This window comes from Pantoea sp. Lij88, from assembly GCF_030062155.1.
In the GTDB taxonomy this organism is placed as follows: domain Bacteria; phylum Pseudomonadota; class Gammaproteobacteria; order Enterobacterales; family Enterobacteriaceae; genus Pantoea.
Map to the genome: position 1 here is coordinate 2814571 of NZ_CP118269.1, position 456858 is coordinate 3271428.

Annotated in this window: 434 protein-coding genes, 15 tRNA genes, 3 rRNA genes, 2 other RNA genes, 3 pseudogenes and 1 other annotated feature (1 of these 458 only partly in view); of the genes and pseudogenes, 195 read left to right on the plus strand and 262 right to left on the minus strand. The window is 56.4% G+C overall.

Translation table 11 applies throughout. From position 1 onward, the window contains the following. The first annotated feature begins 99 nt into the window (after positions 1-99). Positions 100-1023, plus strand: a complete 924-nt coding sequence (locus tag PU624_RS16960; protein WP_283545923.1) for a gluconeogenesis factor YvcK family protein — start codon at positions 100-102, stop codon at positions 1021-1023. Here PU624_RS16960 and uvrB read toward each other — a convergent pair. Continuing rightward, positions 1007-3028, minus strand: a complete 2022-nt coding sequence (uvrB, locus tag PU624_RS16965; protein ID WP_283545924.1) for an excinuclease ABC subunit UvrB — start codon at positions 3026-3028, stop codon at positions 1007-1009. The two genes, PU624_RS16960 and uvrB, sit on opposite strands and share 17 nt — an antisense overlap. Before the next feature lie 892 nt (positions 3029-3920). Here uvrB and PU624_RS16970 point away from each other — a divergent pair. Then, positions 3921-4643: an ABC transporter ATP-binding protein gene (locus tag PU624_RS16970; RefSeq protein ID WP_090962850.1), complete on the plus strand. Its 723-nt coding sequence runs from the start codon at positions 3921-3923 to the stop codon at positions 4641-4643. 3 nt (positions 4644-4646) lie between these two features. Here the strand turns inward: PU624_RS16970 and bioD are convergent, their stop codons facing one another. Genes bioD through bioB form a run of 4 tightly spaced genes read right to left on the minus strand, consistent with a single transcriptional unit; the run spans position 4647 to position 8236 of the window. Further along, entirely contained in the window at positions 4647-5318 is a 672-nt protein-coding gene (gene bioD, locus PU624_RS16975; protein WP_283545925.1) for a dethiobiotin synthase, read from the minus strand. Then, complete coding sequence (bioC, locus tag PU624_RS16980; protein ID WP_283545926.1) at positions 5315-6070, minus strand: malonyl-ACP O-methyltransferase BioC; 756 nt, start codon at positions 6068-6070, stop codon at positions 5315-5317. Before bioC ends, bioD begins: the two co-directional genes overlap by 4 nt. Continuing rightward, on the minus strand, positions 6054-7205 hold the full coding sequence (gene bioF, locus PU624_RS16985; RefSeq protein WP_283545927.1) for an 8-amino-7-oxononanoate synthase: 1152 nt from the start codon (positions 7203-7205) through the stop codon (positions 6054-6056). The genes bioC and bioF overlap by 17 nt, the downstream gene beginning before the upstream one ends. Beyond that, the gene (gene bioB, locus PU624_RS16990) at positions 7205-8236 is read right to left on the minus strand and encodes a biotin synthase BioB (protein WP_283545928.1); all 1032 of its coding nucleotides are present in this window, start codon (positions 8234-8236) and stop codon (positions 7205-7207) included. The genes bioF and bioB overlap by 1 nt, the downstream gene beginning before the upstream one ends. An 86-nt stretch (positions 8237-8322) precedes the next feature. Here bioB and bioA point away from each other — a divergent pair, with 86 nt between their 5' ends. Then, complete coding sequence (gene bioA, locus PU624_RS16995; protein WP_283545929.1) at positions 8323-9627, plus strand: adenosylmethionine--8-amino-7-oxononanoate transaminase; 1305 nt, start codon at positions 8323-8325, stop codon at positions 9625-9627. A 75-nt stretch (positions 9628-9702) separates the two neighbouring features. Further along, positions 9703-10179 (plus strand): kinase inhibitor, encoded by a 477-nt coding sequence (locus tag PU624_RS17000; RefSeq protein ID WP_283545930.1) that lies wholly within the window; start codon positions 9703-9705, stop codon positions 10177-10179. Between the two features lie 335 nt (positions 10180-10514). On the opposite strand, the gene pgl is transcribed toward PU624_RS17000, so the two are convergent. Further along, entirely contained in the window at positions 10515-11516 is a 1002-nt protein-coding gene (gene pgl, locus PU624_RS17005) for a 6-phosphogluconolactonase (protein ID WP_283545931.1), read from the minus strand. Positions 11517-11671: 155 nt separating this feature from the next. Here pgl and PU624_RS17010 point away from each other — a divergent pair, with 155 nt between their 5' ends. Beyond that, positions 11672-12490, plus strand: coding sequence for a pyridoxal phosphatase (locus PU624_RS17010; RefSeq protein WP_283545932.1), 819 nt, complete (start codon positions 11672-11674; stop codon positions 12488-12490). 537 nt (positions 12491-13027) lie between these two features. On the opposite strand, the gene PU624_RS17015 is transcribed toward PU624_RS17010, so the two are convergent. From PU624_RS17015 to PU624_RS17035, 5 genes are all read right to left on the minus strand, one after another. Next, the gene (locus tag PU624_RS17015) at positions 13028-13768 is read right to left on the minus strand and encodes an HNH endonuclease (protein WP_283545933.1); all 741 of its coding nucleotides are present in this window, start codon (positions 13766-13768) and stop codon (positions 13028-13030) included. A 366-nt stretch (positions 13769-14134) separates the two neighbouring features. Continuing rightward, the gene (gene modC / locus PU624_RS17020) at positions 14135-15193 is read right to left on the minus strand and encodes a molybdenum ABC transporter ATP-binding protein ModC (protein ID WP_283545934.1); all 1059 of its coding nucleotides are present in this window, start codon (positions 15191-15193) and stop codon (positions 14135-14137) included. Further along, complete coding sequence (gene modB / locus PU624_RS17025) at positions 15193-15882, minus strand: molybdate ABC transporter permease subunit (protein ID WP_283545935.1); 690 nt, start codon at positions 15880-15882, stop codon at positions 15193-15195. Before modB ends, modC begins: the two co-directional genes overlap by 1 nt. Then, on the minus strand, positions 15879-16652 hold the full coding sequence (gene modA, locus PU624_RS17030; RefSeq protein WP_283545936.1) for a molybdate ABC transporter substrate-binding protein: 774 nt from the start codon (positions 16650-16652) through the stop codon (positions 15879-15881). The genes modB and modA overlap by 4 nt, the downstream gene beginning before the upstream one ends. A gap of 144 nt (positions 16653-16796) precedes the next feature. After that, complete coding sequence (locus PU624_RS17035; RefSeq protein ID WP_283545937.1) at positions 16797-16955, minus strand: AcrZ family multidrug efflux pump-associated protein; 159 nt, start codon at positions 16953-16955, stop codon at positions 16797-16799. Positions 16956-17092: 137 nt separating this feature from the next. On the opposite strand from PU624_RS17035, the gene modE reads away from it, so the two are divergent. The 6 genes from modE (at position 17093) to gpmA (ending at position 23777) form a co-directional block, all read left to right on the plus strand. Further along, positions 17093-17875, plus strand: a complete 783-nt coding sequence (gene modE / locus PU624_RS17040; RefSeq protein ID WP_283545938.1) for a molybdenum-dependent transcriptional regulator — start codon at positions 17093-17095, stop codon at positions 17873-17875. A gap of 69 nt (positions 17876-17944) precedes the next feature. Continuing rightward, positions 17945-19417: a molybdate ABC transporter ATP-binding protein ModF gene (gene modF / locus PU624_RS17045; RefSeq protein ID WP_283545939.1), complete on the plus strand. Its 1473-nt coding sequence runs from the start codon at positions 17945-17947 to the stop codon at positions 19415-19417. Positions 19418-19653: 236 nt separating this feature from the next. Beyond that, entirely contained in the window at positions 19654-20700 is a 1047-nt protein-coding gene (gene galT, locus PU624_RS17050) for a galactose-1-phosphate uridylyltransferase (RefSeq protein WP_283545940.1), read from the plus strand. Beyond that, positions 20697-21845: a galactokinase gene (galK, locus tag PU624_RS17055; RefSeq protein ID WP_283545941.1), complete on the plus strand. Its 1149-nt coding sequence runs from the start codon at positions 20697-20699 to the stop codon at positions 21843-21845. Before galT ends, galK begins: the two co-directional genes overlap by 4 nt. Further along, positions 21839-22873, plus strand: coding sequence for a galactose-1-epimerase (galM, locus tag PU624_RS17060; protein WP_283545942.1), 1035 nt, complete (start codon positions 21839-21841; stop codon positions 22871-22873). The genes galK and galM overlap by 7 nt, the downstream gene beginning before the upstream one ends. A 151-nt stretch (positions 22874-23024) precedes the next feature. Next, entirely contained in the window at positions 23025-23777 is a 753-nt protein-coding gene (gene gpmA / locus PU624_RS17065; RefSeq protein ID WP_283545943.1) for a 2,3-diphosphoglycerate-dependent phosphoglycerate mutase, read from the plus strand. A 205-nt stretch (positions 23778-23982) separates the two neighbouring features. On the opposite strand, the gene aroG is transcribed toward gpmA, so the two are convergent. Beyond that, positions 23983-25035, minus strand: coding sequence for a 3-deoxy-7-phosphoheptulonate synthase AroG (gene aroG / locus PU624_RS17070; protein ID WP_283545944.1), 1053 nt, complete (start codon positions 25033-25035; stop codon positions 23983-23985). Positions 25036-25322: 287 nt separating this feature from the next. Here aroG and PU624_RS17075 point away from each other — a divergent pair, with 287 nt between their 5' ends. From PU624_RS17075 to zitB, 4 genes are all read left to right on the plus strand, one after another. Then, a complete protein-coding gene (locus PU624_RS17075; RefSeq protein ID WP_283545945.1) occupies positions 25323-25691 on the plus strand; it encodes a YbgS-like family protein in 369 nt (122 codons plus the stop codon). A 99-nt stretch (positions 25692-25790) separates the two neighbouring features. Beyond that, positions 25791-26372, plus strand: a complete 582-nt coding sequence (locus PU624_RS17080) for a response regulator transcription factor (RefSeq protein ID WP_283545946.1) — start codon at positions 25791-25793, stop codon at positions 26370-26372. A gap of 14 nt (positions 26373-26386) precedes the next feature. After that, positions 26387-29431 carry a hybrid sensor histidine kinase/response regulator gene (locus PU624_RS17085; RefSeq protein WP_283548020.1) on the plus strand — a complete coding sequence of 1015 codons (3045 nt, stop codon included), beginning with the start codon at positions 26387-26389 and terminating at the stop codon, positions 29429-29431. After that, on the plus strand, positions 29409-30398 hold the full coding sequence (gene zitB, locus PU624_RS17090) for a CDF family zinc transporter ZitB (RefSeq protein WP_283545947.1): 990 nt from the start codon (positions 29409-29411) through the stop codon (positions 30396-30398). Before PU624_RS17085 ends, zitB begins: the two co-directional genes overlap by 23 nt. On the opposite strand, the gene pnuC is transcribed toward zitB, so the two are convergent. The 3 genes from pnuC to PU624_RS17105 all read right to left on the minus strand — a co-directional run bounded on the left by pnuC (position 30392) and on the right by PU624_RS17105 (position 32868). After that, the gene (gene pnuC / locus PU624_RS17095; RefSeq protein ID WP_283545948.1) at positions 30392-31114 is read right to left on the minus strand and encodes a nicotinamide riboside transporter PnuC; all 723 of its coding nucleotides are present in this window, start codon (positions 31112-31114) and stop codon (positions 30392-30394) included. The two genes, zitB and pnuC, sit on opposite strands and share 7 nt — an antisense overlap. 23 nt (positions 31115-31137) lie before the next feature. Beyond that, entirely contained in the window at positions 31138-32199 is a 1062-nt protein-coding gene (nadA, locus tag PU624_RS17100) for a quinolinate synthase NadA (RefSeq protein ID WP_283545949.1), read from the minus strand. A gap of 126 nt (positions 32200-32325) precedes the next feature. Continuing rightward, a complete protein-coding gene (locus tag PU624_RS17105) occupies positions 32326-32868 on the minus strand; it encodes a methylated-DNA--[protein]-cysteine S-methyltransferase (RefSeq protein WP_283545950.1) in 543 nt (180 codons plus the stop codon). A 158-nt stretch (positions 32869-33026) separates the two neighbouring features. On the opposite strand from PU624_RS17105, the gene PU624_RS17110 reads away from it, so the two are divergent. Continuing rightward, positions 33027-34502: an AlkA N-terminal domain-containing protein gene (locus PU624_RS17110; protein WP_283545951.1), complete on the plus strand. Its 1476-nt coding sequence runs from the start codon at positions 33027-33029 to the stop codon at positions 34500-34502. A gap of 353 nt (positions 34503-34855) precedes the next feature. Here PU624_RS17110 and PU624_RS17115 read toward each other — a convergent pair. From PU624_RS17115 to sdhC, 23 genes are all read right to left on the minus strand, one after another. After that, positions 34856-34989, minus strand: a non-coding RNA gene (locus PU624_RS17115) — RtT sRNA. Between the two features lie 43 nt (positions 34990-35032). Further along, positions 35033-35108, minus strand: a tRNA-Lys gene (locus tag PU624_RS17120). Positions 35109-35154: 46 nt separating this feature from the next. Next, positions 35155-35230 (minus strand) — tRNA-Lys (locus tag PU624_RS17125). 70 nt (positions 35231-35300) lie between these two features. Then, a tRNA-Lys gene (locus tag PU624_RS17130) sits at positions 35301-35376 on the minus strand. Between the two features lie 164 nt (positions 35377-35540). Beyond that, positions 35541-36335, minus strand: a complete 795-nt coding sequence (gene cpoB, locus PU624_RS17135) for a cell division protein CpoB (RefSeq protein WP_283545952.1) — start codon at positions 36333-36335, stop codon at positions 35541-35543. Between the two features lie 9 nt (positions 36336-36344). Beyond that, positions 36345-36872 (minus strand): peptidoglycan-associated lipoprotein Pal, encoded by a 528-nt coding sequence (gene pal, locus PU624_RS17140; RefSeq protein ID WP_283545953.1) that lies wholly within the window; start codon positions 36870-36872, stop codon positions 36345-36347. A gap of 51 nt (positions 36873-36923) precedes the next feature. Further along, positions 36924-38219 (minus strand): Tol-Pal system beta propeller repeat protein TolB, encoded by a 1296-nt coding sequence (gene tolB / locus PU624_RS17145; RefSeq protein ID WP_283545954.1) that lies wholly within the window; start codon positions 38217-38219, stop codon positions 36924-36926. Between the two features lie 115 nt (positions 38220-38334). Next, on the minus strand, positions 38335-39669 hold the full coding sequence (gene tolA / locus PU624_RS17150) for a cell envelope integrity protein TolA (RefSeq protein ID WP_283545955.1): 1335 nt from the start codon (positions 39667-39669) through the stop codon (positions 38335-38337). Between the two features lie 27 nt (positions 39670-39696). Then, on the minus strand, positions 39697-40125 hold the full coding sequence (gene tolR / locus PU624_RS17155; protein ID WP_003853140.1) for a colicin uptake protein TolR: 429 nt from the start codon (positions 40123-40125) through the stop codon (positions 39697-39699). A 13-nt stretch (positions 40126-40138) separates the two neighbouring features. Beyond that, the gene (gene tolQ, locus PU624_RS17160) at positions 40139-40825 is read right to left on the minus strand and encodes a Tol-Pal system protein TolQ (RefSeq protein WP_283545956.1); all 687 of its coding nucleotides are present in this window, start codon (positions 40823-40825) and stop codon (positions 40139-40141) included. Next, positions 40822-41226 carry a tol-pal system-associated acyl-CoA thioesterase gene (gene ybgC / locus PU624_RS17165; RefSeq protein WP_003853144.1) on the minus strand — a complete coding sequence of 135 codons (405 nt, stop codon included), beginning with the start codon at positions 41224-41226 and terminating at the stop codon, positions 40822-40824. The genes tolQ and ybgC overlap by 4 nt, the downstream gene beginning before the upstream one ends. 178 nt (positions 41227-41404) lie before the next feature. Next, positions 41405-41698, minus strand: coding sequence for a cyd operon protein YbgE (gene ybgE / locus PU624_RS17170; protein ID WP_283545957.1), 294 nt, complete (start codon positions 41696-41698; stop codon positions 41405-41407). Then, a complete protein-coding gene (cydX, locus tag PU624_RS17175) occupies positions 41698-41802 on the minus strand; it encodes a cytochrome bd-I oxidase subunit CydX (protein ID WP_283545958.1) in 105 nt (34 codons plus the stop codon). The genes ybgE and cydX overlap by 1 nt, the downstream gene beginning before the upstream one ends. A gap of 15 nt (positions 41803-41817) precedes the next feature. After that, positions 41818-42957 carry a cytochrome d ubiquinol oxidase subunit II gene (gene cydB, locus PU624_RS17180; RefSeq protein WP_283545959.1) on the minus strand — a complete coding sequence of 380 codons (1140 nt, stop codon included), beginning with the start codon at positions 42955-42957 and terminating at the stop codon, positions 41818-41820. Positions 42958-42968: 11 nt separating this feature from the next. After that, positions 42969-44540 carry a cytochrome ubiquinol oxidase subunit I gene (gene cydA / locus PU624_RS17185; protein WP_283545960.1) on the minus strand — a complete coding sequence of 524 codons (1572 nt, stop codon included), beginning with the start codon at positions 44538-44540 and terminating at the stop codon, positions 42969-42971. 574 nt (positions 44541-45114) lie between these two features. Beyond that, a complete protein-coding gene (sucD, locus tag PU624_RS17190; protein ID WP_003853148.1) occupies positions 45115-45990 on the minus strand; it encodes a succinate--CoA ligase subunit alpha in 876 nt (291 codons plus the stop codon). Then, positions 45990-47156: an ADP-forming succinate--CoA ligase subunit beta gene (sucC, locus tag PU624_RS17195; RefSeq protein WP_003853151.1), complete on the minus strand. Its 1167-nt coding sequence runs from the start codon at positions 47154-47156 to the stop codon at positions 45990-45992. Before sucC ends, sucD begins: the two co-directional genes overlap by 1 nt. Positions 47157-47223: 67 nt before the next feature. Next, positions 47224-48444, minus strand: coding sequence for a 2-oxoglutarate dehydrogenase complex dihydrolipoyllysine-residue succinyltransferase (gene odhB / locus PU624_RS17200; RefSeq protein ID WP_283545961.1), 1221 nt, complete (start codon positions 48442-48444; stop codon positions 47224-47226). Positions 48445-48459: 15 nt separating this feature from the next. Next, a complete protein-coding gene (gene sucA, locus PU624_RS17205) occupies positions 48460-51267 on the minus strand; it encodes a 2-oxoglutarate dehydrogenase E1 component (protein WP_283545962.1) in 2808 nt (935 codons plus the stop codon). A 200-nt stretch (positions 51268-51467) separates the two neighbouring features. After that, a complete protein-coding gene (locus PU624_RS17210) occupies positions 51468-52184 on the minus strand; it encodes a succinate dehydrogenase iron-sulfur subunit (RefSeq protein WP_179896495.1) in 717 nt (238 codons plus the stop codon). 14 nt (positions 52185-52198) lie between these two features. Beyond that, positions 52199-53965, minus strand: a complete 1767-nt coding sequence (sdhA, locus tag PU624_RS17215) for a succinate dehydrogenase flavoprotein subunit (RefSeq protein ID WP_090962960.1) — start codon at positions 53963-53965, stop codon at positions 52199-52201. Then, the gene (gene sdhD, locus PU624_RS17220; protein ID WP_008925023.1) at positions 53966-54313 is read right to left on the minus strand and encodes a succinate dehydrogenase membrane anchor subunit; all 348 of its coding nucleotides are present in this window, start codon (positions 54311-54313) and stop codon (positions 53966-53968) included. Further along, positions 54307-54696: a succinate dehydrogenase cytochrome b556 subunit gene (gene sdhC, locus PU624_RS17225; protein ID WP_033782341.1), complete on the minus strand. Its 390-nt coding sequence runs from the start codon at positions 54694-54696 to the stop codon at positions 54307-54309. The genes sdhD and sdhC overlap by 7 nt, the downstream gene beginning before the upstream one ends. A 631-nt stretch (positions 54697-55327) precedes the next feature. Between sdhC and PU624_RS17230 the strand changes: the two genes are divergently transcribed. Further along, positions 55328-56611, plus strand: coding sequence for a citrate synthase (locus PU624_RS17230; protein WP_283545963.1), 1284 nt, complete (start codon positions 55328-55330; stop codon positions 56609-56611). A gap of 278 nt (positions 56612-56889) precedes the next feature. Here PU624_RS17230 and nei read toward each other — a convergent pair whose 3' ends face one another. The 11 genes from nei to PU624_RS17285 form a co-directional block, all read right to left on the minus strand. Then, positions 56890-57678, minus strand: a complete 789-nt coding sequence (nei, locus tag PU624_RS17235) for an endonuclease VIII (protein WP_283545964.1) — start codon at positions 57676-57678, stop codon at positions 56890-56892. Positions 57679-57689: 11 nt separating this feature from the next. Beyond that, positions 57690-58337 carry a pyroglutamyl-peptidase I gene (pcp, locus tag PU624_RS17240; RefSeq protein WP_283545965.1) on the minus strand — a complete coding sequence of 216 codons (648 nt, stop codon included), beginning with the start codon at positions 58335-58337 and terminating at the stop codon, positions 57690-57692. Positions 58338-58343: 6 nt separating this feature from the next. Beyond that, positions 58344-59360: a DUF979 domain-containing protein gene (locus tag PU624_RS17245; protein ID WP_283545966.1), complete on the minus strand. Its 1017-nt coding sequence runs from the start codon at positions 59358-59360 to the stop codon at positions 58344-58346. Beyond that, positions 59360-60088 (minus strand): DUF969 domain-containing protein, encoded by a 729-nt coding sequence (locus PU624_RS17250; protein WP_090962971.1) that lies wholly within the window; start codon positions 60086-60088, stop codon positions 59360-59362. Before PU624_RS17250 ends, PU624_RS17245 begins: the two co-directional genes overlap by 1 nt. Positions 60089-60141: 53 nt before the next feature. After that, complete coding sequence (pxpA, locus tag PU624_RS17255) at positions 60142-60879, minus strand: 5-oxoprolinase subunit PxpA (protein ID WP_283545967.1); 738 nt, start codon at positions 60877-60879, stop codon at positions 60142-60144. Next, positions 60869-61798, minus strand: a complete 930-nt coding sequence (gene pxpC, locus PU624_RS17260; RefSeq protein ID WP_283545968.1) for a 5-oxoprolinase subunit PxpC — start codon at positions 61796-61798, stop codon at positions 60869-60871. The genes pxpA and pxpC overlap by 11 nt, the downstream gene beginning before the upstream one ends. Continuing rightward, positions 61792-62448 (minus strand): 5-oxoprolinase subunit PxpB, encoded by a 657-nt coding sequence (gene pxpB / locus PU624_RS17265; RefSeq protein WP_283545969.1) that lies wholly within the window; start codon positions 62446-62448, stop codon positions 61792-61794. Before pxpB ends, pxpC begins: the two co-directional genes overlap by 7 nt. Before the next feature lie 150 nt (positions 62449-62598). Further along, positions 62599-63342, minus strand: a complete 744-nt coding sequence (locus PU624_RS17270) for a type 2 GTP cyclohydrolase I (protein ID WP_283545970.1) — start codon at positions 63340-63342, stop codon at positions 62599-62601. A gap of 18 nt (positions 63343-63360) precedes the next feature. Further along, the gene (gene phrB, locus PU624_RS17275) at positions 63361-64785 is read right to left on the minus strand and encodes a deoxyribodipyrimidine photo-lyase (RefSeq protein WP_283545971.1); all 1425 of its coding nucleotides are present in this window, start codon (positions 64783-64785) and stop codon (positions 63361-63363) included. Between the two features lie 12 nt (positions 64786-64797). Continuing rightward, positions 64798-65754: a YbgA family protein gene (locus PU624_RS17280; RefSeq protein WP_283545972.1), complete on the minus strand. Its 957-nt coding sequence runs from the start codon at positions 65752-65754 to the stop codon at positions 64798-64800. 154 nt (positions 65755-65908) lie between these two features. After that, complete coding sequence (locus PU624_RS17285) at positions 65909-66109, minus strand: DUF2517 family protein (protein WP_090962986.1); 201 nt, start codon at positions 66107-66109, stop codon at positions 65909-65911. 256 nt (positions 66110-66365) lie between these two features. Between PU624_RS17285 and kdpE the strand changes: the two genes are divergently transcribed. After that, complete coding sequence (gene kdpE / locus PU624_RS17290; protein ID WP_283545973.1) at positions 66366-67040, plus strand: two-component system response regulator KdpE; 675 nt, start codon at positions 66366-66368, stop codon at positions 67038-67040. A 353-nt stretch (positions 67041-67393) separates the two neighbouring features. On the opposite strand, the gene pgm is transcribed toward kdpE, so the two are convergent. Both pgm and seqA read right to left on the minus strand, forming a co-directional pair. Continuing rightward, positions 67394-69034, minus strand: a complete 1641-nt coding sequence (gene pgm, locus PU624_RS17295; RefSeq protein ID WP_008925011.1) for a phosphoglucomutase (alpha-D-glucose-1,6-bisphosphate-dependent) — start codon at positions 69032-69034, stop codon at positions 67394-67396. A 26-nt stretch (positions 69035-69060) separates the two neighbouring features. Continuing rightward, complete coding sequence (gene seqA / locus PU624_RS17300) at positions 69061-69606, minus strand: replication initiation negative regulator SeqA (RefSeq protein ID WP_008925010.1); 546 nt, start codon at positions 69604-69606, stop codon at positions 69061-69063. A gap of 250 nt (positions 69607-69856) precedes the next feature. Between seqA and ybfF the strand changes: the two genes are divergently transcribed. The 4 genes from ybfF to fur all read left to right on the plus strand — a co-directional run bounded on the left by ybfF (position 69857) and on the right by fur (position 72519). Next, positions 69857-70621 carry an esterase gene (ybfF, locus tag PU624_RS17305; RefSeq protein WP_283545974.1) on the plus strand — a complete coding sequence of 255 codons (765 nt, stop codon included), beginning with the start codon at positions 69857-69859 and terminating at the stop codon, positions 70619-70621. 168 nt (positions 70622-70789) lie between these two features. Continuing rightward, complete coding sequence (ybfE, locus tag PU624_RS17310; protein ID WP_003852811.1) at positions 70790-71065, plus strand: LexA regulated protein; 276 nt, start codon at positions 70790-70792, stop codon at positions 71063-71065. Between the two features lie 132 nt (positions 71066-71197). Then, a complete protein-coding gene (gene fldA / locus PU624_RS17315; RefSeq protein ID WP_090962998.1) occupies positions 71198-71728 on the plus strand; it encodes a flavodoxin FldA in 531 nt (176 codons plus the stop codon). 347 nt (positions 71729-72075) lie between these two features. Then, positions 72076-72519, plus strand: coding sequence for a ferric iron uptake transcriptional regulator (fur, locus tag PU624_RS17320; protein ID WP_003852805.1), 444 nt, complete (start codon positions 72076-72078; stop codon positions 72517-72519). Between the two features lie 68 nt (positions 72520-72587). Here the strand turns inward: fur and PU624_RS17325 are convergent, their stop codons facing one another. From PU624_RS17325 to nagE, 3 genes are all read right to left on the minus strand, one after another. Continuing rightward, on the minus strand, positions 72588-72983 hold the full coding sequence (locus tag PU624_RS17325; RefSeq protein WP_090963002.1) for a hypothetical protein: 396 nt from the start codon (positions 72981-72983) through the stop codon (positions 72588-72590). 236 nt (positions 72984-73219) lie between these two features. Next, positions 73220-74887, minus strand: coding sequence for a glutamine--tRNA ligase (gene glnS, locus PU624_RS17330; RefSeq protein WP_283545975.1), 1668 nt, complete (start codon positions 74885-74887; stop codon positions 73220-73222). Positions 74888-75039: 152 nt separating this feature from the next. Next, on the minus strand, positions 75040-77076 hold the full coding sequence (gene nagE, locus PU624_RS17335; protein ID WP_283545976.1) for an N-acetylglucosamine-specific PTS transporter subunit IIBC: 2037 nt from the start codon (positions 77074-77076) through the stop codon (positions 75040-75042). Between the two features lie 328 nt (positions 77077-77404). Between nagE and nagB the strand changes: the two genes are divergently transcribed. The 12 genes from nagB to PU624_RS17395 all read left to right on the plus strand — a co-directional run bounded on the left by nagB (position 77405) and on the right by PU624_RS17395 (position 84285). Next, a complete protein-coding gene (nagB, locus tag PU624_RS17340) occupies positions 77405-78205 on the plus strand; it encodes a glucosamine-6-phosphate deaminase (protein ID WP_013357120.1) in 801 nt (266 codons plus the stop codon). A gap of 57 nt (positions 78206-78262) precedes the next feature. Next, on the plus strand, positions 78263-79411 hold the full coding sequence (gene nagA, locus PU624_RS17345) for an N-acetylglucosamine-6-phosphate deacetylase (RefSeq protein WP_283545977.1): 1149 nt from the start codon (positions 78263-78265) through the stop codon (positions 79409-79411). 7 nt (positions 79412-79418) lie between these two features. Further along, the gene (gene nagC / locus PU624_RS17350; protein ID WP_283545978.1) at positions 79419-80639 is read left to right on the plus strand and encodes a DNA-binding transcriptional regulator NagC; all 1221 of its coding nucleotides are present in this window, start codon (positions 79419-79421) and stop codon (positions 80637-80639) included. Positions 80640-80678: 39 nt separating this feature from the next. Beyond that, positions 80679-81431: an HAD-IIA family hydrolase gene (locus PU624_RS17355; protein ID WP_090963012.1), complete on the plus strand. Its 753-nt coding sequence runs from the start codon at positions 80679-80681 to the stop codon at positions 81429-81431. A gap of 306 nt (positions 81432-81737) precedes the next feature. Beyond that, positions 81738-83405 (plus strand): asparagine synthase B, encoded by a 1668-nt coding sequence (gene asnB, locus PU624_RS17360; RefSeq protein WP_283545979.1) that lies wholly within the window; start codon positions 81738-81740, stop codon positions 83403-83405. Positions 83406-83623: 218 nt separating this feature from the next. Next, positions 83624-83700 (plus strand) — tRNA-Met (locus PU624_RS17365). 9 nt (positions 83701-83709) lie between these two features. Next, positions 83710-83794: transfer RNA gene (locus tag PU624_RS17370), tRNA-Leu, on the plus strand. Between the two features lie 22 nt (positions 83795-83816). Continuing rightward, positions 83817-83891: transfer RNA gene (locus PU624_RS17375), tRNA-Gln, on the plus strand. 35 nt (positions 83892-83926) lie between these two features. Beyond that, positions 83927-84001: transfer RNA gene (locus tag PU624_RS17380), tRNA-Gln, on the plus strand. Between the two features lie 22 nt (positions 84002-84023). Beyond that, positions 84024-84100, plus strand: a tRNA-Met gene (locus tag PU624_RS17385). A 6-nt stretch (positions 84101-84106) separates the two neighbouring features. Continuing rightward, a tRNA-Gln gene (locus PU624_RS17390) sits at positions 84107-84181 on the plus strand. A 29-nt stretch (positions 84182-84210) separates the two neighbouring features. Beyond that, a tRNA-Gln gene (locus PU624_RS17395) sits at positions 84211-84285 on the plus strand. Between the two features lie 112 nt (positions 84286-84397). On the opposite strand, the gene ubiF is transcribed toward PU624_RS17395, so the two are convergent. Next, positions 84398-85570 carry a 3-demethoxyubiquinol 3-hydroxylase gene (gene ubiF / locus PU624_RS17400; RefSeq protein ID WP_283545980.1) on the minus strand — a complete coding sequence of 391 codons (1173 nt, stop codon included), beginning with the start codon at positions 85568-85570 and terminating at the stop codon, positions 84398-84400. A 172-nt stretch (positions 85571-85742) separates the two neighbouring features. Between ubiF and miaB the strand changes: the two genes are divergently transcribed. The 9 genes from miaB to PU624_RS17445 all read left to right on the plus strand — a co-directional run bounded on the left by miaB (position 85743) and on the right by PU624_RS17445 (position 95156). Further along, positions 85743-87167, plus strand: a complete 1425-nt coding sequence (miaB, locus tag PU624_RS17405; RefSeq protein WP_283545981.1) for a tRNA (N6-isopentenyl adenosine(37)-C2)-methylthiotransferase MiaB — start codon at positions 85743-85745, stop codon at positions 87165-87167. A gap of 209 nt (positions 87168-87376) precedes the next feature. Then, the gene (locus PU624_RS17410; RefSeq protein WP_136198207.1) at positions 87377-88438 is read left to right on the plus strand and encodes a PhoH family protein; all 1062 of its coding nucleotides are present in this window, start codon (positions 87377-87379) and stop codon (positions 88436-88438) included. Further along, positions 88435-88908 (plus strand): rRNA maturation RNase YbeY, encoded by a 474-nt coding sequence (ybeY, locus tag PU624_RS17415; RefSeq protein ID WP_283545982.1) that lies wholly within the window; start codon positions 88435-88437, stop codon positions 88906-88908. Before PU624_RS17410 ends, ybeY begins: the two co-directional genes overlap by 4 nt. An 82-nt stretch (positions 88909-88990) precedes the next feature. Continuing rightward, a complete protein-coding gene (gene corC, locus PU624_RS17420) occupies positions 88991-89872 on the plus strand; it encodes a CNNM family magnesium/cobalt transport protein CorC (RefSeq protein WP_008925004.1) in 882 nt (293 codons plus the stop codon). Positions 89873-89876: 4 nt separating this feature from the next. After that, positions 89877-91400 (plus strand): apolipoprotein N-acyltransferase, encoded by a 1524-nt coding sequence (lnt, locus tag PU624_RS17425; RefSeq protein ID WP_283545983.1) that lies wholly within the window; start codon positions 89877-89879, stop codon positions 91398-91400. 435 nt (positions 91401-91835) lie between these two features. Further along, a complete protein-coding gene (locus PU624_RS17430) occupies positions 91836-92732 on the plus strand; it encodes an amino acid ABC transporter substrate-binding protein (RefSeq protein WP_090963026.1) in 897 nt (298 codons plus the stop codon). Positions 92733-93012: 280 nt separating this feature from the next. Then, complete coding sequence (locus PU624_RS17435; protein WP_003854005.1) at positions 93013-93753, plus strand: amino acid ABC transporter permease; 741 nt, start codon at positions 93013-93015, stop codon at positions 93751-93753. Next, complete coding sequence (gene gltK, locus PU624_RS17440; RefSeq protein WP_003854008.1) at positions 93753-94430, plus strand: glutamate/aspartate ABC transporter permease GltK; 678 nt, start codon at positions 93753-93755, stop codon at positions 94428-94430. The genes PU624_RS17435 and gltK overlap by 1 nt, the downstream gene beginning before the upstream one ends. Then, positions 94431-95156, plus strand: coding sequence for an amino acid ABC transporter ATP-binding protein (locus tag PU624_RS17445; RefSeq protein WP_013357105.1), 726 nt, complete (start codon positions 94431-94433; stop codon positions 95154-95156). A 45-nt stretch (positions 95157-95201) separates the two neighbouring features. Here the strand turns inward: PU624_RS17445 and PU624_RS17450 are convergent, their stop codons facing one another. Then, entirely contained in the window at positions 95202-95684 is a 483-nt protein-coding gene (locus PU624_RS17450; RefSeq protein WP_283545984.1) for a zinc ribbon-containing protein, read from the minus strand. Positions 95685-95906: 222 nt separating this feature from the next. On the opposite strand from PU624_RS17450, the gene leuS reads away from it, so the two are divergent. The 13 genes from leuS to lipA all read left to right on the plus strand — a co-directional run bounded on the left by leuS (position 95907) and on the right by lipA (position 109401). Next, complete coding sequence (gene leuS, locus PU624_RS17455; RefSeq protein ID WP_283545985.1) at positions 95907-98489, plus strand: leucine--tRNA ligase; 2583 nt, start codon at positions 95907-95909, stop codon at positions 98487-98489. A 14-nt stretch (positions 98490-98503) separates the two neighbouring features. Next, complete coding sequence (lptE, locus tag PU624_RS17460) at positions 98504-99103, plus strand: LPS assembly lipoprotein LptE (RefSeq protein WP_283545986.1); 600 nt, start codon at positions 98504-98506, stop codon at positions 99101-99103. Continuing rightward, the gene (gene holA, locus PU624_RS17465) at positions 99100-100131 is read left to right on the plus strand and encodes a DNA polymerase III subunit delta (RefSeq protein WP_283545987.1); all 1032 of its coding nucleotides are present in this window, start codon (positions 99100-99102) and stop codon (positions 100129-100131) included. Before lptE ends, holA begins: the two co-directional genes overlap by 4 nt. Then, positions 100124-100768, plus strand: a complete 645-nt coding sequence (gene nadD / locus PU624_RS17470) for a nicotinate-nucleotide adenylyltransferase (protein WP_283545988.1) — start codon at positions 100124-100126, stop codon at positions 100766-100768. The genes holA and nadD overlap by 8 nt, the downstream gene beginning before the upstream one ends. A 92-nt stretch (positions 100769-100860) precedes the next feature. After that, positions 100861-101178, plus strand: a complete 318-nt coding sequence (gene rsfS, locus PU624_RS17475) for a ribosome silencing factor (RefSeq protein ID WP_283545989.1) — start codon at positions 100861-100863, stop codon at positions 101176-101178. 3 nt (positions 101179-101181) lie between these two features. Further along, positions 101182-101652 (plus strand): 23S rRNA (pseudouridine(1915)-N(3))-methyltransferase RlmH, encoded by a 471-nt coding sequence (rlmH, locus tag PU624_RS17480; RefSeq protein ID WP_283545990.1) that lies wholly within the window; start codon positions 101182-101184, stop codon positions 101650-101652. Positions 101653-101686: 34 nt separating this feature from the next. Then, the gene (gene mrdA / locus PU624_RS17485) at positions 101687-103591 is read left to right on the plus strand and encodes a peptidoglycan DD-transpeptidase MrdA (RefSeq protein ID WP_283545991.1); all 1905 of its coding nucleotides are present in this window, start codon (positions 101687-101689) and stop codon (positions 103589-103591) included. 8 nt (positions 103592-103599) lie between these two features. Then, positions 103600-104712: a peptidoglycan glycosyltransferase MrdB gene (mrdB, locus tag PU624_RS17490; RefSeq protein ID WP_033743010.1), complete on the plus strand. Its 1113-nt coding sequence runs from the start codon at positions 103600-103602 to the stop codon at positions 104710-104712. Between the two features lie 10 nt (positions 104713-104722). Continuing rightward, complete coding sequence (gene rlpA / locus PU624_RS17495; RefSeq protein WP_283545992.1) at positions 104723-105820, plus strand: endolytic peptidoglycan transglycosylase RlpA; 1098 nt, start codon at positions 104723-104725, stop codon at positions 105818-105820. Positions 105821-105951: 131 nt separating this feature from the next. Next, complete coding sequence (gene dacA / locus PU624_RS17500) at positions 105952-107163, plus strand: D-alanyl-D-alanine carboxypeptidase DacA (RefSeq protein WP_283545993.1); 1212 nt, start codon at positions 105952-105954, stop codon at positions 107161-107163. Between the two features lie 99 nt (positions 107164-107262). Then, positions 107263-107526: a DUF493 family protein YbeD gene (gene ybeD / locus PU624_RS17505; protein ID WP_279769707.1), complete on the plus strand. Its 264-nt coding sequence runs from the start codon at positions 107263-107265 to the stop codon at positions 107524-107526. An 80-nt stretch (positions 107527-107606) separates the two neighbouring features. After that, the gene (lipB, locus tag PU624_RS17510) at positions 107607-108266 is read left to right on the plus strand and encodes a lipoyl(octanoyl) transferase LipB (RefSeq protein ID WP_283545994.1); all 660 of its coding nucleotides are present in this window, start codon (positions 107607-107609) and stop codon (positions 108264-108266) included. A gap of 169 nt (positions 108267-108435) precedes the next feature. Beyond that, entirely contained in the window at positions 108436-109401 is a 966-nt protein-coding gene (gene lipA / locus PU624_RS17515; protein WP_010258979.1) for a lipoyl synthase, read from the plus strand. Between the two features lie 122 nt (positions 109402-109523). Here lipA and tatE read toward each other — a convergent pair whose 3' ends face one another. From tatE to PU624_RS17545, 6 genes are all read right to left on the minus strand, one after another. Beyond that, positions 109524-109727: a twin-arginine translocase subunit TatE gene (tatE, locus tag PU624_RS17520; protein ID WP_003854033.1), complete on the minus strand. Its 204-nt coding sequence runs from the start codon at positions 109725-109727 to the stop codon at positions 109524-109526. Positions 109728-109823: 96 nt separating this feature from the next. Beyond that, positions 109824-110594 carry an amino acid ABC transporter ATP-binding protein gene (locus PU624_RS17525; protein ID WP_283545995.1) on the minus strand — a complete coding sequence of 257 codons (771 nt, stop codon included), beginning with the start codon at positions 110592-110594 and terminating at the stop codon, positions 109824-109826. After that, positions 110591-111538, minus strand: a complete 948-nt coding sequence (locus PU624_RS17530; RefSeq protein ID WP_283545996.1) for an amino acid ABC transporter permease — start codon at positions 111536-111538, stop codon at positions 110591-110593. Before PU624_RS17530 ends, PU624_RS17525 begins: the two co-directional genes overlap by 4 nt. Next, positions 111535-112422: an ABC transporter substrate-binding protein gene (locus PU624_RS17535; RefSeq protein WP_283545997.1), complete on the minus strand. Its 888-nt coding sequence runs from the start codon at positions 112420-112422 to the stop codon at positions 111535-111537. The genes PU624_RS17530 and PU624_RS17535 overlap by 4 nt, the downstream gene beginning before the upstream one ends. A 22-nt stretch (positions 112423-112444) precedes the next feature. Next, positions 112445-113233, minus strand: coding sequence for a deaminated glutathione amidase (locus PU624_RS17540; protein ID WP_283548021.1), 789 nt, complete (start codon positions 113231-113233; stop codon positions 112445-112447). Next, entirely contained in the window at positions 113233-114201 is a 969-nt protein-coding gene (locus PU624_RS17545; protein WP_283545998.1) for an ABC transporter substrate-binding protein, read from the minus strand. The genes PU624_RS17540 and PU624_RS17545 overlap by 1 nt, the downstream gene beginning before the upstream one ends. 119 nt (positions 114202-114320) lie before the next feature. Here PU624_RS17545 and PU624_RS17550 point away from each other — a divergent pair, with 119 nt between their 5' ends. Then, positions 114321-115676, plus strand: coding sequence for an aminotransferase-like domain-containing protein (locus tag PU624_RS17550; RefSeq protein WP_283545999.1), 1356 nt, complete (start codon positions 114321-114323; stop codon positions 115674-115676). Here the strand turns inward: PU624_RS17550 and PU624_RS17555 are convergent. The 3 genes from PU624_RS17555 to PU624_RS22325 form a co-directional block, all read right to left on the minus strand. Continuing rightward, entirely contained in the window at positions 115654-116085 is a 432-nt protein-coding gene (locus tag PU624_RS17555; protein ID WP_283546000.1) for a GNAT family N-acetyltransferase, read from the minus strand. The two genes, PU624_RS17550 and PU624_RS17555, sit on opposite strands and share 23 nt — an antisense overlap. 228 nt (positions 116086-116313) lie before the next feature. After that, a complete protein-coding gene (gene cspE / locus PU624_RS17560) occupies positions 116314-116523 on the minus strand; it encodes a transcription antiterminator/RNA stability regulator CspE (RefSeq protein WP_006118399.1) in 210 nt (69 codons plus the stop codon). A 957-nt stretch (positions 116524-117480) separates the two neighbouring features. Beyond that, positions 117481-117564 (minus strand): small membrane protein YohP, encoded by an 84-nt coding sequence (locus PU624_RS22325; RefSeq protein WP_019105993.1) that lies wholly within the window; start codon positions 117562-117564, stop codon positions 117481-117483. Positions 117565-117820: 256 nt separating this feature from the next. Here PU624_RS22325 and PU624_RS17565 point away from each other — a divergent pair, with 256 nt between their 5' ends. Next, the gene (locus PU624_RS17565) at positions 117821-118066 is read left to right on the plus strand and encodes a hypothetical protein (RefSeq protein ID WP_013357084.1); all 246 of its coding nucleotides are present in this window, start codon (positions 117821-117823) and stop codon (positions 118064-118066) included. A 112-nt stretch (positions 118067-118178) separates the two neighbouring features. Here PU624_RS17565 and gntT read toward each other — a convergent pair whose 3' ends face one another. Continuing rightward, positions 118179-119495, minus strand: a complete 1317-nt coding sequence (gntT, locus tag PU624_RS17570) for a gluconate transporter (RefSeq protein WP_090963068.1) — start codon at positions 119493-119495, stop codon at positions 118179-118181. A gap of 292 nt (positions 119496-119787) precedes the next feature. Here gntT and PU624_RS17575 point away from each other — a divergent pair, with 292 nt between their 5' ends. Continuing rightward, on the plus strand, positions 119788-120936 hold the full coding sequence (locus tag PU624_RS17575) for an iron-containing alcohol dehydrogenase (RefSeq protein WP_283546001.1): 1149 nt from the start codon (positions 119788-119790) through the stop codon (positions 120934-120936). A 61-nt stretch (positions 120937-120997) separates the two neighbouring features. On the opposite strand, the gene PU624_RS17580 is transcribed toward PU624_RS17575, so the two are convergent. The 4 genes from PU624_RS17580 to PU624_RS17595 all read right to left on the minus strand — a co-directional run bounded on the left by PU624_RS17580 (position 120998) and on the right by PU624_RS17595 (position 125550). Next, the gene (locus tag PU624_RS17580; RefSeq protein ID WP_283548022.1) at positions 120998-121834 is read right to left on the minus strand and encodes a Cof-type HAD-IIB family hydrolase; all 837 of its coding nucleotides are present in this window, start codon (positions 121832-121834) and stop codon (positions 120998-121000) included. A gap of 411 nt (positions 121835-122245) precedes the next feature. Continuing rightward, the gene (locus PU624_RS17585; RefSeq protein WP_283546002.1) at positions 122246-122710 is read right to left on the minus strand and encodes an RcnB family protein; all 465 of its coding nucleotides are present in this window, start codon (positions 122708-122710) and stop codon (positions 122246-122248) included. A gap of 226 nt (positions 122711-122936) precedes the next feature. Further along, on the minus strand, positions 122937-124034 hold the full coding sequence (locus tag PU624_RS17590; protein ID WP_283546003.1) for an ABC transporter substrate-binding protein: 1098 nt from the start codon (positions 124032-124034) through the stop codon (positions 122937-122939). A gap of 229 nt (positions 124035-124263) precedes the next feature. Further along, on the minus strand, positions 124264-125550 hold the full coding sequence (locus tag PU624_RS17595; protein ID WP_283546004.1) for an HAAAP family serine/threonine permease: 1287 nt from the start codon (positions 125548-125550) through the stop codon (positions 124264-124266). Between the two features lie 361 nt (positions 125551-125911). On the opposite strand from PU624_RS17595, the gene PU624_RS17600 reads away from it, so the two are divergent. Next, on the plus strand, positions 125912-126502 hold the full coding sequence (locus PU624_RS17600) for a hypothetical protein (RefSeq protein ID WP_283546005.1): 591 nt from the start codon (positions 125912-125914) through the stop codon (positions 126500-126502). Positions 126503-126652: 150 nt separating this feature from the next. Next, positions 126653-127846 (plus strand): zinc-dependent alcohol dehydrogenase, encoded by a 1194-nt coding sequence (locus PU624_RS17605; protein ID WP_283546006.1) that lies wholly within the window; start codon positions 126653-126655, stop codon positions 127844-127846. Between the two features lie 53 nt (positions 127847-127899). Here PU624_RS17605 and PU624_RS17610 read toward each other — a convergent pair whose 3' ends face one another. Then, positions 127900-128106 carry a hypothetical protein gene (locus tag PU624_RS17610; RefSeq protein WP_039659145.1) on the minus strand — a complete coding sequence of 69 codons (207 nt, stop codon included), beginning with the start codon at positions 128104-128106 and terminating at the stop codon, positions 127900-127902. A gap of 187 nt (positions 128107-128293) precedes the next feature. Between PU624_RS17610 and PU624_RS17615 the strand changes: the two are divergent. After that, positions 128294-129019 (plus strand): annotated as a pseudogene (locus tag PU624_RS17615) (GNAT family N-acetyltransferase); the annotation flags it as partial. A gap of 13 nt (positions 129020-129032) precedes the next feature. Here PU624_RS17615 and PU624_RS17620 read toward each other — a convergent pair. Continuing rightward, entirely contained in the window at positions 129033-129725 is a 693-nt protein-coding gene (locus tag PU624_RS17620; protein ID WP_283546007.1) for a YetF domain-containing protein, read from the minus strand. Positions 129726-130329: 604 nt separating this feature from the next. Between PU624_RS17620 and PU624_RS17625 the strand changes: the two genes are divergently transcribed. Next, positions 130330-134088 carry an FAD-dependent oxidoreductase gene (locus PU624_RS17625; RefSeq protein WP_283546008.1) on the plus strand — a complete coding sequence of 1253 codons (3759 nt, stop codon included), beginning with the start codon at positions 130330-130332 and terminating at the stop codon, positions 134086-134088. A 14-nt stretch (positions 134089-134102) separates the two neighbouring features. Here PU624_RS17625 and PU624_RS17630 read toward each other — a convergent pair whose 3' ends face one another. Then, the gene (locus tag PU624_RS17630; RefSeq protein ID WP_283546009.1) at positions 134103-134432 is read right to left on the minus strand and encodes a hypothetical protein; all 330 of its coding nucleotides are present in this window, start codon (positions 134430-134432) and stop codon (positions 134103-134105) included. 353 nt (positions 134433-134785) lie between these two features. On the opposite strand from PU624_RS17630, the gene PU624_RS17635 reads away from it, so the two are divergent. After that, positions 134786-136009, plus strand: a complete 1224-nt coding sequence (locus PU624_RS17635) for an AI-2E family transporter (RefSeq protein WP_283546010.1) — start codon at positions 134786-134788, stop codon at positions 136007-136009. A 225-nt stretch (positions 136010-136234) separates the two neighbouring features. Here PU624_RS17635 and PU624_RS17640 read toward each other — a convergent pair whose 3' ends face one another. The 3 genes from PU624_RS17640 to PU624_RS17650 form a co-directional block, all read right to left on the minus strand. Then, positions 136235-136552 (minus strand): KPN_00521 family repetitive protein, encoded by a 318-nt coding sequence (locus PU624_RS17640; protein ID WP_283546011.1) that lies wholly within the window; start codon positions 136550-136552, stop codon positions 136235-136237. 138 nt (positions 136553-136690) lie between these two features. Continuing rightward, a complete protein-coding gene (locus tag PU624_RS17645; protein WP_283546012.1) occupies positions 136691-137116 on the minus strand; it encodes a DUF4186 domain-containing protein in 426 nt (141 codons plus the stop codon). Between the two features lie 11 nt (positions 137117-137127). After that, the gene (locus tag PU624_RS17650) at positions 137128-137400 is read right to left on the minus strand and encodes a cupin domain-containing protein (protein WP_283546013.1); all 273 of its coding nucleotides are present in this window, start codon (positions 137398-137400) and stop codon (positions 137128-137130) included. 170 nt (positions 137401-137570) lie between these two features. On the opposite strand from PU624_RS17650, the gene PU624_RS17655 reads away from it, so the two are divergent. Then, positions 137571-138464 (plus strand): lipid kinase, encoded by an 894-nt coding sequence (locus tag PU624_RS17655; RefSeq protein WP_283546014.1) that lies wholly within the window; start codon positions 137571-137573, stop codon positions 138462-138464. Positions 138465-138486: 22 nt separating this feature from the next. On the opposite strand, the gene PU624_RS17660 is transcribed toward PU624_RS17655, so the two are convergent. From PU624_RS17660 to PU624_RS17695, 8 genes are all read right to left on the minus strand, one after another. Next, positions 138487-138720 (minus strand): BssS family protein, encoded by a 234-nt coding sequence (locus tag PU624_RS17660; protein WP_283546015.1) that lies wholly within the window; start codon positions 138718-138720, stop codon positions 138487-138489. 151 nt (positions 138721-138871) lie between these two features. Further along, positions 138872-139321, minus strand: a complete 450-nt coding sequence (locus PU624_RS17665; protein WP_283546016.1) for a DUF421 domain-containing protein — start codon at positions 139319-139321, stop codon at positions 138872-138874. Positions 139322-139333: 12 nt separating this feature from the next. After that, positions 139334-139843 (minus strand): hypothetical protein, encoded by a 510-nt coding sequence (locus PU624_RS17670; RefSeq protein WP_283546017.1) that lies wholly within the window; start codon positions 139841-139843, stop codon positions 139334-139336. Positions 139844-139899: 56 nt separating this feature from the next. After that, positions 139900-140835, minus strand: coding sequence for a cytochrome d ubiquinol oxidase subunit II (locus PU624_RS17675; RefSeq protein ID WP_283546018.1), 936 nt, complete (start codon positions 140833-140835; stop codon positions 139900-139902). A 9-nt stretch (positions 140836-140844) separates the two neighbouring features. Further along, positions 140845-142209 carry a cytochrome ubiquinol oxidase subunit I gene (locus PU624_RS17680; RefSeq protein WP_283546019.1) on the minus strand — a complete coding sequence of 455 codons (1365 nt, stop codon included), beginning with the start codon at positions 142207-142209 and terminating at the stop codon, positions 140845-140847. Between the two features lie 360 nt (positions 142210-142569). Further along, entirely contained in the window at positions 142570-143535 is a 966-nt protein-coding gene (locus PU624_RS17685) for a magnesium and cobalt transport protein CorA (protein WP_283546020.1), read from the minus strand. 103 nt (positions 143536-143638) lie between these two features. Next, on the minus strand, positions 143639-144658 hold the full coding sequence (locus PU624_RS17690) for a DUF481 domain-containing protein (protein ID WP_283546021.1): 1020 nt from the start codon (positions 144656-144658) through the stop codon (positions 143639-143641). Between the two features lie 102 nt (positions 144659-144760). Beyond that, positions 144761-145357, minus strand: coding sequence for a DUF1349 domain-containing protein (locus tag PU624_RS17695; RefSeq protein ID WP_283546022.1), 597 nt, complete (start codon positions 145355-145357; stop codon positions 144761-144763). A 353-nt stretch (positions 145358-145710) separates the two neighbouring features. On the opposite strand from PU624_RS17695, the gene PU624_RS17700 reads away from it, so the two are divergent. Beyond that, entirely contained in the window at positions 145711-145947 is a 237-nt protein-coding gene (locus tag PU624_RS17700; protein ID WP_003854080.1) for a DUF2171 domain-containing protein, read from the plus strand. An 86-nt stretch (positions 145948-146033) separates the two neighbouring features. Here PU624_RS17700 and ddpX read toward each other — a convergent pair whose 3' ends face one another. From ddpX to PU624_RS17735, 7 genes are all read right to left on the minus strand, one after another. Continuing rightward, entirely contained in the window at positions 146034-146615 is a 582-nt protein-coding gene (gene ddpX, locus PU624_RS17705) for a D-alanyl-D-alanine dipeptidase (RefSeq protein WP_283546023.1), read from the minus strand. Between the two features lie 195 nt (positions 146616-146810). After that, positions 146811-147623, minus strand: coding sequence for a carboxymuconolactone decarboxylase family protein (locus PU624_RS17710; RefSeq protein WP_283546024.1), 813 nt, complete (start codon positions 147621-147623; stop codon positions 146811-146813). 25 nt (positions 147624-147648) lie between these two features. Continuing rightward, complete coding sequence (locus PU624_RS17715; RefSeq protein ID WP_283546025.1) at positions 147649-148371, minus strand: putative quinol monooxygenase; 723 nt, start codon at positions 148369-148371, stop codon at positions 147649-147651. Positions 148372-148454: 83 nt separating this feature from the next. Further along, complete coding sequence (locus PU624_RS17720; protein ID WP_283546026.1) at positions 148455-149018, minus strand: NAD(P)H-dependent oxidoreductase; 564 nt, start codon at positions 149016-149018, stop codon at positions 148455-148457. Positions 149019-149196: 178 nt separating this feature from the next. Beyond that, positions 149197-150147, minus strand: a complete 951-nt coding sequence (locus tag PU624_RS17725) for an aldo/keto reductase (protein ID WP_283546027.1) — start codon at positions 150145-150147, stop codon at positions 149197-149199. Positions 150148-150213: 66 nt separating this feature from the next. After that, entirely contained in the window at positions 150214-150900 is a 687-nt protein-coding gene (locus PU624_RS17730) for a type 1 glutamine amidotransferase domain-containing protein (protein WP_283546028.1), read from the minus strand. After that, on the minus strand, positions 150897-151220 hold the full coding sequence (locus PU624_RS17735) for a superoxide dismutase (protein ID WP_283546029.1): 324 nt from the start codon (positions 151218-151220) through the stop codon (positions 150897-150899). Before PU624_RS17735 ends, PU624_RS17730 begins: the two co-directional genes overlap by 4 nt. 142 nt (positions 151221-151362) lie before the next feature. Here PU624_RS17735 and PU624_RS17740 point away from each other — a divergent pair, with 142 nt between their 5' ends. The 5 genes from PU624_RS17740 to PU624_RS17760 all read left to right on the plus strand — a co-directional run bounded on the left by PU624_RS17740 (position 151363) and on the right by PU624_RS17760 (position 155376). Beyond that, positions 151363-152262, plus strand: coding sequence for a LysR substrate-binding domain-containing protein (locus PU624_RS17740; RefSeq protein ID WP_283546030.1), 900 nt, complete (start codon positions 151363-151365; stop codon positions 152260-152262). Between the two features lie 232 nt (positions 152263-152494). Beyond that, positions 152495-152821, plus strand: coding sequence for a SymE family type I addiction module toxin (locus PU624_RS17745; protein WP_283546031.1), 327 nt, complete (start codon positions 152495-152497; stop codon positions 152819-152821). A 214-nt stretch (positions 152822-153035) separates the two neighbouring features. Further along, positions 153036-153569 carry a DUF2778 domain-containing protein gene (locus PU624_RS17750; protein WP_283546032.1) on the plus strand — a complete coding sequence of 178 codons (534 nt, stop codon included), beginning with the start codon at positions 153036-153038 and terminating at the stop codon, positions 153567-153569. A 740-nt stretch (positions 153570-154309) separates the two neighbouring features. Further along, entirely contained in the window at positions 154310-154861 is a 552-nt protein-coding gene (locus tag PU624_RS17755) for a YfbU family protein (protein ID WP_283546033.1), read from the plus strand. A 68-nt stretch (positions 154862-154929) separates the two neighbouring features. Next, on the plus strand, positions 154930-155376 hold the full coding sequence (locus PU624_RS17760) for a hypothetical protein (protein WP_283546034.1): 447 nt from the start codon (positions 154930-154932) through the stop codon (positions 155374-155376). Here the strand turns inward: PU624_RS17760 and PU624_RS17765 are convergent. After that, positions 155373-155666 (minus strand): Rha family transcriptional regulator, encoded by a 294-nt coding sequence (locus tag PU624_RS17765; protein ID WP_283546035.1) that lies wholly within the window; start codon positions 155664-155666, stop codon positions 155373-155375. The genes PU624_RS17760 and PU624_RS17765 overlap by 4 nt on opposite strands. Before the next feature lie 118 nt (positions 155667-155784). On the opposite strand from PU624_RS17765, the pseudogene PU624_RS17770 reads away from it, so the two are divergent. Further along, a pseudogene (locus PU624_RS17770) lies at positions 155785-156612 on the plus strand (site-specific integrase); the annotation flags it as partial. Between the two features lie 69 nt (positions 156613-156681). On the opposite strand, the gene PU624_RS17775 reads toward PU624_RS17770, so the two are convergent. Beyond that, positions 156682-156758, minus strand: a tRNA-Arg gene (locus tag PU624_RS17775). 94 nt (positions 156759-156852) lie between these two features. Continuing rightward, the gene (locus PU624_RS17780) at positions 156853-157356 is read right to left on the minus strand and encodes a DUF1198 family protein (RefSeq protein WP_283546036.1); all 504 of its coding nucleotides are present in this window, start codon (positions 157354-157356) and stop codon (positions 156853-156855) included. Between the two features lie 173 nt (positions 157357-157529). Here PU624_RS17780 and folD point away from each other — a divergent pair, with 173 nt between their 5' ends. Then, positions 157530-158396, plus strand: a complete 867-nt coding sequence (folD, locus tag PU624_RS17785) for a bifunctional methylenetetrahydrofolate dehydrogenase/methenyltetrahydrofolate cyclohydrolase FolD (protein WP_283546037.1) — start codon at positions 157530-157532, stop codon at positions 158394-158396. After that, on the plus strand, positions 158397-158609 hold the full coding sequence (ybcJ, locus tag PU624_RS17790; RefSeq protein ID WP_283546038.1) for a ribosome-associated protein YbcJ: 213 nt from the start codon (positions 158397-158399) through the stop codon (positions 158607-158609). It abuts the gene before it with no gap. A gap of 27 nt (positions 158610-158636) precedes the next feature. On the opposite strand, the gene PU624_RS17795 is transcribed toward ybcJ, so the two are convergent. Then, positions 158637-159743, minus strand: a complete 1107-nt coding sequence (locus PU624_RS17795) for an AAA family ATPase (RefSeq protein WP_283546039.1) — start codon at positions 159741-159743, stop codon at positions 158637-158639. 33 nt (positions 159744-159776) lie between these two features. Next, a complete protein-coding gene (cysS, locus tag PU624_RS17800; RefSeq protein ID WP_283546040.1) occupies positions 159777-161162 on the minus strand; it encodes a cysteine--tRNA ligase in 1386 nt (461 codons plus the stop codon). 212 nt (positions 161163-161374) lie between these two features. On the opposite strand from cysS, the gene ppiB reads away from it, so the two are divergent. From ppiB to purK, 4 genes are all read left to right on the plus strand, one after another. Further along, positions 161375-161869 (plus strand): peptidylprolyl isomerase B, encoded by a 495-nt coding sequence (ppiB, locus tag PU624_RS17805; protein ID WP_010259052.1) that lies wholly within the window; start codon positions 161375-161377, stop codon positions 161867-161869. After that, on the plus strand, positions 161869-162585 hold the full coding sequence (gene lpxH, locus PU624_RS17810; RefSeq protein WP_283546041.1) for a UDP-2,3-diacylglucosamine diphosphatase: 717 nt from the start codon (positions 161869-161871) through the stop codon (positions 162583-162585). The genes ppiB and lpxH overlap by 1 nt, the downstream gene beginning before the upstream one ends. A 130-nt stretch (positions 162586-162715) precedes the next feature. Beyond that, positions 162716-163222 carry a 5-(carboxyamino)imidazole ribonucleotide mutase gene (gene purE / locus PU624_RS17815; protein WP_283546042.1) on the plus strand — a complete coding sequence of 169 codons (507 nt, stop codon included), beginning with the start codon at positions 162716-162718 and terminating at the stop codon, positions 163220-163222. After that, a complete protein-coding gene (gene purK / locus PU624_RS17820) occupies positions 163219-164283 on the plus strand; it encodes a 5-(carboxyamino)imidazole ribonucleotide synthase (protein ID WP_283546043.1) in 1065 nt (354 codons plus the stop codon). The genes purE and purK overlap by 4 nt, the downstream gene beginning before the upstream one ends. A 76-nt stretch (positions 164284-164359) precedes the next feature. On the opposite strand, the gene ybbP is transcribed toward purK, so the two are convergent. Together ybbP and ybbA are read right to left on the minus strand one after the other, a co-directional pair. Next, positions 164360-166777: a putative ABC transporter permease subunit YbbP gene (ybbP, locus tag PU624_RS17825; protein WP_283546044.1), complete on the minus strand. Its 2418-nt coding sequence runs from the start codon at positions 166775-166777 to the stop codon at positions 164360-164362. Beyond that, the gene (gene ybbA, locus PU624_RS17830) at positions 166774-167460 is read right to left on the minus strand and encodes a putative ABC transporter ATP-binding protein YbbA (RefSeq protein WP_010259059.1); all 687 of its coding nucleotides are present in this window, start codon (positions 167458-167460) and stop codon (positions 166774-166776) included. The genes ybbP and ybbA overlap by 4 nt, the downstream gene beginning before the upstream one ends. Between ybbA and tesA the strand changes: the two genes are divergently transcribed. The 5 genes from tesA to PU624_RS17855 all read left to right on the plus strand — a co-directional run bounded on the left by tesA (position 167428) and on the right by PU624_RS17855 (position 171214). Further along, a complete protein-coding gene (gene tesA, locus PU624_RS17835; protein WP_139229468.1) occupies positions 167428-168054 on the plus strand; it encodes a multifunctional acyl-CoA thioesterase I/protease I/lysophospholipase L1 in 627 nt (208 codons plus the stop codon). The genes ybbA and tesA overlap by 33 nt on opposite strands. Positions 168055-168084: 30 nt before the next feature. After that, positions 168085-168861, plus strand: coding sequence for an SDR family oxidoreductase (locus PU624_RS17840; RefSeq protein WP_283546045.1), 777 nt, complete (start codon positions 168085-168087; stop codon positions 168859-168861). A 76-nt stretch (positions 168862-168937) separates the two neighbouring features. Beyond that, entirely contained in the window at positions 168938-169795 is an 858-nt protein-coding gene (locus tag PU624_RS17845) for a co-chaperone YbbN (RefSeq protein ID WP_283546046.1), read from the plus strand. A 58-nt stretch (positions 169796-169853) separates the two neighbouring features. After that, positions 169854-170768, plus strand: a complete 915-nt coding sequence (locus tag PU624_RS17850; protein WP_283546047.1) for an SPFH domain-containing protein — start codon at positions 169854-169856, stop codon at positions 170766-170768. Then, the gene (locus tag PU624_RS17855; RefSeq protein WP_283546048.1) at positions 170768-171214 is read left to right on the plus strand and encodes an NfeD family protein; all 447 of its coding nucleotides are present in this window, start codon (positions 170768-170770) and stop codon (positions 171212-171214) included. The genes PU624_RS17850 and PU624_RS17855 overlap by 1 nt, the downstream gene beginning before the upstream one ends. Here PU624_RS17855 and cueR read toward each other — a convergent pair. After that, a complete protein-coding gene (gene cueR / locus PU624_RS17860) occupies positions 171202-171606 on the minus strand; it encodes a Cu(I)-responsive transcriptional regulator (RefSeq protein ID WP_283546049.1) in 405 nt (134 codons plus the stop codon). The genes PU624_RS17855 and cueR overlap by 13 nt on opposite strands. 97 nt (positions 171607-171703) lie before the next feature. Here cueR and copA point away from each other — a divergent pair, with 97 nt between their 5' ends. The 3 genes from copA to ybaK all read left to right on the plus strand — a co-directional run bounded on the left by copA (position 171704) and on the right by ybaK (position 175744). Next, the gene (gene copA / locus PU624_RS17865; protein WP_283546050.1) at positions 171704-174217 is read left to right on the plus strand and encodes a copper-exporting P-type ATPase CopA; all 2514 of its coding nucleotides are present in this window, start codon (positions 171704-171706) and stop codon (positions 174215-174217) included. Positions 174218-174288: 71 nt separating this feature from the next. Continuing rightward, complete coding sequence (locus PU624_RS17870) at positions 174289-175092, plus strand: TraB/GumN family protein (RefSeq protein ID WP_283546051.1); 804 nt, start codon at positions 174289-174291, stop codon at positions 175090-175092. Between the two features lie 172 nt (positions 175093-175264). Continuing rightward, complete coding sequence (ybaK, locus tag PU624_RS17875) at positions 175265-175744, plus strand: Cys-tRNA(Pro)/Cys-tRNA(Cys) deacylase YbaK (RefSeq protein ID WP_090963172.1); 480 nt, start codon at positions 175265-175267, stop codon at positions 175742-175744. On the opposite strand, the gene PU624_RS17880 is transcribed toward ybaK, so the two are convergent. Continuing rightward, positions 175741-176610 carry a LysR family transcriptional regulator gene (locus tag PU624_RS17880; RefSeq protein WP_283548023.1) on the minus strand — a complete coding sequence of 290 codons (870 nt, stop codon included), beginning with the start codon at positions 176608-176610 and terminating at the stop codon, positions 175741-175743. The genes ybaK and PU624_RS17880 overlap by 4 nt on opposite strands. 89 nt (positions 176611-176699) lie before the next feature. On the opposite strand from PU624_RS17880, the gene PU624_RS17885 reads away from it, so the two are divergent. Then, positions 176700-177131: a multidrug/biocide efflux PACE transporter gene (locus tag PU624_RS17885; protein WP_283546052.1), complete on the plus strand. Its 432-nt coding sequence runs from the start codon at positions 176700-176702 to the stop codon at positions 177129-177131. Between the two features lie 40 nt (positions 177132-177171). Here PU624_RS17885 and ushA read toward each other — a convergent pair whose 3' ends face one another. Next, complete coding sequence (gene ushA, locus PU624_RS17890) at positions 177172-178938, minus strand: bifunctional UDP-sugar hydrolase/5'-nucleotidase UshA (protein ID WP_502921575.1); 1767 nt, start codon at positions 178936-178938, stop codon at positions 177172-177174. 531 nt (positions 178939-179469) lie between these two features. On the opposite strand from ushA, the gene ybaL reads away from it, so the two are divergent. Further along, a complete protein-coding gene (gene ybaL / locus PU624_RS17895; protein ID WP_283546053.1) occupies positions 179470-181164 on the plus strand; it encodes a YbaL family putative K(+) efflux transporter in 1695 nt (564 codons plus the stop codon). 356 nt (positions 181165-181520) lie between these two features. Here the strand turns inward: ybaL and PU624_RS17900 are convergent, their stop codons facing one another. From PU624_RS17900 to PU624_RS17915, 4 genes are all read right to left on the minus strand, one after another. After that, a complete protein-coding gene (locus PU624_RS17900) occupies positions 181521-182822 on the minus strand; it encodes an inosine/guanosine kinase (RefSeq protein ID WP_283546054.1) in 1302 nt (433 codons plus the stop codon). A gap of 57 nt (positions 182823-182879) precedes the next feature. Further along, on the minus strand, positions 182880-183839 hold the full coding sequence (hemH, locus tag PU624_RS17905) for a ferrochelatase (RefSeq protein ID WP_283546055.1): 960 nt from the start codon (positions 183837-183839) through the stop codon (positions 182880-182882). A 113-nt stretch (positions 183840-183952) separates the two neighbouring features. Continuing rightward, positions 183953-184597 (minus strand): adenylate kinase, encoded by a 645-nt coding sequence (adk, locus tag PU624_RS17910; RefSeq protein ID WP_283546056.1) that lies wholly within the window; start codon positions 184595-184597, stop codon positions 183953-183955. A gap of 105 nt (positions 184598-184702) precedes the next feature. Beyond that, complete coding sequence (locus PU624_RS17915) at positions 184703-185587, minus strand: DUF6024 family protein (RefSeq protein WP_283546057.1); 885 nt, start codon at positions 185585-185587, stop codon at positions 184703-184705. Between the two features lie 187 nt (positions 185588-185774). On the opposite strand from PU624_RS17915, the gene PU624_RS17920 reads away from it, so the two are divergent. Beyond that, positions 185775-186644: a LysR substrate-binding domain-containing protein gene (locus PU624_RS17920; protein ID WP_283546058.1), complete on the plus strand. Its 870-nt coding sequence runs from the start codon at positions 185775-185777 to the stop codon at positions 186642-186644. Positions 186645-186677: 33 nt separating this feature from the next. Here PU624_RS17920 and htpG read toward each other — a convergent pair whose 3' ends face one another. The 6 genes from htpG to PU624_RS17950 all read right to left on the minus strand — a co-directional run bounded on the left by htpG (position 186678) and on the right by PU624_RS17950 (position 192970). Continuing rightward, entirely contained in the window at positions 186678-188552 is a 1875-nt protein-coding gene (gene htpG / locus PU624_RS17925; protein ID WP_283546059.1) for a molecular chaperone HtpG, read from the minus strand. A 97-nt stretch (positions 188553-188649) separates the two neighbouring features. After that, positions 188650-189255 (minus strand): recombination mediator RecR, encoded by a 606-nt coding sequence (recR, locus tag PU624_RS17930; RefSeq protein ID WP_003850420.1) that lies wholly within the window; start codon positions 189253-189255, stop codon positions 188650-188652. Next, on the minus strand, positions 189255-189587 hold the full coding sequence (locus tag PU624_RS17935; protein ID WP_003850423.1) for a YbaB/EbfC family nucleoid-associated protein: 333 nt from the start codon (positions 189585-189587) through the stop codon (positions 189255-189257). The genes recR and PU624_RS17935 overlap by 1 nt, the downstream gene beginning before the upstream one ends. 55 nt (positions 189588-189642) lie before the next feature. After that, on the minus strand, positions 189643-191727 hold the full coding sequence (gene dnaX, locus PU624_RS17940; protein WP_283546060.1) for a DNA polymerase III subunit gamma/tau: 2085 nt from the start codon (positions 191725-191727) through the stop codon (positions 189643-189645). Beyond that, positions 190240-190301: a sequence feature (DnaX frameshifting element), on the minus strand. Its footprint overlaps the gene before it by 62 nt. A 157-nt stretch (positions 191728-191884) precedes the next feature. Continuing rightward, on the minus strand, positions 191885-192436 hold the full coding sequence (gene apt / locus PU624_RS17945; RefSeq protein WP_283546061.1) for an adenine phosphoribosyltransferase: 552 nt from the start codon (positions 192434-192436) through the stop codon (positions 191885-191887). Positions 192437-192580: 144 nt separating this feature from the next. Continuing rightward, positions 192581-192970 carry a DUF454 family protein gene (locus PU624_RS17950; RefSeq protein WP_283546062.1) on the minus strand — a complete coding sequence of 130 codons (390 nt, stop codon included), beginning with the start codon at positions 192968-192970 and terminating at the stop codon, positions 192581-192583. Positions 192971-193027: 57 nt separating this feature from the next. Between PU624_RS17950 and priC the strand changes: the two genes are divergently transcribed. From priC to rsmS, 3 genes are read left to right on the plus strand one after another with little or no spacing between them, the layout of a single operon-like run. Then, entirely contained in the window at positions 193028-193558 is a 531-nt protein-coding gene (priC, locus tag PU624_RS17955; RefSeq protein WP_283546063.1) for a primosomal replication protein PriC, read from the plus strand. Positions 193559-193615: 57 nt separating this feature from the next. After that, positions 193616-193861: a GlsB/YeaQ/YmgE family stress response membrane protein gene (locus PU624_RS17960; protein ID WP_283546064.1), complete on the plus strand. Its 246-nt coding sequence runs from the start codon at positions 193616-193618 to the stop codon at positions 193859-193861. An 8-nt stretch (positions 193862-193869) separates the two neighbouring features. Next, positions 193870-194022, plus strand: a complete 153-nt coding sequence (gene rsmS / locus PU624_RS17965; protein WP_283546065.1) for a pleiotropic regulatory protein RsmS — start codon at positions 193870-193872, stop codon at positions 194020-194022. Here rsmS and acrR read toward each other — a convergent pair. Further along, positions 194019-194657 carry a multidrug efflux transporter transcriptional repressor AcrR gene (acrR, locus tag PU624_RS17970; protein WP_283546066.1) on the minus strand — a complete coding sequence of 213 codons (639 nt, stop codon included), beginning with the start codon at positions 194655-194657 and terminating at the stop codon, positions 194019-194021. The genes rsmS and acrR overlap by 4 nt on opposite strands. Before the next feature lie 142 nt (positions 194658-194799). On the opposite strand from acrR, the gene PU624_RS17975 reads away from it, so the two are divergent. From PU624_RS17975 to ykgO, 4 genes are all read left to right on the plus strand, one after another. Beyond that, on the plus strand, positions 194800-195993 hold the full coding sequence (locus tag PU624_RS17975; protein ID WP_283546067.1) for an efflux RND transporter periplasmic adaptor subunit: 1194 nt from the start codon (positions 194800-194802) through the stop codon (positions 195991-195993). A 16-nt stretch (positions 195994-196009) separates the two neighbouring features. Next, positions 196010-199165 (plus strand): efflux RND transporter permease subunit, encoded by a 3156-nt coding sequence (locus tag PU624_RS17980; protein WP_283546068.1) that lies wholly within the window; start codon positions 196010-196012, stop codon positions 199163-199165. 160 nt (positions 199166-199325) lie between these two features. Beyond that, a complete protein-coding gene (locus PU624_RS17985) occupies positions 199326-199580 on the plus strand; it encodes a type B 50S ribosomal protein L31 (RefSeq protein ID WP_136196485.1) in 255 nt (84 codons plus the stop codon). Positions 199581-199591: 11 nt separating this feature from the next. Then, positions 199592-199732, plus strand: coding sequence for a type B 50S ribosomal protein L36 (gene ykgO, locus PU624_RS17990; RefSeq protein WP_090963213.1), 141 nt, complete (start codon positions 199592-199594; stop codon positions 199730-199732). 45 nt (positions 199733-199777) lie between these two features. On the opposite strand, the gene PU624_RS17995 is transcribed toward ykgO, so the two are convergent. Genes PU624_RS17995 through PU624_RS18005 form a run of 3 tightly spaced genes read right to left on the minus strand, consistent with a single transcriptional unit; the run spans position 199778 to position 202176 of the window. Continuing rightward, positions 199778-200656 carry a metal ABC transporter substrate-binding protein gene (locus PU624_RS17995; protein WP_283546069.1) on the minus strand — a complete coding sequence of 293 codons (879 nt, stop codon included), beginning with the start codon at positions 200654-200656 and terminating at the stop codon, positions 199778-199780. A 15-nt stretch (positions 200657-200671) separates the two neighbouring features. After that, complete coding sequence (locus PU624_RS18000) at positions 200672-201511, minus strand: metal ABC transporter permease (RefSeq protein WP_283546070.1); 840 nt, start codon at positions 201509-201511, stop codon at positions 200672-200674. Next, the gene (locus tag PU624_RS18005; protein WP_283546071.1) at positions 201508-202176 is read right to left on the minus strand and encodes a metal ABC transporter ATP-binding protein; all 669 of its coding nucleotides are present in this window, start codon (positions 202174-202176) and stop codon (positions 201508-201510) included. The genes PU624_RS18000 and PU624_RS18005 overlap by 4 nt, the downstream gene beginning before the upstream one ends. A 340-nt stretch (positions 202177-202516) precedes the next feature. Between PU624_RS18005 and PU624_RS18010 the strand changes: the two genes are divergently transcribed. From PU624_RS18010 to hha, 3 genes are all read left to right on the plus strand, one after another. Beyond that, the gene (locus PU624_RS18010; RefSeq protein WP_283546072.1) at positions 202517-202870 is read left to right on the plus strand and encodes a hypothetical protein; all 354 of its coding nucleotides are present in this window, start codon (positions 202517-202519) and stop codon (positions 202868-202870) included. Between the two features lie 147 nt (positions 202871-203017). Further along, positions 203018-203395 (plus strand): Hha toxicity modulator TomB, encoded by a 378-nt coding sequence (gene tomB / locus PU624_RS18015; protein ID WP_003850455.1) that lies wholly within the window; start codon positions 203018-203020, stop codon positions 203393-203395. Positions 203396-203419: 24 nt separating this feature from the next. Further along, positions 203420-203635: a hemolysin expression-modulating protein Hha gene (gene hha / locus PU624_RS18020; RefSeq protein WP_003850458.1), complete on the plus strand. Its 216-nt coding sequence runs from the start codon at positions 203420-203422 to the stop codon at positions 203633-203635. A 140-nt stretch (positions 203636-203775) separates the two neighbouring features. Here the strand turns inward: hha and ffs are convergent. Further along, positions 203776-203872, minus strand: an RNA gene (gene ffs / locus PU624_RS18025) — signal recognition particle sRNA small type. A gap of 174 nt (positions 203873-204046) precedes the next feature. Here ffs and PU624_RS18030 point away from each other — a divergent pair. Continuing rightward, positions 204047-204391, plus strand: a complete 345-nt coding sequence (locus tag PU624_RS18030) for an MGMT family protein (protein ID WP_283546073.1) — start codon at positions 204047-204049, stop codon at positions 204389-204391. 1 nt (position 204392) lies between these two features. Here PU624_RS18030 and PU624_RS18035 read toward each other — a convergent pair whose 3' ends face one another. After that, positions 204393-204950, minus strand: a complete 558-nt coding sequence (locus PU624_RS18035) for a YbaY family lipoprotein (protein ID WP_283546074.1) — start codon at positions 204948-204950, stop codon at positions 204393-204395. A 190-nt stretch (positions 204951-205140) separates the two neighbouring features. Here PU624_RS18035 and tesB point away from each other — a divergent pair, with 190 nt between their 5' ends. Next, positions 205141-206004 carry an acyl-CoA thioesterase II gene (tesB, locus tag PU624_RS18040; protein WP_283546075.1) on the plus strand — a complete coding sequence of 288 codons (864 nt, stop codon included), beginning with the start codon at positions 205141-205143 and terminating at the stop codon, positions 206002-206004. Between the two features lie 50 nt (positions 206005-206054). On the opposite strand, the gene amtB is transcribed toward tesB, so the two are convergent. From amtB to PU624_RS18065, 5 genes are all read right to left on the minus strand, one after another. Next, entirely contained in the window at positions 206055-207344 is a 1290-nt protein-coding gene (amtB, locus tag PU624_RS18045) for an ammonium transporter AmtB (protein WP_283546076.1), read from the minus strand. A gap of 34 nt (positions 207345-207378) precedes the next feature. Then, entirely contained in the window at positions 207379-207717 is a 339-nt protein-coding gene (glnK, locus tag PU624_RS18050; RefSeq protein WP_003850469.1) for a P-II family nitrogen regulator, read from the minus strand. Between the two features lie 257 nt (positions 207718-207974). Further along, on the minus strand, positions 207975-209750 hold the full coding sequence (locus PU624_RS18055; protein ID WP_283546077.1) for a SmdB family multidrug efflux ABC transporter permease/ATP-binding protein: 1776 nt from the start codon (positions 209748-209750) through the stop codon (positions 207975-207977). Continuing rightward, positions 209743-211512: a SmdA family multidrug ABC transporter permease/ATP-binding protein gene (locus tag PU624_RS18060; RefSeq protein ID WP_283546078.1), complete on the minus strand. Its 1770-nt coding sequence runs from the start codon at positions 211510-211512 to the stop codon at positions 209743-209745. The genes PU624_RS18055 and PU624_RS18060 overlap by 8 nt, the downstream gene beginning before the upstream one ends. Positions 211513-211536: 24 nt before the next feature. Next, the gene (locus PU624_RS18065; RefSeq protein WP_090963233.1) at positions 211537-211998 is read right to left on the minus strand and encodes an Lrp/AsnC family transcriptional regulator; all 462 of its coding nucleotides are present in this window, start codon (positions 211996-211998) and stop codon (positions 211537-211539) included. Positions 211999-212114: 116 nt separating this feature from the next. Between PU624_RS18065 and PU624_RS18070 the strand changes: the two genes are divergently transcribed. Continuing rightward, positions 212115-213149, plus strand: coding sequence for a PLP-dependent cysteine synthase family protein (locus PU624_RS18070; RefSeq protein ID WP_283546079.1), 1035 nt, complete (start codon positions 212115-212117; stop codon positions 213147-213149). Positions 213150-213183: 34 nt separating this feature from the next. Here PU624_RS18070 and cof read toward each other — a convergent pair whose 3' ends face one another. Continuing rightward, complete coding sequence (gene cof, locus PU624_RS18075; RefSeq protein WP_283546080.1) at positions 213184-214005, minus strand: HMP-PP phosphatase; 822 nt, start codon at positions 214003-214005, stop codon at positions 213184-213186. 92 nt (positions 214006-214097) lie between these two features. Here cof and PU624_RS18080 point away from each other — a divergent pair, with 92 nt between their 5' ends. Both PU624_RS18080 and queC read left to right on the plus strand, forming a co-directional pair. Then, the gene (locus PU624_RS18080) at positions 214098-215816 is read left to right on the plus strand and encodes an SgrR family transcriptional regulator (RefSeq protein ID WP_283546081.1); all 1719 of its coding nucleotides are present in this window, start codon (positions 214098-214100) and stop codon (positions 215814-215816) included. Between the two features lie 41 nt (positions 215817-215857). Next, positions 215858-216553 (plus strand): 7-cyano-7-deazaguanine synthase QueC, encoded by a 696-nt coding sequence (queC, locus tag PU624_RS18085; protein WP_283546082.1) that lies wholly within the window; start codon positions 215858-215860, stop codon positions 216551-216553. A gap of 50 nt (positions 216554-216603) precedes the next feature. Here the strand turns inward: queC and PU624_RS18090 are convergent, their stop codons facing one another. The 9 genes from PU624_RS18090 to bolA all read right to left on the minus strand — a co-directional run bounded on the left by PU624_RS18090 (position 216604) and on the right by bolA (position 227018). Next, positions 216604-217002, minus strand: a complete 399-nt coding sequence (locus PU624_RS18090) for an acyl-CoA thioesterase (RefSeq protein WP_283546083.1) — start codon at positions 217000-217002, stop codon at positions 216604-216606. Between the two features lie 100 nt (positions 217003-217102). Then, complete coding sequence (locus PU624_RS18095) at positions 217103-217456, minus strand: ComEA family DNA-binding protein (protein WP_283546084.1); 354 nt, start codon at positions 217454-217456, stop codon at positions 217103-217105. A 140-nt stretch (positions 217457-217596) separates the two neighbouring features. Further along, the gene (ppiD, locus tag PU624_RS18100; protein WP_283546085.1) at positions 217597-219465 is read right to left on the minus strand and encodes a peptidylprolyl isomerase; all 1869 of its coding nucleotides are present in this window, start codon (positions 219463-219465) and stop codon (positions 217597-217599) included. Positions 219466-219712: 247 nt separating this feature from the next. After that, positions 219713-219985, minus strand: a complete 273-nt coding sequence (gene hupB, locus PU624_RS18105; protein ID WP_009091701.1) for a nucleoid-associated protein HU-beta — start codon at positions 219983-219985, stop codon at positions 219713-219715. 214 nt (positions 219986-220199) lie between these two features. Continuing rightward, positions 220200-222554, minus strand: a complete 2355-nt coding sequence (gene lon, locus PU624_RS18110) for an endopeptidase La (protein ID WP_283546086.1) — start codon at positions 222552-222554, stop codon at positions 220200-220202. A 186-nt stretch (positions 222555-222740) separates the two neighbouring features. After that, positions 222741-224012 (minus strand): ATP-dependent protease ATP-binding subunit ClpX, encoded by a 1272-nt coding sequence (gene clpX, locus PU624_RS18115; RefSeq protein WP_003850494.1) that lies wholly within the window; start codon positions 224010-224012, stop codon positions 222741-222743. A 134-nt stretch (positions 224013-224146) separates the two neighbouring features. Next, positions 224147-224770 (minus strand): ATP-dependent Clp endopeptidase proteolytic subunit ClpP, encoded by a 624-nt coding sequence (gene clpP, locus PU624_RS18120; protein WP_003850496.1) that lies wholly within the window; start codon positions 224768-224770, stop codon positions 224147-224149. A 335-nt stretch (positions 224771-225105) separates the two neighbouring features. Then, a complete protein-coding gene (gene tig / locus PU624_RS18125; protein WP_283546087.1) occupies positions 225106-226410 on the minus strand; it encodes a trigger factor in 1305 nt (434 codons plus the stop codon). A gap of 293 nt (positions 226411-226703) precedes the next feature. Then, the gene (gene bolA / locus PU624_RS18130; RefSeq protein ID WP_008924895.1) at positions 226704-227018 is read right to left on the minus strand and encodes a transcriptional regulator BolA; all 315 of its coding nucleotides are present in this window, start codon (positions 227016-227018) and stop codon (positions 226704-226706) included. Positions 227019-227304: 286 nt separating this feature from the next. On the opposite strand from bolA, the gene PU624_RS18135 reads away from it, so the two are divergent. From PU624_RS18135 to PU624_RS18170, 8 genes are all read left to right on the plus strand, one after another. Then, on the plus strand, positions 227305-227883 hold the full coding sequence (locus PU624_RS18135) for a lipoprotein (RefSeq protein WP_275768240.1): 579 nt from the start codon (positions 227305-227307) through the stop codon (positions 227881-227883). Positions 227884-227940: 57 nt separating this feature from the next. Then, entirely contained in the window at positions 227941-229431 is a 1491-nt protein-coding gene (gene ampG / locus PU624_RS18140; RefSeq protein WP_283546088.1) for a muropeptide MFS transporter AmpG, read from the plus strand. Positions 229432-229875: 444 nt separating this feature from the next. Then, positions 229876-230802 (plus strand): cytochrome o ubiquinol oxidase subunit II, encoded by a 927-nt coding sequence (cyoA, locus tag PU624_RS18145; protein WP_179896785.1) that lies wholly within the window; start codon positions 229876-229878, stop codon positions 230800-230802. Positions 230803-230806: 4 nt separating this feature from the next. Next, positions 230807-232789, plus strand: coding sequence for a cytochrome o ubiquinol oxidase subunit I (gene cyoB / locus PU624_RS18150; RefSeq protein WP_090963254.1), 1983 nt, complete (start codon positions 230807-230809; stop codon positions 232787-232789). Then, complete coding sequence (locus PU624_RS18155) at positions 232789-233406, plus strand: cytochrome o ubiquinol oxidase subunit III (RefSeq protein ID WP_013356987.1); 618 nt, start codon at positions 232789-232791, stop codon at positions 233404-233406. The genes cyoB and PU624_RS18155 overlap by 1 nt, the downstream gene beginning before the upstream one ends. Then, positions 233406-233735 carry a cytochrome o ubiquinol oxidase subunit IV gene (locus PU624_RS18160; protein WP_008924889.1) on the plus strand — a complete coding sequence of 110 codons (330 nt, stop codon included), beginning with the start codon at positions 233406-233408 and terminating at the stop codon, positions 233733-233735. Before PU624_RS18155 ends, PU624_RS18160 begins: the two co-directional genes overlap by 1 nt. A 13-nt stretch (positions 233736-233748) precedes the next feature. Then, positions 233749-234636 (plus strand): heme o synthase, encoded by an 888-nt coding sequence (gene cyoE / locus PU624_RS18165; RefSeq protein WP_283546089.1) that lies wholly within the window; start codon positions 233749-233751, stop codon positions 234634-234636. Between the two features lie 132 nt (positions 234637-234768). Then, positions 234769-236133 carry an MFS transporter gene (locus tag PU624_RS18170; protein ID WP_283546090.1) on the plus strand — a complete coding sequence of 455 codons (1365 nt, stop codon included), beginning with the start codon at positions 234769-234771 and terminating at the stop codon, positions 236131-236133. A gap of 604 nt (positions 236134-236737) precedes the next feature. Here the strand turns inward: PU624_RS18170 and PU624_RS18175 are convergent. Beyond that, positions 236738-237229, minus strand: a complete 492-nt coding sequence (locus tag PU624_RS18175; RefSeq protein WP_003852530.1) for a YajQ family cyclic di-GMP-binding protein — start codon at positions 237227-237229, stop codon at positions 236738-236740. 133 nt (positions 237230-237362) lie between these two features. Here PU624_RS18175 and panE point away from each other — a divergent pair, with 133 nt between their 5' ends. Together panE and yajL are read left to right on the plus strand one after the other, a co-directional pair. Next, complete coding sequence (gene panE, locus PU624_RS18180) at positions 237363-238283, plus strand: 2-dehydropantoate 2-reductase (RefSeq protein ID WP_283546091.1); 921 nt, start codon at positions 237363-237365, stop codon at positions 238281-238283. Next, on the plus strand, positions 238237-238833 hold the full coding sequence (gene yajL / locus PU624_RS18185; RefSeq protein ID WP_283546092.1) for a protein deglycase YajL: 597 nt from the start codon (positions 238237-238239) through the stop codon (positions 238831-238833). Before panE ends, yajL begins: the two co-directional genes overlap by 47 nt. A 65-nt stretch (positions 238834-238898) precedes the next feature. Here yajL and thiI read toward each other — a convergent pair whose 3' ends face one another. After that, on the minus strand, positions 238899-240347 hold the full coding sequence (gene thiI, locus PU624_RS18190; RefSeq protein WP_283546093.1) for a tRNA uracil 4-sulfurtransferase ThiI: 1449 nt from the start codon (positions 240345-240347) through the stop codon (positions 238899-238901). Between the two features lie 232 nt (positions 240348-240579). Between thiI and xseB the strand changes: the two genes are divergently transcribed. The 4 genes from xseB (at position 240580) to PU624_RS18210 (ending at position 244662) form a co-directional block, all read left to right on the plus strand. Next, a complete protein-coding gene (gene xseB / locus PU624_RS18195; protein ID WP_013356982.1) occupies positions 240580-240822 on the plus strand; it encodes an exodeoxyribonuclease VII small subunit in 243 nt (80 codons plus the stop codon). After that, positions 240822-241721, plus strand: coding sequence for a (2E,6E)-farnesyl diphosphate synthase (ispA, locus tag PU624_RS18200; protein WP_283546094.1), 900 nt, complete (start codon positions 240822-240824; stop codon positions 241719-241721). Before xseB ends, ispA begins: the two co-directional genes overlap by 1 nt. Before the next feature lie 19 nt (positions 241722-241740). Next, complete coding sequence (gene dxs / locus PU624_RS18205; protein ID WP_090963267.1) at positions 241741-243606, plus strand: 1-deoxy-D-xylulose-5-phosphate synthase; 1866 nt, start codon at positions 241741-241743, stop codon at positions 243604-243606. Positions 243607-243687: 81 nt separating this feature from the next. Beyond that, positions 243688-244662, plus strand: coding sequence for an aldo/keto reductase (locus PU624_RS18210; protein ID WP_283546095.1), 975 nt, complete (start codon positions 243688-243690; stop codon positions 244660-244662). A gap of 58 nt (positions 244663-244720) precedes the next feature. On the opposite strand, the gene pgpA is transcribed toward PU624_RS18210, so the two are convergent. From pgpA to nrdR, 6 genes are all read right to left on the minus strand, one after another. After that, a complete protein-coding gene (gene pgpA, locus PU624_RS18215) occupies positions 244721-245179 on the minus strand; it encodes a phosphatidylglycerophosphatase A (protein WP_283548025.1) in 459 nt (152 codons plus the stop codon). 28 nt (positions 245180-245207) lie between these two features. Further along, on the minus strand, positions 245208-246182 hold the full coding sequence (gene thiL, locus PU624_RS18220; RefSeq protein WP_283546096.1) for a thiamine-phosphate kinase: 975 nt from the start codon (positions 246180-246182) through the stop codon (positions 245208-245210). A gap of 55 nt (positions 246183-246237) precedes the next feature. Continuing rightward, on the minus strand, positions 246238-246657 hold the full coding sequence (gene nusB / locus PU624_RS18225; RefSeq protein ID WP_010255372.1) for a transcription antitermination factor NusB: 420 nt from the start codon (positions 246655-246657) through the stop codon (positions 246238-246240). Positions 246658-246676: 19 nt separating this feature from the next. Beyond that, positions 246677-247147, minus strand: a complete 471-nt coding sequence (gene ribH, locus PU624_RS18230) for a 6,7-dimethyl-8-ribityllumazine synthase (protein ID WP_136196561.1) — start codon at positions 247145-247147, stop codon at positions 246677-246679. Positions 247148-247237: 90 nt separating this feature from the next. After that, on the minus strand, positions 247238-248338 hold the full coding sequence (ribD, locus tag PU624_RS18235) for a bifunctional diaminohydroxyphosphoribosylaminopyrimidine deaminase/5-amino-6-(5-phosphoribosylamino)uracil reductase RibD (protein WP_283546097.1): 1101 nt from the start codon (positions 248336-248338) through the stop codon (positions 247238-247240). 3 nt (positions 248339-248341) lie between these two features. After that, the gene (gene nrdR, locus PU624_RS18240) at positions 248342-248791 is read right to left on the minus strand and encodes a transcriptional regulator NrdR (RefSeq protein ID WP_009091750.1); all 450 of its coding nucleotides are present in this window, start codon (positions 248789-248791) and stop codon (positions 248342-248344) included. A gap of 186 nt (positions 248792-248977) precedes the next feature. On the opposite strand from nrdR, the gene lysM reads away from it, so the two are divergent. Then, entirely contained in the window at positions 248978-249415 is a 438-nt protein-coding gene (lysM, locus tag PU624_RS18245; protein WP_283546098.1) for a peptidoglycan-binding protein LysM, read from the plus strand. 16 nt (positions 249416-249431) lie between these two features. Then, the gene (locus tag PU624_RS18250) at positions 249432-250010 is read left to right on the plus strand and encodes a SadB/YajI family lipoprotein (RefSeq protein ID WP_283546099.1); all 579 of its coding nucleotides are present in this window, start codon (positions 249432-249434) and stop codon (positions 250008-250010) included. A 60-nt stretch (positions 250011-250070) separates the two neighbouring features. Here the strand turns inward: PU624_RS18250 and secF are convergent, their stop codons facing one another. From secF to queA, 5 genes are all read right to left on the minus strand, one after another. Beyond that, entirely contained in the window at positions 250071-251039 is a 969-nt protein-coding gene (gene secF, locus PU624_RS18255) for a protein translocase subunit SecF (protein ID WP_283546100.1), read from the minus strand. 10 nt (positions 251040-251049) lie between these two features. Continuing rightward, a complete protein-coding gene (gene secD / locus PU624_RS18260) occupies positions 251050-252897 on the minus strand; it encodes a protein translocase subunit SecD (RefSeq protein WP_283546101.1) in 1848 nt (615 codons plus the stop codon). Between the two features lie 25 nt (positions 252898-252922). After that, positions 252923-253255, minus strand: a complete 333-nt coding sequence (gene yajC, locus PU624_RS18265) for a preprotein translocase subunit YajC (protein ID WP_009091760.1) — start codon at positions 253253-253255, stop codon at positions 252923-252925. Then, positions 253255-254403, minus strand: a complete 1149-nt coding sequence (gene tgt / locus PU624_RS18270) for a tRNA guanosine(34) transglycosylase Tgt (protein ID WP_013356969.1) — start codon at positions 254401-254403, stop codon at positions 253255-253257. The genes yajC and tgt overlap by 1 nt, the downstream gene beginning before the upstream one ends. 78 nt (positions 254404-254481) lie before the next feature. Continuing rightward, positions 254482-255552, minus strand: a complete 1071-nt coding sequence (gene queA / locus PU624_RS18275; RefSeq protein WP_283546102.1) for a tRNA preQ1(34) S-adenosylmethionine ribosyltransferase-isomerase QueA — start codon at positions 255550-255552, stop codon at positions 254482-254484. 103 nt (positions 255553-255655) lie between these two features. Between queA and PU624_RS18280 the strand changes: the two genes are divergently transcribed. The 3 genes from PU624_RS18280 to PU624_RS18290 all read left to right on the plus strand — a co-directional run bounded on the left by PU624_RS18280 (position 255656) and on the right by PU624_RS18290 (position 258514). Beyond that, the gene (locus PU624_RS18280) at positions 255656-256237 is read left to right on the plus strand and encodes an ACP phosphodiesterase (protein WP_283546103.1); all 582 of its coding nucleotides are present in this window, start codon (positions 255656-255658) and stop codon (positions 256235-256237) included. Positions 256238-256444: 207 nt separating this feature from the next. Further along, entirely contained in the window at positions 256445-257257 is an 813-nt protein-coding gene (locus PU624_RS18285; protein ID WP_283546104.1) for an inositol monophosphatase family protein, read from the plus strand. After that, positions 257258-258514 (plus strand): histidine-type phosphatase, encoded by a 1257-nt coding sequence (locus PU624_RS18290; RefSeq protein WP_283546105.1) that lies wholly within the window; start codon positions 257258-257260, stop codon positions 258512-258514. Positions 258515-259032: 518 nt separating this feature from the next. Here PU624_RS18290 and proY read toward each other — a convergent pair. The 6 genes from proY to phoB all read right to left on the minus strand — a co-directional run bounded on the left by proY (position 259033) and on the right by phoB (position 266394). Continuing rightward, complete coding sequence (proY, locus tag PU624_RS18295) at positions 259033-260385, minus strand: proline-specific permease ProY (RefSeq protein WP_283546106.1); 1353 nt, start codon at positions 260383-260385, stop codon at positions 259033-259035. A gap of 70 nt (positions 260386-260455) precedes the next feature. Beyond that, the gene (gene brnQ / locus PU624_RS18300) at positions 260456-261775 is read right to left on the minus strand and encodes a branched-chain amino acid transporter carrier protein BrnQ (RefSeq protein ID WP_283546107.1); all 1320 of its coding nucleotides are present in this window, start codon (positions 261773-261775) and stop codon (positions 260456-260458) included. Positions 261776-262166: 391 nt separating this feature from the next. After that, positions 262167-263273: a cobalamin-independent methionine synthase II family protein gene (locus PU624_RS18305; protein ID WP_283546108.1), complete on the minus strand. Its 1107-nt coding sequence runs from the start codon at positions 263271-263273 to the stop codon at positions 262167-262169. Positions 263274-263436: 163 nt separating this feature from the next. Continuing rightward, positions 263437-264357, minus strand: a complete 921-nt coding sequence (locus PU624_RS18310) for a PstS family phosphate ABC transporter substrate-binding protein (protein WP_283546109.1) — start codon at positions 264355-264357, stop codon at positions 263437-263439. 19 nt (positions 264358-264376) lie between these two features. After that, positions 264377-265690, minus strand: coding sequence for a phosphate regulon sensor histidine kinase PhoR (gene phoR, locus PU624_RS18315; protein ID WP_283546110.1), 1314 nt, complete (start codon positions 265688-265690; stop codon positions 264377-264379). 14 nt (positions 265691-265704) lie between these two features. After that, positions 265705-266394: a phosphate response regulator transcription factor PhoB gene (gene phoB, locus PU624_RS18320; RefSeq protein WP_003852491.1), complete on the minus strand. Its 690-nt coding sequence runs from the start codon at positions 266392-266394 to the stop codon at positions 265705-265707. Positions 266395-266591: 197 nt separating this feature from the next. Between phoB and sbcD the strand changes: the two genes are divergently transcribed. Together sbcD and PU624_RS18330 are read left to right on the plus strand one after the other, a co-directional pair. After that, positions 266592-267791, plus strand: coding sequence for an exonuclease subunit SbcD (gene sbcD, locus PU624_RS18325; RefSeq protein ID WP_283546111.1), 1200 nt, complete (start codon positions 266592-266594; stop codon positions 267789-267791). Further along, entirely contained in the window at positions 267788-271462 is a 3675-nt protein-coding gene (locus PU624_RS18330) for an AAA family ATPase (protein ID WP_283546112.1), read from the plus strand. The genes sbcD and PU624_RS18330 overlap by 4 nt, the downstream gene beginning before the upstream one ends. A 29-nt stretch (positions 271463-271491) precedes the next feature. Here the strand turns inward: PU624_RS18330 and PU624_RS18335 are convergent, their stop codons facing one another. From PU624_RS18335 to PU624_RS18345, 3 genes are read right to left on the minus strand one after another with little or no spacing between them, the layout of a single operon-like run. Then, a complete protein-coding gene (locus PU624_RS18335; RefSeq protein WP_283546113.1) occupies positions 271492-272148 on the minus strand; it encodes a DUF799 domain-containing protein in 657 nt (218 codons plus the stop codon). Further along, positions 272145-272504 carry a DUF4810 domain-containing protein gene (locus PU624_RS18340; protein WP_283546114.1) on the minus strand — a complete coding sequence of 120 codons (360 nt, stop codon included), beginning with the start codon at positions 272502-272504 and terminating at the stop codon, positions 272145-272147. The genes PU624_RS18335 and PU624_RS18340 overlap by 4 nt, the downstream gene beginning before the upstream one ends. Before the next feature lie 11 nt (positions 272505-272515). Then, positions 272516-273193 (minus strand): CsgG/HfaB family protein, encoded by a 678-nt coding sequence (locus PU624_RS18345; protein WP_283546115.1) that lies wholly within the window; start codon positions 273191-273193, stop codon positions 272516-272518. Between the two features lie 153 nt (positions 273194-273346). On the opposite strand from PU624_RS18345, the gene PU624_RS18350 reads away from it, so the two are divergent. Beyond that, positions 273347-273739 carry a cell envelope integrity TolA C-terminal domain-containing protein gene (locus tag PU624_RS18350; RefSeq protein WP_283546116.1) on the plus strand — a complete coding sequence of 131 codons (393 nt, stop codon included), beginning with the start codon at positions 273347-273349 and terminating at the stop codon, positions 273737-273739. On the opposite strand, the gene qhpR is transcribed toward PU624_RS18350, so the two are convergent. Together qhpR and PU624_RS18360 are read right to left on the minus strand one after the other, a co-directional pair. Continuing rightward, positions 273736-274803, minus strand: coding sequence for an AraC-like transcriptional regulator QhpR (gene qhpR / locus PU624_RS18355; RefSeq protein ID WP_283546117.1), 1068 nt, complete (start codon positions 274801-274803; stop codon positions 273736-273738). The genes PU624_RS18350 and qhpR overlap by 4 nt on opposite strands. Before the next feature lie 162 nt (positions 274804-274965). Further along, positions 274966-275970, minus strand: a complete 1005-nt coding sequence (locus tag PU624_RS18360) for a phosphotransferase enzyme family protein (RefSeq protein ID WP_283546118.1) — start codon at positions 275968-275970, stop codon at positions 274966-274968. Positions 275971-276218: 248 nt separating this feature from the next. Here PU624_RS18360 and eat point away from each other — a divergent pair, with 248 nt between their 5' ends. Continuing rightward, positions 276219-277583, plus strand: a complete 1365-nt coding sequence (eat, locus tag PU624_RS18365; protein WP_283546119.1) for an ethanolamine permease — start codon at positions 276219-276221, stop codon at positions 277581-277583. An 84-nt stretch (positions 277584-277667) separates the two neighbouring features. Here the strand turns inward: eat and mak are convergent, their stop codons facing one another. After that, positions 277668-278579, minus strand: coding sequence for a fructokinase (gene mak, locus PU624_RS18370; protein WP_013356950.1), 912 nt, complete (start codon positions 278577-278579; stop codon positions 277668-277670). A 146-nt stretch (positions 278580-278725) separates the two neighbouring features. Here mak and rdgC point away from each other — a divergent pair, with 146 nt between their 5' ends. After that, the gene (gene rdgC, locus PU624_RS18375) at positions 278726-279637 is read left to right on the plus strand and encodes a recombination-associated protein RdgC (RefSeq protein WP_003850053.1); all 912 of its coding nucleotides are present in this window, start codon (positions 278726-278728) and stop codon (positions 279635-279637) included. A gap of 68 nt (positions 279638-279705) precedes the next feature. On the opposite strand, the gene ppnP is transcribed toward rdgC, so the two are convergent. The 3 genes from ppnP to aroL form a co-directional block, all read right to left on the minus strand. Further along, positions 279706-280002, minus strand: coding sequence for a pyrimidine/purine nucleoside phosphorylase (gene ppnP, locus PU624_RS18380; protein WP_003850060.1), 297 nt, complete (start codon positions 280000-280002; stop codon positions 279706-279708). 273 nt (positions 280003-280275) lie between these two features. Then, entirely contained in the window at positions 280276-280467 is a 192-nt protein-coding gene (locus tag PU624_RS18385) for a YaiA family protein (protein ID WP_283546120.1), read from the minus strand. 111 nt (positions 280468-280578) lie between these two features. Next, on the minus strand, positions 280579-281103 hold the full coding sequence (gene aroL / locus PU624_RS18390) for a shikimate kinase AroL (protein ID WP_003850067.1): 525 nt from the start codon (positions 281101-281103) through the stop codon (positions 280579-280581). A gap of 315 nt (positions 281104-281418) precedes the next feature. On the opposite strand from aroL, the gene PU624_RS18395 reads away from it, so the two are divergent. Continuing rightward, complete coding sequence (locus tag PU624_RS18395; protein WP_283546121.1) at positions 281419-282153, plus strand: DUF2076 domain-containing protein; 735 nt, start codon at positions 281419-281421, stop codon at positions 282151-282153. On the opposite strand, the gene PU624_RS18400 is transcribed toward PU624_RS18395, so the two are convergent. Beyond that, complete coding sequence (locus tag PU624_RS18400) at positions 282150-282605, minus strand: YaiI/YqxD family protein (protein ID WP_003850071.1); 456 nt, start codon at positions 282603-282605, stop codon at positions 282150-282152. The genes PU624_RS18395 and PU624_RS18400 overlap by 4 nt on opposite strands. A gap of 168 nt (positions 282606-282773) precedes the next feature. On the opposite strand from PU624_RS18400, the gene proC reads away from it, so the two are divergent. Then, positions 282774-283586: a pyrroline-5-carboxylate reductase gene (gene proC / locus PU624_RS18405; protein ID WP_283546122.1), complete on the plus strand. Its 813-nt coding sequence runs from the start codon at positions 282774-282776 to the stop codon at positions 283584-283586. A gap of 53 nt (positions 283587-283639) precedes the next feature. On the opposite strand, the gene PU624_RS18410 is transcribed toward proC, so the two are convergent. The 4 genes from PU624_RS18410 to PU624_RS18425 all read right to left on the minus strand — a co-directional run bounded on the left by PU624_RS18410 (position 283640) and on the right by PU624_RS18425 (position 286400). Beyond that, positions 283640-285166 (minus strand): FAD-dependent oxidoreductase, encoded by a 1527-nt coding sequence (locus PU624_RS18410; RefSeq protein ID WP_283546123.1) that lies wholly within the window; start codon positions 285164-285166, stop codon positions 283640-283642. Between the two features lie 225 nt (positions 285167-285391). Then, a complete protein-coding gene (locus tag PU624_RS18415) occupies positions 285392-285697 on the minus strand; it encodes a PsiF family protein (RefSeq protein WP_283546124.1) in 306 nt (101 codons plus the stop codon). A 116-nt stretch (positions 285698-285813) separates the two neighbouring features. Beyond that, on the minus strand, positions 285814-286065 hold the full coding sequence (gene iraP / locus PU624_RS18420; protein ID WP_283546125.1) for an anti-adapter protein IraP: 252 nt from the start codon (positions 286063-286065) through the stop codon (positions 285814-285816). Between the two features lie 194 nt (positions 286066-286259). Next, the gene (locus PU624_RS18425; protein ID WP_283546126.1) at positions 286260-286400 is read right to left on the minus strand and encodes a hypothetical protein; all 141 of its coding nucleotides are present in this window, start codon (positions 286398-286400) and stop codon (positions 286260-286262) included. Positions 286401-286653: 253 nt separating this feature from the next. On the opposite strand from PU624_RS18425, the gene PU624_RS18430 reads away from it, so the two are divergent. Further along, the gene (locus PU624_RS18430) at positions 286654-289791 is read left to right on the plus strand and encodes a beta-galactosidase (RefSeq protein WP_283546127.1); all 3138 of its coding nucleotides are present in this window, start codon (positions 286654-286656) and stop codon (positions 289789-289791) included. Here PU624_RS18430 and PU624_RS18435 read toward each other — a convergent pair. Then, positions 289673-290936, minus strand: a pseudogene (locus tag PU624_RS18435) (multidrug efflux MFS transporter). The gene PU624_RS18430 and the pseudogene PU624_RS18435 overlap by 119 nt on opposite strands. Before the next feature lie 447 nt (positions 290937-291383). Here PU624_RS18435 and PU624_RS18440 point away from each other — a divergent pair. Then, positions 291384-291635 carry a biofilm development regulator YmgB/AriR family protein gene (locus PU624_RS18440; RefSeq protein WP_283546128.1) on the plus strand — a complete coding sequence of 84 codons (252 nt, stop codon included), beginning with the start codon at positions 291384-291386 and terminating at the stop codon, positions 291633-291635. Positions 291636-291643: 8 nt separating this feature from the next. Here the strand turns inward: PU624_RS18440 and PU624_RS18445 are convergent, their stop codons facing one another. The 3 genes from PU624_RS18445 to PU624_RS18455 all read right to left on the minus strand — a co-directional run bounded on the left by PU624_RS18445 (position 291644) and on the right by PU624_RS18455 (position 295290). Beyond that, complete coding sequence (locus PU624_RS18445; RefSeq protein WP_283546129.1) at positions 291644-291964, minus strand: hypothetical protein; 321 nt, start codon at positions 291962-291964, stop codon at positions 291644-291646. Between the two features lie 155 nt (positions 291965-292119). Then, positions 292120-292416, minus strand: coding sequence for an I78 family peptidase inhibitor (locus PU624_RS18450; RefSeq protein ID WP_283546130.1), 297 nt, complete (start codon positions 292414-292416; stop codon positions 292120-292122). A 270-nt stretch (positions 292417-292686) separates the two neighbouring features. Continuing rightward, on the minus strand, positions 292687-295290 hold the full coding sequence (locus PU624_RS18455; RefSeq protein WP_283546131.1) for a bifunctional diguanylate cyclase/phosphodiesterase: 2604 nt from the start codon (positions 295288-295290) through the stop codon (positions 292687-292689). A 213-nt stretch (positions 295291-295503) separates the two neighbouring features. On the opposite strand from PU624_RS18455, the gene PU624_RS18460 reads away from it, so the two are divergent. From PU624_RS18460 to PU624_RS18470, 3 genes are all read left to right on the plus strand, one after another. Then, positions 295504-296154 (plus strand): CPBP family intramembrane glutamic endopeptidase, encoded by a 651-nt coding sequence (locus tag PU624_RS18460; protein WP_283546132.1) that lies wholly within the window; start codon positions 295504-295506, stop codon positions 296152-296154. Between the two features lie 170 nt (positions 296155-296324). Further along, positions 296325-296495 (plus strand): hypothetical protein, encoded by a 171-nt coding sequence (locus PU624_RS18465; protein WP_003850083.1) that lies wholly within the window; start codon positions 296325-296327, stop codon positions 296493-296495. A 99-nt stretch (positions 296496-296594) separates the two neighbouring features. After that, positions 296595-296828 (plus strand): hypothetical protein, encoded by a 234-nt coding sequence (locus tag PU624_RS18470; protein WP_283546133.1) that lies wholly within the window; start codon positions 296595-296597, stop codon positions 296826-296828. A gap of 115 nt (positions 296829-296943) precedes the next feature. On the opposite strand, the gene yniD is transcribed toward PU624_RS18470, so the two are convergent. From yniD to PU624_RS18500, 6 genes are all read right to left on the minus strand, one after another. Next, the gene (gene yniD, locus PU624_RS22245; protein ID WP_349372157.1) at positions 296944-297051 is read right to left on the minus strand and encodes a small membrane protein YniD; all 108 of its coding nucleotides are present in this window, start codon (positions 297049-297051) and stop codon (positions 296944-296946) included. A gap of 120 nt (positions 297052-297171) precedes the next feature. Continuing rightward, positions 297172-297600: an OsmC family protein gene (locus PU624_RS18480; RefSeq protein WP_022625164.1), complete on the minus strand. Its 429-nt coding sequence runs from the start codon at positions 297598-297600 to the stop codon at positions 297172-297174. Positions 297601-297657: 57 nt separating this feature from the next. After that, a complete protein-coding gene (lldD, locus tag PU624_RS18485) occupies positions 297658-298845 on the minus strand; it encodes an FMN-dependent L-lactate dehydrogenase LldD (protein ID WP_283546134.1) in 1188 nt (395 codons plus the stop codon). Next, positions 298845-299618 carry a transcriptional regulator LldR gene (lldR, locus tag PU624_RS18490; RefSeq protein WP_283546135.1) on the minus strand — a complete coding sequence of 258 codons (774 nt, stop codon included), beginning with the start codon at positions 299616-299618 and terminating at the stop codon, positions 298845-298847. Before lldR ends, lldD begins: the two co-directional genes overlap by 1 nt. Next, complete coding sequence (gene lldP / locus PU624_RS18495; protein ID WP_283546136.1) at positions 299615-301270, minus strand: L-lactate permease; 1656 nt, start codon at positions 301268-301270, stop codon at positions 299615-299617. The genes lldR and lldP overlap by 4 nt, the downstream gene beginning before the upstream one ends. 207 nt (positions 301271-301477) lie before the next feature. Beyond that, a complete protein-coding gene (locus tag PU624_RS18500; protein ID WP_283546137.1) occupies positions 301478-302647 on the minus strand; it encodes a cyanate transporter in 1170 nt (389 codons plus the stop codon). A gap of 87 nt (positions 302648-302734) precedes the next feature. Here PU624_RS18500 and PU624_RS18505 point away from each other — a divergent pair, with 87 nt between their 5' ends. The 3 genes from PU624_RS18505 to dbpA all read left to right on the plus strand — a co-directional run bounded on the left by PU624_RS18505 (position 302735) and on the right by dbpA (position 307254). Beyond that, complete coding sequence (locus PU624_RS18505; protein WP_283546138.1) at positions 302735-303595, plus strand: LysR family transcriptional regulator; 861 nt, start codon at positions 302735-302737, stop codon at positions 303593-303595. 90 nt (positions 303596-303685) lie between these two features. Continuing rightward, on the plus strand, positions 303686-305074 hold the full coding sequence (locus tag PU624_RS18510; RefSeq protein WP_283546139.1) for an amidohydrolase: 1389 nt from the start codon (positions 303686-303688) through the stop codon (positions 305072-305074). Positions 305075-305871: 797 nt separating this feature from the next. Then, positions 305872-307254, plus strand: a complete 1383-nt coding sequence (gene dbpA / locus PU624_RS18515; RefSeq protein WP_283546140.1) for an ATP-dependent RNA helicase DbpA — start codon at positions 305872-305874, stop codon at positions 307252-307254. A 36-nt stretch (positions 307255-307290) separates the two neighbouring features. Here the strand turns inward: dbpA and PU624_RS18520 are convergent, their stop codons facing one another. Further along, on the minus strand, positions 307291-307683 hold the full coding sequence (locus tag PU624_RS18520; protein ID WP_090963372.1) for a YgiW/YdeI family stress tolerance OB fold protein: 393 nt from the start codon (positions 307681-307683) through the stop codon (positions 307291-307293). Between the two features lie 167 nt (positions 307684-307850). Here PU624_RS18520 and PU624_RS18525 point away from each other — a divergent pair, with 167 nt between their 5' ends. Both PU624_RS18525 and PU624_RS18530 read left to right on the plus strand, forming a co-directional pair. Then, complete coding sequence (locus PU624_RS18525; RefSeq protein ID WP_283546141.1) at positions 307851-308813, plus strand: chemotaxis protein; 963 nt, start codon at positions 307851-307853, stop codon at positions 308811-308813. Positions 308814-309344: 531 nt separating this feature from the next. Then, positions 309345-310922: a methyl-accepting chemotaxis protein gene (locus PU624_RS18530; RefSeq protein WP_283546142.1), complete on the plus strand. Its 1578-nt coding sequence runs from the start codon at positions 309345-309347 to the stop codon at positions 310920-310922. Between the two features lie 228 nt (positions 310923-311150). Here PU624_RS18530 and ymcF read toward each other — a convergent pair whose 3' ends face one another. The 10 genes from ymcF to proB form a co-directional block, all read right to left on the minus strand. After that, positions 311151-311321: a cold shock small protein YmcF gene (ymcF, locus tag PU624_RS18535; RefSeq protein WP_136197472.1), complete on the minus strand. Its 171-nt coding sequence runs from the start codon at positions 311319-311321 to the stop codon at positions 311151-311153. 3 nt (positions 311322-311324) lie between these two features. After that, positions 311325-311537: a transcription antiterminator/RNA stability regulator CspE gene (gene cspE / locus PU624_RS18540; RefSeq protein ID WP_003854408.1), complete on the minus strand. Its 213-nt coding sequence runs from the start codon at positions 311535-311537 to the stop codon at positions 311325-311327. Between the two features lie 375 nt (positions 311538-311912). Further along, complete coding sequence (locus PU624_RS18545; RefSeq protein ID WP_283546143.1) at positions 311913-313667, minus strand: putative phage tail protein; 1755 nt, start codon at positions 313665-313667, stop codon at positions 311913-311915. Positions 313668-313870: 203 nt separating this feature from the next. Continuing rightward, positions 313871-314164 (minus strand): hypothetical protein, encoded by a 294-nt coding sequence (locus PU624_RS18550; RefSeq protein ID WP_283546144.1) that lies wholly within the window; start codon positions 314162-314164, stop codon positions 313871-313873. Beyond that, positions 314161-314508, minus strand: coding sequence for a DUF7940 domain-containing protein (locus PU624_RS18555; protein ID WP_031590367.1), 348 nt, complete (start codon positions 314506-314508; stop codon positions 314161-314163). The genes PU624_RS18550 and PU624_RS18555 overlap by 4 nt, the downstream gene beginning before the upstream one ends. Continuing rightward, a complete protein-coding gene (locus PU624_RS18560; RefSeq protein WP_283546145.1) occupies positions 314505-314972 on the minus strand; it encodes a glycoside hydrolase family protein in 468 nt (155 codons plus the stop codon). Before PU624_RS18560 ends, PU624_RS18555 begins: the two co-directional genes overlap by 4 nt. Positions 314973-315176: 204 nt before the next feature. Beyond that, the gene (locus tag PU624_RS22250; protein ID WP_349372158.1) at positions 315177-315455 is read right to left on the minus strand and encodes a transcriptional antitermination N peptide; all 279 of its coding nucleotides are present in this window, start codon (positions 315453-315455) and stop codon (positions 315177-315179) included. A 422-nt stretch (positions 315456-315877) separates the two neighbouring features. After that, positions 315878-316609, minus strand: coding sequence for a S24 family peptidase (locus tag PU624_RS18565; protein WP_349372159.1), 732 nt, complete (start codon positions 316607-316609; stop codon positions 315878-315880). 361 nt (positions 316610-316970) lie between these two features. Beyond that, the gene (proA, locus tag PU624_RS18570) at positions 316971-318224 is read right to left on the minus strand and encodes a glutamate-5-semialdehyde dehydrogenase (protein ID WP_283546147.1); all 1254 of its coding nucleotides are present in this window, start codon (positions 318222-318224) and stop codon (positions 316971-316973) included. A gap of 10 nt (positions 318225-318234) precedes the next feature. After that, positions 318235-319338 carry a glutamate 5-kinase gene (proB, locus tag PU624_RS18575; protein ID WP_010255198.1) on the minus strand — a complete coding sequence of 368 codons (1104 nt, stop codon included), beginning with the start codon at positions 319336-319338 and terminating at the stop codon, positions 318235-318237. Between the two features lie 238 nt (positions 319339-319576). On the opposite strand from proB, the gene ompC reads away from it, so the two are divergent. Then, positions 319577-320689, plus strand: a complete 1113-nt coding sequence (gene ompC / locus PU624_RS18580; protein ID WP_283546148.1) for a porin OmpC — start codon at positions 319577-319579, stop codon at positions 320687-320689. Between the two features lie 259 nt (positions 320690-320948). Here the strand turns inward: ompC and crl are convergent, their stop codons facing one another. The 3 genes from crl to gpt all read right to left on the minus strand — a co-directional run bounded on the left by crl (position 320949) and on the right by gpt (position 323303). Continuing rightward, complete coding sequence (gene crl / locus PU624_RS18585) at positions 320949-321350, minus strand: sigma factor-binding protein Crl (protein WP_179896918.1); 402 nt, start codon at positions 321348-321350, stop codon at positions 320949-320951. A gap of 131 nt (positions 321351-321481) precedes the next feature. Further along, positions 321482-322729 (minus strand): esterase FrsA, encoded by a 1248-nt coding sequence (gene frsA / locus PU624_RS18590; protein ID WP_283546149.1) that lies wholly within the window; start codon positions 322727-322729, stop codon positions 321482-321484. A 115-nt stretch (positions 322730-322844) separates the two neighbouring features. Continuing rightward, entirely contained in the window at positions 322845-323303 is a 459-nt protein-coding gene (gene gpt / locus PU624_RS18595; protein WP_031590376.1) for a xanthine phosphoribosyltransferase, read from the minus strand. 253 nt (positions 323304-323556) lie between these two features. Here gpt and pepD point away from each other — a divergent pair, with 253 nt between their 5' ends. The 4 genes from pepD to PU624_RS18615 all read left to right on the plus strand — a co-directional run bounded on the left by pepD (position 323557) and on the right by PU624_RS18615 (position 328870). After that, positions 323557-325014, plus strand: coding sequence for a beta-Ala-His dipeptidase (gene pepD / locus PU624_RS18600; protein ID WP_283546150.1), 1458 nt, complete (start codon positions 323557-323559; stop codon positions 325012-325014). A gap of 259 nt (positions 325015-325273) precedes the next feature. Beyond that, a complete protein-coding gene (locus PU624_RS18605; protein WP_283546151.1) occupies positions 325274-326779 on the plus strand; it encodes a sugar ABC transporter ATP-binding protein in 1506 nt (501 codons plus the stop codon). Next, complete coding sequence (locus PU624_RS18610) at positions 326776-327777, plus strand: ABC transporter permease (protein WP_283546152.1); 1002 nt, start codon at positions 326776-326778, stop codon at positions 327775-327777. The genes PU624_RS18605 and PU624_RS18610 overlap by 4 nt, the downstream gene beginning before the upstream one ends. A gap of 25 nt (positions 327778-327802) precedes the next feature. Beyond that, positions 327803-328870 (plus strand): sugar ABC transporter substrate-binding protein, encoded by a 1068-nt coding sequence (locus PU624_RS18615; protein ID WP_283546153.1) that lies wholly within the window; start codon positions 327803-327805, stop codon positions 328868-328870. A gap of 36 nt (positions 328871-328906) precedes the next feature. Here the strand turns inward: PU624_RS18615 and dinB are convergent, their stop codons facing one another. Beyond that, the gene (gene dinB, locus PU624_RS18620) at positions 328907-329962 is read right to left on the minus strand and encodes a DNA polymerase IV (RefSeq protein ID WP_283546154.1); all 1056 of its coding nucleotides are present in this window, start codon (positions 329960-329962) and stop codon (positions 328907-328909) included. Between the two features lie 244 nt (positions 329963-330206). Here dinB and dpaA point away from each other — a divergent pair, with 244 nt between their 5' ends. Continuing rightward, positions 330207-330950 (plus strand): peptidoglycan meso-diaminopimelic acid protein amidase, encoded by a 744-nt coding sequence (dpaA, locus tag PU624_RS18625; RefSeq protein WP_283546155.1) that lies wholly within the window; start codon positions 330207-330209, stop codon positions 330948-330950. On the opposite strand, the gene PU624_RS18630 is transcribed toward dpaA, so the two are convergent. Then, a complete protein-coding gene (locus tag PU624_RS18630) occupies positions 330921-331688 on the minus strand; it encodes a class II glutamine amidotransferase (protein ID WP_136197263.1) in 768 nt (255 codons plus the stop codon). The genes dpaA and PU624_RS18630 overlap by 30 nt on opposite strands. 51 nt (positions 331689-331739) lie before the next feature. Continuing rightward, a complete protein-coding gene (gene lpcA / locus PU624_RS18635; protein ID WP_013356896.1) occupies positions 331740-332318 on the minus strand; it encodes a D-sedoheptulose 7-phosphate isomerase in 579 nt (192 codons plus the stop codon). A 253-nt stretch (positions 332319-332571) separates the two neighbouring features. Here lpcA and fadE point away from each other — a divergent pair, with 253 nt between their 5' ends. After that, positions 332572-335022 (plus strand): acyl-CoA dehydrogenase FadE, encoded by a 2451-nt coding sequence (gene fadE / locus PU624_RS18640; RefSeq protein ID WP_283546156.1) that lies wholly within the window; start codon positions 332572-332574, stop codon positions 335020-335022. Positions 335023-335293: 271 nt separating this feature from the next. On the opposite strand, the gene mtnK is transcribed toward fadE, so the two are convergent. Beyond that, positions 335294-336493, minus strand: a complete 1200-nt coding sequence (gene mtnK / locus PU624_RS18645) for an S-methyl-5-thioribose kinase (protein WP_283546157.1) — start codon at positions 336491-336493, stop codon at positions 335294-335296. Positions 336494-336614: 121 nt separating this feature from the next. Between mtnK and mtnA the strand changes: the two genes are divergently transcribed. Next, positions 336615-337637, plus strand: a complete 1023-nt coding sequence (mtnA, locus tag PU624_RS18650) for an S-methyl-5-thioribose-1-phosphate isomerase (protein ID WP_283546158.1) — start codon at positions 336615-336617, stop codon at positions 337635-337637. A 53-nt stretch (positions 337638-337690) separates the two neighbouring features. Here mtnA and PU624_RS18655 read toward each other — a convergent pair whose 3' ends face one another. Genes PU624_RS18655 through PU624_RS18665 form a run of 3 tightly spaced genes read right to left on the minus strand, consistent with a single transcriptional unit; the run spans position 337691 to position 339529 of the window. Further along, a complete protein-coding gene (locus tag PU624_RS18655; RefSeq protein WP_283546159.1) occupies positions 337691-338233 on the minus strand; it encodes a 1,2-dihydroxy-3-keto-5-methylthiopentene dioxygenase in 543 nt (180 codons plus the stop codon). Position 338234: 1 nt separating this feature from the next. Then, the gene (gene mtnC, locus PU624_RS18660; protein WP_283546160.1) at positions 338235-338918 is read right to left on the minus strand and encodes an acireductone synthase; all 684 of its coding nucleotides are present in this window, start codon (positions 338916-338918) and stop codon (positions 338235-338237) included. Continuing rightward, positions 338915-339529: a methylthioribulose 1-phosphate dehydratase gene (locus tag PU624_RS18665; RefSeq protein ID WP_283546161.1), complete on the minus strand. Its 615-nt coding sequence runs from the start codon at positions 339527-339529 to the stop codon at positions 338915-338917. Before PU624_RS18665 ends, mtnC begins: the two co-directional genes overlap by 4 nt. 421 nt (positions 339530-339950) lie before the next feature. Between PU624_RS18665 and PU624_RS18670 the strand changes: the two genes are divergently transcribed. Next, positions 339951-341111 carry a pyridoxal phosphate-dependent aminotransferase gene (locus tag PU624_RS18670; protein WP_283546162.1) on the plus strand — a complete coding sequence of 387 codons (1161 nt, stop codon included), beginning with the start codon at positions 339951-339953 and terminating at the stop codon, positions 341109-341111. After that, the gene (locus PU624_RS18675) at positions 341099-341866 is read left to right on the plus strand and encodes an amidohydrolase (RefSeq protein ID WP_283546163.1); all 768 of its coding nucleotides are present in this window, start codon (positions 341099-341101) and stop codon (positions 341864-341866) included. The genes PU624_RS18670 and PU624_RS18675 overlap by 13 nt, the downstream gene beginning before the upstream one ends. Before the next feature lie 11 nt (positions 341867-341877). Here PU624_RS18675 and uraH read toward each other — a convergent pair whose 3' ends face one another. The 9 genes from uraH to hpxU all read right to left on the minus strand — a co-directional run bounded on the left by uraH (position 341878) and on the right by hpxU (position 349114). After that, positions 341878-342213 (minus strand): hydroxyisourate hydrolase, encoded by a 336-nt coding sequence (gene uraH, locus PU624_RS18680; protein WP_161734521.1) that lies wholly within the window; start codon positions 342211-342213, stop codon positions 341878-341880. After that, complete coding sequence (uraD, locus tag PU624_RS18685) at positions 342210-342704, minus strand: 2-oxo-4-hydroxy-4-carboxy-5-ureidoimidazoline decarboxylase (protein ID WP_283546164.1); 495 nt, start codon at positions 342702-342704, stop codon at positions 342210-342212. Before uraD ends, uraH begins: the two co-directional genes overlap by 4 nt. A gap of 2 nt (positions 342705-342706) precedes the next feature. After that, positions 342707-343960 carry an allantoate amidohydrolase gene (gene hpxK, locus PU624_RS18690; RefSeq protein ID WP_283546165.1) on the minus strand — a complete coding sequence of 418 codons (1254 nt, stop codon included), beginning with the start codon at positions 343958-343960 and terminating at the stop codon, positions 342707-342709. Further along, positions 343957-345192 carry a pyridoxal-phosphate-dependent aminotransferase family protein gene (locus PU624_RS18695; protein ID WP_283548027.1) on the minus strand — a complete coding sequence of 412 codons (1236 nt, stop codon included), beginning with the start codon at positions 345190-345192 and terminating at the stop codon, positions 343957-343959. The genes hpxK and PU624_RS18695 overlap by 4 nt, the downstream gene beginning before the upstream one ends. Positions 345193-345250: 58 nt before the next feature. Further along, on the minus strand, positions 345251-345982 hold the full coding sequence (locus PU624_RS18700; protein ID WP_283546166.1) for an amino acid ABC transporter ATP-binding protein: 732 nt from the start codon (positions 345980-345982) through the stop codon (positions 345251-345253). Beyond that, a complete protein-coding gene (locus tag PU624_RS18705; RefSeq protein WP_033742952.1) occupies positions 345963-346619 on the minus strand; it encodes an amino acid ABC transporter permease in 657 nt (218 codons plus the stop codon). The genes PU624_RS18700 and PU624_RS18705 overlap by 20 nt, the downstream gene beginning before the upstream one ends. After that, positions 346619-347287, minus strand: coding sequence for an amino acid ABC transporter permease (locus tag PU624_RS18710; protein WP_283546167.1), 669 nt, complete (start codon positions 347285-347287; stop codon positions 346619-346621). The genes PU624_RS18705 and PU624_RS18710 overlap by 1 nt, the downstream gene beginning before the upstream one ends. 10 nt (positions 347288-347297) lie before the next feature. Next, positions 347298-348083, minus strand: a complete 786-nt coding sequence (locus tag PU624_RS18715; protein WP_283546168.1) for a transporter substrate-binding domain-containing protein — start codon at positions 348081-348083, stop codon at positions 347298-347300. Between the two features lie 191 nt (positions 348084-348274). Next, positions 348275-349114 carry a MurR/RpiR family transcriptional regulator HpxU gene (gene hpxU, locus PU624_RS18720; RefSeq protein ID WP_283546169.1) on the minus strand — a complete coding sequence of 280 codons (840 nt, stop codon included), beginning with the start codon at positions 349112-349114 and terminating at the stop codon, positions 348275-348277. 138 nt (positions 349115-349252) lie between these two features. Here hpxU and PU624_RS18725 point away from each other — a divergent pair, with 138 nt between their 5' ends. From PU624_RS18725 to hpxZ, 4 genes are read left to right on the plus strand one after another with little or no spacing between them, the layout of a single operon-like run. Further along, positions 349253-350839: a gamma-glutamyltransferase family protein gene (locus tag PU624_RS18725; protein WP_283546170.1), complete on the plus strand. Its 1587-nt coding sequence runs from the start codon at positions 349253-349255 to the stop codon at positions 350837-350839. A 12-nt stretch (positions 350840-350851) separates the two neighbouring features. Next, positions 350852-351034: an oxalurate catabolism protein HpxX gene (gene hpxX / locus PU624_RS18730; RefSeq protein ID WP_003852562.1), complete on the plus strand. Its 183-nt coding sequence runs from the start codon at positions 350852-350854 to the stop codon at positions 351032-351034. Further along, positions 351031-352428, plus strand: coding sequence for an AtzE family amidohydrolase (locus PU624_RS18735; protein WP_283546171.1), 1398 nt, complete (start codon positions 351031-351033; stop codon positions 352426-352428). The genes hpxX and PU624_RS18735 overlap by 4 nt, the downstream gene beginning before the upstream one ends. Continuing rightward, a complete protein-coding gene (gene hpxZ / locus PU624_RS18740; protein ID WP_110331408.1) occupies positions 352428-352808 on the plus strand; it encodes an oxalurate catabolism protein HpxZ in 381 nt (126 codons plus the stop codon). The genes PU624_RS18735 and hpxZ overlap by 1 nt, the downstream gene beginning before the upstream one ends. Before the next feature lie 50 nt (positions 352809-352858). Here the strand turns inward: hpxZ and puuE are convergent, their stop codons facing one another. Genes puuE through PU624_RS18755 form a run of 3 tightly spaced genes read right to left on the minus strand, consistent with a single transcriptional unit; the run spans position 352859 to position 355297 of the window. After that, positions 352859-353812 (minus strand): allantoinase PuuE, encoded by a 954-nt coding sequence (gene puuE / locus PU624_RS18745; RefSeq protein WP_283546172.1) that lies wholly within the window; start codon positions 353810-353812, stop codon positions 352859-352861. Between the two features lie 34 nt (positions 353813-353846). Further along, entirely contained in the window at positions 353847-354578 is a 732-nt protein-coding gene (hpxA, locus tag PU624_RS18750) for an allantoin racemase (protein WP_283546173.1), read from the minus strand. Further along, entirely contained in the window at positions 354575-355297 is a 723-nt protein-coding gene (locus tag PU624_RS18755) for a GntR family transcriptional regulator (protein WP_283546174.1), read from the minus strand. Before PU624_RS18755 ends, hpxA begins: the two co-directional genes overlap by 4 nt. Positions 355298-355440: 143 nt before the next feature. Between PU624_RS18755 and PU624_RS18760 the strand changes: the two genes are divergently transcribed. Continuing rightward, positions 355441-356949 carry an NCS1 family nucleobase:cation symporter-1 gene (locus PU624_RS18760; RefSeq protein WP_283546175.1) on the plus strand — a complete coding sequence of 503 codons (1509 nt, stop codon included), beginning with the start codon at positions 355441-355443 and terminating at the stop codon, positions 356947-356949. 49 nt (positions 356950-356998) lie between these two features. On the opposite strand, the gene PU624_RS18765 is transcribed toward PU624_RS18760, so the two are convergent. Continuing rightward, positions 356999-357075 (minus strand) — tRNA-Asp (locus tag PU624_RS18765). Positions 357076-357209: 134 nt separating this feature from the next. After that, entirely contained in the window at positions 357210-357941 is a 732-nt protein-coding gene (gene dnaQ / locus PU624_RS18770) for a DNA polymerase III subunit epsilon (RefSeq protein WP_283546176.1), read from the minus strand. Positions 357942-357992: 51 nt separating this feature from the next. Here dnaQ and rnhA point away from each other — a divergent pair, with 51 nt between their 5' ends. Then, complete coding sequence (gene rnhA / locus PU624_RS18775) at positions 357993-358460, plus strand: ribonuclease HI (RefSeq protein WP_013356869.1); 468 nt, start codon at positions 357993-357995, stop codon at positions 358458-358460. Here rnhA and PU624_RS18780 read toward each other — a convergent pair. Continuing rightward, on the minus strand, positions 358442-359179 hold the full coding sequence (locus PU624_RS18780; RefSeq protein ID WP_283546177.1) for a class I SAM-dependent methyltransferase: 738 nt from the start codon (positions 359177-359179) through the stop codon (positions 358442-358444). The genes rnhA and PU624_RS18780 overlap by 19 nt on opposite strands. 42 nt (positions 359180-359221) lie before the next feature. On the opposite strand from PU624_RS18780, the gene gloB reads away from it, so the two are divergent. Both gloB and mltD read left to right on the plus strand, forming a co-directional pair. Continuing rightward, on the plus strand, positions 359222-359977 hold the full coding sequence (gene gloB, locus PU624_RS18785; RefSeq protein WP_283548028.1) for a hydroxyacylglutathione hydrolase: 756 nt from the start codon (positions 359222-359224) through the stop codon (positions 359975-359977). Positions 359978-360048: 71 nt separating this feature from the next. Further along, the gene (mltD, locus tag PU624_RS18790) at positions 360049-361425 is read left to right on the plus strand and encodes a murein transglycosylase D (RefSeq protein WP_090963464.1); all 1377 of its coding nucleotides are present in this window, start codon (positions 360049-360051) and stop codon (positions 361423-361425) included. A gap of 108 nt (positions 361426-361533) precedes the next feature. Here mltD and PU624_RS18795 read toward each other — a convergent pair whose 3' ends face one another. Next, positions 361534-362325, minus strand: coding sequence for an endonuclease/exonuclease/phosphatase family protein (locus PU624_RS18795; protein ID WP_283546178.1), 792 nt, complete (start codon positions 362323-362325; stop codon positions 361534-361536). Positions 362326-362589: 264 nt separating this feature from the next. Here PU624_RS18795 and yafC point away from each other — a divergent pair, with 264 nt between their 5' ends. Further along, a complete protein-coding gene (gene yafC / locus PU624_RS18800; protein ID WP_283546179.1) occupies positions 362590-363492 on the plus strand; it encodes a DNA-binding transcriptional regulator YafC in 903 nt (300 codons plus the stop codon). A gap of 144 nt (positions 363493-363636) precedes the next feature. On the opposite strand, the gene PU624_RS18805 is transcribed toward yafC, so the two are convergent. The 7 genes from PU624_RS18805 to gmhB form a co-directional block, all read right to left on the minus strand. Beyond that, a tRNA-Asp gene (locus tag PU624_RS18805) sits at positions 363637-363713 on the minus strand. 87 nt (positions 363714-363800) lie between these two features. Next, positions 363801-363916, minus strand: a 5S ribosomal RNA gene (rrf, locus tag PU624_RS18810). Positions 363917-364111: 195 nt separating this feature from the next. Further along, positions 364112-367022: ribosomal RNA gene (locus PU624_RS18815) — 23S ribosomal RNA — on the minus strand. Positions 367023-367229: 207 nt separating this feature from the next. Further along, positions 367230-367305 (minus strand) — tRNA-Ala (locus tag PU624_RS18820). A gap of 142 nt (positions 367306-367447) precedes the next feature. Further along, positions 367448-367524: transfer RNA gene (locus PU624_RS18825), tRNA-Ile, on the minus strand. 73 nt (positions 367525-367597) lie between these two features. Next, positions 367598-369140 (minus strand): 16S ribosomal RNA (locus PU624_RS18830). Together the 16S, 23S and 5S rRNA genes with 3 tRNA genes alongside form the textbook arrangement of a ribosomal RNA operon. A gap of 406 nt (positions 369141-369546) precedes the next feature. Continuing rightward, positions 369547-370107, minus strand: a complete 561-nt coding sequence (gene gmhB / locus PU624_RS18835; protein WP_179897816.1) for a D-glycero-beta-D-manno-heptose 1,7-bisphosphate 7-phosphatase — start codon at positions 370105-370107, stop codon at positions 369547-369549. Between the two features lie 189 nt (positions 370108-370296). Between gmhB and metN the strand changes: the two genes are divergently transcribed. The 6 genes from metN (at position 370297) to proS (ending at position 375860) form a co-directional block, all read left to right on the plus strand. Further along, positions 370297-371328, plus strand: a complete 1032-nt coding sequence (gene metN / locus PU624_RS18840) for a methionine ABC transporter ATP-binding protein MetN (protein ID WP_283546180.1) — start codon at positions 370297-370299, stop codon at positions 371326-371328. After that, positions 371321-371974: a methionine ABC transporter permease MetI gene (locus tag PU624_RS18845; RefSeq protein ID WP_283546181.1), complete on the plus strand. Its 654-nt coding sequence runs from the start codon at positions 371321-371323 to the stop codon at positions 371972-371974. The genes metN and PU624_RS18845 overlap by 8 nt, the downstream gene beginning before the upstream one ends. 34 nt (positions 371975-372008) lie before the next feature. Then, positions 372009-372824: a MetQ/NlpA family lipoprotein gene (locus tag PU624_RS18850; protein ID WP_283546182.1), complete on the plus strand. Its 816-nt coding sequence runs from the start codon at positions 372009-372011 to the stop codon at positions 372822-372824. Between the two features lie 128 nt (positions 372825-372952). After that, positions 372953-373351: an envelope stress sensor lipoprotein RcsF gene (gene rcsF / locus PU624_RS18855; RefSeq protein ID WP_283546183.1), complete on the plus strand. Its 399-nt coding sequence runs from the start codon at positions 372953-372955 to the stop codon at positions 373349-373351. Then, the gene (gene tsaA, locus PU624_RS18860) at positions 373348-374052 is read left to right on the plus strand and encodes a tRNA (N6-threonylcarbamoyladenosine(37)-N6)-methyltransferase TrmO (protein WP_283546184.1); all 705 of its coding nucleotides are present in this window, start codon (positions 373348-373350) and stop codon (positions 374050-374052) included. The genes rcsF and tsaA overlap by 4 nt, the downstream gene beginning before the upstream one ends. An 89-nt stretch (positions 374053-374141) precedes the next feature. After that, a complete protein-coding gene (proS, locus tag PU624_RS18865) occupies positions 374142-375860 on the plus strand; it encodes a proline--tRNA ligase (protein ID WP_283546185.1) in 1719 nt (572 codons plus the stop codon). Positions 375861-375978: 118 nt separating this feature from the next. Here the strand turns inward: proS and arfB are convergent, their stop codons facing one another. Further along, on the minus strand, positions 375979-376389 hold the full coding sequence (gene arfB, locus PU624_RS18870; RefSeq protein WP_283546186.1) for an alternative ribosome rescue aminoacyl-tRNA hydrolase ArfB: 411 nt from the start codon (positions 376387-376389) through the stop codon (positions 375979-375981). 217 nt (positions 376390-376606) lie between these two features. Between arfB and PU624_RS18875 the strand changes: the two genes are divergently transcribed. Next, positions 376607-376804 carry a YaeP family protein gene (locus PU624_RS18875; protein ID WP_283546187.1) on the plus strand — a complete coding sequence of 66 codons (198 nt, stop codon included), beginning with the start codon at positions 376607-376609 and terminating at the stop codon, positions 376802-376804. After that, complete coding sequence (gene rof, locus PU624_RS18880) at positions 376794-377054, plus strand: Rho-binding antiterminator (RefSeq protein WP_010254167.1); 261 nt, start codon at positions 376794-376796, stop codon at positions 377052-377054. Before PU624_RS18875 ends, rof begins: the two co-directional genes overlap by 11 nt. Before the next feature lie 40 nt (positions 377055-377094). Here rof and PU624_RS18885 read toward each other — a convergent pair whose 3' ends face one another. The 21 genes from PU624_RS18885 to rpsB all read right to left on the minus strand — a co-directional run bounded on the left by PU624_RS18885 (position 377095) and on the right by rpsB (position 401124). Then, positions 377095-377403, minus strand: a complete 309-nt coding sequence (locus tag PU624_RS18885) for a c-type cytochrome (protein ID WP_283546188.1) — start codon at positions 377401-377403, stop codon at positions 377095-377097. Beyond that, entirely contained in the window at positions 377403-378722 is a 1320-nt protein-coding gene (gene tilS / locus PU624_RS18890) for a tRNA lysidine(34) synthetase TilS (protein ID WP_283546189.1), read from the minus strand. The genes PU624_RS18885 and tilS overlap by 1 nt, the downstream gene beginning before the upstream one ends. 52 nt (positions 378723-378774) lie before the next feature. Then, positions 378775-379164: a VOC family protein gene (locus PU624_RS18895; protein WP_283546190.1), complete on the minus strand. Its 390-nt coding sequence runs from the start codon at positions 379162-379164 to the stop codon at positions 378775-378777. A 63-nt stretch (positions 379165-379227) separates the two neighbouring features. After that, on the minus strand, positions 379228-381378 hold the full coding sequence (locus PU624_RS18900) for a lysine decarboxylase LdcC (RefSeq protein ID WP_283546191.1): 2151 nt from the start codon (positions 381376-381378) through the stop codon (positions 379228-379230). 168 nt (positions 381379-381546) lie between these two features. Further along, positions 381547-382503: an acetyl-CoA carboxylase carboxyl transferase subunit alpha gene (accA, locus tag PU624_RS18905; RefSeq protein WP_003852630.1), complete on the minus strand. Its 957-nt coding sequence runs from the start codon at positions 382501-382503 to the stop codon at positions 381547-381549. A gap of 12 nt (positions 382504-382515) precedes the next feature. Further along, positions 382516-385998: a DNA polymerase III subunit alpha gene (dnaE, locus tag PU624_RS18910; protein WP_283546192.1), complete on the minus strand. Its 3483-nt coding sequence runs from the start codon at positions 385996-385998 to the stop codon at positions 382516-382518. 31 nt (positions 385999-386029) lie between these two features. Continuing rightward, positions 386030-386656 carry a ribonuclease HII gene (gene rnhB, locus PU624_RS18915; RefSeq protein ID WP_283546193.1) on the minus strand — a complete coding sequence of 209 codons (627 nt, stop codon included), beginning with the start codon at positions 386654-386656 and terminating at the stop codon, positions 386030-386032. Continuing rightward, on the minus strand, positions 386649-387797 hold the full coding sequence (gene lpxB / locus PU624_RS18920; RefSeq protein ID WP_283546194.1) for a lipid-A-disaccharide synthase: 1149 nt from the start codon (positions 387795-387797) through the stop codon (positions 386649-386651). Before lpxB ends, rnhB begins: the two co-directional genes overlap by 8 nt. A gap of 3 nt (positions 387798-387800) precedes the next feature. Then, positions 387801-388589 (minus strand): acyl-ACP--UDP-N-acetylglucosamine O-acyltransferase, encoded by a 789-nt coding sequence (gene lpxA / locus PU624_RS18925; protein WP_003852636.1) that lies wholly within the window; start codon positions 388587-388589, stop codon positions 387801-387803. Between the two features lie 3 nt (positions 388590-388592). After that, a complete protein-coding gene (fabZ, locus tag PU624_RS18930) occupies positions 388593-389048 on the minus strand; it encodes a 3-hydroxyacyl-ACP dehydratase FabZ (protein ID WP_003852639.1) in 456 nt (151 codons plus the stop codon). Positions 389049-389200: 152 nt separating this feature from the next. Next, positions 389201-390226 (minus strand): UDP-3-O-(3-hydroxymyristoyl)glucosamine N-acyltransferase, encoded by a 1026-nt coding sequence (gene lpxD, locus PU624_RS18935; RefSeq protein ID WP_090964414.1) that lies wholly within the window; start codon positions 390224-390226, stop codon positions 389201-389203. A 3-nt stretch (positions 390227-390229) separates the two neighbouring features. Further along, entirely contained in the window at positions 390230-390727 is a 498-nt protein-coding gene (skp, locus tag PU624_RS18940) for a molecular chaperone Skp (protein ID WP_003852644.1), read from the minus strand. A gap of 110 nt (positions 390728-390837) precedes the next feature. Beyond that, positions 390838-393249, minus strand: coding sequence for an outer membrane protein assembly factor BamA (bamA, locus tag PU624_RS18945; RefSeq protein ID WP_283546195.1), 2412 nt, complete (start codon positions 393247-393249; stop codon positions 390838-390840). A 51-nt stretch (positions 393250-393300) separates the two neighbouring features. Then, a complete protein-coding gene (gene rseP, locus PU624_RS18950) occupies positions 393301-394647 on the minus strand; it encodes a sigma E protease regulator RseP (protein WP_283546196.1) in 1347 nt (448 codons plus the stop codon). 12 nt (positions 394648-394659) lie between these two features. Continuing rightward, entirely contained in the window at positions 394660-395517 is an 858-nt protein-coding gene (cdsA, locus tag PU624_RS18955; protein ID WP_283546197.1) for a phosphatidate cytidylyltransferase, read from the minus strand. Between the two features lie 18 nt (positions 395518-395535). Continuing rightward, positions 395536-396288, minus strand: a complete 753-nt coding sequence (gene ispU, locus PU624_RS18960; RefSeq protein ID WP_090964404.1) for a (2E,6E)-farnesyl-diphosphate-specific ditrans,polycis-undecaprenyl-diphosphate synthase — start codon at positions 396286-396288, stop codon at positions 395536-395538. 181 nt (positions 396289-396469) lie between these two features. Further along, positions 396470-397666 carry a 1-deoxy-D-xylulose-5-phosphate reductoisomerase gene (gene ispC, locus PU624_RS18965; protein WP_283546198.1) on the minus strand — a complete coding sequence of 399 codons (1197 nt, stop codon included), beginning with the start codon at positions 397664-397666 and terminating at the stop codon, positions 396470-396472. Between the two features lie 111 nt (positions 397667-397777). Then, positions 397778-398335, minus strand: coding sequence for a ribosome recycling factor (frr, locus tag PU624_RS18970; RefSeq protein WP_283546199.1), 558 nt, complete (start codon positions 398333-398335; stop codon positions 397778-397780). Between the two features lie 143 nt (positions 398336-398478). Continuing rightward, positions 398479-399204 carry a UMP kinase gene (gene pyrH, locus PU624_RS18975; RefSeq protein ID WP_013356840.1) on the minus strand — a complete coding sequence of 242 codons (726 nt, stop codon included), beginning with the start codon at positions 399202-399204 and terminating at the stop codon, positions 398479-398481. 160 nt (positions 399205-399364) lie between these two features. After that, positions 399365-400216, minus strand: coding sequence for a translation elongation factor Ts (tsf, locus tag PU624_RS18980; RefSeq protein ID WP_283546200.1), 852 nt, complete (start codon positions 400214-400216; stop codon positions 399365-399367). Positions 400217-400398: 182 nt separating this feature from the next. Then, a complete protein-coding gene (gene rpsB / locus PU624_RS18985) occupies positions 400399-401124 on the minus strand; it encodes a 30S ribosomal protein S2 (protein WP_283546201.1) in 726 nt (241 codons plus the stop codon). 318 nt (positions 401125-401442) lie between these two features. Here rpsB and map point away from each other — a divergent pair, with 318 nt between their 5' ends. The 4 genes from map (at position 401443) to PU624_RS19005 (ending at position 406481) form a co-directional block, all read left to right on the plus strand. Next, complete coding sequence (map, locus tag PU624_RS18990; protein WP_283546202.1) at positions 401443-402237, plus strand: type I methionyl aminopeptidase; 795 nt, start codon at positions 401443-401445, stop codon at positions 402235-402237. 64 nt (positions 402238-402301) lie between these two features. Beyond that, positions 402302-404956: a bifunctional uridylyltransferase/uridylyl-removing protein GlnD gene (gene glnD, locus PU624_RS18995; RefSeq protein ID WP_283546203.1), complete on the plus strand. Its 2655-nt coding sequence runs from the start codon at positions 402302-402304 to the stop codon at positions 404954-404956. Positions 404957-405039: 83 nt separating this feature from the next. Next, on the plus strand, positions 405040-405864 hold the full coding sequence (gene dapD / locus PU624_RS19000; protein WP_283546204.1) for a 2,3,4,5-tetrahydropyridine-2,6-dicarboxylate N-succinyltransferase: 825 nt from the start codon (positions 405040-405042) through the stop codon (positions 405862-405864). 224 nt (positions 405865-406088) lie between these two features. Then, positions 406089-406481 (plus strand): DUF3461 family protein, encoded by a 393-nt coding sequence (locus PU624_RS19005; protein WP_008925632.1) that lies wholly within the window; start codon positions 406089-406091, stop codon positions 406479-406481. Between the two features lie 60 nt (positions 406482-406541). Here the strand turns inward: PU624_RS19005 and PU624_RS19010 are convergent, their stop codons facing one another. The 3 genes from PU624_RS19010 to dgt all read right to left on the minus strand — a co-directional run bounded on the left by PU624_RS19010 (position 406542) and on the right by dgt (position 410953). Then, positions 406542-407699, minus strand: coding sequence for a CdaR family transcriptional regulator (locus PU624_RS19010; RefSeq protein WP_136197969.1), 1158 nt, complete (start codon positions 407697-407699; stop codon positions 406542-406544). Positions 407700-407883: 184 nt separating this feature from the next. Continuing rightward, positions 407884-409329, minus strand: a complete 1446-nt coding sequence (gene degP, locus PU624_RS19015) for a serine endoprotease DegP (protein ID WP_283546205.1) — start codon at positions 409327-409329, stop codon at positions 407884-407886. Positions 409330-409462: 133 nt separating this feature from the next. Beyond that, positions 409463-410953 carry a dGTPase gene (gene dgt / locus PU624_RS19020; RefSeq protein ID WP_283546206.1) on the minus strand — a complete coding sequence of 497 codons (1491 nt, stop codon included), beginning with the start codon at positions 410951-410953 and terminating at the stop codon, positions 409463-409465. Between the two features lie 92 nt (positions 410954-411045). Here dgt and mtnN point away from each other — a divergent pair, with 92 nt between their 5' ends. The 3 genes from mtnN (at position 411046) to PU624_RS19035 (ending at position 412903) form a co-directional block, all read left to right on the plus strand. Then, positions 411046-411744, plus strand: a complete 699-nt coding sequence (gene mtnN, locus PU624_RS19025) for a 5'-methylthioadenosine/S-adenosylhomocysteine nucleosidase (protein ID WP_283546207.1) — start codon at positions 411046-411048, stop codon at positions 411742-411744. Beyond that, positions 411737-412531: a vitamin B12 ABC transporter substrate-binding protein BtuF gene (gene btuF / locus PU624_RS19030; RefSeq protein ID WP_283546208.1), complete on the plus strand. Its 795-nt coding sequence runs from the start codon at positions 411737-411739 to the stop codon at positions 412529-412531. The genes mtnN and btuF overlap by 8 nt, the downstream gene beginning before the upstream one ends. A 123-nt stretch (positions 412532-412654) precedes the next feature. Next, positions 412655-412903 (plus strand): hypothetical protein, encoded by a 249-nt coding sequence (locus PU624_RS19035; protein WP_283546209.1) that lies wholly within the window; start codon positions 412655-412657, stop codon positions 412901-412903. Between the two features lie 30 nt (positions 412904-412933). Here the strand turns inward: PU624_RS19035 and erpA are convergent, their stop codons facing one another. After that, entirely contained in the window at positions 412934-413281 is a 348-nt protein-coding gene (gene erpA / locus PU624_RS19040; protein WP_283546210.1) for an iron-sulfur cluster insertion protein ErpA, read from the minus strand. Positions 413282-413484: 203 nt separating this feature from the next. Here erpA and hemL point away from each other — a divergent pair, with 203 nt between their 5' ends. Continuing rightward, entirely contained in the window at positions 413485-414765 is a 1281-nt protein-coding gene (hemL, locus tag PU624_RS19045; protein WP_283546211.1) for a glutamate-1-semialdehyde 2,1-aminomutase, read from the plus strand. A 46-nt stretch (positions 414766-414811) separates the two neighbouring features. Here hemL and fhuB read toward each other — a convergent pair whose 3' ends face one another. The 6 genes from fhuB to hrpB form a co-directional block, all read right to left on the minus strand. After that, positions 414812-416791 (minus strand): Fe(3+)-hydroxamate ABC transporter permease FhuB, encoded by a 1980-nt coding sequence (gene fhuB / locus PU624_RS19050; RefSeq protein WP_283546212.1) that lies wholly within the window; start codon positions 416789-416791, stop codon positions 414812-414814. After that, a complete protein-coding gene (fhuD, locus tag PU624_RS19055) occupies positions 416791-417669 on the minus strand; it encodes a Fe(3+)-hydroxamate ABC transporter substrate-binding protein FhuD (RefSeq protein WP_283548029.1) in 879 nt (292 codons plus the stop codon). Before fhuD ends, fhuB begins: the two co-directional genes overlap by 1 nt. Positions 417670-417679: 10 nt before the next feature. After that, positions 417680-418474, minus strand: coding sequence for a Fe3+-hydroxamate ABC transporter ATP-binding protein FhuC (gene fhuC, locus PU624_RS19060; RefSeq protein ID WP_283546213.1), 795 nt, complete (start codon positions 418472-418474; stop codon positions 417680-417682). A 43-nt stretch (positions 418475-418517) separates the two neighbouring features. Further along, positions 418518-420716 carry a ferrichrome porin FhuA gene (gene fhuA / locus PU624_RS19065; protein WP_283546214.1) on the minus strand — a complete coding sequence of 733 codons (2199 nt, stop codon included), beginning with the start codon at positions 420714-420716 and terminating at the stop codon, positions 418518-418520. Positions 420717-420916: 200 nt separating this feature from the next. Next, complete coding sequence (mrcB, locus tag PU624_RS19070) at positions 420917-423451, minus strand: bifunctional glycosyl transferase/transpeptidase (RefSeq protein ID WP_283546215.1); 2535 nt, start codon at positions 423449-423451, stop codon at positions 420917-420919. A 98-nt stretch (positions 423452-423549) separates the two neighbouring features. Beyond that, a complete protein-coding gene (gene hrpB, locus PU624_RS19075; protein WP_283546216.1) occupies positions 423550-426033 on the minus strand; it encodes an ATP-dependent helicase HrpB in 2484 nt (827 codons plus the stop codon). 36 nt (positions 426034-426069) lie between these two features. Between hrpB and thpR the strand changes: the two genes are divergently transcribed. The 9 genes from thpR (at position 426070) to panD (ending at position 433126) form a co-directional block, all read left to right on the plus strand. Continuing rightward, the gene (gene thpR / locus PU624_RS19080; protein ID WP_283546217.1) at positions 426070-426627 is read left to right on the plus strand and encodes an RNA 2',3'-cyclic phosphodiesterase; all 558 of its coding nucleotides are present in this window, start codon (positions 426070-426072) and stop codon (positions 426625-426627) included. Then, positions 426605-427309, plus strand: coding sequence for a DNA/RNA nuclease SfsA (gene sfsA / locus PU624_RS19085; RefSeq protein ID WP_283546218.1), 705 nt, complete (start codon positions 426605-426607; stop codon positions 427307-427309). The genes thpR and sfsA overlap by 23 nt, the downstream gene beginning before the upstream one ends. Before the next feature lie 247 nt (positions 427310-427556). Further along, positions 427557-428012 carry an RNA polymerase-binding protein DksA gene (gene dksA / locus PU624_RS19090; RefSeq protein ID WP_008925615.1) on the plus strand — a complete coding sequence of 152 codons (456 nt, stop codon included), beginning with the start codon at positions 427557-427559 and terminating at the stop codon, positions 428010-428012. Positions 428013-428085: 73 nt separating this feature from the next. Then, the gene (gene gluQRS, locus PU624_RS19095) at positions 428086-428964 is read left to right on the plus strand and encodes a tRNA glutamyl-Q(34) synthetase GluQRS (protein WP_283546219.1); all 879 of its coding nucleotides are present in this window, start codon (positions 428086-428088) and stop codon (positions 428962-428964) included. Between the two features lie 86 nt (positions 428965-429050). Continuing rightward, complete coding sequence (pcnB, locus tag PU624_RS19100) at positions 429051-430469, plus strand: polynucleotide adenylyltransferase PcnB (protein ID WP_283548030.1); 1419 nt, start codon at positions 429051-429053, stop codon at positions 430467-430469. Continuing rightward, a complete protein-coding gene (gene folK, locus PU624_RS19105) occupies positions 430466-430951 on the plus strand; it encodes a 2-amino-4-hydroxy-6-hydroxymethyldihydropteridine diphosphokinase (protein ID WP_283546220.1) in 486 nt (161 codons plus the stop codon). Before pcnB ends, folK begins: the two co-directional genes overlap by 4 nt. A gap of 83 nt (positions 430952-431034) precedes the next feature. Continuing rightward, the gene (panB, locus tag PU624_RS19110; RefSeq protein ID WP_283546221.1) at positions 431035-431829 is read left to right on the plus strand and encodes a 3-methyl-2-oxobutanoate hydroxymethyltransferase; all 795 of its coding nucleotides are present in this window, start codon (positions 431035-431037) and stop codon (positions 431827-431829) included. A 15-nt stretch (positions 431830-431844) separates the two neighbouring features. Beyond that, positions 431845-432699, plus strand: coding sequence for a pantoate--beta-alanine ligase (gene panC / locus PU624_RS19115; protein WP_283546222.1), 855 nt, complete (start codon positions 431845-431847; stop codon positions 432697-432699). 46 nt (positions 432700-432745) lie between these two features. Continuing rightward, the gene (gene panD, locus PU624_RS19120; protein ID WP_090964354.1) at positions 432746-433126 is read left to right on the plus strand and encodes an aspartate 1-decarboxylase; all 381 of its coding nucleotides are present in this window, start codon (positions 432746-432748) and stop codon (positions 433124-433126) included. A 67-nt stretch (positions 433127-433193) separates the two neighbouring features. On the opposite strand, the gene PU624_RS19125 is transcribed toward panD, so the two are convergent. From PU624_RS19125 to PU624_RS19135, 3 genes are all read right to left on the minus strand, one after another. After that, a complete protein-coding gene (locus PU624_RS19125; RefSeq protein ID WP_283546223.1) occupies positions 433194-434207 on the minus strand; it encodes an acyltransferase family protein in 1014 nt (337 codons plus the stop codon). Between the two features lie 424 nt (positions 434208-434631). Further along, positions 434632-435402 (minus strand): ABC transporter permease, encoded by a 771-nt coding sequence (locus PU624_RS19130; protein ID WP_283546224.1) that lies wholly within the window; start codon positions 435400-435402, stop codon positions 434632-434634. After that, positions 435399-436328 (minus strand): ABC transporter ATP-binding protein, encoded by a 930-nt coding sequence (locus PU624_RS19135; RefSeq protein ID WP_283546225.1) that lies wholly within the window; start codon positions 436326-436328, stop codon positions 435399-435401. The genes PU624_RS19130 and PU624_RS19135 overlap by 4 nt, the downstream gene beginning before the upstream one ends. 108 nt (positions 436329-436436) lie before the next feature. Here PU624_RS19135 and can point away from each other — a divergent pair, with 108 nt between their 5' ends. Then, positions 436437-437093: a carbonate dehydratase gene (can, locus tag PU624_RS19140; protein ID WP_283546226.1), complete on the plus strand. Its 657-nt coding sequence runs from the start codon at positions 436437-436439 to the stop codon at positions 437091-437093. Positions 437094-437174: 81 nt separating this feature from the next. On the opposite strand, the gene hpt is transcribed toward can, so the two are convergent. Then, on the minus strand, positions 437175-437711 hold the full coding sequence (gene hpt / locus PU624_RS19145; protein ID WP_105099563.1) for a hypoxanthine phosphoribosyltransferase: 537 nt from the start codon (positions 437709-437711) through the stop codon (positions 437175-437177). Between the two features lie 235 nt (positions 437712-437946). On the opposite strand from hpt, the gene PU624_RS19150 reads away from it, so the two are divergent. Next, positions 437947-439230 (plus strand): cystathionine gamma-synthase family protein, encoded by a 1284-nt coding sequence (locus PU624_RS19150; protein WP_283546227.1) that lies wholly within the window; start codon positions 437947-437949, stop codon positions 439228-439230. Here PU624_RS19150 and cueO read toward each other — a convergent pair whose 3' ends face one another. Continuing rightward, positions 439231-440835 carry a multicopper oxidase CueO gene (gene cueO, locus PU624_RS19155; protein WP_283546228.1) on the minus strand — a complete coding sequence of 535 codons (1605 nt, stop codon included), beginning with the start codon at positions 440833-440835 and terminating at the stop codon, positions 439231-439233. It lies immediately after the preceding gene. Between the two features lie 181 nt (positions 440836-441016). Between cueO and PU624_RS19160 the strand changes: the two genes are divergently transcribed. The 3 genes from PU624_RS19160 to speD all read left to right on the plus strand — a co-directional run bounded on the left by PU624_RS19160 (position 441017) and on the right by speD (position 443168). After that, a complete protein-coding gene (locus PU624_RS19160) occupies positions 441017-441364 on the plus strand; it encodes a YacC family pilotin-like protein (RefSeq protein WP_003854673.1) in 348 nt (115 codons plus the stop codon). Between the two features lie 102 nt (positions 441365-441466). Beyond that, on the plus strand, positions 441467-442330 hold the full coding sequence (gene speE / locus PU624_RS19165) for a polyamine aminopropyltransferase (RefSeq protein WP_283546229.1): 864 nt from the start codon (positions 441467-441469) through the stop codon (positions 442328-442330). 28 nt (positions 442331-442358) lie between these two features. Beyond that, a complete protein-coding gene (speD, locus tag PU624_RS19170) occupies positions 442359-443168 on the plus strand; it encodes an adenosylmethionine decarboxylase (protein WP_003854677.1) in 810 nt (269 codons plus the stop codon). Between the two features lie 92 nt (positions 443169-443260). Here the strand turns inward: speD and PU624_RS19175 are convergent, their stop codons facing one another. From PU624_RS19175 to dtnK, 3 genes are read right to left on the minus strand one after another with little or no spacing between them, the layout of a single operon-like run. Beyond that, positions 443261-444025: a DeoR/GlpR family DNA-binding transcription regulator gene (locus tag PU624_RS19175; RefSeq protein ID WP_283546230.1), complete on the minus strand. Its 765-nt coding sequence runs from the start codon at positions 444023-444025 to the stop codon at positions 443261-443263. 6 nt (positions 444026-444031) lie between these two features. Further along, positions 444032-445012 carry a D-threonate 4-phosphate dehydrogenase gene (locus PU624_RS19180; protein ID WP_283546231.1) on the minus strand — a complete coding sequence of 327 codons (981 nt, stop codon included), beginning with the start codon at positions 445010-445012 and terminating at the stop codon, positions 444032-444034. Beyond that, positions 445005-446264, minus strand: coding sequence for a D-threonate kinase (gene dtnK, locus PU624_RS19185; protein WP_283546232.1), 1260 nt, complete (start codon positions 446262-446264; stop codon positions 445005-445007). Before dtnK ends, PU624_RS19180 begins: the two co-directional genes overlap by 8 nt. Before the next feature lie 187 nt (positions 446265-446451). Here dtnK and PU624_RS19190 point away from each other — a divergent pair, with 187 nt between their 5' ends. The 5 genes from PU624_RS19190 to PU624_RS19210 all read left to right on the plus strand — a co-directional run bounded on the left by PU624_RS19190 (position 446452) and on the right by PU624_RS19210 (position 451869). Then, the gene (locus PU624_RS19190) at positions 446452-447600 is read left to right on the plus strand and encodes an iron-containing alcohol dehydrogenase (RefSeq protein ID WP_283546233.1); all 1149 of its coding nucleotides are present in this window, start codon (positions 446452-446454) and stop codon (positions 447598-447600) included. An 11-nt stretch (positions 447601-447611) separates the two neighbouring features. Then, positions 447612-448496 (plus strand): dihydrodipicolinate synthase family protein, encoded by an 885-nt coding sequence (locus PU624_RS19195; RefSeq protein WP_283546234.1) that lies wholly within the window; start codon positions 447612-447614, stop codon positions 448494-448496. Positions 448497-448575: 79 nt separating this feature from the next. Next, the gene (locus tag PU624_RS19200; RefSeq protein ID WP_283548031.1) at positions 448576-449991 is read left to right on the plus strand and encodes a sodium:solute symporter family protein; all 1416 of its coding nucleotides are present in this window, start codon (positions 448576-448578) and stop codon (positions 449989-449991) included. Between the two features lies 1 nt (position 449992). Beyond that, positions 449993-451189 (plus strand): sialidase family protein, encoded by a 1197-nt coding sequence (locus PU624_RS19205; protein WP_283546235.1) that lies wholly within the window; start codon positions 449993-449995, stop codon positions 451187-451189. 8 nt (positions 451190-451197) lie between these two features. Beyond that, positions 451198-451869 carry an SDR family NAD(P)-dependent oxidoreductase gene (locus PU624_RS19210; protein ID WP_283548032.1) on the plus strand — a complete coding sequence of 224 codons (672 nt, stop codon included), beginning with the start codon at positions 451198-451200 and terminating at the stop codon, positions 451867-451869. Between the two features lie 40 nt (positions 451870-451909). Here PU624_RS19210 and yacL read toward each other — a convergent pair whose 3' ends face one another. From yacL to PU624_RS19225, 3 genes are all read right to left on the minus strand, one after another. Continuing rightward, positions 451910-452287, minus strand: coding sequence for a protein YacL (gene yacL / locus PU624_RS19215; RefSeq protein WP_083070547.1), 378 nt, complete (start codon positions 452285-452287; stop codon positions 451910-451912). A gap of 189 nt (positions 452288-452476) precedes the next feature. Then, on the minus strand, positions 452477-455074 hold the full coding sequence (gene acnB, locus PU624_RS19220; protein WP_283546236.1) for a bifunctional aconitate hydratase 2/2-methylisocitrate dehydratase: 2598 nt from the start codon (positions 455072-455074) through the stop codon (positions 452477-452479). Positions 455075-455563: 489 nt separating this feature from the next. Beyond that, positions 455564-456073, minus strand: a complete 510-nt coding sequence (locus tag PU624_RS19225) for a phenolic acid decarboxylase (RefSeq protein WP_283546237.1) — start codon at positions 456071-456073, stop codon at positions 455564-455566. A 105-nt stretch (positions 456074-456178) separates the two neighbouring features. On the opposite strand from PU624_RS19225, the gene PU624_RS19230 reads away from it, so the two are divergent. Then, positions 456179-456858 carry the 5' portion of a LysR family transcriptional regulator gene (locus PU624_RS19230; RefSeq protein ID WP_283546238.1) on the plus strand. It continues 220 nt past the right edge of the window, so only the first 680 of its 900 coding nucleotides appear in the window; the start codon lies at positions 456179-456181; its stop codon lies off the right edge, out of view.

Consider the following 456858-nt stretch of genomic DNA (forward strand, 5'->3'; position numbering starts at 1 on the left):
GACAGGATACGTTAAAATGCGATCCAGATTTTGACGTAAGTCATCGGCGCGGGCTTAGCGTTTAGAGCCTCGCCACGCGAACGGTTATTAAGGAGAAGTATGAATCGCACACTGGCCGATCTTGATCGCGTTGTGGCACTGGGAGGCGGACACGGTTTAGGCCGCGTGATGTCTGCCCTTTCCCCGCTGGGCTCGCGCCTCACCGGTATTGTCACCACCACCGACAACGGCGGATCAACCGGCCGTATTCGCCGCTCCGAAGGCGGCATCGCCTGGGGCGATATGCGTAACTGCCTTAACCAGCTGATTGCAGAACCCAGCGTCGCCTCAGCGATGTTCGAGTACCGTTTTGCCGGTAACGGCGAACTGGCCGGACACAACCTCGGTAACCTGATGCTGCGGGCGCTGGACCATCTCAGCGTCCGTCCGCTGGAAGCGATCAACATTATCCGTAACCTCCTGAAAGTGGATGCCTTTTTAATCCCGATGTCCGAGCAGCCGGTAGATCTGGTGGCGATGGATGCCGAAGGCAATATGGTTTACGGCGAAACCGCGATTGACGAGATGAAACAACCGCCGCAGGAGCTGATGCTGCATCCCAACGTGCAGCCCACGCGGGAAGCGCTGCAGGCCATTGGCGAAGCGGATCTGATCCTGATAGGACCCGGCAGCTTTTACACCAGCCTGATGCCGATTCTGCTGATGGAAGAGATGGCGCAGGCACTCCGTCGCACGCCAGCCACGATGGTGTTTATCGGCAATCTGGGCCGCGAACTTAGCCCCGCCGCCGCCAGTCTCTCGGTGGCCGACAAGCTTCAGATGATGGAGCGTTATATCGGCAAGCGGGTCATTGATGCGGTGGTGGTTGGTCCGTCAGTGGCGACAGAGGGCATTGAAAACCGGCTGATTGTCCGTGAACCGCTGGAGGCCGCCGACATCAAATATCGTCACGACCGCCAGCTGTTACGGGTGGCGCTGGAACACGCCATTCAGGGCTTTGACGGCGCTACGAGGCCGCAATAAACAGCGTCCGCAGCTCATGCAGCTGATCGCGCACGTTGGCCGCCTGTTCGAACTCAAGGTTCTGTGCGTGCTGCTGCATCTGCCCTTCCAGCTCGTGAATTTTCTTCTGCAGCGCCTGCGGCGTTAACAGCTGGAAATCGGCCAGCGCCTGAGCTTCGCCAGGACGTGCCGGTTTCGCTTTGCCACGGGTTTTCACCACGTTTTTGCCCAGTTCCAGAATATCGGTGATCTTCTTATTCAGGCCCTGCGGCACAATGCCGTTCTGTTCGTTGTGCAGCTGCTGTTTCTCGCGGCGGCGCTCGGTCTCTTCAATGGCGCGGGCCATTGACGGCGTAATTTTATCGCCATAGAGAATCGCCTTACCGTTGATGTTACGTGCCGCACGACCGATGGTCTGAATCAGCGATCGTTCGGAACGCAGGAAGCCCTCTTTATCCGCATCCAGAATCGCCACCAGCGACACTTCCGGCATATCCAGCCCCTCACGCAGTAAGTTGATGCCCACCAGCACATCAAACTCACCCAGACGTAAGTCGCGGATAATCTCCATACGCTCTACGGTGTCGATGTCGGAGTGCAGATAACGCACCTTCTCGCCATGCTCAGAGAGATATTCGGTGAGATCTTCCGCCATACGTTTGGTCAGCACCGTCACCAGCACACGTTCGTTGATCTCCACGCGCTTACGGATTTCCGACAGCAGATCGTCGACCTGAGTACCGACCGGACGCACTTCGATAATCGGATCCAGCAGGCCGGTAGGACGCACCACCTGATCGACCACTTCATCGCCCGATTTTTCCAGCTCATATTTGCCCGGCGTCGCGGAGACATAGATGGTCTGCGGTGCCAGCGCCTCGAACTCTTCAAACTTCATCGGGCGGTTGTCCAGCGCCGACGGCAGGCGGAAGCCATACTCCACCAGCGTCTCTTTACGCGCCCGGTCGCCTTTGTACATGCCGCCAATCTGCGGAATGGTGACGTGCGACTCATCCACCACCAGCAGGCCATCAGCGGGCAGATAGTCAAACAGCGTTGGCGGTGCTTCGCCCGGTCCGCGTGCGGAGAGGTAGCGCGAGTAGTTCTCGATGCCGGAGCAGTAGCCCAGCTCACTCATCATCTCCAGGTCAAACTGGGTACGCTGGGTAATACGCTGCTCTTCCAGCAGCTTATTGTTCTCCAGCAGCACCCGGCGACGGTCCGCCAGCTCCACTTTGATATCTTCCATCGCCTGCAGAATACGCTCACGCGGCGTTACGTAGTGCGTCTTGGGGTAGATGGTAAAGCGCGGCACCACCGAATCAATCTGGCCGGTCAGCGGGTCAAACAGCGACAGACGCTCAACCTCTTCGTCAAACAGCTCGACGCGCAGCGCAATATCGTCCGACTCTGCCGGGAAGATATCGATCACTTCGCCACGCACGCGGAAGGTGCCGCGCTGGAACGCCTGATCGTTGCGGGTATATTGCAGCTCTGACAGGCGGCGCAGAATGCTGCGCTGATCGATGATCATGCCGCGGGTCAGGTGGAGCATCATTTTGAGATAGAGATCGGGATCGCCCAGACCGTAGATCGCCGACACCGACGCCACCACGATAACGTCGCGCCGCTCAAGCAGCGCCTTGGTGGCCGACAGACGCATCTGTTCGATGTGTTCGTTCACCGACGCATCCTTTTCGATAAAGGTATCGGAGCTCGGGACATAGGCTTCAGGCTGATAGTAATCGTAGTAAGAGACGAAAAACTCGACGGCATTATCCGGGAAAAATTCTTTCATCTCGCCGTAGAGCTGGGCAGCCAGCGTCTTGTTCGGTGCCAGCACCATCGTCGGGCGATTGAGGTCGGCAATGACGTTGGCGACGGTAAAGGTTTTCCCGGAGCCGGTTACGCCTAATAAGGTCTGATGGGCCAGTCCATCCTCCAGCCCCTCTTCCAGGCGACGAATCGCCTCAGGCTGGTCGCCAGAAGGTTTAAAGGCGGAATTCAGTTTAAAAGCTTTGGTCATGAATGCGGTTCCTGCTGGAGAAGTCGGCGGGCAGGCACTTATTTTACTCTGCTATGGTGATTTTGCCAGAAAATAATACTGGATATAAAAACAGTAATGATGCACTGTTAACGCCAGCACCAGGGTACTTTTCACCCCTGCAATCGGGTCACACGGGTGCAAAGGTCGTTGCGCAATGTTATCCCCAGGCAGGGATCAGATTTAACATTTGTCAATAGACCGTCACAAAATTACAGTTCGGTTACCTGACAGATAATTCGCAGGCTTGTTTTTTGATAACCAACTGATTTTATTGATTTAAGCCTATAAGGCCAGATTCTCGTCATTATGTTACCAGGCCGCGTATTTCCTCGCTTCCAACTGGTTTTCATTACCTAATGCACAAGGTTATCCACAGGAATGGTGGATAAGTGATGGCAGCCCCGCCGCCATCAGCTGTGTATAATTTTTCCCTGCCCTTCCCTCACCGTGAAAATAATTTTTTTTGCGTTAAATTTCGCAGCGGCTGCTGACGGAATATTCTGCATTTTTAATCTGTCGCCTGGCGCAGTGCGCAAATTTCCGCCATTCCACTACGATTCTTAATCAGAGTTGTTGCCTCTTCACAGCACGTCTGCACCAGAAACAGCGCCCTGAGGCACTGCAAAAGTGCAGCGTCGTGACCACCGTGGAGAATTGATAAGTTTTTCTCACCTTTTAGCCCTGAAATCCCGCATTCCGGCAGAAATCAGGTCCGTTTTTAGATCTGGCCTGGGAATTGCAGGACTCACTGGCGTCACCGCGCGTCACGCGCACTGTGCTGCAATGGCGAGGCTGCCGTTGCTGATGACTTGTTTGCCAGACGACAGAGAGCGGATGCAATCAGGCTAATGATCGGGAAGGAGAGTGTCAGATGCTGAGTCTACGTTCGGTAAATCAATTTTATGGTCAAAACCATATTCTGTGGGATGTGGACCTGGATCTGTCGCCTGGCACCTGCACCGGCGTTCTGGGCCGCCCTGGTATGGGAAAAACCACGCTGGTGAACTGCATCATGGGCAGACTGCCGATTAACAGCGGCTCGATCTCCTGGAAAGAGGACGGTTCCCCGCCGGAAGATCTGCTGCTGCAACCGGCAGAGCAGCGGGCGCAGATGGGAATTGGCTATGTGCCGCAGGGCCGCCATATTTTCACCCAGATGAGCGTGGAAGATAACCTGCTGATTGCGTTGCTGGCGGGCGCCAGCCAGCGCGATCGCCATCGCGCTATTCCCGAAATGGTGTTCGATCTGTTCCCGGCGCTCTACTCACTGCGCCAGCAGCGCAGCGGCGATTTGCCGATCGATCAGCAGCAACAGCTGGCCCTGGCGCGCGCGCTGGTGCTGCAGCCCAAACTGCTGATTCTGGATGAGCCGACCGACGGGATGTCGCCGTGGCTGGAAGAGGAGATGGGCAACCTGATCCGCCGCCTTAACCTCGACTACGGGCTGACCATCCTGCTGCTGGAGCAGCGCCTGTCGCTGATCCGTCGCGTGGCGGACTATTTCCTGCTGCTGCACCGCGGCCGCAATGTGGCGCAGGGCAGCATGGAGCAGCTGGATGATCACACCGTCGATAAATGGCTGACGGTCGCCTGAGACTTACTCCGGCAACGTCAGATACTGCCCACAGGACGCCTGCTGCGCCGCATCGGTGAGGTACGGAATCGTGCCCAGACAGGGCGCAGGCAGTCGGTTTTTCAGGCTGGTGAGATATTCCTGATAGCGTTTACCCGGCGGTTCGACCGTGTTGGCGATCCAGCCCACCAATGGCAGGCCGCGCGCCCGCACCGCCTCGGCGGTGAGCATCGCGTGATTGATGCAGCCGAGCTTTATTCCCACCACCAGAATCACAGGCAGCTTTTCGCTGACCACCCAGTCCGCGTAGGTGTGCGTCTCTGACAGCGGGGTGTACCAGCCGCCCGCGCCCTCGACCAGAATCCAGTCTGCCAGCGGTTCCAGCGCCGCCAGACCCGCCGACAGCGCCAGATGCGTAATCGGCCTGCCCTCTTCCGCGCTGACGATGTGCGGCGAGGTCGGCTCCATAAACGCCAGCGGGTTCACCTGCTGATAGCTTAGCGGCACGCTGCTGAAGCGCTGCAGGGCCAGCGCATCGCTGTTACGGATCCCCTCTGGCGTCATCTCACATCCTGACGCCACCGGCTTATAGCCCGCACTGCGAAAGCCCGCTGCGGTGGCCGCCTGCAACAGTGCGCCGCTGGCAACCGTTTTCCCGACTTCGGTGTCGGTGCCGGTAATAAAAAACCGATTCATGAAAGCGTGACTCCGTAAATTAAATGGTAACTCAGGCGATAGCCGTGCCGATCGCGCGGCCAGTGCGCCTCTAACTGATTAAGCCGTTGTCGGGTGACTCTCTGCCCGTCGCGGCCCTGATGCAGATGGGTCGCCCCGATCCCCTTCAGGGATCGCATGGCGCTGAGCGCATCGGGGAAATGCAGGGTCACCACCTCTGAGCTGCAGCGCAGTTGCTCTGCGTGGCAGGCCGCTGCAATCTGCGATTCGCTGAGAAAGCGGTTGGCGTGCGGCAACGCATCCAGATGGGACCAGGCCTCATGCACCTCCTGCAGCGAACCGTCGCCCAGCGTGGAAAACAGCAGTGTGCCGTCGGGCCGCAGCACCCGCCGGAACTGGCGCAGCGCGCCGGGCAGATCCTCACTCCACTGCACCGCCAGGTTGCTCCACACCAGGTCAAAGCTGTTATCCGCCAGCGGCAGTGCGTCGATGTCGCCCGCCAGGTAGTGCTGCGCCGCGTCGTTGTCCCGCGCCTGTTGCAGCATCTGCGGAGAGAGATCGAGTGCCGTCACCTGTTTGCCGCGTTCGCGCCACAGCCTGCTGTACCAGCCGGTGCCACATCCAGCATCCAGCAGCTGCAGCCCGCTGTGAGCCGGTGCGCGTGCCAGCAGCGCATCGCCGCTCAGCCGTTGCAGCGCAGCATGGGCGTCGTAATGGCTGGCCGCCCGGCCAAAGGCGCGTGCAACCGCCTGCTTATCAACCCGCAGCGTCATGCAGCACCTCCAGTAACCGATCGATATCTTCGGTGCGATGTGCCGCCGTCAGGGTAATACGCAGACGGGCCGTTCCCGGCGGCACGGTGGGCGGCCGGATCGCGCTGACCCAGCAGCCCGCGTCCGCCAGCCGCTGAGAGAGCGCCATCGCATCGCTGTTTTCGCCCACCAGCAGCGGCTGAATCGCACTGGTGGAGTTCATCAGCTGCCACGGCAGCGAGGCCGCACCGCGCCGGAAATGGTGAATGTTCTGCTGCAGCTGCTGGCGCAGCGCATCACCCTGCTGGATCGCCTGCAGCGCAGCCTGCAGCGCGACAGCCTGCGCGGCGGGCATGGCGGTGGAGTAGATCAGATGACGGCTGAATTGCAGGAAATAGTCGGCGGTGTCTGCATCGCACAGCAGCGCGGCACCGCTGACGCCAAAGGCTTTGCCAAAGGTGACCACCAGCAGTTCCGGTTTAACCCCCTGCTGCCAGCAGCTGCCGCGCCCCTGCTCACCCACCACGCCGATGCCGTGCGCATCATCCACCAGCAGCCAGCCCTGTGCCTGCTGCGTCTGATGTGCCAGCGCAGCCAGCGGCGCGCTGTCGCCATCCATGCTGAAAATCCCCTCGGTCACGACCAGCGTCTCCCCCTCGCAGGGTGAGGCGAGACGTGTCGCCAGGCTCTCCGGATCGTTGTGACTGAAACGTCGCAGCTGCGCCGGGCTGTGGCTGGCGGCGTCGAGCAGCGAAGCATGAGTGAGTTTATCGGCCAGGATGCGATCGTTTTTTTCGCCCAGCAGATGAATCACCGCCTGATTGGCGGCAAAGCCGGAGATAAACAGCAGCGCACGGTCATAGCCGAGCCAGTCGGCCAGCTGCGCCTCAAGATCCGCATGCTGACGGTGATAACCGGTGACGTGCCCTGAGGCACCTGCCCCCGCGCCCGTCAGCGCCGCGCCCTGCCGCCAGCCCGCAATTACTGCCGGATGCCGGGTTAAGCCGAGATAGTCATTGCTGGAGAAGTGGAGATAGCTGCGGCCACCGCTCTGCAGTGTGCGGGTCGATTGCTCATCAATAACCCGACGCTGCCGCCAGCCATCGGCCGCACGGCGCTGCTCCAGCCCCTGCCGGAGTCGTTGCTGCCAGCTCATTACAGCGCCGCGTTGTAGAACTGTTCAGTGTCGGCATGGAATAGCTGCTCACTGAGTTGCTGCGCCTGCTGCTGATCGCCATGTTGGGTGTGGGTATGCTCCGGGTTCAGCCCCAGCTTGCGGAACAGCACGCGGTCTTTATCCTCTTCCGGATTCGGCGTGGTCAGCAGTTTGCAGCCGTAGAATATCGAGTTCGCCCCGGCCATAAAGCACATCGCCTGAGTCTGCTCGCTCATCTGCTCGCGTCCCGCTGAGAGGCGCACATGCGAGGTCGGCATCATGATGCGCGCCACCGCGATGGTGCGGATAAAATCGAACGGTTCCACGTCATCGTTATCCGCCAGCGGCGTGCCTTTGACCTTGACCAGCATGTTGATTGGCACGCTCTCCGGTGGCGTCGGCAGGTTGGCTAACTGCACCAGCAGACCCGCACGGTCATTCACGGTTTCGCCCAGGCCGACGATGCCGCCCGAACAGACCTTGATCCCAGCGTCACGCACTTTGCCCAGCGTATCCAGACGTTCCTGATAGCTGCGGGTGGTGATGATGGAGCCGTAAAATTCCGGCGAGGTGTCGAGGTTATGGTTGTAGTAATCGAGGCCCGCGCCCGCCAGTCGCTGCGCCTGTTGATCGCTGAGGGTGCCCAGCGTCATGCAGGTTTCCATTCCCATCGCCTTGACGCCTTCCACCATCTTTTCCAGGTAAGGCATGTCGCGCTCGTGCGGGTTTTTCCACGCGGCACCCATGCAGAAACGGGTCGAACCGGCGGCTTTGGCCTGACGCGCGGAGGTCAGCACCTCCTCCACTTCCATCAGACGCTCTGACTCCAGGCCGGTCTTGTAGCGCGCGCTCTGCGGGCAATATTTACAATCTTCCGGACAGGCACCGGTTTTAATCGACAGCAGGGTACTGACCTGCACCTGGCGCGGGTCGAAGTGCTGACGATGCACCTGCTGCGCCTGAAACATCAGTTCGAGAAAAGGTTGATCAAACAGCGCTTGCGCCTGTGCAATTGTCCAGCGTTGAGCCATTACTTACTCCAGAAAAGGGTGTCATCCCGACGAAAAGCAGGGGTATACTTGTAAACTATATTTTTTTATTTTGGTTTACAACTCCGATGACTACCCCTGTTTTCTCCTCAGATGATGCCCGTTTTGACCGCCAGCATATCTGGCATCCCTACACCTCAATGCAGGATCCACTGCCCTGTTACCCGGTGGTTGCCGCACAGGGTTTTCAGCTGCAACTGGCCGATGGCCGTGAGCTGGTGGATGGGATGTCATCGTGGTGGGCGGCGATCCACGGCTATAACCATCCGCGCCTGAACCGGGCGCTGACGGAGCAGGTCTCACAGATGTCGCACGTAATGTTCGGCGGCATTACCCATCCGGCGGCGGTAGCCCTTTGCAGGAAGCTGGTGATGATGACGCCCGAGGCGCTGGAGTGTGTCTTCCTGGCCGATTCCGGCTCGGTGGCGGTGGAAGTGTCGATGAAGATGGCGCTGCAGTACTGGCTGGGACGCGGTGAAACACGCCAGCAGTTCCTGACGCTGAAGCGCGGCTATCACGGCGATACCTTTGCGGCGATGTCGGTGTGCGATCCTGAGAACTCGATGCACAGCCTGTGGCGCGGCTATCTGCCCGAACATCACTTTGCAGCGGCTCCGGCCTGCGGCTTTGATGATGAATGGGACGAGCGCGATTTCGATGATTTCGCCCGGCTGATTGAACAGCATCACCGGCAGCTGGCGGCGGTGATTCTGGAGCCGGTTGTGCAGGGTGCGGGCGGCATGCGTTTCTACCATCCGCGTTATCTGCAGCAGGTCCGGGAAGCCTGCGATCACTATGGCGTGCTGCTGATTGCGGATGAGATCGCCACCGGGTTTGGCCGCACCGGCAAACTCTTTGCCTGTGAGCACGCAGGTATTACCCCGGATATTCTCTGCGTCGGCAAGGCGCTGACCGGCGGCATGATGACGCTGGCGGCGACGCTGACCACCCGCGACGTCGCTGACACCATCAGCCGCAGCGCGGCGGGCTGTTTCATGCACGGCCCGACCTTTATGGGCAATCCGCTGGCCTGCGCGGTGGCGGCAGAGAGCCTGACCATGCTGACGGAAGGTCACTGGCAGCCTCAGGTGGCCGCAATCGAACAGCGGCTGCGGGCTGAGCTGCTGCCGCTGCGCCGTTCCCCACAGGTGGCCGATGTGCGCGTGCTGGGAGCGATTGGCGTGGTGGAAACCCGTCAGGCGGTCAACATGGCGGCACTGCAGCAGTTCTTTGTTGAACAGGGCGTCTGGATCCGGCCTTTTGGCCGGCTGATTTACCTGATGCCGCCCTACATCATCACGCCACAGGCACTGAGTCAGCTGGTGCAGGCGATTGGCGGCGCGCTGGACCATTCGCAACATTTTGCCGCCTGAAGCGGGCCGACCGCTGGCACTGGTGGCGCTTTTGGTTATGATGAAAGGCTATTCATCGACAAGTGAGGAGATGTAATGCACGTTTTTAGTCAGGATTTTAATGACGGCGAGAAGATGCCCGAAAAGCATGTTTTCAACGGCATGGGTTATCAGGGTGAAAATATCTCTCCCCATCTTGCCTGGGAAGCCGCGCCGGAAGGGACCAAAAGTTTTGTGGTGACCTGCTACGATCCTGATGCCCCGACCGGTTCCGGCTGGTGGCACTGGGTGGTGGCGAATATTCCGGCCAGCACCACGTCACTGCCGCAGGGTGCCGGTTCCGGCAAAGCGTCACTGCCAGCAGGCGCAATCCAGACGCGTACCGATTTCGGTCAGGCGGGCTACGGTGGCGCGGCGCCGCCACAGGGCGAAACCCATCGCTACATTTTCACCGTGCATGCGCTGGATGTGGAGACGATTGAGGTGGATGAAGGCGCCAGTGGCGCAATGGTCGGCTTTAATGTGCATTTCCACGCACTGGCGAGCGCCTCGCTGACCGTAAATTATCAGTAATTCAGTCCGCCTGACAAACCCAAAGCTGAGTGACCTGGCAGCAACGCATTAGCTTAAATTGCAGGGAATAGGGTCAGAGGAGGAAAGCGTCCCGCTGACTGGGACAAAAACGCCGGGAGCGTTTTTGAACAACGCAACGCGTTGGCCCGGCAACGGGCGCACCTCGGGGATGAGATGCGTAATTGCGCGGGTCGAGCATGCCATGGATGGCGGCTTTTGCGTCTTTCCGATCTGACCCTATTCCCTGTGTCTGCACGATCTCACAGCTGGCAGTTGCAAACTCCGTCAACAATTTCACGCCTCTCCCGCCCGGGAGAGGCATTTTTCGTGATGCGTTACGCCTGCAGTTGGTGAATCACGACCCACATCGGGCCCTGCCCTACCGCATAACGTCCCAGTGGCTGTAACAAGCCTTTCGGTTCGCTAATCGCATAGACTTCGATGTGATGAGATTTCTGTCCCGCCGCCACCAGATAACGTCCGCTGTGATCGATATTGAACCCGCGCGGCTGCGTTTCCGTCGGCTGGAACCCTTCCAGGTTCAGCTCATCGCCCAGTTCGCTGACGCTGAAGATCGCCAGCGTGCTGCTGGTGCGATCACAGGCGTAAAGGAATCGGCCATCCGGCGTCAGATGAATATCGGCTGCCCAGCGCGTCCCGCTGAAGTCAGGCGGCATCATATCCAGCGTCTGCACGCTTTCTGCTTCGCCTTCACCCGTATTTAATGCCCAGACCTCAACCGTGCTGTCGAGTTCGTTCACGCAGTAAGCGAACTGGCCGCCCGGATGGAACTGCATATGACGCGGGCCTGCGCCTTCTACCGTCGTGACCTGCGCCTGTTTACGCGGCGTCAGCTGACCATCGGCACCCAGCGTAAACAGACAGATACGGTCCTGCTTCAGGACCGGGACATAAAGGGTCTTATTGTCAGTGTCGATATTGGCCGAGTGGCAGCCATCCAGACCGTTAATCACCTGCAGCGGAGCCTGCGGAATGCCATCATCGCCAATCGGGCTGACGCTGACGCAGGCATCATTGTAGGAGCCGCAGAACAGGAACCGGCCCTCGCGATCGGTGGAAATGTGGGTCGGACTGCCGGGCAGCGGTGCCTGACCGGCTTCGGTCAGCGTGCCATCGGCGGCAATCTTAAACGCCAGCACGCGAAAATTGGGACGCACACCGACATAGAGAAAATCGCGTTTCGGACTCACCACCATCGGCTGAACCTGGCCGGCGACATCGATTACCTGAAGCAACGTCAGCGCACCCTCATCATTCATCTGCCAGACGTGAATCTGCTGGCTCTCGGGACTGGCGGTGTAGACAACCTGTTTCATGCATTCTCCTTTTTTGCTGCCTTGTCATGATCTGTGAATCACTGTAGCGCGTTTTATTGCCCTACGCTGGAATCATTTGTGCCCTGTTTTTTGTCTCCGGGCCGTGGTCAGGTGTAGACTTCAGCCCCTGTAAACCTGGAAAAACGTGAGGATTAATGAGCTACCGTGTAATTGCCCTCGACCTCGACGGCACACTGCTGACCCCAGCCAAGACGATTCTGCCGCAGTCAATCGACGCGCTAAATCAGGCCCGCCAGGCGGGTATTCATGTCGCTATCGTGACCGGACGCCATCACTGCGCTATCCACCCTTTTTATCAGGCGTTACAACTGGATACACCCGCAATCTGCTGTAATGGCACCTACCTGTATGATTACCAGGCGAAAAAGGTGCTGGCGTCCGATCCTCTTGACCCGCAGCGGGCGTTACAGGTGATTGAGATGCTGGACCAGCAGCAGATTCACGGGTTGCTCTACGTGGATGATGCGATGCTCTATCAGACGCCGACCGGTCACGTGATGCGTACCCTGAAGTGGGCCGAATCGCTGCCCGCCCACCAGCGTCCACTGTTCCGCCAGGTGCCCGACTTAGCCCAGGCGGCGCGTGAGGCCGGTTCAATCTGGAAGTTTGCCCTGTCACACGACAATCACGAGGAGCTGCAGCAGTTCGCGACCCGTGCCGAAGCAGAGCTGGGTCTGGCCTGCGAATGGTCATGGCACGATCAGGTGGATATCGCCAAAGGTGGCAACAGCAAAGGCAAGCGGCTGGCGCAGTGGGTTGAATCGCTGGGGCTGAGCATGTCCGATGTGATCGCGTTCGGGGATAACTACAACGATCTCAGTATGCTGGAAACGGCCGGACTGGGTGTGGCGATGGGCAATGCGGACGACGCGATTAAAGCACGGGCGAAAATGGTGATCGGCACCAACCTTGAAACCGGTATTGCCGATACCCTCCGTCAGTACGTGCTGTAATCAGGGCGTCACTGAGACGCTTTTGATCTGGGCATAAAGCCACTGATCCGGCCGGATGCCCAGCTCATCGCGCGCGCAGAGTTAGATATATGAAAAATGCTTACTTTATTTAATCAGCTTTGTTAAAAAGAGTAGAATTATTTATTTGATTTAATAAAAACCCACAATTACATTAACTTTACCGGTTATAAGTCACATAAACTCACTATTAATTATATGGAGTTTTCACAGAGCAATGAATTCATTAATCTGTTAGAAAGCAAACTAGCAAATTCTTAAGGTGTGAAAAATAAAAATTTTATCATTCTTCATAAAATCACTATTCTTTATCTACTAAAAATCAAAACCAATTAATTCGAAAGTCATAAAAGATCAATGAAAAAATCGATCAATTATGACTTATCGCTATTATTTATTACTGCCATTATGGTCTTGATTACAATGCATGCACTTTAAAACCCTTAAAAGCCTTTTGAGCTCAATCAGCAAAACTCAATTCACAGACTATTAGGGTAGCGTATAATTTATACAGCAATGTCAACCAGTATAGTCACCAGACTTAATTTTAATTTTCTCTATTAATTGACTAATGAGTAGCACTTCACTGCCACGATGTACCATAGCATGACAGTTAGGACATAAAGGAATCATGTCATTTATAGGATCGACTGCATAATTCTCACCAAGAGTGTGCAAAGGTTTGATGTGATGCACGTGAATGAAGCCCTTACCGTGTTCGCCATATATCTTTTCGAAGTCGAACCCACAGCATTTACAGACAGTACCATAATGATCTATGCACGCCTGCCGTGCTCTTGGATCACGCTCATATGAGTTGACCGTAACTTGTTTTTTTGCTCCTTCCGCATAATTTTCAGGTGCGGGAATTTCATCAGGAAATGGATTAGGGAAAAAATCCGCATACCATACAGCGCCATCCTTTCTCAAATAGCGTTTTTCAAGATTACGCTCAAAGTCCTTAATAACTGCCACTTCTGGATTATCTGGATGTTCTGAAAATATCATATTGAAGGTATATAGCTCATATCCTTGATGTATGAGCTTTATGTGTTCGATAGCCTGCGTATAACCTGGTTGCTTTTTGTTGCTTGAGTTGTATTCCCAGCGCTCACGTAAGATTACTGCCCTTTCCTGTTCGCTCTCAACATCCCATGTTCCAAAGATGACCATCTTTTTTTCATGATTTACAAATGACCAACTCCAGGTCCAGTTGCTGCAAGTACCGCCATATGACTGAATGAATTTTTTTCTGTTCATATCTATCTCCCTTTGAGGTACTTCTTTGTACATAAATACTAGTTAAGTAATCCAGTTATTTATGTAGTTAGCATTTCAATACATGATTGCCTTTGCTTTGAGTCAATACTGAACGTCATGAAGTAAGCTAATTTTGAGCTACGTGATGCTTGTCAGTTCAAAACGAGCCGACGAAAAGTATAGCGATGCTTAAGCTAAACATTAAGAGGTCAGTCCAAAAAATTACTGCTGATTAGTCTAAAACAAAAACGAAATCGCGTTCTTTGGTAGTGCAGTCATGCAGCACCAGATTAACAAGCGAAAAGGGTGATCGGCACCAACCTTGAAACCGGTATTGCCGATACGCTCCGTCAGTACGTGCTGTAATCAGGGCGTCACTGAGACGCTTTTGATCTGGGCATAGAGCCACTGATCCGGCCGGATGCCCAGCTCATCACGCGCCCACGGCGTGATGCGCGCCCAGAGCTCACTGATGCCGATGCGCAGCTTCACCTCCACCTGATCCCCGACCTCCAGCAGTTCCACCACCTGTGCCGGTAAAATGTTGCGGATGGAACTGTGTTGCGGCGGCTGCAGCGCCAGCGAAACATCGGAAGAGGCGATACGAATACGCAGCGGGGTTTTAACCGGCTGATTCACCCGGCTGACCCAGATGTGCTGATCGCCCAGCGACAGCGCGGTCATCGGGTAGTCGGGATGCTGCTCCAGCACCAGTACCCGCAGCACGCTGGTCAGTTCACTCACCGGCAGCCACGGACGCATCGCGCTGCTGCTCCAGACCCGCTCCAGCGGACCAAAGGCTTTGACCTTGCCCGCATCCAGCACCAGCACGTTATCCGCCAGATGCAGAATTTCATCGAGACTGTGCGAAACGTAAAGCATCGGAATATCGACCTGCTTTGCCAGCTTTTGCAGATACGGCATCAGCTCGCGTTTGCGCGGCAGATCCAGCGACGCCAGCGGCTCATCCAGCAGCAGCATATCCGGTGCGGTCAGCAGCGCCCGGCCAATCGCGACCCGCTGCTTTTCTCCGCCCGACAGCGACAGCGGAAAGCGCGGCAGCAGCGCCTCCAGACCCAGCAGCGACACCAGGCTGTCAAACTGCGCTTTCATCGACGGGGCCATCCCATATTGCAGGTTGCCACGCACCCGATAGTGCGGGAACAACCGCGCATCCTGAAACACATAACCAATACGCCGTTTTTCCGGCGGCAGCGCAATCTTCTGCTCCGCATCAAACAGCAGACGGTCGTTAAGCTGGATCCGTCCCCGCTGAGGCTGGGTCAGTCCGCTGATCGCGTTGATCAGGGACGTTTTACCGGCTCCGGAGACGCCAAAAATGGCGGTGATCCCTTTGGCCGGGATCTGCAGGTCGATCTCCAGCTGATGATCGCCCTGCTGCTGCATAAAGTTGAGTGATAGCATCAGTTTCCCATCCGCTTGCGGCCTGCGCGTGCCAGCCACTCCGACGCCAGCAGTGACGCCAGGGCCAGCACGATTGCGATCACGCAGAGCCGCGCCGCCGCTCCTTCCGCGCCGGGTGTTTCGATCAGGGTAAACATCGCCAGCGGAAGCGTGCGCGTCTCGCCAGGAATATTGGACACGAAAGTGATCGTGGCGCCAAATTCACCCAGCGAACGGGCAAACGCCAGCACCGTACCGACGATCACGCCCGGCAGTGTCAGCGGCAGCGTGATGGTGAAAAAGACCCGCCAGCGTCCGGCGCCCAGCGTGCGCGCCGCCTGCTCCAGCCGGATATCCACCGCCTCCAGCGCCAGCCGGATGGCGCGCACCATCAGCGGAAACGCGATCACGGCAGACGCCAGTGCCGCGCCGCGCCAGCTGAAAGCAAAGCTGAAGCCAAACCAGTCAAAAAGCTTTTCGCCAATGATGCCGCGCCGGCCCAGGCTAATCAGCAGCAGATAACCCACCACTACCGGTGGCAGCACCAGCGGCAGGTGAATCAGGCTGTCGAGCAGCGCTTTGCCGGGAAACCGGCAGCGCACCAGAATCCAGGCCATCAGGATGCCAAACGGCAGACTGCCCAGCACGGCTATGCCAGAGACTTTGAGGCTAAGGACTACCGCCTGCCATTCGGGATCGCTGAGTATCATTTCGTCGGTGTGAATCCGTAGTGTTTGAAGATGGCCGCGGCCTGCGGTCCTTTCAGATAATCATAAAACGCGTTAACCGCAGCATTGTCGTGATCGTTCACGATCGCCATCGGATACTCCACCGGTTTATGGCTGTCTGCCGGGAAACGTCCCACCACGTGCACTTTGTCGCTGGCGACGGCGTCCGAACCATAGACAATGCCATAAGGCGTTTCGTTACGCTCGACCAGCGCCAGCGCCGCGCGCACATTATTGGCCGGGGCGAGTGACGGTTCAACGCTTTCCCAGGCACCCAGCTTCTGCAGCGCCTCTTTAGCATAAATGCCCGCCGGAACGTGGTCGGGATCGCCCACCGCCAGACGTTCACCGTGCAGCAGGGTTTTCCAGTCGGTCTGTTTGTCCAGCGTCACCGCTTTGGCTGCGGCACTGCGAGGCGCAATCAGCACCAGATCGTTGCCCAGCAGAGTATACCGGGTGCGGGTGATGACGCTTTTTTTCGCCACCGCCTCATCCATCCACTGCTGATCGGCAGAGATAAACAGGTCGGCAGGCGCACCCTGCTCAAGCTGGCGCGCCAGTGTTGAAGAGGAGGCAAATGAGGAGACCACCGTCACGCCCTTTTCTTCTTTGTAGCGGCTGGCAATATCCTGCATCGCGTTGGTCAGTGACGCCGCGGCAAACACGGTAATGTTGTCGGCCGCCACAGCCTGTCCGGCCAGCGAAACGGTGATCAGCGCCGCTGCGCTCCAGCGATAGTGTTTAAATGACATGATGTTCTCCGGCTATTCGTTGTGTAGCGGATAATATAGCGAAATGTCAGAGAGGTTCAGTAAATTATCGGCAGGGGGAACAAAAGGTTAAATCCGGGGAGGCAAAAACGACCACGCCCGCGCAGATGGCGGGCGTGGCAGAAATTAATTGTGCGAACGGGCTGAGGATTTTTCGTCGCGATGACCAATTTTAGAGATGACGTTAAACACTTCACCCAGGCCATAAATCATACCCAGCATCAGCGCCATCACGACAGGCACCATCAGTACGGCGACGGCGAGGCTTTTCAGTAATTCCAGCATGGAGAGTCTCACTCTGCTAACAAAAAAGTGATTGTAACGGGTCAGGAAAATTTTGCGCAGCCCTTTTCGTGCTTTTACTTTGGTCACAAAACGCCGCTATCATCGGCCCTTCGCCTTAACCCATTGCCGGAGCTGTCATGGAAGCCGAACTGTCCCTTCATATCCGTTTACAACAGAAACTGTTTGCCGATCCACGACGTATTGAGCTGCTGAAACGCATACAGCAGACCGGGTCGATCAGTCAGGGGGCGAAGCTGGCCGGCATCAGCTACAAAAGTGCCTGGGATGCGATTAATGAGATGAACCAGATGGCGGATGAAACGCTGGTGGCGCGGGCCACAGGCGGTAAAGGCGGCGGGGGCGCAACGCTGACCCGCTACGGTGAACGCCTGATTCAGCTGTTCCAGCTGATGGAGCAGATTCAGCAGAAAGCCTTTGATGCGCTGCAGCAGGATACGCTGCCCCTCGACAGTCTGCTGGCGGCCATCGCCCGCTTCTCTCTGCAGACCAGCGCCCGCAACCAGCTGTTTGGCACCGTGGTCAGCAACGATGCGCAGCAGGTGGTGCAGCATCTGATGATTCAGCTGGCCGATGGCGTCACGCAGCTTAACGTGGCGCTGACCCAGCGCAGCGCCGATCGTCTGCAGCTGGCGGCAGGTAAAGAGGTGCTGGTGCTGATCAAGGCACCGTGGATCCGCATCAGCCGTGACGCTGCAGAGGAAGATAACCAGCTGGCGGCCACGGTCAGTGCCATCGAACCCGGCGAGCAGATGAGCGAAGTGCTGATGCAGCTCGCCAGCGGCGAAACCCTGTGCGCCACCCTGAGTAACGATCAGCTGCAACAGCTTAGGCTGCAGCCGGGCGACGCCGTGATGGCCAGTTTTAACGCGGAAAATGCTATCGTCGCCACCCTGCTCTAGCGGTTGATTTGACTTCATTACGGGCAATGGTTACAACTCAGTGACACGATGCAGAAAATGGAACAGATCATGGCTTCATTGCAGATTTTGCAAGGCACGTTTCGTCTCAGCGATACCCGGATACTGAACCTGAATCAGGTGGAACTGCAGCGCGGCGAAAACTGGGCCTTTGTCGGCGCTAACGGCAGCGGTAAATCCTCCCTGGCGCGCGCGCTTTCCGGTGAACTTCCGCCGCTGGCTGGTTCCGTCAGCAGCGATTTCAGACGACCGGTCCGGCTGTCGCTGGAGCAGTTACAGACGCTGGTGGCGCAGGAGTGGCAGCGCAACAACACCGATATGCTCAGCGAAGGCGAAGAGGATACCGGTCTGACCGTGGCAGAGGTGATTCAGGCTGACGTTCAGCAGCCCGAACGCTGTGAACAGCTTGCACAGCAGTTCGGCATCGAACCGCTGTTGTCCCGTCGCTTCAAATATCTCTCCACCGGCGAAACCCGCAAAACCCTGCTCTGTCAGGCTTTGATGAACGAACCAGATTTGCTGATTCTGGATGAGCCGTTTGACGGACTGGATGTGGCGTCCCGCGCCAGCCTGACCGACACGCTGCGCAGCCTGCAGCATCCGGCGTTTACCCTGGTGCTGGTGCTCAATCGCTTTGACGATATTCCCGATTTTATTCAGCAGGTTGGCGTGCTGGCGGAGTGCACCCTCACCCATAGCGGGCCGCGTCAGGCCATTTTAACGGAAGCGCTGGTGGCGCAGCTGGCACACAGTGAACAGCTGATGGGAATGGCATTACCTGAGGCGGATGCGCCGGATCAACTGCCCTCACTGGCGGATGATGCCCCGCGCGTTATCCTGCGCAACGGCACCGTCTCGTACAACGATAAGCTGGTGATTCAGGGGCTGAACTGGCAGGTCAATGCCGGCGAGCACTGGCAGATTATCGGCCCGAACGGGGCCGGAAAATCGACCCTGTTAAGCCTGGTGACCGGCGATCATCCGCAGGGCTACAGCAATGATTTAACCCTGTTTGGCCGCCGTCGCGGCAGCGGCGAAACCATCTGGGATATCAAGCAGCATATTGGCTATGTCAGCAGCAGTCTGCATCTCGATTACCGCGTCAGCACCAACGTGCGGACGGTGATCCTGTCGGGCTTCTTCGACTCCATCGGGCTTTATCAGGCGGCATCTGACCGGCAGAAGGCGCTGGCGCAGCAGTGGCTGACGCTGCTGGGAATGGATAACCGGCTGGGCGATGCGCCGTTCCACTCGCTCTCCTGGGGACAACAGCGGCTGGTGCTGATTGCCCGCGCGTTGGTTAAGCATCCGACGCTGCTGATTCTGGATGAGCCACTGCAGGGACTCGACCCGATTAACCGCCAGCTGGTGCGCCGCTTTGTCGATGTGCTGATTGGCGAGGGACGCACTCAGCTGCTGTTCGTTTCGCATCATGCCGAAGATGCGCCCGCCTGCATTACGCATCGCCTGAGCTTTGTTCCTGCTGATGGCGGCTACGCCTTTCAGCAGGAAACGCTGCGCTAAAGCGTTCTTAACCCGCCCTCCACGCCGCTATCGCGGCGTTTTACTGTGTCACTGTGTAAGCGTTACCATTACTCCACCCCTTTCATCCTCTGAAAACGCACGCAATGCCACCAAATAAGAATATTCAGCTTGTGTAAGCGATACCATTTATCCAGACTTGATCACGCTTTCGGGCGCGCTGTTGTGCTACTTTTTACCGATGCCTCTTTGGCTTTTGACGCTTACCAGGATCTCACATGGAAAAATTCAACCCGGTCGATCACCCGCATCGCCGTTACAATCCACTGATTGATCAATGGATTTTAGTCTCACCTCATCGGGCCAAACGTCCGTGGCAAGGCGCGCAGGAAACCCCGGCGGTCAACACCTTACCGGCGCACGATCCGGACTGCTTCCTGTGTGCCGGAAACACCCGCATCACCGGCGACAAAAACCCGGACTATCCTGGCACGTACGTCTTCACCAATGACTTTGCCGCACTGATGACCGACACGCCTGACGCGCCCGAGAGCGACGATATCCTGATGCGTTGTGAAAGCGCACGCGGCACCAGTCGGGTCATCTGCTTCTCGCCCGATCACAGCAAAACCCTGCCGGAGATGTCACTGAGCGCGCTGGAAGAAGTGGTGCGCACCTGGCAGGCGCAGACCGCCGATCTGGGTCAGCACTATCCGTGGGTGCAGGTGTTTGAGAACAAAGGCGCGGCGATGGGTTGCTCTAACCCGCATCCGCATGGCCAGATCTGGGCCAACAGCTTCCTGCCGAATGAAGCGCAGCGCGAAGATGATCATCAGCGCGACTATTTCGCTAAACATGGCTCGCCGATGCTGGTCGATTACCTGGCCCGCGAACGGCAGGATGGCAGCCGTACCGTGGTGGAAACCGAACACTGGCTGGCCGTGGTGCCGTGGTGGGCCGCCTGGCCATTCGAAACCCTGCTGCTGCCGAAAGCGCACGTTAAACAGCTGACCGATCTCAGTGACGCGCAGAGCGCCGACCTGGCAAAAGCCATTAAGCTGCTGACCAGTCGCTACGACAACCTGTTCCAGTGCTCCTTCCCCTACTCGATGGGCTGGCACGGCGCGCCGTTTAACGGCGAAGCCAACGATCACTGGCAACTGCATGCTCACTTCTATCCACCGCTGCTGCGCTCAGCAACGGTTCGTAAATTTATGGTTGGCTATGAAATGCTGGCCGAAACCCAACGCGATTTAACGGCGGAACAGGCGGCGGAACGTCTGCGTTCTGTCAGCGACGTTCACTTCCGTGAGGCACAACAATGAGCTTAAAAACCATCACGCAGCAGCTTTTCTCTGACACCTTCGGCTACGCGGCCACCCATACCATTCAGGCACCGGGCCGCGTTAACCTGATTGGCGAACACACCGACTATAACGACGGCTTCGTACTGCCGTGCGCCATCGATTACCAGACGGTAATCGCCTGTGCCCGCCGTGACGATCGCCAGATTCGTGTGGTCGCTGCCGATTATGAGAATGCGCAGGACACCTTCTCGCTGGACGAAGAGATCGTCAGCGTGCAGGAACCGATGTGGGCCAACTATGTGCGCGGCGTGGTGAAACATCTGCAGAAGCGTCATGCCGATTTCGGCGGCATTGATATGGTGATCAGCGGCAACGTGCCACAGGGCGCGGGCCTCAGCTCCTCTGCCTCGCTGGAAGTGGCGGTCGGCACCGTAGTGCAACAGCTCTATAACCTGCCGCTGGATGGCGCGGCCATCGCGGTGAATGGTCAGGAAGCGGAGAACCAGTTCGTCGGCTGTAACTGCGGCATCATGGACCAGCTGATCTCCGCGCTGGGCCGGAAAGATCACGCCATGCTGCTCGACTGCCGCACGCTGGGCACGCGTCCGGTGTCAATGCCGGAAGATATCGCGGTGGTGATCATCAACTCCAACTTCCGTCGCACTCTGGTTGGCAGCGAATACAACACCCGCCGCGAGCAGTGTGAAGCGGGCGCGCGTTTCTTCCATAAGAAAGCGCTGCGTGACGTTGAACTGGCTGAGTTTGAAGCGGCGCAGGCGCAGCTCGACCCGCAGGTGGCAAAACGCGTGCGTCACGTCCTGACCGAGAACGCTCGTACCCTGGAAGCGGCCGATGCGCTGACTCAGGGCGACCTGACCCGTATGGGCCAGCTGATGGCCGAATCACACGCCTCCATGCGTGACGATTTCGAAATCACCGTGCCGCCAATCGATACGCTGGTTGAGATCGTGAAAGCACAGATCGGTGAGCGCGGCGGCGTGCGCATGACCGGTGGCGGCTTCGGTGGCTGCATCGTGGCGCTGATGCCCCTGGATCTGGTCGATCAGGTCAAAGCCGCGGTTGCGGAGCAGTATGAAGCCGCGACCGGCATCAAAGAGACTTTCTACGTCTGCAAAGCCTCTGAAGGAGCCGGCCAATGCTGAATGACGTCAACTCCCATGCGCCAGACGGTCAGCCGTGGCGCATAACGGTGCTGCGCAATGCCAACGGCATGCTGGCGACCTTTATGGACTGGGGCGCAACCTGGCTCTCCGCCCGCGTGCCGATGCAGGATGGCACGGTGCGTGAAACGCTGCTCGGCTGCGCCACGCCTTCTGACTATCTGCATCAGGATGCCTATCTGGGCGCCACGGTGGGCCGTTATGCCAACCGCATCGCCGGGGCAAAACTCAATAAACTGAACCGCCAGCTGGTGCCAAACCAGGGCGCACATCAGCTGCATGGCGGGCCGGAAGGCTTTGATAAACGCCGCTGGCAGATTGTCAGCCAGTCCGACAGCGAAGTGCACTACCGCATTGATTCGCCGGATGGCGACCAGGGCTATCCGGGCAATCTGATTGCCGACGTGCGCTATCAGTTGGATGACCAGAACTGCCTGAGCATCAGCTATGAAGCGCACTGCGATCAGCCCTGCCCGGTCAATCTGACTAACCATGCTTACTTTAACCTTGATGCGCATCATGGCGACGCCCGCCAGCATCGCTTACAACTGCACGCCGACCAGTATCTGCCCGTCGACAGCGAAGGCATTCCGAATGCGCCGCTGAAAGCGGTTGCCGATACCAGCTTTGATTTCCGCAACGCCAAAGTCGTGGCGCAGGATTTCCTGGCAGACGATGACCAGCGCGCGGTCAAGGGCTATGACCATGCGTTTCTGCTCAACAGCGCAGGCGACAGCAGTCAGCCTGCGGCAGAACTCTGGTCGGAAGATGGCAAATTACAGCTCAGCGTGACGACCTCGGCCCCGGCGTTGCAGTTCTACTCCGGCAACTACCTGGCGGGCACCCGTGCCCGTGAGCAGGCGAGCTATAATGCATTTCAGGGCATTGCGCTGGAGAGTGAATTTTTACCGGATTCGCCTAATCATGCTGAGTGGCCTCAGCCTGATTGCTGGCTGCAGCCGGGAGATCGCTGGGAATCGGTGACGCGTTATCGCTTCACGCCACGCTGAGCCTCCGGCTGAAAAACGCGCAGTGCGTCACACACAGGCTTACGCGCTGCCCGCTTTTCCGTTATGGTATGGCGCAATCAGCTCGTGTATCTGGCGGGCAGCAGCAGGTTTCCAATCTCACAGAAACATCACAGTATTAAGGAGTTAAGCTATGGCTGTAACTAAGCTGGTTCTGGTGCGACACGGCGAAAGCCAGTGGAACAACGAAAACCGCTTTACCGGTTGGTATGATGTTGACCTTTCAGAGAAAGGTCGTGGCGAAGCCAAATCAGCAGGTCAGCTGCTGAAGAAAGAGGGCTTTGTTTTTGATTTCGCTTACACCTCCGTACTGAAGCGTGCCATTCACACGCTGTGGAATGTGCTGGATGAGCTGGATCAGGCCTGGCTGCCAGTTGAGAAAACCTGGCGTCTGAACGAGCGTCACTACGGTGCGCTGCAGGGTCTGGATAAAGCGGAAACTGCCGCTAAATATGGCGACGAGCAGGTTAAGCAGTGGCGTCGCGGCTTTGCCGTTACCCCGCCGGAGCTGGATCGTGCAGATGAGCGTTTCCCGGGCCACGACCCGCGTTACGCGAAACTGACCCCAGAGCAGCTGCCAACCACCGAAAGCCTGGCACTGACCATCGACCGCGTTATCCCTTACTGGAACGAAACCATTCTGCCGCGCATTAAAAGCGGTGAGAAAGTGATCATTGCCGCACACGGCAACTCACTGCGTGCGCTGGTGAAATATCTGGATAACCTCGGCGAAGATGAAATCCTCGAACTGAACATCCCTACCGGCGTACCGCTGGTCTATGAGTTCGATGAAAACTTCAAACCGCTGAAACGCTACTACCTGGGCGACCAGGACGAGATTGCCGCGAAAGCCGCAGCCGTTGCGAATCAGGGTAAAGCGAAGTAATTTCTCGCTGAAATGCAAAAAGGCCAGACGAAAGTCTGGCCTTTTTTATTGGGCTGCGCCCGGCAATGCTGCGCGTCATCTTTAACTGCCAGACTCAAGCTGCTTACAACGTCAAATCAGGATAAATTTTACAGCAATAAATTAGCTTAATGCGCAGGGAACAATCCTCAAAGCGAACCGGTTCAGAACTTGTCAGTTATCTTAATCAGCCGCGACGCTGTCTAACCGCTGCCGCCAGCTGACGCAGTACCTTGTCAGTATCTTCCCAGCCGATACAGGCATCGGTGACGCTTTTGCCATAGACCAGCGGCTCGCCGCTCTCCAGGCTCTGGTTACCTTCCACCAGATGACTCTCAATCATCACACCGACAATGGCCTTCTCACCGCTAATCAGCTGCTGTGAAACATCATCAGCCACAACCAGCTGACGCTGGAACTGCTTGCTGCTGTTGGCGTGACTGAAATCGATCATCACCTGCTGTGGCAGACCCGCTTTCGCCAGCCCCGCTTTGACCTCAGCCACATGCTGCGCACTGTAGTTCGGCTCTTTGCCGCCGCGCAGGATGATATGACAGTCACCGTTGCCGCTGGTTTCCACAATGGCAGAGTGACCATACTTCGTCACTGACAGGAAACAGTGCGGTGAACCCGCCGCGTTAATCGCATCGATCGCGACCTTAATGGTGCCATCGGTGCCGTTTTTGAAACCGACCGGACAGGAGAGACCGGACGCCAGCTCACGGTGAACCTGAGATTCCGTGGTACGCGCACCAATCGCGCCCCAGCTCATCAGGTCAGCCACATATTGCGGGGTAATCATATCCAGAAACTCGCCCGCCGCCGGTAAACCGCTGTCGTTAATCTCCAGCAGCAGCTTACGCGCCAGACGCAGACCGTCGTTGAGCTGATAGCTGTTATCCATATACGGATCGTTGATCAGCCCTTTCCAGCCCACTGTCGTGCGCGGCTTCTCAAAATAGACCCGCATCACCACTTCCAGCTCGCCTTTCAGCTCATCACGCAGCGCCAGCAGGCGATCGGCATACTCTTTCGCCGCTTCTGTGTCGTGAATGGAACAGGGACCAATCACCACCAGCAGGCGGTCATCCTTGCCCTGCAGGATCTGATGAATCGCCTGACGGGCCTGTGAAACGGTCTGTGCAGCACGATCGGTCGCCGGGAATTTTTCGAGCAGCGCAACCGGAGGTAACAGCTCTTTAATCTCTTTGATGCGTAAGTCATCGTTCTGGTAATTCATACTGATTCCATATTATTTCTGGCCCGGCGCCCGCCGGACACAACCTGTCCAATGTAGCCCGAAGCGCCAGGGGTGTAAATTACCGCTGCGGGTAAAATGTTCGGGTCATATTTGCATTAATCAGGTTAGCGACTAAGCTTTTTACTAGTAAGCACTGAAGAACATCCCGCTTACACGATTTAATCACCCTGTTTAAGCCAACCGGCGAATTTTATTTCGTCAGGGATTTTATTACCCGAAATTGCACCTCTGGGCTTAAAGCAACTTCATTTATTAACGGGAGCATAATGATGAAAAAGTTAGCCTTAGTTTTTTTGACAGCAGCAATGACACTGAGCAGTGGTGCAGTACTGGCTGCGGACAGCAGCAGCAATAATGGTACAGCCAACCAGGCGGCCAGTGCAGGTGCAGCAGCGGGTGGAGCGAAAGAGAATCTGCCGCCAAATAAAGTTGATAACAACAAAATTAATAACACTGGCAATGACACCAATCCTGCAACCTCTGGCAGCACTACCAGCAACGGTAATATGACTGCTAACGAAATGGATCAGAACGCCCAGTGTAAAGATGGCAAATGTCCGAACATCAATAAAAAAGTTCAGACTAAAGTGGGCGGCGGTGACGTAGATACCAAAACCGACGGCACCACCCAGTAATTCTGTTTAACCCGGCGAGCTAAGGCTCTCCGGGTTTTTTTTCCCCTCTGCCCCACTCTTCCGCTATGCTAATCCTGTGAAATTTACAGGGAATCCTTCATGGCCGTTTTGCTTCTGATTGACGATCATCCGCTGGTGGAAGTGGCACTTGAAGCCGCCCTGAGCCAGTCACCCATTCCGGTTCAGCTCCTCTCTGCCAGCAGTGAAAAAGCCGCCCGTCCCCTGCTTCAGCAGCCGCTGGACATTATCGTGCTGGATATCGGCCTGCCGGATAGCGATGGACTGGAGTTTCTGCGTCGTCTGAAGATTCACCGGCCTGAATGCCCGGTCCTCATCTACTCCGCCCAGCAGACCCGCCACTACGTGCGTCGCGCCCAGGCGCTGGGTGCCGCCGGTTACGTGGTGAAGAGCCAGCGCATGGCGCAGCTGCTTAGCGCCATCCTGGCGGTACTGGGCGGGCAGACGGCGTTTCCGGAGATGGATGATGAGCCTGAACTTCCGCTCACCCAGAAAGAGCGTCAGATTCTGGCGCTGCTGGCCAGCGGCCTGTCCAATCTGCAAATCGCCGCCCAGCTGCACATCAGCAACAAAACGGTCAGCACCCATAAAAAGAACATTCTGGAAAAAACCGGCGCCCGTTCGGTAGTCGAACTGGCTGACCTGTGGAAGGCGCAGCAGTGAGAGTATTTCTGCTGATGCTGCTGGTGCTGTGCGGCTCCGCGCTGGCTGAGGTACGGCCGGTGAGCAGCGTCAATCTGCCGATGATGCTGCCGGTGACGCACGCGGAAACCATGCAGGGCAAAATCCTGCGCGTTGGCCTGCTGGAAGAGAACCACGCCCCCTGGGCGATGCGCATCGGCAATGACCTCTATGGCATCAATGCCGACTATCTTTCCGCGCTGCGACAGCTGACCGGCGCGCAGTTCACACTTAACCTCTACAGCGATCAGCCGCATCTGATGCAGGCGCTGAGCAGCGGCCAGATCGATTTCGCGCTGGGCATGTGGGTTACCCCCCTGCCAGCCGGCACCCTGAGCAGCGATAACTGGTACAGCAGCCCGCTGCGGGTCTACCGCAATCAGCAAAACCAGCGTGCCGTGATGTTTAACAGCCAGAATGCCCAACTGGCGATCAGCGACAGCACGCTGGCCCAGCTGCCGCCCGCGCTGGCGGCGCGCCACAGCTGGCGACGCTACAGCAGCGATCTGCAGGCGCTCTATACCCTCATGAATCAGCAGAATGACTATGTGGTGGCGGATGAGACCAGCGCCGGTTTTCTGCTGAGTCAGCTGCAGCAGGGCCAGATTTACCAGATCGCCTCCCACATCGAGGCCGGGCAGCTCAACCTGCGTGCGGTGGCACGCGATCCCCAGCTGATCAGCTGGATTAATCAGAGCCTGCGTCAGCTGCCTGCGGAACTGATGAACACGCTGCAGGCGCGCTGGAGCAGTAACCTGCCGCGTTATCAGGATACGCAGACACTGATGCTCAGCGCCGCTGAACGCGCCTGGATTGCCGATCATCCGCGTATTACCTACACCGCCGAACCGGACAATTACCCCTGGAGCTACCGCGATGCCAGCGGAACCGCCAGAGGCTACGGCGTGGACCTGCTGAAAGCGATAGCGCAGAGCACCGGGTTGCAGTTTGAACCGGTATGGGTCAGCAATCCCCGTCAGGCCCGCACGCTGATTGAACAAAAGCAGGCGATGCTGCAACTGATGCAGCCGCTGAATGGGGATGCAATGCAGAGCACCTCACTGCCGGTGTGGCGCGCGCTGTGGGGCATCTATAGCATTCAGTCCGATACGCTGGCGCACTGGCGCGACCTGCGTGGCAAGCGCATCGGGGTATTACAGGATGACCTGGCGCTGCGCCTGCTGCCTGCAGATCTGCAGCCGCAGCAGTTTGCCGATCGTAATAGCCTCTATGACGCGCTGGCAAAAGGACAGATCGATGCGCTGGTCGATAACGTGCTCTCTGCCCGCTGGCGTATTGCCAGCCGCGATGATGCCCGCATCCACCTGGCCTTTGCCGCCAGCGACATCGCCTGGCCTATCGCGCTGGGTGTCACACCGGACCAGCCGGTGCTGCGCACGCTGCTGGATCGCGCTCTGCAGCAGATCCCGGCCGATACCCAGAGCCAGATGCGTGACAGCTGGTCTGCCCCGCCGCAGCCCGGCAGCGTCATGGTCATGGGTTCGTTGCCAATGATGGTGCTGGCGGTGGCCGGTGCGGCCATTGTGCTGCTGCTGTTGCTGCTGGCGCGCCGTTACTGGCAGCAGCGCCGGGAGCGTCAGCAGCGGGAACAGGCGGAACACGCCAATGCGATGAAGAGCCAGTTTCTGGCGACCGTCAGCCATGAGCTGCGCACGCCGATGCAGGCGATCCTCGGACTACTGGAGCTGGAGAAGCAGCAGCATAGCAGCCAGAACCTCACGCTATTGCACAGCAGCGCACAATCGTTGCTGACGCTGCTGAATGACCTGCAGGATCATGCCCGCATCGAGAGCAACAGTTTCACCCTGGCGCCCCGTCCGCTGGCGCTGGCGCCGTGGCTCGATCAGCAGCAGCACTTTTATCATCCGTTAATGCGCACTGATGGCCCGCGTCTGATCGTCGGGGCGCTCACGCCGCTGCCTGACACGGTAATGATTGATGCCGACCGTCTGCAGCAGGTCGTCAACAACCTGATGACCAATGCGCTGAAATTTACCCGTCACGGCGCGATTCGTCTGACCCTCGCCGCACAGGATCAACAGCTGATTCTGACGGTGAGCGACAGCGGCAGTGGTATTCCGCCCGGTGAACAGCAGAAGCTGTTTGACCCGTGGTATCAGGCGCCGTCCGGGAAATCGGTTTCGGTGCAGGGCAGCGGTCTGGGGCTGTTTATCTGCCGGGAAATGGTGCTGCGGATGGGCGGCGACATCCGGCTCGCCTCTGAACCCGGTCAGGGCACCCAGGTCACCGTGACGCTGCCGCTGGCGATCTGCGCACCGGCAAGCCACGTGGACGAGACGGCCCTGCCCGGCTTTCCACAGCTGCGGGTGGCGATTGTTGATGACCATCCGACCAATCTGCTGGTAATGCAGCAGCAGCTGGCACGCTTTGCGATTCAGGCGGACATCTTCGAACAGGGACGCGCGCTACTGCAGGCCGATGCGCAGCAGCCTTATGACCTGCTGTTTATCGACCAGATGATGCCGCGTCCCGACGGCACGCTGCTGATGCGGATATTGCGCCGGCGTGACCGCCAGCGTAAACGACAGGCGATGCGGGTACTCTGCTCGGCTGATGCGCAGCTGCTGTCGCGCCGCCTTGAGGAGCAGGAGCGGGTATTGATCAAGCCGGTGCAGTTAGCCGATCTCAGCGCGCTACTGGCGGAGTGGCAGGAAGATCCGCTGGCGTCGCTGGATGCCAATCTGTGGCAGCTGGCGCAGCAGAATGACAAATTCCTCAGCCGTCTGAGTCAGACGCTGCACAGTACGGTAACGCAGGATCTGGCTGTGATGCACGAGGCGCACGAGCGCGCAGACTGGACGCAGTTCGCCGAGGCGGCACACAGGATGAAAGGAAGCTGGTTACTGGTGGGGCTGGAGCATGGTGCCCGGCTCAGCCAGCAACTGACGGAGCAGGTAAAACAGAATCAGGACACGTCTGAGACGTGGCAATTACTGATATTATTAGCAAACAGGTTACTGAAAAAACTGGAAACTTATGGCACATACCCACACTCATAGCGGGCAGGATAGTAATCGCACGCGTCTGGCGGCCGCCTTCGGGGTGACCGTCGTCTTCATGGTTGCTGAAGTCATTGGCGGCTGGCTCTCAGGTTCACTGGCGCTGCTGGCGGACGCCGGACATATGCTGACCGATGCCGCAGCCTTGCTGATGGCCTTGCTGGCGGTTCATTTCTCACGCCGTAAACCCAATGCACGCCACACCTTTGGCCTGCTGCGTCTGACCACGGTCGCGGCCTTTGTTAACGCCATTGCGCTGCTGGGCATTACCGCGCTGATCGTCTGGGAGGCCGTACGCCGCTTTGCCGACCCGCAACCGGTGACTGGCGGACTGATGCTGGGGATCGCGATTGGCGGCCTGGTGGCCAATATTCTGTCGTTCTGGCTGCTGCATCACGGCAGCGGCGAGAAAAACCTCAACGTGCGGGCCGCGGCGCTGCATGTGATGGGAGACCTGCTCGGTTCGGTGGGCGCGATTGTGGCGGCGGTGATCATCCTGCTGACCGGCTGGACGCCCATCGACCCGATTCTGTCGCTGCTGGTGTCACTGCTGGTGCTGCGCAGCGCCTGGTCGCTGCTGCGTGAGAGTCTGCAGGAGTTACTGGAAGGGGCACCGCATTCACTGGATGTGAACAAACTGACACGGGATCTCACCCTGAACATCGCCGAGGTGCGCAATGTTCACCATGTGCATCTGTGGCAAGTGGGCGAAAAACCGATGCTGACGCTGCATGCGCAGGTGATCCCGCCTTACGATCACGATGCGCTGCTGCATCGCATTCACGACTATCTGCGCGAGAACTATCAGATTGCGCACGCGACGGTGCAGATGGAGTATCAGCCCTGTGCCGGCGCCGAGTGTGAACTCGGCTCAGACAACGCTGCTGCGACCGGCCATGACCACAGTCATTCACACGACCATGATCATGACCACGCTCACGCTAAAGGCGAAGCGCACACTCACTGAGCCGACAGCGCGCGGGAACCCTGTTGCCGCGCGCTGCGGATCCACATACGTGATCCGTTCAGTGCAATCAGCGTCAGAATCACATACTCCAGCGACATCGCATAGACGCCCTGACGGGCGAAAATCATCACACTTATTACGTTGATGATGACCCATAGCAGCCAGTTCTCAACATATTTGCGCGTCATCAGCACCATCGCGGCAATCGACAACACCATCATGCACGAATCCCAGAACGGGAAGGCATCCGGCTGCAGCACAGGCATCGCCACCGACAGGCCAAGACCGTTCATCAGCGTCACCGCCGCGCGGGTTAACAGCGCAAACACCGGATCGATGTAGAGAGTCATCAGCGCAATCGCAATCACACAGCCCGCCGTCCAGGCCAGCGCTTTGGGCAGCGGCAGCCAGCGGATTTTCAGCGCCGCCTGGTGATCCCCGGTCTGACGACTCCAGGCGTACCAGCCATAGATATTGGCGGCAAAGAAGAAGAGCTGCAGCAACAGGCTGGCGTAGAGCTGAATCTGAAAGAAGATCACCGCAAACAGCGTGACGTTAATCAGGCCGAACGGATAGTTGATGATTTTTTCCAGGCTAGCAAACCAGATACAGAGTAGGCCTGCCAGCGTGCCGATGGCCTCAATCCATGAGAGATCGTAGCCTCCGGCACCCAGAGGAATGTGAACCAGAATATTATGTGTGCTGAAGAAATCCATGCAGAGCACCTGTCCGGGAACGCTTAGGCGTTGCCCTTCACGTTGAGTTTGAGTTCCGCTGCAAAGGATAGCATGCGATTAAGCGGCAGTAACGCCGCCTCTCGCAGCGTCTCATCTACCTGAATCTCATGTTCCACCCCACCCGACTCCAGCGCCTCTGCGATGGCTTTAAGGCCGTTCATCGCCATCCACGGACAGTGAGCACAGCTGCGGCAGGTTGCGCCTTCTCCGGCAGTCGGCGCTTCCAGCAGCTCTTTATCCGGCACCGCCTGCTGCATTTTGTAGAAGATGCCGCGATCGGTCGCGACAATCATCTGCGGATGCGGCAGGGATTTCGCGGCCTGGATCAGCTGGCTGGTCGAGCCAACCGCGTCGGCCAGATCGACAATCGCCTGCGGTGACTCCGGATGCACCAGCACCGCCGCATCGGGATAGAGCGCTTTCATGCGCTGCAGCGCCTGGGTTTTGAACTCGTCATGCACAATGCAGGCACCCTGCCAGCAGAGCACATCCGCGCCCGACTTCTGAGTGACGTAGCGGCCAAGGTGACGATCCGGTGCCCAGATGATCTTTTCTCCCAGGCTGTCGAGATGCTCAATCAGCTCAACCGCAATGCTGGAGGTCACCACCCAGTCGGCCCGCGCTTTGACAGCCGCCGAGGTGTTGGCATACACCACCACGGTGCGATCGGGATGCGCATCGCAGAAGGCGTTAAACTCTTCGATGGGACAGCCGAGGTCCAGTGAGCACTCCGCCTGCAGCGTCGGCATCAGCACGGTTTTTTCGGGACTGAGGATTTTGGCGGTTTCGCCCATAAAGCGCACGCCAGCCACCAGCAGTGTGGTGGCTGAATGGTTGCTGCCAAAGCGTGCCATCTCCAGCGAGTCGGAGACGCAGCCGCCGGTCTCTTCCGCCAGCGCCTGGATTTCCGGATCGGTGTAGTAGTGCGCCACCATTACCGCGTTACGCGCCTTCAGCAGCGCTTTGATTTTCTCACGGTAAAACGCCTTCTCGTCATCACTCAGGCGGGTGGGTTTGGGCGGAAAAGGATAAACGGCGGTTTCAGGATCAAACATCACACTCATGACACAGCTCTCGTTTTGTCTAATTAACGAAAATCGCCTGAGGAGGCGAATAATGGCGATGAATCCGCCGTCGTGTTTTATATGCTAAACACGATAGCGGAAAAGCCAGACTGTGTCGTGAGATATTTACTCTGGCTGCATCACAGCACCCACCCTGCCCGGCTGCGTTTCATCCGCCAGCACCAGCGGTTTCTGCGGCGCTTCCAGTGCCAGCAGGAACGCTTTGATATCCAGCCCGCCCGCAAAGCCGGTCAGCTTGCCGTTAGCACCGATCACGCGATGGCACGGTGCGACAATGGAGAGTGGATTACGCCCGTTGGCGGCGCCGACCGCCCGCACCGCCTGCGGATGGCCGATCTCCCGCGCAATCTGGCTGTAGCTGCGGGTCTCACCAAACGGGATCGCCACCAGCGCCTGCCAGACTTTCTTCTGAAAGTCGGTGCCGACCATGTCGAGCGGCAGCTCAAAACAGCGACGCGCACCGGTAAAGTACTCGCTGAGCTGACGTTCGGTTTCGATCAGAATGGGATGATCGTCATTGCGCATTTGCGGTAAAAACCGGGTGCGTTTCGGATCGTCGTTTTCCCACAAAATCCCCGCCAGGCCGCAATCGCTGGCGACCAGCTTCAGTTCGCCCACCGGGGTAACTATCGATTTGAAGTAATACATGGTGATTCTCCCGTCACGATTCCGTCACCCAGTATCGCACTTTTCATCAGCCTGACTGGCTGTTTTCGGTCATGGCTATAAACTGTTGTGCTGTCCGAAAACAGCCAGTCTGCCGGGAGTCACCGGTGTAGGCTGCGCTTATTTACCGGAGAAATGCCATGCTCGATCCCGACATTGCCTATCAGGCGCTGACCTCTCGTGACACCCGCTTTGACGGCGTTTTCTTTGTGGGCGTGACCTCAACCGGTATCTACTGCCGTCCGGTCTGCCCGGTCAAAGCACCGATGCAGAAGAACTGCCTCTTCTTCAGCAGCGCCGAGGCGGCCGAGAAAGCACGCTTCCGACCCTGCCTGCGCTGCCGGCCTGAGCTGGCTCCCGGCAACGCGCCGGTTGATCAGCCGCATCGCGTGGCGGAACAGCTGATTCAGCGCATCGAAGAAGGCATGCTGGAAGAGCGCGAAGGGCTGGAGGCGATTGCCGCTGAATTCGGTCTCAGCCTGCGTCAGCTGCGCCGTATCGTGCAGCATGAGCTCGGCGTCTCGCCGCTGGAGCTGAAGCAGACGCGACGCATGCTGCTGGCAAAGCAGCTGCTGACCGAGACACAACTGCCGGTCACAGAGGTCGCCTACGCCAGCGGCTTCAGCAGCCTGCGCCGTTTCAATGATGTGTTCCAGGCACGCTACCGCATGACGCCGAGCGCGCTGCGGCGTGACGACACAGGGACGAAGCGCGCGCAGCCCGGCGACCGCGTGACGCTGCGGCTGGCCTATCGCCCTCCCTACGACTGGGCGGCGATGCTCTGGTTTCTGCAGACGCACCTGATGAAGGAGGTCGAGGCGGTGGAAGATGGCTGCTGGCGACGCACCGTGGCGCTGGGTCGCTGCCGGGGCTGGGTCAGTGTTTCCCATCTGCCGCAGAAGAACGCACTGCAGGTGACGCTCTCCACCTCGCTGACCCCGGTACTGCCCCTGCTGCTGCGCCGTCTGCGCGATCTGTTTGACCTCGACGCGCAACCGCAGCGTATCGCCGCCTGTCTGGTCCAGGACCCGCTGCTGGCACCCAGCCTGATCGCACATCCAGGTCTGCGCGTGCCTGGCGCCTTCGATGCCTTCGAACTGGGCGTACGATCCATTATCGGCCAGCAGGTAACGGTCAAAGCGGCCACAACCGTCAGCAGCCGTTTTGCCGCCGCCTTTGGCGAGCCCTGCGAGACGCCGTTTGCCGATCTGACCCGCTACACCGCGCAACCTGAACGCATCGCCGGACTGACGGTGGATGACGTTGCGCCGATGGGCATCGTCAGCGCCGCCCGTTCCCGCGCCATCATCGCCTTTGCCAGCGCCTGCGCCAGCGGCGATCTGCGTCTCAGTGCTGCACAGCCGCCTGACGAGGTGATAAAAAAGCTGGTCAGCCTGCCGGGCATTGGTCCCTGGACCGCGCACTACATCGCGATGCGCGCCCTGCGCTGGCCGGATGCGTTTCCCAAAGAGGACATCGCCATCCGTAATAACCTGGGCGGCCTGTCATCCAAAGAAGCGGAAGCGCGCTCGCAATCCTGGCGCCCCTGGCGCAGCTATGCGGTGATGCATATCTGGGAGAGCCTGGCGGTGGCTAAGGTAAAGAAAAAGGCGTGACGGCGGATACAGGGCAACTCTCCCCGCAACGCAAAAGCAAATGAGCAGTGAACACGGTCAGAAGAGGAAAGCGTCCCGCGCTTAGGACAAAAACGCCGGGAGCGTTTTTGAACAACGCAAAGCGTTGGCCCGTTTACGGGCGCACCTCAGGGATGAGGTGCGTAATCGCGCGGGCCGAGCGTGTCATGGACTGGCTTTTGCGTCTTTCCGATCTGACCGTGTTCTCTGCGCAGGCTCCATCTAACAGCGATCCCGGACAGACTTCACCACTATCTTAAATGCCAGATGCATTGTGCTTTTAAGTCGATACCCCATAAACGAAAAAAGCGCCTTAAAGGCGCTTTTTTCTTAATTGGTGGGTCGTGCAGGATTGCCTCGGCCCTTCCAGGGCCTCGCCCTCCGGGTGATGCTGAAGCATCAGCCTGAATCGCCGAGCGATTCAGTCGAACCTGCTGCAGGTTCTCACCCTGCACGGTAAAGTCCGTGCCCCGGAAACGAAAAAAGCGCCCAAAGGGCGCTTTTTTCTTAATTGGTGGGTCGTGCAGGATTCGAACCTGCGACCAATTGATTAAAAGTCAACTGCTCTACCAACTGAGCTAACGACCCGCTGGGGGCTTACAACCGTTCAGCGCGCCAGGCGGCTGAGATAAGATGGTGGGTCGTGCAGGATTCGAACCTGCGACCAATTGATTAAAAGTCAACTGCTCTACCAACTGAGCTAACGACCCATCTTAGGTTGTGAAGCAATGCTGAAGTGTTCTTCTTAAAACTGCGCGGTAAAAGCGCGTCTGAAGGAGATGGTGGGTCGTGCAGGATTCGAACCTGCGACCAATTGATTAAAAGTCAACTGCTCTACCAACTGAGCTAACGACCCATCTTCAGGCTTACCAGACACTTTTCAATGTGTCCCGGCAACGGCGGCATATATTACTGATTTAGCGGGGTAGCGCAACTCTTATTTCTGCTAAATGCTTCAGTTGCTTACCTTTCATACGGCAAGACCAGAAATCACACGATATCTGGTCTGAACCGGACAAATTACAGGCCACTCAGACGTTTCTGAGCTTGCTTAGCAGATTCGGTGTCTGGATAAAGTTTGATCACCTGCTGGAAGACCGCTTTGGCTTTCGCCGTGTCTTTTTTCTCCTGCATGATCACACCCACTTTCAACAACGCTTCTGCAGCTTTCGGCGACTTCGGATAGTTTTTCACCACCGTGGCGTAATAATAAGCCGCGTCGTCCTTTTTGCCTTTGTTGTAGTTCAGCTGACCCAGCCAGTAATTCGCATTCGGCTGATAGGTCGAATCAGGGTAACGTTTTACCCACGCCTGAAGCGCACTGATCGCCTGGTCATACTGTTTCTTCTCCAGAATCAGCGCCACAGCCGCGTTGTAATCGCTGTTAGCGTCACCGGTCTGCGCAGGTGCGCTCTCCGTTGATGCTGCCGCGCCTGCGGTTGCTGCTGCGCCTGTATCCGCTGCGGCATCGTTGCCGGCTGCCTGTTGCCCGCCGTTGCTGCTGGCGCTGCTCAGCGTGTCAATCTGCTGGTAAAGCTGCTTCTGCCGCTCAACCACCTGATTCAACTGATACGTGTTTTGCTGGATTTGCCCACGCAGCGCATCGATATCACGCTGGTTATCGCTCATCTGCTGCTGCAACTGCTGCATCAGCTGGGCCTGGGCATTAGAGATTCGTTCAAGAGTGGTGACACGGTCTTCGACCGAGCCGGAGCCAACGCTACTGATTGACGCTTGGGCATTAGCGGCCCAGGGGGCCGCTACGCCAATCAGTAACGACAGACTCAACAGATGACGTCTGAAGTTACTAACCATGTGATTCTCTTAGTAGACCAGAACGGCACGACGGTTTTTAGAATACGCTGCTTCGTCATGACCCAGAACGGCTGGCTTCTCTTTACCGTAAGAAACGATAGACATCTGATCAGCCGACACGCCTTTACCCTGCAGGTACATCTTAACGGCGTTAGCACGACGTTCGCCCAGGGCGATGTTGTATTCCGGCGTACCGCGCTCATCCGCGTGACCTTCGATGGTCACTTTGTATGATGGGTTGCTGCGCAGGAAGGTCGCGTGCTGATCCAGCATCTGTGCGTAATCAGACTGAACGTCATACTTGTCCAGGCCGAAGTACACGATGTTGTTCTGCTGCAGCTGCTGCATCTGCAGACGAGCCTGCTCGTCAGAAGACATGTTGCCGCCGTTGCCGTTCATGCCAGAATTTGCACCGTAAGCGCCATCAGCGCCTGAGCCAGTCTGGTCATTGTTGTTGTTCTTGTGTGAGCTACAAGCCGCTACTGCCAGAACCGGCAGAGCCAGCATCAAACCCTTCAGCACTTTGTTCAGTTGCATTTCAAAAATCCCATTATTGTTTATTGTTTGCGATGTCTGAATTGTCAGACATTACAGATACGGCGACCAGGCAGGAAATTTTACCTGTCCATCAGTTGCCGGAAGACGCGCTTTGAAACGGCCGTCGGTTGAAACCAACTGCAACACGGAACCCATACCCTGAGTAGAGCTGTAGATTACCATTGTGCCGTTTGGTGCCAGGCTCGGCGTTTCATCCAGGAACGTGTCCGTTAACGTTTGAACGGCTCCCGTTTCCAGATCCTGTTTGGCGACGTGTTGAGCACCACCGTTGGTGCTAATCATCACCATAGATTTACCATCTGTTGCGACATCCGCATCCTGGTTCTGACCACCTTCCCAGGTAATACGTTGTGGCGTGCCGCCATTAACACCGACTTTATAGATCTGAGGGGCACCCGCCTGATCGGAGGTATAAGCCAGTGTCTGGCTGTCCGGGAACCAGGTCGGTTCAGTACTGTTATAACGACCATCCGTCACCTGACGCGTCTGACCTGAGGCCAGATCCATCACATAGAGATTCAGGCTGCCGGTTTTAGAGAGCGCGAAAGCGAGCTTAGAGCCATCTGGCGAGAACGCCGGGGCACCGTTGTGGCGCGGATAAGAGGCGACCTGACGGATTGCACCGTTAGACAGCGTCTGTACCACCAGCGCAGATTTGCCGCTTTCAAAGGTCACGTAGGCCACTTTGCTGCCATCCGGAGACCAGGCTGGCGACATCAGTGGCTGTGGTGAACGATGCACCACGAACTGGTTATAGCCATCGTAATCCGCTACGCGCAGTTCATACGGGAACTGGCCGCCATTGGTCTGCACGACATAGGCGATACGGGTGCGGAAAGCGCCCTTAATGCCTGTCAGCTTCTGGAACGTTTCGTCACTCGCCGTGTGAGCGGCATAACGCAGCCACTGCTTCGTCACTTTATACGAGTTCTGTGCCAGCACCGTACCCGGTGCACCGCCGGTATCGACCAGCTGGTAAGAGACCTGATAGCTGCCATCCGGGTTAGACGCAACCTGACCGACGACAACGGCGTCGATGCCGAGTGCGCTCCAGGCGGCAGGCTGAACTTCCTGCGCGCTGGTTGGCTGCTGTGGCAGACGTGAGCGATCCAGTGGATTAAATTTGCCACTGTTGCGCAGGTCAGCCGCTACGATACCGCCGACATCTTCCGGCGCTGCGCCAGAACCGGCCCATTTAAACGGCACCACGCCAATCGGGCGCGCGGTGTTAACACCCTGGGTGATCTCAATTCGAACTTCTGCATGCAGCATGGCTGCCCACAGCAGGATAAAAAAGCCTAACGTAACGCGAAGAGCTTGCTTCATTTTATCTCCCTTATCTGAACCTCAGTCCACGATAATTGGCACTGTTCCTGGAAACCACGAGTACAACATAAGTACGGCAAGCTAAACATAGATCAACTTGCCGACCGTTACTGCATTATTGCGGTTTAAAACGCATTGGGGCGTTTTTAAACACTTCGTAGACCGCCTGTGAAGGCGGCTTCGGAATGCGTGCCTGTTTGGCGGCAGCAATCGCGGCCTGACAGAGCGCGGGATCGCCACCCTCTGACTTAACATCAATCAACAAGCCATCAGGCGCAAGTTTAATCCGCAAATCACAGGTTTTTCCGCGATACAGATCGGCATCGTAGAATCGGCTCTGAATCGCACTCACAACCTGACCCATGTAGGAGTTGATCTCCGCGCCCGATGCACCCGCTTTCTTCTGGTTGCCCTGCCCTGCTGCGCCACCTGAGGTGCCGCTTTTCGGTGCATTTTTACCGGAAGTGAGTCCACCCAGCAAATCATCGACATCGCTGTCATTGGCCGCATCGGCGGCCGCTTTCGCTTTAGCATCTGCTTTGGCTTTCGCGGCAGCATCGGCCTTCGCTTTGGCTGCTGCATCGGCTTTCGCTTTTGCAGCGGCTTCTGCCTTCTCTTTAGCGGCCTCTTTGGCTGCCTCAGCTTTCTCTTTGGCCGCCTCTTTAGCGGCCTCAGCTTTCTCTTTCGCGGCTTCAGCGGCCTTCTCTTTCGCCGCCTCTGCTGCTTTTTCTTTGGCTTCTGCGGCTTTCGCTTTCGCTTCTTCGGCCGCTTTCGCTTTGGCATCCGCAGCCGCTTTCACTTTGGCCTCAGCCGCCGCTTTCGCATCCGCTTCAGACTTTGCCTTCGCTTCCGCCACGGCTTTCTCTTTTGCCGCCGCAGCCGCTGCGGCTTTCGCCTGCTGATCAGCCTGCTTCTTTGCTTCGGCTGCGGCCTGCTTCGCCTGCTCAGCAGTCGCTTTAGCCTGAGCGTCGGCCTGGGCTTTCGCATCCGCCTTCGCTTTGGCTGCCGCCGCTTCAGCGGTTTTCTGCTGTTCCTGCGCCTGTTTAGCGGCTTCTTCTGCCGCTTTCTGCTGCTCAGCCTGCTGTTTAGCCTCTTCTTTCGCGGTTTCCTGCGCGGCTAAACGCTCTTTTTCCAGCGCTTTCAGACGCTGCTGTTCAGCAGCCTGTTTCTGTTGCAGCTCTTCAGCCTGCTGCTGCGCCTGCTTTTTACGCTGCTGCTCAGCACGCTGGCTGTCGCTCTGCTGGTTCTGCTGACGATTGTATTGACTCACGACGGCACCGGGATCGACCATCACTGCATCAATATCGCTGCCTCCGCCACCCGCACTGCTGGGGTCAACGTGCTCATTAAACGAGCTCCAAATCAGCAGCGCGATCAGCACGATATGCAGAATCACCGAAATGATTATCGCGCGCTTTAACTTCTCGTTTTGCTCGGTTGCCTTCGACACACTCGGTTCCCAAAAAACGGTTCGATTTTAAATCGGCTGCGTCATCAAACCGACAGATTTAACACCCGCCTGGTGCAGCAGGTTGAGCGCTTTAATAATTTCATCGTAAGGCACCTCTTTCGCGCCCCCGATCAAAAAGACCGTCTTAGGATTTGCTTCCAGTCGACGCTGCGCTTCGCTGATCACCTGCTCTGGCGGGAGCTGATCCATACGATCGTGATCCACGACCAGGCTGTACTGCCCCACGCCCGCCACTTCAACAATCACCGGCGGATTATCATCGCTGGAAACGGTTTTAGAGTCGGTCGCATCAGGCAGATCCACTTCCACGCTCTGGGTAATAATGGGCGCCGTTGCCATGAAGATCAGCAGCAGCACCAACAGGACGTCCAGTAGCGGAACGATGTTGATTTCCGACTTCAGGTCGCGGCGTTTGCGACCACGTACTCTGGCCATCATTAACCTCTATTTACTTAGCGCTATCGCTGGAGAAAGCCTGGCGATGCAGAATGGCAGTGAACTCTTCCATGAAGTTGTCGTAGCCCTGCTCCAGTTTGTTCACGCGCTGGTTCAGACGGTTGTACGCCATGACCGCCGGAATCGCGGCAAACAGACCGATCGCGGTCGCAATCAATGCTTCGGCGATACCCGGTGCCACCATCTGCAGTGTCGCCTGCTTCACCGCGCCCAGCGCGATAAAGGCGTGCATGATCCCCCAGACGGTACCGAACAGCCCGATATACGGACTGATAGAACCGACGGTGCCGAGGAACGGGATATGGTTTTCCAGCGCTTCCAGCTCACGGTTCATCGAGATGCGCATCGCACGACTGGCCCCCTCAATGACCGCTTCCGGCGCATGATTATTCGCGCGATGCAGGCGGGCGAACTCTTTGAAGCCGGAGTAGAAAATCTGCTCCGAACCGCCCAGTTCTTCCCGGCGCTCCTGGCTCTCCTGATACAGGCGCGAGAGTTCGATGCCGGACCAGAATTTGTCTTCAAATGCCTCAGCTTCTCTTCCCGCCGCATTCAGAATACGTGTGCGCTGAATAATGATGGCCCAGGAGGCAATAGAAAAGCCGATCAAAATCAACATGATAAGTTTGACCAGAAGGCTCGCCTTCAGGAACAAATCAAGAATGTTCATGTCAGTCACTGCTTGAACTCCGCGACAATAGACTTGGGAAGCGCAATCGGCTTCATTAGATGAGGGTTAATGCAGGCAATCAGGACTTCTGCCTCATTGAGCACTTTGCCTTCGGTATTCACGATACGCTGAGTAAACGTCATGGTAGCCCGTGTCATTGAGGTGACCTCACTCTGGATCTCCAGAAGGTCATCAAGACGCGCCGCCGCCAGATAGTCCACCGTTATGCGCCGTACCACAAAAGCGATCTGCTGTTCTAACAGCGTCTGCTGATTGAAATGGTGCTGTCGCAACATTTCGGTACGTGCTCGTTCATAAAAAGCGATATAGCTGGCGTGATAAACCACACCACCGGCATCAGTATCTTCGTAGTAGACCCGAACCGGCCAGCGAAACAGCGTTGTACTCACTCTACATCCCGGCCTCGTTTTAAACGTTGCTACTATACGCAAGAGAATTGGGGTTGGGAATGGCTCGTCAGAGCCAGGTGAAAATAATTATCGCGTCGTAACAAATGGAACGATTTCAGGGAGATTTATTGACCAGACGCTGACAAAAATTCACTGTCAGCGCCGGTGAGATGGGGGATTAAAGGTAAAAACGGTAAAGCGCAATCAATAGCACCAGCATGGCGGGTAACGGGCTAAACAGCGCCTGCCATCGGGTTTGCTGTGGCCGGAAGCCCACACCGTGGATCACGCCACTGCAGACTGCCCAGATCAGCACGAGACCCTGCAACGCGGGCAGCTGGCCCGCGTGATTAGCAAAACGGGTCGGATCCCACATCACGCCACCTGCCGTCAGCAGTGCCAGCAGCAGTGAAAGGACCCGTAACGGGCCCTTATCCATCAGATCATAGAGCATCCGAATTAACGTACGCATCAGCGAGGCTCATCCTGCGCTTCAACGTGTTCAATCGCCAGCGCGGTCACGATACCAAAGGCACAGGCCAGCAACGTGCCGAGAATCCAGGCAAAATACCACATGCGACATCTCCTTGATTAATAGAGTGAGTGACTGTTGCTTTCAATATGCTCTTTGGTGATACGACCAAACATCTTCCAGTAGCACCAGGTGGTGTAAATCAGAATGATGGGCACAAAGATAGCGGCGGCAACGGTCATCGTTTGCAGCGTCAGCAGACTGGACGTTGCATCCCACATCGTCAGGCTGGTCCCCGGCACGGTGCTGGATGGCATGATGAACGGGAACATCGCAATGCCGGCGGTCATGATGACGCAGGCCAGCGTCAGTGAGGAGAACAGGAACGCCCAGGCGCCCTTCTCAACCCGCGAGCAGAGGATGGTCAGCAGCGGCAGCACCACACCCAGCAGTGGGAACAGCCACAGCACAGGATGGTTCTGGAAGTTCACCATCCAGGCACCCGCTTCGCGCACCACGGTTTTACCCAGTGGGTTAGAGGCGGCGAAGTGATCCATCGTGCTGGTCACCACATAGCCATCGATACCATATTTCACCCAGACACCCGCCAGGATGAAGCAGACCATCATCACCAGCGCGGCAAGTTGAGCGGCAGTGCGCGAACGCAGATGCAGTTCGCCGGTGGTACGCATCTGCAGATACGTCGCGCCCTGCACCAGAATCATCGCTACGCTCACCACTCCCGCCAGCAGACCAAACGGATTCAGCAGCTGGAAGAAGTTACCGGTGTAGAACAGGCGCAGATACGCATCGGCATGGAACGGCACGCCCTGTAACAGGTTGCCAAAGGCCACGCCAATCACCAGCGGCGGCACGAAACTGCCAATGAAAATGCCCCAGTCCCAGGCACCGCGCCAGCGGTTGTCTTCAATCTTCGAACGGTAATCAAAGCCGACCGGACGGAAGAACAGCGACGCCAGCACCAGAATCATCGCCACGTAGAAGCCAGAGAAGGCCGCCGCGTAGACCATCGGCCAGGCGGCAAACAGTGCGCCACCGGCCGTGATCAGCCAGACCTGGTTGCCGTCCCAGTGCGGGGCAATACTGTTAATCATAATGCGACGTTCAGTATCGGTGCGACCCAGGATGCGCGTCAGCATGCCGACGCCCATATCAAAACCATCTGCAACGGCAAAGCCGATCAGCAGCACGCCAATCAACAGCCACCAGACAAAGCGCAGAACTTCATAATCAAACATGGTCGCTCTCCTTATCCATGAACCGGCTGAACGGTTGCCGAGATCTGCTCATGATGATAACGCCCGGTTTTCAGGCTGCTCGGCCCAAGGCGGGCGAATTTGAACATCAGGTACATCTCAGCCACCAGGAACAGCGTGTAGAGTCCGCAGATCAGAATCATCGAGAACAGCAGATCGCCAACGGTCAGGGAAGAGTTCGCCACCGCTGTTGGCAGGACTTCACCGATAGCCCAGGGCTGACGGCCATACTCCGCCACGAACCAGCCTGATTCGATCGCGATCCACGGCAGCGGAATACCAAACAGCGCCGCTTTCAGTAACCAGCGACTTTTGCCGATGCGGTTACGTAACACGCTCCAGAACGCCAGCGCGATAATGCCCAGTAGCAGGACGCCACACAGCACCATGATGCGGAAGGCGAAATAAAGCGGTGCGACACGCGGGATAGAGTCCTGCGTCGCCTGCCTGATCTGCGCTTCAGTCGCATCCGCCACGTTATCGGTATAGCGTTTCAGCAGCAGGCCATAGCCGAGATCCTGTTTATGACTGTTGAACGCGTCACGTACTGCCGGATCCTGACTGCCAGCGCGCAGTTCATTCAGCAGGGAGTAAGCTTTCATGCCGTTGCGGATGCGCACTTCATGCTGTGCCATCAGCTCTTTCAGGCCGGTGACTGGCTTATCGATCGAGCGGGTGGCGATCAGGCCCAGCAGCCAGGGAATCTGCACGGCGTACCGGTTCTCCTGAGTAGCCTGGTCGGGCAGACCAAACAGGGTAAACGACGCCGGAGCCGGCTGGGTTTCCCACTCCGCTTCGATAGCGGCCAGCTTGGTTTTCTGCACGTCACCCATTTCATAGCCGGACTCATCACCCAGCACGATGACTGACAGCACCGCCGCCATGCCAAAGCTGGCCGCGATAGCGAATGAGCGTTTAGCAAAGGCGAAGTCACGGCCTTTCAGCATGTACCAGGCGCTGATGCCCATGATAAACATCGCGCCCGTGGTGTAACCGGCCGCAACGGTGTGAACGAATTTCACCTGCGCCACCGGGTTCAGCACCAACTCTGAGAAGCTGACCATCTCCATGCGCATGGTTTCGAAGTTGAACTCAGAGGCGATGGGGTTCTGCATCCAGCCGTTGGCGACCAGAATCCACAGCGCAGACATATTCGAGCCCAGCGCCACCAGCCAGGTCACCGCCATGTGCTGCACTTTACCGAGGCGATCCCAGCCGAAGAAGAACAGGCCGACAAAGGTCGATTCAAGGAAGAACGCCATCAGACCTTCAATGGCGAGCGGCGCGCCAAAAATATCGCCGACGTAGTGTGAGTAATATGACCAGTTCGTCCCGAACTGAAATTCCATGGTCAGGCCGGTGGCGACACCCAGCGCAAAGTTAATACCAAATAACTTGCCCCAGAACTTCGTCATATCTTTATAAATTTGTTTGCCGCTCAGGACATATACCGTTTCCATGATCGCCAGCAAAAACGCCATACCCAGCGTTAAAGGGACGAACAGAAAATGGTACATCGCCGTTAAGGCAAACTGTAACCGCGACAGCTCGACGATATCTAACATAAGGACTCCTTGCTCCTCGCTTTGTCTCCGTCACGCGCGCGAACAGATCGAACGTAATCAGAGTCAGGAACGGCTGTTTATTAATTCCAGTTTTTTTATTACCAGCAGAACAGGTCTGTGAGCTGCCCGAAAAAGCGAATAGCGAATGAAGCAGCTCTGAAAGTGTCAATCCACGCTTTCATTAACGCGTGCTTTAACAGGCGGAAAGCAGGTTTCATCCCGGGTTGAGCAGACGTTTGAAAATTTGTGTAAAAGGCTGGATTGATGCAGCGCAATTTACGCCTTTAGCGTTGCGCTTTGCCAGAGATATAGTTGGATATAAAACGTGATTTATTGATCTGGATTAACGCAATAAGTTTCCAGATAGAGTCAGGTGGGTTTCTTGTTAATGAGGTGTCATTAATGAAATAAGGCGTGAAGAAATAGTTTACCTTTGTCACTTTTCCTTAACGTGATAAACCGCGAGCAGGTTATTTAACACCGTATTTTTCTCTTTAGCGGCCTGCATTATGCGCGTGGATGACGGGCATAAAAAAAGCCACCCGGAGGTGGCTTCGTTTCAGATGACGCTGACTTATTTAGCCGGTAATACGGCTTTAACTGCGTCACCGATGTCAGCCAGGCTGCGAACGGTTTTCACGCCTGCCGCTTCCAGCGCAGCAAATTTCTCATCTGCTGTGCCTTTACCACCGGCAATGATGGCGCCCGCATGGCCCATACGCTTGCCTTTTGGCGCGGTTACGCCAGCAATGTAGCCCACAACCGGTTTGGTCACGTGCTCTTTAATGAAGGCGGCGGCTTCTTCCTCAGCGCTGCCGCCGATTTCGCCGATCATCACGATAACTTCAGTCTGTGGATCGTCCTGGAACATTTTCAGGATGTCGATGAAGTTAGAGCCTGGGATTGGGTCACCGCCGATGCCGACGCAGGTTGACTGGCCATAGCCGATGTCAGTGGTCTGCTTAACCGCTTCATAGGTCAGGGTGCCTGAACGGGAGACGATACCGACACGGCCTGGCTGGTGAATGTGGCCCGGCATGATGCCGATCTTACATTCGCCTGGGGTGATCACACCCGGGCAGTTTGGACCGATCATCCGCACGCCTGCTTCATCCAGCTTCACTTTCACGGTCAGCATATCCAGCGTCGGGATACCTTCGGTGATGGTGATAATCAGTTTGATGCCCGCTTCGATCGCTTCCAGGATGCCATCTTTACAGAAGGGTGCTGGCACATAGATCACGGTGGCGGTTGCGCCAGTCGCTTCTACGGCTTCGCGCACGGTGTTGAACACCGGCAGGCCGAGGTGAGTCGTGCCGCCTTTGCCTGGCGTTACGCCGCCAACCAGCTGGGTGCCGTAAGCCAGCGCCTGCTCAGAATGGAACGTCCCCTGGCCACCGGTGAAACCCTGGCAGATGACTTTGGTGTTTTTGTCGATCAAAATGGACATTATTTACCCTCCGCGGCAGCAACAACACGCTGTGCGGCGTCTGTCAGGCTGGTTGCTGCAATGATGTTCAGACCGCTGTCCGCCAGTTTCTGGGCGCCCAGCTCGGCGTTGTTACCTTCCAGACGTACCACTACTGGCACGTTCACACCCACTTCAGCGACTGCGCCGATGATGCCGTCGGCAATCAGGTCACAGCGTACGATACCGCCGAAGATGTTAACGAAGACGGCTTTAACGGCATCGTCAGACAGGATGATTTTGAAGGCTTCGGTTACGCGCTCTTTGGTTGCGCCGCCGCCGACATCCAGGAAGTTGGCTGGCTGACCGCCATGGTGCTTAACGATGTCCATGGTGCCCATCGCCAGACCTGCGCCGTTAACCATACAACCGATGTTGCCTTCCAGCGCAACATAGTTCAGTTCCCACTGTGTCGCATGCGCTTCACGTGGATCTTCCTGGCTTGGATCGCGCATTTCGCGCAGCTCTGGCTGACGGAACAGGGCATTGCCATCGGCACCCAGTTTGCCATCCAGGCAGATCAGGTCGCCCTGTTTGGTGATGACCAGCGGGTTGATCTCAACCATCGCCAGATCGCGCTCCAGGAACAGTGTTGCCAGACCCATGAAGATCTTGGTGAACTGTCCAACCAGCTTGCCGGTCAGGCCCAGTTTGAACGCCAGCTCACGGCCCTGATAAGGCTGCGGGCCCGTCAGTGGATCCAGCGCCATTTTGTGGATCAGGTGCGGGGTTTCTTCCGCCACTTTTTCAATTTCCACGCCGCCTTCAGTGGAGGCCATGAAAATAACGCGACGTGTTGCGCGATCGACCACAGCGCCCAGATAGAGCTCCTGATCGATATCGGTCGCCGCTTCAACCAGAATCTGGTTTACCGGCTGGCCGTTTGCATCTGTCTGATAGGTCACCAGGCGTTTGCCCAGCCAGTTTTCAGCAAAGGCGCGAATCTCTTCTTTACTGTTAACCACTTTCACACCGCCCGCTTTACCGCGGCCACCGGCATGAACCTGACATTTAACTACCCACGGGCCTGCGCCAATTTTAGAGGCTGCTTCTTCCGCTTCACGTGGTGTAGTGCAGGCGTAACCCGTTGGTGCCGGCATGCCATACCGTGCAAACAGTTGTTTCGCCTGGTATTCGTGTAAGTTCATGATGTTCTATCCATTCAGGTCTGAAAAGAGTATTGAGGTTGGGCGCGCGAGGCGCGCCCGGTGAAAATCAGACATCCAGCAGCAGGCGCGCCGGATCTTCCAGCATTTCTTTCACTGCAACCAGATAACCAACTGATTCACGGCCATCGATCAGACGGTGGTCGTAGGAGAGCGCCAGATACATCATTGGCAGCACCACAACCTGACCATTGACCGCCATCGGGCGATCCTTGATGGCGTGCATGCCCAGGATGGCGCTCTGCGGTGGGTTGATGATCGGGGTAGACATCAGTGAACCAAAGACGCCGCCGTTGGTAATGGTGAAGTTACCGCCGGTCAGATCTTCCACTGTCAGCTTGCCGTCACGGCCTTTCACTGCCAACTCTTTGATTTTCTTCTCGATGTCCGCCATGCTCAGCGCATCAACGTCACGCAGGACCGGGGTAACCAGACCACGTGGCGTAGAGACCGCGATGCTGACGTCGAAGTAGTTGTGGTAAACCACATCTTCCCCATCGATGGACGCATTCACTTCCGGATAGCGTTTCAGCGCTTCAACAACCGCTTTGATGTAGAAGGACATAAAGCCCAGACGTACACCGTGACGCTTCTCGAAGGCCTCACCATACTGCTTACGCAGATCCATGATGGGCTTCATGTTGATTTCGTTGAAGGTGGTCAGCATCGCAGTGCTGTTCTTCGCTTCCAGCAGACGCTCGGCAACGCGCTTGCGCAGACGGGTCATCGGCACGCGTTTTTCGCTGCGGTTCGCGACTGGCTGCTGTGGTGCAGCAGCAGCGGCTGGCGCGGCGGCTTTCGCAGCCTGCGGCTTATTCGCCAGATGTTTTTCAACATCTTCACGGGTCAGACGTCCGCCAACACCGCTGCCTTTGATCTGAGAAGCATCGAGATTGTGCTCTGCAATCAGGCGGCGGATAGCCGGGCTGAGCGCATCGTTGCTCTCTTCTTCCAGTGACGCAGTCTGACGCTGAGCCGGGGTAGACTCTTTGCTTTCAGCCTTCGCGCTGCTCTCTTTACCTGCGCTGTTGCCCTCTTTCAGACGGCCCAGGATCTGGCGGGAAGTGACGGTGGCGCCCTCTTCTTCCAGAACCGCTTCCAGGATACCGTCAGCAGAGGCTGGCACTTCCAGCACCACTTTGTCGGTTTCGATTTCGACCAGCACTTCATCGCGAGTGACTGCATCGCCTGGTTTTTTGTGCCAGGTTGCCACTGAGGCATCGGCAACCGATTCAGGCAGGTCGGGAACGAGAATATCTACGCTACTCATTATCTTTCCTTTTAATTAATTAACGTTCAGCGCGTCATTAACCAGGTCTTGCTGCTGTTGTTGGTGTACGGACATGTAACCCACGGCCGGTGAGGCGGAGGCCGGGCGGCCTGCATAACGTAAGGTCGCACCAAACGGCACAACTTCACGGAAATGATGCTGGCTGCAATACCAGGCGCCCTGATTCAGCGGCTCTTCCTGACACCAGACAAAATCCTGTACGTGAGAATACGCTTTTAATGCTTCCTGAACCGCTTGATGCGGGAACGGATAGAGCTGCTCGATACGGACAATGGCCACATCGGTCTGCTCATTTTTACGGCGCTGCTCAAGCAGGTCGTAATAAACTTTACCGGAGCACAGCACGACGCGTTTCACGCCCTGCGGATCCAGATCGTCAACTTCGCCAATCGCAGGCTGGAAGGTGCCGTTAGCCAGTTCATCCAGTGTGGAGATCGCCAGCGGATGACGCAGCAGGGATTTCGGCGACATCACAATCAGCGGACGGCGCATACCGCGCAGCGCCTGACGACGCAGCATATGGTAGACCTGTGCTGGTGTAGACGGTACGCAGACCTGCATGTTCTGCTCAGCGCAGAGTTGCAGATAACGCTCCAGACGCGCAGAGGAGTGCTCTGGCCCCTGACCTTCATAACCGTGCGGCAGCAGCATGACCAGGCCACACATACGGCCCCATTTCTGCTCACCGGAGCTGATGAACTGGTCGATAACAACCTGTGCACCGTTGGCGAAGTCACCAAACTGCGCTTCCCAGATGGTCAGGATGCGCGGCTCTGCGGTGGCATAACCATATTCAAACGCCAGTACCGCCTCTTCTGACAGCACGGAGTCCCAGACTTTGAACTGGCCCTGACCGCTGTGCACATGGTGCAGAGGGGTATAGGTTGAGCCGTTCGCCTGGTTATGCACGACCGCGTGACGGTGGAAGAAGGTCCCGCGACCGGTATCTTCGCCCGACAGGCGAACCGGAATACCTTCATCAACCAGCGTGGCGTAGGCAAGGTTTTCCGCGCCGCCCCAGTCAAAGGCTTTCTCACCTTCAGCCATCAGGCGACGGTCGTTATAGATCTTGGCCACACGCGACTGCACTTCAACCTCTTCAGGCACCTGGCTGATACGCAGTGCCAGTTCCTTCAGACGTTTCATGTCAACCTGAGCCGGGTAAGGCTCGTCCCACTCATGATTCAGGTAAGGGGACCAGGTAAAGGAGTGGAGGCTCATTGGACGCCATTCCGGCACCACACACTCGCCCGCATCCAGCGCGTCACGATAGAGATTGACCATTTCGGTCGCATCTTCCTGCGTGGCAACGGCTTCACCTTCCAGACGGTCAGCGTAGATTTTACGCGGTGTCGGGTGTTTTTTGATTTTCTGGTACATCAGCGGCTGGGTCGCACTTGGCTCATCGGCCTCGTTGTGACCATGACGGCGATAGCAGACCAGATCGATAAACACATCACGTTTGAAGGTGTTGCGATAATCGAGCGCCAGGCGGGTTACAAAGGCGACCGCTTCCGGGTCATCTGCGTTGACGTGGAAAATTGGTGCCAGCACCATTTTGCCGATGTCGGTGCAGTAAGGGGTAGAACGCGCATCTTTCGGGTTGGACGTTGTAAAGCCAACCTGGTTGTTGATAACGATGCGAACGGTACCGCCCACTTCATAACCGCGCGCCTGAGACATGTTCAGGGTTTCCTGAACCACGCCCTGGCCAATCACGGCCGCATCACCATGAATGGTGATAGGTAAGACTTTATTGCTGGCTGGCTCATCCAGACGATCCAGACGGGCACGCACAGAACCCATGACCACCGGGCTGACGATCTCCAGGTGTGACGGGTTAAACGCCAGCGCCAGGTGAACCAGGCCGCCTTCGGTTTCCACGTCAGACGAGAAGCCCATGTGGTACTTCACGTCACCGGTGCCAAGATGCTCTTTGTGCTTACCGGCGAACTCGTCGAACAGATCCTGTGGCTTTTTACCCAGCACGTTGATCAGCACGTTGAGACGACCACGGTGCGCCATACCCAGGACAACTTCACGGGTACCGCTCTTACCGGCGTGACGGATCATTTCGCGCAGCATAGGCACCAGCGCATCGCCGCCTTCCAGCGAGAAGCGTTTAGCACCCGGGAATTTCGCCCCGAGATATTTTTCCAGACCTTCTGCCGCAGTCAGCTCTTTCAGGAAACCTTTTTTCTCTTCGTTGCTGAACGCTGCACGGCCCGCGACTGACTCAAGACGCTGCTGAATCCAGCGCTTCTCGTCGGTGTTGTTGATGTGCATATATTCTGCGCCAATTGAGCCGCAGTAAGTCTGCGTCAGCGCCTGGAAGAGATCGGCCAGCTTCATGGTGTCCTTGCCAATGGCAAAGGAACCTACGTTAAAGCTTTCCTGAAAATCGGCCTCGGTCAGATCGTGAAAAGCGGGGTCGAGATCGGCGACACGGTCCTGTTTCCACAGGCCGAGCGGATCAAGATTGGCATGCTGATGGCCGCGAAAACGAAACGCGTTTATCAGCTGCAGCACTTTTACTTGCTTGGAGTTGGTTTCCGGATCGGAGACAGATGAGGTGTAACGAGATGCATCTTTCGCCAGGCGACGGAAGTACTCACGTGTGGTGGAGTGAAACTGCTCAGGTTTCATTCCGGTGCCCGGTAACTGCTGGAACATCGAGCGCCACACTGCATCGACAGAGTCAGGATCGGTCAGGAAATCCTCATAGAGCTGCTCTATGTAAGACTGATTCGCGCCGGCCAGCCAGGAAGAGTCCAGCCAGGGCTTCATCGCGCTGTTCTGCATTGTGATCCCTTAAGCATTGCTATGCTTTTTTGAGGTTTCATTTGTTGCCGCTTTCGCGGTTTGCCGTAGTGAGTTCAGCGATACGAGCACTTTGCGCAGCGCGCGTGGCCCGTAAGGGAACCTTTGTAAACGTGGTAATCACCGCGCTTACAAAGGCTTCCGTAAAACACCGGGAACCTGAGGTTCCCGGCGGAGACTGCTTATGCGCCGCGCTGCAGCAGCATCGACTTGATATGGCCGATGGCGCGCGTCGGGTTCAGCCCTTTCGGACAGACACTCACACAGTTCATGATGCTATGGCAGCGGAATACGCTGAAAGCATCATTCAGATTGTCGAGACGTGCTTCGGTTTCGGTGTCGCGACTGTCAATCAGGAAGCGGTACGCCGCCAGCAGGCCAGCAGGACCGATGAACTTCTCAGGGTTCCACCAGAATGATGGGCATGAGGTTGAACAGCAGGCACAGAGAATACACTCGTACAGGCCATCCAGGTGTTCACGTTCTTCCGGCATCTGCAGATGCTCACGTGCTGGCGGATTTTCCCCATTATTCAACAGGAAAGGTTTAATCTTCTCATACTGTGCATAAAACTGGCTCATGTCTACCACCAGGTCACGCACCACCGGTAAACCCGGCAAGGGACGGATAACGATTTTCTGTTTGCCGTTGCCCAGTGCCGAGACTGGCGTAATGCAGGCCAGTCCGTTTTTACCGTTCATGTTGAGGCCATCAGAGCCACACACGCCTTCACGGCAGGAGCGACGAAACGCCAGCGTCGGATCTTTCTCTTTCAGGCGAATCAGCGCGTCCAGCAGCATCATGTCGCGACCGTCTTCCGACTCCAGGGTGTAATCCTGCATGCGCGGCTTGTCATCGACGTCCGGATTGTAGCGATAAATTGAAAACTCGAGTCTCATGATCGTCTCCGAAATTAGTAGGTACGCACTTTCGGCGGGAAGGCCGCGCGCAGTTTCGGCTGCATGTTCACCTCACGGCGAGTCATGCTTTCGGTTTCCGGGACATAAAGACTGTGGCACAGCCAGTTTTCATCATCACGATCCGGGAAGTCGAAGCGACTGTGCGCACCGCGGCTCTCGGTGCGATAGTTAGCCGCTACCGCCGTGGCAAAGGCCGTCTCCATCAGGTTATCCAGCTCCAGGCACTCAATACGCTGCGTGTTGAAATCCGGTGAGCGGTCATCCAGACGCGCTGACTTCAGGCGCTGGCGAATCTCTTTCAGCTCTTCCAGACCCTGCGCCATCGCTTCGCCTTCGCGGAATACAGAGAAGTTGTTCTGCATGCAGCGTTGCAGCGCTTTGCGAATCTCAACCGGATCTTCACCGGTAGTGTTGTTTTCCCAGCGGTTGAAGCGCGCCATCGCCACGGCGATCTCGTCTTCAGAAGCATCACGCAGGTCGCCCTGCTCTTTGATACTCTCCAGCAGATGCAGACCCGCTGCACGGCCAAAGACCACCAGGTCGAGCAGTGAGTTACCGCCCAGACGGTTGGCACCATGCACCGATACACAGGCAATTTCGCCGACGGCGAACAGGCCTGGAATCACCACATCTTCGCCCTGCTCATTCACACGCAGTGCCTGGCCGGTCACTTTGGTCGGAATACCGCCCATCATGTAGTGACAGGTCGGGATGACCGGGATAGGTTCTTTAATCGGATCGGCGTGCGCGAAGGTGCGTGACAGCTCAAGGATGCCTGGCAGACGTGACTCAAGCACCTCTTTACCCAGGTGATCCAGTTTCAATTTCAGATGTGGACCCCATGGGCCGTCACAGCCGCGACCTTCACGGATTTCAATCATCATTGAACGCGCAACCACGTCGCGGCCCGCCAGATCTTTGGCGTTCGGCGCATAACGCTCCATGAAGCGTTCGCCATGTTTGTTCAGCAGATAGCCGCCTTCACCACGGCAGCCCTCGGTGACCAGCACGCCCGCCCCGGCGATGCCGGTTGGGTGGAACTGCCACATCTCCATATCCTGCACCGGCACGCCCGCACGCAGTGCCATACCGACGCCGTCGCCGGTGTTGATATGCGCATTGGTGGTGGACTGGTAGATACGGCCCGCGCCGCCGGTGGCCAGAATGGTCGCTTTCGCTTTGAAATAGACGGTTTCGCCGGTTTCGATGCAGATAGCGGTACAACCCACCACTGCACCATCGGCGTTTTTCACCAGATCCAGGGCATACCACTCAGAGAAGATGGTGGTTTTGTTTTTCAGGTTCTGCTGATAGAGCGTGTGCAGCAAGGCGTGACCGGTACGGTCAGCCGCAGCCGCCGTACGTGCCGCCTGCTCGCCACCGAAATTCTTCGACTGGCCGCCAAACGGACGCTGATAGACACGACCATCTTCCAGACGCGAGAACGGCAGGCCCATGTGCTCCAGTTCCAGAATCGCTTCCGGGCCGGTTTTGCACATATATTCAATCGCGTCCTGGTCACCGATGTAGTCGGAACCTTTGACGGTGTCGTACATATGCCATTCCCAGTTATCTTCATGGGTATTACCCAGCGCAACGGTAATACCGCCCTGCGCAGATACAGTGTGGGAACGGGTCGGGAAAACTTTAGATAACAGAGCGCAGGTCTGGCCGCCCTGGGAGATTTGCAGTGCGGCCCGCATTCCTGCGCCACCTGCGCCGATTACCACGGCATCGAACTCTCTGATTGGCAAACTCATTTACACACCCCACACCACAACAAAGCCATAAATCGCATACCACAACAGCGCCACGACAATCACAAACTGCAACAGCAAGCGAACCGGCAGCGATTTGACGTAGTCTGTTAACACCTGCCACATACCGATCCAGCCGTGGACCAGAATGGAGAAGAGTGTCAGCAGCGTGAACACTTTGGTGAATGCGGACGCGAAGAAGCCACGCCACAGGTCATAAGTCAGCGTGTCTGTCATCACCACGAAACCGAGGATGTAGACGATGTAGAGCGTAATGAGGATTGCTGTTGCCCGCAGCAGCAGCCAGTCCTGAATGCCGTTGCGACCCAACGCGGATGCATTGCTTACCATACGAGGACTCCCGCCAGAATTGCCAGCACGACAGTGATCACAAAAGTCATATGAGCGGAACGCTTACCGACTTCCAGCGTTTCGGCCAGATAACCAAAATCCATCAACATATGACGAATCCCGCTCACCGCGTGATAGGCCAGCGCGGTTAAGATGCCCCACATAATGAACTTCGCGAAGAAGCCATCCATGATGGACGCAGCGTGCTGGAAACCTTCAGGAGAAGAGAGAGAGAGACCGAGCAGCCACAGCAGGATGCCAATAGCAACCAATGTGATTACGCCGGAGACGCGGTGGAGAATGGACGATATTGCAGTAACGGGAAACCGGATCGTCGAGAGATCCAAGTTGACAGGTCTTTGTTTTTTCACGGTTTTGCCCACACAGCTCTTTTTTATTTTGCTTCCTCCGGACCTGAGGCGGAGTCTAATCACAACGTGTGGCAGACTTAACCGTCACCAAAAAAGCAACATCCAGTGTTAATTGACGCGGTAGTAAACGCTGGGTGGCTCCTGGTGTCAGGGTGTTCCGGAGACCTGCCAGGAGTATAGGAGGATCACATTCTGATTACAATTCCCCTACAAACTCTTTGGTATATTTTAGGTGGAACAGTGATCCTACTCACGATTTTCACAATTGATACAATTTTAATTATCTGATTTGACAATAGTTCAACAATTCAGTTACAAACTAAGCCTATAAATGCCTATGATGCACAAAAGTTATGGGGATACACTTTCCCCTAAGCGCAAGTTATGTAACATTGCGATAATGAGCTTTAAAAAGCATCAGGTTATTGGTTACCAAGAAGTTATGTCCTGACCGGATCTTTAACAACCGCGATATGCAGCATGTCCATGGCTCACCGGTTCCCGCTGGGAACGCGCCGCTCACTCTGTACCCTGCACCGCTGTACCCCCGCAGAGTGATACCGTGTAGTTTTGCCAACCGCAACATGAACGCGTTTCAGGTGTCTAAAGATCCTTACCTACATAAGGCGCTATGGAGACGAAAATGACAGATAAAAAAGTAACGCTAACCCTGCAAGATGGAACATCTATTGAACTGGACGTGCTGAAAGGTACGCTGGGCCAGGATGTGGTTGATGTCCGCGCTCTGGGTTCAAGTGGCCTGTTCACCTTCGATCCCGGTTTTACGTCTACAGCGTCCTGCGAATCTGCTATCACCTTTATTGATGGTGATGAAGGTATCCTGTTGCACCGTGGTTTCCCTATTTCTCAGCTGGCGACCCACTCTAACTATCTGGAAGTCTGCTACATCCTGCTGAACGGCGAAGCGCCAGACCAGAAACAGTTTGATGAGTTCTGTAACACGGTTACCCGTCACACCATGATTCATGAGCAGATTACCCGCCTGTTCCACGGTTTCCGTCGTGACTCTCATCCGATGGCGGTAATGTGCGGTGTGACTGGCGCGCTGGCTGCGTTTTACCACGATTCGCTGGATGTAAACATTGAGCGCCACCGCGAAATCGCCGCTTTCCGTCTGCTTTCTAAAATGCCGACCATGGCAGCAATGTGTTACAAATATTCAATCGGTCAGCCGTTTGTTTATCCGCGCAACGATCTCTCTTATGCCGGTAACTTCCTGCATATGATGTTCGCTACGCCGTGCGAAGAGTACAAAGTGAACCCGGTACTGGAACGCGCGATGGACCGCATCCTGATCCTGCATGCTGACCATGAGCAGAACGCCTCAACCTCTACCGTACGTACCGCTGGTTCAAGCGGCGCGAACCCGTTTGCCTGTATCGCCGCCGGGATCGCCTCCCTGTGGGGACCAGCGCACGGCGGTGCCAACGAAGCGACTCTGCGTATGCTGGAAGAGATCAGCACCGTTGAGCACATCCCGGAATTTGTTAAACGCGCCAAAGACAAGAATGATTCATTCCGTCTGATGGGCTTTGGTCACCGCGTTTATAAAAACTACGATCCACGTGCGACCGTGATGCGCGATACCTGCCATGAGGTTCTGAATGAGCTGGGTATGAAGGATGATCTGCTGGAAGTGGCGATGGAGCTGGAACACATTGCGCTGAACGACCCGTACTTCATCGAGCGTAAACTCTATCCGAACGTGGACTTCTACTCCGGTATCATTCTGAAAGCGATGGGTATTCCTTCCTCCATGTTTACGGTGATCTTCGCGATGGCCCGTACGGTTGGCTGGATTGCACACTGGAAAGAGATGCACGACGAAGGCATGAAGATTGCCCGTCCGCGTCAGCTCTATACCGGTTATACCGAGCGCGAGTTCAGCTCACAGCTGAAAAAGTAAGAGTCGGTGGATAGCGGAGAGGAATCTCCGCTTGATGTGGTTATAACGCTGGGGCGCTTCGCTGTGATACTGCGTCTGCGCATGAAACACGGTCAGATCGGAAAGTCGCTTAAACCATCCCTGGCCGCTCGGCCCGCGCCGTCCCTGGCGCGGGACGCTTTCCTCTTCTGACCGTGTTCCCCGCGCGTTGAGCTTCTTCGTAGCGGTTGGAATCACCCGGTTCGAAGTTTTATAGCCGTCTGATGTAAGAACATTTCGCTATAAACTTCATGCCCTTTCTATCTCTGACAACCCGGACACCAGTAAAAAGGCCGTGATGAAAGCGTGCCCTTCTCAATGACCGTGCCACAGCGCCGGCATTTCCTGCCCTGCCGATGAAACACCTCAAACTGAAACGCCGCTTCCTCATGATATTTCTTCATGGTTCCCCGCATCCGATAGGCATGACGCGGCACTGACAGCAGCGCCTCGCTGAAAGCAGTCAGTTGATCGTCACTGAGATCCTGCGCCCGATGATTTGGCAGCAGCTGCGCCAGCCAGAGAATCTCGGCGCGCAGGTAGTTTCCCAGTCCGGCCAGAAAAGCCTGGTCCAGCAGCAGACCACTGAACTGCCGCCGCCGGAAACGGGGTGACAGCAGCCGCTCTTTCACTTCTTCCACGTTAAGCTGGCTGTTCAGCACATCCGGTCCGATGCGGGTCAGAAACGGATGCGCCGCCAGCGTATCTGCGTTGAGCAGTTCAATATCTGAGGCGCTATAAAGCAGAATCGCTTTACCCGCTGTCGCCAGCCGCACCCGCAACTGACGCGTCGTATTCAGTTCGGTATCGGGTTTCACAATGCGCCAGACACCATAAAGCTGATTATGACTGTAGAGCGTCAGGCCATTGCTGAAATGAGTCAGCAGCGCTTTTCCCCGCGTTTCAATCGCCTGCACCTGCTCACCAATCAGTGAGGGTTCATAAGTCTTCAGTTGAGGAAAGGCGAACCACGCCTCCGTTAACGGCTGACCTACAATGGCGGCTTCAAGCTTATCCGCCACGCGGCGAATTTCCGGTCCTTCAGGCATCGTTCTTCCTCTTAATGGGTGGCGCCGCCAGCCTGTTTAATATCTTCGCCGGTCTCCAGCGTCACTTGCACCGCAATCTCCAGCGCCTGAATAATAGTCGCGACCGCCATGCTCGGCGCACCGGGATGCAGCGCCGCCTGTTCAGGCAGATACGGAATATGAATAAAGCCGCCCCGCGCCGGACTCTTCTGCTGCTCAAGCCAGTGCAGCAGGCCATACATCACCCGGTTGCAGGTGAAGGTGCCAGCAGTTTGTGAGACCGATGCGGGGATCCCCGCTTCACGCACAGCCGCCACAATCGTCTTGATCGGCAGACGGGAAAAATAGGCGGCCGGACCGCCTGCCACAATCGGTTCATCCACCGGCTGATGACCGGCGTTGTCCGGAATGCGGGCGTCATCGACATTAATGCCGATACGTTCAACGGTAATGTCGCTGCGGCCGCCCGCCTGCCCTACCGACAGCACCGCATCCGGTTTGATCTCTTCCAGTGCCTGGTTCAGCACGTGGAGGACCTCGCTGAAGACGACCGGCAACTGGCGGATCACTATCGTCGCGCCGCCTATCTGTTTGCCTTCCAGTGCGCGCACCGCTTCCCAGGAGGGGTTAATCGTTTCACCGCCAAAGGGTTCAAAGGCGGTCATCAGAACAGTTTTCATGCAGCCTCACAGGAACATCAGGAAATAGAGCAGGAAAATGTTAACGATTAACAGTAGCACACCGGTTGGAATCTGAGCTTTGATGACCGCGTTACGATCGGGCAACTCCAGCAGCGCCGCCGGGACAATATTGAAGTTGGCCGCCATCGGCGTCATCAGCGTGCCGCAGTAGCCGGAGAACATGCCAATCGCCGCCATCACTGCCGGATTTCCGCCGTGCTGCAGCACCAGAATCGGGATGCCAACGCCTGCGGTGATAATCGGAAACGCCGCAAAGGCGTTGCCCATGATCATGGTTAACAGGGCCATCCCCACGGCATAGACGGTGACCGCGATAAAGCGGTTATCCACCGCCAGCCAGGTTTCGGTCAGATGTGAAATGGCGCTGCCCACGCCCGCCGTGGTAAACAGCAGTCCCAGGGTGGCGAGGATCTGCGGCAGAATAAAGGCCCAGCCAATCGAATCCAGCAGACGACGGGTCTCCTGCATGGACTGCACCGGTTTTTCATGCGTCAGTTTTAACGCCACCAGCCAGCCAAGCACGCAGCCGAGCATCATTGAAAAGAGCGTCACCAGCGTGGCGTGGTTGCCGGGACCGAATACCGCTTCCTGCAGGCCGGGAATATTGTTAAACGCCAGCACACCGACCACGGTCACGACCGGAATGGCCAGCGCAGGCAGAAACAGTTTATTACGCAGACGCAGGGCGCTGGCCTGTTTCTCTTCATCGCTGCGCTGATGATAGCGACCCAGCCGGACACCCCCCAAACCGGCGATCAACGCCATCACCACCACAATGACACCGATGGTGATGTGCAGCATGCGGGTGCCCGCTGCATCCGAGCCCATCAGGCTGCTCATCATCTGCGTCGTCCAGTCACCCACCAGGAACACCAGTCCATATAATGCCCAGAAGAGTCCGGTGGTAAAACGGCGCGGGTTGGCGCTGTCACGCCAGGAGAGAATCGCGACCACCAGCAGGATAATGCCCGCCAGCCACATCAGATATTGTTGCTGGAACATTACTGACCTCCTTTGGCTTTCAGCGCCTGACTGTTGAGCTGCTGCAGCTCCCGCGCCAGCTGGCGATCCAGACGCACCAGACGCGCGGAATGGATCAGGAAGGCAGCCACGGCAGTGGGAATGCCCCATAAGGCGATGTGCAGCGGTTCGGTCTGAATCCCGGCTGACTCCTGCATAAAGTTGTGCATAAAGATAATCGCGCCAAATGCCACGAAGATATCCTCACCAAAGAACAGGCCGACGTTATCGGTCGCCGCTGACATGGCGCGCAGCTTATGACGCAGTTCAGGCGAGATCTCACCATAGCGGTTTTCAGTGGCGCCTTCTGCCATCGGTGCCAGCAGCGGACGCACCATCTGCGGATGTCCGCCGAGACTGGTTAACCCCAGCGCCGCCGTGATTTCACGCACAAACAGATAGACGATCAGCAGACGTCCGGCGGTGGCGGTTTTGATCTGAGCAATCCACGCCTGCGCCCTCTCCTTCAACCCGTGACGCTCCAGCAGGCCAATGACCGCCAGTGGCAGCAGCAGAATCAGCGGCAGGTTACGGGTGTTAAGAAAACCCGCGCCGAGCTTTTCCAGAATGTCAGCCAGCGGCATCATCGCGGCCAGACCCGTCACAAATCCGGCGACAATCACCACCAGCACCGGATTGAAACGTAATACGAAGCCGACGACGATCGCGGCAATACCCAGTAACGGCCAGAGATTCACTGCACTTTCCATAGATTCCCCCAGAGTTAAAAAAACCCGGCATAAGCCGGGCTAAGTGTGGTTGTTCAGGCGCTGGTGACATGAATCTGCTGAGCGGCAAACGCATCACGTAACCGCTGTGCAAACTGCAGGGCGTGCGCGCCGTCGCCATGTAAGCAGACGGTCTGTGCATTCACCGCCACCCATTCTCCGCTGATACTTTTAACTTTGCCCTGCTGTACCATCGTCAGCGTCTGATCGATAGCCTGCTGCTCATCTTCGATCAGCGCGCCCGGCTGGCTGCGCGGCACCAGCGCACCGCTGCTGAGATAGCCACGGTCGGCAAACACCTCTTCCCGCGTACGTAGGCCATAATGCGCCGCCGCACGGATTGACTCGCTATTGGCCAGTCCTGCCACGATCAGCTGGCTGTCGACCGCCCTGATGGCGCGGGCGATGGCGTCCGCCAGCACCGGGTCAGCCGCGGCCTGGTTATAGAGCATGCCGTGCGGTTTCACGTGAACCAGCCGCGCGCCTTCGCTTTCCGCCAGGCTTTTCAGCGCGCCAATCTGGTAGATCATCTGGGCATAGACCGTTTCCGGCGGCAGCTGCATGGCGCTGCGGCCAAAGTTTTCCCGATCGGGAAAGGCGGGATGCGCACCGATGGCGACGCCGGATGCCTGCGCCCAGCGCACCGACTGCAGCATGGTCTGCGCATCACCGGCGTGAAAGCCACAGGCGATATTGGCCGAACTCACCAGTTGCAGCAGCGCCTGATCGCTGGCGCAGCCCTCGCCCAGGTCGGCATTTAAATCAATGTTCATTGAGTCCCCACTTCATCTGGTCCAGGGCGCGTTGCTGATGCTGACGGGCCAGCATCGCTTCCGGCAGGGTGCAGTGAATAAAGTGAATCGGCTCACCCAGACGGATTTGCGCCAGGTGATAGAGATCGGCTTCGATAACCGAGGCGATGCGCGGATAGCCGCCCGTAGTCTGAGCATCCGCCATCAGCACAATCGGCTGACCGTTCGGCGGTACCTGGATCACACCCGGCATCACGCCGTGTGACAGCAGCTCGCGCGGTTTCTCACGCTTAAGCTCACGTCCCTCCAGCCGGTATCCCATCCGGTTACTTTGCGGACTGAGTTTCCATGACGTTCGCCAGAACGCCTGCTGCGCTTCAGGGCTGAACTCGTGATACTCCGGGCCAGGCAGAGCGCGAATGCGGTTGCCCCACAGCAGTTGCCGCACCCCGACTTTGCGATCGAACTGACGGGTCGGTTTACCCAGCGGGATCTGATCGCCATCCCGCAAGGCGCGCCCGTGAAACCCGCCAAACTTTGCTTTGAGGTCGGTGCTGGCAGAACCAAGTACCGCAGGGATGTCAAAACCGCCCTGCACCGCCAGATAGCTGCGCATACCGCGCTGCGGCATCGCCAGCGACAGGACCTGCCCACGCTTCACCGGCGTGCGCCAGCCTGTCCAGACCGGCTGACCGTCCAGCTCCGCATGGCAGCCTGCGCCGGTCAGCGCAAACCAGCCATCGCGGGTAAACTCCGCTTTGAACTGGCCAAGCACCATCTCCAGCACCGCGCTGTCAGGGTCATTGCCCACCAGCACGTTGGCGGTGATCATCGCGGGATGATCCAGCACACCACCGGGGCTGATGCCATACTGACGCCAGCCGTAGCGGCCCGCATCCTGAAGGGTGGCGGCCAGTCCGGCTCGCAGAATATTTAACATACGCCCTCCTGTTGCGGCACAAAGCGGACCCGGTCACCGGGACGGAGCAGCGTGGGCGGTTGCTGCAGCGGATCAAACAGCGCGGTACGCGTCTGGCCGATTAACTGCCAGCCACCGGGCGAGGCCAGCGGATAGACGCCGGTCTGACTGCCGCCGATGCCGACCGAACCGGCGGGCACCGCAACCCTGGGTTCCGCACGACGCGGAATGTGCAGGCGCGGATCCAGTCCGCCCAGATAGGGGAAGCCCGGCTGAAAGCCGATAAAAAACACCACATAGTCGTTGATGCTGTGCAGCTCAACCACCTGATGGGGCGTCATCGCGGCATGTTCCGCCACTACGCTCAGATCGGGGCCTGACTCGCCGCCGTAGATCACCGGGATCTCCACCAGACGCGACTCCGGCAACTGCGCCTCACTCTCTTCCCACCAGCGCTGAAGCCGCTCTATCGCGTCCAGCGGACTCTGCTGGGGATCCCGCAGGATCAGGGTGATGTTGTTCATGCCGGGAATCACCTCCAGCACGTCCGCGTAAGACTGCAGCCGCTGGTTCAGTCCCCAGATACGTTGCTGACTCTCCAGTGAGATCGGTGGTTCCAGCTCCAGCACGACAGCGCGTTCACCCAATAAATAACACCGTGCTCGTTGCAACAGCTACCTCCCGCCTGGTTAAGATCGCGCCTGACCGGAAACCCGGATCGGCCGATGGCTTATCTACATAAAGCAAATAGTTATGCGAAAGTGACGGGGATGTGTCAACAGATTTAGGTCCTGCGCAGGCGCGCAGGACCTGAGTGGGGATCAGGCAGGATTGGGAATATCGATGAAGGTCACATCAAGATCGTGGTGCTGTGCCAGCCACTCGCCCAGCGCTTTGACGCCGCCGCGCTCGGTCGCGTGATGACCTGCGGCAAAGAAATGCAGCCCCTGCTCGCGTGCGCTGTGAATGGTCTGTTCAGAGACTTCGCCGGTGATATAGGCATCGACGCCCGCGGCGGCGGCCTGGTCGATAAAGCCCTGTCCGCCGCCGCTGCACCAGGCGATGCGACGGATCAGTGCTGGCGCGTTGTCACCGCAATGCAGCGGTTCACGTCCCAGCCGATCGCCGATTCGGCGGGCCAGCGCTTCGCCTGAGATCGGCTCAGCCAGCTCACCCCAGAACACCAGCGGCATGACTTCGCCTCGCACCTCGATATCCAGCAGTTTCGCCAGCTGGGCGTTGTTACCTAATTCAGCATGCGCATCGAGCGGCAAATGCCAGCCGTAGAGATTAATATCGTTAGCCAGCAGGGTCCGCAGACGGCGGCGCTTCATGCCTTTAATGGCGGCCGGTTCACTTTTCCAGAAATAGCCATGATGGACGATAATCGCATCGGCCTGACGTGCCACCGCCTCATCCAGCAACGCCTGACAGGCCGTTACGCCGGTGATAATCGTTTTGACCTCGCTTCGTCCCTCAACCTGTAAACCGTTGGGGGCGTAATCGCTGAAGCTGTGGCTGTCGAGTTGCTGGTTGATCAGCGTCTCTAATTCGTAATGGTTCATTCAGGCTCCTTCACGGCCTCAGGCGGCGCTTTTGGCGCGCTCAAAGGCGTCTAATGTCTTTTTACGGGCTGCCTTATGATCCACGATTGGTGCCGGATAATCGAGTTTCTTATGATGCTTCTCCGCCCAGACATGGGGCTGGTGAATATCACTGTCAGGGACGTCGGCCAGTTCCGGCAGATAGTGACGGATAAAATCGCCCTTCTCATCGAAACGCTCGCCCTGGGTCGTCGGGTTGAAGATGCGGAAATAGGGAGCCGCGTCCGTGCCGGTTGATGCCGCCCACTGCCAGCCACCGTTATTGGCGGCCAGGTCCCCATCAATCAGCTGCTGCATGAAGTAGCGTTCGCCTTCGCGCCAGTCGATCAGCAGATCTTTGACCAGGAAGCTGGCGGTGATCATCCGTAAGCGGTTGTGCATCCAGCCCAGCGCCTTCATCTGACGCATCGCGGCATCGACAATCGGATAGCCGGTTTTACCCGCTTTCCAGGCCTCGAAATGTGCGTCGTTACGCTGCCACTCCACGTTACGCGTCCAGTCGATAAACGGCTGGTGCCGGCACAGCGCTGGATAAGCCACCAGCAGATGCCGGTAGAACTCACGCCAGATCAGCTCGTTCAGCCACGTGAACGCACGGCTGTTGTCCAGCGCATCGGGATGTTCATGCAGCACGCGATGCAGACACTGACGGGGCGACAGCACACCGGTCGCCAGATAGACCGACAGACGGCTGGTGGCATCCAGCGCCGGAAGGTCGCGCTTAGCGGGATAGTCGAGCACCGGTTTCGTGGCGAAATGGCGCAACCGCTTCAGCGCGGCCGCTTCGCCCGCCGGGAACAGCGCCTGATCAAAATCTTCGGTCGGATAGTCAAACGCAGGAATGGGGGTGGTTTTCAGCGGCGCACCGTCACGCGGTTTCGGTGCAGAGACGCACTCCGGCAACCCCTGCTGTAAGCGGCGGACAAAGGCTTTGCTGAACGGAGTGAATACTTTGTACATCGAGCGATCACCGCTCTGCACGCTGCCGGGCGGCAGCAACAGGCTGTCATCAAAGCCCTGGCAAATCACGCCCGCGTCATCAAGACGCTTTTCAGCTTCGGCATCGCGCTGACGCTCGTTAACTTCATACTGATAATTGTAGAAGAGCTGATCGACCTGTTGATCTGCGCAGAACTGCACCAGTGCATCAATACTGTCGCTGAAGGCATGACACGCCTGATAGTGCAGCTCAATGCCCCGCTCGGCCAGTGCACTCTGCACCTGTAAGAGACTGGCGTGGATAAACGCCGCCTGCTTCGGGGACATATCATGCTGCTGCCACTGCTCCGGTGTCGCAAGGTAGAGCGCAATCACTTTTGCCTCGCTGTCGCGGCAGGCGGCGTGCAGCGCCAGATTGTCGTTTATGCGTAAATCGTTACGCAGCCAGACCAGATGGGTGGTCATACTCCTCCTGAATTACTGTCCGTAACGTAAGCACAAGGCTTCGGGATAGGGATCGAAATAGCGTTGTTGTGCCAGCCACGGATGCGGGTACTCCGCCATGTAGTGCTTGAGAATGGTGATCGGCACCAGCAGCGGTTGTGTGCCCTGACGATAGCGGTCAATCAGGGTTGCCAGCTCCTGGCGCTGCGCTGAGCTGAGATGCGTGCGGAAGTAGCCCTGCACATGCATCAGCACATTGGTGTGATTGCGACGTGACGCGGGACGTGACATCAGTTCCATCATGCGATTGCGATATTCAAACGCAAAGGCGTCCAGTGATTCCCACTCGCTCATCGAGGCGACAAACGGGCCCAGTTCACGGTACTTCTCCTGCGAATGCGCCAGCATCATCAGTTTGTAGCGGCTGTGGAAGGCAATCAGCCCCTGACGGGTCAGGCCGTTTTCCCACATCTGATTAAATTCGTGCAGCGCGCAGATACGGCCAATAAAGTTCTCACGCAGGGCGGGATCGTGCAGGCGACCATCTTCTTCCAGCGGCAGCCAGGGCATCTCACGCTGCAGGAATTCAGCGAAAATGCCGGTGCCCACTTTGCGGTTGTTGTTGTTGTCAGGCTCGTAGACCCGCACACGCTCCATGCCGCAGCTGGGAGATTTGGCACACAGGATATAGCCACAGAGATGATGCAGCGATTTAACCCGCTCCGCAGACCAGTCACGCATCTGCGTGGTGACCTCATCTCCGCCATCTTTGCTGAAGCAGAGATGGACCTCATCATCGCCCTGCTTAACCAGCCGTAAAGCCGGGCGTGGCGTAGGCAGACCAATCGCCATTTCAGGACAGATGGGTTCAAAGTGGACAAAGGGAGTGAGATCGTCGGTCGCAAAAGTAAGACGCTTATGCCCACCATCAAATCTGACGCGGTCGCCGAGCAGGCATGCACTGATTCCAACGGGGATTTTTTTGCTCATACTTGTACAACCTCCGAAATCTTGTAGAGGTTTAAGTGTAGCGCAAAATGGTCAGGAAGAAAGGGTTAAAACGTAGTTCCGGTCCGCTTATTCTCAGAAAAAACGCAAAAAAAAGCCCGGTCGGTTGACCAGGCCTGTTTTGCAGCAGGGCAAATTACCAGAACGCGCCGCCACCGGCTTCAGACTGCGCCAGCCAGACCGGCTTTGCACTGGTCTTACACCAGACGCGGTGCAGATAGCTGTAGAAACGCGCCCGATCCTGTCGGAACAACATGACAGGCAGTGCCAGAACGCCGAGAAGAACCACCAGCGTACGGCGTGCGATAATTTTGTAACGTGGATAAGCCTGATACATGGTTTCTCCTCCCGGTAAATAACGTGTTCGAATGTGATCTGTGTCCAATTTTACGCCAGGTTGTGTAACTTTACTACTCATCTGACCACTTATTTGCCGCTATTTACACTGTTTAAGATTTAGCCTGTAATAAAGTTACAGATACGTTATCGTCCGGTTACGCGAGAGTTTAAACGCCCGAAAGGTGAAGCACGCGGACGCCAGCTTATAATATTGATAACATGGCATTTCGGCCCCCACTCAAGGCAGGTATTGCGTGACCACGGTTTTGATCGTTGAAGATGAAAAAGAGATCCGCCGCTTTGTCCGGCTGGCGCTGGAAAATGAAGAGCTGAAGGTGTTTGACGCCGATACGCTTCAGCGCGGACTGATTGAAGCAGCGACCCGCAAGCCCGACTTAGTGATCCTCGATCTTGGCCTGCCGGATGGAGATGGCACCGATTTTATCCGTGACCTGCGCCAGTGGAGCGCTATCCCGGTGATTGTGCTGTCGGCGCGCAGCGATGAGCAGGATAAGATCGCTGCGCTGGATGCAGGCGCCGATGACTATCTGACCAAACCCTTTGGCATTGGCGAACTGCTGGCGCGCGTGCGTGTGGCGCTGCGCCGTCATAGTGGTCAGCAGCCTGACGCCAGAATTCATTTTGCCGACGTCAGCGTTGATTTCACCGCACGGCGGGTACAGCGCGCGGGTAGCGAGATTCACCTCACTCCAATTGAGTTTCGTCTGTTGAGTATCCTGCTGAACAATGCAGGAAAGGTGCTGACGCAGCGGCAACTGCTGAGCCAGGTCTGGGGGCCTAATGCGGTGGAGCATAGCCATTATCTGCGCATCTACATGGGCCATCTGCGCCAGAAGCTGGAAGCAAATCCGACCCAACCAGCGCATCTGCTGACTGAAACCGGGATTGGCTATCGCTTTATGCCATAAAAAAAGGCGCCAGAGGCGCCTTTCATGACTGCAAACAAAATCAAATCAGAGTGAATCTGATGGCAACGAATAAACCTGAGGCGCAGGGAGCAGGGTCAGAGGAGGAAAGCGTCCCACGCCAGGGACAAAAACGCCGGGAGCGTTTTTGAACAACGCAACGCGTTGGCCCGTTTACGGGCGCACCTCATGGATGAGGTGCGTAATCGCGTGGGACGAGCGTGTCATGGATGACGGCTTTTGCGTCTTTCCGATCTGACCCTGTTTCCTGTGCTGGCTCGTTCCTGCAGCTAACTGGAATAGACTTTGTCAACAATCTAAAAGGCGCCAGAGGCGCCTTTTATCTACCCACCTTATCAGGCGTTTTTCAGCACTTCGCTGACAATCTCTACGGCTTCTTTCTCAATCTGCTCGCGGTGTTCTGCGCCCAGGAAGCTTTCACAGTAGATCTTGTAGGCGTCTTCGGTACCTGAAGGACGGGCAGCAAACCAGCCATTCTCCGTCATCACTTTCAGACCGCCGATTGACGCACCATTACCCGGTGCCGCAGTCAGACGCGCGGTGATCGGATCACCCGCCAGCGTATCTGCGCTGACCATTTCTGGTGACAGCTTCGACAGGGCAGCTTTCTGCGCTGAAGTGGCTGATGCCTGCAGACGGTTGTAGCTAGGTGCGCCAAAGCGCGCGGCCAGCTCGTCATAATGCTGCTGCGGGTTTTTACCGGTCACGGCGGTAATTTCAGCCGCCAGCAGACACATGATGATGCCATCTTTGTCCGTTGACCACGGCGTGCCATCGAAACGCAGGAATGAAGCACCCGCGCTCTCTTCGCCGCCGAAACCGAAGCTGCCGTCATACAGACCATCAACAAACCATTTGAAACCAACTGGCACTTCCACCAGCTTGCGACCAATGTCGTTGACCACACGGTCAATCATGGCGCTGGACACCAGGGTTTTACCCACGGCGACATCCTGGCCCCACTGTGGACGGTGCTGGAACAGATAGTTGATCGCGACCGCCAGATAGTGGTTCGGATTCATCAGACCCGCCGGGGTCACAATGCCGTGACGGTCATAATCCGGATCGTTACCGAACGCCAGATCGAACTTGTCACGGTAGGCCAGCAGGCCTGCCATTGCGCTTTCAGACGAGCAGTCCATGCGCACGACGCCATCTTTATCCAGATGCATAAAGCGGAAGGTCTGATCGACCGCGTCATTCACCAGCGTCAGATCCAGCTTGTAGTGCTCAGCAATACGCTGCCAGTAAGCAATACCGGAACCGCCCAGTGGATCAACACCCAGCTTCAGGCCGGCTTTCTGAATCGCCGGGAAGTCGATAATCTCTGCCAGACCTTCAACGTAAGGCTGGATCAAATCTTTCTCGACCACGTGACCGCTGGCCATCGCCTGTTCCAGTGGCAGACGCTTAACCTCTTTCAGCCCATCTTTGATCAGCTGATTGGCGCGATCTTCCACCACTTTGGTGACGTTGGTATCAGCCGGTCCACCATTAGGTGGGTTGTACTTGATGCCGCCATCTTCCGGTGGGTTGTGCGAAGGTGTGATGACGATGCCGTCAGCCAGCGGGCCACCCGCTTTGTTATGCTCAAGAATCGCGTTCGAGATGGCAGGGGTCGGCGTATAGCCATTGTCCTGCTGCACAATCACATCAACGCCGTTCGCTGCCAGCACTTCCAGCACCGACAGGATCGCCGGTTCTGACAGCGCATGGGTGTCTTTACCGACGTAGCAAGGCCCGGTGATGCCGTTCTTTTTACGCTCTTCGGCAATGGCCTGCGCGATCGCCAGAATGTGCATCTCGTTAAAGCTCTGACGCCCTGCACTGCCGCGATGGCCAGAGGTGCCAAATTTCACCGCATGTTCCGGGTTCGCCACATCGGGCTGCAGGACATAATATTGTGACGTTAATTGTGCAACGTTAATCAAATCGCTCTGCTGGGCGGGTTGCCCGGCACGTGGGTGATTGGCCATTGGCGCTGCTCCCTGACGCTTAAGTTTTAAATGGTGCCGCAAACTTTCTCGGTCAGTTCCGCAGGGAACTGCATCGAGAGCATGATGTGTTCGACCATGCTGCATTTGCGACCAGTATTGGTGTTGGTGATCACCCAGTACGGGGTGCCGGGCACATGCTTCGGCTTAGTATGGGTGCCATTCTGCAACAGCGTATGCTCATCACCTGCAAAATAGACGCGGGTGCGGCCCTGCAGCGATGCAGTAGCCTCAGCAAAGGCTGCGGTATCAAGACGATAGAGCGTTGACAAGATAAGCATAAAGCGATTCACCGCCCGCTTCTGCTCCGCATATTCATCGGAAAGCAGCAGCTCACGCACCGCGCGGACACGATCCTGCGGGCGCGAACCCACAGAGGCCTGGGACTCTTTCGCTGCCTCTTTTGACGCTGGCTGCGCAGGCGAAGCGGGTGCAGTCTGACCGGCCGTGAACTTCAGCATACGACGCAGAATGTCGGATGCGCTTTCACCAATGTGTTGCGTGTGGCTGGCAATATAACGGTAGAGCTCTTCGTCAACTTCGATCGTTTTCATCTTATTCCGTACGGTTCTTTCTCATGACAGAACCACCTGTTTCCTGAAAAGCTCTGAGTATAGTCAGGCAATTCAAAGGGTGTGTGGGTTCTAACATCAGGATTATAAAGTTAAATTCAGGCGGGTTGTTAGCAATCAAACGGTTTACGGGCAAAAGTCAGAATATGTCCTAATGCCGCCGGAACCGGCGCGCCTGAAAAGGTGAAACCATGATAACCTAAGCACAGGTCTCAAACTTAAGAACTTTGCTATGATTTTGAACGCCCGTCTGCAAACTGAACAATCCCCTGCTGATTCCCTGCCCATCCTGTTAATCCACGGCCTGTTTGGCAGTCTGGATAACCTTGGCGTGCTGGCACGTGGCCTGAAAGATGCCGGTCCTCTGCTGCAGGTTGATGTCCGCAACCACGGACTCTCACCACGATCTGACGAGATGAACTACGCTGTAATGGCGCAGGATATGGTCGATACGCTGGATGCACACGGCATCGATCGCGTCGCGGTGATCGGCCACTCGATGGGCGGTAAGATCGCCATGACCATGAGCGCGCTGGTGCCGGACCGCATTGAGCGGCTGGTGATGATCGATATCGCCCCGGTGGACTACCAGACCCGCCGCCACGATCAGATATTTGCCGGTATTCGTGCCGTCACCGATGCGGGTGTCACATCCCGCAGTGAAGCGGCCCGCATTATGCGCACGGTGATTGAAGAAGAAGGGGTAATCCAGTTCCTGCTGAAGTCGTTTCAGGAGGGCGAGTGGCGCTTTAACGTGCCGGTGCTGTGGGATAACTACACCACGATTTCCGGCTGGCAGCCGGTGCCGGCCTGGGATCACCCGGCGCTGTTTATCCGCGGCGGCGACTCCAGCTATCTGGATAATCGCTACCGCGATGCGTTGCTGCAGCAGTTTCCGGGCGCGCAGGCCCATGTAATCGGCGGCGCGGGACACTGGGTTCATGCAGAGAAACCCGATGCCGTTTTGCGCAGTGTTCGTCGCTTTTTTGCGCTTTAAAAGCAATCAGATGGCGGCAAAGGTTTAGGATTGGCGTCGGGAGTACGCGTGAAGTATGATGGCGCGCTAAAATTTTGCCGCGGGTCAGTTTTGCTGCGGCAATAGCCAATAATTTATAATCTGCGCGGTGAGTGTCTGGCGCCCGCCCCCATTCAGTTTTACTAAGCCATGGCAAAAGAACAGACTGACCGCACGACGCTCGATCTCTTTGCTGATGAGCGTCGCCCTGGTCGACCCAAAACCAGTCCGCTTTCGCGTGATGAACAGCTGCGCATCAACAAGCGCAATCAGCTTAAACGTGACAAAGGACGCGGGCTTCGTCGTGTCGAACTGAAAATGAACAGTGAAGCCGTCGATGCACTCAACACGCTGGCAGAACAGCGTAATCTCAGCCGCAGCGAACTGATTGAACAGATGCTGCTGGCGCAGCTCAAACTGGATTGATGCGGGCAAATCGCACGCAGGAGCAAATGTCGGGGCTTTAACCGTTCACCGGTTTTCCCTCGTCTGCTATTATTCGCTGAATTGTGCTGCGGCACACATCTCATCATCAGGATTTAAGAGGTTATTTTACTCATGGCACTCGTAGGCATCTTCTTTGGCAGCGATACCGGCAATACCGAAAACATTGCAAAAATGATCCAGAAACAGCTGGGTACTGACGTTGCAGAAGTGCATGACATCGCGAAAAGCACAAAAGAAGATCTGGAAGCGTTTGATATCCTGCTGCTGGGCATTCCGACCTGGTACTACGGCGAAGCGCAGTGCGACTGGGATGACTTTTTCCCGACGCTGGAAGAGATCGATTTCAATGGCAAGCTGGTTGCGCTGTTTGGCTGTGGCGACCAGGAAGATTACGCAGAGTACTTCTGTGATGCGATGGGCACCATCCGTGACATCATTGAACCACACGGTGCGGTGATTGTCGGCCACTGGCCAACGGAAGGCTACCACTTCGAAGCCTCAAAAGGCCTGGCCGATGATACCCACTTCCTGGGTCTGGCCATTGACGAAGATCGTCAGCCTGAACTGACTAACCAGCGTGTAGAACAGTGGGTTAAGCAGATCTTTGATGAACTGCAGCTGAAAGAGATCATCGAAGCCTGATTCTGTCCGACTCAATGTGAGCGCCAGCTCACATTGAGGCAATGGAAATTCCTATAGAAATAATAGCCACATTTTTTTAACTTTCTCCGTTTAATCTGTAGAATACCCGCATCGATCTTCCGCGTATTTTCTCAGCGGCAAGACTAAGCGATGTACAAACAGACATCTGCCAGAATCCTCCCCGGCCCGGTGACCTCTCCCCAATAGCCCATGATGATTCAGGCACGCCCTCTGGTTTTCATTTCATCGCTTCAGTTCTATAATGAGACGCAAATGAGAATGAGTGAAGATCGACATTCAAGGCGAAAAGCCACAAAAGTGAATATTAGTAACAGGACAAAATCCGCATGACTGACAACAACACCGCATTAAAGAAGGCTGGCCTGAAAGTGACACTGCCCAGACTGAAAATTCTGGAAGTGCTTCAGGAACCTGAGTGCCATCACGTCAGTGCGGAAGATTTGTACAAACGCCTGATTGATATCGGCGAAGAGATTGGCCTGGCGACCGTTTACCGCGTTCTGAACCAGTTTGATGACGCCGGTATTGTCACCCGCCACAATTTTGAAGGCGGCAAATCTGTCTTCGAACTGACGCAGCAGCATCACCACGATCACCTGATCTGCCTGGATTGCGGCAAGGTTATTGAGTTCAGCGATGAGTCGATCGAAACGCGCCAGCGTGAAATCGCGACCCGCCATGGCATCAAGCTGACCAACCACAGCCTCTATCTTTATGGACACTGCACACTGGGCGATTGCCGGGAAAACGAAACCCTGCACGACCAGTAACGCGGCCTGAAATAAAAAAACCGGTGAATTCACCGGTTTTTTTTTCGTCTGTGTTCTGCCGTTACGCGTCAGGCGACCAGCGTCTCCTGCAGATAACGCCAGCGCGGAATAGAGCTGCTGCAGTCCAGAATCGCCAGCGAGATGCGGCTATGGTTGTTGCCATTCATCATCTGCATTTCGCGATACTGCACGGTGATCTCTTTATCATGATGAGAGAGGATCACATGTTCGCAGGTAGCAATGCGCATCCCTTCCCGTTGCCCCTGCAACTGTCGGAAAAGATCTTCAACTTCGTTCAGATTGTACTCTTTGCCCTTCGGGGTCACCATGCGGAAGTCAGGATGAAAATAGGACATCAGCAGCTCAAAACTGTCGTCAGATCCGGCAGGCTGATTAAAAATACGTTCAATGAGCTGATGTAAAACGACAACACTGTTTCTGGCTTCCTGGGCGAGAACGGTCATTTTTTTTCCTTATTTAACCCGCTTTGCTACCTCTGAGAGCGCATAGCCTACCTGAAAGCGGATAATTCACATCTGTAAATTGATTAATTTTTTTAAACTCAGATTACTCTCACAATGCGGGATTTAACAGGTTGCAGTTAGTACAGAACAAACGTCGGCAATGATAAAAATCGGGGCAATAAAAAAGGGCGATAAATCGCCCTTTTGTCATTTTATGAGGTCAGCCGCAAAAAAAATTATTCGCCGGTTTTCGTCCATGTATCACGAAGACCGACGGTGCGGTTAAACACCAGCTGCGACGGCTTAGAGTAAACGCTGTCGGCGCAGAAATAACCTTCACGCTCGAACTGGAACGGTGAAGTTGCTTCCACATCGCGCAGGCCCGGCTCGACAAAGCCCTGTTTGATCACCAGAGACTCAGGGTTAATCACCGCCAGGAAGTCCTCTGCCGCGCCCGGATTTGGCACGCTGAACAGACGATCATACAGACGGAATTCAGCAGGCTGCGCGTGATCGGCAGAAACCCAGTGAATGACCCCTTTCACCTTGCGACCATCCGCTGGATCTTTGCTCAGCGTATCAACATCGCTGGTGCAATAGATGCAGGTAATGTTGCCCGCTTCATCTTTAGCGACACGCTCAGCACGAATCACATAGGCGTTACGCAGGCGAACTTCTTTGCCCAGCACCAGACGCTTGTATTGCTTGTTCGCCTCTTCACGGAAATCTGCGCGATCGATCCAGATCTCACGGCTGAACGGCACTTCACGCGTACCCATATCAGGTTTGCCCGGATGATTTGGCATGGTGATGATTTCGCTGTGGCCAGCTGGCAGGTTTTCGATGACCACTTTAAGCGGATCCAGCACCGCCATGGCGCGTGGCGCATTCTCATTCAGATCATCACGGATACAGGACTCCAGCGAGGCCATTTCCACAATGTTATCCTGCCTGGTCACGCCAATGCGGCGGCAGAACTCACGGATAGACGCGGCGGTGTAACCACGACGACGCAGACCTGAAACGGTCAGCATGCGCGGATCGTCCCAGCCTTCTACGTGCTTCTCGGTCACCAGCTGAGTGAGTTTGCGTTTCGACATCACCGCATACTCCAGATTCAGACGCGAGAATTCATACTGACGCGGATGAACCGGAATGGTGATGTTGTCCAGTACCCAGTCATAGAGACGGCGGTTGTCCTGGAACTCCAGCGTACACAGCGAATGCGTAATGCCTTCCAGCGCATCGGAGATGCAGTGGGTAAAGTCATACATCGGGTAGATGCACCACTTGTTGCCCGTCTGGTGGTGTTCCGCGAACTTGATGCGGTAAAGCACCGGATCGCGCATCACGATGAAATTAGAGGCCATGTCGATTTTAGCGCGCAGACAGGCCGTGCCTTCCGCAAACTCACCGTTACGCATCTTCTCAAACAGCGCCAGATTCTCTTCCACGCTGCGATCGCGATAAGGACTGTTCTTACCTGGCTCTTTCAGGGTACCGCGATATTCGCGAATCTGATCCGGACTCAGTTCATCAACGTAAGCCAGACCTTTGGAAATCAGCTCGATGGCATAGTGATAAAGCTGATCAAAATAGTTTGATGAGTAACAGACCTCACCGCTCCACTCAAAACCCAGCCACTGGACGTCACGCTTGATGGATTCAACGAATTCCAGATCCTCTTTAACCGGATTGGTATCGTCGAAACGCAGGTTGCATTGCCCCTGATAATCCTGGGCGATGCCAAAATTCAGACAGATCGATTTCGCATGACCAATATGCAGATAGCCATTGGGCTCTGGCGGGAAACGGGTATGCACGCTGCTGTGCTTACCGCTCGCCAAATCTTCGTCAATGATCTGACGAATAAAGTTAGTTGGGCGGGCTTCAGCCTCACTCATCTCAAAAATCCTCAATACGAATAACAGGTGATATGTACCACGAAGTAACGGAGTATGATCCACAAAGCGTCTGAGGGAAACAACCGTTTGTTAAGCCTTTAAAACAAAAAAGGCAGGAATCGCTTCCTGCCTATGGGGTTCTGTTGCGGGGATTAGCCTTTCACTTCATACAGCGGGGTTTCACCTGCCACCACCTGACCGCGAGCCAGTAACGTCAGCCCGGCGAAATCATCGCTGTTGCTGACCACCACCGGACTCACCATCGAGCGGGCATTCGCATTCAGGAATTCAAGGTCCATCTCCAGCACAGGCTGACCGGCGACCACTGTGGCCCCCTCTTCAACCAGGCGGGTAAAGCCTTTACCTTCCAGCGCCACGGTATCCAGCCCCATGTGCACCACAATCTCTACGCCATTCTCCGTTTCCAGACAGAAGGCGTGATTGGTGTTGAAGATTTTCACCAGCGTACCGGCAATCGGTGCCACTACCCATTTATCGCTGGGTTTGATCGCCAGACCGTCACCGACCGCTTTGCTGGCAAAGGCTTCGTCCGGTACCTCATCCAGCGCGACCACTTCGCCCGTTACCGGTGCCAGCAGGGTCGCGATCACACGCTTCTCGCTGTTCAGTACTGCCTGCGGTTTCACGTCCTGCTGAACCGGCTCAGCGGGTGCACTGCTGGTGGCGGCCGCTGCGACCGGACCTTTGGTCAGCACTTTTTTCATCGCCGAGGCGATGCTTTCTGCCTGGGTTCCCACGATGATCTGCACGCTCTGTTTGTTAAGACGGATGACGCCAGACGCGCCGAGACGCTTCGCCACACCTTCATTAACCTGAGCGGAATCATTTACGTTAAGACGCAGACGGGTAATACAGGCATCAATGCTGGTTAAGTTCGCTGAACCCCCTACTGCACCAATATAACGGCGCGCCAGCGATTCCGTGGCCGTTTCACCATTATCTGTTTTATCCACGTTGACGTCATAGCCATCACTTTCATCACCGGCAACCGCCAGCTCACGGCCCGGCGTCATCAGGTTGAATTTTTTGATCGTGAAGCGGAACACCACGTAGTAGATAACGAAGAAGACCAGGCCCTGCGGAATCAGCATGTACCAGTGTGTTGCCAGCGGGTTACGGGTCGACAGCACCATATCCACCAGCCCGGCGCTGAAACCAAATCCGGCAATCCAGTGCATGCTGGCCGCGATGAAGACAGAGAGACCGGTCAGCACGGCGTGGATCAGATAGAGCACCGGTGCCACGAACATGAAGGAGAACTCCAGCGGTTCGGTGATGCCGGTAAAGAAGGCAGCAAACGCAGCGGCCAGCATGATACTCCCGACTTTGACGCGGTTCTCAGGGCGCGCACAGTGGTAAATAGCCAGCGCTGCACCCGGCAGACCAAACATCATGATCGGGAAGAAGCCCGCCTGATAACGGCCGGTAATACCTACGGTTGCGGTTCCGTCAGCCAGGGACTGCGCACCGCCAAGGAATTTAGGAATGTCATTAATGCCTGCAACGTCAAACCAGAACACGGAGTTCAGGGCGTGATGCAGACCGACCGGAATCAGCAGACGGTTGAAGAAGGCGTAGATACCGGCACCAACAGAGCCGAGTTTCTGGATATGTTCACCGAAGTTGACCAGCCCGTTAAAGATAACCGGCCAGATATACATCAGGATAAAGGCGACCAGGATCATCAGGAACGAGACGAGAATCGGCACCAGCCGCCGTCCGCTGAAGAAGGAAAGTGCTTTCGGCAGCTCGACGTGACTGAAGCGGTTATAGACCTCCGCCGACAGGATACCGACCAGGATACCGACAAACTGGTTATTAATTTTGCCAAACGCCACTGGCACCTGCGCCAATGGAATTTTCTGAATCATCGCCACCGCGGCCGGTGAGCAGAGCGTGGTGACGACCAGGAATCCGACGAAGCCGGTCAGGGCTGCGGCACCATCTTTATCTTTCGACATGCCATAGGCGACACCAATCGCAAACAGCACCGACATGTTTTCGATGATGGCAGAACCGGACTTGATCAGTAACGCAGCCAGCGCATTACCGGCACCCCAGCTGTCAGGATCGATCCAGTAGCCAACCCCCATCAATATTGCTGCTGCTGGCAGGGTTGCTACCGGCACCATCAGTGCGCGCCCCACCTTTTGTAAGTAACCTAACATATCCCCTTCCCCCTATGAGCCTGACTTGTCGCTTTGCGCCGCTTAATGTTGTTATGTCAGCTGCAAAGATCGTTAATACACTTCATATCACGCAGCGAAGTGTAATGATAAATTAATTCGCCTCGCAAATTAAAACCAGTGTAACTGTGATTTTTATCACTAAAAAACATCGTTTCATACGGCAACATCTGGCTATGACCTCAAACTTATTTTATGATCCGAAATATTGAATTACGCTCCGCCCGTGGCGAGAATACGTTATCTGCTCAGGCTGATGACTAACGCAACGGTTTAGCGATCCCCTTTCCATTTTCAAATGAGGTGAAACATGAGACTGATTCCATTAGCGACGCCAACCCAGGTAGGTAAATGGGCCGCCCGACATATTGTTAACCGCATCAATGCGTTTAACCCGACGGCGGACAGACCGTTTGTTCTGGGTCTGCCTACCGGCGGCACGCCACTGGAGGCGTACAAACACCTGATTGATATGCACAAAGCGGGCCAGGTCAGTTTTAAACATGTCGTGACCTTTAATATGGACGAATATGTTGGCCTGCCAAAAGAGCATCCTGAAAGCTATCACAGCTTCATGTATCGCAACTTCTTCGATCACGTTGATATTCAACCGGAAAATATCAATCTGCTGAATGGTAATGCGCCCGATATTGACGCAGAATGTCGTCAGTACGAAGAGAAAATTCGCGCACTGGGTAAAATTCACCTGTTTATGGGCGGTGTCGGCAACGACGGTCATATTGCCTTTAACGAACCGGCTTCATCACTGGCTTCACGTACCCGTATTAAAACCCTGACCCATGACACCCGCGTGGCGAACTCGCGCTTCTTTAACGGGGATGTTGATCAGGTGCCTAAATATGCCCTGACGGTCGGCGTCGGCACGCTGCTGGATGCAGAAGAAGTAATGATTCTGGTTACCGGCCATGTTAAAGCGCAGGCACTGCAGGCGGCGGTTGAAGGCAACGTGAATCATATGTGGACCATCAGCTGCCTGCAGCTGCATGCGAAATCGGTCGTGGTCTGTGATGAGCCAGCCACAATGGAACTGAAAGTGAAAACCGTGAAATATTTCCGCGAAATGGAAGCGGAAAATATGAAAGGCGTGTAACAGAACAGTGCCCTGCTGTTACGCTGAGTGACAGCAGGTCAGGACGGGAGAAAAAAGATGTACGCATTAGTTAACGGTCGAATCTACAGCGGCCATGAGGTTCTGGATAATTACGCCGTCGTGGTGGCTGACGGGCATATTGCGCGCGTCTGCCCGCAGGAATCGCTCCCGGCCGATATTGAGCAGCGCGATATGGCGGGTGCGATTATTGCGCCCGGCTTTATCGATCTTCAGCTCAACGGCTGCGGGGGTGTGCAGTTCAATGACAGCCTTGAGGCGCTCAGCATTGAGACGCTGGAAACGATGCAGCGTGCCAATGAAAAGTCTGGCTGCACCAGCTTTTTACCGACGCTGATCACCAGTAGCGACGCCCTGATGAAGCGGGCGATTGAAACCATGCGCGCTTATCTGCAGAAGCATCCGCATCAGGCGCTGGGTCTGCATCTGGAAGGACCCTGGCTGAACAAGACGAAAAAAGGCACCCACGATCCGGCGCTGATTCGTCTGCCAGAGCCTGCGATGGTGCAGTATCTCTGTGACAACGCCGACGTCATCACCAAGGTCACCCTGGCACCGGAAAACGCAGGCAGCGACGTCATTCGTCAGTTAACTGATGCCGGCATCATTGTTTCCGCAGGTCACTCGAATGCGACCTATGAAGAGGCGAAAGCGGGTTTCTCTGCTGGCGTGAGTTTCGCGACCCATCTCTACAACGCCATGCCGGCGTTTGCCGGACGTGAACCGGGGCTTATCGGTGCGCTGTTTGATTCGCCTGATGTATACTGCGGCATTATTGCGGATGGTTTACATGTACATTACGCTAACGTTCGCAATGCAAAACGCATCAAAGGCGACAAACTGGTACTGGTAACGGATGCCACTGCACCCGCTGGCGCTGACATTAGCGAGTTTATTTTTGCAGGTAAAACAATCTATTATCGTGACGGGCTCTGTGTTGATGAAAACGGCACATTAAGTGGTTCTGCCCTGACGATGATTGAAGCGGTACAAAACAGCGTCGAGCATGTGGGTATCGCACTGGACGAAGCGTTACGCATGGCATCACTCTACCCGGCACGGGCGATGGGCGTGGAAAGACAGTTGGGCTCGATCGAAGCAGGAAAAATCGCGAACCTGACTGTGTTTACGCGCGACTTTAAAATCATTAAGACGTTTGTCAACGGAGACGACGTCCTGAGCGAGTAAGCACTGAATGACCACTGGCGGCCAGTCACAAATAGGAAATGTCGATCTTGTTAAGCAACTCAATAGTGCAGCGGTTTACCGGCTGATCGATCAACAGGGGCCGATATCGCGCATTCAGATTGCCGAACTCAGCCAGCTCGCCCCCGCCAGCGTCACCAAAATTACCCGCCAGTTGATTGAGCGCGGCCTGATCAAAGAGGTAGACCAGCAGGCGTCTACCGGTGGTCGCCGCGCCATCTCGATTATCACTGAAACCCGCCATTTCCATACCATCGGGGTCCGCCTCGGCCGCAACGATGCCACGCTGACGCTGTTCGACCTCAGCGGTAAGTCGCTGGCGCAGGAAGATTATGCGCTGCCGGAACGCACTCAGGAGACGCTGGAACATGCGCTGTTTAACGCCATCAGCGGCTTCATTGAGCAGCACCAGCGTAAAATCCGCGAGCTGATCGCGATTTCTGTCATTCTGCCAGGGCTGGTCGATCCGATTAATGGCGTGATCCGTTATATGCCGCATATCTCTGTCAGCCACTGGCCGCTCGTCGCCAGCCTGAAAAAACGTTTCAACGTCACCAGTTTTGTCGGCCACGATATTCGCAGCCTGGCGCTGGCCGAGCACTACTTCGGTGCAAGCCGCGACTGTGCTGACTCGATCCTGGTGCGTTTACACCGTGGTACCGGCGCCGGCATTATTGCTAACGGCCATATTTTTCTGGGCAGCAACGGCAACGTCGGCGAGATCGGCCATATCCAGGTCGACCCGCTTGGCGAGCGTTGTCACTGCGGCAACTTTGGCTGCCTGGAAACCATTGCCGCCAACGGTGCCATTGAGAATCGGGTGCGACATCTGCTGAGTCAGGGCCACCCCAGCACGCTGACCCTGGATGCCTGTCAGATATCCCACATCTGCAAAGCGGCCAATCACGGTGATGCCCTGGCCTGCGAAGTGGTCGAGCACGTGGGTCGTTATCTCGGTAAAGCGATTGCGATTGCGATCAACCTGTTTAATCCCCAAAAAGTGGTGCTGGCGGGTGAGATCACAGAGGCAGAAAAAGTGCTGCTGCCCGCGATTGAGGGCTGCATCAATACCCAGGCCTTAGAAGCCTTCCGTAAAAATCTGCCGGTGGTGCGTTCTACGCTGGATCATCGTTCTGCGATTGGCGCGTTTGCGCTCGCTAAACGTGCCATGCTTAACGGCATTCTGCTGCAACATCTTCTGGAAGACTAAGCTAACCCGCTGCTGTGGCGGGCCACATCGGATCTGACTATGACCATTAAAAGCGTAATTTGTGATATCGATGGCGTGCTGATGCACGACAACACGGCCGTTCCCGGCGCACAGGAGTTTTTACAGCGCATTCTGGCCAAAGAGATGCCGCTGGTGGTGCTGACGAACTATCCCTCGCAGACCGAGCAGGATCTGGCTAACCGTTTTGCTTCGGCTGGCGTAGAAGTTCCTGAATCGGTTTTCTATACCTCCGCTATGGCCACAGCCGACTTCCTGCGCCGTCAGGAAGGCAAAAAAGCGTATGTGATTGGCGAAGGCGCACTGATTCATGAACTCTATAAAGCGGGCTTTACCATTACCGATGTGAATCCCGATTTCGTGATTGTCGGAGAAACGCGCTCGTTTAACTGGGACATGATGCATAAAGCGGCCTTCTTCGTGGCTAACGGCGCCCGCTTTATTGCCACTAACCCGGATACGCATGCGCGTGGTTTTATTCCCGCCTGTGGTGCGCTCTGTGCAGGTATTGAAAAGATCTCTGGCCGTCGTCCGTTTGTGGTCGGCAAACCCAGCCCCTACATCATGCGCGCCGCGCTGAACAAAATGCAGGCCCACTCAGAAGAGACGGTGATTGTCGGTGACAACCTGCGTACCGATATTCTGGCTGGTTTTCAGGCGGGTCTGGAAACGGTACTGGTGCTGTCCGGCGTCTCAACGCTAAGTGATATTGATGCCATGCCGTTCCGTCCGGACTGGATCTACCCTTCAGTTGCCGATATTGACCTGTTCTGATTCATTTCTCTTATGACGCATCCGGCTAATCTGTGATGCGTCCCCCTTTTTTGCACAACCCTTTCCTTTTTACTGCCTGATTTTTGCTCAAAAAAGCCATTCCATTGCCGATCCAACAACAGAACAACGTTTAAATTATCGTTTATTCAATTTTATTGGCATGCGAGCAATATTTTTATCAGTAAATCACGATTCCTCTTGCATTGAATGCACCAAATAGCGCATTTTCTTATGTATCACGCAGCGTCAGGCTGCCGGACAAACGCAAAAGATAACATCGCCGTAAGGTGAGCTCAGGAGTCAGTTATGTGTTCAATTTTTGGTGTGCTGGATCTGAAAACCGATCCTGTTGAGCTGCGCAAAAAAGCGCTGGAATGTTCACGCTTAATGCGTCATCGCGGCCCGGACTGGTCAGGCGTCTACGCAGATGACCATGCTATCCTGGCGCATGAACGCCTCTCAATTGTTGACGTTAACAATGGCGCACAGCCGCTGTACAACGCCGATCGCACCCACGTACTGGCGGTTAACGGCGAGATTTACAACCATCAGGCACTGCGCGCTGAACTCAGCGATCGCTACGAATTTCAGACCGGTTCTGACTGTGAAGTCATTCTGGCGCTCTATCAGGAGAAAGGTGTCGATTTCCTCGACGAGCTGGAAGGCATGTTCGCCTTTATCCTCTATGACACCGTTAAAAAAACCTATCTGATTGGCCGCGACCACATCGGTATCATCCCGCTCTATATGGGTAACGATGAGCACGGCAACCTGTTTGTCGCATCAGAAATGAAAGCGCTGGTGCCTGCCTGCCGTTCGATCAAAGAGTTCCCGCCGGGAAGCTACCTCTCCAGCACCGATGGCGTGATCCGTCGTTACTGGCAGCGTGACTGGATGGAATACAAAAACGTTGAGCACAACACCACCGACGCTGCTGGCCTGAAACACGCGCTGGAAGAGTCGGTGAAAAGCCACCTGATGTCCGATGTGCCTTACGGTGTGCTGCTGTCAGGCGGTCTGGACTCCTCCATCATTTCCGCTGTGACCAAGCGTTTCGCGGCGAAGCGGGTTGAAGATCAGGATAAAAGTGATGCCTGGTGGCCACAGCTGCACTCTTTCGCTGTAGGACTGGAAGGTTCACCCGACTTAAAAGCGGCGAAAACCGTGGCGGAACATCTGGGCACCGTGCACCACGAAATTCATTTCACCGTGCAGGAAGGACTGGATGCGATTCGCGATGTGATTTATCACATTGAAACCTATGATGTCACCACTATTCGCGCCTCTACGCCGATGTACTTAATGTCGCGTAAAATCAAAGCGATGGGTATTAAGATGGTGCTGTCGGGCGAAGGCGCAGATGAAGTATTTGGCGGCTATCTCTATTTCCATAAAGCGCCAGACGCTAAAGAGTTCCACGAAGAAAACGTGCGTAAACTGCAGGCACTGCATATGTTCGACTGCGCCCGCGCCAACAAGGCGATGTCCGCCTGGGGCGTTGAAGCCCGCGTACCGTTCCTGGACAAAAAATTCCTGGATGTGGCGATGCGTATCAACCCGGCCGACAAAATGTGTGGCAGCAACGGTAAAATGGAGAAGCACATTCTGCGTGAATGTTTCTCCTCTTACCTGCCGGAGAGTGTGGCGTGGCGTCAGAAAGAGCAGTTCTCGGATGGCGTGGGTTACAGCTGGATCGACTCACTGAAAGAAGTTGCGGCGAAGCAAATCAGCGATCAGCAGCTGGCCACCGCCCACTTCCGCTTCCCGTTCAACACGCCGGGGTCGAAAGAAGCTTATCTCTATCGTGAGATCTTCGAAGAGCTGTTCCCGTTAGCGAGCGCGGCAGAGTGTGTGCCTGGCGGTCCGTCGGTCGCCTGTTCTTCTGCCAAAGCGATTGAGTGGGATGAAGCGTTTAAAAACATGGACGATCCTTCCGGACGTGCCGTGGGTGTGCATCAGTCAGCCTATAAATAAGCTGACAGAGCGCCACCAGAATGGGCCCGCTGTGGCCCATTTTTTTCACGATTAGCCTTGTATTCACTGAAAAATTGCCGAATAAACCGCCAGGCTGGTTATAAGCCAGTCAAACAGCAATTATCTGGCAAAAAACGGTAAAAAACTTGTTGACGCTGTCTGGTCAACTCCGCATAATGCGCCCCGCAACGCCGATGAAGGTAACGCGAAAAAAAGATGGCTACGTAGCTCAGCTGGTTAGAGCACAGCACTCATAATGCTGGGGTCACAGGTTCGATTCCCGTCGTAGCCACCATCTTTTTTTGCGGGAGTGGCGAAATTGGTAGACGCACCAGATTTAGGTTCTGGCGCCGCAAGGTGTGCGAGTTCAAGTCTCGCCTCCCGCACCATTTCATTATTCGGCAGCGTGGATGGGATATCGCCAAGCGGTAAGGCACCGGTTTTTGATACCGGCATTCCCTGGTTCGAATCCAGGTATCCCAGCCAATTTCGATGATTCTTGTATGCTGAGAACGGACGAATGGGATATCGCCAAGCGGTAAGGCACCGGTTTTTGATACCGGCATTCCCTGGTTCGAATCCAGGTATCCCAGCCATCATTGAAATGCAGTACAATTTGGCTACGTAGCTCAGCTGGTTAGAGCACAGCACTCATAATGCTGGGGTCACAGGTTCGATTCCCGTCGTAGCCACCATATAATTGGGGTGTCGCCAAGCGGTAAGGCACTGGTTTCTGATACCAGCATTCCGGGGTTCGAATCCCTGCACCCCAGCCATACAAAGACAATTTGAAAAACACCATTATTGGGGTGTCGCCAAGCGGTAAGGCACTGGTTTCTGATACCAGCATTCCGGGGTTCGAATCCCTGCACCCCAGCCAAATTGCACAACCAGGCCCGCTTTTGCGGGCTTTGTTGTTTTTGTACCTTCTCAAACTTTCCACTCTTAATGATTGCTGGCCCGCCCTGCGGCGAGCCTCAATGCACAACCGGCTATAAACCCAGTGCGTATCGCAATACCTGCCGCTTCAGTACGCCGGAATGTTCGGCTGCAATCAGTCCGAGATTACGCGCGAACCGCAGCGGTGCCAGCTGATTGCTGAAGGCAAAGTAAAAGAGATCCATCCCGCCCTGCATCAGCATATTGTCTTTACGACGCTGCCGGTGATAGCGCTGCAATACCCGCTCCGACGCCCAGTCCTCCGCCGCACCGCGTGCGCTGACCAGCACATCAATCAATGCATCAATATCGCGATAGCCCAGATTCACGCCCTGCCCGGCCAGCGGGTTAATGGTATGCGCCGCGTCTCCGACCAGCGCCAGCCCCGGCAGGACGTAGCGTGACGCGTGACGACGTACCAGCGGGAAGCCACCCGCGCCATGCGCTTTGAAACGCCCTAGTCGCGCCGGGAAATGGCTGGCGATCTCTTTTTCCAGCTGGGGCAACGGCATCGCCTGCAGCTGACGCACTCTTGCGGGCGCGTCATACCAGACCAGCGAGGCGCGGTTGCCATACAGCGGCAGGAAGGCGCGTGGTCCCTGCGGCGTAAAGTGCTGCCAGGTGGCGTCGCCTGCCGGATGTTCACAGGTCACGCTGATCAGTAAGCAGGACTGCGCATAGCTCCAGCCATGAATGCCAATACCTGCCATCTGTCGAACCTGAGAGTTCGCGCCATCTGCGCCAACCACCAGCCGGGTGTGTAAGGCAACGCCGTCGTTCAGGTCAATGCGCCAGCCGCCATTTTCTGGCTGCAGGTTTTCCAGCGAGGCCGGGCAATAGCAGGTCACGCCCAGCGACTGCATTTCTTCCCATAGCGCCCGCTGAAGCACACTGTTCTCGACCATAAAGCCCAGTTCGGGCAGCCCCAGCGAAGCTGCATCAAAACTCACCTGCGCCGCCTGCCACTCCCAGGTTTCCAGCCTGCGATAAGGCGCGCTGCGCATCGCTTCGACCCGGGGCCAGACGTTGAGCTGCTTCAGCAACGCCACCGAGGAGGATCCGATCGCTGAAATGCGTATATCGGGATCGCTGTCGGCATCAAATGGCGCGGGTTCGGCACGCTCAATCACCGCCACGCGAAAATGGTGTTGTGTCAGTCCACAGGCCAGCGCAGCACCGACCATGCCACCGCCGACAATCACGACATCAAACTGATTATCCTGCATTGCTTATGTCCCTCTCTGATTCCCGCCAGCCTGCGCAACACGGGTCTGAATAGAGCAAAGTGTACCGGAAAACGCGGTGGCTGGCAGAAAAGCCCTCAGGCTGGTCACCACTGCATCAAAGCATTACAATACGCGCCCCTCACTTCACTGCACTGAATCAATGGCTAGCGCGATGATAAAAAAACTGCATATCAAAACCTGGGGATGTCAGATGAATGAGTATGATTCATCCAAGATGTCTGATCTGCTGAACAGTACGCACGGCTATACGCTGACCGAGGTCCCTGAAGAGGCGGATATTTTGCTGCTCAATACCTGCTCGATTCGTGAGAAAGCGCAGGAGAAGGTATTCCACCTGCTGGGACGCTGGAGAAAACTCAAAGAGCGCAATCCGGACGTGATTATCGGCGTGGGTGGCTGTGTGGCGTCGCAGGAAGGGGATCATATCCGCCAGCGTGCGCCCTGCGTGGATATCGTTTTTGGTCCGCAGACACTGCATCGCCTGCCTGAGATGATCAACACCGTGCGCGGCACCAAAAGCCCGGTGGTCGACATCAGCTTCCCGGAAATCGAGAAATTCGACCGCCTGCCGGAGCCGCGCGCAGAAGGTCCGACAGCCTTTGTCTCCATTATGGAAGGCTGCAACAAATATTGTACGTTCTGCGTGGTGCCTTACACCCGCGGTGAGGAAGTGAGCCGTCCCAGCGATGACATTCTGCTGGAGATCGCGCAGCTGGCGGCGCAGGGCGTGCGTGAAGTTAACCTGCTAGGCCAGAACGTTAACGCCTATCGGGGTGCCACCTTTGATGGTGAGATCTGTACCTTCGCTGAGCTGCTGCGCCTGGTCGCCGCCATCGACGGTATCGACCGCATTCGTTTCACCACCAGCCACCCGATTGAGTTCACCGATGACATCATCGAGGTCTATCGTGATACCCCGGAACTGGTGAGTTTCCTGCACCTGCCGATTCAGAGCGGCTCAGACCGTATTCTGACGCTGATGAAGCGTGCTCATACCGCGCTGGAATATAAGGCGATTATCCGCAAGCTGCGCGCGGCGCGCCCGGATATTGAGATCAGCTCCGACTTCATCATTGGCTTCCCCGGTGAGACGCAGCAGGATTTCGAGCAGACCATGAAGCTCATTGCCGAGATCAATTTCGACGTCAGCTTCAGCTTTGTCTACTCGGCCCGTCCCGGCACGCCAGCCGCTGACCTGCCGGATGATGTCAGCGAAGAGGAGAAAAAGCAGCGTCTGTGGATCCTGCAGGACCGTATCAATCAGCAGGCGCAGGCGGTCAGTCGCCGCATGGTGGGCACCGTGCAGCGTATTCTGGTGGAGGGCATCTCCCGCAAGAACGTGATGGAAGTTTCCGGCCGCACCGAAAATAACCGCGTGGTTAATTTCGAAGGCACGCCTGAGATGATTGGCCGCTTTGTGGATGTGGAAATCGTCGATGTCTACACCAACTCGCTGCGCGGCAGACTGGTGCGCACAGAAGAGGATATGGGCCTGCGTATGGCGGAAAGCCCGGCGTCCGTGATTGCCCGTACCCGCAAAGAAAACGACATCGGCGTGAGTCTGTTCCAGCCGTGATGCCTGCTATACTGTGCGGCAGCGCGCATTGCGTTGCCGCCAATTTCATTTTGCGCCACTTGGTTTATGAAAGTGTCGCCCAAATATCTCTCCTTAAGCTTGCGCCCAGGCGTTACGGCATAAATAATTTCGTTATGGTGCATCCGGTTAAGCCCAACGGTGCGTCAGACACACCCCATAACTGGCCCTGAGTGACCCAAAGGATTCGTTTGAATATCGAAACTCGTGAAATCGCCCTTGAACCGGCTGATAACCGTCGACTGATGAGCCTGTGTGGGCCTTTCGACGATAATGTGAAACAGCTTGAGCGTCGTCTGGGCATTGAGATCAATCGTCGCGACAACGTCTTTAAGCTGGTGGGACGTCCACTTTGCGTCAATGCTGCCGCAGATATTCTGAAAACCCTGTATGTCGACACCGCGCCGATGCGTGGTGAAATCCCGGATATCGAGCCTGACCAGATTCATCTGGCGATCAAAGAGAGCCGGGTACTGGAGCAAACCGCCGAAAGCGTGCCGGAGTACGGTAAAGCGGTCAACATCAAGACCAAGCGTGGTGTGATTAAACCGCGCACGCCAAACCAGGCCCAGTACATTGCGAATGTGCTCGACCACGACATCACCTTTGGCGTCGGCCCGGCCGGTACCGGTAAAACCTATCTGGCGGTCGCCGCAGCGGTCGATGCGCTGGAGCGTCAGGAGATTCGCCGCATCATGCTGACCCGCCCTGCCGTTGAAGCGGGTGAAAAGCTCGGCTTCCTGCCAGGCGATCTGAGCCAGAAAGTCGACCCTTACCTGCGTCCGCTCTACGATGCGCTGTTCGAAATGCTTGGCTTCGAGCGGGTAGAAAAGCTGATGGAGCGCAACGTCATTGAAGTTGCCCCGCTGGCCTACATGCGCGGTCGTACGCTGAACGATGCGTTCATCATTCTTGATGAGAGCCAGAACACCACTATCGAGCAGATGAAGATGTTCCTGACGCGTATCGGCTTTAACTCTAAAGCGGTCATTACCGGCGACGTCACCCAGATTGACCTGCCGCGTCACGTTAAGTCGGGCCTGCGTCATGCCATTGAGGTGCTGGCGGACGTTGAAGAGATCAGCTTTAACTTCTTCCACAGCGAAGATGTGGTGCGCCATCCGGTGGTTGCCCGCATCGTCACCGCCTATGAAGCCTGGGAAGCGGCCGATCAGACCCGCCGTGACCAGCAGGCCGAAGAGCGTAAACGCGAAGCCCTGGCGGCACAGAGCGCCACGCAGGAGAACAAATGAGCGAGGTCATTCTCGACCTGCAGGTCGCCTGTGAAAACAGCGCGGATCTGCCGGATGAAAGCCAGTTTCATCGCTGGCTGTCAGCCGCTGTCACCCCTTTCCAGCCCGAAAGTGAAGTCACGGTGCGTCTGGTTGATGAAGCGGAAAGTCATGAGCTTAATCTGACTTATCGTGGCAAAGACAAGCCGACTAACGTGCTCTCCTTCCCGTTTGAAGCACCACCGGGCATTGAGCTGCCGTTGCTTGGCGATCTGATTATCTGCCGCCAGGTGGTGGAGCAGGAAGCCGCTGAACAGGGTAAAAGCGTTGAAGCCCACTGGGCGCATATGGTGGTACACGGCACGCTGCATCTGCTGGGTTACGACCATATTGAAGACGACGAAGCTGACGAGATGGAAGGACTGGAGACCGAGATAATGCTTGCTCTTGGTTATCCTGATCCGTACATTTCGGAGAAAGAAGACGCCTGAATCCTGAATTCTGGCTATCCGGCTGTCAGCACCGTTTGCTGACAGCACCTATTCCTCACCAGAGAGATCTTTAAAAACCGCCATGAGCGACGACCATTCTCAAAACAGCGATGCACCCAGTAGTAAAAAGGGATTTTTCTCCCTGTTGATCAACCAACTCTTCCACGGCGAACCGAAAAGCCGTGATGAGCTACTGGAGCTGATCCGCGACTCGAATAACAAAGAGCTGATTGACCAGGATACCCGCGACATGCTCGAAGGGGTTCTGGATATTGCGGAGCAGCGCGTGCGTGACATCATGATCCCGCGCTCGCAAATGATCACCCTGAAACGGAATCAGAGCCTCGAAGAGTGTCTGGATGTCATCATCGAATCCGCCCATTCACGCTTCCCGGTGATCAGCGAAGATAAAGATCATGTGGAAGGGATTCTGATGGCGAAAGATCTGCTGCCGTTTATGAGCAGCGAATCTGAGCCTTTCAGTATTGAGAAAGTCCTGCGTCCTGCAGTGGTTGTGCCTGAAAGTAAGCGTGTTGACCGGATGCTGAAAGAGTTCCGCTCCCAGCGCTACCACATGGCAATCGTCATTGATGAGTTTGGCGGTGTCTCCGGTCTGGTGACCATTGAAGACATTCTGGAACTGATTGTCGGTGAGATTGAAGATGAGTATGACGACGAAGAAGATCGTGATATCCGTCAGCTCAACCGTCACACCTTTACGGTGCGCGCACTGACCGCCATTGAAGATTTCAATGAGGTGTTTGGCACGCAGTTCAGCGATGATGAAGTCGATACGATTGGTGGTCTGGTGATGCAGGGCTTCGGCCATCTGCCCGCGCGCGGTGAAAGCATCGAGATTGAGGGTTACCAGTTCAAGGTAGCGATGGCTGACAGCCGCCGCATCATCCAGGTTCACGTGACTATTCCGGAAAATTCGCCGCAACCACAACTGGAAGACGAATAAGTCTATGGCTTTAGCCTCACTTTACCCGCGCCAGCGGGTTCGCCTGCTGCTGGCTTTACTAACGGGTGCAGCTGGCACCCTCGCCTTCTCTCCTTACGATTTCTGGCCTGCCGCACTGCTGTCGCTGTGCGGCTTACAGCTGCTGACGCTGAACCGCACCAGCCCGCAGGCTACCGCGATCGGCTTTGTCTGGGGAGTGGGTCTGTTCGGCAGCGGCATCAACTGGGTTTACGTCAGCGTCGCCACCTTTGGCGGCATGCCTGGCCCGGTTAATGTCTTCATCGTGGCGCTGCTGGCAGCTTATCTGTCGATCTACCCGGCGTTGTTTGCCGGCGTACTGAATCGCATCTGGCCGCGCACGACGCTCTGGCGACTGGCGCTGGCCGCACCGGCATTGTGGCAGATGACCGAGTTCCTGCGCGGCTGGGTGCTGACCGGCTTTCCGTGGCTGCAGTTTGGTTACAGCCAGATTGATGGCCCGTTAAAAGGCCTGGCCCCGCTGGCGGGTGTCGAGACGCTGACCTTCCTGCTGATGGTCGTCGCGGGTCTGCTGGCTTATGCCCTGCAGCAGCGCAATGTCAGAAGTCTGATCGCCGCGCTGCTGCTGCTGGCCCTGCCGTGGCCGTTGCGCTATATCCAGTGGGTTCAGCCGATGCCCGAACGTGCCGTCGAGGTGGCGCTGGTGCAGGGAAACATCCCGCAGTCGATGAAGTGGGACCCGCAGCAGCTGCTTACTACCCTGCGCATTTATAACGGTCTGAGCCAGCCGCTGATCGGCAAAGCGCCGATTATCATCTGGCCTGAATCGGCGATTACCGATCTGGAAAGTAATCAGCAGCCGTTCCTGCGGTCGCTGGATGATGAACTGCGTGAACGCGGTAGTTCGCTGGTCACCGGTATCGTGGACTCACGGCTGGAGCAGAACCGTTATCACGATTACAACACCGTGATCGTGCTGGGCGGTAAGGCGCCGTACAACTACTTCAGCGGCAATCGTTACCAGAAGAATCACCTGGTGCCGTTTGGCGAGTTTGTACCGCTGGCCGATCTGCTGCGTCCGCTGGCCCCGTTCTTCGATCTGCCGATGTCAGCCTTCAGTCGTGGCAACTATCTTCAGCCGCAGCTGAGCGTAGCGGGCTATAACCTGACCAGCGCCATCTGTTATGAGATCGTGCTGGGTGAACAGGTGCGGGCCAACTTCCATCCTGACACCAGTTTCCTGCTGACCGTGTCGAACGATGCCTGGTTTGGTCACTCTATCGGCCCGTGGCAGCACTTCCAGATGGCGAGGATGCGGGCGCTGGAACTGGGTCGTCCGCTGTTGCGCAGCACCAATAACGGCGTGACGGCGGTGGTCAATGCCAGCGGGGATGTGGAAGCTATGCTGCCCCAGTTTACCCGCGATGTGCTGACCAGCAAGGTCACGCCAACGCAGGGGGTAACCCCGTATGCGCGGGCGGGCATCTGGCCAGTGTGGTCACTGACGCTGCTGGCGGCGTTGATAGCTCTGCTGCGCCGACGTCGATAACACTTCAGATGCTAAAAGGCGAAGCGCAGGCTTCGCCTTTTTTGTTTCCCTGCCCCCGATATAACTCACTCCCTCAACCGCATACTCTGCTGCCTTTCTCATCCTGCACCGCTTTCTGGCACGATGATTGCAAAATGTTTCACTGTTTTTCGCTAACAGGCTGATTGCAGGCGCTGCCGCGAGACGGACTGCACCAAAACAGTCGCACCTCCTGCACCGTAAACGCGCAGTGTGAGAAATTTGCCTTTTTTTGGTGCGGATCACCTCGCAAAAAAGAAACTTTTTTGTTTCATTGCGTTAACAATCCGCTATGTTAGTGACTCTTCTGCGCCCATTTAATCCGCAGAATGAGCAGAAACGCAGCAGAAAACAGACACAACATCATAATCAGCGCAGGTTATATCCTGTGCCTTTTTCATACGAAGGAGTTGGAACATGCAACTACGCAAAGTGGCATTATCTCTTCTGCTGATCAGCGCAGCGGCGGGAGCGGCCCAGGCGGAAGATCTCAGCGGCACCCTGAAGAAGATCAATGACAACGGCGTCATTGTGGTCGGGCATCGCGAATCATCAGTTCCCTTTTCTTATTATGACAACCAGCAAAAAGTCGTCGGCTATTCACAGGATTACTCAAACGCCATCGTGGAAGCCATCAAAGCGAAGCTGAACAAGCCTGACCTGCAGGTCAAAATGATTCCAATCACCTCACAAAACCGTATTCCGCTGCTGCAAAACGGCACCTACGATTATGAGTGTGGCTCTACTACCAATAACCTTGAGCGCCAGAAGCAGGCTGCCTTCTCTGACACCATTTTTGTTATCGGCACCCGTCTGCTGGTGAAGAAAGATGGCCCGATCAAAGATTTCGCTGACCTGAAAGGCAAAACCGTCGTCGTGACCTCAGGGACTACCTCTGAAGTGCTGCTGCACAAACTCAATGACGAACAGAAACTGGATATGCGCATCATCAGCGCCAAAGATCACGGTGACTCCTTCCGTACGCTGGAAACCGGTCGTGCTGTGGCCTTTATGATGGATGATGCCCTGCTGGCTGGCGAACGCGCGAAAGCCAAAAAGCCGGACAACTGGGAAATCTTAGGCACGCCACAATCTAAAGAAGCTTATGGCTGCATGCTGCGTAAAGATGATCCACAGTTCAAAGCGCTGGTGGATGAAACCATCGCCAAAGCCCAGACCTCAGGTCAGGCAGAAAAATGGTTCGAGAACTGGTTCAAAAAGCCTATCCCGCCTAAGAACCTGAACATGAACTTTGAACTGTCTGATGACATGAAAGCGCTGTTCAAAACGCCAAATGACAAAGCACTGAATTAACAAAAAAATACCCAATGGATTTCAGGTTGCATTGAGACGGCAGGCGAATGCCTCCGGATGCGCTTACTCAGGTCAGTGATTCGGATGCGTGAACGTAGCCAACAAAAATGCAGCCTGTAAGACGACGGGTATAACAAGGGCGGCCTGGCTGCCCTCTCGATTGCTGAAACCGCGGCATGGACAGACAGACTGACACGGGTCGTTCCCCTGAGTCAGGAAATAAAACGCCGTTCATCAATCTTCAGGGTAGCTTAGCTACCCTTTTTTTCCGGAGCTCGTTATGGGTATCGATTGGAACTGGGGCATATTCCTCGAACAGGCCCCGTTCGGTAACACGACCTACCTCGGCTGGCTGTGGTCCGGTTTTCAGGTGACGATCGCCGTCTCCTGCTGCGCCTGGATTATCGCCTTCTGCGTGGGTTCATTTTTTGGCATTCTGCGCACCGTGCCGAATCGCCTGCTCTCGACCATTGGCACCTGCTATGTCGAACTGTTTCGTAACATCCCGCTGATCGTCCAGTTCTTCTTCTGGTATCTGGTAGCGCCCGAGCTGGTGGGCGAAAATCTCGGCATGTGGTTTAAGTCTGAGCTGGACCCCAATATTCAGTTCTTCCTCTCTTCAATGATCTGTCTTGGCCTGTTTACCGCCGCCCGCGTTTGCGAGCAGGTGCGCGCGGCGATTCAGTCACTGCCGAGTGGACAGAAGAATGCCGGTCTGGCGATGGGATTAACCCTGCCGCAGACCTATCGCTATGTGCTGCTGCCGAATGCGTATCGCGTGATTGTCCCGCCGATGACCTCGGAAATGCTGAACCTGGTGAAGAACTCCGCTATCGCCTCCACCATTGGTCTGGTCGATATGGCGGCACAGGCGGGCAAACTGCTCGACTATTCTGCGCACGCCTATGAATCCTTTACCGCCATTACGCTGGCCTACGTCGCGATTAACCTGGTGATTATGTTGTTGATGAGTCTGGTCGAGCGCAAAGTCCGGCTGCCAGGCAATGCGGGAGGCAAGTAATGTACGATTTTGACTGGAGTTCGATTGCGCCCAGCCTGCCCTATCTGCTCAACGGCTTAGTGATTACCTTTAAGATCACGATTACTGCGGTGGTGTTCGGCATTCTGTGGGGCACTCTGCTGGCGGTGATGCGTCTGTCGACGTTCAAGCCGATCAGCTGGTTCGCCAAAATTTATGTCAACCTGTTCCGCTCAGTACCGCTGGTCATGGTGCTGCTGTGGTTCTATCTGGTGGTGCCGAGTTTCCTGCAGCAGGTGCTGGGCCTGTCGCCTAAAACCGATATCCGCCTGATTTCAGCCATGGTCGCCTTTTCGCTGTTCGAAGCGGCGTATTACTCAGAGATCATTCGTGCCGGTATCATCAGTATCTCACGCGGACAGGGCAACGCCGCGCTGGCGCTGGGCATGACGCAGTGGCAGGCCATGAAACTGATTATTCTGCCGCAGGCCTTCCGCGCCATGGTTCCGCTGTTACTGACGCAGGGTATCGTGCTGTTCCAGGATACGTCGCTGGTCTATGTCTTAAGCTTGGCGGACTTCTTCCGTACCGCGTCCACCATTGGTGAGCGCGACGGCACCCAGGTTGAAATGGTTCTGTTTGCAGGTCTGGTCTACTTCGTTATCAGCCTGAGCGCATCGCTGTTGGTCAGCTATCTAAAAAGAAAAAGGACGGTTTAAATGATTAGCCTGAAAAATGTTTCTAAGTGGTATGGTCACTTTCAGGTGCTGACCGACTGCTCAACCGAAGTTAAAACCGGTGAAGTGGTGGTGGTGTGCGGCCCGTCCGGCTCCGGTAAATCGACGCTGATCAAAACGGTGAACGGACTTGAGCCGGTTCAGCAGGGCGTCATTGCGGTAAATGGCACCGAGGTGAACAACAAAAAAACCAACCTTGCGCAGCTTCGCAGCCAGGTCGGGATGGTGTTCCAGCACTTCGAGCTGTTCCCGCATCTGAGCATCATTAACAACCTGGTGCTGGCGCAGGTGAAAGTGCTGAAACGCGACAAAGCGGCGGCCCGCGATAAAGGGCTGAAGCTGCTGAAGCGTGTCGGACTGTCAGCGCATGCTGAGAAGTTCCCCGGCCAGCTCTCCGGCGGTCAGCAGCAGCGCGTTGCGATTGCGCGTGCGCTCTGCATGGATCCTATCGCGATGCTGTTTGATGAACCGACCTCCGCGCTGGATCCGGAAATGATCAACGAAGTGCTGGATGTGATGGTTGAACTGGCGCAGGAAGGGATGACGATGATGGTGGTGACACACGAGATGGGCTTCGCCCGTAAAGTCGCCAATCGCGTGATCTTCATGGATGAAGGGAAAATTATCGAAGACACTAACAAAGATGACTTCTTTAATAACCCGCAGTCTGACCGCGCTAAAGATTTCCTCGCTAAAATTCTGCACTAAACACCCTGTGCGGGTCACTCATCGTGGCCCGCACAGGTTTTATTATCAGGGTTCAAAAGGCTGACGCTGAAACTGATCGTTGCCGCACTCCGGACAGCGGGACAGGGTTTCAGGCGTGTAGATTGCCCGGGTAAACTGGCACTTCTCACACACCAGATTGCCCAGCCCCACCACTTCACCGCTCTGATAGACACCGTGGTGATGCAGATCCTGAAAGACCTCACGCCACTCCAGCTGACTTTTATCCGTGATATCCGCCAGCTCTTTCCAGACGCTCTCGCGGATAATGCGCATAAACAGTGAATCCGCCAGCGGTTCTTCCACATCACTATAGCTGCGTGCAAACTCGCCCAAATCACGGCGCACCGAACTCAGCGCCTGGTCAATCTCACTTTCCGACATATCGTCGCGCACCAGCAACTGGCTTCGCCGCCCGGCAATCAGCTCATCAAGGTTACGATCGCCCTGACGAAGACGTTCGGTCAGTACGGCTAACGACTCGCGATATTCCTGAGCCACTTTATTCATTTTGTTCTCCTTTATGCAGACCCGCGCTGAACTAAGTTTAGTCGGAATGTTGCTTTTGCCGTGTCGTCTGTACAGTGAATTACAAAAGGGTGAAGGGGCTGACGCTTTCGGCAGAAATCGTGCCGGCAAAAGTGGGAAGTGTTGTTGATACGCGGCCTTATGGGTATGCTATGCGGATCTTAGAGCCAGAAAAATGTTTTTCATAAAGGACCACAGGCAGCCATGCAAGAGCAATACCGCCCGGAAGAAATTGAATCCCGTGTGCAGCAGCACTGGGATGAAAACGAAACGTTTAAAGTGACTGAGCAGGAAGGTAAAGAGAAATACTATTGCCTCTCCATGTTGCCCTATCCTTCTGGCCGCCTGCACATGGGCCACGTTCGTAACTACACCATCGGCGACGTAATCGCGCGTTATCAGCGTATGCTCGGCAAAAACGTACTACAGCCAATTGGCTGGGATGCTTTCGGCCTGCCTGCGGAAGGCGCTGCGGTTAAAAACAACACCGCGCCTGCGCCATGGACTTACGACAACATCGCCTACATGAAAAACCAGCTCAAACTGCTGGGCTTTGGCTATGACTGGAGTCGTGAACTGGCGACCTGCCAGCCAGAGTACTATCGCTGGGAACAGTGGTTCTTCACCAAACTGTATGAAAAGGGTCTGGTCTATAAAAAGACCTCCGCCGTGAACTGGTGCCCGAACGATCAGACGGTGCTGGCCAACGAGCAGGTCATCGACGGCTGCTGCTGGCGCTGTGATACCAAAGTTGAACGCAAAGAGATCCCGCAGTGGTTTATCAAAATCACCGATTATGCGGAAGAGCTGCTGAACGATCTGGATACGCTGGAAGAGTGGCCTGAGCAGGTCAAAACCATGCAGCGTAACTGGATCGGCCGTTCTGAAGGCGTCGAAATCACGTTCGACGTGGCGGAGAGCGAAGAGAAAGTCACCGTTTACACCACCCGTCCGGATACCTTTATCGGCGCAACCTATGTTGCGGTGGCGGCGGGTCATCCTCTGGCGACGCAGGCCTCGGTTAACAATCCGGCGCTGGCCGACTTTATTGCAGAATGCCGCAATACCAAAGTGGCCGAAGCCGATATGGCGACCATGGAGAAGAAAGGCATGGCGACCGGCCTGTCTGTTATTCATCCGCTGACCGGCGAGCTGATCCCGGTCTGGGTTGCCAACTTCGTCCTGATGGAATATGGCACCGGCGCCGTGATGGCGGTTCCGGCACACGACCAGCGCGACTGGGAGTTTGCGACTAAATACGATCTGCCGATCAAGCCAGTCATCCTCAACCTGGATGGATCTATTCCTGACGTCAGCGCTGCGGCGATGACGGATAAAGGCGCCCTGTTTAACTCGGGTGAGTTCAACGGCATGGATCACGCAACAGGCTTTAACGCCATCGCGGATTCACTGGCGGCAAAAGGCGTAGGCGTGCGTAAAGTGAACTACCGTCTGCGCGACTGGGGTGTTTCCCGTCAGCGCTACTGGGGTGCACCAATCCCGATGGTGACGCTGGAAGATGGCACCGTGATGCCTGCGCCAGAAGACCAGCTGCCGGTGATCCTGCCGGAAGATGTGGTGATGGATGGCATTACCAGCCCGATCAAAGCCGATCCGGAATGGGCGAAAACCACGGTAAACGGCCAGCCTGCTCTGCGTGAAACTGACACCTTTGACACCTTTATGGAGTCCTCCTGGTACTACGCGCGTTATACCTGCGCCAGCTACAAGGAAGGCATGCTGGATCCGGCTGCAGCAAACTACTGGCTGCCGGTCGATCAGTATGTAGGTGGTATCGAACACGCCATCATGCACCTGATGTATTTCCGCTTCTTCCACAAGCTGCTGCGTGACGCGGGCCTGGTGAACTCCAATGAGCCTGCCAAACGTCTGCTGTGCCAGGGCATGGTGCTGGCTGACGCCTTCTACTACCTGGGTAATAACGGCGAACGTAACTGGGTGTCACCGGTTGACGTTGAGGTTGAGCGTGACGAGAAAGGCCGCATTACTAAAGCGGTGGACACGCAGGGTCGCGAAGTGATCTACGCTGGCATGAGCAAAATGTCGAAGTCGAAAAACAACGGCATCGACCCACAGCTGATGGTTGAGCGTTACGGCGCGGATACCGTGCGTCTGTTTATGATGTTTGCTTCACCGGCGGATATGACGCTGGAGTGGCAGGAGTCAGGCGTTGAAGGGGCTAACCGCTTCCTGAAACGTGTCTGGAAGCTGGTCTACGAGCACACCTCACAGGGTGCGACCGTGGCGCTGAATGTGGACAGCCTGAATGACGAGCAGAAATCGCTGCGTCGCGACCTGCACAAAACCATCGCCAAAGTAGCGGATGATATTGGCCGTCGTCAGACCTTCAACACCGCCATCGCGGCGATCATGGAGCTGATGAACAAACTGGCCCGCGCGCCGCAGGAGAGTGAGCAGGATCGCGCCCTGATGCAGGAAGCGCTGCTGGCCATCGTCCGTCTGCTCTATCCGTTTACCCCGCACGCCTGCTATGTTCTGTGGCAGACGCTGGGTGGCGAAGGCACCATTGATGAAGCGAGCTGGCCGGTTGCTGATGAAGCCGCTATGGTTGAAGATTCACTGCTGGTGGTGGTGCAGGTTAACGGTAAAGTGCGCGGCAAAATTACCGTGCCAGCCGATGCAACACAGGAACAGGTTCAGGCACGCGCTGCGCAGGAGCATCTGGTGGCGAAGTATCTGGACGGCGTGACTATCCGTAAAGTCATTTATGTACCGGGCAAACTGCTTAACCTGGTCGTAGGTTAAGTTCAGGAGGAACTGTGCGACATCCGATTATCAGGCTGTTTGTCATGCTGGCGGTGGTGATCACCGCTGGCTGTGGTTTTCATCCGCGCGGCACCACTCAGGTGCCCAGCGAACTGAAAACCCTGATTGTTTCAACCGGCGATCCTTATGGACCGCTGGCACGTACTGTGCGTCAGCAACTGCGTATCAACGATGTCACCATTGTTGAAGACAACAAACAGACCCGCACCGATATTCCGACGCTGCGTCTGGGTCCTGAAGCACAGGGCCGTAACACCGCGTCGGTCTTTATCAGCGGCACCTCGGCTGAGTACCAGCTGGTCATGACCATCACGGCTCAGGTTCTGTTGCCGGGCAAAGGTATCTATCCAATCAGCACCACGGTTTATCGTTCGTTCTTCGATAACCCGAATGCGGCGCTGGCAAAAGATGCCGAGCAGGACCTGATTACCCAGGAGATGCGTCAGCGTGCGGCTGAACAGCTGGTTCGGAAGCTGCTGACGGTGCATGCCGCGCAGATGAACAGCAAAGATACCCTGCCAGCGTCCGTGATTTCGGTGCCGGGCCAGGGTTCACAGGAAGCCCCCTCTTCCTCTGCTACCAGCCTGCAATGATCAGGATTTATCCTGAGCAACTCAGCGCGCAGCTCCGTGAGGGGCTGCGCGCCTGTTATTTATTAGCCGGTAACGAACCGCTGCTGTTGCAGGAAAGCTCGGATGCCATCCGTGCCGCCGCAACGACGCAGGGCTTCGAAGAACATTTCAGTTTTACGCTGGATGCCCAGACCGACTGGGAGAGCCTGTTTGTCAGCTGCCAGTCACTGAGTCTGTTTGCCCAGCGTCAGACCATGACGCTGCAATTCCCCGATAATGGCCCCAACGCCGCGATGGCCGAGCAGCTGGTTAAGCTGTCACAGCTGCTGCACGCCGATATTCTGTTGATCTGCCGGATGCCAAAGCTGACCAAAGCGCAGGAAAACAGCGCCTGGTTTAAAGCGCTGTCCGCCTCTGCGGTCTTAGTGCCGTGCCAGACTCCTGAACAGGCACAACTGCCTCGCTGGGTCAGTAATCGCGCTAAAGCACTGAAACTCTCGGTAGATGACGCGGCCATACAGCTGTTGTGTTACTGCTATGAAGGCAATCTGCTGGCGCTGGCTCAGGCGCTGGAGCGGCTCTCGCTACAGTGGCCGGACGGCAAGCTGACGCTGCCCCGGGTTGAGGAAGCGGTCAGTGATGCCGCGCACTTCACCCCTTTTCACTGGGTAGATGCCCTGCTGGCGGGTAAGAGCCGACGCGCGCTGCACATCCTGCATCAGCTGGAGAAAGAAGAGAGCGAGGTGGTGATTCTGCTGCGTACCCTGCAGCGCGATCTGCTGACGCTGCTGCATCTGCAACGCCATCAGGCTCAGCAGCCGCTGCGCACGCTGATGGATCAGCAGCGCATCTGGCAGAACCGCCGCGCGCTGTTCACCGACGCACTCCAGCGACTCGATGCCACGCGTCTGCAACGTGCCATTCATCTGCTGAGTCAGATCGAGATTACCCTGAAGCAGGATTATGGTCAGCCGGTGTGGCCGCAGTTGCAGACACTGACGCTGCTGATCAGCAGTCGTGCTTTTCCGACGAGCTTTGCCCATGTCTGAGTTACACGCGCTGTTTGGTGGCACCTTCGATCCCATCCATTTTGGTCATCTGCGCCCGGTCGAAGCGCTGGCTCAGCAGACCGGCTTACAGCGTGTGACGCTGCTGCCTAACAATGTGCCGCCGCATCGTCCGCAACCGGAAGCCAGTGCGGCCCAGCGGGTTGCTATGCTGCGCTGCGCTATCCGTGACTTGCCGCTGTTTGAGATTGATACCCGTGAGCTGGAACGCGACACGCCGTCCTGGACCGTAACCACCTTAGAAGCCTGGCGCGCCGAACGCGGTGCAGCGCAGCCGCTGGCCTTTATTATTGGCCAGGATTCGCTGCTGAGCTTACCGAAATGGCATCGCTGGCAGGATCTGCTGTCACTCTGCCATTTGCTGGTGTGCCAGCGTCCCGGCTATCAGACCCGGTTCGACTCGCCAGAGATGCAGGCGTGGCTTGAGCAACACGTCGCGCAGGATATCCGGCAGCTGCATCAGCAGCCCGCAGGCCATATCTGGCTGGCGGAAACCCCACTCTATGACATTTCGGCGACCGAAATTCGCCGCCGTCGCCATCAGAATCAGCCCTGCGACGACCTGTTGCCTGCGGCAGTTATCGACTATATCGACCGCGAAGGCTTATATCGCGACTGATCCGGGCATGCTATACTGCGCCGCTTAATTTTTTGGCTGCACTCTCCGGGCTTACAGCCGGCCCGATACCACCAGATTCCAAGGGGAACCTTTTGCAAGGTAAAGCACTCCAAGACTTCGTTATTGATAAGATTGATGATCTCAAAGGCCAGGACATTGTCACCATCGACGTTCAGGGCAAATCCAGCATCACCGATTTCATGATCATCTGCACCGGCACCTCTACGCGTCATGTGACTTCGATCGCAGAACACGTTGAGCAGGAGTCCCGTTTAGCGGGCCTGATGCCATTAGGCATTGAAGGCAAAGGCGCGGCAGACTGGGTCGTCGTTGATCTGGGTGATGTCATCGTGCATGTGATGCAGGAAGAGAGTCGCCAGCTGTATGAGCTGGAAAAACTCTGGGGCTAATCGGTGAAACTGCAACTTGTTGCCGTCGGCACGAAAATGCCTGACTGGGTGCAGACCGGTTTTATGGAGTATCTGCGCCGCTTCCCGAAAGATATGCCGTTTGAGCTGATCGAAGTGACCGCGGGTAAACGCGGCAAAAATGCTGATATCAAACGCATTCTTGAAAAAGAGGGCGAAGCGATGTTGGCAGCGGTCGGCAAAGGCAATCGCATCGTCACGCTGGATATTCCGGGTCATCCGTGGGAAACCCCGCAGCTGGCACAGCAGCTTGAACGCTGGAAGCTCGATGGCCGCGATGTCAGCCTGCTGATTGGCGGGCCTGAAGGCCTGGCTCCCGCCTGTAAAGCGGCGGCAGAGCAGAGCTGGTCACTGTCAGCATTGACGTTGCCCCATCCGCTGGTGCGCGTGCTGGTAGCCGAAAGTCTGTATCGGGCCTGGAGTATAACGACAAATCATCCTTATCATCGTGAATGACCGATCAGCCCACATCAGACATGACAAGTAGCGGATGAAATTACAAAGCAACGCCTTTCGCGATTACAGCGCCGAACAGAAACTCTTTGTCCGTCGGGCGTTTATCGCCTTCGTCGGCATCTTACTGCTCTCTTCAGTACTGGTGGTTAACCTTTACCACCTGCAGATTCTTCGCTTTGATGATTACAGCACCCGCTCCAATCAGAACCGCATCAAACTGGTGCCGGTGGCGCCCAGTCGCGGCATCATTTACGATCGTACCGGCACCCCGCTGGCACTGAACCGCACCATCTATCAGGCAGAACTGGTTCCCGAGAAAGTTGATAACCTGCAGCAGACGCTGGAAAACTTACGCCCGGTTCTGGAACTGACAGACGAAGACCTCGACAACTTCCAGAAAGAGCGTAAACGCTCGCGTCGTTTCACTTCCATCCCGGTGAAAACCGGTCTGAATGAAGTCCAGGTGGCGCGCTTTGCAGTCAACCAGTACCGCTTCCCCGGTGTCGAAGTGAAAGGTTATCAGCGCCGCTACTACCCTTACGGCGCCACGCTGACGCATGTGGTCGGCTACGTCTCAAAAATCAACGACCGTGACGTTGCACGCCTCGATAAAGAGGGCATATGGCCGAACTACGCCGCGACGCACGACATCGGTAAGCTGGGGATTGAAGCCTATTACGAGAGTCTGCTGCACGGCAAAACCGGCTTTGAAGAGGTTGAGGTCAATAACCGTGGCCGCGTCATTCGCCAGCTGCATGAGGAGTCTCCTCAGGCAGGCCGCGATATCTATCTGACGATCGATCTTAAACTGCAGCAATATGTCGAGACACTGCTGGCGGGCAGCCGCGCGGCCGTGGTGGTCAGCGATCCGCGCACCGGTGAAATTCTCGCCATGGTCTCCACGCCGAGCTACGATGCCAACTTATTTGTCGACGGTATTTCCAGTAAGGATTACCGTGGCCTGCTGGAAGACGAAAACCGCCCGCTTTATAACCGCGCAATTCAGGCCGCCTATCCACCGGCTTCGACGGTCAAACCCTATGTGGCCGTCTCTGCCATGAGCGCTGGCGTGATTAACCGTAATACCAGCCTGTTTGATCCCGGCTGGTGGCAGCTTCCCGGTTCAGAAAAGCGTTTCCGCGACTGGAAAAAGTGGGGCCACGGTCGTCTGAACGTCACCAAAGCGCTGGAAGAGTCTGCCGATACCTTCTTCTATCAGGTCGCCTATGACATGGGTATTGACCGCCTGTCGGAGTGGATGAATAAATTTGGTTACGGCAGCCGTACCGGCATCGACTTACCGCAGGAGAGCGCCGGTAACATGCCGACCCGCGACTGGAAGCAGAAACGCTTTAAAAAGCCGTGGTATCAGGGTGACACCATCCCGGTCGGGATCGGCCAGGGTTACTGGACGGCGACGCCACTGCAGATGAACAAAGCGATGATGATTCTGATCAACGACGGCGTCGTCAAAGTGCCGCATATGCTGCGCGCCACCCGCGAAGGCCGCACTCTGGTGCCCTATCGCCAGCCGCCTGAGGCCCCGATTGGTGACATCCATTCCGGCTACTGGGAAATCGCCAAAGATGGCATGTACGGCGTAGCGAATCGCCCCAACGGTACCGCGCACAAAAGCTTTGCGGATGCGCCGTATAAAATCGCCGCCAAGTCCGGTACGGCCCAGGTCTTTGGCCTGAAAGAGAACGAAACGTATAACGCCCATAGAATTGCTGAACGATTACGCGACCATAAATTAATGACCGCGTTTGCCCCTTATGACAAACCTCGGGTGGCTGTGACCATTATCCTAGAAAACGGTGGCGCCGGTCCGGCTGTCGGCACCGTGATGCGCCAGATTCTGGATCACATTATGTTGGGTGATAACAATACAGTTCTGCCGGACGCCGCCCCTGTGCCGCCCGGTTATGAAGGTGAATAAACATGTCGATGCAAGATAGTCCGCAGAAACGATCGATCTGGATGCGCATCCACATCGATCCGATGTTTATGCTGATCATTCTCGCGCTGCTGACTTACAGCGCCGTGGTGATCTGGAGTGCCAGCGGACAGGATCCCGGCATGATGGAGCGTAAGCTCGGTCAGATCGCGATGGGTCTGGTGATCATGATTGTGCTGGCGCAGGTGCCGCCTCGCGTTTATGAAGGCTGGGCGCCCTATCTCTATATTGTCTGCGTCATCCTGCTGGTGGCGGTGGATGCTTTTGGACAGATCAGTAAAGGGGCACAGCGCTGGCTCGATCTCGGCTTCGTGCGCTTTCAGCCCTCTGAGATAGCCAAAATCGCGGTGCCGCTGATGGTGGCGCGCTTTATCAACCGCGATGTCTGTCCGCCGACGCTGAAAAATACCGGTATCGCGCTGATTCTGATCTTCCTGCCTACCCTGCTGGTGGCCGCACAGCCCGATCTCGGCACCTCGATTCTGATTGCCGCCTCTGGCCTGTTTGTACTGTTCCTTTCAGGGATGAGCTGGAAACTGATTAGCGTGGCGGTGCTGCTGGTCGCCGCCTTTATCCCGATTCTGTGGTTCTTCCTGATGCACGACTATCAGCGCGACCGCGTCATGATGCTGCTCGACCCGGAAACGGATCCGCTGGGCGCCGGTTATCATATTATCCAGTCGAAAATCGCTATTGGCTCGGGCGGACTGCGCGGCAAAGGCTGGCTGCAGGGCACCCAGTCTCAGCTGGAGTTTTTACCGGAGCGTCATACTGACTTTATCTTCGCGGTCCTGGCCGAAGAGTTAGGGCTGGTCGGCGTACTGCTGCTGCTGGCCCTCTATCTTCTGCTGATCATGCGGGGACTGGTGGTAGCCGCCCGGGCGCAGACCACCTTTGGCCGCGTCATGGCGGGCGGTTTAATGCTGATTTTATTCGTTTATGTTTTCGTTAACATTGGCATGGTTAGTGGTATCTTACCGGTAGTTGGCGTGCCGCTGCCGCTGGTCAGTTATGGCGGCTCCGCGCTTATCGTGCTTATGGCGGGATTCGGCATTGTGATGTCGATCCACACTCACCGAAAAATGTTATCTAAAAGTGTCTAAGAGGCTGCAGATGCGTAAGGAATGGCTTGGCGTTGCACTGGCATCACTGGTTCTGGCGGCCTGTACCACGCCCGAACCCCAAAATACGGCGCCGCCGCAACCGGCTTACAATGGACCGGTGGTAGAGATTCCAGGCGTTGAGCCACGTTATGAGCCGATCAATCCGGGCACCAGCCAGGATTACAGCGTTAACGGCAAAAATTACCGCGTGATTAAAGATCCGTCGAACTACAGCGAAGTCGGCCTGGCAACCTGGTACGGTGAAGAAGCTCAGGGCAACCGTACCGCCACCGGCGAAGCCTACGATCCCGATGCGCTGACTGCCGCCCACCCTACTCTGCCGCTGCCGAGCTATGTGCGCGTGACCAATATCGCGAATGGCCGTCAGATTGTGGTGCGCGTTAATGATCGCGGCCCTTACACGCCAGGACGCATTATCGACCTGTCGCGGGCTGCCGGTGATCGCCTGAATATCTCGAACAATTCGCGGGTGCGGGTCGACTACATCAAGGTCGCACCCGACGGCACGCTCTCAGGTCCCGGCACCATCGGAACCGTGGTAGCCAAACAGAGCTACTCATTGCCTGCCCGCCCGGACCTGAGTGGCGGCGCGGTGATGAACGGCGGCAGCGCAGCGCCATCTGAACCGCCTGCGCAGAATGTTGAAGCCATCAGCAACAGCACGCTGCAGAGCAGTGACAACATGGGTGCACCGGTGCAGAGCAGTGGCTTTCTTGGCGCACCCCAGCCATTAGCCAACGGCGTACTGGAAGGTAACGAGCCGCCCGTTGCCGCGCCTGCCAGTTCCGCACCCGCAGCCAGCAGTGCGGCTCCCGTAGCCGCCAGCGCCGCGCCTGCAGCCAGCAGTGGTTCCGCCGACGGATATGTGGTGCAGGTCGGTGCGCTGAATGATCCGGCGCGTGCTCAGCAGATGATGAAAAGCCTGAGCCAGCGTTATGGTGTGCCCGGTAAAGTCGAAGACGCGGGCAACAATGTTTATCGCGTTCAGCTCGGGGGCTACGCCTCACGCGCCGAAGCGGCTGCGCTGCAACAGCGCCTGAGCAGTGATGGTCAGGCCGCTTCATTCATTACGAACACGCGTCGCTGAAACGCTTATCAGACCGCTGCACGTTACGTCTGCTAACAACCCAATCATCACGCCCGGTGCCAGTTAATCTGGCATTGGGTATGATGAGTGACATTTTTAACCTCAAACTCACGGATGTTGTAGTCCTACACATGAACACGCTGAAATCATCTCGTTTGCTGAAACGCCTGACAGTGGGATCACTGATCGCTTTTTCTCTCAGCCATGCTGCTATTGCTGATGACGTCAATCTCAAGACCATGATTCCGGGCGTGCCGGACATTGATGCCGAAGCGTACGTCCTTATCGACTACAACTCAGGCAAAGTGCTGGCAGAGAAAAACGCCGATGCACGCCGCGATCCTGCCAGTCTGACCAAGATGATGACCAGCTATGTCATTGGTCAGGCCGTCAAAGCGGGCAAAATTCATCAGGATGATCTGGTCACCGTCGGCCCGGATGCCTGGGCGACCGGCAACCCGGTGTTCAAAGGCTCCTCGCTGATGTTCCTGAAGCCTGGTGACCGCGTACCGGTCTCTCAGCTGACCCGTGGGATTGTGCTGCAGTCCGGTAACGACGCCTGTGTGGCGATGGCTGACTATGTCGCCGGCAGCCAGGATGCCTTCGTGAACCTGATGAACAACTACGTTAAAGCGATTGGCCTGCAGAATACCCACTTCGGGACCGTGCATGGCCTGGACGCTGAAGGTCAGTACAGCTCTGCGCGCGATATGGCGCTGATTGGCCAGGCGCTGATCCGCGACGTACCGGAAGAGTACGCGGTCTATAAAGAGAAAGAGTTCACCTTCAACAATATCCGTCAGATGAACCGTAACGGTCTGCTGTGGGATACCAACCTGAACGTGGACGGGATCAAAACCGGTCATACCAATTCAGCCGGTTACAACCTGGTGGCGTCAGCGACTGAAGGCCAGATGCGCCTCATCTCTGCGGTCATGGGCGGTCATACCTTTAAAGGTCGTGAAACCGAGAGCAAGAAACTGCTGACCTGGGGCTTCCGTTTCTTTGAAACCGTTGCACCACTGAAAGCGGGCAAAGAGTTCGCTTCTGAGCCAGTCTGGTTCGGTGATAACGACCGTGTGCAGCTGGGCGTGGAAAAAGATGCTTACCTGACGATTCCACGTGGCCGCATGAAAGATCTGAAAGCCAGCTATGTGCTGACCAACACGGAACTGCACGCGCCGCTGAAGAAAAACCAGGTTGTCGGCAGCATCAATTTCCAGCTGGATGGCAAGACTATCGAACAGCGTCCGCTGGTGGTGCTGAACGAAGTCTCTGAGGGCGGTTTCTTTGGCCGTATCGTTGATTACATCAAACTGATGTTCCATCACTGGTTCGGTTAAGCGTAAGGGGTGATTGAAAAATCACCCCTCCGTCCCCATTACAGGATATTATAATGCTCCCGCTCAGGCGGGAGCCTTTTTTTATGCACCGGAGTTAATATGAAAACCAAACTGAATGAGCTGCTCGAATTTCCTACCCCGTTTACCTACAAAGTAATGGGTCTGGCGCAACCGGAGCTGGTTGATCAAGTGGTTGAAGTGGTGCAACGTCATGCGCCCGGCGACTACAGCCCTGAAGTTAAGCCGAGCAGCAAGGGCAACTATCACTCCGTAAACATCACTATCAACGCCACCCACATCGAGCAGGTCGAACGCCTGTACGAAGAGCTGGGCAACATCGAAATTGTGCGGATGGTTCTGTAATTTACGGGTCGGCAAGGCGCCTCTGCCTGACGGTTTGCCGACATTTTCCTCAGCGTTACTCTCTTTAGCGGGCTCTCGTTTTGTCAGTTGAAACCCTCTTTGTCCGTCAGTCCGGTCTGTGCGACTGGCAATCTGTCTCCGACGCCATGCATTACTACACCGACCAGCGCGACGACCAGAGTCGTGACGAAATCTGGCTGGTCGAACATCCTCCGGTCTTTACTCAGGGCCAGGCGGGAAAAGCGGAGCATCTGCTGATGCCAGGCGATATTCCGGTGGTGCAGAGCGATCGTGGTGGTCAGGTGACCTACCACGGACCGGGTCAGCAGGTGATGTACGTGCTGATTGATGTGAAACGCCGTAAGCTTGGCGTGCGCCAGCTGGTGACTATTCTGGAAGAGACGGTGATCGCCACCCTGGCAGAATTTGGCGTCAGCGCCCGCGCCCGCGCGGATGCGCCCGGCGTCTATGTCGGGGAAGAGAAGATCTGTTCACTGGGATTGCGCATCCGCAAAGGCTGCTCTTTTCACGGTCTGGCGCTGAATGTGGCCATGGATCTGTCGCCCTTCCTGCGCATTAATCCCTGTGGGTACGCCGGGATGAGCATGACCCAGTTGAAAAATTTCCAGCCACAGGTCACGACGGAGCAGGTACGGGCTCCGCTGGTCAGCGCCTTTGCGCGGCTGTCAGGTTATGAAAATGTTGAATGGATATCAGGCGATCTCCCTGTTAAGCCTTAACGCAGAATGCGAATTTACAAATATGTAACGTATCCGTGCTGACTGTGGCTGCTTCGCAGGCGATGTGATGATATAATTTTTGCACTTTTTTCAAATAAAGTTGAAAGCCCCCTTCCCGGTTTGATTGGGAACGCTTTCAAATCGCAATCCGACCGGAACCTGCTGATTTATGAGTAAACCAATTCAGATGGAACGCGGCGTCAAATATCGTGACGCAGACAAAATGGCGCTGATCCCGGTGAAAACCGTGGCTGTTGAACGGCAGGAGATGTTGCGTAAGCCGGAATGGATGAAAATCAAGCTGCCAGCTGACTCCAGTCGTATTCAGGGCATTAAAGCCGCGATGCGTAAAAACGGACTGCACTCGGTCTGTGAAGAGGCGTCCTGCCCTAACCTCGCCGAATGCTTCAACCACGGCACCGCCACCTTTATGATCCTTGGCGCAATCTGTACCCGTCGTTGTCCGTTCTGCGATGTGGCACATGGCCGTCCTAATGCACCCGATGCGAATGAACCCGCAAAACTGGCGCAGACGATTGCCGATATGGGCCTGCGTTATGTGGTGATCACCTCGGTTGACCGCGATGATTTACGTGATGGTGGCGCTCAGCACTTTGCCGACTGCATCAGCGCGATTCGCGAAAAAAATCCCACCATCAAAATTGAAACGCTGGTGCCGGACTTTCGTGGCCGTATGGATCGCGCGCTGGAAATTCTCACCGCGACGCCACCGGATGTGTTTAACCACAACCTGGAAAACGTACCGCGCGTCTACCGTCAGGTACGTCCGGGCGCTAACTACGAGTGGTCACTGAAGCTGCTGGAGCGTTTTAAAGAAGCGCATCCGCATATCCCGACCAAATCGGGTCTGATGGTTGGCCTGGGTGAAACCAACGCCGAAATCGTGGAAGTGATGCGCGATCTGCGTCGCCACGGCGTTACCATGCTGACGCTGGGCCAGTATCTGCAGCCGAGCCGTCACCACCTGCCCGTTCAGCGCTACGTCAGCCCGGCTGAATTCGATGAGATGAAAGAAGAAGCGATGGCAATGGGCTTCACCCATGCCGCGTGCGGTCCGTTTGTCCGCTCTTCCTATCATGCGGATATGCAGGCTAAAGGCGAAGAAGTGAAATAAGCACGCCTCTGCTATCAGACGCCTGAAAAACAAAAAACCAGACTGGAAACAGCCTGGTTTTTTTACACGTGCCAGCAATGGCCTGAAATAAAAAGTAACAGTTATTTGCAGCAAATAACCGATTAATCTTTATGAACGACGCGTTCTGCCGGCACGTCTTCAGCCGTTGTTCGGGTTGCACTGGTATCTTCGTCTTTCATGGCTTTTTTGAAGCCTTTGATCGCGGAGCCCAGATCGCCGCCCAGTGAGCGCAACTTGTTGGTACCAAAAAGCAGTACGATAAGCGCACCGATAATCAGCAGCTTGGCAATACTGATACCTTCCATATTTAACCTTTCAACTTTATCGAATCACGGTGACTGTTATTTACGCGCAGTTTGCCTGTGGCTACAAGTGGAATCTGTAACAGAGTAAGTAAGCACTCAGATGAAACGGCTGAGAAACGCCTGGGTCCGTGGATGCTGCGGATTCGCAATCACCTCTTCCGGCGTACCCTGCTCAACCACCACTCCCCCATCCATAAAGACAACGCGATCGGCGGCTTCCCGGGCAAAGCTGATTTCATGGGTCACCACGATCATCGTTAATCCCTGATCAGCCAGAGTACGCATGGTCGCCAGGACTTCCCCCACCAGCTCCGGATCAAGCGCTGAGGTCGGCTCATCAAACAGCATCAGCTGCGGTTTGATCGCCAGCGCCCGCGCAATCGCGACACGCTGCTGCTGTCCGCCCGAGAGGTGACGCGGCCAGGCGTCCGCTTTATCACTTAATCCCACCGTCGCGAGCAGCGATCGGGCATGGGCCATCGCCTCCTGACGCGGAAATTTATGTACACCGATGGGCGCTTCAATGATGTTCTGCAGCACCGTCATATGTGGATAGAGATTGAACTGCTGAAATACCATGCCGATTTTCTGGCGCTGCCGGGCAATCTGGCGTGGCGAGAGCCGGTGCAGCACATGCCCTTTCAGCACATAGCCAATCTGCTCATCACCGACCCGAATCGATCCGGCATTCATCTCTTCAAGATGATTGATACAGCGCAGAAACGTGGATTTACCCGAACCGGATGGGCCGAGAATCACCACCACTTCTCCAGGCCAGACATCCAGATCGATCCCTTTCAGAACCTGATTGTCGCCATAATTCTTCTGCACGTTGCGGGCGCAGACCAGGGGTTCACTCTGACTCATCGCTCCTCCTGCTGGGGTTGCGCATGACCTGCGACGACAGTGGCACGTCTGGGCACGCTGGCCACCCGGCGGGTGCCACGCGCGTAATAGCGCTCGATAGCGGACTGGCCCAGATTAAGGATCGAGGTGATCAGCAGGTACCAGATCACCGCCACCATCAGCATCGGGATAATCTCGAAGGTGCGGTTGTAGATCGCCTGCACCGAGTAGAGCAGATCGCCCATTGCGATCACGCTGACCAGCGACGTCGCCTTGATCATGCTGATCAACTGATTGCCGGTGGGCGGAATGATAGACCGCATCGCCTGCGGAATAATGATACGTCGCAGCGCCCGCGACCGGCTCATGCCAAAGGCTTGTGTCGTCTCCACCTGACCGTTATCCACTGACAGCAGACCGGCGCGAATAATTTCCGCCATATAAGCCGCTTCATTCAGTGCCAGCCCGGCGATAGCCGCCGTCAGCGGCGTAATCAGATCGTTGGTGTTCCAGCTGGCCAGCGTGATGTCGGTCCATGGCAGCGTCAGCGACAGCGCGGGAAACAGCGTGGAGAGGTTGTACCAGAAGATCAGCTGCACCAGCAGCGGCGTGCCCCGGAAGAACCAGATATAGAGCCCGGCGACGCCGCGCAGCAGCCGGTTGTCAGAGAGCCGCCAGACGCCCAGTAACAAACCCAGCAGCGTGCCCAGTATCATCGACACGACCGTCAGCCCCAGAGTCACCTGCAACCCTTTCAGCACGGATTCTTCGGTAAACCATTTCAGCACTACCTGCCATTCAAAGTTAGGATTGGTCGCCACCAGCCACAGCAGATTAGAGCCAATCACCAGCACCAGAATCCAGCTGATCCAGCGTCCGTAAGTGGGCGCGCTGCGGGCGAATGCCACGTCGCGCAGCTGCGCCTCGCCACTGTCATCACGGTGCAGATGGCGAGGCGGGCTCATTTGCTGGCCTCTTTCGCCAGATTCAGCCCGGGTGCTTTGGTCATGTTGCCCTCAAGCTGCCACTTTTTCATGATCGCCGCATACGTGCCGTTCTGATACAACGCTTTGTAGGCATCCAGCACCACCTGACCCAGCGGTGAACCTTTGGGGACGACCGTGCCCTGGAAGATATCGCCAAAACCGTTTTTCTGCCCTTTGCCCGACAGCTCAAGTTGCCCCTTCGCCTGATTCACAAAGTAAGTCAGCGGCGCCTGGGAAGAGAAAAACGCATCGGAACGTTTAGAGCGCACCGCCAGAATAGACGACGGCTGATCGGTAAAGGCCTGCACCGTCACTGCCGGTTTTCCGTCCGCCACACACTGAGCTGACTGCTTACGGATGACCTGTTCTGCCGAACCCGCGGCCATCACGGCTATGCGCTTGCCACAGGTGTCATCCAGCTGATTGATTTTCGCCGGGTTGCCCTTCTGCACGCCGAAAACCACAAACTCCTGCACAAAATCGATGAAGTCCACTTTCTGCTGACGGTCCGGGTAATCGCCAATCGGGCCAATCGCCAGCTGATAACGGCCTGCATTAATGCCGGTGAGTACGCCTGACAGACCGCTCACCGTCGCGTGCTCGATCTTCACGCCCAGCAGTTGCGCCAGCGCGGTCGTTAACTCGGCTGAGGCCCCCTCCATTGAGTGCGGACCATTAACGATTTCATAGGGCGGAAATGATCCGTTATTCACAGAAATCATTTTGCCCGCTTTTTTGATCTCATCCGGCAGCCGATCGTGCAGGGCCTGGTCAACTTTTTGCACCGGAATAGCGTCGGCAGCCTGCGCCAGGGAGGCTGTCAGCCCCAGCGCCACGATTAAGGCGGTTGCTCTCTTCGTCATAATGGATTCCTGGTTCAGCGGATCAGTTGAGTTCGGGACGGGCGAAGCGTCGGTTCTCCAGTACCGGCAATACCTGGCGGGCATAGGCGACGCGCTCCGGATCGAGGTCGGCAAACAGCAGTGCTGGCGACTCCGCCGCATTCGCCACCGCGACGCCCAGCGGATCGACCACCAGACTGTTGCCGATATTGCGTGGGCCACACTCGCCCACCGCCACCATATAGCAGGTATTCTCCAGCGCACGGGCGCGGGTCAGCAGTTCCCAGTGCATCTCTTTCAGCGGACCTTTAACCCAGGCAGCGGGCAGCACCAGGACGTCTGCACCATCCAGCACCAGACGACGCGCCAGCTCCGGGAAGCGCACGTCATAGCAGGTCATTAATCCGACCTTCATACCCGCGACCTCAATCAGCGGCGGAATGACATGGCCCGGATTGACCCGCTGCGACTCCTGCATCGCAAAGGCATCGTAGAGATGCAGCTTTTCATAGGCGGCGATGATTTCACCGTTGCGGAGAGCGACCAGCACGTTGAGCGCTTTCTGCTGGTCGGTGGGAACATGAACGCTCATCATGGTGGTCAGCGCCGTGTGCTTGCTGGCGGCCAGCAACTGGCTCAGGAAAGGGCCATCCAGCGGCTGCGCCGCTTTCAGCACCAAATCGGGATCGGCAATATCACGCGCCAGCACGCCTTCTGGCAGCACCAGCAGATCGGCTCCCCCTTCGGATGCCCGCTGCATTAAGTCCAGACAGATACGGGCGTTATCCTGCCATTCGCGGCTGACCGCAAATTGTCCCAGTGCCACTTTCATCATTTCTCTTCTCCCGCAGCGGCCGGAAACATTGCTTCCGGCGTCAGTAATTGGTGGGTCAGCCCCTGCTGATAGAGTTCGCGGCCAAAGTCCGCAATCATCTTCCTGTTAGCGCTAAAACCATTCTGATTCCAGTCCGCCGGTAATTCCTGCGCAGTGCGTCGCAAATCGTCCAGCAGCCACGGCGTGGTGTCGGCATATTTCTCTCTCTTCTGCATCCAGACCTGGTAAGAGCGATCGATGACCTCACTTAACGCCGCAGGCAGCCAGGGATGCGCCGCCGCCAGCGCCGGTTTAAGCGCCAGAATGTGAATGCCCGGCACGTAGCCGACCCGGTTGAAGTAGTCCCGCTCAGCCTGATAAAAATCGGTCTGCAGCTGCCGCAAACCCGAGTCAGGCAGGAAAAAACCCTCCGGCATAAACGGCGTGAAGATGGCATCCAGTTCACCCGCCTGCAGCATCTCAATCAGCGGACGTTCGTCAGGCGCCGGTTCAATGCGGCCCGGCCGGCCAAAACCCGCCAGCCGATCGACTATCGGATGATCGGCCGTAAGACGGCCGGCATACCAGAAGACATCATCAATTCCGACGCCCGCTTCACGCAGCACCGTGCGTGTCCAGGTATTGCCCGAATCCTGCCAGCCGGTGACGCCGATTCGTTTGCCTTTCAGCTCTGCTGGCGTGGTGATGGGGCTGCTGGCGGTGGTGATGATGCAGCGCTGGCGGAAGCCGCGCATCAGGAAGTGCGGCAGGCCGAGCAGGCTTTCGTCGCCTCTGGCCCGGCTCTGGGCGTAACGGCTGAAGGAAACTTCTCCCGCGTCATAATCGGGGCTGGTCGCCAGATCATTTACCAGCGTACCCACGCGGTCGATCTGTAACTCAAAGCCTTCCGGTCTGATATCGCCCAGCGCTAGCGGGGTGAAGTAGTCCCAGTCGCGTACCGCCAGTCTGATGAGTAGCCTTGCCATGATCTCTCCGTTTACGCTGCGCCGCCGGGACGGTCATAAAATAGTGCTTGAATTTGATACTAGATCCGGAATACTTATCTGAACAATGACTATTTTGTTACTGAACAAAGTATTTTCTTATGACAGAGAGCGTTGACCTCAACTGGTTTTGCAGCCAGATAACATCGCCTTCCGTGAAAGGCATCGCCCAGGCCGCCTCGGCACTGATTCGTGACGGACAGATTGCGACGGGTATGCAGATGCCTGCCGTGCGGGAGATTGCGGAGCAGCTGGGCGTCAGTCCGGCAACCGTTTCTGCTGCCTGGGCGCAACTCAGAAAGCAGAAAGTACTGGCGGGCAAGGGTCGCAGTGGTGTCTGGGTAAGTGGCAACACGGTCATGCCGCGTCCGATTCGCTTTGAGAAGATCGGTAACTACGGCGATAACATCCGGGCTGACCTGACTCTGGCCTCGCCCGACCCCGCCCTGCTGCCTGATCTGCAGCACGCGCTGCAGGCGGCCCTGCACTCCCCCCAGCTCAACAGCTACACCCGTGAAGCGATTTCAGCGCCGCTGCTTCAGGCGATTAAGCCGCGCTGGCCCTACGCGGCAGAAGCGTTTCTGGCAACGGATGGCGGTTTTGATGCGATGAACCTGCTGGTGCAGACCCTGGTCTCGCCGGGCGATCGGGTCATTATTGAAGACCCGACTGCGACGCGGCTGCTCGATATGCTGGATAACGTCGGCGCAGAGATCCTGCCGCTGGCGTGTGATGAACAGGGTCCGCTGCCGGAGGTTTTGTCTGTTCTGCTGGAGCAGGCACCGGTCATGCTGATCTATCAGCCCCGCACCCACTCGGCCACCGGAAACAGCATCAGCCCGGCGCGACGTCAGGCGCTGGCGCAGGTTCTGCATCAGAGCAGCACACTGATTGTTGAGGATGATGGGATTGGCGATCTCTCCGCAGAGGCGAGCTGGAGCCTGGGCGTCTGTTTTCCTGAGCGCACGCTGCACATCCGTTCATTCTCCAAAGCCTACGGGCCGGATCTGCGCCTGGCGGTGCTCTCTGCGACGTCTGAAATGGTCAGACGCATTCAGTCATGGCGAAATTTTGGCGTCAGCTGGACCAGCCGCATTCTGCAGGACGCAGTCGCATGGCTGCTGGAGGATGAGGCGACGCAACAGCAGCTTGCCACCGCGCGCGCCATCTACCGGCAACGACGCGAAGCGATGCTGGCGGCGCTGGCGCAGCGCGGCCTGACGCTGCCGCTGCGCGACGGGTTAAGTCTCTATATCCCGGTAGCGTCCGAGCAGTTTGCCATGATTACGCTGGCGGCCCGCGGCATTGCGGTTGTGCCAGGCGAGCGCTGTCGGCTTGGCCCTACACAGTTTATTCGCGTCAGCATCGCCAGCCTCAGAGATGAACAGCGGGAGATGATTGCTGAGGCGCTGGTTATCGCCTCAGGACGGGAAGTTAACCCGCTTGCAGATCTTTGATGAGATAACGGGGTGACTCAGCATAGCCTTCGCGGGCATAGAACTGATTCGCCTTGATACGTGACTGATGACAATGCACTTCCATGCGATCGCAGCCACGCCGGGTGGCCAGCATTTCGGCATACTGAAGCAGCTGCTGGCCGACGCCCTTACTGCGCTCACCTTCTGCAATGCAGAAATAGCTGATGCGGGCGAAGTCACCGGCCAGGGCCAGCTGAGGAATAAAATGCAGGGAAAGGAAACCCAGTACCTGACTGCCATGTTCCGCCACCAGCAGCGCTTCACTGGAATCGCTGCACAACTGCGCCAGACGCTGCTCAATAAAGCTTTCGGTGCCGCCATAGCCTAACTCGCTCAGCAAGGCACTCAACGCAAAACTGTCTCTCAACTCTGCCTGACGTATGTTCATCCTCTCTCCTCACTCACCGGGTTCTGTCGCACAGTTATATAGCGTCGCAGGCTAAAAAGCTGCATATCGGGTTGTTATAAATATGTTACGGGGATTTATTGTGAACCGCCGCGCAGTTTGTGCGGCCACAGGAACGATAAAGGAGGTTACGATGAAAGGGATGAAGCGCAGATTACAGGCATAAAAAAACCCGCCATAAGGCGGGTTTTTAGAATTCTGACTGTTAACTTACAGACTGATAACGTTAGCAGCAGATGGGCCTTTAGCACCGTCGGTGATTTCAAACTCTACGCGCTGACCTTCAGCCAGAGTTTTGAAGCCGTTGCTCTGGATTGCAGAGAAATGTACGAATACATCTTTGCTGCCATCTTCAGGAGTAATGAAACCGAATCCTTTAGATTCATTAAACCACTTAACGTTACCTTTGATCTTAGACATCTATATTACCTTTACATGAAAAATGGACACTAAACTGTGTCGGGGTCTAGTACAGCAATTGCTGAGGGATTTGTCCAGCATGATTTGATGAAAAAGTGATAAATATCGACTTTCCGTGCATCCATCACACTTTCCTGCTTTTCGACTTGCGAAACACCCCTCGCCAGGTATCAGGCCGGTAACGTCCTCCTGCGGCTAACCTGCTGGAAAGGCGCACCTTTTCACTATTAAACAGTAACGTCATTGACGTTAAAAAGAAAAATCTTACTAAGACGTATTCCTGTTCTTACTGGCAGTCAGTGTCTCAAAAGAGACTCTTTTTGTCGTTCTGCCGAGCGTAAATCCCCTCTCCTGAATCTGAATTTTCTGCTTCAACGAGGCTCCGCGAGCCAGCTGGTGAATAAATAAACAGAAAATCTTAAATTTCTTAACACAAATCCGCCTCACGTCCTGGCAAAAATGAGCCTGTCGTGCCATCCACACCAGTCAGGACAGGCTATTCGCAGATATTTTAGCCAACAAGAGAGAAACCTTGAGCAAGATCAATGAAGTGCTTTTTAGTAACTGAATTCGCATTTGGCAACAAACAATCAACCTCATAAGAAACTACTTTTCTCATCGCAGTCCGGAATAATATTCGCGGGAAATAGATAACGTCCGCTTAAGCAGTCAGGGAGTGGCATCCGTTAATGCAGGATAAAAGGAGGGTGAGACACAGGATGGTGATGAAGATACGCTGCAGTCAGTGTGGAAGCGCCCGGTTCTTTTTTACCGATTACCGTGAGGGCCAGCGCAACGTTCATGGTGCCCGCTGCGCAAACTGTAAAAAGTGCCTGGATTCACAGGATCTGCTGCCCAGGACGCCGATGGATCCGATTACACACTGTCTTCTGGCCAGCCAGAAAACAGTGCGGGCACCTGATTAGGTGCCCGCAGTCGCTGAAGCTTTAACAGAAATCAGAAAATCAGTTTAAACACCCCTGTCAGGGTCAGCAGGCCGACGATAAAGATAATCGCGATAATCCACAGAATAATTTTCATTTCCTTTTCCCCTCACTGATTAGACACGCTTCCTGTAAGCAGTATAGACAGGAATATTGGTCATGCCGCTTCACTTAGGCTTCAACTGGTCAAAAGTTCACCAATTCTGCCCTTTATTTATATTCTGAGAGAGCGATCGCAACACCACTTTTTACCGCCCCTCTTTCTTCGTTAACCCCCCCACTCCTGGCTAAAATTTAGGCGGCAAGGCAGGCCTCAGTAGTGATGAGACTGAAATGAGTCGCGAGGAGATCTTATGAGCACGATTAATACCAGCATGGGCCGCTACAGCCTTAAGGCCAAAAACAGCGGTAATCACATCAAAGGTTCTTTCGCCATCAACGATGAAGGCGGCACGCAGCTCTCTATGCAGGAGTTTGACGAGCACTATCTTGATGATGTGGTGAATAACGTGATCTACCCGGTCACCGGTGGCAACCGTGAAATTGCACGCGCGCTGCGGGAACAGATGGTGAAAGCCGGTTTTGAACCGCCTCACTAAGGCGTCAGATTGATGTGACAGATTGGGCCGCATTTTGCGGCCCTTTTTATTTCAGACATCGTGCACGAGGTAAGAGCAAAAAGCCGCTGGCAGGGTTGCCAGCGGCCAGAAGTTAAATCACCCAGGAGAGCAGCAGACACCCCACCAGGCCACAGACCGAAATAATGGTCTCCAGCGCCGACCAGGAGCGAATGGTTTCGCCAATGGTCAGGTTGAAATACTCTTTGAACAGCCAGAAGCCCGGATCGTTAACGTGCGAGAAAATCACGCTGCCGGACCCTACGGCGATCACCATCAGTTCCGGGCTGGCGCCACTGGTCACAATCAGCGGTGCCACAATGCCCCCGGCGGTAATCGCCGCGACCGTGGCAGATCCCAGTGCAATACGCAGCACCGCGGCAATCGACCAGGCCATAAAGATGGGTGACAGCTGAGTCGAGTGCATCATGCTGGCGATATATTTATCCACGCCGCTGTCCACCAGCACCTGTTTGAAGGCCCCGCCACCGCCGATGATCAACAGCATCATGGCGATGATTTTGATCGAATCGGTCAGGGTATCCATCACCTGCTCCATCGTACGGCCGCGATTGAGTCCAAAGGTGAAGATCGCAATCAGCACGGCAATCAGCGTCGCCATCACCGGGTCGCCAAAGAACTCCGCATACGGCAGCAGCACGTGACCTTTTGGCAGCAGCATCTCCGCCACGGCACGCAACGCCATCAGCACCACCGGCACCAGTGCCGTCCAGACGCTGACGCCAAAGCCGGGCATTTCCGCTTCGGTAAAGGTTTTCGGGTTATAGAGCCCCTGCGGAATCGGTTTATCGATGTTTTTCAGGAAACGGGCGTAGACCGGACCCGCCAGAATCACCGTTGGAATACCCAGCAGCGTACCAAACAGCAGTGTTTTCCCCATATCCGCGTTAAACAGCGTCGCGATGGCGGTCGGGCCAGGATGCGGCGGAAGAAAACCGTGCGTCACGGACAGCGCTGCCGCCATCGGTACGCCGACATAGAGCAGCGGCACACGCGCCGACGCCGCCACGCTGAACACCAGCGGCAGCATCAGCACAAAGCCGACTTCATAAAATAGCGCAAATCCGACAATGAAACCGGTCAGCACCAGCGCCCACTGAATGTGCTTCGTACCGAATTTTTCAATCAACGTCGTGGCGATACGCTGCGCGCCGCCACAGTCGGCCAGCAACTTACCGAGCATGGCACCAAAGCCCATGATCAGCGCCAGGCTGCCCAGTGTGCCACCCACGCCCGCTTTGATTGAGGTAATGACTTTATTCACCGGCATGCCCTGCATCACGCCGACGGCCAGCGCCACCAGGATCAGCGCGATAAATCCATTGAGCTTAAAGCGAATCATCAGCAGCAGCAGTAGCGCGACGCCGATCGCCACATAGAGTAATGGCATAGCTTTTCTCCACCTTGTGCACTGAACCGAATTCAGTGTCGATTTATTATCATGATCCCCGGAGGGCGACAAAACAGAGCCTCTGTAAGATGTTTACACATCCCGACAAACGCTGTTACCGATAACATGTTAAGGGTAACATCCGCAGGAAAGCACCACCCCGCCGACGGTGAATTTCTGTTTTGCGAAGGTGATCAACTTTTTGCCAATGCGTTATCAGAAAGTTTGCCAGTGCCGACGCCGCGCTTTTCGTTACACTCAGATTTTAGCGAAATGTAAAAAGGATGCGCTGGTGAGTGAGAACCTGAGTGAGCTGTACAGTAATCAACGAACCCTCTTTGGCCGGGGCAGCCTGGATAAGCTGGTGCCGCTGCTGGCCGCACGGTCACAGCCTACCCTGCTGTTTTGCGGGCAATCTTTCCTGCAGGGCCCGGCCTATGCCCGGTTGAAAGCCGGACTCAACGATCACATCATCGGCTATGAAATTGTCAGTCATGAAGCCTCACCCGCCGAGATCGATGGCTGGGTGGCGCGCTGGCGCGGTCATGTCGATCGGGTGGTGGCGATTGGTGGAGGAAGCGTGCTGGATGCGGCGAAAGCGTTCAGCGCGATGATTCAGCATCCGCTGCCTACCGCCCGCTATCTGGAAAAAGTGGGTGATACCGCCGTTCAGCCCGTCACGCTGCCGCTGATTGCGGTCCCGACCACAGCCGGGACCGGCAGTGAAGTGACGCAGAATGCAGTGGTAACAGACCAGCAGGATATCCAGATCAAAGCCTCGCTGCGCCATCCGGTCTTTGTGCCGGAGGTGGCAATCCTTGACCCGGATCTGCTGAAAGGCGCACCCGATCACGTGCTGGCGACCTGCGGTATCGATGCCTTTACCCACCTGTTTGAGGCCTATCTCTCCAGCAAAGGCAACCTCTTCACCCGCCAGATGGCGCTGACCGGCCTGCGTCAGTTTGTTCAGGCCTGGCCTGCACTGAATCGCGAGGATGCGGCGGGTGATGCGGCACGTGAGGCGATGATGATGGCCTCATGGCTGGGCGGTGTCAGTCTGAGCAGCGCGGGTCTGGGCGTGATACACGGTATTGCCGGGGAACTGGGCGCGATTAAGCCGTTCCATCATGGCGAAGTGTGTGGGCGTCTGCTGTTTCCGTTCCTGGATCTGTTGTCCGACAGCGATCATCCGTTACAGCGTAAGCTGATGGCAGACCTGCACCCGCAGCTCTTCAGCGAAACCACGGACTCACCGGCACAGTTTCTGAAACAGTGGCTGCAGCAGCAGGCGATCACCCCGTTCTGGCAGGAGGGTCCTACGCTGAGCCACACCGAGGCCGAGTGGATTCTGGCGCGTGCTAACAGCAAAAACTCGCTGGTGAATTACAGCCGCGAACAGATGCAGATGATGATTACGCAGGCCTGGCACATTACAGCGTGATCAAAACGCTGGCCTCCTTCACTGACCTGCCAGCCCTGGCAGGTCATATAAAGCCTGTCAGCTAAGCCTGCGTGCCGCTAAAAGGCCCCTCGCCTGCCAGCATCTGTTCAATCACCTGCAGCACGCCCTGCTCATTGTTAGAGGGCGCTTCATAGCGCGCCGCCTGTTTCACCCGCTGTGGCGCATTGCCCATGGCAAAACTGAAGCCGGACTGCCTGAGCATCTCCAGATCGTTACCGCCATCGCCGAAGGCCAGCACCTGGTCGTGCGTAATCCCCCAGCGTTGTGCCAGCAGATCCAGACCGTGCGCTTTATGATTTCCCGGCACGATCAAATCAACCGAGCCGTGACCGCTGGAGGTCGCTGCCACGCGGCCCTGATGCAGTCGCTCAATATCTGCCATCAGTGGCTCGATGTAGTCGTCAGAGAGATTCAGCGCGAACTTAAACAGCCGGTCATCCTGCACGTCATTCAGATGATGAATCGGCTTCAGCCGGTGACAGTAATGGCGCATCTTCTTCAGCCAGGTCTCTTCCATGCCCTCGAAGTACCAGGCGCTTTCACGTCCACACAGCAGGTAGCGCAGGCCGGGATAATCACCGTTTTGCAGGGTGTCGATCACCGCCTCTACATCCCGGCGTTCAAAGGCACCACAAAACAGCTCCTCATCGCGATCGATAATCCATGCGCCATTTTCCGCCACAAAGGCGATATCGCTGGCGATCTCCGGGAAGAAGGATTTGAGCTGGTAATACTGATTGCCGCTGGCCACCACAAATTTGATGTCACGGGCGGTGAGTTGCTGATAGCAGGCGAGAAAGCGGGATCGATTGTACTGCTTGTTATCGTCCAGAAACGTGCCATCCATATCTACCGCAACCATCTTAACCGTCGTCATCATGACTCCTTACACAGGAAATTTCAGAGTGGAGTCTCAGGATAGCCGCTGACGCAGCAAAACGGAAAGAAAGAGGGATGGCCGTAGCCATCCCCGAGATTTTTGACAAACTCCGGCCCGGTAGCGGTAAGACCGAGCCTGCTTAGGGAACACGGTCAGATCGGAAAGACGCAAAAGCTGTCATCCATGACACGCTCGGCCCGCGCGATTACGCACCTCATCCCTGAGGTGCGCCCGTTGCCGGGCCAACGCTATGCGTTGTTCAAAAACGCTCCCGGCGTTTTTGTCCATGGCGCGGGACGCTTTCCTCTTCAGACCGGGTTCCCTGCGCTTTTAGCTATTACTTTGCTGTCAGAGCAACCCTGATTGGGTTTGTCAGCAGTCTGGGATGGCAACAGCCATCCCTGGGGATCAGTTCAGGGCGCTGTTCAGCACCAGGGCAGTAATCACACCGGTTGCGGCAGCAATCAGCACATAGTTGCCGTCGATGTTTGCCCAGTGATAACCATGCGGCGGTTCACGCAGACCGCGTTCATGCCAGTCGGCTACCCGGTAATGGTCGCCGCGATACTCCGGCGGGACAGGATGGCCGCGACGGAAATCGTGGCCCTGCCAGGCGAAATGGTCACGATCGTTGCGGGCGTCTCTGCCATGACGGTTGTTATCCTGATCAGGGCGATGATTGCCCCTGTCATGGCCGCTGTTGTCGCGGCCACGATTCTGGTCAGGACCGCGATTGTCAGGACGATGATCCTCATTCTGATGCGGCACAGGCAGTCGCTGCGCGTCATCATGATCGTCTGCCCGTGAGGCCTGAGAAAAGAGCGTGCTGCATGTCAGAAGTGAAGTGATAAGTGTCAGTGTTGTTTTTTTCATGATACTGCCTCCGAAAATAACGGCTGTTCAGGCACCGTTGATCGGCATCATGGCAATAATTGAGGCGGGAGACATCTGTAAAAGTCTTAAAATCCGGTAACTTACACACTATTACGCTTGCTTAGCGCTTTCTTAACACGGGTCATGCCCGGACACCTTTCCTGACGAAATCCAGATTAAACGGCCAGCCCATGCATCACGCATCAGGCTGACCGGTTAAGCCTGATTAAGGCGTGCTCAGGATCACCGGCGCGTCCGGCAGTCCGGTAAAGTGCGTCACGATGTGATGATAATCGGCCGTCGGATCCAGATCGCGGAACGCTTCCGGATAGAGATCTTTTGCCAGAATTTCCATGCCGATGATGTTGTAAGGATGATTATAGAAATGGTGGTAAACGCCATACACCCGTTTCTGTTTCACCGGCTCGATCTGCTCCAGACCGGTGCGGCTCTGCAGGCGGTTAAAGGTGGCGGTCACATCGGTCTGGCTGGCACCGTAACCAAACGGCAGCACGTTGCTGTTCGGGCGCTTTGAGCCCGTCATGATGTAGACGTCTGGCTTCATAGCGATAATCTTTTCCAGCGACACAAAGCCGGAACTGCCGGGCAGCAACGCGGAGCCGATATTTTTTCCACCAACTGCTTCTACCAGCGCGCCCCAGCCGTTGTGACCGTGGGTAAAGCAGCAGTTGTCGCTGTTACCGGCAATCGGCTCAATAAACACCGTCGGCTTGTGCTGCACCTGCGCAATTTTCTGCTGAAGCATCTCCCAGCGCTGCTGGTAAAAATCGGCGTAGGCTTTTGCTTCGGCTTCGCGGTTTAGCACGGTGCCCAGCACTTTCACGCTCTTCAGGGTGTTCTCTTTCGGATGGAGTTCATCATCCAGGAACAGCACCGGGATGTGCAGGTTTTTCAGGGTCGCCAGCACGCCCGACTGCGTCAGGGCCGGTTTGGCGCGCAGCTGCGCAATCATCATATCGGGCTGCTTCGCCAGCACGCTCTCCAGATTGACCTGCCCCTGATCGTTAAAGCCCATGTCCACAATCGATGCCGCCTGCGGCCAGCGCTGCTTCAGCAGGTCCCAGGTCTGAGTATCCTGTTTTTTCGGCAGGTTGTTCCAGGCGACGACGCGCTGAAACGGATTCTGACGGTCCAGTAATGCCAGCGCCATCACATCGCGCCCATCCTGCAAAATGACATGCTGCGGCTCTTTCTGCAGCGTAATTTTCTGACCATCCATATCGGTCACGGTGACCGGATAGGTAGTAGCCGCACAGGCGGTTGAGAGTAAAAGCGTGGTGGCAGCCGCTATCCCGATTTTCATTTTTCTCCTGTCCTTTAAAGGAATAATAATTATTCGCGTTTACTTTACCATGCGAATCAGTAACAAATGTAAATATTGCTGACCAGATGCTACTGAGAGAGCGGGTTCACGAGGCAACGGCAGAGTGAAATGACGGGGCGCTGTTACGCAGATGGGAGGGTCACAGGATGAATGGCGGGAAGACGGGCAGGCGCATCCCGACAGGAGAGATGCGCCTGCTGGCTCAGGGTTACTTCACCAGCGAATAGAAAATTGCGGAGATAGCAATCAGTCCGATCAGCACCACAAACAGATTGCTGATGTGACCACTGTATTTCCGCATCGCAGGCACCTTCTGGATGGCATACATCGGCATCAGGAACAGGATCATGGCAATAATCGGGCCGCCCAGCGTCTCAATCATGCCGAGAATGTTCGGGTCCAGCGTCGCCACCAGCCAGGTGGTCAGCAGCATAAAGAGTGCGGTCAGGCGATTCAGTCTGGCGGGCGCGATGGTTTTACCACGACTGCGCAGCGCCTTGTTGACCATACCGTTAAACCCTTCACGCGCCCCCAGATAGTGACCGAGGAACGATTTAGTGATCGCCACAATCGCTATCAGCGGCCCCATCCAGGCAATCATCGGCACCTGAAAATGATTAGCCAGATAGGAAAGAATCGTGATGTTCTGCGCCTTGGCGGCAAGCAAATCCTCAGGCGACAGGCTCAGCACGCAGCTGAACACAAAGAACATCACCGTCACCACCATCATCAGGTGCGAACAGGCCAGAATGCGCGAACACTTTTTCTCTGCCGCATCGCCATACTCTTCGCGCTTCGCCAGCGCAAAGGAGGAGATGATCGGCGAATGGTTAAACGAGAAGACCATCACCGGAATCGCCAGCCACAGCGTCATCCACAGGCTGCTGCCCGCAGGCTGGACGTTCAGCGTCGAAAGTACCGCGCCGTGCCAGTGCGGGATCAGGTAGCAGGCCATCAGCATCAGTACCGCCACAAACGGATAAACCAGCACGCTCATCGCTTTGACAATCATCTTCTCGCCGAAGCGCACAATGGTCATCAGGCCGACAATCAGCAGCAGCGACAGCAGCACACGCGGCGGCGGCACCAGGCCGAGCTGATGCACCATCAGGCTCTCAACCGTATTGGTAATCGCCACGCTGTACATCAGCAGAATCGGGTAGATAGCGAAGAAATAGAGCAGCGTAATCAGCTTGCCCGCGCCGACGCCAAAATGCTCCTCGACCACCTCGGTGATATCACCGGCCGGATTTTTACCGGAAAGCACAAATCGGGTCAGCGCGCGGTGCGCAAAGAAGGTCAGCGGAAAGGCCAGCACCGCCATGATGATCAAGGGGATCAGCCCGCCGACGCCCGCATTAATGGGCAGGAACAGCACACCGGCGCCAATCGCCGTGCCGTATAAACCCAGCATCCACATGGTGTCGGTTTTACGCCATCCCGTATCGACGTCACTCTCAAGCGCGCCCAGCGTGCCAGTTTGCGTGGTTTTCATCAGATTTTCCGTGTTAAAAGCCGCCATTAACCTGAACGGTCAGGCAGGTAAAGGTCTGCCCCGCTCTCCGCCTCAGCTGCAACCGGATCAGTGAAGCGTGATGCTGACCCGCCCGTGCGTAGGTAATCGATTGCGTGCGCCACTTTTTACACTACCTGACGATAAAAGTTCAAGCCGTGCAGATAAACACGCATAGATTGGCTAAAAAACCGTCAGGTTGTGCAGCGTGACTGCGCGACGATCATGCCATCTTTGTGGCGCCTTTGCTGCCCCTGAAAAGGTGATCCCTGTAACGATTCAGCGTAACGGGCTACGCTTTAACGGACGCTGTCGCGATCGCGCAGCCGCAAAGGAGAAGAGAATGAAAATTGCCTGCCTGGGATGGGGATCGTTGATCTGGAAAAGCGGTGCGCTGCCGGTCGCCAGTCAGTGGCATCATGATGGTCCGGCGGTACCGATTGAGTTTGTGCGCATCGCTGACGGCGGCGAGCTGTCGACCGCGATCTGCCTGAACGCCCGCCCGGTGCCGGTGTTCTGGGCCTGGCTGAACACGGCGTCACTGGAGAGTGCCTGTCGCGCACTGCGCCTCCGTGAAGCGATTCCGGACAGCCGGGTCGATGGCATCGGGATGATGACGGTAACAGAAACGTCGGTGGGACCGCTGGCGGAGTGGGCGCAGGCAAAGGGCATTGAAGGGGTAATCTGGACCGGTCTGCCTGCCCGCATGGCGGGTGTCGAAGGCCAGATCCCGACGCTGGAGGACGCGCGCCACTATCTGCAGGGTCTCACCGGTGAAACGCGTGAACATGCGTATAACTACATCGATCAGGTTCCGGCCCAAATCGATACCGCTTATCGTCGTGCGTTTGCCGATCTGCCACGCTGGCAACCCGATTCCCCCGCCGTGACGGTCGCCACAACGCAGTTGCATCCCCCCTGTCAGCCTGGCTGAATCAGGCCATCCTGCTGCACCGCTCTGCTTACTCTTCAAAGGGTTACTACACTTCAGGCAGGTTGCGATTTCAGGTTCCCTGAGTCTTTCCCGCGGGTGGTCACGCCTTCTGGCCTGGCCGCCATCCCCTTGTCAGCAGGAGATGAACAGATGAAAGCATTAACGTATCACGGCCCTCATAAAGTCAGCGTGGACAACGTGCCCGATCCGGGTCTGGAAGCCGCCGATGACATTATTCTGCGCGTGACCGCCACCGCCATCTGCGGTTCAGACCTGCACCTCTATCGCGGCAAAATCCCTGGCACCGGGCACGGCGATATCTTTGGTCATGAGTTTATGGGCGAAGTGGTTGAGGCTGGCAGCGCGGTAACCGCCGTCGCCAAAGGCGATCGGGTGGTGATCCCGTTCGTTATCGCCTGTGGCGACTGCTTTTTCTGCCTGATGAGCCAGTATGCTGCCTGTGAAAATACTAACAGCGGACGGGGAGCCATCCTGAATCGCAAGAACATCACTCCACCTGCGGCGCTGTTTGGCTTCAGCAAACTCTATGGCGGTGTGCCCGGCGGCCAGGCGGAATATGTCCGGGTGCCAAAGGCCAACACCGGCCCGTTCAAAGTGCCGTCGGTCCTGTCGGATGAGAAAGTGTTGTTCCTGTCAGACATCCTGCCCACCGCGTGGCAGGCCGTTAAAAACGCCGAGGTGAAACCCGGCTCCAGCCTGGCGATTTTTGGTGCCGGACCGGTTGGCCTGCTCAGTGCCGCCTGTGCCCGACAGCAGGGAGCCGAACAGATCTACATGATTGACCACAACAATTACCGCTTAAACTTTGCCCGCGAGCGCTATGGCGTTATCCCGATTAACTTCGATGAAATCGATGACCCGGCGGGCTGGATTATCGAGCACAGCACCGGCAATCGCGGTGTGGATGCGGTGATCGATGCCGTCGGGTTCGAGGCGAAAGGCAGCCTGACAGAAACCGTGCTCACCAATCTTAAGCTGGAAGGCAGCAGCGGTAAGGCGTTGCGTCAGTGTATTGCCGCAGTACGGCGTGGCGGTATCGTCAGCGTGCCGGGCGTCTACGCCGGATTTATTCACGGCTTCCTGTTTGGTGATGCCTTCGATAAAGGGCTGACCTTTAAGATGGGACAGACGCACGTGCATGCTTATCTGCCTGACCTGCTGAAGCTGATTGAGCAGGGCCATCTGACGCCGGAAGAGATTGTGACTCACCATCTGCCGCTGGAAGATGCCGCACGCGGTTACGATATTTTCGCCAAACGCGAAGAGGAGTGCCGCAAGGTGATTCTGGTGCCTGGCATGGCCGCGACCCAGGCCACGATCTGATCGCCTGAACCCTGAACGGGTCCCCGGCAGAGCACTCTGCCGGGATTGTCATCTTAAAACGGCTTACGTTCCAGACTGCTTCGCCACTCCCGCCTCTCCAGCAAATGTTCATCCGGCGAATCCGCCGTATCCACCTGACTCCCCTGCTCCAGCAATCGCGCACTGCGTGAATGGGGATGACTTTCGCTTATCACCTGTTGTGAAAACGCGCCAAACGATAACAGCAAAAACAGTAATGCACTGGCCAGCCTCACCTTCATACGCACACCTCTCTGGTAACGGTGTCGCTATGCTGCCCGAAGGGTTTTCATTTTCTGTCAGTAACAGGCAAAGTTATGTGGAGAGCGGGAACAAGCTGCGACGGGTTTAATCGCGGTTCAGAAAAATCCGTCAGAACAGATCGAACCTTTCCCCGCTTATCGTCCGTTTTCCTTCAGGAGGATGCTATTGAACATCAATCAGTTTGATCAACCGGTCGGTGAGGCCCTGCCCGACTGGCAACCGGTGGCCAGACCACCCCGCGACGCCCTCTCCGGCCAGCACTGCCTTCTCCTGCCGCTGAGCGTGGATCATGCGGAAGCGCTGTTACAGGCCTTTATGCTGGCACCGGATGATCGTGACTGGACCTGGCTGAGCGCGGAGCGGCCCGCTTCACTGCCGCAGATGCAGCGCTGGATTGCGGATAAAGTGGCGGATGCGGCCCTGGTGCCCTTCACGGTCTGCACGCCGAATCAGCAGCCCTGTGGTGTGGTCTGCTTCGCCAGCATTGAGCCCGAACATGGCGCCCTTGAAATCGGCCACGTCACCTGGTCCCCGCTGATGCAGCGCAGTGTGATCGGCAGCGAGGCAATTTTTCTGCTGCTGCAACAGGCTTTCTCACTCGGCTATCGGCGGGTAGCGTGGCGTTGTGATTCCACCAATGTTGCGTCACGACGCGCAGCAGAACGGCTGGGATTCCGTTTTGAGGGCCGTTTTCGTCAGGTGATGACGCGAAAACAGCGCAACCGCGATACCGACTGGCTGTCAATCATTGACCGTGAATGGCCGGGGGTTCAGCGCGCCCTGAGTGCCTGGCTGAGCGCGGAGAATTTCACCGCTGACGGGCAGCAAAAGCGCCCGCTCAGCGCCTGTTTCGCCGGTGTTAATCGGGGCGATGCAGACGCGATAAGCCAGGACGCTGAGGCCGTCAGTGCAGCCGACGCACGCTCAGTGCCGCAGACCAGCGCTGGCGCTGACAGCGCGGACAGACGGCCTGCTGCTCCGCTTCTATCCTCTGCGTCTGGCCGCAATGGGTGCAGGCGTAGAGCCCGCTGACCGGCACGGTGCTGTAATCCTGCCGGTGCTCCGGCGGCAGAATGCTTAACCCGGCGCGCATCTCAGCGTCATCGTAAAAATAGAGGCTGAGCTGGCCATCCACCTCCACCAGCGCCAGTCGAATCTGTCCCAGATGCTCCACGCCGCTCTGGCGCAGTTCCATAAAGAACTCATCCTCGGAAATATTCAGCCGATCCAGACTCTCCAGCACATACAACCCGTCTTTAATCAGCGTGATCACGTCGCCCTGAATAAGCCGTGAAAAGCGCGAGCTGTGCGACGTCAGCCAGGTCGTGAACCGGTAGAGCGCCAGCAGGACCACAAACACCATAATGACCGGCAGCACCGGCACATCATCGTAAAACGTGACGTCACCGGACGCGGAACCCAGCGTCAGGATCACCACAAGTTCGAACAGTGATAGCTGACGCACGCCGCGTCGTCCTGAGACTTTCAGAAAGGTAAAAACCACCAGATAAGCGATCAGGACGCGCGCCACCACTTCAAATAAAAAGGTGGCCGGTTGATCGTTGAGTAAGAAACGGTGCCAGTCGAATGAGAACATAGTCTGCTAAACATCCTGTTTTAAAGGGGCGCGCATCGTCGCAGCCGCCCAATGATGGCCCGCAGATTCAGGCCAGTGATAAGTAAATCTTGTCGCCAGCCCGCCAAAAGGCAAGCGAAGCAGTAACATGAAAGCGGGTGAGTCTGCCCGCTCTGCATGTTGAGGAAAAGGTTCACAAAGCTGAAAATAGCCCGGAGTCTGTTCACGCTGCGCTTATCACTCGGATCGTAAACTTTAACTTAAAAACTTCCTGTTCCTGTCTGGTTTGTTTTTGCCGCTACGCTTTTTTCTTTTTACTTCAGTGATTTGCCAACAACGCATCCACACCTATACTTTCCAGTAAGGCTTCCGCAAAACCCGATAACAGTCAGAGAAGCCAGCCTTTTCCTGCCGATAGCGCCGCACGTTGATACCTGCTATCTCACTCGTCAAGACCACCACAGGACCTGATGCCTGTCCCTCAGTGTCTGTGCCTTATGGCAAGGATCGCCTATCCGTTCAGAGTGGTCGGATCGACCAGTCTGCAATGCAAACCTGTCACGCCCTGACCCGTTTCACAACGGCTCGTCAGCGGGAAGCGTTTTGCTTTTTTCCGGGAGATGCCATGACGCCCTTTACCAGTTTCTGGCAGGCCGGCTACGAAGGTGCCGACCATATCAATCCTTCTGGCCTTGCGCTGTCGATGAACGATCTGAACCAGCATCAGGCTCGTGCAGATGAGGACTATGCCGCGCTGGCCCCTTTTTCCATCTGCACGGTGCGCGAAAGCGTCGGCTGGCGCTTATGTGAACGCGATGACGGCTATGACTTCTCGACGGTCGCTGCCCGGATGCAGGCCGCAGAGCAGCAGGGCATCCAGATAAGCTGGACGATCTGTCACTACGGCTGGCCCGCTGGCGTCAGCCTGTTTGATCACGACTTTGTCAGCCGCTTCGCCGCCTTCTGTGGCGCACTGGCCCGCTTTCTGGCGCCCTGGTATCCGCAGCCGCCGGTTTACTCCCCGATGAATGAGATCTCCTTTGTCAGCTGGGGTATTTCGGTGGGGCTGTTTGCCTGTGAGATGAGCCCGGCGTCCGATCGGGCGGATGCCGCCAAGCAGCAGCTGGTGCGCGCCACCCTGGCAGCCTGTGATGCGATCTGGCAGGCCGATCCGCGCGCCCGCTTGCTGCACTGCGATCCGCTGATCCATATCGTGCCCGATCCCGCCGATCCGGCCAGCGTCATGCTGGCGCGTGAAATGTGCGACACCCAGTATCAGGCGTGGGACATGCTCAGCGGCAGGCGTAACCCGGAGCTGGGCGGTGCCCCCCGCTATCTCGATCTGATTGGCGTGAATTATTACCACGACAACCAGTGGGAACAGGGAACGAACCAGCGGCTTTACTGGCATCTGGGCGACAGTCGCCGCCTGCCGCTGCATCAGATGCTGCAACAGGTCTGGCAGCGTTATCAGCGGCCGCTGCTGCTGGCGGAAACCAGCCACGTTGGCAGCGGACGCGGCGCCTGGATCGGTGAAATCGCCGCACAGGTGGCGCAGGCGCAGCTGGCAGGCGCTGAACTGCTCGGCATCTGCCTCTATCCGATTCTCGATCGTCCCTTATGGGAGGAGACCACTTTCTGGACCCGCAGCGGTTTGTGGGATCTCGATCTGCTGGGGCCGGATCCGTACGCCCGCCAGTTACAGCAGCCTTATGCCGACGCCTTACAGCAGGCGCAGCGCTTTTTGCAGCACCTCCAGTCCCCACAACAACGTCAGGAGCACACCATGAAACCACCTGTTCTCATCGTTTTCAGCCATTTACGCTGGGGATTTGTTTTTCAGCGCCCGCAGCAGCTACTGACACGTCTGGCTCAGCACTATCGCGTGCTGTTTGTCGAGGAGCCGGTCTGGCAGGCGGGGCCACCGGGCCTGCATCAGAGTTCGCCTGCCGCGAACATCACGGTGATCCAGCCGCACACCGACAGCGACGCGCCCGGTTTTCACGACAGCCAGATCGCCCCGCTGCAGCTGCTGCTGACGCCACTGCTGGAAGAAGATGAACAGCCGCTGATCTGGTTCTATACGCCGATGGCGCTGCCGCTGCTGACCCCGTTTGATCCCTCCCTGGTGATTTATGACTGCATGGACGAGCTTTCCGCCTTCCGGAATGCGCCGCGCCAGCTGCAGCAGCGCGAATCCGCGCTGATGACCCGCGCCGATCTGGTCTTTACCGGCGGCTCCAGCCTCTATGAAGCGAAGCGTGATAAACATCCGCAGGTTTACTGCTTCCCCAGCAGCGTCGATGCTATTCATTTTGAGCAGGCGCGCGATCGCACTAATCGTCATCCGCTGCAGGAGGCGATTCCGCCGCTGCGCCTGGGCTATTACGGCGTGCTGGATGAGCGCATCGATCTGCCACTGATTGCGGCGCTGGCGGACAGCCATCCTGAATGGCAGATCATTATGGTCGGACCGGTGGTGAAAATTGATCCCGCCAGCCTGCCGCAGCGCGACAACATTCACTGGCTCGGCCAGCAGCCCTATCAGGCGCTGCCGCAGTTCCTGGCGGGCTGGGATGTCTGTCTGATGCCGTTTGCGATTAATGCCTCGACCCGCTACATCTCGCCAACCAAGGTGCTGGAGTATATGGCGGCGCAGCTGCCGATTGTCAGCACCGCGATTATCGATGTCGCACGCCACTACGCCGAGGAAGTGGCGGTGACAGAGACTCACGCAGCGTTTATTGCCGCCTGTGAAGAGGCAATGGCGATCGGTGCCGCAGAACGGCTGGCACTGGCGGGACGGATGCAGGCCAAAGTGGATGCCACCTCCTGGGATCGCACCGCAGAGCAGATTCACGGACTGATCCAGCAGGCACTGACGCAGCGTCAGCCTGCACTCACGTCAGCCAGCCAGACCCGCGCGCAGGCTAACGTCACACCGTTAACCCCGGCCATGCTGGAGAGCGACGCCGTACCCTGCCTGATTATCGGCGCCGGTCCCACCGGCCTGAGCGCCGGTTATCACTATGGCGAAGGCGCGGTGCTGCTGGAGAAAAATGGCACCCCAGGCGGCTGGTGCCGCTCGATTGACGATCAGGGGTTCACCTTCGATTATGCCGGTCACATTATGTTCTCGCAGGACCCGTACGTGTTGCAGCTCTATGAAATGCTGCTGGGCGATAATCTGCACTGGCAGGCGCGTGAAGCCTGGGTCTACAGCGACGGCGTCTATACCCGCTATCCGTTCCAGTCTGCGCTGCACGGCTTGCCGGTCGAGGTGGTGAAAGAGTGCGTGCTGGGCGCTATCGAGGCGCGTTATGGCGAAACGGCCGTGGCCGCCGTGCCGCTGGATCGGGCACGGGCGCGACGGGATTGCTGTGCGGATGGCGCAATCCCCGATGAGGGCAGCAGCAGCGGCAGCGTGGAAGGAGAAGAGGATTTCCAGCACTTCATTATGCGCACCTGGGGTAAAGGCATCGCGCGTCACTTCGCCCTGCCCTACAACCAGAAACTGTGGAAAGTGCCATTAACCGATATGGAAACGTCGTGGCTGGGCGGACGCGTCCCGCTGCCCGATCTGTCGCAGATCATTGATGGCGCGCTGCAACCGCTGGCGAAACCGGTCGGCCCCAACGCCCGATTCGGCTATCCGCTGCGCGGTGGTTTCCAGGCCCTGATGTCCGGCTTTTTGCCGCACCTGAAATGTACGCTGGAAACGGATACAACGCTGACCCGCATCTATCCGCAAGCGCATGTGGCGCTGCTGGCGGATGGTCGCCACTACCGTTATGAGCAGTTGATTAGCACGATGCCGCTGCCGGAGCTGATTAAACTGATGGGTGACGAGGTGCCGGAAAATGTGCAACAGGCGGCACAGCAGCTGCAGTTTGTCTCGGTGCGCTGCGTGAATCTGGGGATTGGCCGGGCTGACCTGACCGAAAAGCACTGGATTTACTATCCTGGCGATACGCTGTTCCACCGTATCTTTGTGCAGGGCAATGCCAGTCCGCACTGCAACCCGCCGGGCGGTTTCGGCTTAACCTGCGAAATCACCTACAACGCAGCCAATCCGCTGCCGCTGGAGGGTGATGCGCTGATTGAGCGCTGCCGTCAGGATTGCATCCGGGTCGGCATGATCACCGAGGACGATCCGCTGCTCTGCTCCTCGGAGGTCGATATGCCTTATGCCTACGTGGTCTATGACCATGCACGCAGCGATAACGTGGCGCTGATCCGTCAGTGGCTGCTGACCCAGGATATTCATCTGTCGGGTCGCTACAGCGAGTGGGAGTATTACAACTCGGATCACGCCTTCCTGGCCGGTAAACGCGCCGCTGAAAATGTCCGGCTGCAGCATGTCAGCGCAGAAACCGTGGGCTGACGAGACGCTACCCGCTATGACAGTTGCTGGCTGCACTTCGCGGCTTTCAGCGATTGCAGTTCAGTGACACGTTTTTCCGCTTTCCGGGTGGCATTGTATTTCGCAATGCCATTACCCAGCCCGAAATCCCCGACAAAGCCCAGCACGGTCAGTGCATCGAACTGGCCGGTCTGATCGATATCACTCTGCACGCTATGCGCTTTGACCAGTTCCTGGTCCAGTGCGCTGCAGTTCAGCGTCGCGGTCTCTTCCGGCGTGACTGCCGCCGCCTGTGGATACTGCTTGGTGGCGCAGCCGGTCAATACCAGCGCCAGCAGCACCACGAAGAATCTCTGTTTACTCATTTTTCATTGCCTGTTTTTTGCTCACTTAAAAGGGTTATCGGCAGCATACACCAGGAACATGAGTCTCTGACCTACCAATAATGGTCGAAACCGCTACGCTAATGTAGGATCCAGCGCGCTGCAGTCAGAAGCAGCCTGTTACCGACCGGAAGTCACGCAGAGAACGCACATTATCCGTTCATCATTTCTGCCAAATCTTTCAACCCGTTAGCCAGTATGACGTTGCGAACCGCAGCGTCTGAAGAGCACAGCCTGAGCGTTAATGCGTGTCGGGGCATTCGCATAAGCGAAGCCAGACACCGAAAATTTTGCGCGTCGGGTTTATCAGAGTTTGTTCCAGATGAGGTTTTTCCATGCGTTTTAAAGGATTGAACATCGGGTTTTTCATTTTGATTCTGGCTATCGCCACCGTCGCTTTTTTTGACGTGCTTTCGCCCTATTTCTCGTCGATCTTGTGGGCAGCGATTCTGGCGGTGATTTTCCATCCGCTGAAGACATACCTGCGCACCCGACTGGGCGACCGCAATGGCGTGGCTGCATTAATTACCCTGCTCTGTATCTGCCTGATTGTGTTTACGCCGCTGGCCATTATCGCCTCGTCGCTGGTGGTTGAAACCAACGCGGTCTATCACAAGCTGCAGACCAACTCGTCGCAGTTCCCGGCCGTGTTCGCCGACCTGCTGCAGCATCTGCCGCGCTGGGCGAAGCATTTCCTGAGCGAAAACAATCTGGATAATGCCGAACAGATTCAGCAGAAGCTCTCTTCGTTTGCCCTTAAGGGCGGCCAGTATGTCGCGGGCAGCGCCTTTATCATCGGTAAAGGAACGTTCAGCTTCACCGTTGGCTTTGGCATCATGCTCTATCTGCTGTTCTTCCTGCTGAAAGATGGTTCCTATCTGGTGCATCTGATTCTGGAAGCCCTGCCGCTCTCAACCTACGTGAAGCATCACCTGATGGTGAAGTTTGCTGCCGTGGCGCGCGCAACGGTGAAGGGCACGGTGGTGGTCGGTATTGTTCAGGGTATTCTCGGCGGGCTGGCCTTCTGGTTTACCGGTATCGACGGCAGTCTGCTGTGGGGCGCACTGATGGCCTTCCTCTCCCTGATTCCGGCAGTCGGTTCCGCCATCATCTGGGTACCTGCGGCGATCTTCTTCTTCGCCACCGGCGCGCTGTGGAAAGGGCTGTTCCTGGTCGGTTTCTTCGTGGTGATTGTCGGTCTGGTGGATAACATCCTGCGTCCGCTGCTGGTCGGCAAAGACACCAAAATGCCTGACTATATGATCCTGATCGCCACGCTGGGCGGCATGGAAATCTACGGCATCAACGGTTTTGTTATTGGCCCGGTGATTGCCGCGCTGTTTATCGCCTGCTGGAATCTGCTCTCCGGTCGCGATAACCGCGAGAACATCGAAGCCATCGACGAAGAGTTTATCGAAGATGGTAAGAAACAGTCTGATACTGCCGCAGAAGCCGCGGCTGAAGCAGCAGCGGCCTCCGCCGAAGCGGCTGCAGAGGCTGCAGAGGCTGAGACGAAAGCCTTAGCACTGAAGAAAGAGACTGCGGAAAAGAAAGCGTAATCCGTTTCAGGCAAACGCAGACTCGTGTCGCGGTGAGCGCGAGGCCTGCTCAGGAAACACGGTCAGATCGGAAAGACGCCATGGCACGGGACGCTTTCCTTTTCTGACCGTATTCCCTGCGCATTGCGTTTATGCGTTGCTGCCAGAGGCATTGTGAGTCAGCTTTATTACCCATAAAAAAACCCACCTTTCGGTGGGTTCTTTTTTAACCTGAAAACCAGCGTCTTAGTTGGTCGCTTTGTTTTTCAGCTCTTCAGCACCCTGCTTGGTTTTATCCCAGCCTTTCTCAGTGCCTTCTTTGGTTTTGTGCCAGCCCTTCTGAGTCCCCTCGGTGATTTTGCTACCGGTGGTGTGGCTCTTGCCTTCAGCGGCGTGCTCAGACTTCAGCTTCAGCTCTTTGCCTTCATTCTGGGTCTGGTGCAGTTTTTCTTTCGCAGTATCAGCGCCTTTATGCGCTTCCGCTACGGTGTTGTCTGTGGTGGTAGCAGCAAATACTGGCGAGGCCAGCAAAATAGCAGACAGTGCAATAATTGATTTCTTCATAATTCCCTCTGTATTCATCGTTGCCGTGTAGGTTTAAATCCTGGCATAACCTTCCCAGGAAAGATTTAAGAATAAACCAGGAATGAAAAAGGGCCAGTTTTCACCAGAAAAAGACTCTGATTGTAGATTTTTCATCCACTACCAGAGCGCCAGCTGTGGATCCTCGTCCGGTTTCGGCTGACTTCGGCTCACGCGAACCGGTGGCGCAGGCTGCTGCATCTGCCGGGTGATCCACGCCAGTAACACCGTCACCACATACGCCTGCTGCTCAGCACTCAGCGGCTGATGCTGACCGATGTTGTGCCACTTGCTCAGGCAGCCACGACAGCAGGTCGCGGTGGCGTGCTGGGCGATAAACACCGGATGACCACGCATCGGAGTCTGTTTGCCATCATTCTCAGGCTGGGCAGGTGCCAGCCGCTGTGCCACAAACTCTGCGGCGTGCTGCCGCAGCACCGGTTCGCCTTTGCTGTTCGCATAATCATACTCAGCGCGTCCCAGACGGAAGCGCTGGCGGAATGGCGAACGTGCCAGCCGGGTAAAGAGATCGTCAGACACTTTCATACTGATGCCAGTCACTCATATTTACGTCCCGCCAGATAACTGACGCCCTGCGCGCCGAACGCCTCGCGATGCAGTTCATTCGGCTGCAGGTGAAATGTCTCACCCGGATGATAGGTGGTGTCGCCCTGTTCGGTACTGATGGTGATGTCCCCACTGAGAATCAGTGCCAGCGCTTCAAAGGGATGAACGTGATTATCAAGCTCGGCTGACGCTTCACGCTCAATCAGCAACGGTTCGTCAAAACCCTGTTCGGCTAACAATTTTCTGAATTCGTGTTCGGTCATTGCAACTCCTCAATGTGGAACTGATCCTAAGCAGTGTAGACGATCTTTATCGCCCTCTATGGCACGCAATCCCTTACGTAAAGTAGCGCAAGCAGCGTTGTCCACCGCTCAGGCCGATGCTGTACTTACCGTCCCGTTCCCCCATTTTGACATCAGGATGACGCAAAAGTATGTCTCACCATGAGAGAACCGCCCTGCTGCTGATTAATCAGCGCTCCCGCAAAGGCCGCACTGAAGCCAGCCGGGCGCAGATGCTGCTGGCTCAGGCCGGATTCGTCCTGCTGCAACCGGAGGAAGATGAGACCCGCAGCTACAGCGAACTGATCAAGGCGTATGCCGGTCGCGTTGATGCGGTGATCGTCGGTGGTGGCGACGGCACGCTCAATGCGGCCGCGCCGGGACTGATGCAGACCGGTCTGCCGCTGGGGATTTTACCGCTGGGCACCGCCAACGATTTTGCCCGGACGCTGGGCATTCCCGCCACGCTGGAACAGGCGGTGAAGATAATCGCAGACGGACAGTTGCGCGCCGTGGATCTGGGTGAAGTGAATCAGCACCTGTTTCTGAACGTCTCCAGCATCGGCTTTTCGGCAGAGCTGGCGCGTAACCTCACGGCGGAATCGAAAAAACGCTGGGGTGTGGGCGGTTACGCCCTGGCGGCGTTGCGGCTGCTGCGACAGAGCCGTCCGTTCAGCGCCACGCTGATACATCAGGGCCAGCGGACGCCGGTTAAAACGGTGCAGGTGTCGGTGGGCAACGGACGCTTTTACGGTGGCGGCATGACGGTAGAACAGCGCGCAGCCCCGGACGATGGCTTGCTCGATGTCTACAGCCTGGAGTTAAAACAGAGCTGGCAGCTTATTGCGCTACTGCCCTTTCTGCGGCGCGGCACACATGGCCGCTGGCGCAACGTGCGGGCATTCAGCACCACGGAACTGACCATTGAGACGCGTCGTCCCCACTACATCAATGCAGACGGCGAAATAATCGGTCAGACGCCCGCGCATTTCCGGCTGATCGCCCGTGCGCTGCGGGTGTATGCGCCCGCCGATACGTCAGTCTGATAACAGGGAGATAGCCGCAGAATCAATGCTTAGCGCCATTCTTCTCGACGTAATCGATCTGATCGGAAAGGTTGCTGACCAGCTCTTTCGCCATCTCAATCGTCAGGCCGAAAAAGAGCGTCTCCTGCGGGGGGTGTTCGCGTGAGGCTGTGGGATCGAGGTAGCCGAACTGCAGCACCAGCGCTCGATGATCGCTTAAGGGGCCGATGTGCCAGCCGGTGACCGGATAGAAGGTAAAACGGGTAAATTCATTCACTTTAAACCTGACTTTGAAGCATAACGCTGATTGAGTGTCAGGCCAGCTCTGATAATAAAACATGGGTGTATTAATAAGCCTGGCGCATATCCCTGGAATCACAAGCATAGCGACAGCACTCACGCCCGGTGAACGGCGCGGCGTGATGCCGCTACTTTTCCGCGCGGGGAATGATGGAGATATGCCCGTTGACCTCCAGCACCGCATATTTAATCTGATCGAACCGCTCCAGCCCCGGCCCGGATCGCGCCGCTTCCAGCACATCGTCAGGACTGATGCCGGTCATCTTCAGGCGATCCATCAGCAGATTACCATTCTCCACCAGGATCACCGGGCCGCCATCGATCGCCTGTTCCACCACCGGAAAGCGACTTTTCAGCTTGCCCAGCACGATATCAATGGTGACCAGCGTGATAATGGTCAGCGCCGCGCCGGTCACCGAAAAATCGTCGCCCAGTAGCGCCTGCTGGGTCGCTTCACTGATGATCAGCAGCAGAATCAGATCGAAAGAGGTCATCTGCAACAGGGTGCGTCTGCCGGCAATTTTGAACACCACCATCAGCACCAGATAAATGGCTGCCGCTCGTAATACCGTTTCCATAGCACGCCTCTGTCAGGGATAGATCCATTGGGTAAACCGGGCCGGAGCATGATCGCCGCCGTGAACAGTGACGTGAATGCGGCCCGCATTGCGGGGCTGCAGGCCGAGCCAGATGGCGTGATCCGGGCCGGTGTCGCGGGCGGAGAAAGTCAGCCGCAGATCGCTGCCCGTCGTCACCGCCTCCAGCGGCTGAGGCTGCAGAGTCTGGATTTGCAGGTTATCCAGTGCGCCCCCGCCAATCGTGATGCTGAAACGATCGCCTGTCGGCGCGTTGTAGCGAATGCGCATATCCATGTTGCTCTCGACCCGGCCAAACCGCTCATACTCAACCTGGATTGTGCCGTCCGGCGAACGGGCGCGGCTGTCGCTCAGAAAGCCTTTAGAAAAGAGTCCGCACGCGCCCAGTACCACCAGCAGAATCAACAGATACTCCCCTGCCCGCTGAATCCGCCATTCGCGGCGTACCCAGCGAAGGTCCTCTTTTATCGGGCTATCCCGACTCACTGTGTGATCTTTTTTCACTCTTTAATTCTCTCCTTTCAGCACAGCATTGCTGCCTGAAGCAGTGTGTACAGACGTTATTTAGCCCGGCGCTCAACCCAGAACGACCAGCTGTGATAGAGCAGCGTCAGCGGCATGGCAATCGCTGCCCCCACCAGCACAAAGCGCTGGGTGACCGGCGATGATGCGCTGTCACTGAGCGTGAACAGGTGCGGCACCAGCCAGGGATAGAGACCGCACAGCAGGCCAGTAAACACTGCGCCGATCAGCATCAGCGTCAGGATAAGCTGCAACAGCGGCCCGGCTCGCAACAAAGCCAGAGGCAGGGCGATCCAGAGCATCACTACCGCCCCCGCCACAACTTTACCCAGCGGCCGCTGCCAGCTTTGCTGCCAGAGGTCGGCATTGAGGTAGCACTCGACGAGAAAGATTAGCAGCGCCAGCAGCCACCACAACCAGCTCTGTGCCGACGCCAGCGGATGAACCCGGTCGCCTATGCGCCAGCCGATCCAGCAGCAGGCCAGCAGCGAATTGATCGCCATCAGCCCCGCGCCGCTGACCAGCGGCACCAGGCTCAGGCCATCCGGCAGGCCGGTTTGCGGCTGGGCGCTGATGATCATCCCGGCGCACCAGCCCTGAATAAAGGTCGCCAGCGCCGAACTGCAAGCCATGACGCGATCCAGCCAGGGACGCAGCCGGGCGGAACTCTGGGCGCGATATTCCAGTGCCATCGCCCGCACCAGCAGCGCCAGCAGCATGGCGAACAGCGGCATACTTAACTTACTGAACAGCAGCGCATAGACCGGCGGAAACAGCGCCAGCAGTCCGCCCGCCGCCAGTACCAGCCAGGTCTCATTCGCGTCCCAGACCGGCAGAATGCTGTGCGTCATCAGCTCCCGCTGTTCATCATCGTGAAACCAGCAAAACAGCATCCCTACGCCCAGGTCCGTGCCATCCAGCAGCAGGTAGAGCAGCAGAGAGAGACAGATAATCAGCGCTGAGAGATCGGCCATCACAGACTCCTAATCTGGCGTTTTGAGCGCTATCACCACCGGTTGTCCCGACGGCAGTTCACCCTTCACCCGGCGCAGCAGATAGCGTAAGCCGAGGGCGAAGACCAGCGCGTAGATCAGCAGCACGGCCACGAAAATGCCCAGCGTGGTGCTGAGAGACAGCGGTGACACGCTCTGTGCGGTGCGTAACATGCCGTATACCGTCCACGGCTGACGTCCGACTTCGGTCACCACCCAGCCTGACAGCAGTGCGATAAAGCCTGCCGGTGAGAGCCATGTCAGCCAGCGCAGCAAGCGCCCTGACTCCGCCAGCTGTCCTCGCCAGCGCTGCAGATTAGCCGCCAGCGTCGTCAGCAGGAGGATCAGCCCCAGTCCCACCATCAGGCGAAAAGCGAAAAAGACCGGTAACACCGGGGGGATCGCATCCGCAGGAAATTCGCTCAGGCTTTTGATGTGGCCGGACAGATTGTGCCGCAGATAGAGCGAACCGATTCGGGGCAGGCTGACCTCCAGATGGTTCCGCTGCGCCTGCTGGTCCGGTAGCGCAAACAGTCGCAACGGTTCGCCCTCACCCTGCGCGGGTTGATGCCAGCTGCCTTCCATCGCAGCCAGTTTGGCAGGCTGATAGTCGCGGGTGTTTTCACCGTGCAGATCGCCCAGTACGATCTGCAGCGGAACGGCAAACAGCAGAAAGGTCAGCGCGCTGCTGAGCATCAGGCGCGAAGCGGACTCCCCGCTGAAATGACGCAGCCGCCAGGCCGCGACGCCCGTGATCAGCACCGCCACGGCGATCAGCGACCCCACCACCATATGGCTGAAGCGCCACGGAAAGGAGGGGGCCAGCAAAATCGACTGCCAGCTTTCAGCCAGAAAGACCCCGTTCTGATCGCGGGTGAAACCGACCGGCGTCTGCATCCAGGAATTGGCGGCCAGAATCCAGAACGCACTCAGCAGCGCTCCGAGCGCCACCAGACAGGTCACCGCGAAATGCACGCCAGGCCGGATTTTATTGAAGCCAAACAGCATCACGCCGGTCAGGGCCGATTCAAGGAAAAAGGCGACCAGCACCTCATAAAACATTAAGGGGCCAATGACGCCGCCGACCTGATGCGAAAAGCGCGCCCAGTGCGTACCAAACTGAAACTCCATCACCACGCCCGACGCGGCACCAATCGCCACCGTCAGGGAAAAAATGTTCAGCCAGAAGTGCAGTGCATCCCGGGCGGCCTGCTGTTTACCCCACAGCCAGCGGGCCTCAAACCAGACCAGAAACGGTGCCAGTCCCAGCGTCAGCGCCGCCAGCGTAATATGCATGCCCATGGTGAGCGCAAACTGCGTTCGGGCGATCGTCAGAATCCAGTCGCTGTCATTCACGATGGTTTTTTTCCCGGAATCTCAGACACGCAACAGCCCATCGTTCTTTCAACGAAATCTCTGCGGATTTCACCAGGACAGAGGCTGTTCGGGCTGCACGTCATAGCATCAGGTTTATTTCGTCAGCAGGGCGTTTATCTGTGACGTTATCTGATCATCGTAGTGAAGAAATAAAAAATCGGCCAGCAGCCGTGCCTGCGTAATAACGACGATCACGAAAATGATTTTATCGTTACAGGATGAAGAGAGGTAAAAGAGATTATTATCGCAGGCTGCTCTCGCTGCGCTTAAATAAGCGAAAATAAAAATAAGCGAGGCGGATAATTAATCCGCCCCGCCGTTCCGAAATAAATAGCGGCCTTAAAGCCAGCCCGACCGGCGCAATTTGGCCCACAACCCACCGCAGGCCAGCAGCGTCAGCCCGACCGCCAGCGGATAGCCATATACCGACTTCAGCTCCGGCATATGCTCGAAGTTCATGCCATACATACTGAACACCACGGTCGGAATGACCAGGATCGCCCCCCATCCCGCCAGCTTTTTGACCACCTCATTCTGCTGCACCGTCACCAGCGCCAGATTGACCTGCATGGCGCTGGTCAGCATCTCGCGCATATCTTCCGCGTCGGTCACCACATGGCGGGCGTGATCCTGTACGTCGCGGATATAAGCGCGCAGCGGACGCGGGATCAGATCTTCGTGCAGATGGATCAGCTGATTGCAGATCTCTTCGACGGGCAGCGCCGCATTACGCAGCGACAGCAGATGACGCCGCATGGTGTAAACCGACTGCACCGACTTGCGATCAAATTCGCTGGTGAAGAGATCGTTCTCCATCTGACCGACCCGCTCATTCAGTGACGTGGAGAGTTGGGCATAGCGATCCACGACAAAATCGAGCAGACAATAGAGCGGATAGGCCGGGCCAAACTTCAGCAGCGCCGGGTTCTCAGACGCCCGCTGTCGCACCGGCGTATAACTTTCCGATGCACCATGACGGATGCTGATCAGGAACTTTTTTCCGACAAAGAAATGGGATTCGCCCAGCTCGCAGGTGTCATCCTTCGCGCAAACCGTCTTGACCACGATAAACAGCGAGTCGCCATAGTGTTCGATTTTGGGCCGCTGATGGGCATTAAGCGCATCCTCAACCGCCAGTTCGTGCAGTCCGAACTCCTCTTTAATCTTCGCCATAAACTCAGCGTCTGGCTGCCACAACCCGAGCCAGATAAACGCCTCCGGCTCCTTAATCACTTCACTGATATCATCGACCTGGACCTCTTCGCCCGCGCATCCCGGACGATACACCATGCTGCTTACGATCATCTTCTGCATTCCCGTTGTGACAGTACATGCAGCTTAGCTAATGCCGGGCCTGTAACCGGATAAAAACAGTAAGGATTTGCTGCGATGCTGCGCAATCAGCGGATTACCACTTCAGCCCCAGGCCGGTGGAGAAAATGCCTTCATTCAGGGTATCGGGTATGCCGCTGACCAGATTGCGATGATAGCCAATATGCAGCGTTGACCAGGAGGTCAGGCTGTACCGCATCCCGACTTCCGCATCCAGCATAAAGACCCCGTCATCATCCAGCGAGTGCCCGATGTCGCCGTTGCTGTAAAGCGTGACCGATTTGCCCAGCAGATAACGCTGATAGTTCCAGCGCACTGAGCCGCCGAAGTGCCGCTCTTCCCTGTCATCGCTATAGCCATATTCAAAGGCACCGCCCAGCAGCGAAAGTGAGAACGAACTGAGTTCGGTGTCCCACAGCTGATAGCCTGGCCCGGTGCCAATCAGCGCCTGCTGCGAGAGATTCTCCACCCAGTCGCGTTTGTAGGTCGCGCGGGTCTGCCAGAAGAACTGCTCCCTGACGAGATAGTCAAAGGCGTAGCGCAGGCTGTAGTTGTTCGTGTTGATGCTGTCGTTTTCCTGCTCGCGATTGAATGTCGCGCCGATGTCGTGCCGCCATTTGCCCTGATTGAGTTTGGTGTTGAGCGCGAAGCTGTAGTCATCGGTTTTGGTCGAGGCTTTTTTGACCTTCACGCCCGCATCAATGTTGCCGGTCCAGGCGAGCTGATCGGTGCGGACTTTGGCTTTCATGAACTCGTCGATGCGCCGCAGGGAGACCTGCTGCTCCTGCTCATTGCGTTCAACCCAGACATAGCCGGGATCGGACGAGGTGAGCCGCACCTGATAATGTTCGCCGGTATGCTTATTTTCGACATCGACCGGATTTTCGCTGGCGAGCGTGCTGACCGCACTCCAGTCGAGCGTGATGGTGCCAGCGTAGTGGGTCTCTATGGCCAGCTTGCCGCCGCTAAGGTAACGGATCGTGCCCGTCAGACGGTCGCCATTATTCAGCCAGACGGTATCCGCTGCGGCCTGCTGTGCCCATCCGGCACAGCAAAGCGTGACCAGCAGCGTGGTAAAAGAGGTGGGGCAACGCATAGCTTTCCCTGTAAAGGCGTCGTCTTACACGGGCGACGCGTCACCGCAAAATCTGACCTGACAATTAAGCCGATTCTGCGATGATATGCAATCTGCCCTGGTTCAGGACAGATCATGCAGTGCTTTACCGAGCGGCGGGCCCAGCGTGAAGTCGCTGAAACGGATTGCCAGCCCCTGGCGTTCCGGCGAGCAGCCCATCACCCCGACAAAACGCCGCGCCTGATCGGGCCACGGACAGAGCCGCAACAGCGGCCAGGTCATACCGTCGGTGGAGTACTGGATCCTCAGCGCCCCCTTTTGCAGCGTGGCGCGCATCCAGAACTGACGCGCATCGCCGGGAAAGACGCCGGTGGACCAGTCAGAAAACTCACGCGTTACCACACAGCCGATGGCAGGCTGATCGTCGTTAAACTCGATTCCTGCCTTAACCCACTGTGTCTCGCTATCCTGAATAAACAGGCCGGCCTGATCGTAGAGCTGGCTGAAGTCCGCCCTCACCTGCACCTGAACGGTAAAATCATTTTCCACCCAGAAGCCAAAGGCGTGGCCGCTGTGCCGTTCAAAGCCGTACCAGGTCCGCTGCCAGAAATCGCTGTTTAACGCGGTTTCGAACTGCAGCGTCTCGCCATCCAGACTGTGCACCGGCGGCTGATTAATCCAGACGCCACCTTCGGTTATCAATGAACTCACTGCTCTCATAGGGACTCCTTTCGATAAGTTAAACCACCTGCTTTCAGTCCGGGCTGCTGCCTGGCGATTGTTCTGATTATCATAGCGTTCATTGGTGAAAGGACGACTGACTTCGCGGTAAATCTGATTAAGCTGGGATGGCAGTCGAAAAGGTCATCAGCCCGGATAGAGCAGACCATACAGGCTTTTTACGGCTTCGCTTATTTTGCTCTTATTCTCTTTGCGGAAATAAATAATATTCACCAGGACCAGTTCACTTAACTATTTCATTTTGTTAATTGCCTGGCTAAAACCGCATTTAACAACCAGGCTTGTTCTGTCTGAGGGCAACTGAACTCATCAAATATAAGGATTAAGCCACCATGGTAGATAAATCAGAGATTCTGGATCACGCGCAGGTTGTTGATGTTAATGGCGAACATGTCGGTATTGTTGACCATTTTGAAGGCGACGACAAAATTAAGCTGGCGAAAAGCGATCCTGAAGCGGGCGGCAAACATCACATTATTCCATTCAGCTGGGTAAAAGAGGTTGATGATAATAAAGTCATCCTGTCTAAAGCCAAAGCGGATGTAGAAAGTGAATGGCAGTCTGCATAAATCGTTAGCCGTGGCGCCTGCCACGGCTTATTTCTATTCTGCGCTGTAAAATATATCCCCGGTAATTAATCGCAATCCCACTCGCCTCAGAGGCTGATCTTTTCTGCCTGTGATGAGGAATAACAGCCAAATATCCCGTCAATCAGCAGATAACTTTCTGAACCTGGCAATTCAAAATGCCACCATTCCGTTGCAATGCCGGTGAAGCCACCACCCAGCATGATGGCATTGAGCATCAGCCTGTTGCGCTGTGCCTGAACAGGCACCGCAGGATGATAAGGATGGGAGTGCTCACTCATCTCATCGAAGCCCGTACCCATATCCACGATTTCGCCGTGCTCATCGATCAGCGTAACGTCTACCGCCGTGCCGCGACTGTGGTGTGATCCGCGCGTCAGCGGTGCGACATAGTCCTGATTCGGGCAGGCTTGCCACAGAATCGCCTGCGCGGCAGGTGGCCGGTAGGCGTCGAGGATAAGCAGCTTATACCCCGCAACACGGGCAATTTCGATGCTTTTTTCCAGCGCTTTAGCCGCATCAGCATGCAGCAGACAGCGCGCGTCGCGGTAGATCGGCTGACCGGTAAGGTTATCGGCGGTAGCATATTTCAGATCGATCGCTAACTGAGGAAATGCCTTAGCAATATCTGTCAGATTTTTATTTTCCATGGCGGAGTGCTCCCTGCTTTATGCTCTGTGGCGGGTTGGCCTTGAGCGATAGTTTTGAGGAGGTCATCATGGCATTGCGGCGGAAGGAAAAAAACCTCCAAAAATGTCACAGCAGTTTACCGGGTCTCTGTCCGTGTCCGAAAGACGTTCAAAACGGCGGGTGAAGTAAACCTTGATTACCTCACCCATAGCTTCTTATCCCTGTTTGGCGGCGCGATCACGCAGCACCTCACCCACCACCGGTGCCGCTGAAAAAGCATTTGGCCAGCCTGCATAGAAAGCAGCCTGCGTGACAATTTCGCCCGCCTCTTCCGCCGTCAGACCATTGTCCATCGCCCGATTGAGGTGGTAGCCAATTTGCGCACTCTGTCCCGAGGCGATCAGCGCACTGACTGTCACCAGGCTTCTGTCACGTGGCTGCAGCGCGGGCCGCTGCCACAGGTCAAGAAACAACGGATTGGCGGTAAATTTGACCAGTCCTGGCGAGATCGGACCGACATTTTTTTCTACTGTCTCTGAACGCTGCTGTTCAGTGGCCTGATTGAGCGGCAGCAAGGTGGGTGAAGCTTCGGCCAGTTGATCGGCAGTGATGCCTCGACTCTGAAAAACTTCTTTGGTGACGGTAATCGCTGACATCGCATTGGGCCAGCCAGAATAGAATGCCAGGTGAGTAATAATTTCCGAGATTTCAGCGGGCGTCACGCTACTGTCGAGCGCCACGCTAACGTAATGCTGTAACTCAGCAGGCTGGTTACGGGCGATGAGAATGGCCAGCGTGACAATGCTGCGGTCGCGCAGCGAAAGCGTTTCACGTCGCCAGAGATCGTCGGTTATCGCTTCACGTCCGAAACGGGCCAGTGCGGGAGAAACAGACTCAATATCGGCAACCGAAAGGCTGGATGGATTAACGTTTAACATAGTTTCACCTTTTTGGGGTTCAGCGGCGGCCAGGTCGGCCAGGTCGGCCAGCGCCAGAGAGATCACAGCGGCAGTTATCACTTTTTTCATCGAAGATTCAGCTCATCGGCAAACGTCATTTAATAGAAAAATCGAGGCCACCACGGTTTTTCAGCAGGGCTGGTACCACCGGAATCGCCTCTTTGCGTTCGGTCATCTCTGCTGTCAGCCGGATATAGTCCTGAAAATGAGGCGTTTTACGGTGCTGCTGATAGGCGGCTTCACTGGCGTAGATTTCATAGAAGAACCAGCGATATTCATTCCTGACATCGGTCGAGGCATACATCGCCAGTACGCCCGGTTCCACTTTCAGTGATTGCGCCATTTCAGGCAGCACAATAGTGCGGAATGCCTGCTGATCAGCCGGTTTAACATCAACAATTACCAGGTTATTAATCGTTGCTTTATTTTGTACGAATTGCTTATCGCCGAGAAACTGCGGCACCAGCGCGGTGCTATTTTTCTTGCCGATTAAATCGGGCGCACGCTTAAGAAATAACTGATAGGGTTCAGAATTGAGATGTTGCTGATAAGCTTCTTCACTCGCATAGATTTCAATCATATAAGCCTGATGATGATTATTTTTATGCTTCAGTGAATACATTGCCAGCGTACCAGACTGTTCTGCCAGCGACCGGGTAATATTATCTCTGGCAACTTCATCATATTGCTCACTTTGCCCGGACTTAATTTCCATTTCATACAGGTTAACAATAGTGTTTGTGGGTGCGATTAAAACGGTTGCCGATACCGGGCCAGCCATCAGCAGGCCCAGAGTGAGAGCGGTAATATTTTTCATGGGCTGCCTGAATTATCAGATAAGATTATTTTTTAATTGTCATTCAGAGAATTAAACCACGCGATTAATGTGGTTCCCGGCTATTACGCCGTCGTGAGTTCCGCATTCAACTGAGCAATTAATCGTGACGCATGTTCTTTTGCCGACGCAGTTTGCTGCGCGATAATCTTTTCATCACGACCGGCATAGCTTATCCCACAGGTGTAGATCGGTTTCTGCATTTCCAGATTGCAGAGTCGGGCGGTGGTTTCAAACTGGATCAGATAATCCTCCAGCTTATGACCGAATACTCCATTTTCAGCGTATAACGCCTGCGGTGCGCCAGCGGTGAATGAGAGGATCAATGTTTTACCACCGAGTCTGGCCGTGGAGCCGTGCGCAAATCCATGAACAAACACCTCATCCAGCCATCGTTTCATGATCCCCGGCAGCGAATACCAGGAGAAAGGAAATTGCCAGACGATAATGTCCGCCTTGAGCAGCGCCTCCTGCTCGGCGCTGACATTGATGTTGCCGTCCGGATAGAGTGTATCCAGCCGACGGATTTCAACCTCAGGTAATGCCGCAGCAACTTCATTCAAAATGGTGGCGTTGCCAATGGAGTTATTCAAATCCGGATGCCCGGAAACAACCAATATATTTTTCATCTTCAGACTCGTTATGATTAATTTTTACCGGCAGGCCGTCTGGGCCGTATACCTTCGATTCCTCAGAAAGCCAGTGGCTTAGCAACTCCTGGCCAGACGCGGGCGCCAACAAAATGCCTGCACAGGTAACTCCGGCTGACGCTCCGCATTACTGATCTGACGTTCTCCACGGCAGAGATTACTGGCTCATTGAAGGTTCCCACGCGCCGCGCGTGTCCACACCCGCTTCTTTAGCCAGGCGTTCAAGCAAGGCCATCTCCTCCGTGCTGAGCGAGATATCGATTGCACCGGCAGCATCCTGCACATGATGAACTTTGGTCGCGCCAATGATCGGCAGCGTGCCTTTGGCAATAGCCCAGGCGATAGCCACCTGCGCGACGCTGGCGTTTCTGCTTTCACCGATTGTTTTCATTGCACCGGTTAATATTTCAAGCTGCGGCAGAACCCTGTTGTAGGTTTCAGCGCGTCCACTGCCCTGGGGCATGGGATTTTGTGAGTTGTAGCGGCCGCTCAGTGCGCCCTGCTCCAGCACCATATAAGCAAAAAAGGTGATGTCGTTTTGATGGCAGTAGTCGAGGATGCCGGCTTCTTCCGATGCCCGGTAAAGCAGACTGTAGTGATTCTGTACGGCATTCACCGCAAAACCCGCCGGGTTGAGGATTTCATTGGCACGCCGGATTTGTGACAGGCTGTGGTTGGAGACGCCCACCTGTTTTACCTTGCCGCTTTGTAACAGCGGGATCAGGGCTGGCGTCCATTTCTCCACGTCGAACGGATTGTGGATCCAGTAGATATCAATCGCCTCAACACCCAGCCGCGCCAGACTCTCCTCCAGCATGGCGCTGACTGGCTGTGTCGCCTGCGGGTCGGCTATCTGCGGCGTAAATTTAGTGGAGACGATCAGCGCTTCACGTGGATAGCGGTGGATGAGTTTGCCCAGCGCCGTTTCAGAACTACCCATGCCGTAGACGGCTGCGGTGTCCCACAGGTTGAGTCCGCGAGTCATCGCTTCACTGAACACCGCCTCCCGTTGATCATCGGTGAGGTGGTTGCCAAAGACGGTGTCTGCACCGGCAAAGCCTGCGCCCCATGACCAGGTACCCAGCGCTATTTTCGGTAATGTTTTCATTTTTACTTCCGGAATAAGCCGGAGAGCATTGGCATCCGGCAGGTTACAGGAGGGGTTGCGGGTGAATCAGTTCGCGGATTGAATCGCGTTTACCAGCGCCACGCCAACACCGTGCGCCGATGCCGGATTCTGACCGGTGATCAATCGCCCGTCGGTCACGACATTTTCAGACCAGTTGGGTGCTTCGTGGTGAAGCGCACCCTGATCCCGCAGCGCGGTTTCCAGTAAAAAAGGCACAATGGTGGTCGCCTGCACCTCTTCTTCTTCTTTGTTGGTGAACGCCGCGAGATTTTTCCCTTTTACCAGGTATTCGCCGTTGCTGAGCCTGGCGTCAACCAGCGCAGCCGGGCCATGACAGACGGCCGAGACAATGCCACCGCTTTCATAAACCTCGCGGATGATGCGCTGAACATCAAAATTTTCGCGGAAGTCCCACATGGTGCCATGCCCGCCAGCAAAAAAGACGGCAGCGTAATCAGCACCATTCAGCGCAGACAGAGCGGGTGTAGTGGCAAGACGATGCTGGAAGTCGGTCCCGTTCCAGAACATGGCGTTGACCGGATCGCTGAGATCGAAGCCGTCAATCGGCGGCTGGCCGCCACGAACACTGGCGATAACCGTGGCAATGCCTGCATCTTCCAGCACTTTCAGCGGATGGGTCAGCTCGGCAAGATAGAAGCCGGTTGGCGCACCGGACGCGCCTTTTATCGGATGGCTGGTGACTACGCACAGTACGGGTTTGCGGTTGCTCATGGGGTCGCGCCCTCCGGCTGAGATTTAAATTCTGCAGCGAACAGGCTCTCCCAGTTGGTGAAGGCACCCAGCGGGATGCAGTCAAAGCCCAACAGACCTGCTTTTGCCAGTGGAAAATCAGCCAGCAGGCATTGAGCCTGTTCCACTGATTCACACTCAAGGAAGATCGCGACGCCGGGCCGATCCTGCCGGTAGTAAATATCGCGCATCACACCAGATTTATAGAGGCTCCAGGCATGGAAAGCTTCTGCAGTCAGATGAGGTAAATACTTTTCCAGCGTGGCGCCGGGGGCAGGTTTATCCAGACACAAAATTCGCATATCAATCTCCTGAGATTAACGGCCAGGGGGGAACTGATAAGGAGTATATGCTCGCGATTTAGTGAAGATTAGGCCACTATTAACTCAAAGATATTTAGCCTGTGGCTAATAATAAGCAGCCCGATTGTGTCAGGATTATCCCGTGAACAACGCAATTTATAATCAGATACGCATCTTCCAGAGCATTGCCCGCGAGGGGAATATTTCATCGGCAGCCCGCAAACTGGAGATTACGCCCCCCTCTGTCAGTAAAGCGCTGAAACTGCTTGAAGAGCACATCGGTCATCCGCTGTTTGTGCGAACTACACGCCGCATTGAGCTGACCGATGCCGGACAGCAGTTGCTGGAACAAACCTCGGCAGCGGTAGCCTCGCTGGAAAAGTCCCTGGAAAGTATTCGTGACCAGAATCAGGAACCTTCGGGTCTGGTCAGAATTACCCTTTCGCGCTTTGCTTATCTGCTGGTGCTTAAACCTGCGATGGCCGCTTTCTGCCAGCAATATCCCGGTATTCAGCTGGAGATTTCGGTCTACGATGGCACCGTGAATATCATTGAAGAGCGTTTTGATCTGGGGATCCGGTTTGGCGACATTCTGGAAGGTGGCGTGGTGGCACGCCCGCTGATGAAGCCGTTTCGTGAAGGGCTGTATGCCTCTTCGGCCTATCTGACAGCGTCTGGCACGCCTGAGACGCCATCCGACCTGCATCAGCACCAGCTTATCGGTTATCGGTTCATTACTAATAACCGCATTCTGCCGCTGATTCTGGATCATAACGGCGAACAGCTGACGGTAGAGATGCCAGGCCAGTTGATGAGCAACGATATTGAGGTGATGGCAGATGGGATACGCAATGGGCTGGGAATCGGCAGGCTGTTTGAGCCAATTCATGATTTACAGCCAGATAAAGAAGCATTTATTCCGGTGATGGAGCGTTACTGGAAGACTTATCCGCCGGTTTATCTTTATTACCCTAAAAGCGCCGGTAAAACGAAGAGAGTGAAAACGCTGATCGACTTTCTGCTTAAGAATAGTGGCAGCTGACAGACGGGTATTTATTCCGGTGCAATTTAGCATTCAGGTTATTGCATTTTATTGAGATCTGCGCCGCAAATAATAGTATTTTAATTGTGAGGAAACTCGCTGATTTACATCGATTTTCATCTGGACTTTACCTGTATTAGTTGATTATATGTACAGGTATTTAGCGCGATACAGAGGTGTTGGAGCACCCCTGCATCGCTAATCACAATCCTATTTAACAGGAATAGAGATCATGACTGAGTCAGAGTGTAATGCAGTTGGTTTAAATCCAGAAGCTCCTTCCGTTACCCGGCGTAAATTAACGGTGAGTTACGCCAGCCGGTATCCAGACTATATCCGTATTCCATCGATCATTATGAAAGGCCAGTGGCTGGCTGCCGCGGGATTTACCACCGGCACCGAAGTTGAGGTGAATGTCACAGAAGGCCGTATCGTGCTGACCGTGAAACCACCCGAGCCGGTCGATGAGCAACTGGTTAACGCGTTAGCACAGCTGAATAAGCTGCCTGCCAGGAAACAGAAGCAGGTGCTGGCGTTGTCCGGTGTGGTTGCGGGTTAATGGCGTTGAGGTGAAAGGATGCCGCTTCTGGTTGGGGAGCGGCAGAGTAGATCATTTATTATTGTGGGTGCTTGTGAGCGGTGACTGCAGGATGCCAGGTGTGGCAATATAAACGAAGCCAGAATGGTTTAAGAATCACGGGCCTGAAGAGACCTTTATGCAGCCCTTCAGAAGCAGCATGAAGGGGCTGTGAGTTGATAACAGGAGCATTACAATGCAAATATGCATGATGGATTATGGTCGACTTTCCAGCGATGGAAAACGTGTAAAGCTAAACTGCTATGGTGTTGGTTCTTTCGATATTTTGTCTGGCATTGAAAGATATATTAACAATCCAGATTGTTCTGACATTGAGAAGGCCGCAATTCCGCCAGGAACATACTGGATCGTAGACAGGCCAGAAGGCAGTTTGCTAAATCACGCCAGAGCAGAGTTGATTGATATGGCCCATTTGTACCGAAATCATCACTCCGAATGGTTCGGTCTGTACAGCGCAAAAACCATGAGCGATTACGTTTTTGTTAATGGCGTAAAGCGCGGCAGCTTCAGGCTTCACCCACTTAATACTGACGGTTCCGGCGTATCATGGGGATGTATAACCTTCTATCGATCAACTGACTTCCAGACTTTACGCAGTTCGTTGTTGCGAAGGAAAAAAGTCGTTGTACCGGGTAGTCAGGGTTTATTAGCATATGGCCGCATTGATGTTCGTGGTGTTCCTGATTTCACAAAGTGTGTTGTACGATGAAAATACTGATATTTATTATAATTCTATTCGCTTCCTGGATTCTTATTCCTCAAGTGTTCATCAGATCACTGGTCGAAGGCCATATCAGTGGTGATGGTGAAATCGCTATGGATAGTTTCGAATTCACCGTGATTGTACTTAAAGCGGTGTTTTCTCTGATGCTAGCCTTTATTGGTGTCTGGCTTTATCGCAAAGCTAACAGGCGATAACAAAGCAAAATTTAAGAAGCTAACCTTACGCCATGTGTAAATGTGGCATCTGAAATGGCGTGCTTACTGCAGAACTCACGGGCATAAACTCCGTTTTCTGGTGAGAACATTGATGATCTGTTCGTCGGTAAAATGCTTCTTCAAAGGGATGTCCTCATGTGGCTTATGAAGACATTACTAACATCGGGTTGTATTAATTTTAGGGGAGCAGATCACTCATTGGTTCGCACATGTTCGCGTGTACCATCATTGCGAACCTCTTTACGAACAAGCCTCTGCCGGGTGGCTTTCTGCACCTAATCCGTGAGGTCTCGCTCCCAGCAACTTTGCTTTGCGCTCATACGTTTAGCGGTATCACTTACGCCATGCTTATTAGCTAAAGCGCGTATGGACAACGAACCAGCCCGGCAAGCCGCTTCGATGGCCTCACAATCCTGTATCGCTATAAATAATCCTTAATATTTTCTTGATAATTTCATCCAATACTGGATATTTTAAAACCTACACTAAGTAGAAACTCTGGGAGTTAACATGAAATATACGCAAGCAGAAAAACTTCAAATTTTGTTACTTTGCGATATACACGAAGCATTAGGAATCGAACACAGTTATGATCCTGAACTCATCAGGGAAGCGGTTACTACTGATAATCTTTGGTCTTTAGAATGGGAATATTCGAATCTATCCACGCAAGAAGATAATCCTGCTGAGGTGAAACATGTCTGCGACGTACTAGATATGTATAACATGCTCAAGTTCACATATGATCATTTGTCATCAAACGACCAAACTAAGCTTGCAGAAGAAGTCCCTCACTTCAGTCCTGAGCATTCTCTAACATTTCCCGGCTTCGATGGGAACAATGAAGGACGCTTGATGGGTGTTGCTCGCATTCTTAATCGCATGGGCAGATTCAACACTCAAGAAATTACTAAAAACTCTCACCATCCCACTTACGAGACATCTGAGAGAATGCTGGGTGTCTATCTGCCCGAGAGATCTAATTTCCATCATCAACGCGGCATTACCTATGAAGCATTGAAGGATACTTTACTGGCAAGAATTCATCCTTCAAATCGATGAGGTGCTCGCTACAGAAAATTTCTTGTTCGTCGTTGAGCCCCAAATGTTCCTCAGAAATGGAGTTTAAAATGAGTATAAATTCAGTTAGTGATATTACTTCACCCATTGCTAATTACGGTGATTATCTTGAAAGAACAGCAATTGAATTTCATGAAAAAATTGAAAGATATTGGCTATCACGCGACTTTCTCCATAAGGCATTTCACGTCAGCATTGATGAAAGTAAATCAGTAATTATTGCCATACCGAAAATGCAGTTCACTTGCATGAGCCGCAATAGACTTGTTTTCTTCGAAAAATCATTACTGACCGAAATAACATTCTTTGTCAAAAATAAAAAAGGTGACGATGAGATTACGTTACTCAAGTGCTACATGGGCTTTGAAGGCGGATTTAACTTTCATCATCCAGAAGATAGCGAGCAGCTTAACTATCTCAACGACGATAATGTTGTGACTCTTTTATATCAAAAATTGATTACTTCAGCATCCGACAAAAAAATAATTTCTATTTAATGCTTTATATAAAGGGCGCATTTCATATGTGCCCAATACTTTTCATTTAGGTAGTCTGGGGGTAGTGATCTGCCCATACTGGCGACATCCTTCTCTTTCATAAACTCAAGCTCAGCAGCATTTCGCTCCGCCTTTAGGTTTTCAACGCCCTGCCAGATCATGTCGGTCATCCAGTTGAAAGCCGCTATGGAAGCTTCTTGAAATGCCATTGCTGCCTTTCTGGTAAAGCCGAATACCAACATCGTCCACCTATCTTGAGTCATCTGGTAGAAAAGCTGTGTCTTAACCATTCTGTAACTCATTGTTTTTATAGCAAAGCTGAAATTTCGCTCTGCGAACTCTTATGAGCACTGACTGATAGCGCTTCGTGTTTTTCGCAGGACGTCTTTGTGATCCTTGCTAAAGGCCATCGCCACTATTACGGGCGAAGAAGTGGGGAAAGTTGTGGGTAGGATGATAAACCGCAATCACCGCAGGAAGTGGGAGATATAGAGTGACACTGCAATCAGGGATGAAAAGCCTGTGCCGCCACATAAAGACAGGCCGGTCAGTGCCGGGACAAGTAGCCACTACCTTTCATTTATGCGGTCGCTACTGCGTGCTGCTGCAAATGAATAGGGCTGGATAAAGTCCGCGCCGGTTATCAAGACGAAGAAGCCAATCAGTAAGCGCATTCGATGGTTAACCCGCGAAGAAGCAAGCAGGCTTATCGAATGCATGCCGGAAAGCATAAAGCCAGTGGTCATCTTTGTGCTGGCTACCGGGCTTCGCCGTTCTAACATTCTGGATCTGGAATGGACTCAGGTTGATATGCAAAGAAAGGTCGCCTGGATTAATCCGGAGAACGCCAAAGCGGGCAAGGCTATTGGCGTGGCTCTGAATGATACGGCGTGCAAAGTGCTTAAGGGACAGATAGGCAAGCATTCACGCTGGGTGTTTGTACACACCAAGGCTAAGCATTGCAGCGATGGAACGCTGGCACCGGCAGGCAGGAAAATGCGGAGTGATGATAACACGGCGTGGAATATCGGCCTGAAAGCAGCAGGGATAGAAGACTTCCGCTTTCATGACCTGAGGCACACCTGGGCTAGCTGGCTAATTCAGGCTGGCGTTCCGTTATCTGCACTTCAGGAAATGGGTGGATGGGAGAGTATCGAAATGGTACGCCGGTATGCTCACCTGGCACCCAACTATCTGACCGAGCATGCGCGCAAAGTTGACTCATGTATGAGTTAGAACGACACAAATACGACACAAGGAAATAATCAGGGAGGATAGAAACTGGCGTATGTCATTGAAGGAATTTGGTACGCCCTACAGGATTCGAACCTGTGACCTACGGCTTAGAAGGCCGGTGCTCTATCCAACTGAGCTAAGGGCGCATGGAGATGGCACGGATTATACGTCGGGAAGCGGGTACGTCAACGTTTTTGCCGTATCTCCGCAGCGAAGTGCTGCGGTAATAACCAATTGGCGTCAGTGACGCCTGCGCCATTCGCTGAGCGATACGAGTTTACTGGTGCCGGTAAATTCTCCTTCCAGCTCAATCCCTTGTGATGTGAAACGCGCATTGTATTGCTCACGAAGTGCGTGCAGCTCCTGGCTGTCCGGCTCCAGCTGGCGCAAAAAGCCCAGCGCAAGCAGCAGTTGCTGGCGGCTGATAAGCGGTGGAAAACCGGCACGACTCAGAATCGCATGCCAGCGCTGGCTGTTCTCCTCGCTGCCGTCAACAATCAATACCTGCCAGATCAGCAGTACCGCTGCGCCGTTATGCAGATGCGTTTCATTATCTTTGCTGAGATAGTCGGTAAACTCTTTCGCCGCCTCTTTCCCCATCATAGAGATCATTGACTCCACCTGTACCGGTGGCAGTTGCAGCCGTTTGCTGAGCCGCTGAGCGGCGTGGCGTGAGCCCGCGGTGAGCAGCTGAAATCCAGCGACAAATACCACCGCCATAGTAGCAAGCATTATCCAAATCATTACATCGTCTCCGGATTGTCCTGCAGATATCATACGCATGCAGGCTGGCACTCGTCGCCACGAAAAAGCCGGAAAGCGCTTACGCGGCTGAAACTGTGACTGACAGCGCGCCTCGCTTCTGACAAAATACCCCCCTTCCCCGATTCAACACAACACAGTGGATTTCCTCTCTGATGGCAGCAAAAATTATTGACGGTAAAACGATTGCGCAGCAGGTGCGCGTTGAGGTTGCGGAAAAAGTGAAGCAGCGTCTGGCCGCCGGAAAACGTGCGCCAGGTCTGGCAGTGGTTCTGGTGGGCGAAAACCCGGCATCGCAGATCTATGTGGCCAGCAAACGCCGCGCTTGTGAAGAGGTCGGTTTCCACTCCCGCTCTTACGATCTGCCTGCTACCACCCGCGAAGCTGAGCTGCTGGAGCTGATCGATAAGCTTAATCAGGACGACGAAATCGATGGCATCCTGGTGCAGCTGCCGCTGCCAGCGGGTATCGATAACGTGAAGGTACTGGAACGCATCACGCCGGATAAAGATGTCGATGGCTTCCACCCTTATAACGTCGGTCGCCTGTGTCAGCGTGCGCCAACCCTGCGTCCCTGCACGCCGCGCGGTATCGTGACGCTGCTGGAGCGCTACAACATTGACACCTATGGCCTTAACGCTGTGGTGGTCGGGGCGTCTAACATCGTCGGTCGTCCGATGAGCATGGAACTGCTGCTCGCGGGCTGCACCACCACCGTGACTCATCGCTTTACCAAAGATCTGCGCCATCACGTTGAGCATGCCGATCTGCTGGTCGTTGCAGTGGGTAAGCCAGGCTTTATTCCGGGCGACTGGATAAAACCGGGTGCCATCGTCATCGACGTGGGCATCAACCGTCTGGATAGCGGCAAAGTGGTGGGCGACGTTGATTTTGACAGCGCATCAGAGCGCGCCTCCTACATCACCCCAGTGCCGGGCGGTGTCGGGCCGATGACAGTCGCAACACTGATTCAAAACACGCTGCAGGCGTGCGAAGAGTTTCATGATAAAGAGGGTGTATAAATGACGAATTTTTCACTGGGTAAATTCCCGCATGTCGATCTGTGTGACCTGCTGAAGCTGGAAGGCTGGGTTCAGAGCGGTGCACAGGCGAAAGTCGTGATTGCCGAGGGTGAAGTGAAGGTCAATGGCGCGGTTGAAACGCGCAAGCGCTGCAAGATCGTTGCCGGTCAGACCGTGGAATTTGCCGGTTTCCGCATCACTGTGGTCGAGTAATTTTCGGGCGTCCCTGCGGGGACGCTGTCACAGCAGTTCATCCCCTTTCACACGCGTCTCCCCTTCCCGCTGTTCCAGTGCAATATGATTCACCGCCGTATGCTGCGCAATCAGCGTTGCGAGGCGGGGTGAATGGCTGGTGATCCAGAGCTGGCTGTACTGACTGGCTTCGGCGATTAAACGCGCCAGCGCAGGCAACAGATCTTCATGCAGACTGTTCTCCGGCTCATTCAGTGCCATAAAGGCCGGTGGGCGCGGGCTGAGCAGCGCCACAACCAGACAGAGAAACCGCAGCGTGCCATCTGAAAACTCCGCGCTCTCCAGCGGACGCAGAATGCCATTGCGGGACATCAGCATCTGAAAGCGACCATTCTGCACCTCGACGTCAAACTGACTGTCGGGAAACGCCTGCGCCATCACCTCAAACAACAGTTCTGAATGACCGCGCTCCACGATGGTTGCCCAGGCCGCCGCCAGATTGCTGCCATCATGGCTCAGCACCGGCGCACGCACGCCAATCTGCGGCGCACGTATCGGTGAGCCAGGCCAGACGGCGAACTCATGGTAGAAGCGCCACTGATGCAGCCGCTCGCGTAACTGCGACAGCTCCGGGTAGAGATGGGGTTCACCCAGCTGACCAAACAGTGATTCTTCCGGATGCAGCACCGCCGGATAAGCGACGCGATCCCCTTCAACGTTGTGCAGAAAAGCGGTCTGATTTTCGCGCTGCATGATGCAGGCAGAAGGACGACGTTTCTGGCCGCTGAGCCAGAGCCGCTCCTGCTTCACCAGCGGATCAAGATTGAACAGGCTGGTCGACAGCGGCTCGGGAAAGCCAATCTCCAGCTGGTAATCCATGTCATCCATGACCACAGCCAGCTCCAGCCGCTTAGGATCGTGTCGGCGATCGCCCCGCCGCAATCCGCCCGCCCACATCGCTTTCTGAATGCCGCCTTCATCAGCCAGTGCCAGCGCCAGATGACCGCTGGCCGCTTCGTGCAGCAGCCGCACCGCTTTGTAGAGGTTGGATTTACCGCAGCCGTTGGGACCGCTCACCACATTCAGCTGGTGCAGTGACAGCGTCAGGTTACGTATTGAGCGGAAGCCGCGGATCTGAATCTGTTCAATCGCCATAATAAAAAAGGGCGATTGCTCGCCCTCTCCGGTTTATTTTCGACGCCAGCTGGAGCCCTGTGGTCCATCCTCGACGATAACGCCTAACGCGTTAAGTTTGTCGCGCGCGATGTCCGCTTCCGCCCAGGCTTTGGCTGCCCGCGCGTCGGCACGGGCTTTCACCCAATGCTCAATCTCGGCAACTTCTTCATCATTGACCTGCGCGCCGCTTTGCAGGAACAGCTCAGGATCCTGTTGCAGGATGCCCAGCACGTTAGCCATCTCGCGCAGCTTAGACGCCAGTCCATGCGCTGACGCGCTATCTTCGCTTTTCAGGCGGTTAACTTCACGCGCCATATCGAACAGCACCGAGTAAGCTTCCGGGGTGTTGAAGTCATCATCCATCGCGCTGCGGAAACGCGCTTCAAACGCTTCGCCGCCGTGGGCTGGCACGCTGCTGTCGGTGTGACGCAGTGCCGTATAGAGACGCTCCAGCGCTGCACGCGCCTGATTCAGGTTATCTTCGCCGTAATTAAGCTGGCTGCGATAGTGACCGGACATCAGGAAGTAACGCACCGTCTCGGCATCATAATGTTGCAGCACGTCTCGCACGGTGAAGAAGTTGCCGAGCGATTTAGACATCTTCTCGCGGTCAACCATCACCATGCCGGAGTGCATCCAGTAGTTGACGTAAGGACCGTCATGGGCGCAGCTCGACTGGGCGATTTCGTTTTCATGGTGCGGGAACATCAGGTCTGAGCCGCCGCCGTGGATATCGAAATGCGTACCCAGCTGTTTGCAGTTCATCGCCGAGCACTCGATGTGCCAGCCAGGACGACCGTTGCCCCACGGCGATGACCAGGCTGGCTCATCCGCTTTGGACATTTTCCACAGTACGAAGTCCATCGGATTGCGCTTCACGTCCGCGACTTCAACGCGTGCACCCGCCTGTAATTGCTCCAGATCCTGACGCGACAGCGCGCCGTAATCGGTGTCACTCAGTACATCAAACATCACGTCGCCATTGTCCGCCACGTAGGCGTGACCACGGGCGATCAGCGTTTCCACCAGCTCGATGATTTCAGCGATATGACGGGTCGCGCGCGGCTCCTCATCAGGAGGCAGAATCCCCAGCGCGGCGAAGTCATTGTGCATCTCGCCGATCATGCGGTTGGTCAGGGTTTCGATGCTCTCGCCGTTTTCATTGGCGCGCTTGATGATTTTGTCATCAATGTCCGTGATGTTACGTACATAATTAAGCTGATAACCGAGGTAACGCAGGTAGCGCGCCACCACGTCAAACGCCACGAACGTCCGCCCATGACCAATGTGACAGAGGTCATACACCGTGATGCCGCAAACATACATCCCGATTTTACCGGCATGAATGGGTTTGAATTCCTCTTTCTGTCGACTCAGGGTGTTATAAATCTTAAGCATTGAACGGTTCCGTTTTCGCGTGTGGTTGGCACTTTTAAGTATCCAGACATTGTGCCGTATTTTTATCGCTCGCGCGACGCAAAGCAAGCCAACTGCGCCGCGCTGCTGACGCGTCATTGGAAATTATGATATAAGAACGGTCGACAAAAAGGGGTACGCCAATCGACAACGCGACCTCAGCAACTGATGACAACCTTTACAGGACGACAAAAATGGTAACTTTCCAGACGAACCATGGCGATATCGTAATCAAAACTTTCGATGATAAAGCGCCGGCAACCGTACAGAACTTCCTGGATTACTGCCGTGAAGGTTTTTACGACAACACCATTTTCCACCGCGTAATCAACGGCTTTATGATTCAGGGCGGCGGCTTCGAGCCGGGCATGAAGCAGAAAGAAACCAAAGCCGAAATTCAGAACGAAGCAAGCAACGGCCTGAAAAACACCAAAGGTACGCTGGCAATGGCACGTACCTCTGCGCCGCACTCTGCGACCGCACAGTTCTTCATCAACGTAGCTGATAACGACTTCCTGAACTTCCGTGACGAAAGCGTTCAGGGCTGGGGCTACTGCGTATTCGCTGAAGTGGTTGAAGGCATGGATGTAGTCGAGAAGATCAAAGCGGTTTCTACCGGCCGCAGCGGCATGCACCAGGATGTGCCAAAAGATGACGTCGTTATCCAGAAAGTGACCGTCAGCGAGTAATGTCGCGCACGCTGTTTATCGCAGATCTCCATCTGTGTCAGGAAGAACCGGCGATTACCGCCGGTTTTCTGCATTTTTTACAGCGCGAAGCGCCCCATTGCGACGCGCTCTATATTCTCGGCGATCTGTTTGAAGCCTGGATTGGCGACGATGATCCCAATCCGCTGCATCAGCAGATTGCCAGCGCCCTGCGCGCCCTGCCGGTTCCGGTTTACTTCATTCATGGCAATCGCGACTTCCTGATTGGCCGACGCTTTGCGCGCGCCAGCGGTATGACGCTGCTGCCGGAAGAGCAGGTGCTGACGCTCTACGGCCATCGGCTGCTGATCATGCACGGCGATACGCTCTGCACGGACGATGCGGGTTATCTGCGCTTTCGTGCCAAAGTGCACAATCCCTGGATCCAGCGACTGTTCCTGGCGCTGCCGTTGTGGATACGCAAACGCATCGCCGCCCGGATGCGCGCCGACAGTAAACAGGCCAATCAGCACAAATCCCGGCTCATCATGGATGTAAACCAGGATGCGGTGGCCGCCGCCATGCTGCGCCAGCAGGTGCCGCTGCTGATCCACGGCCATACCCATCGCCCGGCGATTCATACGCTGAGCCTGCAGGGTGAAACGGCGCAACGCGCGGTGCTGGGTGCCTGGCACAGCCGGGGTTCCATGATTCAGCTCGACGCCAGCGGCATTCAGCTCATCCATTTCGACTTTTAATCTGCGGTTATCTCCCCGACGTTAGCCCGACGCAACCGTTTTCCTTGCGTGCTTCTCATGCTATTCTCGGTGCCCTTCAAAACCTGTCCGCCCGGCCAGGTCTGTTTGTTTATTCACAGGAGTTGACCGCATGTCATCGAACGCCCCGGCCCGCATCGCCATTGTTATGGGTTCCAGAAGTGACTGGGCCACCATGCAGTTCGCCGCTGAAATCCTCTCCAGCCTGGACGTCCCTTTTCATGTTGAAGTGGTCTCTGCACACCGCACCCCGGATAAACTGTTCAGCTTCGCCGAAACGGCAGCCGGTAACGGTTTCCAGGTGATTATTGCTGGCGCAGGTGGCGCAGCCCATCTGCCGGGTATGCTGGCGGCCAAAACGCTGGTCCCGGTGCTGGGTGTGCCGGTTCAGAGCGCAGCCCTGAGCGGCGTCGATAGCCTCTATTCGATTGTGCAGATGCCGCGCGGTATTCCGGTCGGGACGCTGGCGATTGGCAAGGCGGGCGCAGCCAATGCCGCGTTGCTGGCGGCGCAGATTCTGGCGCTGCATGACAGCGCGCTGGCGTCACGCCTGAATAACTGGCGTCAGAGCCAGACCGATGAGGTGCTGAACCATCCCGATCCGCGGGTGGATGCATGAAGCCGGTTTGCGTACTGGGTAACGGCCAGTTAGGCCGAATGCTGCGCCAGGCGGGGGAACCGCTGGGTATCGCGGTGTATCCGGTGGGCCTGGATGCCGATCCTGCTGCCCTGCCGATCGCCGATAGCGTGATCACCGCCGAAATCGAACGCTGGCCGGAAACCGCGCTGACGCGCGAACTGGCGAGCCATCCGGCCTTTGTTAACCGGGATATTTTCCCGCGTCTGGCCGATCGTCTGACACAGAAACAGCTGCTGGATCAGCTGGGGCTTGCCACCGCGCCGTGGCAGTTGCTGGCGGACAAAAGCGAATGGCCCGCAGTGTTTGCATCACTGGGCGAACTGGCGATTGTGAAAAGCCGCACCGGCGGTTACGACGGGCGGGGTCAGTGGCGTCTGCGTGCTGATGAAACGCACCAGCTGCCGGATGCCTGTTACGGCGAATGCATCGTTGAGCAGGGCATCAATTTTTCCGGTGAAGTGTCACTGGTCGGCGCGCGCGGCCACGATGGCTCGGTGGTGTTCTATCCGCTGACGCATAACCTGCATCAGGACGGCATTCTGCGCACCAGCGTGGCACAGCCGCAGGCGGATCAGGCCCAGCAGCAGCAGGCCGAATCGATGCTGAGCGCGATCATGCAGGCGCTGAATTACGTGGGCGTGATGGCGATGGAGTGCTTCGTTACGCCAGCCGGACTGCTGATCAATGAGCTGGCACCGCGTGTGCACAACAGTGGTCACTGGACGCAAAACGGTGCGTCGATCAGCCAGTTTGAGCTGCATCTCCGCGCCATTCTGGGCCTGGCTTTGCCGCAGCCGGTGGTGTTTGCGCCATCGGTAATGGTGAATCTGATTGGCACCGACGTGAATCTCAGCTGGCTGCAACAGCCGCTGGTGCATCTGCACTGGTATGACAAAGAGGTGCGTCCGGGTCGTAAAGTGGGCCACCTCAATCTGACCGACAGCGATGCAGAGCGGCTGAAAGCGGCGCTGAATGCGCTGGTGCCACAGCTGCCGGAAGAGTACGCCAGCGGCATCGCGTGGGCCGTTGAAAAGCTGTAGTTTCCCGTTACCGCTTGCGGGTGCGGTCTGAATAAAGATCAAAGGCGGCTTCGTGCCGCCTTATTTCAGCCCTGCCTTATGCCGCATCAAACTTCCTGAACAGCGCCTTCCCTTTCAGTAACCGGATTCCCAGCCAGCCGCCACACAGCGATAACAGCAGTGCGCCGCACAACGGCAACGCCAGCCATAATGTCCAGTCTGGCTGCCATGGGAAGTCGAAAATCTTAGTCTGTAATCCCCACAGCGCCGCTTCTGCTCCCATTGCGGCCGCCACGCCGGAGACCACGCCGAGCAGCGCAAACTCACACCACAGCGTGGTGCGCAGCAGGCGTTTGCCCGCGCCCAGCGTGCGATAGACCACCAGCTCCTGCCGTCTCTGACGCATCCCGACCTGAATCTGCGCCAGCAGCAGTAACACACCACAGGCGGTGACCAGTACCACCATGATCTCCAGCGCCCGGCTGACCTGCGTCAGTACCTGACCGATTTGCTGCATAATGCTGCCGATATCCAGCAGACTTAGCGCCGGAAAAGCGCGGTTCAGCTGCGCCAGCAGAACAGGATTCGCCTTCATGCGGAAGCTGGTGAGCCAGGTCTGCGGCTGGCTGTCGAGTGCACCCGGCGGGAAGATAAAGAAGAAATTCGGCTTCAGGCTTTCCCAGTCCACTTTACGCAGGCTGGTGATACGGGCGCTGAACGTCTGCGTATCGCCGTCGAACGTCAGGGTATCGCCGAGTTTCAGCCCCAGACGGTCCGCCAGCTCCACCTCCATCGAGACTTCACCCGCTTTTGGCGGCCAGCTGCCAGCCACCAGCGGATTGTGATCCGGGCGATCGGCCAGCGCCGTCAGGTTCAGCTCGCGGTTGAGGGCATTATCCAGTTTCGGATCGGCCGGTTTCCCGTTGAGTTCACTGAGCCGTACCCGCGCAATCGGATAAAAGGTTTCGGGTTTAATCTGGTGCGCCTGCAGAAAATCACGCACCTGCGGCACCTGATCCGCCGTCATGTTGAGCAGGAAGAAGTTCGGGCTATCCGCCGGTAACTGCTGCTGCCAGCGATCCAGCAGATCGCCACGCATCACCAGCAGCAGCGCCAGCAACATAAACGACAGCGAGAAGGCTGCGAGCTGGCTCAGCGTCATGCCGGGCTGGCGCAGCAGCCGGTTGATCGCCAGACGCAGCGCCAGATTGCGCACCACCAGCCGACGTAACAGCAGCAGGGTTCCCCAGCCGAGTAACGCCAGTAATCCCGCCAGCACCATCACCCCCGCCAGCAGCGCCCAGAGCATTTTACTGCCGCCGACCAGCAGCGCTAACAGCGCCACCACCACAACGATCATTACCGGAATATAGAACTTCAGCGGCCAGAGGTTCGCCACCGCATCGCGCCGCAGCACCCGCAGCGGCTGGGTTGCCAGCAGCAGACGATAGGGCCGCAGACCAACCAGCAGCGAAATCACAAACAGCGACCCTACCGCCCAGATCCACGGCCAGACGCTGGCCGCCGGTAAGCTGGCAGGCAATACGGGTTTCAGCATCGCCATCAGGATCGCTTCCACGCCCTGCCCCACAATGCCTCCGGCAATCGCCGCCAGCAGCAGTACCGCCAGCCACTGACCGATGATCAACCGCTGCAACGCGCCATGCGTCGCGCCCAGGGTTTTCAGCACCGCCACCAAATCGTAGCGGCTGCGGCAGTAGTGACTCATGGCGACCGCTACGGCGGCAATCGCCAGCATGAGCGTCAGCAGGGCCGAGAGCAGCAGGAACTGCTGCGCGCGCTGCATCGAACGGCCCAGCGCATCTTCTGAGTTATCCACGCTGATCCAGCGCTGGTCCGCCTTCAGTTGTGGTTCAATCCAGCGGTCATAACTGGCCAGCTGTTCGGGATTACCGGAGAATTTATAGCGCCAGGTGATACGGCTGCCCGGCTGAATCGCACCGGTTTTGCCAGCATCCGCCAGATTGATCAGCAGGCGCGGCGCCATCTCGAACGGGTTGAAGCCGCCATCCGGCTCCTGGATTACCTCACCGCTGATGCGCAGCTGGGTATCCCCCACTTCCAGCGTGTCGCCCACTTTCAGATTCAGCAGCGCCATCAGGCGCGGTGCTGCCAGCGCGGTGCCCGCCTGTGGCCGCAGACCCGGCGGCTGCGTCTGCAGCGTGCCAAACATCGGGTAACGGTCATCTACCGCTTTGACTGAGGCGAGCTGCGGTGACTGATCGGCAAAGGTCATGGTCATAAAGGTCAGCTGAGAACTGACCGTCAGGCCGGTTTCCCGCGCCTTTTTCAGCCAGGCTTCTGGCGCAGCATCGGTACTGCGTAGCGTGCGGTCACCGGCCATAAAATCACGGCTCTGCTGATTCAGCCCTTTTTCCATGCGATCGCTGATCGACCCCAGCGCCAGTACGCAGGCCACCGCCAGCGTCAGGGCCAGCCAGACAATCAGCAGCGAGGGCGAACGCCACTCGCGCCAGAACCAGCGCCAGATCATTGCTCCTCCCACAATTTACCGTCGCGCAGTCGCAGGCGACGATCGCAGCGCGCCGCCAGCTGCTCATCATGCGTCACCAGAATCAGCGTGGTGGCGAAGTCGCGGTTAAGGGAAAACAGCAGATCGGCGATGCGGTCACCGGTTTTACGATCGAGATTGCCGGTGGGCTCATCGGCAAACAGCAGGCCCGGACGACCGCTGAAGGCGCGGGCCAGCGCGACACGCTGCTGCTCGCCACCCGAAAGCTGGGCGGGCAGATGATGCAGACGTTCACCCAGCCCGAGCAGCGTCAAAAGTTCCCGTGCCTGTTCGCGGCTCTGCCGGTCGCTGTCGCCGCGCAGCAGTGAAGGCAGCTGCACGTTCTCCTGCGCATTCAGGGTCGGCACCAGCATAAAGGACTGAAACACAAAGCCGACCTGGCGGGCTCGCAGGGCCGCACGCTGCTCTTCGTTCATCTGGTGCAGCGGCTGCCCCAGCAGATGGACTTCGCCGCTGCTGCCATCGTCCAGCCCGGCCAGGATTCCCAGCAGGGTGGACTTGCCGGAGCCGGACTCGCCAATCAGCGCAATGGTCTCGGCTGGTTTGACAACCAACTCAACTCCGGTAAGGATGGTTAACTGATGCTCTCCCTGACCGACGGACTTAGTAAGATGATGAACTTCAACAATGTTTTCCGCTGGCATTATCCCTTCCTGTTATTGATTCTTCTGCTGGTGTCACGTCTTGCTGCTGCAGATACCCTGATGGTGCTGGGCGACAGCCTGAGTGCGGGCTATCGCATGTCGGCCACGGCGGCCTGGCCCAGCCTGCTCGATAAGCAGTGGCAGCAGAAACCGAAAGTGGTCAACGCCAGCATCAGCGGCGATACTGCCGCACAGGGACTGGCGCGCCTGCCTGCGCTATTAAAACAGCATCAGCCGCAATGGGTGTTAATCGAACTGGGCGGTAACGATGGTCTGCGCGGTTTCCCGCCCGACGCTATCGCACAGAATCTGAGTAAAGTGATCGACGATGTCAAAGCCGCCAATGCGAAACCGCTGCTGATGCAGATCCGCCTGCCCGCCAACTATGGCCGCCGCTACACCGAGGCGTTCAGCGGCATCTATCCTGGACTCGCGCAGCAGCATGACATTCCTCTGGTGCCCTTTTTCATGGAGCAGGTCTATCTGAAGCCCGAGTGGATGCAGCAGGATGGCATTCACCCTAATCCTGATGCCCAGCCGTTTATCGCCGGATTGATGGCGAAAGAACTGGCTCCCTTAGTTAAGCAGCCGTAGCGCGCCTGAATGCGCAAATAGGGTAAAGAAATGCAAAAAACCATTCTGATTACAGGTTGTTCCAGCGGTATTGGCCTTGTCGCCGCGCACGATTTGCTGGCGCGGGGCTACCGGGTGATCGCCGCCTGCCGCAAAGCCGACGATGTTGCGCGCATGAACACGCTGGGTTTTACGGGCCTGCAGCTCGATCTCGACGATCCGCAGAGCGTGGATCAGGCGGCGGATGCGGTGCTCGCGTTCTGCGATAACCGTCTGGCTGCGCTGTTCAACAACGCCGGATTTGGCCTCTATGGCCCGCTGCACACCCTCTCCCGTCAGCAGCTGGAGCAGCAGTTTTCCAGTAACTTTTTCGGCGTCCATCAGCTGACACTCCGGCTGTTACCCGCGCTGCAGGCCAGCGGCGATGGCCGCATTGTTAACACCAGTTCGGTACTGGGCCTGATCTCCACGCCAGGCCGGGGTGCCTATGCCGCCAGTAAATATGCGCTGGAAGCCTGGAGCGACGCGCTACGGCTCGAAGTACGCAGCCGCGGCATCCGGGTCAGCCTGATTGAGCCGGGTCCGATTGAGACCCGCTTTACCGACAATGTGTCACAGGGCGAACAGCATAACCCGGTGCGCAACCCCGGCATCGCGGCGCGCTTTACCCTGCCAGCGGAAGCCATTCTGCCTAAACTTCGTCATGCACTCGAGAGTAAACATCCACGTTTACGCTATCCGGTGACACTGGTCGCACACGTGATGAGCCTGCTTAAGCGGTTGCTGCCAGGCTGGATGCTGGATCGCATTTTGCGCAGCCATCAGTAAGCCATGCGCAATAGCGCTTGAAGCCGGGCCAGTTGGCCCCATATTCTTAGAACACTTTTTGCAAAGAGACTTATTCATGTCACCACAAGCTTCTATCATCGACATCAACGAATCTAACCTGCAGCAGACCCTTGAGCAGTCGATGCAGCTGCCGGTGCTGTTCTACTTCTGGTCTGAGCGCAGCCAGCACTGTCTGGAGCTGACGCCGGTGCTGGAGCGTCTGGCGCAGGAGTACGCGGGTCAGTTTATTCTCGCAAAACTGGATTGCGACACAGAGCAGCGAGTCGCGTCGCAGTTTGGTCTGCGTTCCATCCCGACCGTTTACCTGTTCCAGGAGGGTCAGCCGGTTGACGGCTTCCAGGGCCCGCAGCCGGAAGAAGCAATCCGCGCCCTGCTGGAAAAAGTGCTGCCGCGCGAAGAAGAGCTGAAAGCGCAGCAGGCGATGGCGCTGATGCAGGAAGATAAACCGCTGGAGGCGCTGCCGCTGTTAAAAGATGCGTGGCAGCTGAGCAACCAGTCCAGCGAGATCGGTTTCCTGCTGGCTGACGTGCTGATTACCCTGAACCGCAGCGATGAAGCGGAAGCGGTGCTGAAGGTAGTGCCATTGCAGGATCAGGATACCCGCTATCAGAGCCTGATGGCGCAGATCGATCTGCTGAAACAGGCTGCCGATACGCCGGAGATTCAACAGCTGCAATCCGAGCTGGAAGCGGACCCGACTAACGCCGGGCTGGCTGCTAAACTCTCGTTACAGCTGCATCAGGTGGGTCGTAATGAAGAAGCACTGGAACTGCTGTTCAGCTTCCTGAAATCCGATCTTAATGCCGCTGATGGCCAGGCGCGTAAAATGCTGCAGGAGATTCTGGCGGCGCTGGGTACCGGTGATGCACTGGCTGCGCGCTATCGTCGCCAGCTCTATTCCCTGCTGTATTAAACAGCAGCACCACGGGCCGAAGCGACTCGGCCCGTTAATCTGACAATGCGGAGGTTGTATGATAACTGTAATCCCTGCCCTGATTATTCTGGCACTGGTGGCGGTCTGGGCGACCGTTAAGATCGTGCCACAAGGTTTTCAATGGACGGTTGAACGCTTTGGCCGTTATACCCGCACCCTGCAGCCAGGATTAAGTCTGGTAGTGCCGTTCATGGATCGTGTCGGTCGTAAGATCAACATGATGGAACAGGTACTGGATATTCCCTCGCAGGAGATCATCTCTAAAGACAACGCCAACGTCACCATCGATGCGGTCTGCTTTATTCAGGTCGTTGACCCGGCGCGTGCCGCCTATGAAGTCAGCAATCTTGAGCAGGCTATCCTGAATCTCACCATGACCAACATGCGTACCGTGCTTGGCAGCATGGAGCTGGACGAAATGCTGTCACAGCGCGACAGCATCAACACCCGTCTGCTGCATATCGTGGATGAAGCGACCAACCCGTGGGGCGTCAAGATTACCCGCATCGAGATTCGCGATGTGCGTCCGCCGCAGGAACTCATCGGCGCGATGAATGCGCAGATGAAAGCGGAGCGAACCAAGCGTGCTGACATTCTGACAGCCGAAGGCGTTCGGCAGGCGGCGATCCTGCGGGCTGAAGGGGATAAGCAGTCGCAGATCCTCAAAGCGGAAGGTGAACGGACCTCGGCGTTCCTGCAGGCAGAGGCGCGAGAGCGTCAGGCTGAAGCGGAAGCTAACGCCACTAAAATGGTCTCAGAAGCGATCGCGGCGGGCGACATTCAGGCTATCAACTACTTCGTGGCGCAGAAATACACCGATGCACTGCAAAAAATCGGTGAAGGTAATAACAGCAAAGTGGTGATGATGCCGCTTGAGGCGAGCAGTCTGCTGGGTTCGATCGCGGGCATCGGTGAACTGCTGAAGGAATCACGCACTGAGTCGAAACGCTGATGCTGGTCGGGATTATCGCTCACCCACACTGGTTCTGGCTGACGCTGGGCGGATTACTGCTGGCGGCTGAAATGCTGGGCACCAGCGGTTACCTGCTGTGGAGCGGGCTGGCGGCGGTTATCGTCGGCCTGATTGAGTGGTTTGTACCGATGAGCTGGACGGCGCAGGGTTCCCTGTTTGCCGCCATGACGCTGGTCTGCGTCTTTTTGTGGTATCGCTGGATGCGGCATCGTGAAGTGCGTCAAAGGCCTAACGCCCTCAACCAGCGCGGCAACCAGATGATCGGGTTACAGCTGACGCTGGATACCGCGCTGCATAACCGCACCGGACACGTGCGCATCGGGGACAGCAGCTGGCGGGTGGAGGCGGATCAGGATCTGCCTGCGGGCACGCCGGTCGTGGTGGTCGGCATTGAGGGCATCACCCTGCGTATTCAGCCACGCTGACCGCAGCACCCGGCCAGATTGTTGATGATCGGACATTCGGCGCTGTCATCGCCGGGACAGGCTTCTGCCAGCGCCAGTAACCGAGCGCGCATGGCGTGCAGCTCTTCAATGTGTGCCGCGATTTCATCGGCTTTCTGCAGGGTGCGGGTTTTAACATCGGCACTGTGGCGCGCCGGATTATTAAACAGCGCCACCAGCTCACAACACTCATCCAGCGTGAAACCCACCTGCCGCGCCTGACGTAACAGGTTCAGTTCATCAAGATGGTGGCCGTTATAGGTGCGGTAACCATTTTCACTGCGCAATGGCGGTGTCACCACGCCCTTCTCTTCGTAAAAACGAATCGCCTTGCTGGTCAGCCCGGTCTTTTTCGCCACATCGCTGATGTTCATTTTCGTCCCCTTGACCTTCCCCTTGATGGAAGGTTTATGCTTAAGCATGAATCGAAACTGGCCAATCAGTCAAATGGGATTACAAGAGGAGTTGATTATGTCACACACCATTTCTCTGGCACTGGACGGCTTGTCCTGCGGCCACTGTGTCAAACGCGTTAAAGAGGCACTGGAACAACGCGACGATGTTGACCAGGCCGACGTGACCCAACAGGAAGCCCAGGTCTCCGGTCATGCCGATGCAGCTGCGTTAATCGCCACCGTCGAACAGGCAGGCTACCACGCAACGCTGAAAACTGCGGACGTCTCCCCAAAGTCTGAACCGTTGACAGCATCGGAGCCGCCGCCGGAGGCGCTGACAACGGAGACCGTTTCTTATCCGGCAGAAAAAACATTACCTGCGCATATGCTGCTGATTGAGGGCATGACCTGCGCCAGTTGCGTGAGCCGGGTGGAAAAAGCGCTGCAGCAGGTCGCAGGCGTCAGCCAGGCGCGGGTCAATCTCGGCGAACGCAGCGCGCTGGTGCTGGGCGAAGCTGACCCGCAACAACTGGTAGCTGCCGTCGATGCCGCCGGTTATGGCGCGCAGGTGGTGGATGACGAGCAGGAGCGACGTGAGAAGCAGCAGCTCAGCGCCCGCAGCGCGATGCGTCGTTTCAGCTGGCAGGCGGCGGTCGCCTTAGCGTTTGGCGTGCCGCTGATGATCTGGGGCATGGTGGGCGACAACATGATGCTCACCGACAACAATCACACCACCTGGCTGACGCTGGGCGTTGTGACCCTGCTGATCATGGTCGTGACCGGCAGCCATTTTTATCGTAGCGCCTGGCGCAGTCTGCGCAATGGCAGCGCCACCATGGATACCCTGGTGGCCCTCGGTACAGGTACCGCTTGGATCTACTCCTTTAGCGTGGTGCTGTGGCCCGATTTTTTCCCGCCGCAAGCCCGCCATCTCTATTTCGAAGCCAGCGTCATGATCCTGGGATTGATCAATCTTGGCCATGCGCTGGAGCAGCGGGCGCGTCAGCGATCGTCTAAGGCACTGGAGCGACTGCTTGATCTGACGCCGGCCCAGGCGCGACTGGTCGATCAACAGGGCGACCGGCTGATCCCGGTCAGCGACGTTCAGCCCGGCATGACGCTGCGTCTGGTCACCGGCGATCGGGTGCCGGTCGATGGCGAAATCGCCACAGGTGAAGCCTGGTTTGATGAAGCGATGCTGACCGGCGAAGCGGTGCCGCAAAGCAAAAATCCGGGTGCGGCGATCTTTGCCGGAACCCTGGTGCAGGATGGCTCAGTAGAATTCATCGCCCGGGCGACCGGGAATCACACCACCCTCTCGCGCATTATCCGGCTGGTACGTCAGGCGCAGAGCAGCAAACCCGATGTGGGCCGTCTGGCCGATCGCATCTCCGCCGTTTTTGTCCCGGTGGTGGTGTTGATTGCGCTGCTCAGCGGCGCGGTGTGGTATCTGTTCGGCCCGCAGCCTCAGATTGCTTACATGCTGGTGATCGCGACAACCGTCCTGATTATCGCCTGCCCCTGTGCGCTGGGACTGGCAACGCCCATGTCGATCATTGCCGGTGTAGGACGCGCCGCCGAGCTGGGCGTACTGGTGCGCGACGCTGATGCCCTGCAGCGTGCCAGCCAGATCGACACGCTGGTGTTTGATAAAACCGGCACCCTCACAGCCGGAAAGCCACAGGTTAGTGAAGTGCTGGTCTGGGGTGATGCCAGCCGTGAATCCGTGTTAGCGACCGCTGCTGCGCTGGAGTTCGCCTCGGGTCATCCGCTGGCAAAAGCGATTGTCGCCGAAGCGAAACTGACGCAACCGCCTGCTTTAGCGCAATTTCGTACAATACGCGGCAAAGGGGTCAGCGGTAGTCTGGATAACAGAACGCTGCTGCTGGGTAACGCTGCGCTGCTGCAGGACAACGGCGTCGATTACCGGGCGGCAGAAGCTGAGATTGCGCGCCTGACGCAACAGGGTGCAACGCCGGTGTTACTGGCTGAACAGGGCCAGTTAACCGGCCTGATTGCGCTGCGCGACCCGCTGCGACCGGAAAGCATCGACGCCCTGAAGCGGCTGCATCAGCAGGGTTATCGCCTGATTATGCTGACCGGCGACCATGAAAATACCGCCCGTGCCATTGCTGCCGAGGCAGGCATTGATGAGGTGATTGCGGGCGTGCTGCCGGAAGGTAAAGCAGCCGCCATTGAACAGTTACAGCAGCAGGGCCGCCGCGTCGCGATGGTGGGTGATGGCATCAATGATGCGCCCGCGCTGGCGCAGGCCGATGTGGGCATCGCCATGGGTGGCGGCAGTGATGTGGCGGTAGAAACCGCAGGCATTACGCTGATGCGCGCCGACCTCAACAGCGTGGCGGATGCGTTAGCGCTCTCTTCCGCGACGCTGCGCAATATCCGGCAGAACCTGTTTGGCGCCTTTATCTATAACAGTATTGGCATTCCGGTGGCCGCAGGTGTGCTCTATCCGCTGACCGGCACCCTGCTCAGCCCGATTGTAGCCGGTGCGGCGATGGCGCTGTCATCCATTACCGTGGTCAGCAATGCTAACCGCCTACTGCGTTACCGGCCGCCGCGCCCGTAATCGCCGTTTCAGCGCTGTTTTTCACTCTCTGAAGTCGCTAGCATGGGGTTTTGAATCGCAAAGGACCGGGAATGACAGGCAACGTTTGGCGCTCACTGCGCGGCTTTATCAGCCAACTTTTTCCCGCCAGTTACCGCTGGCCTGCGATGGATGTCCGGCTTGGCGATCGTCAGTTGCATCTGGTGGGCAGCATCCATATGGGCACGCGCGACATGCAGCCGTTGCCCGCCCGCCTGCTGCGTCAGTTGCAGCAGGCGGATGCGCTGATTGTCGAAGCTGATATTACGCAGGGCGGCTCACCCTTTGATCACTCCGGCGATCGTCCTGCGCTCGCTACGCGGCTGGAGAGCGGCGCGATGCAAACGCTCACCGCGCTGTGTCAGGAGATGAGTCTCAACCTGAGCCTGTTTGATAACCTGCCTGCCTGGCAGGTGGCGCTGATGTTACAGGCACAGCAGGCACAACGACTGGGATTACGGCCTGACTACGGCATCGATTATCAGCTGTTGCAGGCAGCGAAAGGCTTCAATAAACCGGTGATTGAACTGGAAGGCGCAGATGCGCAGATCGCCCTGCTGACTGCGCTGCCGGACGATGGCATGGCGCTGTTACAGGATACGCTGCTGCACTGGCATACCAATGCACGCCTGCTGCAGATGATGGTGAGCTGGTGGCTTGATACGCCGCCACGCCAGCCGGAAATCACCCTGCCCGCCACCTTCAGTCAGGCGCTGAATGATACGTTGATCGGTCAGCGTAATGCGCAGTGGTGCGACAGGCTGCAGGGACTGGCGGCGGGAAACTATGTAGTGGCGGTCGGTGCGCTGCATCTTTACGGCGAAGATAATCTGCCTGAGATGCTGAAGAAGCCCTGAAAAAAAGAGAGCCGATAATGTTATCGGCCCGTCAAAGAGGAATTTGTTTATGATTTTGGTTATCGCCAGCAATCAGATTGCGGGCGCGCGGCCAATTTTACGCAAAGAACAAAATTTCGCCACCTTTTTCCATGATTCTGCGTAATAAGATTTTTCTTAGTAAGGAACCCGTATGACGCCCGCCGTAAAATTGCTGGAAAAACAAAAAGTCAGCTTCATTCTGCATCCTTATGAGCATGACAGTAACGAAACCCATTTTGGTGATGAAGCAGTTCGTAAACTCAATCTGGATGCGCGCCAGGTTTATAAAACGCTGCTGGTGGCGCTGAATGGTGAGGCGAAACAGCTGGCGGTGGCGATTACGCCGGTTTCAACGCAGCTGGATCTCAAAAAGGTGGCAAAAGCGCTGGGCGCGAAGAAGGCCGATATGGCCGATCCGCAGCTGGCGCAGCGGGTTACCGGCTATCTGGTGGGCGGCATCAGTCCGCTGGGACAGAAAAAACGGCTGCCCACGGTGATCGACCACTCTGCCAGCGCGTTTAACGCGATGTTTATCTCAGGCGGCAAGCGTGGACTGGACATCGAACTGGCCCCGCAGGATCTTTCACGGTTACTCGACGCGCCATTTGCAGATATCGCCCGCCACGACTAAACCCGTGGCTGGGCGCAAAGCTGATCGATCATCCAGCGACCCGCCGGGCCGGGCGGCGTGCGTCGCGACCAGACCACCTCAACGGCGATATGCTGCGGCCAGCCCGGCATCGACAGCTCTTTCAGGACGTCATGCCCAAACTGCTTCACCAGCCAGCGCGGCAGAACCGTCCAGCCAAACCCCTGCTCCGCCATCTCCAGCAGCAGCAAATAGGTGGGTGCCGACCAGATGCGTCCCATTGGCGCCGGTTCCGAGGCCTCAACCCACGTGTTTAATCGCAGGTGACGCACTCCTTCCAGCTCGCTTTCGCTGACGGTATTAAGCTGTGCCAGCGGATGATCGCGATGTAAAAAGACCGCCATCTGCGCTTCAACCTGCAGTCGTGCCACCGCGATATCCACCGGCAGATTAGGCTGCGCCCGCACCACGCCCAGATGCACCCGCCCGGCCTGCAGCAAATCCAGCACGTCACCATCTTCGGCAATCATGACCTCCAGTTCTGTCTCCGGATAGCGGGCATCAAATTGCCTGAGCAGATGCTCGTGATGATCGGTTTGCCAGAAGTCGGACATGGCAAAACTGAGCCGGGGTTCAACGCCCTGCGACAGACGGATCGCCAGCGCATCCAGCCGCTCACTGGCGGCGAGGATTTGCTGAACCTGAGGGATAACGCGGCGTCCCTGCTCGGTCAGGATCGGCTGACGGCCGGTACGATCAAACAGCACAAAGCCGAGATCGTCTTCTAAATTTGCTACCGCCGCGCTGATGGTGGACTGACTTTTACCCAGCGCGCGCGCCGCCGCAGAGAAAGAGCCGCTCGCCACGGTCTGCATAAAAGCCTCAAGGGATTCCGGGGAGTAACGCATCTGAACCATCGCTTTTTTCGATAGGTGTTCATTTTATCTTAGCATTCTGACGTGTGAAAATGCGCCGCATTATTCAAGGAGAATTAACAATGCGTACCCGCTCAATCAAAGAACGTATTCTTCATGCTGTCTGCTTTGAAACCCTGGCGATTCTGACCGTTTCGCCGCTGGCGGCATGGGTCATGGATAAGCCGCTGTTTCAGATGGGATCGCTGGCGATTATGCTCTCAACGGTCGCGATGCTATGGAACATGATTTACAACAGCGGCTTTGACAGGCTCTATCCGCCGGGCCAGAAACGCGGGCCGGGCGTGCGTGTATTACATGCGCTGGGATTTGAGGGTGGGTTTATTTTGATTGGCTTGCCGATTGCGGCCTGGATGCTGGATATCTCGCTGGGACAGGCTTTCCTGGTTGAAGTGGCCTTTTTCCTCTTCTTCCTGCCCTACACCATGGCCTACAACTGGGTGTGGGACAAACTGCGCGAGCGCTGGATCAGACGTCACCCCTGCCGGGCGTAAGAATAATAAAAACGGGAGGCGCAAGCGCCTCCCGTTTCGTTCAATGCGTACGGGCTGTTTCGTTCCCCCACGGCCAGATCCACGCCAGAATCATTTTTGGATAATTACGCTTCCGCGCTTTTTCCGCCGCCTCATCCCGCGCCTTAATCTGCTCATCCGTCAGATGTACAATCTGTCCTTTCGGCTCATAGTCGCTGGCTTTGACCGGCGAATGTGCCTTGATGAAGTCACGCAGCACCTGCGCATCGACGGCTCCGCTGTTCAGGTAATCCGCATGATTATCCAGACGCGGATAACCGTCGCCACCTGCCGCATTGAAGCTGTTGGTCGCCATGCGATAACGCTGCGTATCCTGCAGCGGTTTGCCATTAATACTGACATCGCTGACATGCTTACCGTCGGTGGTCAGGCTGATGCCAGCAAACTGGGCGAAGCCGCCTGAGTCAGGCTGAATATTAGCGACCACATCCAGATACTTTTTGATCTCCGCGCCGGTCAGGCTCACCGAAACCACCTGGTTGCCAAACGGCTGAACCTGCAGCAGATCACGCCAGCTCAGCTTGCCCGCTTTCAGCGAGGTGCGGATTCCGCCACCGCTCATCACCGCAAAATCGGCTTTGGTGTGCGCCATCTGGGCGCGCAGAATCAGCTGCCCAAGATTCGTCTGCTCAAAGCGAACCTGCTCTTTTTCACCGCTGAAGTTGCCGTCGGCGCTGCCAACATTCACCATTAACTTCGCCTCTGCACGTTTCTGGAACGGCATCAGCAGCTTCATCATGGCGGTGTTTTTCGGGATCTCTTCCTGCCAGGTCAGCCAGGTTTCGCTGCCATCAGCATTCTTTATCTTGTGTTTGAGGTTCACCGGCACCAGCTGATACGCCTCCAGTGTCACCTGACCATTACGGAAGGTGAAGTCACCACGTCCGACATATTTGCCCCATTTATCCGCCTGCATGATCCAGATCCCGTTCTGCTGATCGGGTTTGCAGGGCTGGCCAGGCTGATAATTTTTGACGCTGACGTTCTCTTTTTCCATGCAGACCGCATCATGCGAATGACCGCCAACAATCAGATCGATCGTGCCGGCAGGCAGGCTGCGCGCCAGGGTGACATCATCGATGCCGTTGCTGCCATGCTTACCGTCATCGTAGTGGCCAAGATGGGTCAGCGCGACAATCACGTCCGGCTTCTCGGTGGCGCGCAGTTCGGCCACCGCCTTCTCCGTCTCCGCAACGGGATCGCGGAACTCGGTCTCTGTCAGACCTGCCGGATTAGCCAGTTTCGCGGTGTCTGGCGTGATCAACCCGACCACCGCAATTTTCAGTCCGAGACGGTTGAACACCGCCCAGGGTTTGAACAGCCGTTTCCCGGTGCTTTTGTCATACACGTTGGCGGCCAGCAGCGGGAAGCGCGCCCACTTCTCCTGTTTGCGCAGGACGGCGATCGGCTTGTCGAACTCATGATTGCCCAGCGCCATCGCATCATAGCCAATCAGGTTCATTGCGCGAAAATCGGGTTCAGCGTCCAGCTCGTCGGACTCCGGCACGCCCGTATTCACATCACCGGCAGAGAGAATCAATGCGCCGCCACCATGGGCCTGCACGTCGTAGCGCAGGGTATCCATCAGGGTTTTCTGCGCGGCCAGACCATATTCACCCTGTTCATTAAGCCAGAAGTGACCATGCTCATCGTTGGTGTGCAGCAGGCTGAAACGATAGGTGCGATCGGCCTGAGCGGCCTGTGAAAATAGCGGCATCAGGGCCACCAGTAGCGCTACCCCTGCCCCTGTCCATTTAGAAAACAACACTGTGATTCTCCTTAATTTGCCGTCTGGCCCGATTTTCTGCCGCTTTGCCCCACTGTGTCGCACATTCCCCCGGCGAACTCAAGGCCCATGCACATTCACCTGACTGACTTTGCCCACTCTTTTTATTTCTGGTCCGGCTTTGCAGAACCTGACTGTGCCTGCAGGGGGGCGTTAAAACTGCCACGGCTTCTCAGGCACAGGCGGAGACCGACAGTAAACTATGTTGTTAAACAATTGTTTACTCATGCAAAAGTGCCGCTGACAGGTTTTACCCTCTCTGCTCGCGCAATTACCCCTTATTCGTGCCATACCCACGTCATTTAATGGGGCTAATTTTTATTTATGCCACCCTGTTTAAAGCGTCAAATCAGCCAGTATTATGGATAATGAACAAAAACGCCCTTTCAATTGCGTATTTGACTTTTTTTCGTAGTTTTTTGAGGTATTCCCGCAAATTGCTCAGCGAAAGAATAGATTTTGCTTTAAACTCATTTGTTACAAGCAGATACATTTGTATACAAGGAGACAGGCATGCATCACACCACACCGTTGATCACTACTATCGTCGGAGCACTGGTTCTGGCTTTTCTCCTTGGGATGCTTGCCCACCGTCTGCGTATCTCCCCGCTGGTAGGTTACCTGCTTGCAGGCGTGCTGGCTGGCCCCTTTACCCCAGGCTTTGTTGCTGATACCAATCTGGCCCCTGAACTGGCAGAACTCGGCGTTATCCTGCTGATGTTCGGTGTCGGCCTGCACTTCTCAATGAAAGATCTGATGTCGGTAAAGTCGATCGCCATTCCCGGTGCCATCGCGCAAATCGCGGTCGCGACGTTACTGGGAATGGGATTGTCATGGACGCTGGGATGGTCGTGGATGACCGGACTGGTGTTTGGTCTCTGTCTCTCTACCGCCAGTACCGTGGTGTTACTGCGCGCGTTAGAGGAGCGACAGCTGATTGACAGCCAGCGCGGGCAGATTGCGATTGGCTGGCTGATTGTCGAAGATCTGGTGATGGTGCTGACGCTGGTACTGCTGCCTGCCATTGCCGGCATGATGGAACAGGGCAACGCCAGCGCCGGGCTGCTGGCCTGGGATCTGCTGTGGACCATCGGCAAAGTCGCCGCCTTTATGGTGCTGATGATGGTGGTGGGACGCCGTGCGGTGCCCTGGATCCTCGCCCGCAGCGCCGCTACGGGTTCGCGTGAGCTGTTTACGCTGGCGGTGTTAGCGCTGGCGCTGGGCATCGCCTTTGGGGCAGTTGAGTTCTTCGATGTGTCGTTTGCCCTGGGCGCCTTCTTCGCCGGTATGGTGCTGAACGAGTCAGAACTGAGCCACCGTGCTGCGCGCGATACCCTGCCGCTGCGCGATGCCTTTGCCGTGCTGTTCTTTGTCTCCGTCGGCATGCTGTTCGACCCGTCGATTCTGGTGACGCAGCCGCTGGCGGTGCTGGGTGCGCTGGTGATTATTGTGGTCGGCAAATCGGTGGCCGCCTGGCTGCTGGTGTCGCTGCTCGGCCATTCGCGTCGCACGGCGCTGACCATTTCGGTCAGCCTGGCGCAGATTGGTGAGTTCGCCTTTATTCTGGCGGGTCTGGGTATCTCGCTGGGCCTGCTGAATGATGAGGGCCGCAACCTGGTGCTGGCCGCTGCCATCCTGTCGATTATGCTCAACCCGATTCTGTTTACCCTGCTGGAGCGTTTCCTGGCGAAAACAGAGACGATGGAAGAGCAGACGCTGGAAGAGGCGATTGAAGAAGAGAAGCAGATCCCGGTAGATTTCTGCAATCACGCGGTGATTGTCGGTTACGGCCGGGTTGGCAGCCTGATTGGTCAGAAGCTTCTTGAGGCTAATGTTCCGCTGGTCGTGGTTGAAAACTCCCGCACGCGGGTTGAAGCGCTGCGCGAACAGGGCATCAAAGCGGTGCTGGGGAATGCGGCCCGTGCGGACACCATGGAACTGGCACGACTCGACTGCGCCCGCTGGCTGTTACTGACCATCCCGAATGGCTATGAAGCGGGTGAAGTGGTGACGGCGGCGCGTGAAAAACACAAGAACATCGAGATTATCGCCCGCGCCCACTATGACGATGAAGTGGAGTACATCATGGAGCGGGGTGCCACCCGCGTCGTGATGGGTGAGCGTGAGATTGCCAGCAGTATGCTGCAAATCCTGCAGGATGAGATGACGCAGGGCGAGGATTTACAGCCCTGCGATGTCGTGCGCTGATGCGTGTTCAGCAAGGCTTCAGGCTACTGATATATCCAAATCAGGGTAAATTTTACCGCAACGAATAAACTCAACACGCAGGGAACACGGGCAGAGGAGGAAAGCGTCCCGCGCCATGGACAAAAACGCCGGGAGCGTTTTTGAACAACGCAGGGCGTTGGCCCGGCAACGGGCGCACCTCAGGGATGAGGTGCGTAATCGCGCGGGCCGAGCGGCCAGGGATGGCTTAAGCGCCTTTCCGATCTGACCGTGTTCCCTAAGCAGGCTCGATCTCACCGCTAAACGAGCCAGACGTTGCCAGTCATCTAAGGCCCTTCTGTTCAGAAGGGCCTTTTTACGTCCTGTGGCGACCCGCTTTACCGATCCCAGTAAGACTCTTCCAGACTGTCTTCCCTTTCCGGCAGGCCACGGGTTAAACGCGGCGAATGCTGATTCAGCACCTGATAGCTGACGCGGTTGGCATACTTACACACCTGCGCCAGCGACGAATAGGTCAGATACGGACGCGCATGTTTGCTGGAGTTCGGCACATTCAGGCTGTGATAGTTGTTGGCGGTAATGTCATGCAGTAACGCCGCCAGCGCACCGTCTCCGGCTCCGTTGGTGTTCATGATCTTTTCCGGCCCGCCCATATAAGGCGCGATGTGCGAGAAGATACGCAGCGGCTGCTGGCAATCCTGCTGGCGCATCACGCGGCTGAACTCATACTGGTTGAACTCGGCAATCGCGCCAGGCAGCAGCGGATGGTTGGTTTTGCGTTTGAACTCGTCTTCGGTGTAACCCGCCATATAAAGCCCAATCGGGCCAGCGGTGCAGAGCACCAGATCCACCCAGTCCAGCGCCATATTGGAAGCAAGCAGCGGATCGGATTCGCCGGTCAGCGCCAGCGCTTCCTCTTCATTCATCGCCACGATGCTGACGTGCTCGCGCAGGAAGTCCCGCCAGAACTGAGGATTGTCGCCAATCACATGTTTGGTGCCCAGCGTCAGCACCACCGGCACGTTGTGGCGTTTGGCATATTCAATCGCCCGTAACGTCGCCTGCGGCATCGGTTCACCTTCGGCGCAGCGCACCAGATAGGAGGTCAGTACCAGCGCAGAAGCGCCGGCAATCACCTCTTCCGGCACATTATCGGGATGCAGCTGGTTCATCTGGCCGGGGCTGATAGCGAAGGTTCGCTCGCCATGCTCGCCAATCAGCGTAAAGCAGCGGCCAATGGCGCCATCGACGCCCTGCAGATAGTTGAGATCGACCCGGCTTGAGGTGTTGCAGAGATAGCGATAGGCGTACCCGCCAATCTGAATGTTGTTACACATGACGCCCAGCAGCACGGAGCGGTCATCGGCCAGCACCGAGAAGTTATGCAGCGTATTCCCGATGGTGCCACCGGCAAACTGATGGGTGATCAGCGCATCGCGCATCAGCTCGTTGTACAACGCTTCCGCGACGGCATTATCGATAACCAGCGAGTGCCCGGCACTCAGGCCGTAACGGGCGAGAAAGTCATCATCGACTTTGGCTTCGATATCCACCAGCGTCTGGTCGATACCCACCACCCAGCTGCCTGCATCAACATCGTGTTGAGCGGGTTGTAACAGGGGATCGCGTGCGCTGACAGGGAAGTAGTGTTTGGATTTGCGTTTGCCGGGAAATTTCATCGGGAATGCCGTCTGGAAAAACAGGCGGAGAATGATATCACACTCTCCGCCTGCGCTTTAACGGCGTGCGTCGACCAGTTGCACCATCATGTCGATGTGCGCCTCATCGGCGTTCAGCGCAGGGATATACTCAAACTTCTCACCACCGGCATGCAGGAAGATTTCGCAGTTTTCACCACTGATCTCCTCCAGCGTCTCCAGGCAGTCAGACGAGAAGCCCGGACTCATCACCTGAACATGTTTGATCCCTTTGGCGGGCAGGCTTTCCATGGTTTTGTCGGTGTAAGGCATCAGCCAGGGCTCACGACCAAAACGCGACTGGAAAGTCATCATGTACTGATCGTCACGCAGACCCAGCGCTTTGACCAGGGCCGCCGTGGTATCCGCACAGCGCTGCGGATAGTCATCGCCTTGATTAGCAAAACGCTGCGGAATGCCGTGGAACGACAACACCAGCAGATCGGGCTGACCGTGCCGCTCAAAGGATCGCTCCACCGTCGCTTTCAGCGCGGCGATGTAGGCCGGATGTTCGGCATAATCACGGATAAACTGCACATCAGGCAGCGAACGGTAATCTTTGAAGACGGCGGTCAGGCCATCCCACACCGCGGCCACGGTAGAGCAGGAGAACTGCGGATAGAGTGGCAGCACAATCAGGCGGGTCACGCCCTGCGCCATCAGCTTATCGACTGCGCTTTTCAGGCTCGGATTGCCGTAGCTCATACCCAGCTCGACCGGCATATCAACCCGTGCCGCCAGGGCATCGCGCTGACGCATGCTGTAAACCATCAGCGGTGAGCCGTCTTCCATCCAGACGGATGCATAGAGCTTAGAGACGCGCGGCGAACGAAACGGCAGAATGACGGCATTGAGAACCGGCCACCAGAGCCAGCGCGGCGCATCGACCACGCGCGGATCGCTTAAAAACTGTTTCAGATAGCGTTTAACAGCAGGTGTGGTTGGAGCGTCTGGCGTACCTAAATTGACCAATAACACGCCAGGCTTATCTTGCCTCATTTGAGTTCCTTGATGACAGCGGGGATGCGTGAAAACAGGGAAATTGTAGCGGAATTAGTGGGAGGTAAAAGCAATTGCTGCAAAAGGGGCCAGTAATACCGGCCCCATTGAGCTTAGCCGAGGATCTTAGCCAGCTCGGCACTCACTTCGGTCACCTTACGGGTGCCGTCGATTTTGTGATAGGCGGTGTTGCCCGCTTCCGCTTCTTTGCTGTAGTAAGCAATTAACGGCGCGGTCATCTGATGGTATTCCACCAGGCGCTTACGCACGGTCTCTTCCTGATCGTCTTTACGCGTGGTCAGCTCTTCGCCTGTCAGATCATCTTTACCTTCCACTTTCGGTGGATTAAAGGTGACGTGATAAACGCGGCCAGATGGCGCATGAACGCGACGGCCCACGATACGTTCAACGATCAGTTCGTCCGGTACGGCAAACTCCAGCACGTGATCAACTTTGATCCCGGCTTCTTTCATTGCATCTGCCTGAGGAATGGTGCGCGGGAAACCGTCCAGCAGGAAACCGTTTTTGCAGTCTTCCTGAGTGATACGCTCTTTAACCAGCGCAATCACCAGCCCATCGGTCACCAGTTTGCCAGCATCCATGATGGCTTTCGCCTGGTTGCCCAGCTCGCTGCCTGCTTTAACTGCTGCACGCAACATGTCGCCGGTGGAGATTTGCGGAATGCCGTACTTCTCCATGATGAATTGGGCCTGAGTCCCCTTACCTGCGCCCGGAGCTCCGAGCAGAATAATACGCATTGCGTAAATCCCCTTGCGAATCGCATTGATCTATCTTAGAAGCGGAAGAACATACCATTATGACCCGCTCATCACAAGGAAGGGCGCGGATCGCGCGGGGCGACTTTACTCGCTTTTTGGCCCTGAGCCCGACCCGGCGGGTCTGCCTGCCGCTTTTTCAGATTTACCGCCTGCGCTGAGCAGGAATTGCAGTCGCCGGCTAAGATGATGCGTCATATTCACACTTTTTTTGCCGCTGCCGCGCACGTTAGCATTCAGTTGCAGACGTGCCTGCTGCGGCCATTTCACCACATCTTCCGCATCTGATAGCGCAGCGATCAGCGAGGCCGGAACGTTAAAACTGGCGAACGGCAAACCGGGCTGATGGCAGGAGTTCAGCGGCAGCGGCGCTGACAGGGAAAGCGCATCGACGGTGGCGGCGTTGTACGGTCGCCACTCAGGATCGGCGAAGCGGCGCAGTGCATCCTGCGTGGCGGTCAGGGTCAGTCCCTCTTCAAACAGCCGCAGTTCGCTGCGCACCAGCGTACTGAAGTCATGTGTCCGCAACGCCACCAGCACCAGATCGCTGCAGATCTCAGCATGGCGATCCAGTCGGGTGACAAACAGATGCGCTTCGTCGATCAGTTTCTGATGCAGCACGCTGGCGAAACTCTCGCTCGCCTCTGTCACACCCTGATTCTGGCAATCCTGCAACGGACGTACCCGGCCATTCGGCAATTCAATATGCGGGACCAGCATGATGCTGCCCGCGATCAACGGAACCGCTGGCAGGTTGTTGAGTTCGGTGACCGGATAGCGTGAGGCATAACGATGCTGATTGCGCGCCTGCTCCTGCCGCAGAAACAGCTGAGAAAGAAGGACCTGCGCCACATGGAGTGAGGGCGCAAAGAAGAGATCGAACTGTTCCAGCCGGTAATAACGTGAGAGCGCCAGGCGTAACCGATGGCGCGCCTCTGCTGACGTTTCAGAGGATAAAGGGCCGTGTGCCATGGTTGTCTCGCTTCGGGGAGGATGCGGCGCAAGCGCAGGTTAAGCGAGGCAAAATATCTGTGGAAAATCACAGATATAAGGCTGAGTCAACCCGCCAGAATTTGCCCTTAGAGTAAGTGAATGCGGCTGGACTTTAAAATGATATAAATTGACAATCCTTGTTAGATTTTTGCACAGGAGACAGGGGATGAACGGACTGCCGCCACTACGATCGCTGCACTATTTTCACCAGGCAGCCCTGCACAGCAGCTTTAGTGTTGCGGCTGAACATCTGCATGTCACCCACAGCGCCATCAGCCACCAGATCCGTCAGCTGGAGAGCTGGATGGGCAAACCGCTGTTTGTCCGCAGCAATGGCCGCGTGAAGCTCACCGCACACGGCGATCGTCTGCTGCTGAGCTGTCAGCAGGCATTCGGTGAGTTACGCAGCAGCTGCGAGTACATTCGCAGCGGTCTGCTTCAGCAGATCCGGATTTCCTGTCCCCCCAGTTTTTTATCGCAATGGCTGATACCCCGCATTGCCAGCTTTTATCAGCGCTATCCGGAGATTGAGGTTCACTTTCTGCCGCTGGCTCCAATCTCGCAACTGTACAGCGAACATATCGATGTGCTGATCCTCAGTCATGGCGATCCCCCTGAACCCGATATCGACGCGACGCTGGTCAGCCAGGATGAGATTGGACCGCTCTGCGCGCCGCATTTAGCCTCGCAGTTACGTGTCGGTGAGGATCTGGCAAAGATGACCCTGCTGCATGCGGATACCCGGCTGCACGCCTGGTCAGAGTGGGCGGCAAAAACCAGCTTCAGCGGTCGATTTAATGGCGGTAAGCATTTTGAGACGCTGACGCTGGCCATTCAGGCTGCGCGAAGCGGTCTTGGCGTCCTGATGGCACCGCGTTTGCTGGTTCGCAAAGAGCTGGAGGATGGCACGCTGCTTGCGCCGCTGGGTTTTGTCCGCGTCGAGCGGGCGACCTGGATGATGACGAAGCAGAGCCGTCGTCACGATACGGAGATCAGTGTGTTTCGTGACTGGCTGCGGGATGCCGCACAGCCATAAAAAAAGCCGGTGATGATCACCGGCCTGTAGGCGTTATGCTGTCAGCAGCTGGTTCATGCGACGGATAAACAGGTTAGGATCGTCCAGCGTACCGCGCTCGGCCAGCAACGCCTGATCCAGCAGCAGCTCAATCCACTCACCGAAGCGTGCTTCATCCTGCGTATCCGCAACACGTTTCACCAGCGGGTGATCCGGGTTGATTTCAAACAGGTACTTCACTTCCGGCACGTCCTGTCCGGCCGCCGCAAACAGCTTCGCCATCTGCGTGGTCATCTCATTGGCATCGGTAGTCACAATCGCTGGCGTGTCGGTCAGACGATGCGTCAGACGCACCTCTTTCACGCGTTCGCCCAGCAGATTTTTCACACGCTCAACAAACGGCTCCAGCGCTTTTTCCGCCTCTTTCTGCTCTTCGGTCTCTTCATCCGCCAGCTTGCTCAGCGACTCATCCGCTTTGCTGACCGACTGGAAGGTCTTACCGTCGAACTCAGTGAGGTAGCTCATCATCCATTCGTCGATGCGATCGGAGAGCAGCAGCACCTCAATGCCTTTCTTGCGGAACAGCTCCAGATGCGGGCTGCTCTTCGCAGCGGCATAGCTGTCAGCAGTGATGTAGTAAATCTTCTCCTGACCTTCCACCATGCGGCTGACGTAGTCTTCCAGCGAAATGGTCTGTGCTGAACCTTCGCTCTGAGTGGTGGCGAAGCGCAGCAGCTTAGCGATCGTTTCCTGGTTGGCGTTATCTTCCGCCGGACCTTCTTTCAGCACCAGACCGAACTCATTCCAGAAGGTCTGGTATTTCTCGTTGTCTTCTTTCGCCAGTCTTTCCAGCATCTGCAGGGTACGCTTAGTCAGCGCAGCACGCAGGCTCTGGGTCACGCGGCTATCCTGCAGGATCTCACGAGAGACGTTCAGCGGCAGATCACTGGAGTCAATCAGACCACGCACAAAGCGCAGGTAGTTCGGCATAAACTGCTCGGCGTCGTCCATGATAAAGACGCGCTGCACGTAGAGTTTCAGGCCATGCTTCTGATCGCGGTTCCACATATCGAATGGCGCACGCGCCGGAATGTAGAGCAGGCTGGTGTACTCCTGCTTCCCTTCTACCCGATTATGGCTCCAGGCGACCGGATCGGTGTAGTCATGGGCGATATGCTTATAGAACTCGTTGTACTCGTCGTCGCTGATTTCAGATTTGTTGCGGGTCCACAGCGCCTGGGCTTTGTTGATTTTCTCCCAGTGCGTTCCCTCGCCCTCTTCATCTTTGCTCTCGATCTCAACCGGCAGCGCGATGTGATCGGAATATTTGCTGATGATGCTGCGAACGCGCCATGCGTCCAGGAACTCATCTTCGCCTTCGCGCAGATGCAGGGTGATCTCAGTACCGCGATCGGCTTTCTCGATCTCCGCCAGGGTATATTCGCCCTCGCCCGCAGATTCCCAGAACACGCCTTCATCGGCTGATGCGCCAGCAGCACGGGTGCGCACAGTGACTTTGTCCGCCACGATAAACGCCGAGTAGAAACCGACACCGAACTGACCGATCAGCTGGCTGTCTTTAGCCTGATCGGAGCCGAGGGATTCCAGGAAAGATTTGGTGCCTGATTTGGCGATAGTCCCGAGGTTCTCAATGACCTCATTGCGACGCATACCGATACCGTTATCGCTGAGCGTAAGGGTACGGTTGTCCTTATCAACAGAGAGACGAACGCGCAGCTCGCCATCACCTTCATACAGGCTGGAATCTGACAGGGCGCGGAAGCGCAGTTTATCTGCCGCATCCGAGGCGTTAGAGATCAGCTCACGCAGGAAAATTTCTTTGTTTGAATAGAGAGAATGGATCATCAGGTGCAGAAGTTGTTTTACTTCCGACTGAAAGCCACGGGTCTCTTGTCCTTTCATGGTCATTGCTACCTCAACAAAACAGGTTGAACAAACGTTGAGGTTGATGTGGGGATGACGCGGGGATTTTCAAGCCGGTGTCTGTCACAACACCGGCAAGTGATTAAAATTTAAACTTCTGGCGGCCCGCCAGGGAATGGGACAGCGTGGTGCCATCCACCATCTCCAGCTCTCCGCCGACCGGCACGCCGTGAGCGATACGGCTGGCATCGACGCCATACTGACCACAGAGCTCAGCAATGTAGTTCGCGGTCGCCTCGCCTTCCACCGTCGGGTTGGTCGCGAGGATCACTTCCTGAAGGGTTTCACTCTCCAGACGCTGCTCCAGACGATCCAGACCGATATCAGCCGGACCGATGCCGTCGAGCGGCGAGAGATGTCCCATCAGCACAAAGTAGCGACCGCCAAACTGGCCGGTTTGCTCGATGGCGTGGATATCTGCCGGGCTTTCCACCACGCAAATCTGACCATTCTGCTGACGCCGTGGATTGGCGCAGATGGTGCAAATTTCCTGCTCGGTGAAGGTCCGGCAATCGGCACAGTGTCCGATCTCCGACATCGCCCGGGTCAGCGCCTGTGCCAGCCGCATGCCACCGCTGCGATCGCGCTGCAGCAGCTGAAAAGCCATACGCTGTGCCGACTTCGGCCCAACGCCAGGCAGGCAGCGCAGCGACTCCATCAATGATTCAAGCAGTGGACTGGTTTGCATCAGAACGGCATCTTAAAGCCTGGTGGCAGCTGCATGCCTGAGGAGACAGACGCCATCTTCTCTTTCTGGGTTTCATCAATGCGACGTGCCGCATCGTTGAACGCCGCTGCAATCAGATCTTCCAGCATATCTTTGTCATCTTCCAGCAGGCTGGGATCGACTTCCACGCGACGGCAGTTGTGCGCGCCGTTAATGGTGACTTTTACCAGGCCAGCACCCGATTCACCGGTCACTTCAATCGCGGCAATCTCTTCCTGAACCTTGGCCATTTTGTCCTGCATCTGCTGGGCCTGTTTCATCAGGTTGCCCAATCCGCCTTTACCACCAAACATAGTTTTCTCTCTCAGCTAAGGCTACAACGCTATCGTTACGATAGCAGCAGCGTGTTCAAACAGGTCGGATACTCTCCTCATCCAGATCGGCATCAAAAAATCGCTGCAGCGTCTGAATGTGGGTATCACAGGTGATCGACTGACGCGCCTGCGCCAGTTTCTCTTCGTAAATGGCCTGACGCCACTCCAGTGGCGTCAACACCGATGAATTATCGTCTTCAACGACAGAGAGTTCAACTTTCTGCCCGGCTCGCTCACTCAGCGCATCGCATAACACCTGCTGCGCCGAGGGGGAATTAAGGTGTCGCTGGCTGCTGCGCAGATGCAGACAGACCCCGTTTTCGGTGGTCTCTTTCCAGGCATTCAACGCCAGCTGCTGCACCAGCTTCGGCAGCGGCAGCGTCGCAATCTCTGCAGCCCACGCATCGCGCTGCTGCGCTTCTTCCGCCAGACGTGCCGCCAGTTCAGGGGTTTTCTCATGCTCCAGCGCAGAACGCAAGGCCTTAGGCGTCGCTACCGGCTCCGCCACTTCAACCGGCTGATTAACCGCTTTCCAGCGGTACGCTTCCTCTTTTATCGGGGCGGCAGGTTCACGATCGCGGATACGCTGCTGACTGCGCTCGGTGACCGAGGCCAGCCGCTCCAGCGCGGAGTTGGCCGGCCGCGCACCTGGCGCTGCCGGCTCACTCTTTTTTGGCTTGTTCGCTCCCTGACGCAACAACTGCGTGCGCGCCTGGAGGAGCTGACTGGTGGAGCTTGAAAGTGGCGCTTCCGGCGCCGCATCCGACGGCGGTGCAGGCAGCAGAGCCGCATCGGGCGCAGCCATCTGCGGCTGAGCGGCAACATGCTGTTGCGGCGCAGGCATCGGCTGCTGCGCCACAGGCGACGCTGTCTGAGACGGCATCGCGGCGGCCGGTGACGTCTGCGCTGGCTGAGCTGCCGTGTGGCGTGCACCCGGCGACGGCGCGGAGGCTGCCGGTGACGTCTGAGCCGGCGCAACAGGGGCCATCTGCTGGGTTAACGTGGGACGGGCAATCGGTTCAGCTACCGCCGCTTTGGGATGGAATGCCAGTGCGCGCAGCAGCGTCATCTCCACACCCATGCGGCGATCGGGCGCAATCGGCAGATCCTTGCGGCCCATCAACAGCGTCTGGTAATAGAGTTGCAGATCGGCGGGCGGCACCACGCGCGCCAGTTCCCGCAGCCGCAGGGCGTTGCTCTCGTCGTCATCGTTAAGCGAAGTCGGCAGCAGTTGCACCATCGCAATCTGGTGCAGCAGGCGCAGCATCTCAACCAGCAGTGCCTCCCATTCCACACCGCGTGAGGCGGCCTGGCTCAGCAGGTTCATCACCTGCTGTCCGTCACCGTCCACCAGCGCTTCCAGCAGTCCAAGCGGCTGTTCATCATCCAGCGTGCCGAGCATGACGCTGACCGTACTGCTGGTCACCGCGCCCTGCCCCATGGCAATCGCCTGATCGGTGAGGCTCAGCGCATCGCGCATACTGCCATCGGCGGCCCGCGCCAGCAGCTGCAGTGCCCGGGTTTCGCTCTCAATCTGTTCCTGCTTCAGGACATGCTCAAGCTGCTGACGGATTTGATCAACATCCAGCGCTTTGAGATGAAACTGCAGGCAGCGCGAAAGAATGGTCACCGGCAGTTTCTGCGGATCGGTGGTCGCCAGCAGGAATTTAACGTGTGAAGGTGGCTCTTCCAGCGTCTTTAACAGCGCATTGAAGCTGTGACGCGACAGCATGTGCACTTCATCGATCAGATAGACTTTGAAGCGGCCACGCGCCGGGGCGTACTGCACGTTGTCGAGCAGATCGCGGGTGTCTTCAACTTTGGTACGCGATGCGGCGTCAATCTCGATCAGATCGACAAAGCGGCCCTGCTCAATTTCACGGCAGTTATCACACTGACCACAGGGCGTGGCGGTGATGCCGGTTTCGCAGTTAAGGCCTTTGGCCAGCAGACGCGCAATGGTGGTTTTCCCTACGCCGCGGGTGCCGGAGAAGAGATAAGCATGATGGATGCGTCCCAGAGACAATCCATTCGCCAGCGCCGTCAGAACATGTTCCTGACCGACAACATCAGCAAAAGCCTGGGGACGCCATTTTCGCGCAAGTACCTGATAGCTCATGTGGGTTCGACGAAGTTGGATGGAAAGATGAGCGCAGACGCTCTGCAACCCCTGTATAAGATTGCAGTAGTCTATCAGCTACGCTTTTGGCTGGCACTCGTTATCTTGACGCCCGAGGCGTGACGGCCTCGCCGGGTGGCAAGGCCGAAAGAGTGGCTTAGTGGCCGGGGAATTTGACCAGGCTGTAGCTCTCAACGCCCAGGGCAGTGAGACGCGATTCACCGGTCAGATCGAACAGGTTAATAATGAAGGCGGCATCTTTCACTTCACCACCTGCACGGCGAATCAGTTTAACGGTCGCTTCAATGGTCCCGCCGGTCGCCAGCAGGTCGTCCACCACCAGCACCACATCGCCTGGCTGGATGGCATCTTTGTGCAATTCCAGCTTATCGGTGCCGTATTCCAGCTCATAAGATTCGCTGTAGACCTCACGCGGCAGTTTGCCGGGCTTACGCACCGGAACAAAACCGACGCCGAGACCTAAGGCCACCGGGGCACCAAACAGGAAACCGCGCGCTTCCGTGCCCACCACTTTGGTGATGCCTTTATTACGGTAACGCTCAACCAGCAGCGCAATAGACGCGGCATAGGCTTTAGGGTCTTCCAGCAGGCTGGTGACATCGCGGAACAGGATGCCTGGCTTAGGATAATCGGGAATACTTTTAATGCTGTTTTTAATGAATTCAAGCTGCTGCGCAGTGTCGGTCATAATGATACGCCTGGTAAAAAATTCTGTTTCGCGCAGCTTCAAAAGCGCTAATACCTGGTAAAAGGCTCAGCGGAAGTCAATTCACAAAGGGAAGCCACGCACGAAGACGCCCAAATCTAAGCAAATGACCGGCTAAATGCAACTTTATCGCGGCGGCTTTGGTGCGTCCGCTGCTTCTGCCACCACCGGAATACGCCACATAAACAGCAGCAGCGCCGCCAGCATGATCAGCAGCATGATGCGGACCCAGAGCTGATGCACCAGGAAGAGTGAGAGACTAAATGTAGCGATTATCAGGCAGATAGCGCGGACTTTGGCTCCCGGCGGCATCGCGCGATGCTGTTGCCAGTGACGCAGATAGCGGCCAAATGGCGATTTCCACAGCAGCCAGTGATGAAACCGCGGCGATGAACGGGCAAAACACCAGGCCGCCAGCAGCATGAATGGCGTGGTGGGTAATAAAGGTAATACAATGCCCAGCGTCCCCAGCACAATAGCCAGCCAGCCGAGGGTTAATAACAGAATGCGTTGCATGAATCCCGCCCAGCTCTTTCCTCATCCGCGTACGTTAGCACAACTGAGCGTCACGCGATGAGTGCGATCGCCGTACAACAGCGCCTGCAACAGCTCCTTATCGACCTGCGTCAGGAAATTGCGCGTCATTCTGATGGGGTTTGTCGTCTGCCACGCTTTGACACGCAGCTGTTTCGCACCAAAGGCACGCGGCTGGCGGATTACCTGCTGGAAGTGGAACAGAATTTCGCCCGGCTGTGCGACAACAGCGACGATCTGGCCCGCACGGCCTGGCTGGCTGAACGCCTGGTCGATCAGATTGCCGCCTTACAACGGGAAGCGAGTACTCAACAGCTGCGTACCCGACGCGAACAGCCGGTTAAGAACCCCCGCGCCTCGAAATATCAGGAGTATCGGGAGTTTGAGCGGCGTTTACTGGCAATGATCGATCAGCGTGAGCAGCGACTGGCGCTGGCCGAGACGCTGGCGGTGCAGCATCAGCTGAAGCAGGATCTGGAAACGTTAGAGGGACGGCTGGCGCGCTGTCGGCAGGCGATTCGCTCTGTGGAGTGGGCCTCTTCGTTGCGCGGCGGCGAGCACAGCGAATAAAGCGCAGCGTGACGAAAGCACTTCTATACTGGGTGTGATTCGGCGCGGAGACGAAAAATGGGCTTACTGAGCTGGTTGATATGCGGGCTACTGCTGGGGTTGCTGAAGCGTCTGCTGATGCCGGGACGACCTGGCGGCCTGATGGCGACCCTGACGCTGTCGATGATCGGCGCACTGATTGGCGGTTATATCGCCACCTATTTTGAACTGGGCTCGCTGGCAACATTGCATGCCGGCGCGCTGGGCATCGCGATTCTCGGCGCATTACTGATGCTGCTGGTCGCGGCCCGATTACGTATTTAGGAGAAAAGATGTCACTGGAAAACGCCCCTGACGACGTCAAACTGGCAGTTGATCTGATTCAGCTACTGGAAGAGCATCACCTGCCGGTGGAAACCGTACTCTCCGCGCTGGCGATGGTGCAGCGCGATTACGAGAATAAGCGCGACTGCCAGCGGGCTTAGCGCGGAGCCGTCAGCGTCGGGCTGAGTCGCAGCATATCGATAAAGGCATTGGCCAGAACCGGCGCGTCAGCGGCTAAATCAAAACTGTCCGGCGCAAACAGCCAGCTTTCCATCATACCGTTGACGTATCCACGCATAATGAGAGCGGCCTGACGCGTGCTGAGCGTGCCCGGAAGCTGTCCGGCTTCAATGCACTGTCGCAGCACATCTTCAATTTTGTCGTAGCATTCCAGCAGTAAGCTCTGCTGCATATTCTTCAGTGCCGACATTTCGCCCACAAATTCGCATTTATGGAAAATGATCTCCATCAAAGCGCGGCGCTGCGGATCCTTTGCTGTCGCATCAAAGATATAGACCAGCATTGCGCGCAACACAGAGAGTGGATCGCCAGGGTATTTTGTCTGATACTCAAGTTCCACATCGTCCAGACCAGCATCACAACGAAGCCAGATTTCATGTAATACATCGGCTTTATTTTTGAAGTGCCAGTAGATAGCCCCGCGCGTCACGCTGGCTGCGGTTGCAATCTCCGCCAGAGAAGTGGCAGAGACGCCCTGCTGTGAAAACAGAACAATGGCGGCATCAAGAATTTGATGTCGCGTTTCAAGTGCTTGCGCTTTGGTTTTTCGTGCCATAGTGGGCTTTTTTTACAAACAGGTAAGTTTACATACATTTGTGAATGTATGTACCATAGCATGACCTGCGACTTGCCACAGCAATGGGTTTTTCAGTTTGTGATCCATTGACCAATTGATATCGGACTCTAGAGGTTTATTTATGAATAAAATCAGAGGATTATCGCCTCTGGCGGCCGTCCTGATGCTATCAGGCAGCTTTTTGTTAACAGGATGTGACAACAATAAATCCGAACAAGCCGCCCAGCAACCGCCAGCAGTGGGTGTTGTCACACTGAAAACTGAACCCCTGAAAATTTCGACTGAATTACCTGGCCGCACCTCGGCATACCGTGTGGCTGAAGTCCGTCCGCAGGTTTCCGGTATCATTCTGAAGCGTAATTTCATTGAAGGCAGCGATATCAAAGCAGGCCAGTCTCTTTACCAGATCGATCCGGCGACCTATCAGGCAGCCTACGACAGCGCTAAAGGTGACTTAACTCAGGCACAGGCTAATGCCCGCATTGCTGAGCTGACCGTCAAACGTTATAAGCCGCTACTCGGCACCAAATATATCAGTCAGCAGGATTACGACACCGCCGTTGCCACTGCCGCGCAAAACGATGCCGCCGTTCAGGTTGCAAAAGCTAACGTGGAAACAGCCCGCATTAACCTGGCTTACACCAAAGTCACCTCGCCTATCAGTGGCCGCATCGGTAAATCGTCTGTAACGGAAGGTGCGCTGGTACAGAACGCACAGACCACCGCGCTGGCGACCGTACAGCAACTTGATCCGATGTATGTCGACGTCACCCAGTCGAGCGAAGATTTCATGCGCTTACGTTCAGAACTGGAGTCGGGTCAGTTGAAGCAGAACGATGGCAAAGCCAACGTAACCCTGCTGATGCAGAATGGCAGCAGCTATCCACAGCCGGGTACGCTGGAGTTCTCAGACGTCACTGTTGATGAGACCACCGGTTCTATCACCCTGCGCGCCATTGTTCCGAACCCGAACCATGCGCTGTTACCGGGCATGTTTGTTCGCGCACGTCTGGATGAAGGCACCAATCCGAATGCACTGCTGGTTCCGCAGCAGGCGGTCACCCGTACTCCAACCGGTCAGGCTACGGTCATGGTGGTAGGTGCAGATAACAAAGTGGAAGCGCGTCAGGTCACCACCTCTCAGGCGATTGGCGATAAGTGGTTAGTCACCGACGGCGTTAAAGCGGGTGAACGTGTGATCAGCACGGGTCTGCAGCGAGCTAAGCCGGGCGCACAGGTTACCCCACAAGAAGTCTCAGACGATGCGAAAGCGGCACCCGGTTCAAAGCCGCAGTCTGACAAGTCATCGTCATAACAGGAGCCGTTGATTCATGGCTAAGTTCTTTATCGATCGCCCCATCTTTGCGTGGGTACTTGCCATCATCATCATGCTGGTCGGTGCGCTGTCGATTCTCAAACTTCCGATCGAGCAATATCCCAATGTTGCGCCGCCGGCGATTGAGATTCAGGCCTCCTACCCAGGTGCGGATGCCAAAACGCTGCAGGACTCAGTAACCCAGGTTATTGAGCAGAACATGAATGGTATCGATGGACTGATGTATATGTCCTCGAGCAGCGACTCCTCCGGTACGCTGACCCTGACCATCTCCTTTGAGTCAGGCACAGATGCGGACATCGCGCAGGTTCAGGTGCAGAACAAACTGCAGCTGGCAACGCCGCTGCTGCCGCAGGAAGTGCAGCAACAGGGGATTCAGGTTAAGAAATCCTCCAGTAGCTTCCTGATGGTTGCGGGCTTCATCAGCGATGATGACAATATGACGCAGAATGATATTTCTGATTTCATTTCGTCATCCATCAAGGATCCTATCAGCCGTACCAAAGGCGTGGGTGATACCCAGGTATTTGGTGCGCAGTACGCAATGCGTATCTGGATGGATCCGCACAAGCTGAATAACTACAACCTGACGCCGGTTGATGTGATCAGCGCGCTGAACACCCAGAACACCCAGGTGGCTGCCGGTCAGTTGGGCGGTACGCCTCCGGTGCCGGGACAGCAGCTTAACGCCTCCATCATTGCGCAAACCCGTCTGACCTCAACGGATGAGTTCGGCAAAATCCTGCTCAAAGTGAACGCCGATGGTTCTCAGGTTCGTCTGCGTGATGTGGCCAGGATTGAACTCGGTGCTGAAAACTACGAGATCATCGCCCGTTATAATGGCAAACCTGCATCCGGTATCGGTATCAAGCTGGCCACCGGTGCGAATGCGCTGGATACCGCCAATGCGGTGAAAGCAGAACTGGCCAAATTGCAGCCGACGTTCCCTAACGGTCTGAAGGTGGTCTATCCGTATGACACCACGCCGTTCGTTAAGATCTCGATTTTCGAAGTGGTGAAAACCCTGATCGAAGCGATTGTGCTGGTGTTCCTGGTGATGTATCTGTTCCTGCAGAACTTCCGCGCCACGCTCATCCCTACCATCGCGGTTCCCGTGGTGTTGCTGGGTACGTTTGCCGTTATCGGTGCGTTTGGTTATTCGATAAACACCCTGACGATGTTCGGGATGGTGCTCGCCATCGGCTTGCTGGTGGATGACGCCATCGTCGTGGTTGAGAACGTTGAGCGCGTGATGGCGGAAGAAGGATTACCGCCAAAAGAAGCGACCAAACGTTCCATGGAGCAGATCCAGGGCGCGCTGGTGGGTATTGCGCTGGTGCTGGCCGCCGTATTTATTCCGATGGCATTCTTTGGCGGATCGACCGGTGTTATCTACCGTCAGTTCTCCATCACCATCGTATCAGCGATGGCGCTGTCGGTACTGGTCGCCTTTATCCTGACGCCGGCACTCTGTGCCACCATGCTGAAGCCGATTAAAAAAGGCGAGCACGGTAAAACCACCGGTTTCTTCGGCTGGTTCAACCGCATGTTCGACAAAAGCACCAACCACTATGTGGATGGCGTAGGTCACATGGTTCGCAGTACCGGTCGCTATATGCTGATCTATCTGGTGATCGTGGCCGGCATGGCATTTCTGTTTATGCGCCTGCCCTCTTCATTCTTACCGGAAGAGGACCAGGGTCTGCTGCTGGCTCAGGCGCAGTTGCCTGCTGGTGCAACCCAGGAACGTACGCAGAAAGTCCTGGATCAGGTGACGGATTACTTCCTGACGCAGGAGAAAGACACGGTTAAATCGGTGTTCACCGTTAACGGCTTCGGCTTTGCCGGTCGTGGACAGAACACCGGTATCGCCTTCGTCAGTCTCAAGCCATGGGATGAGCGTACCGGCGCCGACATGAAGGTTCCGGCGATTGCTGGCCGTGCCATGCAGGCGCTGGGGGCGATCAAAGATGCGATGGTCATTCCGTTCAACCTGCCAGCCATTATTGAGCTGGGTAACGCGACCGGCTTCGACTTTGAGCTGATTGACCAGAATAACCTGGGTCACGATAAGCTGACGGAAGCGCGTAATCAGCTGTTCGGCATGATTGCCCAGCATCCTGATACCCTGGTTGGCGTGCGTCCTAACGGTCTGGAAGATACACCGCAGTACAAGCTGATGATCGATCAGGAAAAAGCACAGGCGCTGGGTGTGTCACTGAGTGACATCAACACCACGCTGGCCGCTTCCTGGGGTGGCTCCTACGTCAATGACTTCATCGACCGTGGTCGCGTGAAGAAAGTTTACGTCATGGGTAAAGCGGATTCCCGCATGCTGCCGGACGACATTGGCAAATGGTACGTGCGTAACAGCAGCGGAACCATGGTGCCGTTCTCTGCCTTCTCTACGGCGAAATGGCAGTATGGTTCACCGCGTCTTGAGCGTTACAACGGCTTGCCTGCGATGGAAATCCTGGGACAGGCTGCGCCAGGCAAAAGCTCGGGTGCGGCAATGAACCTGATGGAAGAGCTGGCGGCGAAACTGCCTGCGGGTATCGGCTATGACTGGACAGGAATGTCCTATCAGGAACGCCTCTCAGGCAACCAGGCCCCTGCGCTCTATGCCATCTCGCTGATTGTGGTCTTCCTGTGTCTCGCCGCGCTGTATGAGAGCTGGTCTATTCCCTTCTCGGTCATGCTGGTGGTTCCACTCGGGGTGATTGGTGCGCTGCTCTTCACCACCCTGCGTGGCCTGAGTAACGACGTCTACTTTGTGGTGGGGTTACTGACAACCATCGGCCTCTCAACCAAGAACGCCATCCTTATCGTCGAATTTGCTAAAGATTTGATGGATAAAGAGGGCAAAGGGCTGATTGAGGCTGCACTGGAAGCGTGCCGTATGCGTCTGCGTCCTATCCTGATGACGTCACTGGCGTTTATCCTCGGGGTACTGCCGCTGGCGATCAGTACCGGTGCCGGTTCCGGTTCGCAGAACGCCGTAGGTACCGGGGTTATCGGTGGTATGGTCACCGCAACCATCCTGGCGATCTTCTTCGTTCCTGTGTTCTTTGTGGTGGTACGCCGCCGCTTTGGCAAGAAAAAAGAGGAATCAGCGCATAGTCATCCGGTTGAATCTGACCAGACTCACTAAGCTGTAAATCATCAAAGGCCGCGCAAGCGGCCTTTTTTATGCCTGCTATTCTGCCCTCCCTCCTCCCGACACTTCACTTTTGCTGGCACTCCGGCAGTTGCAATCCCGGACGGTGCGGCGCATAATAATGTTATATTATAACATTACATAGAGGCGCATTATGAAAGCGAATATCCATCCTCACTATCGTCACGTGGTCTTCCATGACACGTCAGCGGATGTCTGGTTCAAAATCGGATCCACCATCAAAACCGATCGCACCGTGGAGTTCGAAGGCGAAACGCTGCCCTACGTCACGCTGGATGTGTCGTCGGCTTCACACGTTTTTTATACCGGTAAACAGAAAGACTTCGCCAAAGAGGGCAGCACCGCGCGCTTTAACCAGCGTTTCGGGCGCTTTCTTGGCCGTAAATAAGGGAAAGCGTCATGCAGGTATTAAGCTCGCTGCGTTCAGCAAAACGTCGTCATCGGGATTGTAAAGTGGTGCGCCGCAAGGGCCGGATTTACGTCATCTGTAAAACGAATCCCCGCTTTAAAGCCGTACAGGGAAGAAAGAAAAAACGCTAGTTTGTGTCGTGATGACTGGCCGGGCTTGCCCGGCCTTTTTTATGCTTAACGCATGCTCTTCAGCATCGCATTCACGTTATGTTTAAACGCGGCCTGATAGGTCGCCGCCGGGCCAGAAGCCGTGGATAACGCTTCCGGATAGAGTTCACCCCCCGGCTCGGCGCCGGTGGCGCTGGCAATCTGTTTTACAAGGCGCGGGTCGGTCTGGTTCTCGATGAAATAGCGGTTGATGTGCTGCTGCTTCAGTTGGTTGATTAAGCTCCCCACGTTGCTGGCACTGGCTTCCGCTTCAGTAGAGAACCCGACGGGTGCCAGAAACGTCACGCCATATCGCTGTCCGAAATAACCAAACGCATCGTGGCTGGTCAGCACTTTACGCTTGTCGGCAGGCACAGCATCAAAGGCGGTTTTTGCCCAGCTATCCAGCGCCTGCAGTTGCTGTATGTAATTCTGCCCGCGCTGACGGATCGCCGGCGCATCCTCCGGGTCAGCTTTAACCAGCGCATTCATCACGTTGGTCGCGTAAATCACCCCGTTCTGCATGCTGTTCCAGGCGTGAGGATCGGTAATGGTTTTTCCGTCCTCGTCCATGCTGCGGGTGGTGACCCCCGCTGAGGCGACAACAGGCTGGCCGCGATAGCCGGAGGCGCTGACTAAGCGATCCATCCACCCTTCCAGTCCCAGTCCGCTGACAAATACCAGATCGGCCTTCGCCAGCGCCTGGCTGTCCTGCGGCGTCGGTTCAAACGTGTGGGGATCGCCATTCGGCCCCACCAGGCTTTTCACGTTGACATGATCGCCGCCGACCTGTTTAACGATGTCTGCCAGCACGGTAAAGCTGGCTACGACATCCACCGTTTTTGCCATGGCGAATGGCGTGGCAAACAGCGCAGCGAGCGCCAGGCTAACCGGTAATTTTTTCATAGATACCCCTTAAGATTAATGGCGGCGCAAAATCCCGCCGCATGGCCCTGCAAGAATGGAGAAGAAAAACAGCATGGCGGCGCTCAGTACCACTGCGGGACCGGCCGGCAATGAAAAGTGCCAGGAGAGCATCAGGCCAGCCACGGCTGAAATCATGGCCATGAAAATGGCGATAACCAGCATCGCGGCCAGATGGCGGCTCCAGAAACGGGCGCTGGCGGCGGGCAGCATCATTAACCCGACGGACATCAGCGTGCCCAGAACCTGAAAGCCCGCCACCAGATTGAGCACCACCAGCATTAAAAACAGGCCATGCACCAGCGGCGCGCTCCATTTGCCCTGCGCCCGCAGGAAGTCACTGTCAAATGCATCGATGACCAGCGGACGGTAGATAATCGCCAGCATAATCAGCGTAAAGGCAGCAATACCCCCGACCAGCAACAGCGCAGCGTTGTCAACCGCCAGCAGCGAACCGAACAGTACGTGGAGCAGATCCACGCTTGAGCCACGCAGTGAGACCAGCGTGACGCCCAGCGCCAGTGAGCCGAGATAGAACCCGGCAAAACTGGCATCCTCTTTTAAGGGCGTATAGCGACTTACCGCACCAGAGAGCAGCGCCACGGCTAAACCGGCGATCAGGCCGCCAATCCCCATTGCAACCAGTGACAGGCCGGAGATCAGATAGCCAATCGCGGCACCGGGCAGCACCGCGTGTGATAACGCATCGCCAATCAGACTCATACGACGCAGCGAGAGAAATACGCCGAGTGGCGTGGCGCTGACGGCCAGCGCCACGCAGGCGACCAGCGCACGCCGCATAAAACCAAATTCAATAAAAGGCTGTATCAGGGTCACGGCGCACGACTCCGCAGGGGGGAAACAGGCAGGCAACTGCAGATGACATCCCTGTCATCCATCGACATGACGTTGCTGAAGTAGCGCGCCACCAGCGGACGATCGTGCAGCACCACCAGCAGCGTCGTGCCAGCCTGCTGTTGCTGCTCAAGGATCGACATCAGTAATGTCACGGTCTGGCTGTCAATGCCGTTAAAAGGCTCATCCAGCAGCCAGAGCTGGCTGCGCTGCAACATCAGTCGCGCAAACAACACCCGCTGGAGTTGTCCGCCGGATAAAGTTGCGGGCTGGGCATCCGCGTAATCACGCATCTGCACCGCCTCCAACGCCTGCCAGATCTCCCGACGCAATATCCGGTTAATGCCGCTGAACCAGCCGCAGCGTGGCCAGCAGCCAATGGAAACCAGTTCAAACACGGTCAGGGGAAAGCGTGTCTCCAGTTCGGTGCGCTGCGGCAGCCAGCCGATATCACGGCGTGCAACCTGCAGCTCGCAGCGCCCGGCTATCGGTGGCAGTAAGCCCGCGATGGTTTTTAACAGGGTTGATTTGCCGCTGCCGTTAGCGCCGACCAGGGCTGTCATTGAGCCTGCGGCAAGCTGGCCGCTGATGGCGGGGGTGACAACCTGCCCCTGATAGCCCGCGCGAAGTGCGTTAAACCGGATCATGCGCTGATCCCCCACTTAATCGCCACAGCAAGCAGCGCAATGAAAAGCAGTGCAACTGCCAGTCGTCCCCCCAGGGACATAAGTAATCCACTCTGACGCATCACTTCACCAATATGTTATAACATAACAATAATATATCGGATGTTGTTGTGAGTTAAACGCGCGATTGTGTATCAAAAGATAAATACCGCCTGCACTGACGGTCAGACGCATAAAGGCGAAACTGCCCGCTCATGCGTCTGCAGAATTTTATAAACTGACGGTTTTGTGCTCAACCGACTTGCAAACCAGTTGCAGAAAACCAATGATAGGTTTATTAACGGTTATAAGCGGATGAGATATGCTGTCACGAATTGAATGTGATATTGCCGCGGGCGAATCAGACTGCGCAAAAATAGCAGAGATTGTTCAGCGGAATATTCTCAAAATATCAGATTTGCTGGTAGGGGATTTACGCTGGTACTCTCAGAATGCGCAGTTAGTTCCAGGCAGTTTAAAAATTGTTTCTGTTGAAAATCAGGATCTGAATAGTTTTAAATTACTTTACGATTTTGACTGGAATTTATTTAGTCCTTGCCAGGATTTAAATGAAACGGTTACGCAATCGGAGCAGGTAAACTTCTGCATTAAGCCCGGCGCACTTGAGTTTGATGTGATTGACAATGAGCAACCCTCCCCTGGCGATGAATTGTAATATTTAGTAATGGAGGTGAGCAGAACTAATGGTTTTACACTATCTTTAAGGTATCCCATTTAATAACTGCCCGAATAATCGCTTCCCGGCGGCGTTATCCTGACTCGCCGCGCTGCGGCAACTGTGCTAGCTATGGAGGGGAAAAAGATGGACGAATACTCACCGAAACGGCATGATATTGCCCAGCTTAAATACCTGTGTGAAAGCCTGTTTGACGATAGCATGGCAACGTTAACCGACAGCCATCATGGCTGGGTAAATGATCCCACTTCTGAAAGCAATCTGCAGCTTAACGATCTGATTGAGCATATCGCCTCTTTCACCATGAATTACAAAATTAAGCACGTTGAAGATGAAGCGCTGATTTCGCAAATCGATGAATATCTTGATGATACCTTTATGTTATTCAGCAACTATGGTGTCAATAGTCCGGATCTTCAACGGTGGCAACGTTCAGCAAAACGCTTATTTAATCTGTTCACTGAAGAGTGCGCTTTTCTCCAGCAACCGAGCCATTCATTATAGTACAGACATGAGAACGGTTTATTTATGAACAAAACCCTGACTAAAACCGATTATTTGATGCGACTGCGGCGTTGCCGCTCTCTTGATACCCTGGAAAGGGTGATAGAAAAAAATAAGTATGAATTACCTGAAGACGAGTTAGCGGTATTTTACTCGGCGGCTGACCATCGTCTGGCGGAGCTGACGATGAATAAGCTTTACGATAAAGTCCCGGGTTCAGTCTGGAAATTTGTGCGTTAATCTGATCGGTCAGAACTTAGCATTACCCCTGTTTAGTACCAGTTATTCCTGCCTGCCGGCAAAGGATCGGCCCAGGCGGGTTTTGCCTGTCTGCAATTCGGGGATGAAGTTATTTTAAGGGGGGGAGAAAGTGGTGGGGGCCCTGCCAGCTACATCCCGGCACACGCGTCACCTGCTACGGCTGCTTCCTTCCGGATCTGACCGAGTTCACAAGCTAGCATTGCGGGAGAACCAACAGGGCCCCCATTGACAAGCCCTCTTTACGAGAGCGGGGGCATTATCTGGGAAGGAGGGGGCAATTGCAAGCGTAGTCGGGACAACCGTTGTTTTCTTGAACAACCGCCGCTTTAACGCGTTCACCGCCCTCTCCTCATGCTAAAGTTAACACCCTGTTCCTGATGAAATAAGCACATGCATCAGCCTGACACTTTCCAGCAACGCATCTGGCAAATTGTTGCCGCTATTCCGTATGGTCACGTCAGCACCTATGGCGATGTGGCGCTGCTGGCGGGTTCGCCCCGCGCGGCACGTCAGGTCGGCGGCGTGCTGAGCCGGTTACCTGAAGGCACCACCCTCCCCTGGCATCGCGTCGTCAATCGTCACGGTACGATTTCACTGCAAGGCGACAGCCTGTTGCGGCAGCGGGATGCGCTGGAAGCGGAAGGAATAGAGGTCAGTGATGACGGACAGCTCGATCTTGAGACTTATCGCTGGGATTTCAGGCAGGAAAAAGGGGCGACAGGGTCGCCCCGATAAATTAAATGCGGGTTGGTGCAGGAATAGCAGCAGACGGCGTCACCAGTGTCGGTGAAGTCGACGGCACGGTAGTCGCTGCGCCCGGCTGGGTTGGCATCGCCACTGACGGTACCGGTACCAGCAGCAGTTCAGCTTTGGTGCCGCCCTGGTTAATGACTGGTTTCACGCCTTCAGTCACAAAGGTCAGCTTGCCGTCGATTGTGATAGCAGCACTTAACAGAATGCGTGCATTAGGCTGGATGTCGGCCGGGTTGAACGGCAGCACAAACTGGAACGGTGCCTGTTTGCCTTCGGTACGCACTACACGCTGCGACAGCACTTTTGACGGTGCGTCGGATACAGAGGCATCAGACAGCGTTACGGTTAATACCGCATCCGGCGGCAGCGCAATGCGCTGGCGGATATAGATCGAACCACTTACATTTGGCTGCGCAATTGCGGCCGTCTGTCCTGCAACCGCAGAACCCAGCGTTGGCGTCGGTACAGGTTTACTCTTGTCGGCGCATCCCGCAACAGCAACCGCGATAACCACGCCACTAACCACATGCCTGAGTTTCATTGATGTCGTCTCCTTTTGATCAAAATGATTGTCGGCAGCGAATCCTGCTTACAGCGTTTCACCCGCCGTATGTCCTTAATTTTGGCACATATATGAAATTTTGCCTGGCACAGGCAAAACGGAAAGTCTGATTGACGTCAACTGGTCCGATCTTTCACACTGAGCAGGTCACTATATTGAGGAATGCGCCATGAGTCAGGCACTGCAGAATCTGCTGAATTTATTGAATCTGGAAAAACTGGAAGAGGGTTTATATCGCGGCCAGAGCGAAGATCTGGGTCTGCGCCAGGTGTTTGGCGGTCAGGTGGTGGGTCAGGCGCTGTATGCCGCTAAACAAACCGTCCCGGAAGATCGCGTTATCCACTCTTTTCACAGCTATTTTTTGCGGCCCGGCGATAGCCAGAAAGCGATTATTTATGATGTTGAAACGCTGCGCGATGGCAAAAGTTTCAGCGCACGCAGGGTCAGCGCCATTCAGAATGGACAGCCCATTTTTTATATGACCGCCTCGTTCCAGTCGCCGGAAAGCGGGTTTGAACATCAGAATCCGATGCCGCAGGTAGCCGGCCCCGAAAATCTGCTGACTGAACAGGCGATGGCGCAGAAAATGGCGCATATGCTGCCAGATAAGTTACGCGAGAAATTCATTGCTGAGCGTCCGCTGGAGATCCGTCCGGTGCAGATTCACAACCCTTTGCGGGGACATGTGGATAAGCCTGAACGCCAGGTCTGGATCCGTGCTAACGGCTCATTACCTGCCGACTTGCGTATTCATCAGTACCTGCTCGGTTATGCTTCCGATCTCAACTTCCTGCCGGTCGCGCTTCAGCCGCACGGCAAAGGCTTTTTAGAGCCGGACATGCAGGTTGCCACGATCGACCACTCTATGTGGTTCCACCGCCCGTTCGACTTCACTGAATGGCTGCTCTACAGCGTGGTCAGTACCTCCGCTTCTGGCGCGCGCGGTTTTGTCCGGGGTGAGTTTTATAATCAGCAGGGTGTGCTGGTGGCCTCGACAGTTCAGGAAGGGGTCATGCGTCAGCGCAGCGAATAAAAAAAGGGGGCGATTTCTCGCCCCCGATTAATCTTTTAAGTGCCCACACATTACTGGTTGTAAGCGTTCTCGCCGTGACTGTTTACATCCAGACCTTCACGTTCATGCTCTTCCGGAACACGCAGACCGACAATCATATCGGCCAGCTTGAAGCCGATGAAGGCAACAACGCCTGACCAGACGATAGTCAGACCTACGCTGAAGAGCTGTACCCAGACCTGATGGCCCATGGTAACGCCCTGAGCATAGCCGACGCCGCCCAGTGAAGAGGAAGCAAACACGCCAGTCAGGATACAGCCGACAATGCCGCAGACGCCATGCACGCCGAACACATCGCACGGGTCATCCACACGCAGCCATTTTTTCAGGGTGGTCACACCCCACAGTCCCGCCAGTCCGCCGACCAGGCCGATGATTAATGCACCGCCGACGCCGACATAACCACAGGCTGGAGTAATCGCGACCAGACCGGCAATAAAGCCTGAACAGGCACCCAGCAGCGAAGGCTTACCGCGAACGGCCCACTCGCCAAAGGTCCAGGCCAGTACAGCGCCCGCTGTTGCAACAACGGTGTTCAGGAAGGCCAGTGCGGCAATTTCGTTTGCTGCAGATGCAGAACCGGCGTTGAAACCGAACCAGCCTACATAGAGGATGGCGGTGCCGGTGAAGACCATCGGCAGGTTGTGTGGCTTGAAGGCCTCTTTACCAAAGCCAGCACGTTTGCCAACCAGATAAGCGCCCACCAGACCCGCTACAGCGGCGTTGATATGCACTACGGTACCGCCAGCAAAGTCCAGCGCGCCATCCTGAGCCAGGAAACCGCCCGCCCACACCATGTGTGCGATAGGTAAATAAGAGAGCGTCAGCCAGACACCCACAAAGATCAGTACTGCTGAGAAGCGAATACGCTCTGCGATGGAGCCGACAATCAGACCCACAGTGATACAGGCAAACGAGGCCTGGAACGCGACATGAATATACTGATAGAAGCTGCCCATAACGGCGGTCAGCTGAATGTTTTTCAGCATGGCCCAGCCAAAGCCACCAAAGAAGGCGTTGCCTTCGCTGAAGGCCAGCGAGTAGCCGTAAACCACCCACAGCACGCAGACCAGCGAGAAGGTCACAGCGACCTGCGTCAGCATTGACAGAACGTTTTTGCCGCGAATCAGACCGCCGTAAAACAGCGCAATACCTGGAATTGACATAAACAGCACCAGCGCGGTGCAAATCATCATAAATGCGTTATCAGCCTTGTCCGCAACGGCAGGCGCAGCAGCCATCGCGAGTGAGGGTAACAGTGCCAGGCTGGTGAGGCCCAACTTAGCTAACATTTTATTCATTTTTATTCCATCCCATCACAGTACTGAGTCTTAATTACAGAGCGGCTTCGTCGGTCTCGCCGGTACGAATACGGATGACGCGCTGCAGTTCAGCCACGAAAATTTTACCGTCGCCAATTTTGCCGGTGTAAGCCGCTTTACTGATGACATCCACCACTTCGTCTAACTGATCGTCGGCAATCGCGATATCAATTTTGACCTTTGGCAGGAAGTTCACGCTGTACTCTGCGCCACGATAAAGCTCTGCATGGCCTTTCTGACGGCCAAAACCTTTCACTTCGGAGACGGTCAGTCCCTGAATGCCGATAGAGGATAAAGCTTCACGTACATCCTCCAGCTTAAATGGCTTAATTACGACGGTAACCAGCTTCATTGGATCCCCTCCAGCGAGTAAATAGGTAACGTTTACGGACACGCAGGGATATAAGCAAAGCCTGTGCCAGAGTGTAAAACTGACGTTAATCAGAGAGTCAGGCGAGACGGAGCAAGGGATGCATTAGTGAAGAGCGGACAAGAAGTGGCTGGATAGCGTAGATTGCAGCAGAGGACTGCACTCCTTTGGTGCTTAAAGCGTCAAAGGAGTGCATTTGTACAGATTATTCTGATAAAGCTGCGCAAAAAAGGTGCAACTCAGCTTTCAGATGTTACAGGCACGCCCGACGCCAGATCTTCACCTGCCTGCTGCAGCTGATACATCTGCCAGTAACGTCCCTGCAGCGCCAGCAGTTGCTGATGCGTGCCCTGCTCGACTACCCGACCGCGATGCAGCACCAGAATCTTGTCTGCGTCGATAATCGTTGAGAGGCGGTGCGCGATCACCACCAGCGTGCTGTGCTGGCGTAGCCTCTCAAGCGTCTGCTGAATTGCCTGCTCGGTGCCGGAGTCGATATTGGCCGTTGCCTCGTCGAGGATCAGTATCTGCGGCAGATCCACCAGCACACGCGCCAGCGCCAGTAGCTGCTTCTGTCCGACCGACAGATTATTGCCCTGCTCGCCCAGCCGGGTATGAATGCCCTCTGGCAAAGCGTGCGCCAGCGGCGCAAGCTGCACCTGTTCAAGCACCGTCCAGACGGCCTCTTCGCTGATGTCGCGGCCCAGCCGCACATTCGCCAGCAGCGTATCGGCCAGCACTACCGGATCCTGCTGCACCATCGCAATACCACGGCGCAGCACGGCATGGCTCAGCTCGCTAATCGGTCGATCATCAATACGGATTTCGCCGCGCGTCACCGGGTAATAGCCCATCAACAGGTTAGCCAGGGTGCTTTTGCCGCTGCCGGTGTGACCCACCAGCGCCACGAACTCACGCGGGGCGACCTCAAGATGGATATCACTCAGCACATCGCGGTTTTCACGGTAGGCAAAACTCAGATTGTTCAGGGTGATACGGCCTGAAGCCAGGGGCTGCTGATCGGCACCATACTGCTGCTGCGCGGCATCCATCAGCTCGAAGATACGCTCACCGGAAACCACCGCCTGCTGCAGCATCGACTGCTGCGTCGTCAGCTCAATCAGCGGCTCATTCAGGCGACCTAAATAGGTAATGAAGGCATACAGCACACCCACTTCAAACACGCCAGGCACGGAGAAACTGAAGAGGATCAGAAGCCCGCACAGCACCATTGCTGAAAACAGGCTCAACAGCGGACGCAGCAGGAAGCCATCGAGACGCAGCGTTTCCATTCGCGCCAGATAGTGAGAGCGGCTCGCTTCGCCCATCCGCTCACCAAATCGCGCCTGCTGACGAAACTGCTGAATCACGCTCATGCCGCTGATGACTTCGTTAAAGCCGTTGTTGATGTCCGCCAGGTAGCTGCGAACCCGGCGGGCAATCGGCGTGCTGAAGCGCTGATAGATGAACATCACTATCAGCACCAGCGGGAAGATCATCATCGCCACCAGCGCCATACGCCAGTCAAGGCTGAACATCGCCACCATCATGGCACCCACCAGCGCAGCACTGCGCAGTACAGTGGAGACCACCGTGACATAGAGATCGCGGATCACCTCGGTGTCGTTCGTCACGCGCGAGATAAGCTGCCCCACCGGCTGGGTATCAAAAGCGCTCAGCGGCTGGCAGAGTGCCGCATTCATTACGTCACTGCGCAACCGCTGGACTACACCGATAGCAGCACGGTTAAACAACAGCGCCTGCCAGTAGTGCAGCCCGGCGGCCAGCAGCTGAAGCAGGATGAAACTGATCACCAGTCCGGCAACCAGCCCCCAGGGCATCTGATGTTTGGCCACCAGGTTATCGATAAAGTAGCTGACCAGCACCGGGCCGGTCACTTCCGCTGCGGCGGCGACCCACAGCATCCCGACCGCCAGCGACAGGGATTTGCGCCATGGCTTGCCGTAGCTCAGCAGGCGCTTAAGGGTTGGCCACAAGCGTGCAGACTTAGCCATGCGGCACTCCTTTTTCATTTTCATCATCATCCAGCGCCGCTTCCAGTTGCTGGTAACGGTACATATCACGATACCAGCCAGCACTGTCAGCCAGCGTGTCATGGTCGCCTCGCTGGGCCACGCTGCCCTGCTGCAGCACCAGAATCTCACTGGCTTCCGTCAGCGCCGACAGGCGGTGCGCGCTGATAATCAGCGTGCGTCCCTGCCCCCAGATACGCAGGTTATGCAGGATTTCGTGTTCGGTACGGCCATCCACCGCAGAAAGCGCATCGTCCAGAATCAGGATTTCGGCATTCAGCAGCAATGCCCGAGCAATCGAAAGACGCTGCTTCTGTCCACCCGACAGCATCACACCGCGCTCCCCGACTTCCGTTTCATAGCCCTGTGGCAGTCGCAGGATATCGTCATGAACGCAGGCCAGCGTAGCGGCATGTTCAATCTCCTGCCGGGTTGCGCCCGGCTTCCCCAGCGCAATATTGTTCGCCACGCTGTCTGAGAACAGGAACGGCGTCTGGCTGACCACGGCCAGACGGCTGCGCCAGCTGTCGAGCCGCAGCTGCGGCAGCGGGATCTGGTGATAGCGGATGTCGCCCTGCTGAATATCAAAATGACGCTGAATCAGGCTGAGCAGTGTGCTTTTACCACTGCCGGTTGGCCCGCATAGCCCCAGCATCTCGCCGGGTTTCAGCTGGAAGCTGACATCGCTTAACACCGGACTCGTGCTGGCCGGATAGTGAAAGGCGCGAATCGCGACCTGCAGCGTGCCCGGCTCAGGTGGCAGTGACTTTTCGCCATCTTTCACGGCCGGCGCTTCCGCCAGCAGTGCGCCGATGCGGCTCCAGGCGGCACTGCCGCGTTCGACAATATTAAACATCCACGCCAGTGCCAGCATCGGCCAGATCATCAGGCCGAGATACATGACAAAGCTGGTGAGCTGCCCCAGCGTCATCTGGTCATGCCACACCAGCCAGCTGCCGCCGCCAATCGCCAGCAGGTTTGAGAAGCCGATAGCGATGTAGATAGTAGGATCGAAACGGGCATCGACCCGCGCAACGCGCAGGTTTTTCTCGCCGGTATCGCGGGCGATGTCAGAAAACTGCTGCGACTGATGCTGTTCAAGGCCAAAGGATTTGATCATCCGGATGCTGGTCAGGCTCTCCTGTGTCTGATCGTTAAGGGTGGAGAAAGCCGCCTGTGCCAGCTTGAAGCGTTGGTGCAGCTGGTTACCGTAGCGATGGATCACGATAGCCATGATCGGCATCGGCACCAGCGCCAGCAGCGTCAGCTGCCAGCTGATCTGCGTACTCATCACCAGCAGCACCACACAGCCCATGACCAGCGAGTCGACCAGCGTCAGCACCCCCTCCCCGGCCGCAAACACAACCCGATCCACGTCGTTAGTGGCCCGCGCAATCAGGTCGCCGGTGCGATGCCGCAGATAAAATGCCGGTTGCTGACGACTCAGCTGGCGATAGAAATCTTCGCGCAACTCAACCGCCAGCTGGTAGGAGGCGCCAAACAGCAGCACGCGCCAGACATAGCGCAGCAGATAGACCACCACTGCGGTTGCCAGCATGATCCCAATCCACATCATGATGCGGCTGGTACTCATGTTGTCTCGCGTCACGCCATCAACAATAACCCCGACCACATGCGGCGGCAGCAACTGCAGAATAGCAATCACAATCAGCAGGATGACCGCGCCCAGATAGCGCCGCCACTCCCGCAGAAAATACCAACTTAACTGGCTGAATAATCTCACAACGCTGTTCTCAATCTCAGGCCCTCACGGGGCGACAGGTAAAGCCGTGGTGTATTTAATCTCTTCCATGGCAAAGCTGGATGTCACATCAATCAGGCCGGGCATCCCATTCACTAATCGTTTGTAGAACGCATCATAGCTTTTCATATCGGCGACCTGAATGCGCAGCAGGTAATCATACTCGCCTGCCATACGGTAAAAGGCCATGACCTCCGGCATGCTGCTCACCACCGAGACAAAGGCCTGATACCAGTCGCGGCTGTGCTGCTGCGTTTTCACAAACATAAACGCCGTCAGTGACAGTCCGATTTTATCCCCATCCAGCAGCGCCACCCGAGCGCGAATAATGCCATCATCTTCCAGCTTTTTCAGGCGCTTCCAGCAGGGTGTGGTGGTGAGGTTGACGGCATCCGCCAGCGCCTGCAGCGACAGCGTGCAGTCCTGCTGCAGCAGTGAGAGCAGTTTAAGGTCAGTTTTATCTAACATTGGGGACTCCGAGAGAATCATTTTCTCCATTAGCGCGATTTTAGCGGTAATTTTGCAATCTCTTTTTCCTGCACGTGCCATAAAATAGCCGCATCACTTTTTACCGGACGCCTGAGATGCAGACCTGCTGGATTCGCCATGCTATCAACGAAATTAATGCTGATTTTCAACGATCGGCAGAGACCCATTTGATCCGTTTCGATCTGGCGGACTTCCCCGGCATCTGGTTCTATCTGAAAGATGAAAGTACCCATCCCAGTGGCAGTCTTAAACATCGGCTGGCACGATCCCTGTTCCTCTATGGCCTCTCTAACGGCTGGATTAAAGAGAATACGCCGATTATCGAAGCCTCGTCAGGCAGCACTGCCGTTTCTGAGGCGTACTTCGCAAGGCTGCTGGGCCTGCCGTTTATAGCGGTGATGCCCGCCAGCACGGCGAAACGTAAAATTGAGCAGATCACGTTTTATGGCGGACAGTGTCATTTTGTCGAGGATCCCTGCCAGCTCTATGCGGAATCTGAACGGCTGGCGCGTGAGCTGAAGGGCCATTTTATGGATCAGTTTACCTACGCTGAACGCGCTACCGACTGGCGCGGCAATAACAATATTGCCGAGAGCATTTTCCGCCAGATGCAGCATGAACCCTTTCCGGTTCCGCATACGGTGATCATGAGTGCAGGCACCGGCGGCACCTCAGCCACGCTGGGCCGTTATATCCGTTATCAGGGGCTGGAAACGAAACTGCTGGTGGTCGATCCGCAGCATTCGGTGTTCTACGACTACTGGCAGCAGCGTGATGCCACCCTGACCAGTACGCGTGGCAGTATGATCGAGGGAATTGGCCGTCCTCGGGTAGAGCCGTCGTTTATGCCTGATGTGATCGACGAGATGATCAAAGTACCGGATGGTGCGACGCTGGCCGCCATGCTGAAGCTGGAAAAGATTCTGGGACGCAAGCCTGGCGCCTCTACCGGCACCAATTTCTGGGGCATGATGCAGGTGGCGAAACGGTTACGGGCAGCGAATCAGCCGGGATCGCTGGTGACGCTGCTGTGCGACAGCGGCGAACGTTATCCCGATAGCTACTATCAGCCTGAATGGGTAGCAAAACATATTGGCGATATCACGCCGTGGCAGCGCGAGCTGGAATAAAAAACCGGACATCCTGTCCGGTTCACGGCAATCCTCAGCATTCGGGGGAATACGCGAGGTCGGGTGTAGCCAGCCAGTGATTTAAATAGTGAGACACCGCCTGTGTCTCGCAATGCCCTAATACTGGCAGATGCGGTAGCGCGGCTTTCAGCTGCGCCATCGCATTGCCCATGATGAAACCCTTTCCGGCGTGCGCCAGCATCTCGCGATCGTTCATCGCATCACCAAACGCCATGCAATCCGCCATTGTCAGCGACAGGTGGTCGCAGAGTAGCGCCAGCGCGCTGCCTTTGTTGCAGCTGGCGGGCAGCACCTCCAGACAATCCGCGGCAGAGAAGCAGATATTCGCGTCCTCGCCCAGTACGGCATCCAGCTCGGTTTTTAGCTGGCACAGGCGCTGATGCTCATCAATAAAGCAGATTTTTGTCACCTGATGCGCGGGCAGCCTTTTAAGATCGCACAGCTGATAACCGAATCCGCTCATCTGATGCGCCACCAGCAGCTCAGGCTGAGGCCGATCGGTAAACCACCCCCGGTCGTTGAAAATATGAATCGAGGCGCGTGTATTCCAGTGGCGGTGGATGACCTCTTCGGCGACGACAGAAGGCAGGTCCCGCGCAAAAATGAGATGACCTGACTGATCGTGTACGCGGGTGCCATTACCGGTAATCAGCCATGCGGGCAGTGTCATTTTTTTCCGTAAGATCTGCATCTCCAGCAGGTGGCGGCCTGTCGCCAGCGCCAGATTAACGCCTCGCAGATGCAGCGCCTGCAGGCTATCCAGCGTCTGCTGACCCAGCTGATGATTCGGTAGCAATAATGTGCCGTCCATATCAAACGCCGCTAAACGCACCATGATTTACCTCCTGCTGAAAGATGAACTCCACTATTGCCTGTTAATTGCGGAACTAATAGTGAATACTTTTAAAAAACTGTTCCGGGTTTAATATGCGCCAGCTCAACCGTCTTAATCAGTTTCAGCGCCTGTGGCAGCAGAGCCAGGGTGCGCCTCAGCAAACCTGCGTGGCAGAGATGGCGCGCCACTGCATCTGTAGCGAGCGCCATCTGCGTACGTTGCTGTCACAATGGCAGCATGCAGGCTGGCTAAGCTGGCACGGCGAGCCGGGCCGGGGCAAGCAGGGGCAATTAGCGTTTCTGCGCACGCCTGAACAGTTAAGACAGCAGTTGCTGCAACGGCAGCTCGCTGCCGGAGACGCGGCGGATGCCTTGCAGCTGCTGGATCTGGCGCCGGAAAGGCTGATCAATATGCTACGGCCACTCATGGGTGGACAGTGGCAGAACGACACGCCGGTTCTGCGCATCCCCTACTACCGTCCGATGGAAAGCACCGCGCCGCGCCAGATTACCGGTCGGGCTGAACAGCACCTGGTTCGCCAGATCTATTCCGGTCTGACCCGTTTTGAGCAGGATGAGCCGGTCGGCGATCTGGCGCATCACTGGCAGCACGATGAAGAATCCTGTAGCTGGTTATTCTGGTTACGGCCTCAGTTGATGTGGCACAACGACGAACCGCTGCAGGCCACTCAACTGGTCACGCAGTTCCGCCAGCTGTTGCGGGATCCGCGCGTTGGTCTGTTGCTGGCCGATGTGATCAGCGTGGATGCACCCCATCCGCTTGCGCTGCGTTTTGTATTGCGACGCCCTGATTTCTGGCTGCCCCATCGCCTCGCCCACCTGTTGTGCCTGCTGCCCCATCCCGATGATCCCGCCACGGGCAGCGGGCCGTGGAAACGGGCGCACTTCAGCGCCGAACTGGTCAGGATTGAAAGTCATGCGCGCTGGCATCTGGAGCGCCCGCTGTTGCAGGCGGTGGAGTACTGGATTACCCCTCAGCTGTTTGATCCCGCTCTCGGCAGCAGCTGTCGTCATCCGGTGCAGATTGCGATAGGCGATGCCTCAGAGCTCAAAACATTGCAACCGGTCAGCAGCAGCATCAGTCTGGGCTTCTGTTATCTGGTCTGCCGCCCACGAACCGGATTTACACCCGCGCAGGCGCAAACGCTTTTCCAGCTGATCCAGCAAAGCGGTATCGTCAGCCGGTTGCCACTGGATGAGGGTCTGATTACACCCAGCAGGGAGCTGTTACCCGGCTGGGATGTGCCGCTGATGGATACGGTCCCGGTTCCCCTGCCGGCGACCCTGACGCTGCATTATCAGTTGCCGGTTGAGCTGCACCAGATGTCACAGGCGCTGGTTGCCCTGTTAAAACAGCACGGCTGCACCCTGAACGTGGTTTTTCATTCGGTGAAAAGCTGGTACCGCATCGACTCGCTTGATGAGGCGGATATCGTGATGGGCGATCGGCTGATTGGCGATGCGCCGGTCTTTACGCTCGCCAACTGGTTGCAGATTGACCCGCTCTGGCGACGGCTGTGGCCCACGCCGCAGGGCGAAGAAGTACAGGTGCAACTGCTGGCGATCCAGCAGATAGCCGACGGCGATATTCGTACCCGCGCGCTGCATCAGCTTTATCATCAGCTGATGACGGACGGCATCCTGCTGCCACTGTTTAACTATCGCTACCAAATCTACGCGCCACCTGGCGTTGAAGGCATTGAACTGAACACGCTGGGCTGGTTCGATTTCAGCCGCGCATGGATTCCGCCGCCCATTGATCCGCCTTGCAGCTGTTCAGCGGCGGACTGAGGCATTACCATAAGCGCAAAATAAACGATCAGGAAAACACCATGAAACGCGCTGTTGTAGTTTTCAGCGGTGGACAAGACTCCACTACCTGCCTGATTCAGGCTTTGCAGCAATATGATGAAGTTCACTGCGTCACTTTCGACTATGGTCAACGCCACCGTGAAGAGATCGATGTCGCCCGCGATCTGGCAATGAAACTGGGTGCCCGCGCGCATAAGGTGCTTGATGTCACCATGCTGAACGAACTCGCCGTCAGCAGCCTGACGCGGGATAACATTCCGGTGCCGGCTTACAATCCTGAGGCCAGTGGCTTACCCAGTACGTTCGTGCCGGGCCGCAATATTCTCTTTCTGACGCTGGCCTCGGTTTACGCTTATCAGGTCGAAGCGGAAGCAGTGATCACCGGCGTGTGTGAGACCGATTTCTCCGGCTACCCTGATTGCCGTGATGAGTTCGTCAAAGCGCTGAACCATGCTGTGTCGCTTGGCATGGCGCGCGAGATGCGTTTTGAGACGCCGCTGATGTGGCTTAACAAAGCGGAAACCTGGGCGCTGGCGGATTACTGGCAGCAGCTTGCGCTGATTCGTGAAGAGACGCTGACCTGCTATAACGGCGTGAAAGGTGACGGATGTGGTGAGTGCGCAGCCTGTCATTTACGGGCCAATGGCTTACAGGGTTATCTCAACGATCGTGCTGGCGTCATGGCAGCCATGAAAGCAAAGAGCGGCCTTAAGTAAGGCTGCATGACGTGGCGGCAGAGAACCGGATTTGCCGCCCCGTTATCCGCTCATGCCATCAGACGCATCAGTCTCTCGCGTAACTCCCCTTCCAGCGCAACCGCCTTCTGGGTCCGTAAATCAATACAGACAAACGTGAGTGCCGCATCCGCGACCACGGTCTCCTGACCTGCCAGCAAAACCCGCTGCGCAATAATGCCGCTTTTGCCGTTTAACTGCGTGATCTCACTATCGATAGTCAGTACGTCGCCCAGCACAGCCGGGCGACGGTAGTTGATGTTGATGTTGACCACCACAAAAGCCAGTTTCTGTTCCTGCAACCAGTGGAATGCTTCAACCTCTTCCAGCCATTGCCAGCGCGCTTCCTCAAGAAACTCAAGATAGCGCGCATTGTTGACGTGCTGATAGACATCCAGATGATAGCCGCGCACTTTTATGGTGGTCTGCATGGTCATGCTCTCCTGCTACTGTAAGTTTACTGGTTGGACCTGTTCACTTTAGCAGAGTCGCCCGGTTAGCGTGGGTTAAGCATCACAGATGTGTCGCACCTCACAATTTCAGCCGGGAAGCATTTCGCTCTATCAGCGCATTGCCAATACCCGGCACTTCACTGAGTTGCTGAACCGCGCTAAAGGGTCCGTACTGTTCGCGATAGCTCACTATTGCCTGGGCCTTTTTTAGTCCCACCCCATTCATAACGGCAGAAAGTTGTTCGGCGGTGGCTTCATTGATACTGACCTGCTCCTGCTGTGGCTGCGCGGCGGCCTCCGTTTTCGGCGCAGAATGTGCACTCTGCGTGACAGCTGTGCTGGCCGGTTCAGGTGCCGCAGAGACGCTGCTGTGACAGAGTGCCCCGCCCAGCGCGAGCGAGAGATAGAGGGCAACGAGTTTAGGTTTAGCCATGCTGTGTTTCTCCTTGTGTGTAAACAGCAGCGACAGAGTGGCACTACTGCGCACAAGGCTCAAAAGCGGAATTTCAGAAATGGAAAAGGCCGCTAATGCGGCCTTTGATTGTTACAGTCGTTGCGCAGTTTCTGCGAGGCTTACTGCATTTGTGCGGCAGCGCCGTACTTTATTTTGGCCTCTTTACGCAGGTTTTGCAGTAACGCTTCAAACGTCAGCTGCGCATTATTCTGCGTGACGCCTTTGACCATTTCGTCAATCTGCGCCTGCGGCATGCTGCCGGTTTTCACTTTATCAACCGCCACCAGTACCACGTTGCCCTGCATATCTTCGCTCACACCCCAGGACGGTTTATTTTCCGCAGGCTGAGGCAGATTAAAGGCGGCCTGTGCAACCGGATCCTGCGCATTGCGATCAACGGTTTTGCTGGCGCTCAGGGTCAGACCTGCGGCAGTCAGCGCATCCTGCTTACCGGCTTTGAGGTCGGTCAGCAGTTTATCGGCCTGGGCTTTCGCCTGCTGCGTCGCTTTATCGTGCTTGAGCGTATCGGTGATCTGCGCCTTAACCTGATCCAGCGGTTTCACCGCTTCCGGTTTATGCTCGCTGATACGCAGCACAAAGGCACGATCGCCATCGACAGTGATGATATCGGAGTTGTTGCCCGGTGCGCCGTTCTGACCCACCAGACCCCCGTTAAAGATCGCCTGCTTCACCGCATCGAAATTCAGCGCGTCTGGCAGCGTATCCTGACTGAACCAGCCGGTCTCTTTCGCTTTCAGACCCGAAGCCTGCTCGGCACCCGCCAGTGACTCATTGTCATTGCTGGCCGCTTCGCTGACTTTCTGCTGCAGTTTGTAGAAGGCATCAACGCCCTTCTCCTGCTTCACTTTCGCGGCAATCGCGCTGCGAACGTCATCCAGCGGTTTAACCTGCTCTGGCTGGATATCGTCGAGGCGAACCACCAGGAAGCCCACTGAAGATTTGATCACGCCTGACATCTGGCCTTTCTCAGTCAGACCGGCATTTTTCAGTTCATCCGGGGTTGTTGACGGTTCCAGCCAGCCCATATCACCGCCCTTACGCGCAGAGATCGGGTCGATGGATTTGGCTTTCGCCACATCCGCGAAATTAGCGCCACCTTTCAGCTGAGCCAGTACCGCATTAGCATCGGCTTCAGTTTTGGTCTGAATCACGCTGTAGCGCGTACGCTGTGGCTGTGAATAGTCTGCTTTATGCTGGTCGTACCAGGCCTGAATATCCGCCTCGCTGGCATCCTGCTGCATGCTGGCAGCATCCATCAGGATATAGCTGACGCGGAACTGTTCCGGTGCCATAAAGCTGGTTTTATGCTGCTGATAATACTGGCTGATTTCGTCGTCATTAACGGTCTGCTTCGCTGCCAGTGCATTGACGTCCAGCGTTGCCTGACGAATATCGCGCTGCTGTGAAACCAGGTCCACCAGTCGGCTGGCTTCGCCCTTCAGCGTGAAGTCGGTGTTAGCCACGGCATTGATCAGCTGCTGATTAGAGAGTTGCTTGCGCAGCGCTTCGGCGTACTGGTCGGCACTGAAGCCCATATTGCCGATCAGAGCCAGATATTTACCGTTGTCGAATTTGCCGTTGGTCTGGAAAGCCTGCTGATTGAAAATCGCCTGCTTAACCTGATCGTCACTGATGCTGAGGTGGAGATCTTTGATGTAGCTGTCGAGCAGCGCCTGATCGATTAACTGCGACAGCGCCTGCTGGCGGATCTGCTGCATGAAGCCATCATTGCTGGCCAGCTGTGAGAACTGGTCGCCCAGCATCTGCTGCTGACGACTGCGTTCGCTGTTGAACGCCTGCTCCAGCTGTCCACGGCTAATCTCCTGACCGTTAACTTTGGCCGCATAGTCGTTATTGCCGCCAATCAGATAGTTGCCAACGCCCGTCAGCACAAAGGAGACCATAATCAGTCCCAAAATAATCTTGAGCACGACATTGTTCGACGCCGCGCGTAAATTGTCCATCATGGTATGGCAACACTCCGCTGTAGTGTGAATGTAAAGCTCGGTCGCAATTCGCCAGTGGCTGACGACTCACGCAACTGCTGGCTTAGCTGGCAGTCTCAATCCGGTCCAGGTCCATCTTACGGCCCGATTCTTACCGGTTAAAACAAAAAAGGCACATCTGATTGATGTGCCCGTATGTTACATGAGAACGGGTTAATCGTCCTCTAATCCACTGAAGAAAATGCGTCAATGAATCTATTCGTTGTTATTAATTGACAGCGTCTTTCAATGCTTTACCAGCACGGAAACCGGGCACTTTACCGGCCGGGATGGTGATCTCTTTACCGGTCTGCGGGTTGCGGCCGGTACGTGCAGCGCGGTCACGCACAGAGAATGTGCCGAAACCAACCAGAGCCACTTCATCACCGTCTTTCAGTGCATCTGAAACTGAGCCCATAAATGCATCTAAAACACGTCCCGCTGCAGCTTTAGAAATATCAGCATCGGCAGCAATTTTGTCGATCAATTGTGACTTATTCACTCTATTCATCCCCTCTTTTATTATTTCACATCGTACCCTGCATCCAGCCAGATACGAACGCGCAGCAAGTTATATCAAGCCTGTGGAGCCGAAACAACGGAATTTCTCTGAGAACGTCGCGTCGGCAGCCACCTAAATTAGCGGCACAAAAAAAAGCTGGCAAGCGCCAATTGCCTTGCCAGCTCCGCTTTTTAACGGTTTTTGCCGTTAATCACTATTTTGCTGTTGCGACCTGCATGCCGTATGGCGCATTTTCGAGTGCCAGATTCAGCACTTCTTCAATGCGTTTCACCGGATGGATCTCCAGATCGGCAATCACGTTCTGTGGAATCTCTTCCAGGTCACGCTTGTTGTCGTCCGGGATCAGTACAGTCTTAATGCCACCACGGTGCGCTGCCAGCAGTTTCTCTTTCAGCCCGCCAATCGGCAGCACCTGACCACGCAGGGTGATCTCACCGGTCATGGCGACATCCGCACGCACCGGGTTACCGGTCAGACAGGAGACCAGCGCAGTACACATTGCGATACCGGCACTTGGGCCATCTTTCGGTGTGGCGCCTTCCGGAACGTGAACGTGAATATCTCGTTTTTCGTAGAAGTCACCATTGATGCCCAGCTTCTCGGCACGGGCACGCACCACGGTCAGCGCAGCCTGAATCGACTCCTGCATCACCTCACCCAGAGAACCGGTATAAGTGAGCTTGCCTTTACCCGGTACGCAGGCGGTTTCGATGGTCAGCAGATCGCCACCCACTTCCGTCCACGCCAGACCAGTCACCTGACCAACACGGTTTTCGCTGTCAGCACGGCCGTAGTCAAAGCGCTGTACGCCCAGGAAGTCTTTGAGGTTTTCGCCATTGATGGTGATGTGCTTCTTAGTCTTGTCCATCAGCAGTGATTTCACTGCTTTACGACACAACTTCGACAGCTCACGCTCAAGGCTACGCACACCGGCTTCACGGGTGTAGTAACGGATAATGCCGACAATCGCGCTGTCTTCAACCGTAATTTCGCTGGCTTTCAGGGCGTTGCGTTCGATCTGCTTGGTGAGCAGATGCTGCTTCGCGATGTTCAGTTTCTCATCTTCGGTGTAACCCGACAGACGAATCACTTCCATACGGTCCAGCAGCGGTGCCGGGATGTTCATTGAGTTCGATGTTGCCACGAACATCACATCAGAGAGGTCGTAGTCGACTTCCAGATAGTGGTCGTTGAACGCAATGTTCTGCTCAGGATCAAGCACTTCCAGCAGCGCTGAAGCCGGATCGCCACGCATATCAGAAGACATCTTGTCGATTTCATCCAGCAGGAACAGCGGGTTTTTAACCCCGACTTTCGCCATTTTCTGGATTAATTTACCCGGCATAGAGCCGATGTAAGTACGACGGTGACCACGGATTTCCGCTTCATCGCGCACGCCGCCCAGCGCCATACGCACATACTTACGGCCGGTCGCTTTAGCGATTGACTGACCCAGAGAGGTTTTACCTACCCCTGGCGGTCCGACCAGGCACAGAATTGGCCCTTTAATTTTGCTGACGCGACTCTGAACCGCAAGATACTCAAGAATACGATCCTTCACGCGCTCCAGGCCGTAATGGTCGATATCCAGCGTCTCCTGCGCTTTTCGCAGATCTTTCTTCACTTTACTGCGCGCGTTCCACGGAACCTGCACCATCCAGTCGATGTAGCCGCGAACCACGGTCGCTTCGGCGGACATCGGGGACATCATTTTCAGCTTCTGCAGTTCGGCTTCGGCTTTCTCGCGCGCTTCTTCCGGCATTTTGGCCGCGTCGATTTTACGTTTTAACGCTTCGTACTCGTCAGGCGCATCGTCCATCTCGCCCAGCTCTTTCTGAATGGCCTTCATCTGCTCATTCAGATAGTACTCGCGCTGGCTCTTCTCCATCTGCTTCTTAACACGGTTGCGAATACGCTTCTCAACCTGCAGCAGATCGATTTCAGATTCCATCATCGCCATCAGATATTCCAGACGCTCGTTGACGTCGGACATCTCCAGCACAGACTGTTTGTCTGCCAGTTTCAGTGGCATATGTGCTGCGACGGTGTCGGCAAGGCGTGCCGCATCGTCAATGTTGTTCAGCGAGGTTAAAACCTCTGGTGGGATCTTTTTATTGAGTTTGATGTAGCCTTCAAACTGATTGATCGCCGTGCGCACCAGGACTTCCTGCTCGCGCTCTTCAATCTCTGGCGAAACCAGATATTCAGCTTGTGCCACAAAATGGTCACCGTTATCGGCCAGCGTCGTAATGTGGGCGCGCTGTAAACCTTCAACCAGGACTTTGACGGTGCCATCCGGCAGTTTCAGCATTTGCAATACTGAGGCAACGGTCCCTACTGAAAAGAGATCGTTAATGCCAGGTTCATCCGTTGAAGCCTCTTTCTGCGCGACCAGCATGATTTTTTTATCATGATCCATTGCGGCTTCAAGGCACCGAATTGATTTTTCCCGGCCAACAAACAACGGAATTACCATGTGCGGATAAACCACCACGTCGCGCAGCGGCAACACGGGGATTTCAATGCGTTCAGAACGCTCAGGATTCATAGAGCTCTCTCTTTGTTTAATGTCCGCCAGGTGATGGGAACCGCATCAGGCAGGTATGCAGTTAAACCCACAGGTATCTGAGTATATGGGGATGCTTGTCCGACATTCAACGTCACAGAGGCGAGAAAAGCAAAAGGGGAAACATTTTCCCCTTTTTTATTAATACAACATGGACGATCTGTTTAATTATTCGCCAGATGCCTGCGCTTCATGCTTACCGTAGATCAACATCGGCTCAGACTGACCTTCAATAACTGATTCATCAATCACTACTTTTTCCACGTCGTCCATGGAAGGCAGGTCATACATGGTTTCCAGCAACGCGCCTTCAACAATGGAACGCAGACCACGTGCGCCGGTTTTACGTGACATCGCTTTCTTCGCAATGGCGGTTAACGCCTCGTCACGGAACTCCAGCTCAACACCTTCCAGGTTAAACAGCGCCTGGTACTGTTTTGTCAGGGCGTTTTTCGGCTCACGCAGAATCTGAATCAGCGCTTCTTCGCTCAGCTCGCTCAGGGTCGCGACCACAGGCAGACGGCCGATGAACTCAGGGATCAGACCGAATTTGATCAGATCTTCCGGTTCACACTGTGAAAGCAGTTCGCCTTCGCTGGCTTTCTGCGACTTCCCTTTGACAGTAGCGCCGAAGCCGATACCGGATCCGGTTTCCACACGCTGGGAGATCACTTTGTCCAGGCCGGCAAATGCGCCGCCGCAGATAAACAGAATTTTCGAGGTATCAACCTGCAAAAACTCCTGCTGCGGATGCTTACGTCCACCCTGCGGCGGAACGGCAGCGACGGTGCCTTCAATCAGCTTAAGCAGAGCCTGCTGTACGCCTTCACCAGACACGTCACGGGTAATCGACGGGTTATCTGACTTACGTGAGATCTTGTCGATTTCATCAATGTAGACGATGCCGCGCTGTGCTTTCTGTACGTCGTAGTCACACTTCTGCAGCAGTTTCTGGATGATGTTTTCAACGTCCTCACCCACGTAACCAGCTTCAGTCAGCGTGGTGGCGTCAGCCATGGTGAACGGCACATCCAGCAGGCGTGCAAGTGTTTCTGCCAGCAGCGTTTTACCGCTACCGGTCGGGCCAATCAGCAGAATGTTACTTTTGCCCAGTTCGATGCCATTGCTGGTATCGCCATTACGCAGACGCTTGTAGTGGTTGTAGACCGCAACCGCCAGCACTTTCTTCGCTCTTTCCTGGCCGATGACATAATCATCGAGGTGATGGCGAATTTCATGTGGGGTTGGCAACGCACTGCGTTCACGATGCGGGGCAACTTCTTTAATCTCTTCGCGAATGATGTCGTTGCACAGGTCAACACACTCATCGCAGATATACACTGACGGCCCGGCAATCAGCTTTCGCACTTCATGCTGGCTTTTGCCGCAAAAAGAGCAGTACAGCAACTTTCCTGAACCGTCTTTGCGCTTATCTGTCATCAGTTAACCTCTTCTTGTTCTCAGGCCATACCCGCGTACGGCTCAGGCCGTGCATAGACGGCCGAAATTCATTCAACCCATAATAGTACCGTTGTCCTGTTAACTATAGACCAGGGACAACGGTAAGTCGGGTCTTATTGGCGATGCGTCAGAATTGAATCGACTAATCCATACTCTACCGCTTCACTTGCAGAGAGGAAACGGTCACGCTCGGTATCACGCTCAATTTCTTCCAGCGTTTTACCGGTGTGCTCAGCCATCAGCTCATTCATACGCTGCTTAACTTTCAGGATCTCGCGCGCATGGATCTCAATATCTGACGCCTGGCCCTGATAGCCGCCCAGCGGCTGGTGGATCATTACACGTGAGTTTGGCAGACAGAAACGTTTGCCTTTAGTACCCGCCGTCAGCAGGAACGCACCCATTGAACAGGCTTGTCCCATACAGATGGTGCTGACATCCGGTTTGATAAATTTCATGGTGTCGTAGATCGACATACCGGCCGTGATCACACCGCCAGGTGAGTTGATGTAGAGATAGATATCTTTTTCCGGGTTTTCAGCTTCCAGAAACAGCATCTGCGCCACGATCAGATTGGCCATGTGGTCTTCAACCTGGCCGGTCAGAAAAATGACGCGCTCTTTCAGCAGACGGGAGTAGATGTCGTAAGAACGCTCACCACGCGAAGTTTGTTCAACCACCATTGGCACCAGCGCATTGTGCGGTGCAGTATATTCACGATCGCCACTGTATGACATTACCGTCTCCTGGATAAATTTCATTGGCAACATTCTGTACCGATTCTACGTAAGACGCGCGGGAAACTCCACGTCGCACCTTTTCCGACACCTTCAGGACGGTTAATCAGCCAGCCTCACTCTCATTTCTGCATACTCCCACTATCTGGGGATGCTGCACGCATGTTTCAAGCATAACAATCTTTTCCCTGTTCGCTAACCTCGAAAAAGCGATGCGTGAATAATTTGCCGATTAATTAAACAAATAGCAGCGAAGAGTGGCGTTATGTACGCAAAACACAAAAAAGCCCGCGACTTTTCAGTCACGGGCTTAGCACAGACGGTTAAATGCGTGATCAGGCCTGAGCGGTCTGATTCATCAGTTCCTGGAAGTTGGTCTCTTTCTCGGTCACTTTAGCTTTCGCCAGGACCGCTTCAACCGCTTGCTCTTCCAGCGCAACGTTGCGCATATTGTTCATCAGCTCGTTATTCTTGCTGTAGAACTCGATCACTTCCTGCGGATCTTCATACGCAGAAGCCATCTCTTCGATCATCGTGCTTACGCGTGCTTCGTCAGCTTTCAGCTCGTGGGTACGAATAACTTCGCCCAGCAGCAGGCCAACAACAACACGGCGTTTAGCCTGCTCTTCGAACAGTTCGCGTGGCAGTTCCAGCGCCTGCTGTTCGTTGCCACCGAAACGCTGTGCAGCCTGGCGACGCAGAACGTCGATTTCGCTGTCAACCAGCGCAGCTGGCACGTCGATTTCGTTGGCTTCAACCAGACCGTCGATCGCCTGAGTTTTGATGCGGTTACGGATAGCGCCTTTCAGCTCGCGATCCATGTTCTTACGCACTTCAGTACGCAGACCGGCAACGGAACCATCTTCAACGCCGAAACGTTTGATGAACTCTTCAGTCAGCTCTGGCAGTTCGCGCGTTTCAACTTTCTTCAGCACGATTTCGAACTTCGCATCTTTCCCTTTCAGGGTTTCTGCGTGGTAGTCGTCCGGGAATTTCACGTCGATAGTGAAAGTCTCGCCCGCTTTGTGACCCACAACGCCTTCTTCAAAGCCTGGGATCATACGGCCCTGGCCCATGGCCAGAACGAAATCAGAGGCTTTGCCGCCTTCGAACTCTTCACCATCTACTGAACCGTTGAAATCGATAGTGGCACGATCTTCCGGACCTGCAGCAGCGTCGCTTTCGATCCAGTTGGCCTGCTGCTTACGCAGCGTGTCCAGCATGGTATCAACGTCAGCATCAGTGACTTCAACGACAGGTTTTTCGACTTCGATGTTTTCCAGGCCTTTCAGCTCAACTTCCGGATAAACTTCGAATTCAACCGCGTAGGTGAAATCCTGACCTTCTTTGTATTCGCCTGGCACGTAGTTTGGTGCGCCAGCCGGATTAATTTTTTCTTTGATGATGGCATCAACGAAGTTGCGCGTCATCAGCTCGCCCAGCACGTCCTGACGGACAGAAGCGCCGTAACGCTGCGCAACGATGTTCATCGGCACTTTGCCTTTACGGAAACCATCGATACGGACTTTCCTGGCAACGTCAACCAGTTCTTTTTTTACTGCGCTTTCGATGCTGTCAGCTGCAACAGTAATCGTAATGCGACGGCCCAGGCCCTGAGTGGTTTCTACAGAAACTTGCATCTTGTTACCTCAAAAAATCACGTGCTCGGTCAACTTCAGACACCACACATAGTGAAATGCGCCGTATCCAACAACCGGGACGGCTTCCGTGAAGAGAACCTGATCCCTGTTACCAGAAGCGTCCCGAAGACATTCCGGAAAAATAGACGCAGCATTATAGCGGCATCGCTGGAATGAGTCGAGGACGCTAACTCACCACTTTTCAGCAGGTTTGCTGCTTTTTTGAGCCAGGGATCGCGTTTTTCGCTAAATAACGGAAAAAACGGCCCGCAGGCCGTTTAGATGAAGGGAGGTCAGGCGAGTGTTCCGGCACCACGACAGTTAGGCGAAGCCAGGACGGTATCCTGCAACCCTTCCCACTCTTTCAGGGTGTAGGTATGCAGGGCTAAGGCATGGACGCTGCCCGCTAATTCAGCCGCCAGTTCGCCATAAATCAGTCGATGACGCGCCAGAAAGCGCTGGCCCGCAAAGCAGTCGCTGACAATGACCACTTTGAAGTGACTTTCTGATCCGGCAGGAACGTTGTGCCGGTAGCTTTCGTCATGCACTTCCAGATGAGCTGGCTGAAACGCCACGCGCAGCTTTTCTTCTATTTGTTCGCGGATCATGGCTATTACTCCTCAATGGCGAGCGCGGTGCCCCATCTCATTCAATCTTAGTCGCTTTTAATGCGCTTACCCGTCAGCGGACGCTAAATATTGCATTTTATGTCAGCCCGCTTCCGGCGCGCATAATAACGCAGCTGAAACGAACAGCAAACCGGCCTGTCAGAGAAAGGGCTTAAAACGGTTTCAGACACAATTTCCCCGGCAACAGGGCTTTTTTCACTGCCGGGCAATGCTATGATGCCTCCAGTTTTTGCAAACCAACCCCCTGACACCAACGAGAAAAAGTATGTTGAAAAAACTGTTATTCCCACTGTTGGCTGCGTTCATTTTAGCCGGCTGTGCAACCAGCAATAATACCCTGACTATTCAGCCTAAAATTCAGTTGCCACAGCAGGATCCGGGCCTGATGGGCGTGACTGTCAGCATCAACGGTGCCGACCAGCGTAAAGATCAGGCGCTGGCAAAAGTGAACCGTGATGGTCAGTTAGTGACCTTAACCCCTTCGCGCGATCTGCGTTTCCTGCTGCAGGAAGTGCTGGAGAAGCAGATGACGGCTCGCGGTTACATGGTTGGACCTAATGGTGCGGTTGATCTGCAGATTGTGGTTAACAATCTCTATGCTGACGTGACGCAGGGTAATGTGCGCTACAGCATCACCACCAAAGCGGACATCTCCATCATTGCGACCGCGAAAAACGGCAACAAACAGGTTAAAAACTACCGCCAGACCTACAGCGTAGAAGGCGCGTTCAACGCCAATAACCAGAAGATTACCAACGCGGTTAACTCCACCATGAGCGATGTGATCGCGGATATGGCGCAGGACACCAGCGTCAACGACTTCATCAAGCAGAACGCCCGTTAATACCGTCTCTCCTCTGCCCTGCCTTGCGCAGGGCTTTTTGTTATCTGCAGGATCCGCATGAACCACTACCTTCGCCTCTTCAGCCAGAAAAACGCCGCCGTCTTACTGCTTCTCGGTTTTGCTTCCGGACTGCCGCTGGCACTGACATCGGGCACGTTGCAGGCGTGGATGACGGTGGAAAATGTCGATCTGAAAACCATCGGCTTCTTTTCGCTGGTCGGTCAGGCCTATGTCTTTAAGTTTCTCTGGTCGCCGATGATGGACCGCTATACGCCGCCGTTTCTGGGACGCCGTCGCGGCTGGTTGCTGCTCAGTCAACTGGCGCTGGTGGCCGGGATTTTCGCGATGGGCTTTCTGCAGCCAGGCCGCGATCTGACCCTGATGGCCGCGCTGGCGGTGTTAATCGCCTTCTGCTCCGCCTCGCAGGACATTGTTTTTGACGCCTGGAAAACCGACATCCTGCCGCCAGAAGAGCGTGGCAGCGGCGCGGCGATCACCGTGCTGGGTTATCGACTGGCGATGCTGATTTCAGGCGGGCTGGCGCTGTGGCTGGCTGACCGCTATCTGGGCTGGCAGGCGACCTACTGGCTGATGGCATTGATGATGGTGCCGGGCATTATCGCGACGCTGATGGCAAGCGAGCCGGACACGCGCATCTCCACCCCTCATTCGCTGCGTCAGGCGGTTGTCGATCCGCTGAAAGACTTCTTTCAGCGCAACAACGCCTGGCTGCTGATTACCCTGATCATTCTTTACAAGCTGGGCGATGCCTTTGCCGCCTCGCTGACTACCACCTTCCTGATTCGCGGCGTCGGCTTTAATGCCGGTGATGTCGGCCTGGTCAACAAGACGCTGGGCCTGCTGGCGACCATTATCGGGGCGCTCTATGGCGGCGTGCTGATGCAGCGCCTGAGTCTGTTCCGGGCGCTGCTGATTTTCGGCGTACTTCAGGCGGTCTCGAACTTTGGTTACTGGCTGCTGGCGGTGACCGACAAACAGTTGTGGAGCATGGCCAGCGCTGTCTTTGTGGAAAACCTCTGCGGGGGCATGGGCACCGCGGCCTTTGTCGCGTTGCTGATGACGCTATGCAATAAATCGTTCTCAGCGACCCAGTTTGCCCTGTTGTCGGCACTGTCAGCCGTTGGCCGGGTCTATGTCGGCCCGGCCGCGGGCTGGCTGGTAGAGCTCTGGGGCTGGCCGACTTTTTATGCCTTTACGGTGATGGCCGGTCTGCCGGGCCTGGTGCTGCTGGCTTTTTGCCGCCAGACGCTTAATCAGGTCGAGCAAAGTGGCAATTTCCTCACACGAAGCTACTATCCTCATGGTTATCGCTGGACTCATCGTCTGTTTGCAGCCGGATGCGGCGTACTGGCGCTCTGGCTGGTTGCGCTGGTACTGAATGCACTGGGACTGACTGCGCTGGCCCCGCTGCTCACCCGCCTGTTTGAGCTGGGCATGACCCTCTCCTTACTGGCGGTGCTTGCAGGGGTGTTGCTGGACTACCGGGCGCTGAAAAAAACGCCGGTGCTGCCCGCATCAGACGCTTAAGTAAAATCGATAGGTTAACGGGCTGCGGCTTATTTTCTGGCAACCGGATAAGTCGCCGTCATTTATCATCGCGTGTTATTTTTTAAAAATAAGAATATGACCTGAGGAGGCGTAGCGGAAATACTAAAAACCGGTGAGCAATTACTTTAGTTAAATTTCATCGCGCAAATGATACAGACTTGTTAAATAATTGGGAGTTAAAAGTAAGGGTTATTCCTTTCCCTGATTTTTTTACGGTTACTTCCATTGGTTTTTGTTATATTGATGCCAACTGCTTGTCTGCGTTAATTATTTGTCACCTGGCGCAACATCTGTGACACCCTTAGCAAAAGGTGTCAACACGTATCTGACACATCCTTAAGCTGGTTTACACTGCATAAACCTTCCCGTAAAATGCGCGCACACTTAAACGACAATAGAGCCCTTTGTCATTGAGGTCGTTAAATGAGACTCAGTAAATACAATAAAAGTTTGGGGATTTTGTCATTAATTGCAGGCACTTTATTAATGAGTGGCTGCGATAGTGCATTGTTAAATCCCAAAGGACAGATTGCACTGGAGCAACGTTCGCTGATACTGACTGCCTTTGGCCTGATGTTGATCGTCGTGATTCCCGCAGTCCTGATGGCCGTGGTGTTTGCCTGGAAGTATCGGGCGTCCAACACGAATGCGAAGTACAGCCCTAACTGGTCACACTCTAATAAAGTGGAAGCCGTGGTCTGGACCATTCCGATCCTGATCATTCTCTTCCTTAGCGTACTGACCTGGAAATCGACCCACGCACTGGAGCCCAGCAAACCGCTGCAATCTGATGTGAAACCGGTTGAGATCGATGTGGTTGCACTGGACTGGAAATGGTTGTTCATTTACCCGGAGCAGGGTATTGCGACTGTGAACCAGATTGCCTTCCCGGCAAATACTCCGGTGAACTTCAAGATTACGTCTAACTCCGTCATGAACTCTTTCTTCATCCCAACGCTCGGCAGCCAGATTTATGCGATGGCTGGTATGCAGACCAAGCTGCATCTGATTGCGAATGAGCCGGGAACTTTCGACGGTATCTCTGCGAACTTCAGTGGTCGTGGTTTCTCTGGCATGAAGTTCAAAGCCATTGCGACTAAAGACGATGCGGAATTCCAGCAGTGGGTGGCTAAAGTTAAAGCAGCCCCTAACACGCTGACTACTATGGATGATTTCGAGAAAGTGGCTGTGCCAAGCGAAAATCACCCGGTGGAATATTTCTCTTCAGCTGATCCGAAACTGTTTATGCAAGTCATCGACAAGTTCAAGATGAGCCACGGGAAAATGGACATGCCACAGCATGAAGGTATGGACATGAGTCACGCCGCTTCCGCGGGAGCCGAGGAATAATACGATGTTCGGAAAATTAACACTTGATGCAGTGCCGTACCATGAGCCGATTATCATGGTTACGGTTGCCGCTATCCTGATAGGTGGTGCGGCCCTGGTTGCTGCGCTCACCTATTTTGGTAAGTGGAAATATCTGTGGTCTGAATGGCTGACGTCAGTCGACCACAAACGCCTGGGTATCATGTACATCATCATGGCATTCGTCATGCTGATTCGTGGTTTCGCTGATGCCATTATGATGCGTACCCAGCAGGTGATGGCTTCGGCCGGTGAAGCGGGCATTCTGCCACCGCACCACTACGACCAGATCTTTACCGCGCATGGCGTGATTATGATCTTCTTCGTGGCGATGCCGTTCGTGGTTGGCCTGATGAACATCGCGGTTCCGTTGCAGATTGGTGCACGTGACGTTGCGTTCCCGTTCCTGAACAACCTGAGCTTCTGGTTTACTGCGGTCGGTGTGATCCTGGTTAACCTGTCTCTGGGTGTGGGCGAGTTCGCACAGACCGGCTGGCTGGCGTATCCGCCGCTTTCCGGCGCGGAGTACAGTCCCGGGGTCGGGGTCGATTACTGGATCTGGAGCCTTCAGCTCTCAGGTATTGGTACGACCTTAACCGGTATTAACTTCTTCGTGACCATCCTGAAGATGCGTGCACCGGGCATGAGCCTGTTCAAAATGCCGGTCTTTACCTGGACCGCGCTGTGCACCAACGTCCTGATCATCGCTGCGTTCCCGGTTCTGACCGTGACCCTGGCGCTGTTGACCCTTGATCGTTATCTCGGCTTCCATTTCTTCACCAATGAAATGGGCGGGAACATGATGATGTACGTCAACCTGATCTGGGTCTGGGGCCATCCGGAAGTGTATATCCTGGTACTGCCGGTGTTTGGTGTGTTCGCAGAAATTACCGCGACCTTCTCCAAAAAACGTCTGTTTGGTTATACCTCACTGGTGTGGGCGACCATCGCCATTACCGTGCTGTCGTTTATCGTCTGGTTGCACCACTTCTTCACCATGGGTGCAGGTGCCAACGTTAACGCCTTCTTCGGTATCATGACGATGATCATCGCGATTCCGACCGGGGTTAAAATCTTTAACTGGCTGTTCACCATGTATCAGGGCCGCATTCAGATGCACTCTGCCATGCTGTGGACCGTTGGCTTCCTGGTAACCTTCTCTGTAGGGGGTATGACCGGCGTACTGCTGGCCGTTCCGGGCGCTGACTTTATTCTGCACAACAGCCTGTTCCTGATTGCACACTTCCATAACGTTATCATCGGTGGTGTTGTCTTCGGTTGTATGGCGGGCGTGACCTACTGGTTCCCGAAAGCCTTCGGCTTCACCCTGAACGAAACCTGGGGTAAGCGCGCATTCTGGTTCTGGATCATTGGCTTCTTCGTTGCCTTTATGCCGCTGTACGCACTGGGCTTCATGGGTATGACCCGTCGTCTGAGCCAGGATATCGATCCACAGTTCCACCCTCTTCTGGTGGTTGCTGCGGTCGGTGCGGGTCTGATTGCAATGGGTATCCTGTGTCAGCTGACCATGTTCTACGTTTCAGTACGTGATCGCGATCAGAACCGTGATGTGACAGGTGACCCGTGGGGCGGTCGTACGCTGGAGTGGGCAACCTCTTCACCACCTCCGTTCTACAACTTTGCTGTCATCCCACACGTGCATGAGCGTGATGCATTCTGGGAAATGAAAGAGAAAGGCGAAGCGTACAAACAGCCGGCATCTTATGAAGAGATTCATATGCCGAAAAACAGTGGTGCTGCAATTGTCATCTGCGCATTCGCTACTGTAATGGGCTTCGCGCTGATCTGGCATATCTGGTGGATGGCGGGTCTTTCATTCCTCGGCATGATCGTTACCTGGATCGTGAAGAGCTTCGACGAAGACGTGGATTACTACGTTCCGGTTGCTGAAGTTCAGAAGATTGAAAACCAGCACTTTGACGAAATCAGCAAAGCAGGTCTGAAATAATGTCAACTGAAACTCTGATTAAACATCACCACGACGCCCATGCGGAGCATGGGCATCACGATGCAGGAGCCAATAAAGTCTTTGGCTTCTGGATCTACCTGATGAGTGACTGCATTATCTTCGCAACCCTGTTTGCGACCTATGCCGTCATGGTCAACAACACTGCCGGTGGCCCGGCAGGTAAAGATATCTTTGAGCTGCCGTTTGTTCTGGTAGAAACCGCCCTGCTGCTGTTGAGTTCGATCACTTACGGCATGGCTGTTATCTCCATGAACAAGGAGCAAAAAGGTGCCGTTATCGGCTGGCTGGCGCTGACCTTCCTGTTTGGTCTGGGCTTCATCGGGATGGAAATCTATGAATTCCATCACCTGATTGCTGAAGGCTTTGGTCCGGATCGCAGTGGCTTCCTGTCTGGCTTCTTTACGCTGGTCGGTACCCACGGTCTGCACGTGACCTCAGGTCTGATCTGGATGCTGGTTCTGATGTTCCAGGTTTCTAAACGTGGCCTGAACGCGACTAACCGCACCCGTATCATGTGTCTGAGCCTGTTCTGGCACTTCCTGGACGTGGTCTGGATTTGCGTCTTCACCGTTGTTTACCTGATGGGAGCCATGTAATGAGTCATTCTGTTAACGAACATGGCGCTTCACACGGTAGCGTGAAGTCCTACATGATCGGCTTCATCCTCTCTATCATCCTGACGGCAATCCCGTTCTGGATGGTAATGGATGGCAGTGCATCTCACGGTACTATCCTCGGTGTTGTTCTGGTCTGTGCGGTAATCCAGGTGCTGGTTCACCTGGTTTACTTCCTGCACTTAGACAGCAAATCTGAGGGTGGCTGGAACATGGTAGCCATTGTTTTCTCGGCCATCATCATCCTGATTGTCGTAGTGGGCTCACTGTGGATCATGTGGAACCTCAACTACAACATGATGCCTCACTAAAGAGTCACGCGTAATGTTTAAGCAATACCTGCAAGTTACAAAACCAGGAATTATTTTCGGGAATTTAATTTCTGTGATCGGCGGATTCCTGTTGGCTTCCAAAGGCAACACGGATTACGCCCTGTTTCTCTACACCCTGGTGGGCGTGTCACTGGTGGTTGCGTCGGGTTGTGTTTTCAACAACGTGATCGACCGCGACATTGACATCAAGATGGAGAGAACCAGGAATCGGGTGCTGGTAAAAGGCCTCATCTCCGCGAAAGTAAGCCTGGTTTATGCCACTGTGCTGGGTATTGCTGGCTTTGCGTTGCTCTACTTCGGTGCTAATCCGCTGGCCATGTGGCTGGCGGTGATGGGCTTCGTGGTGTACGTGGGCATCTACAGTCTCTATATGAAGCGTAATTCCGTTTACGGCACGCTGATTGGAAGTCTGTCGGGTGCTGCGCCGCCGGTTATCGGCTACTGCGCAGTCTCCAACCAGTTTGATGCTGGCGCGTTAATCCTGCTGGCGATCTTTAGCCTGTGGCAGATGCCGCATTCGTACGCGATTGCTATCTTCCGCTTTAAAGATTATCAGGCAGCGAACATCCCGGTTCTGCCAGTGGTGAAAGGCATTTCCGTGGCGAAGAATCATATTACGCTCTATATCCTGGCGTTTATGATTGCCACGCTGATGCTGACGCTGGGAGGCTACGCGGGCTACAAATATCTGGTGGTGGCCGCTGCGGTCAGCGTCTGGTGGCTGGGCATGGCGTTATCGGGTTATAAAACCGCAGATGACCGTGTCTGGGCACGTAAAGTGTTCGTCTTCTCTATCGTGACCATCACCGCGCTGAGCGTGATGATGTCGGTAGATTCGCTGGCTCCGGCCTCGAAGGACCTGCTGACTTACGTCTGGTAACCGGCACCGATACAGCATGAAAAGGGCGCGATTATCGCGCCCTTTCTTTTTGTTACCACTGCTTAAAAACTATTGTTTTACCCGCCCTGCCCCGCCACCTAGAATAAATGCAGCACATTAACAGAGGTTGGAATGAACGATAATAAAATGACTCCGGTGGAGCTGCGCGCCACATGGGGCCTCGGTACGGTCTTTTCCCTGCGCATGCTGGGAATGTTTATGGTCCTGCCGGTACTGACCACTTATGGCATGGCATTACAGGGCGCGAGTGAAACCTTAATCGGCCTGGCAATTGGCATTTATGGCCTTGCCCAGGCAATATTTCAGATTCCTTTTGGTCTGCTCTCCGATCGCATCGGCCGTAAGCCGTTGATCGTTGGCGGACTGTTGCTGTTTGTTCTGGGTAGCGTTATCGCTGCCTGCACCGACTCCATCTGGGGCATTATTCTGGGCCGTGCGCTGCAGGGTTCAGGGGCGATAGCCGCTGCCGTAATGGCCCTGTTATCCGATTTAACCCGTGAGCAGAACCGCACTAAAGCGATGGCGTTTATCGGCATCAGTTTCGGCGTGACTTTCGCGATTGCGATGGTGGTCGGCCCGATTGTGACTCACGCTCTGGGCCTGCATGCGCTGTTCTGGATGATTGCGATTCTGGCGTCGCTGGGCATCGTGATTACCCTGCTGGTGGTGCCGTCTGCGTCCCATCATGTACTGAACCGTGAATCGGGCATGGTAAAAGGCAGCTTCCGCAAAGTGATGGCTAACCCGCGTCTGGTGAAGCTCAACATCGGTATTTTCTGTCTGCATGTTCTCCTGATGTCGAGCTTTGTCGCCTTGCCAGGACAGTTTGAACAGGCCGGATTCCCGGCGCCGGAGCACTGGAAAGTCTATCTCTCCACCATGCTGATCGCCTTTGCTGGCGTGGTGCCGTTCATCATTTATGCCGAAGTGAAGCGCCGAATGAAGCGCGTGTTTGTCGGCTGCGTCGGGATGATTGTGATTGCGGAGATCGTGCTGTGGGGTGCAGAAGGTCATTTCTGGACGCTGGTAGTCGGTGTTCAGCTCTTCTTCTTCGCCTTCAATCTGATGGAAGCCATTCTGCCTTCGCTGATCAGTAAAGAGTCGCCTGCTGGCTACAAAGGGACGGCGATGGGGATCTACTCCACCAGCCAGTTCCTGGGCGTGGCCGTTGGTGGCAGCATGGGTGGCTGGGTGTTTGGTCATTTCGATGCGCAGACCGTGTTCCTGGTTGGCGCGATGGTGGCTGCGGCCTGGCTGTTTGTCAGCATGACCATGCAGGAGCCGCCTTATGTCAGCAGCCTGCGCATCGTGCTGAGTGATGCTGCCCTTGCTGTGCCAAATCTGGAGCAGCGACTGAAAGCGCAGCCGGGGGTAAACTCCGTGTTTATCGTGCCGGAAGAGAAAAGCGCGTATATCAAAATTGATAGCAAGGTCACCAGCCGACCTGAGCTGGAAGCGCTGCTGGGGAGTTGCTAATAAAAGGCCAGTTTGCCGTGCTCGCGGTGAGATCGAGCTGGCTCAGGATACCATCTTGATCAGTTAGGCAATGTTAGCCCGTTTCGCTGTTAGATCGAGCCGGCTCAGGGAACACGGTCAGATCGGAAAGTCGCAAAACCCGCCATCCATGGCACGCTCGGCCCGCGCCGTCCTGGCGCGGGACGCTTTCCTCTTCTGCCCGTGTTCCCTGCGCCCCTAAGCTTTTGAGTTGCTGCCAGGTTCACCCGCATTTAAGTTTCTGATCATATCACCCCGCACAATCCTTCTTACAGACCACTAACCAGCCTAAAGCGATGGGAGCCTGTGCCTGTAGCAAAGCATAGCGGGCCAGGGACAAAAACGCCGGGAGCGTTTTTGAACAACGCAACGCGTTGGCCCGGCAACGGGCGCACCTCAGGGATGAGGTGCGTAATCGCTCGCGCTGAGCCGCCATGGATGGCGCTTTTGCGTCTTTGCGAAAGGCACAGGCTCCCTGAGCCAAAACGCCATCATCCAGACGACTTCAAGCACAACAACAAAAAACCCGGCCTAAGCCGGGTCTCCTGTCATTGCATTCAGACTGAGAAAACTCAACCTGCCCCCCTTAATCGCGGAAGTTCTTAAACTGGAACGGCTGCCCCAGATTGCTGCCGCGCACGATCGCCATCGCGCCCTGCAAATCATCACGCGCTTTGCCGGTCACACGCAACGCTTCACCCTGAATCTGGGTCTGCACTTTCAGCTTGCTGTCTTTGATCAGCTTCACCAGCTTCTTCGCCACATCGCTTTCAATGCCTTTCTTCAGTTTGGCATCGACCGCCCAGCTTTTGCCGCTGTGCTCAATCTCTTCCGGCACCTCTAAGGCTCCGCCTTCGATCCCGCGCTTCAGCAACTTCTCACGCAAAATATCGACCAGCTGCTTAACCTGAAAATCAGACTCGCTGGTGATCTTGATGGTTTCATTCTTTTCGTTGAGCTCAAACTCGGCGCTCACGTTGCGGAAATCGAAGCGGGTAGACACTTCACGGTTGGCATTCTCCACCGCATTGCGAATTTCCTGCAGATCGACCTCTGAAACGATATCGAAAGATGGCATCTCTTCTTCTCCTGACGCTAAAGTGACATGCATAATACGCGTCTTAAGGTGCTAAATAAAATCAGGCTGCACACGACGCTATAATAAGTGTGACAGTAAATAACAGATGGATAGCCCGCCAGCGGGAGGCAGCATGAAAATTACCGTGTTAGGTTGCGGTGCTCTGGGTCAGGTCTGGCTGACAGCGCTGGCCCGCCAGGGACATGAGGTGCAGGGATGGTTGCGCGTACCGCAGCCCTACTGTTCAGCCAATGTGGTTGATCCTCAGGGCAACATATCGAACCGCACCTTTATCGCCAACGATCCGCTGTTCCTGGCGGAAAGCCAGTTGCTGCTGGTCACGCTCAAAGCCCCGCAGGTCTCGCCTGCGGTGAAAAACCTGGAAAGCGTGCTGTCGGAAAACTGCCCGGTGCTGCTGCTGCACAACGGCATGGGGACGCTGGAGGAGCTGAAAGGGCTGACTCAGCCGCTGCTGCGCGGCGTTACAACCCATGCGGCGATGCGCGATGGCACCGTCATCAAACACATTGCCAGTGGCATCACCCACATCGGCCCCGGTAATCGCAAAAGCGCGGCTTACAGCGATCTCGCCGACATCCTGCACCATGCCCTGCCCGATGTGGCCTGGCATGACAACATCCGCGCGGCCTGCTGGCGCAAACTGGCCGTTAACTGCGTCATCAACCCGCTCAGCGTGGAGTATGAGTGCCAGAACGGCGCACTGCGCGCGTATCCGGAGCAGATCGCGCAACTGTGCGAAGAGATCAGCTGGGTCATGGAGCGCGAAGGCCAGAACGTTGCCAGCGACAGCCTGCAGGACATCATCTTCGACGTGATCGAAAGCACTGCGGCCAACACCTCTTCGATGCTGCAGGACATTCGCGCCCAGCGGCTCACCGAAATTGACTATATCAGCGGCTTTCTGCTGCGCCGCGCCCGGACGCACGGCATGGTGCTGACGGAGAACACCCGTCTGTATGACATTGTAAAACGCAAGGAGTCCCATTATGACCGCGAACGCATCGGTGCTGGTTTGCCTGGCACATGGCAGTGAAGAAACCGAAGCTGTCACCACCATCGACCTGCTGGTTCGGGCCGGGCTAAAGGTTGTCACCGCCAGCGTCGAAAGCGATGGCAGCCGGGAGATCGTCTGCTCACGCGGTGTTCGCCTGCTGGCTGACGTCACGCTGGTTGAAGTCGCCGACAATGACTTCGCCGCCATCGTTCTGCCCGGTGGCCTGAAAGGGGCTGAAACCTTCCGTGACAGTCCGCTGCTCGTCGAAACGGTGCGTCAGTTTCACCTCAATGAGAAAATTGTCGCCGCGATATGCGCCGCAGCAGGCACCGTATTGATCCCCCACGATCTCTTCCCGGTCGGTAACATGACCGGCTTTCCCGGCTTAAAAGAGACTATTCCGGCAGGTCAGTGGATGGAGCGCCGGGTGGTGTGGGATCCGCGTGTCAATCTGCTGACCAGCCAGGGGCCTGGCACAGCAATAGACTTTGCGCTGAAGCTGATTGATCTGCTGGTGGGAAAAGAGATGGCGCGCGAGGTGGCCGCACAGCTGGTGCTGGCGCCCGGCATTTATGACTATCAGGATTAAAAAAAAGGCTTAAAAAGAGGCAGCCAGTCAGCCCTGAACAGGTGCTGACTGGCTCTGAGACGTGACTACGGGCGGTAAACCTTAACGTTCTTAAAGCCCTGCTCATGTAGATAGAGCGCCTGCAGACGGCTCATCACACCGCGATCGCAGTAGAGCAGCCAGGTGCGGTTCTGATCGAGATCGCCAAACTGTGTGCTGAGTTTGTAGAACGGCAGCGATTTCACTTCCGTAGCGTTCAGCGTCAGAGGCTTTTCTTCCTGCTCATCGATAGAGCGGATATCCAGCACCACGTCGTTCTCGCTCAGCAGGGCGACGGTCTCAACTTCCACCACCTCCTCTTCTGTCTGCTCAGCGATGGTACGGATATCGACGTTAGTCGCTTCTTCGATGACCCGATCCAGAATCGTGAAGTCGAAATTCTGCTCTTCCGCCTCGATCTTCTCTTTCACCGCCTTCACGGTCGGGCTTTTAGAGATCACGCCGCAATATTCCGGCATGGTGCTGGCGAAATCTTCGGTGCCGATTTCACGGGCAATCCGGATGATGTGCTCTTTGTCATGCGAGATTAGCGGACGCAGAATCAGCGTATCGGACGCGTTATCGATCAGACGCAGGTTGGTCAGCGTCTGGCTCGACACCTGACCTACCGCTTCACCGGTGACCAGCGCCTGCACGCCGTAGCGCTCAGCAATCGTCGAGGCCGCGCGCACCATCATGCGCTTCAGCACCACGCCCATCTGGCCGTCATCCACTTTTTCGAGGATCTCCCCCACTACCGGCTCAAAATTGATCGCCACGAAGCGCACCCGGTGCGAACGACCAAAACGATTCCACAGATAGTGCGCAACCTGACGGACGCCAATCTCGTGCGCGGCACCGCCCAGGTTAAAGAAGCAGTAGTGCACGCGGCTGCCGCGACGCAGCAGCATATAGCTGGAGACACCGGAGTCGAAACCACCGGAAATCAGCGACAGCACATCTTCCTGCGTGCCAATCGGGAAACCGCCGAGGCCTTCGTAGCGCGCAGTCACCAGCGTCAGGCGATTCTCTTCAACTTCAAGATTCACCGTCACGTCCGGATGTTTAAGCTGCACGCGGGCGCTTTCGATATGCTGATTCAGACCGCCGCCCACATAGCGCTCCACATCCTGCGAGCTGAAGCTATGCTTGCCACGACGCTTAACACGCACGCAGAAGCTCTTCCCTTCCAGACTGTCACGATACTGCGCTAACGTCTGTTCAAAGATGTGATGAATATCGGTGTACTCACGATCTTCAACCGCTAAAACGTGATGGATACCGGGAATGCGCGCGAGCTCATCGGGAATAATCTCTCCCAGCGCTGCATTTTTTGACCGCACTTCAATGTGATCCCAGTGACGCACAACGGCGATTTCGTCGCTAACGGTTTTCAGGACGTTGCGGATATTGCTGGCAAGAATCTTGATAAAGCGCAAACGCACCGACGGACTCTTGATGGTGATTTCAGGAAATAACTTGATGATAAACTTCATGGCGACACAGCTTCGTTGGGCAAATAAGTGCTAAAACAGGCGGCACTTAGCTGGTAAAATCACAAAATTGCGGGCTGCATGGCGCAACCGCATCCGAGGCGCGGGAGTATATCACCTTTGTCAGGTGACTGCTTCTTCATCAGCCGCCGCATTGATTATTTTGCTAATCATAGGGTCTCAGCTACCATGACCGATTGCGAGATAATGTCCCAACCGTGAGTCGACACGAAATATGCCGAAAAAAGCCGAACAGCCAGCCAGCTTTGAAACGTCATTGCAGCAGCTGGAGCAGATTGTCAGCCGTCTGGAAAGTGGTGAACTGCCGCTGGAAGAAGCCCTGAACGAATTTGAGCGCGGCGTGCAGCTGGCGCGGAATGGCCAGCAGACGCTGCAGCAGGCTGAACAGCGGGTCCGTATTCTGCTGAACGATGATAAAGATGCCGACCTCACTGCTTTCACGCCGGAAAACGACTAATGGATTTCGCCCGATTACTCGACGTTTATCAGCAGCAGGTGAACGCCGCGCTGACGCGTTTTATAGAGCCACTTCCTTTTCAGAGTTCTCCTCTGGTGAATGCCATGCATTATGGGGCATTATTAGGCGGTAAACGCCTGCGTCCTTTTCTGGTCTACGCTACCGGTGAAATGCTCCACGCCGACCCGGCGAGTCTGGATGCGCCCGCCGCCGCGGTTGAATGCATTCATGCGTACTCTCTGATTCACGACGATCTCCCTGCGATGGACGATGATGCTTTGCGTCGCGGGCAGCCAACCTGTCACATTAAATATGGCGAAGACACGGCGATTCTGGCGGGCGACGCCCTGCAGACGCTGGCCTTCTCTATTCTGGCCGATGAAGCGATGCCGGGTGTCAGCGCCGAATATCGTCTGCTGATGCTCTCCGAACTGGCTAAAGCCAGCGGCGTAGCCGGAATGTGTGGCGGACAGGCGCTGGATTTAGCGGCAGAAGGTAAATCGGTCGATCTCGACCAGCTGGAACAGATCCATCGCCATAAAACCGGCGCGCTGATCCGCTCAGCGGTACGGTTAGGGGCGTTAACGGCAGGCGATGCGGGCCGTGAAGCGCTGCCACTGCTCGACCGCTACGCAGAGGCTATCGGCCTCGCGTTTCAGGTGCAGGACGACATTCTGGATGTGGTGGGGGATACGGCGGTGATCGGAAAACGCCAGGGTGCCGATCAGGATCTGGGGAAAAGCACCTATCCTTCACTGTTAGGCCTTGAAAATGCCCGTGCAAAAGCGCGGGATTTGTATCAGGAAGCTCTTGATGCTTTAGAATTGCTCGCTGCGCACTCTTATAACACTACAGCACTGCAGGCGCTGGCGAGCTTCATAATTGAACGCGACAAATAACTTCCATAATGAGTCTCTGATGAGTTTTGATATTGCTAAATACCCGACACTGGCGCTGGCAAACACGGTTCAGGAGCTGCGCGCCCTGCCAAAAGAGAAGTTGCCTGCGCTGTGTGATGAACTGCGTCAGTATCTGTTAGACAGTGTAAGCCGCTCCAGCGGCCATTTTGCGTCGGGTCTGGGCGTAGTCGAACTGACGGTTGCACTGCATTATGTCTATAACACCCCCTTCGACCATCTGGTCTGGGATGTGGGCCATCAGGCTTATCCGCATAAAATTCTGACCGGTCGCCGCGATCGCATCGGCACCATTCGTCAGAAAAATGGCGTTCACCCGTTTCCGTGGCGCGGCGAAAGTGAATATGACGTCTTAAGCGTCGGTCACTCATCGACCTCCATCAGTGCCGGTCTCGGCATGGCAGCAGCAGCAGAACGTGAAGGCCAGGGCCGTCGCACCGCCTGTATCATTGGCGATGGCGCGATTACCGCAGGCATGGCGTTTGAAGCGATGAACCATGCGGGTGATATCAAGCCGGACATGCTGGTCATCCTCAACGACAACGAGATGTCGATCTCCGAAAACGTCGGCGCACTGAACAACCGTCTGGCGCAGATCCTGTCGGGTAAAACTTACGCGCGACTGCGTGAAGGCAGTAAGCGTGTGCTGACCAGCCTGCCGCCGATTAAAGAGCTGGTAAGACGCACCGAAGAGCATCTGAAAGGCATGGTTGTGCCGGGCACGCTGTTTGAAGAGCTGGGTTTTAACTATATCGGTCCGGTCGATGGTCACGATGTACTGACGCTGGTGAATACGCTGAGCAACATGCGCAGCCTGAAAGGGCCGCAGTTCCTGCATATCATGACGAAGAAAGGCAAAGGCTACGCCCCGGCAGAGGAAGATCCGATTGCCTGGCACGCCGTACCCAAATTCGACCCGGCGATTGGCGAACTACCAAAAAGCGCGGAAGGTCTGCCGAGCTACTCTAAAATCTTCGGTAACTGGCTGTGCGAAATGGCCGCCGACGATCCGAAGCTGATGGCGATTACGCCGGCGATGCGTGAAGGCTCCGGCATGGTGGCCTTCTCCCGTGAATTCCCGAATCAGTATTTCGATGTCGCGATCGCCGAGCAGCACGCGGTGACCTTCGCGGCCGGTATGGCGATTGGCGGCTACAAACCGATTGTTGCCATTTACTCGACGTTCCTGCAGCGCGCCTACGATCAGCTGATTCATGACGTCGCTATCCAGAAACTGCCGGTCCTGTTTGCTATCGATCGCGGTGGTATTGTGGGTGCGGACGGTCAGACTCACCAAGGCGCGTTTGACCTCGCCTATCTGCGCTGCGTGCCGGATATGGTGATCATGACCCCGAGCGATGAGAATGAGTGTCGGCAGATGCTCTACACCGGCTATCACCACCAGGCTGGCCCAAGTGCCGTGCGCTATCCGCGTGGCACCGGTGTCGGTACCCCACTGGCGCCGCTGCAGAGTCTGCCGCTGGGTAAAGCGGTCGTGAAACGTCAGGGTGAAAAGCTGGCGATTCTGAACTTCGGTACACTGTTGCCGGAAGCGGCCGCCACGGCAGAAGCGCTGAATGCGACCCTGGTCGATATGCGCTTTGTGAAGCCGCTGGATGAGGCGCTGATCGCCGAACTTGCCGCCACGCACGACTCACTGATTACGCTGGAAGAAGGCGCAATCAAAGGCGGTGCGGGCAGTGGCGTCAATGAATTTATCATGGCAAAACGTCTGGCGGTGCCGGTGCTGAATATCGGCCTGCCCGATGAGTTCATCCCACAGGGTACGCAGGATGAAGTGCGTCATGACTATCTGCTGGACGCCGAAGGCATTCAGCAACAGATCGCCCGCTGGCTGGCGCAGTAACCTCCCCTCTCTGCGCTCCCCCCTGGGGAGCGCAACATCCTGCTATGCTGTAACCTTTGCACTTTCGCAGGAGCCTCCACCATGAAAACGATTCAACTGGGTACCACCGATCTGCAGGTGTCGCGCCTCTGTCTGGGTTGTATGACCTATGGCGAGCCAACGCGCGGTAACCACGCCTGGACGCTACCGGAAGAGAGCAGCCGTCCGCTGATCCAGCAGGCGCTGAACGCGGGCATCAACTTCTTTGATACCGCCAACAGCTACTCCGATGGCAGCAGTGAAGAGATCCTGGGCCGGGCGCTGAAAGATTTTGCCCGCCGCGAAGAGATTGTGGTCGCCACTAAAGTCTATTTCCCGCTGACCAATCTGTCTCAGGGTCTGTCGCGCAGGAATATCCTGCAGTCGATTGATGACAGCCTGCAGCGTCTCGGCATGGAGTATGTTGACCTGCTGCAGATTCACCGCTGGGACTACGACACGCCACTGGAAGAGACGCTGGAAGCGCTGCATGATGTCGTGCAGTCTGGCAAAGCCCGCTATATCGGTGCCTCATCGATGCACGCCAGCCAGTTTGCTCAGGCGTTACAGATGCAGTCGGAACAGGGGTGGCATCGCTTTGTCAGCATGCAGGATCAGTACAACCTGATTCAGCGCGAAGAAGAGCGTGAAATGCATCCGCTCTGCCTGAAAGAGCAGATCGCCGTGCTGCCCTGGAGTCCGCTGGCACGCGGTAAGCTGACCCGCCCGTGGGGTGAGAACACCGCGCGTTCCGCCTCTGATCAGGTGATGGCAAAGCTCTATGACAAGACCGAAGAGAATGATGCGGTCATTGCAGAGCGTCTGGCGCAGGTGGCAGAAAGTAAAGGTGTGACGCGGGCCCAGGTGGCGCTGGCCTGGCTGCTGAGTAAGCCTGCCGTTACGGCACCGATTATTGGCGCGTCGCGTGCTGAGCAATTTGAGGATCTGGTGAAAGCAGTGGATGTCACGCTGAGTGACGAAGAGATTGCCCTGCTGGAAGAGGTCTATCAGCCGCATCAGGCGGTCGGATTCGAGTAAGTACCAACGTGACGCCCTGCCCGGGCGTCACCTCTTATCAGGCATTCAGCCCCGACCGTTAAGCCGCCAGCCAGACCCCAATGCCATAGAGCATGGCTGCGGAAATCACACCAGCAATAATATCATCAACCATGATGCCCATGCCGCCATGCACATTGCGGTCAAACCAGCGAATCGGCCATGGCTTCCACATATCCAGAATACGGAACAGCACAAAGCCGCCCAACACCCATTGCCAGCTGTTAACCGGAATCGCCATCAGCGTAATCCACATGCCGATAAACTCATCCCAGACAATACTGCCGTGATCGTGTACGCCCATATCTTTGGCGGTGCGATGGCAGAGATAAACGCCGACGCAGATACCGACCAGCACGACCAGCGAATAGAGATCCTGTGGCAGAAAGGTCATCAGCCACCAGAATGGGATGGCCGCCAGCGACCCCATGGTGCCCGGTACGACCGGGCTTAATCCGCTGCCGAAACCGGTCGCCAGCAGATGCCACGGATTGCTCATCCGCAGGCGGCTTTTCGCCACGTCGTTATTAAGTATCAAAGTGATCAAACCCTTTATGGCGTAATGTGGCGGGCTTGCCGTTATCCAGCAGCGTCAGGCCTTCCGACTCCGGTGCCATCTGTCCGATGCAGGTATAAGGCACGCCCAGATGACCCAGCGCCACATCCAGCGCGCCACGATTCACTTCCGGCACGGTGAAGCAGAGTTCGTAGTCTTCGCCGCCACTCAGCGCCCAGCGCAATACCTGCTCAGGCTCGAAGTGGTCGCGCAGCGCTGCCGACAGCGGCAGCGCATCCAGATTCACCCGTGCGCCGCAGCCGCTGGCTTTCAGCACGTGGCCGAGGTCGGAAATCAGACCGTCGGAAATATCCACTGCCGAAGAGGCCAGCGAACGCAGTGCCTGACCCTGCAGAATGCGCGGCATCGGACGCAGATGACGTTTAATCAGCGCTTCATGCACCGCCGGATCGCTGATACGGCAGTGATGCTGCAGCAGCGCCAGACCCGCCGCGCTGTCACCCAGCGTGCCGGTCACGAAGATCCAGTCGCCCGGCTTCGCACCGGAACGCTTCAGGGCGCGGCCCTGCGGCACCAGACCGTGAATCGCCAGCGTCAGGCTCAGCGGGCCACGCGTGGTATCGCCGCCCACCAGCTGCATATCGTAATATTCCAGCAGTTCAAACAGGCTTTCACTGAAGGCAGAGAGCCAGCTCTCATCGACCTGCGGTAGCGTCAGAGCCAGCGTCAGCCACGCGGGATCGGCGCCCATAGCAGCAAGGTCGCTGAGATTCACAGCCAGGGCTTTGTAACCCAGATCGGCAGGATGGATATCCCGTAAGAAGTGCACACCCGCGACCAGGGTATCGGTGCTGATCGCCAGCGTCTGTTTTTCCGGCACGCTAAGTAACGCACAATCGTCACCGATGCCGAGTTCGACATCACGGCGGCTGCGTGTTCTGCGGTTGAAATAGCGTGCGATGAGTTCAAATTCACCACAAGACATAATTGCGTTCCGCTTAACCCTTCATGAAAAAAGGCCGGCAAGCCGGCCTTTTTGTTTATTTGCGATTGGGTCGAATTTGTGGACCGGCTTTATCCAGCACGCCGTTAACAAATTTATGACTGTCTTCGGCACCGAAGACTTTCGCCAGCTCAATCCCTTCGTTGATGGCCACTTTATAAGGCACATCATTACGTTTGCTCAGCTCATACAGCGAGATGCGCAGGATCGCTTTTTCTACCTGGCCCAGCTCTTCGAGCTGACGCGACAGATAGGGCTTCATCAGTCCATCCAGATACGCACTGTTGGTCGCCACACCGGACAGCAGTTCGCGGAAGTAGGTAATGTCGACGTCTTTGACGTCCTGTTCCGCCAGAAACTGGTATTCCACATCGGCAATGTCGTTATTCGACAACTGCCAGGAGTAAAGCGCCTGAACAGCGCACTCACGGGCGCGACGACGAGCAGCAGGTTTCACAAAATTCCCCTTACAAAAATCAGGCTTTAATGGCTTTCAATACGTTGATCATTTCGAGCGCAGTCAGAGCCGCTTCAGCACCTTTGTTACCCGCTTTGGTGCCGGCACGCTCAATGGCCTGCTCGATGCTTTCAGTGGTCAGCACGCCAAACGCGACGGGAATGTCGCTGTTCATGGCCACGCTGGCGATACCGGAGCTGGCTTCACCCGCCACATATTCGAAGTGGGCAGTGCCACCACGAATGACGGTGCCGAGTGCGATAATCGCATCATATTTGCCGGAGTTTGCCAGCGCACGGGCTGCCAGAGGCAGTTCGTAAGCACCAGGCACCCAGACTACGGTGATATTGTCATCTTTGACCTGGCCGATACGTTTCAGGGCATCAACTGCGCCATCCAGCAGGCTGTCATTAATGAAGTTGTTAAAACGCGCAATAACGATGGCAACATTGGCCTCAGGCGTTGCAACAGCAGCTTCGATAACTTTCATACTTATCCTTTCAGGGGTTTGGTTAGCCCCGCGCAGGGGGGCGGATTCTATCATACTCTTGGGCGGCGTGCTCTCGCTTTTCCGACCGTGTTATTGTGGTGTCAGGGTCAGGCGTAAATCGTCACCGACCTGCCGGACATCGCTGAAACGGAACGCAGGCGCGTCGGCCAGCTGGCTGAGTCCCGGCAGCTGACACAGGCCGCGTCCTTCATGACCTAACAGCTTAGGTGCCAGATAAACAATCAGTTCATCGACCAGTCCGGCCTGCAACAGCGCACCGGCCAGCGTGGCACCCGCTTCAACCCAGACACTGTTAATCTGTTGCCTTCCCAGCAGCATCATCATCGCGACCAGATCCAGCTGCTGTCCGCGCAGCGGCACGGCGATTTGCGTCACATCGGCGGGCCAGCTCTGCTGATCCGGCTGATGACGCATCAGCCAGGTTTCACCCGGCTGCGAAATGAGGCGATGCTGCGGCGTGACGCGATTCTGGCTGTCGATAATCACGCGCACTGGCTGACGCAACTGCTGCTCATCGAGCAGAGACCGCGTCTCTGCATTGAGTTCAGACCAGCGCACCGTCAGGGAGGGATCGTCCGCCAGCACCGTCGCGCTGCTGCTGAGGATGGCGGCGCTTTGCGCACGCAGACGCTGCACATCACGGCGGGCAGCTGGCGAGGTTATCCACTGGCTTTCGCCGCTGGCCATGGCCGTCCGACCATCCAGTGACGCGCCCAGCTTGAGCTGAATCCAGGGAAAGCCGGTCCGCATCCGCTTCAGGAAGCCGCGATTAAGCGCTTCGGCTTCGGGCATCATCAGCCCGTGGCTGACTTCAATGCCCGCCTGTTGCAGACGGTGCAGTCCACGCCCCGCGACCTGCGGATTAGGGTCCTGCATGGCGGCCACAACACGGGTAACGCCCGCGGCGATCAGCGCATCACAACAGGGCGGCGTGCGGCCATGATGGCTGCAGGGTTCCAGCGTGACATAAGCCGTTGCGCCACGCGCTTTCTCACCCGCCATGCGCAGCGCGTGGACTTCTGCATGCGGTTCACCGGCGCGCTGATGCCAGCCCTCACCGACTATTTCGCCATCGCGCACAATCACGCAGCCGACATTGGGGTTCGGCATCGTCGTAAAACGGCCGCGTCGCGCCAGTTCCAGCGCGCGTGCCATATAACGTTCATCCATACTTTAATCCTGTAACCGGGCGATCTCTTCGCCAAAATCACGAATATCTTCAAAGCTGCGGTAAACCGAGGCGAAGCGAATATAGGCGACTTTATCGAGCTTCTTCAGCTCATCCATCACCAGATTGCCAATCAGCTTACTGGGGATCTCGCGTTCGCCGGTGGCGCGCAGCTGGGTTTTAATATGGTTGACGGCGCTTTCAACCGCATCGGCGCTGACAGGACGCTTCTCCAGCGCTTTCATCATCCCGCTGGCCATTTTGTCTTCATTGAAGGGTTCGCGCACGTCATTGCTTTTCACCACGCGTGGCATCACCAGTTCCGCCACCTCAAAGGTGGTGAAGCGTTCATGACACATCAGACACTGGCGGCGGCGGCGCACCGAGGAGCCTTCACTAACCAGACGAGAATCAATCACTTTGGTGTCCACAGCGGAGCAGAATGGGCAATGCATGACGTTTCCTGACGCGAGAGTGATGGGCCTGACAGTGTAGCGCGAACTGCGAATCAACAAAATCTCTTCCGTGCCTTTCACCGGCTTCTCATCGCAGGATAAACACGGCTAAATTTCGTCTGCGGCAAAAGGGACTACGCTTTAAGGGCTACAATTAAAATTTTCCACTAACACATTGGAGGTTGTATGGGTCTGTTTAACTTTGTGAAAGAAGCCGGCGAAAAACTCTGGGATGCCGTGAATGGCGGAGATGACCAGAATAAAAAGCTGCAGGATCACATCAACAAGCTCGGCTTGCCTGACAGTGACAAGGTTGACGTGAAGGTCAATGGCGATACGGTGACCGTGACCGGCGACGGCCTCTCTCAGGAGCTGAAAGAGAAGATTCTGATCGCGGCAGGTAACGTGGCAGGCATCACGAAAGTCGAAGACAACGTCACCGTGACAGACAGCGCGGCCGAGTCCGAGCTTTATACCGTGAAAAAAGGCGACACCCTGAGCGCAATTTCCAAACAGGTTTACGGCAACGCTAACGAATATAACAAGATTTTCGAAGCGAATAAGCCAATGCTCTCGCATCCTGATAAGATCTATCCTGGCCAGGTTTTACGTATTCCAAAATAACGGACAAGGATAACTTATGAGCAGGATGGTTTGGATTCCGGCGGCGCTCTCTTTGATCACGCTGAGCGGCTGCAGCAGCACGGCCAGCACCCCGCAGGTCAGAGAGTTGCATCAGGAAGTGAGTCAGCTTAATCAGCAGATGCAGCACCTGACCACGCAGGCCAGCGCGCTGGAGATCCAGGGGCAGCTCAACAGCCAGCTGCAGCAGGGTGCCTGGCTGGTGCCGCAGGCGAATACGCCGGTAGCACTGCAGACTCAGCTCGGCACGCTGCGACTGACGCTGTCGCCGGTTACCGCTGAAGCCAGCGGCTCACGGGCAACCCTGACTGTGCGTTCAATGGACGATCGGCCTTTGCCCGCCCTGCATGCAACGGTGATCTGGGGTGAACTCGACCCGGCGACCGGTAAACCGCTGAGCAGCGACAGTCTGAGTCAGACCGTGGCGGTGCCTGCTTCGCTGCTCCCGCAGCACTTGGCAAGCATCCCGTTGCGCCTCAGCGGCCTGACACCGGAGCAACTGGGTTATGTCCGCGTGCATAACGTGACCGGTGACGCACCGGCCCGGACCTCCCCTGCTGCACCCGCTAATCCTTAGCAGGTGTGCAAAAAAAAACGGGCAGCCAGAAGGCTGCCCGTTTTTATGTCTGACGCGCGATTAAGGCAGGATAGAAGGCTGATCGGCCCCCTCTTTCTCCACTTTCTGCACCATCATATGTTCACGCTTCATGCCCAGCTTCAGCGCCAGCGCCGAAGAGACATAAATTGATGAAATCGTACCAATCGTCACACCAATCAGCATGGTCAGTGAGAAGCCTTTCAGCAGCGCACCACCAAACACGAACAGGATGAGGATCATCGCCAGCGTCGTTAGCGAGGTAATCAGCGTACGGCTTAACGTCTGAGTCAGTGACACGTTCGTAATATCGTAAGAGCTGCCGCGACGGATCTTGCGGAAGTTTTCACGAATACGGTCAGAGACCACGATTTTATCGTTAAGCGAGTAGCCAATCACCGACATCAGCGAGGCAACAATCGTCAGGTCGATTTCAATGCGGAACAGCGCCAGCAGGCCGCAAGTGATGATCACGTCATGCGCCAGCGCCAGCACGGTGCCCAATGCCAGACGCCACTCAAAGCGAAAACCGATATAGATCAGAATCGCAATCAGTGCAGACAACAGCGCCATCGCACCCGCCTGCGCCAGGTCGCTACCCACACTCGGGCCAACGAACTCAATGCGCTTAACGGTCGCGTTTTGCTGTGTGGTCTGGTTGATCACCGACACCACTTTATTGCCTAACTCCGTACCCGCCGGGCCGGTAACCGGTGCCATACGCACCATGACGTCACGGCTGCTGCCAAAGTTCTGCACCAGCGGCTCGTCAAAGCCCGCTTTCACCAGTTCACTGCGCAGCGTGTCGAGGTCGGCCGGTTTTTCCAGCGCGATCTCAATCACCGTACCACCGGTGAAATCGAGGCCCCAGTTAAAACCACGCACACCCACGATCGCAATCGCAGCGAGAATCAGCAGTCCTGAAATGATGAAGGCCAGCTTATCCCAGCGCATAAAGTCGACGACTTTACGCCCGTGGTTTAACTGCTCAATGTTATATTCCTGTGCCACAACGCACTCCTCAGATAGACAGCTTGTTGATGCGTTTGCCACCGTAAACCAGGTTAACAATGGCACGGGTACCGACAATCGCGGTGAACATTGAGGTCGCGATACCAATTGCAGTGGTAATAGCAAAGCCTTTGATCGAACCGGTGCCGACCGCATAAAGAATGATAACTTTGATCAGGGTGGTCACGTTCGCATCGACAATACTGGAGAAGGCGCCTTTATAGCCTTCATGAATTGCCTGCTGGACCGAGCGCCCGTTACGCAGCTCTTCTTTAATACGTTCGTTAATCAGTACGTTGGCATCCACTGCCACCGCCAGCGTTAACACGATACCGGCAATACCCGGCATGGTCAGGGTCGCGCCAGGCAGCAGGGACATGATGCCGACAATCAGCACCAGGTTGACCAGCAGCGCACTCGTCGCAATCAGACCAAACTTCTTATAGAACACCACCATAAACAGGATCGAGGCGAGCAGACCCCAAAGGCAGGCTTCCAGACCCTGAGTAATGTTTTGCTGACCCATGGTCGGCCCGATAGTACGCTCTTCCACAATCTGGATTGGCGCAATCAACGCACCGGCACGCAGCAGCAGCGACAGCTGACGCGCTTCGTTCGGGTTGTTGATACCGGTGATGCGGAAGCTGTTCCCCAGGCGAGACTGGATGTTAGCGACGTTAATCACCTCTTCCTGTTTCACCAGAATTGAACGGCCATTGGCATCTTTTTTACCGCTGTCCTTATACTCCACAAACAGGGTCGCCATCGGCTTACCGATGTTGTCCTTGGTGAAATTGGACATGATGTTACCGCCTGCGCCATCCAGTGAAATGTTCACCTGTGGCTGGTTGTACTCATCCATGCTGGAGGTTGAGTCGGTGATATGGTCACCGGTCAGGATCACCCGCTTGTAGAGCACGACCGGCTGGCCATCACGCATGTCTTTGACTTCAGAGTCACCCGGAACACGGCCACTGGCCGCAGCCGCAGGATCCACACTGGTGTTCACCAGACGGAATTCCAGCGTCGCGGTTGCGCCCAGAATCTCTTTGGCGCGCGCCGTATCCTGAATACCCGGCAGCTCAACCACGATGCGATCGGAACCCTGACGCTGAACCAGCGGTTCAGCCACGCCAAGCTGGTTTACACGGTTACGCAGAATCGTAATGTTCTGCTGAACCGCATATTCACGCGCTTCGCTGAGACGGGCATCGCTCATGGTGGCACGCAGGGCATCGCTGCCGCTGCTGTTGATCACCAGATCCTGATGACGCGAGGACAGCCAGGAGATCGCCGCATCACGACTGGCAGCGTCACGGAAACGAATTTCCACGCCGTAGTTCGCGATTTTGTTGACGGTGGTGTAAGGGATATTTTTGGTGCGCAGATCGCTACGCAGCGTGTCAGCATTCTGCTCCTGCAGCTTGCTGAGCGCGGTGTCCATGTCCACTTCCATCAGGAAGTGCACACCACCACGCAGATCGAGACCGAGTTTCATCGGCTCTGCTGACAGCATACTCAGCCAGCGCGGCGTGGCTGGCGCAAGGTTCAGCGCGACAACGTAGTTTTCACCCAGCGCTTTCATGATCGCTTCACGGGCGCGTAACTGCACATCCGTATTATTGAAGCGCGCGGTAATCGCACCGTTTTCCAGCGCAACCGATTTGCTCTGGATATTGTCTTGTTTTAATGCGGACTGAATTTGATCCAACGTCTGCTCACTGGCGGCGCTTCCGCGCGCACCAGTGACTTGAACGGCCGGATCCTCACCATACAGGTTGGGAAGCGCATAGAGCAGGCCGACGAGAATAACGACGACCAGCATCACGTACTTCCACAAAGGATAACGATTTAACACGGCAGTTCCCTTAGGGAAGAAAGAATTACAGCGCCTTGATAGTGCCTTTAGGCAGCACGGCGGCGACGAAATCACGTTTAATGACGACTTCATTGGTGTCATTCAGCGCGATAGCTACGTAGCCCGTGTCAGAGACTTTCGTTACGCGGCCTACCAGGCCACCGCTGGTCAGCACTTCATCACCCTTAGAGATGGAATCCATCAGCTTCTTGTGCTCTTTCGCACGTTTCTGCTGCGGACGCAGGATCATGAAATAGAAAATCAGACCAAACACCACCAGCATGATCACCAGAGAATACGGACTTCCCTGAGACGGTGCGCCAGCTGCAGCCACGGCGTCAGAAATGAATAAGCTCATTAAATTTCCCTCATTGATGAATTATCAGACGTTAATGGCGGAACTTCTTTGCCCGTCCGTTGGTAAAACTCAGTTACAAAGCGCTCTAATTTACCCTCTTCGATAGCCTGGCGTAAACCTGCCATCAGACGCTGGTAGTAGCGCAAATTGTGGATAGTGTTCAGACGCGCGCCCAGTATTTCGTTACAACGGTCGAGATGATACAAGTAGGCGCGGCTATAATTGCGACAGGTGTAACAATCACACTCCGCATCCAGAGGCGCAGTGTCATCTTTGTATCGGGCATTACGGATTTTCACCACACCCTCGGTCACAAACAGATGACCATTTCGGGCATTACGGGTTGGCATCACGCAGTCAAACATATCGACGCCGCGACGGACGCCTTCCACCAGATCTTCTGGCTTACCGACACCCATCAGATAACGCGGTTTATCCTGCGGAAGCTGCGGACAGACGTGCTCAAGAATACGGTGCATGTCCTGCTTAGGCTCACCCACCGCCAGGCCGCCCACAGCGTACCCATCAAAGCCAATCTCTACCAGACCTTTCACCGAGACATCTCGTAAATCTTCGTAAACCGAGCCCTGAATAATGCCAAACAACGCATTTTTATTCCCGAGGCTGTCGAAACGGTCACGACTGCGTTGCGCCCAGCGCAGCGACATTTCCATAGAGCGTTTGGCGTAGTCCCAGTCCGCCGGATACGGCGTACATTCATCGAAAATCATCACGATGTCGGAGCCGAGGTCGTACTGAATCTCCATCGACTTTTCCGGATCGAGGAAGATCGGGTCGCCATTGATCGGGTTACGGAAGTGAACGCCCGCTTCGGTGATTTTGCGGATGTCGCCCAGGCTGAAGACCTGGAAGCCGCCGGAGTCGGTCAGGATCGGGCCTTTCCACTGCATAAAGTCATGCAGATCGCCATGCAGTTTCATGATCTCCTGGCCCGGACGCAGCCAGAGGTGGAAGGTATTACCCAGAATGATCTGCGCGCCAGTCTCCTGCACTTCTTCCGGCGTCATGCCTTTCACGGTGCCATAGGTGCCGACAGGCATAAACGCAGGGGTTTCCACCACACCGCGATCAAAAATCAGACGGCCACGGCGTGCGCGCCCGTCTGTGGTATCAAGTTCAAATTTCACAAAGCCTCCATCGGAGAAACAGTCCGATGCAGATAACCTTCGTCGCGTAACAGGCGATTCCGGCTATCGGTTAATAAATCAGTCGCCCACTTTTTCCAGCGGCGCCTGCGGATTTTTGCTGATAAACATCGCGTCACCATAACTGAAGAAACGATATTGCTCAGCCACGGCTGCGTGATACGCCGCCATGGTGTGCTGATAACCGGCAAAGGCCGAGACCAGCATAATCAGAGTCGATTCGGGCAGGTGGAAGTTGGTGATCAGCGCATCGATCACCTGATACTCATAGCCCGGATAGATAAAAATCTGGGTATCGTCGAAGAACGGCGCAATCAGGGCATCCTGACTCGCTTTGGCGGCGCTCTCCAGCGAACGCACGGAGGTGGTGCCGACGGCGACCACTTTATTGCCACGCGCTTTACAGGCCAGCACCGCGTCGACCACTTCCTGCGGCACTTCGGCATATTCCGCGTGCATGTGATGCTCTTCGATGTTCTCGACGCGCACCGGCTGGAAGGTACCTGCACCGACATGCAGCGTCACGAAGGCCATCTCAATGCCCTTCTCTTTCAGCGCCTGCAGCAGCGGTTCATCGAAATGCAGACCGGCGGTCGGGGCCGCGACGGCTCCCGGACGGGCGCTGTAAACGGTCTGATAAAGCTCGCGATCCGCCTCTTCATCAGGACGATCGATATAGGGCGGCAGTGGCATATGGCCGACGCTGTTGAGGATGTCGAGCACCGCGCGCTCATCATCAAAGACAATCTCAAACAGCGCATCGTGGCGTGCCACCATGGTCGCTTTCACGCTCTCATCTTCGCCCAGCAGCAGTTCTGCACCCGGCTTCGGCGCTTTCGAGGCACGCACGTGCGCCAGTACGCGTTTGTCGTCGAGCATCCGCTCTACCAGCATCTCGATTTTGCCGCCGCTCGCTTTACGGCCAAAGACGCGCGCCGGAATCACACGGGTGTTGTTGAACACCAGCAGATCGCCTGGATTCAGCTTATCCAGCACGTCGGTGAAAACACCGTGCGACAAGGCACCGCTGGAGCCATCGAGCGACAGCAGGCGACAGCCACTGCGCTGCGCCTGGGGATAGTGAGCAATCAGGGATTCGGGCAGTTCAAAAGCAAAATCGGCGACACGCATTGAAATGTTCTTTCTCAGGCAAAAACAGGCGGCACAGTTTAGCGGAAAAACGACCAATTCTGAACAACTGGCTGCGCAAAGGCAGTTCTGCCTATAATGCGGCATGAACTTTCTTGCACATCTCCATCTGGCTAAGCTGGCCGACAGCTCCCTGCTCGGCAATTTAATGGCCGACTTCGTGCGTGGAAACCCGCACCAGCACTGGTCTGCGCCTGTCGCGGACGGCATTCTGATGCATCGTCGTCTGGATGTGATGACCGATGCCCTGCCGGAAGTACGCAGCGCCCGACAGCTGTTCCGTGCGGAGACTTATCGCGTCGCCCCCATTACGCTGGACGTCATCTGGGACCATTTTCTGGCCCGTCACTGGCAGCGCTTCACGCCGGACCAGACGCTGGTCGCCTTTTCTGCCGCCGCCGAGCACGAAATCATGCCGCAACTGGCAGACACGCCCGTGGAGTTTCAGGAACTCAACGCGGTAATGTGGCGCGAGCGCTGGTTTGAGCATTATGCCCAGCCCGCACGGCTGGAGCGGGTGCTGCACGGCATGGCCAGCCGCCGTCCCCGCCTCGCGGCACTGCGCGACTCTTACCACGATTTCACCGAACACTATGATCAGCTGGAAGCGCTGTTTTTTGTTTTTTATCCGCGTTTAATGGCGCTGGCCTCCAGCAGAACCCTGTAAAACCCGATCCTCTGCTGCCGGGCTGGCGGTTGCCAGCTCTGGCCTGCATAAAAAGCCCCTCTCCCGCCTCTGCGCCATCTTGCCATTGCTGCTTATCTGCGGCTTAATGAAGCCTTTCTTAACAATAGTTAAGAAAACATCACAGCCAGACCGCCTGTTCAGGCGCACCTTCCGTTCGTTATGCCAAAAAAAACATAAGAGGAAAAGATGTCATCCGCTTCGCATTCTGAAATAGACGCGCGTTATCGTTACGCCTGCGACATCGCCCGTGCGGCGGGCAGCCGGGCCTTATCATGGTATCAGCAGCGTCAGACACTGGTCGTGGAACACAAAAGGGATTTGCAGGATATGGTCAGCGAGGCTGATCGAAACGTTGAAGCATTAATTAAGTCGTTAATTGCTGAGCGTTTTCCTGAGGATGCCGTCTATGGTGAAGAGAGTGGCGGCGAGGTTGAGGGCATGCCTTTTATCTGGGTCGTCGATCCGATCGATGGCACCGCCTGCTTCGTCAACGGGCTGCCGAACTGGTGCGTCTCGCTGGCGGTGGTCTGTAATGGCGAACCGGTGATCGGCGTAGTCTGCGATCCCAATCATCAGGAGCTGTTTCACGCACGAACAGGCCAGGGCGCGTGGGTTAACGAGAGCCGTCTGCAGGTTCATGATGCTGAGCATCTCAACGAGGGTTTGCTCGGCATCAGCAACTCCAGCCGGACGCCGGGCGAAAGCACCTCGCGCCTCATTAGCGGCTTAATGGAACAGGGTGGTATGTTTATTCGCATCGGTTCTGGCGCGCTGACCAGCGCCTGGGCAGCGGCCGGACGACTGATAGGCTACTACGAAGCGCATATGCATCCATGGGATAGTCTGCCGGGCATCGTCCTGATGCGTGAAGCCGGCGGTGTCACCAATGATTATCTGCGAAACGAAGGACTGAAAAACGGCAACCCGGTGTTGCTGGCAAATGCGGCCCTTTATCCAAAAATTAAAGCGCTGACCGGTAATCGCGCTCTGGAGGAGTAAATGACTCTGCCTGTCCTGTTCCGCTGTGCACTGATCCTCAGTTCTCTCTGGCTGCTAAGCCCGGCGTCACAGGCGGCGGATTACCAGCTGGAGAAAGTGGTCGAACTGAGCCGTCACGGCGTACGTCCGCCCACACCCGGCAACCGCAAAGAGATTGAGGCCGCCAGCCAGCGCCCCTGGACGCAGTGGACTACGGCCGATGGTGAGCTTACCGGGCACGGCTACAGCGCCGTGGTGAATAAAGGACGCTGGGAAGGCGAGCACTATCGCCAGCTCGGCCTGCTGAACGCGGGCTGCCCTGACGCGGCCCAGGTCTATGTGCGTGCCAGTCCGCTGCAGCGCACCCGCGCCACGGCGGCGGCGCTGACGGACGGGGCATTTCCCGGCTGCGGCGTGACGGTGCATCACGTGGCGGGCGATGTCGATCCCCTGTTTCAGACGGAAAAGCTGACGGCTACCCAGATCGATCCCGCTCAGGAGCTGGCCGCGAAACAGCAGAAAGCGGGCAACCTGGCGCAGCTGCAACAGCAGCTTCAACCGGCAATCCGGCAGTTAAAAGCCGCCGTCTGCCCGGCCGCAACAGAGTGCCCCTTATTTGATGCGCCCTGGGCGTTCCGGCAGACCCGCAATGGCAACACTTACGTTTACGGGCTGAGTGTGATGGCAAGCATGGTGGAGACGCTGCGACTGGGTTACAGCGAAAACCTGCCCTTTGATCAGCTCGCCTGGGGACACATCACCTCGGCCGCGCAGATCACCTCGCTGCTGCCACTGCTGACCGCAAACTACGATCTCAGCAATGATGTCCTCTATCAGGCACAGCGCCGTGGCTCAATATTGCTCAACACCCTGCTGGAGGAGGTTGCTTCTGAAAGCTCGCCGACCCGCTGGCTGATTCTGGTGGCGCATGACACCAACATTGCGATGGTGCGCACCCTGATGGACTTTAGCTGGCAGTTACCCGGCTATTCACGCGGCAACATTCCGCCAGGCAGCAGTCTGGTGCTGGAGCGCTGGCGCGACACCCACAGCGGCAAACGTTTTTTGCGGATCTATTTTCAGGCGCAGAGTCTGGATGGGATCCGTCAGCTGCAGCCGATCGATGATAAACATCCATTATTACGTCAGGAATGGCATCAGCCCGACTGCAGAGTCACCGATGTCGGTCTGCTCTGCCCTTATCAATCTACGCTGACTCAGCTGCGAAAAAACCTGGATAACAGCGCTGTGCTGCCGGTTTCGGTTATATTGCCCTGAGTCTGTGGCTAATCAAATTAAGGCCGCAGCCGCAATGCGGCCTTAATAATGTTAACCGCTGTTAATTAACGCCATTCCGACCTTTTCTTATTTAATTCTCCTGACTATCAGCGCCACGCAATTTGTTTTACGATAGTCCCGTCAATCATCCCTTTATTAACTATTTTCCTGTAATCCTTGAGTATTTCGGCGACTGGTTTCGCCGTTTTTTATTTCTGCCTTCCTGACTTTTTAACTCCCAGCGCCCATGTGGCCGCCCGCTCTCTCGCCCGAAGCTCCATTGTGTCCATTTTCCCGGTGATCCTCTTCAGCGATATTTCTGCTATTTGAAATAATCATTCCCGCAATTATTTTCTGAAATAATGTGATGCATGATCTTATTTCGCAGACAGGAAATTAGCGTCGGATAAAAGGACAAGGTGTTGTGGCGAGGATCACACAAATAATCAGAGACGGGGAAAAACAGAAGGGAATAGCGTGCTCTGCTCCCCCATAAATCGGGAGAGCAGAACAGGAGATTAGCGGGTTTTACGAACCAGCTTATAGCCCAGCAGCAGCACCACAATCCACACCATACCAACATAGAGTGAAATGCGGGTATCGGGGAAATAACCAATCAGCCCGATAATAAAGCAGAGGAAGGCCACGCCGACACCGGCAGTCAAACTGCCGCCTGGCAGCGCAAACTGCAGCTTACCCGCCGCCTCTTTGCCAATTTTGCGACGGAACGCAATCTGCGACAGCAGAATCATGATCCAGACCCACACCGTCGCAAAGGTCGCCAGCGAGGCGATCACCAGGAAGACTTTTTCCGGCATCAGGTAGTTGAGATACACCGCGATCAGCATGGCGAACATCATCACTACCACCGTCACCCAGGGAATCCCGCGCGACGAAACCTTCATGAAGACCTTCGGAGCATGCCCCTGCTGCGCCATCCCGTGCAGCATGCGGCCCACGCCAAACACATCGCTGTTAATTGCCGAGAGTGACGCGGTCAGCACCACGAAATTGAGAATAGAGGCAGCTGCTGCGATCCCCAGATGCTGGAAGGTCAACACGAACGGACTGCCCGAGGTGCCAACCTGATTCCACGGATAGATCGACATAATCACAAACAGCGTGCCGACGTAGAACACCAGAATACGCCACGGCACTGAGTTGATTGCACGCGGAATCGACTTCTCCGGGTCTTTCGCTTCACCGGCAGTGATACCGATGATTTCGATGCCGCCATAGGCGAACATCACCATCTGCAGCGACAGCAGCATGCCGACCACGCCGTGGGCGAAGAAGCCGCCGTTGGTCCACAGATTATGGATGCCGGTCGGCTGACCGCCGTTGCCGAGTCCCCAGATGATCATGCCGAAACCGGCCAGAATCATCACGATGATGGTGGCGACTTTGAAGAAGGAGAACCAGAACTCCACTTCGCCGAACACCTTCACGCTCATCAGATTGACGGCACCGATAATCAGCACCACGCTCAGCACCCAAATCCAGTGCGGCACCTCGGGGAACCAGACGCCCATGTAAATGCCGAACGCGGTGACATCCGCAATCGCCACAATCAGGATTTCAAAACAGTAGGTCCAGCCGGTGATGTAACCCGCCATCGGCCCAAGATAGTCCTGCGCATAGCGTGAGAAGGAGCTGGCCTGAGGATTGTTAACGGACATCTCACCCAGCGCGCGCATGATGATGTAAGCCACTGCCCCGCCGATGATATAGGCGAGCAGCACGCTCGGTCCGGCCATTTTTATCGCGTCGGCGGAACCGTAAAACAGCCCGGTGCCAATCGCCGATCCCAGCGCCATAAAGCGGATGTGGCGCGTGCTCAGTCCGCGTTTGAGCTTGTTGGTTTCTTGCATAACAACCTGTACCTGTGAAATGAAAAAACCACGGGCAAGCCCGTGGTTAAAGAAAAATCAGTGCGCTCTGTTACGAGTGAACGGCAACCTGTTCCGGTCCTTTCACCCGATCCACAACAGCGGCAATCAGCAGCATGACCAGCGACGGCGGCAACCAGGCAAGACCCTGATCGGCCAGCGGCAGATTCTGACTGAAAGCGGGCAGCAAATCTTTAAACCCGGTGGTTTTAATCGCATCAACAATGCCAAACAGCAGGCTGACCAGCATGGCTGGTGCGACAATCCGGCTGCTCTTGTTCCACCAGTTAAGGGTGAAACTGAGCACCACCAGCACGATACAAGGCGGATAAATCGCCGTCAGTACCGGGATGGAAATCTGAATCAGGTGGCTCAGGCCGAGGTTCGACACCACCATCGAGAACAGACCCAGAATAAACACCAGCGTTTTATACGATAACGGCAGGTATTGCGCAAAAAATTCCGCACAGGCACAGGTCAGGCCCACGGCAGTAACCATACAGGCGACGAAGATCAGCGCGGCCAGGAAGAAGCTGCCCATGTTGCCGAAGGTGTGCTGAACATAGGCATGCAGAATCGCTGCGCCGTTGGCGTTTTGATCCACCAGCGCACCGCTGCCCGCGCCCAGTTTAAACAGGCAGAGGTAGACCAGCGTCAGGCCCAGACCGGCGATCAAGCCAGCCAGAACGGTATAACGGGTCAGCAGCGCGGCATTATCGACGCCACGCGAACGGGCGGCGTTAACAATTACGATGCCAAAGACCAGCGCGCCCAGCGTATCCATGGTCAGATAACCGTTAACGAACCCACTGGAGAAGGCCGCACGCTGATAATCCGCGGTTGCCGGAATGGTCCCGCCTGCGGGCCAGACCAGTGCAGCCACGCCCAGTACGGTCAGCGCGATAATTTTTAGTGGCGCAAGGAAGTGCCCTACCGTGTCGAGCAGCTTCCCCGGATAGAGCGACACGCCAATCACCAGCGCGAAATAGATCAGGCTATAGATAAACAGCGGCAACTCGCCATCACCGGTCAGCGGCGCAATACCCATCTCAAACGAGACGGTTGCCGTGCGCGGGGTGGCAAACAGGGGGCCGACAGCCAGATAGCACACGGTGGCCAGCACGATGCCAGCGACCTTGCCAATCGGGGTGCTGAGCGCATCCACGCCACCGCCGACGCGGGCCAGCGCGATCACGGTCATTACCGGCAAACCGACGGCGGTAATCAGAAAACCAATCGCGGCAGTCCAGACGTGCTGGCCAGACTGAATACCAACCATTGGCGGGAAAATGATGTTACCCGCACCAACAAACAGGGCGAATGTCATAAAGCCCAGCGCGAGAATGTCCTTCGAATTTAAACGATGTGTCATACGGCCTGTCACTGATGTTGCGGTGGAAGTTGGGTTAGTGTTGTCCCCTCGCTGCGTATAAACCGCGAGCTGGCTGACAATGTCAGCGCATTATGCTCATCGCAGGGTAAAGCGCAGGTGATTTAAGCTGCTTTTATTCTGTTCACAGAGGGATGGATCGACAACGGCGCTAAGTAAAACGTTTATAGCGGTGAAAGGCAATACGGGATCGGAAAACCAGAAGGTTATACCACCATTTTTTCAAAAGGCAGTGGATAGCGTTAATATTTGCAGCAGGCACACAAGATGATGTGCCTAAATAGTAAACAGAGCGTGAGAAATCCCCGCATAAACGGGCCCGAAGATACACAAAAGGCGCGTTTTACGCGCCTGTCTGCACAACGTTACAGCACTACCAGACCTGATTCGCGATATCGACGACCAGGCGAATCTTCTGCCACTGCTGCGCTTCGCTCAGGCTGTTGCCTTCTTCGGTTGACGCAAAGCCGCACTGTGGGCTGAGGCAGATCTGATCCAGACTGACATACTGCGACGCCTCTTCCAGCCGGGTTTTCACCTGCGCCGGATCTTCCAGCTCACCTACCTTGGTGGTGATCAGGCCCAGCACCACCTGCTGATGACCCGGTTTAATGTATCGCAGTGGCTCAAAGCCGCCGGAACGGGCGTTGTCATACTCCAGGAAGAACGCATCCACGTTGACGCTGCCGAACAGGATCTCTGCCACCGGGCCGTAGCCACCCTCAGAGATCCACGTTGAGCGAAAGTTTCCGCGACAGACATGCAGACCCACAGTCAGATCGGCAGGTTTATCCTCCAGCGCTTTATTCAGCACCAGGGCGTAAGTCTGTGCCAGCTGATCCGGATCGTCGCCGCGAGCGCGGATATCGCGCTTCTGATCTTCCGAGCAGAGGTAAGCCCACACGGTGTCATCCAGCTGCAGATAGCGGCAGCCCGCGTCATAAAACGCCTTAATCGCCGCTTTATAGGTCTGCGCCAGATCGTCAAAGTAGTCCGCCAGATCGGGATAGACCTCCGAATCGATTACTTTGCGGCCACCGCGGAAGTGCAGCACGCTGGGGCTGGGAATCGTCATCTTCGGCACCGCATCACCGGCAATACTCTGCAGGAAGCGGAAATGCGCCAGCATCGGGTGATCCGCCGGGAAACCGAGTTTGCTCACCACTTTCACGCCATGCGCTTTGGTCTGCACGCCATTGAACTGGATGCCCTGCTCCGCTTCATAGCTTTCTACACCGTCAAGGCCATAGAAGAAGTCGAAGTGCCACCAGCCGCGACGAAACTCGCCGTCAGTGACCACTTTCAGGCCATTTTCACGCTGCTTCGCCACCACATCGCGAATCGCATCATCTTCAACCTGCTTCAGGGCAGCCGCATCAATCTCTCCGGCAGCAAACTGTTCACGCGCCTGCTTAATCGCAGCGGGACGCAGGAAGCTGCCAACGGTATCGGCACGGAACGGGGCGGTTTCTCTTTGCATGATCACTCCTGTCTCTCCTGCCGGTAATGACGGCAGGAAATAATTGCATCCTGATATAAATAGCCATCTGGATGGCTACATGTCTGGGCACAGAGTGGCATGCGCCGCGCTCATCTGCAACTGAAGAAAATTCAGCGATGATGAAAAAAATTCAACTTCGGGATTAGCGCAGCGCGGCGCGCGCCTGCGCCATCTGGCTGTCTGAGAGCGGCAGATAGCCGGCTTCGCTGACCCGACGCTGTCCTTGTGGAGAGAGCACCTGCTGCAGAAACGCGGCGACCAGCGGTTGCAGCGGTTTGCCCGGCGCTTTATTGACATACAGATAGAGCGGACGCGCCCAGGGATAGCGGCCGCTGCGGATGGCATCCGCATCCGGAGCAATCGCCTGGCCCTGATCGTTCATCACCGCCAGCATTTTTACGCCGCTGAGATGAAAGCCAAAACTGGCGTAGCCGATGCTGCGCGCATTACCGGCCACCGCCTGCACCACTGCGGCCGAGCCAGGAAACTCCGCCACGTCGCTGCGGAAATCGCCTTTGCACAGCACCTGCTGTTTGAAGAAACCCCAGGTGCCGGAGGCGGAGTTACGGCCATAGCGCTGAATGGGGCGTTTGTTCCACTGCGCGCCGGTTAAACCGAGATCGCCCCAGCGCAGCGGCACGCTATGTACGCCACACAGGCGGGTAATAGAGAAGATGGCGTCGAGCTGACGCGGTTCAATCTGCTGCAGCGGATTGCGCTGATTCACCACCACCACCAGGGCATCCATTGCTACCGGCACCGCCAGCGGCGGATAGCCGTAGCGCGCCTCAAACGCCTGCCGTTCATCGGCCTGCATCGGGCGGCTCATCGGCCCGAGCTGTGCGGCGCCTGCCGCCAGCGCGGTGGGCGCGGTAGACGAACCGGAGGCCTGAACCTGCACATTCACGCCCGGTGCCTGGCGACTGAAATCTTCGCCCCACAGGGTCATGAGATAGCCGAGGGTATCGGATCCGACGCTGCTGAGATTGCCGGAGAGTGTGCCGGGCTGGGCCAGAGCCAGGCCCGGCAGCAGAGAGACGATCAACAAAAGAAGGAGGCGCATCAGGGAGATCCGGCAGCGATTAATGAACGGCATTCTCCTGCATCACGCTGCTGACAATCAACCTTGCGGGGAGCGTAAAGGTAAAACAGGTCTCTTTATGCGGCACGCTGGTGATATCCAGCCGCGCGTTATGGTGGCTCAGGGCATGTTTCACAATCGCCAGCCCCAGTCCGCTGCCGCCGGTGGCGCGCGAACGCGCTTTATCGACGCGGTAGAAACGCTCGGTGAGACGCGGAATATGTTCTAAGGCGATACCCGGCCCGTTATCGCACACCCGGAAGGTGGCACCCTGTTTGCCGCGCAGCCAGCTGATATCGATGCGGGTGCCGTCCGGCGTATGATTCACCGCGTTGTAAACCAGATTGGAGATGGCGCTGCGCAGCTGTTCATCGTTGCCGAACACTTTCAGATGGGGATCGGTGTGGAAATGGATATCGTGACGACCGCCACTCAGCGTCGCCGCCTCATGCTGCAGCAGCTTCAGCATCACCGGCACATCGACCTTCTCTTTCAGATCGATCGCCGGTGCGGCTTCGATGCGCGACAGCGTCAGCAGCTGTTTCACCAGGCTGTCCATGCGGCGGGTCTGCTCCGACATCGTGTGCAGCGCTTTGCTGCGCGAAGGCTCGCTCATCACCGAGTCGTTCATCATCTCCAGATAGCCCTGCAGCACCGTGAGCGGTGTGCGTAACTCATGGCTGACGTTGGCAAAGAAGTTGCGGCGTGCCCCTTCCAGCTGATGCATCTGCGTTACGTCACGCGCCACCAGCAGCCACTGCCCCTCGCTGTAGGGCATGACGCGAAATTCCATATGAAGTTTGTTATTCAGCACCAGCGTCAGCGGCTTGTCGAAATCGCGCTGGCGCAGATAGCGGGAGAACTCCGGATACCGCAGCAAATTGAGGATGTTCTGGCCATTATCTTCCGGCCAGCGCAGACCCAGGTGCTGCTGCGCCAGGCCGTTACACCAGAAAATGGTGCCCTCTTCCGTGGTCAGGATCACCGCATCCGGCAGCGACTCGGCACCGCTGCGGAAACGCTTAATCAGATTACCGAGTTCACGCCGCCGACGCCGGTTGCGCAGCTGCATCTGGTAAAGACCATAAAACAGCGGCTCCCAGCTGGCACGCCCGGTCGGTGGCGTCATGGTGCGGTCGAGCCACAGCCAGTGCGACAGCCGCATCAGATTGTGGAAATGCCATAACAGCACGATGACCACGCTCAGCAGCAGCCACCAGGGCAAGCCGCCAAACAGCAGGCCCAGCAGCGCCGCAGGCAGACAGGCCAGCAGCAGTTCTGTCAGTAATCTCTTCCAGGAGAGGCGTTCCAGCACGGTAAAGGCTCCGTTTAGTAGCGGGCAGAGAAACGATACCCTGTTCCACGGACGGTTTGTACCATGCGATCGTGGCCGGAGACTTCCAGCGCTTTACGTAAACGGCGAATGTGAACATCGACAGTGCGATCTTCCACATATACATTGGTGCCCCAGACGTGGTTCAGCAGCTGTTCGCGGCTGTAAACGCGTTCCGGGTGAGTCATAAAGAAGTGCAGCAGCTTATATTCGGTAGGGCCCATCTCCAGCGGCGTGGTTTCGGACATCACGCGATGTGAGGAGGGATCCAGACTCAGTCCCTGCATCTCAATCACCTCTTCCACTGCCATCGGCGAAATACGGCGCATCACCGCTTTAATCCGCGCCATCAGCTCTTTGGGTGAGAACGGCTTGGTAATGTAATCGTCGGCGCCCACTTCCAGGCCGCGCACCCGATCTTCCTCTTCACCGCGCGCAGTAAGCATCATCACCGGAATATCGCGGGTCATCGCCTCGCGTTTCAGATGTTTGATAAACTGAATGCCGCTGCCACCGGGTAACATCCAGTCCAGTAAAATCAGATCGGGCCAGGGTTCAATCAGCTTGCCAACGGCGCTGTCATAATCTTCCGCCTCGATTGGCTGATAGTCGTTCTGCTCCAGAACAAAACACAACATTTCACGGATGGGGGCTTCATCCTCCACAACCAAAATGCGCTTAGCCATTATTACTCCTGCTGATTATGACGGCTGTCACTGAGATTCGCGGCGCCATTATGCGTCAGATTTGTGACACTTTTATGAAAAACATAACCTGCCTGTAACGCCGTTGGTAATCATTTATGACAGCGCAGCGACAATTTTTTGCTTTGGCGGCAGAGCCAGTATAATCGCCGGGCGAATCACAACGGCAGGGACTCATCATGCGCATCATTCATACTGCGGACTGGCATCTGGGGCAGTTCTTTTACAACAAAAGTCGGGCAGCCGAACATCAGGCGTTTCTCGACTGGCTGTTGATCCAGATTGAACAGCATCAGGTGGATGCGTTGATTATTGCAGGCGATCTGTTTGATACCGGCACGCCGCCCAGCTACGCCCGCGAGATGTTTAACCGCTTTGTGGTGGCGCTGCAGCCCACCGGCTGTCAGCTGATTGTGCTGGCGGGAAACCACGATTCCGTGGCGACGCTGAATGAGTCGCGCGAGCTGCTCGCCTGTCTCAACACCCGGGTGATCGCCACCCCGCAGGAGCAGGAAGATGTGCTGCTGCTCAGCACCCGTCAGGGTGAACCGGGCGCGCTGCTGTGCGCCATTCCCTATCTGCGGCCGCGCGACATCCTGCGCAGCCGGGCAGGTCAGTCGGGACGCGACAAACAGACTTCGCTGCTGGAGGCCATTGCCCATCACTATCAGCAGCGTTTCGCCGCCGCCCAGGCGCTGGACTATGCGCTGCCGATTATCGCCACCGGTCATCTCACCACCGTCGGCGTCAGCCAGAGCGATTCGGTGCGCGACATCTATATCGGCACGCTGGATGCCTTTCCGGCCAGCGCCTTTCCGGCGGCGGATTATATTGCGCTGGGCCATATTCACCGCGCCCAGCGCGTCGCGGGCAGCGAGCATATCCGCTACAGCGGCTCGCCGATTCCACTGAGCTTTGATGAGCTGGGCACCGAAAAGAGCGTCTTCCTGCTGGAGCTGGCGGCCAGCGGCCTGCAATCGGTCACGCCGCTGGTCGTGCCGCAGTCGCAACCCATGCAGGTGCTGAAAGGATCGCTGGCGCAGATTGCGGCGCAGTTAACCGCCTTCAGCACGACAGAGCAGGAGAAGCCGACCTGGCTCGATATCGAAGTCACTACCCAGGAGTACCTCAGCGATCTGCAGCGCCAGGTCGAAACCCTGACCGCCACGCTGCCGGTCGAAGTCCTGCTGCTGCGCCGCAGCCGTGAACAGCGGCAGCAGAGCCTGGCGCGCCTCGACAACGAGACCCTGAGTGAACTGAAGGTGGAGGAGGTCTTTGCCCGCCGGCTGGCGCTGGATGAGGAGCTGCAACCGGCGCAAATCGACGAGATGACCACCCTGTTCCGCCAGACGCTGGCCGCCATGGAAGAGACCCAATGAAGATCCTCACGCTACGGTTCAAAAACCTCAACGCCCTGCGCGGTGAATGGTTCATCGACTTCCGCGCCGAGCCTTTTGCCAGCAACGGCCTGTTCGCTATAACCGGGGCCACCGGGGCCGGTAAAACCACCCTGCTGGACGCGATCTGCCTGGCCCTCTATCACCAGACGCCGCGCCTGGGCGCCATTTCCCAGAGCCAGAATGCGCTGATGACCCGCGACTGCGCCGAATGTCTGGCGGAAGTCGAATTTGAGATCAAAGGCGAAGCCTGGCGGGCCTTCTGGAGCCAGAACCGTGCGCGCGGCACCGCCGACGGCAAGCTGCAGGCACCGCGCGTTGAGCTGGCACGCTGCGCCGACAACCTCATTGTTGCCGATAAAGTCGGTGACAAGCTGAAGATGATCGAAACCCTCTCCGGGCTTGATTTCGAACGCTTTACCCGCTCGATGATGCTGTCACAGGGCCAGTTTGCCGCCTTCCTCAACGCCAAAGCCAGTGAGCGCGCCGAACTGCTGGAGGAGCTGACCGGCACCGAAATTTACGGCCTGATTTCCGCCGCTATCTACGAGCGCCACAAAGAGGCAAAAACCCAGCTGGATCTGCTGCGCAGCCAGGCGGGTGCGATGGCGCTGCTGGAGAGCGACGCGCGCGATGCGCTGCATCAGCAGCTCACCGATCTGACCGACGCGGAACAGCAGCTCAGCGCCCACTATCAACAGGCGCAGCAACAGCAACAGTGGCAGCAGCAGGCGCAGCAGCTACAGCAGGAGAGTGAGCAGGCTGAAGCGGCACTACAGCAGGCCCACGCCGCATCGCAGGCGGCAGAGACGGATCGCCAGCGGCTGGCTCGCAGCGAACCGGCTGAAAAGCTGCGGGTCAGACTGCAGCAGCGCGACGCGTTGCGCACCGAACAGCAGCAGGTTGAGAGCCGCTGTCAGCAGCTTACCGCGGCGGCGCAGCAGGCGCAGAACCAACAGCAGCAGCATCAGCAGAATTACGCCGCCAGCCAGACGGCTCGCCAGCAGGCGCTGCAGGAACAGCAGCAGCAGGAGAACCTGCTGACGGAACAGGTGCTGCCGCTGGATCAGCGAATCAGTACGTTGCAGCAGCACCTTGCGGAGCAGCAGCAGGAGAACAGCCGTCTCCAGCAGCATGCCCGCCAGACACAGGCCAGCCTGACGGAGCAGAAACGGCAGGTCACGGCCTGGCAGCAGGCGATGGCTGAACAGCATCGGTTACGTGAGCAGCTTGCCGATCTGGCGCACTGGGGGGCTTCACTGCCGGTATGGCAGGAGAACTTTTCCCTGCTGGCACAGCGTGAGGCGACGCTGGCGGGACTGACACAGCAATGCGAACAGCAGCAGCAACAGATCGACGCGCAGCGGGCGAAACAGCAACAGCAGGCACAGCAGGCACAACCGCGCCAGCTGGCAGAGCAACAGGCCCGCCAGGCGCTGTTGCAGGCGGAGCAGGCGCTTACTTCGCTTCATGAACAGCATCCACCTGCTGCACTGCGGCAGGCATTAAGCCAGCTGCAGAGCAGCCGTCCGGCGCGTCAGCAACTGCTGCTGCTCTCAACGCAGTGGCAGCCGCTGCACCAGCAGCTGGGCCAGCGCCAGCAGCGGCTCACTGCGCTGGAAAAAGCGCATCAGCAGAGTGAAGCGGAACTCCAGAGCCTGCGCGAGACGTGGAAACGCGAAAAGCAGCAGCTGGATGACGTCGAAAAAATCTGTGCGCTGGAGCAGCAGATTGTCGCTCTCAGCGATTATCGCGCCCGGCTCACCGCCGATCAGCCCTGCCCGCTGTGCGGCTCCTGCACCCATCCCGCCGTCGAGGCCTACAGCACACTGGAAGTGAGTGCTAACCAGCAGCGCCGGGCGGCCCTGCAACAGCAGACAGACGCGTTGCGCGAAGCGGGCACGGCAAAAGGCGAACAGCTGAAGCAGTCCCTGGTGCAGCAGCAGACCCTGCGCGATGAAATCGTCGAGACGCAGCGTCAGCTCGACCAGCTTGAGCAGCAATGGCAGGGGCTGAGCGGTGAGCTGGCACTTACCTTCTCCATCGCCGATCGTGAGGCGTTAGCCGCGTGGCAGCAGCAGCAAAACGAACGTGAAAGCCAGCTTGAGCAGCAGCGCCAGGCACAGGAAGCTGCCGAACAGGCGCGTCAGGCCGCGAAAGATCACCATCTTCAGCAGTCGCAGGCCTGGCAGCAACATCTGCAGGAAGAGCAACTGGCGCAGCAGTCGCTGACCAGCCTGCAGCAGGCGCTGGATGCGCTGCAGCAGCGTCAGCAGCAGGAACAGCAGGCCATGGCGCAATTGCAGAGTCGTCTGGCGCAGCAGTTCAGCGACCACAACCTGACGTTACCGGATGCCGCCGATCGCGATACCTGGCTGGCGGAACAGCAGCGGCGCTGGCAGCGCTGGCAGGAGAGTGAGCAATTGCTCGCTAACCTGCAGCCGCAGCTGTTAAAAGGTGAAACCCAGCTCACCGCCCTGCAACAGCAGGCAGAGCAGGAACAGCAGCAGCTCGCGACCCGTCAACAGCAGCAACAGCAGAGCCAGACACAGCTCAACGAAATGCGTCGTGCCCGTCTGGCGCTGTTTGGCGATCGCGAGGTCACTCTCGCCCGTCAGCAGATGCAGGCCCGCGTTCAGCAGTCAGATGAACAGCTGGCGCAGCAGCTCACTGCCCTGCAGCAGGCGCAGGCCGAGGTCAGTCGCCTGCAGGGTGAGCTGTCGGGGCTGGACAATCAGCGGCAGACGCTCAGCGGCAAACTGGCTGAGGCGGAAAGCGCCCTGCAGCAGACACTGGAGAGCGCCGGATTCGCGGATGAAGCCAGCCTGCGCGCGGCGCTGCTGGATGAGCAGACCGCGCTGCAACTGCGTCAGCAGCTGCAGCAGCTCGATCAGCAATGCCAGCAGCAGCAGGCCCGTCTGACAGATCTGCGTCAGCGGCTCAGTACCCATCAGCAGGCGAAACCCGACGCGATGCCGGAATCCGCAGACGCACTGGCGCAGCAGCTGGAACAGTTACGGCTGGCGCTGCGCGACAACGCCAGTCAGCAGGGTCAGATTCAGCAGCAGCTGCACAGCGATGCCAGCCTGCGTGCGCGGCAGCAGAGCCTGATGACGCAGATTGAACAGGATGTTGTGGTGCTGGCACAGTGGAGTCGGCTCAACGACCTGATCGGCTCCGCAACCGGCGATAAATTCCGGCGCTTCGCCCAGGGCTTAACGCTGGATCACCTGGTGGCGCTCGCAAACCGTCAGCTCGATCGGCTGCATGGCCGTTATCTGCTGCAGCGCCGGGCGCAGGATCTGCTGGAGCTGGATGTGGTGGATACCTGGCAGGCCGATGCGGCGCGCGATACCCGAACGCTGTCAGGTGGCGAGAGCTTCCTGGTGAGTCTGGCGCTGGCGCTGGCGTTATCGGATCTGGTCAGCCATAAAACGCGCATCGAATCGCTGTTTCTGGATGAGGGGTTCGGCACGCTGGATGCTCAGACGCTGGACACCGCGCTGGATGCCCTGGACGCGCTTAACGCCAGCGGCAAAACCATCGGGGTGATTAGCCATGTGGAAGCGATGAAAGAGCGCATCCCGGTGCAGATCAAAGTGCGCAAAATGAATGGATTAGGTTACAGCCAGCTGGAACTGCCGCAGGGATAACGGGCGCCAGAGCGCCCGTCTGAGTCTGATCAGCGGGCGCTAACCAGCGTGTAGCGTGGGCCGGTCAGTAACCCGCCCTGCTCGTTCTGGGCCAGCATACGATCGCTGGTCAGTCCGGCCACGGTGTGCGCTTTATCCGTGACGTTGCTGGCAATCTGTTTGATCGCCGCGTTCACCAGCATCCCCACCAGTCCGCCATTATTATTGTTGTTCTCTTCACTGTCGCTGGCAGTGGCCTTACCCTGCCAGATCTCTTTGCCGCTGCGGAGATCCACCAGCCGTGCCTGGGCCGTCACGGTCGTCACGCTGTCAATGACCCGATAGCTGCTGCCATATTCACTGATCGAGATATAGAGCGCGCTGTCGGCGTGGAAGATCTCATTCAGACGCTTCGCGCTGACAGCCTGGGCGTCAGTGGCGCTGGTCACGCCATTCTGCTGAAAGGTCTCTTCAACGACCGCCACCGGGAAGACGTAGTAACCGGCTTCGGCCAGCGGACGCGTCACCAGCGAGTTCAGGCTATGAGCGGCGTTGATATCCGGGGATTTATTATCCGCAGGCAACACCAGAATCGAGGCGGGCTTGCTGGCACGGAACGCGCTGTAGTCATAAGGTTTTTTCGGGTGCGCACAGCCGGTCAGCAGCAACACCATCAGCACGCCGCTCAGGGCAATCAGTTTGTTCACTGAACCACTCCTTGTTTTTTACTCATCAGAAAATCCATGTAAGGTGCCGATTCGGGAAACAGCTGCTTCTCGATGGCGAACTGATCAAAGGCTTTATTGGTGTCGCCGGTTTTGGCAAAGAGCAGACCCAGCTGGGCATGCAGGCCAGGCGCAACCGGCTGGTTAACGGCACGGGCTTTTTCGATATCCAGATTCAGCGCATCGATCTGCTTCAGCGGATCGCTGCCTGGCTGATAGTAGCTATAAACCTGCTGCTGATAATCGCCCCAGTAGTAGATCGTCTTCGGCGCTTTTGGCGCACAGCCGGCCAGCAGCGCCGCTGCAATCAGCAGGCTGCTCAGTGTCATCATCTTCATTTACTGCTTCCTTATTTAGCCGGACGCCATGCGCCGTTGTTGATTCCATCCACTAAATGATCGACCGCTTCGCGAATCGCCAGATCCATAACTTTGCCGTTCAGGGTTGAGTCATAGCTGCTGGTGCCGCCAAAGCCGATGACTTCACGCGCCGAAAGCTGGTACTCGCCTGCACCCTGGGCGCTGTAGACCACTTCTGAAGTGGTGACATCCACCACGTTCAGATTCACTTTGGCATAGGCGACCTGCGTTTTGCCGCGGCCCAGAATGCCCCACAGCTGCTGATCGCCCACTTCTTTGCGGCCAAACTCGGTGATATCACCGGTGATGATGTAGTTCGCGCCTTTGATATTCTGCTGGCTGCGTTTAAAGTCCGACTCCTGCTGTAACTCTTTCAGGTTGCTGCGATCCAGTACGCTGAAACGGCTGGTCTGCTGCAGATGAGTAATCAGAATGGTTTTAGACTGATTGCCCAGCCGATCGACGCCATCAGAGAAGATGCCGTTCATGTACGAGGAGCGGTTATCAAACTGACCCACCGCAATCGGGCTGCGAACGCCCTGGTAAACCGGCTGACTGGCCGCGCGAACCTGCGGGGCCTGAATAGCATGGGACGATTCGGTGGCACAGCCGCTGGTCAGCAACGCCGTTAACAGGGAGAGTGCCGCAAAGGCATATTTTTTCTGCATTTCTAATCCATGAAGTGAAAGAGACGTCATCCGCGCAAGGGCGGTAAATTCTGGTTCTGTCGACAGTCGGAGTAATGCCATAGCATTCATGATGCCGGTCTGTAGACTGTCGGCAGCAGACCGGAAGAACTTTAAGGAAAGTTGGCCAGTTAAATGAATTTAATTAATATAAAGATGAGAATATTGCTGGGGGTGATTATTGGGTTTTCGCTCAGCGCCTGTCAGCAACCTGTGACTAAGCAACGGGATAGCGTGGCAAACCTGTGTCAGCCCGCGAAAGACCCTGACAGCAAATCCTGTCACTGGACTTATCAAATGCAGCCGGTGCTGAACAGGCAGTTTACTGATGCGGCGCGTTATGCCGGTCAGCAATGTCTGGTCCGGATGGAGTGGCAGGAGCACAGCCGACATTATGCGGTGACGCAGACTCAGGGGGATGAAGCGCTCTGCCTGCGCGCCTGGCAACTGGTGGCGCAGACCCGCGATCTGCCGCCGCCACCGGAGCCGGGGCAACCGGCGTGGTTCGGCTTTGCGCCGCGCGGTTAGCTGGCGAGACCTTCCTGACGCCACTGGCGCGGACTGATGCCAAACCAGCGGCGAAACGCGCGTGAGAACGCGCTGACTTCGGAGTAGCCCAGCAGCAGCGCCATCTCTGAAATCGGCAGCTGCTTCTGCTGCAGATAGTGTGTCGCCATTTCGCAGCGCACCTGATCCACCAGCGCGGTAAAGCTGCTGCCCTCTTCGCGCAGCCGTCGCTGCAGTGACCAGCTCGACAGCCCGAGTTTATCGGCCACTTCTTCCAGCACCGGCTCACCCTGCATCAGCGATAAATTAACCTGAGAACGTGCCTGCTCGATCATGCTCTGCTGAGACGTCCCGCGGTTGAGCCGCCGGATCGCATCCTGCATCACCATCAACAGGATCGGATCGCTCTCCGGCATCGCACGCAGCAGATCGCGTTTCGGGATCACCAGCGAATTAAACGGCTGATCGAACCAGACCGGCGCATCAAACACTTTGCAGTGATCGTGCCACTGGCCGGGACGCGGATGTTCAAAATGGACTTCGCGCGGTGCCCAGTGCCTGCCCGCCACATGGCGGATCAGATTCATAAACATCCCCAGCGTCAGCTCGGCATCCTGACGGCGCGACAGGATCGCGCCGTGCCGCACCTGATAGTCGAGCCGCCAGCACTCTCCCTTATCCACCAGCCGGGTTAAGGTGTCGTGCTGATGCCATGGAAAGGCATTGACCACATTGTGCAACGCCTGTTCCAGCGTGTCGGAGCACAAGCCGATGTAGCCGATCAGGCCTAATGACTGCGGTTTAAACTGCCTGCCGTAGTGCAAACCGAAGTTATCAAAACCGGAGTGACGCGCCGCCTCTTCCAGCACCCGACAGTAGTTAACCAGACCCAGGCTCAGCGTCGGGCTGGCCAGGCGTTCCGGATCGATGCCGCTGATGCCGAAGATGCGATCAACATCGCCACCCTGGGTATGGATAAAGTCGCTCAGGCCGGTCGCCGCCGCCGCCAGCACGCCGTGATTGCCTGCCCCCGCCGCTGCCGAGCAGGCCGCAAACGCATCAGGCTTTATCAGTGTCGGATTCATGGTCGCCTCAGTCAGAATTCGGGTGGATCACCCGTCCCTGAGATCAGAGCAAATTCCATACCAGGTCCCGGATGCCCGCCGCGCCGCCTGCGGGCGGGCCAGAATGCGCGCGGGCATCGGATCCGGCACTGCGGCGGCGCAGTGACGCCCGCCGCTGGTGCATCAGACGCCGACCGGCAGCTGCTGACCTTCCAGATAACGGCGACAGAGACGGACCGAGTGGCTGGCCCACTCCGGACCGAGGCTGTGCGCCATTTCAGTTTCGGCATGCGATCCCACCCATGCGGTGAGCTGGATGCGCCGCTGGATCAGCAGCGCGGGCAGCATGGCCATCTCCGCATCGCTGATATGTGCCACCTTTTCATAACCGCGGATCCAGTGATCGATCCACTCTGGCGCGCGTGGATGATGCTCAACAAAACTGATCGCCGCCGCCAGATCGTGCAGATACCAGCCAAGCCCGCAGTCATCAAAGTCGATCACCCGCGTTTCGCCCTTGTGCAGCAGCAGATTGGTCAGCCGCAGATCGGCGTGGATCAGGCCATAGCGATCCGATCCCTTGCCAAACTGCGCCATCGCCGCACCGACCTGGCTTATCGCCTGCTCCACCACGCCGTGATCGGCGGGGTTCAGATTCGGCGCGTCCTGCCAGCGTCCCCAGTGACTCTCACTACTGGTCATGGTGTGGTGATCCCAGATAATCCGCTGAAAACCCGCAGGTGCCTGCCACTGTTTACTGTGCTGATGCAGCCGCGCGGTAATCTGGCCCAGCTGCTGAAAAGCGCGGGGATCGACGTCGGTGGTAGGCATCTCCCCCTCGATCCAGTGAAACAGCACCACGTAGCGTTCACCGCCATCCGGCAGCCGCAGCGTCAGCACGGTTTCGCCCGTTTTGTCCGGCACCGCTTCCGGCACCATAATGCCGGTTTCGCGCAGCGCGTCGAGCCACAGCAGTTCGCTGACGATGTCCGCTTTTTGATGGTAATCGCCGCGATGCAGCCGCAGCGCATAACGCCGTCCTGCCGCCTGCAGCAGGAACGTGGCGTTCTCTGATCGGCACAGCAGGCTGAGCTGTCCCTGCAGGGCGGCGGGATAACTGGCCAGCGCCTGCTGCGCCATCAGGGTGAGTTGGGAATCAGTCAGGTTGTCATATTGTTTAGCGCTCATCAGTCCGGCTCCTTTTCACTTGCGTTATCTCAGCATGCGTTGCCGGAAGGTGAGCTGCTTGACTTCAGAAGAGACAAAGTTGACCGCAGCGTGCATCCGGCCCGGTTGTTGCCTGTGAGTTGACCCTGGAGGACAGAAGTCACTGCGCCCGCGTCAAGTCGCGGCGCGTCAGGCAACGGCATTATCCCCTTACTTTAGTAGTAATGGCGGTGTAACGCCGCGTGACCAACAACGACGGGGATAACAGTATGACAAACAGACTCAAGCCCACTCTGGGCACCCTGCATCTGTGGGGGATTGCGGTTGGCCTGGTCATCTCAGGCGAATACTTTGGCTGGAGTTACGGCTGGGCTGTGGCGGGCACGCTGGGATTTCTGGTGACGACCGCGCTGATCGCCACCCTCTACACCTGCTTTATCTTTAGCTTCACCGAGCTGACCACCGCGATCCCCCATGCGGGCGGGCCGTTTGCCTATAGTCGTCGCGCCTTTGGCGAAACCGGCGGACTGATTGCCGGTCTGGCGACGCTGATTGAGTTTGTCTTTGCGCCCCCGGCGATCGCCATGGCGATCGGGGCTTATCTTAATGTGCAGTATCCCGCGCTCAACCCGAAAACCGCGGCGGTCGGGGCTTACCTGGTGTTTATGACGCTGAATATTCTCGGCGTAAAACTGGCGGCGATGTTCGAACTGGTTGTCACCGTGCTGGCCGTTATTGAACTGCTGGTGTTTATGGGCGTGGTCTCACCCGGCTTCAGCCTGGCAAACTTTGCGGCGCACGGCTGGGCAGGCAGCGACAGCTTCGGACTGCCCGCCTTCTCCGGCATTTTCGCCGCCATTCCTTTCGCCATCTGGTTTTTCCTGGCCATTGAAGGCGCCGCGATGGCGGCCGAAGAGGCAAAAGATCCGACCCGGACCATTCCCCGCGCCTATATCAGCGGGATCCTGACGCTGGTGGTGCTGGCGATTGGCGTGATGCTGATGGCTGGCGGCGCGGGCGACTGGCGCAAACTCGCCGACATTAACGATCCATTGCCGCAGGCGATGAAAATGATCGTCGGTGAACACTCTAACTGGATGCATATGCTGGTGTGGATTGGTCTGTTTGGCCTGATTGCCAGCTTCCATGGCATCATTCTCGGCTATTCACGGCAGTTTTTTGCCCTGGCACGCGCGGGCTACCTGCCACCTTCTCTGGCAAAACTGTCACGCTTCCAGACCCCGCATCGGGCGATTATTCTGGGCGGCCTGCTGGGTATCGCAGCGATTTACAGCGATGGCGTGATTAATCTGCAGGGAATGACGCTGACGGCGGCGATGATCACCATGGCGGTCTTCGGCGCGATTGTGATGTACATCATGAGTATGCTGAGCCTGTTTAAACTGCGCCGCAGCGCGCCGGACATGCCCCGCAGTTTCCGCGCGCCGGGTTATCCGATTGTTCCGGGTATCGCCCTGCTGCTGTCGGTAATCTGTCTGCTGGCGATGCTGTGGTTCAACCCGGTGATTGGCGCGCTGTTCTTCGCCATTATGCTGGTCGGCTATATCTACTTCCTCGCCACCAAAGCGCAGCGCGACCGTGCACCACAGGACACGATGCTGGTCGGCGAATAAACGTGGCGCGGCAGCATGCTGCGTCGTGGGTTAAATCAGCGCCTGAAACCCAGGCGCTTAACCGTCAGCGGATGTGCGGGACACTCAGCCGTTAAGCGGCCAGAGCCACGCCGCACCACGCACGCCACTGGAGTCGCCATGCTGCGCCTTCAGCACCGGCGTTTCACACTCCCCGCCAAATACCCACTTCTTCATCAGCACCGGCACGGTCTGATAGAGACGATCCACATTGCTCATCCCGCCGCCCAGCACGATCACATCGGGATCGATCAGGTTCACGACCTGCGCCAGCGATTTTGCCAGCCGCAGCTCATAGCGACTCATCGCCAGTTCGGCGATCGGATCCTGCTGCGCCAGCAGCGAGACGATCTCCGCGCCCTTGCGATGCACGCCGCTCAGCCGCTGATAGTCGATACCAAAACCGGTGCCTGAAACAAAAGTCTCGATGCAGCCCTGCTGCCCGCAATAACAGGGCACTTCCTGGCGGTAGCGCAGCTCATCTTCATCCATCCACGGCAGCGGATTGTGGCCCCACTCACCGGCATTACCGTTGCCACCGATGCGCGACTCACCGTTAATTGCCACACCCGCACCGGATCCGGTGCCAATGATCACGGCAAACACCAGCGACTGTCCGGCACCGGCTCCATCGACCGCTTCCGACACCGCCAGGCAGTTAGCGTCGTTGGCAATGCGCACTTCACGATTCAGCGCCTGAGCCAGATCTTTATCCAGCGGCTGGCCGTTAAGCCAGGTGGAGTTCGCATTCTTAACCCGCTTACTGAAAGGCGAAAGCGAGCCGGGAATGCCCAGGCCGACCGTGCCGGTCTCGCCGGTTTTCTGCTCCGCCAGTGTGACCAGATCGACAATCGCCTGTACCGTTGCCTGATAGTCATCACGCGGGGTATTCACCCGGTGGCGGAACAGCTCCTGTCCCTTATCTGACAATGCGATCACTTCTGTCTTGGTGCCACCCAGATCTATGCCTATGCGCAAGGTTACTTCCTCGTTATTCGTTCAGGTGAGAGATACAGTAGAAGGCGGCTGCCTTAAAGGCAATGAAACCACTCCGATGTTTCGCTATCATGCGCGCTGACTCTCGCAGACTTGTGCGCCCGATCGCGCCACGGTAAGGAATCCCGATGTTGTGGTTTAAAAATATGATGGTTTATCGTCTGAATCGTGACATTCCGCTGTCCGCAGATGAGATGGAAAAACAGCTCGACGCCTTCACTTTTTCACCGTGTGGCAGTCAGGATATGAGCAAGACCGGCTGGGTCTCGCCGATGGGTAACCGCAGCGACGCGCTGACCCACGAGAACAAAGGCCAGATTGTGATTTGCGCCCGCAAAGAAGAGAAAATTCTGCCTTCGCCGGTCGTAAAACAGGCGCTGGAAGCAAAAATCGACAAGCTGGAATCTGAGCAGAGCCGCAAGCTCAAAAAGACCGAAAAAGATTCGCTGAAAGATGAAGTACTGCATAGCCTGCTGCCGCGCGCCTTCAGCCGTTTCAGCCAGACCTACCTCTGGATCGACACGGTCAACAACCTGATTATGGTGGACTGTGCCAGCGCGAAAAAAGCGGAAGATACCCTGGCGCTGCTGCGCAAAAGCCTGGGTTCACTGCCGGTGGTACCGCTGACGCTGGAAAATCCGATTGAACTGACGCTGACCCAATGGGTACGTTCAGGCGACCTCCCAGCCGGGTTTGCGCTGATGGATGAAGCGGAGCTGAAAGCCCTGCTGGAAGATGGCGGCGTCATCCGCTGCAAGAAGCAGGATCTGGTGTGCGATGAGATCGCCAACCATATCGAAGCCGGCAAGGTAGTGACTAAACTGGCACTCGACTGGCAGGAGCGTATTCAGTTCGTGCTGGCCGATGACGGTTCAGTGAAGCGTCTGAAGTTCAGCGACACCCTGCGCGACCAGAACGACGATATCGACCGTGAAGATTTTGCGCAGCGCTTCGATGCGGACTTTATTCTGATGACCAGCGAACTGGCGGCACTCACCAGTAATCTGGTGGAAGCGCTAGGCGGCGAAGCCCAGCGTTAATTCAACAGGCAAAGTGCCTGAAAAAACGGTTTTTTGCCCATAAAAAGGGCCGCTTAGCGGCCCTTTTTTTAATCTTTATCTTTCAGGTAGCGGCAGAGATAGGAACTTGGCTCGCCAACCTGCAGATGAAATTCGCTGTGACCCGGCACGTTAAACACCGATCCCGCTTCAAACCATTTCCACTCGGTCTCACCCGGCAGTAACACCTTAAGCGAACCGCTGACGACGGTCATCTCTTCCGGCTGGCCGGTTCCAAATGTGTATTCACCTTCTGACATCACGCCAACGCTGGCACGACCGGTGCTCGCACTGTCAAAACCGATAGATTTAACTTTTCCGTCAAAATACTCACTAACGTTGAGCATAATAGTTCTCCAGAGCACATGTTGTGTGTCTGGCAGTGTAGAAGGGAACCCGCTGATCTGTCACGCGAAATGATGGTCGTTTGTGATCTCTTCCGGGGGAGAGGTCAGACGCGCAGGGAGCGCGCACTCAGCTGTCGGTTCTGGCAGCGTTGTTTTGATTCGGCAAGGGGGAGGTCGGAGGTGAAGGCGTGATGGGCATAACTCGGGCAACTGACTGACAGACGGCGAAATGACGCTGAATATCAGGCTGGCCTCCCTGCCAGCCGCAATGCTTTACTCTTTTTCGACGTCTTCGTAGCGCTCTTTAGCATCGCGCGCTTCTTCTTCCGTCTCGTGCTCACTGATTAATGAATTTGGTTTGGGATGATCAGCACGCAGTTCGTAAGAGGTTACTTTATTACCTTCAGGGCCCTTTTCGACAGGCACAACTTTGGCTTCACGTGGGTACGGTGGTCTGCTCGGCATACTGTGTCCCTCTTATCTGAATAACAATCCACAGGACAGGCTGCTGCCTGTCATAGGATCAGTATAGACAATGACATCTGAAGCGGGATCAAAGCGGGAAAAATCCGAGGGTTAGCTGGCGCGGGCCAGAGAGAGGGACAGCAGAATCTCTTCCACCACACACTCCGGTGCCTGCATGGCATTCACCTGATGATGGGCCGCCGCCTGGTAAAGGTGTGCGCGTTCACGCAGCACATCACTCATCTCGTCGGCAATCGGACGTCCGGTTAAGGTCGGACGCTGAGCCGCTTCCGGCTCACTTTCCAGTCGCTCTGCCAGCACTTCGGGTGACGCGCTGAGCCAGATCACCTGACCCTGCTCCTGCATAAAGCGGCAGTTCTCTTCAGCCAGGATCATGCCACCGCCCGTCGCAATGACCGTCCGGGGAGCCGTCACCGCTTTCAGCGATTCCGTTTCACGGGCGCGGAAACCTTCCCAGCCTTCCGCCTCGACAATCTCCGTCACGCTGCGTTGCGTGCTGAGTTGCAGATGGTGATCGGTATCCGTAAAGGCGTAGCCCAGCGCCTGCGATAACGCCTCGCCGACCGTGGTTTTGCCGCAACCGCGAGCGCCAATCAAAAAGATGGGTAGTGACATCAGGGCCGTTCCTCCGCCTGACCGCGCGATGCGGCTGCATGGTTAGCTGATTAATGCGACGCATAATAACTGGAAATTATTATGGCCTCCACCTGTCAGGCATGATTTACGCATTTTCCTCACCTGAACAGCGATAATCTCTCTATTTTCAAGGGGAAATGCATGCACGTTTTGTGCATCAGGCGGGTAACCGGGCGCTAAAAAACGCATAAAACGGCGGCTAAAATGGGCTGGCAATATTTGCTTACCGCCCGGATTTTACTTTTCGTGTTGACGCCCCCATATACTGATAACCATCGCCACAGGAGAGTCATCATGCAACGCGAAGAACAACAACTGATTGAAGGGCTGTTCAGCCGTCTGAAACAGGCCGAAAGCCAGACCGTGGCACGCGATGCCGCTGCCGAACAATTGATTAACCAGCATCTTCAGGCGCAGCCAGGCGCGCCTTACTACATGGCGCAGGCGATCCTGATTCAGGAAGCGGCGCTGAAAAAACTCAATGAGAAAGTGTCAGCACTGGAAAGCCAGGTGGCACAGTTGCAGCAGCAACAGCAGCAGCCTGCACAGAGCAGCGGCGGCTTCCTGTCGGGACTGTTTGGCAGCGGTTCGCGTCAGCAGCCGCCCGTTCAACAGCAGCAGCAACAACAGCAACAGTCGCCGTGGAACAGTGCGCCGCAGCAACCGGCACAGCAGCAGTATGCCCCTGCCCAGGCACCCGCGCCACGTGGCACCGGTTTCCTTGGCGGCGCACTGCAGACTGCCGTGGGCGTAGCGGGGGGTGTCGTGATGGCCGACATGCTGACCAGCATGTTCCATCATTCACAGCCGGAAGAGATTGTGAATATCATCAATGAGCCGCCGCTGCCGGAGGTGAATGATAATCTCAACACCTTTAACGGTGGCGATGACAATGCCGATAACTTCAACGGCGGTAACGACAGCGCTTTCCTCGACCAGAACACGGGCTGGGACAGCAATTATGCCGACAACAGCGATCTCAACGATTTTGGCGGCAACGATTTCGACGACGACGACAGCTTCGTTTAAGTTGAGCGTTTCTGCTGGGTGAGCCAGCTATCCAGTTCATTCGCAAACTGCTGGCGGTCACGCGGACTCATCGTCGCGGGGCCGCCGGTCTGCACGCCGCTTGACCGCAGCGTATCCATAAAATCACGCATCGTCAGGCGTTCACGAATCGTCGCCGGTGAGTAACGCTCGCCGCGCGGATTCAGCGCCGCCGCTCCCTTCTCAATCACCTCAGCCGCCAGCGGAATATCGGCGGTGATCACCAGATCGCCGGGCTGACAACGTCTGACGATCTCATTGTCCGCCACATCAAAGCCAGCAGGCACCTGCAGCGTGCGCAGATAAGGCGATGGCGGCACACGCAAAAACTGGTTCGCTACAAAAGTGACCGTGGTCGCGGTACGGTCCGCCGCACGGTAGAGCACCTCTTTGATCACATTCGGACAGGCATCGGCATCGACCCAGATAAACATCATGATTCCTTACAGTCAGAGAAGCCTGAGATCTTGCCGGGTTCCTCTTAAATGGCAAATTTTATTTGCGGCACGCTTTCCAGCGTACTTGCAGCTGACTTGTTATTCGGGCTGGCTGAAGTAAGCTAGCTCACTGAGAAAAACGAATAATGTCCTAAGGAGATGGCGATGCTGGCTAAGAAAATCGGGTTTATCGGCGGGGGAAACATGGCGAAAGCCATTATCGGCGGACTGGTCAACAGCGGCAAAATCGCCCCGTCTGATATCTTCGTTTACGATCGCAAAGCAGAAACCAACCAGGCGATGGCAGAGCAGTATGGCATCAACGCCGCAGAGAGCGCGGATGCGCTGGCGCGCGAAGTGGACATCCTGTTCGGCGCGGTAAAACCCAATGTCATCCTGAAAGTATTAAAAGAGCTGTCGGGCAGCCTGAAAAAAGAGGCGCTGGTGGTGTCGATTGCGGCTGGCGTGACGCTGGACTCGCTCTCATCCGTGCTGGGTTACGATCGTAAAATTGTCCGCGCGATGCCGAATACCCCTTCGCTGGTGAGTGAAGGCATGACCTCGGTAACGCCCAACGTGCTGGTTGAGCAGGCAGAGATCGACGAGGTCGTGGCGATTTTTGAGAGCTTCGGCAAAGCGGCCGTGGTGGATGAATATCTGATTCACGCCGTAGTGGGCGTCAGCGGTTCTGCACCGGCCTACGTGTTTATGTTTATCGAAGCGATGGCGGATGCGGCCGTGCTGGGTGGGATGCCGCGCGCTCAGGCCTATCAGTTTGCTGCGCAGGCGGTAAAAGGGGCCGCGCAGATGGTGCTGACCACCGGTAAACATCCGGCTGAACTCAAAGATATGGTCTGCTCACCTGGCGGCACCACTATTGAGGCGGTGAAAGTGCTGGAAGAAAAAGGGATGCGCTCGGCGGTGATGGAAGCGATGCAGCAGTGCATGGCGAAGTCAGAGAAACTGAGCCGCAGCTAACCCACACTCATTGCGCAAGGCGGCCCGGCATGCTGGCCCGCCTTGCGTGCTGCTTAACTGATGTGCGCCTGACCGCGCGCCACCGCGTCGGCAAGCGTCATCGGTTGCTGCATCCGCTCCACCAGCTCAGCGGTCAGCGTATACATGCCGCATGAGCAGATCGCCGCCAGTTGCCCCTGCTGACCATAAAACGCCATAAACTTTTTATCCTCCAGCGAACCGATTAGCTGGAAGTCATCCCATTCTGCCGCGTGGCCAACATACTCATAACGGGTGCCATACTGGGTCGTCCAGAAGAACGGCACACGATCAAAGGCGACGTTCTGATCCAGCATATTCCATGCGGCGGTCTGTCCCTGCTGATGCGCAACGCGATAGTGCTCAATACGCAGCGGCCCCTGTGCCGCCGGATACGTGGCGATATCCCCCGCCACCCAGATATTGTCAGCGACCCGTAGCTGCTCATCCGCCTGCAGGCTGCCATCCTCTGCCAGCGGCAGATCGTGAATAAAGCCGGTGGCCGGTTCAACCCCGGTAGCAAACAGCACAACAGTCGCATCCAGCTTCCGTCCGCCCTTCAGCTGCACACCATTCACCTGCTGGTCGCCCTGCAGTGATTCGATCTCGCCCTGCACCCACTTCACGCCGTTTTGCTCATGCAGCTGGTAAAAATAGCGGCCAATCTGATCGCCAAACCGTTTAGCAAATGGCAGCGCCTGACGGGCAATCACCGTCACGTCGATGTCGCGATTACGCAGTGCCGACGCCAGTTCGGTGCCGATAAAACTGTTGCCGATAATCACGATTTTATGGCTGGCATCCACCGCCTTAAGCAGCTCATCGGTCTGCGCTTTGCTGCGCAGCAGATAAACCCCGTCCAGATCGCTGCCCGGCAAATCGGGAAGAACAGGCGTCGCGCCGCTGGCGATCAGCAGTTTGTCGAAGGCGAGCGTCCCGCCATCCTCAAAGATTAACTGCTGCTGCTGCGCATCGAGGCGGCTCACGGTAGCCTGAAGACGTTCAACGTGATCCATCACATCCGCTTTCAGCAGCTGCGGAACCTCGCTGATATCCATTTTGCCCGACGGCACAAACTTGGTCAGCGCGGTGCGGTCATAAGGCGCGTCCGCTTCCCGCTCGACCAGAATCAGGCGGCCTTTAAAGCCGTCATGGCGCAGACGCCACAGCGCGGCACTGCCCGCCGCACCACCACCCAGCACCACATAGACCGGCGCAGCTGCCCCGCTGCCAATCGGTGCCGCAGGTGACATCGCTTTCGGGTTAACCAGCACCCGGCCTTCTTCAATGCGCAGCGGATACTGTTTGAGATCGGCTAACGCCAGCGGTTCACACATTTTGCCATCGGCGAGAGTAAACGCGGCTTTGTGCCAGGGACAGACCAGCCGGTCGCCGCAGATCGCGCCCTGCTCCAGCGGCGCGCCCGCGTGCGGGCATTTCGCCTGGTAAGCGCGGACGTTCTCACCCTCGCGGATCAGTAACACATCCACATCGCCGAGCGTTTTTTTAACCGGCTGTCGCTGGGGCAGATCGTTCAGGTCGGCGGTAAATTGATAGTTCACGGCATGGCTCCTTTAACTGATTCTGGTCTGATGCTGCGCGGCAAAACAGTGCGCGGCGCAAATCCCCACAAACAGTAAGTGTGGCAAAGGAACCGGGAAGCCTGACGAGGAATCTGTTTCAGAAAGATAACCTGCTGTTATGGCAGGTAATTTAATCGGCATTGAGGGGGGAATGAATCCGCATCGGGCGGCAGGGAGAAGCGGCCACCTGCGTGGCCGGGGGAATCATGCGCTTTTTTTCAGGCACTGGCTCATAAAGGTTTTACGCGCATCGCCTGCCAGCTTTTTATCGCCAGCTTCACCATTACAGCTCTTCATTTTCATCTGCTGCGGTGACATCTGCGACAGCTTGCTGTCCTTTTTCAGGCATTCACTCATAAAGGTTTTGCGCGCATCCCCTTTGAGATCCTGAGATTTGGCATGCTGGTTACACATCGTCATCTTCTCCTGCTGCGGGGTCTTCTCCGCCGCACCTGCCAGCCCGCTGACCAGCAGGCCCGCCATCATCATCGCCATTAAACCGACTTTCATCTTGTTATCTCCACAGTGGATTGTCCTTTATTATTCTGGCAGCGAATAAGCAAAGCGGAAAATGTTTAAGGTCAAAGTGATGTGAAGATCCCATTCCATATCGGCACTGGGCGGTGTTACTGGCGGGGATGCCGGAGCAGCTTGTCGATGTAATTGCGCAGCAGCAGCGCATCGTCTTCATCGGCACCGGCCACATTATCCATGGCATTTTCAATACTGGAAGTGATCGCCAGATGTTGTTGCGGCTCCAGCTTGCGAACCAGCGCGGTAACAACAATCTCCAGCGCTTCGATCTGCGCCATATGCTCTTTCGCTGTCGCCTCTTTTTCAGCCAGCTTTACCAGTAATTCAGCAATCAGGTTTTTCATGCTGTTGTCTCAGCGGTGTAGAAAAGCTGAAATTAACATCACGCTGGCTAAAAAAACAGAGGGCAACGGCCTTTTTTTCAGTGAGTTAGCCCACATCTCCGCCCTTTTCGCAGCGGTTTACGGCTAACTTTACAGGCGAAACGTTTTGCGGGCAGATATCACCGCTGTTAAACGTTTCGCCTGCCAGAGAGGGGTTAACGCGGATCGACAAATCCGCGGCCCGGTCCGCCGCCATGTCCGCCCCAGCCACCACCACCGCCAGGCGGCGGGAAAATACATCCGCTTAATGCAGTCACTAATGCCACAACGGCAGCCAGCTTAACGATTCGTACCATATCTACCTCAGGGTGAAGAAATCGGGCTGAGTGTATGAAGCCTCCTGCATGACGACAAGTGAGATTCCTCCGCATCCGGCCGCTATTCATCTTTGCTGACCAGGCTTAACGTTTTACCGTCAGAATGCCGCCACATTCTCAACATCCCGGCCGGTTTGTGGCGCAAACTATTTGTGTAAATCGGGATGGCGGGCTCTTTACAGCCTGAAAAATTTTGCGCATTGTGAGCGCATTACATTTACAGGATAACACCATGACTCTCTCTCAGGCTGCTTTCAGTGACATCCTCTCCCGGCGCGACTGGGAAAACCCGGTTGTAACTTCGCTTCATCGGCTGGATGCGCACCCGCCCTTCGCCAGCTGGCGCGATGAAGCGGCGGCGCGCGATGACGCGCCTTCGGTGTCACTGCAGAGTCTCAACGGAGAGTGGGGTTTCAGTTACTTTCCCCAGCCTGAAGCGGTCCCCGCCAGCTGGTTACTGCAGGATCTGCCGGACGCCACGACGCTTCCGGTACCCGCTAACTGGCAGATGCACGGCTTTGATGCGCCCATTTACACTAACGTGCAGTATCCGATTCCGGTCAATCCGCCACGGGTTCCCGCAGAAAACCCCACCGGATGTTACTCGCTCACATTCAGTACTGACGCAGTCTGGCTCAATGCGGGACAGACACGCATCATCTTCGACGGCGTTAACTCGGCTTTTCACCTGTGGTGCAACGGACGCTGGATTGGCTACTCTCAGGACAGCCGCCTGCCCGCCGAATTTGACCTGACTCCCCATCTGCAACCGGGCAAAAACCGGCTGGCGGTAATGGTGCTTCGCTGGAGCGACGGCAGCTATCTGGAAGATCAGGATATGTGGCGGATGAGCGGCATTTTCCGCGATGTCACGTTACTGCATAAACCGCAGGTGCATCTGGCTGACGTTCAGCTGGAAACCCGGCTCAGCCCGGAGTTTACCCGTGCCGAGCTGCGCGCCCAGGTCCGCGTCGCCCTGCCGCCTGATGTCACCTCACGTTATCAGCTGCGCCTGACGCTGTGGCAGGGTGAACAGCAGGTTGCGCAGTGTCAGCAGCCGCTGGGCAGCGCCATCATTGACGAACGGGGTCACTATCCTGAACGCGCCCTGATCAGCCTGCCGGTGGAACAGCCCGCGCTTTGGAGCGCCGAAACGCCCCACCTCTATCGCGCTACGCTGGCGCTGCTGGATGGGGATCAGCAGCTGATCGAGGTGGAAGCCTATGATGTCGGCTTCCGCCAGGTCACCATCGACAACGGCCTGCTCTGTCTCAACGGCAAACCCCTGCTGATCCGTGGCACCAACCGTCACGAACACCATCCGGAGCACGGTCAGGTGGTGGATGAGGCGATGATGCGCCGCGACATCGGGCTGATGAAACAGCACAATTTCAATGCGGTACGTTGTTCGCACTACCCTAATCATCCGCTCTGGTATCGGTTGTGCGACCAGTACGGGCTTTATGTGGTGGACGAGGCGAACATCGAAACCCACGGCATGCAGCCGATGAACCGGCTCTCCGACGATCCCCGCTGGTTCGCCGCCTATAGCGAACGCGTGACGCGCATGGTGCAGCGCGATCGTAATCACTGCAGCATTATTATCTGGTCACTCGGCAATGAGTCAGGACATGGCGCCACACACGATGCGCTCTACCGCTGGGTGAAAAGCAGCGACCCTACCCGTCCGGTGCAGTATGAAGGCGGCGGCGCCGATACCGCCGCGACCGATATTATCTGCCCGATGTACGCCAGAGTTGATGAAGATCAGCCGTTCCCGGCGGTGCCGAAATGGTCACTGAAAAAGTGGATTGGTCTGCCGGGCGAAACCCGCCCGCTAATCCTGTGTGAGTACGCGCATGCCATGGGTAACAGCTTCGGCGGTTTCGCAAAATACTGGGAAGCCTTCCGCCAGTTCCCGCGTTTGCAGGGTGGCTTTGTCTGGGACTGGGTGGATCAGAGCCTGACCCGCTATGACGATCAGGGCAAATCCTGGCAGGCCTATGGCGGCGATTTTGGCGATAAACCCAACGATCGTCAGTTCTGTATGAACGGACTGGTGTTTGCCGATCGCACGCCGCATCCGGCGCTGTATGAGGCGCAGCGCGCCCAGCAGTTCTGGCAGTTCACGGTCGATCCCGGCGATCCGCTGAGCTTTACGGTCAGCAGCGACTATCTGTTCCGCCACAGTGACAATGAAGTGCTGCGCTGGCGCATCGAGCAGGAGGGCCAGGTGGTGACGGAAGGTGAAGTCCTGCTGGATATCGGCCCGCAGGGCCAGCAGCGGATCACGCTGCCATCACCGCCCGCGTTACACGGCGAATGCTGGCTTAACGTCGCGGTTCATCAGACTCACCCGACCCGCTGGAGCGCCGCCGACTGGTGCGTTGCCTGGCACCAGTGGGCACTGCCCTCGGCGATGGCGCTGCCGTCACAGCCGGAGATCGGTGAAGCACCAATGCTGCAGGATGAGGCCGGAGAGATTGTCGTCACGCATCAGCAGCAACGCTGGCATTTCTCACGCCACAGCGGCGAACTGACGCAGTGGTTTGTTGACGGCGAGCCGACGCTGCTCTCGCCTCTCCAGGACTGCTTTATCCGCGCCCCGCTGGACAATGATATCGGCACCAGCGAAGCGGAACGGGTTGATCCCAATGCCTGGGTTGAGCGCTGGAAAGCGGCAGGCTATGACCAGATGCACAGCCAGTTGGTATCGATTACGGCGAATGCGTTGTCGCAGGCGGTGCAGATTGAGACGCTGCACAGCTGGCTCGCCAACGGCCAGCTCGCTTTTATCAGCCGGAAACGTTATCTGATCAATGCGCAGGGGGAGTTGCAGTTGCAGCTTTCCGTTGAGCAGTCGCGCGGATTGCCGCCGCCTGCGCGCATCGGATTACGCTGCGAGCTGGCGCACATCCCGCAGCAGGTGAGCTGGCTCGGCCTGGGTCCGCATGAAAACTATCCCGATCGCCAGCTGGCCGCGCAGTTTTCACGCTGGCAGCTGCCGCTGGAACAGCTGTCAACGCCCTATGTTTTCCCCAGCGAGAACGGTCAGCGTGGCGGCACCCGTCAGCTCGACAGCGGCAGCTGGCAGGTCAGCGGCGATTTCGCTTTCTCACTGAGCCGCTTCAGCCTGGAGCAGCTGCGGGAGACATCACACCGCCACCAGCTGAGTCCGGAGGCGGGCTGCTGGTTGCACCTCGATGCCTTCCACATGGGCGTGGGCGGCGATGACTCCTGGAGCCCCAGCGTCAGTCCTGAGTTTTTACTGACTCAGCAGCGCTGGCAGGCTGAACTGACGATTTCTCAGCCGACGCGGGTAGCACGGTCTTTGGCCGCTGGTAAAAACGCTTCAGAAACAGCACGTTAATCAGCACGACAACGGCGGTGGCAAAAAAGACCCAGCGGAATCCTGCCACCGCCGACACGGCGGCCCCTAACAGCGGACCCGCCACATTGCCGAGATACATAAACGACTGGTTATAGCCGAAGATCCGGCCGGTGATGTTGTCGCGCGAGTGACGCACCAGCAGCGTCTGCACCGCAGGCATCATCGCGCCATCGGCGAAGCCGAGCAGAAAACGCAATACGCCCAGCTGCGTGGTGCTGGTAACAAAGGACATCGCCACAAACAGCAGTAGCGAGATGATCATCGTCGCCAGCAGGATACGCTGCGTGCCGATGCGATCGCCGAGTCGTCCCAGCCGGGGCGCGGCCAGCAGCGCAGAGACGCCAGGCAGCGCGGCGATCACCCCGCTCAGAAACGCGATATTCTCCGCAGTCGGAGCCAGCTCACGCACAAACAGCGTCAGGATCGGGTTCACCGATCCGTTGCACATCTGGATCACCATGGTCGTGAAAAACAGGCAGAGCATCAGCTTTGGGTTATCCAGCGAACGGAAAACCTCGCGTCCGCTGAGCTTATCTTTTTTACTGACCGGGACATAACCGGTCTCTTTAATCAGAAACAGCGTCACCAGAAAGCTGACCATCAGCAGAACCGCAGTGACGATAAAGACCGTGCGCAACCCGACCCAGTCGGCCAGCAGCCCGCCCAGCATCGGCCCCAGAATCACGCCACCAATCTGACCGGTTGAGACACAGCTCAGTGCCCAGCCACTGCGTTCACGCGGAACCTGAGCCGCCACCAGCGCCATCGCGTTGGGGATATAGCCGGAGGTCAGCCCCATCAGAGCGCGCAGCAGCAGCAACTGCCAGGCTTCGGTGACAAACGCCTGTAGCAGGATCACCACGCCCATGCCAAAAGCCGCACGCAGCAGCATCAGTTTACGGCCTTTGCGATCGGCCAGGCTGCCCCACAGGGGGAGCGACCGCTGCCGAGATCACAAAGGTGATACTGAAGGTGAGACCCGACCAGAGGCTGAGTGATTCGCCACCGGTAACGCCAAGCTGCTCAAGGTAGAGCGGCAGAAACGGGATGATCTGACTGATGGCCAGTCCGGTAAAAAAACAGCCAAACCAGACCGAGATCAGGTTTATCTTCCAGGGTTCTATAGTGCGTGGCATGAGCAGATGATTTAAAGAAAGGGAAAGCTCAGTCTAACGCGCGCCTTCTCAGCATGACCGACAAAACATGGCACAAACGGCAAAAGACCGGATTCCTCTTTGATTCCGGGCAATGACCGGCGCAAATTTTCCCGACGCAAAGGTTTATAGCGCGAATAATGCGGGCAGCGGGCTGTCCGGACGCGCGCTGACTCAACCCACCCTCATCAATATGGAAAAATAGGTCATTCTGTTACTGACAACCCTCTGCCCCGCTTCTATGTTTAAAAAACCGCCAGCCGCGGCGGTGTGGCGATCTTTCTGATCGGTGCGACGTCCTCCGCAAAAAAACGGTACAGACTTTCCGGCTACGCTGAGGCAGACCAGCTTATTTCATGCAGAGACGCCCTTACTCAGCCGTAAGGGACGAGGAAGTGTTTCAGCGGAGGTGGGGATATGAGAGTACAACCTGACAGCGCCAGCCGTGCTATCAACGACTATTTCAAAGGCCCGAACTGGAGAACACCGCCAGAGTCCGATCTGCTGGCGGTGATTCTGCGCGAATTAATGGAAGCGGGCGAGCCCGCGACCAGTAAGGCGCTGATTACGCGGGTCATCGACAAGCTGGAAGTGGAAGGCGACGAGATGCAGTTACAGCGTTACCGTACCCTGCTGGCTGAGTTAATCGACACGCAGCCGGAGGCGTAAACCGCCGCCTACTTCACCCAGCGCAATTTATCCGCTTCACTGACGCTGGCACGCCCGCTGCTGCGCTGAAACAGGCAGAGCTCCCGTCCACGCTTATTTCTCATGTGCTGCTGAGGATATCGTCCCTCCAGCAACAGTGCACTGTAACCTGTGTTGTCGTCATACTCGATCGGCTCGCCCTGCACCCTGACTTTGCTCAGGTGACTGGCGTTGATGCATGCCTGCACCATCACCTCACGGCTCTTTTTCCAGGCCTCATCACTGGACGCGTGCGCCAGCGTGCTGCTGAGTAACAACGTGGGTAAGAGCACCCCGATTATGCGTTTCATCTTCTCCACTCCTGTTCCGGCGCCGAAGGCGCTAAAAAAATTCCCGCCGGGGCGGGAATAAACAAGACGAGCACTATCTATTGTGTTACGAGGAAGTGCTGAAGCGCGCTGTTATCCTCGCCTGCCGTTATGACAAGCCTATGACAGACTGGCCGTCAGCCACAATAAACGGAACTGATATTGCCATTTTTGTCGGCCAGGAAGTTAAGCCGGTTGAGATTGAAGTCCATGGTGACGGCAGAATCATAGGGGATTGGACGCACCTTCTGTTCGAAGTGCTGACCCTGCAGCGCGGTTAGCGGTTTGCCAACATAGTTCTGAAACTGAGAGGCCCCGCAGCGGTCAGCGTCGGGATCCTGCGCCACACGGGCGGTGTCGGGTTTCGAGGCAGACTGGCAGGCGGTTAAGGCGAACAGGCCGACTACCAGCAGCCCTTTTCCATAAAATTTCACGTTTATTCTCCTGTTGGACGTGTAAAACCCCGCCCAAGAGTAGCAAAGCGCGCCTGCTGACCTGAAGCCCTGAAAAGTAAAGTTGTTACAGCGCGATGAAAATGAGAGCGGTACCGGTCACGCTTTAAGATTAATCGCACAACCTGGCTAAAAAACAGACAGCCTGCTACTACCCTTACAGAAGATTCATCACTCTTTGGAGGTCATTATGGAACTGATTATTTTTGTTGTCTGCGCCATGCTGATGACCGCCGTGGCGGTCAAAGTGCGTTAAGCCGGTTCAGTCTGATTTTGCGCGGTTCTTTCCAGAAGCGTACTGAATGCAGCCAGCGGCATCGGACGACCGAGGAAGTAGCCTTGCCCCTCTTCGCACGAAAGCAGTTTTAGCTGATTCAGCTGCGCTTCTGTCTCTATTCCTTCTGCCGTAATGGTCAGGGCAAAGGCGCGTGCCAGCGCAATAATCCCCGCCACCACCGATTGCGCCTGCTGCGACTCCGGGAAATCTTTCATCCAGGAGCGATCGATCTTCAGGCCATTAAACGGGAAGGTTTTCAGGTAGCCCAGCGCGGCATAGCCGGTGCCGAAATCATCCACGGTCAACCTGACACCCAGCGACCGTAATCCCTGCATCACCTCCAGCGCATGCTGGGGATGTTCAAACGTCACGTTCTCGGTGATCTCCAGCTCCAGCCGCGTCGCAGGCAGACCACTTTTCTCCAGCGCATGCGCCACGCGCTGCACCAGGTCGCTGGTGCGAAACTCCATGGGCGAGATATTGACCGAGACATAGCGTTCACCGCCCCATCCCAGCGCATCCTCACAGGCGCGCATCAGCACCCAGTCGCTGATAGTGGCGATCAGACCGCTCTCCTCGGCCAGCGGAATAAAGTGGTCAGGCGTAATCCACTGATCCGGGGCAATCTGCCAGCGAATCAGCGCCTCGGCTCCCGCCAGCTGCCCGGTCAGCAGCTGATAGCGTGGCTGATAGTGCAGGCGAAATTCATTGTTCCTGAGCGCTTTCTCAATCCGTCGCGCCATTTCACGTTTATCTTCACGCTGGCTGGCCATCTCATTGGCATACCAGACCCACTGGTTGCGTCCCGCGTCACGCGCTTCATTCAGCGCGATATCCGCCATTTGCAGCAGCGCTTCCGGATGGCTGGCATCCTGTGGCGCACAGGCAATACCCATGCTGATGGTGAGATAATGGACATGCTGGCCGGTGCTGATGGGTTGCTGAACCTCATGCACCAGTTGAGCACAACGCTGATCGATCCGCTCACGGTTCGTTTCACGCAATACCAGCACAAACTCATCCCCACTCAGCCGCGCAACCAGCTCCTGCGGCCCGATACAGTGCTTGAGACGCTGCGCGATCTGGCTCAGCACCTCATCACCCGCCGCATGGCCCCAGGTTTCATTGATTGGCCGGAACTGATCGAGGTCGAGGGTGACCAGCGTCAGCGGCGCCGCGCCATCCGGCAGCTCAAGGTGCAGCGTCAGAAACTCCAGCAGCTGCACGCGGTTCGACAGGCCGGTTAAGACGTCGTGACGCGACAGAAACTGAATGCGCGCCTCCGCTTCCATGCCCTGCGTGATGTCCGATACCGTGCCGCGAAACCCGATGCGTCGCTCATCATGCCAGATGGTTTTCGCCACCAGCTGACCGATGCGGCGGTTGCCATGTGCGGACATAAACTGGCAGCGCAGCGGCATCTGCTGGCCGTCCTCTTCCTGACGCAGCAGCCAGGCGACCAGCGAATGGCTGGGATGCGTCAGCAGATGATCGATGTGACGTCCCAGCCAGTGGGCAATATCGTGGCCGGTCACGGTGTGAAAGCGCGCGGAGAGGTAGATCAGACGGCCCTCTTCATCCGTTTCCCAGATCCAGTCTGACGCTGCCTCAGCCAGATCGCGAAAACGCGCTTCGCTGCTCGCAAGCTCCTGCTGACTGATCGCCAGCAGGGCAAAGCGCCGGTCAGAGAGAATCGCATTAGAGAGCGCATGGCGGCTGACGCGATGCGTAATCATGCCGATGATGATCGCCATCATCATCAGCAGCGGCAGCAGAAACCAGATCAGGCCCATGCCAGGCATCTTCGGCGTCCAGCGCAGCACAATCGGATCGCCGCCTGGCAACGGCTGCACCAGCCGGGGTTCACGCAGGGCATCCTCCTGATTGAGGGGCAGACGCAGTTCACGCACATCCAGCGTGGTGCCCAGCGCCTGCAATTTGGCCGGCGTAAACAGATTCACAAACACCATGATGGATGCGGGGCCCGCTACGGGCGGCACCGTCGTCACTTTGCCACTGCTGATCGGGGCGGCAACCACAATGGCGGGCCGATGATTGATCAGCGCATCGCGGGTAATCGCCTTATTGTTAAGCTTGCGTGCCGCCGCAATCAGCGCCGGGGTCTCTTTGCCCAGCCAGCTTTCCAGCGGCATATCCACCAGCTGTCCATTGATCACGCTGTAAGACGTGTGGCCCTGGCCGTCGACGACGAACACCCCCTCGTAGTGATACTCTTCGTAGAGGCCCGGTCCGAAGTTCTCTTCGTCAAAAGCCCAGACTTTGTTAACCCTGACATGAAGATTGCGCCAGGCCTCACCCCAGAACGCATAGTCCCGGATATCTGTGATCATGGCATTCTGACGATTTTTCCACGCCTGCTGCACCAGCATCCGGTCATGATCGACCGATTCGCTGTTCTGACGCTGCGCAATCGTCAGCACCATCAGCATCGAGAGCACCAGCACACCAAACAGCAGCAGCGAAAGCGTGCGCAGGCTGCGCCTCGTAAAGCGGACAGTGCGGTCTTCAGCGACATGTCTGAATGGAGGCAAGGGTGGCGCCGGTGGGTTAAAAGTCATTAAGAGTGCTCACTACACAGCCAGAGTTTGAGATGACGGGCCTGCAATACAACCTGCGGTGCTGACCAGATTAGTTTCCTCAGTTATCGGCTCGCGCGTCCTGGTGTTTAGCCTGCAGTTAACATTTTGCGCTTAAATATTGTGTTACAGGCTGACTCGACAGCGATCGGGTGCATTGCTACTATGCGCTTACCTTCGATGGCAGAGTCGCCTATGAATACCAATTCCGACAGAGTGACCCTGACGCTGTTCTACGTCGGCAGCTTTGTGGTCTATTACCTGGTTACCATGCTGATCACGCTGTTCCCTAATTACGGCGTGCTGCGTAATGACGGCCTGCTGGTGCCGGTACTCTGCCTGTTTGAATTTGCCGTGATCTACCCGCTCTACCGCTTCTATTGCCAGCGTCGCACCGATTTGCCGCTGGGTGAACTCGGCACGCTGCAAACCCTGCTGTTTACCGGCGCGCTGTTTGTGCTGATGGCGGGACAGATGCAGTTTATGCAGCCCGAAGGCTGGCTGGTGATGCAGGCGCAGCAGGGACGTAATTCGCTGCTGATCCTGCTGCTCACCGCCGTGCTGCTGGCCCCGGTATTTGAAGAGGTGCTGTTCCGCGGTTTCCTGTTGCAGGGCTTTCTGCTGTGGGCACCGCGCAGTCGCTTCGCCTGCATGCTGCTGACCTCACTGCTGTTTGCGGTGATGCATACGCAGTATGTGCACTGGCAGACGCTTATCGCCCTGACGCTGTTTTCGCTGTTGCTCTGCTATGCCCGGCTGCGGAGTAACAGTCTGGCGCTGCCCATCTTCCTGCACACCCTGAATAACCTGATTGCGCTGCTGCCCGCCTGGTATTTCGCTGGCTAGTTCCTGACACTCCTCCGTTTCTGATGCCTGACAGACCGCCGCCCTACCCGGCTGGCGGGCCATAGCTCACACTGACAATGCCACCCCGTCACGTTTGTCTATACTGGATGTTAAAAAGGGATAAATAGCACCGCAGTCCGGACCACCAGACCGTGCAAAGGAGAGGAACTATGTTGATAGGATTTGTGTTGTTAGTGAGCGCGTGTGGCTACGATGCCTGCGAAGCGCTGCCGGTCTCGGAGCGCATTTATCCGACGAAGGTTGACTGCGAAACGATGGCAAACCGCATTCATAAAGTCCGGCCGAATGTGGTACTGCTTTGTGGTGAGGTTCATCGCTGATTCAGGGCCAGGGACAATAAAGCCGCGCTGCAACATTGCAAGCTGGCGCTTTAGCGTACAAAATATAAGCTGTTGTTAACCATTACCGTTGTGAATCCCATGAAAACATCACGCCCCCGTCGTCCTGGTGGACGCTGGGTTTACTATCTTTTGTATGATGGCATTCTGTGGCCCTGCCCCGTCCGATGGGAGTGGGAGAGCAGCTATGGCGGCTGGTTGCCATTTTACTACACGCCAACCTTTGAGTTTGTGGTGGGCGATCCCCGCAAGGCGTATCGCATTGCGCGCAGCGACGTGCGCACTAAACAGCGGCGCGAAGATGCCTTTGTCTGAACGCGTTTACCGCCACGGCAGCCATGAGGCTGTGAGCAGATAAAGCACCACCTCCAGCACGATAATCACCATCAGTAGTACGCCCAGCGTGTGACGGCCAACCCCCTTCATCGGCTCAGGCCCAGATCATGGCAGCCCAGCGGATCAGCAGCAGCGCGCCGCAAATGCACAGCAGAACCAGCACCATCTTCCAGTACTTTTTAGCCGCCCGGTATTTTGTCACCTCGGTTTCCTCTCGTCAGAAAGCGAAGATGCGCCAGAAGGCGCATCTGTTCCGGTCAGTAACAGGACCGGGAGGCATAGCATAACGTCCGGGCCACCAAAAGGCGACCCGTTGCCGGCATCAGTTGTTCAGGGTGTAATCCAGCGTAATTTCCGCATTCAGAACCTGAGAAACCGGGCAGCCCGCTTTGGCTTTATTGATGATCTCGTCGAACGTTGACTCATCAATGCCAGGAAGAGAGATGGTGCTGGTCAGCGCCACTTTGGTGATGGCAAAGCCGTCGCCTTTTTTGTCCAGCGAGACGTCAGCCGTGGTGTCGATGCTTTCTGGCGGATGACCCGCATTACCCAGCATCAGTGACAGCGCCATAGAGAAACAGGCTGCATGTGCTGCACCAATCAGTTCTTCCGGGTTGGTGCCTTTGCCGCCTTCAAAACGGGTGTTAAAGCCATAAGGCTGCTGGCTCAGCACGCCACTCTCGGTGCTGACGGTGCCTTTGCCTTTGATATCGCCTTCCCAGTGCGCCGAACCTTTCTTATGAATGGTCATGTCATTCCTCCTGTTGGTAAAAAAGTTAAGTATAGACAACACATTCAATTTCGCAGGCTAACTCACCGCGCGGGGACGTGGCGTTGTGCCTGCTGGTGCCAGCAACGCCTCCGCCTGCACCAGTGAATCGCGGGTGATTTCACTAATGGATTTTGTGCCGGTCAGCGTCATGGCGACGCGCATCTCTTTCTCAATCAGGTCCAGCAGGTTTTCGACGCCGCGCTGACCGTGAGTCGCCAGCGCATAGATAAATGCCCGTCCCAGCAGCACGCTGTCTGCGCCCAGCGCGATCATCCGCACCACATCCAGCCCGTTACGGATGCCACTGTCCGCCAGAATGGTGATGTCGCCTTTGACCGCATCGGCAATCGCTGGCAGCGCACGTGCCGAGGAGAGCACGCCATCCAGCTGACGTCCGCCATGATTCGACACCACGATGCCATCGGCACCGAAACGCACCGCATCCCGCGCATCTTCCGGATCGAGAATGCCCTTGATCACCATCGGCCCGTCCCAGAACTCGCGGATCCACTCCAGATCTTTCCAGCTGATCGAGGGATCGAAGTTGTTCGCCAGCCAGCCGATATAATCTTCCAGCCCGGTCGGCTTGCCGAGATAGGCGGAGATATTCCCCAGATCGTGTGGACGCCCCTGCAGACCCACATCCAGCGCCCATTGTGGATGGGTGACCGCCTGCCAGTAACGACGCAGCGCAGCGTGATTGCCGCTCATCCCGGAGTGCGCATCGCGATAGCGCGCGCCTGGCGTTGGCATATCCACGGTAAACACCAGCGTTGAACAACCGGCGGCTTTGGCGCGCTCCAGCGCATTGCGCATAAAACCGCGGTCACGCAGCACATAGAGCTGGAACCACATCGGACGGTTGATCTGTGGCGCCACCTCTTCAATCGGGCAGACCGAGACCGTCGACAGGGTAAACGGAATGCCTTTCAGGGCCGCCGCGCGCGCGGCCTGCACTTCACCCCGGCGGGCATACATGCCGCACAGGCCGACCGGCGCCAGCGCAACCGGCATCGACAGGGTCTCATTGAATAATTTTGTCTCAAGGCTCAGTTCCGACATGTTCTTCAGAATCCGCTGGCGCAGCGCCACGTCAGAGAGGTCTTCCACGTTACGTCGCAGGGTGTGCTCGGCGTAGGCCCCGCCATCAAGATAGTGAAACAGGAACGGCGGCAGGATACGTTGCGCGGCGGCGCGATAGTCACTGGCAGCTGAGATAATCATCAGTCAGATTCCTTAGAGTTGCGTGTGTCGTTATCCGGTAAGCGGGTGATGCGCGCCTGACGCGCTTCATCTTCATGCAGGCTTTTCATGGTGGTGTGCACAAAGCCCAGATGCTGCATCGCTGCCTGACGGGCCGCTTCGGCGTCGCCCGCCAGGATCGCATCGAGCAGCGCCTGATGCTGTTCCGTCAGACGGGCGAAAATCGCTGGCTGGGTGTACATGCGCTGACGGGTCTGCATCACCGACGATTGCAGCAGCTCAAAAAAGCCACGCATCGTCTGCAGCAGCACCACGTTGTGCGACGCCTCGGCAATCGCCAGGTGGAAGCGGACATCTGCCTGGGCGGCGAGATCGGGATCGTCGCTCTCTTTCAGCTTCAGGGTAGCGTCGAAAGCGTATTGCAGCTTCTCTTTGTCGGCGTCGGTGGCGCGCAGTGCGGCATGCCAGGCCGTGCTGGCCTCAATGGCATGCCGCGCTTCCAGAATGTCGTAGCGGTAGTCGGGATCGTCGCGCAGCAGCTGGCGAATCGGCTCGACGATGCGCTGTTCAGACCAGGGCGCCAGCTGCTGACGCATCCAGGTGCCGCCGCCGCGTCGGCTGATCAGCATTCCGCTGCTGATCAGCTGCTGTATCGCTTCCCGCAGCGAGGAGCGGGAGACGCCGAGTTCCGCCGAGAGCTGACGCTCGGCGGGCAGGCGCATACCCGGCTCAAGCTGATGGTCGGTGATGTATGCCCGGAGGCGTGTCACCAGCGGATCGGCATGGCTGCTCATGGAATCATCCACGGGAAGACGTAGGCCTGAAGCGTGGTAATCACACCGACCATACAGGTGAAAATCAGGCTGTGCTTTACGGTAAACCGGAACAGGTCGGACTCTTTCCCTACCAGTCCGACCGCCGCACAGGCGATGGCGATCGACTGCGGCGAGATCATCTTACCGGTCACGCCACCGGTGGTGTTGGCCGCCACCAGCAGAATATCGGAGACGCCGATCTGCTGTGCGGTCGTCGCCTGTAACGCGGCAAACAGCGCATTCGATGAGGTATCAGATCCGGTCAGGAACACGCCCAGCCAGCCGAGGAACGGCGAGAAGAAGGTAAACGCGTGACCGGTGTGGGCCAGCGCCAGCGCCAGCGTCGCAGAGAGACCGGAGTAGTTGGAGATAAACGCAAAGGCCAGCACCATCCCGATGGAGTAGATCGGCAGCGCCAGCTCTTTCAGCGTTTCACCAAAGGTCTGCAGCGCCGCCTTTGGCTTCATGCGCAGGAACAGAATAGCCATGATCGCCGCAATCAAAATCGCGGTGCCGGTCGCGGAGACCAGATCCAGTTTATAGATCGCCGGATAAGGTGTTGCATTGCTGACCACCGGCGGCATCCGCGCCACCAGCTCATTCAGCATCGGCACCGGCACAGCCAGCACCCAGTCATAGAGCGCACCGCCTTTGGCGAACAGCGCTTTAAACGGCGGGATGCTCCAGAGCGTGACGGTGGCGGTCAGAAACAGGAACGGCATCCAGGCGCGGATAACCTGCCCCAGCCGATACTTCTGCGTGGGCAGCAACGGATCGCCCTGCTTCGCCTCTGCATCGGCAAAGCGGAAAATGCGCACCGGTTTCCAGACCCGCAGGAACAGCGTCAGCGAAATCAGCGAGGCGAGCGACGAGATAATATCGGGCAGCTCCGGCCCCAGGAAGTTGGAGCTGAGGAACTGGGCGATGGCAAAGGATCCGCCCGCGACAACGACCGCCGGCCACGTCTCTTTCACCCCGCGCCAGCCATCCATAATCGCCATAATCCAGAACAGCACAATCAGGGTCAGCAGCGGCAGCTGGCGTCCGGCCATCTGGCCGATAGCAAAACTGTCCAGCCCGGTAACCTGGCCCGCCACAATAATCGGAATGCCCATCGCGCCAAAAGCCACGGGTGCGGTGTTCACAATCAGGCAGAGCCCGGCGGCGTAGAGCGGATTAAAGCCGAGTCCCACCAGCAGCGCGGCCGTAATCGCCACCGGCGCACCAAAGCCTGCCGCGCCCTCCAGGAAAGCCCCGAACGAGAAGCCGACAATCAGCATCTGCAGACGCTGATCGGGCGTAATCGACAGGATTGAGGCGCGGATAATGTCGAACTGGCCGGTTTTGACCGAGATTTTGTAGACGAAGACGGCGGCAACAATAATCCAGGCAATCGGCCACAATCCATAGAGGAAGCCGTACACCACGGCAGTCAGCGCCTGTGCAGCGGGCATCTGATAGAGAAACAGCGCCACCAGCAGCGCCAGTACCACGGTGGTGGTGGCCGCCAGGTAGCCTTTCATCTTCAGCTTAATCAGCGCAAAGAAGAAAAAGAGAATCGGGATCAGTGCGACCAGACTTGAGAGCCAGATATTACCCAGCGGATCGTAGTTTTGTTGCCAGATCGGCATGCCAGTATCTCCAGAGGAAGAGGTAACGTGGCACGCAACCGTGAAACTGCATGCCATCCGCCCCTGGATTGGTCAGACCAAACCGCTGTCCCGGGGCTTATGGCAACAGATAGTTAATGCATTGTTAATCTATGGCAACAGAAGTTGCGCGAATTTTCCCGGAGTGTGAACCAGAGAAAAATATTGCCGGGATTGGTCGGACCAAAATCAGCGTTTTACCCCGGGAAAGGCGTGCTGATAGCTGCGCGGATGGAAACGCAGATTCAATCCGATCAGCAGCAGCGTGACCGCCGCCTGCAGAATCCAGACGCTGGTGAAATGACCGGTGAGCGCATGCAGCTGTCCGGCGATAAACGGCATGCTGCCCGCGATAATAAAACCGACGCCCTGCATAAAGGCGACCAGCCGCGCGCCAGCCTGAGGCTGCTCCAGATGATCCAGCGCCAGCACCAGTGCCAGCGGAAACGCCCCGCCCAGTCCAAAGCCCGCGATCGCCGCCCAGAGCCACGGCGCCAGCTGTGGCGCGAACAGGAAGCCGAGCATGCCGCTGAACTGCATCGCCAGGGTCAGCAGCAGCAGCGGACGGCGATCGCGCCCCCGCGCCAGCAAGGGCAGCAGCAGCGCACCCGTAACCTGACAGCCGATCATCATGCCCAGCAGTGAACCGCCCGCCTGCGCGCTCCAGCCAAGCTGATGGTAGAAATCGGGCAGCCAGGCGACGCAGATGGCGTAACCGCCATTCACCAGACCAAAGCTTAACGCCAGCGTCCAGGCGCGGGTTTTTCGCCACAGCGAAGGCATCGCGGCGGCCGCTGTCCGGGCTGCGGGTGCGGTGGTGATAAACAGCCACAGCAGGATAGCCAGCACCACCGGCACCGCCCAGCTGCTCAGCGCGCCCTGCCAGCCAGCCTGCGCACTCAGCCACGGCGAGATCGCCGCGCCAATCCCGCCGCCGCCCATCAGCGCCGCTGCCCACAATCCGGTTACGCCTGCACTGCGGCTGCCAAAGCGCTGACGGATCAATCCCGGCATCGCCATCTGTACGATGCCAATCCCTGCCCCGCCCGGCACGGCAGTCAGCACCAGCCAGCGGCCGTCAGTGACAAACAGCCGACTCACCAGCGCCAGCAACAGCAGCAGCAACCCGCCCAGCAGCAGTCTGCGCACTGCAAAACGCTGCATCAGCGGGGCGCTGATTAACGCAATAGCGCCCATCATCATCATCGGCACCGCAGGCAGCAGCGAGGCCGCCAGCGGTGACAGACCGATGCTCTGTCGCAGCTGGCCGAGTAACGGACTGACCGACGTCATCAGCGGTCGCATGTTGAGTCCGGCCAGCACCAGCGCCACCAGCAGCAGGTTGTTCTCTCTTTTCATCTGAGATCCACGCAGTTAAAAGTTGCCAGCCTGGCAGCAGTCGCTACTATCTGGAAATGAAATATTACTCTGCCAGGTAGTGGAAAAATGAATCGTCAGCCGATGTTCACCCCACAGCAGCTGCTCAGCTTTGTGGCGGTGTGCGAAACCGCCAGCTTTACCCGCGCCGCCGACCGGGTGCATCTGTCGCAGTCCACCGTCAGCCAGCAGGTGCGGCGACTGGAGGAGATGGTAGGCAAAGAACTGCTGGTTCGCTCCTCCCATCAGGTGCAGATCACCGAAGAGGGCGAAAAACTTTTAGGCTACGCCCGGCGGATTATCGCCCTGAATGGCGAAGCGCACGATGTCCTGAGTGACCAGTGGCGCGACGGCGTGCTGCGTCTCGGCGTACCGGAAGATTTCGCCGCCCCCACTGCCGGTCTGCTGGCGCACTTCAGTCGCGACCATCCCCAGCTGCGGCTGGATGTGATGAGCGGCATGCAGGTGGAACTGCGTCGCGCCTGGCAGCGTGAAGAGCTGGACATCATGCTGATTAAACAGCCCGCTGGCGAGCGTCCGCTGGCATCACGTCCTGAACCGCTGCTGTGGCTCGACAGCGCAGAGTGGCCCTGCTTTGAGCAGACGCCGGTGCCGCTGGTGCTGTTTCCCCAGCAGGGGCTCTATCGCGATGAAGTCTGTCAGACGCTCGACGCGCTGGGCCGAAGCTGGCGCATCAGCTACAGCAGCGCCAGCCTGGTCGCGCTGGCCGCCGCCAGTGCTCAGGGGCTGGGACTCACATTACTGCCCGCCAGCTGCCGCCTGCCGCAGCACCGGGTGCTGGGCCCGGAACAGGGGCTGCCGGTGATTGATACCTTTGAACTGGCGCTGTTCTGCCGTCATCCGCAGGATCCGCTGCAGCGTGAACTGGCGGCGTCACTGGCGGCATTTGGTCAGCTGCGCTGGCAGTGAGATATCGAATAGTCGTCAGTGGAAAATAACGCAGCAGGCTGACCCCGCGTTTGTCAGATTAAGCGCTTGTTCATTTTGCAGGAGCCTCTGATGCCTATTTCCTCTTCGCCGAGCCGCCGTGATTTTCTGGGACAAAGCGTTCGCTGGACCGCCGCTGGCGGCCTGCTGGCCGCCGGTCTCGGTCAGGCCAGTGCCGCCATCTCTTCATCGTTGCCCGCCCTCAATCCCGACCCGCCCGCTGCCCTGCCACAGCAGGATCACTACCTGCTGCGCAATGTGCGGCTGGAAGAGGGTTTTATCCGTGAGGATGAGGAGATTGTCGCGACCCGGACCGGACGTTACGACATCAGCGTGCGCGACGGTAAAATTGACCAGCTGACACCGGCAGGCCAGGGCGACAGCTCGCTGCCGTCCTGGGATGCGCAGGATGCCCTGCTGCTGCCCGCCACTCAGGATATGCACATCCACCTTGATAAAACCTTCTACGGTGGCCCGTGGCAGGCGCCGCGTCCGCGTCAGGGCAAAACCATCATGGATATGATTGCGCGCGAACAGGTGCTGATTCCTCAACTGCTGCCGCACTCCCAGGCGCGCGCCGAAGGGTTGATCGCCCTGCTGCACGCCAAAGGCACCACCCGCGCCCGCAGCCACTGCAATATCGATCCGGTCAGCGGACTGAAAAGCCTGGAACACCTGCAGGCGGCGTTAGCCCGTTACCCGGACTTTCCCTGCGAGATCGTCGCTTTTCCGCAGCACGGCCTGCTGCACTCGCAGGTCGATGGGTTAATGCGTGAGGCGATGCAGCACGGCGTTGAGTATGTCGGCGGACTGGATCCCACTCATGTCGATGGTGCGATGGAGAAGTCGCTGGATGCGATGTTCCGGATTGCGCTCGACTACCAGCGCGGCGTGGATATTCACCTGCATGAGACCTCCCCGGCTGGCGTGGCGGCGATTCAGTACATGATTGATACCGTAGCGAAGAATCCGGAGCTGAAAGGCAAAGTCACCCTCAGCCACGGTTTCGCGCTGGCGACCCTGAGCGGCAGTGCGCTGGATAGGATGATCGAAGGGCTGGCGGAGCAGCAGTTCAGCGTCGCCTCCACACTGCCGATCGGCAAGCTCACCATGCCGATTCCGCAATTGCAGGCGGCGGGCATAAAGGTGATGACCGGCACTGACAGCGTCATCGATCACTGGTCCCCATTTGGCACCGGCAGCATGCTGGAAAAAGCGAATCTCTATGCGCAGCTCTACCGCGGCTCCGATGAGTTCTCGCTGTCGCGGGCGCTGGCGATTGCCACCGACGATCGGCTGCCGCTCTCCGCCCAGGGTGAACGCCAGTGGCCCGCGCCAGGCGATGAAGCCAGCATGATGCTGGTGGCGGCCAGCTGTTCCGCCGAGGCCGTGGCGCGTATCTCGCCCGTCGTCGCGACCTTCTCGCGCGGTAAACCGGTCTTTGCGCTGGCCCCGGTCTGACACAGCAAAACCGCACAGGGGTGCACAGAGGGCCACCTGACGTGAAGCGATGGGAGCCTGCGCCCGTTCCACCGCACCCTACTCAACGGGCCGCGAGGCATCTATCCCCAAAAACAACAGAGCCTCCACAAGGGAGGCTCTGCATTTACCTGAGCGGAGTGCGTGTTATGCGCTTTTGGCCCATTTATCGTTCGACATTAGTTCCATTGCCAGCGCGTATAAGCGACGATCTTCCTGATCACAGGGCTCATCTTCCGCATAACACGCAATCATCGAAGCGATCTTATCAGCAGATAAGCTCTCTCCATGAATATGCAGTGTCAGTACGGCGCGGCCTACTATTTTAAGCACATTTTCATGTGGTCCCTGGATGCGATTACTCAATGCAAATACCCTCTACCGGTCGTTGTACCAGGAATATGGCGCGCTAAATATAAAGCAATTAGCTCAGGATTTTTATCGGCACGGAGAGTGATATTTTTTAATGATTAATTCTATTACTGGAGTGATTATTAAGGAATCATCTGATTAACAATGAAATAAATATTTAAAAACGTGCACTTATAAAATAAAGAATGGCATTGATAAGTTATCCCTATGATATAAAAACCTTTCCGGTCAGCTAAACGTTAAAAAAAAACCACCTTTCAACAGTAAACTTCAGTCTATTCCTAAGCGTACCGGCAGAGATAGTTTCATCCCGTTAACCTTCGAGGTTCCCGTTGCTGTCAGGCGTGCTTTCTGCCAGACTTGCCCCGCAATAATGCCCTACACTTTCAGCCTCAGAGGCCGCGCCCGTGACCGCTTTTTCTACCCTCAATTCGCTTCCCGACAGCCAGCTCGATAACCTGCGCGAGATGGGCTACACCAGCATGACGCCCGTGCAGGCCGCTACGCTGCCCGCCATTCTGCAGGGACGCGACGTGCGCGCGCAGGCGAAAACCGGCAGCGGTAAAACGGCTGCCTTTGGTATTGGTCTACTGCACCATATCGACAGCACCCGCTTTCAGACGCAGGCATTGATCCTCTGTCCGACCCGCGAACTGGCGGATCAGGTGGGTAACGTGCTGCGCCAGCTGGCGCGCTTCACCCGTAACATCAAAGTCCTCACCCTGTGTGGCGGACAGCCGATGAGCGCACAGCGTGATTCGCTGGTACATCCACCGCATATCGTGGTCGGCACGCCGGGTCGTATCCTCGATCACATCAACCGCGAAAACCTTAAGCTGGACCAGCTCAACACGCTGGTACTGGATGAAGCGGATCGGATGCTGGAGATGGGCTTCCTCAATGATATGGAAACAATCATTGAAGCGACGCCCGCCTCGCGCCAGACGCTGCTCTTTTCCGCCACCTGGCCCGACGGCATCACCGCCATCAGCACCCGCTTCCAGCGCGATGCACTGAGCGTCGTGACCGAAGATGTCAGCGAACTGCCTTCAATCGATCAGCAGTTCTTTGAAGCCAGCCACAATGAAAAGCTGGGTCTGCTCATCGCACTGCTCGGCGATCGTCAGCCTTCATCCTGCGTGGTCTTTTGCAACACCAAACGCGAATGTGACGATGTCGCTGCGGCGCTTAACGCGCGTGATATCAGCGCTCTGCCACTGCATGGCGACCTGGAGCAGCGCGATCGCGAACGCGTACTGATCCGCTTCGCAAACGGCAGCGGTCGCGTGCTGGTTGCCACCGATGTCGCCGCACGCGGACTCGACATCAAATCGCTGGCGATGGTGGTCAACTACCAGCTCGCCTGGGATCCTGAAATTCACCTGCACCGCATCGGTCGTACCGCCCGTGCAGGCGAACATGGCGTTGCCGTCAGCCTGGTCGCTGCCGATGAGATGGCGCGCGCCCATGCGCTGGAAGACTTCCTGCAGCAGAAGCTGCCGTGGGTCTCGGCCAGCACGCTGAAAAAAGGCAGCAGCAAGCCGCTGCCAGCCGCCATGATGACGCTGTGCATTGATGGTGGCCGTAAAGCCAAGATTCGTCCGGGAGATATTCTGGGTGCGCTGACGGGTGAAGCGGGTTATCGCGCGGATCAGATCGGCAAAATTGTTCTGACACCTACGCATGCCTACGTGGCGATTGAAGCGAACCACGCCAAAGCGGCGCTGGTGAAACTCAAGCAGGGCAAAATCAAAGGCAAAACCTGCCGGGCGATTCTGCTGAAAGACTGAATAAAAACGGGCGAGGATATCACCTCGCCCGGTTTCTTATGGCTCTTCGATTTGCGTCACATGCAGAATGGTTTTATCCCCTTTGCCCTGTACCTTGCCACTGACGCGTACTTTGTCTTCTGCGGTATAGGTTTTACCATCAAAGGTCTTCTTCGGTGCGATGATCGGTAATGTACCGGTGTTGTCGCGGAACTGGTAGCGCTCGCCCTGCTCTTTCTTCACGATGTAACCTTCCAGCGTCACATACCCGCCCTGACGGAAATCGCGGATCTGATCAATATGCGTCTGACCGGTATCTTCAGAGCCTTTATAGCCAGCATCCTGCTTGTGCTGTGGCGGTGGCGTATCGCCCGCTTTGTATCCGCCCTCTTCAGCCGACACACCCGCACTCATCATCACCAGCAACGACGCTAAAATCACTTTTTTCATTTCACACTCCTTTATTGGAAAGGTGTCCATGTTGAACCTTCAGGGTTAAGCCTGGCACAATAATTGGCGTCCGTTTTATTTCACCCTTCTCTTCTCACCTTTTTCCACTTGCTGCCGATAACCTGTTCACACCCTATTTCACCAGCTGCGTTAATGCAGAGGCAACCATGGATAATTTTCAGAAAGAGATCGATGAGAGAGCGAACCTCGCATTATCGAACAAGTTTGAGCTGCTGCTGTTTCGCTTAGGTTCCGATCAGCTGAAAGGCAAGTCTGAACTGTTTGGCATTAACGTCTTCAAGCTGCGTGAAATTGTGCCGATGCAGACCATCACCAAAGCGGCAGGTATGAGTTCGCCGCTGCTGGGTATGGCCAGTATCCGTGGTCAGTTCATTCCGGTCATCGACCTGCCTGCTGTGGCGGGTTGTGTGCCGGAAACCGGCCTTAACCTGCTGCTGGTCACCGAGTATGCCCGTAACACCCAGGCGTTTGCCGTGGAATCCGTGGATAACATCGTGCGCCTCGACTGGAGCCAGGTCCATACCGCTGAAGCCGGTATCGGCGGTCGCAACATTACCAGCATCGCCTGCCTGGACACAGATAAGCAGGGCAGCGAGCTGGCGATGGTGCTGGACGTTGAGCAAATCCTGTATGACATCATCCCGTCATCGCGTGGCGTCGAACCTGAAGCGGCCAAACCGCGCGCCTTCAACTATCGCCCCGGTGCGGTCGCGATTGTGGCTGAAGATTCCAAAGTTGCGCGCCAGCTGCTGGAGCAGGGTCTGAAGAGCATGGGCATTCCGACGCTGATGTTTAACACCGGCCTGGATGCCTGGGAAAAAGTTAAGCTGATAAGCCAGGAAGTGCAGGCTGCAGGCGAGTCGATTCACGACAGAATTGCCCTGGTTCTGACCGATCTGGAAATGCCCGAGATGGATGGCTTTACGCTGACCCGCAACATTAAGCGTGACCCGATTCTGAAAACGCTGCCGGTCGTGATCCACTCCTCACTCTCAGGCAGCGCCAACGAAGACCACGTGCGCAAAGTCGGTGCCGATGGCTATGTGGCGAAGTTTGAGTTGAATGAACTTTCAGACGTGATTTTCAACGTTCTTGAGACTGCCCGCTAAGCGAATGCGGGCCGTTAAGAATGCCCGCCGCGCTTTTACTTTTTTGACAGCGGAATCGCTGACCTGACCAGGAACCGACTATGCACATTGAAACTTTACCCGTTACGCCCGCACCTGCTACGCCTTCGCCTCAAAAGGTATTGCGTGGCCGTTTACGCCAGCTGGCCTGGATTAGCGCCGTCAGTTTAAGCATCGCATTCTGGGTAGGCCTCTACTTCTTAGTTTTCTGAATCCATTCATGTTTGTCTGGATCGGGCTGTCAGCATCACTGCTGACGGCCCTTTTTTTTGCCTGCATTTCCCCTGCGTTCATTTGTTAATCCTTTCTGATGCTTTTCACTGACTATTTATTCACGCAGCGTTATTACTTAAAAATTATTAAAGGTACAAGTCCGTGCTCCGATAACTGTATGCGCGAGATCACCTTTTTGCCTGCGGCTGTGACCACAGACATCAGCAAGGCACTGCGCACAACAGCAGGAAACCTGAACGTTGCTAACAAATTGATTAATAATAAAACGGGGAAGAGAACATGGTCAGTATCAAGAATATGAAGGTCGGAATGCGGCTCGCAGCAGCCTTCGGTATTATTGTGGCGTTACTGATAGTGATTGGCGTGACATCCATTACCAGAATTAACAGTATTAATACGGCGATCTCCTCGATCGTTGACGATCGCTATGTGAAAGTACGACTGGCATTTGATGTGCGCGATGGCGTCAACGATCAGATCAAATACCTGCGCGGCATGGTGATCGACACGAACCGTCCGGAAATGAACGTGAAGCGTTATGCCCAGCTGGATGAAGCCACGCAACGCACCAACCGCGCGATGAAAAAGATCGAAGACATTCAGGTTACGCCGATTGGTAAGAAAAAGATCGCCGGTCTGCTGGCTTCGTCTCAGGCATTTGAGCAGGTGAAAACCGAGCTGATTACCCTGATCAAAGCGGGCAACTTTGATGCCGCCAGCACCTATGTGCTGAAATCGATGACGGCTACCCAGAATAAATTCCTGCAGGATGCCGTGGATTTTGCCAACTCTCAGGACGCACAGCTGCGCACTGAAGGTCAGGGTATTGTGGATAATGGTCAGTCTGCCATCTCCATCACGCTGATTTTTTCCGCCCTGGCGATTCTGGCCTCTATCATGCTGGGCTACTTCCTGACCCGCTCTATTGTCCGTCCGCTGGTTGCCGCAGTTAATGTGGCTGAACGCGTTGCCGCAGGCGATCTGAGCACGCAGATGCAGGTGACCTCGCGCGATGAAACCGGTGTCCTGATGCAGGCGCTGCAGCGAATGAACGATAACCTGCTGTCGATTGTGACCGAAGTGCGTACCGGTTCCGACACCATCGCGGTGGCGTCGAATCAGATCTCCAGCGGTAACCTCGATCTCTCAACCCGCACTGAACAGCAGGCCAGTTCACTGGAAGAGACGGCCTCTGCCATGGAGCAGATGACGTCGACCGTGAAACATAACGCCGATAACGCCCGTGAAGCGAATCACCTGGTGTCGACAACCACCAGCGTGGCGCGTGAAGGGGGTGTGGTGATGGAGAAGGTGATTGAGAAGATGGAAGCGATCGCCCTCTCCTCCCGCAAAATTGTCGATATCATCAGCGTTATCGACTCCATCGCCTTCCAGACCAATATTCTGTCCCTGAACGCCGCCGTTGAAGCGGCGCGTGCGGGCGAACAGGGTCGCGGCTTTGCCGTCGTGGCGAGCGAAGTGCGTAATCTGGCGCAGCGCTCAGCGTCAGCAGCCAAAGAGATTAAGGTTCTGATTGAAGATTCTGTCGCTAAAGTGGATGAAGGCAGCAAACTGGTGACACATGCCGGTTCAACGATCGGTGAAGTGGTGAACAGCGTGCAGAGCGTGGCGAACATCATGAGCGAAATCACCATTGCCAGCAGCGAACAGAGCAGCGGCATCAATGAAATCAATCAGGCGATTACTCAGATGGAAGCGGTAACGCAGCAGAACGCCGCGCTGGTTCAGGAAGCATCAGCCGCCTCTCAGGCGCTGCAGGATCAGGCAGAGCGTATGGCACAGGCGATGAGCGTGTTTAATACCGGCAAGCTCTCACTGCAACCGGTTCTTCGCTAATCTCTTTCAACGGCCCGCTTCGGCGGGCCTTTTTTTGCCTGATGCCAGAGAGTGGAGAAACTACAGGGCGCGCATAGTGGGAGTAACAGGGGAAAGCAGAAGGATACAGGCGGGTAATAGGGAGAGGATTGAGGATGGAGCACAGGAAACGCAGAAACAAAAAAGGCCGCCAGAGGCGACCTTTCATTACTGTAAATGCAACAACGCTATAAAGCTCACTAGCCTTTATCAGAGAGCGCGAGGCTGGCTCTGAATTGCAATCCTTGCCAGATTCACCTGAATCACAGCAGATTTGCAGAAAATGCATTTCGCTCCATGCGGGTTGGCTCTTGTAACATCAAAATGTGATGTACGAAACTGTGAGCCATTACAGTGAGGACATTTAAAAGTAATTTTCAGTCCTTAGAGACCAACAACGTTCGCAGCAGCTGGGCCTTTGGCGCCATTTTCTACTGTGAATTCAACTTGCTGACCTTCATCTAATGAACGGAAATCGGTGCCCTGGATTGCAGAGAAATGTACGAATACATCTTTGCTGCCGTCTGCAGGAGAAATGAAACCGAAGCCTTTCTCTGCGTTAAACCATTTAACGGTACCGCGAATTTTGTTAGACATGCTTAAATCCTTAATATATCGAGCCTTCCGGCGTAATGGCCTGAGAACAGAGTTTAATCAGAACGTAAGAGAAGACTCAAAAAGAAGGGATGTCTCGCGACAAACTTAGAGATGAGAACTGCTTTGGTTACTTACTTTGATAGTGTCTGTTAATCAAACCGACGATTCATTAGGCCACACTTCTCACAGTGACGCAACTCCTAATTCAAATTAATCACAACGAGCTCTCCGCAGAAGATGAACGACGAAAACGGTGTCAGGGAGGCAGTCCGGCTTAACCGTGCCCCCTGGCTGGCTTACGGCATCGCGAGAAGCGGAGATCACCTCCGATCAAAAAAGGGCGAGGCAGGAGCCTCGCCCAAAACATGCCGGCCATCAATCGTAGTAAGGGACCTTGCGGTCCACGCCGTTGATATTGATCAGCACAAAGCCGGTCGGAGCGGTCTTGTTGGTCGGTGTGCCCGCAGCAGTCGCGAGCGTCACCACCCCTTTCTCGTTAGCACCGATACCCGCCAGTCCATTGTGCATGCCGAAACGTGCAGCGGGTTTGAGGTTGCTGATATTAGTGATGTCCGTCACCACTGACATATCAGCCTGGAACAGCGAACAGGAACCGGTATCGAAGCGGGTCGGGCCGGTTGTCTTCAGGTTGAACATGGTCTCGCCGCTGTTGGCTTTCAGCTTGACCCAGATGACGGCATAGGTGGTCCCTACCCGGCCATAACGGATGTCCAGCACGGAAGGCTGCCCCATGTGGTAAGCATCGGCCCAGACCGTCTCCAGTCGCTGCAGGTTGATCAGCGTTTTACCGGTCGCTGGCATATTGACCGGTGAACCGGCGGTGCCGGACGGCGTGGTGGCATCCGCTTTACCGATCAACTCCATCACCCACTGCTGGTTAGGCGCCGGGAAATAGAGCTGCCCCAACCGATACCAGTTATCGGTCGCGGTGTTGTTCACCACTTTATAGCCGCTGTAATAGCCAGCCCGCAGCGAACCGGTCATGAACGTGCCGTAGTTCTCATCCCGACGATAGCCATATTCAAAGGTCGATAACCATTTGTTTCCGGCCACATCATTGGTGATTTTCGCCCCCGCCTGCAGGTTGATATGACGCATCACCACGCGGGCATTGTTGAGATTGAGCGGCGTGGCGCAATCTTCAATGTTGAGCGTTTCAATGTTCCAGCCGCCGTCCGACAGATCACCCGGGTTAGTGGTGTGTTCAATCCAGACGTTGCGCATGACCCCCTGTGTAACGCGCGGCATGTAGAGCGTGGCGTCGCCATAGCCCGACTGGAAGTTGGCATTACACAACTCAATGGCGGTTGAGTGGTCCCAGTTCCCCTTCGGTGTGTTTGACCAGCCAACATCAAATACGCGGGAATAGGTGCTGGAGCTGTAGATCTGATCGAATTTACTGTCGAGCGTATCCTGCAGCTTAAAGACCGTGCCCCCGGTACTTTGCGCTTTGAAACAGAAGATATTGACGATCTGGCCGCCAACAATCGTATTTTCAAAGAACGGCTGAACGTTGCTGCACTGTTCAGGCGTGACGGTCACTTTTTGCGTGGTATCGACAGTCCCGGCGTTAGCCTGTCCGTGCCAGCAGATGCCTTTAATGACGATTTTGCGCGCATTAACTTTAAACACCGTATTGGCGCTTTTGTCAGAGACAATGGTGGTGCGCGGTGACGATCCGAGCTCGATATCATCCCCTGCGATACCAAAGAACGGCAACTCCGTATCGGTGAGATCGATGGGTGAAATCAGGAAGCGGCCACCCGGAAAACGCACCGGCATCGCTTTCGCATAGGTGTTGTAGGTCTGCGTCCATGCCAGCATCCGCTTAAAGGCATCCGTATCATCGGTCACGCCATCCCCTTTCGCGCCAAAGTGCAGGACATTCACTTCGGCAGGATCGTTAATGGTGCGCTTCCAGTAGAAACCGTTGCCCACCGCCACCGTACCGCCATCATCCTTCAGCGTGGTGGTGCTGATAAAACCGACAAAGTTAGCGCCGCCACGGAAGCCGGAATCTTTGTCGTAATAGCGTTTAAGGATCGCGACCTCACCTGATTTTGGTGGGACAGTGGTACGCAGCTCAGCAAAAGAGTTAACTTCAATCATAGAATCCTCCTCAGGATCACAGAGATATCGCGCTGAAATCAGCGCACTACTTAGCCGCAGCCGGATGGCCGCAAAGGGAATCCCACATGTCGTTGTGGGTGTTGATGGCGCGCACCGTACGAACGTCCATTTTTTTCGCGTCATCGCCGTAGGTATAAAGAGGGGAAAAAAGGACACAGGCAGAGTCGGTGATTGCTACCGGCTCAGGGTTTGTTGTATTTCGACTGCTGCAGCTTGTCGCGAGCAGCAGCGTCATCAAGGCTATGGTTGTCGGTCGCCACACGGGTAGCCTCCTCGCGGTTGTGTTGTTGCTGTTGCGCCACCGCGCTAACGCGGGACGCTTCCTGTTGCGCGTTATCCACGTCGGAACGCGCTTTTTGCTGCACTTTGCCGATTTTCTTGCCGCCGAAATAACTGGCGCCCAGCGCCGCAAGGATGCCAGCCAGTGCGGCCAGCCAGTGCCAGCTGCCGCCCAGTAAGGTGGTAATCAGAGTCATGGTTTCGCTCCTTCCGCCTGCTCCTTCGCATTGAGCAGGTTTTTCTGTCGAACAAATTGAGCAATCACCCCCATCGCCACCATGAACGCGCCCACCAGCCCCAGGTAGTTGTGCGGCAGAATCGATTTCACGTCCTCCGGTAGCACATTCCAGGCATCAACAGCGGCCGAAGGAAACGACTGCGCCCAGGCGCTGAGCATGGAACCCAGCGACGCGAGCCAGACAGACCAGGTTTTGAAAAGCAGGCGGGCATGAGAGACAAACTGCAGGGTGGTAAAGCGCTGCAACAGCAGCAGAATGATGATTGCCGTCAGCACGGCGACGAGAAACATGAGCCATCTCATAGCAGCCCCCTGTAAATCGCATAGGTTCCGGTGCGCATCATCTCCGCGTGACGACGGGCGCGGCCCGGCGTCTGTCGGGCCCAGAGGCTGTTCATCATCGCGTCAGCCGCATCATTAAACTGCTCAGCGGCGATGGCAGTGAGCATGTTTTTAAACTGCAGAACGCCCTCGACGCCCAGCTGATAGGTCATGCTCAGCAACACATCGGTGCGGGCGTCGTTGCACTTCGTCAGCGCATTGCGCAGCAGGTCTCTGCTCTGCATCTCCTGAACTTTGTTTTCAAGAATGCACTGCTTCCAGACATCACCGACGCGCCGTGGCACGCGGAAGGTGTAATTACTCAGCGACGCCCCCTTTGGCCCGATGCGAATGCCCCCCGCCACCGTGGGAAAGCCCAGCGTGTCGAGATAGGGCGTATCCACATATCCCTCTTCAAAATTCAGTACTGCGATGATCTGGCTCATAACGACTCCTCAATGACGAATTAAGGCAATTCAGCCTTGTGAAAAGAAATACATAACGCCTGCTGATCATTACCCTGCCAGGGGCAGCAGGAGGCCTTACTGACCCTGCAGCAAAACTGAACAGTAATTCAGCAGATTGCGCCCAGTAGTAGCTGGAGATAACGAAGAGTTAGCCGGAACGGAAAAAAGCGCTTTCTTCGCGTTTCAGCTCACCGCGTAGAGGTGAACATGCGGAAGACAGCAATTGTCGAAACTGGGTGTTTCCTGACTGGTAACGCGGGGTGCTGTGATTGCGCGATCAACGCGCGGGGCGACCTGACGCTGGCAGATTTGCTCTGCACGTCTCAGGACCGGTGTTTCAGTTGGGAAGTTCAGGGCCTGGTCGATACTCTGTTTCAGGCTGCTGAGAGGTTGGCGCCGCCGATGGCGACGAGTACGTGCGTTGCCCATAAAAACGCTTTTGCCATAGTGAATTATCGCCATAACTCCTCCTGTGAATGAGTATTTGGCGATGGGGTGGCAGGCGCGAGCTTTCGGCGAACCGAACGGGCCCGAATGTCGCATATTGCGATCGCACGCTCGCCGCCCGACTGCATCAGCAGTCAGGTGGAAAGTAAGCGAGGGGAAATAAACGGCATCTGACGACGCTGCATTTTGCGCATCCACCCCATCCCAAAGTTCACTGACTTTTGGGTGGTATGATTCGCGCTTGTGCAGCGCCTCAATTGTTTAAGAGCGGCTCATCCCTGAAAGAACTGCTTCGTTCATCCATGTTCAAATTATTAACAGGTTCTTATGCTTTATCAAACACTGTTGGTTAATTTTTTATTTACCGCTGGTTAAATTTATGAATTTATGCCGATTATTTTTTTGCAGGCCTTCTGCGAAAAGCGCCAGAAGCGGCCTTAGCCGAGGATTTGATAGTGGCGCGCCTGGCTCATGATGACTTTTGCCAGTACCTTCAGGCTGGTGACGTCATCATGATTAAGATACCAAGTTTCATAGCGTTTATTGTCTGATATTACAGCAATTTTCTTATGCTGCAGCTGCAGGCGCTTGAGGTAGAGTTGCTCATCGAGGGTAAAAATATAGATGCCGTCACCGTCGAACATCCGCACGCTGATATCCACAAACAGCTGATCGCGCGGTGCAAAGGTGTCAGCCATAGAGTCGCTGTTAATGGCGATTAACCGGATGTTTTCTGCCGGGCGACCATTGAACAGCACCCGCGCCTCATCCAGACCATATTCGATCGCCTGGATGGTCTCGACAAACTCATCACGTGCGGGCAGGCCCGCAGCACTGCGCTGACCAATGTCGAGACTATCAACCCGAAACACATTCTTATGCCCGGTGAGTGGACTTAACATCACCGGCTCAGCAGGTTGTTCCATACCGTACTGCAGCCACTCTACCCTGACGCCAAGCAGCTGGCTGAGAGCCAGTAAATTGCCACCATCAGGGACTGACTGCGCGTTAAACCACTTCCACACTCCTGGCGTTGAAATTTTACAGCCTTGCTGCTGGAGGGCCCTGGCAACCTGTTTGTTTCGTCCATGTCCGACAATGCCGGCACTCTCACAGGCCGCTATCAGCCTGGCGGTGAAAGCTTGTCTTGTACTTTCTTTTTTAACCATTAGTTAATAATCAGCCATAGAAGAGATACTGGATGTTATTTTCATTATTGCTACCAGTTCATTTTATATTACCGCTCGTTTACTACCTAACCGCTTTATCAAGCATATCTAATTATCATTATCCGCTTCAGCCTGCGACTGACCAAAAAATATTGCCTCAGGCCGCTTACCGCCCCGGATTTCAGGAATGTTCCGTAAGAAATTGCGTGAATATCAGCCAGCATAATGGCCAGCGGTGGCCGGTGTTGAACGGAAATGAATCTGATGCGCAGAAAACTCTATCTTTCACTGGTCCGGAAAATGGTGCTAAAAAAAAGCGGGAGTCTGTGAAAGACTCCCGCTTTGTTAAAAATTATCGTCGTTATGGGCGGAGCGTATCGTCGCCCCACGCTATCCATTTGTAGGTGGTCAGCGCCTCTAATCCCATCGGTCCGCGGGCGTGCAGTTTCTGGGTACTGACCGCCACTTCAGCGCCCAGACCGAACTGTCCGCCATCGGTAAAGCGGGTACTGGCGTTAACATAGACTGCGGAGGAGTCGACCTGACGGACAAAACGCGCGGCGTTGCGGGTGTTACGTGTCAGGATCGCATCCGAGTGCTGGGTGCCGTGCGTACGGATGTGATCGATCGCCTCATCCATATCCGCCACTAATTTGACGTTGAGATCCAGCGACAGCCACTCATCATTGTACTGCTCCGGATTAACCGCTTTGACCGGGGCCGGACCTTGCTGCAGCTGCGCCAGTACGTTGCTGTCAGCATGCAGCGCGATCCCTTCCTGCGCCATACGTGCGCTGAAGGCCGGCAGGAAACGTTCGGCCATGGCCTGATCCACCAGCAGCGTCTCCAGTGAGTTACAGGCGCTGGGACGCTGTTTCTTGGCGTTGACGATCAGATCAAGTGCCGGTTCGATCTCCATCGTCTCATCGATGTAGATATGACAGACGCCGATGCCGCCGGTAATCACCGGAATGGTGGAGTTTTCACGGCACAGCTTGTGCAGCCCGGCTCCGCCACGCGGGATCAGCATATCGACGTAGCGATCCAGCTTCAGCAGCTGATTCACCAGTTCGCGATCCGGGTTTTCAATCGCCTGCACAATAGCCGCCGGTAAACCGTGCTGCTTCAGGGCGTTCTGAATGACCCGCACGGTGGCCGCATTGGTGCGCCAGGTCTCTTTGCCGCCGCGCAGAATGGCGGCGTTACCGGTTTTCAGGCACAGGCTGGCGACATCAACCGTGACGTTAGGACGCGCCTCGTAAATCACCGCAACCACGCCCAGCGGCACGCGACGGCGTTCAATGCGCAGGCCGCTGTCGAGCTGCCCGCCGTCGATTAACTGCCCTACCGGATCGGCCAGCTGACAGACCTGGCGCACATCGCTGGCGATGCTGCTGAGACGTTGCGGATTAAGTGTCAGCCGATCTAACAGCGCAGCGCTCATGCCGTTCTGACGCGCATCGGCTAAATCCAGCTCGTTAGCCGCCAGTATGTCTGCGCTCTCCGCCTCAAGACGGTCGGCGAGGGTCATCAGAACCTGATTTTTTTCTGCCGTCGACAGATCGGCCACGGTGTAAGCTGCGGCACGCGCCGCTTTTCCCATCTCTTCAAGCATTGTCCGCTCCTTAACTGACGATCATGTCGTCGCGGTGAACCGCCACCGGGCCATATTCATATCCCAGAATCTCGCTGATCTGCTGGCTGTGATGACCGGCAATCATCCGCATCGCGTCGCTGTTGTAGCGAGAGACGCCGTGAGCAATATCCCGGCCCTGCAGGCTGCGGATACGGATCACTTCACCGCGCGAGAAATTCCCCTGGATCGCCCGGATCCCTTTCGGCAGCAGCGAACTGCCGCGTTCGATGATGGCCGCCAGCGCACCGTCATCGACGGTGAGCTCACCCGCCGGTGGCGCCCCGAAAATCCAGCGTTTGCGGTTCTCCAGCGGCGATTGCTGCGCATGGAAGCGTGTGCCGACCGGCTTGCCGTCAATCACATCACTGATCACGCCACTGCGACTGCCGGAGGCGATGATCACGTCGATACCGGCGCGACACGCAACATCCGCCGCCTGAAGCTTGGTGGACATCCCGCCGGTGCCGAGACCCGATACGCTGTCGCCCGCCAGGGCGCGTAACGCATCATCAATCACATGCACGTCACTGATCAGCTCAGCCTCAGGATTGTTACGCGGATCGGCGGTGAAGAGGCCCTGCTGATCGGTCAGCAGCAGCAGCTTATCGGCCCCGCCGAGCATCGCCGCCAGCGCCGAGAGATTGTCGTTGTCGCCCACTTTGATTTCAGCGGTAGCGACAGCATCGTTCTCATTGATGACCGGCACAATGTGGTTATCCAGCAGCGCACGCAGCGTGTCGCGGGCATTCAGGAAACGTTCGCGATCTTCCATGTCGGCACGGGTCAGCAACATCTGACCAATATGGATACCGTAGATGGAGAAGAGCTGTTCCCACAGCTGAATCAGACGGCTCTGCCCCACCGCAGCCAGCAGCTGCTTTGAGGCGATGGTCGGTGGTAGTTCGGGGTAGCCCAGATGTTCACGTCCGGCGGCCATTGCCCCAGACGTAACGATCACAATGCGGTGGCCTGCGGCATGCTGCTGCGCGCACTGACGAACCAGTTCCACCATATGCGCCCGATTCAACCGGCGAGAGCCGCCGGTGAGAACGCTGGTACCCAACTTGACCACTAAGGTCTGACTGCCACTCATATTTCCTGCCGTAGTGAAAAATTTTTACGAAAGGACGTTTTAACAGGAGTCGATAAGGAAGCCAACAGCCAGCGGGGGAAAAGCACGAAATTACGCGGACAAGGGCGTAGACCAAAAGTTCAGGCTTAACAAGAAATCACGAAAAGTGTCATAAAAAGTTCATCGCCAGCGGGTAAAAAGTCCGTGTTTTACAAAAACTTTCATTTTTTTACGGCGTTCACATTGGGATTGATAGCAAATGAAGAAAAGCACACTGGCACTGCTCCTCTCCACGCTGACGCTGGCTTCCGCCGCGCAGGCTGCCGAAATCTATAACAAAGATGGCAACAAACTGGACCTGTACGGCAAAGTTAAAGCTGAGCACTACATCAGCGATAATGCCAGCGCAGATGGTGACAAGTCTTATACCCGTATCGGCTTTAAGGGACAGACACAGATTAACGACCTGATGACCGGTTATGGTCAGTGGGAATATCAGTACAACGTTAACAACTCCGAAGGCAGTGACGCCAACAACGGCAACAAAACCCGTCTTGGTTTTGCCGGTCTGAAATTCTCGCAGTACGGTTCGGTAGATTACGGTCGTAACTACGGCGTGCTGTATGACGTGGAAGCCTGGACCGACGTGTTCCCGGAATTCGGCGGTGACGGTACAGCCCGTACTGATAACTTTATGACTCAGCGCGCCACCGGCGTTGCGACTTACCGCAACAACAACTTCTTTGGTCTGGTTGATGGCCTGAAGTTTGCGCTGCAGTATCAGGGTAAAAATGACGCGACCAGCGCCAACGCCCGTACTGACCTTAACCGTCAGAATGGCGACGGTTACGGTGCCTCACTGGGCTATGCCCTGGGCGATTCCGGTGTAAGCCTGATGAGTGCCATTACGTCATCTGACCGTACCAACCAGCAGCAGGCGCGCGCCTATGGCGGCGGTGACCGTGCGGATTCCTGGGGCGCAGGCGTGAAGTATGATGCCAACAGCGTTTACCTGGCCGCAATTTATACCGATACCCGCAACATGACGCCAATCAGCGGCACCAACCGTACCACTGGCGCTGCCGTCGCGGGCGCAGCCAACAAAGCGCAGAACATCGAGCTGGTAGCGCAGTATCAGTTTGATTTCGGCCTGCGTCCGTCAATCGGCTACGTACAGACCAAGGGCAAAGATATCGAAAACGGTATCGGCGATGCGGATCTGGTGAAATATATCGATGTGGGCGCGACCTACTACTTCAACAAAAATATGTCAGCCTTCGTTGATTACAAAATCAACCAGCTGCCTGACGACAACGCGCTGTCGCTTAACAACGATGACGTTGTCGCGATGGGTGTGACTTACCAGTTCTGATGTCAGGCTCGCAAACCGGGCAGATTTGGAGCTGGCAGCAACGCATAAACGCAACACGCAGGGAACACGGTCAGAAGAGGAAAGCGTCCCGCGCCAGGACGGCGCGGGCCGAGCGTGCCATGGATGGCGGCTTTTGCGTCTTTCCGATCTGACCGTGTTCTCTGCGAAGGCTCGATCCAACAGCGGGTCAGACTTCAACAAAAATGGCGAGTTTTTAAACTCGCCATTTTTTTCGTCTTTATTTCACTGCACTACCCTATCAGGCGCTCAGCTTCACCGGTTTCTCATCGAAATCGCTGGCTGGGATCAGATCCAGCTCGAACTCTTTCAGCATCGCTTTCAGACGGGTATGAAAATTCCGTAAGGTCTCTTCCACGCGCGCCGTGTTCTCTTTGCCTTTGATATTTGCCACCGACCAGTCACCCTCTTTATCGAACAGACCGATATGGTAGACATAGGTAAAGTGGTCAGCCTGCGCTTCCAGCTCCATCCACCAGCCCCAGAACTCACGCAGCTCCGGTGCAGGTTTCACATTGACGCAGGCAGCCAGGCAGTCGAAGAAGAACCGGGTTTCGCCACATTTCCCATCGCGAATATAAGGCCCAAGCTCCGTAAAGCGCTTAAGCAGGCGACTGCGGGGATGACCACTTGGTAACGTCATGCTGATTCTCCATAGGTTTTGACCGCTATACAGCCCTGATTTCCGGACGGCCTGATTGCGTCATAAGCCTTTATCGGGCAGCCCGGAAGAATTCCGCTACTAGTTGTAGCAAATACTGTAAATTTTGCCAGTTACCTTTTTAAACGCTTCTCCAGCCAGTCGCAAATTTCATTCAGCGCCTTGTCGAAACTGACCATCATCGGCTTCACCGGAATCAGCAACGCTTTGCCGTCTGACGAAGAGTTCGCAATCAGCTTGCTCTCCTCTTCCGGGCTGAAGAGATCATTCTGCCAGTAGCCCGACAGCATCGGCGTTGGCGTCCGGCGGCCCAGCAAGCCCTGGGTTTTAAGCGAATATCGGTTGAGCTCGGTGCGCAGCGCGCTGTCGGAGGCGGTTGCCATGCCCAGCCGGCTCGCCAGCATATCCATGTACATATCCGGGATCTCATCCTGCAACGCAGTCTGGGTCAGCAGCGCATGCACAATCGGACCAAGGCAGGCCACGCCACGCAGCCGCTGCGATTCCAGATAGGCCAGCCGCACCGCCACGTTTGCGCCAAAGCGATAACCAAACGCCGCCACGCGGGTATGATCAACCCAGGGCACATTGGTCAGATCGCGCAACACCTGCTGATGCAGAAAACTGGTGTCCTGATTCAGCGTCCATTTCACCGAGTTACCGACGGATGGCACATCAATGGTCAGCATCGCAATGCCGCGCGGGGCGAGGTAGTCATGGAACAGGCGATAGTGATCGCTCTGTAACGAGTCAAGCGCGCCGCAGAACAGCACGGTGGGATACGGGGCTTCCACGTCAGGCGGCATATGCAGGAAGCCACTGACCGGGCTGCCGCCGGGGATAGCAAACGTCAGCGGTTTCAGCTCGCCTGGCAGCCGTTGTGTGGCCTCTTCATAGGCGCGGTTCGCCAGCGTCTGTGCCTGGTCGGCCAGCTCGTCCCCTTTGATGTAGGGATAGGCGGCAACGCTATAGAGATGCGCCGCGTGCAGCCAGTAGTCGCCCGCCTCGCTGTCGTCGGTGGTCTCCAGCGCTTTCTGCTGCCAGATGCCTGCCTGTTTGCACCATTCGAAATGCCAGTTACCGCCGCGGAAACCGATCACGGTGTCGAGCAGCGCCTCATCGGTATGCTCAACGTTACTGATGGCGATACGCGCCAGCACTTCGCTGATCTCCTGCGGCGTCAGGCCGCGCCATGTCCACATCAGCTTATTCAGCATGCGATACCAGCCACGCTGGCTGTCACCATCCAGGGCAGAGTGGACATCCGGGGTAGCGTGATGATGGCGGCGAACCAGGGAAGAGGTTTCAGGATGTTTAAAGCGCGGCTTGAATAGCTCCTCGCTGAGATTTTTGCTCGACATACTCACTTCTCCTGCAACAGAACGGCGATGGCTAAGTGTACTGTACGGCAATTCGGGGTGCGAGGCTCAGAAAGCACAACGCCCGGAAAACCGGGCGTTGTCTGATGTGTATCAATCAGTTTTTTACAATCGGCGGGATGTAGACCACGCCCATATCCCACGGCTGCTCGATCCAGGTATCCTGCGGAATATCGACGATGTAATCATCAACCAGTGAGCGACCGGCTGGCTTAGCGAAAATGGTGCAGAAACGCGCTTTCGGGTACATCTCGCGGATGGCCTGAGCGGTGCCGCCGGTATCCACCAGGTCATCGATCACGATAAAGCCTTCACCGTCGCCTTCTGCGCGCTTCAGGACTTTCATTTCGCGCTGATGATCGTGGTCATAGCTGGAGATGCAGACGGTATCAACGTAGCGGATACCCAGTTCACGTGCCAGCAGCGAAGCCGGTACCAGACCGCCGCGGCTCACCGCGATAATGCCTTTCCACTGTTCAACAGGAAGCAGGCGCTGGGCCAGTTTGCGGGCATGGATCTGAAGCATGTCCCAGGTAACGACGTATTTTTCGCTCATAAATAGAAATCCCAGCCAACCGAGGTGGCGTAAAAATGTGCAACGGGGAAAAGGTTGCGCGAGATTATAAGGAGTTGACGCACTAAAAACCAGCACCCGCGCGCTGGTTGCGGCTTTTTAGCGCGTCTGAGAGCGCACCCGGTAAAAAACAGTGATATTCTCAGGCCTGGCTCGTCAGATTCTCTGACGGCGATTTTTCACTGGAAACTCGCGATGTCCGGCCTCGCCGGTACACTGACACAGGAGACCTGTCGTGTCTGAATTGTCTCAACTCTCTCCACAGCCGCTGTGGGATATTTTCGCTAAGATCTGCTCGATTCCCCATCCCTCTTTTCACGAAGAAGCGCTGGCGAACTACATCACTGGCTGGGCTAAAGAGCAGGGCTTCTGGTGTGAGCGCGATCAGGTCGGCAACATCCTGATTCGTAAGCCTGCCACCGCAGGCATGGAAAACCGTACCCCGGTCGCGCTGCAGGCGCATCTGGACATGGTGCCGCAGAAAAATAACGACACCGTTCATGACTTCACCAAAGATCCGATTCAGCCGTGGATTGACGGCGAGTGGGTGAAAGCGCGCGGCACCACGCTGGGCGCGGACAACGGCATCGGTATGGCTTCTGCGCTGGCGGTACTGGCTGACAACAGCCTGACGCATGGCCCGCTGGAAGTCCTGCTGACCATGACTGAAGAGACCGGCATGGATGGCGCTTTCGGTCTGCAACCTAACTGGCTGCAGGCTGAAATCCTGATCAACACCGACTCCGAAGAAGAAGGTGAGATCTACATGGGTTGTGCAGGCGGTATCGACTTCGTCTCCTCCCTGCCGCTGACCCGTGAAGCCGTGCCTGCTGAGTTCCAGACCCTGAAGCTGACGCTGAAAGGCCTGCGTGGCGGTCACTCCGGTGCCGATATTCATATGGGCCTGGGCAACGCCAACAAACTGCTGGCGCGCTTCCTGGCGGCCCATGCGGCTGAACTGGATCTGCGTCTGCTGGCCTTCAGCGGCGGAACGCTGCGCAATGCGATCCCGCGTGAAGCCTTCGCAACCGTGGCGGTCGAAAGCCACAAAGCGGATGCGCTGAAATCAGCGGCGGCGCACTTCCTGAGCGCCATCAAAAACGAGCACGGCGTTAAAGAGCCAAACATCGCTCTGGTCACCGAGCCGCTGGCGCATCAGGGTGATGCCCTGAGCACTGACAGCCGCGACCGCTTCCTGAACCTGCTGAACAGCTCGCCAAACGGCGTGATTCGCAATTCAGACGTGGCGAAAGGCGTGGTCGAAACCTCACTGAACATCGGTGTGGTAACGATGGAAGACGATCACGCAGAGATCAACTGCCTGATCCGTTCCCTGATCGACACCGGCCGCGATTATGTGGTGCAGATGCTGACCTCGCTGGGCCAGCTGGCCGGCGCGCAGACCAAAGCGAAAGGTGGCTACCCAGGCTGGCAGCCGGATGCGGACTCCGCCATCATGGCGCTGACCCGTCAGACCTATATCGCGCTGTTTGACAAGACTCCGAACATTCAGGTGATTCACGCCGGTCTGGAGTGTGGTCTGTTCAAAAAGCCTTATCCGGACATGGATATGGTATCGATCGGGCCGACCATCACCGGGCCGCACTCGCCTGATGAGCAGGTTCACATCGAAAGCGTTGGCCTTTACTGGAAACTGCTGACCACCCTGCTGAATGTGGTGCCAGAAAAGTAATTCTGTCACAAAAAAATACACCAGGCTCCGGCCTGGTTTTTTTATGCCTGCGACTTTTCACCAGCATAATTCGCTGCCTTTTCTGCGCTTTCCCCCACTATTCCGCCACTTTCCCGCGCTTCGCTGGTCACAGCCGCCGTTATGTCCAGATGTCTGGATGGCTAATAAGATTTCGTGCTAGCTTATGCGCTTTCGGCTGTTGCCGCGCCTGAAGGTTCAGGAAAAAATGCGGCCAGTGTTTCTTCAGGAGAGTCATCACATGCCGGGGTTAAACTGCCTTGAGATGCGTAACATCTCCATCGCTTTTGGCGGGTTTGCCGCGCTATCGTCGGTGGATTTCCGCAGTGAGGGCCATTCGGTTCATGCGCTGACCGGCGCTAACGGCGCGGGCAAGTCCACACTGATGGCGATCCTTTCCGGCGCGCACAGCCACTACAGCGGCGAGATCCTGCTGGATGGTGAGCCGGTCTCTATCCGCACACCGCGTGATGCGAAACAGCTGGGTATCCATCTGGTTCAGCAGGAAGTGGATGTCGCCCTGGTGCCGCAGCTCAGCGTGGCGGAAAACATTCTGCTGGATCGGCTCGCAGAGCCCGGCCACCGCTATCGCTGGGGTGAGATCCGCCGCCAGGCGCGGGCCTTGCTGGCGCAGCTCGACGTGGCGCTGGACGTCAACCGGCTGGTGGAGCGCTGCACCCTGGCGGAGAAACAGCAAATTCTGCTGGCGCGGGCGCTGTCGCATCACTGCCGCTTCCTGATTCTGGATGAACCCACTGCCCCGCTGGATCAGCACGAAAGCGAACGACTGTTTGCAGTGGTGCGTCGCCTGAAGGCCAGCGGCATCGGCGTGGTCTTTATCTCTCACCGTATCCATGAACTCAAAGCGATCTGCGATCAGCTGACGGTGTTGCGTGATGGCCGTCTGATTGAAACCGGCCCGATGGCGGCGCTGAGCGGCGAACAGATCGTAGAGAAGATGCTGGGCCATCAGCTGACCGATATCTTCCCGGCCCGCCGTGCGCAGCAGACACAGCCGCTGCTGCTGACGGTGGAAGGCCTGCACGATGAGCAGCTGCTGCAGGATATCTCGCTGCGGCTGCATAAAGGCGAAATTCTGGGGATTGCAGGACTGGCCGGTGCCGGTAAAACCGAACTCTGCAAAGCGCTGTTTGGGGCCAGCAAAAGCCGCGTCAGTCGCGGTGAACTGCATGGTCAGCCGTGGCAGCCCCGTTCGCCGCACGACTCCGTCAGTCGCCGCATGGCGCTGGTGCCGGAAGAGCGGCGCAAAGAGGGGATCTTTATTGATGAATCGGTGGCGATGAACCTCAGCGTCAGCGCGGACGACAGCTTTTCGCGCTGGAGCCTGTTCGGGCATCGCCAGGCGTGGCGCTGGGCGGAGCAGGTGATTCAGCAGTTGCAGGTGCGCACCACCGGCCCGGCACAGACACTGCGCCGCCTCTCCGGCGGTAACCAGCAGAAGGTGGCGATTGGCAAATGGCTGCGCAACAACGCTGACGTGCTGATTTTCGATGAGCCGACCAAAGGCGTCGATATCAAAGCCAAAACCGAGCTGTTCACTCTGATCGACAACCTGGCGCGCGAGGGTAAAGGCATCATCTACGCGTCAGGTGAATTTTCTGAACTGGTCGGTTTATGCGACCGGATTTGCGTGCTCTGGGATGGACGCATCGTGGCCGAACTGGCTGCGCGCGACGTCACCGAAGAGACGCTTTTGCTCTATTCCACCGGAGGAACCCCTGCGTGAGCAGCAAAGAAACCAGCCTGAACCTGACCCCCTCGCCGTGGCGTCACCAGTTGTTCGACTTTCTTTATAAATGGGGCATGTTGCTCACGGTGGTGATCCTGATCGCTGCCTTTGGCCTGGCCTCCGACAGCTTCCTTGAACCCAACAACATCATCAATATTCTGCGCTCGATTGCCATCGTGACGGTGATTGCGATCGGCGTCTCGATCTCGCTGACCGTAGGCGGCTTTGATCTGTCGGTCGGCTCAACCGCCTCGCTGGCCAATGCGTTAGTGATTTCGCTGTTTGTCTGGTACGGCTTCGGCACGACGACCGCAATCCTTCTCACCCTGGCGCTCTGCACCCTGGTCGGACTGTTTAACGCCTTCCTGATTGTGATCCTGCGTATCCCCGACATGCTGGCGACGCTGGCGACACTCTTCGTGATTCAGGGTGTGGCGATGACTTACAGCTTTGGCGGATCGATCACCGAGAACATGGTGCTGCCAAGCGGTGATATGGCGGAAGGCACGATTCCGGCAACCTTTGGTCTGCTCGGGCAGGTGCCGACCATCGTCATCATTATGCTGGTCGTGACCGTCGCGGCGCAGCTGGCGCTGTCGCTGACTAAACATGGTCGCAGGATGTATGCGCTGGGCGGCAATCCGGAAGCGGCGCGCCTCTCCGGCATCCGCACCACCCGCTACCGGGTGCTGGCTTATGTGATCGCCTCACTGCTGGCCGGTCTGGGCGGCATCCTGCTCGCCTCACGTATCGGTTCATCGCAGGTCAACGCCGGAAGCGGCTACCTGATGGATGCCGTCGCGGCGGCATGGATTGGCTTCTCACTGGCGGGCTCCGGCAAACCGAATGCGCTGGGCACACTGGTCGGCGCGGTCATTCTCGGCGTGCTGCAGAACGGCCTGGTGATGCTCTCTGTTCCCTACTACGCCATGGACATTATTAAAGGGCTGGTGCTGGCTTTAGCACTGGCGATCACCTATATCCAGCGCCGCTGAGGCGCGTTTACCGGAGTTAATAACAATGCAAAAAATAACACTCTCGCTGCTGGCCCTGAGCCTGCTGAACGCCAGCGCCGCTTTCGCAGAGACCGTCACCCCGGTGCCTGCGGCTATCGCCAGCCATAACGGCCCGATCCGTATTGCGGTGATCCGCAACCTCGGCTCTGATGACAACACCACCCAGTTTGTTGCCGGTGCGATTCAGCAGGGTCGCCAGCTGGGCTTCAAAGTCAGCACCTTCCTGAGCAACGGCGACGATGCACGCTTCCAGGATTTCGTGAATCAGGCGATCAGCCAGAAATATGACGGCATCGTGCTGTCGCACGGTAAAGCGCCCTACGCCAGCGGACTGGTGAAGCGCATTGCCGATGCGGGCATCAAGCTGTCGGTGTTTGATACGCCGGTGGATAGCCCGATTCCGGGCGTCACCGTCACCGCGCAGGATGACGCTTCGCTGGCACAGCTGTCGCTCGGCCAGCTCATCCATGATTTCAACGGCAAGGCGAATATCGTCAAGCTGTGGGTCGCCGGTTTCCCGCCGATGGAACGCCGTCAGGTGGTGTATGAAAAACTGCTGAAAGAGAATCCGGGCATTCATCAGCTGGAGTCGATTGGTGCAGTGTCAACTGACGTTCAGGGCGACACCGCCAATAAGATTGGTGCGATTCTGGCGAAATACCCGAAAGGCAAAATCGATGCGATCTGGGGTGCCTGGGATGCCTTCAGCCAGGGCGCTTACAAAGCGCTGCAGGAGAATGGCCGAACCGAGATCAAGCTCTACAGCATTGATGTTTCGAACCAGGATTTGCAGCTGATGCGCCAGAAGGACAGTCCGTGGGTGCAGACCGTCGCGGTCGATCCTAAAACCATCGGTGCGGTGAATATGCGTCTGGTGGCGAAGAAGATTGCCGGTGAAGAGACACCCGCGACATATCAGTTTAAAGCGGCGTCAATCTCTCAGCAGCAGCTTAACAGCCAGCCTGGCGCGGTAAACGTCGCGTCGCTGAACAAGATCATTCCGGGCTGGGGCAGTAATGAGGATTTCGTCGCACCGTGGTTTGCTACCCTTGAGGCGAAATATAAGAAGTAATCCGGCGTCAGCCTTGCCGGGCGGCAAGGCTGACCGTTACAGACCCAGCAGCAGCTGACGCTCAAGCTGGGGATCCACCATGGTGACGTGCAGTCCCACCAGCCGCACGCCGCGCCCGGCACGACGCTCATCCCAGGTTTTCCGGGCGATGGCAATCATGTCCTCTTTATTCAGCACCGGCCAGATATGCTCCTGGGTCGTCTGCTGAAAATCACTGAACTTGAGTTTGACGCCCTGACGCGCCACCTGCTTGTCGGGTCGGATCTGCGTCAGACGACGATCCAGTTCGGCATAGAGAAAATCGATAATCTCCAGGCAGGCATCCCAGTCGCTGATATCTTCCGCCAGCGTGCGTTCTACTCCCAGCGATTTACGCTCACGCTCCACGATGACGTCACGGTCATCAATGCCATTGCTGCGCTCCCACAGCACCCGGCCAAACTTCCCAAAGCGCTTTAACAGCAGCGCCAGATCGGCCTTCTGCACGTCACCGCAGGTCACCAGCCCCATCTCCTCAAGCTTTTTGGCCGAGACCTTGCCGACGCCTGGGATCTTCGCCAGCGGCAGCGTCAGCAGAAAACCGGCCATCTCCGGCGGGGTAATGACGAATTGCCCATCGGGCTTATTCAGATCGGAGGCGATCTTTGCCAGGAATTTAATCGGCGCGATGCCCGCTGAGGCGGTCAGCCCGGTTTCACGGTAGATGGTGGCGCGGATCGCCTGCGCCATCAGCGTGGCAGAGCCGTGACAGTGCGGGCTGTCGGTGACATCCAGATAGGCTTCATCAAGGGAGAGCGGTTCGATCAGCGGGGTGTAGCGGGTAAAGATGTCGCGGATTTGTGCGGAGGCTTCTTTGTAGGCGTCGAAGCGTCCGGGCAGCAGACGCAGATGCGGGCATAACTTCAGGGCCATGCCGGTTGGCATCGCGCTGCGCACGCCAAATTTGCGGGCCGGATAGTTGGCGGTGCTGATCACGCCACGACGTTCGCGGCTGCCACCAATGGCGATCGGGATGTCGCGCAGCTGGGGATTATCACGCATCTCCACCGCGGCATAGAAGCAGTCCATATCGACATGAATGATTTTACGCATACCCCCTCCGGCACTGGATAAGTATACAGTTGGCAGGGGTAACTGCAATATTTGTCGCGCCCACAATTAAAGTTTACAAATTTGTGGCCGAATATCCTTCAGTAAATCGCGAATCTGGCTGCCAGCGTCTTGCTAAAAAAACAGACAATGTTTAATGTTGCGCTGCGGTAGCGGACAGTTCCGATAATGCAAACAGAGACGCACAATTTGCGTCATGTTCTCTTCACCTCAAGGTATACACAGCATGGGCAAAATCGCACTCCTGTTTGCGATGATTTTACTGCCAGCCCTCAGCATGGCAATGACACCCGAACCCGTCTCAACGGCACCGGTCAGCAAAGAATTAAAGAAACAGTTACTCGGTACCCCGGTCTATATCCAGATCTTCAAGGAAGAACGCACACTCGAACTTTACGGCAAAATCGGTAACGAATACCGCCTGCTGGATACCTACCGCATCTGTAACTTTTCTGGCGGCCTCGGCCCGAAACGCCGTGAAGGCGATTTCAAAAGCCCAGAAGGTTTTTACAACGTGAAGCTGAATCAGCTGAAGCCGGATAGCCGTTTTTATCGCGCGATCAACATTGGTTTCCCGAATCAGTTCGATCGTAATCAGGGCTACAGCGGCAACTACCTGATGATTCATGGCGACTGTAAGTCAATTGGCTGCTATGCCATGACTAACGCCTATATGGATGAGATTTTTACTTATGTGAACGCGGCGCTGCGTAATGGCCAGCAGGATGTCAGCATCAGCATCTATCCGTTCCGCATGACCGACAGCAACATGCAGCGTCACCGCTACTCCAGCGATGCCAGCTTCTGGCAGCAGCTGCAGCCGGGATACGCCTACTTCGCTAAATATCACCAGCCGCCAATGGTCAATGTCGCCAGCGGTAAATATGTGATGAACAGCAGCCCGGCACCGGTTTTAGCCAGTCCCGAAGCTGCTTCACGTTCATTCCTGGCGCTCTCCAAGGCAGAATAACGCCCATTCACCTGGCGCAATCCGCTGCCAGGTTTCATTGGCCGTCAGTGGCTGCGTAGCAATCACCGTCACCACGTCATGCGGCGTGGTGTGCTGCTGAAAATCGACCTCCACATCCTGATCCAGTAACTGCGCCCGGCCAAACGGTGCGCGGCGGGTGATCCAGAACAGGTTAGTGGAGCAGAAGGCCATCAGATACCGGCCATCTGAGAGCAGCATGTTAAACACGCCCTTCTGCCGCAACGTGACGGCCAGCTCCCCGATAAAACGAAACACCGCAGGCCAGTTGCCCGGCGTGCGCGGATAGCGTGTCGCCAGCTGATGCAGGATCCAGCAGAACGCCTTCTCGCTGTCCGTTTCGCCTACCGGCCGGAATGTGCCGGTCTCCAGTTGCCGGTAGCCCTTAAGCTGACCGTTGTGCGCATAGGTCCAGTTACGGCCCCACAGCTCGCGGGTAAACGGATGGGTATTTTCCAGCGACACCTGACCGCGATTCGCCTGGCGGATATGCGCCACCACCGAATGCGATTTGATCGGATACTCCTGCACCAGACGCGCAATCGGCGAGTTAAAGCTCGGCAGCGGATCTTTAAACGTACGACAACCTTTATCTTCGTAAAAGGTAATGCCCCAGCCATCTTTGTGAGGCCCGGTTCCACCGCCACGCTGAACCAGTCCGGTAAAGCTGAAACAGATATCCGTGGGAACATTGGCGCTCATCCCGAGCAATTCGCACATAGCCACCGCCTCTGATTTTGCGGCCTCCCGTCAGGCAGGAGGCCAGCGCTGTTATTTCACCATCTCTTTTTCGATCAGCAACATCAGGATGTGGATCACTTTAATGTGGATCTCCTGGATGCGATCGGCATAACCAAAGTGTGGCACCCGGATTTCAATGTCGGCACTGCCTGCCATCTTACCGCCATCTTTACCGGTCAGGGTGATCACTTTCATCCCCTGCGCACGGGCGGCTTCAATTGCTTTAATAATGTTGGCAGAGTTACCGGAGGTTGAGAGACCCAGCAGCACATCGCCCGGACGCCCCACTGCTTCCACATAACGTGAGAAGACATAGTCATAACCAAAGTCATTACTGACGCAGGAGAGATGGCTGACATCCGAGATAGCAATTGCCGGATAGCCAGGACGATTTTCACGGTAGCGACCGGTCAGCTCTTCGGCGAAATGCATCGCATCACAATGTGAACCGCCATTACCACAGGAAAGCACCTTGCCGCCTGCCTTAAAGCTGTCAGCCAGCAGCACCGCAGCACGTTGGATCGCATGGATATTGGCGTCGTCGCTGAGGAATTTAGTCAGCGTATCAGCAGCTTCATTAAGCTCAGAGCGGATGATGTCCTGGTACATAGGGATGTCCTTTTTTAGGAGAGGTTAATCGCAGCAAGTTTAACGGAATGGCCGGTAAGCGCAAAGCGTCATGCCACGCAGGGCCAGGTCGTGACGGCAATTATCATTGCCGCAGGTGCTGCAAAAATGGGCGAAAAACGGTTTTTGTGAGGCAGGTTGTAATTGCGATGTAAACAAATTGATAAATCCTGCCAACTGCTCTAAACCTCTCTACACAACAGGTCAGACCTCTTACTTCCTGGAGCAGTTAATTATGATGGTTCTCTCAATACTTGCCACGGTGGCGCTGATTGGCGCCCTGTTCTATCACCGCCTGTCGTTACGGCTCAGCAGCGCAATCCTGTTGCTGTGGACTGCGGCGATGGCTGTTGCTCATCTGTGGACGCCGTGGCTGCTGCTGCCGCTGGCGATCATCCTGCTGCCGTTTAACCTGCCATCGCTGCGTCGCAGCCTGTTTTCAGCGCCGATCTTTCAGCGCTTCCAGAAGGTGATGCCGCCGATGTCGCGCACCGAGAAAGAAGCGATCGATGCGGGCACCACCTGGTGGGAAGGCGATCTGTTTCAGGGCAAACCGGACTGGCAGAAGCTGCACAACTATCCGCAGCCGCGCCTGACCGCCGAAGAGCAGGCTTTTCTCGATGGCCCGGTTGAAGAAGCGTGCCGCATGGCCAACGATTTCCAGATCACCCATGAGCTGGCCGATATGCCGCCGGAACTCTGGGCATACCTGAAAGAGCATCGTTTCTTCGCGATGATCATCAAAAAAGAGTATGGCGGACTCGATTTCTCCGCCTATGCGCAGGCCTGCGTGCTGCAAAAACTGTCGGGCGTCTCCGGGATTCTGGCGATAACCGTCGGTGTGCCTAACTCACTGGGTCCGGGCGAGCTGCTGCAGCATTACGGCACCGAAGAGCAGAAAAATCACTATTTACCCCGGCTGGCACGCGGCGACGAGATCCCCTGCTTTGCGCTGACCAGCCCGGAAGCGGGTTCAGATGCTGGCGCGATCCCCGATACCGGCGTCGTCTGCATGGGCGAATGGAAGGGTCAGCAGGTGCTGGGCATGCGCCTGACCTGGAACAAGCGCTACATTACACTGGCTCCGATCGCTACCGTGCTGGGCCTGGCGTTTAAACTTTCCGACCCGGATCATCTGCTCAGCGACAATGAAAATCCTGGCATTACCTGTGCGCTGATCCCAACGAATACCCCCGGCGTGGAAATCGGTCATCGCCACTTCCCGCTTAACGTGCCATTCCAGAACGGACCGACGCGCGGCAACGATATCTTTGTGCCGATTGACTATATTATTGGCGGCCCGGAAATGGCCGGTCAGGGCTGGCGGATGCTGGTGGAATGTCTGTCAGTAGGTCGCGGCATTACGCTGCCTTCGAACTCGACCGGCAGCCTGAAAAGTGTGGCGCTGGCGACGGGCGCGTATGCCCATATCCGCCGTCAGTTCCGCGTCTCTATCGGTAAGATGGAAGGGATTGAAGAGCCGCTGGCGCGCATCGCCGGTAACGCTTACGTAATGGATGCGGCGGCCACGCTGATTACCGCCGGGATTATGCAGGGTGAAAAACCGGCGGTGCTGTCGGCGATTGTTAAATATCACTGCACCCATCGCGGTCAGCGCGCCATTATCGACGCCATGGACATTGCCGGTGGTAAAGGCATTATGCTCGGCAACAGCAACTTCCTGGCCCGTGCTTATCAGGGTGCACCCATCGCGATTACCGTGGAAGGCGCGAACATTCTGACGCGCAGCATGATTATCTTCGGACAGGGCGCGATTCGCTGCCATCCGTATGTGCTGCAGGAGATGGCGGCCGCAGCCAGCAACGATGTTAATGCGTTCGATCAGGCGCTGTTCAGCCATATCGGTCACGTGGGCAGCAGCACCCTGCGCAGCCTGTGGCTGGGCTTAACCGCCGGACGCACCAGCGCCAGCCCGACCCGCGATGGCACCCGTCGTTATTACCAGCACCTGAACCGCATCAGTGCCAACCTGGCGTTGCTCTCTGATGTGTCGATGGCGGTACTGGGCGGCAGCCTGAAACGTCGTGAGCGTATCTCGGCGCGTCTGGGCGATGTGCTGAGCCAGCTCTATCTCGCCTCGGCGACGCTGAAACGCTATGACGATGAGGGCCGCAACGAAGCCGATATGCCGCTGGTTCACTGGGGCGTTCAGGATGCGCTGCATCAGGCAGAAGTAGCCATCGACGATCTGCTGCGCAACTTCCCGAACCGTCTGGTGGCGGGTGCATTGCGGATGACGATTTTTGCCGGCGGTCATCACTGCCCTGCTCCGTCTGACCGCCTGGATCATCAGCTGGCAAAAATGCTGCAACAGCCGTCAGCCACCCGCAGCCGTCTGGGCCGTGGCATGTACCTGACGCCGAGCGAGCACAACCCTGCCGGACAGCTGGAACAGGCGCTGCAGGATGTGATGGCGGCAGAAGTGATTCATGACAGGCTGTGCAAACAGACGAAGCAGCATCTTTCCTTTACCCGCCTGGACGCGCTGGCGAAGCGTGCGCTGGAGCAGGGCTGGATTGATGCTAAAGAGGCTGACGTGCTGAAGCGTGCTGAAGCCAGTCGTCTGCGTTCGATTAACGTCGATGAGTTTGAGCCGGAGGCACTGGCAGTGCCGGTGCCAGAGAAAGCCCCTCAGCCTGCATCACGGGCGAGTGAGGCGGCATAAGATTCAGCAACGTTGTGATATCAGCATCGGGTACTGAACTTAAAGCGATGGGAGCATACGCCCGGAGTAAAGCATAGCGGGCCAGGGACAAAAACGCCGGGAGTGTTTTTGAACAACGCAACGCGTTGGCCCGGCAACGGGTGCACCTCAGGGATGAGGTGCGTAATCGCCCGCGCTGAGCCAGCCAGGGATGGCGTTTTTGGCGTCTTTACGCAGGGCGTATGCTCCCTGAGCCAGTACTGTTTACAGGCCGACATCATGTCGGCCTTTTTTATCCTGCCTGACGGATGCGGGCAATCAGCGCATCCACATCCTCTACGTGATCGGCTGCCAGAATCAGCGTGCGTCCCAGGTTAATCGCATTACGGATGCAGTCGGTGCGCATCGCTGGATCGGCAATCAGCTTCATATCCGCCACATGTGACATCCCCACCGTGCGGCGAATCAGCTCTGTGCCGCAGTAACCGATGGTATCGGCCCACACTTTACGGAGAAACGCTTGCGCATAGCCAGGATAAGCCAGCGCCTCATCGCAGGTCTTCTCTGCCGCCAGCGCCAGGAAGCCTGAAGCAAAAGTCGTCCAGAGCGTATGCACATCGCTGAGGCGCTGCTCGCGTGCATCGGCAGCCTCACGCGGAGCCAGCAGCCCCGGCAGGCCGCAGTAGTTAATCAGCAGATTACCGATGGCAGTACCGACATCAAAACCGATGGGGCCAAAATAACCAAATTCCGCATCAATCGCTTTCAGGCTGCCGTCCGCCACGAAAATCGAGCCGCTGTGAATATCCCCATGCAGCAGCGCTTCGGCGTGGGCAAAGAAGCGATGCTTAAGACCGCCCACTGCAATGCGCAGTGCATCGTCATTGCGCAGGCTGGCGACCAGCGGTTCAAGCGCAGAGGGATAGCTGTTGCGCTCATGATTGGTGTAGGGATCGTTGAAGAAAAGGTCTTCGGTGATTTCACACATTTCCGGATTAATGAAACGCGCCACTTCCGCTTTTTTCTGATGCGGATGCAGGATGAAATCGGAAGTATGAAACAGGGTTTGTGCCAGATAATCGCCTAACTGCTGCGCCGCTTCCGGGTAATACGCGCCCTTTACCAGCTCGCCGCGCCAGATGCGATGACTGGAAAGATCTTCCATCACCATCACCGCCAGATCCGCATCATAATGGGTAATCTTCACCGTGTGCTGCGGACAATGTTTGTAGTGCTCGACCAGCGTCTGCGCTTCCAGCCGCGCCCGATCCAGCGTCAGCGGCCAGGACTCCCCCACGCAGCGCACATACGGCAGTGCCTGCTTGACGATAACGCGACTATTGCCCTGATCGTCATAAATCTTAAACACCAGGTTGAGGTTGCCATCACCAATCTCTTCAGCGCTGCTCAGCGCGGCAGGATTGTCCACGCCGCCAAATTGTCGGGCATATTCCACAGCATCAGCAGCAGTAAAGGTACGGTATTGCGACATTGCCTGTTCCTCATCATTCGAAGGGGGTCACTCAGGTGTAATAAGCCGTTCAGACGTCTATACATCCGCTCAGCATGTTGGCACAATACGCATCATTAACGCAACATGGATTTCACCCACAATGCAGACACTTCAAACCACCAGCTTACAGGTTCGTGACAATCAGCTCTGGATTCTGGATCAGCAGGCATTGCCGCAGCAGAAGAACTGGCTGCCCGCGCACAGCGTGCCTCAGCTGGTTGAACATATTCATGCGCTGCGGGTGCGTGGTGCGCCGCTGATCGGCCTCTCCGCCTCGCTGCTGCTGGCGCTGCTGGCAGAACAGGGGCAAACGCGCGCTGAACTGGCGCAGGCGCTGGAGACCCTGCGCGCCGCCCGCCCTACCGCCGTCAACCTGATGAACAATCTTGACCGGATGAAAGTGGCGCTGGCTCAGCCGGACTTTGCCCCGGCACTGGCTCAGGAAGCCTGGCGGCTGGTGCAGGAAGATAAGCAACTGTGTGACGCCATCGCTGACGCGGGTTGCACGCTGGTGAAACCCAACAGCCAGTTGCTGACCCACTGCAATACCGGTGGGCTGGCCACCGCCGGGGTGGGCACCGCGCTGGGCGTCATTGCCCGCGCTCACCAGCAGGCGCTGATTAAGAATGTCTGGGTTGATGAGACCCGACCGCTGTTACAGGGCGGCCGCTTAACCGCCTGGGAGCTGGGTGAACTGGCGGTTCCCTACACCCTGATTACCGACTCCATGGCCGCCAGCCTGATGGCCCGTGGGGAAGTAGATGCGGTGTGGGTTGGCGCTGACCGCATTGCCGCCAACGGCGATGTGGCGAATAAGATCGGCACCTACAGCCTGGCGGTGCTGGCGCATTATCATCAGATTCCGTTTTACGTAGCGGCTCCGCACACCACGCTGGATCGCAGCTGTCCTGATGGCGCAGCGATTCCTATTGAGCAGCGCGCCGCCAGCGAAGTGACGGGCGTTGCCGGCAGTTTTGGCAGCGTGCAGTGGGCACCAGAAGCGGCAAATGTTTATAACCCGGCGTTTGATGTCACGCCCGCCGCCCTGATCAGCGGCTGGGTGCTGGACACCGGCGTGGTGACGCCTGACCAGGTGCAGAGCGGCATCTTCCAGCCGCAGTAATGCTCTGCGGGGCGTTTGCCGCTAGGGCAGACGCCTCGCACATCGGCTGCAGATTACGCCAGACGCGGATAGGCATCCGCGATCTTATCGCCGGTAAAGTTCGCTACCCAGCCTTCCTGATTATCGAAAATCCGGATTGCCGTGAAGTGCGGTGACGATCCCATATCAAACCAGTGCGGCGTTCCCGCAGGCACCGAGATCAGATCGTTTTTTTCACACAGGATCTGCAGGATCTCGCCATCCAGATGCAGACAGAACAGTCCGGCACCCTCGACAAAGAAACGCACCTCATCTTCGCCATGCGTATGCTCATTGAGAAACTTCTCGCGCAGCACGGTTTTCTGCGGGTTATCGGCGCGCATGCTGATCACGTCCCAGCTCTGATAGCCTTTTTCCGCCACCAGCCGATCGATCGCATGCTGATAGGCGTTGATCACCGTTTCGGGATCCGGGTTTTTCCCCAAATCGCGATCGGCTTCCCAGCGCTCAAAACGGACGCCTTTGGCGTTGAGGCGGTCACGAATCGCTTCCGCATCAGTGCTGTGCCACACCGGCTGGCTGGCTTCGTAGTCGGTAAAAATAGTCAGTGCGCTCATCCTAAATCGACTCCGGGTTAATCTGGGAAAAATCCGTCACCTGACGATGGCGGCTCTCGTTGTCCGCATCGCCACGCAGTAATTGCACCGTCTGCCAGCCCGCCTCTGCGGCGGCATCCAGCTCCTGATGAATATCAGAGAGAAACAGCAGCTGCTCCGCTGGCTGACCCATTTCAGCGGCGATAGCGCGATAAGCCGCGACTTCGCGTTTGGCCCCGACGTGGGTGTCAAAATAGCCGCTGAACAGGCCAGTAATATCACCTTCGTCGCTGTAGCCAAATAACAATTTCTGCGCCGCAACCGAGCCGGAGGAATATACATAGAGTTCAATACCCTGCGCCTTCCAGTGGCGCAGCGCAGGCAGGACGTCGGGATAGAGATGGCCGGTAAAACTGCCGTTCACGTAGCCGTCGCGCCAGATCATGCCCTGCAGCGCTTTCAGCCCGGTTGATTTGCGATCCTGGTCCATAAAGCCCAGCAGAATCTCTGTCACGCCGGCCAGATCGGCCTGCGGCTGACCGGCCTCTTCACGCACCGACTGCAGCGCCGCCGCCACGTCGGGCTGCTGCGCATTGTCACGCACGAAGTCCGGCAGATGCGTGCGGGCATAGGGAAACAGGATGTTATGTACAAAGCGGATATCGCTGGTGGTGCCTTCGATATCAGTAACAATGGCGCGAATCATGCTTTCTCCAGCAGGCGACGTTGACGTTCACATTCGAATAAAAATTCCAGACCTTCCAGATGACGGCGCGCTTCGCTGACATCCCGGCCCCAGCAGGTTAAGCCGTGGCCGCGCAGCAGGAAGCCGTAACGTAGTGGAAAGCGGGCGGCGTAATCTTCAATTTCTGACGCCAGCGCCGCGATGTCCTGGCTGTTGTCGAACACGGGAATCGCCAGCGTATCCAGATGGGTGTGCTGGCCGGTTAATGATTTCTGCATCTCATAGCCGTGCAGCAGCAGCGCCGCACCCTGCTCCACCCGCGACAGCACGGTCGAATTGACCGTGTGGGTATGCAGCACCGCGCCCGCCTCGGGAAAGAGACGATAGATCATCGTGTGCAGCCCGGTTTCTGCCGACGGCTTACGGCCAGAAAGCGACTGGCTGGTGGCGATATCGACCTCGATAAAGTCATCCCGCGTCAGCGTGCCTTTATCTTTGCCCGATTCACTCAGCAGGCAGACATGTTCATCGCGGCGCACGGACATATTGCCGCCGGTGGCCGGTGCCCAGCCTTTCTCGCCAATCCAGTGACAGGCGGCGACCAGCTGATCTAACGGAAGACTCTGCGACATAAAGGTTCCTTGCGGTGAAATGTAATCCCGGATAAGTACGCGCCGCTGACACGCGGAGCATGACGCATGTAAATGCTAAATGATCCGCATCTCAGCAAGGCAGCAAGTGCGCGCATCCCCGGGAGCTGACACCTGTCAGTGACCGGGGTAAGCAAGCGCCGTCAACGCCGCTGACGCGCGGAGCATGACTCATGTAAATGCGAAATGATCCGTGTGTCAGCAAGGCGGCAAGTGCGCGCATCCCCGGGAGCTGACACCTGTCAGTGACCGGGGTAAGCAAACGAAGCCAACGAAGCTGACGCGCGGAGCATGAAGCATTTAGCCGTCTAAGCGTCTTGATTGCCAAATACTACCATCCTGTTTATAGTGGCACAAACACCGGGTGACACCGCATCAATCTTCGCGCTTAAGGCCTGACACCATGACGCAGCACAACCTGATCCCCGAGAGTAAACTCCCTTTGCTCGGCACCACGATTTTCAGCCAGATGAGTGCGCTGGCGCAGCAGCATAACGCCATCAATTTGTCTCAGGGCTTTCCTGATTTCAGCGGGCCGGACTATCTGCAGCAGCGGCTGGCGTATCACGTCAGCCAGGGCGCGAATCAGTATGCGCCGATGACCGGTGCGCTGCCGTTGCGTGAGGCGATAGCAGAGAAAACCGCGCGACTTTATGACTATCGTCCGGATGTTGATGCGGAAATCACGGTGACGGCGGGCGCAACCGAAGCGCTTTATGCGGCCATTACCGCGCTGGTGCGGCCAGGCGATGAGGTCATCTGCTTTGATCCCAGCTACGACAGCTATGCGCCTGCGGTGGTGTTGTCGGGCGGCGTGATGAAACGCATTACGCTGCAGCCGCCCGCTTTCCGGGTGGACTGGCAGGCGTTCGCTGCGCTGCTGAGTGACAAAACCCGTCTGGTGATCCTGAATACGCCGCACAATCCTTCGGCGACCGTCTGGCAGCAGCAGGATTTCGCCGCGCTGTGGCAGGCGATTGCGGCGCACCCAATCTATGTGCTGAGCGACGAAGTCTATGAGCACATCTGCTTCGATGAGGCAGGCCACGCCAGCGTGCTGGCACATCCCGAGCTACGCCAGCGCGCTATCGCCGTGTCGTCGTTTGGTAAGACGTTCCACATGACCGGCTGGAAAGTGGGTTACTGCATTGCCCCTGCGGCGATCAGCGCTGAACTGCGCAAGGTGCATCAGTACCTGACCTTCTCGGTGAATACCCCGGCGCAGCTGGCGATCGCCGATATGCTGCGTGAGCATCCGGAACACTATCTTGAGCTGCCAGCGTTCTATCGCGATCGCCGCGATCGGCTGGCAACGGCGCTGAGCAACAGCCGCTTTAAGGTGCTTCCCTGCGAAGGCACCTACTTTTTGCTGGTCGATTACAGCGCCATCTCCGATCTGGATGATGTCAGTTTCTGCCAGTGGCTGACCCGCGAAGTCGGCGTCGCCGCGATTCCCCTGTCGGTGTTCTGCGCCGATGCTTTCCCCTATAAACTGATTCGCCTCTGTTTTGCCAAACAGCCGGCGACATTAGATGCCGCCGCGGAGCGCTTATGTCAGCTTTGAAAATCACGCTACTGCAGGAGACGCTGAGCTGGATGGATGGCGAGGCCAATCTGCGCCATTTTGACGCGCAGCTGGCCGGACTCACCGGACGCGATCTGATTATCCTGCCAGAGATGTTTACCACCGGCTTTGCGATGGAAGCAGCGAAAAGTTCGCTGCCAGAGGCGCAGGTCATTGAGTGGCTGCATCACCATGCCCGTCGCACCGATGCCCTGGTCGGCGGCAGCGCGGCGATCCAGACAGAACATGGCGCGGTAAACCGCTTCCTGCTGGTCGAGCCGGACGGCACGCTGCATCAGTATGACAAGCGTCACCTGTTCCGCATGGCGGACGAGCATCACCACTATCTGCCAGGCGAACAGCGTCAGGTGTTTGAGTGGCGCGGCTGGCGCATCCTGCCGCAAATCTGTTACGACCTGCGCTTTCCGGTCTTCTCGCGCAACCGCAATGATTATGATCTGGCGCTCTATGTCGCCAACTGGCCAGCGCCACGTGCGCTGCACTGGCAGGCGCTGCTGTTAGCGCGGGCGATTGAAAATCAGGCTTATGTGGCAGGCTGTAACCGCGTCGGCAGTGACGGCAATCAGCATCAATATAGCGGCGACAGTCAGATTATTTCGCCGCAGGGTGAGATCCTCAGTGCCGCCGAGCCGCATCAGCGCGCCCGGCTGGATGCCGAACTGTCGCTGGACACGCTGAATGCTTACCGTGAGCGCTTCCCGGCCTGGCAGGATGCGGATCGCTTTTCGCTGTGAATCGCTGCCGGTTAGCTGCCGCGATAGGTTGACCACGACCAGGGTGAAATCAGAAACGGCAGATGGAAGTGGCTGCCCGCCTCGGCAATAACAAAATCGATCTGCGCGCTGACGTAGAGCGCATCCCGACCGGCGACGGCAAAATAGTCGCCGATTTCCGCCGTTAAACGGTAGTGGCCCGGCGTCAGCGGCTCCGGCGTCAGATCTTTCAGACGCCCGTCACTGTCCGTTTCACCCTGCGAAATCGGAAACCAGCCTTCCGGGCTGTTCTGCTCCAGTGAAATTGCCACGCCGCTGGCCGGTTTACCCAGCGCCGTGTCGAGAATATGGGTGGTAACGGTGCTCATTGAATCGTCTCCTTAAGGCGTAACAGGGTAATTTCACGCAGCTGATCCAGCGCCTCCTGCTGCTCGGCAATATCGTCATTCTGCAACCGACGCTGCAACTCTGCCAGCATCTGCTCGCCGCTCCGCCCTTTGGCGCGGATCAGAAACACCCGGCCAAAGCGCGCTTCATACGCCTCATTCCCCTTTTGCATCGCCTGTTGCAGAGCGTCATCAGCCTGCTGCATCGCGGACTGTTCGCCGCGCGACAGCACAGACTCTTTATCCGCGCCGCTCGCGCGTTCGCCGATGCGGGGATGGGCCGACAATGCCGCCTCCAGCTCGGGCTGCTGCCACTGGCGCGCCAGCGCATCGGCGGTGGCCAGCAGCGACTCAGTGCTGGCGAAAGGCCGGGCCGCCACCAGCGACTGCTGCCAGTGCGGGATCGCCACGCAGTGACGGATAGCCGCCTGCGCCTCGTCAGCTGCCAGTTGATTGAATGCGGCTAATTCCATCTTCAGCTCCGTCCGGCAATCAGCGAGACCGCCGCTGAATAAGCCTGCAGCGCAGGTGCCACATCGTCCACTGCTACCGACTCCGCCGGGTGATGGCTGATGCCGCGATGGTTACGCACAAATAACATGCCGACCGGCCAGCGTTCAGCGATGGCGATGGCGTCGTGCCCGGCACCGCTTGGCAGCGACAGGCTGCGGCCCTGCACCGTTTCCACCGCATGGCTCAGCGCCTGTTGCAGCGCGGAGTCACAGGCGGTGGCACCGATGCGATAATATTCGTTCGACTCGAAGCAAAGTCCACGGCGAAGCGCAATCGCCTCGGCCTGCGTTAACAGGCTGGAGAGCAGCGTTTCCAGCGGATTATCCAGCGGACCGCGCACATCCAGCGACAGTGACACCTCGCCAGGGATCACATTGACCGCACCCGGCGCACAGTTAATGGTGCCGACGGTGGCGACCAGCTGCGGATCGTGCTCACGGGTTGTCTGCTCGATAAACACCATCCACTCAGCAGCGGCGGCCAGCGCATCTTTGCGGTGAGTCATCGGCACCGTGCCCGCATGGCCCGCTTCTCCGGTGAAACGGCAGTTGAGGCGACGCGCGCCGTTGATCGCCGTGACCACGCCCAGCGCCAGATCCTCCTGCTCCAGGCAGGGGCCCTGTTCGATGTGCAGCTCAAGATATCCGACGATATCCTCAACCCGCCGCGCCGCAGAGGCGATCCTGTCGCTATCAAGCCCGACATCGGCCATCGCCTGGGCTACGGTGATGCCGTTGCCGTCAGGATGCGTCACCCAGCTTTGCGGCCAGCTGCCGGTAATCCCGCGACTGCCGAGCAGCGTAATACCAAAACGGGTGCCCTCTTCGTCGCCAAAGCCAATCACCTCAATCGCCAGCGGCAGGCGGCGCTGATGTTCGTTGAGCCACTGCACCGTTTCAATGGCGCTGAGCACGCCCAGCATCCCGTCGTAGCGACCGGCGTTGCGCACCGTGTCGAGATGTGAGCCGAGCAGCAGCGCAGGCGCACCCGCCTCTGCCGCCTCGTAGCGCCCGCAGATATTGCCGACTTCATCCTGCCACACCTGCATCCCCGCCGCCTGCATCCACTCACCGACGCAGGCGTTGGCGCGCAGATGTTCTGGCGAGAGGTAGACGCGGGTCAGCCCCTCAGCCGTTTCGCTGATCGCTGCCAGCGCATCACAGCGCGCCATAACGCGCTGTGCAGCGGCCTGGGCTTCGCTGGCGCTCATCATCATGCCTGGCTCCCGTAGTGATCCCAGGCAGCCTGTGCGCCCGCACCCTGCGGCGTGCGATAACCGACATAGGTCAGCACCGTTTCCAGCGCCGACAGCGTCTGCATCACGCAATCTTTACGCGCGTTATACCCCATGGTGCCGATGCGCCACACTTTGCCATGCAGCGGGCCAAACGAGGTGCCAATCTCAATGCCGAAATCTTCCAGCATCAGCTTACGCACCTGATCGCCATTCACGCCGGATGGGATCATCACGCCCAGCACGTTGTTCATTTTGTTTTTCAGGTCGCCGAAAGTCTCCAGCCCCATCCCCTGGATGCCTTTCAGCATCGCTTCGCCATGCAGTTTGTGACGGGTGATGCCGTTATCCAGCCCCTCCTGCAGGATCAGGCGGGCGCACTCGCGCGCGCCAAACAGCGCACTGGTGGCTTCGGTATGATGGTTGAGCCGCTCCGGTCCCCAGTAATCCATGATCATGCCGAGATCAAAATAGTTGGAGTAGATCATCTCCTCTTCGCCATCCTGATGCGCCTCGGTGCGGATCCCCTGCTCAACGCATTTGCGTTTGCGGATCACTGCTTCCATCTCTGCGCTCAGGGTGATCGGCGAGGTACCCGATGGGCCGCCCAGACATTTCTGCATTCCCGCCGACACCGCATCCAGTCCCCAGGCGTCCGTTTCCAGCGCGTTTCCCGCCAGCGACGCGGTGGCATCGGTGTAGAACAGCACGCCATACTGTTTGCAGATCGCACCCAGCTGCTCCAGCGGCTGCAGCATGGTGGTCGAGGTGTCGCCCTGCACGGTCAGCAGCAGGCGCGGTCGCACCTTTTTGATCGCATCTTCGATCTGGTCGGGGGTAAAGACTTCGCCCCACGGCACTTCAATGGTGTGCACTTCCGCACGACAGCGGCGGGCAATTTCGCACAGCAGATGACCGAAGCGGCCAAACACCGGCACCAGCACTTTGTCGCCAGGACGGATAGAGGAGAGCAGAATCGATTCGATACCGGCACGTGAGGTGCCATCAATCAGCAGCGTCCAGCGGTTTTCGGTGCGGAACACGCCGCGATAAAGCGCCATCACTTCATTCATGTAGTGAGTCATCGCGGGATCGTACTGACCCAGCAGCTGACTCGACATGGCGCGCAGCACGCGGGGATCGGCGTTGATCGGACCCGGTCCCATCAGCAGACGCTGTGGCGGATTGAGTTGCGGGTATTGCGTAATATCCATCATCATTTCCTTTTCTGATGCCTGACAGGCTATTTTATTTGCCTGTCAGACCAAGCGATTAGAGACGAACTGAAGAGATAAACTGCTTCAGCTCCGGCGTCTGCGGCTGGGCGAACAGCGTTTTACTGTCGCCCTGCTCCCAGACGCGCCCCTGATGCATAAAGACCACACGATCGCCCACGTCGCGGGCGAAGCTCATTTCATGGGTGACGAGGATCAGCGTCATTCCCTCTGCCGCCAGCTGCTCCAGAACTTTGAGCACTTCGCCCACCAGTTCAGGATCGAGCGCGGAGGTGATCTCATCACAGAGTAAAACTTTCGGCGTCATCGCCAGCGCACGGGCAATCGCCACCCGCTGCTGCTGACCGCCGGAGAGGCTGGCAGGATAGTAGTTAAGACGTTCGCCCAGTCCGACCTTCTCCAGCATCTGCGCGGCCAGCGCCCGGCACTCGTCTTCGCTTTTCTTCAGCACCCGGCGTGGCGCCAGCATGACGTTCTCCAGCGCCGTCATGTGCGGGAACAGGTTGAAGCTCTGAAACACCATCCCGACCGAGCGGCTGATTTCACGCGCCTGCGAATCGCGGTCGGTGATTGTCATTCCGCCGAGCTTGATGCTGCCCTCCTGATAGCCTTCCAGCCCGTTCATGCAGCGCAGCAGCGTGCTTTTGCCCGATCCGCTACGACCAATGATCGAGATCACCTCGCCCATGTCGATATCCAGATCCACGCCTTTCAACACATGGTTGTCGCCGTAATATTTTTGCACCTGATTAATGGTGATGAGCGGCATTGAATTTTTTCTCCAGATACTGGCTGTAGCGAGACAGCGGATAACACATCAGGAAGTAGCCCAGCGCTACCAGCCCAAAGACTTTAAATGGCTGATAGGTCACGTTGTTCAGAATGGTGCCGGCTTTCGTCAGCTCGATGAACCCGATAATCGACGCCAGCGCGGTGCCCTTGATCACCTGCACCGCGAATCCTACGGTCGGCGCGATACCGATGCGGATCGCCTGCGGTGCCACCACCCGCCACAGCGTCTGGCCAAAGGTCAGGCCGAGGCAGCGCGACGCTTCCCACTGCCCTTTCGGCAGGGCACGGATGCTGCCGTACCAGATGTCCACCAGAAAGGCGCTGGTGTAAAAAGTCAGCGCCAGTGAGGCCGCGGTCCAGGGCGCGACATCAATACCAAACAGGCCGACGCCGAAAAACGCCAGGAACAGCTGCATCAGCAGCGGCGTGCCCTGAAACAGCGCGGTGTAACCGCGTATCACGCGCGTCAGCCACTTACGTTGCAGCAGACGCAGAAACAGCAGCGGCAGCGTCACCAGCGTTCCGCCAGCAAAGGCCACCAGCGACAGTAACAGGGTCCAGCGCGCCGCCAGCAGCAGGTTGCGCAGGATGTCCCAGTCGGTAAAGGTCGTCATCATGATGCCTGCACTCCAAACCATTTACGGCCAATCGCCAGCAGCAGATGGCGCATCGCTATCGACAACGCCAGGTAGATCAGCGTGGTCACCAGATAGACCTCAAAACTTAAGAAGGTGCGCGACTGGATCAGGTTGGCGGCGAAGGTCAGCTCCTCATAGGAGACCTGCGACACCACCGACGACCCCAGCATGACGATGATGCACTGACTCACCAGCGCCGGATAAATGCGCTGCAGTGCGGGCGGCAGCACCACCCGCAGAAACGTCTGACTACGGGTTAATCCCAGCACACGTCCCGCTTCCCACTGCCCTTTCGGTGTCACCTGAATCCCGGCGCGGATAATCTCGGTGCTGTAGGCGCCGAGGTTGATCAGCATCGCCAGCAGCGCCGCCTCACCCGCAGTGAGTTTCATCCCCAGCGCAGGCAGACCGAAAACGATAAAGAACAGTTGCACCACAAACGGCGTATTGCGGATCAGCTCGACATAGATGCCCCACAGGCGGCTCATCCAGCTGGGTTTGCCGCTGCGCAGCGCCGCGCCCGCAATACCCAGCGCCACACCACCGGTGGTCGCCAGCACCGTCAGCTGGATGGTGACCCACAGGCCGGAGAGCAGCTCCGGCCAGTAGGGCCACAGGGCGGGAAAGTTAAGTTGCCCGGTCATGAATCCGTCCTCAGGCGCCGAGGTTGGCGGGCAGCGGCGCTTTCAGCCACTCTTCTGACAGTTTATTCAGGGTGCCATCTTTGATGCCCTGCTCAATCAGCTCATTCACTTTGGCTTTCAACGCTGGCTCATCTTTCTTCAGGCCGATAAAGCAGGGTGAATCTTTCAGCATGAACTGCGCGACGGGCGCTTTGGCCGGATTCTGGCGCGCAATGGCGGCGACGACCAGGTTACCGGTTGCGACATACTGCACCTGACCGGAGAGATACGCAGACAGTGTGGTGTTGTTGTCTTCATAGCGTTTCACCTGCGCATCTTTCGGGGCCACTTCGCTGAGCACCATGTCCTCTACCGCACCGCGCGTCACGCCAATCGACTTGCCGCTCAGGGCTGAGGCCGCTTTGATTTCATCGCCCTTCGGACCAAACACGCCCAGGAAGAACGGCGCATAGGCGCGGGTAAAGTCGATCACTTTCTCACGCTCGGCATTTTTACCCATGCTGGAGATGACCAGATCGACCTTGTCGGTTTGCAGATAAGGCACGCGGTTGGCACTGCTGACCGGCACCAGCTGCAACTTAAGTTTCATCTGTTTTGCCAGATACTTTGCCGTGTCGATGTCATACCCCTGCGGCTGCAGGTCCGTGCCGACCGAACCAAACGGCGGAAAATCCTGCGGCACGGCGACGCGGATGACGCCGCGTTTCTGGATGTCCTGCAGTTGATCGGCCAGCGCGCTTCCCGCTTGTGCCATCAGTAATGCCGCTGTCGCAACCGCCATTAAAACTTTTTTCATTATGCACCCCGGTGAGATTAACGTGAAACAAAAGATTCTTTGACATGCAATCTGCAACTAATGTGCCAATGCGGACGGCGACAGAAAAAGGGTTAAGCAGCAGAGAGTTCAGCAGAAATCGGGCGTAACCGGAGCGACTACGCCGTGAAGAGCGTGTTCTGAAATGGGGCAAAGCACCAAAACGGTGCCTGTTAACGGTGCTCCAGCTCGTCGAACTGCTGGTAAAGGTCGGCGATCTGATGAATACGCTGACGTCCCTGAGCCAGCATTTCATGCAGCAGGGCATTGGCAATCAGGTTAACCAGACTCATGGCCGCACTGTAACTGTCAAAGGCGGAGACGCTGTCCAGCGGCGTACAGAGCTGCCAGCGCGCCAGTGCAATCACCGTCTGCGCCTGCGGCTCACACAGCGCCAGCAGCGGGATACCGGCAGTCTGCAGCTGCTGCATCAGCGGACGAATGATGCGCGGACGACGACGAAACGCCATCACAATCACCATGTCGTCTGGCGTGATATCCACCAGCTCCTCAGCCAGCGTCTGGCCCGGCTGCGGCAGGATATGCACCTGCGAACGCGCCTGCACCAGCTGTTGCCGCAGATGGAGCGCCACCGGATAGGCGTTGCGCATGCCGATGATAAACACGCGCTTAGCCTGCGCCAGCTGCTGGATAACCTCACTAAAGTGCCGGGCATCCAGGCTGTTTACCCACTGCGTCAGGTTTGCCATCTCCTGCTTGTAGTGGCGCGCCAGCAGCGTATTGCCCTGCACCGCATCCCGGTTATCGGTCAGCGGCATGCCGCTCTGGCGCAGGATGCGTAACTCATCACGCATATCCTTGTACTTCTCGTAGCCCAGACGTTTAAACAGCCGACTGACCGTGGCTTTCGACACGCCACTGAGCCGCGCCAGCTCGGCGCTGTTGTAGCTGATCAGGTCATCGAAGTGGTCAAACACGAAGTCGGCAATGCGCTGCTCCTGCGGAGAGAGCTGGGGATAGTGACTTCTGAGTCGTTCATCAAGCTGTTTCATAAGGCGCCCTGTAACTTTTGTTTCAGCAGAAGCTAGCACAATTTACGCCAGGTTAACCGGCGCATTGTCATCGCAGGGTGAAAACTGGAACAGCTCTTGCTTTGTTATGGGTTCTGTCACCCGGATAACGAGAAAAAGATGATTCAAAGCAATATGGCCCCGCAGGGGATGGCGGTGACGCCACACCATCTGGCGAGTGAAAGCGCACTCGCCGTGCTGCGTGATGGCGGTAATGCCATTGAAGCGATGGTGGCCGCTGCCGCGACGATCGCCGTGGTTTACCCGCACATGAATGGACTGGGCGGCGATGGTTTCTGGCTGATTCTGCCGCCCGGCGGCGAGCCCGTCGCTATCGACGCCAGCGGCGCAGCCGGTTCGCTGGCGCACCGCGATTTCTACACCGATCACCCGAAGATCCCGCATCGTGGGCCGAAAGCAGCGTTAACCGTGGCCGGAACGGTCAGCGGCTGGCAGGAGGCCCTGACGCTCTCTGCGGAGATGGGCACCCCGCCGCTGCCGCTGGATCGCCTGCTGCGTGATGCGATTCGCTACGCCGCCGACGGCATTCCGGTAACCGCTTCACAGAGCGCCGCCACCGCGACGTTCCGCAGTGAACTGCAGCATCAGCCCGGCTTCAGCGCTAATTTTATGCCCGACGGCGATGTGCCGCAGCCGGGCAGCCGTTTTACCCAGCCCTCACTGGCGAACACCCTGAGTCAGCTCACCGAAGAGGGACTCGATAGCTTTTATCGCGGTGCGCTGGCTCACCATATGGCCGATGAGATGGCGACGCTCGGCATGCCGGTTACGCTGGCCGATCTGCAGCAGCATCGCGCCCGCCGCACGACGCCGCTGCATCTCTCCCACAGCGAAGGTGACATCTGGAATATCGCCCCGCCGACACAGGGCATGGTGTCGCTGGCGATCCTCGGCATCACCGATCGTCTGGAGATGGCGGAGGCTGACGACGCGCAGACGGTGCACCGCATCGTTGAAGCCACCAAGAAAGCCTTTGCCCTGCGCGACAAACACATCACCGATCCGCGTCACGTCACCGAAGATTTGCAGGCGCTGCTGGATAGCGATCACCTTGCCACGCTCGCCAGCCAGATCACCGACGGAGAAGCGGCAGCCTGGGGAAACGGACGCGGACCGGGCGATACGGTCTGGATGGGCGTGATGGACAGCAGCGGTCTGGCGGTCTCCTTTATTCAGAGCATCTACCACGAGTTTGGCAGCGGTGTGGTGCTGCCCGGCACGGGCATTACCTGGCAGAACCGGGGCGCGGCGTTCAGCCTCGACCCTGAACATCTGCTGGCGCTGGCGCCCGGCAAGCAGCCGTTTCATACCCTCAATCCCGCCGCCGCACGGCTGAAAGATGGCCGGACAATGGTGTATGGCGCGATGGGCGGCGATGGGCAGCCGCAGACCCAGGCCGCGATTTTTACCCGCCATGTCATTCAGGGCCTGCCGCTGCAACAGGCGGTCAGTGCGCCGCGCTGGCTACTGGGCCGGACCTGGGGGCAATTGTCAGACTCGCTGAAACTGGAAGGCCGCTTTGACGATGAAACGGTATTGATGCTGCGTCTGTGGGGCCATGAGGTGGAGCTGCTGCCGGACTTCAGCGAATCCGTGGGCCATGCGGGCGCGATTGTGCGTCACAGCAACGGCATGTTTGAGGGCGCAAGCGACCCGCGCAGTAACGGCAGCGCCGCCGGTTTTTAACAGGAGCGAATCATGAATCAACACGACTGGGCCAGTTACATCGGCCATATGGAGCAGATCCTGCAACTGGAACTGGATGACGCCCGCCGCGCTGAACTGCTGATCCAGCTGTCGCGCATCGCGGAGATGGCTGCGCCGCTGATGGCGTTTCCGCTGGATGACCGGCTGGAAGTGGCAGGAGTATACCAGGCATGAGATTAGGTGACGTTTCGATTCAGACCCTGCAACGGGCGATCCAGCAGGGTGAGATCAGCGCGCTGGAAGTGGCGAAAAGCACATTGCAGGCGGTTGAGCAGCATAATCCGGTGCTGAATGCCTGGACGGAAGTGACCGGGCCGCGCATGTTAAAAGAGGCCAGCGCGATTGATACGCAGCGGCAGCGTGGCGAAACCCTGCCACCGCTGGCGGGCATCCCGTATGCGGTGAAAAACCTGTTCGATGTGGCGGGTCACAGCACGCTGGCCGGTGCCAGCCTGTTCCGCGATCGCCCTGCGGCACAGGCAGATGCGTTTGCCGTCGGGAAACTGCGCCAGGCGGGTGCGCTGCTCTCGGGCATGCTGAACATGGATGCCTACGCCTACGGTTTTACCACTGAAAACAGCCACTATGGCGCGACGCACAATCCGCGCGATTTGAGCCGCGTGGCGGGCGGCTCGTCAGGGGGGTCGGCCGCCGCCGTGGCCGCCGGGCTGGTTCACTTTTCGCTGGGCACCGACACCAACGGTTCGATTCGGGTGCCCGCGTCGCTGTGCGGTATTTTTGGTCTCAAGCCGACCTTTGGCCGTCTGTCACGCAGCGGCAGCCATCCGTTTGTCGCCAGTCTTGACCACATCGGTCCGCTGGCACGGCGGGTTGAAGACCTGGCACTGGTGTATGACCTGTTGCAGGGCGCAGACCACGCCGATGCGTTTCAGGCTGACCGTCCGCCGGCCGCGACGCTGCCGGGGCTGTCACAGGGCCGCGAAGGATTACGCTGCGGCGTGCTGGGCGGCTTTTTTGCCCGCTGGTGTGATGAGGATGCCCGCGCTGCCGTCGCGGTGGTTGCGGCAGCGCTTGAGGCACAGGAAGAGGTGCTGATGCCGGAGGCGGAGCTGGCTCGCTCAGCTGCGTTTATCATGACCGCCGCTGAGGGCGGCAATCACTATCTGCCCGCTCTGCGTCAGATGCCGGAACAGTTTGAACCGAACTCCCGCGAGCGTCTGCTGGCCGGCGCCATGATGCCAGGTGCCTGGTATGTGCAGGCCCAGCGTTTCCGTCGCCATTTCCAGCAGCAGGTGTTACCGCTGTTTGATCGGTTCGATGTGCTGATCGCCCCGGCGACGCCCTGCAGCGCGATTACCATCGGCCAGCAAACCCTGACGATTCAGGGTGAATCGCTGCCCGCTAAAGCAAGTATGGGGATGCTGACGCAGCCAATCTCCTTCCTGGGATTGCCGGTCTGTACCGTGCCGCTGGCGACCCGAAGTGGCCTGCCGATTGGTTTACAGCTTATCGCCCGTCCGTTTAACGAAGAGGCGGTATTACGCGCCGCCTGGGCACTGGAACAACAGGGTATTACGATACCGCAAATGAATATGGCAGGAGCCTGATGAACAGAGAGATTAATTTACCGCAGGTGCTCAGCGAGGTGACGGCGCAGTTTTATCGCTACGAGCAGGCGCTGGTCAGCAATGACGTGGACGAACTGGATGCGCTGTTCTGGCACGATCCGCGAACCGTGCGCCTCGGCGCGGGTGAGAATCTGTATGGCATTGACGAGATTCGGGCCTTCCGTGCCGCGCGCCCTTCAGCCGGGCTGGACAGGACGCTGCGAAACACCGTGATTACGACTTTCGGTGAGGATTATGCGGTCTGCAGCACTGAATTTACCCGCACCGGCAGCGATAAGATTGGCCGTCAGCAGCAGACCTGGGTGCGAATGCCCCACGGCTGGTGCATCGTGGCGGCGCAGGTCAGTCTGATGAGCTGACGGCATCCGGCGCTTCGCCCGATCAACGTCAGGCAAGCGCCGGAACCGGCTTAAGGTGCCGGATGCGTTTTGATCCAGTGGTCAGCAATCTGCTGGCGGGTGCAGATCCAGACATCGTCGTGCTGCTGAATGTGGTCAAGGAAGTTCTGCAGCGCGCGGAATTTGCCAGGACGCCCCAGCAGGCGGCAATGCATACCGATCGACATCATCTTCGGCGCCGTTTCGCCCTCTTCATACAATACATCGAAGCTGTCGCGCAGATAGGTGAAGAACTGCTCGGCGGTGTTAAATCCCTGCGGCGAGGCGAAGCGCATGTCGTTGCACTCCAGGGTGTAAGGAATAATCAGGTGCGGCTTCACCGTGCCATCCTGACAGGTGACCTGGGTCCAGAACGGCAGATCGTCGCCGTAGTAGTCACTGTCGTAGCTGAAACCACCCTGCTCCACCACCAGCCGACGGGTGTTCGGGCTGTCGCGACCGGTGTACCAGCCGGTTGGTGCTTTACCAAACAGATCCACCAGCACATCAACCGCCTGCTGCATATGCTGACGTTCGGTTTTTGCATCCATGCCCTGATAGTGGATCCAGCGCCAGCCGTGGCTGACCACATCGTAATCCGCCTGTTTGATCGCCCCGACAATTTCCGGATGACGCGCCAGCGCCATCGCCACGCCAAACACGGTTAATGGCAGACCGCGTTTCTGAAATTCATTGTGAATGCGCCAGAATCCGGCGCGGGAGCCATATTCATACAGCGACTCCATCGACATGTGACGATCGGCATAGCTGGCTGCGCCGATGATGTCGGAGAGGAACTGCTCTGAGCCAGCATCGCCATGCAGCACGCTGTTTTCAGCGCCCTCTTCGTAATTCAGAACAAACTGCACCGCCACACGGGCGTTGTTGGGCCAGGCGGCGTGCGGCGGATTGGCGCCATAACCGATTAAATCGCGCGGGTAGTTTTTGTTAAAGCTGTACTCTTTCTTCTCTGCAGCGTCAGTCATCACTGGCTTCCTTTCTGGATTCGGGAAAGTTCCGTTAGTTTAGATGCTGAAACGCACCTGAGAGAGGTTTCTGCAAAGGCCAGGCCAGATCGCCATGTTTGCTGGTACCAAAGCCAAGCGCCACCAGCGACTCGACCATTTTTACTGCCGCACTGACGCCATCGATCACCGGCAGGCCCAGCTCCTGGGTCAGCGAGGCGGCCAGCGTCGCCATCCCGCCACAGCCCAGCACAATCGCCCCGCTGCCATCTTCCCGTTTCGCCTGAATGCAGCGCTGCCGCACTTTTTCCTGCGCCACGCCGCTGCCATCTTCCAGCGCCAGTACCGGCAGATCGATGGCGTGCAGCGCGGCACAGTGATGGGTAAAGCCATACTGCTGCAGCAGGTGACGTGCAATCACCAGGGTGCGCGGCAGCGTAGTGACAATGGAGAAACGCGTCGCCAGCATTGTGGCGGTATGCATCGCCGCTTCCGCAATGCCGATCACCGGTCCGCTGGCCAGCTCGCGAGCCGCCAGTAATCCCGGATCGCCAAAGCAGGCAATAACGTGCCCGCTGACGCCCTGCTCCCTGCCGAGCCTGATCTGTTCCAGCACGCCGATGGCGGCGATCGCCTCATCGAAGTGGCCTTCAATGGAGGGGACACCCTGCGACGGTGAAACCGCCAGAATTTCGGTACCCGGCGCGGCGACGGCACGCGCGGCCTGAGCGATGGTTTCGGTCATCGCCAGGCTGGTGTTGGGGTTAATGACCTGAATCAGACTCATGAGGCAGCTCCAGAGCCTGCGGCAAACAGTCGGGAAAAATCGGGCAGGGTTTCCCCGCTGCGCTCAAAGTGCAGGCTGGAGACGATGTGCTCAAAGTGATGCTGTAGCGCGTGGGTCAGCGGCTCCAGCGCACGTGCGCGCAGTAACGTCAGCAGATTCGTGTGATCGTCACAGCGGCAGCCGCGCTGCCAGGGCGCGCCATAGGCGGCAATCACCAGTGAGGAGCGCTGCGTCAGGCTGGTGACCATGCCGGTGAGGACCTGATTACCGGAGATCGCCTGTAGCTGAATATGAAACGCCGCTGAGAGACGGATCGCTGCCGGGCCATCATGATCGGCGTGCGCCTGGTTTTCCTGTGTGATGAGCTGCTCCAGCGCCACCAGATGGGGAGGCTGCAGATGCGCCAGTACTGCAGGCAGATTGGCGCACTCCATTAAACTGCGGGTTGAGAAGATGTCACGCGCCTCTTCAACGCCGGGTGTCGCCACCTGCGCACCACGTTTGGGCGTCAGGGTGACCATCTGCACCGCCGCGAGGCGCTGCAGCACTTTGCGGATGCCGGTGCGGCTCACCCCAAAGACCCCGGAAAGGGCCTCTTCCGGCAATTTACTGCCCGGCGGCAGCTGGTGCTCAACAATGGCGTTCATTAGCGCCTGGTAAATCCCTTCATCTTTGTCCTGCAGATGGGTGGCGTCTTGCTGGCCTGTTTTACTCGTCATTACCTGCTCCGGTCGCTCGCTGTGTGCCACATATCGTATACGTGAAAATAAAATATTGTATACAAGAAAACAGATCTGGCCTGAATCCTGCAATACCTCTTCCCAGATTATTCATTCCACTTTCGGTTAGAGGAGCAGGTTTCATGCCAAATCAATCAACGGTGGCCAGCACGGCCTCTGAAGCCAACGCCCGTTACAGCCCACGGCTCTGTAACGACGACCTGGCCCCGACTCGCGATCAGAACTGGTCGTGGTACAACATTTTCTCTTTCTGGATGTCCGATGTGCACAGTATGGGCGGCTATGTGGTGGCCGCCAGTTTCTTCACGCTGGGATTAGCCAGCTGGCAGGTGTTGCTTTGCCTGCTGGCCGGGATCTGCATCGTGCAGATCTGTGCGAATCTGGTGGCGAAACCGAGCCAGATGGCGGGTGTCCCTTATGCGGTGATCTGCCGTCAGGCGTTCGGCGTCTTTGGTGCCAATATCCCGGCGGTGATCCGCGGCCTGATCGCGTTCGCCTGGTATGGCATCCAGACTTATCTGGCGGCGAACGCCCTGATGCTGGTGCTGCTGAAGTTCGTGCCTTCGCTGACGTCGATGACCGTGCCGCACTGGCTGGGCCTGTCGCTGCTGGGCTGGTGCTGTTTCGGCATTATGTGGGTGCTGCAGGCGATGGTGTTCTGGCACGGCATGAACGCCATTAAACGGTTTATCGATGTCGCAGGACCGGCGGTCTATGTGGTGATGGTGGCGCTGGCGGGCTGGATTGTATACAAGACTGGCTTTGACGGGATCTCCTTTACCCTCGCCAGCAAATCGCTGACCGCAGGCGAGCAGACATGGCAGATGATTACGGCGACCGCGCTGGTGGTTTCTTACTTCTCCGGGCCGCTGCTGAACTTCGGTGACTTTTCACGCTACGGCAAAAACATGTCCGAGATCCGTCGCGGCAACCGCTGGGGCCTGCCGTTTAACTTCCTGCTGTTTTCGGTAGTGACCGTGGTCATCGTGTCAGGCACGCAGTCGCTGTTTGGCAAAATGATTACCGATCCTATCGAAACCGTGAGCATGGTCGGCAACGATCTGGCCGTCGCGATTGGTCTGCTGACCATGATTACCGCCACTATCGGCATCAATATCGTGGCGAACTTCGTCTCACCGGCTTTTGACTTCTCGAACTGTTCCCCGCAGAAAATCAGTTTCCGCACCGGCGGAATGATCGCTGCCGTTGGTTCAGTGCTGTTAACACCGTGGAACCTGTTCCAGTCGCCCGAACTGATTCACTACACCCTGGATGTGCTGGGATCGTTTATCGGGCCGCTATTCGGGATTCTGCTGACCGATTTCTATCTGATTAAACGTGGACGCATTTCGGTCGACGATCTGTTCAACGACACGCCATCAGGCCGTTACTGGTATCGCGGGGGCTTTAACCCGAAAGCGATTGGCGCGCTGCTGCCGTCGGTGGCGATCTGTCTGGTGATTAGCTTTATCCCTTCCCTGCATCAGGTGGCGAACTTCAGCTGGTTTATTGGTGCAGGTCTGGCGGCGGGCTGCTATCGCTTAATCGCCCGTGAAGATCGTGAGGCGGAGGAAGTGACCCACTCGCATGGCGAGGTGATGGCGCAGAAGAATCAAGCCGTCGCTGAATAGCAGACAGCAAAAAGCCGATTCATTTCTGAATCGGCTTTTTTAAAGAGATTGGCGGAACGGACGGGGCTCGAACCCGCGACCCCCTGCGTGACAGGCAGGTATTCTAACCAACTGAACTACCGCTCCGCGCTTTGTTCCCCGTCGGGAACGAGGCGCATAGTAATGGCAGGCCGTTACCGCGTCAACGCTTTTTCCAGGGAATTCATTCGTTTGCTGTTTTTTTCAGCTTGCCGTTGATTTTATCCACAAAAACAGACCATTCAGCCACGCCACAGGCAGCTGCCACCCTTTTTCATCACCAGATCCAGACGGGACTCATGAGCAACCACTTCTTCTTCACTGGCCGTGACCACGCGCAGTGCAGACGTGGGACGCACGATGCGCTGAATGCTCTCACCCTGGGCCTGACGGGCGCTTTCACTTTCCGATAAGAAGGAGAGTGACGTCTGACCGCCGGTCATGGTCAGGAAGACTTCAGCCAGAATCTCGGCATCGAGCAGTGCGCCGTGCAGGGTTCGTTTGGTGTTGTCTATTTCGTAACGCGAGCAGAGTGCATCCAGGCTGTTGCGCTTGCCGGGAAACATACGACGTGCCAGCGCCAGGCTGTCGGTAATTTTGCAGAAGGTTTCGGTTTTCTCAATGCCGCGGTTCAGCTTTGAAAACTCGTAGTCCATAAAGCCAATATCAAACGGCGCGTTATGGATGACTAATTCCGCACCGCGAATGTAGTCGAGAAACTCATCGGCGATTTCGCTGAAGGCGGGCTTGTCGGCCAGGAACTCATCGGCAATGCCGTGGACGCCAAAGGCTTCGGGGTCGACCAGCCGATCGGGCTTGAGATACATATGGAAATTGTTACCGGTCAGGCGACGGTTAATCACCTCCACCGCACCAATCTCAATGATGCGGTGCCCCTCATAATGTACCCCGATCATGTTCATGCCGGTGGTTTCAGTATCGAGAACGATCTGGCGGTTATTTGCAGTGCTCATAAGACCCGTTTTATGTCAGACTTGACGTTTTTGAGAGGAAGTCTACCAGAGATGCGCAAACAGGTAGAAATATTCACCGATGGATCCTGTCTTGGAAATCCCGGTCCCGGCGGTTATGGGGCGATTTTACGCTACGGTCAGCATGAGAAAACCTTCAGCGCGGGCTATTACCTTACCACCAATAACCGGATGGAGCTGATGGCGGCGATTGTCTCGCTTGAAGCGCTGACCCAGCCGTGCGATGTGGTGCTGAGCACCGACAGTCAGTATGTGCGCCAGGGGATCACCAGCTGGATCCATAACTGGAAAAAGCGTGGCTGGAAAACCGCTGATAAAAAACCGGTGAAGAATGTCGATCTCTGGCAGCGTCTCGACTTAGCACTCAGCACCCACAAAATTCAGTGGGAGTGGGTGAAAGGGCATGCCGGACATCCGGAGAATGAACGCTGCGACGTGCTGGCCCGCAGCGCGGCAGAAAATCCTGCTTTTGAGGATATCGGCTATAAAGCCGAGTCCTGATCCTTTGCTTTCCGGAACTGACGCGTGGCATTGACCGTCTGCCGGATCTTACTGGTACTCAAGCTTTTCTTTGCCCGGGTCGGCAGCAGCGGGAAGGTGCGTTTACGCGCTACCACAATATTCAGACAGCCCAGCGCCGGCAAGTGGGCGCTGATCAGTTTCCCGCCCTGCCGGTGCCACGGCAGCACCTGAAATCGGGTGCGATAGACCACTTCATAATTCAGCAGTCCCAGCCAGTCGAGCAACCGCATCTGACTGAACATTCTTCCGCTCCACGGCGCTTTGCGGGTTAATCCCGGCACAATTTTACTGACGCCAAGCAGACTGAAGGGATTGAAGCCGCTGATGATCATCCAGCCATCGTCAATTAACACCCTGTCCACTTCGCGCAATACACGGTGAGGATCCTGGCTCCAGGCGAGCGTATGGGCCAGCAGGCAGGCATCAATCGACTTCGACTCAAACGGCAATTGCATCGGGTCAGCCTGCACCTGTAACAGCTCACCCTGGCTGCCCACATTAACCTGATGTGAAATAGAACAGTTTTCAGTGTTGATTTCTGCGCTGAGGTTGCCAAGCTTAAGCATATGAAAGCCATAAAGCTTTCCGAGGTAAGGCTGAAGCTGCTGCGTCAGTGCGTCGCGGAAATAATCTCCCCACGGCATATCGTGCCAGGACAGCGGTGCGTTCAGAATCTTGCGTGTTTTCGCGGGCTTCATGCTTTACGCTCTTCCTTTTACAACGACCTGCGAGAGGTGATGATGAATCTTACCAGTATTCCTGCGTTGCAGGACAACTACATCTGGACGCTGAACGATGATGAAGGGAAATGCCTGATTGTCGATCCTGGCGAAGCCCAACCGGTGTTAGAAAAAATGGCATCTAACGGCTGGGAGCCGGTCGCGATTCTGCTGACTCACCACCATAACGACCACACCGGCGGCGTGAAAACGCTGTGTGAGCATTTCCCGCAACTGGCGGTCTACGGCCCTCAGGAAACCGAGACCAAAGGGGCCAGAACGGTCGTCAGCGAAGGCGATAACGTCACGGTTCTGGGCCTGACTTTCGAGGTGATCCACACCCCTGGTCACACTTTAGGACATATCTCATATTACAGTGCGCCTTATCTTTTCTGCGGCGACACCCTCTTTTCGGGGGGTTGCGGACGTCTTTTTGAAGGCACCGCAGAGCAGATGTATGATTCCTTTCAAAAGCTTAATCAGCTTCCAGGAGAAACCTTAGTCTGCTGCGCGCATGAATATACTTTATCCAATCTGAAGTTTGCTGCGGCTATTCTGCCCCACGACCCTCAAATAATGGCCGAATATCAGAAAATTAAGGACTTACGCGCTGAAAATGGCATTAGTCTGCCTACAAAACTGGCGCACGAACGGTCAATTAATTTATTTCTGCGTTCGCAAGACATTGATTTGCAACGGGCTTTAAACGTTAATGTTTCTGATGAACCGGTATGGCATACATTTGCCGTTCTACGCGAGAAGAAAGACGCTTTTTGATTTTTCGGGTTGTGTTGTCAAAAGTCGTCAAGTATAGTTGCTCGTCTTTTAAGCGAACTATTGACACACATATGAAGGCTAAAGCGATATTACTCGCCTCAGTCTTGCTGGTGGGATGTCAGGCGTCCAGGAACGATGCCAATATTCCGGTACAGCATGCACAGAGTCTGTCTTCAGCTGGTCAAGGTGAAAATGAAAAGTACGGAGACGAGTTTTTGTCGCCGCGTTGGCAGGAAGATGGAACTGGCCTCGCAGCAGACGCAGATCTCTGGAGTTTCATTAGTGACGAGTTGAAGATGGGGATTCCGGAAAACCCGGCAATCCGCGAACAAAAAAGTAAATTTCTAAAAAATAAGAGCTATCTCCACGATGTAACATTACGGGCAGAGCCGTACATGTACTGGATAGTCGAGCAGATACAGAAACGTAAAATGCCGATGGAACTGGTACTGCTACCCATAGTGGAGAGCGCTTTTGACCCCCATGCAACCTCATCCGCCAATGCCGCAGGTATCTGGCAGATCGTTGCGGCTACGGGTCGAAACTATGGTTTGAAACAAAACCAGTATTACGATGGGCGACGTGATGTGGTCGCATCCACGAAAGTTGCGCTGGACATGATGCAGCGTCTTAACACCATGTTTGACGGAGACTGGTTATTAACCATCGCCGCATACAACAGTGGTGAAGGACGTGTGCTCAAAGCGATTAAGCAGAACAAGGCGCGCGGTAAGCCGACTGACTTCTGGCATTTATCGCTGCCACGTGAAACGACCGTGTATGTCCCTAAAATGTTAGCTCTGAGTGAACTGCTCAAAAATAACAAGCGTTACGGTATCAAACTGCCGACACCTAATGAAAGTCGTGCTCTGGCACGAGTGGAAGTGGGTCAGCAGATACAGCTGACGCAGGCTGCCGAAATGGCGGGTATGTCGCTCACGAAACTGAAGAGCTTCAATACCGGCTACAAAGGCGGTGCAACAGCGCCAAACGGCCCGCACTACATTATGGTGCCGAAGTCGAACGTCGCGAAACTGCGTAACTCACTGGCTTCCGGTGACATCGCAGCGGTACAGCCTACGCAGCTTGCGAAAGCCAGCGCGAGTGGCGGGTACAAAGTGCGACGTGGTGATACGCTCTCTGGTATCGCCTCTAAACTTGGCGTTAGCGTCTCGACACTGAGGCAGGAAAACAACCTGCGCGGTGCTGATATCCGACCGGGTCAGACTCTGACCATCGGTTCGAATGGCACCCGACTGGCTGATAACGGCAACAGCATCACCTACCGTGTTCGTAAGGGTGATTCTCTTGACAGTATTGCCCGTCATCACGGCGTCAATATTAAAGACGTGATGCGCTGGAACAGTGTGCTGGACAGTGCGAAAGATATTCAACCCGGCGATAACTTAACGCTGTTTGTGAATAATAACGCAACACCTGATACCTGATACGTTGAAAAGGCTGACAATTGTCAGCCTTTTTCTTTTATTCATCTGCCCCGATTTACTCATCACCCTGCCCGCCTCTTCTTCTGCAGGCACATTCAATACGCCGGACTAGCTTCCTGAACTGAACTCCACCAGTAAAGGGTTGTGATCGGATGCGCGCGTGACCAGTACGGATGCCTCACTCACTCTGAGATCGCGATAAAAGACGAAGTCCAGCGGGCGGCCAAACGCTTTGCGACGGTGGTCGGCAGTGAACATCACCTCTTCCAGCTTCATGCGCTGTGCAAACCGGTAGAGCGCATTAATGCGCTGACGGCTCCAGGCATTGAAATCCCCGGCCATAATCACTGGCCCCTGGTGATGCATGATCTGCTCGCCGATTGGCCCCAGCTGTCTACTGTAGACGTCGACACCCAGACTGAAATTAACCGCATGGATGTTGACGACCATCAGCATTTCACCGGCCGGCAGAGGATAGGCCGTGACCAGCGCCGATTTAGAGAGCCTCAGTAGTGGCTCACGCTCCCGCAACGGGCAACAATAGACCGGGTGTGCAGAGGCGAGCGTCATCACCCCAGAGGGATGCTGAGGCAGCACAAAGGCAGGTACCTGATCGGCAGCCAGATAGTTACTGGTGGCAAACTCCACCAGTTCGGGCGTGGTCTGCGCTTCCTGCAGCAATACCAGGTGCGCATCCTTGCCAAATCCTTCCAGTACCGACATCCAGTCTGCGCGTTGCTGTTTGAAGATGTTCCATACCAGAACTTTAAGGTTTGGATGCGCAGGCAATGGCGCGCCGGGAGGCAGTGCCTGACCGAGATGGAGCATCGCGCCAGGTGGAAAGATCTGTTCCACTGGTTGTCCTGCTACATATCGCATTGCATAAGTTTTTTTGCGCACTTTCCCGCCTGGCTGATGATTCAAAAAAATACAGTTAACACCTGTCTGTTATAGGGATTCTAGACCGGGGTTTCAATGGATGCAGGTGAATGTCAGAATTCATCGCGCTTTTGCAGCATAAAGCAGCTCTTTTAAGTTCGCTAAGCAAAACGAGGCAGATCGGAAGTGACATAGCGGTTGTCATCATCGGGGACTCTGAACTGGTTATCACAACATTATCGGCTATAAACTGACTTACCAGCCACGTCACTGCAGGGAGGAAGAATGAAGGCATCTTCTGACGAACTAAAGGTGTTTGTCAGCGTAGTAGAGAGTGGAAGTTTCAGTCGCGCTGCTGAACAGTTAAAGATGGCGAACTCTGCCGTCAGCAGGACCATTAAAAAGCTGGAGAGCAAGCTGGGTATCGCCCTGCTGACCCGCACAACGCGGCAGTTGGCACTGACGCAGGAAGGTGAACGCTATTTCCGCCACGTTCAGCGTTTTTTGCAGGAGATGACCACAGCGGAAAGTGATTTGATCGAAAGTCTGCAGGCGCCGAAAGGCCTGTTGCGGGTGGATGCCGCGACACCGGTTATTCTGCATCTACTGATGCCGATGATTAAGCCCTTTCGTCAGCGCTATCCTGAAGTGACTATTTCTTTAATCTCCTCAGAGAGTTTCATCAACCTGATTGAGCGAAAAGTCGATATCGCCATTCGCGCCGGCAATCTGACCGACTCAACGCTGCGCGCCCGGCTGCTGTTCAATAGCTTTCGCAGGGTAGTTGCCTCACCCGCCTATCTTCGTGAGCATGGGATACCGCAAACGGTGGCTGAGCTGGATAACCATTATTGTCTAGGTTTTGATGACTCTCCAAAACTCAATCGCTGGCCCGTCGCCCGTGAAAGCGGTGAACTCTATGATATCAACTGGGCTCTTTCTTCGAACAGCGGTGAGACGATTAAGCAGCTCTGCCTTACCGGTAATGGTATTGCCTGTCTGTCGGACTATATGATCGATCGTGAGGTGGCGGAGGGAACACTGGTGGAAGTGCTGGCCGATCAGCGTCTGCCGGTGAAGATGCCCTTCAATGCGGTTTACTACAGCGATACTGGTGTGAGTCAGCGTGTGCGGGCTTTTATCGATTTTCTCAGTGAGTGGACAGCTGAGCAGCCGTGGCGCACCTGAACTCTGTAGCAGCAGGCCTTGTCGGGATCTGTTGCTACAACAGGATCCTGGAGATCGAAGAGAATCAACGCGGAGCGCTTTTCCGGGTTGAATTTACTCCAATGGAAAAAGCCCTGACCGTTAAGTCAGGGCTTTCCAATTAAGTGGCGGAACGGACGGGGCTCGAACCCGCGACCCCCTGCGTGACAGGCAGGTATTCTAACCAACTGAACTACCGCTCCACCGATTCTTTCACAGCTCTCAGCAACTGGCTGAGAGCCGTCTGTTCCTGTTGCTTTCCTTGTCAGGGGAAAAGGAACGAATTTGATGCCTGGCAGTTCCCTACTCTCGCATGGGGAGACCCCACACTACCATCGGCGCTACGGCGTTTCACTTCTGAGTTCGGCATGGGGTCAGGTGGGACCACCGCGCTACAGCCGCCAGGCAAATCTTGGTGCACGAAACGAATCTTCTGCGCTGCTCCTGCGTTACCTGCGCTTGCAGCCTCAGTCACATACTTCAGTATGCTCCTTCCGCTGCGGCACTGGCCGCCTTGCATCAGCACAGAATCTTTCGTTTCCGCTAATTTTATCCGTCACAAGCTGAAAATCGTGTCTCTCAAAAACGCCTCTGGCGTTGTAAGGTTAAGCCTCACGGGTCATTAGTACCGGTTAGCTCAACGCATCGCTGCGCTTACACACCCGGCCTATCAACGTCGTAGTCTTCAACGTCCCTTCAGGACTCTCAAAGGAGTCAGGGAGAACTCATCTCGGGGCAAGTTTCGTGCTTAGATGCTTTCAGCACTTATCTTTTCCGCACTTAGCTACCGGGCAATGCCATTGGCATGACAACCCGAACACCAGTGGTGCGTTCACTCCGGTCCTCTCGTACTAGGAGCAACCCCCCTCAATTCTCCAGCGCCCACGGCAGATAGGGACCGAACTGTCTCACGACGTTCTAAACCCAGCTCGCGTACCACTTTAAACGGCGAACAGCCGTACCCTTGGGACCTACTTCAGCCCCAGGATGTGATGAGCCGACATCGAGGTGCCAAACACCGCCGTCGATATGAACTCTTGGGCGGTATCAGCCTGTTATCCCCGGAGTACCTTTTATCCGTTGAGCGATGGCCCTTCCATTCAGAACCACCGGATCACTATGACCTGCTTTCGCACCTGCTCGAGCCGTCACTCTCGCAGTCAAGCCAGCTTATGCCATTGCACTAACCTCACGATGTCCGACCGTGATTAGCTGACCTTCGTGCTCCTCCGTTACTCTTTAGGAGGAGACCGCCCCAGTCAAACTACCCACCAGACACTGTCCGCAGCCCGGATTACGGGCCTACGTTAGAACATCAAACATTAAAGGGTGGTATTTCAAGGTTGGCTCCACGCGAACTGGCGTCCGCGCTTCAAAGCCTCCCACCTATCCTACACATCAAGGCTCAATGTTCAGTGTCAAGCTGTAGTAAAGGTTCACGGGGTCTTTCCGTCTTGCCGCGGGTACACTGCATCTTCACAGCGAGTTCAATTTCACTGAGTCTCGGGTGGAGACAGCCTGGCCATCATTACGCCATTCGTGCAGGTCGGAACTTACCCGACAAGGAATTTCGCTACCTTAGGACCGTTATAGTTACGGCCGCCGTTTACCGGGGCTTCGATCAAGAGCTTCTCCTTGCGGATAACCCCATCAATTAACCTTCCGGCACCGGGCAGGCGTCACACCGTATACGTCCACTTTCGTGTTTGCACAGTGCTGTGTTTTTAATAAACAGTTGCAGCCAGCTGGTATCTTCGACTGGCTTCAGCTCGGGGAGCAAGTCCCTCCACCTACGCGCCAGCGTGCCTTCTCCCGAAGTTACGGCACCATTTTGCCTAGTTCCTTCACCCGAGTTCTCTCAAGCGCCTTGGTATTCTCTACCTGACCACCTGTGTCGGTTTGGGGTACGATTCTGTGTTACCTGATGCTTAGAGGCTTTTCCTGGAAGCTGGGCATTTATCACTTCAGCACCGTAGTGCCTCGTCGTCACGCCTCAGCGTTAACAAGAGTCCGGATTTACCTAAACTCTCCGCCTACACGCTTAAACCGGGACAACCGTCGCCCGGCTGATATAGCCTTCTCCGTCCCCCCTTCGCAGTAACACCGAGTACAGGAATATTAACCTGTTTCCCATCGACTACGCCTTTCGGCCTCGCCTTAGGGGTCGACTCACCCTGCTCCGATTAACGTTGAACAGGAACCCTTGGTCTTCCGGCGAGCGGGCTTTTCACCCGCTTTATCGTTACTTATGTCAGCATTCGCACTTCTGATACCTCCAGCAGCCCTCACAGGCCACCTTCGACGGCTTACAGAACGCTCCCCTACCCAACAACGCCTAAGCGTCGCTGCCGCAGCTTCGGTGCATGGTTTAGCCCCGTTACATCTTCCGCGCAGGCCGACTCGACCAGTGAGCTATTACGCTTTCTTTAAATGATGGCTGCTTCTAAGCCAACATCCTGGCTGTCTGTGCCTTCCCACATCGTTTCCCACTTAACCATGACTTTGGGACCTTAGCTGGCGGTCTGGGTTGTTTCCCTCTTCACGACGGACGTTAGCACCCGCCGTGTGTCTCCCGTGATAACATTCTTCGGTATTCGCAGTTTGCATCGGGTTGGTAAGCCGGGATGGCCCCCTAGCCGAAACAGTGCTCTACCCCCGAAGATGAGTTCACGAGGCGCTACCTAAATAGCTTTCGGGGAGAACCAGCTATCTCCCGGTTTGATTGGCCTTTCACCCCCAGCCACAGGTCATCCGCTAATTTTTCAACATTAGTCGGTTCGGTCCTCCAGTTAGTGTTACCCAACCTTCAACCTGCCCATGGCTAGATCACCGGGTTTCGGGTCTATACCCTGCAACTTAACGCCCAGTTAAGACTCGGTTTCCCTGCGGCTCCCCTATACGGTTAACCTTGCTACAGAATATAAGTCGCTGACCCATTATACAAAAGGTACGCAGTCACCCTGATAAATCAAGGCTCCCACTGCTTGTACGTACACGGTTTCAGGTTCTGTTTCACTCCCCTCGCCGGGGTTCTTTTCGCCTTTCCCTCACGGTACTGGTTCACTATCGGTCAGTCAGGAGTATTTAGCCTTGGAGGATGGTCCCCCCATATTCAGACAGGATACCACGTGTCCCGCCTTACTCATCGAGCTCACAGCATGTGTGTTTTTGTGTACGGGAGTATCACCCTGTACCCTGCGACTTTCCAGACGCTTCCACTAACACACAAGCTGATTCAGGCTCTGGGCTGCTCCCCGTTCGCTCGCCGCTACTGGGGGAATCTCGGTTGATTTCTTTTCCTCGGGGTACTTAGATGTTTCAGTTCCCCCGGTTCGCCTTGCAGCACTATGTATTCATGCTGCAATGATGCACAGAGTGCACCGGGTTTCCCCATTCGGACATCGACGGCTGTAGCGGTTCATATCACCTTACCGTCGCTTTACGCAGATTAGCACGTCCTTCATCGCCTCTGACTGCCTGGGCATCCACCGTGTACGCTTAGTCGCTTAACCTCACAACCCACAGGCGTTTTACAACGCTGCGAATTGCAAGCATTTGAGAGACTCGAACATGTCGTGTTTTTCATTCTTATTACGGAGAATGAAAACGACATGTCGTTTCAATTTTCAGCTTGTTCCGGATTGTTAAAGAGCATAATACTTCGCAGCACACCGTTGCCGGTACGCTCTGAAGTATTCAGAAAAAACAGATAAACGGTATGGTGGAGCTAAGCGGGATCGAACCGCTGACCTCCTGCGTGCAAGGCAGGCGCTCTCCCAGCTGAGCTATAGCCCCATACAGTTACTGCAGAGACCACTACTACCACTCAACCGAGTACACTTCGTGAGAAATGTAATTCGTGCTCAGGCAAGGCATGTTTCCGCGAAGCATAGTGAACTATGCAAGCCGGGAACATAACGCAGCGTGAGTGCGAATTTGGTAGGCCTGAGTGGACTTGAACCACCGACCTCACCCTTATCAGGGGTGCGCTCTAACCACCTGAGCTACAAGCCTGTAGAGGTTTTTTCTGCTCGTTACTTTTTATCAGACAATCTGTGTGGACACTGCGCGGGAAGGTATCTTCAGGTAAGGAGGTGATCCAACCGCAGGTTCCCCTACGGTTACCTTGTTACGACTTCACCCCAGTCATGAATCACAAAGTGGTAAGCGCCCTCCCGAAGGTTAAGCTACCTACTTCTTTTGCAACCCACTCCCATGGTGTGACGGGCGGTGTGTACAAGGCCCGGGAACGTATTCACCGTGGCATTCTGATCCACGATTACTAGCGATTCCGACTTCACGGAGTCGAGTTGCAGACTCCGATCCGGACTACGACGCACTTTGTGAGGTCCGCTTGCTCTCGCGAGGTCGCTTCTCTTTGTATGCGCCATTGTAGCACGTGTGTAGCCCTACTCGTAAGGGCCATGATGACTTGACGTCATCCCCACCTTCCTCCGGTTTATCACCGGCAGTCTCCTTTGAGTTCCCACCATTACGTGCTGGCAACAAAGGATAAGGGTTGCGCTCGTTGCGGGACTTAACCCAACATTTCACAACACGAGCTGACGACAGCCATGCAGCACCTGTCTCAGCGTTCCCGAAGGCACCAAGGCATCTCTGCCAAGTTCGCTGGATGTCAAGAGTAGGTAAGGTTCTTCGCGTTGCATCGAATTAAACCACATGCTCCACCGCTTGTGCGGGCCCCCGTCAATTCATTTGAGTTTTAACCTTGCGGCCGTACTCCCCAGGCGGTCGACTTAACGCGTTAGCTCCGGAAGCCACTCCTCAAGGGAACAACCTCCAAGTCGACATCGTTTACGGCGTGGACTACCAGGGTATCTAATCCTGTTTGCTCCCCACGCTTTCGCACCTGAGCGTCAGTCTTTGTCCAGGGGGCCGCCTTCGCCACCGGTATTCCTCCAGATCTCTACGCATTTCACCGCTACACCTGGAATTCTACCCCCCTCTACAAGACTCAAGCCTGCCAGTTTCAAATGCAGTTCCCAGGTTAAGCCCGGGGATTTCACATCTGACTTAACAGACCGCCTGCGTGCGCTTTACGCCCAGTAATTCCGATTAACGCTTGCACCCTCCGTATTACCGCGGCTGCTGGCACGGAGTTAGCCGGTGCTTCTTCTGCGGGTAACGTCAATCGACACGGTTATTAACCGCGTCGCCTTCCTCCCCGCTGAAAGTACTTTACAACCCGAAGGCCTTCTTCATACACGCGGCATGGCTGCATCAGGCTTGCGCCCATTGTGCAATATTCCCCACTGCTGCCTCCCGTAGGAGTCTGGACCGTGTCTCAGTTCCAGTGTGGCTGGTCATCCTCTCAGACCAGCTAGGGATCGTCGCCTAGGTGGGCCATTACCCCGCCTACTAGCTAATCCCATCTGGGTTCATCCGATAGTGAGAGGCCCGAAGGTCCCCCTCTTTGGTCTTGCGACGTTATGCGGTATTAGCCACCGTTTCCAGTGGTTATCCCCCTCTATCGGGCAGATCCCCAGACATTACTCACCCGTCCGCCACTCGTCACCCAAGGAGCAAGCTCCTCTGTGCTACCGTCCGACTTGCATGTGTTAGGCCTGCCGCCAGCGTTCAATCTGAGCCATGATCAAACTCTTCAATTTAAGTTTGATTTGCTTAAACAAGTTAAGCGGTGCTCATCTGTAAAACGTCATAATGAATTTCATTATGTGTTCACTCGTGAGACTTGATATTTTGTTGCGTCCGGAGACGCTGATATCAATCCTGCGAGTGCCCACACAGATTGTCTGATAAATTGTTAAAGAGCAGTGCGAACAGTGCGTTAGCGTCCTGTCGCGAGGTGGCGTATATTACGCTTTCCTCCTGCAGAGTCAACCTCTATTTCAGAAGTTTTTCTCCGGCGGCGCAGTCTCCTGTGCCTCCCAACCCGTTTTCCCGTTGCCGGTTTGCCGTGTCAGTGGAGGCGCATTATAGGGAACGGCTGAGATAGCGCAAGTGCAAATTAAGACTTTTTTGCTGTTCGCCTGAAATTTGCACAAAAGCGCCGTTTTAACCCTTTTTAATGCGTCCTGGCAGCTCTGCAAGGCTATTAATTACCCAATCTGCTGCCGCTTCGCCTTCAGCCGTAACCGGTTTGCCGCTGCGCACCAATACTTTGGTGCCGACACCGGCAGCTTTCCCGGCCAGCATATCCTCCAGCTTGTCACCCACCATATAAGAAGCCGCCATATCAATATGCAGTTCTTCCTGAGCTGTCAGCAGCATGCCTGGCTGCGGCTTACGGCAGTCACATTCCTGACGGAACGCTTCGACCGTTGCTTCCGGATGGTGAGGACAGAAATAGATGCCATCAAGATCAACATCGCGATCGGCCAGCGACCAGTCCATCCATTCTGTCAGACGCATAAAGGTATCTTCGGTAAACATACCGCGCGCTATGCCAGACTGATTGGTCACAACCACCAGCGCATATCCCATTGCCTTCAGTTGTTGCAGCGCTTCAATGGTGCCGTCAATAAACTGGAAGTCATCGATCTCATGGACATAGCCATTGTCGACATTAAGGGTGCCATCACGATCAAGAAAAATAGCGGGGACTTTATTCGCCACGTAGAAACTCCTGCTGTAAAAATTGCCGATCAGTATCGCATGATTGCTATAAAAGGGAGAATGTCAGATTGAATCACTTCCATTGATTTAGACGTCTGGATGCCTTAACATCCATCCAGCTTTTATTATGTATAGAAGTGACGAGGCCTCCCACACCACGGACAACGCAACACGATAATAAATAACATAATGATTAAACTAGAAAATATCACCAAGGTGTTTCAGCAGGGCACACGGTCCATTCCGGCATTGACGGATGTGAGCCTGCATGTGCCTGCCGGACAGATTTATGGCGTTATCGGCGCTTCCGGTGCCGGTAAAAGTACGCTGATTCGTTGCGTTAACCTGCTGGAGCGCCCGACTTCGGGCCGTGTACTGGTCGACGGCGCTGATCTAACCGCACTCAACGAACGTCAGTTAACGCAGGCACGCCGCCAGATCGGCATGATCTTCCAGCACTTTAACCTGATGAACTCACGCACCGTCGCGGGCAACGTCTCTCTTCCACTGGAACTCGGTAATCTCTCCCGCGCTCAGATCAATGCTCGCGTCACGGAGCTGCTGGAACTGGTGGGATTATCAGATAAGCATGATGCCTGGCCCGCCAATCTGTCGGGCGGACAGAAGCAGCGTGTCGCGATTGCCCGTGCTCTGGCCAGCAATCCCAAGGTTCTGCTATGTGATGAAGCCACCAGCGCACTGGATCCTGCGACGACGCGCTCAATTCTGGAATTGCTTAAAGATATCAACCGCCGGCTTGGGCTGACGATTCTGCTCATCACCCATGAGATGGATGTGGTGAAACGTATCTGCGATCAGGTTGCGGTCATCAGTCACGGTGAGCTGATTGAGAAAGATAGCGTCAGTGAAGTGTTCTCTCATCCGAAGACGCCTCTGGCGCAGCAGTTTATTCAGTCCACGCTGCATCTGGATATCCCGGATGATTACCAGCAGCGTCTTTCTGCCACCGCCGCTGAAGGCACCGTGCCGCTGCTGCGACTGGAATTCACCGGTAAATCGGTTGATGCACCACTGCTTTCCGAAGCGGCCCGCCGTTACAACGTGAATAACAACATTATCAGTGCCCAGATGGATTACGCCGGTGGCGTGAAGTTCGGCATTATGCTGGCCGAAATGCACGGCGCAGAAAGCGATACCCGCGAGGCGATAGTCTGGCTGAAGGAGAATCATGTGAAAGTAGAGGTGTTAGGTTATGTCTGAAGCGATGATGTGGTTGCTGGGACGGGGCGTGTGGGAAACGCTGATGATGACCTTCGTCTCGGGCTTTTTCGGTTTTGTACTGGGCCTGCCGGTCGGCGTTTTACTCTATGTGACTCGTCCGGGGCAGATTCTGCAGAATCAGGGACTTTATCGCGTGCTCTCCGCGATGGTGAATATCTTCCGCTCGATTCCTTTCATTATCCTGCTGGTCTGGATGATTCCCTTTACCCGCATAATTGTTGGCACCTCAATCGGACTGCAGGCGGCCATCGTGCCGTTGACCGTCGGCGCGGCACCGTTTATTGCGCGTATGGTTGAGAACGCCCTGCTGGAACTGCCCACCGGTCTGATTGAAGCGTCACGTGCCATGGGCGCCACGCCAATGCAGATCATCCGTAAAGTTCTGCTGCCGGAAGCGATGCCGGGGCTGGTGAACGCCGCGACGATTACTCTGATTACCCTGGTCGGTTACTCCGCCATGGGTGGCGCGGTGGGCGCCGGTGGTCTGGGCCAGATCGGTTATCAGTATGGTTATATCGGATATAACGCCACTGTGATGAATACGGTATTGGTGTTGTTAGTGGTTTTGGTGTATCTCATTCAATTCTGTGGCGACCGCATCGTGCGTGCTGTGTCCCATAAATAAGCAAGCAATATCACATTATTAAGAAGGAAAGGATATGTCTTTCAGATTCAAGAAAATTGCCGCTGTGGGTGCACTGATTGGCGCGATTGCGCTGGCAGGATGCGATCAAAAAGAGAAAGACCCTAACCACATCAAAGTGGGTGTGATTGTCGGTGCTGAGCAGCAGGTTGCTGAAGCAGCGCAGAAAGTTGCCAAAGAGAAATATGGTCTGGACGTTGAGCTGGTCACTTTCAACGATTACGTGCTGCCGAATGAAGCGCTGAGCAAAGGCGATATCGACGTTAACGCCTTCCAGCACAAACCTTACCTTGATCAGCAGATCAAAGATCGTGGCTACAAGCTGGTTTCAGTAGGTAACTCTTTCGTCTACCCAATCGCGGGCTATTCGAAGAAGATCAAATCACTGGATGAGCTGCAGGATGGTGCGCAGGTTGCTATTCCAAACGATCCAACCAACCTGGGCCGTACACTGCTGCTGCTGCAGAAAGTGGGTCTGATCAAACTGAAAGATGGCGTGGGCTTGCTGCCAACCTCACTGGATATCACTGAGAACCCTAAGCATCTGAAAATTGTTGAGCTGGAAGCGCCGCAGTTGCCACGCTCACTGGACGATCAGCAGATTGCGCTGGCGGTGATCAACACCACCTACGCCAGCCAGATTGGCCTGACGCCAGCCAAAGATGGCATCTTCGTTGAAGATAAAGATTCACCTTATGTGAACCTGATTGTTGCGCGCGAAGATAATAAAGATGCGGAAAACGTGAAGAAGTTCGTCAAGGCTTACCAGTCTGACGAAGTAAACGAAGCAGCTAACAAAGTCTTTAACGGCGGCGCAGTTAAAGGCTGGTAATTCAGCGGTTCATCTCCTGAAGGGCGGCGCTATGCCGCCCTTTCTGTTATTGGGTGCCCTGCCCGACTTGTTATTTATTCTTGTCCTTGTTTCAATAACGCCACTTTTTGAAACCTGAGGATGTTGCCATGCGTTTTTTACCGCTCTGCTTGTTAGCATTGATGCTGACAGGGTGTGTTCATGAGTATCACCCGATAAGCAGCGCACCGTCCCGGCCGCAGCAATCCAGTGAACCGACCCGCAAGCCTGTTGCACGCCCTGCCCCGGTTAAGCTTTATACCGATGCCGCCGATCTGGTCAGCAAGCCGTTCCGCGATCTGGGTGAAGTCTCCGCTGAAGATTGCCAGATGAGCAATCAGAATTCCCCGGCAAACATCGCCACGGCACGTAAACGTCTGCAGATCAAAGCGTCACAGATGAAGGCCAATGCCGTACTGCTGCATCAGTGTGAAATCGTCACCGGTACACCGGGCTGTTATCGTCAGGCTGTCTGTCAGGGCTCAGCGCTGAAAGTCAGCAGTCAATGAGTGAATTCACCTTTGCGCAGATTGGCGTAATCCGTTCGCCGTGGAAGGAGAAGTTTGCCGTACCGCGTCAGCCTGGCCTGGTGCAGGATGGCGGCGGCGAGCTTCACCTGCAGCCACCTTACAATCAGCCGGAAGCGGTACGCGGACTGGAAGCGTTCAGCCACCTATGGCTGCTGTTTGTCTTCCATCAGACGATGGAGGGCGGATGGCGTCCCACCGTTCGCCCTCCCCGGCTGGGCGGCAATGCGCGCATGGGTGTCTTCGCGACACGTTCAACGTTCCGTCCCAATCCCATTGGGATGTCGCTGGTTGAACTCAAAGGTATCAGGATTGAAAAACAGCAGGTGATCCTGCAGCTTGGCAGTCTGGATCTGGTCGATGGCACGCCGGTGGTGGATATCAAACCTTATCTGCCCTTTGCCGAAGCGCTGCCTCATGCCCAGGCGGGTTTTGCTCAGGCGGCCCCTGCCGCTGATATGCCGGTTCGCTTTTCCGCACTGGCCCAACAGCAGCTTCATCAGCTGTCGCGCTACCCCAATCTGGCACGCTTTATCAGTGAAGTACTGGCACAGGATCCCCGTCCCGCTTACCGTCAGGGCGAAACGCAGGAGCGGGAATATGCGGCCTGGCTGATGGATTTTAATGTACGCTGGCGCATTGACGATGCCGGTACTGAAGTGATCGCTATCGACCCGCGTTAAAACCCGCTTTTGAGCCGGTGATCTCACTGGTACACTAGCCGCCAGCAAAATTCTGTCTGTGACTTTCCGATCAACTGGAACCGTAATCAATGCGTACTACTCAATATCTGCTCTCTACTCAGAAAGAGACGCCTTCCGACGCTGAAGTGATCAGCCACCAGCTGATGCTGCGCGCCGGTATGATCCGCAAACTGGCTTCGGGCTTGTACACCTGGTTACCGACCGGTGTTCGCGTGCTGAAAAAAGTCGAAAACATCGTTCGTGAAGAGATGAACAACGCGGGCGCGGTTGAGATTTTAATGCCGGTTGTGCAGCCCGCCGACCTGTGGCAGGAGAGCGGTCGCTGGGAGGAGTACGGCCCGGAACTGTTGCGTATTGCCGATCGCCACGAGCGTCCGTTCGTGCTGGGTCCGACGCATGAAGAGGTGGTCACTGACCTGATCCGCAATGAGCTGAGCTCTTACAAGCAATTGCCACTCAACCTGTATCAGATTCAGACCAAATTCCGCGATGAAGTGCGTCCGCGTTTTGGCGTGATGCGTTCACGCGAGTTCATCATGAAAGATGCTTACTCGTTCCACACGTCGCAGGAGTCGCTGCAGGAAACGTATGACGCGATGTATCGCGCCTATAGCCAGATCTTCAGCCGTATGGGACTGGATTTCCGTGCTGTGCAGGCCGACACCGGCTCCATTGGCGGCAGCGCATCACATGAGTTCCAGGTGCTGGCGCAGAGCGGTGAAGATGATGTGATCTTCTCTACCGATTCTGATTACGCCGCGAACATTGAGCTGGCCGAAGCCGTTGCACCCGCCGGTGAACGTCCCGCGCCGTCGCAGGAAATGCAGCTGGTCGAGACGCCAGATGCAAAAACTATCGCAGAGCTGGTTGAGCAATTCAGTGTGCCTGTTGAAAAGACAGTGAAAACGCTGATTGTTAAAGGTGCCGAAGAGAGCGGCCATGCGCTGGTTGCCCTGCTGGTTCGCGGCGATCATCAGCTGAATGAGATCAAAGCAGAGAAATCAGCAATCGTTGCATCACCGCTGGTGTTCGCGACGGAAGAAGAGATTCGTGCTGCTGTAGGCGCCGGTCCGGGTTCAATCGGACCCGTAGGTCTGCAGATGCCGATCATTGCCGACCGTACCGTGGCGAAGATGAGCGATTTCAGCGCCGGTGCCAATGTCGATGGTAAACACTACTTCGGCATTAACTGGGAGCGCGATCTGCCGCTGGCCAGCGTTGCGGATATCCGTAATGTCGTCGAAGGCGATTTAAGCCCGGATGGCAAAGGTACGCTGCAGATTAAACGCGGCATCGAAGTGGGTCACATCTTCCAGCTCGGCACCAAGTATTCTGACGCGCTGAAAGCCTCCGTTCAGGGTGAAGATGGCCGTAATCAGGTGATGAGCATGGGCTGCTACGGCATTGGCATCACCCGCGTGGTGGCCGCAGCCATTGAGCAGAACCATGACGATCGCGGCATCATCTGGCCAGCCGCACTGGCACCTTTCGAGGTGGCGATTCTGCCGATGAATATGCAGAAATCGTTCCGCGTTAAAGAGCTGGCGGAAGAGCTGTATGCCACTCTGCGTGCCAAAGGTGTTGAAGTTATCCTGGATGACCGTAAAGAGCGTCCGGGCGTGATGTTCGCAGATATGGAACTGATCGGTGTGCCACACACCATCGTCATCGGCGATCGCAATCTCGATAATCAGGAGATTGAATACAAATCACGTCGCGCCGGTGAGAAGCAGATGATTAAGCAGGATGAAATCGTTGATTTCCTGCTGAAGGCTCTGAATAAGTAAGCTTTGAAGGAACGGTCAGATGCCTCGCTTGTGGGACGTTTGACAGCTGAAGAGTTTGCCCGGTTGCTTTGAAACCGGGCAAACTCAGGAAACAAACGCCCCGCCTGCGGGGCGTTTTTTATTGCACCTTGCCGCGCATCGATTTCGTCGAACTGCGGCGGGCTTTTCCTTCCAGGCGTCGCTCTTTCGAGGCGCGGGTCGGCCGCGTGGCGCGCCGGGCTTTTTCTACGGTACTCAGCTCCTGGATCAGATTCACCAGACGTTGCAGCGCCGCTTCACGATTCATCTCCTGACTGCGATACTCCTGCGCCTTAATCACCACGACGCCATCACCGGTAATCAGATGATGACTGGCGGTCAGTAACCGCTCTTTGTAAAACGCGGGCAGTGAAGAGGCCGAAATATCGAAGCGCAGATGAATGGCGGTGCTGGCTTTGTTGACATGTTGTCCGCCAGCGCCCTGAGCACGAATCGCCGTCAGCTCGATCTCACTCTCCGGAATCTCAACCGAACGGGATAGCATAATCATTGACTCGCTCCCCACACCTTAATCACGTTGACCTCCGATAACCTGTTCATCAAATTAACCTTTTGTGCGCTGATTCATTCCGCCTCAGACAGCGGAATCTGTCACTTTAGCAGTGATTCGCGCACTGTTCCTGCTTTACGCAGGCTGATTTCCTCTAAATGGCTATGATATAGTCGCCAGTTAACCAGAGTATTTACGCTCTGCCGAGGAGGGCCACGTGCAAAATTATTGTGAGTTAGTTCGCCGGAAATATGCCGAAATCGGCAGCGGGGATTTAGGTTACATACCGGATGCGATTGGCTGCGCATTGAAGGCGCTTAATGATGTTGCCGCAAATACTGAGCTAAACTCTTCTGTCAGGGAACAGGCGGCCTACGCCGCTGCTAACTTATTGGTGAGCGACTATGTTGATTAATGAAGCGTACCAACCTATCAATTGCGATGATTACGATAACCTGGAACTCGCCTGCCAGAACAACTGGATGCTGTCGCTGGAAATGAAAGATGGCGAGCAGCTTAAGGCAAAGGCTAAAGAGATCTTCTCACGCAAGAATGTGGAATATCTGGCTATCGATCTTTCTGGTGAACATCGCGAATTACGTCTCGACCATATCGCCAGCTTTACCCATCCCGAGCTGGGTACGGTCGTTGTCAGCGCTGAGTAATCCACGCATCACGGGCGGGACCTTCCCGCCCTGTTAAATCTCAGGGCTGCAACGAACTGTAATACGCCGCCAGATCCGCCATATCGTCGTCACTCAATCCCGCCACAAACGCCTTCATCACCTCAGCCTGACCGCCACTGCGCTCGCCCTTTTTATAGGCCTGCAGGGCATGTTCCAGATAAGGTGCGTGTTGCCCGGCCAGGTTCGGGTAAAGTGGCACCGCAGCTTTACCGGCTGCACCATGACAGGCCATGCAACTCCCTGCTTTCTGCGCGCCACGCTGCGCATCCCCCGCTGCCCATGCCGGTAACACGGCGGCCACTAAACAGGCGATAAGCCATTGCTTCATTATTGTTGCTCTCCTGCACTGGATGCCCCGTCCCAGACAATCTGCCAGCCCTGCCGATCGCTGGCCGCGCCAGCATGGGTGACAAACAGGTTCGGAACACAGATCAGCGTCTGGTTATAAAAAATTAACGGCAGCCGTTCCCGCTGCCACGGTGGTATCTGTAACTCCTGCCACAGCTTTTTCATTTCCCTTCCGCCGTGACGACCCACCAGATGAACGTGACCCTGCGCATGAAACCGCACGCTGACCTGCTCATCCGGCTGAGGATAGCGCAACAGGCTCTGAGACTGACTGGCACGCAACGTGCCGAGATGCTGCGGTAACGCCAGCGGCTGGCTGAGATCGGGCCATGCCAGCGTGGTGTCACGCAGTGAGTTCAGCAACGGCAGCCAGTAGAGCTGCTGACGGTAACGGCGAAGTTCAGCCTGACCGAATCGCAGCCGCGGCTGCGCATCCTCCCGGCTCGCCATCACTTCATCGTGGATGCGTTTCAGCGCCTCCCGGGACGGCATCACCCCGCCCTGCCCGGCAATCCAGCGACGCAGTAACGCATTAGCTCGCAGCTCACTCATGGCCATTAAAGGCGGAAAGTGCAGGCTGCCATCTGGCTGGATGAGCTCAGCCAGTTGCCCGGCGAGCAGTTCATCCAGCAACTGCTCCTGCTCACTGCACAACGCCGCACTTCGGGCTGTTGCCTCGGCAAAATGGGGCCAGCGCTGGTAAAGCACCGGCAGCAACCGCTGACGGAGGAAGTTACGGTCATAGCGTTGATCCTGATTGCTCTCATCTTCGATCCACACCAGCTGATGGGCGCTGGCATAGGCTTCCAGCGACTGACGCGACTGATTTAGCAACGGACGCACCAGCTGATGGGAACCCAGCGCGCGCGCAGCGGGCATCGCCGCCAGACCGGCCGGACCGCTGCCGCGCTTCAGTGCCAGCATAAAAGTTTCACACTGATCGTCGAGGTGCTGCGCGGTGAGTAACACTTCACCCGGCAGCAGTGCCGCACTCAGCGCCTGATAACGGACGGTGCGGGCCGCCGCTTCAAGGCCGTTTTCTCTGCCATCCACGGTCACGCGCAGTACCTCACACGACAGCTGCCACTGCTCGCATACCGACAGGCAATGTGCTGCCCAGCAATCGGCATTCGGGCTGAGCCCGTGGTGAACATGCAACGCCCGCAGGTGCGATTCGGGATGCTGCTGTTGCCAGGCGCGAAGCTGGTGCAGCAGCACGGTCGAATCGAGTCCGCCACTGAATGCCACCACCAGCGCGGCATCGGGTTGCAACAGGGCGTCAAAAGCGGGCAGAGACATGGCAAAATCCAGAAAGTCGGGCCACTGAATGTCGCCCGCTGAGCACGCTATTTTACGCCTGATACAGCTCCAGCGGCAAACCATCCGGATCCGCAAAGAACGTACACTGTTTACCGGTCAGTTCATCGATGCGAATCGGCTCGCAGATAACACCTTTATCGGCCAGCGTGGCGACAGCAGCGGCCACATCCGGCACGGTAAAGGCCAGGTGACGCAGGCCACAGGCTTCGGGATGGCTGACCCGCGCCGGCGGCTCAGGGAAAGAGAACAGCTCAATGGTATAGCGATCCTGTAAGGCCAGGTCGCCTTTCCAGGAATCGCGCGCCTCGCGGTAATATTCGCCCATCAGGCGAAAGCCCAGCACGTCACAATAGAACGCTTTGCTGCGCTGATAGTCGGACGCGATGATGGCGATGTGGTGAATAGCGGTTAACTGCAACATAGTGAATGTCCTGATTCGGGCAGGCTGTCCGCAGACACCCTGCCGCTGTGAGTGGTTTAAGAGTTAAGCGGGATCGTTTTTCAGCACGCGGACGCGGTACTCGCCCTCTTCCGTCAGGCTGGCACCATGAATATCGGTTTCGAAGCCTGGATAATGCCGGCCAATGCTGCAGAGCATCAGCAGGAAGTCGAGCACGGCACGGCTCTTCTCGGTAATCATCTCGCCCGGCATCACCAGTGGAACGCCTGGCGGATAAGGCAGAATCATGTTGGCCGACACCCGCCCGACCAGTTCGCTGAGATCCACCGTTTCGATGTTGCCCTTCACCTGCTGCTGAAACGCCTGATGCGGCGTCATCTTCATTTCTGGCAGCACATCGAACGCCTGCAGCATCAGACGCGGCAGGTCATGATGGCGGATCAGCTGATGGATCCCCTGCGCCAGCGTCTGAATGCGCATATTGCGATAGAAGTCGGGATCTTCGGCGTAGAGATCCGGCAGCATGTTCTTCACCCGCAGATTGAGATCGTAGGCGCGTTTAAACTCGGTCAGACCGCGCAGCACGCTCATCGCTTTGGTTTTGTCGATGCCGATGCTGAACAGGAACAGCAGGTTGTAGGGGCCGGTTTTTTCCACCACGATGCCGCGCTCATCAAGGAACTTAGCCACCAGCGCCGCCGGGATCCCCTCGTCTGCCATCTCACCCAGCTCGCTCATGCCCGGCGTCAGGATAGTAACTTTGATCGGATCGAGGTACATGTGATCGCGATCGGCCTGAGTGAATCCGTGCCACTCTTCTTCACCGGGCTGGATCGCCCAGCACTGCGCTTCGTCGATCTGTTCCGGCTGCCAGATATCAAAGAACCAGCTGTCGGACTCTTCACGCAGGCGCTGAATCTCACGACGGAAGTGCAACGCCCGCTCCACCGAGCGATTAATCAGTCGCTTGCCGGGATTACCGCGCAGCATCGCGGCGGCAGTTTCAATCGAAGAGACGATGGCGTAATTCGGCGAAGTGGTGGTGTGCATCATGTAGGCTTCGTTAAACGTCTGTTCGTCGTAGTCGCCTTTAATGTGAATCATGGACGCCTGCGAAAACGCCGCCAGCAGTTTGTGGGTCGACTGCGTTTCATATACCACTTTGCCCGGGACACGGTCGCCACTCATGCCGCTTTTACCGGCGTAGATCGGGTGGAAATTGGTGTAAGGCACCCAGGCCGAATCGAAATGAATCGACGGCACATCCAGCGTCTCTTTGATGTACTGGGTGCTGTAGAGCAGACCATCGTAAGTCGAGTTCGTGATCACCGCATGAACCGGCCAGGTGGCGCGATCGGTGGTCGCCACCTTCTGCGTAATGCTCTCGCGGGTGAACTCATGCTTCGGAATACCGCCGAGAATCCCCAGCGCATTGCGGGTCGGCTTCAGCCAGATCGGAATCAGATCGCTCATCATCAGCAGATGCGTCAGAGACTTGTGGCAGTTACGGTCAATCAGCACGGTGCTGCCGGCCGGGGCGGCATACATGCCGACAATTTTGTTCGACGTTGAAGTGCCGTTGGTCACCATGTAACTCTGCTCGGCGCCAAAAGTGCGGGCGATATACTCTTCCGCTTCAAGGTGCGGGCCGGTGTGATCCAGCAGCGAACCCAGCTCGGTAACGGAAATTGAGATGTCTGATTTCAGGGTATTAGCCCCGAAGAAATCGTAAAACAGGCAGCCGACCGGGCTTTTCTGAAAGGCGGTGCCCGCCATATGGCCTGGCGTGCAGAAAGTGTACTTGCCCTCTTTCACATAGGTGAACAGCGCTTTAGTCAGCGGCGGCGTAATGTGGTCGAGATAGTCATCGGTATATTGCCGGATATGCAGCGCGATATCGTCGGCGGCATTCAGCGCATACTCAAAGAAATGCAGCGGCATACGCATCTCATTGATGCTGATGTCCATCTGCGAGTGGGTGTTGATAAAGGCATACAGTGGCAGATATTCGTTGAGCTGATTAATCTCACCGCACAGTTCCGGACTGTTGTGTGCATCCCAGTCGAAGATGACGCCGCTAATACGCGGATTGTGTTCGATCAGTTTCAGCAGATCGTCACTGTTTTTCGGGTAAAGCAGCTGGAAGCCTTGCAGATTTAACGCCGCGTCGAGTTCGCGTAACGGTTCATCTTTATAAAACACGCCGTGCGCGCCCATGATCGCCAGAATATTCAATGCCCATCTCCGTGATTGTTGTGCAACCGGACAAGCATAACCGCTAACCCAGGGAAGGTGTAGCAAGGGGACGATCAGATGAGGCTGAAAGGCGTCGGATGGGGAGTGGCGATAAACCGGCGACATAAAAAAAGCGGACCGGAGTCCGCTTTTATTGATGAAGCTAAATCAGGCGTAGCCGTAGCTCATCAGGCGCTGATAACGACGATCCAGCAACTCTTCAGTGCTGAGTCCATCGAGATCGGCCAGGTCAGCCAGCAGCTGCTGCTTCAGTGACTGCGCCATATCAACCGGACGGCGATGTGCGCCCCCCAGCGGCTCAGGGATCACGGAGTCAATCAGCTTCAGCTCTTTCAGGCGGTGAGCGGTAATGCCCATCGCTTCAGCGGCCAGCGGCGCTTTGTCAGCGCTTTTCCACAGAATTGAGGCACAGCCTTCCGGCGAGATGACTGAATAGGTGCTGTACTGCAGCATATTCACTTTATCGCCCACGCCAATCGCCAGCGCACCACCAGAACCGCCCTCACCGATGACCGTACAGATTACCGGTACTTTCAGGCCAGACATTTCACGCAGGTTACGGGCGATCGCTTCAGACTGCCCACGCTCTTCCGCGCCCACGCCCGGATACGCACCCGGTGTGTCGATGAAGGTGATGATTGGCATTTTGAAACGCTCAGCCATCTCCATCAGGCGCAGCGCTTTGCGATAGCCTTCCGGTGCTGGCATGCCGAAGTTACGGCGAATCTTCTCTTTGGTTTCACGGCCTTTCTGGTGCCCGATGATCATCACCGGACGTCCATCCAGACGCGCAATCCCGCCCACAATCGCTTTGTCATCCGCGTAAGCACGGTCGCCCGCCAGCTCATCGAAATCGTCGAAAGCATTGCGAACGTAGTCAAAGGTGTAAGGACGTAACGGATGACGCGCCAGTTGAGCGATCTGCCATGCGCCCAAATCAGCGAAGATTTTACGGGTCAGCTCAACGCTTTTCTCACGCAGACGCTGAACTTCTTCATCCAGATTAACGTGTTTATCATCCTGACGACCAATCGAAGTCAGCGAATCAATCTTCGCTTCCAGTTCTGCAATTGGCTGTTCAAAATCCAGGTAATTAAGACTCATAATGTTCCTGTTCTAGTCAAACTCCAGTTCCACCTGCTCCGATCCAATCAACGAGCGCAGATCGTTAAGTAAACGATCGCTGGGCGAAATTCGCCACGCTGCACCAAAGCGCAGCTTCGCTCGCGCGTCGGCTCTCTGATAGTAGAGATGCACCGGAATAGTCCCTGATCGATGGGGTTCCAGGGACTGACGGAGTCGGTTTAATAGCTGGTCATCAATTTGCCTGTCCGTCAGCGAGATAGCAAGTCCGCGCGCGTATTTTTCGCGAGCTTCGTCGATGTCCATGACTTCACGAGCGGTCATTTTAAGCCCGCCACTGAAGTCATCAAAGCTGACCTGTCCGCTGACGATCAGGATTCGGTCTTTCTCCAGCAGCTGCTGGTATTTATCTAACGCATCGGTAAATAACATCACCTCAAGACGACCGGAGCGATCGTCCAGAGTACAGATACCAATTCGGTTGCCGCGCTTGGTGACCATTACGCGTGCGGCGATCACCAGACCGGCCGCCACGGTAATTTTTCCCCGATCGGTAGGATGCATATCTTTCAGTCGCACCCCGCCAACGTAACGCTCAATTTCTTTCAGATACTGATTAATCGGGTGGCCGGTCAGGTATAGCCCGAGCGTTTCCCGTTCACCCTCCAGCTGCACCTGCTCAGGCCAGGGCGTGACGCTGGCGTAGGATTTCTCCACCTGCTCCGGCTCTTCGGCCAGCACGCCAAACATATCGGCCTGACCAATCGCTTCCGCTTTCGCATGCTGATCGGCGGCTTTTAACGCGTCGCTGAGTGAACTCATCAGCGCGGCGCGATGCGGTCCGAGGCGATCGAAAGCCCCGGACATGATCAGTTTTTCCATCACCCGACGGTTGATCTTTTTGGTGTCGGTACGGGCGCAGAGATCAAACAGTTCGCGGAAATATCCGCCTTCGTTACGGGCATCGATGATCGCTTCGATCGGGCCTTCACCCACGCCTTTGATCGCGCCGATACCGTAAACGATCTCGCCCGCTTCATTGACGTGGAACGGATAAAGACCAGAGTTGATATCGGGCGGCAGAACTTTCAGCCCCATACGCCAGCACTCATCGACCAGGCCCACCACTTTCTCGGTGTTATCCATATCGGCAGTCATTACCGCCGCCATGAACTCAGCCGGATAGTGCGCTTTCAGCCACAGGGTCTGATAGGAGACCAGCGCGTAAGCCGCAGAGTGTGACTTGTTAAAGCCATAGCCTGCAAATTTTTCGACCAGATCGAAGATCTTCATCGACAGTTCGCCGTCGATGCCCATACTTTCAGCGCCGTCACGGAAGACTGAACGCTGTTTGGCCATCTCCTCGGGTTTCTTTTTACCCATTGCACGACGCAGCATATCTGCACCGCCCAGGGTATAGCCGGAGAGAACCTGGGCGATCTGCATCACCTGTTCCTGATAGAGGATGATGCCGTAGGTCGGCTCCAGTACCGGTTTCAGGCTTTCGTGCTGCCACTGGATATCCGGGTAAGAGATCGCTTCACGGCCATGCTTACGGTCGATGAAGTTATCTACCATGCCGGACTGCAGCGGACCCGGACGGAACAGTGCCACCAGTGCGATCATATCTTCGAAGCAGTCGGGCTTCAGGCGCTTAATCAGATCTTTCATGCCGCGCGATTCAAGCTGGAACACCGCGGTGGTTTCCGAACGCTGCAGCATATCGAAGCTTTTCTTATCATCCAGCGGGATAGAGGCGATATCGATCGGCTCCAGCCCCTGCTTTTCCCGGCGCGGGTTGATCATCTTCAGCGCCCAGTCGATGATCGTCAGCGTACGCAGACCCAGGAAGTCGAACTTCACCAGGCCGGCATATTCCACATCGTTTTTATCGAACTGCGTGACCGGGAACTGTCCATGCTCATCACAATAGAGCGGCGCAAAATCGGTGATCTTCGTGGGCGCGATGACCACGCCACCCGCATGTTTACCGGCGTTACGCGTGACCCCTTCCAGCTTGCGCGCCATGTCGATTAGCGCTTTCACCTCTTCATCGGCGTCATACATCGCAGGAAGCTGCGGTTCAGCGATAAAGGCTTTTTCCAGCGTCATACCGGGATCGGGTGGGATCAGTTTTGAAATACGATCGACAAAACCATACGGATGACCCAGCACGCGGCCCACATCGCGGATAACCGCTTTGGCCGCCATGGTACCGAAGGTGATAATCTGGGAAACCGCTTCACGTCCGTACATATCTGCGACGTGTTCGATCACCTGATCGCGTTTCTCCATGCAGAAGTCGACGTCGAAGTCGGGCATCGAGACACGTTCCGGGTTCAGGAAGCGTTCGAACAGCAGGTCAAATTCCAGCGGATCGATATCCGTGATTTTCAGCGCATAGGCCACCAGCGAACCGGCACCCGAACCACGGCCGGGTCCGACCGGCACGCCGTTATCCTTGGACCACTGGATGAACTCCATTACGATCAGGAAGTAACCGGGGAAGCCCATCTGGTTAATAACGGTAAGCTCAATCTCCAGACGCTCATCATATTCCGGGCGTTTCTCCAGACGTTCGGCTTCGTCCGGGAAGAGGAATTCAAGACGCTCTTCCAGGCCCTCACGGGATTTCACCACCAGATAATCTTCCGTGGTCATGTCACCGGTCGGGAACTGCGGCAGGAAGTACTCACCCAGCCGCACCGTGACGTTACAACGCTTAGCAATCTCTACGCTGTTTTCCAGCGCTTCCGGGATGTCCGAAAACAGCTCGCACATCTCCTCTTCGCTGCGCATATATTGCTGAGGACTGTAGTTGCGTGGACGCTTGGGATCATCCAGCGTATAGCCGTCATGAATGGCAACGCGAATTTCGTGCGCATCGAAATCTTCTGCATTGATAAAGCAGACTTCATTGGTGGCGACGACCGGTATTCCCTCTGCAATCGCCAGTTCCACTGCGGCATGCAGATAGCTCTCTTCGTCCTGACGGCCCGTACGAATCAGCTCAAGGTAGTAACGATCGGGGAAATGCTGCTGATAAAACGACAGGCACTGCGACACCAGGGCACTGTTGCCACGCAGCAGGCTGCGACCCACATCACCACGGCGTCCGCCGGACAGCAGGATTAATCCTTCCTGCAATTCAATCAGCCAGTCGCGATCGATGATGGGCCCGTCCACGCCATAACCACGCTGATAGGCGCGGGAGATCAGCAGCGTCAGGTTCTGATAGCCGGTGTTACTGGACGCCAGCACGGTAAGCTGTGTCAGTTCATCCCCCATCAGCTCACTGGCAACGTTGAAATCGGCACCAATGACCGGCTTTATCCCTGCGCTGTGTGCGCCACCGTAAAATTTCACCAGACCACAGAGGTTAGTGAAGTCGGTTATCGCGATAGCAGGCATGCCAAGGGCAGCCGCTTTCTTGATCAACGGCCCGGTTTTCGCCAGGCCATCAACCATCGAATAGTCACTGTGGACACGCAGATGTATAAAACGGGGTTCAGCCATATCAGTTTCCGGTTAAAACAGCGTCAGGCTATTAAAGCGTAAGGGTCTGGCGTGCAGCCAGTACTTCAGCATCAAGCAGCGCATTGCGTACGGGCGCAAAACTGCGACGGTGGTGCGGCGTGGCGCCATATTGCGTCAGTTTTTCCATATGCAGCGCCGTCGGATAACCTTTGTGCTGCGCAAAGCCATACTGCGGGAACAGCAGGTCCAGTTCGGCCATCTCACGATCCCGCGATACTTTGGCGATGATCGATGCCGCACTGATTTCGGCAACCAGGCTATCCCCTTTAACGACGGCCAGTGAAGGCATGGGCAGCGCCGGGCAACGATTACCATCAATCAGTACATAGTCGGGCTGAATACTCAGGCCAGCGACCGCGCGCTGCATCGCCAGCATGGTGGCGTGCAGGATGTTGAGCTGATCGATCTCTTCAGGTTCTGCACGTCCCAGACTCCATGCCAGCGCCTTCTCTTTGATTTCGTCATACAACGCCAGGCGGCGCTTCTCCGACAGTTTCTTCGAGTCAGCAAGACCGGTAATCGGGTTCGCCGGGTCGAGGATCACGGCAGCAGTCACCACCGCGCCAACCAGCGGACCGCGACCGACTTCGTCCACACCGGCAATCAGGCTGGCGACAGGATAGATAAAATCAGGCATTCACCAGCTCCAGTACCGCATCCGCTGCCTGCTCATCGGCGTTCCAGCGGATCTGTTGATGTAATTCATGAAACGTCTGCAGCAGGGTTTCGCGCTCAGGTCCGGCATGCAGCAGCGGATCTAACGCCGCTGCCAGGGCTTCAGGCTGACACTCATCCTGCAGTAACTCTTTGACCAGCTCCCGCCCTGCCAGCAGGTTTGGCAGCGAAACGTAGGGGGTTTTCACCAGCCGTTTCGCCAGCCAGAAAGTGGCCGGCTTCATGCGATAACCGACGACCATAGGGCATTTTGCCAGCATGCACTCCAGTGCGGCAGTACCTGACGCCAGGAGTGCGGCATCGCTCGCAATCATCGCTTCACGTCCCTGACCATCCAGCAGATGCATCGGCAGTTCAGGAGCGACGTCGGCTTTGATCTTCTCAAACTGTTCGCGGCGACGGGCATTAACCAGCGGCACCACGATTTCCAGCGCCGGATAGTGACGACGCAACAGTTGAGCTGTTTTCAGGAAATCAGCGCTAAGCATTTCCACTTCCGCACCACGGCTGCCGGGCAGCAGGGCCAGACAGAGCGCATCATCGGCAATGCCGAGATGACGGCGCGCAGCCAGTTTATCGGGTTGCAGCGGCATGGCATCCGCCATGGTGTGGCCGATAAAGCGACAGGGAACGTTATAGCGATCGTAGAAGGCTTTTTCAAACGGCAGGAAGGCCAGCACCAGATCGGTGTTACGACCAATCTTAAACACGCGCTTTTGCCGCCATGCCCACACCGAAGGGCTGACATAGTGGATAGTGCGAATGCCCGTGCGTTTGAGATTGCCTTCCAGCGTGATATTGAAATCGGGTGCATCAATGCCGACAAAGACATCGGGCCTGAGTTCGGTAAAGCGCCGGGTGAGATCGCGGCGGATTGTCAGCAGACGTCGCAGGCGACCCAGCACCTCGACGATGCCCATCACTGCCAGCTCTTCCATCTCATACCAGGCTTCGCACCCTTCAGCCTGCATCAGTGGTCCCGCCACGCCGACAAAGCGTGCATCAGGATGACGGGCTTTCAGGGCACGAATGAGACCTGCACCAAGAATATCGCCGGAGGTTTCTCCGGCGACCAGGGCAATCGTTAAAGGACGCGCTGACATGGATTAACGAATTAATCCACGGGTTGAACGGGTGAAGAAGTCGTAGAAAGGCTGCACTTCGCTGTGCTGCTGCGCGATGGCTTCGATTTCCGGCTTCACTTCTTCCAGCGTTCTGCCGCTGCGATAGAGCAGCTTGTAGGCATTGCGAATGGCGTGCAACGACTCTTTGCTGAAGCCACGGCGCTTAAGACCTTCAATATTGATCCCGAACGGCGTCGCGTGGTTGCCCTGCGCAATAACGTAAGGCGGCACATCCTGCGCCACGCCGGAACAGCCACCTACCATCACGTGAGCACCGATGATGCACCACTGATGTACCGCTGTCATGCCGCCAATAATGGCGAAATCATCGACCGTCACGTGACCACCCAGGGTGGCGTTGTTGGCGAAGATACAGCGGTTGCCAATCACGCAGTCATGCGCAATGTGGACATTCACCATCAGCAGATTATCGCTGCCCACGGTGGTGACATGGCCACCCTGCGTGGTGCCGCGATGAATCGTCACGCTTTCACGGATGCGGTTGCGATCACCGATCTCAACCCGTGTTGGCTCACCGGCATATTTCAGATCCTGATTCACTTCGCCAATGGAGGCGAACTGATAGATCTGATTATCTTTACCGATACGCGTGTGGCCGTTCACCACAACGTGTGACTTCAGTACTGTTCCTTCACCGATCTCTACATTCGCGCCAATAAAGCAAAACGGGCCAATGTGAACGCGGGCGCCAATGATAGCGCCCTCTTCGATGACAGAACTGGGATGGATAGTGGCGGTTGGATCAATCACGAATTATGCCTCCCGGCTGCGGGCACACATCATGGTCGCTTCACAAACGATTTTACCGTCCACAGTCGCCACGCCTTTAAAGCGGGTCAGACCACGGCGGGTTTTCTCGAAAGTGACTTCCATGATCATTTGGTCGCCTGGTACCACAGGGCGCTTGAAGCGGGCACTGTCGATACCGGCAAAGTAATAGAGTTCGCCTGGCTCCAGTTTACCTACGCTTTTAAACGCCAGAATACCGGTGGCCTGCGCCATCGCTTCCAGGATCAGAACGCCAGGAAAAATCGGTTTACCAGGGAAGTGCCCCTGGAAAAACGGTTCATTAACAGAAACGTTCTTCACTGCACGCAGGTATTTGTGCTCTTCAAATTCGAGCACGCGATCTACCAGCAGAAACGGATAGCGGTGCGGCAGCAGCTCTAAAATCTCTTCAATTTTCAGAGTATGAGTTTCAGTAGTCAAAATACTCTTCCTGTCCTAAAAATCTGATGACATCAATAACACGGCCTGCACAGATCAAAATGATCTTCCGCAGGCCGCAAATAGGTACTGTGGCGCCGGGCTTCCCTGCTTAACATTTTTATTATGAAAGCCGGTCAGTTTTGGGATGGCGGTTAGTCGTCTTTGCCGACCTTGCGCTCGATGGCTTTTAAGCGTTTGCTCATATCATCGATGTTCATCACCAGCGCTGCAGTTTTACGCCAGGTTTTGTTGGGTTGCAGCGGAATGCCTGACGAATAAACGCCTGGCTCTGTGATAGGACGCATGACCATACCCATACCGGTCACCGTTACTTTGTCACAGATTTCCATATGGCCGTTAATGACGCTGGCACCGCCAATCATACAGTAACGTCCAATTTTCAAACTACCCGCCATGATCACACCGCCTGCAACCGCAGTATTGTCACCAATAACTACGTTGTGAGCGATCTGGCACTGGTTGTCTATGATAACACCATTGCCGATCAGAGTGTTATCAAGCGCACCGCGATCGATGGTGGTGCAGGCACCTATTTCGACGCGATCGCCGATAATTACCGCGCCTAACTGCGGGATTTTCACCCAGTTACCGCGATCGTTGGCATAACCGAAACCATCAGAACCGATCACGGTACCTGACTGAATCAGACAATCCTGGCCGATTTCGATCTCATGATAAACCGAGACGTTGGCCCAGAGACGGGTTCCGCTGCCGATACGGGTTTTTTTGCCAACAAAACATCCTGCACCAATCACCACGTTGTCGCCCAGCTCAACGTCCGCTTCGATCACGGCATTGGCGCCAATGGCGACGTTGCTCCCGAGTCGGGCTGAGGGGTCGATCACCGCGCTTGGGGCGATATTTTGCGCTGGCTGTGGGGTGGTATCGAGTATTTGTGCCATACGCGCATAGGTCAGGTAGGGGTTTTTCACCACCAGCGCTGCGGTATTGCACCACTCCAGATCCGCTTCCGTCAGCACCACGGCTGAGGCCTTAATCAGGGCGAGTTGCTCGCGGTAACGGCTGTTTGCAAGAAAAGTGATTTGACCAGTTGTGGCGGATTGCATAGAAGCAATGCCGGAGATGACGATATCGCCATCTCCGTGCAATTCTGCATCCAACTGCTGGGCTAAATCAGCCAGTCGAATAGATGACATGAATTATTTAACCTGTTTCAGCACGTCAGCAGTGATGTCTTTTGCGTTTGAAGCATAAGCCACCGCGTTAGCGTCGATCACGACGTCATAACCATCGCTGTCAGCGACTTTCTTAACGGCATCCTGAATACGGCTCAGCAGCTTGTTACGCTCTTCCATCTGACGACGGCGATTATCCTGCTCAAAAGCCTGCGCTTTTGAAGAGAAAGCTTCACGCTGAGACATGACATCTTTTTCCATACGGCTGCGTTCGCTAGCCTTCATGGTAGAACCGTCACGCTGCAGACGCTGCATTTTAGTCTGCAGATCGCGCTCCTGGCTCTGCAACTCAGTTGCACGGCCTTTGAACTCGTTTTCCAGCTGTTTAGCAACAGTCGCACGTTGCGGTAACTGTTGGAAAATGCTGGACACGTTTACCACTGCAATTTTGTCGGCAGCCTGAACACCAGCGGAAACCGCTAAAGCAAGACCCAGACCTGCGGCACACAACAACTTTTTCACTATAAACTCCTTACCATCAACGTTTGTGTCAGCGACACAGTGTTTGCCCCGGAACAGCAACAGGTGCTGCCCGGCAGCAATACTTCAGCTATGCATCCTTGCTCAGAACATTACCAGGTTTTACCAATGTTAAACTGGAACTGCTCTGACTTGTCTCCATCGACTTTCTTAAACGGCTGGGCGTAAGAGAACACCAGCGGGCCGAGCGGTGACATCCACTGCAGCGCAACACCGCTTGATACACGAATGTTGTTTGGATCGCTGTAGTCAGGAATGCCTGCCGCACGCGTTTCCGCCGTATTTTCCCAATGGGTATCCCACGCGGTACCGGCATCGACAAACACCGAGGTACGAACGGAGTTAGCATACTTCTCGCTCAGGAACGGCGTTGGCGTGATCAGCTCAAGGCTGGCAATCGCCATGGCGTTACCGCCCACCGCATCGTCAGACTTACAGACGCCATTTGGATCAGCAATCCGGCAGTTCGACGAGTTGTTATTCAGGTAGGCTGCTTTCGGTCCAATGGTATTGGACTGGAAGCCACGAACCGTGCTTGAACCACCGGCGTAGAAGTTCTCATAGAACGGCATCTCTTTGCCGCCGAGTCCATCGCCATAACCGACGCGACCACGACCCAACAGCACCCAGGTCCGATCCTGGTTAATCGGCACATATTGCTGAGTATCCAGCGTGGCCTTATAGAAGCTGTTATCCGAACCTGGAATCGTCACCTTACCATTCAGGTTGGTGCGGTTACCGGATGTCGGGAAGAAGCCGCGGTCCAGAGTGTTGTAAGTCCAGCCGTAGTTAAAGGTGAAGTCATCTGCTGAGAACTCGCCTTTATCATCGATCTGCTGCGGCTTACCAACCGAGTCAAGATAACGCCACATCGCAACCTGCGGCTGCATGTTTGACAGGTCATTGTGGACATAGCCCAGACCCACACGCAGGGTGTTGTTTTCGTTAACCGGGAAGCCAAGCGTGCCATCCAGACCATAACTTTTGTTGGTATAGTCAGAGAGGTCCGCATTATCCGCTTTAAAGTCGTTGTAGAACAGACGACCACCCAGACTCACACCGTCAACGGTGAAGTAAGGGTCAGTAAGCGAGAATTCAGCATAGGTCTGGTAATCGTTTTTGGTCCCGCTGATGCCCACGGTATTACCGGTGCCCAGCCAGTTATCCTGCGTTACCCCAACCTGGAAGCTCACACCACTTTCGGTGCCGTAGCCGACGCCGAAGTTGAAGGTACCGGTGTTACGCTCTTTAACCTTGTAGACCACATCAACCTGGTCCGGTGAACCTGGCACACGCTGCGTATCCACATCGACGGTTTCAAAGTAGCCGGTGCGGTTCAGACGCTCTTTACCCTGTTCAACCAGATCGCTGCCCAGCCACGCGCCTTCCATCTGACGCATTTCGCGACGTAACACCGAGTCTTTAGAGGTGTCATTACCTTCGAAACGGACGTTACGCACGTAGTAGCGGTTACCCGCATCCACGTTGATGTGCAGTTTTACGGTTTTGTCGGCGTCGTTGATTTCTGGCTGCGTTGCGACACGCGGATAGGCATAGCCGTAGCGGCCCAGCAGTTTCTTGATGTCATCTTCCATCTTCGTGACTTTGGCGCCGTTATAGAGCTCGCCTGCCGGAATTTTGGTCAGATGTTCAATTTCTGCGGAATGGCCCGCCATGCTGCCATTGACGATCACGCCAGCGATTTTGTACTGGTCACCTTCGGTGATATTTACCGTGATGTAGATGCCTTTTTTATCAGGCGTCAGGCTGACCTGCGTCGAATCGATGTTGAAACGTGCATAGCCGCGATCCAGATAGAAGCTGCGCAGGGTTTCGAGGTCACCCGCCAGTTTCTGTTTCTGATATTTACGATCGCCGACGACGTTCCACCATGGCACTTCATCGCGCAGCTGGAAACGGGAAATCAGTTCATCGGAGCTGAAGGCTTTATTACCGACGATGTTGATCTGCTGAATTTTGGCAGAGACACCCTCAGTAAAGACCAGCTTCAGATCAACACGGTTACGTGGCAGTGGCGTGACCACGGCTTTCACGTTAGCGGTATATTTACCTACGCTGTAGTAGAAATCCTCAAGTCCCTTCTCGATAGAAGAGATAGTGGTTCGGTCCAGCGCTTCGCCGACCCGCACGCCTGAGGCTTCCAGATTTTGTTTGAGCTGATCCTCTTTCACCGCTTTGTTACCGGTGAAGGTAATGCTGGCAATGGTAGGACGTTCTTTGACCTGGACAATCAGCGTTGTACCGTCTCGCAGGACCTGAACATCCTCAAAGTTGCCAGTAGCGAACAGCGAGCGAATGGTATTTCTGACATCATCGTCATTCACCGTATCGCCAACCCGTACTGGCATGCTCAGCAGAGCCGCGCCGACGGCGACTCGCTGCAGCCCTTCGAAATGAATATCCTTCACCACGAAATCGTCTGCACCGTAAACGGTGGCGCTGCTAAACAGCAGCGACGCTATGAGCAACTTTTTCATCGCCATCGTTGTTATGCGTTTTCCTAACACATCCCTCGAATGTTCGCGTTCCAGCGGTTACAAACGTGAGAAATCATTGAAAAGTGCAAGCCCCATTAACAGCACCAGCAAAATCGAGCCGATGCGATAACTAAAGTCCTGAACTCGCTCGGACACCGGTCCCCCTTTGATCTTTTCGATCGCAAGGAAGAGCAAGTGCCCACCATCTAAAACCGGCAGAGGGAACAGGTTGATGATGCCCAGGTTGACGCTAATCAACGCCAGGAACATCAGGTAGTAAATCAACCCGTACTCTGCTGACAACCCTGCACCCTGCGCAATCGAAATTGGCCCGCTCAGGTTGTTCAGCTTCACATCACCGGTTATTAACTTGCCCAGCATGGAAACGGTGAGCTTCATCAGCTGCCAGGTTTTTACACTGGCCTCACCGATTGCCGCAAACGCGCCATACTGTCTTACCGTCTTGTACTCTTCAGGCAGCGGAACAATACGCGGAATCACTCCCGCAAAGCCCGCTTTACCGCCATCTTTCGCTTCTGGCGTCATCGTCAGCGCAATGGAATCACCGCCGCGATCTACCTCAAGCGCCATGCTTTTGCCGGGGTTATCCCGGACCTGCGTGACAAAAGTCTGCCACTGCGATAATGGCTGACCATCGACTTTAACGATCCTGTCGCCTGCTTGCAAACCGGCTTCACTGGCTGGCGAGTTCGCCTGCACTTCTGCCAGTGTGGTCTCAATTTGCGGACCGCGTGGCTGAATCCCTAATGCGACGACCGGATCCTGCTTATCAGGCTCAAACTGCCAGTTCCGCAAATCCAGCTGTTTCTGCTGGGTCGCGTCCTCGCCAAATCGGGCCACGGTTAACGTGGTGCTGCTGTCGCCGATTTTACCCACCAGCGCCATACGCACAGCATCCCAGTCAGGCGTTTCGATACCGTCAACAGCCTTAAGTTCCATGCCGGGCGTAATTTGAGCTTCTGCAGCAACCGAACCGTTTAAAATTTCACCGATTACCGGGCGCACACCGGGCACGCCGTGAATAAATACAACCCAGTAGGCGAAGATGGCAAAGATGAAGTTTGCGACAGGACCTGCCGCAATGATTGAGGCGCGCTGCCAGACGGCTTTGTTATTAAAAGCCTGATGACGCAGCTCCGCGGGCACGCTTTCGACGCGTTCATCAAGCATCTTAACGTAGCCGCCGAGGGGAATCAGTGCGATGACAAATTCGGTGCCGTGGCGGTCACGGCGCTGCCAGAGCGACTTACCAAAACCAATGGAAAAGCGCTCAACTTTGACGCCGCAGCGACGCGCGACCCAGAAGTGGCCAAACTCATGAACGGTAATCAACACGCCCAGCGCAATGATAAAGGCGAAGAAACTCCAGATTATGCTCAACATCTTTGCCTGTCCTTAAAGGGTGCGGAACACCAGCAGCAATAAACAGGCAAACACCGGCACCGCCGCAGTCAGACTATCAATGCGATCAAGCATGCCGCCATGACCGGGGATCAGATTGCCACTGTCTTTGATGCCCGCTTCACGTTTAAACATACTCTCAGTGAGATCACCCAGCACGGAAGCCAGTGTTGCGATAACCGCGCAAATCACCAGCGTGCCGGTTGAGACCGTCAGCGGAGCCAGCGAGGCAAACAGCAGCGCAATCAGCGCTGAAGAGACCAGACCGCCCAGGAAGCCTTCCCAGGTTTTGCCTGGTGAGACCTTCGGTGCCAGCTTGTGCTTGCCGAACATCTTGCCAAACATATAGGCACCGGAATCCGCGCCCCACACCAGCAGCAATACAAACAGCAGCCACCAGGCACCGGCGAAGTGGTCGGTTTCATAGTGATACTGGCGCAGCGCCACCATGCCCCAGAAAAAGGGCACCAGCGTTAATACGCCAAAGAGTAAGCGAAGTGGACGCGAATGGCGCCAGAAGGCCGCAGAAGCGGGATAGGTGAGCACCAGCAGCAGTGCAACGACCCACCACACCAGCGACGCCCAAAGCGATATCGCGATCTGTGGCAGATGCACCGTGTGTTGATAAGGTGGCAGCGTAAACTGCATCAGCGCCAGCAGCAGACCACAAAGTACAGCCAGCCAGACGCGCTGTTGCCGTGATGCCATACCTGCAAACTGACCCCATTCCCAGGCTGCCAGCATGCAGATAACGATGGTTGTAAGGGCAAAGCCAACAGGCGGTAACCAGAACAGTGCAGCTATTACCAGCGGAATTAATATCAACGCGGTAATCAGACGAGACTTCAGCAAAGGTTACCCCCAGATTGCTCAGGCGCCGCCTGGTGCAGCGCCGCCAAAACGACGCTCCCGCAGAGAGAATGCATTCAGTGCACCTTCAAAAACGTGTTCATCGAAATCCGGCCAGAGCACATCGGTAAAATAGAATTCAGCATAGGCAATCTGCCACAGCAGGAAGTTGCTAATCCGATGCTCTCCCCCGGTCCTTATCACTAAATCCACTGGCGCCAGCTCCTGCATACAGAGCTGCGACGTCAGGCTCTCTTCGGTAATCTGATCAGGTCGCAGTAATCCTTCCTGAACCTGTTCAGCCAGTTTTTTCACGCCTTCGATAATATCCCAACGGCCGCCATAGTTGGCAGCAATGTTGAGCGTCAGGCCACTATTATTTGCGGTCAGCGTCTCAGAACGGCGAATACGTTCCTGAATACGCGGGCTGAAACGGCTGGTATCGCCAATGACGCGTAAGCGAACATTGTGTTTGTGCAGGCTCTTCACTTCACTATCCAGTGCCCAGACAAACAGTTCCATTAACGCGGTGACTTCCTGCGCCGGACGGCTCCAGTTTTCACTGCTGAAGGCGTAAAGCGTCAGGGCTTCAAGATTGTTACTGACCGCAAAGCTGACGGCACGGCGTACCGATTTAACGCCCGCTCTGTGGCCTGAAATTCGCAATTTTCCCTGATTTTTGGCCCAGCGACCATTGCCATCCATGATGATAGCGACGTGGCGCGGACCGTTTCCCTGCTGGTCATCAGTGTTGTTTTGATTGTTAGACGACATAACGCTTAACCAATTCCTTTCATCAGAAATGCTGTGGTTTCTGAATACATTGCGCCCGATTCAAATCCCGACACACTCTCAGTGCCGGGCCACACCGAATTCGGTGACAGACCGTGAAACGCGAGCCAGCGACTATACCATTTTCACCTGAAGCGAACAAATGGCCTCATAACGATCGACATCATGACGTGAAGCGGGGCAACATTTCTGTCGCCAGCGCGCGCGCAGTGCGATCGATTTCAAGGACAGCGTCCACCGAATCCGGCTCCGGACACACTTGTGCCGCCATCACCGCACTATTAAGCGAGGCAATGTCGGTGAAGCGGATCTGGTGATTCAGGAAAGCCGCGACGGCAACCTCATTGGCAGCATTCAGCGTGGTGGTCGCCGCCTGCCCTGCGTCACAGGCATCGATGGCCAGTTTCAGACAGGGGTAGCGACTAAAATCAGGTTCTGCAAAAGAGAGCGCCGACATGCGGGTAAAATCAAGCGGCGTCACACCTGCATTGATCCGCGCAGGCCAGGCCATGCTGTGGGCAATGGGCGTACGCATATCGGGAGAACCTAACTGAGCCAGCACGCTGCCATCGCAGTATCGCACCATGGAGTGAATCACCGACTGCGGGTGAAGGATCACTTCCATCTGCGCTGCGCTGGCATTAAACAACCAACGGGCTTCAATGTACTCAAGACCTTTATTCATCATGGTGGCCGAATCGACAGAGATTTTTCTCCCCATCGACCAGTTCGGATGCGCACAGGCCTGATCCGGCGACATGGCGCTAAGATCCGCTAAATCTGTGTCACGAAAAGGACCACCCGATCCCGTAAGGATAATCGACTCAATGCCATTATCCCGCAGGTCAGCGTAACCTAACTGATGCTGGATGGTAGCGGGTAAACTCTGAAAAATGGCGTTATGCTCGCTGTCGACCGGTAGTAACTGAGCGTTATGATGACGCACCGCCTCCATAAACAAACGGCCGCAGGTGACAAGCGATTCTTTGTTGGCCAGCAGCACCGTTTTGCCGGCGCGAATCGCCGCCAGCGTCGGCAGCAACCCTGACGCGCCGACAATGGCCGCCATCACCTGATCCACTTCATCCAGTGCGGCCAGCTCACAGGCTGCCTGAACGCCGGAGAGCACTTCAGTATTGACGCTGATTGCTCTCAGTCGCTCACGCAGCGCAGCGGCGGATGCCTCGTCTGCCATACAGGCGTAGCGCGGCGTAAAGACCGCACACTGTTCGGCCATCAGCGCCACGTTATGGCCGGCGACCAGCGCCGTAATCTGATAAAGCGCCGGGTTGGCGCGAACCACCGCCAGCGTACTGGTGCCGATCGAGCCGGTGGATCCCAGCAGAGTTAATCGCTTCATGAGGCTATCCGTGTGAAGTCAGCGTGCCGACAGGCACAATGTAAAACGCCGCCAGATGTCGCATTCATACGAATACCTCTCTGTACGGCGTTTTGTCCGGCAGTGATGGGATTAGAAATCCATCAGCTCCGTCTCTTTTTCTGACAGTGCAGCATCAACTTTCTTGATGTACGCATCAGTCATTTTTTGTACTTCATCCTGCGCACGACGTTCGTCGTCTTCGCTGATCTCTTTATCTTTCAGCAGCGCTTTGATTTTATCGTTGGCATCGCGACGGACGTTACGTACCGACACACGGCCCTGCTCGGCTTCGCCGCGCACGATTTTAATCAGATCTTTACGACGCTCTTCTGTCAGCGCAGGCAGCGGAACACGAATGTCGGTACCGGCTGAACTTGGGTTCAGACCGAGATCGGACTTCATGATCGCTTTTTCAACTGCCGCACTCAGTGAACGATCAAACACGTTGATTTTCAGCGTGCGTGAATCTTCCACAGTGACAGAAGCCAGCTGACGCAGTGGCGTCGGCGTGCCGTAATATTCGACGACGATGCCGTCAAGCAGCGAAGGTGAAGCACGACCGGTGCGCACTTTGCTGATGGTAGTTTTGAATGCTTCAACGCATTTTTCCATGCGCGTGTCAGCATCTTTTTTGATGTCGTTAATCACGTTGAAACCCTTGGATTCGGTTTGACCTGGCCAGTTCCGGCATAACCGGAAGCGGGATCGATAATCATCGATAATCCTGACTGGTGCGCGATGCATTATCATCGCGCTGACAGAATATACCTTATTTTATCTCGCCTCGGGTATTAATGCGTAATCAGGGTGCCTTCTTTTTCACCCATCACTACGCGACGCAGTGCGCCAGGTTTATTCATGTTGAAAACACGGATAGGTAATTTGTGGTCTCGTGCCAGGGTAAAGGCCGCCAGATCCATCACTTTCAGCTCTTTATCCAGGACTTCAGCATAGGTCAGCTGATCATACAGCGTCGCGTCCGGGCTTTTCACCGGATCGGCAGAGTAGACGCCATCAACTTTGGTCGCTTTCAGCACCACGTCCGCTTCGATCTCAATGCCGCGCAGACACGCCGCAGAGTCGGTGGTGAAGAACGGGTTGCCGGTACCGGCAGAGAAGATCACCACGCGGTTGTTACGCAGCAGGCTGATCGCTTCTGCCCAGCTGTAGTTGTCACAGACGCCATTCAGTGGAATCGCTGACATCAGGCGTGCATTCACATAGGCGCGGTGCAGTGCATCACGCATCGCCAGGCCATTCATCACGGTCGCCAGCATACCCATGTGGTCACCCACGACGCGGTTCATACCCGCCTGCTGCAGGCTCGCGCCACGGAACAGGTTCCCTCCGCCAATCACTACGCCAACCTGGATGCCCAGTTCAACCAGCTCTTTTACCTCTTGTGCCATGCGGTCAAGCACACTCGCGTCGATACCAAAACCTTCAGCGCCTTGCAGGGCTTCGCCGCTGAGTTTAAGCAGGATACGTTGATAAACAGGTTTTGCGTTGGTCGCCATGGTCAGTTCTTCCTGGAAGATTGGGTGTAAAGGAGAAGTAAATTCTGATCGATCATCCGCTTACCGCAAAGAAAATGCTATTGGGATGAAACTGAAAACGTGTCGTCTGTTGCGATTCACAGACAAAAAAGAACCGCCATCTGGCGGTTCTTTCAGAGCATTAAGACTGTTTGGACATTGCTGCAACTTCTGCAGCGAAGTCAGACTCAACTTTCTCGATGCCTTCACCCACTTCGAAGCGGATGAAGTTGATTACGTCAGCGCCCTGCTCTTTCAGAGCCTGGCCAACGGTTTTGCTTGGATCGATAACGAAAGCCTGACCTGTCAGAGAAACTTCGCCGGTGAATTTCTTCATGCGGCCTTCAACCATCTTCTCTGCGATCTCTTTAGGCTTGCCAGACTGCATCGCGATGTCCAGCTGAACCTGGTACTCTTTATCAACCACTTCTGCAGAAACGTCTTCTGGCTTAACGAATTCAGGCTTGCTTGCGGCAACGTGCATAGCGATCTGTTTGATCAGATCTTCGTTAGCGCCTTTCGCTGAAACCAGAACGCCGATACGTGCGCCGTGCAGGTAGCTGCCCAGCTCTGCGCCTTCCAGGATTGCAACGCGACGGATGTTGATGTTCTCACCGATTTTAGCAACCAGGGCAACGCGCTCTTCTTCGAACTGCGCTTTCAGAACGTCAACGTCGGTTACGCGATTTGCTGCAGCCGCTTCCAGAACTTTGTCTGCGAACGCCTGGAAACCGCCATCTTTTGCTACGAAGTCAGTCTGGCAGTTAACTTCCAGAATCACGCCGTAGTCGCCAACGATCTTGGTTTTGATTACGCCATCAGCAGCAACGTTGCCTGCTTTTTTCGCTGCTTTGATTGCGCCAGACTTACGCATGTTCTCAATCGCCAGCTCAATGTCGCCGTTCGCTTCAGTCAGCGCTTTTTTGCAATCCATCATGCCAGCGCCAGTACGCTCGCGCAGTTCTTTTACCAATGCAGCGGTAATGTCAGCCATTCCAGAATCCTCGGTTCGTGCCTGTGTACGTTTGCACCAGCAGACACTTATTTGCGGAAAATTTACTCTGTCCCGCCGTCCGGTTGGGGGGCGTGACAGACTTAGATAAAATAAAGGGGCCAGTATAGGCCCCTTACAGATCACATCTGAATGCTAAGGGCTCTTATGCAGAGCAAACCTTATTAAGCGTTTTCTAAAGACGCTTCTTCAGCTTGCTCAGCCAGGTCCTGAGAGCGGCCTTCGCGAACGGTAGTCGCAACGGCAGTCAGGTACAGGTTTACAGCACGGATCGCATCGTCGTTACCTGGGATAACGAAATCAACGCCATCTGGATCTGAGTTGGTATCAACGATAGCAAATACCGGGATACCCAGGTTGTTTGCTTCTTTGATTGCGATGTGTTCGTGGTCAGCATCAACAACAAACAGTGCGTCTGGCAAACCGCCCATGTCTTTGATACCGCCCAGGCTGTTTTCCAGCTTGGCCAGCTCACGCGCACGCATCAGCGCTTCTTTTTTGGTAAGTTTGTCGAAAGTACCATCCTGAGACTGAATCTCCAGATCTTTCAGACGCTTGATTGACTGACGCACGGTTTTCCAGTTAGTCAGCATGCCACCCAACCAGCGGTGGTTTACGAAGAACTGGTCGCAGCTCAGTGCAGACTCTTTTACTGCCTGGGCAGCAGCGCGCTTAGTACCGACCATCAGGATCTTACCTTTACGGGAAGAGATCTTGTTCAGTTCAGCCAGAGCTTCGTTGAACATAGGTACAGTTTTTTCCAGGTTGATGATGTGAACCTTGTTACGTGCACCAAAGATGAATGGCTTCATTTTTGGGTTCCAGTAACGGGTCTGGTGACCGAAGTGAACACCAGCCTGGAGCATGTCGCGCATGGAAACAGTTGCCATGATAAAACCTCTAAAGTTTGATTGGGGTTGGGCCTCCATGTATCCCATACGACCGACCTCTTTCAAGGCACCCCGGCGTATGTGTCGATACATGTGTGTTTTATTACACATAATGAGAGTTATGCGTTTCCTGCTGACCGAACCGGCCATACAGAGAATCGTCGGCGCGCTTTATATCACAAACCGCCCAGGTACGCCAATAAATGATCGCTGACGAGCGCCTGCGCGTTCTCTATTTGGCAGCCCATTTGCTGGCTGCTAACATGACAGCACAGAACTTATTATTGTCGAAAATTTCGACAACTGCGGATTAATTTAATGGCAATTTCAATTAAAACCCCTGAAGAAATCGAAAAAATGCGCGTCGCGGGCCGCCTCGCCGCCGACGTGCTGGAGATGATCGAGCCTCATGTTAAACCGGGTGTGACCACCGGTGAACTGGACCGCATCTGCCACGAACACATCACGCAGAAGCAACAGGCCGTCTCCGCCTGCCTCGGCTATCACGGTTTTCCGAAGTCGGTCTGCATCTCCGTTAACGAAGTGGTGTGCCACGGAATTCCCAGCGATGATCGCCCGTTAAAAGATGGCGATATCGTTAATGTCGATGTCACCGTCATCAAAGACGAGTACCACGGCGATACCTCAAAGATGTTTATCGTCGGCAAACCCACTATTCAGGGCGAACGTCTGTGCCGCGTTACGCAGGAGAGCCTCTATCTTTCCCTGCGTCTGATTAAGCCCGGCATCCGCCTGCGTGAGCTGGGGCGTGCTATCCAGAAGTATGTTGAAGCGAACGACTTCTCTGTCGTACGTGAATATTGCGGTCACGGCATCGGCAAAGGTTTCCACGAAGAGCCGCAGGTGCTGCATTACGATGCCGATGACAGCGGCGTTGTGCTGCAGGCGGGCATGACCTTCACGGTAGAACCGATGGTCAATGCCGGGGATTACCGCATCCGTACCATGAAAGATGGCTGGACGGTAAAAACCAAAGATCGCAGCTTGTCCGCGCAGTATGAGCATACTATTGTGGTGACGGAAAACGGCTGTGAGATTTTAACCCTGCGCAAAGACGACACGCTGCCTGCTGTGCTCGTCGCCGAAGGGTAATTCCCCAAAACAGATCAAGCCGGCGCTGAGCCGGCTTTTTTTGGCTAAAAAAGAGAAGAGCTGCATGAGCGTGAGTCTGTCGGAAGATGTGAAGAACGGTCTGGTCGATTCGCCAGCCGAATGGGGCGACGATCAACTGACCCGCGACATTCTGAAGCCGCGGCTGGAGCAGTTTCAGCAGCATCTGGCTGCCGCATTTGATGCCGGTGAACCCGTTGAGCCGCTGATAGATGCCCGCACGCTGTTTATCGATCGGCTGCTGCGTCGCCTGTGGCGCTTCTTTGGCTTTGATGAGATGCCGTCTATCGCGCTGGTCGCCGTGGGCGGCTATGGCCGTGCCGAACTGCATCCCCTCTCTGATATTGATGTCCTGATCCTCAGCCGCCAGCCGCTGAATGAACAGGCGGCGCAGCGTACCAGCGATCTGTTAACGCTGATGTGGGACCTCAAGCTGGAAGTGGGCCACAGCGTCCGCACGCTGGAAGAGTGTCTGCTGGAGGGGCTGTCTGATCTGACCGTGGCCACCAACCTGATTGAGTCACGGATGCTGACCGGCGACGTAGCGCTGTTTCTGGAATTACAGAAAAACATCTTCAGCGACGGTTTCTGGCCCTCATCCGTCTTCTTCGCCGCCAAAATTGAAGAGCAGCAGGAGCGTCACACGCGTTACCATGGCACCAGCTATAACCTGGAGCCGGACATTAAAAGCAGCCCCGGTGGCCTGCGCGACATCCATACGCTGCAATGGGTTGCCCGACGCCATTTTGGTGCCACCACGCTGGATGAGATGGTCGGCTTTGGTTTCCTCACCGACGCAGAGCGCGGCGAACTCAACGAATGTCAGGAGTTTCTCTGGCGCATCCGCTTTGCCCTGCACCTCTCCCTGCCCCGCTACGATAACCGCCTGCTGTTCGATCGCCAGCTCAGCGTGGCGCAGCGCCTGAATTACCAGGGCGAAGGCAATGAGCCGGTCGAGCGAATGATGAAAGATTTCTATCGCGTCACCCGGCGTATCGGCGAACTGAACCAGATGCTGCTGCAGCTGTTTGATGAGGCGATTCTGGCGCTCTCCACCAGCGAGAAGCCCCGGCCTGTTGATGACGATTTCCAGCTGCGTGGCGATTTAATCGACCTGCGCGACGAGACGCTGTTTACACGCGAACCGCAGGCGATTCTGCGCATGTTCTACGTCATGGTGCGGAACGACAGCATCAAAGGGATCTACTCCACCACCCTGCGTCATCTGCGCCATGCGCGTCGTCACCTCAAACAGCCGCTGTGTCAGATCCCGGAGGCGCGTCGCACCTTTATGTCGATTCTGCGCCATCCGGGCGCGGTCAGCCGGGCGCTGGTGCCGATGCATCGCTATAGTGTGCTGTGGGCTTACACGCCGCTGTGGGGCCATATCGTCGGACAGATGCAGTTCGATCTGTTTCACGCCTACACCGTGGATGAGCACACCATTCGCGTGCTGCAGAAGCTGGAAAGCTTTGCCAATGAAAGCACCCGTCCGCAGCACCCGCTGTGCGTCGAGTTATGGCCGCGCCTGCCGCAGCAGGAGCTGCTGCTGATGGCCGCGCTGCTGCACGACATTGCCAAAGGACGCGGCGGCGATCACTCTATTCTCGGCGCGCAGGATGCACTCGATTTCGCTGAAATGCATGGCCTGAATTCGCGTGAAACGCAGCTGGTGGCCTGGCTGGTTCGTCATCATCTGCTGATGTCGGTAACGGCGCAGCGGCGCGATATTCAGGACCCGACGGTGATCCAGCAGTTCGCCGAAGTGATGCAGAATGAGAACCGGCTGCGCTATCTGGTTTGTCTGACCGTAGCCGACATCTGCGCCACCAACGAAAGCCTGTGGAACAGCTGGAAGCAGAGCCTGTTGCGCGAGCTGTTTTTCGCCACCGAGAAGCAGCTGCGACGCGGCATGGAAAACAGTCCGGATCTGCGTGAGCGGGTGCGTCATCACCGTCTGCAGGCGCTGGCGCTGCTGCGGATGGACAACATTGATGAAGAGCGTCTGCATCAAATCTGGAATCGCTGCCGCGCCGACTACTTCCTGCGCCATACGCCAAATCAGATCGCGTGGCATGCCCGCCACCTGCTGGTTCACGATCTGACAAAGCCGCTGGTGCTGGTCAGCCCGCAGGCCACGCGCGGCGGGACCGAAATATTTATCTGGAGTCCCGATCGCCCGCATCTGTTTGCCGCCGTCGCCGGAGAACTCGACCGCCGCAATCTCAGCGTTCACGACGCGCAGATCTTCACCAGCCGCGACGGCATGGCCATGGATACCTTTATTGTGCTGGAACCGGATGGCAGCCCGCTCTCCCCGGATCGCCATCCGATGATCATTCAGGCGCTGGAACAGGCGATTACTCAGTCAGACTGGGTGCCGCCGCGTACCCGTCGTCCGTCGGCCAAACTGCGGCATTTCAGCGTGGATACCGAGGTCAATTTCCTGCCAACACATACCGACCGTCGCAGCTACCTGGAACTGGTGGCGCTGGATCAGCCGGGCCTGCTGGCAAGGGTCGGCGAAGTCTTTGCCGACTTAGGTGTTTCACTGCACGGCGCACGCATCAGCACTATCGGCGAGCGGGTCGAAGATTTGTTTATTCTGGCCAACAGTGAACGTCAGGCGCTGGACGAAGAAATGCGCAAAGCGTTGCAACAACGGTTGACAGAGGCCCTTAATCCAAACGATAAAGTGTGACCAGACTCGATTTGTAAACATTAATCTCTTTACTTGTGTCGGGCGATTGCCCGGCATCGCACATGACAGATCAGGAAAAAAATATGCAACAGTTACAGAGCGTTATTGAATCCGCCTTCGAACGTCGCGCTGACATTACCCCTGCCAGCGTTGACAGCGAAACCCGTGATGCCATCAACAAGGTGATCTCCCTGCTGGACAGCGGTGAGCTGCGTGTTTCTGAGAAGATCGACGGCGAGTGGGTAACGCATCAGTGGCTGAAGAAAGCAGTGCTGCTCTCTTTCCGCATCAATGACAATCAGGTAATGGAAGGTTCAGAAACCCGCTTTTACGACAAAGTGCCGATGAAATTTGCCGGCTGGGATGACGCGCGTTTCAAAGAAGCCGGTTTCCGCGTCGTGCCGCCTGCGGCTGTGCGTCAGGGTGCCTATATCGCCCGCAACACGGTGCTGATGCCTTCTTACGTCAACATCGGCGCCTTCGTGGATGAAGGCACCATGGTGGACACCTGGGCGACCGTCGGTTCCTGTGCGCAGATTGGTAAAAACGTTCACCTTTCCGGCGGCGTGGGTATCGGTGGCGTGCTGGAGCCGCTGCAGGCCAACCCGACCATTATCGAAGACAACTGCTTCATCGGCGCACGTTCTGAAATCGTTGAAGGCGTGATTGTTGAAGAAGGCTCAGTGATCTCAATGGGCGTTTACATCGGTCAGAGCACCAAAATCTATGACCGCGAGACCGGCGAAGTGCATTACGGCCGTGTTCCTGCCGGTTCCGTCGTGGTCTCCGGTAACCTGCCGTCTAAAGATGGCAGCTACAGCCTCTACTGCGCCGTGATCGTGAAGAAAGTGGATGCGAAGACGCTCGGCAAAACCGGTATCAACGAACTGCTGCGCACCATCGACTGATTTAGATGACGGGCTGGTTTCCAGCCCGTCATCTTTTCTTTACAGTGATTCTCAAATAACATGCTTCGCGCCGCGAATTAACTGGTGCGTTTAGTTTTCATCCAGGTCATAATCCGCGCCAGTTAAATCCTGTCGCGCAATGTTCATCCCGCTTATTTATGTCTACAGTTGACGGACGTCATGAACAAGTCTGCGCGCTTCTCACTTTTGATGGAAACAACGCTATGTATGACAATCTGAAAAGCTTAGGTATCAGTAACCCGGACGACATTGACCGCTACAGCCTGCGTCAGGAAGCCAATAACGACATTCTGAAGATCTACTTCCGCAAAGATAAAGGCGAGTTTTTCGCGAAGAGCGTTAAATTCAAATATCCGCGTCAGCGCAAAACCGTTGTTGCCGATCACGCGACGCAGGGCTACAAAGAAGTTCAGGAAATCAGCCCGAATCTGCGTTATGTCATCGATGAACTGGACCAGATTTGCCAGCGCGACCAGGTTGAAGTGGATCTGAAACGCAAAATTCTGGATGACCTGCGTCATCTGGAAAGCGTGGTTTCCCACAAGATCACTGAAATTGAATCGGATCTGGAAAAATTAACCCGTAACAGCCGTTAATTTCCTGCCCGATGAGAGAGGCCAGCGTTGCTGGCCTTTTTTATGCCAAAAATCTACCCGCTACCCCTGCTCATCCAGCTGCAAAGCCACATAGAGCAACAGCCTGTCATCAAAATGACCCAGATTCAGCCCCGTCAGTTCAGAGATCCGGTTCAGCCGGTACTCCAGCGTATTGCGATGGATAAACAGCGCACGCGCGGTGGCGCTCGGCTGGACGTTGTGGGTGAACCAGGCGATTAGCGTGCGCCGCAGCAGGCCGTTGTTATCCATGCTCTTAAGCTTCGCCAGCGGCCGGGCGAGTTCATTGGCCTGCCAGCCACCCCGCAGGCTGTCGAGCAACACAGGCAGCACCAGATCCTGATAAAAATAGCTGCGCACCTCCGGCATCCGCTGCTTGCCCACCATCATCGTGGTGCGCGCCGTCCGGTATGAGCGAGCGATGCTGCCTGGCCCGGTAAAGAAGTTACCCAGCGCGATTCGCATCCGCAGATGACCGCTCTCTTTCATCCGCTGCAGCAACTGCTCGACGCGGCGGCGATGATCATCCTGATCGTAACGTCCGTGCCCGTTCAGGGCCGGTTTCAGCACCACCATTTCGGTCAGTGACACAATCGCGATCAGATTATCGCGCTCCGGCGTGGTCAGCAGCGTCTGCAGCTGCTGTAACTCTGACATCGCACTGTCGACGCCGAGCTGACCGCTATCCACCTCTACTACGGCGACCACACGCGGCTGGTTAAGATCGATGCCTAGCCGCTGTGCCCATTCGGTCAGCTGTGGCGACAGGGTATCGCTGCGGATCAGATTCAGCACCAGCTCTTCACGCAGACGACTGTCCTGCGCCAGCATATGCAGCAGCCGCGCCTGCTCCAGCATCATCTCTGCGGTCATGCAGACCAGCTCGCCATAGTGCCGCAGCGCCAGCGGCTCGCCGGTCAGACCTATCACCCCCACGATGTCACCATCAATACGCAGCGGCAGATTAATGCCAGGCCGCACGCCATGAAGATGTTTCGCCACCGCCTCATCGATGTCGACGATGCGCCCCTGTGACAGCACCAGCAGCGCACCTTCGTGCAACTCCCCAATGCGTTCCCGGTCACCGCTGCCAATAATCCGGCCGCGCGCATCCATCACGTTGACATTGCTGTCAATAATTTTCATGGTGCGCGCCACGATATCCTGGGCCAGCCGGGCATCAAGGTGATAGGTAGCCATCCATTACTCCTGAAAAGAGGGGGGAGAAACAGAATACGCATGCACCGCGCGCAGAACATTGTGCAATTGCACAGAGCCGGGCAGTCATTTACCGAATTTGCGGTGAGTATCACACTCTGATGTGGCTGAAAGCAGGCATAAAAAAGGCGGACCGTAGTCCGCCTCTTCATCAGTTGCCGTGCAGTTACTGCATCAGCAGATAGATGCTGCTGTCACCGCGCTTCACATTCAGCGCCAGAACGGCGGGCTTGGTGTCGAGGACTTTGCGCAGCTCACCGAGGTTGGTTACCGGCTGCTGGTTAACCCCCTGGATCACGTCACCCTTTTTCAGGCCGATACGCGCCGCAGCACTGCCTGCTTTCACGTTATCCACGCGAACACCTTTATCACCGGTTTCAACATTGCTGAGGTCAGCGCCTTCGATACCGTTGTAGATGGTGGCGGACTGCACTTTCGCCTGGCTGCTCTGCTGCAACTGAACAGAGACATCGACCGGTTTGCCGTCACGCAGCAGGCCCAGTTTCAGGGTGGTGCCAACCGGCAGTGAACCGACTTCTGCACGCAGCGAAGCAAAGCTGCTCAGCGGTTTGCCGTTCATCGAAACAATCACGTCACCCGCTTTGATCCCTGCTTTAGCGGCCGCAGAGTCTGGCAGCACCTGGCTGACAAAGGCACCGCGCTGTGCATCGACTTTCATCGCTTTTGCCAGCTCGGAGTTCAGTTCAGTCCCCTGTACACCCAGCTCACCGCGTTTCACCTGACCAAATTCCACCATCTGCGCCGTCAGGTTTTTCACCATATTGCTCGGGATAGCAAAGCCGATACCGATGTTGCCGCCATCCGGCGCCAGAATGGCGGTGTTAATCCCGATCAGTTCACCGTTCAGGTTAACCAGCGCGCCACCAGAGTTACCGCGGTTAATCGCCGCATCCGTCTGGATAAAGTTTTCGTAGTTTTCTACGTTCAGGCCGCTGCGTCCCAGCGCTGAGACGATACCGGAAGTCACGGTTTCACCCAGACCATACGGGTTGCCGATCGCCACGGTGTAATCGCCGACGCGCAGATTGTCAGAATCAGCAATTTTCACTGCGGTCAGATTTTTGGCTTCCTGCAGCTGAATCAGTGCAATGTCAGAGCTGGGATCTTTACCGATCACTTTTGCGTCATAGCGACGACCGTCGCTGAGCTGCACCTGAATTTTGGTGGCGTTGTTCACCACGTGGTTGTTGGTGACCACGTAGCCTTTTTCAGCATTGATGATCACGCCCGATCCCAGAGCACGGAATTTTTCCTGCTGAGTATCAGGGGCTGGCGCGCCGCCATTCCCGCCCGCACCGTCACCGCTCTGACACATCGGTGAACCCTGGAACGGAGATCCGTCCTGGCAGAAGGGCGAATTGTCGCCAAAGAATTGCTGGAACTGTTGCGGCATGCGCGGCGTTTTCACCGTGGTGGTGCCCTCGACGCTGATACTGACCACAGACGGCATCACTTTTTCCAGCATGGGTGCCAGACTCGGGAGTTGCTGGCTATCGGAAGAGGCCGTTTGCGCAGCGGAAACAGTAACAGGGGCGAGCGCCATGCTCAGGCTTAACGCAAGCGCACTTAACACTAAAGTCTTTTTTTTCATTTTTCGTTTCTCGATAAGATTACTGTTCAGACCATTGCTGTGGTCGAAGGTGAGATAAAAGTTTTAGCGCGAAGTTCCTTTAAAAGTTTAAGTCAAAGGTAAAAATTTATTCGCGCTCTTTACAATCGGCGGCTTATTCTACTGCCATTAACCGCCGGTACTCATCCCAGGCGTAGAGATCGGTCATCCCACTGATATAATCCTGAATAAGGCGGAAGCGATAATAACGTTCCCACAACAGCCGTTGATATTTATGCTCAACCACAAGGGTACGCATCTTTTGCAAATAAGCTTTACGGTGTTTACCGGAAAGCTTATGAAAAAGGCGGGTTTCAATCGGATGCTGACGCAGGAAATCTTCATTAATCAGCGTAGTAAAAGCCTCATAATTCAGGCGCATCAGCGGCTGATAAATCTCCAGCAGCCCTTTGATTACGCGGTATCCCTGCAACTCCAGCTGCTCGACTTCTGAGTGGTTAAAGACCTGCTGGCGCGCAACAGTCTTAAACAGTTGCAGTAAACGGCCCTCTTCACCCTCATCTTCCAGCAGCGCGTGATTGAAACTTCCCTCGAATATAGCAGGCAGATTATCAACGAAACGTTTCACCGCATAACTTACCAGCACGCTCTGAACATTTACGCGTAATGACATAAAAAATTGATCGCTGCGGCTTCGGCGTTTTTTACTGCAGGCTTCACGCCAGGCTTCGCCAATAGTCCGGCTGAAAGCGTCATTATTTTTAACCGGCCCCCAGGCTTTATTGAGAAACTCAAACAAACTCTCAACATTAAAGATATCTTTTTCTACAGCGTCGTCCAAATCGGCAATGCAATAGGAGATATCATCCGCCGCTTCCATTATATAGGTGAGCGGAAAGCGATGATGTTCTTCCATATTGGTGGCAGCACGCAAATCCGCAATATAATCCTGCTCAGAGAGATAAAAGCCAGGTTTCTTCATTAATACGCTAAATTCTGCGGGCTTTTCCCCCTGCCACCAGGCGGGTGCAGTATATTTCAGGATGCAGGCGACCTGCGAATAACTGAGATTCAGTTGCAGCAGCGTATGCACCATGCGGATGGCCTGGGCGTTGCCTTCAAAATGACAGAGATCCTGGCGGATCATGGCATTCAGCTGATCGAAGGCTTTACGCTGCTCATCCCCTTCGACGCCCGCCACCAGCGGATCCACCAGTTCGGCTGAGAGGTTCTCTTCAAACCAGTCGTTAATGGCGGCCTCGCCGAAATGGCCAAACGGCGGATTGCCGACGTCATGCAGCAGACACGCCATTTCAATCAGACTTTCAAATGCGCCTTCCATCTCCTCCAGACCATACTGCGCCAGGCCGCCCTGCATCTTCAGGGTCTGCAGGATCTCTTTGGTGATGTAGCGCCCGGTCTGCTGCACCTCCAGCGAGTGCGTCAGGCGGGAGCGGACGGCGGCGTTGCGCTCCAGCGGAAAGACCTGGGTTTTCTGCTGCAGACGCCGGATGGCGGCGGAGTTGATAATCCGTCCACGGTCGCTCTCAAAATGGCGGGTAATGTAATATTCGCCTTCCGGATCTTTTCGACTGTTATAAGGGCGCGAGAAGCTGATCTTCTTCCTGAAATTGATCGCCGACATGAATTACCCCTTACTTTTTCGTGAATTAATCCCCTGAATGCCATGGTAGACTATGCCCTAAATTTTGATTCTTTACATTAGCGGAACTCACTATGAAAGCAGGCATTATTGGCGCGATGGAGCAGGAAGTGACACTGCTGCGCGACAAAATTGAAAACCGTCAAACGCTGACACTGGCGGGTTGTGAAATCTATACCGGCACCCTGCAGGGCGTTGAGGTGGCACTGCTGAAATCGGGCATTGGTAAAACCTCTGCCGCGCTGGGAACCACCCTCCTGCTGCAGCTCTGCAAGCCGGATGTGGTGATTAACACCGGCTCGGCGGGCGGTTTAGCACCATCACTGAGCGTCGGCGATATCGTGGTGTCAGATGAAGTCCGTTATCACGATGCTGATGTCACTGCATTTGGTTACGAGCCGGGTCAGATGGCGGGTTGTCCGGCCGCGTTTGTGGCAGACAGCAAGCTTATCGCGGCGGCCGAAGCCTGCATTAAGCAGCTGGACCTGAATGCCGTACGCGGTCTGGTGGTGAGCGGGGATGCCTTTATCAATGGCGCCGAGCCGCTGGCGCGCATTCGTAACCAGTTCCCGCAGGCGATTGCCGTTGAGATGGAAGCGACCGCTATCGGTCACGTCTGTCATCAGTTCCAGGTACCGTTTGTGGTGGTCCGCGCGATTTCTGACGTGGCCGATAAAGAATCGCACCTCAGCTTTGATGAGTTCTTAAGCGTTGCAGCGAAGCAATCTTCGCTGATGGTGGAGAACCTGCTGGCGCATCTGGCGCGTGGCTAAAACGCTGCTGTTCTGCTGGCTGCTGCTGTTGAGCGGCAGCCTGCTCGCCTCCCCGCCCCGTGTTATCACCCTCGCCCCTCACCTTACCGAACTCGCCTTTGCTGCCGGGATTACCCCGATTGCGGTCAGCGCCTGGTCCGACTATCCACCGCAGGCGAAACAGATTGAACAGGTCGCCAACTGGCAGGGCATCAAGGCCGAACGTATTCTGCAGCTAAAACCGGATCTGGTTTTAGCCTGGCGTGGAGGCAATCCGCAGCGGCAGATTGACCAGTTGCAGCAGCTCGGCGTGCCGGTTAAATGGATTGATCCACTGACGCTGGATGAGATGTTCACGGCGCTGGCCGATCTCGGCCGCTGGAGTCCCAGACCGGAGCAGGCTGCCAGCGCCGCCCGACAGCTGCGTGAGCAGGAAGCCGGACTGCGACAGCGCTATACTCATCTTTCTGCGGTTCCGCTTTTTTTACAGTTTGGTCAGCAGCCGCTGTTTACCGCTGCCAGAGCCACGCTGCAGAATGAGATAATAACGTTATGTGGCGGCAGGAATATCTTTGCTGACAGTCGCGTCAGCTGGCCGCAGGTCAGCCGTGAACAGGTGCTGATGCGCCATCCTCAGGCTGTGGTGACGCCGGGCGGTGCGCCGCAGGCGGAGAACATCCGTGCGTTCTGGCGGCCGCAGCTCACCGTGCCGGTGATCGCCATTAACGAAGACTGGCTAAGCCGGCCAGGTCCGCGATTGCTGCTGGCGGCGCAGCAACTCTGTGCGGCCCTGCATCCCGATGAATAAATCGGCGAATTGATTAAAGTCACTGCACTTTTTGCCGTTAATCAATACCAGAGACGAGCGGGCCACGTATGCTCACCGTCCTTTTAGCGCCACGGCGCTTTTTTAAAACACCAGGAACCTTATATGACCAGAGCACTGCTGCTGGCCATAGGGCTAACGATCGCCGGATCTGCCTTTGCGGGATCGATAAATGGCTCTATAGGCGCCAGGCTTGTCATCTATTCACGCTGTGAAATCAACACGGCTAACGGTCAGCCCGCGCCGCAGATCAACTGCGGCAGGCAAGGCGCGCAGCCACGCGTCACCCAAAGTCCGATTCAATCGCAGGGAAGTCTGAAGCAGAGTAACCGGCTGGTCACAATAGAATGGTAAACGAGGCCGTCGGAATGACGGCCTGCATGATCAGATACTGAAGGAAGAGCCACAGCCACAGGTAGTTTTGGCATTCGGGTTGGTCACGATAAAGCGCGATCCTTCCAGTCCTTCTGTGTAATCCACCGAACCACCCACCAGATATTGCAGGCTCATCGGGTCAACCACCAGTGAGACGCCCTGCTTTTCAATCGTCATGTCGCCATCATTAATCTGGTCGTCAAAGGTGAAGCCATACTGGAAACCACTGCAACCGCCACCAGTGATATAGACGCGAAGTTTCAGCGCCGGGTTCTCTTCGTCGGCAATCAGGTTCTTGACCTTGGTGGCTGCGGCGTCGGTAAACTGCAACGGCAGTGCTACTACTTCATCACTCATGTTTTACTCCGGTAAACGCCCAGGTCAGAAAACGACCTCAATCAGACTATTATCAGCCAGCACCTCAGCGCAATCAAGCTCTGCCCTTCGCACTCTGTGCCGCTTTCAGCTCTGATAAGGAGACTACGGGTGAATCCACCTTTCGTCTGCTGCCCCTCTTCCGTAGAATGGCGCCATATTTTTCTGAAACGCTGGAGCCGAAAATGAGTAAGTCCGAACAACTGTTTGCCGAGGCACAACGCCTGATCCCGGGTGGGGTAAACTCGCCAGTACGCGCATTTACCGGTGTGGGCGGCGTTCCACTGTTTATTGAACACGCTGATGGTGCGTATCTCTATGACGCCGATGGCAAAGCCTATATCGACTATGTCGGTTCATGGGGTCCGATGGTGCTGGGCCATAACAATGCGGCGATCCGCAATGCCGTGATCGAAGCGGCCCAGCGCGGCCTGAGCTTTGGCGCACCGACCGAAATGGAAGTGACCATGGCGCAGCTGGTGTGTGAGCTGGTGCCGAGCATGGAGATGGTGCGGATGGTTAACTCCGGCACCGAAGCGACCATGAGTGCTATCCGTCTGGCGCGTGGCTTTACCGGCCGCGATAAAATCATCAAGTTTGAAGGCTGCTATCACGGTCATGCCGATCATCTGCTGGTGAAAGCCGGTTCCGGTGCCCTGACGCTGGGTCAGCCAAACTCGCCGGGCGTACCGGCAGATTTCGCTAAGCATACCCTGACCTGCACTTTTAACGACCTCGACTCGGTGCGCAGCGCCTTCGAACAATATCCTGATGCCATCGCTGCCATCATCGTTGAGCCGGTTGCTGGCAACATGAACTGCATCCCGCCACAGCCGGAATTCCTGCCAGGCCTGCGCGCGCTCTGTGATGAGTTCGGCGCACTGCTGATTATCGATGAAGTGATGACCGGTTTCCGCGTGGCGCTGGGCGGCGCACAGGCTCACTATAATGTGCGTCCTGACCTGACCTGCCTCGGAAAAATCATCGGTGGCGGCATGCCCGTCGGCGCGTTTGGTGGCCGTCGCGAAGTGATGGCCGCGCTGGCCCCGACCGGCCCGGTTTATCAGGCGGGGACCCTTTCCGGTAACCCGATCGCTATGGCCGCCGGTTTTGCCTGCCTGACGCAGATTGCGCTGCCGGGCACGCACGATAAGCTGGATGCCCTGACCCGCAAGCTGGCAGAGGGTCTGCGCGAGGCAGCCCGACAGCAAAATATCCCGCTGGTGATTAACCATGTTGGCGGGATGTTTGGCCTGTTCTTCACCGATGCTGACAGCGTGACCTGTTACGCGGATGTGACCCGCTGCGATGTGGAGCGCTTTAAAACCTTCTTCCATCTGATGCTGGAGGAAGGTGTTTACTTTGCACCATCAGCTTATGAAGCAGGCTTTATGTCGCTGGCTCATAGCGAAGAGGATATTCAGCGCACGGTTGACGCCGCGCGTCGTTGTTTCGCGAAGCTGTAATTCCGGCAGCGTTAAAGATGAAGACCGGCTTGCGCCGGTCTTTTTTTTAACCTGAACGCCGCAGCAGCCAGATAAAGTAAGGCGCACCCAAAAACGTCGCCATCAGTCCGGCCGGGATTTGATCCGGAAACGCCAGCATCCGCCCGCACCAGTCAGCCAGCACCATCAATCCTCCGCCCAGCAATCCCGCCAGCAGCAGTTGCGGCAACGCCCGCCGGAATCCCAGCATGCGCGCCATATGCGGTGCCATAAGTCCGACAAAACTCAGCGGGCCGATAGTCAGCGTCGCGCAGGCGGTCAGCGCGGCCGCCAGCAGCAGCAGACTCAGCCGCGCGGACGTTAACGCCATGCCAGCCGAGCGTGCAGTCGCACTTCCCAGCGGCAGCAGCGTCAGCCAGCGACTGGCCAGCGGTGCCAGCGAGACCAGCACCAGCGCACAGACCGCGCTCTGAATCGCCTGACTGCCGCTGATGTTATAGGTCGAGCCGGAGATCCAGCTCAGCAGCCCGCCCATACGGGGATCGCCACTCGCCAGCAGCAGCATCAGCAGAGTGACAAAAGCGCTGTTAAGCGCCATGCCCGCCAGCAGCATCCGCTCCGGCGAGAAGCCGCCACGACTGGCTACCGCCATGATCACCAGCAGCGTCAGCGCCGCGCCCACCGCACCGGCGGGCAGCAGCCACACCATCGCATCGCCCGGCACAAAGAACATCATGACGACGACGCCACAGGCTGCACCCGAACTGATACCCAGCACTTCCGGGCTGGCCATCGGATTGCCGGTCAGCCGCTGAATCAGACTCCCCGCCACGCCCAGCATCATACCGGTCACCAGCGCAGCCAGTACGCGCGGTGCGCGCCACGGCAGCAGCGACTGCAGCATCTCGCCCGCTGACCAGATCCAGCCCTGCGCATCACGCCCAAACGCCAGACCAGCCCACGCCAGCAGGGCCAGAACAGCGAGACCGGTCAGCGTCCAGCGCAGCAGATTCTGTCGCTCGGCGGGCACGTTGTCACCCTGATTCAGGGCGGGCGGCACCGAGCCGGTACGCAGTCGCGGCAGCAGCCACAGCAGAATCGGTACACCGAGCAGCGCCGTGGCCGTACCGGTCGGAATATCGCGCCAGTGCGCACTGAGCCATAAGACGCAACTGTCGGCCAGCCACAGCAGCAGCGCGCCGGTAAGCGGTGCCAGCAGCATCCGGCTGAGGAGCCGTCTTCCACCCAGCAGCTTCGCCAGCAGCGGCGCAAACAGCCCGATAAAGCCGATGATACCGGCGACATTCACCAGCTGTGCGCTGAGGAGGATCGCCAGCCCGAGGCCACCGATACGCGCGACTGAAAGCGCCAGGCCCAGGTTTTTTGCTACGCCATCATCCAGCCCCATCAGCGTCAGCGGACGCAGCAGCGCCAGCGCCAGCACAAACGCCAGCAGCAGGCGCGGCCAGAGCTGCTGCACGTTTTCCCAGCTCATCTGATTCAGTGCGCCGGTGCTCCACAGAAACATGTTCTGCAGCTGATCGTGATTGAAGATCGCAAAGATTTGATTCACCGCGCCGCTGTAGAAGCTCAGCACCAGCCCGGCCAGAATCAGCGTTACCGGCGACAGACGTTTACCCCAGGCCACCCCAAACACCAGCGCGGCCACCAGCAGCGCACCGCCAAGCGCAGCAAACTGCTGCGTCAGTGCCCCGCCCGGCAGATGCCACAGCGTCGCCACGGTAATGCCCAGCTGCGCGCCGGAAGAGACGCCCAGCGTGGTCGGCTCCGCCAGCGGATTACGCAGTATCTGCTGAAACAGCAGGCCGGCAAGACCCAGCCCGGCGCCTACCAGCAGCGCCAGCGCGGTGCGCGACAGCAGGCTGTAGTGAAATACCATCTGCGGCAGGCTATCGACCGCCGGTGACCAGAAGGCCTGCCCCCATTCAGCCTGCGGCAGCGCCTGGTGCAGATTAACCAGCGTCAGGCTAAGTGAGAGCAGAAACAGCAGGCTGAGGAGTCCTGCGGGAAACAAAGCATGGCGCATCAGTGCGTCTCCAGCGCGCGTTCCAGCACGCGAACAAAGTGCAGCGCCGAGAGCGTCGCACCGTAATACCAGACTGCCGGGACGCGCTGAAAGCGTCCGGTGCGAACAAACGGCATAGCCTGCCACAGCGGGCTGCGCATCAGCTGCTGCATCTCCACGTCGTTATCGTGATCGAAACAGATGACATCCACCTCCCCGACCTGCGCCAGTTGCTCGACGCCGATCACCGCGCTGCCCCAGAAATTAGTCTCGCCCTGCCAGCCATTTTTCAGGCCCAGCAGGCTCATCACTTCCAGGAACAGGCTGTTTTTGCCGAAGGTAATAGCATGACGACTGTCGAGCAATGACATCAGCAGAATCGTGCGGCCGGCATAGGGTGCCAGCCGCTCGCGCGCCGCCGCCAGCTGAGCATCGACCTCGCGCAGATGCTGCTCCGCTCGTTCGCTTAAGCCCAGTCGCGCTGCCAGCTGACGCAGCGAGGCGCGTGCGGCGGTAAAGGGTTTCCCGTCGCCGCTGTGAAGGTCGAAGCCCATGATCGGCGCGATGCGCGTCAGTTTCTCCTTTGGCGGACCGTAGCCGTTGGAGCAGAGGATCAGCGACGGCTGCATTTGCGCCATCAGCTCAAGATTGGGTTCGGTGCGCAGCCCCACATCGATCACGCCCGCAGGCAGCGGTGGCTCCCCAACCCAGATGTTGTAGTTGTGCAAATCGGCCACGCCCCAGGGCGTGACGCCCAGTGCGATCAGCAGTTCGGTGGGAAGCCACTCCAGTGCAATAATCCGGCCCGGATTCGGTGTGGCGGCACGCAGGGGAAGCGCACAAAACAGCGGCGAGGCCGCCAGCGCCAGCAGCAGTCGGCGGCGATAAAGATCCGGCATCATCCCTTCCTTAACAGACAAAACTGACCGGCGCCCCGCCCTGCGGGTGCGGTAAAATGCCCATCGGAATACCATAAATCGCACCGAGCACCTCAGGCTGCATAATCGCCGCCGCATTGCCTTCGGCAATCATCGTGCCCTGACGCAGCGCTACCAGATGATCGCAGTAGCGTGCTGCCATATTGATATCGTGCAGTACCGCCACCACCGTTAAGCCGCGCTGCTGGCTCAGATCTTTTATCAGCGCCAGCACCTCAACCTGATGAGCAATATCCAGCGCCGACGTTGGTTCATCCAGCAGCAGACAGCGACTGTTCTGCGCCACCATCATCGCCAGCCAGGCGCGCTGACGCTCACCGCCCGACAGACTATCCACCAGCCGCCCGGCAAAAGGTTTTAGCCCGACCTGGGCGATCGCATCCTCTACCCGATCGCGGTCGTCCTGCCCGAACCGTCCCAGTGCGCCGTGCCAGGGATAGCGTCCAATCGCCACCAGCTCACGCACGGTCATCCCTTCGGCGGCCGGTAACTGCTGCGGCAGATAGGCTACCTCGCGGGCAAACGCTTTGCTGTTCCAGCGTCCGACCGGCTGCTGATTCAGCCGCACCTCTCCGCTGCTGGCCACATGATGACGGCCCAGCATTTTCAACAGCGTCGACTTACCGGAGCCGTTGTGACCAATCAGCGCGGTCATTTTACCCGGTGGAAAGGTCAGCGAGAGTGGCTGAAGGAGAGTACGGCCGGGCACCTCAAAACTGGCGTTTGCCAGCGTGAAGGTCGCCTCTTCTGCGTGCGGATGCGGCATGGTTATCCCTGTGAACGAACGGGCGCCGAAGCGCCCGGTTAAATCAGAATCTGAAGGTCGCGGTGCCGACAATCTGGCGCTCCGCACCCCAGTAGCAGGCGTATTCACGGTAGCAGCTGGCGACGTACTCGCGGTTGAACAGATTGTTGACGTTAACGCCCACTGTCGAGCCCGGCAGACCGAAACGGCCCAGATCATATTTCAGCGCCGCATCCACCGTGGTGTAACCGGCAACCTTAAAGTTCTGGTTCTGCTCAGTCCCGGTGCTGTAGAGCCCCTGACTCTCGCCGACGTAACGCACACCCGCGCCCAGCGTTACGCCCGATAAGGCGGTCTCGTGGAAGGTGTAGTCGCTCCACAGTGAGGCCATATGCTTCGGTACTTCTACCGGCGTTCTGCCTTTCAGCTGCGTATCTTCGGTATATTCCGCATCGGTGTAGGTGTAAGACGCCGTCAGGTTAACGTTGGCATTCAGCGCTGCTTTGGCTTCCAGCTCGACGCCGCGCGAGCGGATTTCACCGCTTTGCACGCTGAAAAGAACATTGCCTGGCTCGGCAGTGAGGTTTTTGGTTTTGGTCAGCTGGTACAGTGCTGCGGTGAGCACCACCGGACGATCTTTCGGCACGTATTTCACGCCCGCTTCATACTGCTTAGCGCGCGATGGATCAAAAGGCTGGCCGTCAGATGTGGTGCCTGCCGTAGGTATGAAAGATTCGCTGTAGCTGAAATAGGGCGCGATTCCATTATCAAATACGTAATTAAGACCACCACGCCAGGTAAACGCCTGGTCGTGATTTTTAACTTCAGTATCTCCGTTACGATTCAACGCTGAGGTCATTGCATAATCGTAGCGCCCACCCAGGGTCAGCACCCAGCGGTTCCACTCCATCTGGTCCTGCGTATACAGGCCCGTTTGTTCTTGCTTATTCAGATACTGATAAGGGAATGGGGTGCCCACATTCGCATTATTACCGTACTGCGGATTAATAGCATTTAGCGGCGCTGCGCTGCCAAAAGCCGCATCGATATCATTACGCGTCCGCTGATAATCCACACCCAGCAGCAGCGTATGATCGACCTGACCCGTGGCAAATTTCGCCTGCGCCTGGTTATCCACCGCAAACTGGTTCAGCTTCTCGTGGGAGACCGCCGAACCACGGGTAATCTCCTGGGTCGCCGGAATAAAGCCATTGCCATAGATACTGCGGTAATCGGTGCGCAGGTCGGCATAACGCAGGTTCTGCCGCAGCGTCCAGGTGTCGTTGAGGCTGTGCTCGGCGTTATAACCCACCATTTTGGTGGTGCGTGAAATCTTATTACTCTGCTCGCCTTCATCGAAGTTGGTCGGCAGTTTGTACTGACTGCCATCGGCGCGGGTGATCGGTACGATGGTGCCCTGACGCGGCAGCCAGCCGTAATAGCCGGTTTCTGGCTCGTTCTGGAAATAGGTCAGCAGGTCAATGCGGGTGCGATCGTCGGGACGCCAGCTGAAAGATGGGGCGAGGGTGTAGCGCTTCTCTTTGTTCATCGCCTGCTGGGCATCCTGACTGCGCGCCTGGCCGGTCAGGCGATAGCTGTAGACGCCGTCATCATCCAGCGCGCCGCCAAAGTCAAAGCCGGTCGAGAAGAGGTTATCGTTGCCCATCTGGAACTGCACTTCGCGCAGGGTTTCCTGGGTCGGACGCTTGCTCACCAGCGAGACCACACCGCCTGGATTACTTTTGCCGTAGAGCACCGACACCGGGCCGCGCAGCAGTTCGGCGCGCTCCAGGAAGTAAGGATCGATGGCAAACTCAGAGTAGTTATCCCCCTGCAGTTTCAGGCCATCCATATACTGATTGGTATTGGTTTCGCTGAAGCCGCGAATCGACAACGCATCAATTACATCTGAGCTGCCACGGTTACCGGTCAGCACGCCAGGCGTGTAGTTAAACGCCCCTTTCACGCTGGTGACGTTACGCATTTCCATCTCTTCGCGAGTGACCACGGAGACAGACTGCGGATTTTTTTCAATCGGCGTATCGGTTTTGGTGCCGGTAGCGCTGCGTTTCGCTGCCACGGTCGGTGCCGGGCCCCAGGCGCTTTCCGCCTCAACGCCGCTGCCGCCATCCGCCGAGACCACCATCGTCTCCGGCTGTGCGGCGTAAAGAGAAGTGCTCAGGCTCAGTGAGATCATCACGCCCAGAAGCGGTCGGGAAAATGTTTTTTTGGTGTTGTCTGCAAAAGTCGTTCGCGCATTCATAAAAAGGTGTCTCTTAAAAAGGCTCGGGAGAGCGAATCGAAACGATAATGATTATTATAACGGATTAGATAATATGCGAACTTCTGCGGGCACTGCAAGAAGAAATCCCAGTAGTGACGCCGTTTGCAGGACGATTGACGCCTGATGGTCAGAAATAAAAAAAGGGCGCCGAAGCGCCCTTTTTACCCTGTCTGACTGATTTACTTGCCAAACATATCTTTAATCCAGCCTGCGACGCCGTCGCTGTCTTTCTGCTCCTGCGGTTGCTGGGCTGGTTGTTGCTGCTGCGGCTGTTGCTGCTGCTGCTGATCAAACAGCTGTTGCTGCTGCTGAACCTGCTGCTGCTGTTGCTGACACAGCGCATTCGGATCCAGTGCCCACACCGGCAGAGAACGCCAGGTGCTGCTGCCCGTGCCACAGACAAAGTTACCGGCCGAATCCACATTCATCATCGACACATCTTCCGGTGGCGTCAGCTGCAACGGCATCGGTGCCTGGATGTCGAGGTAGCGACGGTAGAGCTGCATCGCACCGCTGGCACCATAGAGTTTGGTCGGCTGGTTGTTATCGCGTCCCACCCAGGTGATCGCCACTTCTTTGCCATCAATACCGGCAAACCAGCTGTCGACCAGGTCGTTGGTGGTACCGGTTTTACCGGCCAGATGTGCATTCGGGAAACGCGCGCCCAGCGCACGGGCGGTACCGTGGTCAGCAACCTGCTGCATGGTGTAGAGCGTCAGATAAGCCGCCTGCGCCGGTTCAACCCGCTCGGCCTGCGGATAGCTCTGATAGAGCACACTGCCATCTTCCGCAATCACCGAACGCACTGCGGACAGTGACGCACGGTTACCGCCGCTGGCGATAGACTGGAACGCCTGCGCCACTTCAACCGGCGTCAGGTTCATGGCACCCAGCAGCATCGCCGGAACCGGATGCAGCTGATCTTTCGGCACACCCAGCTTGCTCCAGGTATCCACCACCGCATCCAGCCCCAGCGTCATACCGAGGTTAACCGTCGGCACGTTCATGGAGTTGGTCAGTGCATCCACCAGCATCACTTTTCCACTGAAGCGACGATCGTCGTTCATCGGTTTCCAGATGCTGCCGTTGGGCTGCTTCAGCGCAATCGGCTCATCGGCGATCCAGCTGTTCAGGCGGTAGCTGTTTGGCTGACTGAGCGCGGTAAGGTAGGTCGCCGGTTTGGCCAGTGACCCGATAGAGCGGCGCGCCTGCATCGCACGGTTGTAACCGGCGAACTGCGGATCGGCACCGCCGACCATGGCACGGACTTCGCCGCTGAAGCGGTCAACCACCACCATCGCGGTTTCCAGATCTTTCAGGCCACGCTGTTTTTTCAGCGTCGGAATGCCATCAATCACCGCTTTTTCGGCCGCATCCTGCGAGACCGGATCCAGCGTGGTGAAGATCTTCACGCCGGAGAGATCTTTCACCTTGTCGCCCAGTTTCGCCTGAAGCTCGTTACGCACCATCTGCATAAAGGCAGGCTGTGGCGTGATCACACCGCCCTTCGGCTGCACGCCCAATGGACGGGCTGACAGCATGTCGTACAGCTCCTGGTCGATCACTTTCTGCTGCTGCAACAGGCGCAGCACCAGGTTGCGTCGTTCCAGCGCCAGTTTCGGGTTACGCCACGGGTTATAGAGCGACGCCCCTTTAACCATGCCGACCAGCATCGCCTGCTGATCCAGACTCAGCTCATCAACCGGACGGCCGAAGTAATAGAGGCTCGCCAGCGGGAAACCGCGAATCTGATCGCTGCCAGCCTGACCGAGATAGACCTCATTCAGGTAGAGCTCCAGGATGCGATCTTTGCTGTAACGCGCATCCATGATCACGGCCATATAGGCTTCACGCGCTTTACGCCACAGCGAACGCTCGTTGGTGAGGAACAGGTTCTTCACCAGCTGCTGCGTCAGCGTACTGCCGCCCTGCACCGCTTTCCCGGCCGTGATGTTCGCCAGGAAGGCGCGACCAATGGAATACGGGCTGATGCCATCATGCTCATAGAAATGGCGATCTTCGGTGGCGATCAGCGTATCGACCAGCAGATCCGGGAAACCGGCGCGTGGTACGAAGAGACGCTGTTCACCATTCGGCGACTGCAGCATGGTGATCAGACGTGGATCGAGCCGGAAAAAGCCAAAATCACGGCCGGTCTCGAGGTTTTTAATCTCGCTCAACTCATCTTTCGTGAAGCTCATGCGTGCGTGGATCTGCCCCTCTTTACTGTCGGGGAAATCAAACGGGCGACGCAGCAGATCGATAGTGTTGCCCTTTACCGAAAACTCGCCAGGGCGGGTAATCCGGGAGACCTCGCGATAATGAGTCCCTTCCAGCAGCGCCACCATTTCACTTTTGTTGTAGGCCATGCCCGGTTCCAGGCTGACCATGCGGCCATAGACGGTGGCGGGCAGTTGCCACACTTTACCGTCAATACGACTGCGAATTTCTGAGTCGAGGTAGATGCCCCATGCGACCATTACCACCACAAACACCAGGAACAGTTTAATTAACCATCCCAGCCAACGGCGTTTGCCGCGCGGCGGTTTTCCACCTTTACCTTTACGTGGCACCGGCGCTTCCTCCTCGTCATCATTAAAATCGTCCTGATCGATATCCTGTTCGATATCCCTGCGTCGTCCCCGGCCCGCACTGCTGCGCGGCGGCAACGGTTTACCTTTGCGCCCTATTGGTTCGCGATCGTTCCCAGACATTACTTTTCTTCTCCAGGCAGTGCTTACGGCAGCGCCGCTACTCTAACTGCTTTCTCGCGTGCCGCATGGCAGAACCCTCTGAATTCGATCCAGCGGACTCAACCCTGCGGGGACATTTTTTTGGTTCGCCTTGTTGGCAAGGCGTTGGCCGGATCCTCTGGCCAGGGATGTTTAGGATAACGTCCCTTCATCTCTTTCCTGACGTCCGGCCAGGCACCGCGCCAGAACGCCGCCAGATCGCGGGTGATCTGCAACGGGCGCTGGGCGGGCGATAGCAGCTCCAGCACCAGCGGAATACGTCCTTCCGCAACGGTGGGATTCGTCGCTTCGCCAAACATCTCCTGAATCCTGACCGCCAGCGCTGGCGGCTTGTCCGCATCATAGCGGATCGGCAGCCGGCTTCCGGTCGGCACAGTGTAATGAGTTGGCAGCACAGTATCCAGCCGCTGACGTTGTGACCATGTGAGTAAATGTAAGAGTGCCGTGGTCAGGTTCACTGCCTGCAGGCTGCGGAGATCGCGCACCGCTGACATCTGCGGCAACAGCCACGCAGGCAGGCTCTCAAGCAACGTCTGATCGTCAGTGGCCGGCCAGCTCTCTTCCGGCAGCCACTGCGCCGCACACTGGATGCGCAGACGCAGCTGTTCGGCATCCGGCGTCCAGCCCAGCACCGACAGTCCTTTTTCGGCGATCCAGCGCAGCATGGCAGCGTGCAGCACGTCCGGTTCCGGGCGTGCCATCGGCTGGGTTTTCAGTATCAGCGCGCCAATCTGCTCACGTCTGAACGCGCGCAGTGTGCCTTTCTCTTCGTCCCACTCCACTTCGGTACGGCGTTCAATCAGTGCGGGCTGCTGCTGGCACAGCGTCTCAATGTCAACCGGCAGTGCCAGCAACATCCGGGCATCCGGCGTGGCACTGCCCTGCAACAGGGCGGGCGCGATCAGCCATTCATTGCGCGTCAGGCCATCCTGCTCATCCAGTCTGGCCCCCAGGCCGTTGGCCAGCTGATAGCGGCCACTCTGGTCGCGTCGCCGCGCCAGCCGATCGCCAAACCCCACCGCCAGCAAGCCAGCGAAACGATCTTCATCGACGCGCCCGCCACGGATTTTAAGCCGCTGCTGCCACTGCTGCGCCCGCCGCTGCCATTGGGCCTGCGGGCGATGCAGGGCATCCCGCAGATCGGCACTGCCGCTGCGCGGAGGATCTTCCAGAATCGCCACCAGCAGCGCGGCGCTGGCGACCGCATCCGGTTCATCGCCTGCGGCACAGAGCATAGCAGCCAGTCGGGGATCGCACCCCAGCTGCGCCATGCGCCGACCCAGCGTGTTGAGCAGGCCGTTGCTGTCCAGCGCACCCAGGCGGGTCAGCTGCTGTTTCGCGGCATCCAGATTTCTGGCGGGCGGCTGATCCAGCCACTGCAGCTGGTGCGGCTCGGTACAACCCCACTGCAGCAGATCCAGCCACAGCGACGAGAGATCGCTGTTCACGATTTCCGGTTCGCTCTGCGCCGCCGCACGTGACGCCTGCTCCTGCGGCAGCAGATGCAGACAGCGTCCCGGCATCAGTCGTCCGGCGCGACCTGCACGCTGGATCATCGATGCCTGGCTGATTCGCTGGGTCTGCAGCCGCGTGACACCGCTGCGGGCGTCAAACAGGGCGCTGCGTTCCAGCGCGCTGTCGACCACCAGCCGAATCCCCTCAATGGTCAGGCTGGTCTCGGCGATATTGGTGGCAAGCACCACTTTGCGGCGTCCGGCTGCAGCGGGAAGAATCGCCCGGCGCTGCGCCGTCAGCGGCAGTGCGCCATAGAGTGGCGTCAGATCCACATCGTCGCTGATGCGTGATTCCAGCTCGCGTTTCACCCGTTCAATTTCCGCCACGCCCGGCAAAAACAGCAGCAGCGAACCGGCTTCATCGCGTAGCAGCTGGGCGACTTCACGCGCCACCGCCTCTTCAAAACGTACATTCTGATTCAGCGACGCATAACGCCGCTCAACCGGATAGCTGCGCCCTTCTGAGACAATCAATGGCGCATCCGGCAGCAGCGCCGCCAGCCGGGCATTGTCCAGCGTGGCGGACATCAGCATGATTTTCAGGTCGTCGCGCAGCCCCTGCTGCACATCGAGCAGCAGCGCCAGCGCCAGATCGGCCTGCAGGCTGCGCTCGTGAAACTCATCAAGGATGACCAGCGACACGCCTTCCAGCATCGGGTCATGCTGAAGCATGCGCGTGAGCATCCCTTCAGTGACCACTTCCAGCCGGGTGTGTGGCCCGACGCAGCTTTCACCCCGCATCCGGAACCCTACCGTGGCACCCGGCTGCTCACCGAGTTGCTCCGCCAGCCGCTGCGCCACATTACGCGCCGCCAGACGACGTGGTTCCAGCATGATGATCCGTCCCGGCAGCGCCGCCTGCTGTAATAACTGCAGCGGCAGCCAGGTCGATTTGCCCGCGCCGGTAGGCGCGGCCAGCAGGATTTGAGAGGCGTCACGCAGCGCCGCCAGGATGTCAGGCAGCACCGCGCTGACCGGTAAATCGCTCACAGCAAACTCCGCTTCTGCCTGTGCTAAGATGGCGCGCATTGTAGCATCCATCCGTGATATTTGCCGGAGAGCGCCATGGCGACACAACGCTTATTTTTTGCCATCAGCCTGCCTGACGGGATGCAGCAACAGCTGGTGCGCTGGCGGGCCGACACCTTTCCTGCTGAGGCGGGCCAGCCGGTGGTGGCTGCGAATCTGCACCTGACGCTGGCGTTTCTGGGTGAGGTTGCTCCGGAAACCTCACAGCGCCTGCAGACGCTGGCCTCACGCATTATCCAGCCCGGCTTTGAGATTGACCTGGATGATGCCGGACACTGGCCGCGCCCCGGCGTCGTCTGGCTCGGCTGCCAGCGAGCGCCACGCGGGCTGTTACAGCTCGCCAGCCTGCTGCGGGCACAAGCCGCCCGGCATGGCTGTTACCAGAGCCCCCAGCCGTTTCATCCGCACATCACGTTGTTACGTCACGCCACACAACCGGTTGCGTTACCGCCTCGCGGCTTTCACTGGCGCTTTCGTGCTTCCACCTTTTCACTGTTCGCCTCTGAATATGCCCGGGGGCGTACCCTCTATCGCACTCTCGCCAGCTGGCCATTAACATCGCAGGATCCGCATGCACTTCTCTCCTCCTCTTAAACCCGCGCGCCTGATTGCCCGTTATAAACGATTCCTCGCCGATGTTGTGACGCCGGAAGGTGAGGTTCTGACGATCCACTGCGCCAACACCGGCGCCATGACCGGCTGCGCCACGCCGGGCGATCGGGTCTGGTATTCAACGTCCGACAGTCTGACGCGCAAATACCCTTACAGCTGGGAGCTGACCGAGACGCAGCAGGGCCACTGGATCTGCGTGAATACCCTGCGCGCTAACCAGTTGGTTGCCGAAGCGCTGGATCAGAACAGGCTGCCCGCGCTGGCGGGGTATTCGAATCGGCAGGCGGAAGTGAGATATGGCAGTGAAAAAAGCAGAATTGATTTCCTGCTCAAGGCAGATGCTCTGCGCAACTGCTATATTGAGGTGAAATCCGTAACCCTTTTACATGAAGGAAAAGGTTATTTTCCGGATGCGGTGACGATTCGAGGACAGAAGCACCTGCGTGAACTGGCAACAGTGGCCGCAGAGGGTCATCGGGCCGTTTTGTTGTTTGCCGTTTTGCACTCGGGGATTGAGGACGTTTCCCCGGCACGCCACATTGATGCGGCGTATGCAGAACAACTGGCTCAGGCGCAGAAGGAAGGCGTAGAGATTTTAGCGTATCAGGCAGACTTATCGGCGGAGGGAATGTTTCTTAAATCGCCGATTAACGTAACCTTGTAATATCTTTTGCAATTTTATGTGTTAAGAATGTTCTGAGCTAAGGGCTGATTACGCTGTTCCTCACAGGCTTGTCAAGGTGTGTTCATGAAGAATTGCCAACCCTGACTGCTTCTGTTATTTATAGCGGCCTGTTTTTTTCCCCAATGGGGGATCGATGTACCCCGCAGACGTCAAATGCAGGATGGCAGCAACGCCCCTGCGAGACGAAAGTCAAAGGGTATAGTGCGTGTTATCCAGGAGAAGCAACATGCAAGAAGGTCAAAACCGTAAAACATCGTCCCTGAGTATTCTCGCTATCGCTGGTGTTGAACCTTATCAGGTTAAGCCTGGCGAAGAGTATATGAACGACGCGCAGCTGACCCATTTTCGCAAGATTCTGGAAGCCTGGCGTAATCAATTGCGGGACGAAGTCGATCGTACCGTATCGCACATGCAGGATGAAGCCGCTAACTTCCCGGACCCGGTTGACCGTGCCGCGCAGGAAGAGGAATTCAGCCTGGAGCTGCGTAACCGCGATCGCGAACGTAAACTGATTAAAAAGATCGAGAAGACGCTGAAGAAAGTTGAAGATGACGACTTCGGTTATTGCGATTCCTGTGGCGTTGAGATTGGTATCCGCCGTCTCGAAGCACGTCCTACTGCCGATCTCTGCATCGACTGTAAGACGTTAGCAGAAATTCGTGAGAAACAAATGGCCGGCTGATGCCGCGTCCGGTCTGTTACCACGCAGTGGAACAACAGCTGTTTTGTCCGCTGCGTGGTCACTTCTGAATCCTATGTCATCCTCCTGTATCGGTCGCTTCGCCCCTTCTCCCTCTGGTGAACTCCATTTTGGCTCGCTGATTGCTGCCCTGGGCAGTTACCTGAGCGCGCGCGCGCAAAACGGCATCTGGCGGGTGAGAATTGAAGATATCGATCCGCCACGGGAAGTGCCGGGTGCCGCCAGCCGTATCCTGCATCAGCTGGAGCACTATGGGTTAACCTGGGATGGTGAGGTGCTGTGGCAGTCACAACGTCATGAAGCCTACCGCGAGGCGCTGGCCTGGCTGCAGCAGCATCGTCAGAGCTACTTCTGCACCTGCCCGCGACGTCGCATTCAGGCGATCGGCGGTTTCTATGATGGTTACTGCCGTGAACGGCAACGCGGACCCGAAAATGCCGCGCTGCGTTTACGCCAGCATGCGCCGGTCTTTGCGTTTGACGATCGACTGCGCGGCCGCATAGAGGCGGACAAGCGTCTGGCACAGGAAGATTTTATTATTCATCGCCGTGATGGCCTGTTTGCCTATAACCTGGCGGTGGTGGTCGATGATCATTTTCAGGGCATTACCGAAGTGGTGCGCGGCGCCGATTTAATTGAGCCGACGGTGCGACAGATTGCGCTCTATCAGCAATTTGACTGGCCGGTGCCGGCCTGGCTGCATCTGCCGCTGGCGCTTAACCACGATGGCAATAAGTTATCGAAGCAGAATCATGCGCCTTCGCTGCCGGATGGCGATGCCAGACCGCTGCTGGTGGCGGCATTACGCTTCCTCGGACAGCCTGTTTCAGGCGGCTGGCAGGACTTAACGCAGGACAAACTGCTGTCTGATGCGGTAGCGCAGTGGAATATCGCTTTGATGCCGCAACAGAACGCCCTGAAACCGGATGCATAGACAACAGCATTCTCAAACGGTTCTCAACAGGCTATGATTAGCCGCTGATTTTACCTACACCCTAATTGCCACTGTCGAGGTGTCCCATTTTTACCCGAGTAGCTAATTTTTGCCGAAAAGTCCTGAAGCGTGATGAAGAGGAAGCCCCTGCAGAGGTTGAACCAGAACGTCTGATGGCCATCATCCCTCGTGAAAGCCACAACATCTCACGTAAAGACATCAGCGAAAATGCCCTCAAAGTGCTCTATCGCCTGAATAAAGCCGGTTATGAAGCCTATCTGGTAGGCGGTGGCGTGCGCGATTTGCTACTGGGGCAAAAACCTAAAGATTTCGACGTGACGACCAACGCCACCCCTGAGCAGATGCGAAAGCTGTTCCGCAACTGTCGTCTGGTCGGTCGTCGTTTCCGTCTGGCCCACGTGATGTTTGGCCCGGAAGTGATCGAAGTCGCCACTTTCCGTGGACATCATCAGGCGGAAGAGCCGGAAGAAGATCGCAACAGTTCGCAGCGCGCCCAGAGCGGCATGCTGCTGCGCGACAACATCTTTGGCTCTATCGAAGATGATGCCCAGCGCCGCGATCTCACCATCAACAGCCTCTACTACAGCGTGGCTGATTTCAGTGTGCGTGACTATGTCGGCGGCATCAGCGATCTCGAACAGGGCATCATTCGCCTGATTGGCGATCCGGAAACCCGCTACCGCGAAGATCCGGTCCGTATGCTGCGCGTCGCGCGTTTCGCCGCCAAACTCAATATGAGTATTGCGCCCGAGACCGCCGAGCCGATTCCGCGTCTGGCCTCGCTGCTGCGTGATATTCCGCCTGCGCGCCTGTTTGAAGAGTCGCTGAAGATGTTGCAGGCGGGCTACGGCTACAGCACTTATCTCAAGCTGTGTGAATATCAGCTGTTCCAGCCGCTGTTCCCGACGCTGGCGCGCAACTTCACGGAAAACAGCGACAGCCACATGGAGCGGATGCTCGCTCAGGTGCTGAAGAACACCGATAACCGCATTCACAACGACATGCGCGTTAATCCGGCGTTCCTGTTTGCCGCGATGTTCTGGTATCCGCAGCTTGAAGCGGCCGAACGCATTGCGCAGGAAAGTGGCCTGACTTACTTCGAAGCCTTTGCGATGGCGATGAACGATACGCTGGATGAAGCCTGCCGGGCGCTGGCGATTCCGAAGCGTATTACCTCGCTGATCCGCGATATCTGGCTGCTGCAGTTACGCATGTCGCGCCGTCACGGTAAACGTGCCTGGAAGCTGATGGAGCATCCGAAATTCCGCGCCGCTTACGATCTGCTGGCACTGCGTGCAGAAGTGGAAAATAACCCGGAACTGCTGCGCCTGAGCCAGTGGTGGGGTGAATTCCAGGTGGCTGCGCCGCCGCATCAGAAAAACATGCTGAATAACCTGGGCGACGATCCGGTGCCACGCAGTAAATCGCGTCGTCCGCGCCGCCGTCCTTCTGCGCCGCGTCGTGACAATCAAAACGCCTCATGACACGGGTTTATCTCGCGTTAGGCAGTAACCTTGCCGATCCGCTGCATCAGGTTGATGCAGCGCTGACCGCACTGGATGCGTTGCCGCAGACGCAACGCATCTATACCTCTCCGTTCTACCGCACGCCGCCGTATGGCCCACCCGATCAGCCCGATTTCCTTAATGCCGCCGTGGCGCTGGAAACCGATCTCAGCGCAGAAGCGCTGCTTGACCAGACCCAGCGGATAGAGCGCGAGCATGGCCGGGTACGCAAGGCCGAACGCTGGGGGCCCCGCACGCTGGATATTGATCTGATGCTGTTTGGTGATGCGGTGATCAACACAGAGCGGCTGATTGTGCCGCATTACGATCTGCTGAACCGCGCCTTTATGCTGGTGCCGCTGCTGGCGATTGCGCCGGATGCCCGCCTGCCGGATGGCCGCGCACTCCGCCCCCTTCTCGCCTCTCTCGACAGCAGCAGCATCGTGCTGTGGCACGGCTGATCAGACAAACGCAACTCTCTGATTCCGCTCTCTCACGCTATCCAGTAAACTGCGCCCATCAGAATTCCTGAGTTGAGAGCGCCATGAAACCCACCACGATTTCACATCTGCGTCAGGCGAAAGCCAGCGGTAAAAAATTCGCGACGCTGACCGCCTACGATTTCAGTTTTGCCCGCCTGTTTGCCGATGAAGGCATTCAGGTGCTGCTTGTTGGTGATTCTTTAGGGATGACGGTGCAGGGGCATGATTCCACGCTGCCGGTGACGGTCAGCGATATCGCCTATCACACCGCCGCCGTGCGCCGTGGTGCGCCACAGGCCCTGCTGCTCGCCGACCTGCCGTTTATGAGTTACGCCACCCCACAGCAGGCCTTTGAGAGTGCCGCGCAGCTGATGCGTGCCGGTGCCAACATGGTGAAACTGGAAGGCGGCAGCTGGCTGGCTGAGACCGTGCAGATGCTGACCGAGCGGGCCGTGCCGGTGTGTGGCCATCTTGGCCTGACCCCGCAGTCGGTGAATATCTTTGGCGGCTATAAAGTGCAGGGTCGTGATGAAGCGGGCGCCGAGCAGCTGCTGGCCGATGCGCTGGCGCTGGAAGCCGCCGGTGCACAGCTGATGGTGCTGGAGTGCGTTCCTGTGTCGGTGGCGAAGCAGATTACCGATGCGCTCACTATCCCGGTAATCGGCATCGGTGCCGGTAACGTCACCGATGGTCAGATTCTGGTGATGCATGACGCACTGGGCGTAACCGGTGGCCACATTCCCAAATTTGCCAAAAATTTCCTGGCGGAGACCGGCGATGTTCGCGCGGCGATTCGCCACTATATCGCCGACGTCGAGGCCGGAACCTATCCGGCGGCAGAGCACAGTTTCCAGTAATCCAGGAGAGTCACCGTGTTGATCATTGAAACGCTGCTGATGCTGCGCCAGGAAGTCCGTCGCTGGCGCCAGCAGGGTAAACGCATTGCGCTGGTGCCGACCATGGGCAACCTGCATGAAGGCCATATGACGCTGGTGGATGAAGCCCGGGCGCGCGGCGACATCGTCATTGTCTCGATCTTTGTTAATCCGATGCAGTTCGATCGCGCCGATGATCTGGCGCGCTACCCGCGCACGCTGCAGGAAGATTGTGAAAAGCTGAACCGCCATCAGGTGGATGTCGTCTTTGCCCCCTCCCCGGCTGAAGTCTATCCGCAGGGCGCGCAGAATCAGACCTTTGTTGAGGTGCCGGTGCTCTCTTCTCTGCTGGAAGGGGCAACGCGTCCAGGCCATTTTCGTGGTGTGGCAACCATCGTCAGCAAACTGTTTAATCTGGTGCAGCCCGATATTGCCTGTTTCGGTGAAAAGGATTTTCAGCAGCTGGCTATCATTCGTAAGATGGTGGCTGATATGGGCTTCGACATTGAGATTGTGGGCGTGCCAACCGTGCGGGCGAAAGATGGCCTGGCGCTGAGTTCACGCAACGGCTACCTGACTGCCGATGAGCGTAAGCTGGCCCCGGTACTGAGCCAGGTGATGAAGCAGATGGCGCAGCGACTTGAAAACGGCGAGCGGCAGATTGACGAGATCATCGAGGCCGCCAGCGAGGCACTGCTGGCGCAGGGATTGCGTCCTGATGGCCTGGCGATTTGTGATGCGGAAACGCTGCAGCCGCTGACGGTGGACAGCCAGCGCGCGGTAGTGCTGATGGCCGCCTGGCTGGGCAAAGCCCGCCTGATTGATAATCAAACTGTTGACCTGACGCTGTAAGTCTTCTGCTGCAGGTTATTTTATTTCTCTGACAAGGTTTCTGGCTATGATTCGCACTGTTCTGCAAGGCAAATTGCACCGCGTCAAGGTGACGCAGGCGGACCTCAATTATGAAGGTTCCTGCGCGATCGATCAGGATTTCCTGGATGCTTCCGGCATTCTGCAATATGAAGCGATCGATATTTATAACGTCACCAACGGTCAGCGCTTTTCCACCTACGCTATCGCGGCTGAGCGCGGCTCGAAAATCATTTCGGTCAACGGTGCAGCAGCCCGCTGCGCCTGCGAGGGCGATATATTAATTATCTGCTCCTATGTGCAGGTTGAGGATGCCGAAGCGCGTCAGTGGCAGCCTAAAGTCGCCTATTTTGAAGGTGACAATCAGATGAAACGTCTGGCGAAAGCGCTGCCAGTACAGATCGCCTGATTAATCGATCGCCTGAAAAAAGGGCCGCCCGTAACACGGCTGGCCCTTTTCTTTTCTTCCCGGATATTTAAACCGGTTTGGTTGTCATTGGCTTCGATGACTTTTTCATCGTGAAGAGGAAATTAAACCAGCCGTGTTTTCTCATCAGACATAATGTCCACGGCAACGCCAGCGCCACCAGAAACGCCGAAATAAACTTCAGGTCATTTACCCAGGCTGACGGGCTTTCAAACTTCACAATCTTACTGAAGAACTGAATGGCCAGATAATGCGACAGGTAAAAGACGATGGAATTGACGCCAATGTAGTAAACCAGTTCAGACTTCAGCTTCAGCGCAATCCAGACAAAGAACGGAACCGACAATAGTGCCAGCGGTGATAATAACGCCTGGGAATGACGTTCCAGGATAAAGATATTCAGGCAGGAGAGCAGTACAAAACTCATGACTGAAATCAGCAGCGTCGGGCCATGCTGCACTTTCTCCGCAATATCCACCTGCTTTCTCACCACGTAATCACCGAGATAGAAGAAGACAAACAGATAAAGTGATTTGTTGATGTGCGTATTGTCGAAGCTGGCAAACACGCCATCCGCCTCAATCGCAGGCAGCGCCCAGCTTAGCGTCATACAGATGGCAAACACCAGCAGGAACGGCAGGTGACGCGCAAAGATAATCACAATAAAGAAGATAAACAGCGAATGCAGGAACCAGGTCATATCACCACCACCGGTCAGGTGGGAGAGAATAATATTCATTGGTGATTGCGGCGTATTTGCCATTGAGCTGAACAGGATCTTTAACCCACCGTAGACCGCTACCCAGACCACAAACGGATAGAGAATACTGCGTACCTTGTTATTAAAAAAAGGACCCAGGCCTTTCCTTAACCCGGCATCGACAAATAACCCCGAAACAAAGAACATCAGTCCCAGTCTTACCGGTGCCAGCATCTCATTTAACAGGCTGCTGAAGACGGTAAAATGTCCGGCGTTATTATGTACGGCGATTGTGCTGTGCAAAAAAATGATTGCGAGAATACTCAATCCCCGCAGATTATCGATCCACGTTATACGATTCATCTTTTCCTGCCTTTGATTAAAAACTGGCCCTGAACTGAATGCCATTTTTCTTATTAAGAAGAGTCTTAACCCACCCATTCATCCCTGAGCAGAGGAATAACCTTATTCCGGCGGTATTTTGATAATTCATAAACAAATAAACAACAGCCAGACTTTAAGGCTATTCTTAAAAAATATTTAACAGTTAAGAATCATTAAGATAGCGAGGAATGTCAGATTATTATCAGATAATACTTAGGGTAATTATTTGTGAGAAAGGATGTAAGCGAGGCGCTAAGCGGCTTCAGTGGCATAACAGAGACGGCAGAGTGGGTGTAAGGGTGATTTTTAAGGCCAGGCAGAACCGTAGTGACGGCTGTTTTTCACTCAGTAAAAAAAAAGCCACGCCCTTATCGGAGCGTGGCCCTTACCCTTCAGGTTAACGTCAGGTGCGTAATCCGCGTCCGCGCTGTATCAGCGCATAGACCAGCCAGTAGAACACCAGAATAAAGGCCACCAGGACTGAGAGCGTAAACACCAGCGGCACATCGTTAATGCCCAGGAAGCCATAACGGAATCCGCTAATCATATAAACAACTGGATTCAGTTTAGAGACAGCCTGCCAGATCGGCGGCAGCAGACTCAGCGAATAGAACACGCCGCCCAGATAGGTTAATGGCGTCAGCACAAAGGTCGGGATCAGGCTGATATCGTCAAAGGTACGGGCAAACACGGCATTCAGCAGGCCGGCCAGTGAAAACAGAATCGCGGTCAGCAGCAGTGTAATCGCCACCATCGACCAGGAGTGCACGTGGAACGGCACAAAGAATAGCGAGATGGCCGTCACCAGGATGCCGACGCAGACACCGCGCGCTACGCCACCGCCAACATAACCGGCAATGATAATGTGGGTCGGCACCGGCGCAACCAGCAGCTCTTCAATGTTGCGCTGGAACTTGGCGCTGAAGAACGACGATGCCACGTTGGCATAGGCGTTGGTGATCACCGCCATCATGATCAATCCCGGCACGATGAACTGCATATAGCTGAAGCCGTGCATCTCACCGATGCGCGACCCGATCAGGTTGCCAAAGATGATGAAATAGAGCGTCATAGTGATCACCGGCGGCACCAGCGTCTGGATCCAGATGCGGGCGAAACGGTTAACTTCTTTGGCCCAGATGCTCTTCAGCGCCACCCAGTACAAATGTGTCATGCTTTTGCTCCTGTTTTTCCCTGCGTCGTCAGGCCAACGAACAGCTCTTCCAGACGGTTGGCTTTATTGCGCATACTCAGCACCTGCACACCCTGCGCACTCAGCTGGCTGAAGACGCTGTTAAGGCCCTGCTCACGCAGCACTTCCACTTCCAGCGTGGAGGTATCGGTCAGGCGGTACTGGAACCCTTCCAGCTTTGGCAGCGGGCTGCGCGGAGCCAGATCCAGGATAAAGGTTTCGGATTTGAGCTTGGACAGCAGCGCTTTCATCGAGGTGTTCTCCACCAGCTCACCGCTCTGGATAATGCCGATGTTGCGGCACAGCATTTCAGCTTCTTCCAGATAGTGGGTGGTGAGGATAATGGTGGTGCCTTTGGCATTGAGATCTTTCAGGAAGACCCACATCGAGCGGCGCAGTTCGATATCCACGCCCGCCGTCGGTTCATCCAGAATCAGCAGCTTAGGCTCGTGCATCAGCGCGCGGGCGATCATCAGACGACGCTTCATGCCGCCGGAGAGCATGCGCGCACGTTCGCTGCGTTTGCCCCACAGATCGAGCTGCTTCAGATACTTCTCCGCCCGCTCATTGGCTTCACGACGCTCAACGCCGTAGTAACCCGCCTGGTTGACGACGATCTGCATCACCGTCTCAAACGGGTTGAAGTTAAATTCCTGCGGCACCAGGCCGAGCTGGCGCTTGGCATTCACCACATCTTTTTCCAGATCGTAGCCAAACACCCGCACGCTGCCCTCGGATTTATTGACCAGCGAACTGATAATCCCGATGGTGGTGGATTTACCGGCACCGTTTGGCCCCAGCAGTGCATAAAAGTCACCCGCTTCAACGTTAAGATCGATGCCCTTCAGCGCCTGCACGCCGCCGGGATAGGTCTTGGTCAGCCGGGAAAGTTCCAGTGCATATGTCATTCTGCATCCATACCCTGTTTTGGTGGCATTGCAATGCCGTTTAAATTTATCAGGCCCTGGCATATAGTACGCGCGCGCACTTTGCGCAGTAACCGGTCGCTCAACGCCATGACAGACATCAATACCCTGATCAGAAACAACCGCGAATGGTCAAAATTACTGGTTGAAGAAGATCCCAGCTTTTTTGAGCGGCTCGCCCAGGCACAAAAACCGCGCTTCCTGTGGATTGGCTGCTCTGACAGCCGTGTCCCTGCCGAACGTCTGACCGGACTGGAACCGGGCGAACTCTTTGTTCACCGCAACGTTGCCAATCTGGTGATCCACACCGATCTGAACTGTCTGTCCGTGGTGCAGTACGCTATCGAAGTGCTGGAAGTGGAACACGTTATCGTGTGCGGCCACTACGGCTGCGGCGGCGTGCAGGCGGCGATGGATAACCCGGAGCTGGGTTTAATCGACAACTGGCTGCTGCACATCCGCGACCTCTGGTACAAGCATAGCGTGTTGCTGGGGGAACTCCCGCCGGATAAGCGCCTGGACAAACTGTGCGAAATCAACGTGATTGAACAAGTCTATAACCTGGGGCATTCGACCGTGCTGCAATCTGCCTGGAAGCGCGGCAAGAATGTCTCCCTGCACGGCTGGGTATACGGTATTCAGGACGGCTGTCTGCGTAACCTTAATGTCACAGCAGACAGCCGGGAGATCCTCGAACAGCGCTACCGTAATGGCATTGCTAATCTGCGGATGAACGGTGAGTCCTGAGCCGATCGCGGCGTAAAGCGCGACATAGCCTACACCAGGCAACCGGTGCAGGCCTTGGAAGAATGTGCTGTCAGAGCGGTATCAGGATTCCAGCGGCACCACTTTGCCGATATAAGGCAGATGGCGATAGTGCTGAGCGTAGTCGATACCGAAGCCGACCACGAACTCATCCGGAATCGCAAAGCCGACATACTCGACGTTTACTTCAACTTCACGGCGCTCTGGCTTATCCAGCAGGGTACAGATCGCCAGTGATTTTGGCTGACGCAGCTGCAGAATCTCACGCACTTTGCTCAGGGTGTTACCGGAGTCGATGATATCTTCGACGATCAGCACATCCTTACCACGGATGTCTTCATCCAGATCTTTCAGGATTTTCACATCACGCGTGCTGGACATGCCGCTGCCGTAACTGGAAGCCGTCATAAAGTCGACTTCATGCGGCACATCAATGGCGCGACAGAGATCAGCCATGAACATGAATGAGCCGCGCAGCAGCCCCACCAGCACCATATCGCTGCCGCTGTCGCGGTAGTGCTCGTTAATCTCTTTGCCCAGTTCAGCGATGCGCGTGGCGATTGCCTGTTCAGGGATCATCACTTCAACAGTGTGTTTCATTGCGTTCAGCCCGGTTACGTCAGAAAAGCCCCGAAGTCTATCACAGACGCAGCCGCGACGGCTGTGCGACCCTGTATGCAAACGATTACGTCGCGAAAATTATTACCGGCGGCCTGCGGGTCACCGAAATGCGCATTACCTTAGAACATTCTGGCATTTACCAGCATGATTCGCTGCGTGTTAGCCTTTATCCAACAGATCGTTACCCTACTCGCGCCGCTGGCCGGAGATCACAATGACTTCTTCTTCAAGCAAAAAAACGCATATCGGCGACAGGCCGCTGCACCCTGAAACCCAGATGCTGAACTATGGCTACGATCCCCGCCTCTCTGAAGGCGCGGTGAAGCCACCGGTGTTTCTGACCTCGACCTTTGTCTTTGACAGCGCCGAAGAGGGCCGGGATTTCTTTGATTACGTCTCTGGCCGACGTGAACCGCCGGAAGGCAAATCGGGCGGGCTGGTCTACTCCCGCTTTAACCACCCGAACAGCGAAATCGTTGAAGATCGGCTGGCGGTCTATGAGCAGGCAGAAAGCTGTTCGCTCTTCTCTTCCGGCATGGCCGCCATTTCCACAGCGCTGCTGACGTTTGCCCGTCCGGGTGAGGTGATACTGCACTCCCAGCCGCTCTATGGCGGCACCGAAACCCTGCTCAGCAAGACGCTGCACAATCTGGATATCAAAGCCGTGGGTTTCAGCGACGGCAATGATGAGGATAAAGTGCGTGAGGCCGCTCAGCAGGCAATGGCGCAGGGCCGCGTGGCGGTGATCCTGATTGAAACACCGGCGAATCCGACTAACAGCCTGGTCAATATCCGCCTGATGGCGCGCATCGCCGATGAGATCGACCAGCAGCAGGGTTCACGGCCGATTATTGCCTGTGACAACACGCTGCTCGGCCCCTTGTTCCAGCAGCCGCTGACGCTGGGCGCGGATCTGTCGCTCTACTCGCTGACTAAGTATGTGGGCGGTCACTCTGATCTGATTGCGGGCGCGGCGATGGGCAGTAAGGCACTGATGGCGAAAGTTCGCGCCCTGCGCAGCGCAATCGGCACGCAGCTGGACCCGCACTCAAGCTGGATGCTCAGCCGCTCGCTGGAGACGCTGTCGCTGCGGATGGAGAAAGCTTTTCACAATGCGGAAGCGGTCGCAGCGTTTCTGCGCGATCACCCGAAAGTGGCGAAGCTGCACTGGCTGCCCTATCTGGATGCGGAGAGCGCCGAGGGGAAAACCTATCGCGAACAGTGCAGCGGCGCGGGTTCGACCTTCTCGTTTGATATCACCGGCGGCCAGCCCGCTGCGTTCCGTTTTCTCAATGCGCTGTCGCTGTTTAAGCAGGCGGTGAGCCTGGGCGGTACCGAGTCGCTGGCGAGCCATCCTGGCAGCACCACGCACTCCGGCGTGCCGCAGGCGGTGCGTCAGCGTATTGGTATCACTGACGCCACGGTGCGGCTGTCGATTGGCATCGAGAACGCCGGTGACCTGATTGAAGATATCAGACTGGCGCTGGATCAGGCGTAATCAGCTTACGGTAAAGCCCAGCATCATGCCGGTATCTTCATGCTCCAGCAGATGGCAGTGGGCCATGTAAGCGTGTTCGGCGGCGGCGACATAGTTGAAACGCACCAGCACTTCACTGCGCCAGCCGTCGACATTCACCATATCCTTCCAGCCCTGCCGATGCGGGGCGGGCGGTTTACCGTTCTCGGAGAGAATACGGAACTGGGTGCCGTGAATGTGGAACGGATGCAGCATGGCGTCGCCTTCCCCTGAAATCGTCCACTTCTCATAATCGCCCAGCTTCACCGCAAATGACGGCTTCGTCATATCAAAGGCCTGGCCGTTGATCCTGTTGCCGTTGCGGAAATCGTAATCCGCGGGCTTCGCCATGCCGTGCATGCTGTGATCCATCCCTTCCATGTTTTCCATCGGCGACATCGGCCCGGCAGCCGTTTTCTGCGGCGTCTGCGGCATCGAATGATGACCGCCTTTGCCCATCGCTTTCTCACCGTAACGCTGCATTAATGCCTGCATTCCCAGCTGATCCAGCTGCGGGTCCATCATCAGCTGCAGCCAGCGTGTCGTCAGTCCGTCAGTGGAGGGCAGCGCGGGCAGCGTCGCCAGCTGATCCGGCAGCGTGGCGCTGGCCATCACCCGCAGCGGCAGGATCTGCACCAGCGGCAGCGGCTGGTCAAACGGCGGCAGCGTCATGCCCATCTGCTCCGTCGGCAGCGTCACCAGATCAAACGCCTTACCGTCCGAGGTATCGATCATCACCTCAAAACGCTCGCCCGGCAGGAGCGGCAGCGCGTCGAGCTTCACCGGTTCAGCCAGCAGGCCACCATCGCTGGCAATGACATAAAGAGGACGTTTATCACTGGCCGCAACGTGTAGCGAACGGGCATTACAGCCGTTCAACAGACGCAGACGCAGCCAGCCGCGCGGCACCGCATGCTGCGGATACTGCACGCCGTTAGTCAGCATCATGTCGCCAAACCAGCCTACCGCCGCGCGCATCACGTCGAGCTGATAATCGATACGGCTGCCATCTTTGGTCAGCTGCTTATCCTGGAAAATCAGCGGCACATCATCCACGCCCCACTGCGTGGGCAGTCGCAGCGTTCCGCTCTCTTTATCTTCCAGCAGGATCAGGCCCGCCAGCCCCTGCGCCACCTGATGCCCGGTCCTGCCGTGCAGATGCGGGTGATACCAGCAGGTCGCGGCGGGTTGATCGGGCGTGAAAGAGACCTGACGCGAACCGCCTGCCGCAATCACCGCCTGCGGGCCGCCATCTACGGCGCCAGGGATTTCCAGCCCATGCCAGTGCAGGGTGGTCGCTTCGCTGAGCCGGTTATGGATGTTCACCGTCACCGGTTTGCCACTCTGCATCTTCAGTACCGGCCCCAGCAGGCTGCCGTTATACCCCCAGGTCGGCACCGCTTTGCCGTTCCACTGCGTGGTGCCCTGCATCGCGGTAAGGCTGTAACTGCCCGTGGCATCGGGTTCCAGCAGTGACGGAATCGGCAACAGCGGACGGGTAGCCGCCATCAGCGAACGGCTCCAGAGCGGCAGGGCTCCGGCTGCACTCAGTGCGGCGGTGAGTTTCAGGAAATGGCGACGTTGCATGGTGATCATCCTTGTGGCATAGGAGCGCACAGCCTAAACCCTGACCTTATGGGAAGGTCAAGCCTTACCCGTGAGAATCTGACGAAAAAAGGCACGACAGCGGCTCACAGCGCCAAATTAATCGAAAACCTGAGAGTAACTGTGCTAACGTCATGAGCAATATCCATTGAAGAGAACGACTATGAAGCAAAGCATCAGGATCCTGCTGTTAACGGGACTCCTTGGCTTCTCCTCCACCAGTTTTGCCCTGAGCGAATCCGAAGCGGAAGATCTGGCCGATCTTACGGCGGTTTTCGTTTATCTGAAAAATGATTGTGGCTATCAGGATTTACCGGACGCGCAGATTCGCAAAGCGCTGGTCTTTTTTGCTCAGCAGAACCGCTGGGATTTAAGCAACTACAGCAACTACAACATGAAGGCGCTGGGTGAAGACAGCTATCGCGATCTCAGCGGCATCGCCATCACCAATGACAAAAAATGTAAGTCACTGGCCCGCGATTCGCTGAGCCTGCTGGCCTACGTCAGGTAACCGCTCTGCCCTCTGCAGCCGGACATTGACCGTGCAACGACGGTCAGTGTTAGCTATCATGTGCCGCCCATCTTCATGGCGATGTCATCAGAGGAGAGCACCATGGCCCACAATGAAACGTGGTATGAAACCCTTCATGCCGGTTTTGGCCAGTATTTCACGGTAGACAAAGAGCTGTACCGTGAGAAGACTGCGCATCAGGATTTAATCATTTTCGAAAATGCCGCGATGGGCCGCGTGATGGCGCTGGACGGCGTCGTGCAGACCACCGAACGCGACGAATTTATCTATCATGAAATGATGACCCACGTTCCGCTGCTGGCACACGGCGCGGCGAAGAGCGTCCTGATCATCGGCGGCGGCGACGGTGCCATGCTGCGTGAAGTGTCACGTCATCCGGAAATCGAAAAGATTACCATGGTAGAGATCGATGCTGGCGTGGTCACCTTTTGTCGCCAGTATCTGCCGAACCACAGCGCAGGCGCCTATGATGATCCGCGCTTTACGCTGGTGATTGATGACGGCGTTAACTTCGTCAATCAGACCCAGCAAAAATTCGATGTCATCATCTCTGACTGCACCGATCCGATCGGTCCGGGCGAGAGTCTGTTTACCTCCGAATTTTATGCCGGTTGCAAAGCGGCCCTTAATGAAAATGGCATCTTCGTGGCGCAGAATGGCGTCTGCTTCCTGCAGCAGGATGAGGCCGTCAACAGCCATCGCAAGCTGAGCCACTACTTTGGCGATGTGAGTTTCTATCAGGCGGCGATTCCGACCTACTACGGCGGCATCATGACTTTTGCCTGGGCAAGTGATAATCCGGCGCTGCGCCAGCTTGATGCTGCCACGCTGCAGGCACGTTTCGAGGCCGCTGGCCTGACCTGCCGCTACTACACACCAGCGATCCATACCGGCAGCTTTGCCCTGCCACAATATCTGTTAAATGCGTTATCGGCCGCGTGCTGATCGTGCATTTTTAAGGGGGTGAACAAAATTGCAAAAGCTAAAACTACATGGCTTCAATAACCTGACGAAAAGCCTGAGTTTTTGTATTTACGATATCTGTTATGCGAATACTGAAGCTGAACGCGATGGTTACATCGCCTACATTGATGAACAATATAACGCTAACCGTCTGACGGAAATCCTGACGGAGACCTGCTCAATCATCGGCGCTAACGTGCTCAATATTGCGCGCCAGGATTATGAACCGCAGGGAGCCAGCGTCACGATTCTGGTCAGCGAAGAGCCTATCGATCCCAAAGATATCGATAACTCCGAACATCCTGGCCCGCTGCCTAACTCGGTGGTGGCGCATCTCGATAAAAGCCATATCTGCGTGCATACCTATCCGGAAAGCCACCCGGAAGGCGGACTCTGCACGTTCCGCGCCGATATCGAAGTCTCCACCTGTGGTGTGATCTCACCGCTTAAAGCGCTGAACTACCTGATCCACCAGCTGGAGTCTGACATTGTCACCGTCGATTACCGGGTGCGCGGTTTTACCCGCGACGTGAAAGGGATGAAGCACTTTATCGATCACGAGATCAATTCGATTCAGAACTTCATGTCTGACGATATGAAAGCGATGTATGACATGGTGGATGTGAATGTTTATCAGGAAAACATCTTCCATACCAAGATGTTGCTGAAAGAGTTCGACCTTAAACACTACCTGTTTAACACCCGCCCGGAAGATCTGAGCCCGCAGGAGCACAAGCGTATTACTGACCTGCTGTGGAAAGAGATGCGTGAGATCTACTACGGCAGAAATATTCCCTCAGTGGGCCTGAAGACCCTCTGAGTATCAGGCGCGCAGCGTTAAAGCCTGCGCGTCTCATCCCCTTGTTTCCCCCCGCCGGTTTTACACTGTGCTGAAAAGAGGGCGCGTTCTGTTCAGGCGGAAGTCAGCGCAAGCGTAATGCCACGCTCGCGCAGCGTGCGGCAGACATCTTCATTTAACCGACTGTCGGTGACTATATCGGTCAGATCATCCACCGGTGAGGCGCAGAACAGCGACCAGGAACCATATTTGCTGCTGTCCGCCAGCAACACCCGACGTGCGGCATTGGCCAGCAAATCGTGTTTCAGCCCGGCTTTCTCCTCGGTCGGCGTGGTAATACCGCGCTCAAGGCTCCAGGAGTTACAGCTGACAAACGCGATATCGGGATTGATGCTGCGCAGCAACCGGCGTCCATGTTCGCCCACACAGGACTGACTGGAGTCGTCGATCCGGCCGCCAATAATTGTCACTTCAATCTGCTTAAATTCAGACAGAAACAGCGCAATGTGCAGGTCGGCGGTAATCACACGCAGCGGCAGATGGGTGAGCTGACGCGCCAGCTCCAGCATGGTGGTGCCTGCATCCAGCACCACCGCATCTCCCGACCGGACAAAGCTGGCGGCGCATTCCGCGATCGCCTGCTTCTCGGCCAGGTTACGCTGCATTTTCTCCAGTGTGGTTGGCTGGGCAGGAATAAAACGATTCAGGGTAACGCCGCCATGACTGCGGCTGATCACGCCCTCTTTATCCAGCTTAATTAAATCACGTCGAATCGTGGCGGGTGAGGCGGAAATCGCACTGACCAGTTGCTCAACAGTCACCAGATTATGGCTTTTCAGGTAATCCATAATCTGGTCAAGACGGCTCTGTCCCTTCATATTTCCCTATGCGAGCTGCATCGCGAGTTTAATAGAGATCGCCATGCTGTCAGACTTCGCTTTACCTGTCCAGGCGATATCAAATGCCGTGCCGTGGTCAGCCGAGGTGCGGATAAATGGCAGGCCTGCGGTGATGTTCACCCCATCATAGAAGCCCAGCAGTTTAAGCGGGATGTGCCCCTGATCGTGGTACATCGCCACCACCATGTCATAGCGTCCATCCTGGCACTGCAGGAACACCGTGTCCGGCGGGCAAGGCCCGGAGACATCAATCCCCTGCGCTTTCATCGCCTCAATCGCCGGGGCAACGGTGGTGATCTCCTCATCGCCAAACAGCCCGTTCTCACCGGCATGCGGATTGACGCCCGCCACGGCAATACGCGGGGCGCGGTAACCCACACGACGCAGGAAGGTGTCCGCCATACCAATCACGGTTTTGATGCGTGTCTGATTCAGCGTGTCGAGGAACTTACGCAGCGCAATATGCGTCGTGACATGAATGACTTTCAGCTTATCGGTGTAGAGCACCATGGCGTAATCTTTGGTGTCGGTAAGGTGCGCCAGCAGTTCGGTGTGACCCGGATAGAGATGGCCCGCCGCATGCATCGCCTCTTTGTTCAGCGGCGCGGTAGCAATAGCATGTACCTCGCCCGCCAGCGCCAGTCCGGTGGCACGCTTCACGCAGCGCCACGCCAGATCTCCTGCCTCTTTCTGCACGACGCCAGGTTTCAGCGCATCGGGATCGGCCAGCGGCTCATCAATGACGTTGATGATGCCCGGCGCAAACCGCGCATCCTGTACCCGGTCCAGCACCCGCAGCTCGGCCTGTGGCGTAATGTTCATCGCCATAATGCGGCGCAGTGTACTGGCACAGCCAATCACCACGGCAGGAATGCCATTCAGCTCACCTTCAGAGAGTGATTTGATGATGATTTCCGGGCTGATTCCCGCCGGATCGCCCATGGTGATCGCAATAATTTTACTCACTCGACTTCTCCTCAATAAAACCAATGGCTGCTACCAGGGTATTTTCATCACCAAAGCCACCCGCTTTGGTCATCACCGGCAGAGTAAATTCACTGTTAAGCAGAACCCCGTGCGGCACACAGCCCGCCACCAGACCCTGAATTTTAAAACCGCTGGCCCCGAGTGCCTGCGCGACGGCAATCGCCACGTCGCCTCCCGACAGATAGAGCGCATGCGGCAGCTGCGCCCGGCACAGGCTGAAGGCCATTTCGCCCAGCAGCTGACAGATCGCCTCGCCCAGCTGCTGGCGCGTCACGCTGTATTGCTGGCAGAGATTTTCGATCTCGTGTCGCTGGAATGCATGCTGGCAGGTGCGGATCACCGTGTGGCGACCGGCACGCAGTGCGGTGGTCGCCTGTTCGATCCAGCGACTCCGGTCGGGCCAGGCGGGCTGCTGAAACAGCTGACGGATATCGACATCCACTATCTCAACGGCGCGGTAATGACGCAGCGCGGCGATCTGCTGCTCTGCCTGATGGCTCATCGATCCCACCACCGCCAGCACAGGCCGCGCGGGGTAAACGGAGAGTGCAGCACCCAGCGCATCGCTTAACCCGGCAGCGCCCACCAGCAGGGGCGTCTCGCTCAGACGCGACGCAGCCGCGATCAGTCGTGCCAGGTCGTCTTCCGTTTCAGCATCCACCGCCACCACGCCCTGCGCCGCCGCTAATACCGCATCAAGCCGATCGCTGCGCAGCGTCGCGAGATCGATCTCCGTGCCGTCGATCTGCATCTGATCGAGGATGCGGGCACTGCGGATCGGGGTTTTGGGATCGCTGGCAAATTCGGTGTCCGTCAGTAAGCGCTGATCGACCCACACCTTGCCGTCACGTGTGGTGCGGCCCAGCCGCGGTACGGCCGGTGCCACCAGCGCCATTTTTTTGCCGCTGGCGCGAAGCGCAGCCACCGTTTCAGCGCCGACGTTGCCGCGCAGCGTGGAGTCGATCTTTTTAAACAGCCAGCCCTGCTGAAGCTGTTCCGCATAGTGCTGCACCACCTGAGTGACGCGCTCTGCGGCCAGGCTGGCGCTGACGGCCCGGCTGTCGGTGCTGATCACCAGCACATCCGCGGCTTCGTCTGGCAGTGATGCTCCGGTGCCGAACAGCACATGTACACGGGCGCCAGCCTGTGCCAGTCCGCTACCTGCATCGTTGGCACCGGTAAAGTCATCGGCGATGACCAGCACCGGGGTTTTCCATATTGATGAGCCCATCCTCACTCCTGTCAGGCTATTGCCGCTGCATTTGATTATATTCAATCATGATTGATTATATGTGAGCAAGTTCAAATTAATCGAAATCGATATGCCTTATAAAACTAGCCACAGAGAGTGACTGACTTCGCATTGCGCTGAGCAAAATTAATCATTTACTCAGACATGACAGAAATAAGGGTATGAAATGAACATTAACAGCACGGTGATCAGCGGATATCAGGCGTTAAACGACATGCGCTATCTGCTGGAGGGAGTATCCACGGCGGTGGTGGTTACGGACCGGAACATTGAGGCGATTCCGGCGGTACAGGCGCTGATGGGTCAGCTGCGGGATCGGATTCCGCGCATCAGCCTGGTAAACAGCGTTCCCCCTGAGCCCAGCCAGCATGACGTAGCCGCGATTATCTCAGCGCTCTCCCAGGGCCAGGCCGACATGGTGATTGGCATCGGCGGTGGCAGCGTGCTGGATGTAGCGAAGCTGCTGTCAGTGCTGTGCATGGATGGAGCACCGACGCTGGACGCACTGCTGGCTGGCGAAAAACCGGCGCGCCGCACCCGCTCAATGTTAATTCCCACCACTGCCGGCACCGGCTCGGAAGCGACGCCGAATGCGATTCTGGCGATCCCGGAGAAAGAGACCAAAGTCGGCATTATTTCACCGGTGATGCTGCCCGATGTGGTGGCGCTGGTGCCGGAACTCACCACCAGCATGCCGCCACACATCGCCTCCTCGACCGGTATTGATGCGCTTTGCCATCTGATTGAGTGCTTCACCGCCAACGTGGCCAATCCGGTCAGCGACAACTATGCGCTGATTGGGATGAAGAAGCTGTTCGCTAATCTCGAAACCACCCTGCGCGAACCCGGGAATTTGCAGGCGCGGCTGGAGATGCTCTGGGCCTCTTACTATGGCGGCGCGTCTATTGCTCACGCGGGTACGCATCTGGTGCATGCCCTCTCATATCCACTCGGTGGCAAATATCACCTGCCACACGGCGTCGCCAACGCCATTCTGCTGGCCCCCTGCATGCGCTTTGTCCGTCCGGCCGCCGTGAGCAAATTTGCTCAGGCCTATGACCTGCTGCCCGATGCCGACCTTCGTCTGAACGATGACGAGAAATCACACGCGCTGGTTGACTACTTCACCGCGCTGGTGGCACGACTGCAACTGCCTGCCAGCCTGGAAGCGCTGGGCATCGGCCCGAATCAGCTTCCCGGGTTAGTAGAAGCCGCACTCGACGTTCAGCGTCTGATGAAAAACGTGCCGATGGCGGTCACCGCCGACGATGTGCGCGCCGTCTACCTGACGCTGTTCCCTTCCTGCCAGGCGTAATGAGGATTGTCATGAATAAGAAAATAAACGGCGTACTGACCGCCATCGTCACCCCCTTTGACCGTGAAGGTGCCTTTGATCCGGTGAGGCAACGTGAGCAGGTCAGACGCCAGATCAATGCCGGAAACGGCATCTTCTGTGGCGGCACCAACGGCGAATTTTTTGTGCTGAACGAGCAGGAGAAGATCGCGGTCACCACCACCTGCGTCGATGAGGTCAACGGCCAGGCACCGGTAGTGGCACATATCGGGGAGATCTCGACCCGTGAAACGATCCGGCTCGGCAAACAAATTGCCCGCCTTGGCGTGGATGCCGTCTCAGCGATCACGCCGTGGTTCGTTCCGCTGAAGCAGCAGGAGCTGATCGACCACTATCAGCGCGTGGCCGACGCGCTGTCGGTGCCGCTGTTCCTCTACAACATTCCGGCGCGCACCGGCAATACGCTGCAGCCAGAGACTGTCCGTACGCTGGCTGCGCACCCGAACATCATCGGCATCAAAGATTCAGCGGGCAGCTATGAAAGTCTGAGCGGTTTTCTGCAGGCCACCGCCGACTGTGAGGGCTTTGATGTGCTCAACGGCCCGGATTCACTGATTCATCAGGGATTCGTTGATGGCTGCCCCGCCTCTATTTCCGGGCTGGCAAACGTGGCACCCGCGGCGATTAACGCCATCTGGGCACGCTTCAGTGCCGGCGATATTGCCGGTTCGCATCAGGCTCAGGAGAACGTCACCGGCCTGCGTACCGCGCTGTACAGCATCGGCTTCTCACCGGCCGCCGTAAAAAAAGCGGTCAGCCTGCAGGGCTTTGAGGTGGGTGAAAGCCGCTATGCCGTGCAGTTCAGCGCTGAAGAGCAGCAGCAGATCCGACAAATCGTGAACCACTATCTGCAATAACGTCCATCGCCTTTGCACCCTACCGGTCAGATGAGAACGAACCTGATGGTCGCCATCTGCCAGAACAATCGAGGTCATGATGAAAGCATTTTCAACTGAGAGTACCTTACTGATCGTCGGCATGGTGGTCGCCTATATCCTGTTCACCACCTGGCTGACCTGGCGGTTACGCAGTAAAACCAGCGGCGACTTTATGGAAGGCTCTCGCGCCATGCCCGCCTTTATCGTCGGCATTATGCTGATGTCTGAATATATCGGGGCAAAATCGACCATCGGCACCGCGCAGGCGGCTTTTGAAGATGGCTTCGCCGCGTCATGGTCTGTGATTGGCGCGGCGATTGGTTTTCCGCTGTTTGGCCTGATTCTGGTCAAACGCATCTATAACACCGGAAAGATCACGATCTCCGGTGCTATCGCCGAGAAATATGGCAGCTCAACCAAAAACATTATCTCGCTGATCATGATCTATGCGCTGCTGCTGGTGAACGTCGGTAACTACATCAGCGGCGCGGCGGCGATCTCCACCGTGCTGAAGATCGACCTGACTCAGGCCGCCTTTATCACTGCGGTGGTGAGCACCTTCTACTTTGCCTTTGGCGGCATGAAAGGCGTGGCCTGGGTTACGCTGCTGCACAGCGCCATCAAGTATATGGGGATCCTGATTATCCTCTATGTGGCGCTGAAGATGACCGGCGGCGTCGCCCCGATGATGGAGAAAATGCCCGCGTTCTACTGGACCTGGGATGGGCACGTTGGGGCCAGTACCATTGTGGCCTGGCTGATCGGCACCGTGGGATCGATCTTCTGTACGCAGTTTGTGATCCAGGCGATCTCCTCCACCAAAGATGTGAAATCAGCGAAGCGCGCTACCTGGGTCGCTTTCATCTTCTGCCTGCCAATCGGTCTGGCGATGGCGCTGATTGGCGTGGCGGCGAAGTTTGCGCATCCGGATATCAAGAGCCTCTATGCGCTGCCAGTGTTTCTGCAGGATATGTCACCGTGGCTGGCGGGCATCGTCACGACCTCGCTGGTGGCATCGATTTTCGTCAGCGTCGGCACCGTGGCGCTGGCCATCGCCTCGCTGGTCGTAAAAGACTTTTACGTGCCATATCGTAACCCGACGCCAGAGCGCGAATTTAAAATGACGCGCTGGATCTCGATTGGTATCGGCTTCTTCCCGCTGCTGTTTGTCCTGTTCTTCCCGGAAGTGCTGAAGCTCTCCTTCTTTACCCGCGCGATTCGCCTGTCGATCACCGTGGTAGCGATCATGGCGTTCTATCTGCCGTGGTTTAAGAGCACACGTGGTGCCAATGCCGGTCTGATTGGTGCCTGCGTGGTGACCTCCGTCTGGTTCCTGATGGGTAACCCATTTGGTATCGACAATATGTATGTGGCGCTGGTCACACCGGCCATCATTATGGTGATTGACCGCTGTATCCCGTCACGCCAGTCTCAGCCTCAACCGCAACAAAATGCACAAAACAGTGGAGCCTAATATGACTCAGGAAACCGTCACCGCAGAACGCACCGGCCTGCTTGCGCCTCACCCGCAGGACAGCGCGCAGCAGGTTGCGATGCTGCCCTCCTCCTGCCCGCAAAACCACGCGGCCAACCTGCTGCCGCTGCCTGATGGCGATCTGCTTTGCGTCTGGTTTGGCGGCACACAGGAAGGGATCGCCGATATCTCGGTCTGGTGTTCCCGGCTGACTAAAGGCAGCGATTGCTGGAGTGAAGCGCAGAAACTCTCTGACGATCCCGGCCGTTCAGAACAGAATCCGGTGCTGTTTCTCGATCCTGACCAGGTGCTGTGGCTGCTGTGGACGGCGCAGAAATCGGGCAATCAGGACACCGCGATTGTGCGCTATCGCCAGTCTCACGATATGGGCAAGAGCTGGGGCGGGATCAACACTCTGCTGGATAAGCCCGGCACCTTTATCCGCCAGCCGATTGTGGTGCTGCCCAACGGCAACTGGCTGCTGCCGGTGTTCTACTGCCTGACGCAGCCCGGCGAAAAGTGGGTTGGCAGCTATGACGTCAGCGCGGTGAAAATCTCGGAAGATAAAGGCCAGAGCTGGCGTGACGTCAGCGTGCCTGACAGCACCGGCTGCGTTCATATGAACGTCACCCTGCTGGATGATGGCTCGCTGCTGGCCCTTTACCGCAGCCGCTGGGCCGACCACATCTATCAGAGCCGCTCGTTTGATCAGGGTGAAAGCTGGAGCGCGCCCGAGCCGCTGTCACTGCCCAACAATAACTCCTCGATTCAGGTGACGACGCTGCGCAACGGTCATCTGGCGCTGGTGTTCAATGCCATGAGCGCCGAAGGTGCCAGCGAACGTCGGTTGTCGCTGTATGACGAAATTGAAGATGATGAAGAGGACGGTAACGTTGCGGTCGCCGCTGAGCCGGTGGTACATAACGGTCGTACCGCCTTCTGGGGCGCGCCACGCGCGCCGATGACGCTGGCGATCTCAACGGATGGCGGTAAAAGCTGGCCGCTGCAGCGCAATCTGGACGAGGGCGACGGCTACTGCATGACCAATAACTCTCAGCAGAAATTAAACCGTGAGTTCTCCTATCCCAGCATTAAACAGGGCGTGAACGGCGAACTGCATATCGCCTACACCTGGTATCGTCAGGCGATTAAATATGTACGGGTTGAGGAGTCATGGGTGCAGGGAGGTGACGCGTGATTGAACGGATGGCGCTGGTGACCGGGGCCAGTTCCGGCATCGGTCAGGCGATTGTGGATCGCCTGCTGAAAGAAGGCTGGCAGGTGACCGGCCTGAGTCGCTCGGCGATAAACCGGACAGCAGCGGGCTGGCAGAGCCATCAGATTGATATCAGCGACAGCGCGGCATTGCAGGCTTTACTGGATGAACTGCCGGTGCCGCAGGCGGTGATCCATGCAGCGGGAATGATGCAGGCCGCGCCGCTGGGAGAGCTGGATCTGAGCGCCAGCGCGCGTCTGTGGCAACTGCATGTAGCCGCCGCAGAACAGCTGGCGAATCATTTCGCGCCCCGGATGCAGGCGGGCGGCAGAATTGTGCTGCTGGGCAGTCGTACGTCAGGCGGCGCGGCAGGCCGCAGTCAGTATGTGGCCACCAAATCGGCGATGATCGGCATGGTGCGCAGCTGGGCGGCAGAGCTGGCACCGCGCGGCATTACGGCCAATATTGTGGCACCTGGTGCCACCGAAACGCCGATGCTGCAACAGCCAGGACGGGCCAGTTCGCCGCCAACATTGCCGCCGATAGGTCGTTACATTCAGCCACAGGAAGTGGCCGGACTGGTCGATTTCCTGCTCTCACCTGCGGCAGCGGCGATCACCGGTCAGCAGCTGGTGATGTGCGGCGGTGCATCGCTGAGTTAATTAACCGGCCGGGCCACTCAGGTTGCCCGGCCTTATTACATTACCGTACGGGTTTGCCGTACTGGTTTATAAACTGGCGATAGGCGGCAATCACCAGCTGAAAATCTTCAATGCCGCAGAACGAGAGGCTCTCTTCGTCGTAGTAGTTCATCCCCTCCTCCATGCCGTCATCTTCCAGTGCCAGCAGGTTGGCGCGAATCATTACTTCTTCTTCATCCAGCAGGATGGTGTACTCGCTGCCGATGCGCTGCCACTGACGCACGCTGCCTTTGACGTCTTCGATAGCGGCTTCAACTTCATCCAGCAATCCCGGATCGTTTTTTACTTCTTCGTTGAACCAGTGGCCGACCGCTTCATGATCCATCGACATACGAACCTTAATCTGTCCGGTCACATCGCGTAAAAATTCATATTCCATCGCCCGTTCCTCTCAACGTCGTCGCCTCACCTGATAAGTGTCCGTGCTGCTCTCGCAGCATAGTGTGACACGTCGCGCATTATTACAGGCTGTCTGCCGAAATCCAGCTTTTGATCGTCTCTCTGCCCAATGCCGGGACGAAAAAAAGGGGCGAATCATCGCCCCTTTCTGTGACTGCCAGGTGAAGAATCAGACCGCAGTCTGGAAAATCACGCCATCAGCCTTGTCGGTGTACTGCGTCAGCTGGTCAAAGTTGAGATAGCGATAGGTGTCGCTGGCCGTTTTATCGACCTGCGCCATAAATTGCTGATACTCATCCGGCGTTGGCAGTTTGCCAAGCAGAGACGCGACCGCAGCCAGCTCCGCTGACGCCAGGTAGACGTTAGCGCCGTTACCCAGACGGTTCGGGAAGTTACGGGTCGAGGTAGAAACCACCGTCGAACCATCTGCCACACGTGCCTGGTTACCCATGCAGAGTGAACAGCCCGGGATCTCGATACGCGCACCGCTTTTACCGAATACGCTGTAGTAGCCCTCTTCGGTCAGCTGTGCCGCATCCATCTTGGTTGGCGGAGCCACCCACAGACGGGTTGGCAGCTGGCCTTTGTGGCTATCCAGCAGTTTACCGGCAGCACGGAAGTGACCAATGTTGGTCATGCACGAACCGATGAACACTTCATCGATCTTCTCGCCCTGCACGTCAGAGAGCAGACGCGCATCGTCCGGATCGTTTGGCGCACAGAGGATCGGCTCTTTAATGTCAGCCAGATCGATTTCGATCACGGCGGCATATTCAGCATCGGCATCCGGCTCAAGCAGCTGTGGATCGGCCAGCCATTTTTCCATCCCTTCAATGCGGCGCTCCAGCGTACGACGATCGCCGTAGCCTTCTGAGATCATCCACTTCAGCAGCACGATGTTGGAGTTGAGGTATTCGATAATCGGCGCTTTATCCAGCTTGATGGTGCAGCCTGCAGCAGAACGCTCTGCGGATGCATCGGAGAGCTCAAACGCCTGCTCAACTTTCAGATCCGGCAGACCTTCGATCTCCAGGATACGGCCAGAGAAGATGTTTTTCTTACCTTTCTTCTCAACGGTCAGCAGACCCTGTTTGATGGCATACAGCGGAATGGCGTGAACCAGATCGCGCAGAGTAATGCCTGGCTCCATCTTACCTTTGAAGCGCACCAGGACCGATTCCGGCATGTCGAGCGGCATAACGCCCGTCGCCGCCGCAAACGCCACCAGGCCTGAACCCGCCGGGAAAGAGATGCCGATAGGGAAACGGGTATGGGAGTCACCACCGGTACCAACGGTATCCGGCAGCAGCATACGGTTCAGCCAGCTGTGGATAATGCCGTCACCCGGACGCAGCGATACACCGCCACGGTTCATGATGAAGTCTGGCAGCGTGTGGTGCGTGCTCACATCCACCGGCTTAGGATACGCGGCGGTGTGACAGAAGGACTGCATCACCAGGTCGGTCGAGAAGCCCAGGCAAGCCAGATCTTTCAGCTCATCACGGGTCATCGGGCCGGTGGTATCCTGCGAGCCAACCGAGGTCATCTTAGGTTCGCAATAGGCACCTGGACGAACACCGGTCACGCCACAGGCGCGGCCAACCATTTTCTGTGCCAGTGAGAAACCACGGGTGCTCTCAGCAACATCTTTCGCCTGACGGAAGACGGTGCTGTGCGGCAGACCCAGCGACTCGCGCGCTTTGGTGGTCAGGCCACGGCCGATGATCAGCGGAATACGGCCACCGGCACGGACTTCGTCAATCAGCACTTCGGTTTTGAGTTCGAAGCTGACCAGCAGTTCATTAGTTTCGTGGTTGCGGACTTCGCCTTTGAACGGATAGATGTCGATGACATCGCCCATGTTCAGGTTGTTGACGTCCACTTCAATCGGCAGTGCGCCCGCATCTTCCATGGTGTTGAAGAAGATTGGCGCAATTTTGCTGCCCAGTACCACGCCGCCGCCTTTTTTATTCGGCACGTTCGGAATGTCGTCGCCCATAAACCACAGCACCGAGTTGGTGGCGGATTTACGTGAAGAACCGGTTCCGACTACGTCACCGACATACGCCAGCGGGAAGCCTTTGGTCTTCAGTGCTTCGATCTGTTTGATCGGGCCAACATTGCCCGCCTCATCCGGCTCAATGCCTTCGCGGGCATTTTTCAGCATCGCCAGGGCGTGCAGTGGGATGTCAGGACGTGACCAGGCATCCTGGGCCGGAGAGAGGTCGTCGGTGTTGGTTTCGCCTGTGACTTTGAACACCGTGACGGTGATTTTCTCAGCCAGTTCAGGGCGTGTCAGATACCATTCCGCATCTGCCCAGGATTGCATGACCTGCTTCGCGTATTCATTACCCGCTTTCGCTTTCTCTTCGACATCATAGAAGTTGTCGAACATCAGCAGCGTGTGTGAAAGGGCTTTCACCGCAATGGGGGCAAGCTTGCTATCGTCCAGTGCTTCAATCAGCGGATGAATATTGTAACCGCCCTGCATGGTGCCGAGCAGTTCAACCGCTTTTTCAGGAGATATCAGAGGAGAGGTTGCTTCGCCTTTGGCGACAGCCGCCAGGAAACCGGCTTTGACATACGCCGCTTCATCGACGCCAGGTGGGACTCGGTTGACCAATAAATCGGTCAGAAATTCTTCTTCACCCGCAGGTGGATTTTTCAGCAGTTCAACCAGCGCGGCCATCTGGGAAGCCTCTAAAGGCTTAGGTACAATTCCCTGGGCAGCACGCTCGGCAACGTGCTTACGGTATTCTTCTAGCACGACGTTATCCTCGCTCTCATTATGTAGGGCTTTCCGACCACCTTGCTCACTTATGGAGAACACACTTCCCTTTCTCGTCCAGGTTGAGGTGCCCGGTTTCGCGGAGGGCAGAATAGCAGGATTTCGTCTGTTTGTTAATCTGTTTACAAAAATACAACATAATCCACTGCCGCGATTCTTCCCGCCTGTTTTCCCTGTTCAGCCAGCAAAGTGAGCTGAAAAGGCACCCGGCAGCGTAGCGTATTCCACTGAAATGTCTGGATGAAGAGATCAATATTGCCGCATTTAAAGCGAAGTCATGCGGTGCGATAGATAACTGAAAGGAATAGAACCCGGCGCGCATGCGGCTTAGTAAAGCGTTCCCTGCGGTTCGCCGCCGGTTATCAGCCCTGCCAGCCTGTGCGGCCACGAAGATGCCCCCTGAAACGACTGACGTTGCAGGGGGCCGGAACGATCAGAAAGAGGCCATCATGACCTCTCTCTGCCAGGTTAATTTTTCAGATTTTCCGGGAAATTAGCGGGCAGCTGATCGGGCGGACAGTCAATCACGCTCTCGTTGTTTTCACCGACATCGCGGATGACGGTCAGCGTCGCAAACTCATCAATCACTTCGGTGGGATAAGCCGGACCCGCTTCGCGGAATGTGGCCATCTCTTCCAGATGGTCGTTCTGGAAGCAGACTGTTTTTTCCGGGTTGTTCATCACCCAGCGCGGGAAGAAGATGGTGCCATGGAAAATTTTATCGGCCAGGTTAACCGCCAGGCTGACATCGGTACCGGTAGGTTCAGTCCAGGAGACTTTATAGACATCCTGCGCCAGACGAACGACATAGACGTGCTGATTTTTAACCCAGCGATTACCGACCATGCCACTGTGAATACGATAGTCGATGGTGCTGGCATTTTTAATATAGAGCTCGTAATTCCAGCCGTTGTCGTAGGTGTAAACCAGATGTTTGCCGACGATGCCAGACAGGTCATGTTTATCAAAAGTGCTCATGATTCACTCCTCATTTGTTTTCCCTGAGATAATTATTGCGCGTTACAAAAGCGATGAATAACGCTATTTTTAGCACTAAATCATTTAATTTTTAGATGAGTAACCATGTACAAAACAACCCTGGAACAGTGGTATCTGCTTGACGCGGTGGTGAATGAGGGAAGTTTTGCGCTGGCCGCAGAGAAGAACAATCGCAGCCAGTCTTCACTGAGCTATCAGCTGGGCCTGCTTCAACAGCGGCTGGGTTTAACTTTGTTACAGCAGGAGGGCCGCCGCGCGGTGCTGAGTGCGGAGGGGCATCAGCTGCTGGCCCAGGTCCGTCCGCTGCTGGAGGGGTTCGGTGCGCTTGAGGCCCGGGCCAGTGCCCTGCAACGCGGCGAGCGTTCGCGCATCGATCTGATGGTCGATGCGACGCTGCCCAAACCTCTGCTGTTTGATGTGCTCCGGACCTTTCAGCAACGCTATCCGCATGTCCGCATCTGGCTGAGTGAAATCGTCCGCAGCGAAACTCCAGACAGACTGGCGGAACAACAGGCCGATCTCTGGCTGGTGGCGCAATATGGTGCCGGACCGCTGGCAGGCGAAAGCCTGATGAGCGTCAATTTCATTGCCGTCGCCCATCGCGACCACCCGCTGCACCGTGAACCCGCCCCGCTCAACGCCGCCACGCTGGCACGCTGGCCCTGCGTGACCATTCTGGATCGTCAGCAACAGCAGCAGTCTGAGGTGAATGGCGATCAGGCGGAGAACTGGTCATTCACGACGCTATCGGCCGCGATTGAAGC

Bases quoted from the DNA above. Each gene is read 5' to 3' on its own strand.
- nagB (WP_013357120.1), top strand. From the start codon at position 77,405: ATGAGACTGATTCCATTAGCGACGCCAACCCAGGTAGGTAAATGGGCC.
- eat (WP_283546119.1), top strand. From the start codon at position 276,219: ATGACAAACAGACTCAAGCCCACTCTGGGCACCCTGCATCTGTGGGGG.
- ybaK (WP_090963172.1), top strand. From the start codon at position 175,265: ATGACGCCCGCCGTAAAATTGCTGGAAAAACAAAAAGTCAGCTTCATT.
- PU624_RS18080 (WP_283546081.1), top strand. From the start codon at position 214,098: ATGCGCCAGCTCAACCGTCTTAATCAGTTTCAGCGCCTGTGGCAGCAG.
- xseB (WP_013356982.1), top strand. From the start codon at position 240,580: ATGCCGAAAAAAGCCGAACAGCCAGCCAGCTTTGAAACGTCATTGCAG.
- cueO (WP_283546228.1), bottom strand. From the start codon at position 440,835: ATGCAACGTCGCCATTTCCTGAAACTCACCGCCGCACTGAGTGCAGCC.
- PU624_RS17355 (WP_090963012.1), top strand. From the start codon at position 80,679: ATGACCATTAAAAGCGTAATTTGTGATATCGATGGCGTGCTGATGCAC.
- PU624_RS17690 (WP_283546021.1), bottom strand. From the start codon at position 144,658: ATGCGTTGCCCCACCTCTTTTACCACGCTGCTGGTCACGCTTTGCTGT.
- tolR (WP_003853140.1), bottom strand. From the start codon at position 40,125: ATGGCCAGAGTACGTGGTCGCAAACGCCGCGACCTGAAGTCGGAAATC.
- PU624_RS17535 (WP_283545997.1), bottom strand. From the start codon at position 112,422: ATGACGAAGAGAGCAACCGCCTTAATCGTGGCGCTGGGGCTGACAGCC.
- yacL (WP_083070547.1), bottom strand. From the start codon at position 452,287: ATGGAATATGAATTTTTACGCGATGTGACCGGACAGATTAAGGTTCGT.
- ispA (WP_283546094.1), top strand. From the start codon at position 240,822: ATGGATTTCGCCCGATTACTCGACGTTTATCAGCAGCAGGTGAACGCC.
- clpX (WP_003850494.1), bottom strand. From the start codon at position 224,012: ATGACAGATAAGCGCAAAGACGGTTCAGGAAAGTTGCTGTACTGCTCT.
- PU624_RS17920 (WP_283546058.1), top strand. From the start codon at position 185,775: ATGAACGGACTGCCGCCACTACGATCGCTGCACTATTTTCACCAGGCA.
- PU624_RS17700 (WP_003854080.1), top strand. From the start codon at position 145,711: ATGGTAGATAAATCAGAGATTCTGGATCACGCGCAGGTTGTTGATGTT.
- iraP (WP_283546125.1), bottom strand. From the start codon at position 286,065: ATGAAAAACCTGATTGCTGAATTACTGGTAAAGCTGGCTGAAAAAGAG.
- PU624_RS17915 (WP_283546057.1), bottom strand. From the start codon at position 185,587: ATGGCACACGGCCCTTTATCCTCTGAAACGTCAGCAGAGGCGCGCCAT.
- PU624_RS22325 (WP_019105993.1), bottom strand. From the start codon at position 117,564: ATGAAAATTATTCTGTGGATTATCGCGATTATCTTTATCGTCGGCCTG.
- ybaL (WP_283546053.1), top strand. From the start codon at position 179,470: ATGCATCACACCACACCGTTGATCACTACTATCGTCGGAGCACTGGTT.
- PU624_RS18760 (WP_283546175.1), top strand. From the start codon at position 355,441: ATGCCAAATCAATCAACGGTGGCCAGCACGGCCTCTGAAGCCAACGCC.
- lldD (WP_283546134.1), bottom strand. From the start codon at position 298,845: ATGATTATCTCAGCTGCCAGTGACTATCGCGCCGCCGCGCAACGTATC.
- proY (WP_283546106.1), bottom strand. From the start codon at position 260,385: ATGCAAGAAACCAACAAGCTCAAACGCGGACTGAGCACGCGCCACATC.
- PU624_RS18505 (WP_283546138.1), top strand. From the start codon at position 302,735: ATGAATCGTCAGCCGATGTTCACCCCACAGCAGCTGCTCAGCTTTGTG.
- thiI (WP_283546093.1), bottom strand. From the start codon at position 240,347: ATGAAGTTTATCATCAAGTTATTTCCTGAAATCACCATCAAGAGTCCG.
- PU624_RS18705 (WP_033742952.1), bottom strand. From the start codon at position 346,619: ATGACGACCTTTACCGACTGGGACATCCTGCGCAACCTGCTGCTGGCG.
- PU624_RS17640 (WP_283546011.1), bottom strand. From the start codon at position 136,552: ATGAAGAAATCAATTATTGCACTGTCTGCTATTTTGCTGGCCTCGCCA.
- hpxA (WP_283546173.1), bottom strand. From the start codon at position 354,578: ATGAGTCTGATTCAGGTCATTAACCCCAACACCAGCCTGGCGATGACC.
- cydA (WP_283545960.1), bottom strand. From the start codon at position 44,540: ATGTTAGATATCGTCGAGCTGTCGCGGTTACAGTTTGCCTTAACGGCG.
- pgl (WP_283545931.1), bottom strand. From the start codon at position 11,516: ATGAAACAGGTTGTCTACACCGCCAGTCCCGAGAGCCAGCAGATTCAC.
- fur (WP_003852805.1), top strand. From the start codon at position 72,076: ATGACTGACAACAACACCGCATTAAAGAAGGCTGGCCTGAAAGTGACA.
- PU624_RS19205 (WP_283546235.1), top strand. From the start codon at position 449,993: ATGACTCAGGAAACCGTCACCGCAGAACGCACCGGCCTGCTTGCGCCT.
- PU624_RS17625 (WP_283546008.1), top strand. From the start codon at position 130,330: ATGACGCCCTTTACCAGTTTCTGGCAGGCCGGCTACGAAGGTGCCGAC.
- PU624_RS18885 (WP_283546188.1), bottom strand. From the start codon at position 377,403: ATGAAGCAATGGCTTATCGCCTGTTTAGTGGCCGCCGTGTTACCGGCA.
- galM (WP_283545942.1), top strand. From the start codon at position 21,839: ATGCTGAATGACGTCAACTCCCATGCGCCAGACGGTCAGCCGTGGCGC.
- PU624_RS17585 (WP_283546002.1), bottom strand. From the start codon at position 122,710: ATGAAAAAAACAACACTGACACTTATCACTTCACTTCTGACATGCAGC.
- pyrH (WP_013356840.1), bottom strand. From the start codon at position 399,204: ATGGCGACCAACGCAAAACCTGTTTATCAACGTATCCTGCTTAAACTC.
- nadA (WP_283545949.1), bottom strand. From the start codon at position 32,199: ATGAGTGTGATGTTTGATCCTGAAACCGCCGTTTATCCTTTTCCGCCC.
- PU624_RS18850 (WP_283546182.1), top strand. From the start codon at position 372,009: ATGTCTTTCAGATTCAAGAAAATTGCCGCTGTGGGTGCACTGATTGGC.
- proS (WP_283546185.1), top strand. From the start codon at position 374,142: ATGCGTACTACTCAATATCTGCTCTCTACTCAGAAAGAGACGCCTTCC.
- purK (WP_283546043.1), top strand. From the start codon at position 163,219: ATGAAGCCGGTTTGCGTACTGGGTAACGGCCAGTTAGGCCGAATGCTG.
- bioD (WP_283545925.1), bottom strand. From the start codon at position 5,318: ATGAATCGGTTTTTTATTACCGGCACCGACACCGAAGTCGGGAAAACG.
- PU624_RS18035 (WP_283546074.1), bottom strand. From the start codon at position 204,950: ATGAAACTCAGGCATGTGGTTAGTGGCGTGGTTATCGCGGTTGCTGTT.
- glnD (WP_283546203.1), top strand. From the start codon at position 402,302: ATGAGCGTGAGTCTGTCGGAAGATGTGAAGAACGGTCTGGTCGATTCG.
- degP (WP_283546205.1), bottom strand. From the start codon at position 409,329: ATGAAAAAAAAGACTTTAGTGTTAAGTGCGCTTGCGTTAAGCCTGAGC.
- modC (WP_283545934.1), bottom strand. From the start codon at position 15,193: ATGCTATCACTCAACTTTATGCAGCAGCAGGGCGATCATCAGCTGGAG.
- sucD (WP_003853148.1), bottom strand. From the start codon at position 45,990: ATGTCCATTTTGATCGACAAAAACACCAAAGTCATCTGCCAGGGTTTC.
- ppiB (WP_010259052.1), top strand. From the start codon at position 161,375: ATGGTAACTTTCCAGACGAACCATGGCGATATCGTAATCAAAACTTTC.
- hpxZ (WP_110331408.1), top strand. From the start codon at position 352,428: ATGAACAGAGAGATTAATTTACCGCAGGTGCTCAGCGAGGTGACGGCG.
- PU624_RS18550 (WP_283546144.1), bottom strand. From the start codon at position 314,164: ATGACTCTGATTACCACCTTACTGGGCGGCAGCTGGCACTGGCTGGCC.
- hemL (WP_283546211.1), top strand. From the start codon at position 413,485: ATGAGTAAGTCCGAACAACTGTTTGCCGAGGCACAACGCCTGATCCCG.
- modE (WP_283545938.1), top strand. From the start codon at position 17,093: ATGGAAGCCGAACTGTCCCTTCATATCCGTTTACAACAGAAACTGTTT.
- ppnP (WP_003850060.1), bottom strand. From the start codon at position 280,002: ATGCTCAACGTTAGTGAGTATTTTGACGGAAAAGTTAAATCTATCGGT.
- lpxD (WP_090964414.1), bottom strand. From the start codon at position 390,226: ATGTCATCTATTCGACTGGCTGATTTAGCCCAGCAGTTGGATGCAGAA.
- ampG (WP_283546088.1), top strand. From the start codon at position 227,941: ATGAACCACTACCTTCGCCTCTTCAGCCAGAAAAACGCCGCCGTCTTA.
- PU624_RS17980 (WP_283546068.1), top strand. From the start codon at position 196,010: ATGGCTAAGTTCTTTATCGATCGCCCCATCTTTGCGTGGGTACTTGCC.
- can (WP_283546226.1), top strand. From the start codon at position 436,437: ATGACAGACATCAATACCCTGATCAGAAACAACCGCGAATGGTCAAAA.
- PU624_RS17795 (WP_283546039.1), bottom strand. From the start codon at position 159,743: ATGGCGATTGAACAGATTCAGATCCGCGGCTTCCGCTCAATACGTAAC.
- lpcA (WP_013356896.1), bottom strand. From the start codon at position 332,318: ATGTACCAGGACATCATCCGCTCTGAGCTTAATGAAGCTGCTGATACG.
- lon (WP_283546086.1), bottom strand. From the start codon at position 222,554: ATGAATCCTGAGCGTTCTGAACGCATTGAAATCCCCGTGTTGCCGCTG.
- PU624_RS17000 (WP_283545930.1), top strand. From the start codon at position 9,703: ATGCACGTTTTTAGTCAGGATTTTAATGACGGCGAGAAGATGCCCGAA.
- PU624_RS17880 (WP_283548023.1), bottom strand. From the start codon at position 176,610: ATGCGTTACTCCCCGGAATCCCTTGAGGCTTTTATGCAGACCGTGGCG.
- acrR (WP_283546066.1), bottom strand. From the start codon at position 194,657: ATGGCACGAAAAACCAAAGCGCAAGCACTTGAAACGCGACATCAAATT.
- PU624_RS17210 (WP_179896495.1), bottom strand. From the start codon at position 52,184: ATGAGACTCGAGTTTTCAATTTATCGCTACAATCCGGACGTCGATGAC.
- bolA (WP_008924895.1), bottom strand. From the start codon at position 227,018: ATGATCCGCGAACAAATAGAAGAAAAGCTGCGCGTGGCGTTTCAGCCA.
- PU624_RS17745 (WP_283546031.1), top strand. From the start codon at position 152,495: ATGACTGAGTCAGAGTGTAATGCAGTTGGTTTAAATCCAGAAGCTCCT.
- modF (WP_283545939.1), top strand. From the start codon at position 17,945: ATGGCTTCATTGCAGATTTTGCAAGGCACGTTTCGTCTCAGCGATACC.
- dnaE (WP_283546192.1), bottom strand. From the start codon at position 385,998: ATGGCTGAACCCCGTTTTATACATCTGCGTGTCCACAGTGACTATTCG.
- PU624_RS19200 (WP_283548031.1), top strand. From the start codon at position 448,576: ATGAAAGCATTTTCAACTGAGAGTACCTTACTGATCGTCGGCATGGTG.
- ispU (WP_090964404.1), bottom strand. From the start codon at position 396,288: ATGTCGTCTAACAATCAAAACAACACTGATGACCAGCAGGGAAACGGT.
- accA (WP_003852630.1), bottom strand. From the start codon at position 382,503: ATGAGTCTTAATTACCTGGATTTTGAACAGCCAATTGCAGAACTGGAA.
- ppiD (WP_283546085.1), bottom strand. From the start codon at position 219,465: ATGATGGACAATTTACGCGCGGCGTCGAACAATGTCGTGCTCAAGATT.
- PU624_RS18465 (WP_003850083.1), top strand. From the start codon at position 296,325: ATGTTGATAGGATTTGTGTTGTTAGTGAGCGCGTGTGGCTACGATGCC.
- PU624_RS18170 (WP_283546090.1), top strand. From the start codon at position 234,769: ATGAACGATAATAAAATGACTCCGGTGGAGCTGCGCGCCACATGGGGC.
- PU624_RS18845 (WP_283546181.1), top strand. From the start codon at position 371,321: ATGTCTGAAGCGATGATGTGGTTGCTGGGACGGGGCGTGTGGGAAACG.
- rof (WP_010254167.1), top strand. From the start codon at position 376,794: ATGTTGATTAATGAAGCGTACCAACCTATCAATTGCGATGATTACGAT.
- seqA (WP_008925010.1), bottom strand. From the start codon at position 69,606: ATGAAAACGATCGAAGTTGACGAAGAGCTCTACCGTTATATTGCCAGC.
- ispC (WP_283546198.1), bottom strand. From the start codon at position 397,666: ATGAAGCGATTAACTCTGCTGGGATCCACCGGCTCGATCGGCACCAGT.
- PU624_RS18545 (WP_283546143.1), bottom strand. From the start codon at position 313,667: ATGATTGAAGTTAACTCTTTTGCTGAGCTGCGTACCACTGTCCCACCA.
- lldP (WP_283546136.1), bottom strand. From the start codon at position 301,270: ATGCCGATCTGGCAACAAAACTACGATCCGCTGGGTAATATCTGGCTC.
- gloB (WP_283548028.1), top strand. From the start codon at position 359,222: ATGAATCTTACCAGTATTCCTGCGTTGCAGGACAACTACATCTGGACG.
- PU624_RS18895 (WP_283546190.1), bottom strand. From the start codon at position 379,164: ATGTTGCAGTTAACCGCTATTCACCACATCGCCATCATCGCGTCCGAC.
- brnQ (WP_283546107.1), bottom strand. From the start codon at position 261,775: ATGACACATCGTTTAAATTCGAAGGACATTCTCGCGCTGGGCTTTATG.
- tsf (WP_283546200.1), bottom strand. From the start codon at position 400,216: ATGGCTGACATTACCGCTGCATTGGTAAAAGAACTGCGCGAGCGTACT.
- pxpC (WP_283545968.1), bottom strand. From the start codon at position 61,798: ATGTTAAATATTCTGCGAGCCGGACTGGCCGCCACCCTTCAGGATGCG.
- PU624_RS18470 (WP_283546133.1), top strand. From the start codon at position 296,595: ATGAAAACATCACGCCCCCGTCGTCCTGGTGGACGCTGGGTTTACTAT.
- panB (WP_283546221.1), top strand. From the start codon at position 431,035: ATGAAACCCACCACGATTTCACATCTGCGTCAGGCGAAAGCCAGCGGT.
- PU624_RS18175 (WP_003852530.1), bottom strand. From the start codon at position 237,229: ATGCCATCTTTCGATATCGTTTCAGAGGTCGATCTGCAGGAAATTCGC.
- modB (WP_283545935.1), bottom strand. From the start codon at position 15,882: ATGATACTCAGCGATCCCGAATGGCAGGCGGTAGTCCTTAGCCTCAAA.
- fhuC (WP_283546213.1), bottom strand. From the start codon at position 418,474: ATGCCGCATCCGCACGCAGAAGAGGCGACCTTCACGCTGGCAAACGCC.
- PU624_RS17580 (WP_283548022.1), bottom strand. From the start codon at position 121,834: ATGACGACGGTTAAGATGGTTGCGGTAGATATGGATGGCACGTTTCTG.
- rlpA (WP_283545992.1), top strand. From the start codon at position 104,723: ATGCGTAAGGAATGGCTTGGCGTTGCACTGGCATCACTGGTTCTGGCG.
- dxs (WP_090963267.1), top strand. From the start codon at position 241,741: ATGAGTTTTGATATTGCTAAATACCCGACACTGGCGCTGGCAAACACG.
- recR (WP_003850420.1), bottom strand. From the start codon at position 189,255: ATGCAAACCAGTCCACTGCTTGAATCATTGATGGAGTCGCTGCGCTGC.
- PU624_RS18665 (WP_283546161.1), bottom strand. From the start codon at position 339,529: ATGTCGCAGAGTCTTCCGTTAGATCAGCTGGTCGCCGCCTGTCACTGG.
- panE (WP_283546091.1), top strand. From the start codon at position 237,363: ATGAAAATTACCGTGTTAGGTTGCGGTGCTCTGGGTCAGGTCTGGCTG.
- mtnK (WP_283546157.1), bottom strand. From the start codon at position 336,493: ATGTCGCAATACCGTACCTTTACTGCTGCTGATGCTGTGGAATATGCC.
- PU624_RS17530 (WP_283545996.1), bottom strand. From the start codon at position 111,538: ATGAGCCCGCCTCGCCATCTGCACCGTGATGACAGTGGCGAGGCGCAG.
- yafC (WP_283546179.1), top strand. From the start codon at position 362,590: ATGAAGGCATCTTCTGACGAACTAAAGGTGTTTGTCAGCGTAGTAGAG.
- nagE (WP_283545976.1), bottom strand. From the start codon at position 77,076: ATGTTAGGTTACTTACAAAAGGTGGGGCGCGCACTGATGGTGCCGGTA.
- galK (WP_283545941.1), top strand. From the start codon at position 20,697: ATGAGCTTAAAAACCATCACGCAGCAGCTTTTCTCTGACACCTTCGGC.
- PU624_RS18780 (WP_283546177.1), bottom strand. From the start codon at position 359,179: ATGAAGCCCGCGAAAACACGCAAGATTCTGAACGCACCGCTGTCCTGG.
- dinB (WP_283546154.1), bottom strand. From the start codon at position 329,962: ATGCGTAAAATCATTCATGTCGATATGGACTGCTTCTATGCCGCGGTG.
- aroG (WP_283545944.1), bottom strand. From the start codon at position 25,035: ATGAATTACCAGAACGATGACTTACGCATCAAAGAGATTAAAGAGCTG.
- hpxX (WP_003852562.1), top strand. From the start codon at position 350,852: ATGAATCAACACGACTGGGCCAGTTACATCGGCCATATGGAGCAGATC.
- PU624_RS17540 (WP_283548021.1), bottom strand. From the start codon at position 113,233: ATGAAAGTGGCACTGGGACAATTTGCGGTCAGCCGCGAATGGCAGGAT.
- bamA (WP_283546195.1), bottom strand. From the start codon at position 393,249: ATGGCGATGAAAAAGTTGCTCATAGCGTCGCTGCTGTTTAGCAGCGCC.
- PU624_RS18695 (WP_283548027.1), bottom strand. From the start codon at position 345,192: ATGGATATTACGCAATACCCGCAACTCAATCCGCCACAGCGTCTGCTG.
- PU624_RS17780 (WP_283546036.1), bottom strand. From the start codon at position 157,356: ATGATTTGGATAATGCTTGCTACTATGGCGGTGGTATTTGTCGCTGGA.
- pgpA (WP_283548025.1), bottom strand. From the start codon at position 245,179: ATGAGCAATCCGTGGCATCTGCTGGCGACCGGTTTCGGCAGCGGATTA.
- PU624_RS17730 (WP_283546028.1), bottom strand. From the start codon at position 150,900: ATGAGCAACCGCAAACCCGTACTGTGCGTAGTCACCAGCCATCCGATA.
- PU624_RS18710 (WP_283546167.1), bottom strand. From the start codon at position 347,287: ATGACCGGGCAACTTAACTTTCCCGCCCTGTGGCCCTACTGGCCGGAG.
- PU624_RS17665 (WP_283546016.1), bottom strand. From the start codon at position 139,321: ATGGAAACGGTATTACGAGCGGCAGCCATTTATCTGGTGCTGATGGTG.
- rnhA (WP_013356869.1), top strand. From the start codon at position 357,993: ATGCGCAAACAGGTAGAAATATTCACCGATGGATCCTGTCTTGGAAAT.
- PU624_RS18005 (WP_283546071.1), bottom strand. From the start codon at position 202,176: ATGATCCGGTTTAACGCACTTCGCGCGGGCTATCAGGGGCAGGTTGTC.
- rnhB (WP_283546193.1), bottom strand. From the start codon at position 386,656: ATGCCTGATTTTATCTATCCTGTCGCCAGCCTGATTGCCGGTGTGGAC.
- cysS (WP_283546040.1), bottom strand. From the start codon at position 161,162: ATGCTTAAGATTTATAACACCCTGAGTCGACAGAAAGAGGAATTCAAA.
- PU624_RS17950 (WP_283546062.1), bottom strand. From the start codon at position 192,970: ATGCAACGCATTCTGTTATTAACCCTCGGCTGGCTGGCTATTGTGCTG.
- hrpB (WP_283546216.1), bottom strand. From the start codon at position 426,033: ATGCGCGCCATCTTAGCACAGGCAGAAGCGGAGTTTGCTGTGAGCGAT.
- phoB (WP_003852491.1), bottom strand. From the start codon at position 266,394: ATGGCTAAGCGCATTTTGGTTGTGGAGGATGAAGCCCCCATCCGTGAA.
- miaB (WP_283545981.1), top strand. From the start codon at position 85,743: ATGATAAAAAAACTGCATATCAAAACCTGGGGATGTCAGATGAATGAG.
- cyoB (WP_090963254.1), top strand. From the start codon at position 230,807: ATGTTCGGAAAATTAACACTTGATGCAGTGCCGTACCATGAGCCGATT.
- PU624_RS17565 (WP_013357084.1), top strand. From the start codon at position 117,821: ATGAGCACGATTAATACCAGCATGGGCCGCTACAGCCTTAAGGCCAAA.
- ykgO (WP_090963213.1), top strand. From the start codon at position 199,592: ATGCAGGTATTAAGCTCGCTGCGTTCAGCAAAACGTCGTCATCGGGAT.
- corC (WP_008925004.1), top strand. From the start codon at position 88,991: ATGAGCGACGACCATTCTCAAAACAGCGATGCACCCAGTAGTAAAAAG.
- tesA (WP_139229468.1), top strand. From the start codon at position 167,428: ATGATGAACTTCAACAATGTTTTCCGCTGGCATTATCCCTTCCTGTTA.
- PU624_RS18415 (WP_283546124.1), bottom strand. From the start codon at position 285,697: ATGAAAGTCGGTTTAATGGCGATGATGATGGCGGGCCTGCTGGTCAGC.
- htpG (WP_283546059.1), bottom strand. From the start codon at position 188,552: ATGACCATGAAAGGACAAGAGACCCGTGGCTTTCAGTCGGAAGTAAAA.
- PU624_RS17900 (WP_283546054.1), bottom strand. From the start codon at position 182,822: ATGAAATTTCCCGGCAAACGCAAATCCAAACACTACTTCCCTGTCAGC.
- leuS (WP_283545985.1), top strand. From the start codon at position 95,907: ATGCAAGAGCAATACCGCCCGGAAGAAATTGAATCCCGTGTGCAGCAG.
- PU624_RS17630 (WP_283546009.1), bottom strand. From the start codon at position 134,432: ATGAGTAAACAGAGATTCTTCGTGGTGCTGCTGGCGCTGGTATTGACC.
- PU624_RS18480 (WP_022625164.1), bottom strand. From the start codon at position 297,600: ATGACCATTCATAAGAAAGGTTCGGCGCACTGGGAAGGCGATATCAAA.
- nagA (WP_283545977.1), top strand. From the start codon at position 78,263: ATGTACGCATTAGTTAACGGTCGAATCTACAGCGGCCATGAGGTTCTG.
- pnuC (WP_283545948.1), bottom strand. From the start codon at position 31,114: ATGGATTTCTTCAGCACACATAATATTCTGGTTCACATTCCTCTGGGT.
- PU624_RS17960 (WP_283546064.1), top strand. From the start codon at position 193,616: ATGGGCTTACTGAGCTGGTTGATATGCGGGCTACTGCTGGGGTTGCTG.
- PU624_RS18500 (WP_283546137.1), bottom strand. From the start codon at position 302,647: ATGAAAAGAGAGAACAACCTGCTGCTGGTGGCGCTGGTGCTGGCCGGA.
- crl (WP_179896918.1), bottom strand. From the start codon at position 321,350: ATGACGTTACCAAGTGGTCATCCCCGCAGTCGCCTGCTTAAGCGCTTT.
- PU624_RS17595 (WP_283546004.1), bottom strand. From the start codon at position 125,550: ATGAAAACCACGCAAACTGGCACGCTGGGCGCGCTTGAGAGTGACGTC.
- PU624_RS17710 (WP_283546024.1), bottom strand. From the start codon at position 147,623: ATGAAAAAAGTGATAACTGCCGCTGTGATCTCTCTGGCGCTGGCCGAC.
- cyoE (WP_283546089.1), top strand. From the start codon at position 233,749: ATGTTTAAGCAATACCTGCAAGTTACAAAACCAGGAATTATTTTCGGG.
- PU624_RS18330 (WP_283546112.1), top strand. From the start codon at position 267,788: ATGAAGATCCTCACGCTACGGTTCAAAAACCTCAACGCCCTGCGCGGT.
- PU624_RS17430 (WP_090963026.1), top strand. From the start codon at position 91,836: ATGCAACTACGCAAAGTGGCATTATCTCTTCTGCTGATCAGCGCAGCG.
- holA (WP_283545987.1), top strand. From the start codon at position 99,100: ATGATCAGGATTTATCCTGAGCAACTCAGCGCGCAGCTCCGTGAGGGG.
- zitB (WP_283545947.1), top strand. From the start codon at position 29,409: ATGGCACATACCCACACTCATAGCGGGCAGGATAGTAATCGCACGCGT.
- PU624_RS18555 (WP_031590367.1), bottom strand. From the start codon at position 314,508: ATGAGATGGCTCATGTTTCTCGTCGCCGTGCTGACGGCAATCATCATT.
- PU624_RS18155 (WP_013356987.1), top strand. From the start codon at position 232,789: ATGTCAACTGAAACTCTGATTAAACATCACCACGACGCCCATGCGGAG.
- PU624_RS17245 (WP_283545966.1), bottom strand. From the start codon at position 59,360: ATGTTCCAGCAACAATATCTGATGTGGCTGGCGGGCATTATCCTGCTG.
- PU624_RS19190 (WP_283546233.1), top strand. From the start codon at position 446,452: ATGAACATTAACAGCACGGTGATCAGCGGATATCAGGCGTTAAACGAC.
- uvrB (WP_283545924.1), bottom strand. From the start codon at position 3,028: ATGACCAAAGCTTTTAAACTGAATTCCGCCTTTAAACCTTCTGGCGAC.
- erpA (WP_283546210.1), bottom strand. From the start codon at position 413,281: ATGAGTGATGAAGTAGTAGCACTGCCGTTGCAGTTTACCGACGCCGCA.
- PU624_RS17035 (WP_283545937.1), bottom strand. From the start codon at position 16,955: ATGCTGGAATTACTGAAAAGCCTCGCCGTCGCCGTACTGATGGTGCCT.
- PU624_RS19005 (WP_008925632.1), top strand. From the start codon at position 406,089: ATGTATGACAATCTGAAAAGCTTAGGTATCAGTAACCCGGACGACATT.
- PU624_RS18630 (WP_136197263.1), bottom strand. From the start codon at position 331,688: ATGTGCGAATTGCTCGGGATGAGCGCCAATGTTCCCACGGATATCTGT.
- PU624_RS18430 (WP_283546127.1), top strand. From the start codon at position 286,654: ATGACTCTCTCTCAGGCTGCTTTCAGTGACATCCTCTCCCGGCGCGAC.
- PU624_RS18605 (WP_283546151.1), top strand. From the start codon at position 325,274: ATGCCGGGGTTAAACTGCCTTGAGATGCGTAACATCTCCATCGCTTTT.
- PU624_RS18010 (WP_283546072.1), top strand. From the start codon at position 202,517: ATGCTGTCACGAATTGAATGTGATATTGCCGCGGGCGAATCAGACTGC.
- thpR (WP_283546217.1), top strand. From the start codon at position 426,070: ATGGCGACACAACGCTTATTTTTTGCCATCAGCCTGCCTGACGGGATG.
- proB (WP_010255198.1), bottom strand. From the start codon at position 319,338: ATGAGTGGCAGTCAGACCTTAGTGGTCAAGTTGGGTACCAGCGTTCTC.
- rcsF (WP_283546183.1), top strand. From the start codon at position 372,953: ATGCGTTTTTTACCGCTCTGCTTGTTAGCATTGATGCTGACAGGGTGT.
- PU624_RS17435 (WP_003854005.1), top strand. From the start codon at position 93,013: ATGGGTATCGATTGGAACTGGGGCATATTCCTCGAACAGGCCCCGTTC.
- nrdR (WP_009091750.1), bottom strand. From the start codon at position 248,791: ATGCATTGCCCATTCTGCTCCGCTGTGGACACCAAAGTGATTGATTCT.
- mrdA (WP_283545991.1), top strand. From the start codon at position 101,687: ATGAAATTACAAAGCAACGCCTTTCGCGATTACAGCGCCGAACAGAAA.
- PU624_RS18440 (WP_283546128.1), top strand. From the start codon at position 291,384: ATGAGAGTACAACCTGACAGCGCCAGCCGTGCTATCAACGACTATTTC.
- PU624_RS18160 (WP_008924889.1), top strand. From the start codon at position 233,406: ATGAGTCATTCTGTTAACGAACATGGCGCTTCACACGGTAGCGTGAAG.
- PU624_RS18525 (WP_283546141.1), top strand. From the start codon at position 307,851: ATGGATAATTTTCAGAAAGAGATCGATGAGAGAGCGAACCTCGCATTA.
- PU624_RS18345 (WP_283546115.1), bottom strand. From the start codon at position 273,193: ATGCAGAAAAAATATGCCTTTGCGGCACTCTCCCTGTTAACGGCGTTG.
- PU624_RS19175 (WP_283546230.1), bottom strand. From the start codon at position 444,025: ATGAAGGGACAGAGCCGTCTTGACCAGATTATGGATTACCTGAAAAGC.
- gluQRS (WP_283546219.1), top strand. From the start codon at position 428,086: ATGTCATCCTCCTGTATCGGTCGCTTCGCCCCTTCTCCCTCTGGTGAA.
- rdgC (WP_003850053.1), top strand. From the start codon at position 278,726: ATGTTGTGGTTTAAAAATATGATGGTTTATCGTCTGAATCGTGACATT.
- hpt (WP_105099563.1), bottom strand. From the start codon at position 437,711: ATGAAACACACTGTTGAAGTGATGATCCCTGAACAGGCAATCGCCACG.
- PU624_RS18455 (WP_283546131.1), bottom strand. From the start codon at position 295,290: ATGACTTTTAACCCACCGGCGCCACCCTTGCCTCCATTCAGACATGTC.
- queC (WP_283546082.1), top strand. From the start codon at position 215,858: ATGAAACGCGCTGTTGTAGTTTTCAGCGGTGGACAAGACTCCACTACC.
- ybbP (WP_283546044.1), bottom strand. From the start codon at position 166,777: ATGATCTGGCGCTGGTTCTGGCGCGAGTGGCGTTCGCCCTCGCTGCTG.
- cyoA (WP_179896785.1), top strand. From the start codon at position 229,876: ATGAGACTCAGTAAATACAATAAAAGTTTGGGGATTTTGTCATTAATT.
- PU624_RS17650 (WP_283546013.1), bottom strand. From the start codon at position 137,400: ATGACCGAACACGAATTCAGAAAATTGTTAGCCGAACAGGGTTTTGAC.
- PU624_RS19150 (WP_283546227.1), top strand. From the start codon at position 437,947: ATGACTTCTTCTTCAAGCAAAAAAACGCATATCGGCGACAGGCCGCTG.
- odhB (WP_283545961.1), bottom strand. From the start codon at position 48,444: ATGAGTAGCGTAGATATTCTCGTTCCCGACCTGCCTGAATCGGTTGCC.
- PU624_RS18395 (WP_283546121.1), top strand. From the start codon at position 281,419: ATGCAACGCGAAGAACAACAACTGATTGAAGGGCTGTTCAGCCGTCTG.
- cueR (WP_283546049.1), bottom strand. From the start codon at position 171,606: ATGAACATCAGCGATGTGGCGAAAAAGACCGGGCTGACCAGCAAGGCG.
- PU624_RS17525 (WP_283545995.1), bottom strand. From the start codon at position 110,594: ATGAGTCAGAGTGAACCCCTGGTCTGCGCCCGCAACGTGCAGAAGAAT.
- speE (WP_283546229.1), top strand. From the start codon at position 441,467: ATGGCCCACAATGAAACGTGGTATGAAACCCTTCATGCCGGTTTTGGC.
- pgm (WP_008925011.1), bottom strand. From the start codon at position 69,034: ATGGCCAATCACCCACGTGCCGGGCAACCCGCCCAGCAGAGCGATTTG.
- PU624_RS17605 (WP_283546006.1), top strand. From the start codon at position 126,653: ATGAAAGCATTAACGTATCACGGCCCTCATAAAGTCAGCGTGGACAAC.
- nadD (WP_283545988.1), top strand. From the start codon at position 100,124: ATGTCTGAGTTACACGCGCTGTTTGGTGGCACCTTCGATCCCATCCAT.
- PU624_RS17280 (WP_283545972.1), bottom strand. From the start codon at position 65,754: ATGAGCAAAAAAATCCCCGTTGGAATCAGTGCATGCCTGCTCGGCGAC.
- lpxB (WP_283546194.1), bottom strand. From the start codon at position 387,797: ATGTCAGCGCGTCCTTTAACGATTGCCCTGGTCGCCGGAGAAACCTCC.
- uraD (WP_283546164.1), bottom strand. From the start codon at position 342,704: ATGGAATTAGCCGCATTCAATCAACTGGCAGCTGACGAGGCGCAGGCG.
- PU624_RS19035 (WP_283546209.1), top strand. From the start codon at position 412,655: ATGACCAGAGCACTGCTGCTGGCCATAGGGCTAACGATCGCCGGATCT.
- queA (WP_283546102.1), bottom strand. From the start codon at position 255,552: ATGCGTGTCGCCGATTTTGCTTTTGAACTGCCCGAATCCCTGATTGCT.
- PU624_RS18670 (WP_283546162.1), top strand. From the start codon at position 339,951: ATGACGCAGCACAACCTGATCCCCGAGAGTAAACTCCCTTTGCTCGGC.
- tsaA (WP_283546184.1), top strand. From the start codon at position 373,348: ATGAGTGAATTCACCTTTGCGCAGATTGGCGTAATCCGTTCGCCGTGG.
- PU624_RS17635 (WP_283546010.1), top strand. From the start codon at position 134,786: ATGCGTTTTAAAGGATTGAACATCGGGTTTTTCATTTTGATTCTGGCT.
- purE (WP_283546042.1), top strand. From the start codon at position 162,716: ATGTCATCGAACGCCCCGGCCCGCATCGCCATTGTTATGGGTTCCAGA.
- mltD (WP_090963464.1), top strand. From the start codon at position 360,049: ATGAAGGCTAAAGCGATATTACTCGCCTCAGTCTTGCTGGTGGGATGT.
- PU624_RS16970 (WP_090962850.1), top strand. From the start codon at position 3,921: ATGCTGAGTCTACGTTCGGTAAATCAATTTTATGGTCAAAACCATATT.
- qhpR (WP_283546117.1), bottom strand. From the start codon at position 274,803: ATGAATCCGACACTGATAAAGCCTGATGCGTTTGCGGCCTGCTCGGCA.
- thiL (WP_283546096.1), bottom strand. From the start codon at position 246,182: ATGTCTTGTGGTGAATTTGAACTCATCGCACGCTATTTCAACCGCAGA.
- fldA (WP_090962998.1), top strand. From the start codon at position 71,198: ATGGCACTCGTAGGCATCTTCTTTGGCAGCGATACCGGCAATACCGAA.
- lpxH (WP_283546041.1), top strand. From the start codon at position 161,869: ATGTCGCGCACGCTGTTTATCGCAGATCTCCATCTGTGTCAGGAAGAA.
- PU624_RS17685 (WP_283546020.1), bottom strand. From the start codon at position 143,535: ATGATCGTAAGCAGCATGGTGTATCGTCCGGGATGCGCGGGCGAAGAG.
- rpsB (WP_283546201.1), bottom strand. From the start codon at position 401,124: ATGGCAACTGTTTCCATGCGCGACATGCTCCAGGCTGGTGTTCACTTC.
- dnaX (WP_283546060.1), bottom strand. From the start codon at position 191,727: ATGAGCTATCAGGTACTTGCGCGAAAATGGCGTCCCCAGGCTTTTGCT.
- PU624_RS17600 (WP_283546005.1), top strand. From the start codon at position 125,912: ATGAAAATTGCCTGCCTGGGATGGGGATCGTTGATCTGGAAAAGCGGT.
- hpxU (WP_283546169.1), bottom strand. From the start codon at position 349,114: ATGAAACAGCTTGATGAACGACTCAGAAGTCACTATCCCCAGCTCTCT.
- lipA (WP_010258979.1), top strand. From the start codon at position 108,436: ATGAGTAAACCAATTCAGATGGAACGCGGCGTCAAATATCGTGACGCA.
- PU624_RS17285 (WP_090962986.1), bottom strand. From the start codon at position 66,109: ATGTATCAGGCTTATCCACGTTACAAAATTATCGCACGCCGTACGCTG.
- PU624_RS18520 (WP_090963372.1), bottom strand. From the start codon at position 307,683: ATGAAAAAAGTGATTTTAGCGTCGTTGCTGGTGATGATGAGTGCGGGT.
- PU624_RS17715 (WP_283546025.1), bottom strand. From the start codon at position 148,371: ATGAAAAATATTACCGCTCTCACTCTGGGCCTGCTGATGGCTGGCCCG.
- PU624_RS19130 (WP_283546224.1), bottom strand. From the start codon at position 435,402: ATGACACATTTGTACTGGGTGGCGCTGAAGAGCATCTGGGCCAAAGAA.
- PU624_RS18755 (WP_283546174.1), bottom strand. From the start codon at position 355,297: ATGACGAGTAAAACAGGCCAGCAAGACGCCACCCATCTGCAGGACAAA.
- PU624_RS19160 (WP_003854673.1), top strand. From the start codon at position 441,017: ATGAAGCAAAGCATCAGGATCCTGCTGTTAACGGGACTCCTTGGCTTC.
- PU624_RS19125 (WP_283546223.1), bottom strand. From the start codon at position 434,207: ATGAATCGTATAACGTGGATCGATAATCTGCGGGGATTGAGTATTCTC.
- proA (WP_283546147.1), bottom strand. From the start codon at position 318,224: ATGCTTGAAGAGATGGGAAAAGCGGCGCGTGCCGCAGCTTACACCGTG.
- amtB (WP_283546076.1), bottom strand. From the start codon at position 207,344: ATGAATAAAATGTTAGCTAAGTTGGGCCTCACCAGCCTGGCACTGTTA.
- PU624_RS18725 (WP_283546170.1), top strand. From the start codon at position 349,253: ATGATTCAAAGCAATATGGCCCCGCAGGGGATGGCGGTGACGCCACAC.
- PU624_RS18350 (WP_283546116.1), top strand. From the start codon at position 273,347: ATGAATTTAATTAATATAAAGATGAGAATATTGCTGGGGGTGATTATT.
- sucC (WP_003853151.1), bottom strand. From the start codon at position 47,156: ATGAACTTACACGAATACCAGGCGAAACAACTGTTTGCACGGTATGGC.
- tesB (WP_283546075.1), top strand. From the start codon at position 205,141: ATGAGTCAGGCACTGCAGAATCTGCTGAATTTATTGAATCTGGAAAAA.
- PU624_RS17230 (WP_283545963.1), top strand. From the start codon at position 55,328: ATGACAGATAAAAAAGTAACGCTAACCCTGCAAGATGGAACATCTATT.
- dgt (WP_283546206.1), bottom strand. From the start codon at position 410,953: ATGTCGGCGATCAATTTCAGGAAGAAGATCAGCTTCTCGCGCCCTTAT.
- PU624_RS22250 (WP_349372158.1), bottom strand. From the start codon at position 315,455: ATGGCGATAATTCACTATGGCAAAAGCGTTTTTATGGGCAACGCACGT.
- bioB (WP_283545928.1), bottom strand. From the start codon at position 8,236: ATGGCTCAACGCTGGACAATTGCACAGGCGCAAGCGCTGTTTGATCAA.
- yajL (WP_283546092.1), top strand. From the start codon at position 238,237: ATGACCGCGAACGCATCGGTGCTGGTTTGCCTGGCACATGGCAGTGAA.
- PU624_RS17750 (WP_283546032.1), top strand. From the start codon at position 153,036: ATGCAAATATGCATGATGGATTATGGTCGACTTTCCAGCGATGGAAAA.
- PU624_RS18460 (WP_283546132.1), top strand. From the start codon at position 295,504: ATGAATACCAATTCCGACAGAGTGACCCTGACGCTGTTCTACGTCGGC.
- yajC (WP_009091760.1), bottom strand. From the start codon at position 253,255: ATGAGCTTATTCATTTCTGACGCCGTGGCTGCAGCTGGCGCACCGTCT.
- PU624_RS18445 (WP_283546129.1), bottom strand. From the start codon at position 291,964: ATGAAACGCATAATCGGGGTGCTCTTACCCACGTTGTTACTCAGCAGC.
- fadE (WP_283546156.1), top strand. From the start codon at position 332,572: ATGATGGTTCTCTCAATACTTGCCACGGTGGCGCTGATTGGCGCCCTG.
- PU624_RS17445 (WP_013357105.1), top strand. From the start codon at position 94,431: ATGATTAGCCTGAAAAATGTTTCTAAGTGGTATGGTCACTTTCAGGTG.
- sdhA (WP_090962960.1), bottom strand. From the start codon at position 53,965: ATGAGTTTGCCAATCAGAGAGTTCGATGCCGTGGTAATCGGCGCAGGT.
- rseP (WP_283546196.1), bottom strand. From the start codon at position 394,647: ATGTTGAGCATAATCTGGAGTTTCTTCGCCTTTATCATTGCGCTGGGC.
- PU624_RS18090 (WP_283546083.1), bottom strand. From the start codon at position 217,002: ATGCAGACCACCATAAAAGTGCGCGGCTATCATCTGGATGTCTATCAG.
- arfB (WP_283546186.1), bottom strand. From the start codon at position 376,389: ATGATTATGCTATCCCGTTCGGTTGAGATTCCGGAGAGTGAGATCGAG.
- dacA (WP_283545993.1), top strand. From the start codon at position 105,952: ATGAACACGCTGAAATCATCTCGTTTGCTGAAACGCCTGACAGTGGGA.
- folK (WP_283546220.1), top strand. From the start codon at position 430,466: ATGACACGGGTTTATCTCGCGTTAGGCAGTAACCTTGCCGATCCGCTG.
- hpxK (WP_283546165.1), bottom strand. From the start codon at position 343,960: ATGATGATGAGCGCCAGCGAAGCCCAGGCCGCTGCACAGCGCGTTATG.
- cydX (WP_283545958.1), bottom strand. From the start codon at position 41,802: ATGTGGTATTTTGCCTGGATTCTCGGCACGTTGCTGGCCTGTGCCTTT.
- PU624_RS17250 (WP_090962971.1), bottom strand. From the start codon at position 60,088: ATGGAAAGTGCAGTGAATCTCTGGCCGTTACTGGGTATTGCCGCGATC.
- galT (WP_283545940.1), top strand. From the start codon at position 19,654: ATGGAAAAATTCAACCCGGTCGATCACCCGCATCGCCGTTACAATCCA.
- PU624_RS18615 (WP_283546153.1), top strand. From the start codon at position 327,803: ATGCAAAAAATAACACTCTCGCTGCTGGCCCTGAGCCTGCTGAACGCC.
- PU624_RS18055 (WP_283546077.1), bottom strand. From the start codon at position 209,750: ATGGCTAAGTCTGCACGCTTGTGGCCAACCCTTAAGCGCCTGCTGAGC.
- PU624_RS18070 (WP_283546079.1), top strand. From the start codon at position 212,115: ATGCAGACCTGCTGGATTCGCCATGCTATCAACGAAATTAATGCTGAT.
- lldR (WP_283546135.1), bottom strand. From the start codon at position 299,618: ATGAGCAGCCATGCCGATCCGCTGGTGACACGCCTCCGGGCATACATC.
- PU624_RS18305 (WP_283546108.1), bottom strand. From the start codon at position 263,273: ATGCAAAGAGAAACCGCCCCGTTCCGTGCCGATACCGTTGGCAGCTTC.
- asnB (WP_283545979.1), top strand. From the start codon at position 81,738: ATGTGTTCAATTTTTGGTGTGCTGGATCTGAAAACCGATCCTGTTGAG.
- PU624_RS17765 (WP_283546035.1), bottom strand. From the start codon at position 155,666: ATGGTTAAGACACAGCTTTTCTACCAGATGACTCAAGATAGGTGGACG.
- folD (WP_283546037.1), top strand. From the start codon at position 157,530: ATGGCAGCAAAAATTATTGACGGTAAAACGATTGCGCAGCAGGTGCGC.
- PU624_RS19010 (WP_136197969.1), bottom strand. From the start codon at position 407,699: ATGGCTACCTATCACCTTGATGCCCGGCTGGCCCAGGATATCGTGGCG.
- hemH (WP_283546055.1), bottom strand. From the start codon at position 183,839: ATGAGGCAAGATAAGCCTGGCGTGTTATTGGTCAATTTAGGTACGCCA.
- PU624_RS17885 (WP_283546052.1), top strand. From the start codon at position 176,700: ATGCGTACCCGCTCAATCAAAGAACGTATTCTTCATGCTGTCTGCTTT.
- rsmS (WP_283546065.1), top strand. From the start codon at position 193,870: ATGTCACTGGAAAACGCCCCTGACGACGTCAAACTGGCAGTTGATCTG.
- puuE (WP_283546172.1), bottom strand. From the start codon at position 353,812: ATGACTGACGCTGCAGAGAAGAAAGAGTACAGCTTTAACAAAAACTAC.
- ubiF (WP_283545980.1), bottom strand. From the start codon at position 85,570: ATGCAGGATAATCAGTTTGATGTCGTGATTGTCGGCGGTGGCATGGTC.
- PU624_RS18655 (WP_283546159.1), bottom strand. From the start codon at position 338,233: ATGAGCGCACTGACTATTTTTACCGACTACGAAGCCAGCCAGCCGGTG.
- priC (WP_283546063.1), top strand. From the start codon at position 193,028: ATGAGTGCGATCGCCGTACAACAGCGCCTGCAACAGCTCCTTATCGAC.
- PU624_RS18675 (WP_283546163.1), top strand. From the start codon at position 341,099: ATGTCAGCTTTGAAAATCACGCTACTGCAGGAGACGCTGAGCTGGATG.
- PU624_RS18030 (WP_283546073.1), top strand. From the start codon at position 204,047: ATGCATCAGCCTGACACTTTCCAGCAACGCATCTGGCAAATTGTTGCC.
- PU624_RS17995 (WP_283546069.1), bottom strand. From the start codon at position 200,656: ATGAAAAAATTACCGGTTAGCCTGGCGCTCGCTGCGCTGTTTGCCACG.
- PU624_RS16960 (WP_283545923.1), top strand. From the start codon at position 100: ATGAATCGCACACTGGCCGATCTTGATCGCGTTGTGGCACTGGGAGGC.
- PU624_RS18065 (WP_090963233.1), bottom strand. From the start codon at position 211,998: ATGTTAGATAAAACTGACCTTAAACTGCTCTCACTGCTGCAGCAGGAC.
- tomB (WP_003850455.1), top strand. From the start codon at position 203,018: ATGGACGAATACTCACCGAAACGGCATGATATTGCCCAGCTTAAATAC.
- sfsA (WP_283546218.1), top strand. From the start codon at position 426,605: ATGCACTTCTCTCCTCCTCTTAAACCCGCGCGCCTGATTGCCCGTTAT.
- PU624_RS17720 (WP_283546026.1), bottom strand. From the start codon at position 149,018: ATGAAAAATATATTGGTTGTTTCCGGGCATCCGGATTTGAATAACTCC.
- PU624_RS17620 (WP_283546007.1), bottom strand. From the start codon at position 129,725: ATGTTCTCATTCGACTGGCACCGTTTCTTACTCAACGATCAACCGGCC.
- nagC (WP_283545978.1), top strand. From the start codon at position 79,419: ATGACCACTGGCGGCCAGTCACAAATAGGAAATGTCGATCTTGTTAAG.
- PU624_RS17545 (WP_283545998.1), bottom strand. From the start codon at position 114,201: ATGGCAAGGCTACTCATCAGACTGGCGGTACGCGACTGGGACTACTTC.
- ybbA (WP_010259059.1), bottom strand. From the start codon at position 167,460: ATGCCAGCGGAAAACATTGTTGAAGTTCATCATCTTACTAAGTCCGTC.
- PU624_RS17590 (WP_283546003.1), bottom strand. From the start codon at position 124,034: ATGAAAATCGGGATAGCGGCTGCCACCACGCTTTTACTCTCAACCGCC.
- mrdB (WP_033743010.1), top strand. From the start codon at position 103,600: ATGCAAGATAGTCCGCAGAAACGATCGATCTGGATGCGCATCCACATC.
- PU624_RS17840 (WP_283546045.1), top strand. From the start codon at position 168,085: ATGCAAAAAACCATTCTGATTACAGGTTGTTCCAGCGGTATTGGCCTT.
- PU624_RS17015 (WP_283545933.1), bottom strand. From the start codon at position 13,768: ATGAACAGAAAAAAATTCATTCAGTCATATGGCGGTACTTGCAGCAAC.
- PU624_RS19195 (WP_283546234.1), top strand. From the start codon at position 447,612: ATGAATAAGAAAATAAACGGCGTACTGACCGCCATCGTCACCCCCTTT.
- apt (WP_283546061.1), bottom strand. From the start codon at position 192,436: ATGACCGACACTGCGCAGCAGCTTGAATTCATTAAAAACAGCATTAAA.
- PU624_RS17555 (WP_283546000.1), bottom strand. From the start codon at position 116,085: ATGAACATACGTCAGGCAGAGTTGAGAGACAGTTTTGCGTTGAGTGCC.
- ybeY (WP_283545982.1), top strand. From the start codon at position 88,435: ATGAGCGAGGTCATTCTCGACCTGCAGGTCGCCTGTGAAAACAGCGCG.
- PU624_RS17735 (WP_283546029.1), bottom strand. From the start codon at position 151,220: ATGCGAATTTTGTGTCTGGATAAACCTGCCCCCGGCGCCACGCTGGAA.
- fhuA (WP_283546214.1), bottom strand. From the start codon at position 420,716: ATGAATGCGCGAACGACTTTTGCAGACAACACCAAAAAAACATTTTCC.
- PU624_RS18310 (WP_283546109.1), bottom strand. From the start codon at position 264,357: ATGCGCCTCCTTCTTTTGTTGATCGTCTCTCTGCTGCCGGGCCTGGCT.
- lnt (WP_283545983.1), top strand. From the start codon at position 89,877: ATGGCTTTAGCCTCACTTTACCCGCGCCAGCGGGTTCGCCTGCTGCTG.
- tilS (WP_283546189.1), bottom strand. From the start codon at position 378,722: ATGTCTCTGCCCGCTTTTGACGCCCTGTTGCAACCCGATGCCGCGCTG.
- dtnK (WP_283546232.1), bottom strand. From the start codon at position 446,264: ATGGGCTCATCAATATGGAAAACCCCGGTGCTGGTCATCGCCGATGAC.
- glnK (WP_003850469.1), bottom strand. From the start codon at position 207,717: ATGAAGCTGGTTACCGTCGTAATTAAGCCATTTAAGCTGGAGGATGTA.
- cspE (WP_006118399.1), bottom strand. From the start codon at position 116,523: ATGTCTAAGATCAAAGGTAACGTTAAGTGGTTTAATGAATCTAAAGGA.
- cpoB (WP_283545952.1), bottom strand. From the start codon at position 36,335: ATGGTTAGTAACTTCAGACGTCATCTGTTGAGTCTGTCGTTACTGATT.
- sdhD (WP_008925023.1), bottom strand. From the start codon at position 54,313: ATGGTAAGCAATGCATCCGCGTTGGGTCGCAACGGCATTCAGGACTGG.
- PU624_RS18290 (WP_283546105.1), top strand. From the start codon at position 257,258: ATGACTCTGCCTGTCCTGTTCCGCTGTGCACTGATCCTCAGTTCTCTC.
- PU624_RS18735 (WP_283546171.1), top strand. From the start codon at position 351,031: ATGAGATTAGGTGACGTTTCGATTCAGACCCTGCAACGGGCGATCCAG.
- bioA (WP_283545929.1), top strand. From the start codon at position 8,323: ATGACTACCCCTGTTTTCTCCTCAGATGATGCCCGTTTTGACCGCCAG.
- ybfF (WP_283545974.1), top strand. From the start codon at position 69,857: ATGATTTTGAACGCCCGTCTGCAAACTGAACAATCCCCTGCTGATTCC.
- uraH (WP_161734521.1), bottom strand. From the start codon at position 342,213: ATGAGCACCGTTACCACCCATATTCTCGACACGGCGCTGGGTAAACCG.
- PU624_RS17850 (WP_283546047.1), top strand. From the start codon at position 169,854: ATGATAACTGTAATCCCTGCCCTGATTATTCTGGCACTGGTGGCGGTC.
- mtnN (WP_283546207.1), top strand. From the start codon at position 411,046: ATGAAAGCAGGCATTATTGGCGCGATGGAGCAGGAAGTGACACTGCTG.
- PU624_RS17675 (WP_283546018.1), bottom strand. From the start codon at position 140,835: ATGGCCGATCTCTCAGCGCTGATTATCTGTCTCTCTCTGCTGCTCTAC.
- cof (WP_283546080.1), bottom strand. From the start codon at position 214,005: ATGGTGCGTTTAGCGGCGTTTGATATGGACGGCACATTATTGCTACCG.
- mtnC (WP_283546160.1), bottom strand. From the start codon at position 338,918: ATGATTCGCGCCATTGTTACTGATATCGAAGGCACCACCAGCGATATC.
- sbcD (WP_283546111.1), top strand. From the start codon at position 266,592: ATGCGCATCATTCATACTGCGGACTGGCATCTGGGGCAGTTCTTTTAC.
- PU624_RS17935 (WP_003850423.1), bottom strand. From the start codon at position 189,587: ATGTTTGGTGGTAAAGGCGGATTGGGCAACCTGATGAAACAGGCCCAG.
- PU624_RS19210 (WP_283548032.1), top strand. From the start codon at position 451,198: ATGGCGCTGGTGACCGGGGCCAGTTCCGGCATCGGTCAGGCGATTGTG.
- PU624_RS17755 (WP_283546033.1), top strand. From the start codon at position 154,310: ATGAAATATACGCAAGCAGAAAAACTTCAAATTTTGTTACTTTGCGAT.
- PU624_RS18135 (WP_275768240.1), top strand. From the start codon at position 227,305: ATGTTGAAAAAACTGTTATTCCCACTGTTGGCTGCGTTCATTTTAGCC.
- ribH (WP_136196561.1), bottom strand. From the start codon at position 247,147: ATGAAAGTTATCGAAGCTGCTGTTGCAACGCCTGAGGCCAATGTTGCC.
- nei (WP_283545964.1), bottom strand. From the start codon at position 57,678: ATGCCTGAAGGACCGGAAATTCGCCGCGTGGCGGATAAGCTTGAAGCC.
- ybgE (WP_283545957.1), bottom strand. From the start codon at position 41,698: ATGCGTACGTTAATTCGGATGCTCTATGATCTGATGGATAAGGGCCCG.
- hha (WP_003850458.1), top strand. From the start codon at position 203,420: ATGAACAAAACCCTGACTAAAACCGATTATTTGATGCGACTGCGGCGT.
- PU624_RS17080 (WP_283545946.1), top strand. From the start codon at position 25,791: ATGGCCGTTTTGCTTCTGATTGACGATCATCCGCTGGTGGAAGTGGCA.
- dksA (WP_008925615.1), top strand. From the start codon at position 427,557: ATGCAAGAAGGTCAAAACCGTAAAACATCGTCCCTGAGTATTCTCGCT.
- PU624_RS17325 (WP_090963002.1), bottom strand. From the start codon at position 72,983: ATGACCGTTCTCGCCCAGGAAGCCAGAAACAGTGTTGTCGTTTTACAT.
- map (WP_283546202.1), top strand. From the start codon at position 401,443: ATGGCAATTTCAATTAAAACCCCTGAAGAAATCGAAAAAATGCGCGTC.
- PU624_RS18530 (WP_283546142.1), top strand. From the start codon at position 309,345: ATGGTCAGTATCAAGAATATGAAGGTCGGAATGCGGCTCGCAGCAGCC.
- PU624_RS17110 (WP_283545951.1), top strand. From the start codon at position 33,027: ATGCTCGATCCCGACATTGCCTATCAGGCGCTGACCTCTCGTGACACC.
- fhuD (WP_283548029.1), bottom strand. From the start codon at position 417,669: ATGCCGGATCTTTATCGCCGCCGACTGCTGCTGGCGCTGGCGGCCTCG.
- PU624_RS17085 (WP_283548020.1), top strand. From the start codon at position 26,387: ATGCTGCTGGTGCTGTGCGGCTCCGCGCTGGCTGAGGTACGGCCGGTG.
- PU624_RS18210 (WP_283546095.1), top strand. From the start codon at position 243,688: ATGAAAACGATTCAACTGGGTACCACCGATCTGCAGGTGTCGCGCCTC.
- adk (WP_283546056.1), bottom strand. From the start codon at position 184,597: ATGCGTATTATTCTGCTCGGAGCTCCGGGCGCAGGTAAGGGGACTCAG.
- cspE (WP_003854408.1), bottom strand. From the start codon at position 311,537: ATGTCTAACAAAATTCGCGGTACCGTTAAATGGTTTAACGCAGAGAAA.
- gpt (WP_031590376.1), bottom strand. From the start codon at position 323,303: ATGAGCGAAAAATACGTCGTTACCTGGGACATGCTTCAGATCCATGCC.
- PU624_RS17645 (WP_283546012.1), bottom strand. From the start codon at position 137,116: ATGAAAGTGTCTGACGATCTCTTTACCCGGCTGGCACGTTCGCCATTC.
- PU624_RS18700 (WP_283546166.1), bottom strand. From the start codon at position 345,982: ATGCCGCTCATCACCATTAATCAGGTGCAAAAATATTACGGCGACAAC.
- PU624_RS18340 (WP_283546114.1), bottom strand. From the start codon at position 272,504: ATGAAGATGATGACACTGAGCAGCCTGCTGATTGCAGCGGCGCTGCTG.
- dnaQ (WP_283546176.1), bottom strand. From the start codon at position 357,941: ATGAGCACTGCAAATAACCGCCAGATCGTTCTCGATACTGAAACCACC.
- PU624_RS17010 (WP_283545932.1), top strand. From the start codon at position 11,672: ATGAGCTACCGTGTAATTGCCCTCGACCTCGACGGCACACTGCTGACC.
- PU624_RS18285 (WP_283546104.1), top strand. From the start codon at position 256,445: ATGTCATCCGCTTCGCATTCTGAAATAGACGCGCGTTATCGTTACGCC.
- sucA (WP_283545962.1), bottom strand. From the start codon at position 51,267: ATGCAGAACAGCGCGATGAAGCCCTGGCTGGACTCTTCCTGGCTGGCC.
- PU624_RS17985 (WP_136196485.1), top strand. From the start codon at position 199,326: ATGAAAGCGAATATCCATCCTCACTATCGTCACGTGGTCTTCCATGAC.
- PU624_RS17610 (WP_039659145.1), bottom strand. From the start codon at position 128,106: ATGAAGGTGAGGCTGGCCAGTGCATTACTGTTTTTGCTGTTATCGTTT.
- PU624_RS17725 (WP_283546027.1), bottom strand. From the start codon at position 150,147: ATGAAAACATTACCGAAAATAGCGCTGGGTACCTGGTCATGGGGCGCA.
- clpP (WP_003850496.1), bottom strand. From the start codon at position 224,770: ATGTCATACAGTGGCGATCGTGAATATACTGCACCGCACAATGCGCTG.
- PU624_RS18510 (WP_283546139.1), top strand. From the start codon at position 303,686: ATGCCTATTTCCTCTTCGCCGAGCCGCCGTGATTTTCTGGGACAAAGC.
- PU624_RS18250 (WP_283546099.1), top strand. From the start codon at position 249,432: ATGAGCAGGATGGTTTGGATTCCGGCGGCGCTCTCTTTGATCACGCTG.
- PU624_RS18385 (WP_283546120.1), bottom strand. From the start codon at position 280,467: ATGCCGAGCAGACCACCGTACCCACGTGAAGCCAAAGTTGTGCCTGTC.
- PU624_RS18095 (WP_283546084.1), bottom strand. From the start codon at position 217,456: ATGGCTAAACCTAAACTCGTTGCCCTCTATCTCTCGCTCGCGCTGGGC.
- frsA (WP_283546149.1), bottom strand. From the start codon at position 322,729: ATGTCGAGCAAAAATCTCAGCGAGGAGCTATTCAAGCCGCGCTTTAAA.
- gntT (WP_090963068.1), bottom strand. From the start codon at position 119,495: ATGCCATTACTCTATGTGGCGATCGGCGTCGCGCTACTGCTGCTGCTG.
- proC (WP_283546122.1), top strand. From the start codon at position 282,774: ATGCTGGCTAAGAAAATCGGGTTTATCGGCGGGGGAAACATGGCGAAA.
- bioF (WP_283545927.1), bottom strand. From the start codon at position 7,205: ATGAGCTGGCAGCAACGACTCCGGCAGGGGCTGGAGCAGCGCCGTGCG.
- PU624_RS19225 (WP_283546237.1), bottom strand. From the start codon at position 456,073: ATGAGCACTTTTGATAAACATGACCTGTCTGGCATCGTCGGCAAACAT.
- glnS (WP_283545975.1), bottom strand. From the start codon at position 74,887: ATGAGTGAGGCTGAAGCCCGCCCAACTAACTTTATTCGTCAGATCATT.
- pcp (WP_283545965.1), bottom strand. From the start codon at position 58,337: ATGAAAACTGTTCTGATGACCGCCTTTGAACCCTTTGGCGGTGAAACG.
- PU624_RS17105 (WP_283545950.1), bottom strand. From the start codon at position 32,868: ATGTATTACTTCAAATCGATAGTTACCCCGGTGGGCGAACTGAAGCTG.
- ompC (WP_283546148.1), top strand. From the start codon at position 319,577: ATGAAGAAAAGCACACTGGCACTGCTCCTCTCCACGCTGACGCTGGCT.
- pxpA (WP_283545967.1), bottom strand. From the start codon at position 60,879: ATGAACATTGATTTAAATGCCGACCTGGGCGAGGGCTGCGCCAGCGAT.
- ybeD (WP_279769707.1), top strand. From the start codon at position 107,263: ATGAAAACCAAACTGAATGAGCTGCTCGAATTTCCTACCCCGTTTACC.
- PU624_RS18565 (WP_349372159.1), bottom strand. From the start codon at position 316,609: ATGGTTAAAAAAGAAAGTACAAGACAAGCTTTCACCGCCAGGCTGATA.
- gltK (WP_003854008.1), top strand. From the start codon at position 93,753: ATGTACGATTTTGACTGGAGTTCGATTGCGCCCAGCCTGCCCTATCTG.
- PU624_RS18425 (WP_283546126.1), bottom strand. From the start codon at position 286,400: ATGGTACGAATCGTTAAGCTGGCTGCCGTTGTGGCATTAGTGACTGCA.
- tig (WP_283546087.1), bottom strand. From the start codon at position 226,410: ATGCAAGTTTCTGTAGAAACCACTCAGGGCCTGGGCCGTCGCATTACG.
- cydB (WP_283545959.1), bottom strand. From the start codon at position 42,957: ATGTTTGATTATGAAGTTCTGCGCTTTGTCTGGTGGCTGTTGATTGGC.
- PU624_RS17075 (WP_283545945.1), top strand. From the start codon at position 25,323: ATGATGAAAAAGTTAGCCTTAGTTTTTTTGACAGCAGCAATGACACTG.
- PU624_RS17655 (WP_283546014.1), top strand. From the start codon at position 137,571: ATGTCTCACCATGAGAGAACCGCCCTGCTGCTGATTAATCAGCGCTCC.
- dpaA (WP_283546155.1), top strand. From the start codon at position 330,207: ATGGGCAAAATCGCACTCCTGTTTGCGATGATTTTACTGCCAGCCCTC.
- ybcJ (WP_283546038.1), top strand. From the start codon at position 158,397: ATGACGAATTTTTCACTGGGTAAATTCCCGCATGTCGATCTGTGTGAC.
- modA (WP_283545936.1), bottom strand. From the start codon at position 16,652: ATGTCATTTAAACACTATCGCTGGAGCGCAGCGGCGCTGATCACCGTT.
- PU624_RS17975 (WP_283546067.1), top strand. From the start codon at position 194,800: ATGAATAAAATCAGAGGATTATCGCCTCTGGCGGCCGTCCTGATGCTA.
- PU624_RS19135 (WP_283546225.1), bottom strand. From the start codon at position 436,328: ATGACATATGCACTGGAACTTTCCCGGCTGACCAAGACCTATCCCGGC.
- ybfE (WP_003852811.1), top strand. From the start codon at position 70,790: ATGGCAAAAGAACAGACTGACCGCACGACGCTCGATCTCTTTGCTGAT.
- PU624_RS17450 (WP_283545984.1), bottom strand. From the start codon at position 95,684: ATGAATAAAGTGGCTCAGGAATATCGCGAGTCGTTAGCCGTACTGACC.
- phrB (WP_283545971.1), bottom strand. From the start codon at position 64,785: ATGACCACCCATCTGGTCTGGCTGCGTAACGATTTACGCATAAACGAC.
- PU624_RS18360 (WP_283546118.1), bottom strand. From the start codon at position 275,970: ATGAGCGCTAAACAATATGACAACCTGACTGATTCCCAACTCACCCTG.
- mtnA (WP_283546158.1), top strand. From the start codon at position 336,615: ATGCAGACACTTCAAACCACCAGCTTACAGGTTCGTGACAATCAGCTC.
- ribD (WP_283546097.1), bottom strand. From the start codon at position 248,338: ATGGATGAACGTTATATGGCACGCGCGCTGGAACTGGCGCGACGCGGC.
- panD (WP_090964354.1), top strand. From the start codon at position 432,746: ATGATTCGCACTGTTCTGCAAGGCAAATTGCACCGCGTCAAGGTGACG.
- aroL (WP_003850067.1), bottom strand. From the start codon at position 281,103: ATGTCACTACCCATCTTTTTGATTGGCGCTCGCGGTTGCGGCAAAACC.
- tatE (WP_003854033.1), bottom strand. From the start codon at position 109,727: ATGGAAGGTATCAGTATTGCCAAGCTGCTGATTATCGGTGCGCTTATC.
- PU624_RS18400 (WP_003850071.1), bottom strand. From the start codon at position 282,605: ATGTTTATCTGGGTCGATGCCGATGCCTGTCCGAATGTGATCAAAGAG.
- lysM (WP_283546098.1), top strand. From the start codon at position 248,978: ATGGGTCTGTTTAACTTTGTGAAAGAAGCCGGCGAAAAACTCTGGGAT.
- pal (WP_283545953.1), bottom strand. From the start codon at position 36,872: ATGCAACTGAACAAAGTGCTGAAGGGTTTGATGCTGGCTCTGCCGGTT.
- copA (WP_283546050.1), top strand. From the start codon at position 171,704: ATGTCACACACCATTTCTCTGGCACTGGACGGCTTGTCCTGCGGCCAC.
- ddpX (WP_283546023.1), bottom strand. From the start codon at position 146,615: ATGGAAAATAAAAATCTGACAGATATTGCTAAGGCATTTCCTCAGTTA.
- bioC (WP_283545926.1), bottom strand. From the start codon at position 6,070: ATGACGCTGCGGGTTGATAAGCAGGCGGTTGCACGCGCCTTTGGCCGG.
- PU624_RS17845 (WP_283546046.1), top strand. From the start codon at position 168,938: ATGTCACCACAAGCTTCTATCATCGACATCAACGAATCTAACCTGCAG.
- PU624_RS17870 (WP_283546051.1), top strand. From the start codon at position 174,289: ATGACAGGCAACGTTTGGCGCTCACTGCGCGGCTTTATCAGCCAACTT.
- PU624_RS17550 (WP_283545999.1), top strand. From the start codon at position 114,321: ATGACAGAGAGCGTTGACCTCAACTGGTTTTGCAGCCAGATAACATCG.
- PU624_RS17270 (WP_283545970.1), bottom strand. From the start codon at position 63,342: ATGAACCATTACGAATTAGAGACGCTGATCAACCAGCAACTCGACAGC.
- metN (WP_283546180.1), top strand. From the start codon at position 370,297: ATGATTAAACTAGAAAATATCACCAAGGTGTTTCAGCAGGGCACACGG.
- PU624_RS17695 (WP_283546022.1), bottom strand. From the start codon at position 145,357: ATGAGAGCAGTGAGTTCATTGATAACCGAAGGTGGCGTCTGGATTAAT.
- fhuB (WP_283546212.1), bottom strand. From the start codon at position 416,791: ATGCGCCATGCTTTGTTTCCCGCAGGACTCCTCAGCCTGCTGTTTCTG.
- PU624_RS17855 (WP_283546048.1), top strand. From the start codon at position 170,768: ATGCTGGTCGGGATTATCGCTCACCCACACTGGTTCTGGCTGACGCTG.
- mrcB (WP_283546215.1), bottom strand. From the start codon at position 423,451: ATGTCTGGGAACGATCGCGAACCAATAGGGCGCAAAGGTAAACCGTTG.
- PU624_RS18280 (WP_283546103.1), top strand. From the start codon at position 255,656: ATGAACTTTCTTGCACATCTCCATCTGGCTAAGCTGGCCGACAGCTCC.
- PU624_RS18715 (WP_283546168.1), bottom strand. From the start codon at position 348,083: ATGAAAAAAGTTTTAATGGCGGTTGCGACAGCGGCATTACTGATGGCA.
- PU624_RS18560 (WP_283546145.1), bottom strand. From the start codon at position 314,972: ATGAGCCAGATCATCGCAGTACTGAATTTTGAAGAGGGATATGTGGAT.
- PU624_RS17760 (WP_283546034.1), top strand. From the start codon at position 154,930: ATGAGTATAAATTCAGTTAGTGATATTACTTCACCCATTGCTAATTAC.
- tolB (WP_283545954.1), bottom strand. From the start codon at position 38,219: ATGAAGCAAGCTCTTCGCGTTACGTTAGGCTTTTTTATCCTGCTGTGG.
- gpmA (WP_283545943.1), top strand. From the start codon at position 23,025: ATGGCTGTAACTAAGCTGGTTCTGGTGCGACACGGCGAAAGCCAGTGG.
- dapD (WP_283546204.1), top strand. From the start codon at position 405,040: ATGCAACAGTTACAGAGCGTTATTGAATCCGCCTTCGAACGTCGCGCT.